Origin of the sequence: Burkholderia mayonis (assembly GCF_001523745.2) — a bacterium.
Taxonomy (GTDB): domain Bacteria; phylum Pseudomonadota; class Gammaproteobacteria; order Burkholderiales; family Burkholderiaceae; genus Burkholderia; species Burkholderia mayonis.
Genome location: NZ_CP013387.1, coordinates 402,925 through 864,297 on the forward strand (window position 1 = coordinate 402,925; position 461,373 = coordinate 864,297).

Genomic DNA, 461,373 nt, shown 5'->3' on the forward strand with positions numbered 1-461,373 from the left:
CGGCGCGGGGCTGACCGCGCGCGTGCGCTACGGCGCGCTGCCTTGGCTCGCGGGCGTCGAGGCGCTTGCGGCCGACGGCGTGTTCACGGGCGCGTCCGGCCGCAATTGGGCAGCGTACGGCCACGACGTGCGCCTGCGCGACGGCCTGTCCGCCGTCGCGCAGGCGCTGCTTACCGATCCGCAGACGTCGGGCGGGCTGCTCGTCGCGTGCGCGCCCGAGGCGGTCGACGACGTGCTCGCGTGCTTCCGCGATGACGGCTTCGATCGCGCCGCGGTGATCGGCGAGATGGTCGACGGGCCGGCGCGCGTCGACGTGAGCTGACGCGCGCTTGCGTTTGCGACGCCGGGTGATTGGCGTCGTGGCCTTCGTATCTCACTCACGCGCGAACGTGCGCCATGCACGCGGCCGCGCATGGCCCGAATTGCGCGAGCGCGCGGTCATGTCGATGTTCTTCGCCACGCGCGCGAGCCTGCTGACGATCCTGCTGTTCCGTGGCGATGCGTCATCGTCATCGTCATCGTCATCGGTCACGCTCGCTCGTGCGCATTGACTGTCGCGCGCAATCGCGGTGCTCATCGGCCATCTCGCCGAATAGCTCCTGTTCGCGCTCGACGGCAGCGCACTCGGGCGTTTCGTCGAATCTCTCCGCCGGCTCGCGGCGATGCAGGCAGCGGCCGCCGTCGTCGTGCACGCACACGGCGTCCCAAGTTTCGCTCACGTCTGAATATTGGCGTCCTTTATACTTCACGCGCAGTCTCCGAACGCCGTTCTCATCGAACTCACTTTTAATAAGGAACGCTAATGCTGACTCGCTCGGTACTTTCCGCAGCCGTGTTTTCGCTCGCTGCTTGCGCGATGGCGCCGTCCGTTGCGCAGAACAACGGCGACGCATTCGCCGAAGCCGGCGCCCAGGGCCGCCCGGTCAAGGTGATGATCATCACGATGTTCGGCCCCGAAGGTCAGGCGTGGCTCGATCGTCTCGGTCCGTGGAAGAACATCGCGGTGCCCGGCCTGTCGCCCGACTATCCGGACGTGCATTGCAATAAGCAGGACGTGTGCGTCATCACGACCGGCATGGGCTACGCGAACGCCGCATCGACGATGATGGCGCTCACGTTCTCGCGCCGCTTCGATCTGCGGCAGACGTATTTCCTGATCTCGGGCATCGCGGGCGTCGATCCGGCGAGCGGCACGCTCGGCACCGCCGCGTGGTCGAAGTACCTCGTCGATTTCGGCATTCAGTGGGAGCTCGACGCGCGCGAAATTCCGCCCGGCTGGAGCGGCGGCTATCTCGGCATCAACACGAAGAGCCCGAACGACAAGCCGCCGCTCGACTATCGCACCGAAGTGTTTCAGCTCAACGGCAAGCTCGCGGACACCGCCTATGCGCTGTCGCGCAACGTGCCGCTCGCGGACAGCGCGCAGGCGCAGGCGGCGCGCGCGAAGTTCAACTACGCGCCAGCGAACCAGCCGCCTGTCGTGACTCGCTGCGATACGTCGTCGGGCAACACGTGGTTCTCCGGCACGCGGCTCGGCGAGCGCGCGCGCCAGTGGACGAAGATCCTCACCGACAACAAGGGCACGTACTGCATGACCGCGCAGGAGGATAACGCGACGTTCGAGGCGCTCAAGCGCGCGTCGAGCGCGAATCGCGTCGACCTGAATCGCGTCGCGGTGCTGCGCACCGGCTCGGATTTCGATCGTCCGTATCAAGGGCAGACGAGCGTCGACAATCTGCTCAACTACGCGGATCAGGGCGGCTTCCCGCTCGCGACCGAGAACCTGTATCGCGCGGGCAATCCGCTTGTGCAGGACATCGTCACGCACTGGGGAGAATGGAAGGACGGCGTGCCGCGCCGTTGATGCGCGCGACGCGCGATGTTCGTCAGCGTGCGGGTGCGGTCGAGCGAAACGGTTTCCAGACAGGCGTGCTGTCGTCCCAGTGATCGAGCTGCGACGGAATCGGACTGTTCATGATCGTAGTCTCATGCTGACGAAAGACGTGACTGCATGATGGATAGCGCGCCGCGCATCGGCTTCGATGCGCGGCGCGCTGCGTTTACCGGCCCGCGCCCGCGAGCTGGTTCGCGTCCGGGTCCGGGCGATACGGACGTTGCGCGACGAGCTCGGCGCCGGGCGGCGCGTACGACATCGACTTGCGCAATGCCGCGAGCGTACCGTCGCGCTGCGCCTGTTCGAGTTCCGCGCGGACATCGGCGCGCGTGCGGGTGCTGTTGCCGTGCCACGACGCGTCGCCGTAGCCGCCAGCAGGACCGATCCCGCCGTCCGCGAACGCCGGCGCGGCAATGGTGAGCGCGACGGCTGCGAGGGCGAGAAGACTGCTGCGTTTCATGATGTGACTCCTGTCGATTCGATGCGCACGCCGGAAACGGTGCGCGACAGGTTGTACTTTAGGTGCGTGCGCAACGGCGATAAATGGCGATGTCGCGAATTGAATTATCGCGAGGATGGAACAATCGGAGTCCGTGACGCCGGCAGGGTTTTGCTCTGACGGACGCGAGCGGCTTGTCGTGGCGGTGCGTGGTGGTGCGCGGCGACGCGCGGTCGCGGTGCGTTCGACCGAGCGGATGCGTCGATCGAGCATGAGAGCGTCACGCGTTGATCGTGGTGTTCGGCGCGATTCGGATCGGCGTGCCGTCGGGTTTTTCGCGCAGGTTTTTCGAGGCCGACGAGATGAGAAAGCAACGCCGCGCGGCACGCGCTGCGTCGAATGGTGAACGGACGAAATGCGGCGACATGGAACGCGCAAATCGAATGCGCACGTCGTTCGAACGCGGCGCATCGCGTTCACGTCGCATCGATGCCGCGTAACGCGTGTGCTCCGGTCGAGCGATAGCGTACCGGAACTCGTGTGCTGATCGCATCGATGATGCGCATTTCGCAAGCAATCGATGAGATGGCGCAAGTGGTCGAGTCTGTGCGATCCGTGCGATGCAGCGCGACAAGCGACAAGCGACAAGCGACAAGCGACAAGCGACAAGCGACAAGCGACAAGCGACAAGCGACAAGCGACAAGCGACAAGCGACAAGCGACGACCGCGCATCGACGCGCTTCACCGGCAGGTCCACCGAATGCGCTTCCGTAGCAGCACGATCAAGCGCCGCGCGAGCGAGAAGTCCGCCGCTCGCTCGCCGCCGTAGCGTGTCGATTGGTTGCAGGCTGCGGGGTGCGCGAACATAACGGCGTCGGCGCGTCGAATGCGGTGGAAGGAAAGCGCGTTGCGCATGACGCCGGCAAGCCGGCGGACGATGCGCATCCTGCCGTGTGCGTTCCCGAAGACTCGCGAGGAAAGCCGAGGCACCGATTGCAGCGGCAAAGCGAGCCGCTTTTAATTGAGCGCCTTCTTAAAAAAGAAGGCGGAAAAGTGAATTGCGTACGCCACGATTTCGCGGCGTACGCGTGCTGCGGTCGGGAAGCACGCGCTGCGAACAGCCTTGTGCGATGTGCCTCTTCGTCCTCGGCAAACCAAACGTCCGACGTACGCGCGCCGCGGCCACGCGCCCGGATTACGCAACCAACCGCTCAAGCCACCCACTCGTTCAACACCGGCGTGTCGAGCGAAGGCGCGCGCTCGGCGTCCTCGAAGGTGCGCTTGCTGCAGGTCGCGTCGAGCCCCTTGCGGCCGCTCAGCAACGGGCAGCGGTCGAAGATCTCGGCGATCCAGTCGACGAATACGCGCACCTTCGGCGACAGATGCCGGCTGTGCGGATAGACGACCGAAATCGGCATCGGCAGCGGCTTGTAGCCCGGCAGCACTTCCTTCAGCGTGCCGTCGCGCAATTGCGGCAGCACCATGAAGAGCGGCGGCTGGATCAGCCCGAAGCCTTCGATCCCGCAAGTCACGTACGCGTCCGCGTCGTTGACCGACACGAGGCCGTTCATCTTCACCTCGACTTCCTTGCCGTCGATCAGGAACGCCCAGTCGATCGTGCGCCCGGTGCGGCTCGAGAAGTAGTTGACCGCCTTGTGCTGCGCGAGCGCCTCGATTGTTTGCGGCTCGCCGTACTTCTCGAGATACGCGGGCGACGCGACCGTCGTGCCCTCGAACAGCCCGACTCGCCGCGCGACGAGCGACGAATCCTGCAGCGCGCCGACGCGGATCACGCAGTCGATGCCTTCCTGCAGCAGATCGACCGGCCGGTCCGACAGGCCGAGCTGCAGGTCGATATCCGGAAAGCGCGTATGGAATTCGCACAAAGAAGGGATCACGATCAGGCGTCCGATCGAGCCCGGCATGTCGACCCGCAGCTTGCCGTGCGGTTTTCGGTTGTTGATCTGGAAGCTCGCTTCGGTTTCCTCGACGTCCGCGAGGATGCGCACGCAGCGCTCGTAGTACGCGGCGCCGTCGGGCGTGAGCGACAGGCGGCGCGTCGTCCGGTGCATCAGCCGCACGCCGAGGAATGCTTCCAGATTCTGGATGATCGTCGTCACCGACGCGCGCGGCAGGCCGAGCGTCTCGGCCGCTTTGGTAAAGCTGTTCGTATCGACGACGCGCGTAAACACCTGCATGGCCTGCAATCGGTCCATTACTCTACCTCCGCGGTATCTGAACCCCGAACAAATACAGGCCGCGACACCGGATAAGGCGACGCAGCCGACGATTGTTCAGGGGGCGTGAATTGTGTTGCCGGATTATAGGCATTTATCCCGATGTCTGCCGGACCCAGAATGCGATCCATCCCGTAATGGACGCGCAACGCCGCGCACGACACGTCATGGACGCATTCGATTTCCGCAGCCAAATTCCCCGCGCGAGCGCAGACGCCGCTCGCGCGCGGCCGGCGCTCGCGGTGTCGGATGTCGTGATCGGCGGCTACGCGCAAGACATCGTGCTGCGTCTATATCGGCGCTCCGACAAGTCCGCGTTGCCTGTAGTGCTTTATTTCCACGGCGGCGGTTTCGTGCGCGGCTCGCTCGACGACGCCGACCAAGCCGCGCGCCATCTCGCCGAGCACGTGCCGGCGCTCGTCGTGTCGGTCGATTATTCGCTCGCGCCGCAGCATCCGTTTCCAGCCGCGCCGGAAGACGCGTATTGCGCGGCGCGCTGGGCCGAAGCCCGCGCGCGCGCGTTCGGCGGCAATCCGCGCAAGATCGGCGTCGCGGGGCACGACGCGGGCGGCCAGCTCGCGAACTGTCTCGCGTTCATCGCGCGCGACCGCGGCGAGATTCGCATCGCCGCGCAGGCGCTGATCGGCCCGATGCTCGATCCGAGCCTCACGCGTCTCGCCGACGCGGCGCGCCTCGCTTCGTCCGACGTTACCGCGCAGGAGTGCGCCGCGTGCTATCGCGCGTACTTGCCGCAGCCGTCGCAGCGGATGCATCCGTACGCGGCGCCGCTCGAATCGGTGCGCCTCGCGGGGCTGCCGCCGACGCTCGTCGCGACCGCGCAGAACGACGTGCTGCACGTCGAGGCGGAGAAGTACGCGAGCTGTCTGATCGAGGCGGGCGTGCCGACGCAGGTGGTCCGCTATCGAGACATCTCGCACGCGACGCTCTCCGGCCACGCGCCTGCGCTCGAAGAGGCGACGCGGTTCTTCCAATGCCGTTTCAGCGCGGGTTTGCCGGGCTGAAGCCGTTTCATCCGAATCCAGAACAACCGACAACTTGGGGGTTTTTTCATGGCTATCTTGCGTACTTCCCGTTCGCGGATCGCGGCCGCGACGCTTGCGGCCGTCGTCATCGCGGGCCTTGGCGCGTTCGGCGCGATCCGCGTGAACGCGAGCGCTCCGGACAAGTCGGCGGCGCCGCTGCCGGAGGTCGACGTCGCGAACGTGCTGTCGAGGACGATCACCGACTGGCAGTCCTACTCGGGACGCCTCGAGGCGGTCGAGAAAGTCGACGTGCGTCCGCTCGTGTCGGGCACGATCGTGTCGGTGAACTTCAAGGACGGCGCGCTCGTGAAGAAGGGCGACGTGCTGTTCGTGATCGATCCGCGTCCGTATCAAGCCGAACTCGATCGCGCGGCCGCGCAGCTCGCCGCCGCGCAGGCGCGCAGCGGCTACGCGCAGAGCGACTGGCAGCGCGCGCAGCGCCTGATCGGCGACAACGCGATCGCGAAGCGCGACTACGACGAGAAGCAGAACGCCGCGCGCGAGGCGTTTGCGAACCTGAAGGCGGCCGATGCCGCGCTCGAGACCGCGCGGATCAACCTCGGCTACACGAAGATCACGGCGCCCGTGTCGGGCCGCGTGTCGCGTGCGGAGATCACACTCGGCAACGTCGTGTCGGCGGGCGCGTCGGCCGCGCCGCTGACGACGCTGGTTTCGGTGTCGCCGATCTACGCGTCGTTCGACGCGGACGAGCAGACCTACCTGCAATACATCGGCGGCGCGAAGGACGGCCGCAAGGTGCCCGTCGAGCTCGGCCTCGCGAATGAGAGCGGCTATTCGCGGCAGGGCGTGATCGATTCGGTCGACAACCGGCTCGACACGTCGTCCGGCACGATCCGCGTGCGCGCGCGCTTCGACAATCAGGACGGCACGCTCGTCCCCGGCCTCTATGCGCGCGTGAAGGTGGGCGGCAGCGCGCCGCATCCGGCGCTCCTCATCGACGACGCGGCGATCAACACCGACCAGGACAAGAAGTTCGTGTTCGTCGTCGATCCGCAGGGCCGCGTGTCGTATCGCGAAGTGCAGCTCGGCTCGCAGCACGGCAATCAGCGCGTGATCGTCGGCGGCTTGTCGGCGGGCGACCGGATCGTCGTGAACGGCACGCAGCGCGTGCGTCCGGGCGAGCAGGTGAAGCCGCATCTCGTGCCGATGACGGGTGGCGACGACGCGGCCGCGACGGCCGCCGCGCCGGTCGCGGGCGGCGTGCAGCGTCCGCAGGGCGCGCCAGGCAACGCGCGCGCGTGACGGGCGGCCGTCCAGGCAAGCCCGCCGCGCAAGCGCGCTCAATCAGACAGAGCCTTTCATGAACATATCGAAATTCTTCATCGATCGACCGATCTTTGCAGGGGTGCTGTCGGTCGTCATTCTGCTCGCCGGGATGATCGCGATGTTCCTGCTGCCGATTTCCGAGTATCCGGAAGTCGTGCCGCCGTCCGTGATCGTCAAGGCGCAATACCCGGGCGCGAACCCGAAGGTGATCGCCGAGGCGGTCGCGTCGCCGCTCGAGGAACAGATCAACGGCGTCGAGGACATGCTGTACATGCAGTCGCAGGCGAACAGCGACGGCAACATGACGATCACCGTCACGTTCAAGCTCGGCACCGATCCGGACAAGGCCACGCAGCTCGTGCAGAACCGCGTGAACCAGGCGCTGCCGCGCCTGCCGGAAGATGTGCAGCGGCTCGGGATCACGACGGTCAAGAGCTCGCCGACGCTGACGATGGTCGTGCACCTGATCTCGCCCGACAACCGCTACGACATGACGTATCTGCGCAACTACGCGCTCATCAACGTGAAGGATCGGCTGTCGCGCATTCAGGGCGTGGGCCAGGTGCAGCTGTGGGGTTCGGGCGACTACGCGATGCGCGTGTGGCTCGATCCGCAGAAGGTCGCGCAGCGCAATTTGACGGCCGACGATGTCGTGCGCGCGATCCGCGAGCAGAACGTGCAGGTCGCGGCGGGCGTGATCGGCGCGTCGCCGACGTTGCCCGGCACGCCGCTGCAGTTGTCGGTGAACGCGCGCGGCCGTCTGCAGAGCGAAGAAGAGTTCGGCGACATCGTCGTGAAGACCGCGCCGGACGGCGGCGTCACGCATCTGCGCGACATCGCGCGGATCGAGCTCGACGCGTCCGAGTACGGGCTGCGTTCGCTGCTCGACAACAAGCCGGCCGTCGCGATGGCGATCAACCAGTCGCCAGGCGCGAACTCGCTCGCGATTTCCGACGAAGTGCGCAAGACGATGGCCGAGCTGAAGCAGGACTTCCCGGCGGGCGTCGACTACAAGATCGTCTACGACCCGACGCAGTTCGTGCGCTCGTCGATCAAGGCGGTCGTCCATACGCTGCTCGAAGCGATCGCGCTCGTCGTGATCGTCGTGATCGTGTTCCTGCAGACCTGGCGCGCATCGATCATTCCGCTGATCGCGGTGCCGGTGTCGATCGTCGGCACGTTCTCGCTCCTGCTGCTGTTCGGGTATTCGATCAACGCGCTGTCGCTGTTCGGGATGGTGCTCGCGATCGGGATCGTCGTCGACGATGCGATCGTCGTCGTCGAGAACGTCGAGCGGAACATCGAGAACGGGCTCACCGCGCGCGCGGCCACCTACAAGGCGATGCAGGAAGTGAGCGGGCCGATCATCGCGATCGCGCTCACGCTCGTCGCGGTGTTCGTGCCGCTCGCGTTCATGTCGGGCCTGACCGGCCAGTTCTACAAGCAGTTCGCGATGACGATCGCGATCTCGACGGTGATCTCGGCGTTCAACTCGCTGACGCTGTCGCCCGCGCTGTCGGCGATCCTGCTGAAGGGGCACGGCGAGAAGGAAGACGGGTTGACGCGCGTGATGAATCGCGTGCTCGGCGGCTTCTTCAAGGGCTTCAACAAGGTGTTCCATCGCGGCGCGGAGCACTACGGCCGCGGCGTGCGCGGCGTGCTGTCGAGAAAGGCGGCGATGCTCGGCGTGTATCTCGCGCTCGTCGCCGCGACCTTGATGATCTCGAAGATCGTGCCGGGCGGCTTCGTGCCAGCGCAGGACAAGGAGTATCTGATCGCGTTCGCGCAACTGCCGAACGGCGCGTCGCTCGACCGCACCGAGAAGGTGATTCGCGACATGGGCGCGATCGCGCTGAAGCAGCCGGGCGTCGAGAGCGCGGTCGCGTTTCCGGGGCTGTCCGTGAACGGCTTCACGAACAGCTCGAGCGCGGGCATCGTGTTCGTCACGCTCAAGCCGTTCGATCAGCGCCACGGCAAGGCGCTGTCGGCGGGCGCGATCGCGGGCGCGCTGAACCAGCGGTATTCGGCGATGAAGGATTCGTTCGTCGCGGTGTTCCCGCCGCCGCCCGTGCTGGGCCTCGGGACGCTCGGCGGCTTCAAGATGCAGATCGAGGATCGCGGCGCGGTCGGCTACGCACGGCTTGCGGATGCGACGAACGATTTCATCAAGCGCGCGCAGCAGGCGCCGGAACTGGGCCCGCTCTTCACGAGCTACCAGATCAACGTGCCGCAGCTCAACGTCGATCTCGATCGCGTGAAGGCGAAGCAGCTGGGCGTGAACGTGACCGACGTGTTCGATACGATGCAGATCTATCTCGGCTCGCTGTACGTGAACGACTTCAACCGGTTCGGCCGCGTCTATCAGGTGCGCGTGCAGGCCGATGCGCCGTTCCGCCAGCGCGCGGACGACATCCTGCAACTGAAGACGCGCAACGCGGCGGGCGAGATGGTGCCGTTGTCGTCGCTGGTGACGGTATCGCCGACGTTCGGTCCGGAGATGGTCGTGCGCTACAACGCGTACACGGCGGCCGACGTGAACGGCGGCCCCGCGCCCGGCTACTCGTCGGGACAGGCGCAGGCGGCGATCGAGCGGATCGCGGCGCAGACGCTGCCGCGCGGCGTGAAGTTCGAATGGACGGACCTCACGTATCAGCAGATTCTGGCCGGCGACTCGGCGATCTGGGTGTTCCCGATCAGCGTGCTGCTGGTGTTCCTCGTGCTCGCCGCGCTGTACGAGAGCCTGACGCTGCCGCTCGCGGTGATCCTGATCGTGCCGATGAGCATTCTGTCGGCGCTGACGGGCGTGTGGCTCACGCAGGGCGACAACAACATCTTCACGCAGATCGGCCTGATGGTGCTGGTGGGGCTGTCCGCGAAGAACGCGATCCTGATCGTGGAATTCGCACGGGAGCTCGAGCATGACGGCAAGACGCCGTTCGAGGCGGCGGTGGAGGCGAGCCGGCTGCGGCTGCGGCCGATCCTGATGACGTCGATCGCGTTCATCATGGGCGTGGTGCCGCTCGTGCTGTCGACGGGCGCGGGCGCGGAGATGCGGCATGCGATGGGCGTCGCGGTGTTCTTCGGGATGCTCGGCGTGACGCTGTTCGGCCTGATGCTGACGCCGGTGTTCTACGTGGTGCTGCGCACGCTCGCGGGCGGCAAGATTCACGTCGCGCAGAAGGATTCGGCGGGCTATGGTCTGCCGGCTCCGGACGCTTGAGGATAGAAAGATGAACAAGACCAAGATCAACGACGGCTTCAAGCGTCTCGCGAAGATCGCGGCGGCGAGCGGCCTGCTCGTCGTGCTGCTCGCCGCGTGCGCGGTCGGGCCCGACTACAAGCGGCCGGACGTCGCGACGCCCGCCGCGTTCAAGGAAGCGCCGGCGCTGTCGCCGGGCGAGCAGGCCGGCACGTGGAAGACGGCCGAGCCCGCCGACGCCGCGCATCGCGGCGAATGGTGGCGGGCGTTCGGCGACCCGGTGCTCGACGCGCTCGAGGAGCAGGCGCTCGCCGCGAACCAGAACCTGAAGGCTGCGGCGGCGCGCGTCGAGCAGGCGCGTGCGGCGACCCGCGCCGCGCGTTCGCAGTGGTTTCCGCAAGTGGGCGTCGGTTTCGGGCCGACGCGCGAGGGGCTGTCGTCGGCGTCGCAGTTCCAGCCGCAGGGCGCCGGACCCACGACGGCGACGCTCTGGCGCGCGCAAGGCACGGTGTCGTACGAGGCGGACCTGTTCGGCCGCGTGAGCCGCAATGTCGAAGCGTCGCGCGCGGACGCCGCGCAGAGCGAGGCGCTGTTCCGCTCGGTGCAGCTCGCGCTGCAGGCGGACGTCGCGCAGAACTACTTCGAGCTGCGCCGGCTCGATTCCGACCAGGATCTGTACCGCCGCACGGTTGAGCTGCGCGAGGAAGCGCTGAAGCTCGTGCAGCGGCGCTTCAGCGAAGGCGACATCAGCGAGCTCGACGTGTCGCGCGCGAAGAACGAACTCGCGACCGCGCAGGCGGACGCGGTCGGCGTCGCGCGGCGGCGCGCGGTGTCCGAGCATGCGCTCGCGATCCTGCTCGGCAAGGCGCCTGCGGATTTCTCGTTCAAGGAGACGCCGATCGCGCCGGTCGCGGTGCGGGTGCCGGCGGGGCTGCCGTCGGCGCTGCTCGAGCGGCGGCCGGACATCGCGGCCGCCGAGCGCGCTATGATGGCCGCGAACGCGCGCGTCGGCCTCGCGAAGTCCGCTTACTTCCCGAAGCTCGATATCACGGGCGCGTTCGGCTATGAAGCGGCGACGCTCGGCAACCTGTTCCTGTGGTCGAGTCGCACGTTCCTGCTCGGACCGTTCGCGGGCGCCGCGCTCACGCTGCCGATCTTCGATGGCGGGCGGCGGAGCGCGGGCGTTGCGCAGGCGCGCGCGAAGTACGACGAAGAAGTCGCGAACTACCGGCAGCAGGTGCTCGTCGCGTTCCGCGAAGTCGAGGACAACCTCGCCGATCTGCGTCTGCTCGACGACCAGATCCACGCGCAGAACGATGCGGTCAACGCGTCGCGGCGCGCGGCGACGCTGTCGCGCACGCAGTATCAGGAAGGCGCGGTCAGCTATCTCGACGTGATCGACAGCGAGCGCTCGGTGCTCGAGTCGCAGTTGCAATCGAATCAGTTGACGGGCACGCAGGCGGTATCGACGGTCAACCTGATTCGTGCGCTCGGCGGCGGCTGGGGGGCGGACGTGGCCGTCGGTGCGCGCGAGCCGGCGCGGCAGGACGTGGCGGCGCGTTGACGAGGGCGCGGCGGCTCCAGGTCGCGAGCCGCCGTTGCGCCGATGCGCGCGTGTTGCGCGTGGCCGCGCGTGCGTTGCTCGAAAGCCCGAGAGGTCGAGCGTCCGAACGTCGGGAATGCTGATGACGCTCGCGAACCTGAGCGTCCAAAAGCTCGAATGTCCGAGCGCCGAAACGTTCGAGAGCCGAAGAGCCTGAGAGCCGCGCGAACGCGACGGGCGTGCAGTTTCGGCGTCCGTCGCGTGACGGGTGGCATTCGGAGTGAACGTCGGAAAGGGTGGCAGGGGGGCCGTCGCTATGCGCCGACGGCACACGAAAGACGATCCGGGCCGAACCGATCCGACCGCGAGCGGCATCGCGAATTCTGTTTCGCACCGCGCGGTCTCGACTTACGCTTGGCAGCGGCGCAACGAAACGCGTTGTAATCGTTTCGTTGCGCCGCTGGTTCGACAATAAAAAGCGCAGTCCCAGCATGGGGCGACAGGGACTGCGTAACCGCCTGCATCCGAGGGCCAGAAATACTCGCAGACGGAACTACAATCGCGCGAGCGATGTCATGCGAGGCGGCCGCCGTGCGTGCCCGTGCACGCACGGCGTGCTGCACCCACCGAACCGCCGAGCATCACGCTCGCCAATACTCTCCTGCATCGGGCCGGCGTATCGCGCCGACCATCGAACTTCCGGCAGCCATCGCCGTACCGATTTCATTCCGCGCGCCGGCATCCGCCGGCGCGAACGACAGCCTTCAGACGCGCGACACGTGCGCCGCGGTGTCCGCAAGCTCGGGCGCCACGCCGGACACGCGGCTCGCGAGCGTCGTCGCGACGGTGCTCGCGTAGACGTTCAGCGCGGTGCGGCCCATGTCGAAGAACGCATCGACGCCGAGAATCAGCAGCACGGCGTCGGCAGGCAGCCCGATCGCGGCGAGGATCACCGTGATCGCGACGACCGCGCCCGACGGCACGTTCGCGGCGCCGTCGATCGTGATGATCGTCAGGATCGCGATCGTGATCATCAGCGGCCAGCTCCATGCGAGTTGGTACGCGTCCGCGAGATAGCAGACCGCGAGCACCGTGTAGAGCACCGCGCCTTCTCGATTGAAGATGTACGACAGCGGCAGCACGGTCGACGCGACCGACGACGGCACGCCCATCTCCGTCAGCTTCTTCAGATGCACGGGGAACGTGATTTCGGACGAGCGCGTCGTGAAGCCGAGGATCAGCGGCTCGCTGACCTTGCGGACGATCGCGCGCGGCGAGTGGCCGGCGAGCTTGACGATCAGCGTGAGCCACACAGCGAGGATCGCCATGCCGAGATACGCGATGCCGAGCAGCTTCGCGAGCGGCGTCATCGCGGCAAGTCCTTTCGACGACAACAGCACTGCGATCGCAGCAAAGATCGCAATCGGGGATAGCGACACCACCCACTCCGTCATCTTGAAGAACGCGGCGAGCATCGATTCGCAGACGGCGACGAACGGCGCCGCGCGATCCTGGACGGCCGCGAGCGCGCAGCCGAGCAGCACGCCGAACACGAGCACCGGCAGCGAGTTGCCGGCCGCGAGCGCGCCGACGATGTTCGACGGAATCATGTCGGTCAGGAACTTCATCCAGTCGATGCCGCTCGCGAGGTTCGCCGGCATCGACGCCGTCAGCACATGGCTCGCGCCGATGCCGGGCCGGAACAGCCAGTTGAGCGCGAGGCCGAGCGACGCGGCGATCACCGTCATCAGCACGAAGAACACGAGGCTGAACGCGGCCGTCTTGCCGAGCCGGCCGCGCTGCGTGCCCGCGCGGAACGCGCCGAGCGTCACCGACAGCAGGATCAGCGGCAGCACGACCATCTTGATCGCGTGACCGAACAGCGTCGAGATGAACGCCAGATCGCGGCTCGCGGCGGGCGCGAACAGCCCGAAGACCGCGCCGAGCGCGAGGCCGAGAATCATCTGTAGCGGTAAAGGAATTTTTTTATTGGCCAGTGTCATATCGAGCTCGAATTAATCGGATTCTGTCCGAAGTACCGTCGATCACGTGATTCCACATCAGTCGCCGCGCCGATTCCGCGTCCTGCGCATCGATGGCCGCGTAAATCTCCAAATGTTCGAGCGTGCCGCGCCTGACCGTCGCGAAATCGTTTCGCGGCAGTTCGTTCAGCGCATGGGTTTGCGCGCGCAGCAGCTTGTATGTCGTAAATAGCCGATCGTTGCGTGCGGCCTTGAATATTTCGTCATGAAAGACCCAGCCGACTTTCTGCTCAGTCATGATGTCGGCGCTGTTTTCGTCGACGAGCCTGCGCATCTGCGCATGCGAGCGCGACAGGCCGTCCGTTGCGCCGCCGCGCGCCGCGAGGTACGCGGCGGCGCTCTCGAGCGCGAGGCGCAGTTCGTAGATTTCGCGCAGATCGTCGCGCGTCGGCTCGTTGACGAAGGTGCCGCTCTTGTCGACGATATTCACGAGCCCTTCGGAAGCGAGCAATTGCAATGCGCTGCGCACCGGCATTTGCCCGACGCCGAGCTCGTGAGCGAGGCCCCGGTGAGAGATTTTCTGCCCGGGCGACAATCGGCCGTCGAAGATCCGCGAACGGATTTCGTCATAGGCGCTTCCCGTATCGGACGAGATTTTCTCCATTTTCTGTGATCGCAGTTTGTTTGCTTGAAATTTAATGACGCGAGCAACATTGATTTAGATTAACCGCATTGGCTGAGGCGAACAACAAATATTTTTTTGAGAACGAAATCTTTCACGGATTTAGAATGAGTCAATCAATTTTTTCATAAACAGCCGATGTTCGTCGATCAACAGTCGTACTCCATCGTGACCGTGCCGGTTGCGTCCGTGTTGCCGCTCAGGGCCAGAATTCTGTTGGACGGAGACGAGAACGCGAGCCGCTTTCCGTGCGACGACCATGATGTGACGCTCCATCAGGCGGCTCGGACATCGGACGGGATCGTCGCGGTCGCGACGATCTGCCGGCAAGCGTTTCGCGATTTCCCCGCGGATAGCGCGTGGCGGCTGCGGGGCGTGGCCGTCGAGCCGTTCATGCAGGGGCACGGCGTCGGCACGCGGCTGATGCACGCGTGCATCGAGTACGCGCGGCGGCAGAACGGAAAAGTCGTGTGGTGCACCGCGCGCGAATCGGCGCGCGGCTTCTACGAATCGCTCGGGTTCGTCGCGACGGGCGTGCCGTTCGCGATCGCCGGGCGCACCGACATGGTGTTCCACGAAATGTACCGGCTGCTGCCGAACGGCGCGTGACGGCCGTGCGAGCGCCGTCTCGCCGTGTGTCCCGTGTTCGATGAGCGGGCCGCCGACGTGCCTGTCGATTCGGGCGCGGCGCCAACGACGGCATGTGCGCGCCGCGCATCATTCGACGAAGCTAATGCATCGTGCATCGGACGATTCGCGTTCCGAAACATATTCGTCGGCCGTCTCGTTCGCGTCAATAAGGCAGCACGCCGCGCCACAGCCATGCGGCGACGATCGACGCAGGCACGCCCAATGTCATCAGCGCGCCCGCGAGCGGCGGATCGAGTTTCTTGTCGATCGCGATGAGCCCCGCGATGATCATCGGCGGCATCGTGGCCTGCAAGAGCGCGACGGCGAGCGGCACCCCCTGCTGAGCGAAGACGCAAAGACCGCAAGCGAGCACGATCGCCGGCACGACGAGCAGCTTGAAGCCGAGGCCCACAGCGAAATTCCGGGCGGCGCCGCGCGCGCTGCGCAAGCTGAAGCTCGCGCCCACCGAGATCATCGCGATCGGCGTGAGCGTTGCGCCGAGCGCGGTCAGCACATCTTCGACGACAGGCGGAAACGGCACCGGCCGCAGCAATAACGCGAGCGCCATCGCCTGAATCGGCCGGTAGCCGGCGAGCTGCCGCGCGACGCCGCGCCAGCGGGTCACGCTGCCCGCATACAGATCGGCGGCGACGAGACCCGCCGTGCACATCACGATGAAGTTCGCCTGATCGACGACGAGCGCGTGGCCGACCGCCGCGCTTCCGATGAGCGCCTGCACGACCGGCACGCCGACGATCGACGTGTTGCTCGTGCCGCAGACGAGCGTGAGGCAGCCGATGGTCGCCTTGCCGAGGCGAAGCAGCGCGCCCGCGATGAGCGCGAGCGCCGCAGTCGCCGCGAATACGATGACGGGCGTCGCGAAGAGCCACAGCACGTCCGCGCTGAATGCGATCTTGTGCAGATGCTGCAGCACGAGCGCGGGCAATGAAATCTGGATGACGAAGAAGTTGAGGCTGGCCGGGAAGTTGTCCGGCAGGCGCTTGCTCCGCGCGAGCGCGGCGCCCGCGAACAGGCAGGCGAGAACGAGAATCAACGAAGCCATCGATCGGCGCTTGTACGAATCGGATGCCGGATGGCTCGGTGGGCCGTCCGTGCGGGTTGCGGGTGTCGAAAAACCGGCGCGGGACCGGGACAGATGCGCTTGCGGCGCGCACGTTGCATCGTGTGCCTTCGCGGCGCGCGCCCGCCGGACTATAACCCGACGGGCGGCTCGATGCGAGGGTATGCGAGAAACGGACGCGAGATATGCCCGGCATGCGCTCGCGATGCAAGCGACGCGCATGCGGCGCCGTACCGCGCAATCGGCTGCCGTGCGCCGTGCGCCGTGCGCCGTGCGCGGCGAGCCGCTGCGCATCGTCAGGCAGCGGCCTGCGCGTCGCCGGACGGCTCGCCGCAGACGCTCGCGCACCGTTCGATCACGGGCGCAAGCCATGCCCGCGCGGTGTCCGGCAGATACGCGTCCTCGATCGTGAACGCGCCGTCCGCGAGCATCCGCGCGCAGGTCGAGCGCTGGATCTTGCCGCTCGACGTCGTATGAATCTCGCCCTTCTTCACGCGGATCACGCCGCTCAGCGTCAGCTGGCACGCGTCCCAGACTTCGCGGCCGATCTCCGGCGCGAGCGCCGCGAGATCGAACCGGCCGGTCGCCTCCAGCACGACGACGACCCCCGCCTGCTCGTCGCGCTCGACCATGATCGCGGCGAGCCGGTTCGCGCGGATCTGATCGGACACGTTCAGCACCGCGCCTTCGATATCCTGCGGATAGTAGTTGACGCCGTTCAGGATGATCAGGTCCTTGATGCGCCCCGAGATGAACAGGTGGCCTCGGTCGTCGACGAAGCCGAGGTCGCCCGTGCGCAGCATGCCGTGCGGAAACGCGTCGGAGCGGTATGCGCGGAACGTCGCGTCGGTTGCGTCCGGGCGGCCGAAGTAGCCATGGCAGACGCTGTCGCTCGCGACGCAAATCTCGCCGATCGCGCCCGCCTGCCGCGGATCGCCCGTCGCCGGGTCGACGATGCGGATCGCCTGATGCGCGTGGGCGAGCGCGCCGACCGATACGACGTCGATCGAGCGGCCGTCGCCGTGCAGCGGCTCGAAGCGTCCATCGGCGAGCGCCGCGTAGTCGGCGCGCCGCATGACGACGGGTGCGCCGACCTGCTTCGACGTTGCGACAAGCGTCAGCTCCGCGAGTCCGTAGCATGGCGCGAAAGCGTCGTAGCGGAAGCCGGCGGACGCGAACGCATCGGCGTATTCGCGCATCGTCCGCGGCCGCACCGGCTCCGCTCCGTTGAATGCATGCTCCCACGTCGACAGATCGAGCCGCGCGAGATCCATCCGGCTCGCGCGGCGCCGGCACAGCTCGTAGCCGAAGTTCGGCGCGCCGCTACAGGTCGCGCCGTAGTCGGACACCGCGTGGAGCCAGCGCGCCGGATGCTGCAGGAAGTCCTGCGGCGACATGAACACAGCGGGCCGTCCCGCGTAGATCGGCTGCAGAATGCTGCAAATAAGCCCCATGTCGTGATAGTGCGGCAGCCACGAGACCATCAGCCAGCGCGCGCGGGCGCTCCCGCAGTGTTGATACAGCAGCCGCTCGTTCGCGAGCAGGTTGTCGTGGCCGACCATCACGCCCTTCGGATCGGACGTCGAGCCGGACGTGTACTGCAGGAACGCGATGCTGTCGGGCGCGACGGCGGGCAGGTCGGGCGAAGCGTCGCCGATGCCGTCGGGGATCGCGTCGACTTCGCGGCACGGCGGTGCGACGACGCCCGCCGCGCACAGTTCGGCGAGCACGGCGTCCATTTCGCCAGTGCCGCAGATCGCGAGCGACGGCGCGCAGTCGCGCGTGATCGAGATCAGCCGGCGCCGCTCCTTTTCGGTGTGCGGCGGCAGCGCCGGCACGGCCATCCGGCCCGCGTACAGGCAGCCGAAGAACGCCTCGATGAAATCGGCGGCCGACGGGAAAATCAGCAGCACGGGGTCGCCCGGACGGCCGTGCGTGACGATTTCGCGCGCGATCGCGAGTGCGCGGCGATGCATGTCGCCGTAGCGCATCACGCGGTCCGGCATACGGCCGAAGCCGAGATAGCCGTACGCGAACTCGTCGGGCGTCGTCTCTGCGCGGAATCGCAGCACGTCGGCGAAGTTGGCCGCCGGCGCGAGCGGCGGCGGCGCGGTCAGCGATCGGCAGGCGGCGAGGGCGGATTGGATGGATGACATGTCGGATCGGTCCTCTTCAAAGTGATGCGGGTTGCGGCGTCGCGGGTTGCTCGTACCGGATGGTGTCGACGAGTTTCGTCAGGAGGCGGCGCCCGGGGCCGAGCTCGTCCCATTCGTCGACGCCCGAGCGCAGCATGAAGCGGATGCTGTCGCGCCAGCGCACGGGCTGGTCGAGCTGTTCGACGAGATAGTCGGCCGGCGTGCCGGGCGCCTGATAGATGCGCGCGGTCACGTTCGACACGACGGGCCGCGCCGGCTCGGCGAGCGCGAAGTGTGCGAGGAACGCGTCGAACTCGGGCTTGAGCGGCGTCATGCAGCGCGAGTGGAACGCGCCGCTTACCTTCAGCGGGTGGACGGTGACGTCGCCGCATGCGTCGAGCATGCGCGTCGCGTCGGCGACCGATGCGGCCGGCCCCGCGATCACGGTCTGCTCGGCGCTGTTGAAGTTCGCGAGATCGACGTCGTCGAAGCCGAACGCGCGCAGGCGGCGGCCGAGCTCAGCGGCGGTCACGCCGACGACCGCCGCCATCGCGCCGCCGTTGACCGACGCGAACAGCTCGCCGCGCCGCTTGACGATCTCGAGCCCGGTGCGGAAGTCGAATACGCCCGCCGCGAGGAGCGCGCTGTATTCGCCGAGACTGTGTCCGGCGAGCCAGACGTTCGCGTCGTCGTGCGTTTCGCGCCACGCGGCGAGCTGCAGCGCGTTGACGACGAAGATCGCGGGCTGCGCATAGCGGGTGTCGGCGAGCAGGCCGTCGGGATCGTCGATGCAAAGACGCGCAACCGATAGGCCCATCGCATCGTCCGCCGCTCCGACGATTTCCGGATACCGTTCGAAGAGACCCGCGCCCATGCCCGCGACCTGTGAGCCCTGCCCAGGAAAAATCAATGCCTTCATTTACCCTCCTGCGAACATGTAGCCGCCGATGCCGAGCGCGACGAGCATCGCGATCGCGACGACTCCGCCGAGCTTGTGCTGAACGCGGTCGATGCGCTCCCATGCGGCGTAGTCGCCGTGCGCCGCATGGCGCCTGCGCCGGACGACGATCCACACGCACACCGCGTTCAATGCGATCGCGAGCGTGCCGAACGCGACCTTCGTTAGCAGCAGCGGCGTCGGCGCGCGATGCGCGAGCAGGATCGCGCCGGTGACGAGCACGATCGTGAACGCGGGGATTTCGACGTACTTGTCGGTGGTCCAGTGCAGCTTCGAGATAAACGCGCGTTGCTCCGGACTCCGATCGATCGCGTGCTCGAAGATGCCTTCTACGATCACGCAGCTCATCCACGCGGCGACGAAAATCAGATGCAGGAACAGTACGAGCTTCATGGCGTCCTTCATGTTCGGTCGATGTCGTTCGACGAAAAAAGTGCGATGCGCGGCGCCGGGCGTCACGCCGAGGCCCGCACGCGCTGCGTCGCGAAATGCTCGAGCAGCCGGCGGCGGAGTATCTTGCGCGTCGGCCCTTTCGGCAGCTCGGGCAGATCGTCGAGCTCGTGGAGCAGCACGACGTGGCGCGGGCACTTGTAGTGCGCGATGCGGCCTTCGCACAGGCGGCGGACGTCGTCCTTGCCGAGCGTCGACGACGGCTTCAGCTTCACGTACACGCACACCTCCTGCCCGAGAATCGGATCGGGCACGCCGAGCGCCGCACATTCGACGACGTCGTCGCAGCCGTGCAGCACGTTCTCGATCTCGGCCGGATAGATGTTCTCGCCGCCCTTGATGATGAGATCGTCGACGCGTGTCGCGAAGAAGAAGTGGCCTTCGTCGTCGCGATAACCGTAGTCGCCCGTGTGTAGCCAGCCGTCGCGAAAGCGTTCGGCGCTGAGTTCGGGGCGCGCGTGATAGCGCGTCGCGACGTTGTCGCCGCGGATCAGGATCTCGCCCGTCTCGCCCGCCGCGACGGGGCGGCCGTCGGCGTCGACGATCCGCAGCTCGTTGCATGGCAGCGCGACGCCGATCGATCCGAAGCGCCGGCGCTCGGCGGGATGGCGGTTCATCGTCGCGAACGACGTCGTCTCGGTGAGCCCGAAGCCTTCGAACACCGGCACGCGGTATTCGCTCTCGAAGCGGTTGCGCACCTCATCGAGCAGCACCTGGCCGCCGCAGACGATGCCGCGCAGCGTATCGTCGGTGCGCTTCAGTCCGTATTCGAGGAACGCGGACAGGAACGCGGGCATCACGCTCGTCCAGTTCACGCGGTATGTGTCGATCAGCTTCCAGAACGACGGCAGCGCCGATTTGCCTTCGAGGATCACCGAGCTGCCGCCCGCGATCAGCGGCGACAGCAGCGTGATCACTTGGCCGTTGTTGTGGAAGAGCGGCAGGATGCACATCGTGCGCGCGCCGGGCTCGAACGCGAACCAGTCGACGAGCGCGCGCGCGTCGGACAACAGGTTCCGGTGCGACAGCACGACGCCCTTCGGGTGGCCCGTCGTGCCGGACGTGTAGAGAATGCTCGCGTCGTCGTTGGCTGACAGGCTCGGTTCCGGCGCGATCGATGCATGCTCGTGCTCGGCTGCCGCCGTCGCCGCGAGCGCTTCGAGGCCAAAGCCGGACGCGGCGTCGGCGCACGCGAGCGGCGCGCCGTCGTCGCCGAGCGCCGCGTGCACCGCGTCGCGCAGGCTCGTGAGCCGCCGGTCGAAGACGACGAGCTTCGCGCCGCTGTTGCGGACGATGTACGCGCATTCGGCCGCGCTGAGCGCCGGGTTGATCGGCACCGACACGACGCCGAGCCGATGCGCGCCGAAATAATACGCGAGGAACTCCGGGCCGTTCGGCAGCACGACCGACAACCGGTCGCCACGCCGCAGTCCGTGCGCGTGCAGCTTTTCGGCGGCCGCGCACGCGAGCCGGTCGAACGCGCGATACGTGTAGCTGCGGTCGTCCGCGGGGAAGAACAGGAAAGGTTCGTCGGGCAGCGCGTCGGCGCGCGCGCGCAGCAGCGCGCCGATCGTGTCGGGCTCGACGCCGGTCGCGTTTGCCGTCGCACCGGGCGTGGCGCTCGCTTGCGGCGCGTCGCCGCCCGCTTCGCGTTGCCGCTCGACGTAATGCAGCAGGCGCTCGAAGCTGTCGAGCCGGTAGGCTTCTTCGATGTCGATGTCGATGCCGAATTCGGCGGCGACCTTGCCGAGCAGCTGGACGTGCGCGAGCGACGACCATTCGGCGAGGTTCTGCATCGACACGCCGGGGCCGAACGGCGCGCTCGTGAAGATCCGGCTGCCGAGAGCGCTCAATTGTCGTGAAAGCGAAGACACGCTGGGGCTCCTTGTCATGTAATGGAAATCAACGGGACGCCGCGCCGAACAGCGCGAGCTCGCGGAACTGTCCGCGCAGACAGTGGTTCGAGCTCATCGACGAAGCATAGCCGCCCGCGTTCAACAGCGCGACGAAGTCGCCCGGCTCGACGGGCGGCAGGCTCATGTCGTTGCCCCACAGGTCGAGCGCCTCGTTGATGTTGCCGGCGAGGCACACCGATTGCGCGGCGCCCGGCCGGCGTATGCACGGCACGGGCTCGCACGGCAGGTCGTAGAACGCGGGCTCGATCGCGAGGTTGAAGCCGCCGTTCAGCCCGACGAAACGGCGATTGCGCTTGAGCTCGACATACGCGACGCGCAGCACGAGCATGCCGCCGTCCTTCGCGATGAAATCGCCGGGCTCGATCGCGATCGTCAGCGGGCGGCGGCCGAAGCGTGCGTGCACGGCCGCCCGCCAGCGCTCGAGGTCGAGCGGCCGGTCGGTCGCGCGATGCGGCAGGCCGAGCCCGCCGCCGAGATTGATGCCGCGCAGGCCGGGCACGCGTGCGGCGAACGCGTCGAGCGCGTCGAGCACGCGCTCGAACGACGCGAGTTGCGGGTCCAAGTAGCCGCAGCCCGCGTGGCAGTGCAGCCAGGTCACGGTCAGGCTGTGCCGCGCGGCGAGTTCGAGCGCCGCGCCGAACTGCTCCGCATAGATGCCGAACTTCGTGACGGTTGCGCCCGCATAACTGAGTCGCTCGCTGTCGCCGTAGCCGATGCCGACGCCGGGATTCACGCGGATGCCGATTTCGCGTCCGGGCGAGCGGCTGCCGAGCAGTGCGATCGCGCTCAGCGTGTCGCAGTTCACGTGCACGTCCGGCAGTGCGGCTAGGAGGGCCGCCTCGTCCGGCATCATCCCGTGCGCGGTATACGAGATGCGCTCGGGCGCGAAGCCGCAGGCGAGCGCTTCGCGCAATTCCTCGGGCGAGCACGCGTCGATGCCGAATATCGGCGAGCGCCGCAGCTCGGACAGGAGTGGCCGGAAGCGATTTGCCTTCATCGCGTAATGAATGCGGAAGTCGCCGTCTTGCAGGCCGCCGAGCGCGCCGCGCAGGCGCTCGACGTTGTCGACCGCGCGCTGCGGGTCGTACAGGAAGAGCGGCTCGGCGAATGCGGCGGCGAGTGCCGCGACGTTGCGTCCGCAGAAATGCAGGACGCCGTCGCGGTAGTGCAGCCGCTCGCGCGCCCACCAGTCGGCGGGCGGTGCGGCATGGGCGGGGGAGACAGCGTCGAGGTTCGCGTTCATCGGTGGACGGCCAGGTGAGTGGTTGAACGGGAGAAGAGCGGCGCGAGGTCGAGCGCCTGTGCGGTCGCCGCGAGCGCTTGCGGCGCTTTCGCGCGCGCGAGCACCGCGTCGGCGAGTGCGGACGGCGCGATGCGCAGCCGCGCACGCGAGCCGTTCCGTTCGACAGCGACGCCCGCTTGCGCGGCGAGCGCGTCGACGAACTCGACGGCCGGCTGATTGCCGTCCGTGCGCGCGTAATCGATCGCGATGGCCGGCAGCGCGGCTTGCCGCGCGGCGTGCGCGAACGCGAGCAGCGCGCCATGCTCGACCTGCTTGCCGAGCACCGTGCAGCTCAGCACGAATTCGGCGAGAACGGGCAGGCCGGCGTCGGCGCGCACGAGCGCGAAGCCGCTGCAGCCGTATTGGCCGAAGCGGTCGGCGACTGTCAGCGCGAGTCCGCTCGCATTGCGCTCGGCCGCGTCGAGCAGGTCGGCTTCGAGATACGGGCGGCCGCTCAGATGGAACGTCGCGGCCGTGTGGCTGAGGCGTGCGCTTTTGGCGAGCGCCGTTTCGTCGTCGAGCGGGACGCCCGTGATGCGCAGTTGCAGGCGTTCGAAGAAACGGGCGAGCGATGCGCTAGGAGCCGGGGCGCTCGGGGAGGCAGCGTCCCGGCTGCATGCGTCGGTCGGCGCTGCGTTGCGTATGTGTCCGGCAGCGGCGTCTGCGTTGACACGCGTGTGCGGCGCTGCTTCGTGCGGAGTCGCCGCAGCCGTTGCGTTCACGTCGGCGCTTGCGTTCGCGTTCGCGTCCGCATCGGCAACCGCGGCCGTTTGCGTGTGCGTGTGCGCGCCGGAGACTGCGCTTGCGTCCCGCTTCGCCGCGCCGCTGTCCGCACCGCCGCCGTCATGCAGCCGCGCGGCGATCCACTTTGCGAACGCCGCGAAGCACTCGATCGTCAACGGCACGTGGCCGAGCTTGTCCGCGACCGGATCGAACGGCTGCGCGATCGCACTCGCCGAGACGAAATCGGCCCAATCCAGCGCGCGCACGCCCGGCACCGATTGCAACGCGCATTCGAGTCGCCGGCACGTATCGGCGAGCGCCGCGCCTCGCGCGTCGAGCGCGGGCGACGGCAGCACGACGATGCACGGCGGCATCGCGCGGCTCGCGCTGAACGACGCGAGCGCGTCGAGCCATGCATCCGCGCGCTGCGTGAGCAGCGCGGCAAGCGAATCCGGCGATTGCGCGCGATCGCTTGCCTCGTGCCGCACGAAATCGGCGAGCCGCACGAGCAGCAGCGTTTCGTCGCGCGCATGCTGCGGATCGGGCGCGAGCAGCGCTTGCAGCAATTGGTTGTAGCGCGTGAACGCGACGTCGTCGAAGCGCCGCGCGCGCAGCAGCGGATCGAGCGGCGATGCGGTGAACGTCGCGCCGACGAGCAGGCGGCGGGCGCTCATTGCGCGATCTCCGGCTCGGCGGCGGCCGCCGCCGATGCCGACTGATAGAGCCCGCCCGCCCGCTCGGCCGGGAACCGGAACGCCGCGCGGACCTCCGCATGCGTCACGTTGAGCGGCCGCTTCAGCACCGCGCGGCGTGCTTCGTCGAGCGACGCGTAGTCGTTCGTCGCATGCTCCTTCAGATACGCGGAGAAATCGCCGCTGTCGATCTGATCGAGCACGCGCGCGGCGAGCTCGCGCACGGCGGCGGGCAGCGTGCGGCCGCGCCAGCGGTGATAGCCGACCTGGCAGGTCGGCGAGCCCTGGAGCGCGACCACTTCGTCGAGTCCGATGTCCGCGCCGTCGAGCATCATCTTGCCCATCTCGCCGGAGCCGTAGACTTCGAGCAGCGCGGCCTTCGGATTGAAGCCGCGTTCGACGAGCACCTGAAACCCCGTTTCGACGAGATCGACGAGCGCGGGCGCGAGGAACTGCTCCTGGAACAGATCGAGGAACGTCTCCTGCCGGTGGCCGAGCGCCATCACGCCCGCGCGCGTGAAGCCCATCGCGTGCGCGATCGCGAGCACTCTGTCGCGCGCCCGGCCGGTGTGGTCCGCGACGATGTCGAAGTATGCGGGCGCGCCCTGGCCCGCGAGGTAATAGCGGCGGATCGGATCGCCGTACATGCGCGGCGCGAGCATCGCGAGATCGCGTCCCGCGAGCGAGCGGACGTCGCCCTGCACGAGCGAGTGCCCGTGCGCGACGCACAGGAGCGCGCCGTCGCGCAGGTTCGGCGCGATGTCGACGTCGAACACCGCGCCGTGCGCCTCGTCCGGAATCAGCAGCAGCACGATGTCCGCGTGCGCGACCGCTTCGGCGATGCCCGTCACGCGATGGCCCTCCGCTCGCGCGAGCTCGAAGTAGTGGTCGTCGATGTTGCCGACGCGCACCGAAACGCCGCTGTCGCGCAGATTCGCGGCGAATGCGCGGCCCTGGATGCCGTAGCCGATCACGCTGACAGCAAGGCCTTCGAGCGGCAGCAGCGAAGTGTGTTCGTCTTGATAGATGAGATCGTCCATGGAAATCACGTGTGGGAGTGAAAGGAGGAAAGTCGCTCGCCGTCGTTCGGCTGGCCGGCGAGCGCGCGCAGGTCCGTGTCGTCGTCGAACATGCCGCGCAGGTAGCGGCGCAGCAGCGCGTCGTCGAACACGGGCACGACGATGCCGGCTTCCTCGAGCTCGCGATGTGTCGCCGTGCAGTCGTAGATGAACGTCGTTTCCTCGCGCTCGCGGGCGAGCTTCATGAGCTCGGCGTCGCTCATGTTCATCAACCATTGCACGACAGGCACGATCGATTGCACGTCGCCGCGTCGGTAGCGCACGCGCAGCTCGTCGATCCACGCGCGGTGCGTGAGCATGCGCATCGGCGTCGGCAACTGAGCGTTCATCATGTCGAACACCGTGCGCATCGGCGTGACCTGCATCGTCGACAGATGGAACACACGGCTGCCGTGCGGGTGCTTCGCGCCGAGATGCGCGAGCGCGCGCGCGACGTAGTCGACCGGCGTGATCACGAGGTCGTAGCGGAAGTCGTCGAACGCGGCGCCCATCAGCATGCAGCTCTTCAGCAGCCGATAGTAGGCCTGCAGCGGGTCGTAATGCCCGTGCCGCGCGTCGCCTGTCACGAGGCCGAGCCGGAACACGTTGCACGGCACGCCGCGCGCGGCCGCGAGATGCGTCAACTGCTCGCCGACCCACTTGCTCGTCGTGTAGCCCTGGTCGGAAGGGTGTTTTTCTTCGTCGATCGGCGCGGATTCGTCGAATATGTGCTTGCCGGTGCGCTCGCGCATGCTGAACACGGCGAGCGTCGACACGTAGTTGAACGTCTTCGGCCGGCCTTCGGTCGCGATGCGCAGCAGTTCGATCACGCCGTCGACGTTCGCGGCGCGCGCCATCTCGAACGATTCGAGATGGTTCATGCTGGTGCCGTTGTGATAGATCGCGTCGACTTCGGCGACGAGCCGCGCGCGATCGGCGTTCGACAAGCCGATGCGCGGGCGGCCGAGATCGCCCGGCACGGCGATCACGCGCGCGTCGTCGCCGTCACGCCACAGCGACCAGCGCTCGAGCGTCGCGCGGATCCGCGCGAGGCCCTGCGTGGCATCGGGCGAGCGCACGAGGCAGTAGATCGTCGCATCCGTGCGGTCGATCAGCTCGCGCAGCAGGTGACGGCCGACGAAGCCCGTCGCGCCCGTCAGCAGCAGCGCGCGCGGCGTGTCGGCGACGGGGGCGGGCAGCGGCGCGATGTCGCCGGGCAGCGCGGCCGCGCTCGCGAGGTCGACGTATGCCGGGCCGTCCGGCGCGTCGCGCATCCGCTCGGCGAGCCGGCGCACCGTCGGCGCCATGAAGATGTCCGCGACCGACAGCGTGACGCCGAATGCTTCGTTGATCTGATAGACGACGCCGATCGCGAGGATCGAATGGCCGCCGCAGTCGAAGAAGTTGTCGTCGATGCCGAGATCGTCGAGCTTCAGCGCCGTTGCGAAGATCGGCGCGAGCGCCGCTTCGGCTTCGTTCGCCGGCGGCGCGTACGGCGCGCGGCGATCGCGCGCGTCGGCTGACGGCGCGGCGACACGCTGCTCGGCATCGTCGCGGATCTGCGCGGCGAGCCGGTTCCACGCGTCGTCGAGCGGCATCGCCGCGTGCTGGAACGCGGTGCGTGCGATATAGCTCGCGAGCGCCGCGTAGTACTCGCTCGTGAACGGCACGTGGCCGGCGGCGTCCGCGTGCGGATCGAACACGTCGGCGACCGGATAGATCGCGGCGACGTCGCGCCAGTGCGCGACCGTCACGGCCGGCAGATCCGCGAGCGCCGCGGCTAGCGTGCGGTATGGCGCGAGCGACACGTCGTCTGTGTTTGCGTCTTCATGTTCGCCGCCGCTCGCGAGCGACGCCGCATCGTCAGGCAGAACCAGCACGAGCAGCGGCACGGCGAGCGACGGCGCCGCGTCGCGCAGCGCGTCGGCGAGCTCGTCGACGTAGCGTGCGATCCGTGCGGCGGCGGCGTCTGCGCCTGCATTGGCTTCGGCTTCGGCGCTCGCGTTCGCGCTCGCTCCGTCGAAGCGCAGCCAGTCGCCGGGCCTGACGAGCACGACGTTCATCCCGTGCCGGTTCGCATGGAACGGCGTCGACGGATCGTAAAGCGTCTGGAACAACTGACCGTACGGAGCGAAGTTCGGCTCGATCGATTGGCCCGTCGCGACGCTCCAGTAGCGCAGCGTGCCGGCGAGGGGGCTATCCGTGAACGTCGACGCGATTTCGAGACGCAGCGGCGGCATCGCGTCGGCGATCGTCCGTTCGAGCGCAAGCTCGGCGGGCGGCGCGAGGCCGGCGAGCGGCAGCGACGGATGCGCGAGCAGCGTGTGCAGCAGCTCGACGTAGTACGTGGCGATCGCTTCGGCGGTCCGGCGATCGAAAAGATCGGCGCTGAATTGCAGCACGCCTTCGATCGCGCGGTCCGATGCGCGCAGCCGCACGAACAGGTCGTAGTCGAGCCAGCCGGAATCGACTTCGACGGGCGTGACGCCGTCGGGCAGCGCCGGCATCGGGATCACGTTGAACATGATCTGGTAGAGCGGATTCGCGCCGCCGTGGCGCGCCGGATTCAGCGCCTCGACGAGCCGCGGATACGGCACGCCGAGATGATCGAACGCGCCGTGCACGGTGCGCCGCACGAGCGCGATTGCGTCCGGGAAGGTTTCGGCCGCGTCGAACCGCGTGCGCAGCACGAGCGCATAGGCGAGGCTGCCGATCATGTCGGCCGTGTCGTCGTCGGCGCGATTCGCGTAGGGACTGCCGACGACCACGTCGTCGCGGCCCGACAGCACGCGCAGCGCAACCTTGAACGCGGCGAGCATCACGACGAAGCGCGACAGCCCGTGCGTCTTGCAGTATGCGTCGAGCTGCGCGATCAGTTCCGCCGGGAATGCGAGCGGCACGCTCTGCCCTCGATAGCTCGGCACGGGCGGCCGCGCGCGGTCGCACGGCAGCGGCAGCGGCGGCGGCGCGTCGCGCAGACGATCGAGCCAGTATGGCAGCTCGCGTTCGACGACCTCGGGCAATTGCTCGTGTTCGCGCGCGGCCCACTCCGCGTATTGCGGGCGCTCGGCGCGCGATGCGGGCGCGCGGCCCGTGAGCGCGGCGCGCGCGAGCGCGTCGAGCAGCACGACGACGGACACCGCGTCGCCGACGATGTGATGCAGGTTCAGCAGGATCACGTGGTCGTCGTCGCGCAATTCGAGCACCGTCAGCCGGCTCGGCTCGCCCTGCTCGAGCGCGAAGCCTTCGCGGCTCGATTCCGTCAGGCATTCGGCGATGCGCGCGGCCTGGTGCTTCGGCAGCAGCGCGGACAGATCGTGATGGCGGATCGCCGCCGCGCGATGCGGCGCAACCTCGGCGCACGGTTCGCCGCCACGCACGACGAAGCGGGTGCGCAGCACGTCGTGCGAATCGATGAGCGTCCGGTACGCGGCTTCGAGCGCATCCGCGTGCCATTCGCCGCGCACGCGCAGCGCGCCCGGCAGGTTGAACGCCGGATTCGCGGGATTCAGGCGATCGAGGAAGAAGAATTGCTGTTGGTTCGACGACAGCGTGTGCAGTCGCGGGCGGGTGTCGCGCGGGGCGTGCGCGGGCTGCGTTGGCGATGCCGGGGGCGATGCGAGCTGCTGCGCGCGCGGCGTTTGCGGTTGAGTCGCCGAGGCGCCGGCGGCGGACGTGCCGGTTGCGGACGTGCCGGTCGCGGACGTGCCGGTCGCGGACATATCGGCGGCGCGCGCATCGGTCTTGACAGCGCCGGTATTCGACATGCCCGCCGCGATCGGCGGTTCCTTCGGCAGCAGCGCATCGATTGCGCGCGCACATTCGGCGAGCGTTTTCGCTTCCAGCATCAGGCTGAGCGGAATTTTCACGCCGAGCGTCTGTTGCAGCGCCCGGTGTGCGCGCGCCGCGCGGATCGAATCGCCGCCGAGCGAGAAGAACGATTCGCCCATGTCGATGTCCGGATAGCCGAGCACTTGCGCGACCGTCCGGCGGACGAGCGCCGCGGCGTCGGGCGTCGAGGCAGCCGGCGCGCCGACGTTCGCGTCGCTTGCCGCAGCCGTATCGCCGCGTGCGGATTCGACTGAAGGGCGGTGCGCCGGCTCGGTCGCGAGCGCGTGGTCGTCGCGGAACCAGTAGCTCGGGCCGTCGAACGGATACGTTGGCAAATGCACGCGCCGGCGCGCGCCGCCGCGATGCAGCGCGGACCAGTCGACGCCGAGCCCCTGGCACCAGAGCGCCGCGAGCTTGTCGAGCTTGCCGCTCGCGATGCATTGGCCGACGAGCGACGCGCGCAGCTCGGGATCGGCGTCGAGTTCGGCGAGGCTCTGCCGGTCAGCAGCGAGCCGATGCGCGTGCCAGCCGTGCGATGCGTCGCCTTCGACGAACGCGGCGAGCATCGCTTGCAGCGCGGCGACGGAGCCGACGACGCAGCCGAAGCGCGCGGCCATCGCTTCGCGGCCCGCTTGCAGCGTGTACGCGAGATCGTGCAGACGATCCGCGTCGATTTCGCCGTCGGCGAGCGCCGCGTGAAGCTGCCGCGCGCGGCGGCGCAGCGCGTCGTCGGTCGCGGCGGACAGCACGATGATCGCGGAACTGGCATCGTCGGCGTCAGTCGCGACGCGCGCGTCGACGAACTCTTCGAGCACGACGTGCGCGTTCGCGCCGCCCGCGCCGAACGACGACACGCCGGCGATTCGCGGCCAATCGCCCGTGTCCGGCTTCGGCCATGGCGCGAGCCGGCGCTGCAGCACGAACGGCGATTGCGCGAAATCGATGTCGGGATTCGCCTCGTCCGCGTGCAGCGTCGGCACGAGCGCGCGGTGCTTCATCTGCAGCAGCACTTTCGTGACGCCGGCGATGCCCGCCGCGCTCTCGCAATGGCCGATGTTCGACTTGACCGAGCCGAGCGCGCAGAAGCCGCGATCGCCGGTGGTTTCGGCGAACGCGCGCGTGAGGCCGGCGAGCTCGATCGGATCGCCGAGCGCGGTGCCGGTGCCGTGCGCCTCGACGTAGCCGACCGCGCGCGCGGGCACGCCGCTTCTCGCGAGCGCCGCGCCGACGACCGCCTGTTGCGCGCGCGGATTCGGCACGGTGAGGCCGTGCGTCTTGCCGCCCGCGTTGATCATGCTGCCGCGGATGATGCCGTGGATCGCGTCACCGTCGGCGAGCGCGCGCGACAGCGGCTTCAGCACGAGCACGCCGACGCCCTCGCCGTCGACGAAGCCGTCCGCGCCCGCGCCGAACGCGCGGCACGCGTCGCCCGCCGACAGCATCGTCAGCGAGGACAGGCCGACCAGATGATTCGGACTCTGAATGAGATTGACGCCGCCCGCGAGCGCGCAGTCGCAGGTGCCGCTGCGCAGGCTTTCGAGCGCGAGATGGATCGCGGTCAGCGACGACGAGCATGCGGTGTCGACGGCGAGGCTCGGCCCGTGCAGGTCGAGCGCGTGCGACACGCGGTTCGCGATGCTCCAGAACTGCGCGCCCGTCGGGTAGCCGCCGTTCATCACGCCGACGAACACGCCGACCTCGCGGCTCGCGCTGAGCGTCGCGGGCGTGTAGCCCGCATCCTCGATTGCGGCCCACGATTCTTCGAGAAACAGGCGGCCTTGCGGATCGATGTTCTCCGCGTCGCTCGGCGCGATCCGGAAGAACGCGGCGTCGAAGCGGTCGATCTGCTTCAGGAAGCCGCCCCAGCGGCTGTACGTGCGGCCGGGCACGCCTTTCTCCGTGTCGAAGTGCGTGCGCCAGTCCCAGCGCTCGGCGGGCACCTCGGTGATGCAGTGGCGGCCCGCGCGGAGGTTGTCCCAGAACTCGCGCAGGTTGTCCGCCTGTGCGTAGCGGCCCGACATGCCGATCACGGCGACGGCCGTATCGTCGGTGCTCGCTGGCATCGCGGAGCGCACGTGGGGGAGCATTGCCGGTGTCGCCGGGTGCGATGCGCGCTCGCTCGATGCGGCTCGATCCGGCATCGTCGATGCGGACATGGGCGCGGGTGTGCCGCAGAATGCGCGGCCGGTCGCGTTCGCCTGCGCAGCGGCGCGTTCAGCGAGCGACTTGTTTGCGGCGGCAGCTGCAGCCGCATCGCCGCCGAGCACGCGCTCGCACGCGGCGCGATGCTCGGCGACGAAGAAATCGGCGAGCGCATTCAGCGTCGCGTGCTCGAACAGCGTCGCGTTCGACAGCGCGACGCCGAACGTTTCGCGCAGCGTCTTCGTCAGGCCGATCACGAGAATCGAGTCGACGCCGTAGCTGCCGAGCGGCTGATCCGGCGCGAGCTTGCCGGCCGGCATTTTCAGCGTTCGCGCGACGAGCTGCGTCAGCCACTGCAGGCAGCGCTCGCGCAGGTTCGCGCCGGCTGCCGGCGCGGCCGGCGACGAAGCCGAAATCGCGCGCGCGGCTGCGGTGGCCGGCGTCGCGGCGGCCGCGTGCGGCCGCGCATCGACCTGCGCCGGACCGCGCGCATCGACGGCCGCGGGCTGCACGATCACGCCGTCGCTGATCGCGACGATCACGCCCTGGCCGGCGTTCGCGCCATCGACAGGGCCGCCGTCGAGCACCGTGAAGCCTGCCTCGCGCAATGCATGCGTCCAGCCGTCGCGCGACAGCAGCGGGCTGCCCGGCAGGCGGCGCGCGCTGTCGCGATGCCGCCACCAGCCCGGCAGCAGGCCGAACGTCGCATGCGCGAAGCCGTGCGTGTCGAGCAGCTCGTTGACGATCAGATGGCCGCCTGTCTTCAGCAGCGCCTTCGCGTTGCGCAGCGTGACGCCGATGTCCTGCGTCGCGTGCAGCACGTTGGTCGCGATCACGATGTCGTAGCCGCCCGCGTCGAGCGCCTGATCGCCGACCGGCCGCTCGACGTCGAACAGCCGGTAGCGCAGCATGTCGCGGCCTCGGCCGAACGATTGCTCGGCGTTCAGCAGGAACGCCTTCGAGATGTCGGTGAAATCGTAGCGGCCGAGCCGCGCGCCGCTTGCGTCGAGCGCCGCGAGGAGCGGCGCGGTCGTGCCGCCCGTGCCCGCGCCGATCTCGGCGAGCGTCGCGGGCTGGCGGGCGCCCGTGCCGGCGACGAGGTGCAGCACCGCGTCGGCGAGCGCACGGTTGCAGCGGTCTGCCTGCTCGTTGCGCTGATAGACGGCTTCGACGCGGCTCAGGTCGCCGTCGGGGAACAGGACCGATGTCGCGGGCACGCGGCCTTGCAGGATCGAGGGCAGCGCGTCGAGCGTCGCGTCGACGAGCGCGAGGTGAGCGTTCAGCAGCGCCGTGCGCGCGAGCTCGGCGCGCGCTTGCCGCCATTCGGCGCGCGCGGCGTCCACGGACGGCGGCAGGCCGGCGATGCGGCCCGTGCGGCCGTCCCACGCGATGCAGCCGTGCCGTGCGATCAGCGTCAGCGCGTGCGCGAGCCAGCGGCGGTAGGCGGGCGCGATGAGGCCGGCGTGCAGCGCAGTGTCGACGTCGAACGATGCGCCGGGTTGCGCGGCGCGGCAAGCCGATGCGCATTCGCACTGGCCCGCGTGTGCGCCGTCGCACGCGGGGCGATCGTCGGATGCGGCGACGCGTATCGTCGTCTTGCCGATTTGCGCGTTCGTGTGCACGTGCGGGGCATCGGCATTGTCGCTTGCCGTCGCTGTGCCGTCGGTTCTGCCGTCGGCGAACACGCGCAGCGCGGCGAGCTCCGCGAACAGGCGGCGCGCGATCGCACGGTCGAGATCGGCGAGCGCGTGTTGCCACTGCGCGCTGTCGCCCGTCGCGTCGACGCGCGGCGGCGGCGCTTCGGCGAGCGCATCCGAGCGCGGCGCGACGCGGGCCGCGAGCGCGGGCTCGAGCGTCGGCACCGCCGCGCTCGCGATCGTCTTCAGGTAGCCGACCTGATCGACGGGCGCGCCGAGCAGCGCGTCGACGACGGCCATTGCCGCCGCCGGCTCGATCGAGCCGATGCCGAGCGCGGCCATCCGCCGACGATAGGGCTCGGACGCGACGACGCCCGTCTGCCCCCAATAGCCCCAGTTCACGACCTTGACCGCGCACCGGACCTGCGTGCGCAGCCAATCGGCGAACGCGTCGCGGAACGTGCAGCCCGCTGCGTAATTGCTCTGGCCCGCCGCGACGAACGCGCTCTGCAGCGACGAGAAGAACAGGATGAAGTCGAGCGTGTCGTCGCCGAACACGCTTGCCAGGTTCGTAGTCGTTGCGACCTGCGCGTTCAGCGCCGCGCTGAACTGCGCTTCGTCCTGCTGCGCGAGGCCGCCGTCGTGCAGCACGATCGCCGTGTGCACGATGCCGTCGATCCGGCCGAAGCGCTCGAGCACCGCGTCGCGCGCGGCGCGCAGGCTGGCGACGTCGCTCGCGTCCGCGCGCAGATACGACGGGCGCGGGCCGAGTGCGGCGAGTGTGTCGCAGTGTGCATCGATCTGCGCGTCGAGCGGCCGCCGTCCGATCCACACGATCTGCGCGCCGCACGCGCGAATCGCGTGCTCGGTCCAGACCCGGCCGATGCCGCCCGCGCCGCCGATCGCGACATAGACGCCGCCCGGCCGGTACGGCGGCTCGGTGCGCGCGGGCAGCGCCGAGAGCGGCACGAGCCGGCGCGCGAACCATTGGCCGTGCCGGTGCAGCAGCAGCGGGTGGCCGCTTTCGGTGTCCTGCGTTCGCCAGTCGGCGGGCAGCGCGTCGGCGTCGGACAGATCGAGCAGCCGCACGCGCCAATGCGGATATTCGTTCGCAAGCGACCCGCACAGTCCGGCGAGGTCCGCATGCGCGGGGAACGCGGGCGCGTCGCCCGGCATCGTCCACGCGCGCACGGTCAGCACGGTCAGCTCGAATGCGCGGTCGCCGACGCCGAGCGCGAGCAGCCGCTTGACGAGCCGGAAGCCGTCGAGGCCCGCGCATCGCGTGAGCTGTGCGCGCGGATCCGCCGAGGCGGGCGGCAGCCAGACGAGATGCTCGACATGCGCGTCGAGTTCGGCGAGGTCGTCGATCGCGCGCAACGCTGGGCGCGTCGCGGCGAGCGCTGCGCGCTGGGCGGGCGTGCCGCCCAATACGGTCAGTCTGGCGGCGTGCGGCGCGTGCGTCGCTGCGTTCGCCGCGCACGCCAGCCACTGCGGCGCAAGCAGATGCTCGCCGGGCGTCGCGAGCCGCGGCGCTTCGTGCGACGCCGCGCGTCGTCCCGACGCGAGCGCGAAGCCGCGCAGCGATGCGCACCGCTCGCCGCGCTCGGTCACGAGATCGAGGTCGAACGTGCGATGGCCCGACGCGGCCGGCACTTCGCGAATCCATGCATGGACGCTGTCCGCGAGCGGCCCGACGAATTCGATGCGCGCGAGCGCCGCAGGCAGGAGCGCGCCGTCGATGCGTCCCGCGTCCGCGAGTTGCAGGCCCGCGATCGCCTGGAACGCGCCGTCGAGCAGCGCGACGAGCCGCGCATCGTCCGCCATGCGCGCGAGCGCCGCCGCGTCGAACTCGGCGAGCACTTCTTCGCGGCCGACCGCGAGCGCGCGCAGCGGGCGAAAGGTCGGTCCGTAATCGATGCCGATCGCGGCGAATGCGTCGTAGCACGCGTCGGCCGAGATCGGCTGCGTGCAGCGTGCGCGGATCGCTGCGATGTCGAGCGCGGGGGCTGCCGGCCGGGCGCTTGCGGAGCGGGTCGCGCGTCCGCGGCCGAGCGGCGTGTCGACGGCGGGGGAGGCGGCGATCGCGAATCGTGCGGCGTCTCTGTTATTGCCGCGGCCGTCGTCATCGTTACCGTTGTCGTCTTCGTCTTCGTCTTCGTCTTCGTCTTCGTCGCGCGCGAACGTGACGTGCAGATCGGTCGGCGCGCCGATCGCGATCGGCGCGAGCCATTCGATGTCGTGCAGCGCGACGTGCGCGCGGGTGTCCGCGCCGCTCCAGTCGTCTGAATGGCTCGAACCGCTCGCCTCGGCTTCGAACGCGCGCCATGCGATCACGATCTGCGCGGCGGCGGCGAGCACGGGTTCGCCCGCGAGCCGGTGATCGGCGACGAGCGGCGCATCGGGCGCGATGGGTAGCCGGTATGCGCTTTCGCCTGCGGGCGCGAGCGCGAAGCGCGACGGCGTCGCTTCGTCGGTCGGCCAGTGCCGCTCGCCTTCGAACGGATAGACGGGCAATCGCAAGCGCGGCGTCGCGTCGCGCCACGCGACGGGCAGCGGCGCGGACGCGCCCGCGAGCCACGCGGCATGCTCGGGGGCGTGCGGCCGCAGGCGCGCGTCGTTGCGCACGAGCGTCTCGGCGTCGCCGTCCAGTGCGATCGCGAGCTGCGCGCGAAGCGTGTCGAGCGACGCGCACGTAACGCCGAAGCGGCGCGACATCGGTTCGCGGCCGATCGACAGCGTTTTCGCGAGCGCCGGCAGCCATGCATCGTCGGCGCGCTCGGCGTCGAGCCAGCGCGCGAGCTGCGCGGCGCGCATGCGCAGCGCGGTGTCGGTGCGCGCCGACAAGGGGATGAACCAGGTCGGCGGATCGGTCGCGTCCGCTGCGTTCGCGAAAGCGGCTTCGGATTCGGCTGCGGTTGCGGTTGCGGACGCCGGGACGGACGCCGGCCGCGACGAGTTCGCGCCGTCGGCCGGCTGAGCATCGGCCGACTGCAGCACGACGTGCGCGTTCGATCCACCGAACCCGAACGAACTGACGCCCGCGCGAAGCGGCGTCGGCGTCGCTTCGCCCGGCCACGGCGTCGGCTCGGTGACGATGTGGTAGCGGCTGTCGTCGAGCTTCAGGTACGGATTCGGCTCGCGGCAATGCAGGCTCGGCGGCAGCATCCGCCGGTTCATCGCGAGCACGACCTTGACGATGCCCGCGAGACCCGCCGCCGCTTCGAGATGCCCGATGTTGGTCTTGACCGAGCCGAGGCCGCAGCGCGCCGGCGCACGTGCATCGGCATGCTCGCGAGCGCATGCGTCGAAGCCCTGGCGCAGCGCCTGCACTTCGATCGGATCGCCGAGCGGCGTGCCGGTGCCGTGGGCTTCGACGTACGAGACGGTCGCCGGATCGACGCCCGCGTCGCGATACGCGGCCTCGATCAGCGCGGCCTGCGCGTTCGCGTCGGGCGCGGTCAGGAACGCCGCGCGGCCGCCGTGATTGATCGCGCTGCCCTTGATCACCGCGAGCACCGGATGCCGGCCCGCGCGCGCGTGTTCGAGCGGCATCAGCACGAGCGCCGCGACGCCTTCGCCGCGCACATAGCCGTTCGCCGACGCATCGAATGTCTTGCACCGCCCGTCCGGACTCAGCATGCCGGCGGCGGCGAGCGCGCGATGCAGCCGCGTCGTCAGCATCACGTTGACGCCGCCCACGATCGCGACGCCGCTCTCGCCGCGCCGCAGCGCGCGCACCGCGCGGTGCAGCGCGACGAGCGAGCTCGAGCACGCGGTGTCGACGGCCTCGCTCGGCCCGTGCGTGCCGAGCAGATGCGACAGCCGGTTCGGCAGCATCGCGTGCGCGTTGCCGACCGCGAGATGGCCGTCCGCGCCGGGCAGCAGATCGAGGTAGTCGGACGTGCTGACGCCGACGAACACCGCCGTGTCGCTGCCCATCAGATCGGACGGGCGGATCGCCGCGTCCTCGAGCGCGGCCCACGCGGTCTGCAGCAGCAGGCGCTGCTGCGGATCCATCTGCTCGGCCTCGCGCGGCGAGACGCCGAAGAACGCGGCGTCGAAATATTCGACGCGCGGAATGAAGCCGCCCCAGCGCGATGCGGGTTCGCCGTCGACCGCGCGCCAGTCCCAGCGCGACGGCGGCGCATCGGTGATCAGGTCGTCGCCGGCGGCGAGGTGCCGCCAGAATTCGGCGAGATCGGCCGATTGCGGGAAGAGGCCGGCCATGCCGACGATCGCGACGTCGCTTGCCGATTCGTCGTGCGCGCCGGCGGTCGTGTCGTGACGCGTTTCATCGGGAGCTTCGTCGTGCAATGTGTCGTGTTGCGAATGCGCGCCAACAAACGGCGCGTCCGCGCGCCGGGCGATCATGTGCGGCATGTCCGCGGCTTGCACGGTCGCGGGCTGCTCCGCCGCCGTCCCGGCTTCGGCGCGGCTGCCGGCTGCGTCCGCAGCGGTCGTGGCCGCCGCCGCGTCCGTCTCGCTTTCGATCGCGCCGTGATGCTTGGACGCGATCTCGGCCGCGTGCCGCGCGAGCAGATACGCCGCGATCTGGCGCGGCGCGTGCACATCGAAGAACAGCGTCGGCGCGAGATCGAGTCCGTAGTATTCGTTCAGGCGTCCGGACAGTTCGACGTACTGCAGCGAGCCGAAGCCCAGCGTGTGCAACGGATGCTCAGCGGCCGCCGCGTCGAACGGGCGGCCGGCGACGTCGCCGGCGAGCGACAGGACGGCCGCTTCGACGGCCGTGGCGAGTTCGCGGGAAGGGGTGGGTGCGGTCATGGGAATCGTCTGTGTCGGGTTCGAAAAAGTACGCGGTGCGTCGTGCGCGTCAGTACCGCCACATCACGTGGCGCGGCTGCGTGTAGTCGGCGAGGCCGAGCGTCGACAGATCGGAGCCGTAGCCGGACTGCTTGGTCCCGCCGTGCGGCATGTCGGCCGTGTAGGTGAAATGCGCGTTCACCCACGTGACGCCCGCCTCGATGCAAGCGGCGAGCCGCATGCCGCGCGCCGCGTCGCGGGTCCACACCGACGACGCCAATCCGTATTCCGAATCGTTCGCCCAGCGAAGCGCCTGAGATTCGGTATCGAACGGCGTCAGCGTGACCACCGGGCCGAACGCTTCGCGGCGCATCGCCGCATCGTCGTGGCGCACGCCGGCGATCACGGTCGGCGCGTAATAGCAGCCGGGGCCGGCGAGCGGCGCGCCGCCCGCGAGCACCGTCGCGTGCGGCGGCGCGGTCGCTTCCTGCACGAAGCGATCGACGCGCGCGCGGTGCGCGGCGCTGACGAGCGGCCCCATCTCGGCGTCGGCGCGTTCGGGCGCGCCGACGCGCAGCATGCCGGCCGCGTCCGCGAGCCGCTGCGCGAGCGTGTCGTAGACGCCGCGCTGCGCGTAGATCCGCGTCGCCGCCGTGCAGTCCTGCCCGGCGTTGTAAAAGCCCGCGTAGCGGATGCCGGCGACGACCGCGTCGAGATCGGCATCGTCGAACACGAGGACGGGCGCCTTGCCGCCGAGTTCGAGATGCGTGCGCTTCAGATTGCCGGTGGCCGCGGCGAGCACGGACTTGCCGGCTTCGACCGAGCCCGTCAGCGAGACCATCCGCACGCGCGGATGCGCGGCGAGCGCGCGGCCGACCGTCGCGCCGCCGCCGAGCACGATGTTGACGACGCCCGCGGGGAAGATGCGGGCGAGCGCGGCTTCGAGCGCGACGATCGACAGCGGCGTCCACTCCGACGGCTTGAACACGATCGTGTTGCCGGCGGCGAGCGCCGGCGCGAGCTTCCACGCGGCCATCATCAGCGGGTAGTTCCATGGCGCGATCTGCGCGACGACGCCGACGGGATCGCGCCGCACCATGCTCGTATGGCCTACGACGTATTCGCCCGCGGACGGCCCGCTCGCGGTGCGCGCCGCGCCCGCGTAGAAGCGGAAGCAGTCGGCGACGGCGGGCATCTCGTCCTGCACGACGAGATGCAGCGGCTTGCCGGTGTTGCGGCTTTCGATGCGGGCGAGCGTCTCGGCCTGGCGGTCGATTTCGTCGGCGAGCGCGAGCAGCAGGCTCGCGCGCGTCTGCGGCGTCGTCGCGCGCCATGCGGGGAACGCGGCTTCGGCCGCCGCGACCGCGCGCTCGATGTCGGCCGCGCTCGCGGAAGCGGGCGACGCGAGCGGCGCGCCCGTCGCCGGATCGACGATCGAGAGCGGCTCGCCGCCCCCTTCGATGCAGACGCCGTTGATCAGCATGTCTCGTTTTCCTCGGGAAGGGGCGCGCATTCGGCGAGCTCGCGCTGCGTGCGTTCGAGTGCGGTGGCGAGAATCGCGCAGATTTCGTCGATGTCGGCGCGGGTCACGGTGAGGGGCGGCGACAGGATGCACATGCTCTCGTACGGCCGGACGAGCAGGCCCATCGCCTCGCAATGGCGGTCGACGCGCTGCGCGATCGCGATGTCGTCCGGCGTCGGCAGCGCGCCGGCCGCGCCCGCGCCGCTCGTGCATTCGATGCACGCCATCAGGTGATCGCCGCGCACGTCGCCGACTATGGGGAAGCGCCGCAGCGCGTCGAGCTGGCGGATGAGGTATGGGCCGACGTCGCGCACGTGCTCGCAGATCCGCTCGCGCTCCATCAGCTCGATGTTCGCGAGCGCGGCGGCGCTCGCGACCGGATGGCCGGAATACGTGAAGCCGTTCGTAAACACGCCGTTGCCGTAAGCGTGTTCGCCCGACACCGCATCGACGAGCCGCTCCGAGATCAGCACCGCGCCGAGCGGCTGATAGCCGGACGTGAGCCCCTTCGCGACGACGATCATGTCGGGCTCGATGCCGAAGTGCGCGTGCGACGCGAAGAAGTGGCCGACGCGGCCGAAGCCCGTGACGACTTCGTCGGAGATGTACAGGATGTCGTGCTGGCGGCAGCGCTCGCGCATCGCGGCGAGGTAGCCGGGCGGCGGCACGATCACGCCGCCGGACGCGAGGATCGGCTCGGCGATGAAGCACGCGATCCGGTCCGCGCCGAGCTTCGCGATCAGCGCGTCGAATTCGTCGACGAGCGTCGCGCAGAACGCGTCGACGCTCATGCCGGGCGGCCGCCGGTAAGGGTTCGGCGACGACAGGTGATGAACGATCGTGTCGTCGTAATGGAAGCACGTGCGGTCCCACGCCTTGCCGGACACCGACGCGGCGAGATACGTGCTGCCGTGGTAAGCGTCGCCGCGCGTGACGATGTGGCGCTTGCGCGGGCGGCCGGTCGCGCCGAAGTAGTAATGCGCGAAGCGCAGCGCGGATTCGACCGCGGTCGAGCCGCAGGTGGTCAGGTGCACGCGCTTCAGGTCGCCGGGCGCGAGCGCGGCGAGCCGCGCGCCGAGCGCGGCGGCCGGCTCGTTCGTCATCGCGCCGAACGGCGTGTAGAACGGCATGCGCAGCGCCTGGTCGCGGATCGCGTCCGCGATTTCACGGCGGCCGTAGCCGACGGTCACGCACCACATGCCGCCGATCGCGTCGAGATACGTGCGGCCGTTCGAGTCGGTCACGCGCGTGCCGTCCGCGTCGACGACGACGGTCGGCGTTTCGCGGCCGAGCGCGGACAGGTCGGCCCACGGGTGCAGCAGATGCCGCGTGTCCTGCTGCGCGCTCGTGAGAGGAGGATCGTTTCGGTGTGCCATCGGAAACCTCAGTCGGTCAGGCTGACGAGATGCAGGCGCGGCCCGGAGAACGCGAAACGGCCGTGCTGCACGTAGGTGTTGTCGAGCACGAGCACGTCGCCCGGCCGCATCGAGACCGCGCGCGACGTGCGCCACAGCGCCGCGCGCAATTTCGTGACGAGCTCGGGATCGATCGGCTCGCCGTCGCCGTACGTCGTCGTCGCCGGATAGCGCGCGTCGTCCCAGTCGGACGGGAAGAGCGGATGGCTGCGCCAGTACGACGCGTGCAGCTCCGTCACCTGGTTGAACCACAGCGGCGCGCCGCCCGCGGGATCGTCGAGGAACGCGTCGTGGACGTAGCCGTAGCCGAGGCCGTCGTCGTCGAGCCAGCGGTGTGCGTAGCCTTTGTCGCGCATCAGCGCGTCGACGGCGTCGCGGTCGCGCACGCCGAACGTGTCGATCCAGCCGATCTGCGTCGGCGTCGATTCGCGCGGCAGATAGCGGTGGTAGCCGATCCGCTTGCGCTCGAACTTCGCGAGAATCTCGTCGGGGATTTGCCCGGCGGCGAGCCGGATGTCGTTGATCGGCACTTCGCCGCCTTCGTCCGCGGCGGCCGCGCAGAAGAAGAACACCTTGCGCGGAGCGTCGGGCAGATAGGCCATCTCGTTGTGCGGGGCCATCGTGATGCGCGGGTCTTCCTGGCTCGCGACGAGCGCGTAGCCCGCGTCGCGCGCGCGCACCGCGATGCCGCCGCTGTAACTGCGCGGCGCGTAGCCGAGCGCTCGCATGAACGCGTCGAAGCCGGCGCGGCCGGCGATCGGCAGCCCGCGGAACAGCAGCGCGCCCGTGTCGGGCAGCCGCGCGTCGATCGCGTCGCGGCAGAGGACGGCGGCGTCGGCGGGCGTGTCGGCCGGATGCGCGAGCGCGAGCGCCAGATCGTTCGCGATCGGAATCGTTACCGGCACGAGCGGGCTGTCGGCTCCCGCCAGAAAGGCGCGGCCACGGACCGGCACCTGGCGACGGTCGTTTTCTTGCAGTTCGATGAAGGAATCCATAGCGCGTTCTCCATTCGTTGATGAGGCGGGCGGGACGCGGCGCGGCGGCGCGCGTCGGACGCCCGTGGTGGGCGGGCGGCGCGTGATCGGGGTATTGCGCGGCGATGGCAATGGCGATATGGACGTCGATGTCGAACACGATTTCGAGATCACTGCGCGCCGCCGATTTCTGCACCGACATGAACGCCATGCACCCGATTGCCGGGCATCGGAACGCCGATCGCCGAGTGCCCGACTGCCGGGCGTACGACCCGCGACCGTCGATCGGCGATCACGGAAGACCGGCCACCGATCGCAAGACCCGATCGCACAACCGCACCGCACGCAACCGCCCGCCGGCGAAACATCGTGGCCACGCTTACGACGCGCATCGCGCGCCGCACGCACCGATCACGCGAGCGCGGCGGTCCGCAATCCGGCGAGGAGCGCCAACCCGTTTTCGTTCGGCAGCTCCTTCGCGCCGGTGATCCAGCGCCGGCAGTTCGGCGCGCCGCAGTGGCACTCGAACTGGCGCATCAGCACGTCCTCGGTCGACGCGTAATCCATCGTCAGTATTTCGCCCGGCGCGATATCGCGCAGCGACCACAGCTCGAATCCCGCCATGTCGAGGCGCACGTTCGGATCGCACGAATGGAGCAGCAGGCCGCTGAAGTGCGGGTCGTACAGATGCGTGTGCGCGTTGATCTGCAGCGTGTGCAGCCGGCAGAACGCGGTGATCTGCCCGGACACGCGCGCCATCCGCCGTCCGCGCGCGAACGCGTGGAGGACGCGGACGCCCGCGCCGCGGCCGTCCTGCGTCTGGATGATCTGGAACGTGTCGGTCGACGGATAGCCGTCGTCGACCTTCAGGTCGGGTGACGGATAGATCCCCGTGCGTTGCTGGACAGGATCGATGAGGGTGATCGTCATGCTGCTCTCCTTGACTGAGTTCGTGCGCCGGGCGGGAAAACCCGGCGGACCTCTTCTTTGCGGCCGCGTCGGAATGCGCGGGTGACGGGAAGGGCGGATCTACTCGTCCGCGATGCCGGCGACGTTCCGCATCCGGCGGGCCAGCTCGCCGATCTTCAGCGTCGGCGATGCGAGCGTCGAAAGCGGTATCTGCACACCGAATTGCTTGAAAAAGCCGTTGCGCATCTGCGCGAGATCGAGCGAATCGAGCCCGAGCGTCGCGAGATCGAGCCGCTCGTCCCAGCGGCTCACGTAGTCTTCGAGGAACGCGCGGACGGGGTCGCATGCGCTTGCGGACGGCATCGCCCGAGCGGCCGGCGACGAAGCGGAAGGCGCGGCGGCGGGGCGCGCGCGTTCGTGTGCCGGGCGCGGCGGCCGCGCCATGCCCGAGTCGGCTTCGGCGGGAATGGCAGCCGTTGCCCCGGGCGCGAGCGCGTGAAGCGATGCATTCGCCGACGTGCCCATCGCATCCGTTGCATTCGTGCTGTTCGTCGCACCCGTCGCACCCGTCGCGTGCTTGGCGCGCGTCTCGTTCATCCCGCGCATTGCGCCGCGGGCAGCCGTTGCATCAATGGACGCATCGTCGCGCGCGATCTCGGCGACGATCGGCGCGTCGCGCCACGGCGAGCGCGGCCAGTCGACGTCGCAGACCGTGAACTGGCGGCCGGGCAGCGCACCGCCGAGCGCGCCGGCAAGCAGCGCGCCGAGCGCGGCGAACGCGGCGTCGGGCGCGAGCGGGCGCTCGCCATCCTGAATCGCGCGGCGCAGCGCCTTGTCGCTGCGCGCGCTCATGCCGACATCGGCCCAACTGCCCCATTGGATGCTCAGCACGGCCGGCTGCCCCGGTTGCGCGGGCCAGCACGCGAGCTGATCGAGCCACGCGTTCGCGGCCGCGTAATTCGCCTGTCCCGGCACGCCGAGCAGCGCGCTCGTCGACGAGAACGCGACCACCCAGCGCGTGCGCCAGCGCGGCGCGTGCGCGAGCAGCGCGGCGAGGCTCTGCTTCGGCGCGAGCACGCGGCGCAGCCGCGCGTCGTCGAGGTTGCCGATGACGCCGTCGTCCAGCACGCCCGCCAGATGGAAAATGCCTTCGACCGCGCCGATCGATTGGAGCGCGGCGTCGAGCGCGCGCGCGTCGGCGAGATCGGCCGCGACGGCGCGCACGCCGCGCGGCGCGGTGCGGGCGTCGCGGCACAGCGCGACGATCCGGTGCGGCGGCGCTTGCTGTTCGTCGATCAGCCAGTCGACGAGCGCGCGGCCGACGCCGCCCGCCGCGCCGGTCACGAGATACGGGCCGCCTGCCGCGCCGAGCGTGCCTTCGGGCAGCGCCGGCGCCGCGTGCGGGATCAGGCGCGGCACGAACATCCGGCCGTCGCGGCGCAGCAGCCAAGGCTCGTTCGCGAAGCTCGCGGCGTCGCGCGCGAGCGCGGCGGCCCAGCGCAAATCGGCGGGGCGCGGCGCAAGATCCGGATGGTCGTCGGCGAGGACGAGCCGCACGCGCAACGCCGCATGCTCGGCGCTCGCGACGCGCGCCGCGCCGACGAGCGGGCCGCTGCGCGCGTCGGCCGGCAGCAGCAGCGTCAGCGCGCCCGCGCATTCGCGTGCGGCGAGCGCCTGCCACAACTCGACGAAGCTCGCGCATTGCGCGACGCCGAGCGGATCGTCGCCCGCGCCGACGCACAGCAGTGCCGCATGGCCGTCGCCTGTGCGCAGACGCGGCGCGAGCCAATCGAGCGCGTCGGCTTCTTGGCCGGCCACGTAGAGAGCGCATTCGGGCAGCGAGGGCGCATTCGGCGCGTGCGCGGCGGCAGAGGCGAACGAATCCGCCGAAGCAACCGAAGCAACCGAAGCAACCGAAGCAACCGAAGCAACCGGCCGCGGCTGCCAATGCAGCGCGAACGTCGGCGCGGGCGCCGTCGTCCGCGCTTCGCGCTGCGGCCGCAGCCATGCGGACACGCGCGAGATGATCTCGATCTCGCAGCGCATCATGAAATCGTGGCCGCCCGGATAGACGTGCCGGCCCGCAAGCGGCGCGGACGAGATCCGCGCCCAGTCGTCGGCGAGCCGCCAGTCGAACGCCGGATCGTCAGCGCCGCCATGAATCTGCAGCGGGATCGTCAGGAGCGGCTGCCGGCCGCCGTCGCGCCAGCGCTGCGCGATCCGGTGCGCGGTGCGCGTGTCGGCGTCGAGGTCGGCTTCGAGCACCGGCCGGAAGATCTCTTGCCACAGCGGATCGTCGCGCAGCGCGTCGGGGACGAGCAGGAAGCTGTCCGCCGGCGCGTCGATCGCCGGCTGGTCGAGGAGCGGCGCGCGCCCGACGACGACGAGCCCCTTCACCTGCCCGCTCGCGCCCCACGCGCGCAGCGGCCCGCTCAGCAATTCGGCCGCGGCCGCGCCGCCGTAGCTCGAGCCGCAGAACGCGACGGGCAATTCGCCCGCGTCCGCTACGATCGCGGCGGCGATCGCGTCGCGGGCGGCGAGGTCGTCGGCGTCGTCGCGCGCGAGCGGCTCTTCGGCGCGCGCGTTGCGGCCCGGCCATTCGATCGCGACGATGTCGAGCCAATCCGGCGCGATGCGCGCCCAGCCGTCGAAGCTGCGGCTGCTGCCGCCCGCATACGGGAAGCAGTACAGCTTCATCCGCGGCCGGCGGCGCGGCCTGAGGCGCGCGAGCCAGCGCGGCGCGGGGGCTTGCGGCGACGCGAGGCCGGCGGCGTTGTCGGCGTGACCGTCGTCGATGGATGATGGCGATTCACCGGCGGATGTGAACGCAGCCTCGGTCGCTGCGCGCTCCGCATCCGCCGTGTTCGTCGCGAATGCCGTCGACGTCGCGGATTCGGGCGAATCGAGCGCCGCATCGACGTAGATCGACGCTTCCGGACGCGTCCAGTAGCTGTCGCGCTCGAACGCGTAGCCGGGCAGCGGCGCGCGAGCGAGCGCACGGCCCGGCGAGGCGGCGTCGTGCGCGTGATACGCGCGCCAATCGATCGGCACGCCGGCGCACCACAATTCGCCGAGCACGTTGCTGAAATGATCGGCGTCGTCCGCCTCGCTGCGCGCGGCGGGCAGCGACGACAGCACGCGCGGCGCGATCGTCGCCGCATGCGCGCCCGCGTTCGCATCGGCAGGCGTGTCCGCGATCGCCTCGGCCGCGAGATGCTTGCCGAGCAGGCTGCACAGCACGGCGCCGGGGCCGATTTCGAGCACGACATCCGGCTTCCAGCGCAGCAGCGCCGCGATGTTGTCCGACCAGCGCACCGGCGCGAGCAGATGGCGCGCCCAGTAGTCGGCCGACGCCGCGTCGGCGCCGAGCCAGCCGCCCGACACGTTGCACGTCATCGGAATCCGCGGCGCCGCGCCTTCGATGCGCCGCGCGGCGATCGCGTCGGCAACGGGCCGCATCAGCGGCGTATGGAACGGATGCGAAACCGGCACCGGCCGGCAACGGCAGTCGAGCGCGGCGAGCGCGCGCGCGGCGTCCGCGAGCGCGGGCTCGGCGCCCGCCAGCACGAGCGTGCGCGGCGCGTTGCGCACCGCGATCCAGAGGTCGGCGCGCTGCGCGACCCACTGCTCGATGCGCGCTTCGTCGCCCGTCACGGCGAGCATGCCGCCGCGCGTGAGCGCGCCGTCGGCGGCGGCGAACGTCGCCAGCGCTTCCGTCGCGCTCGCGCGGGCCGCGACGAGCGCGGCCGCCTGATCGAGCGTGAGCGCCTCGGCGGCGACGGCGGCCGCGTACTGGCCGATGCTGTGCCCCGCGACGGCGACGGGCCGCACGCCATACTCGCCGAGCACCGACGCGAGCGCGTGCTCGACCGCGAACAGCCCGCATTGCGTGACGAGCGGACGGCGCATCGCGGCGTCGTCGGCGTTCAGGATCGCGTCCGCGATCGGCATGCCGAGCGCGCGTTCGAGCGCCGCGCAGGCGTCGTCGAAGTGATGACGGAAGCGGCCGGCTTCCGCGCTCGATCGATAGAGCGCGCGCGCCATGCCCGGATGCTGCGAGCCTTGGCCCGAGAAGCAGAACGCGACGGTCGCGCCCGGCTTCGCGCGAACGGGGGCGTTCAGCGTGTCGGGCGCGTCGGGCGCATCGAGGATTTCGGACAGCCTGTCGGCATTGGCGTGAAGCGCGGCGGCCGCTTCGGCCGGCTGCGCGGGCACGGTGAGCGCGACTCGCAGCGGATGCGCTTCGCGTGCGACGTGCAGCGTGTACGCGCCGCACGCGAGTTCGGCGGCGTCCATCGTCGCGACGCGTTCCGCGAGCGCGCGCAGATGGCGCGCGAGCGCGCCCGGCGAGCGTGCGGAGACGGTCATCAGATGACGCGCGCGCGGCCCGCCGACGGCGGGCGCGGCGGCGCGCGCGGGCGCTTCCTCGACGATCACGTGCGCATTCGTGCCGCCGATTCCGAAGCTCGACACGCCGGCGCGCCGCGGCAATTGCGTCGACGGATCGGCGACCGTCCAGTCGTCGCCGTGCCGCTGCACGACGAACGGCGACGCGTCGTGCTCGACGAATGGCACGAGCTTCGGATTGAGCGTGTCGAAATGCACGGTCGGCACGCGCTGCCGGTGCTGGAGCTGCAGCACCGTCTTGACGAGCCCCGTGATTCCGGCCGCGCAGTTCGCGTGACCGATGTTGCCCTTCACGCAGCCGATCGCGCAGTTGCCCGCGACGGGCGCATCGCCGCCGCGCGTCTGGGCGAATGCGTCGGAGAGTCCCTTCAACTCGATCGCGTCGCCGATCAGCGTCGCGGTCGCGTGGCATTCGACGTACGAAATCTGCCCGGAGCGCACGCCCGCCATGTCGAGCGCGTCGACGATGCAGCGCCGCTGCGCGTCCGCGTTCGGCGCGGTGTAGCCCGCCTTCATGCGGCCGTCGTTCGACAGCCCGACGCCCGAGATCACGGCGAGAATCGGGTCGCCGTCCGCTTCCGCGAGATCGAGACGCTTCAACACGACCGCGCCGACCGCATCGCCGAACAGCGTGCCGCTCGCGCGCGTGTCGAACGGACGCACGTGGCCGTCGGCGCTGCCGACGAGGCCGTCCTCGTGGCAGAAGCCGAAGTTCGGGAACGACAGCGCGGACGCGCCCGCGATCGCCATCTCGCACTGGCCGGAGCGGATCGCCTGCACCGCCTGCACGACCGCGACGAGCGCGCTGCTGCACGCGGCGCCGACCGAGATCGCGGGTCCGCCGAGATCGAGCTGGTACGCGACGCGCGTCGCGATGTAGTCCTTCTCGTTGCCGATCTCGGTGAGCATCAGCCGGCCCGGATCGAGCGGCGTATGCAGGCCGCCGCCTTGCAGGTGATGGACGAGATAGCCGTCGATCCCGCAGCTCGCGAACACGCCGGTGCGCGCGCGGTAGCGGTTGTCGCTGCGCGCGTAGCCCGCCTGTTCGAGCGCGTTCCACGCGACTTCCATGAAGAGCCGGTGCTGCGGGTCCATCAGCACGGCTTCGCGCGCGCCGATGCCGAAGAAGAGCGCGTCGAACTTGTCGGCGTCGCTGACGACCTGCGCGGCCGACACCCAGTCCGGATGATCGAGCTGCGCGGCGTCGACGCCCTTCGCGAGCAGCTGCTCACGCGAGAAGCGCGACAGACTGTCGATGCCCTGCGTCAGGTTGTGCCAGAACGCGTCGATCGAATCGGCGCCGGGGAAGCGTCCGGCCATGCCGATGATCGCGACCTTCGGCGCATCGGCGGCGGGCGTCGCGCGTGCCGCGCGCGCGTCGCGCGCCTCGGCCGCATGCGGGCGCGCCGCGCCGTCTCGCGAGCGGCGGCAGTATTCGGCGAGATCGCGCAGCCGGCTGTGCTGATACAGATCGACGACGGCGAGCGCGAGCCCGAGCCGTTCGCCGAGCAGGCCGACGACTTTCGCCGCGCTCAGCGAATTGCCGCCGAGCTCGAAGAAATGATCGTCGCGCGCGACCGATGCGACGCCGAGCACGTCGCGCCAGACGTCCGCGAGCCGCGCTTCGAGGCCGTCGCCCGCGAAGCGCGCCGCGGCGTCGCGCGGGGCGGGCGGCGCGGCCGTCGGCGGGGGCGGCGGCAGCGCGTTCTTGTCGAGCTTGCGCGATGTGCCCGCGCGCAGCGGAAACGCGTCGAGGCCGATGAAATGCGCGGGCACCGCGTATTCGGGCAGCTTCGCGCGCGCTTGCTGGCGCAGCCGCGCGAGCGTCGTCTCGGACGGCGCGCCGTCGTTGCCGACGACGTACGCGGCGAGCGCCGACGGCTGCCGCGTGTGCGGATCGTCGATCGGCACGACGAGCGACTTGCTGACGCCGTCGACCGCGTCGAGCACGTTCTCGATCGAATGCAGCAGCACCTTGAAGCCGCGGATCTTCACCGTGTTGTCGATGCGGCCGAGGATCGCGATCTGGCCGTCCGGCAGCAGCCGCGCGCGGTCGCCCGTCCGGTAGACGGGCGTGTCGTGCCCGCGCTCGGCGAGCGCGGGCACGGACGGCAGGAATTTCTCGGCGGTGCGGGCCGCGTCGTCGAGATAGCCGGGCCCGAGGCCGGGCGATGCGACATGGAGCTCGCCCGTCGCGCCCGCCGGCACCGCGCGTCCCGCTTCGTCGAGCACCGCGAGCGCGCAGCCGGCGAGCGGCCGCCCGATCGGCACGCGCCGCCCGCCGGCGTCGCCGCTCGACGGCAGCAGATCGGCGTAGCACACGTCGAGGCTTTCCCACGTGCTGTACGCGTTCACGAGCCGCACCGACGGCGGGAACGCCGCGCGGGCCTTGTCGACGACGCGCTGCGGCACGACTTCGCCCATCAGGAACCACGCGGACATGTGCGCGAGCGCGTCGCGCAATTGGGCGGCGATGCCGGGGAAATCGAGCACGCTTTCGAGCAGCGACGGCGTGACGACGAGCCGCGTGATCCGCTCCCGCCGCAGCAGCGCGACGAGCCGTGGCGGATCGAAGATCACGTCGTCGCCGATGATGACGGCCGGGCGGCCGAACATCAGCGGACGCAGGCATTCCCATGCGAGAAAGACGTTGAGGCCTTCGCGCTCGTCGTCGGCGTACGGATACAGCGCATCGCGCGCGTAGAAGCAATAGCTCGTGCCGACGTGCGTCGTGAGGACGGCCTTCGGCTTGCCCGTCGAGCCGCTCGTCAGCGAGACGAACGCGATGTCGTCGCGGCGCGGCGCAACGGGCGTCCATGCGCGATCCGTGCGCTCCGGCGATGCGGCGACGAGCGTGCAGCGCGCGGCGGGCAGATGCTTGCTCGCGCGCGCGAGCAGCGCCGGGATCGTCGCGATCTGCGCGACGCGGCAGCTCGCGACGAATTCGCCGACGAGCGTATCGGGCCAGCTCTTCTCGAGCAGGCACACCGACGCACCGATCGACCATGCGGCGATGATCGTCAGCACGTACTCCGCGCCGTGCGGCAAAAAGACACCGACGACGTCCTGACGGCCGACGCCCGCCGCGCGCAGCGCGTCGGCGAGTTCGGCCGCATGCGACGCGAGCTCGCGATAGGTCCATGCGCGCTCGCCGTCCTTCAGCGCGAGCGCTTCGGGCATGCGCGCGACGCGCTCGCGAATCGCGGCGAGCACCGAATGCGCATCGCCCCAATCATCCGCGGCGCGCAGGCAAGCCGCGACGCGCGTGTTCGAATCAGGCGTCGCCGCGGCGATCGACGCGGGACGGTCCGCGAGGAGCCGCTCGACGTGGCCGGCGACACTGGCGCACAGCGCCGCGCGAGAAGATGCGTCGAGAAAATAGAAGTGGTTGCCGTCGAGCACTTCGACCGGACACGCGCGTTGCGACGAAACGTGCGCGCGCCAGGCGCGCAGGTCGTCGACGGTCGTGCTCGGATCGGCGGCGCCGCCGTAGATCACGCATGGCGCGCGCAGCGCGTCGCCGGGCGCATGCCGGTAGATCTCGGCCAGCCGAAGGTCCGCTCGGAGCGGTGGGAGGACGTAGCGCGCGACGTCGGGATCGTCGAGTGCGCCGTCGGGGAAGAAGCCCCAGCGCCGCACGGCTTCGATGAAATCCGCATCGGGCAGCGCGTGCGTCTGCTGACGCCATGCGTCGGTGGCGCGTTCGCGTGCGGGCGCGGGATGGCCGGACAGGAACAGGCCGGCCGGTTGTACGCCGCTCCGTTGCTCGAGCACGCGTGCGACCTCATACGCGAGCAGCGCGCCGAGACTATGGCCGAACAGAAACAGCGGCGTCCCGTCGTCGAGCCGCGCGATCTCGGCCGCGAGATCGTCGACGAGTGACGGCCAATCGTCGTAGAACGGGATGTGCTGCGCCGCGCCGCGCCCGGGCAGACCGAGCGTCGTGAACGCGAACGCGTCGCCGAGCTCGCGTGCGATGTCTCCATAACTGGAATCGCTTCCGCCTGCGAACGGGAACGCAATGATCCGGACCTGGCTGTCGAGGGATCCGTTGCTCGTAGAAACTATTTGCCTCATGAGAACTACTCCGAATGACCGGCGGTAAATTATCAGAGGCAATGAATCAATCGATACTGCAATTTCTTACAGTCGCGATGTAGTCGAATTGCAGTGTATTCCGTGTAAATCGGGAGCGGAAAATGTGCAAGCCGGGCCATCATGGATTTCTGGAAATTTCCTATAGGAATGATCCTGGGCGGCACGAAAAACCACCGATCTTGACATCCGATATTCACTGAAATCGTCGTTAAAATGTGCAAATGAAATGAACTTTAAAAGCCGGAGAAACCATTTTTGGACCGAATACCATACGTGCATACTCGGGAAATTTTTATCTTTCGAAATTCCGGATATGTAAATTCGATTATTGGAAACGATTCCGAAGCCAGATCATGAAAGCTGTAAAGCTGGGCTGCCGGATTTCTTCATGGTGGATATCATCGAATCGATGACTTCCAGTTCGACATTGCGGTAATTATTTGGCTGCAGAAAAATAAAGGCAGGAAATCGATGTAATTGATTTTCGTTTGAAGCGAATGGGCGCATGAAACTAAAATTTGATCAAATATTTTGAAATAATCCGGGCCAATTTAAAAACAAACTGAACTTTTCTCTTCTCGAAATTGTCGGAAATGCCGTTGCCGATTTGCCGCGACGAAGGGCCATCGTCGTGGCGCGCGCAGCATATGGCTCATCGCTGGCGCCCGTATTGCATGCTTCAGACGCTTTTGGGCCGACGAGCCATGCGGGCGTCGCGTTCGTCTATAGTCTTCCGGGGATTTTTTGTTCGATCGTCGGTCGACGTTTGCCCTGCCGGTGCCGGGCGTGCTGAAAATTACCTTCAGCCAGTCACGCTCGATCACGATGCGCACAAGGGCGCATGCCGCCGCTGAAGCAGTGGCGGGCGAGGGGAGACGTCGTCGAGCGACAGCGTTTGCGACAGCCGGTTTCGAGGCGAACGCTGCCGACACATGCAGGAATTCGAACGATGCTTGGTCGATCGCTAGTCCGGCGCCGGCGACGAATCGCCGCACCGCGTCCGATGGATCGGGCGGCGCGATTGCGCGCCGCGCGTCTGCGCTTCGGCGGCGCACATTTCAGGGGACAGGCTCGCGCGACGCGCGCAGCGAAGCCGCCGCCGCAAACGAGTGGCCGTCGCCACATTGCCCTTTCGAGCACGCTTTCTTCATTGGTTCGCTAATCTAATATTCTTACTTGAGCTGGGCGGTTCTATGTTCGAAGGCTTGTCCATTTGTTCGTTTAACGAAATTCTGAACGCCACTTGCAAGAACAGCCTCTTTGAGCAGACGGCGTACCACGTTCGTCAACTGGGCTTCAAGAATTTCGCGTACCGGCATCAGATCGCCGGGATGTCGTCGAGTCGCTGCATGCTCGACGGCTTTCCCGCCGAATGGCGCCTGCGATACGACTCCGCCGACTATCTGTCGATCGATCCCGTGGTCCAGCATTGCCGATGCCGGACCGTGCCGCTGATCTGGAGCGACGAGCTGTACACGACCGGCCGCGCGAAGATCATGCGCGACGAAGCGAAGTCGTACGGTCTCGTCTACGGGCTCAGTTGCCCGGTTCACGACCGCGGCGGCACGATCAGCATGCTCAGCATGGCGACCGACGCGCCTTTCGAGCGCGACACGATCGACGTACTGAGATTGCTGAGCCTGTCGCAGCTGCTCGCGAGCTTCGTGCATGCGGCGATGCAGGAACTGCTCGACTGCCGGCTCAGGCGGCAAGGCTCGTGCGATCTGACGGCGCGCGAGCGGGAATCGCTGCAATGGGCGGGACGCGGCAAGACGGCTTGGGAAATCTCGAAGATTCTCGGTATTTCCGAGCGGACGGTGGTGTTCCATCTGTCGAACGCCGCGCGGAAAATCGGCGCGAACAATCGCGCGCAGGCGGTCGTCATCGCGGCGGCGCGCGGATTGATCTGACGGTGCGCGCCGACGGGCGGCATGGGCGCGCGATCGCGGCGTGCGTCATGTGCGTGCATCATGTGCCGGCATCGCCGGTCGACGACGTATCCGGATCGCAACGGCGCACGCGAATGCCGCGGCGTGCGAGGATGCCGCGCGGCCGCGCCCTGACCCTGTTGCAGCGCATGCCGCGCTATATCGCCCGCCGCGATTTACTTTGCGAAATCGCTTCGTAGACCGCCCCATCGGGCGGTCCTATCATCGATTGAAGTTCATTCTCCAAATGAAGCAGCCGCATCGACGCGCAAGCGCGGGCGGCTTCGTCCGCCCGCCGACATCGTTCGCTCCGGCATCCTGAAGAGAGTACCTCCTATGCAGTCTCGCCCGTTTCTTGCGCGCATCGTCCGGCGCGCTTCGCGCGCTTTTGTGGCGGTGCTCGCGAGCGCCGCGTTCGTTGCGCCGCTCGCGCATGCCGATTCCGCACCGCTCAAGGTCGGCATCGCGACGAGCCCGCAGATCGAAGCGCTGAAGGTCGCCGCGAAGGAGGCGAAGGCGCAGGGACTCGACGTGAAGATCATCGAATTCACCGACTGGAACACACCGAACGCCGCGCTCGCGAACGAGGACATCGACGTCAACTACTTCCAGCACATCCCGTTCCTCGAGAATGCGAAGCAGCAGGGCGGCTACGACTTCGTCGCGATCGCAAACGATCCCGTCAACGGCCGCCTGTTGCTGCAGCAGCGTGCGGAGCTCGTCAAGCTGAGACCGGGCGCCGATTACCGCGCGACGACGCGCGACATCGTTGCGAATCCGAAACATCTGAAGATCGTGCCGCTCGAAGCGTCGCAGCTCGCGCGCACTCTCGACGACGTCTACCTCGCGCAAGGCTATCCGAGCTTCATCAAGCTCGCGGGCGCCGCCGATCCGAACAGCGCGCTGCTGTTCGACGGCGTCGAGAACAAGCTATCCGCGCTGCAATGGGTCGTGCGGCCGGAACGCGTCGACGATCCGCGTATCCGCAAGTTCATTTCGATCTACCCGCATTCGCCGGCGATCCGCAAGGCGCCCGACAACGCATTCGGCTCGCTGTACGCGGTCGCGTGGTGACGCGGGAGCCCGTGCAATGGCGAACAGGAAGATCCTGCTGAACGCGTTCAACATGAATTGCGTCGGCCACATCAACCACGGTTTGTGGACGCATCCGCGCGACCGCTCCGCACATTACACCGACCTCGACTACTGGGCCGATCTCGCGCGCACGCTCGAGCGCGGCAAGTTCGACGGGATCTTCCTCGCCGACATCGTCGGCGTCTACGACGTCTATGGCGGCAGCCCCGACGTCGCGCTGCGCGAATCGGTGCAGGTGCCCGTCAACGATCCGCTGCTGCTCGTGCCGGCGATGGCGCAGGTGACGCGACACCTCGGCTTCGGCGTGACCGCGAATCTCACGTACGAGCCGCCGTATCTGTTCGCGCGGCGGATGTCGACGCTCGATCATCTGACGAAGGGGCGCATCGGCTGGAACATCGTCACCGGCTACCTCGACAGCGCCGCACGCGGAATGGGGCTCGTGAAGCAGATCGAGCACGACGATCGCTACGCACGCGGCGACGATTACATGGACGTCGTCTACAAGCTGTGGGAGCGGAGCTGGGACGACGACGCGGTGATCCGCGACCGCGACGCGCGCGTGTTTGCGCAGCCGGACAAGGTGCGACGCGTGCGTCACGACGGGCCGTATTATTCGGTTGACGCGATCCATCTGAGCGAGCCGTCGCCGCAGCGCACGCCGGTGCTTTATCAGGCCGGATCGTCGGTGCGCGGCGTCGAGTTCGCCGCGAAGCACGCCGAGTGCGTGTTCGTGAACGGGCAGAGCAAGGCCGCCGCGCGCTCGGCGGTGACGGACATTCGCGCGGCCGCGGCGCGGATCGGACGCGATCCGGCGTCGATCAAGATCTTCGCGGGCATCACGGTCGTGACGGCGGAGAACGCGCGGCTCGCGCGCGAGAAGTTCGACGAATACCGGCGCTACGCGAACCCCGAAGCGGGGCTCGCGCATTTCGCGAGCTCGACCGGCATCGATTTCGCGCGCTTCGGTCTCGACGAGCCGATCGCGCACGTGAAGACCGATTCGATCCAGTCGGCCGTTGACGCGATCTCGAAGAAAAGCACGTCGGGCGTGTGGACCGTGCGGCGCATGCTCGAGCAGATGTCGATCGGCGGGCGCTATCACCCGGTCGTCGGCTCGCCGTCTCAGGTCGCGGACGAGCTTGCCGCGTGGATCGACGAAACGGGCGTCGACGGCTTCAACGTGACGCGCACGGTGATGCCCGAGTCGTTCGAAGATTTCGTCGACTGGGTCGTGCCGGAACTGCAGAATCGCGGCCTTTATAAGGAGGACTACGATTGCGCGCCGACGCTGCGCGCGAAGCTCTTCGGCGGAAGCGCGCGGCTGCCCGACTGGCATGCGGGCGCGCAGCACCGGTTCGGCCGCGTGCGCGAAGCCGAGAAAGTGTGAGAAGGCGACGAGGCGATCCGATGGTGCAACTATTCGATTCCCCATGTTTCATCGAACGCTCGACGGCGGCCAGGCGAGAAGCCGGCGCGGCCGCGCGCGACGCGGCGGCTGCATTTGCGGCGGGTGCGGCCGTGTCGTTCGAGCATGCGAGCAAGGTGTTCAACGGTCCGCACGGCCCGTCGGCCGCGCTGCGCGCCGTGACGCTCGACGTCGCGCGCGGCGGCGTGTTCGGCGTGATCGGCCGCAGCGGCGCAGGCAAGTCGACGCTGCTGCGGCTCATCAACGGGCTCGAACGGCCGTCGTCGGGCGCGGGCGTGAACGGCGTCGACGTCGGCGCGCCGGATGCGACGTCGAGCGTCGCGCGGGCCGGACATCGCGTCCGCATGGCGGGCGTCGCGTCGGCTCCCGAAGAAGCTCACCGTTGCACCTGCGGAACGATTCGGAACGTGCGCATCGTTCACGGCGCGTCGACGCGGTACGCGGATGGCGAGCGCCACGGCTGCCATTGCGATGGCGACGCCGACGACATGCGCCGCGCGAGCGCCCGCGCATGGAACATGGAACTGACATGCGGGCTCGTGACGATGGCGGTTTTCGGGAAGCAATGCCACGGCCGCGTCGCGACGACGGCGAGACGATGATGATCGTAATCGGCTCGCAGCATGGCGCGGTTCGAGTCGTCCGACATCCGTCGAAGGCCGCGCGGCGCGCCATGCATGAACGTCGGGCAGGCAGCCGCGTTGCCGCGACGAGCGAATGTCCGGGCAGTGGAGCAATCGCAAGAAACGTAAGCAATCCTCGTCGATCGTCGACACGCATGCTTGCGGAGCAACGCTGATCCTCCATACAGCCGCGCGTCGCACATTTCGATGCATGTCGGCGCGGTTGTGTGACGCGATGATGTTCCGACACATATTTGTACATTGATTACAGGTGCCCGGCGCTAGTATTCGACGTACACCACACTGCTTATCGGGCGATCGACAACAACCGGCGGTGCGGCGCGTGCGGACGCGTGACATCGCGGTCCGCCGTCGCATCGACCGGCGAGCCCGCCATCTGGGAAGCCTCCGAATGAACGATCCACGAGTCCTGGTTGAACTGACTGCCGAAGCGGACCGAGGGCCGCGCACGCTCGCCGAGCTGATCGCGGCACTGCGCGCGAGCGCGCCCGAGCGCGATCGCGCGGGCGGCCACGCGGCGCGCGAGAAGCGGTGGATCGCCGACGCCGGCTTGCTGACGCTTGCGGTGCCGCGCGAATTCGGCGGCCAGGAAGCCGGCTGGCCCGTGATCTATCACACGATCCGCGCGCTCGCGCGCGTCGACAGTGCGCTCGCGCATCTGCTCGGCTTTCAATGCTTGCAGATCGTCAGCGTCGACGTATGGGGCAGCGCCGCGCAGCGCGAGCGCTATCTGCGCGGCACGGTCGAGCACGACTGGTGGTGGGGCAACGCGGTGAACCCGCTCGACGCGCGGCTCGTCGCACACGCGACGGGCGACGGCGGCTACCGGCTCGACGGCGTCAAGGGCTTCTGCTCAGGCACGCGCGGCTCGCAGCGGATGACGATATCCGCGCACGATCCGGACACGGGCAAGCCGGTGTTCGCCGTCGTGCCGACCGGGCGCGAAGGGATCGCGGTGCGCGACGACTGGGATCCGATCGGCCAGCGGCAAACCGACAGCGGCAGCGTGTCGTTCGACGGCGTGCGCGTCGAGCCCGACGAAGTGCTGCATCGCTCGGAGACGCCGCCGACGCCGCGCGCGACGCTGCGCACGCTCGTGTCGCAGCTCGTGCTGACGAATCTCTTCGTCGGCATCGCGGAAGGCGCGCTCGCCGAGGCGCGCGACTACGTGCAGCGAGCGGGGCGGCCATGGGTGCATTCGGGCGTCGACCGCGCGGCCGACGATCCGTACACGCTGCAGCGCTTCGGCGACATGCGCGTGCAGGCAGTGAGCGCCGAGGCGCTCGCGGATCGCGCGGCGCGGGCGCTGCAGACCGCATGGGCGAAGAAGGCGGCGCTGACGGCCGATGCGCGCGCGGAAGTCGCGCTCGCGGTGTCGGAGGCGAAGATCGTCGCGCAGCGTGCGGCGCTTGACGTCAGCGAGGCGCTGTTCGACGCCTGCGGCGCGCGTGCGACAGCCGCGCCGCTCGCGCTCGACCGCTTCTGGCGCAATGCGCGCACGCATACGCTGCACGATCCTCTCGACTACCGGCTGCGCGACGTCGGCCGCTATGCGCTGACGGGCATGCTGCCCGACGCGTCGCTCTACACGTGACGCGTCCGCGCGCGTCGCAGGTTCGCGAGCCGCGCGATCTTCCTTCTCAATCGATCGGTTGCCGCGCGCTTCGCGCGGCGAACGTCTCGAACGCGGCGATGTCGGCGCGCGGCGTGCCGATTGCCGTGTCGCTCGGGCCGGCATCGTCCATCTGCACCGGCTGGCAGTCGATCAGATGCCGCGCATTCGGAAACTTAGACATCCTGGGCAATCGGTAGCGCAGCCGGAACAGCCGCGGCAGCATGCCGCGCGGCTTGCGCAGATCGTCGATCTGCTGCACCGACGCATCGAACCAGAAGCGCGACCACGCAGCCTGTTTCTCGCCGCGGGGCGCGGCGATGAACTCGGTCAGCACGAGCAGGATGTATGGGATGTCGCGTTGCGCGAGCGTTGGCCACGCCCACAGCTTCAGCACGTCCGCGTGCTCGATCACGCGCATGAAGCGCGCGATCCCGAACGCGGACGCTGTCTGCCGGATCGTGTGCAGATGCCGTTGCCAGTGGCGGAAGAAGGTTGCGCGCTGCCGCCGGCCGTGCTCGTCGAGCGGCGGGCCGACGTGGACCGCGAGCGGGTTCGGCAGCGCGTCGTTGACGAGCGGGCAGCGCGCGAATTCGCCTGCCAGATGGACGAAGCGGCGCGCGTGCGAGCGGTCGCGCAACTGCACGACGTAGAGCGCTTCCAGGCAGAGCGGGCAGCGTGCCCACCCGCGCGGGACGGGTTCCGCACGACAGAGTTCGTCGACGTGGACCAGTCGATCCTCCACCGGGTGCAGCGCGTATTCGAGCATCGGCCGTGCTTTCATGTCGGTGCCGGTCCGGTCCCGGACGACGCGGCGCGCATGCGCCGACGCCACGTGCGGGCCGTGAGATCAACGAAGTCAACCAAGATCGGTACCCCGAATCAGACACGCTGCGTGTGACACGTTGATGTGCAGTCCGTGACGTTTCGCGATTTTTGTATCGGCGGATGTTGCAGCGGCCGGAGGGCCCGAGGGCCCGACGGCTGGGCGTCGCGCGCTGCCCGCGGCTGTCATCGCGCGACGCCCAGCGACACGCGCAATCCGTCCATGATGCGTTGATAGCGCGCCCTCACTTCGTCCCTCGACGCGACGTCCGTGCTCGAGAAGCGGGCGGACCAGGCGGGATGCCATCGATAGGTGCCGTGACCGATGCGGTCGCCGTCGGGGCTCGCGATCGTCGACCTGATCCGCGCGTCCTGTCCGGCGCCGGAATGCGTGTCGAACAGCGCGTCGAGGTACGCCTGATAGGCGCGGTAGACGTCGTCGTCGAACAGGTGGCGGTAGATGTGGATCGTCCGGTCGAGCTCGCGCTTCGTGCGGATCACGTCGTCGGGCGAGATGTCCTTCCACGGGCCGACCCACGTGTAGAAGCACAGCAGGCGGTTGAGGAGCGGCGCGACCGCGTCATAGACGGCGAGCCGCTTTTCGATCAGCTTCTGGTTCGTCCACTGGACGAGCTCGAGCTGCTTGAGCCGATGGCTGAGGAGCCAGCCGAACGCGGCGACGGACAGCGGCGTGAGGACATCGGCGGCGAGCTTGACGATCTCCAGCGAATTCCATGGATGGTCCGGCGTCGGCATGCGCGCTCCTCGTCGAAAAATCCCAATTTAGCATCGGCGACGGCGGCCGCGGCGTGACGAACGCGTTACGCCGCCCGTTCGTACAGCGTCCGCACGTACTGCAGATGCCGCTCAGCCGCGGCGCGCGCGCGTTCGGGGTCCTTGGCGGCGATCGCTTCGTAAATTTCGGTGTGCTGCTCGAGGAGCGCGCGCTCCATCGTGTCCGCATGGTTCACGAGCCGGTGCGACTTGTGCATCGATTCCTGCAGCAGCCCGTGGATGCCGTGCATCACGTGGATCAGCGCGACGTTGTGCGTCGCATCGGCGATCGCGAGGTGGAAGTTCGCGTCGACCTCGGCGAGCCGGCCTGGCTCGTGCTTCAGCGACAGGCCCGCGAGCGAATCGAACGCGTCCTTGATCTTCGCGAGATCGCCGGGCGTCGCGCGCTCGGCCGCGTAGGCGGTCGAGATCGTTTCGAGGCCATGCCGCAGTTCGAGCACGTCGTGGCTCGCTTCAGGGTTTTGCAGCAGCAGATCGGCGAGCGGGTTCGACACGACGGGCGCCGTGATGTCCGCGACGACGAAGCCGCCGCGTCCGACCGAGCCGATGAAGCCGTCCGCTTCGAGCCGCACGAGCGCCTCGCGCAGCGACGGGCGCGACACGTTCAACTGCGCGGCGAGCTCGCGCTCGGTCGGCAGCTTCTGACCGGGCAGCAGCTTGCCGGCCGAGATGAGCGACTTGATCTGATCGGACACCACGTCGGACAGGCGTACGCGGGTATAGGACTCGACAGGCTGAAACGTCATGCACGGGCCTTCTGGACGGTTGGGGTGCGCGGGCGCCGGTCGGTGCGGCCGGGCGTTCGCGGCGCGTCGGCCGACCTGCGCCGGGGCGTGCGGCGGCCGCGCGGGATTATACCCGCCGGGGCGCCGACGGCCGTCCGAGGCAATGCCGGCGCGGGTTTCGGCGCGATCGGCAAGATTGGGATCGGCGTTTTCCCTGATGGCCGCGACATTGACAGCCGGTTGCCATCTCACTATCTTGGCCAGTGTGGTCAGACCAACATGACCAAGTATAGGTCACCGAAGCCAGCCGCGCGCGATCGCGCGGCGATCCGTTGAAGCGAAGAAGCGGCCGCGACGAGCGGCCGGGAAGAAACACATGGACCCATCCCCGCAGACCGCCGGCTTGCCCGGCGGCGCCCGCGAGACGCCGCGCGTCGGACTGTTCGTCACGTGCCTCGCGAATCTCTTTCGGCCGAGCGCCGCGCTGGCCGCCGTGCAATTGCTCGAGGCGGCCGGTTGCACGGTCGATGCGCCGCGCGCGCAGACCTGCTGCGGCCAGCCGGCGCTGAACAGCGGCGATTTCGACGACGTGCGCCGCATCGCGCGCCGCACGATCGACGTGTTCGAAGGCTACGACTACGTCGTCGCGCCGTCCGGCTCGTGCATCCGCACGCTGCGCCACGACTATCCGGACCTGCTCGCGAGCGATCCCGTCTGGAAGCCGCGCGCCGAGCGGCTCGCCGCGCGCGCGCACGAGCTGACGAGCTTTCTGACCGACGTGCTCGGCTGGTCGGGCCCCGAGCGCGTCGCGGTGCCGGACTGCACGCTGACCTATCACGACACCTGCTCGGGCCTGCGCGGCCTCGGCATCAAGGCGCAGCCGCGCGCGCTGCTGTCGCGCGTCGAGGGCGTCGCGCTGAAGGAAATGAAGGATGCCGAAGTCTGCTGCGGCTTCGGCGGCACGTTCTGCGTGAAGTATCCGGAGATCTCGACGAAGATCGTCAGCGACAAGACCGCGAACGTCGCCGCGAGCGGCGCGACCGTGCTCGCGGGCGGCGACCTCGGCTGCCTGATGAACATCGGCGGGCGGCTGAAGCGCGAAGGGAGCCCGGTGCGCGTCTATCACGTCGCCGAAGTGCTGACCGGGATGAACGTCGATCCGATCTGCGGGGAGGGCGAATGAGCGCGCAACCTTCCGCGACGACGACGTTCAAGGCGCGCGCGAGCGCCGCGCTGCACGATGCGCAGCTCCAGGAAGCGCTCGGGATGCTCGGCGAAGGCTGGATCGAGAAGCGGCGGCGCGTCGTGTCGCTGTTGCCGGAGTTCGAGCTGCTGCGCGAGCGCGCGAAGACGGTGAAGGACCACGTGCTCGCGAATCTCGATACGTATCTCGAACGCTACGAAGCGGCCGTCACGCGCGCGGGCGGCGTTGTCCACTGGGCGAACGACGCGGCCGACGCGCGCGAGATCGTGCTGAAGATCTGCCGCGACGCGAACGCGAAGACCATCACGCGCGGCAAGTCGATGGTCGGCGAGGAGATCGGGCTGCCCGCCGCGCTCGAGGGCGCGGGGATGGAGGTCGTCGAAACCGATCTCGGCGAATACATCGTGCAGCTCGCGCACGAAGGACCGAGCCACATCGTGTTCCCGGCGCTGCACAAGACGATCGGTCAGGTTACCGAACTGTTCGCCGAGCATCATTCGGCCGCGCAATACGACGGGCCGCGCGAGACCGTCGCGGACGTCGTCGGCGAGGCGCGCAAGGTGCTGCGCGACAAGTTCTTCGTCGCCGACGTCGGCATCACGGGCGCGAACTATCTCGTCGCCGAGACAGGCTCGAACGTGATCTGCACGAACGAAGGCAACGGCGATCTCACGTCGACGCTGTCGCGCGTGCACATCGTGACGGCGGGCATCGAACGCGTCGTGCCGACGCTCGACGACGTCGCGCTGTTCGTGCGCCTGCTCGGCCGCAGCGCGACGGGGCAGGAGATCACGTCGTACACGACGTTCAGCACGGGCCCGAAGCGCGACGACGATCTCGACGGGCCGCGCGAGTATCACGTCGTGCTCGTCGACAACGGCCGCACGCGGATGCTCGCGGGCGAGTTCCGCGACATGCTCCGCTGCATCAGATGCGGCGCGTGCATGAACCATTGCCCGGTGTACGGCGCGGTCGGCGGGCATGCATACGGCTGGGTCTATCCGGGGCCGATGGGCGCCGTCCTCACGCCGCTTCTGCAAGGTATCGAACACGACACCGATCTGCCGAACGCGTGCACGCTGAACGGACGCTGTGCGGAAGTGTGTCCGGTGAAGATTCCGCTGCCGACGCTGCTCAAGAAGCTGCGCGGGATGCAGTTCGACGCGCGGCTCACCGCGCCCGGTACGCGCTTCCTGCTGCGCGCGTTCGGCGTGGTCGCGCGGCGGCCGACGCTGTATCACTGGCTGACGCGCGTCGGCGCGCGCGTGCTGCGCGGCCTCGGCGGCAAGCGCGGCAGCATCGCGCGCGTGCCGTTCGCATCCGGCTGGACCGATTCGCGCGAATTGCCGAAACCGCCGCCGCGCACGTTCTTCGAGACGTGGGACGCGACGCGCGCGAACCAATCGGAGGTGCGTCGATGAGCGCGCGCGACGACATTCTCGGCCGTATTCGCGCGGCGCTCGGCAGCGAGCGCGCGCAGCTCGCCGCGCAGTTTCCGGCGCAGGCGCAAACGAAGGGCGCGGGTGCATCCGCCGCGTCGAATGCGAATGCCGCGTTCGCGCCGGACGCATCGTTTTCCGCCGCGTCTTCCGCCGCGTGCGGCCCGGCGATTTCGCTCGGCGACGTCGATCTCGTCGCGCGCTTCGTCGCGAAGGCGCAGCAGGTGTCGGCGACGTGCACGCGTATCGCGACGGCCGCCGACGCGCCCGCGGCCGTCGATGCATATCTGCGCGACGCGGGCCTGGCCGGTGCGCCGCTCGTCGTCGCGGCGGCGCTCGAAGCGCTGCCGTGGCGCACGCACGGCGCGCTGCCCGGCGTCGACTTGCGGCGCGACGGACTCGTCAGCGTGACGCCGTCGTTCGCGGCGATCGCGGAGACGGGCAGCGTCATGTGCCTGTCGTCGGCAGCGACGCCGACGTCGCTCAACTTCGTCGCCGCGACGCACGTCGTGCTCGTGAATCGCAGTGCGATCGTCGCGACGATGGAGGACGCGTGGGCGCGCGTGCGCGCGTCGGTGCCTGTGTTGCCGCGCGCGGTCAACGTGATCACGGGACCGTCGCGCACCGCCGACGTCGAGCAGACCGTTCAGGTCGGCGTGCATGGGCCGCAGCGGGTTCTCGTGCTGATTTGCGACGACGCCTGAAAGCCAGCATGGATGGGGCATCCGATGCGCGCCGCGCTCGACCGCGGCGCGCTCGACGGATCGTGCCGCGTCACGTCGCGCGTTGCATCGCGCGTTGCTCGTCGAAATGCTCGTCGATGCACGACGCGGTCGCGCAAAGCAGTGCGGTGTGCTGATTGTTGCGCGGCGTCGTCGCGATATCGCAAATGCGCGGGGCGGCATCAAAGCATCAAAGCATCAAAGCATCAAAGCATCAAAGCAAAGAAGCAAAGAAGCAAAGAAGCAAAGAAGCAAAGAAGCGGCAAGAAGCGAAAACCGAACGCAGCAACCCGGCGATTCGACGACGTTGAATCCCCCGACACCCAGAAGCAGGCGACGCGCGCCCACCTCGCGCATCGCACCGAAACCAAAGTGCCGGCACCGACCGGCGCATCGATTCGAACGGCCGCGAGGCCGTCGCCCGATTCAGATTCACTCATGGAAGGAGACATCCGTGCAGGTTTGGAACCAGGTCTATTTGCCGCTCGGCGGCGTCGGCTGGTCGGCGCTCGCAGCCGGCGCGCCGATCATTCTTTTCTTCGTGTCGCTCGCGGTGCTGCGGCTCAAGGGGCACGTCGCGGGCGCGCTGACGCTCGCGCTTTCGCTCGTCATCGCGATCGCCGTCTACGGGATGCCCGCCGAGCGCGCGTTCGCATCGGCCGCCTACGGCTTCGCGTACGGCCTGTGGCCGATCGCATGGATCATCGTCACCGCGGTGTTCCTCTACAAGATCGTCGTGAAGAGCGGCCAGTTCGATGTCATCCGCAGCTCGATCGTGTCGCTGACCGACGATCAGCGCTTGCAGATGCTGCTGATCGGCTTCTCGTTCGGCGCATTCCTCGAAGGCGCGGCGGGCTTCGGCGCGCCGGTCGCGATCACGGCGGCGCTGCTCGTCGGTCTCGGCTTCAATCCGCTCTACGCGGCCGGCCTCTGCCTGATCGCGGATACCGCGCCCGTCGCGTTCGGCGCGCTCGGGATTCCCGTGATCGTCGCGGGACAGGTATCGGGCCTCGATCCGATGGCGGTCGGCGCGATGGCGGGACGCCAGTTGCCGTTCCTGTCGTTCTTCCTGCCGTTCTGGCTCGTGTTCGTGATGGACGGCGTGAAGGGCGTGCGCGAAACGTGGCCCGCCGCGCTCGTCGCAGGCGGCAGCTTCTCGCTCGTGCAGTTCTTCACGTCGAACTATATCGGGCCCGAGCTGCCCGACGTGACGTCCGCGCTCGCGAGCCTCGTCGCGCTCGCGTCGTTCCTGAAGGTGTGGCAGCCGAAGCGCGCGCGCGAGGCCGCGGGCGCGAGCATGGTCGCCGCGGCGGGCGGCGGCGCGCTCGCGCTGGGCGGCATGCCGGGCGGCCTGGGTGGCGCGCGCGCGATGGGCGGCCGGCAGCCTTCGCCGTATTCGCTCGCGCAGATCGTGCGCGCGTGGTCGCCATTCGTCGTGCTGACCGTGATGGTGACGATCTGGAGCATGAAGCCGTTCAAGGCGCTGTTCGCGAAGGGCGGCGCGCTCGCGTTCACGACGCTGCCGTTCCACGTTCCGCATCTCGACAAGCTCACGCAGAAGATGGCGCCCGTCGTCGCGCATCCGACGCCCGTGCCCGCCGTGTTCAACTGGGATCTGCTCGCGGCGACGGGCACCGCGATCCTGCTGTCGGCGATCGTATCGATGGCGATCCTGAACGTTCCGGCGCGCGCCGGGCTGCGCACGTTCGTCGAGACGCTGAAGGACCTGAAGCGTCCGGTGCTGTCGATCGGCCTCGTGCTCGCGTTCGCGTTCGTCGAGAACTATTCGGGGATGTCGACGACGCTCGCGCTGCTGCTCGCGGGCACGGGCGCCGCGTTCCCGTTCTTCTCGCCGCTGCTCGGCTGGATCGGCGTGTTCCTGACGGGCTCCGACACATCGTCGAATGCGCTGTTCTGCTCGCTGCAGGCGACGACCGCGCAGCAGATCGGCGTGCCGAGCACGCTGCTCGTCGCGGCGAACACGACGGGCGGCGTCGCGGGCAAGATGATTTCGCCGCAGTCGATCGCGGTCGCTTGCGCGGCAGTCGGTCTCGTCGGACACGAGGCGGATCTGTTCCGCTTCACGCTCCGGCATAGCCTGTTCTTCGCGTTGATCGTCGGCGTGATGACTTGCGTGCAGGCGTATTGGCTGACGGGGATGGTCGTGCATTGAGCGCGTCGCCGCCGTTCGTGACAGCGTGGACTGGCTCGTTGCTGCCGACGCAAGCGTGATGCATGCGGGTCCGCGCGCCTGCGCTGCGGCCCTGTTTTGCGCCGTTTCGTACGGTCTTGCCGTGTAAAGATTTGCTACAACCTTTTACTTGGAACGACGGACGAGACCTCCTATTCTGGCGGATTTACGAGATAGCCGCGCCCGGCGCGGCTGCGTCGATTCATCACCAGGAGGTCACGCATGACGCGTTCCGTCGATTCCGGCGTCATTTTTTTCGCACGGCTCCTGCTTGCCGTGCTGTTCCTTTGGGGCGGCGCGATGAAGCTTCTGGGCTACGGCGAGTTCGTCGGCTATCTGAAGGGGCTCGGCGTGCCGTTCACGCAGGTCGCGGCGCCCGCGATCGTCGCGCTCGAAGCGCTGGGCGGCCTGCTGCTCGTCGTCGGGTACAAGGTGAAGCCGCTCGCGCTCGTGCTCGCGCTCTACACGCTGGCCGCCGCGCTCATCGGTCACAATTTCTGGGACGCGACCAATTCGGCTTTGCAGCGCGACATGGTCGTGCACTTCTGGAAGAACGTCGCGATCGCGGGCGGCTTCCTGCTGCTGTACGTGACGGGCGCGGGCAGCGTCAGCATCGACGGCGCGCGGCGGTCGTCGTCCTCGTACGGATCGCTGCGCTGAGCCGCGGATAGCGGCGGCCCGCGCGGCGCACCGGTCCTTTCCCTTGCCTGCCTTCGCGCGCCCTCAGCGCGGATACGCGATCACGCCGTCGTCTACCGAGAGCACGATCCGCTCGCCGAGCGCCGGGCACCGATAGCCCGGCACGCGCGCGCGGATCAGCGTATCGGGCGCGTCGACGAGCTGCGCGCGCAGATATGCATCCTGTCCGCCGAACGTCACGTCGCGCACGATCGCATCGTGCCAGCGCTCATGGTCGGCGCGCGGCGCGGATGCGCTTTGGACCCGGATCTGCTCGGGGCGCAGCAGCGCATCGACGGGGCCGTCGGGCAGCGGTGCGCGCAGCGGCAGGCGCCCGAGCACGCACACGACGAAGCCGCGTTCGACGACGCCTTCGAACAGCATCGCATCGCCGATGAACGACGCGAGCTCGCGCGTCGCCGGCTGACGATAGAGCGTTTCGGGCCGCGCCGTCTGCACGAGCCGACCCTGCCACATCACCGCGACCTCGTCGCCGAGCGACAGCGCTTCGGGCTGATCGTGCGTGACGAGCACGGCGGTCGCGCGGGCGGCGGCGAGCGCGTCGACGACGGCCGCGCGCGTTTCGAGCCGCAGAGACGTGTCGAGCGACGAGAACGGTTCGTCGAGCATCACGAGCGACGGCCCGGGTGCGAGCGCGCGGGCGAGCGCGACGCGCTGCTGCTGGCCGCCCGAGAGCTGCTGCGGCGCGCGGTGCGCGAACGCGCCGGGCAGGCCGACCATGTCGAGCAGTTCCGCGACGCGATGGTGCACGCGCCGCTGCGCGCGCGGCAGGCCGAACGCGATGTTGTCGGCGACCGTCAGATGCGGGAACAGCGCGCCTTCCTGCGGCACGTAGCCGATGCGCCGCGCTTCGGGCGGCAGATGGACGCCGGGCCCCGCGACGCGGCGTCCGTCGATGTCGACGGTGCCGTGCTCCGCGCGCTCGAAGCCGCACAGGATGCGCAACAGCGTCGTCTTGCCGCTGCCGGACGGGCCGAGCAGGGCGAGCAGCGCGCCGCGCCCGACGGTCAGGCTCACGTCGTGCAGCACGGCGTGGCCGTCGAACGATTTGTGCACGTGCTGGATGCGAAGTTCGCTCATGGGGACCGCAAAAGACAAGATGTCAGGCGCCGCCCGACGGAACCGCGCGGACCGCCGAGCGGCCGAGCAGCACGAACAGCAGTGCGGATGCGACGAGCGACAGCGCGACGAGCAGCGCCGCATAGGGCGCGGCGGCGGCGAACGCGAGCGTCGACGTATCGCTCCATACCTGCGTCGCGAGCGTGCGCGTGCCGATCGGCGACAGCAGCAGCGTCGCGTTCAGCTCGGTGACGACGGAAATGAACACCATCGTCGCCGCCGCGCCGAGGCCCGGGCCCGCGAGCGGCAGCAGCACGCGCCACATGGTTTGCATCCACGTGAGGCCGAGCGCGCGCGCGGTTTCCTCCAGGCGCACCTGCGCCTGCGCAACCGCCGCACGCATGCTGACGAGCGCGAGCGGCAGGAACAGGATCGCATACGCGACGATCAGCATCGGCGTGCTTTGATACAGCGGCTGCAACAGCCGCACAGTCAGCGACACGATCGCGAGCGCGACGACGATGCCGGGCATCCCCTGCGCTGTGAACACGAGGCGCTCGAGCGCGGTTGCGATGCGGCTCGGATAGCGCACCAGCAGGAAGGCGAGCGGCAGCGCGAGCGCGGCCGTGAGCGCGGCGGCGGCGATGCCGAAGCCGGCCGATGCGAGCGTCGCGTTCCACAGCAGCTCGGGCGACACGTCGGCGGGCGTGACGGCGGCGACGCCCTGCTGGGTGAGCCAGTAGCCGATCATCGTAAGCGGCACGCCGAGCGTCGCGGCGGCGAGCGCCGCGAGGCCCGCGACCGCCGCCCAGCGCCATGCGCCGAGCGCGTAGCGGTGAGCGGCGCGACGCGTGCCGCGATGCGTGAGGTCGTAGCGTGCGCGGCCGCGCACGCGGAATTCGAGCACGACGCACAAGAGGCACAGCGCGATCAGCAGGCAGCCGAGCAGCGAGGCGCCGCCGCCGTCGAACTCGATCCGGTATTCGGCGTAGATCTCGGTCGTGAAGGTGCGATAGCGCAGCAGCGTGAACGCGCCGAACTCGGACAGCACGCCGAGCGCGACGAGCAGCATGCCGCCCAGCAGCGCGGGCCGCAGTTGCGGCAGCACGACGCGCGCGAACACGTGCGCGGGGCGGCAGCCGAGCGTGCGCGCGCTTTCCTCGAGCGCCGGATCGAGCCCGCGCAGCGCGGCGGCGACGGGCAGATAGACGAGCGGGAAATACGACGACGCGAGCACGAGCAGCGCGCCGATAAAATCCTGCAGGTCGAGGCTGATCGATACCCACGCATAGCTGGTGATGAACGGCGGCACGGCGAGCGGCGCCGCGGCGAGCGCGGCCCACAGATGGCGTGCGGGCAGATCGGTGCGCTCGACGAGCCACGCGACAGCCGTGCCGAGCACCGCGCACACGAGCGTCGCGGCGAACGTGATCGCGAGCGTGTTGCCGAGCAGCTCGGCGACGATCGGGCGGAACAGCAGCTCGCTCGCGTCGCCGGCGCCGAGGCTTGCCGCGCGATACGCGGTAAACGCGATCGGCAGCAGCACGGCGAGCGGCCCGAGCGCCGCCGCCGCGGCGAGCCCGCGCGGCACGCGGCGCGGCACGCGGTCGGGAACGGACGGCGGCGCGGCGGGCGTCGCGCGGGCGACGGTGTCGGTCATGCGGGCGCGCTCACAGGAGGCCGGCGCGGCGCAGCAGCTTGCCGGCCTGGCTGTCGTCGCCGAGCTGCTTGAACGTGATCGCGGGCGGGCTCAACTGGTCGAACGGCTTGAGGATCGGATCGGGCGCGACGCCCGGGTGCAGCGGATACTCGAAGCTGACGCGCCCCTTCGCCATCAGGTTCTGCGCGCGCTCGCCGGCGAGATAGGCGACGAACTTCTGCGCGTCGGCGCCATGCTTCGACGCCTTCATCACAGCCGCGCCCGATACGTTGACGAGGCCGCCGACGTCGCCGTTCGCGAAATGGAACATCGCGCTGCGGATCGCCTTGTCGCCGAGCTCGGCGTGCAGGCGCGCCCAGTAGTAGTTGTTGACGATGCCCGTCGCGACGGCGCCGCGATTGACGGCGGCCGTCACGCCTTCTTCGTCGTCGAAGATCTGCGCGTTGGTCTTCAGACCCTTCAGCCACTGCAGCGTCGCCGCCTCGCCTTTCAGCGCGAGCACGCCGCTCACGAGCGGCAGGAAATCGGCGTCGCTCGGCGCGATGCCGACCTTGCCCTTCCATTCCGGCTTCGCGAGATCCAGGAGCGACGCCGGCAACTGCTGCGGCTGGATTTTCGTGACGTTGTAGATGAGCACGTTCTCGCGCGCGAGCACGCCGACCCAGTTGCCGTCCGGCGAGCTGAAGCGGTCGGGCACGGCTGCGAGCGTCGCCGCGTCGGTTTTCGCGAGCAGGCCCTTTTCGTCGAGCAGCACGAGCTCGGGCGAGTTCTCGGTGAAGTAGACGTCGGCGGGTGTCCTGTCGCCTTCGGCGACGAGCTGCGCGGCGAGCGCCGGGCCTTCGCCCGTGCGCACCTTCACGCCGATGCCCGTCTGCGCTTCGAAGTCCTTCACGAGCTGGTTGACCACTTGCTCGTGTTGCGCGCTGTAGAGCGTGAGCGTCGCGGCGGACGCGAGCGGCGAAGCCAGCGCGCCGGCGAGCGCTAGCGCGGCGGCGGCGGCGATGGCCGTCGTCGACGCATGGCGGCGCAGGCCGCGGAGGATGCATGCGTTGTTCATGTCGGTGTGTCTCTTTCGGTGATCCGGATTGGTCGGGACGTCGGCGTTCAGGCTTCGAACAGCGCGGCGCCGATGTACGAACCCGTTCGCGCACCCGGCGGGCACGCGAAGATCGCGCTGCCGACGTGCGTCGTGAACTGGTTCATGATGTCGAGCTTCGCGAGCTTTTCGTTGATCGGAATGAAGCCCGTGCGCGGGTCGCGCTGGTGCGCGACGAACATCAGCCCCGCGTCGTACTCGGTCTGCTGGCGCCACGGCGGCCAGCGCTCGATGTAGAAGTTCGTGCTGTCGTTGTACGAATACGCGCGGCGCAGGATCTGCGCGCCGTTGTTCGCTTGCGCGGACGCGAGCCGCGCGTGCGCGTTGTCCGGAATCACCGGATTGCCGTCGGCGTCGACTGCATCGAGATCGAGCGGATCGGATTCGTTGCGCTTGCCGAGCGGCGCGCCGCTGTACTTGTGGCGGCCGACCACCTGCTCCTGAAAGCCGAGTTCCGTGCCGTCCCAGTGCTCGAGCGTGATGCGGATGCGGCGCACGACCGTGTACGTGCCGTCCTTCATCCATGCCGGACCTTCGTCGCCCGCCCAGACAAATTGCTTCATCGCGGCCGGATCGTCGCGCGGCGGGTTCTGCGTGCCGTCCTTGAAGCCCATCAGGTTGCGCGGCGTTTCGCCGGGCTTGCCCGAGATGAAGCCCGTCTGGCCCCAGCGGATGCGCGCGGCGCTCGCGCCGAGGCGCGCGAGCTGTCGCACCGCGTGGAACGCGACTTGCGCGTCGTTCGCGCACGCCTGCACGAAGAGGTCGCCGCCCGTTTTCTCGGGCAGCAACTGGTCGCCGTTGAAGCGCGGCAGATCGACGAGCGCGGCCGGGCGGCGGCGCGCGAGGCCGTAGCGATCCTTGCCGTTCAGCACGAACATGCCCGGTCCGAAGCCGAACGTGATCGTGAGGCCCGCCGCGCCGAGGCCGAGCGCGTCGCCCGAATCGACGGGCGGCTTGTCGTCGCCGGGTCCCTCGGCGGCGAGCGGCTGGGCGGTTTCACCGCGGGCAAGGCGTGCAGCCGCTTCGGTCCACGACTTCAGGAGCGCGATCAGGTCGGCGCGCGTGGCGGCCGTCAGGTCGAACGCCGCGAAATACGCGTGACTCTGCTGCGGCGTCACGATGCCGCCCTGGTGCGGGCCGTAGAACGGTTCGACGGCATCGTGCGGCGCCGCGCCGGCGGGTGCAGCCTGCGCCGCGTTGGCGGCCGCGGGTACGGCGGCGGCCGCGAGGCCCGCCGCCATCGCTGCGCCGCCGGCCTTCAGAAAGCCGCGCCGCGCGGGGCGTGAAAGAGAATGGAGGTCGTCTGTCATCGGAGCGCTCACTTCGCCAGCATCAGGGTGTTCACGTCGTCCTCGACGTAATAGAAGCCGTCGCCTTCCGGCGTCATCGCGATGCCGAACAGGTCGCCGTTGCCGGGCGGCGATTGCGCCTTGTCGGTGTCGATCCAGCGCGCATAGAGCTGCTTGCCCGTCGCCGGATCGATCTCGACGACCTGCCCGTTGAGCGCGTTGGTGACGAGCAGATGGCCGTTCGGCGCGGTCGCGAGCGCGAGCGGGCGGCGCAGGAAGCCGTCCGCCGTCACCTGGCGGCCGACGCCCGCGCTCGTGTCGCGCGTGAGCGGATCGTCGATCTCGACGATCCGGTTGCCGATCGCGTCCGACACGTACAGCTTGCTGCGGTCGCCCGACAGCGCGAGGCCCGTCGGGCCGACCAGGAACACGCCCTTGTCGGCCTGCGCGCCGAGGCCGCTCGCGACGACCGTCTCTCGCTTCACGACGGGCGGCTTGCCGGCCGGAATCTCGAGATCGAGCCGCAGCACGGTGGCCTGCTTGAACACGGGCGGATTGCCGTTCGCGCCGCCGACGCCGAAGCCCGCGTTGCTGACGAAGAGCGTCGCGCGGTCGCCGTCGTCGACGACCGCCACGTTGCCCCACGGATCGTTGATGTTCGGGCTCGAGATCGTCGACGCGACCTTGCCTTCGCTGTCGAGCACGATCAGGCAGCCCGCGCCCTTCGTGTCGGTCGTGCCGTCGTTGCTCGGTGTGCTGCCGACGATCACCCAGCCGGATTTCAGCATCGTCATCGCGGTCGACAGGCCGACGCCGCCCGGGCACGTCTTCAGGTCGCGCGGGATCGCGGCGAACACGCTCATCTGTTTCGTCGACGGGCGATAGTCGACGATCGTGCTGCCGGTGCCTTGCAGGTTCGCCGCGTTGTTGAAGTTGTCGACGAGCACGTCGCCTTGCCGCACCGCACCCGCCGACACCGGCGCGACGGCGATCGCGTACGGGTTCTGGTCGCCGTTGTCGGGCACGGTGTTGACGAGCGTCGCGTGGCGATGCAGCGTTTCGAGAAAGCCCTGCGGCTCCGCGCGCGCGGCGGCGGCCGCAGCCAGCGCGGCCAGCGCGGCGGCGAATGCGCGCGCGGCGCGGCGCACGCGCGGCGAGGATGAGGACGATAGCATCGGTGAATCTCCTTGCAGGGGCGACGGCGTTGCGCGCCGTCGCATGAACTGACGAAAACCGTGCCGCTGGATGCGGCGCTCAGAACGTGATGTTCGTGCGCAGGCCGACGACGAACGTGTTGCGCAGCGGCTGCGTCGGATCGCTCGGGTTCTGGCCCGCGCCCGCGTTGAACGTGTACTGCGCGTCCGCCTGCAATTGCCACCATGGCGTGACCTGGTACTGGTAGGTCGCCTCGAGCGCCGTTTCGCTCGTGCGCACGCCGTACGGGCCGCCCGTGACGCTGGCGAAGTCCTCGTCGAGCGCGCTCGCGTGCGAGCCGACCTTGATGTACGTGACGGCGAGACCGACGCTGTCGTTGTCACGGCCTTCGAACGGCGCTTTCAGCACGACGCCTGCATTCGCGGCGACGCTCACGAGGTTGCGGTCGCCCGGCGCGGCCATCACGCGCGCGAACACGCCGAGGCTCTTCGCGCCCGTCGGGTCCGGCCGCCACACCATCTGGTCGGCGACCGCGTAGACGCTGTAGTCGCCGTGATGCGCGCTCGCGACGCCGCTCGACGCCGGGTTCGCCAGCGACAGACCGGTGTTGTCGATCTGCTGATCAGCGAAGCGGCCGTTGTGATACCAGACGCCGAGCTTGTACGTGCCGGGCAGCGCATTCGACGGCCCCGTGTCCATCTGGCCTTCGGCCGGCTGGTTGAGCGCGTATTGCAGCTCGCCTATGAAGAGCGTGCCGTTGTGCAGGTTGAAGTTGGTGCCGCTCAGGTTGTTCGGATGGTTGCCGAGCGGATCGCCGTCGAATACGCCCGCGAGCGCCGTCAGCGACGGCGTGATCTTGCCGCGCACGCGCACGCCGAGCGCGGCGAGCGGGTACGCCGGCCCGCCGTTCGGCAGGTCGTACGACGGCAGTGCGGGCCAGCCGAACATCGTGTTGACGAACGTTGCGGCGTACTGGCTGACCATGAATTCCTGATCGACGCTCTGCTGGCCGATCTTCACGTCGACGCGCTGACCGAGGAACGACTGCTGATACCACAGCTCCCAGAGGCGCGTCGTGTCCTGCGCCTCGATGCCGCTCGCGGTGTTCAGCGTGCCGAGGTTGTACTGGCTCAGGTTGCGGCCGTGGATCTGCAGCGCGCTCGCGTTGAACGTGCCGCCCGGCAGGCCGAACGCCTTTTGCGTGTCGACGGTGAGCGTCGCGGTCGTGAGGCCGTCGTACGTGCCGCCGCGCTTCAAGCCGCCGCGCAGGTTCGCGAGATATTCGCTCGTTTCGGCGAGGCCGAGCGTGACGCCGTATTTGCCGAGCCACGGACGCAGGCCGCCGATGTCGCCGAGCAGGTTTTGGCGCGTCCACACGCCTGTCCATTGCGTCGCGGGCTGCGCGTGGATCGAGAGGTCGGCTTCGGGGGCTTCGGGCAACGCGTCAGGCGACGCATCGGCGAAGGCGGCCGAGCTGAAGAGCCACGCGCAGGCGAATGCCGCGTGTCGGACGGCGCGGTGTTGAAGGTGGCGAACGGGTTGCCCGAGGCGCGGCGAGAATTGCATTGATGTCCCTTCCCTTTGTCGTGCGATCGTCATTGCGAGAGGCTTGTTGCGATCGTTCGTGAAAGCGCATAAATGGCGCGATGCGGGCGCATCGTAGGCACGCGGGAATCGGAAGTCAATATAAATGAGAATGATTCTTGTATAGATTACCGTTCGTAATGATGAGGGTTACGAACGACGTGCTGCGGTCTCTTGATAGAAGGGCGAATGCAATGTTCTTTGTAATGTAATTGTCGTGCCGATGTCGCGCGGCGAGCGTCGCGCCGGGGGGAACGCGCGGCGGGATCGAGGGTGTCGTGAGACGCCGTGCTTCGGCCTCGAGCGACGCGGCCGCGATCCGGCGGCGACGCGGTGACATCGAGCAAGTCAGTATGACTCCCGCTCGGTAGGGCTGGCCGCCGTGGGGAGGTCTGCGCGGGTTAGCATGGCTGCCAGAGCCGCATTGAGTGGGGGCGGAACCGCCACTCAACGGTGTATTCCGCCGCGGAGGCCAGCATGGAACACGATAGCACGCTGTATGTGGGCCTGGATGTCCACAAGGATTCGATCACAGTCGTCTATGCGGTCGGGATGAGCGACGTGGAATTATTCGGCAAGGTCGGCACGATGCAGATTGATCTCGACCGGTTGTGCAAGCGGCTGCAGCAGAAGGTGCGGCACATCTGCTTTGTCTATGAAGCGGGTCCGTGCGGGTACGGCCTGTACCGACGGCTGGTCGATAAAGGTTTTGACTGCATGGTCTGCGCACCATCGCTCATTCCACGCAAGCCGGGTGATCGTGTCAAGACAGACCGCCGCGACTGTCGCGAGCAAATGAATTGTCCGGGTCTGTAGCACGTAATCTGTCCGGTTTTTGGGTGCGGCATGAAGCCAGCCGTAAGCCGGGCACGCTGGTTACAGGAAACCCGGAAGATGAGATTCGAAGAGGTCTACACGGACTGGCAGGAGAAGCGCCTGACGCAAGCGGAGGCCGCGAGGCTGCTGGGGGTATGCGAGCGCACGTTTCGCCGCCAGATGGGACGCTACGAAGCCGATGGGCTCGATGGGCTGATCGACAAGCGGATCGAGCAGATTTCGCATCGGCGTGCGCCGGTTGATGAGGTGGTCAAGCTGGTGGAGCTGTACCGGCGTGACTACGCAGGCTGGAACGTGCGGCATTTCCATTGCTGGTATCGGCGCGAACATGCGGGTCAGCGCAGCTACACGTGGGTGAAGAACCAGTTGCAGCAGGCGGGTGAGGTCAAGCGCGCCAAGGCGCGCGGCAAGCACCGCAAGAAGCGTGAGCGCGCGCCGTTGCCGGGCATGCTGGTGCATCAGGATGCCAGTCGCCATGAGTGGGTGGCCGGGCACGACTGGGACCTTGTGGTGACGCTGGACGACGCGACAGGCGAGCACCTGTCGATGTTCGTCTGCGAAGAGGAAGGCACGGCTTCCAGCTTTCACGGCATGGGCCAGACGATTGCCTGCCACGGCTTGTTTTGCGCGCTCCCGCGGCTGCACGCGCTGGCGGAACAGATTCTCGCGAAGCAAGGTTTTCGCGTTCCCATCACGCACCCCCAGCCCTGGGGGGTGAGCCCGCTCGAGCCTGCGGGCCCCCGACAAGTCATCTGGGCATGGCCCGAAATGGCCTTCGGATTCCTGTTCGGCATCGAGGCGCTGGGGGCGCGCCTCCAGCGAGACTGGCGCGCCCACCAGCCGGACGACACTTGGAAAATCGTGCACTTCTTCGGCTACGACAACAGCTTCTATCACACCCTGCTGTATCCAGCGCTGTACCGGCTCGCCTTTCCGAATTGGTCGCCCGACATTGACTACCACGTCAACGAGTTCTATCTCCTCGAGGGCCTGAAATTCTCAACCAGTCGGCAGCACGCTGTTTGGGGCAAGGAGGTACTGAGTCCGGAAAGCGTCGATTGGGTGCGCTTTCATCTGAGTTTGACGCGCGGCGAAGTGCAGCGCGCGAACTTCGATCGCGCTGCCTTGCTCCAAACCAAGCGCGACATTCTGGCGGCCTGGGAGGGTTGGCTTGGGGAGCTCGGCGAGCGGGTCAGCCGTGAATTCGGCGGAACGGCCCCCGACGCTGGAGACTGGAGCACGGACCATCGGGCTTTCCTCGCCACGCTGGAGGGCCACCGGCGCGCAATCGAAGCCGAACTGTCGCCGGACAGGTTCTCTCTGAACAACGCAGCCAAGGCACTCGCCGCCTTAGTCGAGTCCGCCCGCCGTTTCTCGGCGGCGCAATGCCATCTCGGTGAATCGAGACTTTCGTCGGATCGAAACCGCACGACCGTGGCGCTGGAACTCGCAGCTGCTCTCCTCCTTGCCGATATGGCAGAGCCGCTGATGCCCAGGTTCGCCAAGCGGCTTCGCAATGCCCTCGGAGTCTCGGCCGAACGAACTTGGCCGCAAACGGTGGCGCTCCTCCGACCCGGAACGCAGGTGGGGCTTCGAGACATATGTTTCTTTGGCCCCGACACGCTGCCGTCCGGGCCACGCGTGTCAGCGTGAATGGACTATGAAAGCCATGAGAGCGTGGGTTAGAGCGGCCGTGATTCATGCGTCCGCTCCCATTGGCGGGCACGTATTTAATGAATGGACTGGAGCAGGTGAATGCTTGATCTCTATGATGCCTTCCTATTGACGGACGATGCAGACGACCTTGCGCGCGCCTGGGAGGGGGCGCTCGTTGCCCGGCCCGGCCGTATCGTCGGGCGGGCCGCGGACGACAAGCTCCCCGTGGTACTCCACATGCACGGCGCGTACGGGATCGGCGAATGCGAAGAGGTGATGGCGGCGATCAGCAATGAACTCGGTCTTGCATTTGTCGCGCCGGACAGCTTCGCTCGCAAATACAGAAGAAGCAATTGCATAGCTGGGACCATTGAATCGGGCACGTTTCCGCCAGCGGATATCTATCGGCGCGCGGAAATCCTCCACGCATTTTCTGAATTGAAAAAAACGCCTTGGGTCGATGCTAACAGAATCATTTTGTCCGGATATAGCGAGGGCGGCGAGGCCGTCGCAGTGTGGGGGCATCTGGTGCCGTGCTGCGCAGCCATCGTCACCGCATGGTCCTGCTGCGCGCCTGCCGAATGGAATTGGGCCGATGGGCTGCGCTTGCGCGCGGACCTCCCGGTCCTGCAAGTCATCGCGGACGGCGATCCATGGTTCGACAGGCCAGGCTGGCATCCGGCCTTGCTTGAGGCGAGAGAGTCGTTCGAGCAGGTGATTGTCGTAGGGAGCACGCTGCATGAAGTGTATCGCCTGGAGGCCGCGCAGCAAGCGTATCGCAGGTTCATGGGTAAATTGGGAAAGCCGTAAGATGGCGATGCGCCAACTGTGCCAGCCTCGATGAGCATTTCAGATTAGTTTATTGAGATTTTATGATCGATCTTGTCATCGTCATGCGCGACGCATCTCCAGTGCCGGGCGTATGTCGATGACCAAGCAACCAAACCAACATGAGAAAAGACAGTCAGTCCGCAGCTTCTCTGGAACAGCAGAATACCTACCGTGATCTGATGAGGATTCCCGGCCTGCCGATGCTCATTCTTGCGGCCACGCTGTCCCGTCTTGCCGGACGCATGTTCGTCCTTACCCTGGTCCTGTTTGCACTGGCGCGGTTTTCGTCGTCGGAGTTGGCCGGATGGTTGACGTTCGCCGCCATTGCCCCGGGTCTAATCGTGAGCCCCATCGCGGGCACGTTGCTCGATCGGGTGGGCCCCACGGTCGCCGTGCGAATCGACATGATCGCAAGTGCCGCATTCATTGCCGTTCTCAGTATCGTCGCATGGGCCGGGGTAGCGAGCGCACCCGTCCTTTTCATTCTGGTATTGCTTTTTTCCCTGACCGGCCCCTTGGGCGCGTCAGGTACGCGAACCCTACTGCCGCGTCTGGTGCCGCCTCACGTGCTCGATCGGGTCAACGCAGTGGACACCGCGGTCTATGCGATCGTCGATGTGGTCGGCCCGGCGCTGGCGGGCTTCGCCGTAAGCGTGTTCGGCCCCGAGGCGGCGATGTCGATCATCGCCGTTGGCTTTGCGGGTGCCGCGATCTGCCTGTTCAACGTCCGCCGGCTGCCGAGCCTTGCGCCGCCCCAGGCGTCCCTGTTTCGACAGACGTTCGAAGGTATCGTACTGGTCGTCCGGCAACCGACGCTGCGCGGCCTTGCCATTTCCTACTCGCTTTATCAGATTACTTGGGGGGTGCTGGTCGTCGTCGTGCCGGTGTTCGTGACCCGTCACTACTCGGCAGCCGATGGCAGTTCGCTGACCGGCTTGTTGTGGGCGGCGATGGGCGTGGCGGGTGGCGTTGGTGCGCTCGTGATCGGCCATCTTCGGACCACGGGACGGGAGCGCCATGTGATGGCAACAGGGATGGTGGTCACAGCCCTGGCGGCATGGCCGATCGCGGCAGAGTTCGGCATTGGCGGACTCGCGGTCGGACTGATGCTTGCTGGCGTGATGTCCGGTCCGATCGACGTCGCGCTGCTGACGCTGCGCCAGCGGCGCACCGATCCGAGCCAGCTCGGTCGAGTCATGTCGATTTCGATGAGCCTGAACATGGCCGGCTTTCCGTTGGGATCGGCCATCGCGGGAATGGTCGTCACTATGTCGCTGTCGACGGCCTTCGTTCTATCCGGAATCGCGTCGATTGCGGCGGCGATCGCGACCGTATCGATTCCGCGAGACAGGTAAGCCCGCTTTGCTGTATGTAGCATTGCAACCAGCCCGAATACTTTGCATTGGTTCTTCAAATTTGCCCGCCATGTAAATGGGGCATATATCGATATTTTTGATGCGTCAGATCAGATTTTGTATTGATTTTCATTGTCAACGACTGCAGGCTCAATAAATGAGGATGATTGCCATGCACAAGGAATTTGATGGGCAGAGAGTGCCATCTCACGTGTGGGACTGAAGCAGATTCATTTGATTTCATAAAGTACGGTCACTTGTTTGTTCCGCAAGATAAGACGGTGGAAACGATCATCAGATCAGTGCTGGACGATAATCGGACTCCCCGGAAGTTGATCGAACTTGGATGTGGGGCCGGGCGACTGTTGTTCGCGCTTCTTGAAGAATTTCCGGGCGTCGAACTGCATGCCGTGGATAAATCCGAGGCGATGCTGGATGTGGCGCGGGATCGCTGTCGCGCACATGGCGACAGGGTCCGATTCACCCGCGCCGATTTCGAGGACGCGTCAATTTTCGGCGAGATGGATCGCTATGACGGCGCTTTCTCCGTTCTCGCGATTCATCATTTGACAGATGACGAAAAGCGGTCGTTTTTCAAGAGAATTCATGATGCATTGAATCCTGGAGGCGTATTCGTGTACTGCGACATGTTCAAGCCGGACAGCCCGGCGGGCTGGAAAATCGCAGCGGAAGAATGGCGTAAGGAAGTGGCGGAGCAGGGACGGCGCTATGGTGCCCGCGAGGCGTTGGAAATGTTCGACTATTTGAACTGGAATTACTACGCCAATCCGGAAGGTGATCCCAGCGATCGTCCGAGTTCCCTGTTCGATGTTGTTCGGTGGCTGACCGAGGCGGGGTTTTCGAAATGCGACCTGCATTGGTTTGCGGCCGGTCATGGTCTGGTTTCTGCGCGGAAATAAATCGGAGGATCGAAAAATGCCGAAAATCATCTTTGCGAATTTCGTGAACAAGGTAATGACCGAGGTTCCCGGGCAAGCGCACGTACGCGCCTTGACGGCGCCTGCGTCGCGCAAGATCTGGTATGCCGAAGCCGGGGACATGATCGTTCTTCCCGCGCCACCCAATGATGAGTTCCTCGAATACGCGGCCGGGTTGATCGGTGTTAGACGCGATTCCGTGCAATTCGTCGTGCCCGACGGCGGACTGGACGAGTATCTGGCCGATCGGATCTTCCGGGATCGCGTGGCGCTAGCGGCACTCAAGGCATTCGTCGCCGCGCATCCGGGCATTCGCGCGGACGTGTTCGCGCAGGACGAACCCACCATCGATCTTTTCAGAACGCTGCAGGGAAAGATTGAAGAATACGGATCCATTCCCAACGCCGGAATTGCCGCGGTCGTATCTCGCGTCAATACGAAATCGGGTTTTAAGGATTTCGCGGCCGGCATCGGAATCCGGTATATCGAAGGGCGCCTAGCGTTCGGCATGCGCGAGGTCACGGAGGCCGTCACGGAGATGTTTCGCGATACCGGCCGCGTCGTTGTCAAGATCGATCGAGGATCGAATGGTTTTGGTCATTGGGTCGTCACGGATTCGGCGCGTATTCCGGAAGGCGCGCCTCATCTGCTGCAATTCTATGAACAGTCGGACCGTTACGTCGTGGAGCCGCAATTGAAATTCGTCGCGACGCCAAGCATCGAGTATTTCGTCGGAAGCGATGGGCCGCGATACACCAGAACCATCGATATGCGGTGCATTAACAACGCGTGGCGAGGGCAAACGTCGCCACAGAAGCTATCGCCGGTAGTGCGGGATCAGCTTGAAAAATGGGGAGAGGCGGCGGCCGACTATCTCTTTCGCAAGGGGTACCGCGGGCCATTCGACATCGACTGCGGGCTGACCGAGGATGGGATGCTCTACGCAACGGAGATAAATTGCCGCCACACCGGCACCACCAACATCGCCTATCTGCTGAACCGGCTTACCGGCCGCGATAGCGACGATCTGTTCTGGCTTTCCGACAACCCCGTCATCGAAAGTCCGCTGACGTTCGCCGATGCACTCGGGCTCGTCAAGGACCACGGGTTGGCATGGTCGGCGTCGAAGCAGGCGGGCGTGATCTTCACGGCGAACACCGTGTCGTTCGACAAGAAGTGGCGCTACCTCGTGGTGGGCCATGATTTCGAGGATATGCTCGCGCGCGAACGTTCCTTGCTCGACATCCTCGGAGGAGCTTGACATGCTGCATCCAGGCGTTGTGCCGCAATTTTCCGATCGGTACCAAGGGCTCGGGCTCTTCGCGCGCAGTCGTATTCCCGAGGGGACGATCGTATGGCACCCGTCCCTCGACTCGATGTGCATCTCGCCCGAACAGGCAGGGAAGCTCCGGAAGATGACGTACGAATGGCTCGAAGAGCTTGGTTACAGATTGAAAAACAACGATCTAATCCTTCCCGCCGGCTGGTCTTGCTTGTTCAATCATTCTTGTGCGCCGAACGTCGTGGACTATGGTGTTGATTTCGGGATCGCTGCACGCGATATCGACAAAGGCGAGGAGTTGCTCATTGCCTACAGCACCTTCGTCTGCAATATCTTCCGGATGGAGTGCAAATGCGGTGCCGCCAATTGCAGGCACGTCATTTCCAGTACCGAGGAGGGGCGTCGGCACCGGCCGCTGCGTTATGAGCGGCTGGATCTGGTACGTGACGTATTCCAGCCGCTCCACGGTTCGCTTGCTGCAAGCAGTCGAAGCTATGCGCAGTTGCTCGACGGCAGGAGAGGCGCAGAAGTCGACGTCTTTTCCGTGTGTGACGTTCCTCGTAGATTGGCGGCAAACACGAACGCCACGCAGTAGCGCGGATCGTCGTGAGAGATCGGTGGCGCGATCGATGAGGCGAGGTAGGGACTCGATTGCGTCTCCAATGAATCCTCTGACGCCGTCATCGCGTGGGGGCGCCTATGTCTATCGTCAAGCGGTAGGGGCCGACTTGTGATGGTAAATTGGTGCAGTCGTGGACCGGCCAGCCTTTCGTAGACATCTTCGAGCCATAATTTACGGCAACCGAGGAGGTCAGCATGAGCGGCAAGCGGTACACGGATGAGTTCAAGATCGAGGCAGTCAAGCAGGTGACCGAACGGGGTCATTCGGTGGCGGATGTGGCGCAGCGGCTGGGCATCACGACCCACAGCCTTTACGCCTGGAAACTGAAGTTCGGCAGGCCCGACGTCGTGCGGCAGGCGGAGCTGGATCAGAGCGCCGAGGTTCGGCGACTGAAGGCCGAGCTCAAGCGCATGACCGAGGAGCGTGACATTCTAAAAAAAGGTTCATCGCAGGAAACCGTGGAGCCTTGGAGAACGATTGCGTAACCTGACGCCATGATTTTATGGATGTCAGGAGGCAGAATTGCTCGATCGCAAGGCACTTCAGGCACTGGGTTGCTGGACAGGCTATCGGCTGGAACGGGTGGAGTGGCCGCAGGGCGATAGCTGCACGCTGTCGCTCTACCTGAAGCCGGTCAGTAAGATCATGTACTGCGAGCAATGCGGTGCGCGTTGCCAGCAGATTCATGAAACGACCGTACGGCGGGTACGTGATCTGCCGTTGTTCGAGTACCGGGTGGTGCTGTACGTGCCTCGACGCCGAGTCTGGTGCGAACGCTGCGGCGGAGCGCGGCTGGAGAAACTGGACTGGCTGGGCCGCTACCAGCGGGTGACGGAGCGGTTTGCCAAGGCCTGCGAGAAGTTGCTGCAGGCCGCCAGCGTACAGGCCGTGGCGGCCTTCTACGATCTGGACTGGCACACGGTCAAATCGATCGACAAGATGCGCTTGCGCGCGCGTGGCCGAACCGGACTGGTCGACGATCCGTTATCTGGCGATGGACGAGTTCGCGCTCCATAAAGGCCATCGCTACGCCACGGTGGTGGTTGATCCGATCGGCCGGCAGGTCCTCTGGGTTGGGCCCGGACGGTCACGCGAGACGGCGCGAGCTTTCTTCGAACAACTCCCCGAAGGCGTGGCCGAGCGCATCGAAGCGGTCGCAATCGACATGACCACGGCCTATGAGCTGGAGATCAAGGAACAGTGCCCACAGGCGGAAATCGTCTTTGACCTGTACCACGTCGTGGCCAAGTACGGTCGCGAGGTGATCGATCGGGTACGGGTGGATCAGGCCAACCAACTGCGACATGACAAGCCGGCCCGCAAGGTCCTGAAGTCCAGTCGCTGGTTGCTGCTGCGCAACCGTCATAACCTGAAGCCAGAACAGGCCGTGCATCTGAAGGAACTGCTGGCCGCCAATCAGTCGCTGTTATGCGTCTATGTGCTGCGCGACGAGCTCAAACGGCTCTGGTTCTACCGCAAGCCGGCCTGGGCGGAAAAGGCTTGGGGGCAATGGTTCGAACAGGCTCAGCAAAGCGGGATCGCCGCCTTGCAAAAGTTCGCCCAGCGCTTGCAGGGTTACTGGCACGGAATCGTGGCCCGCTGCCGCCATCCGCTCAATACCAGCGTCGTCGAAGGCATCAACGTAAGCGCCTTACGAGGGCCGTTCCCTATCTCGGGCGAGCTTGACGCATGATGCAAGCAAGCCGCGGACATTGAGATTGGAGTGCGCGTTGATTCAGACTGCCGAGGATACGTCGAGATGCCGAACGAATCGTCCAAGGCACGCCAAACCCACCGCGCGTACCCACTTGTCACGGATCGGCGTAATCGAGCCGGGGATGATCGGCATAATGAGGCCAGTTGGAATGGCCCCGAAACGCGATTTCGAAGGGTTTCAAGGATGCGGTTTTTTGCCTGATTCTGCAATGGCAATTTCGCAGACAGACCGCCGCGACGCGATCAAGCTGGTGCGCTCGCTGCGTGCCGGCGATCTGTCAGCCGTGCATGTGCCGACGGTTGAAGATGAAGCGTTCCGCGACCTGGCCCGCGCCTGGTCGGCTGCCAGGGAAGACCTGAAGGCAGCACGCTGCAGGCTCAAATCTTTCCTGCTGGCCCACGGCATCCACTATCTCGGCCGTCCCAACTGGGGGCCGACACACAGGCGCTGGTTAAGTACGTTCTCGTTCGACAGCGCCTGGCAGCAATTGGCGTTCGACGAACATCGGCGCTCGATTGAGGACCGGCTCGCGCAATGCGAGCGGCTGGAACTGGCTTTGCGCGAAGCCGTCATTAGTTGGCGGTTCTATCCAGTCGTACTGGCTTTGCAAGCGATGCGCGGAATCAACTTCACGTCGGCAATCGGCCTGGTATCCGAACTGGGTGACCTCACGCGTTTCGAACATCCGCGCCAACTGATGGCTTGGATTGGCGTGACGCCTTCGGAGCATTCCTCGGGCGGGAAACGACGCCAAGGTCGCATTACCAAGACCGGCAACAGCTACGCACGTAAGCTGCTGGTTGAATCCGCCTGGAGCTATCGTCATCCGGCACGCGTGAGCATCGATATTCAGCGCCGGCATGAAGGTCTACCCAAACCGATCATCGATCGCGCCTGGGACGCGCAGCTGAGGCTTTGCCGGCGATATCGTAAGCTCGTCGCCAGAGGGAAGACCGCACACGTTGCCATCATCGCGGTCGCACGCGAGCTGGCCGCCTTCATCTGGGACGTTGGTCGACTGGGGATGACTCTGGCTGCACCGCAAAGCGACCAAGCCGCATGAATGGAGGACGTAGCCGACGAAAATCCAACCACCACCGGAAGTTTCCTGAAGGCGGCGCAGCCCGGTATTCGAGTAGCCCGCGACCGCGTTTGGCAACGACATCAGTCGACTTGCGTAGTAAGGAAGCGGCAGGCTCATGAGACGGACCTCTGTAATGCGGTAACCAACCCGCGAATATCAGCTTGATCCACCGTCGAGATTTACTGCTGCGCCGCCCTCAGGAAATTTGCTCTAACCACGGAGTAGATCTTGAAAACCGATCCAGATTGACATCGGGAGTCATATCAGCGCGGCGGAACCGACCCGGCCGGCCTTGGATGGTGCGGCCGCGTCAGCGCGCGTCCGCGCTTGCGGGATTCGCGTGCTCCGTGCGCGCGGCGGACGAGGCGGGATGCGGCGCGCCGCGCGCGGCGGTTGCGATCGCCGCCGCGGCGACGAAGAGCGCCGCCGACACGAGCGCCGACGCGTGCAAGCCCGAAACGATCTGCGCCGGCAGCGCGCCGCTCGCGAGCGCACCGAATCCGGCAACGCCGATCGCGCCGCCCGCCTGCCGCGCGGTGTTGAGCACGGCCGACGCAGTCGCGGCGCGCGCACGCTCGACCGATGCGAGCACGGTCGTCGTCATCGCGGGCACGGCGAGCCCCATGCCGCCCGGAATCAGCAGGAACGGCACGGCGAGCGCGGCGATCGGCGTATCGGCGCGCGTCGCGCTCAGCAGCGCGAACCCGGTCGCGCCGATCAGCGCGCCGACGATCATCGGCCGGCGCGCGCCGTAACGCGCGGTGGCCCAGCCGCTCGCGACGTTCGACAGCAGGAAGCCGCCCGTCAGCGGCAGGAACGCGAGCCCCGCCTCGAGCGGTGTGTCGTGCCGCACGCGCTGCAAATACAGGCTCAGCACGAAGATGACGCCGTAGTACGACAGATTCATGCAGACGCCGAACAGCACGGCGACGCTGAACGAGCGCTGCCTGAACAGCGCGAGCGGCATCATCGGATGTGCGCTGCGCGATTCGACGAACACGAACGCGGCGGCGGCCGCGAGCGCGACGGCGACGAGCGTCGGATGCCAGTCGATCACCGCACCGGTGAAGAGTGTCAGCGCGACGACGGCGAGGGATTGGCCGGGGAGGTCGATGCCGCGCGGACGGATGCCGGCGGCGGCGCGGACGGCGGCGTTCGGACGGGACGCATTCGGGTTCGCGGTCGGATTGGCGAAGCGCGATGCGGCGGCGGCGCGCTTGCCGGAAGCGAAAGCCGCCGCGCTCGTTTCATCCTTGTCGATCCACAGCAACGTTGCAACGAGCCCCGCGGCGCACAGCGGCAGATTGACGAAGAAGATGCTGCGCCAGCCGAATTGCGCGATCAGCACGCCGCCGATCACCGGGCCGGCGGCGATCGAGATCGCGCCCGACGCGGTCCACCAGCCGACCGCGCGCGCCCGTAGGCGCGGATCGTGCGCGCATGCGTGATTGAGGAGCGCGAGCGAGTTCGGCAGCATCGCGGCGGCCGCGAGTCCTTGCAGTGCGCGTGCGGCGATCAGCGTCGTCGCGTTCGCGGCGATGCCGCAGAAGAACGACGCGAACGCGAACAGCGCGAGCCCGGCTGCGAACAGCCGGCGTGCGCCGAAGCGGTCGCCGAGCGCGCCGGCCGACAGCATCAGTCCGGCGACCGCGAGCGTGTACGCGTCGACGATCCATTGCAGGCCCGCGACGCCCGTGCGCAGATCGAGGCCGATGCGCGCGAGCGCGACGTTGACGATCGTGACGTCGAGCTGCGTGATGACGAAGCCGGCGCTCACGGTCGAGACGATGCGCACGAGCGCGGCGCGGGAGAGAGCGGGGTGGGGCGTGTGCGTGTCCATGCGCGCATCGTAGTGCCGCGCGGCGCGGCGACGTTGCGGGCTCTTCTGAAATGTCGGATGCGGCGCGGATGGGGCGGCGGCCACGTCCGGTCAGTGTTCGCGGCGGCGTAAGATGTGGCGGCAAGCGGCAAGCGGCAAGCGGCAAGCGGCGGGAGGCGAGATGTGACAGGTGGCGTGCGTCGTCACCACCGCCGCCGCCGACGCGGAGCATGCCGGTAATATCCGCGCGCCTCGCTTGCCCAATTGCGTGAGTGCGCCGACATCGACATGTGCGGGCGGCGCGTCGCCGCCCGCACGAACATCGATTATTCAGCGTCCTTCGCGAACATCGCCGCGACCGCGCCGAGCACGCAAATCGCCGCGACGTACAGCGCGGGCGCGAGCGGATTCGACTTCATCATCAGCGACACGATCACCGGCGTGAGCCCGCCGAACACCGCATATGCGACGTTGTACGAGAACGAGATGCCCGAGAAGCGCACGACGGCCGGAAAGCTCTTGACCAGCACGAACGGCACCGCGCCGATCGTGCCGACGACGAAGCCCGCGAGCGCGTAGAGCGGCACGAGGCGCGTCGCGTCGGCCGCGAGCTGCGTGAACATCGCGTAGTAGCACGCGGCGAGCACGATGCCGCCGATCGACAGCACCGCCTTCGCGCCGAAGCGGTCCGCGAGCGAGCCGGCGGTGATGCAGCCGGCCGTCAGGCACAGCGTCGCGATGCTGTTCGCGAACAGCGCGGTCGCGGGCGCGATGTGGAATTGCTTTTGCAGCAGCGTCGGCGTCATCAGGATCACGACGACGATCGCCGCCGACAGCATCCACGTGAGCAGCATCGACACGATCACCGCGCGGCCGTGGTCCCGGATCACCGCCTTCAGCGGGATCTCGGCCGCGAGCGTCTTGCGCGCCTTCATCTCGGCGAACACGGGCGTCTCGTGCAGCCAGCGGCGCAGATAGACGGAGAAGAGACCGAACACGCCGCCGAGCAGGAACGGAATGCGCCACGCGAACGCGCCGACTTCGGCGGCCGAGAAGCGGCTGTTGACGGCCGTCGCGACGAGCGAGCCGAGCAGAATGCCCGCCGTCAGGCCCGAAGTCAGCGTGCCGCACGCGTAGCCGATGCGCTGCGACGGCACGTGCTCGGACACGAACACCCACGCGCCCGGCACTTCGCCGCCGACCGCCGCGCCTTGCAGCACGCGAAACAGCAGGAGCGCGATCGGCGCGAGCAGGCCGACGCTGTCGTAGGTCGGCAGCAGGCCCATCAGGAGCGTCGGCACCGACATCAGCAGCACACTCAGCGTGAACATCCGCTTGCGGCCGACGAGGTCGCCGAAGTGCGCCATCACGATGCCGCCGAGCGGCCGCGCGAGATAGCCGGCTGCGAAGATGCCGAACGTCTGCAACTGGCGCAGCCAGTCGGGAATGTCGTGTGGGAAAAACAACTGGCCGATCGCGGGCGCGAAGAACACGAAGATGATGAAGTCGTAGAACTCCAGCGCGCCGCCCAACGCGGCGAGGCTCAGGGTCTTGTAGTCGCGGCCCGTGAGGGCGCGTGGCGCGGCGCTCGAAGCGGCGCTCAATTCGGATGCGGGCATGGTCAGGGCGATCTGGGTTCGAATGGTTGTGTACCGCGCGGATCGGGGCCGGGCGGCGGGCCTCGTCGTCGGACAGACGGTGCAACGCGCGGGATGGAGCACGGGACACGCACCGCGCGGCGGCCGGATACGGGCCGCGCGGAGACGAACGTGACGCAATGCCGGCGATTCTACAGGACGGCGGAACGCCGAAAGGCGGGGGCGATATCGTGGAAATCGGCAATTGCGGGCCGGCGGCGAACGATGCGTGGGGGCGCGTCGCTCGCTTGCGCGGGGCGGCAGGCGAGCGACGTCCGGTGACGCGGACGATCGGTCAATCGAGCAGCGCGAGGATCTCGTCGTGGAGCCGGACCGGAATCCGCACGCCGTTCGCGACGCTGCGCGCGCGTGCGTCGAAGCGCCGTTGCGACGGCAGCCGCGCGCCCTGCGCGACGATCGCATCGAGCATCCGCTCGCCGCGCGCGAGGCCCGCGTCGAGATCGTCGCCGAGGAACACCTTCGGATCGAATGCGACGACGAGCTCGCCATGGCACGGCGTCGCGCCGACGCCGTCGTCGAACGCCATCGATTCGAGACTCGTCATGTCGCCGATCAGCGCGCCGCCGAGCAACTCGACCATCGCCGCGAGCGCCGAGCCCTTGTGGCCGCCGAACGTGCGCATCGCGCCTTGCAGCGCGGCCTTCGGATCGGTGGTCGGCTCGCCGTTCGCGTCGATCGCCCAGTGCGGCGGAATCGGCTTGTCCGCTTTCGCGTGCAATTCGATGTCGCCGCGCGCGATCGCGCTCGTCGCGAAATCGAACACGAACGGTAGACCGCCCGGCCGGGGCCACGCGAACGCGAGCGGGTTCGTGCCGAACACCGGCTTCGCGCCGCCTTCCGGCGCGACCCAGCTATGGCTCGGGTTCATCGCGAGGCCGGCGAGGCCGTGCGCGGCGATCGCCTCGACTTCCGGCCACAGCGCGGAGAAGTGATAGCAGCGGTTGATCGTCATCGCCGCAATGCCGTGCCGCCGCGCCATCTCGACGAGCACCGGCAGGCCGGTCTCGAACGCGAGCAGCGAGAAGCCGCGATGCGCGTCGACCGACACGATCGACGACGAGCGCCGGCGCAGCGTCGGCGCCGCCCGCGGATCGACCTTGCCGACGCGCAGCGAGCGCACGCAGACGAGCAGCCGGTAGACGCCGTGCGAATGGCATTCGTCGCGCTGGCCTTGCGTGACGACGTTCGCGATCGCCTGCGCGTGCGCGTCGGACAGCCCGTGGTGCGTCAGCACGCGCAGCGCGAGCGCCTGCACGTCGTCGAGCGACAGGACGACGTCTTGCGCGAGATCTTGCGGATCAGGCATCGCGCGGCTCCCGCGGCGCGATCGCGCCGTCGATGCGTTGAGGAACACGCAGCGGGTTGCCGTCCCGGATCGCGTCGGGCAGCAGCGCGGCGGGCAGGTCCTGATACGACACCGGCCGCAGGAAGCGCTCGATCGCGCGCGCGCCGACCGACGTCGTGCGCGTGTCCGACGTCGCCGGGAACGGGCCGCCGTGCACCATCGCGTGGCCGACTTCGACGCCCGTGCCGAAGCCGTTGACGAGAATGCGGCCGGCCTTGCGCTCGAGCGTCGGCAGCAGCGTGCGGAAGAGCGGCGCGTCGCCGTCGCCGAGATGCGCGGCGATCGTCAACTGGCCTTCGAGCGACTTCAGCACGCGGTGCAGCGTGTCGGCGTCCGGGCAGCGGACGATCAGCGACGCCGGGCCGAACACTTCGTCGCGCAGCTCGGCGTGCGTCATGAACGCGTGCGCCGTCGTCGCGAACAGCGCGGCGCGCGCCTGATGGCGATCGCCCGCGGGGCCTTCGCCGAGCCGCTCGACCGCGTCGTGCGACGCGAGCCGCGCGACGCCTTCGCCATAGCTCGCATGGATGTGCGGCGTGAGCATCGTTGCCGGCGCGGCCGCGTCGACGGCGGCCGCGGCCGCGGCCTCGAACGCGCGCAACGCCGGGCCGTCGAGCGCGAGGATCAGCCCCGGATTCGTGCAGAACTGCCCCGCGCCGAGCGTGAGCGACGCGGCGAACTGCTGCGCGATCGCGCCGTGCCGCGCGGCGAGCGCGTCGGGCAGCAGCAGCACCGGATTGATCGAGCTCATTTCCGCATAGACCGGAATCGGCTCGTGGCGCGCAGCCGCGATGTGCATCAGCGCGACGCCGCCGCGCCGCGAGCCGGTGAAGCCGACCGCCTTGATGCGCGGATCGGCGACGAGCGCCTGGCCGATCTCGCGCGACGCGTCGAACAGCAGCGAGAACACGCCGGTCGGCAGCCCACATTCGCGCACGGCCGCCTGGATCGCGCGGCCGACGAGCTCGGAGGTGCCCGGATGCGCGGAATGCGCCTTGACGATCACGGGGCAGCCGGCCGCGAGCGCGGACGCCGTGTCGCCGCCCGCGACCGAGAACGCGAGCGGAAAGTTCGACGCGCCGAACACGGCGACAGGCCCGATCGCGACGTTGCGCAGCCGCAGATCGACGCGCGGCAGCGGCTTGCGGTCCGGGCGCGCGGGATCGATCCGCGCGTCGAGGAACCCGCCGTCGCGCACGATCGACGCGAACAGCGCGAGCTGCCCGACGGTGCGCGCGCGCTCGCCTTCGATCCGCGCGCGCGGCAGTCCCGATTCGGCGACGCAGCGTTCGATCAGTGCGTCGCCGAGCGCGATGATGTGCCGGCCGATCGCGTCGAGAAACGCGGCGCGCGCGTCGAGACGCGTTTCTCGATACGCGTCGAATGCGTCGTCGGCGAGCGCGCAGGCCGTTTCCAGGTCGTGCAGGCTCGCGCCGCCGAATGCGGGTTCGAGCGGCGCGCCGGTCGCGGCCTCGATCGCGCGGAATGCGCCGTTCTGCCCGAACGCCGCCGATTGACCGATCAAAAGCTGGCCTGTGAGTCGCATGGTTTTTCCTCGAAGCGTGCAGGCCGGGCTTGCCGGCCCGGCCGATGAAAAAGAAAGAAGGATGTGTGGCGCGTCAGTCCTCGTCGTCGGCGAGCCGCAGCTTCGCGGCCGGCACGCCGGTATGCGCGCCCCAGTAGTAGATGACGAGCGCGATGACCGCGACGACGACGGTGTCGTACGGATGCGCGAGCTGTCCCGTGCCGCCGAAGCCGCCGAAATACGACGCGGCGATCATCAGCGCGTAGAACGCGATCAGCCACAGCGACGAGCGCACTTGCTCGGCGAGGCTCAGATGCGCGGTCGGCACCCAGCGGCGGCACGCGAGATAGATGACGAACATCGCGATCTGCAGGCCGAGCAGCCAGGACACCGTGCTCCAGCCCGACCAGTAGACGATCAGCGCGGCGATCACGAACGACGCGGGGCCGGTGATCGCGAACGCGCTTGCGCGGAACGGCCGCGGCAGGTCGGGCGCGGTGCGCCGCAGCGCGGCGACCGAAATCGGCGCGACCGCGTAGCTCAGCACGAGCGCGGCCGACACGATGTTGATGAGCGCCTCCCACGACGGAAACGGCATCGTCCAGAACACCGTGAGGCCGAACGTGAGCCACAGGCCCGCGCGCGGAATGCCGGACGCCTCGTCGACACGCGTGAACACCTTGAAGAACGTGCCCGTCTTCGCCCAGCCGTAGACGACGCGCGGTGTCGCGTTCATGTAGATGTTGCCGCAGCCGGAGGGCGAGATCATCGCGTCGGCGACGACCATATACGCGAGCCAGCCGACCCCGAGCGCGAGCGCGATGTCGCGATACGGCAGCGAGAAAGCCTTGCTGACGTCGTGCCAGCCGCCCGCGAGCATCGCAGTCGGGATGCTGCCGATGAACGCGAGCTGCAGCAGCACGTAGATCAGCGTCGACAGCAGGATCGACAGGATCAGCGCGATCGGGATCGTCCGCTGCGGATTGCGCACCTCGCTCGCGACCGACACGATCGGCGTCAAGCCCAGATACGCGAAGATGATGCCGCCCGCCGACACGGCCATTTCGATGCCGGGCATGCCGAACGGCGCGAAGCCGTGCATCGTCAGGTTCGCGGGCTTGAAGAACGCGAACAGCACGCCGATCACCGACAGCGGCACGACGAACTTGAAGATGCTGATGATGTTGTTCGCCTTCGCGAACGTCTTCACGCTCGAATAGTTCAGGTAGAAGAAGAAACAGAGGAGGGCGGCCTGCACGAGCCAGCCGAGCGTCGTCGGATTGCTCGAGCCAACGACTGTCAGGCCCGGAAACCACGCGGCCGCGTATTGGCGCGCGGCGACGACTTCGATCGCGATCAGGCTCGAGAATGCGATCAGCGTGATCGCGCCCATCAGGTAGCCGAGCAGCGGGCCGTGCGAGAACACCGGATAGCGGACGACGCCGCCCGCGCGCGGCAGCGCGGCGCCGAGCTCGCAATAGACGATGCCGAGCAGCAGCACCGCGAAGCCGCCGAGCAGCCAGGAGAGGATGCCGGCCGGGCCCGCGATCGTCGACACGTGGCTCGCGGCGAACAGCCACCCTGAACCGAAAATCGCGCCGAGGCCGATGAACGTCAGATCGGTCAGCGAAAGCTGTTTCTTGAACTTGCCGTGTCCGGCTTCGGGAGGCGCGGACCGCGCGAGCGGCGCGGATCGATGAACGTTGCCTTGGGCGGGCATGGGCTTGTCTCCATTTGATTGGTGATTTCGTTTCGGGCTGCGGCCGGAGGCGCGGCGGCTTGCGCGCGCCGCGGCTGAGGCGGTCGGCCTCGTCGGGGCGAACAAGTGGGGCCGACGGGCGGCCGGAGCGATACGGTTGGCGGGCGGTACTTCGCGCGGTGCGTTGCGGCGGGGGCGCGGCGCGGCCGTCGCGCGTGACGGAAAGCGGCGCGCGCCCGTTCGCGGGCGGCGGGCGGCGCGAACCGTGCGGCGCGAACCATCCGGCGCGAACCATCCGGCGAGAACCATCCGGCGAGAACCGGCGGGCGCAAACCGGCGGGTGCGCGATGGCGTGTCCGCGGCGGCGTGCCCGCGTCGCCGGGGCGATGCGCCTCGGCCGGCCGCCGGGCGCGTCGGTCAGAGACCGACGTCCGGCAGCGCCGGACGCGCGGCGAGCGCCTTCGCGACGATCGCCTTCACTTCGTCGAGCGTGTCGCCTGAGAGCGCGAGGCGCGGCGGACGCGTGACCGCGCTGCCGCGGCCGACGAGCGCTTCGCACAGCTTGATGCACTGGACGAGGTCCGGACGCGCGTCGAGATGCAGCAGCGGCATGAACCAGCGATACAGCGCAAGCGCTTCGTCGAAGCGCTTTTGCTTCGCGAGACGGAACAGCGTCTCGCCTTCCTTCGGGAATGCGTTCGACATCCCCGACACCCAGCCTTCCGCGCCGACCGCGATGCTCTCGACGACGACGTCGTCGAGGCCCGCGAACAGCACGAAGCGGTCGCCGACCGCGTTGCGCAGGTCGATGAAGCGGCGCGTGTCGCCCGACGAATCCTTGAAGCAGACGATGTTCTCGCAGTCCTGAAGCGCGATCAGCACATCGGGCGTCACGTCGTTCTTGTAGATCGGCGGGTTGTTGTAGACCATCACCGGCAGGTCGGTGCCCGTCGCGACCGCGCGGAAGTGCGCGGCCGTCTCGTGCGGCTTCGCCGAGTAGACGAGCGCGGGCATCACCATCACGCCGTCGACGCCGACGCGCGCCGCCTCGCGCACCGTGTTGCGCGCGAACTCAGTCGTGAATTCGGCGATGCCGGCGATCACCGGGATCTTGCCGCCCGCGGCGTCGCGCGCCGCCTCGATCACCGCGAGCTTCTCGGCCGTGCTGAGCGACGTGTTCTCGCCGACCGTGCCGCAGACGACGAGGCCCGACACGCCGTCGTTCACCAGGTTCTTCACGACGCGGTGCGTCGCGTCGATGTCGAGGGAGAAGTCCGGCTTGAACTGGGTGCTGACGGCGGGGAACACCCCGCTCCACTGAATGGCGTTACGGCTCACTGAGAATCTCCTACGTTCGAATGGGATGGCCGACGGGCGTCGTCGGAGCGAGAACCAGTATCGCTGTCGATGCGCCGCGAGGCTTGAGGCTTTTCCAGCCGTGAAAAGATGAAATCGGCACAATCGGGGCGCGATCGCCGGCGCGTGCGCCGGCCTGTGCCGATTTCGTCGCGCGCATCATCGAAAACCCACAAGCGGCGGGCGGCGCCACAGGGGAAGCTGTGCGCCTTTCCACCTTGAATCGACGCGACATGAAGCACATCCACATCATCGATTCGCATACGGGCGGCGAACCCACGCGCGTCGTCGTGTCCGGCTTTCCGGCGCTGGGGGACGGGCCGATGGCCGAACGCCTCGCGGCGCTCGCGCGCGACCACGACCGTTTTCGCGCGGCGTGCATCCTCGAGCCGCGCGGCAGCGACGTGCTCGTCGGCGCGCTGCTGTGCGAACCGGTCGCGGCCGACGCGGCGGCCGGCGTGATCTTCTTCAACAACGCGGGCTATCTCGGCATGTGCGGGCACGGCACGATCGGCCTCGTGCGCACGCTGCATCACATGGGCCGCATCGCGCCCGGCGTGCACAGGATCGAGACGCCCGTCGGCGATGTCGAGGCGACGCTGCACGACGATCTGTCGGTCAGCGTGCGCAACGTGCCCGCTTACCGGCATCTCAAGGACGTCGTCGTCGACGTGCCGGGACACGGCGCGGTGACGGGCGACGTCGCGTGGGGCGGCAACTGGTTCTTCCTCGCGAGCGACCACGGCCAGCGCGTCGCCGGCGACAACGTCGCGGCGCTGACCGCGTATGCGTCTGCGGTGCGCGCGGGGCTCGAACGCGCGGGCGTGACGGGCCGCGACGGCGCGGAAATCGATCACATCGAGCTGTTCGCCGACGATCCCGAGCACGACAGCCGCAGCTTCGTGCTGTGCCCGGGCCACGCGTACGACCGCTCGCCGTGCGGGACCGGCACGAGCGCGAAGCTCGCGTGCCTCGCCGCGGACGGCAAGCTCGCGCCCGGCGCGGTGTGGCGGCAGGCGAGCGTGATCGGCAGTGTGTTCTCGGCGAGCTACGCGCCCGCCGACGGCGGCATCGTGCCGACGATTCGCGGCAGCGCGCACCTCGCCGCCGAGGCGACGCTCCTGATCGAAGACGACGATCCGTTCGGCTGGGGCATCGCGTCGTGACGGATTCGCAGACCGACGTCGTCGTGATCGGCGCGGGCATCGTCGGCGCGGCGTGCGCGCACGAGTTCGCGCAGCGCGGGCTGCGCGTCGTCGTCGTCGACGACGGCAGCGGCGGCGCGACGGGCGCGGGGATGGGCCACCTCGTCGCGATGGACGACAACGCGGCCGAGCTCGCGCTCACGCATGACTCGATCGCGCTGTGGAACGCGCTGCGCGACGCGATGCCCGACGGCTGCGCGTACCGCAACTGCGGAACGCTGTGGCTCGCGGCCGACGCACACGAGATGGACCTCGCGCGCGCGAAGCAGGCGGCGCTCGCCGAGCGCGGCGTCGCGGGCGAGCTGATCGATCGCGCGACGCTCGCGGCGCTCGAGCCGATGCTGCGCGCGGATCTCGGCGGCGCGCTGAAGATTCCGGGCGACGGCATCCTGTACGCGCCCGCCGCCGCGCACTGGCTGCTGCACCGGCTGCCGGGCGTCGCGCTGCGCCGCGCGAAAGCCGTCGCCGTCGAAGGCCCGAGCGTGACGCTCGAAAGCGGCGACACGCTGCGTGCGGAGCGCGTCGTCGTCGCGAACGGCGTCGCGGCGCGCGCGCTGCTGCCCGAGCTGCCGCTGCGGCCGAAGAAGGGCCATCTGCTGATCACCGACCGCTATCCGGCGCAGGTGTCGCATCAGCTCGTCGAGCTCGGCTATGCGGCGAGCGCGCATGCGAGCGACGGCACGTCGGTCGCGTTCAACGTGCAGCCGCGGCCGACGGGGCAACTGCTGATCGGCTCGTCGCGGCAGTTCGACACCGAGGACCCGCGCGTCGAGGCGCCCGTGCTCGCGCGGATGCTGCATCGCGCGGTCGGCTACCTGCCCGCGCTCGCCGGCCTGAACGGCATCCGCGCGTGGACGGGCTTTCGCTCGGCGAGCCCCGACGGCCTGCCGCTCCTCGGCGAGCATCCGTCGCAGCGCGGCCTGTGGCTCGCGGTCGGGCACGAGGGGCTCGGCGTGACGACCGCGCCCGGCAGCGCGCGCGTGCTCGCCGCGCTGATGTTCGGCGAGCGCGCGGCGATCGACGTCGAGCCGTACTCGCCGGGGCGCTTCTTGTCGACGTCGAAATCGGCCGTGACCGGAGCGCTTCAATGATCATTTATCTGGATCGCCGCGCGCTGACCGTGGCCGACGGCATGACCGTCGCGGCCGCGGTCGCGCTGAGCGGCGACGACACGACGCGCACGTCGTGCAGCGCCGCCGCGCGCGCGCCGTTTTGCGGAATGGGCATTTGCCAGGAGTGCAGCGTGACGATCGATGGACGGCGCCGGCTCGCGTGCCAGACGCTCTGCCGCGAGGGCATGCAGGTGGAGCGGACGCGATGACGAACGAGCATCTGACGGTCGATGTCGCGATCGTCGGCGCGGGGCCGGCTGGGCTCGCCGCCGCGCAGGCGGTCGCGAAGCGCGGCTGCACGGTCGCGATCGTCGACGACAACCCGCGCGCGGGCGGGCAGATCTGGCGGCAGGGTCCGGATGTCGCGCCGAGCGCGCCGGCGCAGGCGAGCCTCGACGCGCTGCGGCGGCCGAACGTGCGCCATCTCGCGGCGACGCGCGTCGTCGCCGCGCCGCGGGCCGGCACGCTGTTGCTCGAGGATACGGAACATGGGCTGCTGCTCGGCTACCGGAAGCTGATTCTGTGCTGCGGCGCGCGCGAGCTACTGCTGCCGTTCCCCGGCTGGACGCTGCCCGGCGTGACGGGCGCAGGCGGGCTGCAGGCGCTGATCAAGGGCGGCATGCCGGTGCGCGGCGAGCGCGTCGTGATCGCGGGCAGCGGGCCGCTCCTGATCGCATCGCTCGCGACCGCGCGCGCGGCGGGCGCGAAGGTCGTCGCGGTCGTCGAGCAGGCGCCCCTCGATGCGCTCGTGCATTTCGCGCTGTCGCTCGCGGCGACGCCGTCGAAACTCGCGCAGGCGGCGCGCCTGACGCGCGGCTTCGCCGGCACGCGCTATCTGACGGGCGCGATCGTGCGCGAAGCGCACGGCGATGCGCGGGTGCGCGCGGTGACGATCGAACGAAACGGTGCGCGCGAGACGCTCGACTGCGACCGCGTCGCATGCGGCTTCGGCCTCGTGCCGAACCTGACGCTCGCGCTGGCGCTCGGCTGCGCGGTGCGCGACCGGGCGATCGCGATCGACGACGCGCAGCGCACGTCGGTCGAGCACGTTCATGCGGCAGGCGAATGCACGGGCATCGGCGGCGTCGAGCTCGCGCGAATCGAAGGCGAGCTCGCCGGGCTCGCGGCGAGCGGCGCGGACGCGACGCCGGACGGCCGCGCGCGCTTTGCCGCGTTGCTGCGCCGCCGCGAGACATGGCGGCGCTTCGCGGCGCGCGTCGCCGATGCGTTCGCGCTGCGCGAAGCGGCCCGCACGCTGCCGCCCGACGATACGCTGCTGTGCCGCTGCGAGGACGTGACGATCGGCGCGGTGCGCGCGCACGCATCGGCGCGCGGCGCGAAATTGCAGACGCGCTGCGGGATGGGCGCGTGCCAGGGGCGCGTGTGCGGCGCGGCGGCGCACGCGTATTTCGGCTGGGACGACACGCCGCCGCGCCCGCCGTTCTCACCTGCGCGAATCGATACGCTGCTCGTCGCGGCGGACGATGCGCTCCTATAATCGACGCCATCCGTGTTTCGACGCGCGAGATCCGTATGATGACCTTGCTTGCCGTACCGCCCGAGAAGTCGTCCGCCACGTCGGCCGTCTCCACGGCGGCCGTCTCCACAGCCGCCGCGTCGCCATCGGCTTCGGCGCAGCCCGCCGCGCCGGACGGCGACGACGGCTTCGCCGCGATGCTCGCGCACTTCGTGCAGCTCGAGCCGGTGTTCGATGCGCTGCCCGACGTCGCGTTCTTCGTGAAGGATGCGCACGCGCGCTACGCGCTCGTGAACCGCACGCTCGCGCAGCGCTGCGGCTACAAGGACAAACGCGACCTGTACGGCAAGGCCGCGGACGAAGTCTTTCCGCGCCGCTTCGGCCGCAGTTACGTCGAGCAGGATCTGGCGATCATCGCGGGCGGCCGGCAACTGACCGACCAGTTGGAGCTGCATCTGTACTCGGGCCGCCAGCCCGGCTGGTGCCTGACCTGCAAGGAGCCGCTGCGCAACGCGCAGGGGAAGATCGTCGGGATCGCGGGGCTGTCGCGCGACCTGCGCGCGCACGAGAGCTCGCACCCGGCATACAGCCGCATCGCGGACGTCGTCCGCTACATCCACGCGCACTACGTGCAGCCGCTGAACCTGAAGCACCTTGCCGCGATGGCGGGGATGTCGGTCGCGCAGCTCGAACGCTACTTCCACAAGGTGTTTCATCTGACGCCGCGGCAGATGCTGCTGAAGGCGCGGCTCGACGCGGCGACGGCGTTCCTCGTCACGCACGACAAGGTGACGGACGTCGCGGCGCTGTGCGGCTACACCGACCATAGTGCGTTCACGCGTCAGTTCAAGGCGACGGTCGGCGTGACGCCGACCGAGTATCGGCTGATGCTGCAGGAGGGGCGAGGGGCTTGAGCGCGGGCGTCGCGCCTGGGAAACGCTTGGCGCGTGCGGTGCGCGCGATGTCGAGGCGCGATGGGGCCGCGAGCGGACGGGCTTGTCGAGCGCAGCGCTGGAGGAATGCCGGCGGATTGAGAAACGGGGCGACGGGCGCGCCGGGAGCCGAGCGCTCGATCGCTCGGCCATCAAACGTTCAAGGGCCGACGAACTCGATAATTCCGGAAGCCGGAAGCCGGAAGCCGGAAGCCGGAAGCCGGAAGCCGGAAGCCGGAAGCCGGAAGCCGAAAAGCGAAAAGCGAAAAGCGAAAAGCCAAGAACCCGACAGCCAAAGCGCGTCACCAAGAGCCGCCGGCAAAAACAAACCGGCCGACCGGCCGGTCATCGTCGGAACGTCGGCGCGCTCGACCGGCATCGCCCGGCCGTCGCCGCATCGATCGGACGATTACCGATACCCGAGGCCCTTCAACACGGCGGTGCCGTTTTCCGTCAGACGAAAGGACGGCGCCGCGTCCATGTCGGAGCGGACCATCTCGACGAGGCCGGCTTCCTGCAGCGCAGGCAGCTCCGGCTTCGCATTCGCGCCGATCGGCGCGTGCAGCATGATCAGCAGCGTCGCGATCTCGTGATGGCTGAGCAGGCGGCGCAGCATGGTTTTCGGTTTGGCCGGGGGGGCGGCCGGGCGGACCGCGGCAGATGTGTCGACGGTGCTCATGGCGAACCTCCTGAACGGGTATTGGTCACGGATGGTGCCGACGCAGACTTAAACGATTCTTAAAGTGGCGGGGATGCGCCGAACGGGGGGGTTACGGCGTGTAACAGCCTCGCCGGACAAGGATCACAACGGGGCCGGACCACGCCGCGCGGACGTGCGCGAAGCCGCTTGGCGATGTTGCGACGCCGCACATTCACGCCGGCCGGAAGCCGGAAGGCAACACACGCCCCGACGCACTCGCCCGCACTGCCGGGCACGCCGCCCGCGCCGCCGTTGTGCGGCGCGCCGTCACTTCCACCCTTCGAGACGCAGCGTCGCGCGCACGAGCCGCTGCTCCTCTTGCTCGATTTCCCGCAGACACTCGACGACGCTCTTGATGTGCTCGCTCGCCGCCTTGCGCGCCTGCTCGGGCAAGCTCGCCGCGCTCGAAGCCGATCGTCCCGACGAGATCGTGACCGAGAACGTCGGCTGCGAATCGCACCTGAACGGCGCGGGCCGCACGCGCGTGCGCCACTGGATCGAGCTCGTCGATTCCCTTCATACTCCTGACCACGAGAATTCCTGACATGCAGACGAAACCCATGCTCGGCCGCGCCGAGGTCGAACGCACCCTCGAAGCCGCCCGCGCCGAAGCGGCGCGCAACGGCCGGGCCATCGCGATCGCCGACGACGGCGGCCATCCGCTCGGGCTCTCGCGCTTCGACGGCGCCTCGCCCTCGAGCGCGTACATCGCATTGGAAAAAGCACGAACTTCCGCACTCGGCCGCCGGGAGACTAAGCTCTATGAAGACATGATCAACGGCGGCCGCACCGCGTTCCTGAGCGCGCCGCTCGCGGCGACGCTCGAAGGCGGCGTGCCGGTGATCGTCGACGGGCAGGTCGCGGGCGCGGTCGGCGTGTCGGGCGTGAAGTCCGATCAGGATGCGCAGATCGCGAAGGCCGCGTGCAGGGCGTCGCCGCGTGAGCGTGGCGCCGAATGAAGTGGATGAGGGAGAAAGCAGGATGATCGAACAACACGGACTCCGGGTCGACGAAGGTCTCGCCCGGTTCATCGAGCAGGAAGCGATGCCCGGCACGGGCGTCGACGCCGACGCGTTCTGGCAGGGCTTCGCCGCGCTCGTGCACGATCTTGCGCCGCAAAACCGCGCGCTGCTCGCCGAGCGCGACCGCCTGCAGCGCGAGCTCGACGACTGGCACCGCGCGCATCCGGGGCCGGTGCGCGACGTGCGCGACTACCGTGTGTTCCTCGAGCGGATCGGGTATCTGGTGCCGCCGCCCGGGCGCGTTGCGGTAACGACTGCGAACGTCGACGGCGAGATCGCGTCGCAGGCGGGGCCGCAGCTCGTCGTGCCGCTGTCGAACGCGCGCTACGCGCTGAACGCGGCGAATGCGCGCTGGGGCAGCCTGTACGACGCGCTGTACGGTACCGACGCGCTGCCCGAAGACGACGGCGCGACGCGCGCCGGCGCGTACAACCCGGTGCGCGGGCAGCGCGTGATCGGCTACGCGCGCGACTTCCTCGATCGCGCGGCACCGCTGCTGCACGGCTCGCACCGCGATGCGCTCCGCTACCGCGTCGAAGACGGCACGCTCGCGGTCGACACGCGCGACGGCGCGAAGACGCTCGCGCGCCCGGGCCAGTTCGCCGGCCACCAGGGCGAGGCCGATTCGCCGGCCGCCGTGCTGCTCAAGCATCACGGGCTGCACATCGAGATCCGGATCGATGCGTCGACGCCGATCGGCAACGGCGATCCGGCGCACGTGGACGACGTGGTGCTCGAAGCGGCGGTGAGCACGATCATCGATTGCGAGGATTCGGTCGCGGCGGTCGACGCGGACGACAAGGTGCAGCTCTACCGGAACTGGCTCGGGCTGAATCAGGGCACGCTGACCGAGGCCGTGGACAAGGGCGGGCGCACGTTCACGCGCCGCCTGAACGCGGACCGCGAATACCGCGCGCCCGACGGCTCGACGCTGACGCTGCATGGCCGCTCGCTCCTGTTCGTGCGCAACGTCGGACATCTGATGACGACGAACGCGGTGCTCGACCGTGACGGCAACGAGATCCCGGAAGGCATCCTCGACGGCGTGGTGACGACGCTTTGCGCGATGCACGACCTGAAGTCGAAGCGCAACTCGCGCACGGGCTCGATCTACATCGTGAAGCCGAAGATGCACGGGCCGGCCGAAGTCGCGTTCGCGGACACGCTGTTCGCGCGCGTCGAGGATCTGCTCGGACTGCCGCGCCACACGATCAAGATGGGAATCATGGACGAGGAGCGACGCACGAGCATGAACCTGTTCGCGTGCATCGCGGCGGCGCCGGCGCGCGTCGCGTTCATCAACACGGGCTTTCTCGATCGCACGGGCGACGAGATGCACAGCGCGATGGAAGCCGGGCCGATGTACCGCAAGGGCGACATGAAGTCGTCCGCGTGGATCGCCGCATACGAGCGCAACAACGTGCTGGCGGGCCTCGCTGCCGGGCTGCGCGGTCGCGCGCAGATCGGCAAGGGCATGTGGGCGATGCCGGACCTGATGCACGCGATGCTCGAGCAGAAGATCGCGCATCCGCGCGCGGGCGCGAACACCGCATGGGTGCCGTCGCCGACCGCAGCGACGCTGCATGCGCTGCACTACCACGAAGTCGACGTGCAAGCGGTCCAGCAGGCGCTCGAAACGACCGACTACGCGCGCGAGCGCGATGCGCTGCTCGACGGCCTGTTGACGATTCCCGTCGTCGAGCGCGTGGCGTGGAGCGGCGACGAGATCCGCGCCGAAGTCGAGAACAACGCGCAAGGCATCCTCGGCTACGTCGTGCGCTGGGTCGAGCAGGGCGTCGGCTGCTCGAAGGTGCCCGACATCCACGACGTCGGCCTGATGGAGGACCGCGCGACGCTGCGCATCTCGAGCCAGCACATCGCGAACTGGCTGCGTCACGGCGTCGTGACGCGCGCGTTCGTCGACGAGGTGTTCGAGCGGATGGCGCGCGTCGTCGATGCGCAGAACGCGGGCGATCCGAATTATCGCCCGATGGCGCCCGATTACGCGAACTCGCACGCGTTCCGCGCCGCATGCGCGCTCGTGCTGGAAGGCCGGGCGCAGCCGAGCGGCTATACCGAGCCGCTGCTGCACCGGTACCGGCTCGCGTTCAAGCGGCGCCTGAAAGCGGGTTGACGCGACGGGCGGGCGCTCCGGCGCCCGCCGCCCATCTGACATCCGACATCCGACATCCGACATCCGACATCCGACATCCGACATCCGACGACGGCCCGCGCATGGAGCATGCGGCGCCCGATGCAAGCCGACAACAAGAACGACATAAAAACCATTCCGAGGGGAGATAGGAGACAACATGAACCCTTCATTCGCACTACCGGCGGGGACGGCGTTCGCCCAGCCGCTGACCCCCGTCGGCAACTCGCTCGTCTTGTCGTTTCTCGTCGCCGTGCTGCCGATCGCGGTCGCGCTCGCGATGCTCGGGCTGTTCCGACGCCCCGCGTGGCAGGCGTCGCTCGCGGGCCTCGTGACCGGCGTCGTCGTCGCGATCGCCGTCTGGGGCATGCCCGCCGGGCTCGCGCTGAACGCGGTCGGCGCCGGCATGGCGCTCGCGCTGATTCCCGTCATGTGGATCGTCTTCAACGCGCTGCTGCTGTACAACATCGCGGTGAAATCGGGCCGCTTCGATCAGTTCCGCCAATGGATGCTCGATCATCTGCCCGACGATCGCCGCCTCGTGCTGCTCGTCGTCGCATTCTCGTTCGGCTGTCTGCTCGAAGGCATCTCTGGGTTCGGCACGCCGGTCGCGATCACGAGCGCGCTTCTGGTCGCGCTCGGCTTTCCGGCGATCGAGGCGCTCACCTTCGCGCTGATCTTCAACACCGCGCCCGTCGCGTTCGGCGCGCTCGGCGTGCCGATCACCGTGCTCGGCGCGGTCACGTCGCTGCATCCGGACACGCTCGGCGCAATGGTCGGCCGCCAGTTGCCGTTCTTCGCGCTGTTGCTGCCGTTCTACGTCGTCGGGATCTATGGCGGCGTTCGATCGATCGGCAAGCTGTGGCCGGCGCTCTTCATGTCGGGCGGCAGCTTCGCGCTCGCGCAGTTCGTCACGTCGAATTTCATCAGCTATCAGTTGACCGACGTGCTGTCGTCGCTGACGTCGCTGATCGTGACGATCGGATTCCTGAAGATCTGGAAGCCGCAGCCCGATCCGCGGTTCGCGATCGCGCGCGGCGACGCCGCCGTCGGCGTGGGCGCCGCGCGCGATCGCGTCGGCTACGGCGGCTGGCTGCCGTGGCTCGTCGTGTCGGTGATCGTGATCTTCTGGGTGCACGCGGGCGTCGCCGCGATCGGCGACATGAAGATCAAGTGGCCCGGCCTGCACAACGTCGTCTACATGACGCTCTATCACAAGTCGTATGCGGCGATCTGGGACTTCCAGCCGCTCGGCACCGGCACCGCGATTCTATTGTCGGCGATCGTCACGGCCGTGTGGACGCGCACCGGCGTCGGCAGCTTCTTCGGCTGCGTCGCGCAGACCTGGCGGCAGACGCGCATCGCGATCGTCACCGTGATGATGATCGTCGGGCTCGCGTATCTGCTCAACTACTCGGGGATGAGCTACACGCTCGGGATGGGCGTCGCGTCGACGGGCGCGCTGTTCCCGCTCGTGTCGGCGACGCTCGGCTGGATCGCGGTGTTCTTGTCGGGCAGCGACACGTCGGGCAACGCGCTGTTCGGCAATCTTCAGGTGGTCGCCGCGCGGCAGCTCGGCTTCGATCCGGTGCTGATGGCCGCGACCAACTCGTCGGGCGGCGTGATGGGCAAGATGATCTCGCCGCAGAACATCGCGACCGGCGTGTCGACGACGGATCTGAAGGGACAGGAAGGCGTCGTGTTCGCACGGACGTTCTGGCACAGCGTGTTCCTCACGCTGCTGCTCGGCGTGCTCGTGTTCCTGCAGCAGCACGTGCTGAGCTGGATGATTCCGGCGCTGCCGCATTGACGGCGGGGTGGCGGCCGCGCGCCGCCCGTTGCGGCGCGGCGCGCGGCGGGCGTCATGCGCGCGGCCGCCCGCGCCGCGCTCACTTCCTCCGCTGCGCCTGCGCGGCGAGCCGCACGGCCGCGTTCGCCGCGCCGTATCCGTCGTAGCCGCCGCGCCGCTCGACGATCTCGAACGAAAAGCGGTTGTCGACAAGCTCGGTGTACGCATGCAGGAACTCGCCGCCCGTTTCGTCGCGGTCGTACAGCAGGTGGTGGCGGCTCAGCATCGCGATCGTCTCGTCGGGCAGCGCGTAGCGCGCGGCGAGATCGTCGTAGTAATTGCGGGGAATCCGCAGGAACGGCACGCCGTCCGCCGCGAATTCGGCGATCGCCGCGACGATGTCGCCGGTGCGGAACGCCACGTGATTGAGACCCGTGCCGCGATAGCGATGCAGCGACTCGACGACGGCCGTATGCCGGTCCACCGATGCGTTCAGCGCGATCCGCACCGAGCCGTCCGGGCTGCGCACCGCGCGGCTGCGCACGAGCCCGTATGGATCGGGCACGAGCCAGTTGCGCTCGGCCTCGAAGCCGAACGCGGTCTTGAAGAACAGCACCCAGGTGTCGAGCGCGTCGGCGGGTAGCGTGAGGCACACGTGATCGATGCCGGCCAGCGGGCCGACTTCGCTCGGCCCGTCGACGTCGGTCAGCACGAAATCCGATTCGTACAGCGTCGGCGCGCCGGGCGCCTCGTCGACGAAATACTCGAGGCTGCCGTCCGGCGCGCGCACGCTCTGCAACTCGCGCTCGTTCGGGCCGACGCGGCCCGAGAACGGCGTGTAGCCGTAGCCCGCCGCGCGCTCGAACGCGAGCCGCGCGTCGTCGACGCGAAACGCCGACGCGCACAGCGACAGCCCGTGCGCCTGGAAGAACGCGTCGGCGAACGAGTCGCGCTCGGCGTTCAGCACGATCGACGCCGCGCCGTGCTGATACAGCGTCACGTCCTTCGACCGGTGGCGGCCCGCGCGCCTGAAGCGCAGCTTGCCGAGCCAGCCGGCGACGTTGTCGGCCGCGGCCGCGTCGACCGCGAATTCGATGAACTGGAAGCCGACGTGCGCGGGGGCGGGCGGCGGCGCGAAGAGGGGTTGCGAAGGCTGCCGCGCGGCGCGCGCGAGCCGCGCGCGCGCCGTCTCTTCGAGATACAGCAGCGACCGATAGCCGTCGGCGGCCGTCGGCGCGGGCGGCGCGGCGCGAAAGCCGTCGTTGAAGATCTCGAGCGACAGCGGTCCTGCGTAGCCCGATTCGATCACGCGCGCGGTGAAGCCCGCGACGTCGAAATCGCCCTGGCCCGGAAACGACCGGTAATGGCGGCTCCATTCGAGCACGTCCATCGCGAGCTTCGGCGCGTCGGCGATCTGCACGAACGCGATCCGCTCGCCCGGAATCCGGACGATGCCGTCCGGCGAGTCGTCGAGCGACAGCGTGTGGAAGCTGTCGAGCGCGAGCCCGAGATGCGGATGGTCGACCGCGTCGACGAGCCGCCACGCGTGCCCGTACGTCTTCACGATCCGCCCCCACGCGAGCGCCTCGTACGCGACGACGACGCCCGCCTGCTGCGCGGCGTGCGCGAGCGCGCCCAACTGGTCGACGAGCAGCGATTCGTCGCCGATCGTGTCCGGCGCCACGTTGCTGCAGACGAGGATGCGATCCGTGCCCAATTCGTGCATCAGGTCGAACTTGCGCTTCGCGCGTTCGAGGTTGCGCGCGAGCCGTTCGGCCGGCACGCCCTCGAAGTCGCGGAACGGCTGGAACAGCACGATCTTCAGGCCGAGATCGGCGGCGATGCGGCGGACGTCGGCGGGCGAGCCGTCGAAATACAGCAAGTCGTTTTCGAAGATCTCGACGCCGTCGAAGCCCGCCGCGCGGATCGCGCTGAGCTTTTCGGCGAGCGTGCCTGACAACGAGACGGTGGCGATCGAGCGCTGCATGGTCGGTTTCCTGCGGACGAAGGACGGTGCGCGATCGGCTGCGGCGCACGGCCGGATGGACGGCGGATCGCCGATCGCGTCCCATCGAGGATCGGATAGGACGCTGGTCGCGCATTATACAAACTAACTAGATGGTACAAATTATAGAAAACCCGCAAAGACATTGCGTGCGCGCAAGCGCACACTGACGCCGAATCTTGACGATGCCGCCGTGCTCGTCTACGGATACGTACCCGTTTTTCACTGGAGTGTCATACATGAGCAAGCCGAAGGTGCTGGTCCTGAACGGGCCGAACCTGAACCTGCTGGGCAAGCGCGAGCCGCACATCTACGGCGCGGAAACGCTGCAGGACGTCGAGCGCCGCTGCGCGGACGCCGCGCACACGCTCGGCCTCGCGCTCGAGTTTCGCCAGTCGAACGCCGAGCATGAACTGATCGACTGGCTGCACGAAGCGCGCGAGCGCGTGCAGGGTGTCGTGATCAATCCCGCCGCGTACACGCATACGTCGGTCGCGATCGCCGATGCGCTTTCGGCGCTCGGCAAGCCGATCATCGAAGTGCACATCTCGAACATCCACCGGCGCGAGGCGTTCCGGCACCATTCGTTCGTGTCCGCGGTCGCGGACGGCGTGATCTGCGGCTGCGGCACCGACGGCTATGTGCTCGCGCTGCAGCGGATCGCGGCGCTGATCGGGCGGGAGGGCGCGCGATGACCGCACGTTCGTTTCTGATCGGCCTGATCGGCTCCGGAATCGGCGGCTCGCTGTCGCCTGCGATGCACGAGGAGGAAGGGCGCCGCCAGGGCTACAACTACGTGTACCGGCGCATCGATCTCGACGCGCTGCGGCTGTCGGTCGATGCGCTGCCCGAACTGCTGACGGCCGCCGAGCGGATGGGCTACGACGGCCTGAACATCACGCATCCGTGCAAGCAGCGCGTGATCGAGTTGCTCGACGAACTGTCGCCAGACGCGGCCGCGCTCGGCGCGGTCAACACGGTGCGCTTCGCCGACGGCCGGCGGATCGGCCACAACACCGACTGGTCGGGTTTCGCAAAGGCGTTCGCGCGCGGGCTGCCGGGCGCGCCGCTCGAGCGTGTCGTGCAGCTTGGCGCGGGCGGCGCGGGCGCGGCCGTCGCCCATGCGGCGCTGACGATGGGCGCGGCGGAGCTGGCGCTGTTCGACGTCGACCCGATGCGTGCGCGGACGCTCGCCGACCAGTTGCAGGCGCGCTTCCCGCAAGCAGGCTTGAGCGCGGGCGGCTCGCTCGCCGACGCGCTCGCGAACGCGAACGGCCTGATCCACGCGACGCCGACCGGGATGCTGAAGCATCCCGGCCTGCCGCTGCCCGCCGAACTGCTGCACCGCGACCTGTGGGTCGCGGACATCGTCTACTTCCCGCTTGAAACCGAACTGATCCGGACCGCGCACGCGCTCGGCTGCAAGACGCTGCCGGGCGGCGGAATGGCGGTCTACCAGGCGGTCGACGCGTTCGAGATCTTCACCGGCCGCGCGCCGGACGCCATGCGGATGCTCGAGCATTTCCAGGCGCTCGTCGGACGCTGAATCCCTCATTAACTAGACAGATTAGAAAACAAGGAGACATCGATGCCCCAGCCGATTCAAACCGACGCCGCGTCGGCCGCGCTTGCCGCGTCCGCCCGCGCCGCGGGCGCGACGCAGCCGCGCTCGAACGCGCGCTGCCGCATTCTCGCGCTGCTCGCGATCGGGACGATGATCAACTATCTCGACCGCACGGTGCTCGGCGTCGCGGCGCCGGGTCTGACGAAGGAGCTCGGCATCGGCGCGGCGGTGATGGGCGTGATGTTCTCCGCGTTCTCGTGGACCTACGTGCTGTCGCAGGTGCCGGGCGGCCTGCTGCTCGACCGCTTCGGCAGCAAGGTCACCTATTACTGGTCGATGACGCTGTGGTCCGCGTGCACGCTCGCGCAGGGCTTCGTGCACGGCGTCGCGCCGCTCCTCGCGTGCCGGCTCGGGCTTGGCGTGACCGAGGCGCCGTGCTTCCCGACCAACAGCCGCGTCGTCGCGACCTGGTTCCCGCAGAAGGAGCGCGCGATGGCGACGGGCACGTACACGGTCGGCGAGTACGTCGGCCTTGCGTTCCTGAGCCCCGTGCTGTTCGCGCTGATGGGCGCGTTCGGCTGGCGGTCGCTGTTCTGGGTCGTCGGCGGCGTCGGCATCGCGTTCGGCTTGGTCTGGTGGACGCTCTATCACGAGCCGCGCGACCATCCGCGCGCGAATGCGGCCGAGCTCGCATACATCGCCGAAGGCGGCGGCCTCGCGCAGCAGTCGAGCGGGCGCGCACAGCAGAAGTTCAACTGGCGCACCGTCAAGCAACTGCTCGGCAAGCGCCAGCTCGCGGGCATTTGCATCGGCCAGTTCGCCGGCAACTCGACGCTCGTGTTCTTCCTCACGTGGTTCCCGACCTATCTCGCGACGGAACGCCACATGGGCTGGCTCAAGATCGGCTTCTTCGCGGTGCTACCGTTCATCGCCGCATCGGTCGGTGTGATGTTCGGCGGGATCTTCTCCGACTGGCTGCTGCGTCGCGGCAAGTCGGCGAACGTCGCGCGCAAGCTGCCGATCATCGCGGGGCTCCTGCTCGCGTCGACGATCGTGCTCGCGAACTACGTGAAGAGCAACGAGGCGGTGATCGCGATCATGTCGGTCGCGTTCTTCGCCCAGGGGATGGCGGCGCTCGGCTGGACCCTCGTGTCCGACATCGCGCCGGAAGGGCTGCTCGGCGTCACGGGCGGCATCTTCAACCTCGCGGCGAATCTCGCGGGCATCGTCACGCCGCTCGTCGTCGGCTTCGTCGTCGCGGCGACCGGGTCGTTCTTCGGCGCGCTCGCGTTCATCGCTGTCATCGCGCTGATCGGCGCGCTGTCGTACATCTTCGTCGTCGGCGACATCGAGCGGATCGTGCTGTAACAGCGGCGCGCACGGCGCGCGCCGTGCGGGTTCGGACGCGCGCGCCATTTTTTGTGCCGGGTGTTCGGCGGCGGCCGGTTTGCGGTTGGCGGCTTGCCGCGTCGGCTGCTGCTGCTTGCGCCGAAAGCCGGACGGCAGACGTCCGGACAAGCGATGAAACACGCGAGGGCACGAGCGCGACGTTTCGGTTGCGTGTCGGCATGATTGGCGTGAGCCGTTCAACCGCGCGTCATGCCCGACGCATCGTCGCAGCCACCACCACCGCACCACCGCGCCACGCCATCACCGCATCGCGATGCCGAGCGCCTGCAACGCGCCGCCGATCGCCGCCACGGCGCCCCGAATCTCCTCTGCCCCGAGCGCGCCGATGCAGCCGACGCGAAACGTCTCGGCCGTCGTCAACTTGCCCGGATACAGCACGTAGCCCGCGTCGCGCACCGCCGCATAGAACGCGGGGAACGCATACGCGGGATCGGCGGGCGCGTGGAACGTGACAATCACGGGCGCCTGCGCACGCACGTCGAGAAACGGCGCGAAGCCGAGCGCGCGCATCCCGTCGATCAGCGTCGCGCAATTGTCCGCATAGCGCGCGCCGCGCGCCGGCTGCCCGCCTTCGTCGAAGAACTGGTCGAGCGCGGCGCGCAGCGCGGCGAGCACGTGCGTCGGCGGCGTGAAGCGCCATTGCGACGTGCGCGCCATGTACGCGAACTGGTCGTGCAGATCGAGCGCGACCGACGGCGAGCGTCCCTCGGATGCTTCGAGCAGCGCGCGCCGCACGATCACGAAGCCCATGCCGGGCACGCCTTCCAGACACTTGCCGCTCGCCGAGATCAGCGCGTCGATGCCGCTGCCGGCGAGCGCGATCGGCAGCGCGCCGAACGAGCTCATCGCATCGACGATCAGCGTTTTCCGATGCGCCCGGCAGACGGCCGCGATGTCGTCGAGCGGATTCAGCAGGCCGGCGCTCGTTTCCAGATGCACGAGCGCGACGTGCGTGATGCGCGGATCGCGCGCGAGCGCATCGTCGATCTCCCGCGCGCCCGCCGGCTCGTCTTCGGCGAACGGCAGCTCGACGTGCGCGATCCCGAGCCGGCGCAGGATCTTCACGATCCGCGCGCAGTACGCGCCGTTGTCCGGCACGAGCACGCGGCCGTCGCGCGGCACGAGCGTACCGAGCGCCGCCTCGACGGCGAACGTGCCGCTTCCCTGCATCGGCACGCAGACGAATGCGTCGCCGCCGCCCGCAATCCGGACGAGGTCCGCGCAGATGCTTCGCGTCAGCCGGTTGAAGGCCGCGTCCCACGAACCCCAGTCGTGCAGCATCGCATCGCGCGTCGCGCGCGACGTCGTCAACGGGCCGGGCGTCAACAGGATGGGATCACGTTCGAGCATGGCGTCGTCACTCCAGAAAAAGGCCGAAATCGGGATATCCGGAGATGTGGAGGATAGTGGCGGAATGTGTCGTTATTTGGAAATCGAGATAATCGTCACGGAGCTGTCATCGAACGCTGTGATGCTTCGGTTGCCGCGAGAACCCGGAGCGTCCGGCCGCGGCGGGACGGCGGCGCGGCTCGTGCGGACGGCGTCGGCGCCGTTCGGCCGTTCGTGGTTCCACCCTACGGAGAAGCAACATGACGTATTCGAATTTCCCGCGCGGCGGCGCCTGGCGCCGCTTCGCGCTCGCCGCGTGCGCGGCTGCGCTGTTGCAAGGCGTTGCGACGCACGCGCAGGCGGCCGCGGTCGTGCTGTACACGGCGGACGGCCTCGAAAACCTGTACCGCGACGTGCTGCCCGCGTTCGAGAAGCAAGAAGGCGTGAGGGTCAACATCGTGACGGCGGGCAGCGGCGAAGTGGTGAACCGCGCGAACGTCGAGAAAGGCTCGCCGAAGGCCGACGTGATCGTCACGCTGCCGCCGTTCATCCAGCAGGCGGGCCAGCTCGGCCTGCTGCAGTCGTACCGCAGCGTCAACTACAAGAACGTGCCGGCGATCGCGAAGGCGGAAGACGGCTCGTGGGCGACCTTCGTCAACAATTACTTCTCGTTCGCGATCAACCCGGCGGTCGTGAAGAGCCAGCCGAAGACGTTCGCCGATCTGCTGCACCCCGACTACAGCGGCAAGGTCGCGTATTCGAACCCGGCGACGGCGGGCGACGGGATGGCCGTCATCATCCTGACGAGCGCGCTGATGGGCGAAGACAAGGCGTTCGACTATCTCGCGAAGCTCGAGCGCGGCGTGAAGTTCCACACGAAGGGCACGGGCTATCTGAACGTGCTGCTGTCGCGCAACGAGATCGCCGTCGCGAACGGCGATCTGCAGATGGATCTCGACGACGCCGAGCACGGCGGCTTGTCGATCAAGCCGATCTTCGTTTCCGCGAAGGAAGGCGAGCCGCCGACGACGTTCCAGCTGCCGTACGCGATCGGCCTCGTCAAGGGCGGCCCGAATCAGGACGCGGGCAAGAAGCTGATCGACTATCTGATGTCGACCGGCGTGCAGGCGAAGGTGCCCGACATGTTCGGCATTCCGGGCCGCACCGACGTGCCGCTCGCCGGCAAGAACGGCGAGGCGGTGAAGCGCGCGATCGCCGGCGTGAAGCTGATTCCGGTCGACTGGAACGCGGTGATGGCGAAGAAGCCCGTGTGGACCGAGCGCTGGAAGAAAGAAGTGATCGGCGATTCGGGCAAGCAGACTGACGTCGTCAAGCCGAAATGAGCGAACGCCGTCGCTGCAACCAGCCGACGCGATGACGCGTCGAAGGACGAAACCTGGTGGATATCGCAAGTCTCACCCATCCCGGCGCGTTCGATGCGGCGCGCCCGCACGCGACGCCGCGCGCGGGCGCGCCGGGCGGCGTGCGCATCGAGCATCTGAGCGTGCGCTACGGCGCGCGCGCGGTGCTCGACGACCTGTCGCTCGACATCGGCGCGGGCGAATTGCTCGCCGTGCTCGGCAAGAGCGGCTGCGGCAAGACGACGTTGCTGCGCTTCATCGCCGGCTTCGTGAAGGCGGACGGCCTGACGGGCACGCTGACCGTCGCCGGCCGCGACCTGACGCACGCGCCGCCGCACAAGCGCAATCTCGGATTGCTGTTCCAGAACTATGCGCTGTTCCCGCACCTGACGGTGTTCGAGAACGTCGCGTTCGGGCTGCGCGCGCGGCGCATGTCGTCCGCGGAGGTCACGCGGCGCGTCGCCGATGCGCTCAAGCTCGTGCAGCTCGGCGACGCCGGCCATCATCTGCCCGCGCAGCTGTCGGGCGGCATGCAGCAGCGCGTCGCGCTCGCGCGCGCGCTCGTGATCAGGCCGGACGTGCTGCTGCTCGACGAGCCGCTGTCCGCGCTCGACGCGAACCTGCGCGCGTCGGTGCGCAGCGAGCTGAAGGCGCTGCACGAGCGCTTGCCGAACCTGACCGTCGTCTGCGTGACGCACGATCGCGACGACGCGCTCGTGCTCGCCGATCGCGCGCTGCTGATGCGCGACGGCCGGATCGCGCAGCTCGGCACGCCGCAGCAGCTTTACGACGCGCCGGCCGACGGCTTCGTCGCGCGCTATCTCGGCGCGGCGAACCTGCTGCCGCCGAACGTCGTGTTTCCGTTCGGCGATCCGCGCCACGGCGTGCGCGACAAGGCCGCGTGCGTGCGGCCGGAGCGGTTGACGGTGCGGCCGCTGGGCGTTGGGCGGCTGCACGGCACGATCGCGTCGGTCGAATGGCACGGCGCGGCGCTGTCGCTGACCGTGATGCTCGATGCGGCGTGCGACGAGCCGGTGCTCGTCACGATGCAGCGCGGCCGCGGCCCGGCGCCCGAGCGCGGCGCGCGCGTGTCGCTCGATTGCGAGGCGGATGATGTCGTCCTTATTTCACCTTGAACCGCGCGCGGCGCTCGCCGCCGATCCGGCGGCCGACGCCCGCATCCGCGCATCGGCCGCCGCGCACGACGCGGCCGCGCGCCGGCGCGAGCGGCATGCGAACGCGCGCATCGTCGCGCTCGCGGCCGTCGTGCTCGGCCCGCTCGTGCTGTATCCGCTTGCGCGGCTCGTGCTGCTGAGCGTGATCGGCGACCACGGCCCGACGCTCGCCGCGTACCGGGCCTTTTTCGCGAATCACGACGTCCGCGACGTGCTCGGCACGACGCTGTGGTTACTGTTCGCGAGCGCGGGCACCGCGTCGGCGGTCGGCGTGCTGCTCGCGGCGCTGCTGTTCTTCCGGCCGTTCCCCGGCGCGTCGCTCGTCACGCGCTTCCTGGAGCTGTACGTCGCGTTCCCGTCGTTCCTCGTCGCGTTCACGCTGATTTTCCTGTACGGCTCGCAAGGCTCGGTCAGCATCGGCCTGCAGCGCCTGCTCGGCCTCGATGCGCCGCCGCTCGACTTCCTGTTCGGCACGGGCGGCGTGATTCTCGCGCAGACGGTGTTCTACACGCCGTTCGTCGTGCGGCCGACGCTCGCGTCGTTCGCGACGCTCGATCCGCGGCTCGTCGAAGCGGCGTCGAGCCTCGGCGCGAACGGCTGGATGCTCGCGCGGCGCGTCGTGCTGCCGCTCGCGTGGCCGGGCATCGCCGCGGGCGTGATCCTGTGCTTCCTGCTGACGCTGAACGAATTCGGCATCCTGCTCGTGCTCGGCAGCGCGAAGCTGGTCACATTGCCTATCGCGATCTACGGCAGCGCGACCGTCGATCTCGACCTGCCGGCCGCGGCCGCGGGCGCGGTCGTGATGCTCGCGATGTCGCTGACGCTCTATGCGCTGTACCGGCGGACGAGCCGGCGCGCGAGCGAAGGAGGGCGCGATGTCCGCTGACCTGCCGACGCGCGGCGTCGCGGTGCCGCGCCGCGAGCTGCGCTGGACCGATACGGCGGCGCGCTACGCGTCGCGCGCGCTCGTCGTGCTCGCGGCCGTCGTCTGCTGCTGGCTGTTCGTGCTGCCTGTCATCGTCGTCGCGCTGTCGAGCGTCGCCGAGCACTGGTCGGGCACGATCCTGCCCGCCGGCTACAGCCTGCGCTGGTTCGAGCGCCTCGGGCGGCCCGAATTCGACGCGCTCGCCGCGAGCCTCGAGATCGGGCTCGGCGTCGCCGCGCTCGGCACGGCGCTCGGGATCGCGCTGGCGCTCGCGCTCGAAGGACGCAGCCGGCGCGGCGTCGGCGCGCTCGTCGACGCGCTCGTGATGCTGCCGAACGGCGTGCCGAGCGTCGTGCTCGGGCTCGCGGTGCTGATCGCGTATCACGCGAAGCCCGTCGATCTGTCGAGCTCGCCTGCGATCGTCGTGCTCGTGCAGCTCGCGCTCGTGCTGCCGTTCTGCTACCGGTGCGCGGCCGCCGCGCTGCGCCCGGAGCTGACCGTGCTGCGCGAGGCGGCGGCGAGCCTCGGCGCGCCGCCCGCGACGGTGTTGCGTCGCGTGCTGCTGCCGCAGCTCGTGCCGGCGATCCGCGCGAGCCTCGCGCTCGGCTTCGCGCTGTCGCTCGGCGAGCTCGGCGCGACGCTGACGGTCTACCCGCCCGGCTTCGCGACCGTGCCGATCGTCGTGATCGGCGACGTCGAGCGCGGCTACTACCTGCCCGCGTCGGCGCTGTCGCTGCTGCTGCTCGGCGCGTCGCTCGTCGCGCTCGTCGCGATCGCGGCGCGCGCGCCGCGGCCGAAGCGATGAGCGGCGGGCCGGCGCGCGCTGCGCGCGTAACATGAACGAAAGGCCCCAACGGCGAACATCATGAATCGATCTATCGAAGTCAACGGCCGCATCTACCGGATGCCGGTCGAGCCGACCGTCGCAGTCTGCGTCGACGGCTGCGAATACGATTACCTCGAAGAAGCCGCGAACGCGGGTGTCGCACCGTTCATCGCGCGAATGCTGCGCGAAGGCTCGGCGTTCGACGCCGATTGCGTGATCCCGTCGTTCACGAACCCGAACAACTTGTCGATCGTGTGCGGCGTGCCGCCGTCGGTGCACGGCATCTGCGGCAACTTTTTCTGGGATCCGGACGCGCAGGACGGCGCGGGCGCCGCGGTGATGATGAACGATCCCGCGTACCTGCGCGCGGGCACGCTGCTTGCCGCCGCGGCGGACGCGGGCGCGCGGGTCGCGGTCGTGACGGCGAAAGACAAGCTGCGCCGGCTGCTTGGCTGGCGGATGCGCGGCGTGTGCTTCTCGGCGGAGAAGGCGAACCAGGCGAATCTCGGCGAGAACGGCATCGCCGACGTGCTCGACTTCGTCGGCCTGCCGTCGCCGGACGTCTACAGCGCCGCGCTGTCGGAGTTCGTACTCGCAGCGGGCGTGCGGCTCGCGCAGAACCGGCGCGCGGACCTGATGTATCTGTCGACGACCGACTACGTGCAGCACAAGTGCGCGCCGGGCAGCGACGGCGCGAACGCGTTCTACGCGATGATGGACCGCTACCTCGCGGCGCTCGACGCGCTCGGCTGGGTGATCGGCGTGACAGCGGACCACGGGATGAACGCGAAGCACGATCCGCGCACGGGCGAGCCGAACGTCGTCTATCTGCAGGACGCGCTCGACGCGTGGCTCGGGCCGCGCCGCGCGCGCGTGATCCTGCCGATCACCGATCCGTACGTCGTTCATCACGGCGCGCTTGGCTCGTTCGCGACGATCTATCTTGCGGACGGCGTCGACGCGGCGACGGTCATCGGCCGCCTGCGCGAACGCGACGGCGTCGAGCTCGCGCTCGACAACGCGACGGCCGCCGCGCGCTTCGAGCTGCCGGCCGACCGGATCGGCGACGTCGTCGTCGTGAGCCGGCGCGACGTCGCGCTCGGCACGCGCACGAGCGAGCACGACCTGTCCGGTTTGACGGTGCCGCTGCGTTCGCACGGCGGCTTGTCCGAGCAGCGCGTGCCGCTGTTGTTCAACCGCCGGATCGAAGGCGTCGAGCCGGGCCGCCGGCTGCGCAACTTCGATCTGTTCGATCTCGCGCTGAACCGGGCCGCGCGATGACGCCGCCGCTGCTTCGCGATCACCCCGCGTTTCGCCGCGAGACGCTGCGCTGGTGCGGCGAGCGGGCGGCGCGCGCGCGCACGCTCGACGTGTTCGATCCGTATTCGGGGATGCGCGTCGGCGAGGTGCCGCTCGCGTCGGTCGACGACGTGCGGCGCGCATTCGACTACGCGGCCGCATACCGGCCGACGCTGTCGCGCTACGAGCGCTCGCAGATCCTGGAGCGGGCGGCGGCGCGCCTGCGCGCGTGCGCGGAGGAGGCGTCGACGCTGATCTCGCTCGAATCGGGCCTGTCGAAGCAGGACTCGCGCCATGAGATCGGCCGCGTGGCGGACGTGTTCAAGTTCGCGTCGATCGAGGCGCTGCGCGACGACGCGCAGAGCTACTCGTGCGATCTGACGCCGCATGGCACGTCGCGCCGCGTGTTCTCGCAGCGGCAGCCGCTCGACGGCGTGATCGTCGCGATCACGCCGTTCAATCATCCTATGAACCAGGTCGCGCACAAGATCGCGCCCGCGATCGCGACGAACAACCGCGTGATCGTGAAGCCGTCGGAAAGGGTGCCGCTGTCGGCGCTGTATCTTGCCGACGTGCTGTACGAAGCGGGATTGCCCGAGCCGATGCTGCAGGTGCTGACGGGCGATCCGCGCGAGGTCGCCGACGAGCTGCTGACGCACCCGCGCGCGACGCTGATCACGTTCACGGGCGGCGTCGCGATCGGCAAGTACATCGCGGCGAAGGCGGGCTACCGGCGTATCGTGCTCGAACTGGGCGGCAACGATCCGCTGATCGTGCTCGACGACGCGGACCTCGAACGCGCGGCGACGCTCGCCGCCCAGGGTTCGTACAAGAACTCCGGGCAGCGCTGCACGGCGGTGAAGCGAATCCTCGTCCAGAAGGGCGTCGCGCCGCGCTTCACAGAACTGCTCGTCGAGAAGACGCGCACGTGGTCGTACGGCGATCCGTTCGACCCGGCGAACCGGATGGGCACGGTGATCGACGAAGCGGCGGCCGCGCTGTTCGAAGCGCGCGTCGACGAGGCGGTGTTGCAGGGCGCGCGCCTGCTGACGGGCAACGAGCGGCGCGGCGCGCTCTATGCGCCGACGGTGCTCGACCGCGTCGACGCGTCGATGACGCTCGTGCGCGAAGAGACGTTCGGGCCGGTGTCGCCGATCATCGCGTTCGACACGATCGACGACGCGATCCGGATCGGCAACGGCACCGCGTTCGGTTTGTCGTCGGGCGTGTGCACGGACCGCGCGGACGCGATCGTGCGCTTCGTCAATGAGCTGAACGTCGGCACGGTGAACGTGTGGGAAGTGCCGGGCTACCGGCTGGAGCTGACGCCGTTCGGCGGGATCAAGGATTCGGGCTTGGGCTACAAGGAAGGGGTGCAGGAGGCGATGAAGAGCTTCACGAACCTGAAGACGTTTTCTTTGCCGTGGGCATGACGGCATGGCGCTGACGCTCGACGACATTCGCGCGCTGTTCGATCGCCATGGCGACATCGGGTACAGCGGCGAACCGGTGACGCAGCGCGAGCACGCGCTGCAGAGCGCGCAGCTCGCGGAGGAGGCGGGCGCGGGCGACGCGCTGATCGCGGCGGCGCTGCTGCACGACTTGGGCCACCTGCTGAACCGCCAGGGTGAAACGCCGACTGCGCACGGCATCGACGACCTGCACCAGTACTACGTGCTGCCGTTCCTGCGGCCGTTGTTTCCGGACGCGGTGCTGGAGCCGATCCGTCTGCACGTCGACGCAAAGCGCTGCCTTTGCGCGATCGATGCGTCGTACTACGCGCGCCTGTCCGCGGACTCGGTGCGCAGCTTGCATCTGCAGGGCGGCGTCTTCTCCGATGCCGAAGCCGACGCGTTCCTGCTGCGCCCATACGCGGCGGACGCGATCTGCCTGCGCCGTTGGGACGATCTCGCGAAGGCGGCCGGCAAGCCGACGCCGGATCTGGATTACTACATGCGCGCGGTCGAGCGCACCGTCAAATAGCGGCAGCCTCCCGTTTCTCATATCTATATATGTAGAGGGCGCTTGAGCGGACACGTGCGATCCCCCCGTTCCGCGCTTTGCGAGCTCGGAACGGGGGGATCAAATTTCTTTCGGAAAGGGGCTTGCGCGAAAGCGGAATGGTGCCTAGAATCACGCCTCTTTCGCGGTAACGGAAACGTGACGCGAAAGAAGAAGTGGGAGGTTCCGGCGCTTGAGGCGAGACGGTTGGCGGGTTAGTCGACCGAGGGTGCGGGAAGGTGATTGAGGCGGTGCGCGACGGGGCAGTAAAAAGTTGTTGACGCGCTGCAAATAAGTGATCATAATCTCATTTCTCTGCTGCAGACAACGCAGCGCTGCTGAGAGGGCGGTCCGAGGTAGGAAGTACTTCTCGCAGATGTGCTCTTTAACAATGAACAGCCGATAAGTGTGGGCGCTTGATGGAGCGGGCGATCTTCGGATCGAAAGCGAAAGTATCAAGAGTCTCACACTAAAGTAAGTCAGGTTTGTGAAGCAATTCACGACCTGTCAGCTTTGAGTGAGCGACCGGTTGGAAACAACCGAAAACAGTAACAGGTTTGAACTGAAGAGTTTGATCCTGGCTCAGATTGAACGCTGGCGGCATGCCTTACACATGCAAGTCGAACGGCAGCACGGGTGCTTGCACCTGGTGGCGAGTGGCGAACGGGTGAGTAATACATCGGAACATGTCCTGTAGTGGGGGATAGCCCGGCGAAAGCCGGATTAATACCGCATACGATCTGTGGATGAAAGCGGGGGACCTTCGGGCCTCGCGCTATAGGGTTGGCCGATGGCTGATTAGCTAGTTGGTGGGGTAAAGGCCTACCAAGGCGACGATCAGTAGCTGGTCTGAGAGGACGACCAGCCACACTGGGACTGAGACACGGCCCAGACTCCTACGGGAGGCAGCAGTGGGGAATTTTGGACAATGGGCGAAAGCCTGATCCAGCAATGCCGCGTGTGTGAAGAAGGCCTTCGGGTTGTAAAGCACTTTTGTCCGGAAAGAAATCATTCTGGCTAATAACCGGGGTGGATGACGGTACCGGAAGAATAAGCACCGGCTAACTACGTGCCAGCAGCCGCGGTAATACGTAGGGTGCGAGCGTTAATCGGAATTACTGGGCGTAAAGCGTGCGCAGGCGGTTTGCTAAGACCGATGTGAAATCCCCGGGCTCAACCTGGGAACTGCATTGGTGACTGGCAGGCTAGAGTATGGCAGAGGGGGGTAGAATTCCACGTGTAGCAGTGAAATGCGTAGAGATGTGGAGGAATACCGATGGCGAAGGCAGCCCCCTGGGCCAATACTGACGCTCATGCACGAAAGCGTGGGGAGCAAACAGGATTAGATACCCTGGTAGTCCACGCCCTAAACGATGTCAACTAGTTGTTGGGGATTCATTTCCTTAGTAACGTAGCTAACGCGTGAAGTTGACCGCCTGGGGAGTACGGTCGCAAGATTAAAACTCAAAGGAATTGACGGGGACCCGCACAAGCGGTGGATGATGTGGATTAATTCGATGCAACGCGAAAAACCTTACCTACCCTTGACATGGTCGGAACCCTGCCGAGAGGCGGGGGTGCTCGAAAGAGAACCGGCGCACAGGTGCTGCATGGCTGTCGTCAGCTCGTGTCGTGAGATGTTGGGTTAAGTCCCGCAACGAGCGCAACCCTTGTCCTTAGTTGCTACGCAAGAGCACTCTAAGGAGACTGCCGGTGACAAACCGGAGGAAGGTGGGGATGACGTCAAGTCCTCATGGCCCTTATGGGTAGGGCTTCACACGTCATACAATGGTCGGAACAGAGGGTTGCCAACCCGCGAGGGGGAGCCAATCCCAGAAAACCGATCGTAGTCCGGATCGCACTCTGCAACTCGAGTGCGTGAAGCTGGAATCGCTAGTAATCGCGGATCAGCATGCCGCGGTGAATACGTTCCCGGGTCTTGTACACACCGCCCGTCACACCATGGGAGTGGGTTTTACCAGAAGTGGCTAGTCTAACCGCAAGGAGGACGGTCACCACGGTAGGATTCATGACTGGGGTGAAGTCGTAACAAGGTAGCCGTATCGGAAGGTGCGGCTGGATCACCTCCTTTCTCGAGCTATCCGCGAAGTTGAGCGCTCACGCTTATCGGCTGTAAATTAAGACAGACTCAGGGGTCTGTAGCTCAGTCGGTTAGAGCACCGTCTTGATAAGGCGGGGGTCGTTGGTTCGAATCCAACCAGACCCACCAAGTTGTCTGGCGCAGGAAACCTGGGTGAAGTCTCTGTATGGGGGCATAGCTCAGCTGGGAGAGCACCTGCTTTGCAAGCAGGGGGTCGTCGGTTCGATCCCGTCTGCCTCCACCACAATCTTCAATGCGAAGTGCTTGGTTCGAACGTGAACCGAGGATTTGGCATTGGCGATTGAGCCAGTCAGAGTGATGCGAAAGTATCGGCTGTCGTTCTTTAACAATCTGGAAGAAGTAAGTAATTTGGATAGCGGAAGCGTCTTGAGATGGACGTGGAAGTTATCCGGGTTGTGATTGTATCGATGTATCTCAAGATGATTCGAACTTAATGTTCGGCTCAATTGGAATACGGCACACACGTAGTGTGGGCTCAGTGTAAGTGCTAGGCACTAACGCTGAGCGACACGCGAGAACTCAACCTGTAGCGACTGTAGCGTCGAAAGATGAGACAGACTCGTTATAGGGTCAAGCGAACAAGTGCATGTGGTGGATGCCTTGGCGATCACAGGCGATGAAGGACGCGGTAGCCTGCGAAAAGCTACGGGGAGCTGGCAAACGAGCTTTGATCCGTAGATGTCCGAATGGGGAAACCCGGCCCTTTTGGGTCATCCTAGACTGAATACATAGGTCTAGTGAAGCGAACGCGGTGAACTGAAACATCTAAGTAACCGCAGGAAAAGAAATCAACCGAGATTCCCAAAGTAGTGGCGAGCGAAATGGGAAGAGCCTGTACTCTTTATTTGTATTGTTAGCCGAACGCTCTGGAAAGTGCGGCCGTAGCAGGTGATAGCCCTGTAGGCGAAAACAGTATGAAAGAACTAGGTGTACGACAAGTAGGGCGGGACACGTGAAATCCTGTCTGAAGATGGGGGGACCATCCTCCAAGGCTAAATACTCGTGATCGACCGATAGTGAACCAGTACCGTGAGGGAAAGGCGAAAAGAACCCCGGGAGGGGAGTGAAATAGATCCTGAAACCGCATGCATACAAACAGTCGGAGCCTCGTAAGGGGTGACGGCGTACCTTTTGTATAATGGGTCAGCGACTTACGTTCAGTAGCAAGCTTAACCGAATAGGGCAGGCGTAGCGAAAGCGAGTCCGAATAGGGCGTTCAGTTGCTGGGCGTAGACCCGAAACCAGGTGATCTATCCATGGCCAGGATGAAGGTGCGGTAACACGTACTGGAGGTCCGAACCCACTAACGTTGAAAAGTTAGGGGATGAGCTGTGGATAGGGGTGAAAGGCTAAACAAACCTGGAAATAGCTGGTTCTCTCCGAAAACTATTTAGGTAGTGCCTCGTGTCTCACCTTCGGGGGTAGAGCACTGTCATGGTTGGGGGGTCTATTGCAGATTACCCCGCCATAGCAAACTCCGAATACCGAAGAGTGCAATCACGGGAGACAGACATCGGGTGCTAACGTCCGGTGTCAAGAGGGAAACAACCCAGACCGCCAGCTAAGGTCCCCAAATATGGCTAAGTGGGAAACGAAGTGGGAAGGCTAAAACAGTCAGGAGGTTGGCTTAGAAGCAGCCACCCTTTAAAGAAAGCGTAATAGCTCACTGATCGAGTCGTCCTGCGCGGAAGATGTAACGGGGCTAAGCCATATACCGAAGCTGCGGATGCGTGCTTGCACGCATGGTAGGAGAGCGTTCCGTAAGCCTGCGAAGGTGCGTTGAAAAGCGTGCTGGAGGTATCGGAAGTGCGAATGCTGACATGAGTAGCGATAAAGGGGGTGAAAGGCCCCCTCGCCGTAAGCCCAAGGTTTCCTACGCAACGTTCATCGGCGTAGGGTGAGTCGGCCCCTAAGGCGAGGCAGAAATGCGTAGCTGATGGGAAGCAGGTCAATATTCCTGCACCATTGTTAAATGCGATGGGGGGACGGATCGCGGAAGGTTGTCCGGGTGTTGGAAGTCCCGGTCGCTGCATTGGAGAAGGCACTTAGGCAAATCCGGGTGCGGAATTCAAGGGTGTGGCGCGAGCTCTTTAGGGAGCGAAGCAATTGGAAGTGGTTCCAAGAAAAGCCTCTAAGCTTCAGTTTAACAATGACCGTACCGCAAACCGACACAGGTGGGCGAGATGAGTATTCTAAGGCGCTTGAGAGAACTCGGGAGAAGGAACTCGGCAAATTGGTACCGTAACTTCGGGATAAGGTACGCCCTGGTAGCTTGACCCCCCTGCGGGGGAAGGGTGAAGGGGTTGCAATAAACTGGTGGCTGCGACTGTTTAATAAAAACACAGCACTCTGCAAACACGAAAGTGGACGTATAGGGTGTGACGCCTGCCCGGTGCCGGAAGATTAAATGATGGGGTGCAAGCTCTTGATTGAAGTCCCGGTAAACGGCGGCCGTAACTATAACGGTCCTAAGGTAGCGAAATTCCTTGTCGGGTAAGTTCCGACCTGCACGAATGGCGTAACGATGGCCACACTGTCTCCTCCCGAGACTCAGCGAAGTTGAAGTGTTTGTGATGATGCAATCTACCCGCGGCTAGACGGAAAGACCCCATGAACCTTTACTGTAGCTTTGCATTGGACTTTGAACCGATCTGTGTAGGATAGGTGGGAGGCTATGAAACCGGAACGCTAGTTTCGGTGGAGCCGTCCTTGAAATACCACCCTGGTTTGTTTGAGGTTCTAACCTTGGCCCGTGATCCGGGTCGGGGACAGTGCATGGTAGGCAGTTTGACTGGGGCGGTCTCCTCCCAAAGCGTAACGGAGGAGTACGAAGGTACGCTAGGTACGGTCGGAAATCGTGCTGATAGTGCAATGGCATAAGCGTGCTTAACTGCGAGACCGACAAGTCGAGCAGGTGCGAAAGCAGGTCATAGTGATCCGGTGGTTCTGTATGGAAGGGCCATCGCTCAACGGATAAAAGGTACTCTGGGGATAACAGGCTGATACCGCCCAAGAGTTCATATCGACGGCGGTGTTTGGCACCTCGATGTCGGCTCATCTCATCCTGGGGCTGTAGCCGGTCCCAAGGGTATGGCTGTTCGCCATTTAAAGAGGTACGTGAGCTGGGTTTAAAACGTCGTGAGACAGTTTGGTCCCTATCTGCCGTGGGCGTTGGAAGTTTGAAGGGGGCTGCTCCTAGTACGAGAGGACCGGAGTGGACGAACCTCTGGTGTACCGGTTGTGACGCCAGTCGCATCGCCGGGTAGCTATGTTCGGAAGAGATAACCGCTGAAAGCATCTAAGCGGGAAACTCGCCTTAAGATGAGACTTCCCCGGGGACTTGATCCCCTTGAAGGGTCGTTCGAGACCAGGACGTTGATAGGTCGGGTGTGTAAGCGCAGTAATGCGTTCAGCTAACCGATACTAATTGCCCGTAAGGCTTGATCCTATAACAAGTCTGTCTCGATAGCCGTTAGCGCTTCAGCGCTTACGGATATCGAGCGTCGAGTGCAAGGCACTCGACGTACGACGGTTGAAGTACCGCGTACGTGTGAGATACAGCTCACAACCCAACATTACTGCTTCTTCCCGATTGGTCGCGCTGCGATGCACCGCGACATCCCTCTTTGCCTGATGACCATAGCGAGTCGGTCCCACCCCTTCCCATCCCGAACAGGACCGTGAAACGACTCTACGCCGATGATAGTGCGGATTGCCCGTGTGAAAGTAGGTAATCGTCAGGCTCCCCCTCTCAGAACCCCCGCCCAGCCAGGCGGGGGTTTTGTTTTTTACGCCCACTCCCGTCGGATGTAAGCACCTCACGACGACCGTCGTAGACGACGGCGAGAACCGACATCAAAGTGGTGCCCATCATTTTCGATTTGATGGACATCACTGTGACAGAGCCGGAAGCCAAGCCGGGTAGCCGCAAGGGACGCCCGAATTATGATCGCGAGTTTCGACGCCGACTCGCCGCTGCGGCATGCGAGCCTGGTGCCTCGGTCGCAAAGCTGGCGCGCGAGAATGGCATCAATGCAAACATGCTGTTCACCTGGCGGCGCCGCTATCGCGAGCAATTGCAGGCCGAAACGATGTCGCTGATTCCAGTGGCGGTGGTGCATGAGACACACGCGCCGCGCATGGCGATGCCACCGGATGCAGGGGATGTCGGCAACCCGACTGCGCGAGCGGGGACGATCGAGATCCGGATCGGCGCAGTGGTGATCAAGGTCGACGGTGCCGTTGACGCCGATACCGAGGCGACCCGGGAGGTGCTCGAGCTGATCGGCGAACTCTACGGCATCGAGGCCCACATCCGCGGCAAACCCGCCGCTGAACGGCTGCGCGTGCGGCAGGAGAAAAGTGTGCCGCTGCTGGCAACCATCAAGACGTGGATGACGGACAAACTCGCGACGCTGTCGAAGAAATCCGATTTGGCCAAAGCGATCCGTTACTCGCTTAACCAGTGGGATGCCCTCGCGCTGTACTGCGAAGAGGGCCGTGCCGAGATCAGCAATGCCCTGGCCGAAAACGCGCTGCGATGTGTGAGTCTGGGTCGGAAGAACTTCTTGTTCGCCGGCTCCGATAGCGGGGGCCAGAGGGCTGCAGCGATGTACAGCCTGATCGGCACGTGCAAGCTGAACGGGATCAACCCGCGCGCTTACCTCGAATACGTGCTGACCCATATCGCTGACCACCCCATTAACCGCATCGACGAATTACTACCGTGGAACGTGGCAAGTAAGCTGCCAGGCAAGCCTTGCCCGCCTGCCTCCACGGGCTGATTGCCAGCGGGCGAACCCGAGCGACCGATACCCAATCATGCCTCACGTGCGCGTCGCATTGCGAACGGCCTTCGCGAGGTGCTTACACACAAAATTCCTGACACCTCCGAAAATCGCTCTCGCCGGACGCGAGATGAATACCCCATCTTCGACCTCAAATTGAACGCGCCGTAACAGCAGTACGGGCCTCACCGACTTCGAGCGGCCGAACGGTCAAGACGAGGCGAGACGACGCTGCGGCTCGGCGCTCGCCTAGCCCCCTTACTGCATGAACCACCCATGGCTGACGATGAACGACTGGCCGGTCAGCGCCGCGCTCGGGAACGCCGACAGGAACAGCACCGTCTTCGCGACATCCTCGACGGTCGTGAACACCCCGTCGACCGTCTGACCGAGCATCACCTTCTTCACGACTTCCTCTTCGCTGATCCCGAGCTCCTTCGCCTGCTCCGGAATCTGCTTGTCGACGAGCGGCGTGCGCACGAAGCCCGGACACACCACGTGCGAGCGCACGTTGTGCTTCGCGCCTTCCTTCGCCAGCACGCGCGCAAGCCCCAGCAGCCCGTGCTTCGCCGTCACGTACGCCGACTTCAGCGGCGACGCCTCGTGCGAATGCACCGAGCCCATGTAGATCACGACGCCGCCGCGATCGTCCCGGTACATGTGCTTGAGCGCGGCCTTCGTCGTCAGGAACGCCCCGTCCACGTGAATCGCCTGCATCTTCTTCCAGTCGGCGAACGCATAGTGCTCGATCGGATTGACGATCTGGATGCCCGCGTTCGACACCAGGATGTCGACCGAGCCGAACGTTTCGGCAACCTTGTCGATGCCGGCGTTGACCGCGTCTTCGTTCGTCACGTCCATCGCGACGCCGATCGCCTTGCCGCCCGCCTGCTTGATCTGCTCGGCGACCGCGTTCGCGCCGTCCTGATTCAGATCCGCGATCGCGACCGCCGCGCCCGCGCGCGCGAGCTCCAGCGCGATTTCCTTGCCGATGCCGCTTGCTGCGCCTGTCACGACCGCCGCTTTCCCGTTCAAATTCGAAGTCATTCCCCAAGTCTCCATCAGTTAAGTCAATGAAAGCATCGCGTCCGGCATCTGCCCACTCAGCCGGACGGCATAGGCCGAATGGCCGGCTGTCGCGCCGCGGCCGACATTGCTATTGTGCATGAACGAGATCGCGCACCGCGGTCAAACAGGCTAAGCTTGTTGTCGGTCACGCTCGATCGGAGACGATATGAACTACCGGAGGCTAGGACGTTCTGGATTGCAGGTCAGCGAACTGTCGATCGGGTCGTGGGTCACCTACGGCAACCAGGTCGATCGCCGCGCCGCTCGCGAATCGCTGGCCGCAGCGCATGATGCCGGCGTCAATTTCTTCGACAACGCCGAAGTATATGCAGGCGGCAAATCCGAGGAAATTATGGGGCATGCGCTGAAATCGCTTGGCTGGCCGCGCATCAGCTATGTGGTTTCGACGAAGTTCTTCTGGGGGCTCGCGGAAGCGCCGAATCAATACCACACCCTCAACCGCAAATACCTGCTGCACGCGATCGACGCCTCGCTGCAGCGTCTGCAGCTCGACTACGTTGACCTCGTGTTCTGCCATCGTCCCGACCCGAGCACACCGATCGAGGAAACCGTATGGGCGATGAGCGACATCATCGCGCGCGGCAAGGCGCTCTACTGGGGCACGTCGGAATGGAGCGCCGACGAGATCCGCGCCGCATACGAAATCGCTGAACGGCATCATCTGCGCAAACCAACGATGGAACAGCCGCAATACAATCTATTTCATCGCAAGCGCGTCGAGCAGGAATACAAGCGCCTCTATGACGATTTCGGAATGGGACTCACGACCTGGAGTCCACTCGCATCGGGGCTGTTGACCGGGAAGTACCGGCACGGCGTTCCCGCTGGCAGCCGGGCGGAAATCCACGGCTATGACTGGCTACGCGAGCAATTGACGGACCCGGCTAAGAACAACATCGTCGATGAGCTCGGTGACATCGCGAACGAGCTCGGTTGCACCGTAGGCCAGCTCGCGCTCGCCTGGGTGCTGAAGAACCCGCGCGTCAGCACGGTAATCACGGGCGCGTCGCGCGTCGAGCAGATCGTCGAAAACATGCGCTCGCTCGACGTTGCGGCGAAGCTCGCACCGGACGTGAAGCAGCGGATCGAGCAGATCGTCGGCGATGTCTATCAGTAGCCGGGCGGCAGGCTACATCGCATACTCGCGTACAATACGCGACCACATCGGCCGGCCATGCCCGCGAATCCGGCAGCATGGCTCGCACGTGTTGGCGCTCGACCGATTTCCACGTATCGCTCCCGTATTTCTCTCGCCATGCTCAGCTATCGTCACGGCTTTCACGCCGGCAATCATGCGGACGTCCTCAAGCACGCCGTCGTCGTGCAGTTGCTGCGTCATTTGAACAAGAAAGACAAGTCGTATTGGTACATCGATACGCACGCTGGTGCTGGCGTCTACTCGCTGTTCGACGGATATGCGGCAAAAACCGGCGAATTCGGCACGGGGATCGAGAAAATCTGGGACGCGACAGATCTACCCGAGGCGCTTTCCGACTATGTCGACGAAGTCAGGGCGCTGAACAGCGACGGCGAATTGCGCTACTACCCGGGCTCCCCTTATCTCGCATGGCGGCTGATGCGCGAGCAGGATCGGATGCGCCTGTTCGAGCTTCACAGCACTGAAATCGATGTGCTGCGCCATAATTTTCGCGATGCAGGACGGCGCGTGATGATCTATACGGGCGATGGATTCGAAGGCATCAAGGCGCTGCTGCCTCCGCCGCCGCGGCGTGCGCTCGTATTGATCGATCCGTCATACGAGGACAAGCGCGATTACGCCAAAACGCTCACCTGCGTCGAAGAAAGCCTGAAACGATTTGCAACGGGATGCTATGCAATTTGGTATCCGCAGGTGAGCCGCCCCGAGTCGCAGAAATTCCCGGATCATCTAAAAGGGCTGCAACCGAACAACTGGCTGCATCTGAGCTTGACCGTAAGCCGGCCTCCATCGGATGGTTATGGACTCTTCGGCAGCGGGATGTTCATCCTGAATCCGCCGTATACGCTGATCGACGCAATGAAAGATACGCTCCCGTACCTCGTCGAAACACTCGGCCAGGACAGCGGCACGAAGTTCGCGATCGAGCATCGCGGCAGCTGACACCGGCGTCGCGGCCTATTGACGCGGCTGGGGCGCCTTCAGCGGCACAGCCGGATTGGGCACCTCGATGTATGGGACGACGACCATCGGCGCAATCGAACCGGGCGGCAGCCCCGTCATCGGAGCAGGTTGCGCCGGCGCAGCGATCGGGGCACGTGAGAGTGACGCATTTTGCAGCACGATGCCGCCCTTGCCGTCGCGAATCCCGCTTTGCGTATCCAGGATCAACGGCGCGCCGTTTGTCCCAGCGAGCGCAGGCACCGTGGTACCGCATAGTGCGACGCAACTCGTCGCGAAGCAGAAGAAGCGATTGACGACTCTCATCAGGCCCCCGTTTCGAACGACGCTTGATTGTACGTTGACCGCCCACAATGTCCGGCGGTCAACGTTTCCAGCTTACGAAAAGACAAAGCCCCGTCAATACGGGGCTTCTTTGCTTGCGCACTTGGGCGCTCGGTGCGACGTCTTGCCGCTCCGATTTACAGCGAGTAGCCGTTAGTTTCCAGCGAGCGGATGCGCTGCTCGAGCTGGACGATATCGCTCGACGAAGCCAGATAGGCTTCACGGCGGTTGCGTTCTGCAGCCTCAAACCAGTTGCTCAGCTTTTCGATGATGTAGGCAAACATATTGGCTCTCCAAGGAAGATTGAGATCCCCTGGTGAATCGATAACAGGGATATCCCTCATAGGGTTAACCCGATTATAGCCTGATTGCACCAACTTGCCAGTGAAATGCTCGAATGTGATGCATGCCAATTTGGAATAGATCAAACAATTCCGTCTTAAACATCTGATTTTTCTGACAACTTGCGTGACGTGCAGCGCACGAGCGCGTAGTTGCACGCACTATTTTGGATCGCAGCAAGGATCAGCCAATCGCTCCAAAATGGGGCAGTCCGGACGATCGTCTCCGCTGCAATGGGCGGCGAGGTTCGCAAGCGTGTTCCGCATCTCGGTAAGCTCGGCGATCCGGCCGTCAAGCTCGGCCACGTGCTCGAGTGCAATCGCTTTGACCTCGGCGCTCGCTCTCGAGCGATCTTGCCAGAGCGCGAGCAGCTTTCTAATGTCGTCGACGAGAAATCCGAGTCGTCGCGCTTGGCGGATGAAACGTAGCAAGTGGATTTCTTCGTCGTGGTAGACGCGATATCCTGAATCGGTCCGTTCCGCCGGATTGAGAAGGCCCACGCTTTCGTAGTAACGGATCATCTTCGCGCTGACGCCCGATGCCTTGGCAACTTCACCGATGTTCACCGTTTGCTCCAGATAGGATTGAAGATTGAAATGTTAGCGCGTTCTTCGGAATATCTACTTGGCCGGCGATCGGTGGCTACGGCTCGAGTTAAAGCCCGCGCGCCGTCCCATGGAGCTGTACTTGAGGCGAGCTGCCGGTTCGAGGCGGGATAAATGTGATCTTTCCGGAAGAGATCTGGCGAATTAGAAGAGGGTTGGATCGGCGTATGCCCGACGGCAGATTTCAACCGGTCGATCCACGCCAGCAGTAAGCATCCGACGAATGCCGTGTCGACGAGGGGCTGAAGCTACTGTAGATCGTCAACTATCTTGGCCGGTCGAGCGACAACTATGATGGCCGGTCGGCTGGGGTAATTTTGTCACTCGTCAGGTGGTCATAGTTGTCGTTTCCTCCGGTTCGGTGTCGGGTAATTGACGTCGCCGCGTGCGCTTGTTGTGGCTGGCGCTGCGACGCCGGTAGCTTTCGACGTTCAGCTCGAAGATCATCGAGTGATGGACCAGGCGGTCGATGGCGGCCACCGTCATCGACGGGTCGGGGAACACGTCGTTCCAGCCGGAGAACGGCTGGTTGGCCGTGATCAGAAGACTGCGCCGCTCGTACCGCTCAGCGATCGTTCGAACAGCACACTGGTCTCCGCTTGGTCCTTGCGCACGTACAACAGGTCGTCGAGGATGATCAGGTCGAGCGGTCGAGCTTGCTGAGCATCGACGGCAACTGGAGGCTCTGGCGGGCCGCCTGCAGCTTCTGCACGAGTTCGCTGGTGCGGGTGAATAGCACGCGGTAGCCGGCGTCGATCAGCGCATGGCCAATGCCGGAGCCGAGATGCGCCTTGCCGCCGCCCGGCGGCCCGAACAGCAGGATCGTCGCGCCTTTCTCGAGCCACGAATCGCCGGTCGCGAGCGCCATCACGTGCGCCTTCGAGACCATCGGCACCATGCCGAAGTCGAAGCTGTCGAGTGTCTTGGTCGAGTCCAGGTGCGATTCAGCACGGTGACGCTCGATACGGCGTTTCACACGCTCGGCCAGTTCGTGCTCGAGCAGTGCGCCGAGCAGTCGCGAGGCCTGCCAGCCTTCCTTGTCGGAGCGCTGTGCAAATTCAGGCCACAGGCGCGCGATCGTCGGCAGCCGCAGCTCGTTGAGCATCAGTCCCAGGCGCGAGGCATCGTAGGTTACAGGCGCGTTTATGCCGCCACCTCCTCGTCGAGCAGCGTGTCGTAGAGTGCCGCGGGCGGCATCTCGACCACGACCCCCGGACACTGCGCCTCCCGCGGCGCGAACTCGCCGCGCAACTGCTCGAGATCGGGCAGCTCGCCTGCCGCCAGCAAGGCGTCGAGCCGATCGGCGAGCGTGGCTTCGACGCCGTGGTTCGCAGCCAACTCGAGCAACCCGACCATCGTCTTGCAGGCGTCGCGCTGCGACATCCGGGCTTCGAGCTGTTCCCAGGTCAGGCGATACGCCTCGCGCGGGAACAGGTCATCACGGAACGCCAGCCCCTTGAACGCCTGGGGCCTGCGCTTGAGCTCGTCGACGAAGTGCCGAGTCGATCGCGCGTCGGCGGCTCCCCGCTGCATGGGACCCGCGTGCGGCGCTGTGCACCAGCACGCCTGACAGATAGCGGACCGTAAAGTCCTCTTTCTCCTGCAGGTTCTTGAACGCAGCCGACAGGCTGTCGGTGCGGTGCTCGCGCGGGCAGCCTCCGGCTTGCCAGAGCGCATTTTGCAGGCCGGTGGACAGGGCTTCGAAGCTTTGCCGCCTGCTACGACGTCGGCGTGCTCCCAGTGCGAGAACGCGAGCACGAAGTGATACAGCCGGCGAGAGCGATTTTCTGAACTTCACCGCGAACAACGCGAGATACGGTGGGCATAAAGAAGGCCGGTACTCCTCTGATATCGTGCGACGGTTCTCACGCCAACACACGAATCAATAAGAGCCCGGCCTATGCAACGGATCGTACACGCTTTCCTTTCCCTCGAATAACATCTTCGCGCCGTCGTCTCCACACCTCAGTCGTACCGCCCCGATCGTCGCCCGCACTGCGGTTGCAGCTGCCTGTGGGGACATGGCTGCTACGACCGCAAGGCCGACCGCAGTGCCGACGGCCAGCTCAATCCGGTTTCGGTGCCGCGCTTCCGTTGTCCTTCATGCCGGCGCACCTGTTCGCGCCTGCCGCTATGCATTTGCCCGCGCCGTTGGTACGGCTGGGCGCTGCAGCAGCAGGTGCTTGCAGTTGCTGATCGCCGGTGCGTCGTTGCGCCGCGCGGCGGCGATCTTTGCGCTCGGCTATCACATCGTGCGTCGCTGGTGGCGATCGCTGTCAGCCAGCCACGAGACGTTTGCCTTCCATCTACGCAGCCGCTTTGCCGAGCTCGGGCGCCACGCCGATCACACTGATTTCTGGCTGGCCTGTTTGCACCGGATGCCGTTGTGCGAAGCGATGGCGTGGCTCGATCACGACGGCCTGGCTGTCCCATGTGGCCTGGGTCGAGCAGGTCTATCGTCGCCAGCCGCACACCGGGCTCGGCGGTCAAACGCCACTCTCGCGCTACCAGCAAGACCTGCCGCACATCCGCGCCTTCGGACCACTCGCCCCGCAACTGGATGAGCTGTTCCTCCATCGCGTCGCGCGCCGTGTGCGCCGCGACGGCACCGTCTCGTACGCCGGCCGCTACTTCGAGGTCCCCTACGAGCTCACCGGCCAGCACATCGTGCTCGTCGAGTGGTACGCGTGGAGAGCGAAACTGGCCAGCCACTGGGCGCCGCCACGCTGCTCGACGCCGTCGCCAACAGCCGACGTCGCCGCAGCAAACCGTCGGCCGAGCCGGCGACCGCCCCAGCCGCCGCAGGACCCAACCTCATCGAGCTTACCCAGCAGCACCACTACCAACTGGAGGCCTGAGCATGTACCGTCAACACTTCGGCCTGCGCTGCGCGCCGCTCGACAAGGATTCGACCGACCTGGGGGACGATGGCACGCTCGCGCGCCTCGCCGAGCGCTTCCAGTGGCTGCTCGCCAGCCTCGGCGTGGGCCTCTTGACCGGCGAACCCGGCGTGTGCAAGACCGCCGCGCTACGCCATCTCACGCGAGGCCTGAATCCCCATCGCTACCTGACGATCTATCTGGCCGAGACCGAATTCGGTCGCATCGACCTGTACCGCTCGCTCGCGCGAGCGCTCGGGCTCGAGCCCAGCTACCGGCGCGCGGATCTGTGGCGCGAACGGAAGCGGCGCATCAACGAGCTCGCCACCGGCAAGCAGGTCCTGCCGCTGTGGATCATCGACGAGGCACAGAACCTGCCGCCCGAGTTCTTCCGCGACTTCCCCTCGTTCCTGAACTTCGCCTTCGACGCCCGCGATCTCATCACCGTGTGGTTCGTCGGTCATCCGGTGCAGGCCAGCATGCTCGAATGCACGCCCTATGCCGCGCTCTACAGCCGCATCCAGACGCGCGTGCAACTGCAGCCCGTCGTCGAGCGCGAGCGCTTCGCGCAACTCATCGCGCACGCACTGAAGGCTGCCGGCTGCACCCATACGCTGCTGGCCGACTCCGGGCTCGAGTTGCTGCGCGAAGCCTCGCGCGGGCTGCCCCGGCAAGCCGGGCGCATCTGAACGACGGCCCCGGCGCCCATCTCGCCGGACTCGCCGCGTTTGTGCACCTCAAACGCGCGACGGCGTCCGTCACCCAGTCCGCCGCATCTCGCGCTCGCCACGATGAACTTCTTCCTCGCCGAGCGCGTAACAACTTCCGCTGTCTCACCTCAAATAGCGCGCGATACCGAATCTCATTCAGCGTGCGACGTAATACTGCGCACGAACATAAAAAAACGCGCCCCATCCGGAGCGCGTCCTTGTTCCAGCAGCGTAGCGCCGCGGCAGCTCAAAGGCCGCAGCGCCGGCGTCCGGCTTACTTCAGCACGACCGCGATCGCGTTTGCCACGACGTCGATATTGCGCGTGTTGAGCGCCGCGACGCAGATCCGGCCGGTGCTCACCGCATAAATGCCGAACTCTTCACGTAGACGGTCGACTTGCGCCGACGTCAGGCCCGAGTACGAGAACATGCCGCGTTGCGCGTTGATGAAGCTGAAGTCGCGCTCGATGCCGGCGGCCGTCAGGCGCTCGACGAGGCCATTGCGCATCGCGCGGATGCGATCGCGCATTTCGCCGAGCTCCTGCACCCACGAGGCGCGCAGTTCGGGCGAGGCGAGCACCGCCGCGACGATCGCGCCGCCATGCGTCGGCGGGTTCGAGTAGTTCGTGCGGATCACGCGCTTCAATTGCGACAGCACGCGTGCGGCTTCGTCTTTGCTGTCGGTGATGATCGACAGCGCGCCGACTCGCTCGCCGTACAGCGAGAACGACTTCGAGAACGACGACGACACGAACACGTTCAGATCCGCCGCCGCGAAGAGGCGCACCGCGGCCGCGTCGGCCTCGATGCTCTCGCCGAAGCCTTGATAAGCGATGTCGAGGAACGGCACGAGCTTGCGCGCCTTCACGACTTCGACGACCTGCGCCCACTGCGCTTCGTTCAGGTCGACGCCCGTCGGGTTGTGGCAGCACGCATGCAGCACGACGATCGTGCCCGGCTCGTAGCTGTCGAGCGCGGCCAGCATGCCGTCGAAGTTGACACCGTTCGTCTTTGCGTCGTAGTACGGGTACGCGACGACCTCGAAGCCGGCCGTTTCGAACAGCGCGCGGTGGTTCTCCCAGCTCGGATCGCTGATTGCGACCTTTGCCTTCGGGTTCAGCGTGCGCAGGAAGTCCGCGCCGATCTTCAGCGCGCCCGTGCCGCCGAGCGCTTGCGCCGTCACGACGCGGCCGGCCGCGATCAGCGGCGAATCGTCGCCGAGCAGCAGCTTCTGCACGGCGGCGTCATAGGCGGCGATGCCGTCGATCGGCAGGTAGCCGCGCGGCAGGCCGGCTTCGACCCGCGCCTTTTCCGCGTCGCGCACCGCGCGCAGCAGCGGAATCTTGCCGTCCTCGTTGGTGTAGACGCCGACGCCGAGATTCACCTTGGTCGGGCGCGCATCGGCGTTGAAGGCTTCGTTCAGACCCAGGATCGGGTCGCGGGGGGCAAGTTCGACAGCGGAGAAGAGCGACATGATTGATTCGCAGCAGTTGTGAAAAGAGGGTCAGCTTCGGAGTGCCGATGCGGGCCGGCGGGCCGTGAGGCGAAGCGCGGCAAAGGGCGGCGGCTCGGCGCGGAAAGCGAAGCGCAGCAACTCGTCATTGTAGCGAATTCGCCGTCTCCGTTCGGCCAATGTCTCGGCCCCGGCTGCGGTTTTTTTGCGCACTCGGCCGGAGAATCGCGAGCGGAGCGGGGCGGAGCCGGCCGAGCGTCGAAGCGCTAGAATGCTCCTTTGCTCCGCTTCGGCTCGCCGCCTCGCATCCACATGTCCGAACATCACCCCGACACCCGCGACGATCTCGACGAATCGAAATTCGTGACGTTCGACGGATCGCCGTTCCAGCTGTATCAGCCGTATCCGCCTGCGGGCGACCAGCCGACCGCGATCACGACGCTGGTCGAAGGCGTCGAGGACGGACTTTCGTTCCAGACGCTGCTCGGCGTGACGGGCTCGGGCAAGACCTTCACGATGGCGAACACGATTGCGCAGCTTGGCCGCCCGGCGATCGTGTTCGCACCGAACAAGACGCTCGCCGCGCAGCTCTACTCGGAATTTCGCGAATTCTTCCCGCGCAACGCGGTCGAGTATTTCGTGTCGTACTACGACTACTACCAGCCGGAAGCGTACGTGCCGCAGCGCGATCTGTTCATCGAAAAGGACTCGTCGATCAACGAGCACATCGAGCAGATGCGGCTGTCGGCGACGAAGAGCCTGATGGAGCGTCGCGACGTCGTGATCGTCGCGACGGTGTCGGCGATCTACGGTATCGGCAATCCGTCCGAGTATCACCAGATGATCCTGACGCTGCGCATGGGCGACAAGATCGGCCAGCGCGAAGTGATCGCGCGGCTGATCGCGATGCAGTACACGCGCAATGAGCAGGACTTCCAGCGCGGCGCGTTCCGCGTGCGAGGCGACACGATCGATATCTTCCCGGCCGAACACGCGGAGATGGCGGTGCGCGTCGAGCTGTTCGACGACGAAGTCGATTCTCTGCAACTGTTCGATCCGCTGACGGGCCGCGTGCGGCAGAAGATCCCGCGTTTCACCGTCTATCCGTCGTCGCACTACGTGACGCCGCGCGAGACCGTGATGCGAGCCGTCGAGACGATCAAGGAGGAACTGCGCGAGCGTCTCGAGTTCTTTCATCGCGATGGCAAGCTCGTCGAGGCGCAGCGGCTCGAGCAGCGCACACGCTTCGACCTCGAGATGCTGCAGGAGCTCGGCTTCTGCAAGGGCATCGAGAACTACTCGCGGCACTTCTCCGGGGCGGCGCCGGGCGAACCGCCGCCGACGCTCGTCGACTACCTGCCGTCCGACGCGCTGATGCTGCTCGACGAATCGCACGTGCTGATCGGCCAGTTGAACGGGATGTACAACGGCGACCGCGCGCGCAAGGAGAATCTCGTCGATTACGGTTTCCGGCTGCCGTCGGCGCTCGACAACCGTCCGCTCAAGTTCCCCGAGTTCGAGCGCAAGATGCGCCAGGTGGTGTTCGTGTCGGCGACGCCCGCCGATTACGAGCAGCGCGTGTCCGGCCAGACCGCCGAGCAGGTCGTGCGGCCGACGGGGCTCGTCGATCCGGCGATCGAGGTGCGGCCGGCGAGCACGCAGGTCGACGACGTGCTGTCTGAGATCACCGAGCGCGTGAAGGCGTGCGAGCGCGTGCTGATCACCGTGCTGACGAAGCGGATGGCCGAGCAGTTGACCGAATTCCTCGCCGACCACGGGGTCAAGGTCCGCTATCTGCACAGCGACATCGACACGGTCGAGCGGGTCGAGATCATCCGCGACCTGCGGCTCGGCACGTTCGACGTGCTGGTCGGGATCAACCTGCTGCGCGAGGGCCTCGACATTCCGGAAGTGTCGCTCGTCGCGATCCTCGATGCGGACAAGGAAGGCTTCCTGCGCGCCGAGCGCTCGCTGATCCAGACGATCGGCCGCGCGGCGCGCAACGTGAACGGCAAGGCGATCCTGTACGCGGACCGGATCACCGATTCGATGCGCCGCGCGATCGACGAGACGGAGCGCCGCCGCGCGAAGCAGATCGCGTTCAACGAGCAGATGGGCATCACGCCGCGCGGCGTCGTGAAGCGGATCAAGGACATCATCGACGGCGTCTACAACGCCGACGAAGCGCGCGCCGAGCTGAAAGAGGCGCAGCAGCGCGCGAAGTTCGAGGACATGTCCGAGAAGCAGATTGCGAAGGAAATCAAGCGGCTCGAGAAGCAGATGGCCGATTACGCGAAGAATCTCGAGTTCGAAAAAGCCGCGCAGACACGCGACCAGCTCGCGCTGCTGCGCGAGCGGGTGTTCGGCGCGAATGTCGGCGATCACGTGAGCGGGGTCCAATGACGTTCCGCGGCGCCCCGCCGCATCCGTTAATCTCGCTGTAAGCCTTGTCAGATCAGGGATTTAGCGGCATCTCCATTTGTTTCGGAAGCGGTTCGGTGCTACACTTGCGCCTGTATTGAGAATAGTTCGCATTAACGTTCTTCATCGTTTTTTTGTCTCTCCTCCGGGTTTCGGGTCCGCGCGGGCGAGACGTGTGTCACGAGATAAAAACAGGAGTGTCAATGTCGCGTTCTTCCTTTGTTAGCAGCGGTGTCGCATTGGCGGCCGCGTGCGCTGCGCTGTCGGCGACGGCGGCTGAATACCCGATCGGCAAGCACCAGATTCAAGGCGGGATGGAAATCGGCGCGGTGTACTTGCAGCCGATCACGATGGATCCGGAAGGCATGATGCGCAAGGCGTCGGATTCGGACGTCCATCTCGAGGCTGACATCCATGCGGTCAAGAACAATCCGACCGGCTTCGCCGAAGGCGACTGGATGCCGTATCTGCAAGTCGCGTACAAGCTGACGAAGCAGGGCGACGCGAAGTGGAAGGCCGAAGGCGATCTGATGGGCATGGTCGCGAGCGACGGTCCGCACTACGGCGACAACGTGAAGCTGAACGGCCCAGGCAAGTATCACCTGACGCTCGTCGTGAAGCCGCCGATGCAGACGGGCCACATGGCGTTCGGCCGCCACGTCGACAAGGAAACCGGCGTCGGCCAGTGGTTCAAGCCGATCACGCTCGAATACGATTTCCCGTTCGCCGGCATCGGCAAGAAGGGCGGGTATTGATCGTCACGGCAGCAAACGGACGGCGCGCGACGAGCGCGCTGTCTTTTTAGAGAAATACGATGAAATTCCCCAGAGTATTCGCATTCGCCGCCGCGATCGTCGTCGCGGGCGCCGCGCACGCGGCCGATCTGCCGACCTTCAAGCTCGAGATGGCGGACGGCAAGCTCAATCCGGCGCGCATCGAAGTGCCGGCCGGCCAGCGCATCAAGATCCAGATTCGCAATACGGGCAAGGGCGCCGTCGAGTTCGAGAGCGTGCAGCTTCGCAAGGAGAAGGTGCTCGCGCCGGGCGGCGAATCGTTCGTCGTGATCGCGCCGCTGTCGCCGGGCGAATACAAGTTTTTCGACGATTTTCACCAGCAGGCGCAGGGCGTCATCGTCGCGAAGTAACGGTTTTCGCGTTTGACGCGCGGACGAGCCGCGCGGCGGACGCAGGGAGGTAACAATGGGTCAGATCTTGTTCATCGTCTGGCGGGAGAGCGTCGAGGCGCTGCTCGTCGTCGGTATTCTCTATGCATGGCTGAAGAACGGCGACGACGATGCGCGCCGCGGCTTGCCGTACCTGTGGGCGGGCGTGGGCGCCGGCCTGCTGATGGCGGTCGGGCTCGGCGCCGCACTCGTCGGCTTCACCGAGGTGTTGTCGGGCGACGCGCAGGACTACTTTCAGACCGCAATGGTGCTGATCGCGTGCGTGCTGATCGTGCAGATGGTGCTATGGATGAAGCAGCACGGGCGCACGCTGAAGCGCGACATGGAGCGCTCGCTGCAGAAGAGCACGCAGGACGCGAACTGGTGGGGCGTCGCGGTGCTCGTCGCGCTCGCGATCGCGCGCGAAGGCAGCGAGACGGTGATCTTCCTGTACGGGCTCGGCTTCGGCCAGTCGGGGCACGTCGACGGCAGCCAGGTGCTCGCCGTGCTGATCGGCCTCGGTCTCGCGTTCCTGACGTTCTACGTGCTGCAACTGGGCGGCAAGTACTTCTCGTGGCGGCACTTCTTCCGCGTCACCGAGATCATGCTGCTGTTCCTCGGCGCGGGCCTGTTCCAGGCGGGCATCGACAAGCTGATCGACAAGGAAATCCTGCCGCTCGGCATCGCGCAACTGTGGGATACGTCGGCGATCCTCGACGATTCGGGCACGCTCGGCTCGCTCGTCGCGACGCTGACCGGCTACCGCGCGCATCCGTCGCTCACGAACCTCGTCGCGTACGCGGTCTACTGGGCGGTCGTCTATCTGCTGCTCAAGCGTGCCGCCAGACACCCGGCGGCGACTCTGGGGCGGCCGGCATGAGTGCCGTCGTCGGCCGCCGCCGCACGAACCTGGTCGCGGAAGCAGGGCAATGGTTGCAGCGCCACGGTGCGCTGATCCGCGGCATCCAGTGGATCGTCGTCCTCGTCTACGCGTTCCTGATCCTCGTGCCGGCGTTCACGCCGCTGCCCGACGATACCGCGCATCTGTGGAGCAACCTGACGCTTGCCGCGCAGTTCGTGTTCTGGGGCATCTGGTGGCCGTTCGTGCTGCTGTCGATGGTGATGCTCGGCCGAGTCTGGTGCGGCGTGCTGTGTCCCGAGGGCGCGTTAAGCGAGTTCGCGAGCAAGTTCGGCCGCGGCCGCGCGATTCCGCGCTGGATGCGCTGGGGCGGCTGGCCGTTCGTCGCGTTCGGTCTCACGACGATCTACGGCCAGATGGTCAGTGTCTATCAGTATCCGCGCGCTGTGCTGCTCGTGCTCGGCGGGTCGACGCTCGCCGCGATCGTGATCGGTTTCCTGTACGGGCGCGAGAAGCGCGTATGGTGCCGCTATCTGTGCCCCGTGAACGGTGTTTTCTCGCTGCTCGCGCGTCTCGCGCCGCTGCGCTACAAGGTCGACGAGGACGCGTGGCGCCGTTCGTACAAGAAAGGCGAAGGCGGCCATCGCGTGATTCCGATCAACTGCGCGCCGCTCGTGCCGCTTCGCAACATGAAGGGCGCGGCGGCGTGCCACATGTGCGGCCGCTGCAGCGGCCACCGCGGCGCGATCGAGCTGACGATGCGCTCGCCGTCCGAAGAGGTGGTCGCGCTCGGCGACAGGCAGGCGAGCGGCTGGGACACGGCGCTCATCCTCTACGGCCTGCTCGGCATCGCGATCGGCGCATTCCATTGGACGGTGAGTCCGTGGTTCGTGCAGATCAAGCAATCGCTTGCGGGCTGGCTGATCGATCACGACATCATGTGGCCGCTCGACACGAACGCGCCGTGGTTCATCTTCACGCACTATCCCGAGCACAACGACGTATTTTCGTGGCTCGACGGTTCGCTCGTCATCGCGTACATCATGGGCACAGGGCTCGTGTACGGCACGGCGCTTGCCGTGCTGCTCGGCGGCGCTGTCGCGATGCTCGGCCGCTTCGAGCGTGTACGGCTGCATCATCTCGCGCAGGCGCTGATCCCGCTCGCGGGCGCGGGCGTGTTTCTCGGCCTGTCGGCGACGACGCTGTCGCTGCTGCGCGCCGAGCACGTGCCGCTCGGCTGGGCGTCGGACGTGCGGATCGCGATTCTCGCCGGTTCGAATCTGTGGAGCGCATGGCTCGCGTGGCAAGTCACCGGCCGCTATGCGGGCTGGGCGCGCCGGCTGTTCGCGATGCTCTGGTTCGGCGCCGCGCTTGCGGTGATCGACAGTGCGTGGTGGCTGATGTTCTGGGGATTCTGACGCGCTTCGAGCGGTATGATGCAGCCGTCGACGGGCTCTCACCACGAAGGAGCGCCGAGATGAAAACCAAACCTGTTTTGACGAGCGAGGACGTGAAGAGGATGGCGGCCGCCGCCGAGTCGTTTGCGGCCGCCAGTCACTGGCCCGTGACGGTCGCGATCTTCGACGATGGCGCACACCTGCTGTATCTGCACCGGATGGACGGCGCCGCGCCGAGCACCGTCGAGATGGCGATCGGCAAGGGCCGCACGGCGGCGCTCGGTCGCCGCGAGAGCAAGGTCTATGAGGAAATGGTGCTGCAAGGGCGCGTGTCGTTCCTGAGCGCACCGCTCGTCGGCCTCGTCGAGGGCGGTGTGCCGATCATGGTCGAAGGCGAGACGGTTGGCGCGATCGGCGTGTCGGGCGTGAAGTCCGAGCAGGATGCTGCCGTCGCCCGCGCGGGCATCGCCGCATTGACGGACGCCGGCTGACTCGAAAGCGGCGTTTCGCCGACATCCGTCCCGTCGTCGGCTCGAGCGAGTAGAGATCGCTGTCGCGTTTCACGCTTCATGCGCCGCAAAAACAAAAAGCGACGCGTCATCGGACGCGTCGCTTTCTTTTTCACGCTGTGAGAACCAAAAAAAGCGGCTTGGCTTGCTACAACGGCTGCTTGAATATGTTTGCACGAAGGGGTCTAGACTCGCGTGCAAGCCGTTATGGCTGGCTAATGCCCAACACCTCTCGTAGAGGTGGTCCCCACAATACTCGGTTCGTTACTTCGTCAGGATCAGCTTGCCCAGGCGAGTGGCTCGCAAATGATAGGTTTCGCCGTTGTGCGCGATGCTCACGTGGCTTTGGCCCTGCAACAGCGCATCGCTGCTCACGACGCGCTGCCCGGCGTTTGCGGTTGCTGTGGGCCTTGCCGTGGACTTCACCGATTCCGCCGGCGTCGTTACTGCTGCCGTTTTGGGGCGGCCGCTGGATGCAGCGCCGCCTGTGCGGCGCAACGTGAGCGTAGTAGAGCGCATAGATTCGGTCATTCAGACGATCGGTGAGTTGCGATTCGATGAAATGAATTCTAAATGATAACTATTCCCATTTACAACGTATCTTTATCGATCGAAAACTGAATGTCGATAGGCAAGAGTAAAGAGGGCGACGGCTGCACCGCCGCTAGGTGCGGTCAGTGCAGCGGAGCCGGGTCCTTGCGGCCCTGCGCATATTCGCGGATCAGACGAACGGTATCGATGTCGGATGCGCGGTAGGCTTCCTTCACGATCTCGTGCGTCTGGCGCGCGTCTTCGCTGTCATTGGCGACGGGCAGCGTCGTCCGATACTCGAAGCGCAGGAACAGCTGCCGATCGTCGCGCTCTTCGATCGTCATCGTCAGCGAACCGCCGATCTCGCCGTCGGCCGCATGGATGTCGTAGCGGACCTGCTCGTTCGGCGTGTACGTCACGCGATCGCGGACGGTCGCATTGCCGTAATGCAACTCGCGTTCGAGCGTCGTCTCCGTGCGTTCGTGCACGATGCAGCGGTCGAGGCCGATCACGAAAAGCTGCGGCTGCTCGGCGCGCAGCACGAGGCCTTCCCACAGTTGCGCGCGTGTCAGTACCGGCAGGGCCGGATTGTCGGCGGCGTTAATCTGGATCAGATGTTCGAAGTTCAAAGCGGCGGATTCCTTCTGTAGTGCGGTGCGGCCCTCGCCGGGCGTGAGAAGATATTGTGACGCAAATCCGCCGCAGCGGCCGAGCTTGCCCGCCGCCGTTCCGCCGATGCGCGCCGCTCACGCTTACGCGGGAATGCGGCCCATGCGGCCCGTCTGATAATCGGCGACTGCTTCGCGGATCTCGCCCTCGGTGTTCATCACGAACGGACCGTAGCGCACGATCGGCTCGTTGAGCGGCGCGCCGCCGATCAGCAGCAGGTCGAGCGGTGTATCGTCCGCGGCGAACCCGACGGAGCCGCCGTCTTCCGCATACACGACCATATGGCGCGCGTCGACCGCCGTTTTGTCCGCGCCATAGAACCCGCTGCCTTCGATCGAATACGCGAACACGCGAAATCCGGCCGGCACCGGCTGCTCGACACTCGCGCCCGGGGAGAGCGTGAAGTGCTGATAGAGCATTGGGGTGCGCGTTTCGATCGTTGCGCACGCGCCGAACGCCTCGCCGGCGATCACGCGGACCTTCACGCGGCCGTCGGGCGACGTCGCGGTCGGGATGCGTGCGGCCGGGATATCCTGGTAGCGCGGCGCGATCATCTTGTCGCGGCGTGGCAGGTTCACCCAGAGCTGGAATGCATGCGCGCGGCCACCCCGGCGCGCGAATTCGGGGTCGGGCATCTCGCTGTGGACGACGCCCGCGCCTGCCGTCATCCACTGGACGTCGCCCGGACCGAGCGCGCCCGCGTGGCCCGCCGAATCGCGATGGCGGAACCAGCCGTCGAGCACGTACGTGACCGTTTCGAAGCCGCGATGCGGATGATCGGGCGCACCCTTCGCGTCGCCCGGCGTGTATTCGACGGGGCCCATCTCGTCGAGCAGCAGAAACGGATCGAAGTCCGTCAGCAGGCGGGTCGGGAACGGGCGGTGAACCACGAAACCGCCGCCTTCCGTGGTGCGAAGCGATGGATAGGTGCGCTGGATCGAGCGGGCGATAGGCATGGGAGGGCTCTAGGAATGGCCGATGTGACGTTATTTTTGCAACGTAAGGCTATTATATTGAGCGAATTGCCGGCTAAATCCGCTCGATTCGCAATGGATCGTTGTGAAATTGGAACGATGAAATGACTATCGATGCACATAACCTGAACGACTTGATGTACTTCTCTCAGGTGGTCGAGCATGGCGGCTTCTCGGCCGCGGAACGCGTGCTCGGGATCTCGAAGTCGCGCCTGTCGCGGCGGCTGACCGAACTCGAAGCGGCGCTCGGCGTGCGCCTGTTGCAGCGCTCGACCCGCAAGCTCGCGTTGACCGAGGCTGGGCAGCTTTTCTATCAGCATTGCCAAGCAATGTTGTCCGAGGCGCAGGCCGCGATGAATGCGGTACAGCAACTGCGTTCGGCGCCGCGCGGCACGGTGCGTATGAGCGTGCCCGTCACGCTGTCGCAGACGATGCTGTCGCGTCTGCTGCCGGAATTCCTGCATCGCTATCCGGAAGTGCGCGTACAGATTCGCGTGACGAATCGCGTAATCGATCTCTTTGAAGACTCAATCGACGTCGCGCTGCGTGTGCGGTCCGAGCCGCCGCAGAACGCGAACATCGTCGTGCGGCCGCTCTGGCGCACCGAGCAGATGCTCGTTGGCGCGCCGGGCCTGCTGCAGCAGAACGCGCCGCCCCTCGTGCCAGCCGATCTGTCGAGATTCGACACGCTCGATACGCCGTCGGGCGACGGCCGCCACGTATTCAATCTGATTGCGCCGGACGGCGCGCGCCACGCGCACGAGCATGAGCCGCGCCTCGTAACGGCCGATCTGATGACGATCCGCGAAGCGGTGCTCGACGGGGTCGGAATCGCCGCACTGCCCGAATCGATGTACGGCAACGCCTTGCGCGCAGGGCAGCTGTCGCCCGTGATGCCGGGTTGGACGCTGCCCGTGCCGCAGCTCTACGCGGTGTTCGTGTCGCGGCAGGGCATGCCGCCTGCGGTGCGCGCGTTTGTCGATTACCTCGTCGAGAAGCTCGACAACGAAAACTACAAGGAGCAGAGCTGTCCGGAGCGCGGCGCGAAGGGCGCGGAGACGACGATTTCGATCTGACGAAATCGCAACGATTGCATGTGCATCGGTTTTGTCATTTGACGCGCGTCACGCAATCGGTAGTTTCAATCGCCGGTCGCTTGAATGCATGCGCGGCTCGGCCTATATTGGAATCCCAATTTCGTGAGGGAAGGTGCCAAGCGGAACAAGGTGGCCGCATATGTTGCGAGCCAAATAGGGCAGACTGCGCAAGTCCGTGCAGACCACGGCATGACGCATCGCGTTGCTCGACGTGCAGCAGTTCGGCCGTCGCGCCCGCCGCCCGAAGGCGCCCGTGTGCGCATGAAAAAAGGCCTTCATCTGGCGATGAAGGCCTTTTACTTTGTGGTGCCGCGTGCGCCTGTCGCATGCGGCGCGCGGCGCATTTACTTCGCGTTCGACTTCGGCTCGGTGACGAAGCCGAGCTTCGTGAGGCCGCCTGCTTGCGCGGCCGACATCACTTCCGCAACGCGCTCGTACGCGACTTTGCGGTCCGCGCGCAGATGCAGTTCCGGCTGCGGCGTCGTCTGCGCGGCTTGCGCGATGCGTGTTTGCAGATCGGTCGCGTTGACCGGATGGTCGTCCCACAGGACCGTGCCGTCGCCTTCAATCGCAACGTCGATCGTCTGCGGCTTCACTTCGACCGGCTGGCTGCTCGCGCGCGGCAGATCGATCTTCACCGCATGGTGCATCGCAGGAATCGTGACGAGAAAAATGATCAGGAGTACAAGCATGACGTCGACGAGCGGCGTCATGTTGATCTCGTTCATCAGGCCATCGTCGTCATCGTCGCCGAAACTGGTGTTCATGGACATCGCGAACCTCCGTTCAGTTCGCGCGCGCGGCGAGGCGCAGCCCGTCGCGCTGAGACGACGATGCGAGGCGCGCGCCCGTCACGAAGTAGGCATGCAGGCCATGCGCGAAGCGGCGCAGGCGGCTCACGATGCTCTTGTTCGCGCGCGTGAGCGCGTTGTAGCCGAGTACGGCGGGAATCGCGACGAACAGGCCGAACGCGGTCATGATCAGCGATTCGCCGACGGGGCCCGCGACCTGGTCGATCGACGTCTGGCCCGTCGCGCCGATCACGAGCAGCGCGTGATAGATGCCCCACACGGTGCCGAACAGGCCGACGAACGGCGCGGTGCTGCCGATCGACGCGAGGATCGCGAGGCCGCCCTGCATCCGCGCGATGCCTTCGTCCATCGTGTCCTTCAGGCAGCGCGTGACCCAGTCGGACACGTCCATCCGGTCGTGCAGGTGCGGCTGCGTCTGATGATGATGGTCCGCGGCTTCCTGGCCGGACAGCGCGAGCGCGAGGAACGGGTTGTCCTGCGTCGACGACGATGCGTGGCCGAGCTTCTTCACGCCATCTTCGAAATCGTCCGAATGCCAGAACGATCGTTCGGCGTCTTTCGACAGACGTTTCAGGCGAATCACGTTCCAGCCTTTGATGACGATCACCATCCACGACAGGATCGACATCACGAGGAGCGCGATCGCGATGGCGCGCGTAACGAAGTCACCTTGCGCCCACACGTGCGCGATTCCGTAGCTTTGCATTTCCTTTCCTTGTTGTTTCTTTCGGGTGTTGCTGAAATTAGTCGGTCAGAGTGAAGTCGTAAGGCTGCGTATAGGCGGCGCGCATCGGCTGTCCGTTCTGCAGATACGGCTGGCACGGCGACGAGCGGATCGCGTCGAGCGCCGCGTCGTCGAGGCGCGGGAAGCCGCTGCTCTGGACGACTTGCGCGCTCTCGATCCTGCCCGTCAGGCCGACGACGAAGCGGACCTTCACGACGCCCGTTTCGCCGCGGCGCTTCGACAGCGCCGGGTAGGCGGCCTTCGCGATCTGGCAGGTCAGGTGCGCGCCTTCTTTTGGTGCAACGATTTCCATCGTCGGGCGGCTCGTCGGCGCGCCCGCGGGCGGCGCTGCCTTCGCGTTCGTCTCGGCGGGCGCCGCAGGGGCGGGCGGTGTGGGTTCCGGCGCGGTGATCGCGTTCGGCGAGGGTTCGTGCGATACCGGCAGCGGCGTTGGGGTCGGCTTCGCGACTGGCCGGGGCGCGGGCGTCGGCTTCGGCTTGATCTTCGGGACGGGCTTCGGCGGCTCGGGCGTCGGCGCCGATTGGACGCCGACAGGCTGGGCGACGGGGGCGCTCAATAGCTGGGCGGTGATCGTCTTCGATTCGAGCGGGCGAGGCGGCACGTCGTTGCGCATCAGCAGCGCGCCGGTCAGCAGGATCGCGTGTCCGGCGAGAACCGTCACGGCGGCGGTGGCGACGCGGGGATTCATACGGGAGAGGGCCGGCACAGAGGCGGCCGGCAAGGAATTCGAAACCTGCATGTTAGCTTCGTAGCGCGGCGGCGCGTGTGTCGTTCGCCGCGAAGTGTTGCATCACTTGCGGAAAATCAGCAAGGAGATGCACACGGTAGTCACGAATCCGATCAGCAATTCCATTACGGGCTCCTTTACAGGTAGGCCGTTGGCTCGCGCGGGCAGGCTTGCTGACGGGCTGGTACAACGAGAGCGCGGCGCGCGGCGCCGCGTGCGATCCTGGCACGCCGGTCAGGCCGCCTTGCGTTCGTAGAACGTGACGGGAACCGGCACGGCCGCGGGGTGCTCGACACCGCAGCGGCTCGCACAAACGCCCTGTTCCGCCATGAGGTTGCGCACGGTTTCCTCGCACTTGCCGCAGCAAGTGGCGACCCCGAGTTCGAACTGGAGTTCGTCGAAAGTGTCCACGCCTTCCGCGAGGGATGCGCGAATCTTCCGATCGGAAACGGACTTGCACACGCAGACGATCATGATGGAGCGCGATAGCTAACGTTAATGCGAATTATTATCATTATATTTGTTGGGCTTGGCAAGCGTGGTCCTGGGTTTTTTGTAACAAAACCAGGTGTTTGGAAGGGTTTCCGGGCGACGGCGCGGGTGCGCGGCTACGCCGGATGGGCGGAGGAGGCGGCCGTGCGGGGCGAAGAAATGGTGACGGATTCGACCGGGACGTCGAGCCCGAGCAGCGTTGCCGCGAGCGTCTGCAGGTGCAGGCCGTCGCTCGTCGAGCACAGGCGCGGCGGCGGCGCCGGCGGTGCGGCGGCGGGCGCGTGCAGTCCGCGCTCGTCCAGGATCCGCGAAAGCTGGCGGGCAATCGCATCGCCCGTGTCGATCAGATGCAGGCGGTTGGACGTTATGTCGCGGATCGCGGCGTCGAGGAACGGGTAATGCGTGCAGCCGAGTACGAGCGTGTCGGCGCCGGCCGCGATCATCGGTTCCAGGTAGCCCGCGAGCAGCGCGCGCAGTTCGGGCGAGCCGGTGTCGCCGCGCTCGACCGCCTCGACGAGGCCGTGCCCCGCCTGGCAGATGAAGCGGCAGTCGTTCGCGCAGCGCGCGATCAGCGCTTCGAAGCGCGCGCTGCGCAGCGTCGCCTGCGTCGCGAGCACGCCCGCGACGCGCGTCTTCGAATGCAGCGCCGCCGGCTTGATGCCGGGCTCGACGCCGACGAGCGGAATCGACAGACGCTCGCGCACGACCGCGATCGATTGCGCGGTGGCCGTGTTGCATGCAACGACTAGCGCCTTCGCGCCCTGCGCGGCGAGCCATTCGCCGATCGCGAGCGTGCGCTCGACGATGAACGCATCGTCGCGCGGGCCGTACGGTGCATGGCGGGAGTCGGCGACGTAGACGAGCGCCTCGTCGGGCAGCCGTTCGCGCACCGCGCGCAGCACCGACAGGCCGCCGAGCCCCGAATCGAAGATACCGATCGGCGCACGGGCGGGCGATATGCGGGAGTCGGAAGCGCGCGGCGTCGTCATGCGGGCGATCGAACGTGAATCGAATGAAGATCGAGCGAGAGCGGAATGACTGGAATTACTCCGATGAGCCCATCATCGACTGCTGATAGTTCTGGATGCCGACCTTGCCGATCAGGTCGATTTGCGTTTCGAGCCAGTCGATATGCTCTTCCGTATCGTCGAGGATCTTCTCGAAGATTTCGCGCGACACGTAATCACGCACCGATTCGCAATACGCGATCGCTTCCTTGCACGTCGCCTGCGACACCTGTTCGAGCTTCAGGTCGCACTTCAGGATTTCTTCGGTTTCCTCGCCGATCAGCAGCTTGTGCAGATCCTGCAGGTTCGGCAGACCGTCGAGCATGAAGACGCGTTCGATCAGCCAGTCCGCGTGCTTCATTTCGCCGATCGACTCGTCGTATTCGTGCTTGCCGAGTTTCTCGAGGCCCCAGTGCTTGTACATCCGCGCATGCAGGAAATACTGATTGATCGCAGTCAGTTCGTTCTTCAACTGGGCATTCAGATATTCGATGACTTTCTTATCGCCTTGCATGTTCGTTCCTTATGACGTGTGGGGCTTGAATTTCTGAACGATAAACGCTTGTTCCTGAAAAGCCAAGGGCGAATCCGTTCGATCTCCGAATGGTGGATTGGATCCGCGGCATCAAAAAGGCCGGATTGAAATCCGGCCTGAAAATCATTCGTATTTACACGTTCGCAACGGAAATCTTGCCGATCTTCGCCTGCCACTCCTTCGGCCCTGTCTGATGGACCGACGTGCCTTGCGAATCAACCGCGACGGTCACCGGCATGTCCTCTACGTCGAACTCATAGATCGCTTCCATGCCGAGATCCTCGAACGCGAGCACCTTCGCGTGGCGGATCGCCTTCGACACGAGGTATGCGGCGCCGCCGACGGCCATCAGGTACGCGGCGTTGTGCTTCTTGATCGCGTCGATTGCGACCGGGCCGCGTTCCGCCTTGCCGACCATCGAGATGAGACCCGTCTGCGCAAGCATCATTTCGGTGAACTTGTCCATCCGCGTCGCCGTCGTCGGGCCTGCCGGGCCAACCACTTCGTCGCGCACCGGATCGACCGGGCCGACGTAGTAGATCACGCGGTTCGTGAAGTCGACGGGCAGCTTTTCGCCCTTCGCGAGCATGTCGGCGATGCGCTTGTGCGCGGCGTCGCGGCCCGTCAGCATCTTGCCCGACAGCAGCAGCGTCTGGCCCGGCTTCCAGCTCGCGACTTCTTCAGGCGTCAGCGTGTTCAGGTCGACGCGCTTGCTGGCTTCGGTGTTCGGTTCCCAGTGGACCTTCGGCCAGGCGTCGAGCGACGGCGCTTCAAGCTTGGCCGGGCCCGAGCCGTCGAGCACGAAGTGCGCGTGGCGCGTCGCCGCGCAGTTCGGGATCATCGCGACGGGCTTGCTCGCCGCGTGCGTCGGCGCGGCCATGATCTTCACGTCGAGCACGGTGGCGAGGCCGCCGAGGCCCTGCGCGCCGATGCCGAGCGCGTTGACCTTCTCATGCAACTCGACGCGCAACTCCTCGACCCAGTCTTTCGGGCCGCGCGCGATGATCTCCTGGATGTCGATCGACTCCATCAGCGATTCCTTCGCCATCAGCATCGCCTTCTCGGCGGTGCCGCCGATGCCGATGCCGAGCATCCCCGGCGGGCACCAGCCCGCGCCCATCGTCGGGACCGTCTTCAGCACCCAGTCGACGATCGAATCCGACGGGTTCAGCATCACGAACTTCGACTTGTTCTCCGAGCCGCCGCCCTTCGCCGCGACCTGCACGTCGACCTTGTCGCCCGGCACGATCTCGTAGTGGATCACGGCCGGCGTGTTGTCCTTCGTGTTCTTGCGCGCGCCATCGGGCGGATTGACGATCGACGCGCGCAGCACGTTGTCCGGATGCGTGTAGCCGCGGCGCACGCCTTCGTTGATCATGTCGGTGACGCCCATCGTCGCGCCGTCCCAGCGCACGTCCATGCCGACCTTCACGAAGATCGTGACGATCCCCGTGTCCTGACAGATCGGGCGGCGGCCTTCCGCGCACATGCGGCTGTTCGTCAGGATTTGCGCGATCGCGTCCTTCGCGGCCGGGCTCTCTTCGAGCTCGTATGCACGGCCGAGCGCCTGGATATAGTCGAGCGGGTGGTAGTAGCTGATGTACTGCAGCGAATCCGCGATGCTCTGGATCAGGTCTTCCTGTTTGATGACGGTCATGGCTGAGACTCTGTGAGGACTGTGGGTATGGGAATCGACTCAGGCCGACTGTTGCGCCGGCTCGCGCGGCGCCGACGGAGGCGTCGGCGCTTCGTGATGATGCTCGGGGTGCGTGTGCGTCGTCAGGCGGTCGACCCACGCCATCACGAGCGCCGACACGAGGAACGCGACGTGGATCAGCACCTGCCACATGATCGCGTGCACCGTGTGCTGGTCCGGATTGATGAAGGTCTTCAGCAGATGGATCGACGAGATGCTGATGAGCGCCATCGACAGCTTCACCTTCAGCACGCCCGCGTTCACGTGGTCGAGCCATTCCGGTTCGTCGGGGTGGCCTTCGACGCCCAGGCGCGATACGAAGGTTTCATATCCGCCGACGATCACCATGATGAGCAGGTTCGAGATCATCACCACGTCGATCAGGCCGAGCACGGCGAGCATGATGTTCGTCTCGTCGAGGCCGGTCGCGTGCGACAGCAGGTGCCAGACTTCCTTCAGGAACAGAAACACGTAGATCGCCTGAGCAACGATCAGACCCAGATAAAGGGGGACTTGCAGCCAGCGGCTCATGAAGATGACGGCGGGCAGCGGGCGCATCTTGCGGCGGGCCGGGCGGGCGGCGCGCGGATCGGTCGGGGCGGCGGACATGGTCGGGCGAAGCGGGGACGCGGGGAAATGGAGCGGTTTTTGAAAAAAAGCGCGTCATTGTAACGCGTCGGTGGGGCCGCTTGCAGCGGCGCAGCATCGCGGCGCGGCGGCGCGCGTGTCGCAAAGGGGCGGGGTGACGCGCCGGCGCGTCGATTGCTTAGGGCGAGACGGGCGGCGCGCGCCGCACGCGCAGGCTCGCGAGCACGATCCCCGTCACGACGCACGCGAGCGCGAAGCCGTGCGCGAGCGTCGGCCGCTCGCCGAGGAACAGGATCCCGTAGAGCGCGGCCGAGATCGGCAGCACCGCGCTGAACACGCCCGCGAGGCTGCCCGGCACATGGCGGATGCCCTTCATCCACAGCCAGAACGAGAAGATGCTCGCGGACAGGCCGTACCAAACGACGAGCGCCCAGATGCTCGCCGGCACGCTCGCGTAATCGAAACGCCAGAGCGCGCTCGCGCCGAGCGGCAGCATCAGCAGCAGGCCGAACAGATGGGTGTATGCGCAGATGTCGATCGGTGCGAGCGTTTGCGTGAGGCGCCGCGACAGAATCACGTAGATCGACTCGCAGCAGACCGCGCCGAGCATCAGCAGGTTGCCGGCGAGCGAGCTTGCGTGCCCGCCGCCGCCTTCGCTCGCCGTGCCGTTCGCGAGATTGATCGTCACGACGCCGACGATCGCGAGCGCAATCGACACGAGCGCACGCCCGTTCGGTTTCTCGCGCAGGAAGATCCACGCGAACAGCGCGACGACGGCCGGGATCGTGCTCGTGATGACGCCTGCCGCGACGGCGCTCGTGCGCTGCACGCCGTTCAGCATCAGCAGTGTGAACATGAACGTGCCGAAGAACGCCTGCAGAAACAGGTTCAGCCATTCGCCGCGCTTGACGGCGCGCATCTTGACCGGGCTGAAGAGCGGCCAGAGCACAGCGTTCGCGATGACGAAGCGCAGCGTGGCGAGAATGGCGACAGGAACGAAGACGACGATCGATTTGCCGATGCCGACGTTGCTGCCGACGAGCAACATCGACACGATGAGAAAGAGAGCGTAGCGATTCAAGCTGGAATCCAGGCGACGAGTTAGTTAGCATTGTAGGGGCGCGTGAAAGCTAGCGTAAAGCAACGCAGAGACGCTCGTCGCGTAAGTGACGGGTAAGTTCCGGCGCTTATCGTGAAAAGACCTGCATCGCTTTGCCGCGGCCGTTCGCGTGGTGCGATGCAGCATCGCGCGTCGCATGAGCCGCATGCGGCGCGCAGGGTGGGAGACAGGCGCGTCGCGCGCCAATTAGACACGGCGCGCCCGATCGCGCCGACATGTAGTGGGTTCCAAGTTCACCAAGGGGTAGTCGATGTCTGCGATTGAATCGGTTCTGCACGAACGCCGCCAGTTTGCGCCGCCCGCCGCCGTGGAAAAGGCGGCCGCGATTTCCGGCATGGCGGCTTATCGGACGCTTGTCGAAGAGGCCGAGCGCGATTACGAAGGATTCTGGGCGCGGCTCGCGCGCGAGACGCTCGAATGGCGCAAGCCGTTCGGCAAGGTGCTCGACGAGTCGAATGCGCCGTTCTACAAGTGGTTCGAGGACGGCGAGCTGAACGCGTCGTACAACTGCCTCGACCGACACGTCGCCGCCGGCCTCGGCGAGCGCGTCGCGGTGATCTTCGAGGCCGACGACGGCACTGTCACGCGCGTCACCTACGCCGATCTGCTCGCGCGCGTCTCCCGCTTCGCGAACGCGCTGAAGAAGCACGGCATCGGCCGGGGCGATCGCGTCGTCATCTACATCCCGATGTCGGTCGAAGGGATCGTCGCGATGCAGGCGTGCGCGCGGATCGGTGCGACGCACTCGGTCGTGTTCGGCGGCTTCTCGTCGAAGTCGCTGCACGAGCGCATCGTCGACGTCGGCGCGACCGCGCTCGTCACTGCCGACGAGCAGATGCGCGGCGGCAAGACGCTGCCGCTCAAGAGCATCGCCGACGAGGCGCTCGCGATGGGCGGCTGCGACGCGGTGAAGAGCGTGTTCGTCTATCGCCGCACGGGCGGCAAGGTCGACTGGCACGCAGGCCGCGACGTCTGGATGCATGAGGCCGTCGCAAACGAATCCCACACATGCGAGCCCGAGTGGGTAAGCGCCGAGCATCCGCTCTTCATCCTCTACACGTCCGGCTCGACGGGCAAGCCGAAGGGCGTCCAGCACAGCACGGGCGGCTATCTGCTGTGGGCCGCGCAGACGATGAAGTGGACGTTCGACTGGAAGCCGACCGACGTGTTCTGGTGCACGGCCGACATCGGCTGGGTCACGGGCCATTCGTACATCACGTACGGGCCGCTCGCCGTCGGCGCGACGCAGGTCGTGTTCGAAGGCGTGCCGACCTATCCGAACGCGGGCCGCTTCTGGAAGATGATCGGTGACCACCGGGTCTCCGTGTTCTACACCGCGCCGACCGCGATCCGTTCGCTGATCAAGGCGGCCGAGGCCGACGAGCACGTGCATCCGAAGAGCTACGACCTGTCGAGCCTGCGCATCATCGGCACGGTCGGCGAGCCGATCAATCCGGAAGCGTGGATCTGGTATCACAAGAATGTCGGCGGCGAGCGCTGTCCGATCGTCGATACCTGGTGGCAGACCGAGACGGGCGGCCACATGATCACGCCGCTGCCGGGCGCGACGTCGACCGTGCCGGGCTCGTGCACGCTGCCGCTGCCGGGCATCATGGCCGCGGTCGTCGACGAGACCGGCCAGGACGTGCCGAACGGGCAGGGCGGCATTCTCGTCGTCAAGCGTCCGTGGCCGGCGATGGCGCGCACGATCTGGGGCGACCCGGAACGCTTCAAGAAGAGCTACTACCCCGAAGAGCTCGGCGGCAGCCTCTATCTAGCGGGCGACGGCACCGTGCGCGACAAGGAAACCGGCTACTTCACGATCATGGGCCGCATCGACGACGTGCTGAACGTGTCCGGACACCGGCTCGGCACGATGGAGATCGAGTCGGCGCTCGTGTCGCACGAGCTCGTCGCGGAAGCGGCGGTCGTCGGCCGGCCGGACGACACGACGGGCGAGGCGGTTGTCGCCTTCGTCGTGCTGAAGCGCTCGCGTCCGGAAGGCGAAGAGGCGGCGGCGCTCGCGAAGGTGCTGCGCGACTGGGTCGGCAAGGAAATCGGGCCGATCGCGAAGCCGAAGGACATCCGCTTCGGCGACAACCTGCCGAAGACGCGCTCGGGCAAGATCATGCGGCGCCTGCTGCGCTCGCTCGCGAAGGGCGAGGCGATCACGCAGGATACGTCGACGCTCGAGAACCCCGCGATCCTCGAGCAGCTCGCCGAAGTGCGCTGAGCGCGTCCGACGCACGGCGCGTGATCGAACGCGCGTCGTTCGAGCCCCTGCGCGGCAATCCCGATTGCCCGCGCCGGGGCTTTTTGCTACACAAGCGCATGGCCGCTCCATCTTCCTCGACGTCGTCGCATGCCGCCGAACCGCCGCCCGTGCCGGCGACGCTTGCGCGCGCGCATGCGCGCTACTGGCGTTTCAACGTCGCGCTGATCGCGATGCTGATGACGATCGGTTTCGCGGTATCGTTCGTCGCGCCGCTCTTCGCACCGGCGCTCGCGCATCTGCGCTTCGCCGGCTTCAGCCTGCCGTTCTACGTCGGCGCGCAAGGCGCGATCCTCGTCTACCTTGCGCTGATCGCCGTCTACATCGTGCTGATGCAGCGCGCGGACCGGATCCTGCGGCGCGACTACGAAGCTTACGCGGACGAAGCGCAACGTAACGACGCCGTTCCGTCGGACGCCGACGCATGCTGACGAATCGACTGGTTCGGGCGTACGCGCTGTATACGATCGGCTTCGCCGCATTCGTGCTGCTGCTCTGGTGGATCGAGCGCGCGACCGGACCTGGCGTGTGGATCGGCTACGTGTTCCTGTTCGTGCCGATCGCGGTCTATGCGGTGATCGGATTGCTGTCGCGTACGTCGGATCTCGTCGAATACTACGTTGCCGGGCGGCGCGTGCCGTCCGCGTTCAACGGGATGGCGACCGCCGCCGACTGGCTCTCGGCCGCATCGTTCATCGGCCTCGCAGGGTCGCTCTACGCGACGGGCTACGACGCGCTCGCGTACCTGATGGGCTGGACCGGCGGCTTCTGCCTCGTCGCGTTCCTGCTCGCGCCGTACGTGCGCAAGCTCGCGCGCTATACGATTCCCGACTTTCTCGGCACGCGCTTCTCGAGCACGCTCGTGAGGGCGCTCGCGGCGGTCGCCGCGATCCTGTGCTCGTTCGTCTACCTCGTCGCGCAGATACAGGGCATCGGCCTCATCGCGACGCGCTTCATCGGCGTCGACTTCTCGATCGGCATTTTCTGCGGGCTCGCGGGGATCCTCGTCTGCTCGTTTCTCGGCGGGATGCGCGCGGTTACGTGGACCCAGGTCGCGCAGTACATCATCCTGATCATCGCGATCCTGCTGCCGGTTTCGCTGATTGCGATGAAGAACGGCCTCGGGCCCGTGCCGCAGTTCAACTACGGCCGCCTGATGTCGCGCGTCGAAACGCTCGAGGCGCAGGTGCGCGACGCGCCGCAGGAACGGCAGGTGCGCGACGCGTATCGCCGACAGGCGGCGGAGATCCAGTCGCAGCTCGATCGGCTGCCGGCCTCGTACGAAGACGCGCATGCGAGGCTCGCGAACGAAGTCGCCGCGCTGCGCCGGCACAACGGGCCGCTGCGGGAGATCAACCAGCGCGAGCGGGAGCTCGCCGAGTTTCCGCGCGATCCCGCGGCGGCGCGGGTCGTGTGGGAGCAGATGCGCGACGATCTGCTCGCGCGCGCGGCCGATCCGGTGCCGATGCACGAGCCGTTTCCGGCCGCGAGCGACGACGAACGCCGGCCGCGCGAACGGAACTTCCTCGCGCTGCTGCTGTGCCTGTCGCTCGGCACGGCGAGCCTGCCGCACATTCTGACGCGCTACAACACGACGACGTCGGTTGCGTCCGCACGCCGCTCGGTCGGCTGGACGCTGTTTTTCATCGCGCTGTTCTACTTGACGGTGCCGGTGCTCGCGGTGCTCATCAAGTACGAGATCCTGACGAACCTGGTGGGGCGGCCGTTCGCCGATCTGCCCGCGTGGATCACGCAGTGGCACAGATTCGAGCCGGGGCTCATCAGCGTCGTCGACCAGCTCCGTGACGGCATTGTTCATTGGTCCGAGATCCAGATGCAGCCCGACATCGTCGTGCTCGCGGCGCCGGAGATTGCGGGGCTGCCGTACGTCGTGTCGGGGCTGATCGCGGCGGGCGCGCTCGCCGCGGCGCTGTCGACGGCGGACGGCTTGCTGCTGACGATCGCGAACGCGCTGTCGCACGACGTCTATTACCACATGGTTGCACCCGGCGCGTCGAGCCAGCGGCGCGTGACGATCTCGAAGGTGCTGCTGCTCGGCGTCGCGTTGTTCGCGTCGTACGTCGCGTCGCTGAATACCGGGAAGATCCTGTTTCTCGTCGGGGCGGCGTTCTCGCTCGCGGCTTCGAGCTTCTTCCCGGTGCTCGTGCTTGGCGTGTTCTGGAAGCGCACGACGACGCGCGGCGCGGTCGCAGGGATGGTGACGGGGCTCGGCGTGTGCATCTACTACATCGTGTCGACGTACCCGTTCTTTACGCAGATCACGGGCTTCGCGGGGCCGAGCTGGTTCGGCATCGAGCCGATCAGCTCCGGCGTGTTCGGCGTGCCGGCGGGGTTCGCGATGGCGATCGTCGCGAGCCTGCTGGATCGGCGGCCGGGTGCGTATACGAACGCGCTCGTCGACTATATCCGACATCCTTGATGTCGGGTTTCTCCCGGGAGTGGCGGCCCGTCCCCGGAGTTTGCTATACTTGCCGTCTTCCCGGAGAGATGGATGAGTGGTTTAAGTCGCACGCCTGGAAAGCGTGTATAGGTTAATAGCCTATCGGGGGTTCGAATCCCCCTCTCTCCGCCAGTCCTTCCAAACCCTTGTAGAATCACGATTTCCCAATCGTAAGAAGGGTTTAGGCATGGTGGACAAGGTGGGTGGTACACCGGGACAAATGACAAACCACCTCACGCGGCGCGGCGCGCGCTACTACTTCCGCCGAAAAATTCCCGCATCCCTTCACGCGCACTACGGCAAGAAAGAGATCGTTCACGCGCTCGGCACTTCCGACTATCACGAAGCCAAACGATTGGCCGCAGTCCATACCGTGCGGACGGATGCGGAGTGGGCGATTCTCGTAGCCAAGCATACGCGCACGGACGCGTGGCTGGCGGATTCGATCCTGCATTCGGATGAAGGTGAACAGGAGTATCGGGCCAACAAGGCGCATCATGACGCCGCCAGCAAGGGCCAACGCGAGGCGCGCGAAAGCGTAGATCGCATCCTTGCCGGTTCTAACTTGCCATCTGCGGCCCAATTGGCGTACTTGGAGGCAACCGGAGGCTATGCTTTCGACGATCGACCGACGCCAGAGCAGGCCGCTAACGCGCCCAGCAAATCTAAGGCTGCCTCCTCGGCCCGCACGGTGAAGCCTTTCGGCGGCCCCACAGGACGCGATAACGCTAATGCAGCCGTGTCGCTGTCCGCCGCCCCGAGTTGGTCGCCGGATTCCCTCAGCTTGGCGCAGTTGTGCGAGAAGTGGGCCAGCGAGCGCAAGCCAACTGCACGCACAAAAGATAAGTACGAATTGGCCGTTAGCCGTTTCTATGATCTGGTTGGGCGTTTCCCCGCCGATCAAATCACGCGCCGCCATATCGTCGAGTTCAAAGACAAGCTGCGCGAATCGGGTGTCAGCATCCCGACCACGAACCACACGCTTGATTGCCTCGGTACACTCTTCAATTTCGGGCGTGATAACGAGCTGGTTCGCGATAACGTGGCGCGGGGTGTTCGCCTCATGGACAACCGCCCGAACAAGTCTAAGCGCCTGCCATACACGCTAGATCATCTGCGGACGATCTTTTCCAAGCTACCCGACCGGAACGCGGACAGAGAAGGTTTTTGGTTGCCGGTCCTTGGCCTGTACACGGGCGCGCGGCTTGGTGAGCTTTGCCAGCTAACCCCTACTGACGTGCGCGAAGAGACTTATTTCGATATGGACGGGAATGAGTCCCGCGCGTGGTGCATCTACATCACGAACGAAGGCGAGGGAAAGCGGGTCAAAACGGCAAGCAGCGTGCGGCGTATTCCGGTGCATCCTGTATTGATCGATCAAGGCTTTATCGAGCTTGCACAATCCCGCAGCAGCAGCCCGCGCATCTTCAATCTTGGGCCGAATAAGGACGGCGAATTCGGACAGGACTGGTCGAAGGCATACGGAAGATTTCTGCGCGGCACGTGCGGTATTACCGACCCCAAGCGCGTGTTTCACTCGTACCGGCACACGTTCAAGGAAATTTGCCGCGATTGCGACATTGGCAAGGAACTGGCGGACGCCATGCAAGGACATGACGACGGCGATAGCTCGGACGACTATGGCGGCGAGTTCTACCCGCTGTGACCTCTTGTGCGAGCCATGAGTGCGTATAGAATCAAGGGCCTAGAGCTACCAATCAAGCCTAACGGGCTTCGACAGGAGTAGGGAATTTGATGCAACAGTCGGCGGACATATATGCTTTGATGATTAGCGAAGTGGCTAACCGCCTCGTCGCCGCCTCAACGTTCCTCGAATCATTCAAGAGCGGGGGCGGTGTGGCATTTCTTGAGTCGTCCGCACTGCAATTGCGAAAGGCGCTAGAGTCAGTCGCCTTTGCCGCGATTGCTCCGAATCAAGCCGCATACGCAGCGTGCCGTGCTAAGGCGGACAAGAATAAGGACTTTACGAAGGATTATCATGCAAAGCGCGTATTCAATGATCTAGGGAGGGTCAACCCCGATTTCTATCCGATGCCTGTTTTGCTCGGTAAGAACAGTGCTGCCCAGGATTCACCTAATAACCACTTTCATTTCGACCGCAAGGAATCGGGCTACCTCACCAAAGACGAATTTATCGATGTGTATGATCGCCTTGGTAAGCATCTGCACGCCCGTAACCCTTGGAGCACAGGGGATGCATATGCCGGCTTGCCCGAAATGATCGACAAGACGGTAGACGCCGCCCACGGACTTATCGAACTACACGTCGCATATATTCGCACGCCCCAATTCTCGGGTGTATGGCTAACTGAGATACCCCGAGGTACGCTAGTGCCGAAAATGGTACTGGCCCAGGCGGATGGGCCGTATGTCGTGCGGAATAGGGCCTAAGAGGGAGCGTGATGCTGCGCCTGTTCCCACGGGCTGAACTGGTAGATGGTGTGCTTGCAAAAGCGGAATCCATCTCACCGGGCGTGCAAAATACTATTCGGCCAATTACTCCGCGCAAGCCCGCTTGACCGTCGCCGCGCTCACGCCGAAGTGTTCCGCCGTCGCCGCGATGGTCGCGCCGTTCTCGGCCCGCCAGCCTTTAATCTCGGCGTAGTCAGCGGCGCGCTTGCGGCCTGTGTACTTCCCTTCGGCCTTGGCAATTGCTACGCCTCGCCTCTGCATCTCGGCCCGGTTCTTGTCGTCTGCTTCGCCCTGCGCGGCCATGAATGCCAGTACAGCGTCTCGCGTGGCCTTCTCAATCGGGTCCATCGCGCCGCCATCGAATACCATGCCATTCAACGTGCATTCGACACGAACGCCCATATCCATCAAGCGGCGCATCGTTCGGCGCAATTCGTCGTATCGGCGGCTGATTCGGTCGAGCCAGCGGACAATCAGCACGCCGCCGTGCCGCAAGTCATGTTCTACGCGCTGCCATTGCTGGCGTTGATCCGGCGCGACGTGATACCCGCTCACGCCCTCGTCAACGAACACATCTTTTTCCTTGACCTCGTGCGCTTTCGCGTCGGCGTACTGGCTGACTTCTGATTGTCCGTCCGTGGTGGAAATGCGACCGTAGTAGAGTTTCCGCATGGCTCGCTAGCTCACATACGGTCAATCCTATTGAGCTATATTTTCAATGGCTTACGAATGGCTCAATAAGGTACACCCTACTAATCCAGTATTGCAGGGATTCCGGCCAGCCTTTCGCCAGCAATTCGCGGTATCGCCGCGCAACGGTATGCGTGTGCGGCTTGTCATCGAGCCAGCATGTCACGCGGTACGCCCTCAGTCCGTATTACGTGTTGTACAAATATCGGCTCGCGTCGAACGTTGGAGAAAAACCATGGCCCATCTCGCGAATCGCCGTGACACGGCGTCAAGACTGATCCAAGCATCGCCTCGGGCGATCTACGATGCTTTCGTGAAGCGCGAGGCTGTGTCGGCGTGGTTGCCGCCACAGGGCGCGACCATGGAGGTCCAAACCTTCGAGCCGCGCATCGGCGGGCGGTTTCAGATGACACTCACTTTCGCCACTGCCCTCGGCAAGTCGACGGTCAACACTGATGTCGTGGTCGGTCGCTTTGTCGATCTCGTCCCGCAGGAACGCGTCGTCCAGATTTTCGAGTTCGCCTCAGACGATCCCGCCTTCGCCGGAACGATGACGATGACTTGGGTTCTGACGGCTGCTGCGGACGGCACAATCGTCACCGTCACTGCCGAGAACGTCCCGCCCGGCATCGGGCAAGCGGATCATGAAATCGGCATGAGCTCGTCGCTCACCAATCTCGCGGCCTACGTCGAATAAGGCTGCAGCCTCCGCCGTTCATCGATGGCCCTTGATTCTGTATCTGTCGGTGTTATATCCTCGCCGCCAGGGCGGTCTGGTCGCCGTCTGCGCCTCTGCCTGCTCGAAGAGCCATCGTGAAAAAGGCGAGCGGCCCGGTTCTGCGCTCGATCGTCAGGCGACAGGACGTAGCAACCGCCGCCGTGACTGGCCGATTCGCGTGTGGCTCTGACCAGCAATCCTTCGGCCAGGCAGTCGTCGATCATGTGACGCCAGCCGGGCATCACGCCCTCGCCGAGAATCGCCATTTTCACGAACTCGGGATAGTGATTCACCAGACGGTCTGCGGCGATCACGGCATCTGCACACCATTCAGGTTGAGCCACTCGGCTCATGACATCCACTGCCGCTGACCACGGCCACACCCGACGAGCATGCCACCGTCAGTTTCTGATCGCCGCAGCGCTTCATGACGTCGAGCGTTGCTTCCGCGCAGTTCGCCAGCAACCACTGCACGTGCCTCCCGTCACGTTCACCAGCAATGGTCAGGCGAACGCGCGATGTTCGCGCACAAACAGCGATCGGCCCAAGAGAGCCTCGATCTGCGCGATTTGTCGGCTGCTTGCGCTTTGCGTGAGATGCAGTTCCGCCGCGTCGCGCAGCAGGAGGGCAATCATCGATCCGGAAACTCCGATGAACGCCGCCTCGCTTTTTTCAAAGCCGTTTGGGACATGCAACATATCAGCCAGCCCGTCGCGATTTTGTTGCCGGAGGCTGCGAGCCGAGCATCGATGCTTGCGAAAGAGACGTGTGGAATGGCCTCGCTCGATGATGGTCGCAGCTTGTCCGGCTGCATGTTTATCCACATAAATGTGCACTAATCCTCTCGAGGAATCGTGGATGCATTCTAGTGCCGACTTTGACCATGCGTGTATTTCGACATAGAACGTACTCGAAAACAAACAATGCGAAGCCGCGACGGCTCGATAGGGAGACGGCGTGAAAAAACCGAAAGCGCGTTGGCTGGCAGTGCTGCTGTTGGTCATGCTCGGCGTCACTGTTGCATCATGGCGAAGCATGACGCTGTCGCAGACGGCTTCCACCCGGCCCATACGATCCAACGCGATGGCCAGTGAGCGGAGCGAGCCGCCAATCGGCGCGTCAACCGGGGATGCGCTTGCCAAGGCCGGTTCCGCCGAGCGTCGGCTCGATCTCGTCGTACTGCGAAAGAGTCTCGCAGGTCGCGAGAATGCGGAACAGGAAGTGCAGCGCGTCGTCGCGTTCGCGCGTTTCCGCGATCGGGTCGCTGCATATGGCAGCGGTAGAAACAGCATGCCCGAGACGGAAAGGGCCATATTGGCCAGTCAGATTCTGGCAGAACTGCCCGAGCACGTCGCGCGCAACGAAATAGTCCCGGTGCAGGCCGAGGCGCTCAGCGCAGCACTGATTTCCGACGCGGCGGCGAATCCCGCGACGCGAAGCGCGGCCATCCAGGCAATGAGACAACAGTGGGATGGATATGCCCAGCAGACCGTGGGGGTGTCGCCTGCACAAGATCCACGGTATCCGACCTACGCGCGGCAGAGCCGAGACATCGTCCAGCAGGTTCAAGCGAGCGTATCCGATCCCGAACAGCAGCAGATCGTCATTGCGCAGCGCCTGCAAGCACTGCGCGTCCAGCTGTTCGATCGAGCGGCTCCGACCGACGAAACCCATTGAACGCGCCGCATGCGTGTCGTCGCGCGTGAGTGCGGCGGAAAACCGGGTCAACTGAAATGGAGGAGAGATGTCTGCTTCCAAATTGCTCAGGTGCTTCTGCGTCGCCGGTCTGCTAACCGGCGTCGCCGTCAATGGACATGCCGCGGATGCGGCGATGCCTGATCCGTCGATTCCCTATTATTCGTGGTACGAAGTCACGCTGCCGGAAAGCAGCGGCGCTTCGTGCGGCAACGGCACGCCGATGCGCTTCTACATCAATCGCGCGCAATCGGGCGATCTGCTCTACATGATGGAACCCGGCGGCGCATGTTGGGATCACGGTACCTGCACTGAAACCGCGACCGGTGCGGAGGCGGGGCTCGGCGCTTTCAATCCCGATGGCATTCCGCACAACTACGTGAACGGCACCACGCAGCAGAGCCTGAAATCGTCGTTCCTGTCGCCGCTGATGACGCGGATGGATCTCGCGCATATCCTCGTCGGCGAGCCGAAGGTGGAGACACAGGAATGGACACAGGTGTTCGTTCCATACTGCACCGGCGACATCCACATGGGCAGCGCGGTGCGCAACTACACGTCGCCCTCGGGCGATTGGCGGATCCAGCACTACAACGGCCTGAAGAACGTCCGAACGGTCGCGCAGTGGCTCGTTGCCCACGGATTCGGCAAGCCGAACCGGTTGCTGGTGTATGGGATGAGCGCGGGCGGCTATGGAACGCTTGGCAACTATGCGACGCTGCGCAACACGTTGCAGCCGCAAATGCACAGCTCGCTGCTCGACGATGCCGGCACGGTCTTCAATACGCGCTTCGACGCCGATCCGGCGACGTATCCGTCCGTCGGGTTGTACGACAGAGTGCGCGCCGAATGGGGAATGTCCGGGCCCGACGGCATGATTACGATAAACAGCCGGCTGACTCGAAACTTCGATCCCGACAATATGGGCAGCGCCTATGCAGCGTTATCGGCGACCTATCCACGCGACCGCTTCGGCTTTTCGACGTATCGACGCGACAAGGTCATCGCTGCCTACCACTATCGCGCTTTCGTGCCCGCGGTGATCGCGGCGCCCGACGACGCGACCAAGGACAAACTATCGCTCGCGATGTTCGACGAGGAGCTCGATAACCTGAAACGGGTGCTGAATCCGTTGCCGAACTTCGGTTACTTCATGCCTTGGGCACGCGACGATTTCATCGGCAACCACCAGGTAACCGCAGTCAGCTTCACCGGATCCGGCATCCATGAAAACGGCATCGATGCGGATGTCGGAACGTTCGTCGGCGATCTGCTCAACCAGAAGGACCCGGCGGATGAGCCAGTCATGAAAGCGTACCGAACGGAGCAATGGTCGGATTTCACGTTCTCGACCTTCCTCGCCTGGATCGACAGCATCTTCAACTTCACTGGGGAGGCCGGACCGATTTCGGGACACCGGGCCTGACAGCACAAGCCGGGGGCCACGCCTTCCTCACTCGATCGATCGGCGCGTGCTTGCGGCTCCGCAAGGGGCTCAAGGCAAGCGCTGCGCTGTCGCGGATTCGAGGCGCTGCTTTTGTCTTTCCGGTGCACCGCATGCGTCAATGCGCCCCACGCCGCCGCGTATCGCTGACGGCCTTGAGCAGGTCGTACTTGCGGATCTTTTCGTACAGCGTGCTTTTCGCGATGTCGAGCTGGTTGGCTGTCTTCGTCAGGTTGCCGCCGTGACGATCGAGCGCGCGGCGAATGTATTCGGCTTCGGCGCATTTCAGCGATGCGCTGCCACCGGACTCCGATTCGAGGGCGTCCTTCGCCGACGGCGCCATGTGCGCCGCTGAGTCGGCGGACACGCCGATTTCCGCCGGCAGCTTGTCCGCCGTGATGACAGGTCCGTCGGACAGCAGCAGCGAGCCCTCGATCGCATTGCGAAGCTCGCGCACGTTGCCCGGCCACGGATATTCCATCAGTCGCGCATACGCATCGTCGTCGAACGTTCGCGGCGGCAAGCCGTAGCATTCGCACAAATGCGCGAGCCAATGTGCGATGAGCGACGGTAAATCCTCGGCGCGTTCGCGCAGATTCGGTATCGACACGGTCGTGACGGCGATTCGGTAGAAGAGGTCCATCCGGAACATCCCCTTCGCGATCGCGTCTTTCAGGTCGCGGTGCGTCGCGGCGACGAGCCGGAAGTTCACCTTGCGCGACGCGTTCTCGCCGAGCCGGTAGATTTCGTTCTCCTCGAGGACGCGCAGCAGATGAGGCTGGATGTCGAGCGGCATTTCGCCGATCTCGTCGAGAAACAGCGTGCCGCCGTCGGCCGCCTCGATCTTGCCCGCCGCGCCCGATTTACGCGCGCCGGTGAACGCGCCTTCCGCGTATCCGAACAACTCGCTCGCGAGCAGGTCTCTCGATAGTCCGCCGCAGTTGAGCGCGACGAACGGGCCGTCGGCGCGCTCGCTCGCCTGATGAATGCCTTGCGCGAACAGCTCCTTGCCGACGCCCGTCTCGCCCAGCAGCAACACCGGCACTTTCGACGGCGCGAGCTGACGCGCCTTGACGACGGCCGCACGGAGTGCGGCGCTGTCTCCGACGATGCGCTCGAACGCGCTGGATGCCGAACGATGCCGATCCGGCTCGCGGACGATCGGACCGGTGCGGCGTGGCGTTCCGCATCCCGGTATCACGACCATGTAGCCGAGCACGTCCGCGCCTTCGCTCAACGTTTCGACGTGGCTGCCGCGCAGCCATGCGGGCGCGTTCGAGGGCGCGCCGCCGCGCTTGCATGCGTCCAGTCCCGGTAGCGAGAACTCCGCGCCGAGCTGCACGTCGAATCCCCGTCTGCGCAGCGTCGGCACGACCTGCGGATTCGCCTTGACGAGGCGTCCGCGATCGTCGACGACGAGCGTCGCCTCGGTACTCGCCGCGCCGAGGCGGGGGGCGCAGCGATCGAGCAGGCGCAGCCGGCGCTCCATCGCGTCTTTCGCGAGACGGCCTTCGATGCGTCCGGCGAGCGATACGGCGAGTGCGAGGCTGTAGCGGCTGTAGGTATCCGCGAGACCCGACACGTCGATGACGCCGAGCACGTGACCGTCGACGGGGTCCTGAATCACCGTCGCCGAACAGGTCCAGCGCTTGATGCCGGCGCAAAAATGTTCAGCGCCATGGATCTGCACGGGCTGTTTCAGCGCGAGCGCGGTGCCGATCGCATTGGTGCCGCAGTTGAGCTCGGTCCAGTCGCAGCCGGGAACGAGTCCGACTTCGCTCGCGGGCTCGAGTATCCGCATGTCGCCTTCTTGCTGCAGGATCATGCCGCTCGAATCGGCGAGCAGCATCACGGTGCCCGTCTGCGACAGAAACTCGCGAGTCTGCTGCATCAGCGGCAGGCTGACGTCGATGAGGCGCCTTTGGCCCGTGCGCCATTGATCGAGGCGTTCGTCGTCGAGCGGCGGCGGCGCCCGGTCGACGCCGGGATCGACGTGGCCGACGAGGCAGCGTTGCCACGAATCGTCGACGACGCCGCGTACGTTGGTCGAGCGCCATTCGCCGCCCGTCACCAAGTGTTCCCACGCGGCCATGATGCGCGTGTCATGTTGAGGACTGGGAAACCAGTCCATGGGCGTGCCTGTCTGCTGCATGCTTGTCTCCTGACGATTCGCAAGCGGGGCGAACCGCATGGCCGTCCGTCCGGCCTTTTGTCTCGACGTTCGACGTTCGACGCCGCGGCGCTTGCGGTCGCCGCGCGGTCGTGCCGGATATCGTACTCCGAACCGTCTTTGACGTCGGTTCGGACGATGCAGGACAAGCAATGCCCGCGCCAACCGATGACCGAACCGGAACGTCCGCATATGCGTCGGCGACCGGCGTTCGCGGTCGCCCGAAAATAGATCGGCCGTCCGAAAATCGAACGGCCGGAAATCGAACGTTGGGTTCGTGAGGCGGGAAGCGAAGCGGACTCGCGGCCCGATGCCGCGAGTCGAGTCAATCGTCAGATCAATCGGCGCGCGCCGGAACCGGCAGGCCGACCCATTCCGAATAGAACGCGTCGATGTCGGGCTCGAAGTCGTGGACGACGGGATACCACGGCGTCGGCGCTTCGACGTCGTGCATCGCGCCGCACGTCGGGCAGTAGTACTCGCGATACACCTGCCATTGCGTGTCGGGTGCCATCAGCCGTGGATAGACTTCGTCCATCGCTTCCTCGGCGTCGCGCACGAAGATGTTCGCGTGCAGCTTCCAGTTCTCCCGGTAATCGCAGAACACGTGGCCGCAGTCGCACTGCGTGACCCATTGCTTCGTCGCCCGCTGCTGCACGATGTACAGGTGCGGGCCGAGCGGCAACACGATGCGATCCTTCCAGCCGAGCTTGTGCTGCAAGGCGTCGACATACATGCTGAACCGCTCGCCGTCCTTCGGCATCGACAGCATGCGCAGCGTGGTGTCCCAGTCGAGCTTGCCGTCGACCATGTTCCTGATCTGTTCCTTCGTGTAAGTAGACATCTCCAGTCCTCTTCGATGGTTGCGCGCCGGGCGGCCGGGCTCACTCTTCGACGAGCACGACGGTGTTGACGTCGGGCATCTTCGACAGATCCATGCGGAACTTCGAGCCGTAGGTCGGCACGTCGAGCTCGTCTTCGGTGAGCGTCCAGCTATCCGGCAGGTCCCAGAACGTGCGGAACCGCTGCTCGAACTGCATCGACAGGCCGAAGCTCGTCGCGAACATGTGCCGCACCTGCGTCGACGCATGCTTCACCAGGATCCGCTCGCGTTCGCCCTTCATCCATTCGCGGGTCGGTTGCGAACGGGCAAGGCGCGCGTTGCGGATCTCGACGCGCTGCAATGCGGTCGCCTTCGCGTCGACGGTCCAGACGCCGTTCGCATCGCGGGTCGCGACCGCGCCGTAGACCTTCTGCGCATACTCGGGCAACAGCAGCGCATTGTTCAGGTCGTGCTCGATCGCGTCGATTTCTCGGTCGAGCGGATCGCCGAAACCGGGGCCGCCTCGCAGGTAGTTCAGATAGAGATCGTGGTTGCCGTAGCAGTCCTCCGTCGTCATGCATTGCTGGTCGCGCTTGACGACTGCGCCCGCGTTCAGGTGATTCTCGTAGTCGGGAAGATCCGGATTCGCGTCGCCGCCGAGCGGCAGGCTCTCGCCGAGTTCGATGCGCTCCTTCAGGCCGGTGTGGTGCGCTTCGAAGCGATAGCCGGTCGCTGCCGGATAGCCGCCCATCAGGCCCCAGTCGCTGTTCATGTAGCCGTTGCCCATGAAGAACATCGTCCAGTCCTGCGCCTTCCAGACCATGCGCAATGTCTCGAAGCCGCAGCCGCCCCGGTACTTGCCGTAGCCGCCGGAGTTTGATTTCACGTTGCGGCCGAGATAGAGCAGCGGTTCGGCCATCTCCCAGATTTCGATGTCGCCCATGTCGCCTTCGGGATTCCAGATCGCGGCGGCGTGATTGAGGCCGTCCTTGATCGCGCACGCGCCGGTGCCGCACGACGACGCCTCGAAGCTGTTGACCGCATGGATGTCGCCGTCCTGGTTGATCCCGCCGCCTTGCAGCCAGTTCGACGTGTTCGCGTTGCCCGCGTTGACTTCCTCGAGATAGCCGCGGCTGAAGTAGGCTTGCGACAGGCCGCGCCACAACGCGCTCCAGCCCGACACGAGGAAGTGCCACGCATACGCGTGGCCCGTGCGGCGATCGTCCGGATTCATCCACGCGCCCTTCGGCAGATGGAATTCGGTGCCGAAATACGCGCCGTCGTTGATGCGCTGCGTGGGGACGAGCGTTTGCGTCATCATCACCCAGATGCCGCTCGTGAACGCGACCTGATGCGCGTTGTACGAGTGCCAGCCCCAGCGGCTCGCGCCTTCGAAATCGAGACGCCAGGTGCCGTCCTTGCGGATTTCCATCTCGACGGGAGCGTGCATGATCGAGTCGAGCTTCGCGAACGCGGACGACGTCTGCACGTCCGGATGGTTGTACGGCACGTCGACGAAGGCGACCTTCCGATACTTGCCGGGCAGCGTCATCGCCTTGATGCGGGTCTGCAGGCCGCGTCGGCCTTCCTCGATCACTTCGTACGCGAACTTCTCGTACGCGTCGAGGCCTTCTTTCTCGATGACTTCCTCGATCAGGCCGCGGATCATGTGACAGCCCGCGATGCGCGTGCGCTCGTCGAGAATCCAGTACTTCGGCGTGCGAACCGAGCGCTGGCTCTCGTGCAGCCAGTCGCGCAGCGGCGTGTCGTTCACGCCGGTCTTGCGGCACGTGATCATGTAGCCGTCGCCGAAACGCTGCACCTGTCCCGTCGACATCGAGCCCGGCGTCACCGCGCCCGTATCGATCACGTGCGTCACGCCGCCGACCCAGCCGACGAGCCTGCCGTGCGCGAAGATCGGCACGATCGTCGCGATATCGCACGGATGGACGTTGCCGATCGAGCAATCGTTGTTGGTGAACATGTCACCCGGATGAATGCCGGGATTCGCCTCCCAGTTGTTTTCGATCATGTACTTGATCGCCGCGCCCATCGTGCCGACGTGGATGATGATCCCCGTCGACGTCAGCACGCAGTCGCCTGCCGCGTTGTAGAGCGTGAAGCACAGTTCGCCTTCCTGTTCGACGATCGGGCTCGCGGCGATCTTCTTCGCGGTTTCGCGCGCATGCACGAGCCCGCCGCGCAGCTTCGAGAACATCTTCTCGTAGCGGATCGGGTCGCTCTCGCGCAATTCGAGGCGCTGGAGACCGTTGTAATGGCCGGTCTGCGCGGTGCGCCCGAGGATGCCGTCGCGAAACTGCTTCAGCGTCTGGCCGTTCTTGAGCAGATCAGCGAAGCCGACTTCCTGGCTGGATATCATGTTCATCGCGTGTCTCCTTACTTGATTTCCTTGAGATGGAAGAGCCGGTGCTTGTCGAGCGTCGTTTCGAATCCGTCGGGCACGACGAACGTCGTTGCGTCGGATTCGACGATCGCAGGCCCGGTGATCACGTTGCCCGGCTTGAGCGCCTCCATTCGCCAGAGCACGGCCTCGTGCCATTGTTTGTGGCGATAGAGCCGCCGCGTGCCGATGCGTGCGTCCGCGGGCGGCTTCGCGCCGCCCTCAGGGTCTTCCGGCAGAACCGGCTTCTGCGTGACGACCATGCCGCGCATGATCGCGCCCGTGACCGAGAAGCCCAGCTCGGGCGAGCGCGCCGAGCTTGCGTAGACGCGGCCGTAGGTGTCCTCGAACGCGGCGACGATCCGGTTCCAGTCGTCGGCGCTCGCCGCGCTCGCGATCGGCGACTCGATTTCGAGATCGTTCAGTTGTCCCATGTACTGCATCCGGAAGCCGGGGCGCAGAATCACGTCGCGCTCGTCGAAGCCGTTGATCCTGAATTCCTCGACGACCTTCGCGGCCAGCTCGGCCCATGCCTTCTGGATCGTCTGCGCGGCCTGCGTCTTGTCGGCGTCCGGTGCGAGCTGCGGCAGCGCGAGATCGACGCTCTTGTCGTAGCGGTATTCGAAGTCCGCGCACGCGCAGCCGAATGCGGAGAAGCCCGCGGCCCATGCGGGCACGATGACGTCCTTGAAGCCGAGCCCTTCGGTGTACCCGTACGTATGAACTGGGCCGGCGCCGCCGTACGAGAAGCAGACGAACTCGGTCGGGTTGTAGCCCTTCGCGCTGACGTTCGAACGCAGGTATTCGCGCAATTGCAGGTCGAGCAGTTCGATCACGCCAGCCGCCGCGCCCTCGACCGAGAGGCCGAGCGGATCGGCGACCTGCGCCTTGATGTGCTCGCGCGCGCGGTTCACGTCGAGCTTGATCTGTCCGCCGAGGAAATTGTCGGGATTCAGATAGCCGAGCACTACGTGACAGTCGGACACGGACACCGTCGCGAGGCCGCTGTCGGGCCAGCACGTGCCGACGCGATAGCCGGCGCTGTCCGGGCCGAGCTTGATCGCGCCGCTGTACGGATCGAGCCGCACGAAGCTGCCGGCGCCCGCGCCGACCGAATCCATCGTGACGAGCGGCAGCGACAGCACGAGGCGCGCCATGTCGGGATCCGAAGCGATCGCGAAGTTGCCCTTCGTGATGAGCGCCATGTCGAACGACGTGCCGCCGATGTCCGAGCACGCGATGTTGTCGTAGCCGAGCGTCTCGCCGAGGAGCTTCGAACCGATCACGCCGCCGATCGGCCCCGATACGATGGTGCGCGCGAGCTCCTTCGCTTTCCAGCTGATCGTGCCGCCGTGCGTCGCCATCACGCGCAGGTCGAACTTCGCGCCGTGCTTGCGGAAGCGGTCGCTGACCTTCTTCAACGTTTGCCGGGACGGTTCGGCCGCGTACGCTTCGAGCACGGTCGTGTTCATCCGGTGGCTTTCCTTGCGCTGCGGATAGTAGTCGATCGACGCGAAGACGGGGATGTCCGCGCGGATCGCCGTCAGTTCGTCGCGCGCGACGTCGCGCGCGCGCCGCTCGCTCGTCGCGTTCTTGTGCGACTGCAGCAGGCAGATGACGATGGCCTTCGCGCCCGCGGCGACGAGCTCGCGCGTCGCCTGCCGCACTTCCGCCTCGCGCAGCGGGATGACGACGCCGCCCTGCACGTCGGTGCGTTCGGTGACACCGCGCGTGCGCGACAGCGGCACGAGCGGTTCGTCGTAGCGGTGCGTGTTCAGATGGATCCGCTCTTCGAGCGCGTACCCGAGGTAGCTCTGGATCGCGCGACCCATCGAGTGAATATGCTCGAAGCCCTTGTTCACGATCAGGCCGACGTCGAGCCCCTTGCGCTGCACGACGCGGTTCAGCATCGCCGTGCCGGAGTACACGCACGTGAGCAGTTCTGGATACACGTCGTCGACGTCGCGCTGCCAATGGGCGAGCGCGTCCTGCGATGAATCGAGGATCGCGAGCGATTCGTCTTCGGGATTGCTTTGCGCCTTGCCGACGACGAACCGCCCGTCCGCACGCACGAAGAAGGTGTCGGTCATCGTGCCGCCTGCGTCGATGCCCAGCACCTGGACTTGCGAAAGCCCGTCCATGTTTTCGTCTCCAGTGATTGATGTAGTCGTGAGCCGCGATGCGATCGATTGAACGCGTTCGACGCATCGGAAGCGAAGGCTCGGAGACGACATTGCAATAGCCGTGCCAGTGGCGGGCGGTGCGCGAGCATGCGCGGCGCAACGAGGCGCGACGGACGATGGCGCTGGTGGGGAAGAGCTCGTCGCGCGCGCGAGGCCGGTAAAACGACCGGATTTCGAACTGGCGGCGCGTTCGAATGCCGGTCGGGGAGAGGGCGTCAGCGTCGATTGCGGCGATGCTCACGACCGCCGGCCGCGCATCGTTCGCTGCCGAGACGGCCTGCGCCGAAGTGTGTCGTGAAGCACCGTTGAACAATCCCGCCGCGTGTGCTTCTGCTGTAGGGGCGCAGCGTTCGGCAACCGCGTGACGAGATCAAGCACGTTGTTCGTGTGAACAGGCGCGAGTCAGTCGGCTCCGAGCGCTGGCTCGTCGCGCCCGAGCGTCGCGCGTTTTTTCGATGTCCGGCAACGGCCGTCTCGCCGCACGCCGCGATATCGATGCAGGTCCTGCGATTCCCGGCGCGGTGCTGCCACGCTGCGCCAAGGGCAAAGGGGCAAAGGGCAGACGACAGACGACAGACGACAGACGGCAGACGGCAGACGGCAGACGACAACGAACCGCTGCCGCTCACTTGGCAAAGCGCTTGCGCAGCCGCTCTTCGATGAATCCGAGAAACACCCGGCAGGCCGCCATGTCCTGCCGATGCTGCGGATAAACGGCGTTCACCGGCAACGGAGACTGCGCGAACGGTTCGAGCACGGTCACGAGCGTGCCCGCATCCAGCGCGGGCGCGACGATGAAGTGCGGCAGCAGCGCGACGCCGAGCCCCGCGACGGCCGCGTCGCGGATCACGTCGCCGTTGTTCGCGAGCAGCGCGCCCTGCACTTCGAACGTACGGCGCGCGCCGTCGATTGCGAACTCCCAGCCGGTGCGCCCCTCCTGGCCGTACAGCAGGCACGTGTGCCGATGCAGATCGGCGGGCGTCGCCGGCGCGCCCCGGCTGCGCCGGTAAGCAGGGCTGCAGCACGCGACCATCCGCAATTCGCCGAGGCGGCGCGCGATCAGCGTCGAATCGGGCAGCGCGCCGATGCGCAGCGCGAGGTCGAATCCTTCGCCGATCAGATCGACGTGGCGGTCGCTGAGCTCGAGATGCAGCCGGACGGCCGGGTGCTGGACGAGGAACTCGGCGATCAGCGGCGACACGTGCGTGATGCCGAACGACATCGGCGCGCTGATCTTGAGTGTCCCGCGCAGGTCGCGGCGGCGCGCGGACATCGCCTCCTCGGTGTCCGCGATCTCGGCGAGGATGCGCGTCGCGCGCGAGTGGAACTCCTGGCCGAGCTCCGTCACCGCGAGCTTGCGCGTGTTGCGCACGAGCAGCCGGATGCCGAGCGACGCCTCGAGCGCCATTACCCGCCGGCTGACGAACTGCTTCGACAGCAGGAGCTTGTCTGCCGCGCCCGTGAAGCTTCCCGCCTCCACCGTCGCGACGAATATCCGAAGGTCGTCGAATTGCATGATTGTCCACTAAACGGAGACAGTAATTATCTTTCCATTTATATAAGTATCAATCTAGTTGACGTAAGCTGCAAGCACCGATCGACGAGGCGCGCAACCCGCAGCGCCCGCGATGCAACGGAGGTCATCATGATTGAAGTCAGAGCAGCCAATCAACGCGGCCGCGCCGAACACGGCTGGCTCAGATCGCGTCACACGTTCTCGTTCGCCGAATACTACGATCCGGCGCAGGTCGGGTTTTCGGACCTGCTGGTGATCAATGACGATCGCGTCGCGCCCGGCCGCGGTTTCGGCATGCATCCCCATCGCGACATGGAGATCCTGTCGTACGTGCTCGAAGGCGCGCTCGAGCACCGCGACACGATGGGCACGGGCTCGGTGATCGTACCGGGCGACGTGCAGCTGATGAGCGCGGGCAAGGGCATCGCGCACAGCGAATTCAACCATTCGGCGGCGGAGCCCGTGCATTTCCTGCAGATCTGGATCGGGCCGTCGGTGCGGGGCGTCGAGCCGCGCTATCAGCAGGCCAGCGTGAGCGACGACGAAAAGCGCGGGAAGCTGCGCCTCATCGTGTCGCCCGAAGGTCGGGACGGCTCGTTGAAGATTCGCCAGGACACGCGGGTTTACGCGGGCCTGTTCGACGGCGATGCGAGTGAGCAGTTCGTGCTGCCGGCGGAACGCTTCGCGTACGTTCACGTCGCGCGCGGATCGGTGACGGTCAACGGCGTCGCGCTGCAAGAGGGCGACGGCGCGCGGATTCGCGATGAGCAGGCGCTGCAGATCGCGAACGGCAAGCAGGCGGAGGTCCTGTTGTTCGATCTGCGGCCGATCGAAGTCACCGCCGAGTGGGCGTGACATCGTCGAGCTTCGGGTGGCCGTGCGAGGACGGCGGCGGCACGGGGCACGCCGTGCGCGCGCCGTTCGGCCGCCCACTGCGCGCGGCGATCCGCGCGCGCAGACGTCGCGCGGATCGCATGCGCATTCGCGCTCGTCCCTTTCTTCAGGAACCCGATGCAATGAAACCGAACCTCCCTTCGCTGCTCACGTTCAACGGCGGTTATGTCGATACCGCGGGCTTTCTCGCGCTGCAAGGCCTGTTCACCGCGCACGTGACGGGCAACTTCGTCACGCTCGGCGCGACGCTCGTCTCCGGAAGCACGGGCGCCATCGCGAAGCTCCTGGCGCTGCCGGTTTTCTGTATCGTCGTGCTCGCCGCGGGCGCGGCGCGCCGCTTGATGCTCCGCGCGCGCGCGCCGGCGCTGAAGATCCTGCTGGGCATGCAGTGGCTGCTGCTCGCCGTCGGCGCGGCGCTCGCGATCCGCATGGGCCCGTTCACGGACGGCGATGCGTGGCCGGCGATCGTGACCGGGATGATCCTCGTGATGGCGATGGCGATCCAGAACGCGGTCCATCGGCTGCATTTGCCGGACGCGCTGCCCACGACGCTGATGACGGGCACCGTCACGCAACTGATGCTGCATCTGTCGAACCGTGTCGCCGGCGACGATGCACAGCGCACGGGCGGACCGTCGCGGCTCGCGAACATGGCGTGGACCGTCGTGACGTTCGCGCTCGGATGCGGGGTGGCGGCGGGCCTCTATCTGATCGGCGGCGCGTGGGCGTTCGCGTTGCCGCCGGTGCTGATCGCGGCCGCGCTGCTCGTCGACGAAGAAAAGGCGATGGAGAAGGCGTTGTGAGCGGCGGCGCGCATGCCGCGCCGCACGGATCAAGCGGGATAGGCGCGGATGAAGCGGCGAATCGCATCGACGACGACCGCGCCGTCCGACATGTTCTCGACGGCCGAGCGCCGCGGTCCCGCGCGCACTTCGCCGATCGCGAACACGCCGGGCTGCGAGCTTTCGAACGCGGCGGCGAGGGTCATGCCGGACGCCGCGCGTCCGGTGCGGACGAATCCGCTGTCGTCGACGTCGACTGCGCCGCAGAGCCATTCAGTGTTCGCGCGAAGCACGACGCGCGCGAGCCGCGGGCTGTACTCCGGGCGCAGCGACGACGCGATCACGACGGCGTTTGCATGAATGCGTTCGCCGTCTCGGGCGACGAGGCCGAACGGGTAGGCATTGCAGTCGAGGCGAACGGTGTGGTTGCGGATCGTCAGATGAGGACCGAATTGCCAGCGCGCCGCCGCGTCGGGCGCCGCGAATTCGTCGTCGATCCCGAACGGCAGCCGGCCTTCGACGACGACGGTGTTCAGGCGCAGCGATGCGGCGTGCGCGGCGGCGATCATGCCGGCCGGGCCGCCGCCGACGATCGCCACGTCGAATTCATGCTCGTCGTCGCGATGGCGGGCGGACGACGTGCGTCGCGCGGGCGAAGGAAGCGGAAGATCGACGGCGAGCAGGCAGATGCGGCGAAGCAGGAAGAGGCGGACGAGGATGTCGCGTAGATCCGGCTCCCGCTGCATCAGATGCTTGAGCGTCGCGCGATGGATCCGCACGAGCCGGCATGCGGACGATGCGATCACCGTGACCTCGCATGCGACGTCATTGAGCAGATCGAGCTCGCCGGTGAAGGTGCCGGGCCCGTGATCGACGCCGGACGGAATCGGCAGGTGCGCGCGCGACGCGCATCGGGTCGCGCCTTCGAGCACGATGTACAGGTAATCGCTGCGCGTTCCGCTGATGCACAGCGCCGCGCCGCCGTCGACGTCGACGATCGAACCATACCGGGACGCGCGTTCGACCAGGTCTTGCGACAGCCTGTACGCGGCGAAGTCATCGGTATGCTTCAGATGCCCCAGTAGATTTCGGAGGTGATTCATCAATGAGTGCGCGTTGCCAGGAGGGGGATGCATCAGGGGCGCTCGCGTGAGCGTCGCGCCAATCTGGCGTCTGCGTGTCCGACGGATTTTCGAGTATAAGTTGCGGAGCGTGTCCTCTGGCGGTTGCCGGCGCGAGGCGGCGATGCGAAGTGCGAAGATGATGCGCGTTTGACGTGCGAATGACAACTGGCGAAAGTTGAACGTCGTCGACGTTTTTGTAAAAAAGACACCTTTGTTCTATCGACGGATGCAATCGGCCACTATCCTTGACCCGACTGAAGGAATAGCCATGGGGCGATCTGCCGACACCGAAGCAAGCACACCTGCCGAGCCTGAGATGAACTGCATCGATCTTGCCCCCATTGGCCTGCACGACGCGTTTCGCGGCGCGACGATGCAGACGATCGACGTCCGCGTCGACGGCCATGCGCCCGTCGCGCTGACGCGCGTGCGCCATCCGGAGCCCGGCTTCGGCGTCGTCGAGTTCATGCCGCCCGTCGATAGCTGCCTGATCGGCATGTCGCTGATGTCGCCGTCGACGCGCCCGCAACGCGCGTCATCGGGCCTCGACGACGCGCCGTGTCGCGATACGCGCATCGCCTTGCGAATCCGGCAGGATGACGAACCGTTTCGAGCCGACCTGCATCAGCCGTTCGACATGCTCTTCCATGCGTTGCCACACCGAACGCTGGCCGAGCTGGCCGCCGAAATGCGGATGGGCGGCGTTCGCGAGCTGGCTTGTCCGGACGACAGCCAAGATGCGGTGCTGCAGTGCCTCGTCGACGTGCTGCTGAGCGCGTCGGCGGCGAATTCGCCACCCAGCCCGCTGCTCGCTGGCCATGTCGCGCGCGCGATGCAGATCCACGTCGTCCAGAAATACGGTGTGGTCGCGCCGAACGTGTCCGCGAAGGGCGGGTTGGCCGGCTGGCAACTGGAGCGGGCGAAGGCGATCCTCACCGAGAACGTCGCCGGCGAAGTGCCGATTTCGCAGGTCGCGTCCGCATGCGGCCTGTCGCGCAGCTACTTCATCAAGGCGTTCCGGCAAACGGTCGGCACGACGCCGCATCGATGGCTGCTCGAGCACAAGATCGAACGCGTCAAGCGCAGCCTGCTGTCGAAGTCCGAGCCGATCGCCGACATCGCGCATCAGTGCGGCTTCTCGGATCAGGCGCATCTGACGCGCGTCTTCACCAGCATGATCGGCACGCCGCCCGCCGCGTGGCGGCGCATGAACCGGAAATAGACGAAGCCTTTCGTCGCGGCCGAGCCGAAAGCGCGCGTCGCGCGCGCCGGATCAGGCGCGTGCGCGCCGTCGCCATCCGCCGGGCGGCAAGCCGACGACCTTCGTGAACGTCTGCGTGAAATGGCTCTGGCTCGAGAACCCGCAATGCTCGGCGATGCGCGCGAGCGTCCAGTCGCCGTGCGCGAGCAGGTGCTTCGCGGTATCGATGCGCTGCTCGATGAGCCACTGATGCGGCGTCTTGCCTGTCGTCGCGCTGAACGCCTTGATGAAGTAGCTGCGCGACACGCGGCATGCATTCGCGATTTCGTCGATCGACATCGCGCCCGTCGTCAGCATCTCCTTCGCACGCATCTCGAGCTGCGCGGACAGGCGTTGCCGCTGCTTCGGCTCGTCGCACGGCACGCCGCCGTAGGCGTGCATCGCGTGCGTGCCGATCGCCATGCCCAATTGGTCGAGGAGCATCGCATCGGCCGCGTCGCTCGATTGCAGCGCCAGCGCCAGTGCGCGTCCGAGCTGGCCGAGCAGGCGGTCGTCGTGCGCGACCGTCGGCGCGATGCCGTCGAGGCCCGCGCGGCGGCTGCCGTCGGCGAGGCCGTCGAGGAACATCGGCGACAGCTCGATCAGCATGAAGTTGAAATTGGACACCATGTCCGCGCGATAGTCTTCGGAGAAGTCGCGCGCGTAGATCGAATCGACCCGGAAATCGTGCGTTGCCGAACGGCTGCCGCGGATGATCTTTCGGCGATGTCCGTCGGACAACGAAATGCCGATCAGGATGCCGCGTCCGGAGGCCGGCGTCGAGACCTGCTCGAGGCGCAAGCCGGTCGTGTGCTTGCGGTAGAAACCGAACAGCGCCGTCTGACGCTCGATGTTCGTCAGAAAGCCGCTCGACGTGCAGCCCAGCGAGTCTTTCGCGGTCGTTTGCGGCGGCGAATGGCGTGCAAGCGGACTCATGGAGCGATTTCCACAGCAGTGAGCGGTGCATGTCGCGAGCGGCTGTTCGCATCCGGTGTGCAATGGCGTATTGCATCGGTGCCGGCCGGTCGGCGGGGGGCGTATTGCGAATTCCGCACCGTGCCCGTTTGCGGTGCGCAAGCGTCGTGCGAACGCGCGGGCTGCGCGGCGTATCGGCACGACAGGCGATCGGCGGTGGCGGTCGAACGCGCGATGCGGCCGATCGCCGATGCCGGCTGCGATCCGGCGGGCGAGGCTGCGTCGCGTCGCGGAATCTTACCGGTTGTTACGGGCGGATTGTACGTGCAACGGTTCCAGTCTGCCAGGCGGGCGATGGGGGGCGATGCGCTGTGTCGGATATGACGCGCCGCGCGTGTTCGCCGCCCGCCCGGATGTCGATGCGGCCAGCCCGCTGCGCGCGCCGCCGCCGAGCGGCCGGGCCATCGCGGAATGCGCGCCTGTCCGATCCGTTCCATTTGCATGTGGCCGTGCGATCGGGGCCGGCGACGTGTGTGCGCGAATCGCTTCATTGTTCCGACCGCGACTTCACGATGAAACGTGCGAGCGCCGCGAGCGGAAAGAGCGCGCCGACGATCGCGATCCAGGTCCAGCCGCCGTGCTCGTAAAGAACGCTCGCGAGCGCCGAGCCGATCGCGCCGCCGACGAAGATGCTCGTCATGTAGATCGAGTTCAGGCGATTGCGGCTGTGCGCGTCGAGCGCGTAGATCTCCCGCTGGCCGAGCACCATGTTCATCTGCACCGCGAAGTCGAGCAGAATTCCGGTCGCGACGAGCCCCGCCACGCCGGCGCCGGGAACGAGCAGGGCCGGCACGAAGCTCGCCGCCGCGAGCACGAGCGCGACGATGGTCGCGCGCTCGGCGTGGCCGGCGTCGGCGAGGCGGCCGGCGATCGGAGCGGACGTCGCGCCCATCGCGCCGACCAGCGAGAACAGCGCAATCGCCGATTGCGACAGATGGTAGTGATTCATCAGCTCGACCGGCACGGCCGTCCAGAACAGGCTGAACGAGCCGAACATCAAGCCCTGGTAGAGCGACCGCTCGCGCAGCACGGGCTGCGTCGCGACGAGCCTTTCGAGCGAGCGGATCAGTTGCGCGTACGTTGCCTTGTGCTCGGGCCGGCGGCTCGGGATCGTCAGCATCAGCAGCGCGGTCACGATCGCCATCGTGATCGCGCCGAACGCGAACACGGCGCGCCAGCCGAAATGATCGGCGACGAAGCTCGCGACGGGACGCGACAGCAGGATGCCGAGCAAGAGCCCGCTCATGATCGTGCCGACGACGCGTCCGCGCGATTCGCTCGGCGCGAGATGCGCGGCGAGCGGGATCAGCAGCTGAACCGCGACCGAGCTGAAGCCGACGATCAGCGACACGGCGAGGAACACGCCCGGCTCGCGGACGCTGGCGGCGAGCGCGAGGCTCGCGATCGACATCAGCGCGGTGACGATCATCAGCTTCTTGTTCTCGACCAGATCGCCGAGCGGCACCAGAAAGAACAGGCCGGCCGCATAGCCGATCTGCGTGAGCGACACGATGAGGCTCGCCATGCCGGTGGACATGTGAAGATCCGGCGCGATCAGCGCGATGATCGGTTGCGCGTAATAGAGATTGGCGACGATCGCGCCGCAACTGAAGGCGAACAGCAGGATCAGGCTGCGCGCCATCTGCGGCATGGCTCCGGCGGTGGCCGGAGAGGCAAGGTTGGTGTTCATGGTGTGCTCGCTGGTGAATGAAACGGGTTGGGCGCGACCGCCGTGCCGGACGACGAATCGGGCGGCAGGCGGCGCCGGGCGACTTGGCATCGGCGAAGGCGGGGCATGCTTGCCTGCATTCGTCGTTGCGTGGTCGAGTGGGACTGAGCTTATTCGGCGCGACCGGAATCGAGAATCGCGCGCGGCGGCAATCCGGCGTTGCGCCGCGCGCAACGCGCGCGCCGGCGCCGCCATGGCGGGCGCGCCGCCGTGCGTATCCGGTGCATGCCGTCTTTGCCGCAGACGCAACGCCGGATTGCAGCGGCGCCGCATTCCCGCGGCATGTCGCGGCCCCTATGCTTCGGTCAGGCCGCGCGCCATTCGGGCGACGTGTGCAACGTGAAAACACACCGGAGAAGAGTCATGCACGACCATCTTTTCGAGCCGATCAAGGTCGGCACCCGCGTGCTGCCGCATCGCATCGCAATGGCGCCGCTCACCCGCTCGCGGGCCGGGCAGCCGGGCAACGTGCCGACGCCGATGAACGCCGAGTATTACCGCCAGCGTGCGAGCGCCGCGCTGATCATCACGGAGGCGACGCAGATTTCCCAGCAGGGGCAGGGCTACGCATGGACGCCCGGCATCCACACCGACGCGCAGATCGATGGCTGGCGCGCGGTGAGCCGCGCGGTTCATGCGAGCGGCGGCACGATCTTCCTGCAGTTGTGGCATGTCGGGCGCGTATCGCATCCCGTGTTTCAGCCTGACGGCGTGCCGCCCGTCGCGCCGAGCGCGATCGCGGCGTCCGGAAAGACATTCATCGTCGATGCGGACGGCGCGGGCGCATGGGCCGACGTGCCCGTGCCGCGCGAGCTGACGGTCGCGGAGATCGAGGCGATCGTCGACGATTTCCGGCGGGCGGCGCGCAATGCGATCGCCGCGGGCATGGACGGCGTCGAGATTCATGCGGGCAATGGCTATCTGATCGACCAGTTCATCAATTCGAACAGCAATCGCAGAACCGATGTGTACGGCGGCAGCGCCGAGCGTCGCGCGCGCTTCCTGCTGGAGATCGTCGCGGCGGTGTCGGACGAAATCGGCGCGGAACGCGTCGCGGTGCGCTTGACGCCGATGGGGCGATTCATGGGCATGGGCGACGACACGCCCGAGCAGACGTTCGGCTACATCGCGCGGCGCCTGAACGACTGGCCGCTCGCCTATTTGCATCTGGTCGAGCCGGCGGTGGTCGGCACGACGAAAGAGGAGCAGGTCGATCCGCGCTGGGATGCGCTGATCCTCGCGCTGCGGCGCGCGTATCGCGGCGTGCTGATGCTCGCGGGCGGCTACGACGCGGCGAGCGCCGAGCAGGCGATCGCGACCGGGCGCGCCGATCTGATCGCATTCGGCCGCGCATTCATCGCGAATCCGGATCTGCCGGCGCGGCTGCGCGGCGCGCATGCGTTGAATGCGCCGGATCCGCAGACGTTCTTCGGCGGGGCCGAAGCCGGCTACGTCGATTATCCGAGTCTTGCCTGATCATGGCTGTGCGGCGCCGTTCGCCGGCGCTGCGGGACGCGCCCCGTCTCGATGGCGGCGGCGCGTCGTCGCATGCCGAATCGAGTTGAAACGAAATGCGTCGAGGCGATTGCTTCGGCGCTTCGTCGGACGAACCCGGCTCACCACTGAACGGACGGCCGCGCGCCGCGCGTGACGACGCCGCGAAATGCATGCGTCGCGGCGGCGGCGCGTCCATCGATGCGTGTCGCCATCGTGACGGACGCCGATTCCGCGCGGGCGATGCCCGGTACGCGGGGTCCGCGATCGCGGTCTTCGACGCCGCGCGGCTCGCGTCACGCCGCGTGCGCGGCGTCGAAGACGCCCGTGATCCGCTTGCCGAGCGCGATGCCCCAGTCGGTCAACTGCACGCCGTATTGCCATTGCGTCGATTGCCAGGCGGCGAGCGCGCGATCGACGTCGCCGCCGGACGCATCGATCGCGCGTGCGAGCGACACCGTGTTCGTCGCCGCTTTCGCCGTGCCTGCGCCCGTGTGCGGCCGCGCGACGAACGCCGCGTCGCCGAGCAGCACAGCGCGGCCGAACACCATGCGCGGCGTCCGGTAGTCCTGGATGATCTGCATGAACGGCGCGTCGGTTGCCGCGACCAGCGCCGCGAGCGCGGGCGCGAGTTGCATGCCGGCGTCGTCGAGCAGGCCGCGGCGCTGCGCGTCGCTCATCGCGCCGGGCGGGATCGAGTGCGTGCGGACGATGCCGTGCCGATCGGTGAGGGCGGCGCGCAGCGCGTCGCCCGCGGGCAGCCGGCGATACCACACCCAGTTCCAGCGCCGTTCGCCCGGCACGGTCGAGCCGTCTTCGCCGGGAATCAGATAAGCGAGCAGTTGATGCCCCGCTTCCTGCTGGAACGTGAACGCGTTCGTCAGTTGCGCGGCCGCTGCCGCGTCGAGGCGCGGCTCGGGCACGAGGCCGCGCCATGCGACGTAGCCGGCATAGGCGGGAAGGCTTCCCGGCAGCAGCAGACGGCGCGTCGTCGAATCGGGGCCGTCCGCGCCGATCAGCAGATCGGCCCGCACGTCCGCGCCGTCCGAGAAGCGCGCACGGACTTCGGCGTCTTCCCGGACGATGTCGGTCAACGCGACGCCCGAGCGGATCATCCCGGCGGGCAGACTCGCCTTGAGCGTGCCGTAGAGCATGCTCCACGCGGTCTGCGTCTGCGGCATTCGCTGGCGCTGCGCGATGTCGCCGCGGGCGTCGACAAATTGACGATATTCGCTTCGTACGCCGAGCGGTCCGGTGTAGTCGATGCCGCCGAACCGGAACGCGTCGAGCACGTCCGGCTGCAGGACGAGCCCGCCGCCCCGGCTGTCGAGGTCGTGCGGCGAGCGTTCGAAGACGTCGACGTCCCAGCCGATCGAGCGGAGCGACGTCGCGGCGAACAGGCCGCCGAGCGACCCGCCGACGATCACCGCACGATGTTGTTGTCGGGTATTCATGAGTGTGCCTCCGTGAGTTGAATCGCGTCCGGCGGCGTTTCGCGCGGCGTCGCGGCGCGCAACGCGCGCGCGAAGACGTTCGCCGGTTGCGCGCCGCTGATGCGCTCGTCGCCGATCGCGAACGCGGGCAGCAGCCGGATGCCGTCATGCAGCGCGCGGACGCGCGATTGCCTGACCGCCGCGACGCCGGCGTCCGACGCGAGATACGCGTCGACCGCGTACGGATCGAGGCCGGTTTGCGAGGCGAGCCGCAGCAGCACGTCGCGATCGCCGATGTCGAGCCCGCGCGCGAAGTACGCGTCGAAGATCGCCGACGACAGCGCGCCTGCGCGATCGTCGTCGCCGGCCGTCGCGGCGAAGTTCAGCAGACGGTGCGCGAGCAGCGTGTTCGGCATGATCGAGATGCGGTCGAAATCGAACGCGACGCCCGCGCGCCTGCCGGCCAGCGCGGCGTCGGCATCGGCCTGTCGCGCGCGCGTCGGGCTGCCGAGCCGGCGCACGCGGTACGCGGCGCGATCGGCGCCTTCGTTCGGCAGTGACGGATCGACTTCGAATGCGCGATACGTGACGATCACGGGCTCGCGCACGCCGCTTTCCGCGATGCCGCGCCGCAGATTGGACTCGCCGACCGCGCACCACGGGCACGTGAAGTCGTGCGTGACCTGAATGGCGATCGAAGACATCGTCCGCTCCTTGCGATTGGCATGTGCACAGCGTAGACGGCGCGGATAAGATGCAGAATGCCGGCAAAAAGCAAACCGGCGTTGCGCGATTCGCAATAGGAACGATATGGACAAGCTACTTGCGTTGCAGACTTTTACCGTCGTCGCCGACACGGGCGGCTTCTCGAAAGCCGCACGGCAGCTCGGCACCGCGACGTCGTCGGTGACGCGGCTGATGGATGCGCTGGAGGCGTCGCTCGGCGTGACGCTGCTCACGCGCACGACGCGCCACGTGACGCTCACCGACGCCGGCGCGACCTATCTCGACCAGGTCGGCGGCCTGCTGTCGCAACTCGTCGAGGCCGACGAGAGCGTGGCCGACGCCGGCGGCGAGCCCGTCGGCACGCTGCGCGTATCGGTGCCCGTCACGTATGCGCGCATCGTCCTCGGCCCGCATCTGTCGGCGTTTCTCGATGAATATCCGCGCGTGTCGCTCGATCTCGTCGTGTCGGACGCCTATCTCGATCTCGCGACCGACCGCATCGACGTCGCCGTGCGGATCGGCGCGCCGTCTCAGGATCCCGGCCTCGTCGTGCGCAAGCTGATGGAGAATCGACGCATCGTCGTCGCGAGCCATGACTATCTCGACAGGATGGGCACGCCCGTCGCGCCGGGCGATCTCGCGTCGCATCGGTGCCTGCGTTTCCCGTATCGGCAGGGGCGGCAGAGCTGGACGTTCAGCCGGGACGGCCAATCGGACAAGGTCGAAATCAACGGCAGGCTGACGGCGAACAGCCTCGACGTGCTGCGCGAAAGCGTGCTGAGCGGGCAGGGCATCGCGCTCGTGCCGACGTGGCTCGTGCACGACGACATTGTCGCGGGCCGCATGCTGCCGTTGTTCGAATCGTGGTGCGTGACGCCGCCGGGCGGCGGCGCGCAGGTCTATGCGGCGTATCTGCCGAACCGGCGGCATTCGCGGAAGGTGCGGACGTTCATCGCGTTTCTCGCCGAGCGCATGCCCGATGCGCTCGACGGCTGAAGGAATGCGCGGGCGTGCGCCTCGACGCCGAGGCGGGCGCGCCGCCGGTGCGATGGCGCGCGGTTGCGTCGCCACCGCGCGAACACGTCCGGCGTGGGGTGACCCGCTACGCCGGGCGGGGGCGTGTCGGCGATGACGGCCGAGGTCGCGCTCGCGACGAGCAATTCGTGACGCGACGGATTGTCGGCGCGCGGTTGCGTTGCTGCTTGTGCGCGCGTTTTTTATATCCGGACGGATGGGGCGGGGAAGCGATCGCGTGCTCGTGTACGCGGGATGAACTCGCGCTTGCACGCGCGAGACGGCCGCGCGCTTGCGTGCGCGGCCAGATGGCGACGAACTCGATTGAATCGGCGGCCGAGAACCGAATCGGAAACCAAAACGGAGACGAGAACGACGGCCGAAACCGCCGGCGCGTCCGCCTGCACGACGGACGCGCCGCGCTCGACCGCCCCCGGATCAGCGCGCCGGAACCGGCGCCAGCACGTCGTGCGCGTTCGCGGTGCGCTGCTGCGCCTTGTGAACCATCGTGTACGCGTAGTCGACGCCCATGCCGTACGCGCCCGAGTGCTCCTTCACGAGCTTCATCACGGCGTCGTACGTGTCGCGGTGCGCCCAGTCGCGCTGCCATTCGAGCAGCACCTGCTGCCACGTGACCGGCACGACGCCCGCCTGGATCATCCGCTGCATCGCGAAGTCGTGCGCGTCCTTGCTGGTGCCGCCCGATGCGTCGGCGACCATGTAGATCTCGTAGCCGCCTTCCGCCATCGCGCACAGCGCGAACGTCGTGTTGCAGACTTCCGTCCAGAGGCCGGACACGACGATCTTCTTGCGTCCGTTGGCCTTCAGCGCGTCGCGCACTTTCTGGTCGTCCCACGAGTTCATCGACGAGCGTTCGAGCAACGTGTGATCGGGGAACACGTCGAGCAGCTCCGGATACGTGAAGCCGGAGAACGATTCCGATTCGACGGTCGTGATCGTGGTCGGGATGTTGAAGAGCTTCGCGGCCTTCGCAAGCCCAACGACGTTGTTCTTCAGCGTCTGGCGATCGATCGACTGAACGCCGAACGCCATTTGCGGCTGCTGATCGATGAAGATCATCTGGCTGTTGTGCGGAGTGAGGACTTCGAGCTTCGGATCGGACATGACAGTCTCCGGGTGACGCCGTTCAAGGCGGGATTGAAGAAAGACGTTTGATGCGCTGCGATCGCGCGCATCGCGCGCATCGTTTCGGGATCGAGTGCGAACGCGCCGCGCGCCGGCGAAATCGCGCGATGCGTCGAGGCTGAGCGGACGGTTCGCGCTCCGGCGGTTCGCGTGGAAGAGCGGGCCTGCCGAGAACCAACGATTCGCTGCGGGATGGATGCTAGACGGTGAATGTCCGGCCGTCTTGAAGAATAGTGCGCAAACTTGGCGAGGAGTCCGATGAACGTCGCGCGTTCGCGCACATGCGGCGCGAACGCGGCCGAAGCCGAAGCCGACGCTGCTGCGCCGCCGCATCGTTTCCGCCGATGCCGCGTGTGGGTCCGGAAGCGGCGCGCCGCATCGCTATCGTTCAAATCTGGCGACTAACGTTCAATACGAGGACGTTTGCAAATGCGATAGTCCGTCGCGACGGATCGAGACGCCGAGACGCCGAGACGCGTGGGAGCCGGGCGCATGTCCGTCGCTCGCGCGCCTGCTTCGCATCTCGACGACGCAGACGGCCACTTCATTCGGATTCCCCATCATGAAAGTCTATGTTTTGTCGCTCGCCATGGGATTGCTCGTCGGCATCATCTACGGCGTATTCAACGTGCGCTCGCCGGCGCCTCCCGTGATCGCACTCGTCGGCCTGCTCGGCATTCTCGCCGGCGAGCAGGTGCCGCCGCTCGTCAAGCGGCTGGTGGGCAACGCCGAGACATCGGCCTCGTGGTATCAGCACCAGGTCAAACCGCACATGTTCGGCCAACTGCCGACCTGCCCGAAGGCGCCGAACGAGCCGAGCGCACCCGCGCGGGCCGCGGCCGCCCGTCAACCCGATTCGCAACCCGGAGAGCAGCGCCATGGCTGACATTGCCGCACAACCGACCCCCGACCTGATCCTGCATCGCGGGCGCTTCACGACACTCGACCGCGCGAATCCGACCGCGAGCGCGGTCGCGATCAAGGACGGCCGATTCGTCGCCGTCGGCGGCGACGAAGTGCTCGCGTCAGCGGGGCCGAACACCCGGCTCGTCGATCTGCAAGGCAACGGCGTGCTGCCGGGCCTGATCGACAACCATCTGCACATCATCCGCGGCGGCCTGAACTTCAACATGGAGCTGCGCTGGGACGGCGTGCGCAGCTTGGCCGACGCGATGGCCATGCTGCGCCGCCAGGTGGCCGTCACGCCCGCGCCGCAATGGGTGCGCGTGGTCGGCGGCTTCACCGAGCATCAGTTCACCGAGAAGCGCCTGCCGACGATCGACGAACTGAATGCGGTCGCGCCCGACACGCCGGTCTTCATCCTGCATCTGTACGATCGCGCGCTGCTGAACGGCGCGGCACTGCGCGCGGTGGGGTATACGAAGGACACGCCGGAGCCGCCGGGCGGCCAGATCATGCGCGATGCGGCCGGCAACCCGACCGGGCTGCTGCTCGCCAAGCCGAATGCCGCGATCCTGTACGCGACGCTCGCGAAGGGGCCGAAGCTGCCGTTCGAATACCAGTTGAACTCGACGCGGCACTTCATGCGCGAGCTGAACCGGCTCGGCGTGACGGGCGCGATCGATGCGGGCGGCGGCTTCCAGAATTATCCGGACGACTACGCAGTCATCCAGCAGCTCGCGAAGGACGGACAACTGACGATCCGCCTCGCGTACAACCTGTTCACGCAGAAGCCGAAGGACGAGAAGCAGGACTTCCTGAATTGGACCGAGACGTCGAAGTACCACGACGGCACCGATTATTTCCGCCACAACGGCGCGGGCGAGATGCTGGTGTTCTCGGCGGCCGATTTCGAGGACTTCCGCGAGCCGCGTCCCGATCTGCCGGCCGAAATGGAAGGCGAGCTCGAAGCGGTCGTGCGCGTGCTCGCGCAGAATCGCTGGCCGTGGCGTCTGCATGCGACCTATGACGAGACGATCAGCCGCGCGCTCGACGTGTTCGAGCGCGTGAATCGGGACATTCCGCTCGAAGGCCTCAACTGGTTCTTCGATCATGCGGAGACGATTTCCGAGGAATCGATCGACCGGATCGCGGCGCTGGGCGGCGGGATCGCGGTGCAGCACCGGATGGCGTATCAGGGCGAGTACTTCGTCGAGCGCTACGGCCCGGGCGCCGCGGAAGCGACGCCGCCAGTCAGGCGGATGCTCGACAAGGGCGTCAAGGTGTCGGCCGGCACCGACGCGACGCGCGTCGCGTCGTACAACCCGTGGGTTTCGTTGGCATGGCTGATCACCGGCAAGACGGTCGGCGGCATGTCGCTCTACCCGCGTGCGAATTGTCTCGATCGCGAGACCGCGCTGCGGATGTGGACCGAGAACGTCACGTGGTTCTCGAACGAGGTCGGCAAGAAAGGCCGGATTCAGGTCGGGCAGCTCGCCGATCTGATCGTGCCCGATCGCGACTTCTTCGCGTGCGCGGAATCCGATATCGCGGATACGACGTCGCTGCTGACCGTCGTCGGCGGCAAGGTCGTGTACGGCGCGGGGCCGTTCGCCGATGTCGACGAAGGCGCGCCGCCGCCCGCGATGCCGGACTGGTCGCCCGCGCGCATGTTCGGCGGCTATGCGGGATGGGCGGACAAAGCAGGCGGCGCGTCGCTGCAGCAGGTCGTCCGGCATGCGGCGCAGGCATGCGCATGCGCGAACAATTGCGGCATTCACGCGCATCGGCATGCGACCGCGTGGAGCAGCAAGCTGCCGGTCGCCGATCTGAAGAGCTTCTGGGGCGCGCTCGGCTGCTCGTGCTGGGCGGTATGACCGCGTGCGGCGCGTGACGTGACGGTCGCGTCGCGCGTCGCCGCTTCGCAGCGCTCGATCGACGCGCCTGGTTGCGTCGCCCGCGGCGGAGCATCGGCCCGATCGATTCGATGACGCGCATGCCGAGCGCGAGCGGGTTCGAACGGATGACAGCGCGATGCCGAGGGCGCGGACATCGCGCCCGATGACGAATGGGAACGCGCTGGTCGCCCGTTCATGCGCCGCCATAGAGGATCGCGCGCGCCGGCTTGCCCGATCCTGCATGCGTCGCGTGCGGCCAAGCATCGACCCGGAGGGCGGGCGGCGCGCCGCTCAACCGATTCGAGCGGGCTCCTCGCATGCGTTCGCGCTCGGTCCGGAAGTGCTCATTTCGTATCGATTCATTCACTACTCGCGCTGATAGACATGTCTGCAGAAGCCACGATCGCGCTCGGTCGCTTCGAACTCGATATGGACAGGCGGGTCCTCACGGACGACGGCGACATCGTCCACATCGGCTCGCGCGCGTTCGACATCCTCGCGGCGCTCGCGTCGGCCGACGGGCGGCTCGTGACGAAGGACGAGCTGATGCAGGTCGTCTGGCCGGATACCGTCGTCGAGGAAAACAACATCCAGGTGCATCTGTCCGCGGTGCGCAAGGCGCTCGGACGGGATCGCGATCTCATCATCACCATTCCCGGCCGCGGCTATCAACTGGTGCAGCGGCGGCGGGAAGCGGCCGTCGCGGACGCGCCGTGCACGCCGGCATCGGCGATGCGCGGGCTGCCGATGCAGAAGATCCGTCTGATCGGCCGCGACGACGACGTGAAGCAAGCGCGCGAGATGCTCGATCGCACCCGCGTGCTGACGCTGACGGGTGCGGGCGGCATCGGCAAGACGAGCCTCGGCATCGAGGTCGCGCGCGGCTATGCGGCGACCGGCGCGGCGGACGTGTGCTTCGTCGAGCTCGCCGCGTCGACTGACAGGGCGACGGTGCTCGCGGCGCTCGCGGAGTCCTGTGGCGTGTCGTCGGCCGGCTCCGGGGGCGACGCGGCACGAATCGCGAGCGCGCTCGCGGGGCCGCGCCGATTGCTCGTTCTGGACAACGCCGAGCAGGTGATCGCCGACGTGGCCGCGATCGTCGAGACGCTGATCGCGACGAACGATGCGCTGCGTGTGCTCGTGACGAGCCGCGAGCCGCTGCGGATCGTGCCCGAGGCGGTGTTTCAGGTCGATCCGCTCGACGTGCCCGCCGCGGACGCGGACGACGCCGACATCCTCGCGCATTCGGCCGTCCGGCTGTTCTTCTCGCGCGCGAACGCGCTGCGGCGCACGCTCGGCACGCGGTCCGCCGAAATTCGTGTCGCCGGCGAAATATGCCGCCGGCTCGACGGCATTCCGCTCGCGATCGAACTCGCGGCCGCGCGCGCGGCGACGCTCGGTCTCGACGGCGTGTACCGCCGCCTCGACGATCGACTCGCGTTGCTCTGCGGCGGCCATCGGACCGCGTTGCCGCGCCACCAGACGCTGCGCGCGACGTTCGACTGGAGCTTCGCGCTCCTCGACCGGCACGCGCGCGCCGTGTTCCGGCGGCTCGCGATGTTCGGCGGGCTGTTCACGTTCGATGCGATGTGTGCGGTCGTTTGCGATGCGGATCTGACGATCGGAGGCGTGATCGCCGCGATCGACGAGCTCGTCGCCAAATCGCTCGTCGCCGTGGAATTCGACGGGCCGGTCGCCAAATACCGGCTGCCCGAGTCGACGCGCGCGTACGCACTCGAAAAGCTGATGGCCGAAGGCGAGCGGCAGCAGATCGCCGCCCGCTATGCGCGTTATCTGACTGCCTGCTTCGACGCGGGCGCGGCCGGCAGCGTGCGGGCGCGGATCGATGACGCGTCGGCGCTGCGCCAGACGCTCGACGACGCGCGCAGCGCATTCGACTGGGCGTTCTCGCCGGACGGCAATCCGCGTCTCGGCATCGAGCTCGCGGCGAGCCTCGTCGGCGCGCTGCTCGACGGCGGGACGATTGACGAGTGCGGTAAGCGCGACGACGCGCTCGCGCATTGCCGCAGCAGCGGCGAGGCGCCGTTTCTGCCGGAAGTGCGGCGTGCGCTCGGCGCGGTCGCGTATGCGCGGGCACAGGCGCGAGATGGGCCGGACGGCGTCGACGCGAGCCGCTTCGACGCGGCGCATGCTTGCTTTGGGGAGGCGAACGATCTGGCGCGCGCGCAGGGCGCGGCGACGCGGACGCTGCGCGCGACGATCGCGCAGGCGCGGCTGCTGCTGGCCGACGGACGTGCGCACGAAGCCGCCGACACGCTGCGGGCGTTGGCCGCGCACTTCGATCCGGCTTTGCGCGCGCGGGATGTCCGCCGGCTGTTCGATCTCGTCGCGACGCTGCCGGCCGATCCGTGATCGCCGCGGCGGGCGGATACGCTCGCCGCGGCATCGGCTATGCGCGCCGCTTCGACGCCGCGACGCGCACGCCGCGCGTCGCGGCGCGATGAGCGCGCTGCGTCGATCGACCCAATGCCGTCCGCCGGGCCAATCGCACGAACCGAACGCGCCGCGTAAGCCGAGCCAACCGAGCCAACCGAGCCAACCGAGCCAGCCGAGCCAACCGGCAAGCACACGCGCGGCGTCACGCTTCGATCAGCTCGCGAAGCTTGTCGCCGCCGAGCGGCATATCGCGCAGACGCTTGCCGGTCGCATCGAACAGCGCATTCGCGATCGCGCCCGCGGTCGGCCCCATCGCCGCTTCGGCGACGCCGAGAAACGGCATGCCGGGGCGATCGATCAGATGCACGTTCAACCGGCTCGGCGCGGCCGAGAATCGCAGGATCGGATAGCTGCTCCAGTCGAAGCTGCGGATGCGCGCGGTGTCGTATTGCAGCGATTCGTACAGCGTCCAGCTCGCGGATTGAATGATCCCGCCTTCGATCTGATTGCGCACGCCATCGGGATTGACGATCTGGCCGGAATCGACGGCGACTTCCGCATGTTCGAGCATGACCTGTCCCGTCTCGCGCACGACCGAGATCTCGACGGCCATCGCGACATAAGCCATCAGATTCTTGTACTGGCCGAACGCGAAGCCCACGCCGCGGCCCGGCCGCCGCCGCGGGCGCGGCCAGCCGAAGCGCTGCGCGGCGAGTGCGATGACGTCGCGCGCGCGCGGATCCTGCATGTGCTTCAGGCGGAACGTGACGGGATCTTCTTGCGCGGCCTGTGCGAGCTCGTCGATGAAGCTCTCGATCGAGAAGATGTTCATGTGCGCGCCGAGCGAGCGCATCGCCGACGTGTTGAGCGGCATCGTCGGCGAGAAGTGGTTCGTCACGCGCAGGTTCGGGAATGTGTACAGCGGAATCGCATTGCGGTCGCCGCCGCCTTCCGGCTGCACCATCGGCACCGACGGCGCGGGCATGAACGGATGCTCGAGCATCGTCGCCGGCACGAGCCGGCCCGCATTGACGATCCGTTCGTTGTGCGAGCTGCTCCACAGCGCATAGCGCCAGTCGACGATCTTGCCGCTCGCGTCGAGCGACGCGCTGACTTCGGTGACCATCGCCGGCGTGAAGTGATCCCACGTGTGTTCCTGTTCGCGCATCCATTGCACGCGGATCGGATGGCCGGGCATCGCGCGGGCGATCAGCGCCGCGTGCGCGGCGACGTCGTCGGCGCCATTGTGGCCGTAGCAGCCGGAGCCTTCCGCATGGATGCAGCGAACCTGCCGCTTCGGCAGCGACAGCAGTTCCGCGAGCGCATCGCGCAGCGGATAGATGCCCTGCGAATGCGTCCAGACCGTCAACTTGCCCGCGTCGAATTGCGCGATCGCGCATGACGGACCGATCGAGCCGTGCATCAGATACGGCTTCGTATAGCGTGCGTTCAGCGTCTTCACGGTCGCGCCGGCCGGCGCGCGCACGGTCGCGATGTCGATCCGCTGCGTCGCGATCCGCTCGAGATCCCGATGCACGGTCGCGCGATCGGGCAGCGCGCGGCCGGCGCTCCAGCGGCACGTCGCGGCGAGCGCGCGCTGCGCGCTGACCGCCTGCCACTCGCCGCGTGCGACGACGGCGAGCAGGCTGCCGTCGCGCGCGATCCTGACGACGCCCGGCAGCCGCGACATGTTCGCTTCGTCGAAACCCTCCAACCGCGCGCCGTAGACGGGCGGCAGCACGACGCGCGCATGCAGCATGCCGGGCAGGCACATGTCCTGCACGTAGCTCGCGCCGCCCGACACCTTCGCCGGAATGTCGACACGCGGCAGCGACGTGCCGATCACGCGGAACGTGCCGGGGTTCTTCAGCGGCGACGCGGCCGATGCGGTGCGATGCAGGTCGACGAATCCGACCGCCTCGCCGAAGGTCATCCGACGGCCGTCGCGGGCGGCGATGACGCCGTCGCGCGTCGTGAGCGTGTCGCTCGCGACGCCGAGGCGGCGCGCCACCGCATCGACGAGCAGGCCGCGCACCTGCGCGGCCGCGTTCAGCAGTGCGCTGCCGCTGTCCGCCATCGTGTGGCTGCCCGCCGTGAGCCCTTCGTCCGGCGACGCGCCGGTGTCGGCGGTCAGGAACGTGATCAGCGCGGGCGCCATGTTCAGCTCCTCGGCGGCGACCTGGAGCAGCGCGGTGCGCACCCCGGTGCCGAGCTCGACCTTGCCGGTGAAGACGGTCACCTTGCCGCTCGGATCGATCTTGATCCACGCGTCGAGGAACGGGTTCGTCTTCAGGCTGCCGGCGAGCGCCTGCGTCGCCTTCGAGATGCGGACCGCCGCGCCTTCGTCCGCGATCACCATCTGCGCGAGCGCGGGCGCGGCGGGCGTGAGGCTGAACGTGACGAACAGCGAGCCGGACAGCAGGAACTGGCGGCGGCGCGGATCGAAATCGGCGTCGTCATGCTTCATGCGCGGCTCCTTTGCCGTTCGTGGCCGCGTTCGTGGCCGCGTTCGCGGCGGCGGTGCCGGAGGGCGGCGCGATGCCGGCCGCCTGGCGGATCGCGGCGAGGATCCGCGTGTGCGTGCCGCAGCGGCAGAGGTTCGGCTCCATGTGCGCGCGCAACTCGCGCTCGGTCGGCTTCGGATGGCGTTCGAGCAGCGCCTGCGCGCGCATGATCATGCCTGCGATGCAGTAGCCGCACTGCGCGGCCTGATGGTCGATGAAGGCCTTCTGCAAAGGTCCGGGCCGCTCGGCGCTGCCGAGACTTTCGATCGTTCTGACCGGCCGCGCGCCGATCGACGCGACGGGCAGCAGGCACGAGAAGACGGGCCGGTCGCCGACGATGACCGTGCACGCGCCGCATTGTCCGAGGCCGCAGCCGAACTTCGCGCCGTGCAGGTTCAGGTCGTCGCGCAGCGCGTAGAGCAGCGGCGTCGACGGATCGATGTCGAGCGCGTGCGTGACGCCGTTCACGGTTAATTGAATCATCGGGATGCGTTCTCCTTCCTGAGCGTCGAGACCGTCGCGTCGACGCCCGTCCACGGCCCGCGGCTCGAATAGGCGGCGCGCACGTACTGCGCGAGATCGGCGATCTGCTCGTCGCTGTAGACGTCGCCGAACGGCGGCATGTAGTTGACGGCCCGTTCGCCTTCCCACGTGATGCCGCCGATGATCATTTGCGCGAGGTTGCGGGGCGTGTCCGCGTTGACCGCGGTGCTGAGCGCGAGGCTCGGGCGCTCGCCGATCGATTGCATCGGCGCGTTTGGGCCGTGACACTGCGCGCACGACGCGGCGAAGATCGTCGCGCCGCGCCGCGCCGGCTCCGTCATCGACCGGGCCTCGACCGGAATCGCGTGCGGCGCGTCGCCGGTCTGCGGCTTTTGCAGCGACAGCAGGTAGGTCGCGATCGCGTCGACGTCCTCGCGCGGCAACGTCGCCAGCTCGCGCGTGACGGGCAGCATCGGACCCGCCGCGGCGCCGTGCTCGCTCGAACGCCCGGTACCGAGATAGGTCACGAGCGCGTCCCGCGTCCACGGGCGCGCCGCGCCCGTCAGCCGGTTGAGCGCGGGCGCGTCCCAGCCGTCGACGAGGCCGCCGTCGAATGCGCGGCCGGACTGCTCGCCGCCGATCGCATTGAGCGGCGAATGGCACGCGGCGCAGTGCCCGAGGCCATCGACGAGATGACGGCCGCGATTCCATTCGACGGTCTTCGACGCGTCCGCCGCGAGCGTGCCGGGACGCGGAAAGAGCACGTTCCAGAACGCGACGAGCGGACGGAAATTCAACGGGAACATCAGCCGGTTCGCCGGCGCGGTTGCCTTCACCGGCTCGCGGTTCATCAGGTACGCATAGGCGGCGAGGATCTCGCGGTCCGTCATCCGCGTGAAATGGACGTACGGAAACGCCGGATAGAGCAGATGTCCGTCGCGCGAAACGCCGTGACGCATTGCGCGCGCGAATGCATCGATCGACCACGCGCCGATGCCGGTTTCGGGATCGGGGGTGATGTTGGTCGCGAAGATCGTGCCGAACGGCGTCGCGAGCGGGCGGCCGCCCGCGAACGGCCGGCCGTCGTTCGCGGTGTGGCAGACGACGCAATCGCCGAGCGCGACGACGCGCGCGCCTTCCTGCCTGAGCGCGGGGTCGAATGACGATGCGGCGGGGCGCTCGACTGGTGCGATCGCGGGCTGCCACATCAGGTAACCGGCCGCCAGCGCGCCGACGACCGAGATGCCCGCGCAAACAAGGATCAGGGGCCGGCGCATCATCGATTCCGCCGGCGTTGCGCGAGGCGGCCGCGCGTGTGCCGGCCAGTCGCATCGGCGCGGCCGCCGCGGCGCGTCGCGCGCCCGATCGCATGGCCGACGACGCATCGCGGCATCTGCGCGCGAAGACGCTCGGCGTGCGGCGAGGCCGTCCGCGGAGCGCCCGTCCGGACGGCGGCAGGGGCCATGTCGTGAGTGGAAGGTGGAAGCAAGGTCTATCTCCTGGCGAGCGTCGCCGCTGCATCGCGGCAACGGTGACGCGAGCGGGTTCTTCGCAAAGCGGGTTTCAGCATGCGCCGTTTGCGCGGACCGCGCATGGCGCGCGTGCGCCGCCCGCGCCGATCGAGCGATGAGTATTGCCGGTATTGCCGTACAGGTTAGTGAAGCAAACCGCGTGCGTCCTGAAGCGGTGCTGAATCGTTGCTAATTTCGGCGCAGTTCTTGGCCGTAGTCCTCGGCGGTGATGCGCGGCCGGCGCCGCGTCGCGTCCGCGAAGCCGGAGTCGAAGCCGAAGCCGAAGCAGGAGGCAGAGGCAGAGGCAGAGGCAGAGGCAGAGGCAGAGGCAGAGGCAGAGGCAGAGGCACGAAAAAGGAGCTGGTCGGCCTGCACGGGCAATCGATGCCGCAAGATCGCCGCCACCGTCGTCAACGGCATTTCGCACCGCGCTCGCTGCCTATCTTCAGCTTTTTTAAGCTTTCGACCATGCCTTTTAACGGCCGCGTCGCTACGCTTTGACCATGTCGTTGGTCAGCCGGCTTGCCGGCTTCATTGGCGCGAAGTCATTCGGGAGGCGTCGCGGGCAACGTCGAAAACGATGGCAAGCGTGGCGGCGTGCGTCGGGTGTCAGGTGTCAGGTGTCAGGTGTCAGGTGTCAGGTGTCGGGTGTCGGGTGTCGGGTGTCGGGCGGCGCGACCGGATCGCGTGCAACGCGGACCTGCTCTATGTCGCCGCGCTGTTCCATAACGCCGGATTGCAAGTCGAGCATCGGCATTCGGCGCGCCGGTTCGAGATCGACGGCGCCGACGCCGCGCGCGATTTCCTGCGTCGGCACGGCGCGAACGAAGCCGACGCCGCCGACGTGTGGGACGCGATCGCATTGCAACGACGCCGGGCATCGCGGAGCACAAGTCGCCGCTCGTCGCGCTGATGCACGCCGGCGTGCAGATGGACGTGCGCGGCCTCGGCTACGCGACCTTCGATCCGGGCGCGCGCGATGCGATCGTTCGCGCGTACCCGCGCGATCCGGGCTTCAAGGAAAGCATCCTCGAAGCGTATGTGCTCGGGATGGCGCACCGGCCGCACACGACATTCGGCACGGTCAACGCGGACGTGCTCGATCGCTGGGACCCGAACTATCGCCGGCTGAACTTCTGCGGACTCGTCCTCGGCTCCGACTGGCCGGACTGAACGCCGCGCGGACGCGCAGCGCGCGTCGACGCGGCACTTCGATCACTTCACCACTCACGGGATCAAGCATGCAAACACGACGCTTCGGAGTACGTTCGGCCTTGCTGGCCGCCTTGATGCTCGGCATGGCGCAGATGCCCGCGGCTTTCGCGGATGCGGATGCGAGCGCCGCGGCCGAATCCGCTCGCGCGACCGCGTCGGCGCCGTCGGTTGCCGTCGGGCCGCAGTACGATACGACGCACGTCTACGTCGCGGTATCCGATCTGGACGCGTTCGTCAACAGTATCGTCGCGACGTTCGGCGGGAAAGCGTCGCCGCGCGTGACGCTCACGGTCACGCCGGCGCCGAGCGAGACGCTGTCGCAGTACGTGCAGACGCCGGTGGGCATGCTGTCGGTGTTCGGGTTCAAGACGCCGATTCCCTATCCGTTTGGCGACGAGCGGACGGGCTATCTGGTGACGGATATGGACGACGCCGTGAAGGCGGCGCGCTCGGCCGGCGCGGACATCGTCGTCGACTCGTTCGACGATCCGATCGGCCGGGACGCGGTGATCCGCTGGCCGGGCGGCGTGATGATGCAGCTCTACTGGCATCGGAAGGCGCCGTCTTACGCGGCGCTCGCGACGGTTCCCGACAATCGGGTCTATCTGTCGCCAGACGAAGCCGATCATTTCGTCAAGCGCTGGGTTCGGTTCTCGCACGGCAAGGTCGTCTCTGACAACCGCCATGAAGACGGCGGCGCGATCGGCCGGCCGGGCACGGAGATGCGCAAGATCGTGATCGAATCGGCGTTCGGCCGGGTCGCCGCGTTCGTGACCGACGGCAAGCTGCCGTTCCCGTACGGCCGTGAAACCACGGGCTATGCGGTCGACGATCTCGATGCGACGCTCGAGAAGGCGCAGGCGGCGGGCGTCAAGGTGCTGGTCCGGCCGTATCGCACGCAGCAAGCCGGACGCACCGCGATGCTCGCGTTCCCCGGCGGCTACATCGCCGAAGTGCACGACGCCAAATGACGATGCGCCGTGCTTCCTCGCTTTGCTGCTGGGCGTTGATGTCGCTGCTCGCCGCGGCCCGCGCGCACGCGGCGGATGCGCCCGCAGCGGCGCCGGCGTCGTCGGACGCGTCGTGCACGAAGACGCGTCCGGCGATCCTGTTCAACCGCTGGCAGGAAGACTGGTCGGCGCTCGCGGATCCATGCGTGCCGCGCCGGCCGCTCGACTCGCTGAAGTACGTGCCGCTCTTCGGCCGCAGCGATTCGTATCTGTCGCTCGGCGCGGTGCTGCGCGAGCGGCTCGAAGTGAACGACGCGCCGCTCTTCGGCATCGGTCGGGCGCGCGGCGACACCTATGTGCTGCAACGCGCGCAGGTGCATGCCGATTTGCGCCTCGCCGGACACATCCAGGTGTTCGTGCAGATCGAGGACGCGCGCACGTTCGACAAGGACAGCGTCGGCCCCGTCGATCGCAATCGCCTGGATCTGCGTCAAGCGTTCGTGACCTATTCCGACGCGATCGGGCCCGGCGTGTTCAAGGCGCGGATCGGCCGTCAGGAGATGGCGTTCGATTTACAGCGCTTCGTGTCGGTGCGCGACGGCCCGAACGTGCGCCAGGCGTTTGACGGCATATGGGCAGACTGGGAAGCGGGGCCGTGGCGCTTCATCGGCTATGCGACGCAGCCCGTTCAGTACCGCGACGACGAAGCGTTCGACGATGTGTCGAACCGCAACCTCACGTTCAGCGGCGTGCGCGTCGAGCGTCAGGGCGTGGGGCCAGGCGACCTGTCCGCGTATTACTCGCGGTACAACCGGACGCAGGCGCAGTTTCTCGACGGCGCGGGCGCCGAGCACCGGGACGTGTTCGATCTCCGGTACGCGGGCAAGAAGCAGAACGTCGACTGGGATGTCGAGGGCATGTATCAGTCGGGGCACGTCGGCGCGCAGCGCATCGAAGCATGGGCGGTGGGCTCGCTCGCCGGCTATACGTTCGCTGACATGCGCTGGACGCCGCGAGTCGGCTTGCAGGTCGACGCGGCGTCGGGCGACCGGCATCCGCACGACGGCCGGATCGAGACGTTCAATCCGCTGTTTCCGAACGGCTACTACTTCGCGCTCGCCGGCTATACCGGCTACACGAACCTGATTCACGTGAAGCCGTCGCTTACGTTCAAGCCGAGCAACACGCTCACGCTGCTCGCGGCGGTCGGGTTGCAGTGGCGCGCGACGACGGCGGACGCGGTCTACGCGCAAGGCGCGTCGCCCGTGCCCGGCACGGCGGGCCGGGGCGGCAAGTGGACCGGCTTCTACACGCAGCTGCGCGCCGATTGGGCGGTGACGGCGAATCTGGCGGCGGCGCTCGAGATGGTGCACTTCCAGGTGGGCGATGCGATTCGCGCGGCGGGCGGGCGCAATGCGGATTATGTCGGCGCGGAGTTGAAATTCGGCTGGTAGCCGCGCCGGCGGCGTCGCGCGAAAGTCATCACGTTGTCTTGACTGCATGCCGGGCCGGCGCGACGAAAATCAGCCTGCTCGATCATGCGGGGCGAACAAGAGGTCGTTGAGATTTCGAAATGCCGAACTATGCTTCACTCCGGGCGACGTGATCGCGTCGTTCGGCGTCGGCGTCGGCGATGCGATGTCGAGCATCGGCGTTCACGTATGCGGTACTCGCCCGGTCGCTGAATCATGAAAATTCAGGTTTGCTTAAGTACGGCGCGCGTGCCGCGCATTAATCTGCGCGGCGAACGTTGCGACGTCCGCGTAAAAGCGATCGAGGCGAAGCCGCCGGGCGCGGCGGGCCGCGCCGCGCGCCATGCCGCGTGTCGCTTCGAGCGAATGTCCGTTCGAAGCGAAGCGAGCATCGGTCGAGGCGCGTCGGACACTCGATGCGTCTCGTCATCGCACAAAGCACGCTGCTTGCGGCGTACGAACGCGCGGCGACCGCGGTTTCGGTTCATTGCGGATTGCAGCACGAATTGCGCTCGACACTGCCGCACGGCGTCGAGCGAAGGTGCCGCGGCACATGTCGCCGCGTTGAATGGCCTGTTGTTCGATCGGAGCGCATCGCATCGTGCGTCCGTCACCTCACTACTCACCAGGAGCGCACTCAGATGGACACGATCACGACGAAAGACGGTACGCGAATCTTCTACAAGGATTGGGGCACGGGACGTCCGGTCGTGTTCTCGCACGGCTGGCCGCTGAACGCGGATGCGTGGGACGCGCAGATGCTGTTCCTCGCGCAGCACGGCTTTCGCGTCATCGCGCACGATCGCCGCGGCCACGGCCGTTCCGGCCAGCCGGCCACGGGCAACGACATGGATACCTACGCGGACGACCTCGCCGCACTGCTCGACGCGCTCGACCTGCGCGAGGCGACGCTCGTCGGGCATTCGACGGGCGGCGGCGAAGTCGCGCACTACATCGGCCGTCACGGCACGCAGCGCGTCGCGAAGGCCGTGCTGATCGGCGCGGTGCCGCCGATCATGCTGAAGACGGCTACGAATCCGGGCGGCCTGCCGATGGAGGTATTCGACGGCATCCGCAAGGGCGTCGTCGACAACCGCTCGCAGTTCTATCGCGACGTCGCGCTGCCTTTCTTCGGCTTCAACCGGCCGGAAGCGAAGGTGTCGCAAGGCACGATCGACGCGTTCTGGGCGCAAGGGATGACGGGCGGGATTCTTGGCCAGTACGCATGCATCCGCGAGTTCTCCGAAGTGGATTACACGGAAGACCTGAAGAAGATCGACGTGCCGACGCTGATCCTGCACGGCGACGACGACCAGATGGTGCCGATCGACGCGTCCGCGCGCCTGTCCGCGAAGATCGTCGAGCACGCGACGCTGAAGGTGTACCCCGGCGGCTCGCATGGCATCTGCGTCACGCACGCGGATCAGGTCAACGCGGATCTGCTCGCGTTTCTCGAATCGTAAAGGCGATATCGGCATTCGCAGCGGTTCGACGCCGCGCACGCGTCGTCGCGAAGCTGGGCGCGAGCTCACGCGACGCGGGCGGCGCGCGACGCCGCGCGGTCGCGCGCCCGCGCCGGGCGGGCAGGCAGTCGGCGAGCGGGCCGGCGAGTCCGGCTGGCGTGGGCGTCGCATGTGCGCCGGCTTTGAAGGAGGTCTTGATGATGGATTCCACTGACGCCGATCGGTGGCAACGCGTCCTGACCACGTTGCTTGCCGCCTGCTGGTATCGCGAGTCCGCTGCGCGCGCGGCGTATTCGTTCGCGCGTGCGAACCGATGCGATACGGGGCCGCCCGATCCGATCGCGCCGCCGACGAGCGCCGCGCGGCCGCCGACGTCGCGCGTGCCGGCGGTCCGCCATTGGGAGCGGCGGACGGGAAGCTCGATCGAGGTCTCGTGGTGCGATCCGGCTTCCGCGAACTACGGCGAGCAGATTTGGACGAAAGGCGTCGCGCGCCGGCGCTGCACCTGCGCGTTGTCCGGCTCGACGATCGAATCGGGCGACGCGATCTATCGGCCGAAGTACACGCGCGGGAACATTCCGGCCAACGCCGATCAGGCGATTCTGGCCGCAGCGCTCGATTCACAGTCGTGACGAGCCAGTCCCCCGCGCGGACGCGCCGCCGCGCCGATGCGGCGCCGCCATGCGATTTCGCGGCCGTGCGGCCGCAACGACGAGAATGAGAGCGGGAGAGTGGATGGATACGCTGCAGGCGATGAGAGTGTTTGCGCGCGTCGTCGAGGCGGGCGGTTTCGCACGGGCGGGCGATCTGACCGGCCTCGGGACGCCGACGGTGTCGCGGCTGATCCAGACGCTCGAAATCCGCCTCGGCTGCCGGCTGCTGAATCGCACGACGCGGCGCATCGCGCTGACCGACGACGGCCGGACGTACTACGAGCGCTGCATCAACGTGCTGAACGAGATCGACGACGTCGAGGCGTCGCTGTCGCATGCGAAAGTGACGCCCCGGGGCCGCGTCAAGGTCAACGTGCCGCCCGCGATGGGCAAGTCGATCGTGATTCCGGCACTGCCGGCATTCGCCGCGTAGTATCCGGAGATTCAGGTCGAGATCGGCCTGACGGACCGGCTGGTCGACCTCGTCGGCGAAGCCGTCGATTGCGGGGTACGGGTCGGCGCGCTGGAGGATTCGGGGCTCGTCGCACGCCGCATCGGCACGATGGCGCCGTGCACGTGCGCGACGCCGGCGTATCTCGAACGATATGGCGTGCCGGAGACGCTCGACGCGCTCGATCGGCACGTCGGCGTGAACTATACGTCGATGAATACCGGAAAGACCCGGCCGTGGTGCTTCATGGATGGCGGCGAGCCGAAGACCGTCGCGATGAAGGGCATCGTATCGGTCAATGATGCGGACGCCTATGTCGCATCCGTACTGGCGGGTCTCGGATTGGGGAAGACATCGCGCTATCTTGTCGATCCGCATCTGAAGACGGGCGCGCTCCAACGCGTGCTGAGCCGGTTCGACGAACCCGCGAGGCCGGTGTCGATCCTCTATTTGCCAAATCGCAATCTGCCGCACAAGGTGCGCGTCTTCATCGACTGGCTGAGCGGTGTGTTCGAGAAGCAGGAAGCGCTGCAGCAGTCCGGCGAGGGCTGAGCGGCTTGCGTTCTGCGACGCGCTCGGGGGGCGTTGCGTAAGCGCGGCCCCATGCAAGCCGCGGTCCGCCGAGGCGGGCGGCGTTTCCGTCGCTCGACGCGCCGCTGTGTTTTCATCGCTGCGCTTCTCATGTGACGCCGGGCGTGACGATCGATCATTCGCCGACTCGGCCTTCGGCACCTGTTCGGACTCAAGGGCGGCGAGGCGAGCCGCCTTGCCGCGGATTCGCGGGCGCAGCCCGGCTACGCTGTAGAATTCGAATCGCCCTATCAAGCCGGCGGCGAGTCGGCCGGCTCGCCTCAGCCTGTCACGTCGCGCATCGCTCCACCGCGGCGCGTGAATCGAGTGCGACTCGGAAAAGCGCATTCCGATAGCGCCGTTCGAGTATCTGGAGCATCACCCACTCCGAGGAAATCAGGATGAAGCTGCTTCTCGTCGGATCGACCGGACTCGTCGGCCGCCACGTGCTCGACCTGGCGCTTGCCGAGCCACGCGTCGACAGTGTGGTCGCGCTCGCTCGCCGCGCGTTGCCTGCGCATCCGAAGCTACAGGCTCCACGCGCCGACTTCGATCACCTGCCCGAGGACGCGCCGTGGTGGCGCGCGGACGCAGTGATCTGCACGCTCGGCACGACGATGCGGGTGGCCGGCTCCCAATCGGCGTTCCGGCGGGTCGACCACGACTATCCGTTTGCCGTCGCGCGCATCGCCCGGCGCCACGGTACGCCGACTTACGTGCTCAACTCGGCCGCCGGCGCGGACGCAGCGTCGCGCTTCTTCTACAGCCGCGTGAAGGGCGAACTGGAGCGGGATCTGGCCGGTCTCGGGTTCGCTTCGCTGACGGCGGTGCGGCCGGGCCTGATCGGCGGGCACCGTGACGAGTTTCGCCTCGGCGAACGCGCCGCGGTGTGCGCGCTGACGCTGTTCGGACCGCTGCTGCCGCGCGGCTGGCGGCTCAATCCGGCGCCCCGGATTGCCCGCGCGCTGATCGAGGCGGCGCTGAATCCGGCGCCGGGCATGCATGTCGTTGCGTCCGATCGTCTGACCTGACGGCTGCGCCCGCCCGCTGCGGGTGCCGTCAGCGAAGACATGTGGCACGTCAGTCGGGTTCTCGGCATCGTGCGCCGCGCCCGCGCGCTGCATTCGCGATTTAACCCAGCGCGCTAACCAGCGACCGGAACACCCGGTCGACGTCGTCCTCGTCCGTGCGCCAATTGCTGAACGCCGCGCGCAGCCCCCAGGTGCCCGCATAGACCGTCGTCGTGATGAACGCGTCGCCGAGGTCGCGCACCGCGCGCATGTACGCGTTGACGCGGGCCTCGTCGGGCTGCTCTGCGAGCGTGAAGCACACGACGTTGAGCCGCGTCGGAGCAAGGAGCGTCAGGCCGGGCTGTGCGTCGATCAGGCGGCCGAGCCGGCGCGCAAGCGCGATGTTGCGGCGGACGATCTCCGCGTGCCCGTCTCGGCCGCACGCGGCGAGTGCGAACCACGTCGACAGCGCGCGCAGCCGCCGCGAATTTTCCGGCATCAGATGGACGAAGTCCGGATCGCCGGCGGGGACGCCGAGATACGCGGCGCTGTTCTGGAACACGCGCACCTGCAGGTCGCGACGGCGGCTGAACTGCACCGCGGCGTCGTAGGGCACGTTCAGCCATTTGTGGAGGTCGATGCAGATCGAGTCGGCGTCGACGAGGCCGCGCGTGAGCGACGCGTGCTCCGGCGACAGCGCGGTGAACGCGCCGAACGCGCCGAACGCGCCGAACGCCGCGTCGGCGTGCGGCCAGAACGGATAGCGCGCCTTGAGCGCGGCGATGGCCGGCAGCGTGTCGTAGTCGACCGTGTTCACGGTGCCCGCGTTCGCGACGACGATCGCGGACTTGCCGTCGAGACGCCTGAGCGCCGCTTCGAGCGCGGCGACGTCGACGGACGGGAATACTAAGGCCAATGCGCGGATCGCGCCGATGAGCGCCGGAACGCCGGGACAGCCGGGCTGCGCATAGACGAAGGTCGACGCGAATCTGTCGTCGCCGATGTGCCGCCGTGCAGGCGGCGATGAACGCGCTCCCGTCACCGACAGGTGCGCGAAGCGTCCCGGTGAGGGGTGAGGCCAGCGACTTGTCGTGGCGCGTTCGGACGTGTCAGCCATTCGACGCATGGACACAATATCGGGTAAAGGGTGTGCGAGTGTCGGCACGGCAGATTTCATCGCGATGCGCGCGTGGCGGACGGAGCCGGACGAGAACGAAGGCGCGATCCGGAAGGACGTCGAGGTGAAGCCCGGAGAGGAGAAAGGCAAGGTTGAAGGCGATCGAGCCGCTGGGGCGGATCGGCCGATCAAGCGGCTCGCTGACGTGGCCTGCGGTGGCGCGGCATGGAAGGGGCGACGCTGGTCGGAGCGGGTAGCAGGTTGATGGCAGCTTCGGATGAAGCGCAACGCTGCGCAGTTGCGCGTTCCGGCTGTCTGTCGCGCGTCGGGGGCGACGCGCCGGCAGGCGGCCGAATGCGAAGTCATTCCGTTGCGGCCGGTACGCGTTTCTTTGGCGGCGATTGATTGCGCGTTGCGATGATCTCAGATTGAGCAGGGCTTGAGCGTGATCGGCATGTCTTGCATTTCCGAGCCTGACCGTGTCACAAGCGCTCAACGATCAATCAGTATCGGTCAACTGCTCCTGCATGCCTGGTTGGGGATGGTTACTCTATAAAATCCGGTCTTGAAATAAACCTAGTGCGAGAGCTGTTGATCGAAGTAGCCGAATAAAGGAATTCCATTGTAAATCGTAATGATGATCTTTCTCGGGTCAACTCTGATTGCGGCAGGATTTCCGCTCGTCGGGCCATAATAACTCCAGATCAAAGGATAGACCGCGTCTTGATCGGGCGAAAAGAAGATGCAGATTGGGAACGGAATGAATTTTAAGTTATGTTTGAAGATCAGGTTTTGGTTGATGGAATTGTTTGCTTCCACCTAGTCGGAGTCATAGGAGCAATTCGGATTGAAGTCGGCTGGATTGGACGTTATTTTTTGACTCAGTGTAAACGATGTTTGTACTCGTGATATTTCCCGTTTTTTCCGGATTGGCTTGATGGACGCGTGAAATTTGATCGGTCGAGGCGTGATATTCGATATGTTTTTGGAATTCCGGAGATCGATGCGATCTTGTGGTGCTGGCTAATTGGGAATGGATTGTTGATTATGGTCGCTGGTTCAATTTTTGTCCGTCATCGACCGTTTGTCGACTATGAGTTTTGGTAGGAGGCCATGGATTCGAAATCGCCGTAATCGGTCATGCCGGTTGTATTCAACGCCGAGTACGCGATCTCGGCTCCGACCCCCGTCGGAAAAGGCGCAAATCGATCCGACGACCGTCTCAATGGGAATACGCGTCAAGCGGATGTCGGCCGCAAGCGTGTCGACGAGGTGTTTGTAGCGGGCGTGGGCCATGTGCCGATGTATCCATGACAATTATTTGATTGTATTGATTTTCGGACATACGATGCGTCGTCGCAATCGACACTCACTGGAGACGACGTCATGCTCCGTCGCGGCAACTGCTGGGGGCGCAATGCTCAGGCACGCTCGTGCTCGCGAAGCTGGGACTGCTCGACGGCGTGCCGGCGTGCACCGATCTCACGACGAAGCCATGGGTGCAGGAAGCCGGCGTCGACGTGCTGAACCGGCCGTTCTTCGCGAACGGCAACGTCGCGACCGCGGGCGGCTGTCTTGCGTCGCACTACCTTGCCGCGTGGGTCATCGCGCGTCTCGAAGGGCGGGAAGCCGCGGAGCGCGCGCTGCATTACGTCGCGCCGGTCGGCGAGAAGGAAGATTACGTGTCGCGCGCGATGGCGCATGTCGCGCCGTTTCTGACGGAAGCGTCGGCGGCTGCGTGAACGAGCAGGCGCTGGGCGCCGGGCGCCGGGTGCCGCGGGTGCCGGCGGCGGCACGCGGCGCGCGTTCGTGTTCCGCCTTGGCCAGGATCGGGTGACGGTCGGGGATGACACATTCACGTTCGGCGAGCGTGACGGCAAAAAGGAGGAAGCGTGGCGCGCGAAGCGGAGTGAAACGCTTGGCTTCGGCCCTGGCTCGTCAGATATCGAATGCGTCGCCGATGCGATCGTTGGCTGGCGAAACGATACAATCGTGGCGTTGCGATTCGTCACGCAACACGCATCGCGCAACCGGCGTCATGCGGCGCGAGGCGACAGCCGGCGTTCGCTCTTCACGCACGGCGTTTCGTTCCGGCGAAACGCGTCGAGCGCCGATCGATTGCTTTGTGGAGGCACATTTTGAATTCCGGTATCGCCAGTCGCGGAAATCACGGCCCGCAAGCGGCAATGCACGAAAACGCCGGCGGCGCCGGGCGCACGCCGCCGACGAGGATCTTCGCATTCAACGGCGATGCCGACGGCCTGTGCGCACTGCAGCAGCTGCGTCTTGCCGAAGGACCGGGAGGCACGCTCGTGACGGGCGTCAAGCGCGATATCCGATTGCTGGCTCGCGTGTCGGCCGCGGCCGGCGACGAAGTCACGGTCCTCGACGTGTCGCACGACCAGAACCGCGCGGACGTCGAGCGACTGCTCGCGGCGGGTGCGCGGCTGCGCTACTTCGATCATCACTTCGCGGGCGCGCTGCCCGGCCATCCGAACTTCCATGCGTACATCGATACCGCCGCGGACGTTTGCACGAGCGCGATCGTCGATCGATACCTGCAAGGGCGCCACGCGCGCTGGGCGATCGTCGCGGCGTTCGGCGATGCGCTGCCGCAGCTCGGTCATGCGCTCGCGCTTGCGCATCGCGTCGGGCCGGAGGCGCTCGAGCGGCTCGCGCAACTCGGACGGTGCCTGAACTACAACGCGTACGGCGAGCGCGTCGCCGACCTGCATTTCGATCCGGCTGCCTTGGCGGAAACGATGCAGCCATTCGCAGACCCGCTCGACTTCATCGGCGGTACCGACGTGCTGCGCGTGCTGAGCGACGGATACCGGGACGACCTGCGCCGGGCGCGCGCGGTGCGCCCGGAAGTGGCGACGCCGCACGCGATCATGCTCGTGCTGCCGTCGGAGAGTTGGGCGCGCCGCGTGACCGGCGTGCTCGCGAACGAGGTCGTGCAAAGCCATCCGGCGTGTGCGCTGGCGATCCTGAGTCCGAGGACGGACGGCGGCTACGTCGTCAGCGTGCGCGTCCCGGCGAACAGCACGATCGGCGCCGACGATTTCTGCCGAGGCTTCGAAACGGGCGGCGGCCGCAAGCGCGCGGCCGGGGTCAATCGTCTGCCGGCCGATCAGCTCGACCGGTTCGCCGCGCATTTCAAGACGATGTTCGACGAGCCTATCGCAAGCGCATGAGACGCACGAGCGGCGCGCGGCCGATGGCCGCCGCGCGAAGCCGAACGCGGGAGCGATCATGAGGATTGCAGAGCGGCGATGAGAATGCGCTGCGCAAACGACTGCCTGGCACGATCGAGCATCGTCGAAGTTCATGCGGCGACAAACGGCGGTACGGCCACGGCGTCGTGCGGCCGCGCGATGCGGCGCGCGTGGCGACGCGAGTTTGTCGAACGTCGCCGCCGCGCGTGTCGTGCCGACAACGAATGTGCGCCGTCGTCCGAACCCTTTCGGCTCAGTTGCCGCCCGCCGCCGAATTCGCTTCCGTCACGTGCGCGCCGCCCGACGTCAGCATCGCGCGCAGCCGCGCCGCGTCGAAGAAATCGGCGTGACGCCCGGCCGAATCCAGCAGCACCATCACGACCCCGCGCCCGTCGATCGTCGTCTGCATCACGAGGCAAATGCCGGACTCCCTGATATAGCCCGTCTTTTGCACGCCGATGTCCCAGTCTTCGTCGCGCAGCAGGATGTTCGTGCTGTGGTAGTAGAGCGTGCGGCGGCCCGTGTCGACCTCGTATTTCAGATCGGTCGAATACTGCCGGATCAGCGGATATTGGTAAGCCGCCTCGACCATCTTCGCGAGATCGCGCGCGGTCGATACGTTGTATTTCGATAACCCGGTTGGATTCTCGAAATGCGTATCGATCATGCCGAGCGATCGCGCCTTCCGATTCATCGCGTCGACGAATGCTTGCCGGCCGCCCGGGTAGTAGCGCGACAGCGCCGCCGCCGCGCGATTCTCGGACGCCATCAGCGCGATGTGAAGCATGTCGTCGCGGCTCAGCGTCGAGCCGATCGCGAGGCGCGAGCCGGTGAACTTGTCCTGATCGCGATCGTCGTCGGTCACTTCGATCAGTTCTTCGAGCGGCGCCTTCGAATCGAGCACGACCATCGCGGTCATCAGCTTCGTCACCGACGCAATCGGCACGACCGATTGCGAATTCCGGTCGACTAGCGTTTCGCCGGTATGCTGGTCGATCATATAGGCGATGTTCGAACGGAGTCCGTACGGCCGTGACGTATCGCGCGGCTCGAACGCGCGGGCGCTCAGCGGCGCGCGCGGCGAGAACGTGACCCGGCGGACGCCGCCTGCCAGCCTGTAGCGGCCGGCTTTCAGATGGCGCGCGGCGACAGCGTGCCCCGCAAGCGATGCATGGCCCGCTTGCGGATGAAAACTCGCTTTCCGGATGGACGCGGAAGCCGCGGGATGCCGTTTCGGCACGGAGGATGTCGCCTGTGCGTCGAACGACGGAACGGCGAGTACGGAGGCGAGGACAACCGGCAACACCGCCCACTTCGAGACACGAAGTACGGTTCCGCACATCGCTTTCAACGAGGAAAACGGTGTCGCTTTCATGGCGCCCCAATTGTTGGATTCGAGCTTTGGAATGATTATAGTAACGGGACATTACGTTAGCAATTACAATGACATAGGAAATATTCCTCATCCAAATTATTTCATTTGAAACGATCGTTTTTATTTTTACGGGATGAGGATTTTTTCGGCCGAACGAACGCGCGGTGCCCATTGCGCCGTATCGCATCCGGGCGATGCGCGTTGTCGCGCAGTCGCCTCGGCGCATGCGCTCGTCCGCACGGAAACGGCGGTCCCGTTCGTTGTCATTTGAAAGAAGGCTGATGAAAACCGCGCGCGGCCGTGCTTGATTCGAACACGGCGCGCAAGCGGCGAGCCGCCACCGCTTCGGCGTGAAATTCGAAAACCATGGAATCGAAAAGAAGAAACGACGGCGTCGACTTGTTGCGCGGGATCGCCATCCTGCTCGTCCTGATCCTGCATTTCCATCTGACGTACCGGCTGAACGTCACGCCGATCGATTCGCCGTTCCTGTCGGACGCGCTCGAGGCGGTTGCGCGAAACGGCAATTACGGCGTCACGATGTTCTTCGCCGTGTCCGGGTTCCTGATCATGTCGACGTCGGTCCGGCGCTTCGGCTCGCTCGGCGCGATCGAGCCGGCGACGTTCTACGGGTATCGCGCGTCGCGGATCCTGCCGTGCCTCGTGCTCGTCCTGCTCGCGATCGTGGCGCTCGGTTCGCTCGGCCTGCGCTCGTTCGTCGACAAGCCGGACACCGCGAGCACGCTCGTCGCGGTGCTGTCGGTGCTGACCTTCTGGCACAACGTGCTGATGGCGAAGGTCGGCTATTTCAATTACGCGATGAACATCCTGTGGTCGCTGTCGGTCGAGGAGGTGTTCTATCTTGCGTTCCCGATCCTCTGCCTGCTGCTGCGGCGACGTCGCTACATCGTGCTGTTCCTGTGCGTGCCGATCGTCGTCGGACCGATCTACCGTAGCCTGCACGCGCACGACGAAATCGTCGCGCTGTACGACTACGGATCGTGCTTCGATGCGATCGCGATGGGAGGCTGCGCGGCGTTGCTTCCGTTGCGCCGGATCTCGCGCGGCCGGAGCCGGGCGGTCCGGGCGATCGCCGCCGCCGCGATCACCGTCGTCTACCTGTGCGGGCCGATCATGCAAAACGTCGTGTGGGGCGTGTCGGTCGTCGCGTTCTGCACCGCGATCCTGCTGTACAGCTTCAGGGATGGATCGCATGACGAGGCGAACGCGCCGCATGCGGCGCTCCGCATGATCCGTTGGTTCGGACAGCGGAGCTATGAGCTGTACCTGTTTCATATCGTCGTGCTGGGCATTCTGCGCGAGTTCGTCACGCGAGAGACGATCGGCGTCGGCGCAAAGCCGCTGTGGCTGATCTTTTACGTGGGTGTGTCGGCGCTCGTCGCGGAGCTTGTGTTCAGGTGCTATTCCGAGCCGTTGAACGACGCGCTCAGGCGGGGCGCCGTGCGCTTCTCGCCGAGATATCTGCAGAAGTGATTCGCCTCGCGGCTTCCGCCTTTTCGGGCGCGATCGTCGATTGGCCGCGACCGGATCGCTCGACGCGTGGCTTGGGTGCGGTGTGATACCGCCTCGGGGATTGCGGGGTGCAATGGAAGCCGACATGCCGGCCGGGTCCGCCGCTTCATGAAAAATATACGAAATGCCGGCTGAGCCTCGTTGTCCTGATCTGGAATCGATCCCGATCGCGCTGTGCGCATCCGTGTAACGTTTCGCCCGGCGTCGCGCGCATGTTTAGGCTGCGAAATCGCGCTCGAAATATGCGACATCGATCGAATTGATCCAGCGCAACGACGTGCGTCGCGCCCCGCCTATGCTGGGCCTGTCGTGCCGGGCGTCGAGCGAACGGATCGCGATGCCGGCCGCCGGCAGCACCGCCGCCGGCGCTCGCGCACGGCCCCGATGCTCGTCGCGACCTAAGATGAAAGCGCGCGACACATGCGCGCGACGGTGCGTCGAGCCGCCCGGCGCCGACGCGCCATGTCGCGCACCGCCGTCCATGCGAAGGCGAGGTCGAACATGCCAATCCACAATGCCGATTTTGCGGCGGTCTTCGCCGAGATCGCCGATCTGCTCGAGATACAGGGGGCCAATCCATTTCGCGTGCGCGCGTATCGCAACGCGGCGCGCACGGTCGGCGGGCTAGGCCGCGACATCGCGGCGATGGTCGCCGACGGGAAGAACCTCGACGATATTCCGACGATCGGCCCCGATCTCGCCGGCAAGCTGCGCGAAATCGCGACGACCGGCACGTGCGGGCTGCAGCAGCAACTTCGCCAAGCGCTGCCGCCCGCGATCGTCGAGCTGCTCGGGGTCCCGGGGCTGGGGGCGAAACGCGTGCGCGCGCTGCACGACGCGCTGCACGTCGAGACGCTCGAGCAGTTGAAGGAAGTCGCCGAGAGCGGCAGGATCCGCGGACTGCCGGGCTTCGGCGAGAAGACTGAGACGCACATCGCGGAGGCGATCGGCGCGCGGCTGCGGCGCAAGTCGCAGCGCTTCCTGCTGTCGTTCGCGACGCAGTATCTGACGCCGCTCCTCACGTATCTGCGCGAGACGCCGGGCGTGAGCGAAGCGCTCGTGGCCGGCAGCTTCCGGCGCCGGCGCGAAACCGTCGGCGATCTCGACATTCTCGTGACGGCGAGCGATCCGGCGAAAGTGGCGGCGCGCTTCGTTGGATACGACGAAGTCGAGCGCGTGCTCGCGAACGGCGACACGCGCTCGAGCGTCGTGCTTCGCTGCGGAATCCAGGTCGATCTGCGCGTCGTCACGCCGGCGTCGCTCGGCGCGGCGCTCGTGTACTTCACGGGATCGAAGGCGCACAACATCGCCATGCGCCGGATCGCGCAGGCGCGCGACCTGAAGATCAACGAGTATGGCGTGTTCCATGGCGAGCGGCGCGTCGCCGGTGCGACCGAGGAATCGGTCTACGCGTCGATCGGCCTCGACTGGGTGCCGCCCGAGCTTCGTGAGAACCAGGGCGAGATCGAGGCCGCGCGCGAAGGCCGCCTGCCGGCCCTCGTCGAACGCAAGGACCTGCGCGGCGACCTGCATGCGCACACGAACGCGACCGACGGTCAGGACAGCCTGCAGGACATGGCGCTCGCGGCGCGCAAGCGCGGCCTCGAGTATCTCGCGATCACCGATCATTCGCGCCGGCTCGGCGTCGCGCACGGCCTCGACGCGGAGCGCCTCGCCAGACAAATCGACGAGATCGATCGCCTGAACGAGACGCTCGAAGGCATCGTGCTGCTGAAAGGCATCGAAGTCGACATCCTCGAAGACGGCAGCCTGGATCTGCCCGACGATATACTCGCGCGGCTCGATCTGGTGGTCGGCGCGGTTCACAGTCGCTTCGATCTGTCGCGCGCCGCGCAGACCGAGCGGGTGCTGCGCGCGATGGATCATCCGTCTTTCACGATCCTCGCGCATCCGTCGGGGCGGCTGCTCGGCGAGCGCGACGCGTACGACATCGACCTTGCCCGCGTGATCGAGCAAGCGCGCGCGCGCGGCTGCCATCTCGAGCTGAATGCGCAGCCGCAGCGGCTGGATCTTGCCGACATCTGGTGCCGGCAGGCGGCCGAGGCTGGCGTGCTCGTGTCGATCGATTCCGACGCGCATCGCCGCGAAGACCTGAACTATCTCGGGATCGGCGTCGATCAGGCGCGGCGCGGCTGGCTGACGAAGGCGCAGGTGCTCAATACGCGCACGCTCGCGCAACTGCGGCCGCTGCTCGCGCGGACGATGAGCGGGAGCGCCGCGTCGGCCGCGGGCGACTCGGCGAAACGTTCGTCGAGCAAGCGGGCGACGGCGCGAAGCGCCGGCACGAGCGGCGCGCGTCGCACGAAGAAGCGCGGGCACGCTGCGGCTTGAGCGGACGCACGTCGTCGTCGGACACGCGGTTCGGCAGCGCGGTCAATGCGGCGTGCACGTCGGCGAAGTCGATCTATACCGACCGGATCGCCGCGCAGGAGAAGCTCGCATCGGTGACGCTCGGTGCGTGCTACAGCGATCCGCGCTACGCGGCGGACGCCGGTTCGACGTTCCGCCGCGCTCCTTTCGAAGTGCAGAAAGCGCCTTACGGTCGTTGTTGCTGCATGTTGGACTCCGGCCCCTATGTCATATTGGCGCAAGCTCTTCGTTATCGTGTTGTTGGCACTGAGCCTTCCGGTTCAGTCGCTGGCGGCCGTCTCGATGAATTGCGAGGTCGCGCACGTCGACGACGTCGCGCCTGCCCGTCATCCGCTGCAAGCTGGAACGGAAAGCGGTCACGGCGTGCTCGATATGACCGTGACCGCAGCCGACCATCGGCATCCCGGCCAGGGCGACGCACATCATGCGCACCCGTGCGCGACCTGCGTGTCGTGCGTGTCGTGCTGCGTCGGCGCCGGCTTGCCGGCCGGCTCCGTCTCGGCGGCGTTCTTCGATGCCGTGCGCATCACTCCTCCCTTTCCTCAAGACGCCGGCACCGTGTCGTTCCTGACGGACGGCATCGAACGGCCGCCCCGAACCGCTCTCGTCTGATCCTTCGGGTCGCAGCGCGCTCGCTGCGATACGCAAACTCGTCCTGACGGCGCACATGCGCGCCGCCGGGACGGCTGACGACGAGAGAAATTCATGCGAAAGATTTCCGCAGCGCTGCTCGGCGCGTCGGCGGCGTGGCCGGCGCTCGTGCACGCGACGACGACGTTCGCCGATCCGGCGGACGCCGCGGCATCGGTGCCCGCCATCGTGGCGCCGTCCGTGCTCGACGGCTACCGCCGCTACCGCGACGACGACGGGCCGGCCTGGCAGCAATTGAACCGCGCGGTGGCCGAGCCGCCGCGCAACGCGGCAGCGCCGTCCGCCAAGGCGAGCAACGACGGCACCGCCGCACACGGCGGCCACGGTGCGATGCACGGGAAGCCGCCCAATGACGCCGCGCTTCGTTTCCCTCCGGATCTGCGCCGCGGCGGCCGTACTGGCATTCGCCGCGGGCTGCACGACGTTCTTGAAGGACGGCGGCTTCGGCGCCGTGTCGACTGCGGCTTCCGAGCAGCTCGGAAAAGACGCGGTGCTCGTGAAGACCGATGCCGATCGCGACACGGTCGCGCACCGCACGCAGGAACTGCTGTCGAAGCCGCTGAGCGTCGACGACGCGGTTCAGATCGCGCTCCTGAACAATCGCGGGCTCCAGGCTTCCTACGCGGAGCTCGGCTTGTCCGAAGCCGAGCTCGTGCAGGCCGGTCGGCTGCCGAATCCGGGCTTCACGTTCAGCCGCACGCGTTCGAGCAACGATCTGAGCATCGGCCGGACATTTTCGATGAGCATCCTGAGTATTCTGACGCTGCTGCTCGCGACGAAGGTCGAAGGCCGGCGTTTCGAGCAGACGAAGCTCGAGACCGCCGACGCGGTGCTGAAGGTCGCGGCGGATGCGCGCCGCGCGTACGTCGAAGCGGTCGCGGCCGCGCAGGCGGCGACCTATGCGGAGCAGGTCAAGGACTCGGCGGACGCCGGCGCGGAGCTCGCGCGGCGGATGCGGCAGGCCAGCAGCTTCAGCCGGCTCGACTACGCGCACGAGCAGGCGTTTTACGCGGACGCGATCGCGCAGTTCGCGAACGCGCGGCAGCGCGCGGTGGCGGCCCGCGAGAAGCTCACGCGCATGATGGGCTTGTGGGGAGCGTCGAGCGCATACGAACTGCCCGACCGCCTGCCCGCTCTGCCCGCCGAGCGGCCGCAACTCGACGGCCTCGAGCGCTTCGCGATGGAGAACCGCCTCGACATCCAGGCGGCGAAGCTGAGGACGCAGGGTGTCGCGACGTCGCTCGGCCTCACGCGGGCGATGCGCTTCGTCAACGCGCTCGACGTCGGCTATCTCGACAACTACGAGACCGACAAGGGCCACGAGCACGGCTACGAGATCAGCGTCGAGATTCCGCTGTTCGACTGGGGCGGCGCGAAGGTCGCGCGCGCGAAGGCGAGCTATCTGCAGTCGGCTAACCGGCTCGCGCAGACCGCGATCGATGCGCGCTCCGAAGTGCGCGAATCGTACGCGGCCTACGTGACGCGCTACGACGTCGCGAAGCACTATCGCGACGAGGTCGTGCCGCTGCGCAAGACGATCTCCGATGAGATGCTGCTCCGCTACAACGGGATGCTCGTCAGCGTGTTCGAGCTGCTCGCCGACGCGCGCGGCCAGGTCGGCACCGTGAACGGCTACATCGACGCGCTGAAGGACTACTGGCTCGCGGAAACCGATCTGCAGCAGGCGGTCGGCGCGAAAGCGGGCATGTCGCACGGCGAAATCAGGAAGGTCGACGCGGCCGTGGGCAAGTCGACGATCAAGCATGGCCCGCTCGAGAACCTCGGAATGGACGCGATGACGATGGTCTTCAGGGTCAAGGATCCGGCGATGCCGTCGCAGGTGGCGACAGGCGACAAGATCGACTTCGTCGCCGAGGAAGTGAACGGCGTGCTCACCGTCGTGAAGCTGCAGAAGCAATGACGGCTCGCACCGCACATTGCGTCGTCACGATTATTCAGGATCGGAAATCATGAAGAGATTCGCTTACGCGCAGTGGACCCGGTTCGCTGCGATCGCCCGCCCTCGCCGCGGCGCCCGCCGTCGCGTTGCGGAACGTCGGCTTCGCGGTCGCGGTCGGCGCGCTGCTCGGCGATCAATGGCTTGCGCGCGCCGCGTCGCCATGGCAGGCGCAAGTGAGCCGGCGATCAATCCGCACGCTGTGAATCGCGGCGCTCGGCATGCTGCTGTCGAGCGTGCTCGCGTTCTGGGGGCATTGCGCGCTGATGAGCGAATCGGCCCTGTGGGACGCGTGGCCCGCCGTCCGCTCGATGCTGGCGGGAACCGGCTACGGTCACGCATGGCTCATCGGCGCGGTGCTGATGTTCGCCGTCGTCGGGCTGTCGCTGCTGCGGTCCGGCGGCGACGCTCGCTTTCCGTTCGCGCTGTGGCTTGCGCTTCCGGGCGTCGCGCTCGCACGCAGCAACGGCGGCCATCCGGTCGACGCGGGGCTGTTCAGCGTGCCGGTGTGGGTCGACTGGCTGCATCTGCTCGCGATCGGCACGTGGGGCGGGCTCGTGGCGATCGCGACGTACGTCGTCGTGCCGCAGCTCGCCGATGCGCCTGGCAGCGAGCGGAAAAACGGCGCCGCGTTCGTGCAGTCGCTGTCCGATGCGGCGACGTTCGCGCTCGTCGTGCTGTTCAGCTCGGGTGCGTACAACGGCTGGCGAGGCGTCGGCACGTCGGCGAACCTGTTCGGCTCGACGTACGGGCAGGTGCTGCTGCTGAAGCTCGCGCTCGTGGCGACCGCCGCGGCGCTCGGCGGACACAATCGCTTCTTCGGGATGCCGGCGCCGCTGGCGGCGCTCAAGGAGTCGTCGCCGAAGACGAGGGCATTCGTCGGACCATTGCGGCGCTTCGGCGTCGTGCTGCAAATGGAATCGCTCGTGCTGTTGGGCGTGCTCGCCGCGGCCGCGATGCTCGCATCGAGCCCGCTGCCAGGCACGATCTGAGCGCCCGGAAAATGCAGACGTAAAGCGGCGTGTGCGGCATGCAGGTTGTCGTCGATCACATATCGACGTCGAATCGATCGCACAGCACTTCAGCTTGTGCGCGTGCGTGCCGTATACCGGGCTAACGGATCGGATAGCAATACGAAGTTCGCGTTCGAACCATACAAATGAATGACAGAAGCACCAATTTTTTTCATACGATTGAGCCTTCGTCATCGAGCGCGCCTCCGCCATGCAGTCGTTCGAACCGTTATCCCCCCACAGTTACTGGCGTCTGCAAAATGAAACTCTTTTCCGACCTGAAGATCGGCGCTCGGCTGATCGTGCTGATCCTCGCCGCGCTCGTCGCCCTGTGCGGCATCACCGGATTCGGCATCTACGAGAGCCGCCGCGTCTACACCGCAGCCAGCTATTCGACAGTCAACACCGTGCCGAGCTTCGTCATCCTTGACGATACGCAACTCGCATTCGATTCGATGTTGCTGCTCGTGAATCAGCACGTATTTTCGACGAACGCCGATCAGGCGAAGGATCTCGAACAGAAGATCGCGCAGCAGCAGCGCGAGATCGACAACCAGTTCGCGAAATACGAGCCGCTGCTGTCCAACGACAAGGACAAGGCGATGCTCGCGACCGATCGCGCGCTGATGAGCCAGCTCGACGCGGTGCGCGACAACGTGCTCGCGCTGTCGCGCGACGGCAAGAAGCAGGAGGCGGGCGACCTGATGGGCACGCGGATGACCGAGATCGCACAGCAGACGAATGCGGCGCTCGCGGCACATCGCGCGTTCAACGTCGATCTCGGGCAGGCCGGCTCGAACGAGGCGAAGGACATCATCGATCGCGCGGTGACGCTCGAGGCGTCCGCGGCGGCCGTCGTGCTCGCGGTCGTGTTGTGGCTCGGCGTGCTGATTTCGCGTTCGATCACGAAGCCGATGGGCGACGCAGTGAAGTTCGCGCGTACCGTCGCCGACGGCGACCTGACGACGCACATCGATGCGACGTCGAAGGACGAAACGGGGCAACTGCTGAAAGCGCTCGCCGACATGAACGACAGCCTGAAGCGCATCGTTGAGCGCGTGCGCATGGGCAGCGACGCGGTTGCGACCGCGTCCGGGCAGATCGCGTCCGGCAACCTCGACCTGTCGTCGCGCACCGAGGAGCAGGCGGCATCGCTGCAGGAAACCGCATCGAGCATGGAGGAGCTCACGTCGACTGTCCGGCAGAACGCGGAGAACGCGCAGCAGGCGAGCGGGCTCGCGTCCAATGCGTCGGACGTCGCGCTGCGCGGCAGTACGGTCGTTGGCCAGGTCGTCGACACGATGACCGACATCAGTGAGCGTTCGTCGAAGATCGCGGAGATCATCGGCATCATCGAAGGAATCGCGTTCCAGACCAACATCCTCGCGCTCAATGCGGCCGTCGAGGCGGCGCGCGCGGGCGAGCAGGGGCGCGGCTTCGCGGTCGTCGCGGGCGAGGTGCGCGGCCTCGCGCAGCGCTCGTCGAGCGCGGCGAAGGAGATCAAGGAACTGATCAGCGCGTCGGTGCAGAAGATTCGCGACGGCTCCGCGCTTGCCGACGAAGCGGGCAAGACGATGGCCGAGGTCACGCAAGCGGTCGCGCGCGTGACCGACATCATGGGCGAGATCGCGGCCGCGTCGGCAGAACAGAGCCGCGGCATCGACCAAGTCAATCTCGCGATCACGCAGATGGATCAGGTCACGCAGCAGAATGCCGCATTGGTCGAAGAAGCGGCGGCCGCGTCGCAATCGCTCGAAGACCAGGGGCGCGAGCTGAAGCAGGCGGTCGCGTTCTTCCGGGTCGAGGGTGTGACGATGGAGCCGGCGATGCAGCATCGTCGGAAGGCGTCGCCGACATCGGCGCCGCGCGCCGTGCACGCGACGCGCGCCGCCGACACCATGAAGCCGGCTGTTCGCGCGGCTGCGGCGCCCGTGGCGCCTGTGGCAACCGCTTCAGTCGCGCGTGCGGCAGCTGTGTCCGACGCGAACGCGGACTGGGAAACGTTCTGATCGCCGGGTGACGGCGCGGGCGGTCGGCTGCGCGCCGCGGCATCGTGCTGCCGCAGTCACACGGCGGCTGGCATGCCGTCGCGTTGTGCACCGTATCGCTCATTCGTTGTGCGCGCAAGCAACGCGGCTTGCGATACATGCACGTGTATCGCGCATCGGCTCGACGCGGATTCAGCATTCGCGCCGATGGATAAAGCGCTACCCGTGCGCGATATGAGGTTGCGCCATCGCCGCGCGCAATGCGTCGCCGTGCGGCGCGCCACGTTGCAGCTCGATTGAAATGGCGAATGTCGACATCGGCAATCGCGCACGCGCGCGACATTCGAGCGATTCTCGCGTCATGGGAAGGGGGCGCATTCACGCAATCGCGGCATGCGCATCGCTTGGCCCGCTGGAGCCGGCCTTCGTGCCACGTCATGGCAAGCGCGATCTGGCGCCGTTGCATCGCGAGCGATGCGGCGATCCGCATTCAACATGTGTTCCGATCGACGCTTGCATTGCGTCGCAGCGTCGCGCGCGATCCGGCGTGACGAATTATTTTGCACTCCGCAATCGTGCGTCTTCACGCTACACTCACGTGCGGATTCACGCGATGGAACGACAAGGAGGAGATAGCGGCATGCCAGCAAACACCCATCAGCAAGTGCTTGTCCGGTTCGTCCGTGCAGCGGTTCTGTTCACGCTTGCATCGGCTGCATTTCACGCGCGGGCCGACCAGCTCGCCGACATCAAGGCGAAAGGCGAGCTCGTCTGCGGCGTGCTCGGCACCGACGAACCGTTCAGCTACATGAAGGATCCGATGAGCCGCGAGATCGTCGGCTACGACGTCGACATGTGCAACGCGGTCGCGAAGAGCCTCGGCGTGAAGCCGGTGCTCAAGCAGCTCGCGGTCGCCGCGCGGATTCCCGAGCTGCAGCAGGGCCGCGTCGATCTGCTCGCCGCGTCGCTCACGCACAACAAGGAGCGCGAGTCGCAAATCGACTTCTCGATGTCGACGTTCATCACAGGGCAGAAGGCGATGGTCCGCAAGGACAGCGGCATCGCGACGCTCGCGCAGCTATCGAGCAAGAAGATCCTGACCGTCAAGGGCTCGACGATGGAAACCAACATCGCCGCGACGATCAAGGGGGCGGACGTCGTGTCGTTCGACACGAGCCCGCAGGCGCTGCTCGCGCTGCAGCAGGGCAAGGGAGCCGCTTACGTCAACGACGAGACGACGCTCGTCGGCAATCTCGCGAAGCTCGGCCCGGCGGGCAAGGACTACACGCTCGTTCCGCAGAACATCTCGACCGAGCACATCGCGCTCGGCATCCGCAAGAACGAGCCCGCGTTCCGTGCGCGGGTGAACAAGGTGCTGCTTGGAATGGAAGCGAGCGGCGAAGCGCAGAAGGAATTCGACAAGTGGTTCGGACCGGGCACGAAGATGAATTTTCCGCCGCGCTCGTTCAAGATCTCCACCGACCGGATCGATTGAGCGCCGATCCGTTTCTTCGAGGCGCTACCCGGCCGCGCGCCGGGTAGCGGCGTCCGATGACCCAATTCAATTTGTCGATGCTGCTGTCCGGGCAGTATCACGCATGGCTCGTCAGCGGCTTCGCGATGTCGCTCAAGCTGTCGGCGCTCGCGTTCGTGTTCTCGCTGCCGCTCGCGATCGGCATCGCGCTGTTGCGGCTCGCGCCTGCGGCGCCGCTGCGCGCGCTCGGCCAGGTTTACGTCGAGAGCATCCGCAACGTGCCGCTGCTCGCGCACATGCTGTTCTGGTATTTCGGCGCGCCGCAACTGCTGCCGCAAGCGGTGAAGACGTGGCTCTACGAGCGCAACTACGAAGCGGCGAGCGCGCTGATCGCGCTCGTGCTGTATACGGTCGCGTACATGGCCGAGGACATCCGCAGCGGCATCCGCTCGATTCCGAAAGGACAGCTCGAGGCGAGCCGCGCGCTCGGCTTCGGCTTCGTCGCGTCGATGCGGCTCGTGATCCTGCCGCAATCGTTGCGCGTGACGGTGCCGCCGCTCGTCAACCAGACGCTCAATCTGTGGAAGAACTCGAGCATCGCGATGGTGATCGGCGTCGCCGAGCTGATGTATCAGGCGCAGCAGGTCGAGAGCGCGACGTTCCGGGGCTTCGAATCGTTTGCGTTCGCGACGGCCGCGTATCTGACGGTGTCGATCGCGATCACCGTGTTTTCCGTGTGGTATCAGCGCCGCTTTCCGGTGCGGAGCGTGTAGCCGATGCTCGACATCCTGCAAACCTACGGCCTCTACTACCTCGTCGGCCAATATCCGAACGGACCGCTCGGCGGGCTCGCGCTCACGCTGCTGCTCGCGTCGTCGGGCCTCGTGTTCGCGCTGCCCGCCGGCATCGCGCTCGGGCTGTGCCGCGTCAGTCCGTTCCGCGCGCTTCGCTGGCCGGCGACCGTGCTCGTCTACGTCGTGCGCGGCACGCCGCTCCTGATGGTCGTGTTCTGGGCGTACTTCCTGCTGCCATCGGTGACGGGGCACCGTACGGACCAGTTCGGCACGATGCTCACTGCGCTCGTGATCTTCGACGGCGCGTATCTCGCCGAGATCGTGCGCGCGGGTATCCAGGGGCTGCCGCGCGGGCAGATGGAAAGCGCGCGGGCGCTGGGCTTGTCGTATCTGCAGGCGATGACGCTCGTGATCTTGCCGCAGGCGCTGCGCAACATGCTGCCGTCGCTCGTCAGTCAGCTCGTGTCGACGATCAAGGAGACGTCGCTCGGCTACATCATCAGCCTGCCCGAAGTATCGTGGGTCGCCGGGCAGATCAGCACGCAGGCGATCACGCAGTCCGCGCAGGTCTATCTGCTGCTCGGCTTCAGCTACTTCGTGATGTGCTTCGGCCTGACTCGCTGCGCGTTCCTGCTCGAGCGGCGGCTCGCGTCGCGTGCTCCGGTGAAGGCGTGAGCGGCGGTCAAGATCGAAAGCGCGGGCGGCGTGCTCGGGCTGCGCCCTCGGTTCGATGCGCTCTTCATGTCGACCGGGCATCCGCGTGCATGGCGCCTCACGCCGGACGTCCGCACGTCGCGAGCGCATGTCGCCGGATCGCAGCGTGCGACGTGCCGGTGCGTCCGCACGCGCGCACGCCGAGCATCGTCACAGCAGATCCCGCAACCGATACCACGCCATCGCAAGCACGAGCGCAGGTGTCCTGAGCGCCGTACCGCCGGGGAAGTCGCGGTGCCGGATCTTGCCGAATACGTCGAAGCGCGCGGCCTGCCCGTCGATCGCGTCGGCGATCAGCTTGCCCGCGAGCCCCGTCGTGTTGACGCCGTGCCCCGAGAACCCCTGCGCGAAATAGACGGTCGGCGACACGCGGCCGAAATGCGGCGCGCGATTCATCGTGATGTCGACGAAGCCGCCCCACGCATAGTCGACCTTCACGTCGGCGAGCTGCGGGAACGTCTTCAGCATGTCGCGGCGCATCGCTTCGGCGAGATTGCGCGGCTCGCGCGTCGAATAGCTGACCTTGCCGCCCCACAGAACGCGCGTGTCGGGCGCGGGACGGAAGTAGTCGAGCGCGAAGCGGCTGTCGCAGATCGCCGCCCGCGCGGGCATCAGCGCTTGCGCGCGCGTTTCGCCGAGCGGCTCGGTCGCGATCACGTAGGTGCCGACCGGCATGATCTTGCGCGATAGCGCGGGCGCGAGCGCGCCGAGAAACGTGTTGCACGCGAGCACGACGAATTTCGCGCGGACCGCGCCGCGCGCGGTCGACACGACGTGGCCGCCGGCTTCGTTCGAAATGCGCGTCGCGGCGCTGTCTTCGTAGAGGCGCGCGCCGCTCTCGACGGCCGCGCGCGCGAGCCCGAGCGTGTAGTTGAGCGGATGCAGATGGCCGCTGTCCGGATCGAAGAGGCCGCCGAGATAGCGGGTCGATTGCACGTATTGTGCGAGCGCGTCGCGCTCGACGTAGCGAAAGCGATCGTAGCCGAAGCGGCGCGCCGCGTCGTCGCGCCAGCGGCGCAGCGCGTCGATGTCGCGCGGCTTGTTCGCGGCAGTCAGATAGCCGGGCATCAGCGCGCAGTCGATCGCGTGCTTCGCGATGCGCTCTTTGACGATCGCGAGCGTTTCGAGCCCCATGTCCCAGATCTGCCGGACTTCGCCGGCATTCAGGTACGGCTCGAACGTGTCGATGCCGCACGCGAAGCCGCCGATCATCTGGCCGCCGTTGCGTCCGCTCGCCGCCCATCCGACCTTCGACGCCTCGATGATCGCGACCGAATGGCCGCGCTCGGCGAGATTGAGCGCCGCCGATACGCCGGTGAGGCCTGCGCCGATCACGCAGACATCGGCGTCGATCGTGCCTTCCAGCGACGGGTGGCGGGTGGTGTCGTTGACGGTTGCCGCGTAGTACGACGCGGCGTGCGGTTGATTGATGAACTGGAGCATGACGTGTTGGACGATACGTGAGTGTCGGGCGGTACCTCGTCGCGATGATGGTACACAAAAAAGTCCATATCAAAATACGTCGCAGGCCGGCGACCAACGGGCAGATCGATGGACGCGGCGACGCTGTGTTGGGCCGGCGGCGGCCGGGCGAGTTGCACGCCGAGAACTCGACCATGCCGGCGGCGCGGGGCGAGCCGAGCGTTCGGATGCCGGCGCGTACCGTGAGAAAGGGCGGTGCCGCTTCGTGCCGCGACGACATGTTTCTCTTCGTATTCCGATTCAATGCGGTGCGCCGACGGATTACGTCTTGCGCTCCGACCACGGGCTCCGAGCCGCCGCCCCGCAAGGAAGCCGATCTTCCATGCAGGCGCGGCGAGACGGGCATCGCTCTGGCGATTCAACGAATCGAACAGCCCATCGCGCGCGGGCGAGAAGATTTCCAGGTCGCTTTGATAGCGGGAATGACCGTCGACGGCCAGCTCGACCAGTACGCGACCGAACAGCGGGGCGTACTTGAAGGCCCGGCCGGATTCCATGACGCATATGGCGGCGCGGGCGTGGTGCGACTTGCCGCCCAGCTCCATCGGAATCCGGCCGATGACGAGCTTGCCGTCCGGACTCATCGAGTAGAGGCATGTGCCTGCATGTTGATAATGACCGGCATCGATGACATCGGGATCGATGAGCCGCCCGAGATGTTCGGTGAGCTCGCGCATCAGCCGATTGCTCACGGTGGATCGGATGGCCGAGGGTTCGTCGAAGACGTCGTAGTGTAATTCGCGCTCATCTTCGCCAGGTTGTGCATGGCCGGCGAGAAATCCAACGAAGGAAATCCGTAGAACGTTCCCCGGTCGCTCGCATCGATGTTGCCGAACTCGAACCAGATGGGCATCCTGGGATGATCTGCTTTGAGTTCCCAGTACGCATCGTTCATCCGCCAGACTTCCCAGCGGGGACTCTGTTTGAGCCCAAGGCCGCGCAGCACTGAATCTGCCCATACGCCGGGGCACGCGATCAGGTGCCGTCCGTGCACCATCATCGACGCGCGTCATGGCTGCTATGCCGTTCGCACGAACGCAATCATCGCGACCGACGGCGCGGCTTGGGTGCTTCGACCTCGTCCGCAATGCCGACCACGCGCAGACAAACGGCGGTGACGGCTCGAGCGAATGCGGAATAATCTGTTTCCTGCACTGCGATAACATCGTCCGTGGCGCCGTGAACGCCCGAATAGATCAACAGTGCCGTAATGCGCGGTTGCGTCAACTGCCACACGCCGGCTTGTTCGCCGCCGCTGAGAATGCCCTGGAGCTGATCGAGAATGGCGTTCTTCTCGCGATTGTTTCGCTCGTGATGGTGATGCTTGATGTAAACGATGTCGTGCGTGCGATACGTTTCTACATAGGCTTCGATGCTCGTCCGAATCCATGCACGTAGCTGACCTAACCAGTCGTCCGCCGCGCAAGCGTCAACGGCCTCTTTCAAGCGGCTGAGGTATTGCGCGGTGTAGCGCTGCCCCATGGCCTCCAGGAGTTCGTTCTTCGAGGCGAAGTAATGGTAGAAGGTGCCCTTGGCTACTTCGGCCAACTCAACAATTTCATTGATCGTGGTGGCCTCAACGCCTTGCACCAACAATAGCTTCTCGGCTGCCGCCATCAATTCTTCCAGACGTACTTCGGCTGGCTTGGTGCGGGGCGTTTTGGGCGCTCCCTGTTCCCGCTGGCTTGTCTTGTATCTCATCATCGTGCGATTCAGAACTTGCGTACAAAAGTCAGAAGTCTAGGCCACGTCCCCGATGTCGCCGACGTTTTCTCGAGTTAACCGACCGTCGGTCAATTCAATATGGGAAGACGAAATTCGGCTCCTCCCGATCGTCGCCATGTATCTGCATCGTGCTCATGTTTCGAGCGCCGACGAAACTCCGGGGTACTACTCTTTGAGGAAAACGCGTCACCAGCATGTGCGTGCGAGGGCGACATCGAGCAAACGTAAAGAATCCGACCCGTTACCTGTGTGGAAGTGTTCTCCATCAATCGATGGAGAATGTCAGGCGATGTGTTCAGTTGAAGAACTTTATTGAGGCGGATTCTTTGTAATTGTTCAAAGACATGCTTGGTCAGCAACTAATGGTTCCGTTCAAACGTGCTGCGCTTGATTCAACATCTTCCGCAGGATATAGCTGGCGACGACAGCAGCCCCCACGTTGAAAAACATGCTGTAGACGAACGCGCTTTGCAGTTGAGAGAATTCCTGCAGGTGAGACATTTTTTTTAAGGTCATCTGCAGGATCGTACTGACCGCCGTTACGCCAAATGCCGCGCCCACCTGCTGCAAGGTCGAAACGACTCCAGCGGCCATCCCCGCGAAATTTTCTTGGACGTTTGCCAAAACGATATTCAAAAGAGGGGTCATGACCATGCCTTGAGTAAAGCCCAGCGTCCACAGTACCGGCATCAGGAGCCACGGCCGTTCGAGGATAGGGAAATATCGCACGGCGAGTATTAGCGCGATGAAGCTTGCCGCGTAAGAGACTGCGCCAATGGAAACGACTTGGGGGCCGGATCGGCTGATTAGCCGGGGCATCAATAGCGATGAAATTGCAAATCCGATGCTGGTCGAAACATAGGTCATTCCCGCTTCAAACGGGCTTAGCTTCAAACCGGACTGAAGAAAAATCGAAAACACCAACGTGAATGAACCGGCAGTCGCATAGATGCACATGACCAACGACGAGCCCTTGATGAATCGTCTTTCCTGGAGAAGCTTCATATTGATGAGAGGGACGTGGCCATTGCGTGCGTACCGGATCTCGTGACGCATGAATAGATACAAGGTGCCCAGACCGATCAACATCAGGACATAGCTTTTGAAGCTCCATCCCCAGACCGCGCTCATTAGCAGAGGCAGCAGTGAAACGGAGATTCCCAGACTCGAAAGAGCGACGCCGGCCCAATCCAGGCTTTTTTTTTGCTCGATAGACGTGTTCCGTAAATGACGAGAAAAAGCCAGCGCCACCAACCCGATGGGGAGGTTGATAAAAAAGATAGCTCGCCACTGCAACTCCAGCAGATTGATCGAGATGATCAGGCCGCCTAGAACTTGCCCCGCGATCGCAGCGAGCCCGAGCGTCATTCCCAAGTATCCGAAAGCCCGCCGGGCGCCGGTTTCATCAAAATCTGCCCGGATGCTTGCGTAGATTTGCGGAAAGAGTATGGCGGCAGACAGCCCTTGTAAAAAGCGCGCGAAGATCAGTACCACCGCGTGAGGCGCGAGTCCGCAAAGAACCGATGACGCCGTGAAGCACAGCATGCCGATCTGATAGGCTCGACGGCGCCCCCATAGATCGCCCAGCCTTCCTCCGGTGATGAGCAAGAGGCCGAACGATAATTCATAGGCTACGATAATCATCGTCAGCTCTACATAGCTTGCGTGCAGTGTTTTTTCAATGTTGACGATCGCGATATTGACAACAAATAAATCGAAAATCGTTACGAATCCGGATAGCAAGAGTGCGAATAAAACATAGCGTTGATGGTTGATCATGTGAACCTCGATTGAATTCAATATGCGGGTGGTGGGCTCCACCTTGAATCTGGACAAATCCTAATCTCGTTGGCTCGATGCAACGGAAAATCGAAGACCGCTTGCAGTGGAGCGTGTGCGCGTAATCGAACAAGGGTTTGAATACGCGCCCAAATTTGCATTCCTGGTTGCCTGAGGATGTACCGACACATGCAGCGGCATTCCATTGACCGATGGTCGGTCATGCTCTAGGATAGCAACTCATGCTGACGCTGTCACGTCGCGATGCCGTGGGGCGCATGGCTCAGTGAACGGCTTGCTCGAGCCGAATGTCGAGTGATCGCGGTTCGTGTTGATCATCGGGCGCGAGGCTTCATGGGCCCTTTTGCGGCACGGCGACGCCGGCCGTTTTCAGGCTCACCTGCTTGTCCAATGGCAGAACAAATCGAACTTTCGAAGGCTATCGGAGGTGATGGGATGACGAGTCAAAGAATCGGAATTGTGGGTGCGGGGCACCTGGGGGTTGCTCTTGCGTCGCGCTTGATCGATGTTGGGTTCGACCGAGGAAATGTTTGGCTCGGACATCGCGGCTCTCAAAAATCGTATACGACGAGTGCAACATCGGGAGTCGAAGACCGTCTTGTAGACGTGGATGCGGTCATGCAGAATTGCGATGTGATTTTGTATACCGTACGACCGATAGATTATGGGATGATATCCAATTACAAATTGAGGGATGGACAGATAATCATCTCGTTTTTGGCTGGTGTTTCGCTTTCCAGATTGTCAGGCGTTGTGCATGGATCGGGGTCGATCGCTCGGGCGATTATAAGCGCACCGGATACGATTTCCAGCGGGCAGGCACTCGGTGTAACTTGCGGCGACATGAATGAAAACGCAAGGGATTTGTTCGAATCCATGGTGGCGCACATTTTGAATCTGCAATCCGATAATCATTTTGAGTCGATTACCGTGCTCGGTGCTTGTCTTCCGTTTATATTAATGTATTGCGATTTTATAGGGGCGGCTGTTAGTGACCGGGAAATATTGAAATGTGCTGAAGAATACGGGCTGGGTGAGTGGGGCGGGGTTATCGATTGGGCGAGGCGGGTTAGACATGTGAATTTAAAGAAAAATGAAATCGAGGATTATGTAAATCAATGCGCGACGCCAGGCGGTATTGCCGAAAGCATCATGAATTCGCTTCGTCTTCATGGGGATTTTGCAAGGACCGTTCGAGAAGGGATCGAACATGCTCAAACGATGCTTTGCGTTCAGCTGGAGAAACACGGATCCATCGGGCTTGGCGGGCACGTTTGACGAAACAGAAGGCGTCTTCGAGCGGCGTTCTCGATGGCGACCTGTGAAAGAGAACGAGCATGCAAAAATCGAATGCTTGGGCGCAACAAGCGTCCGGACAAAAGGCGGCGCTTTGTGATGGAGAACGTTTCGCCTCCTGGTCACCGTCGTCGGAGGGGCCAATTCGCGGGGCGCCAAGTGCGAGCTGATTTCGGTCGCAAGTGTATCGTCGTCGAACGCGGGATGTGCGCGAACGAGTGCGATCGAAATCTGACGATGGATATCGTGATGTACAGCGGTCGCGATCCTCGATGTCTCGCTTGACGCGATGGCAAATCAGCGTACCGCGGGCATGGTTTGTCTGTCGATCGCATCCCTGTTTTTTTCCCATGCGGAGCAGTTGGTTGACCGCGGGATTGTGGCAACCGAGTGACGAATGGATCGAGAGAAAACAGGCGAAATGCGCGTTCAGAACAGCAGCTCGCGCAAGCGTTGATACAGCATCCCGATCTCGAGTGCGGGCCGGCGCCATGCGGGGCCGCCGGGAAAGCGCCGATGCCGCAGGCGCGCAAACAGATCGAATGCATGCGTGTCGCCCGCGATCGCGTTCGCGACGACGCGGCCCGCGATGCCGGTCAGCGCGACGCCGTGGCCGCTGAAACCCTGAAGGTAGAAGTAGTTCGGATCGATCGCGCCGAAATCCGGCGCGCGATTGCGCGTCACGTCGACGAAGCCGCCCCATGCGAATTCGATGCACACATCGGCGAGCTGCGGGAACGCGCCGACCATCCGGCGGCGAATCGCATCGACGAGCGCGTCGGGCGATGCGCCCGCCGAGTCCGCGCGGCCTCCGAACAGCATCCGGTGATCGGCGGACAGCCGGAAGTAATCGAGAAAGAAGTTGTTGTCGCAGACCGCTTCGCGCTGCGGAATCAGTGCGTTCGCGCGATCAGCGCCGAGCGCTTCGGTCGCGATGATGTACGACGCGATCGGCGCGATGCGCGCGGCCGTCGCGGCGGGCAGCACGCCGCCCGGGCCCGCGTTGCAGCACGCGACGACGTGACGGCAGCGCACTTCGCCCGTTGGCGTGCGCACGACGGGCCGCGCGCCGCGTACGACTTCGAGCGCCGGGGTGTGCGCGAACAGCCGCGCGCCTTCGCGTCGCGCCGCATCGGCGAGGCCGATGCAGTACTTGAGCGGATGCAGATGACCGGACAGCGGATCGTGAACGCCCGCGAGATAACGCGGCGACGCGATGCGCGCGCGAATCTCATCGGCATCGAGCCATTCGAGCGACGGATGCCCCCAGTGCGATGCCGCATCGTCCATCCACCGCCGCAATTCTGGCACGCGACGCGGATGCGTCGCGACCGTCAGGTAGCCGCGTGTGAAGTCGCAGTCGATTCCGTAGCGCGCGATGCGCTCTTCGACGAGCGCGACGGCGTCGAGCGACAGCGCCCATGCTTCGCGGGCGCCTTCGATGCGGAGCTGGCGCTCGATTTCGCCGTCCTTGGCGAAGCCCGCGATCATCTGTCCGCCGTTCCTGCCCGATGCGCCCCAGCCCGGCCGATACGCGTCGAGCACGGCGACCGACAAGCCGCGCGCGCGGCAGTCGAGCGCGGCCGACAGACCGGCGAACCCGGCGCCGATCACGCAGACGTCGACGTCGAGCGCGTCGTCGAGCACCGGGTCGTCGTCGGCCGGGCGGGTGGCGGTGGCTTCGTAATACGAGCGGCGTGCGAGTTCGTCGGCGCGGCGGGCGAAGGCGTTGATCATAAGCAAATCGTGAAGGGGTGAGCGGCATCATTGCATCGCGATGCCATGCGGCCGCGATGCGCAATGCGGGAAAACGGGTAGCGGCGCGCATGACGTGCGGCAAGCAGCTGCACGTCATGCGCGGTCGACGTCAGAACGAGTAGATGAACTGCGTCGCAAGCAGATCGTTGGACTTGCTGTACGAGCCGTCGTTTCGCAGGAACACCTTGTTGTTCGCCCAGTCGTGCCGGTATTCGACCTTCACGGTAATCTGCTGCGTCGGATAGAACAGCAGATCGAGCGCGACGTCCTGACGGTTCGCGCCCTTGCACTCGAACCCGAGACCGCCGTTCGCCTTCGACGTCGCGAGGCAGTCCGAATCGACGCCGAAGCCGTTCGCGGTATCCATCCCGTTGCCGTTGAGCGCGATCCCGCCGCCGCCGCCGCCGTTCTTGCTGTTCGCGAGGAAGTCGTAGCGCAGCGTCGCGCCCATCCGGCCGAGCACCGGCATGTTGAACTTGCGATGCGCGAGGAGCGACAGGCCGTACCACTGCGCGCGGCCGCCGTTGAACGCCGCGTGCTGCTGCTGGCCGTAGTCGATTTCCGCGTTGTACTGGATGTCCGCGAGCGTGTAGGCGGCGTCCGCTTCCGCGAAGAAGAACGCGCCGTACGGGCTCGACGACTGGCCGCCCGGACCGTAGACGACCGCGCCCGATTGAGCTGTCGCGCTGCCGAGCGTCTGCCGCCCGATGTTGAACGAACCGCCGAGATCGAGCGCGCTCGACCACGTGTAGTCGACGCGCGCGGTGAACGTCGGCACCTTGTTGCTCGTCGTGATCGGATCGCCGAGCGCGTTCGTGCCAGTCTGCGTGACCGAGCCGTACGTCCGGTATTGTTCGTTGCCGAGCAGGAACTTCCACGCCCAGTTGCCCTTCGTATAGTTCGCGCCGATGCCGATGTAGCTGCCCGGATCGGAGAAGTCGTACAGCAGGTTGTGCGTGAGCGTGAGCATCTGGTTCGACTGCTGCACTTCGTAGCCGCCGAAGCTCGGCACGAGGCCGGCGACGAGCGTCGTCGTCGCGCTGAGCGGCACGTTGACGACCGCTGTGTTGAGGATGTTGTTGCCGATGTTGCCGCGCGAGTTCTGCAAGAGCGTGATGCCGTTGCCGCGGTTCGGCATCAGCGTGATCTCGGCCGACGGCGCCATCGGGCCGACGCCGAACGTCTTCTTGATGTCGAGATAAAGATCGCCGAACGTGCTGTTGAAGTAGTTGTAGTTGCTCTCGTGGTTCGCGAACAGGAACGACGACGTGCCCGCCGCGCGGTTGAACACGTAGGTTGGATCGATATAGCCAGTCACCGACAGGCCCGCGATCGGCCCGGTGTTCGCCGCGTCGGTCAGCGAATCGACCTTCAATTGCTGGTTCGCGATTTCCTGCTTCATCTGCGTGACGTCGTCGTTCGTCAGCACGGCGGGCGCCTTGCCGTAGTCCGGAGACGATTCGTCGATGGGCGCGGCCGCCATCGCGGTCGCCGCGCCTTTGGCCGCGGCGGCGCCGCTGCCCGCCGCGCCGTGCTGCGACGCGAGCGCGGACTGCAGCTCCTTCACCTGCGCCTGCAGCGCGTTCAACTGCGCCTGCATTGCCTTGATCTGCGCGCTTGTCGACGCGGCGCCGGCGAAGCCGGGCAGCGACCCGGCCACGAGCAGACAGATTAACTTCTTTCTCATGCAAATTCTCCCGGTTGGTCGTATTGCGAAGGACTTGGGGGCTCGTTCGGGCGATCGGGGCGTCGTCAGGCCGTGCCGAGCGACTTTCTCGTCGCCGCGGCCTGCGATGTGCGCGAGACGCTGCCGAATGCGTCGGATGCGTCGGATGCGTCGGATGCGAACGCGTCGGACGGCGCGGGTTGCGCGAACGCCTGGCGCATGTCGCGTTCGCGCCGACGTTCGCGGCTCAGCATCATCTGGTTGACGACGATCACGCCGATCGTGACGGCGGTGATGAAAAGCGTCGCTAGCGCGTTCATTTCGGGATTGAGGCCGAGGCGCACGCGCGAGAACACGACGAGCGGCAGCGTCGTCGAGCCGGGGCCGGACAGGAACGCGGACAGCACGAGATCGTCGATCGACAGCGTGAACGACAGCAGCCAGCCGGACAGCAGCGCCTGAGAGATCAGCGGCAGCGTGATCACGAAGAACACCTTGAGCGGCGTCGCGCCGAGGTCGAGCGCCGCTTCTTCGAGCGACTTGTTCAGTTCCTTCACGCGCGACTGCACGATGATCGCGACGTACGACACGCACAGCATCACGTGGCCGATCCAGATCGTCACCATCCCGCGGCCCTTCGGCCAGCCGACCATCTGCTCGAGCGCGACGAACAGCAGCAGCAGCGAGATCCCCTGGATCACCTCGGGAATCACGAGCGGCGCGTTGATCATTCCGGTGTATAGCGTGAAGCCGCGGAACCGGCCGAAGCGCGCGAGCACGAAGCCCGCCCACGTGCCGATGAACACTGACGCGCATGCGGTCAGCAGACCGATCTTCAGCGACAGCCATGCGCTCGTCAGCAACTCGTCGTCCTGCAGGAGCGCCGCGTACCACTTCAGCGAGAAGCCGGACCAGACGGTGACGAGCTTCGATTCGTTGAACGAATAGACGACGAGGCTGATGATCGGGATGTACAGAAACAGGAAGCCGAGCGTCAGCACGCCGGCGGAAAGCGGCTTGTTGGGCTTGATCATTTCGCGTCCCCCAGCTCCTTCACTTGGTAGTACTGGAACACGGCCATCGGCACGAGGAGCAGCAACACCATCGCGACCGTCACCGCGGAGGCCATCGGCCAGTCCATGTTGTTGAAGAACTCATCCCACATCACGCGGCCGATCATCAGCGTGTCGGCGCCGCCGAGCAGCTCCGGAATCACATACTCGCCGACGGCCGGAATGAACACGAGCAGGCTGCCCGCGATGATTCCGTTCTTCGACAGCGGCAGCGTGATCCGCGTGAACGCGACCCACGGCTTCGCGCCGAGGTCGTACGCGGCTTCGAGCAGCGTCAGGTCCATCTTCACGAGGTGCGCGTAGAGCGGCATCACCATGAACGGCAGATACGAATAGACCATTCCGATGTAGACGCCCGCGTCGGTGTGATAGAGGCGCAGCGGGGAATGGATCAGGCCGAGTGCGATCAGCGCGTGGTTGAGGAGCCCGTCGTCTTTCAGGATGCCGATCCATGCGTAGACGCGGATCAGGAACGACGTCCAGAACGGCAGCATCACGCCCATCATCAGCAGGTTGCGCGTCGCAGGCGCGGAACGCGCGATGTAGTACGCCATCGGATAGCCGATCAGCAGGCACAGCAGCGTCGATACCGCGGCCATCTTCAGCGAGCTGACGTATGTCGCGACATAGAGGCTGTCCTGAAGCAGGAACGCGTAATGGCCGAACTGCAGCGCGAACTGCACCGCGCCGTCCTTGATGCTCATCAGCGCCGTGTACGGCGGGATGCCCATCACCTGGTCGGCGAAGCTGATCTTCAGCACGAGCACGAACGGCAGTGCGAAGAACAGCATGAGCCACAGGAACGGCACGCCGATCGCGACGCTGCGGCCGGACGGCGTGAAGCCCGCCGCGATGCGGGCGAGGCGCGCGCGCACGGGCGACGCGCTTCGGACGGCGGACGAAGCCGCCGCGAGCGAGGAAGTGGGAGAGGTTCTCATTGCGTCAGCACCACGCCGCTTGCGGGCGACCAGGAGACGAACACGTCGTCGTTGTAGGCGGGCGCACCTTCCTGCATCAGGTGCGAGCTCGAGAGATTCGACACGACGGTCTTGCCGCTCGGCAGGCGCACGTGGTACAGCGAATAGCTGCCCATGTACGCGACGTCGGTGACGACGCCGCGCGCCCAGTTGTGCGGTGCGCTCGGGCGCTCGCGCGACACGCGCACGCGCTCCGGCCGAACCGAGATGCCGACCGGCATGCCGAGCGGCCCCGTGACGCCGTGGCTCACGTACATGCGCGCTTCCAGGTCCTCGCTTTCGACGAAGATGTGATCGGGCTCGTCCTCGACGACGACGCCTTCGAAAAGATTCGTCGAGCCGATGAACTCGGCCGAGAAGCGGCTGTTCGGAAATTCGTAGACCGCGCTCGGCGTGCCGATCTGCACGATCCGTCCTTCGCTCATCACCGCGAGGCGGCTCGCCATCGTCATCGCTTCCTCCTGGTCGTGCGTGACCATCACGCAGGTCACGTCGACCTTCTCGATGATGCTGACGAGCTCGAGCTGCGTCTTCTGGCGGATCTTCTTGTCGAGCGCGGACATCGGCTCGTCGAGCAGCAGGAGCTTCGGCCGCTTGACGAGCGAGCGCGCGAGCGCGACGCGCTGCTGCTGGCCGCCCGACAACTGATGCGGCTTGCGCTGCGCGTAGCGGCTCATTTGCACGAGGTTCAGCGCATCGGCGACGCGCTCGCGGATCTCGTGCTTCGGCGTGCCTTCCTGTTTCAGGCCGAACGCGACGTTCGCTTCCACCGTCATGTGCGGGAACAGCGCATACGACTGGAACATCATGTTGACGGGCCGGCGGTACGGCGGCAGCGTCGCGAGATCCTCGCCGTCGACGAAGATGCGGCCGGACGTGGCCGTCTCGAGTCCGGCAAGCATTCGCAGCAGCGTGGACTTGCCGCAGCCGGAGCTGCCGAGCAGCGCGAACAGTTCGTTTTTCGCGATCGACAGATTGACGTTGTCGACGGCGGTGCTGTCGCCGAATTTCTTCACGACGTTCTCGATGCGGACGAACTCGTCCGTTCTGGCCGGCTTGCCGGCCGAGGGGCGCGCCAGTTGCGCGGTGTCGATTGAAGGCGTCGATTTCATGAGGTAGCCATCCTTCGTTGGGATCGCAGGCATGAGCGCTCCCACGCGATGCGCACGATGCGAATCGCGAAGGAACTGCGACCGGGAATCAAGGCGTCGCGCGCTTCAGGTCGAACGCGCTGACGTCGGACTGCGTGCTTCGGGCGGGCAGCGATCGAGCGACTGCTGCGCGCGGCTATCGTTCGTGATCAGTGTCCCGTCTTCAACTGCGCCCACAGGCGGTTTTCGAGACGCAGGATGTCGGCGGGCATCGGCCGCATCAGCGTCATCTTCTTCAGCACGTCTTCGGGCGGATAGACGGTCGGGTCCTGCGCGACGGCCGGCACGACGAACTGGCGCGCCGCGCGGTTCGCGGTCGGATAGAACACTTCGTTCGTGATCGCCGCGTTGACCTTCGGATCCTCGATGTAGTTGATCCACTTCAGCGCGGCTTCCGCGTGCGGCGCGTCCTTCGGGATCACCATCACGTCGAACCACAGCAGGCCGCCTTCCTTCGGATTCGAGAACTTGATGTCGTACGAGCGCTTCGCTTCGGCCGAGCGGCGGTGCGCGATGCCGACGTCGCCCGACCAGCCGAGCGCGACGCACACGTCGTTGTTCGCGAGATCGTTGATGTAGCCGGACGAATTGAATTGCGTGATATACGGGCGGACTTTCTTCAGCACATCGAAAGCAGCCTGGTAATCGGCCGGGTTCGTACTGTTCGGATTCTTGCCCATGTATTGCAGCGTCGCGGCGAACACGTCGACCGCCTGATCGAGGAACGACACGCCGCAGCCCTTCAGCTTCGACAGGTTCGCCGGATCGAGCACGAGCGCCCAGCTGTCGACGGGCGCGTTGTCGCCGAGCGCCTTCTTCACTGCCTGCACGTTGTAGCCGATGCCGTCGGTGCCGAACGCCCACGGCACGCCGTACTGGTTGCCCGGATCCGCATCGGCGATCATCTTCATCAGCGTCGGATCGAGATTCGACAGATTCGGGAGCTTCGACTTGTCGAGCTTCTGATAGACGCCCGCCTGAATCTGCTTGGCCATGTAGTTCGACGTCGGCACGACGATGTCGTAGCCGGAGCTGCCCGCGAGCAGCTTCGCCTGCAGCGTGTCGTCGCTGTCGTAGTTGTCGTATTTGACGTGGACGCCCGTTTGTTTCTCGAAGTTCGGGATCGTGTCCTTCGCGATGTAGTCGGACCAGTTGTAGACGTTCAGCTCGGCGCCGATAGCCTGCGCAGCCGGAACGGACAGTGCCGAGGCGCCGGCGAGCGCGACGAACGCAGCGCGCGCGATCGCATGACGAAGATGGCTCACACTCATGTTGTTCCCCTGATGATGAAGGTGGGAGAGCGTCGCGCGAGCGCCGCCCGCCCGATTGGCAATGCCGTTAGGAAAGACCCAGTTGCTGCGCGGTCGCATCGATCGCTTGCTTCGCCTTCTCGACGATCTCGTCGATCTCCGCTTTCGAGATCACGAGCGGCGGCGACAGCAGCATCCGGTCGCCCGTCGCGCGCATCACCAGGTTGCCGTTGAAGCAGTAGTCGCGGCAGATCGTGCCGACCTCGCCGCCGTTCTCGAAGCGCTTGCGCGCGCCGGGTTCGCGCGCGAGCTGAAGGCCCGCGACGAGCCCCGCGCCCGCGATCTCGCCGACGATCGGATGATCGGCGAACGTCTCGCGCAGCCGCTGCTGGAAGTACGGGCCGGTGTCGGTCTTCACGCGCTCGACGATCTTCTCGTCGCGCAGCACCTTCGGATTCGCGACCGCCACCGCCGCCGCGACCGGATGCCCCGAATACGTCATCCCGTGATTGAACTCGCCGTGCGCGATCAGCGCATCAGCGATCCGGTCGGACAGCGCGACGGCGCCCATCGGCACGTAGCCGCTCGTCAGCCCCTTCGCGAGCGTCATCAGATCGGGCTCGAAGCCGAAGTGCCGATGCGCGAACCATTCGCCGGTGCGCCCGAACCCGCCGATCACTTCGTCGGCGACGAGCAGCACGTCGTACTTGCGGCAGATCCGCTCGATCTCGGGCCAGTATGTCGACGGCGGAAAGATCACGCCGCCCGCGCCCTGGAACGGCTCGCCGATGAACGCGGCGACGTTCTCCGCGCCGAGCTCGAGAATCTTCGCTTCGAGCTGTTGTGCGCGGGCGAGTCCGAATTCTTCCGGCGTCAGATTGCCCTGCGCTTCGCCGAAGAAGTACGGCTGATCGATATGGACGACGTGCTCGACCTTCGACGGCATCTGCTCGTGCATGTAGCCCATGCCGCCGAGCGTCGCGCCCGCGATCGTCGAACCGTGATAGCCGTTCCTGCGCGAGATCACGACCTTCTTCTGCGGCTGGTTCTGCGTGCGCCAGTATTGATGGACGACGCGCAGCACCGTGTCGTTGCCTTCCGATCCGCTGTTGCAATAGAAGAAGTGATTGAACGACGGCGGCGCGATCTCGGCGAGCAACGCCGACAGCTCGATGATCGGCGGGTGCGTCGTCTTGAAGAACGTGTTGTAGAACGGCAGTTCCTGGAGCTGCCGATACGCGGCGTCCGCGAGTTCCTTGCGGCCGTAACCGACGTTCACGCACCAGAGCCCGGCCATCCCGTCGATGATCTTGTTGCCGTCGGAATCCCACAGATAGACGCCTTCGGCCTTCACGATCACGCGGCTGCCGGCGCGATTGAGCGCGCCCATGTCGGAAAACGGATGGATGTGATGCGCGGCGTCGAGCGCGCGGTATGCGGCGGTCGTGCGGCGTTGTTCGGCATGCGCGCCGGCCGCAGGTGCGGCGGGCTGGACCCATGCCGATTCGTTCAGTCGGTAGCTCATCGTTGCCTCCTGTATAGATGCGGCTGCGTTTGCGTTCAGACGTGCAGCAGCAGATGCTTGCGTTCCCACGAGCTGATCACGCGGAAAAATGCTTCGTACTCCGTTTCCTTCAGCGCAAGATAGGCCTTCACGAACTTTTCGCCAAGGATCCCGGCGAGCGGCTCGCACGCAGACATCAGCGTCAAGCCTTCTTCGAGATTGCGCGGCAACTGGTACGGCAGGCTGTAGCCGTCGCTGACGAGCGGCTCGGTCGGCGCGAGGCGCTGCGTCATGCCGAGGTAGCCGGCCGCGAGCGTGCCCGCGATCGCGAGATACGGATTGCAGTCGACGCCCGGAATCCGGTTCTCGACGCGGCGCGACACCGACGACGAATGCGGAATCCGGAAGCCGACCGTGCGGTTGTCGTAGCCCCACTGCACGTTGATCGGCGCGGCCATGAAGCGAGACAGCCGGCGATACGAATTGATGTACGGTGCGAAGATCGGCATCAGCGCGGGCGTGTACTTCTGCAGCCCGGCGATGTATCCGTAGAACATGTCGGTCGGGCTGCCGTCGGCGGCGGTGAAGAGATTCCGTCCGGTCTCTTCGTCGACGATGCTCTGATGCACGTGCATCGCCGAGCCGGGCTCGTTCTCCATCGGCTTTGCCATGAACGTCGCGTACATGTGATGCCGCAGCGCCGCTTCGCGCACCGTGCGCTTGAACAGGAACACGCGGTCGGCGAGATTCAGCGGATCGCCGTGCAGGAAATTGATCTCCATCTGCGCGGCGCCGACTTCGTGAATCAGCGTGTCGACTTCGAGATCCTGCACTTCGCAGTACTCGTAGATATCTTCGAACAGCGGGTCGAACTCGTTGACCGCTTCGATCGAATACGACTGGCGTCCCGTCTCCGGCCGCCCGGTGCGGCCGATCGGCGGCGCGAGCGGGAGATCCGGGTCCTTGTTCATGTCGACCAGATAGAACTCGAGCTCCGGCGCGATCACGGGCTTCCAGCCTTTCGCCTTGTAAAGCTCGAGCACGCGGCGCAGCACGCGGCGCGGCGAGATCTCGACGGGCGTGCCGTCGAAGTGCACGCAATCGTGGATCACTTGCGCGGTCGGATCGATCGCCCACGGAATCAGGCGAATCGTCGACGCGTCGGGCAGACACACCATGTCGGGATCGGTGACGCCCGTCAGTGTGCCGTCTTCCGGATAGTCGCCGGTGACTGTCTGGATCATCACGGCCTGCGGCAGGCGCATCGATTCGCCGGTTTCGAACTTGCTGCGCGGAATGATCTTGCCGCGCGCGATGCCGGCCATGTCGGGGATGATCGCTTCCACTTCGGTGATCCGATGTTTCTTCAGGAATTCGTCGATGTCTTGCATGATCGTTCTCGTTGTAGTGGGCCGTTTCACGCGTGAACCGCATGCGCCGGCAGCAGGTCGGCGTCGTTCTGCATTCGGGCGCGCATCCGGTCGCGGCATGCGTCGCCGAACGCGCGGAAGATCGCGGTGGACAGCGGATCGTCCGCGTGCTTCCACTCCGGATGCCATTGCACGCCGAGCGCGAATGCGCGTGCGTCCGGCACGCTGACGGCTTCGACGAGCCCGTCGGGCGCGACCGCTTCGATTGCGAGGCCCGCGCCCAATTGCGCGATGCCTTGGCTGTGCAGCGAATTCACGCGCGCGTCGGCCGCGCCGCCGAGCAGGCGCTGCAGCAGCCCGTCGGGCGCGAGCCGAATTGCGTGCGCCGGCGCGTACTGCGCGTCGAGCGCGTCGCGCTTGTCTTCGCGGTGATCGTCGAAGCCTTCGACCGCATGCACTTGTTGATGCAGCGTGCCGCCGAACACGACGTTCATCTCCTGGAAGCCGCGGCAGATCGCGAACACCGGCACGCCGGCGTCGATCGCCGCGCGCAGCAGCGGCAGCGTCGTCGCGTCGCGCGACGGGTCGTGCAGCGTGCCGGGCGCGCTCGGCTGGCCGCCGTAGCGATGCGGCTCGACGTTCGAATAGCTGCCGGTAAACAGCAGTCCGTCAACGGCGGCGAGCACGTCCGGAGTCGCTTGCCGCGCGCCGAGCGCGGGCACGAGCATCGCGAGCGCGTTTGCGCCGTCGACGATTGCCGAGACGTATTTCTCGCCGGCGACGTGCGATGGATGCGCGCCGATCATCGTTTTATCCGCGATGATTCCGACCAATGGTTTGCTTTGCATGAATTTCACGTTCGATGAATGCCGGGATTGCGAATCGCGCATCGAAATCGCAATACGGCAGGCGTGACAGGGCCCGTCGGCTTCACGCAATGCGCGAAGCCGCTGAGAGAGAGGCGCGACGGACGAGCGACGGCAGCAAGCGGGCGACCGCACGGCACGCAACGAATGGGGATGACGCTCGCTCGAATCGAACGCGCGGCGCAACGTGGATGGTCGAGCGCACGCGCGACGATGCGGCACGCCGCTGCGCCGATCAGGCGTCAGGGCATACGCTCGAAGCGAACCGCGTCAGAAGGAGAGGCGCTACGGCAGAAGCGAGGCGACTTCGTCGATGTGCACGGCGATGTAGGCGCGTGCGGAGACGGCGTTGTGACGTCGTACGGAACGACGGGACAGGATGGTGAAGACGGAAGGAAGCAGGCGAGGAACAAGCGCGCCGCTGCTGCCGTCGGAGAGGGCGACGTCATGCGGGATGCTTGCCGCATGTCTTCGATCCCACCTTACCAGAGGGCCACGGACTCTCACGATTACACTCGACTGGTGACGTTGAAAGTTTTGAACACCCCGGTTCATCGAACGCATTCGGCGTTTAATAAATCGAGGCGGCGGTCCGGCGGCAAGATCGCCAACGCGTTACATACTTCGTACACCGTCGGAACGCGCTGCAACATGACGATGATGTGACGCCGACCTGTGGATCAGCATATACGAGCCAAAAACGGCGTCAAATATTTTTCAAAAATACGGATCACTGTGTTCTTTCTGTGGCGGGCATCGATCCTGCATAAGCGATTGCATGCCGCGGCGTGCATTATTTCGAACGCCTTGCAGGGTTTTCCCGGACAGAAATCAATTGAAAGTGATTAGAATATTCGACACTCGAGCCACGCAATCGTCGGTCGTAGACGCTACCAATCGTGTCGGAATCCCTATCGATGTCCAATGAAGTCGCCACCCGCCTGCGTCACGTGCGCGTGAAGTACGGTCTGTCGCAGCGCGAGCTCGCGAAGCGCGCGGGCGTCACGAACGGCACCATCTCGCTGATCGAGCAGAACCGCGTCAGTCCATCGGTAGGATCGCTGAAGAAATTGCTCGAATGCATTCCGATGAGTCTCGCGGAGTTCTTCACGTTCGAAGTCGACGAGAACCGTTCGGTCGTCTCGCGCCGCGGCGAGATGCCGAACCTCGGCAACGACGCGATCGGCTTCTATCTCGCGGGCTCCGGCGTCAAGGACCGCAACATGTGCATCATGCGCGAGGTCTATCAGCCGCTCGCGGACACCGGTCCGGAAATGCTCGCGCATGCGGGACACGAGGGCGGCGTCGTCGTGTCCGGGCAGATCGAGCTGACCGTCGACGGCACGACGTGGCTGCTCGATCCCGGAGACAGCTACTACTTCGAGAGCCGCTTGCCGCACCGTTTTCGCAATCCCAGCGCGGAACACGTCTGCGAGGTCGTGTCGGCGAATTCGCCGCCCACCTTCTGACGACGCGCCAACGCGATTCGCCGCCGCCGCGCGCCGCAAGCGAGCGGCGTCACGTACGTCGTTACGCATGGCGAATCAAATCCTACGAGGCAATCCCGATGGACAAGACGACTTTGGCTTACTGGCAGGACAAGGCTGCGACGCTCGCGATCGAAGGGCGCGCATTCATCGACGGCGCGTATCGCGACGCGCACGGCGGCAAGACGTTCGATTGCGTGAGCCCGATCGACGGCCGCGTGCTCGTGAAGGTCGCCGATTGCGGCGCGGCCGACGTCGACGCGGCGGTGACCGCCGCGCGGCGCGCGTTCGACGCGCAGGTGTGGGCGGGCCTGAGCCCGCGCAAGCGCAAGGCGATCCTGCTGCGCTGGGCGGCGCTGATGCGCGAGCGCCTCGACGAGCTGTCGCTGCTCGAGACGCTCGACGCGGGCAAGCCGATCGGCGACACGACGACGGTCGACGTGCCGGGCGCCGCGTATTGTGTCGAGTGGTTCGCGGAAGCGATCGACAAGGTCGGCGGCGAAGTGGTGCCCGCCGATCATCATCTCGTCGGCTTCGTCACGCGCGAGCCGCTCGGCGTCGTCGCCGCGGTCGTGCCATGGAATTTCCCGATCCTGATGGCGTCGTGGAAGTTCGGGCCGGCGCTCGCCGCGGGCAACAGCGTCGTGCTGAAGCCTTCGGAGAAATCGCCGCTCACGGCGATCAAGGTCGCGCAGCTCGCGCACGAGGCGGGCATTCCGGCCGGCGTGTTCAACGTCGTGCCGGGCGGCGGCGAGCCGGGCAAGCTGCTCGCGCTGCATCGCGACGTCGACTGTCTCGCGTTCACCGGGTCAACGGGCGTCGGCAAGCTGATCATGCAGTACGCGGGGCAATCGAACCTGAAGCGCGTGTGGCTCGAACTCGGCGGCAAGTCGCCGAACATCGTGCTGCCCGATTGCCCGGATCTCGACCGCGCGGCGAAGGCGGCGGCGGGCGCGATCTTCTACAACATGGGCGAGATGTGCACGGCGGGCTCGCGTCTCCTCGTGCATCGCGACATCAAGGACGCGTTCGTCGAGAAGCTCGTCGCCGCGGCGCGCGCGTATACGCCGGGCAATCCGCTCGATCCGAACGTGTCGATGGGCGCGATCGTCGATGAGGTCCAGCTCGAACGCGTGCTCGGCTATATCGAGTCGGGCCGCGGCGAAGCGAAGCTGCTGCTCGGCGGCGCGCGCGTGAACGAAAAAGGCGGCGGCTTCTACATCGAGCCGACCGTGTTCGATACGACGCCCGACGCGAAGATCGCGCGCGAGGAAATCTTCGGCCCGGTGTTGTCGGTGATCACGTTCGATTCGGTCGACGAAGCGGTGAGGATCGCGAACGACAGCGATTACGGGCTCGGCGCCGCGGTGTGGACCTCGAGTCTGACGACCGCGCACGAAGTCGCGCGTCGGCTGCGCGCGGGCACGGTATGGGTCAACTGCTACGACGAAGGGGGCGACATGAATTTCCCGTTCGGCGGCTACAAGCAATCGGGCAACGGCCGCGACAAGTCGTTGCACGCACTGGAGAAGTACACCGAGCTGAAGTCGACGCTCGTGCGGCTGCGCTAAAGGATTCGCAAGCCAGCGCGGCGGCGCGAACGCATCACGCCGCCGCGTTCCCAATGAATCCAACCGCCGGCCCGTTCGCCTTTTCCCTTGCAGCGCCGCGAACGAGCCGGTCCCTCCAACGGATCATTCGATGAATGAAACGCTCTATGGCGACGGCGCGATCCGCCGTCCATCTCTCTACGGTTCCTCGATCGAAAACACCTACGCGGGCGTGCTGTCGTTCATGCGACGCAACTACAGTCGCGATCTCGACGGCGTCGACGTCGCCGTGTCCGGCGTGCCGCTCGATCTCGCGACGACGTTTCGCTCCGGCGCGCGCCTCGGCCCGTCCGCGGTGCGCGCGGCGAGCGTGCAGCTCGCGGAGCTGCATCCCTATCCATGGGGCTTCGATCCGTTCGACGATCTCGCGGTGATCGACTACGGCGACTGCTGGTTCGACGCGCACAATCCGCCGACGATCAAGGCCGCGATCGTCGAGCATGCGCAAACGATCCTGCGATCGAACGCGAAGATGCTGACGTTCGGCGGCGATCACTACATCACGTATCCGCTGCTGATTGCGCACGCGCAGAAGTACGGCGGGCCGCTGTCGCTGATCCATTTCGACGCGCACTGCGACACATGGGCCGACGACGATCCGGACAGCCTCAATCACGGCACGATGTTCTACAAGGCGGTCGACGAAGGGCTGATCGATCCGAAGACGTCGGTGCAGATCGGCATCCGCACGTGGAACGACGACTATCTCGGCATCAACGTGCTCGACGCCGCGTGGGTGCACGAGCACGGTCCGCGCGCGGCGCTCGAACGCATCCGGTCGATCGTCGGCGACCGGCCCGCTTATCTGACATTCGATATCGACTGCCTCGATCCCGCGTTCGCGCCGGGCACGGGCACGCCGGTCGCGGGCGGGCTGTCGTCCGCGCAGGCGCTGTCGATCGTGCGCGGCCTCGGCGGCGTGAACCTGATCGGCGCGGACGTCGTCGAAGTCGCACCCGCGTACGACCAGAGCGAGATCACCGCGATCGCGGCCGCGCACATCGCGTGCGATCTGCTGTGCCTGTGGCGGCAGCGCAAGGTCGGCGCGCGCTGACCGACGGTGCCGAATGGCGCTCGCTCCTATTTCGGGAGCGAGCGGCGCGCAAATGGCTGGCTGGGACGACAACGAAATTTGGGCGCAAACGGAGGCGAAGCATGGCATTTGCGATCAAAGCCGAAGTGAGCGATCCGCAGGCGAAGACGTTCGCGTTCACTGCGCAAAAGACGATGTACGGCGGCAAGCATATCGCCGAAGGCGACACAATCTTCGTGTTCGCGAGCGAGAACGAGGGGGGGCGCGGCCTCATCGCGCGCGGCGTCGTGACGTTCGTCGAAGCAATCGCGAAAATTCCCGGCGCGGCTCGGCAAACGCCGCGCGTGAGCGTCGCCATCGAGCGCGCGGCGCGCGCGAAGCGGCCGCTCGGACGAAACGAACTCGGAGGCTTCGCGGACTGGCGCGACGGTCAGCCCGCGACCGAGCTCAACTTCAAGTTCTATCGTCAGGCGACCAACAAGATCGTCGGCATCTCGGACGAAGCGGCGGCGTTCCTCGACACGTTCTTCATCTAGCGCAACCGGCCGCCGGCCGATGGATGCCCGGTCGCACCTTATGCGATTCGCCGATAAGTTTGTGCCAATCCGTTATTGGAGCGATCGACTGCACGTTTCTATACTCGACACCGGACTGGCGCTCATCGAACCCGAGTGCCAACGACTTCGATAAGGAAACCTGAGAATGAGCCTACGTCCGCTCCACGATCGCGTCGTCGTCAAGCGACTCGACCAGGAAACCAAGACCGCGTCGGGCATCGTCATCCCGGACAGCGCGGCGGAAAAGCCCGACCAGGGCGAGATCGTCGCCGTCGGCCCCGGCCGGCGCGACGCCGACGGCAAGCGTGTCGAACCCGACGTGAAGGTCGGCGAGCGCGTGCTGTTCGGCAAGTACGCCGGGCAGCCCGTGAAGGTCGACGGCAACGAATTGCTGGTGCTGCGCGAAGAAGAAATCGTCGCAGTCGTTCATTCCTGAGGAGCGCCGAGTCATGGCAGCGAAAGAAATCATTTTTCACGATGGCGCGCGCACGAAGCTCGTCGAAGGCGTCAATCTACTCGCGAACGCGGTGAAGGTCACGCTCGGCCCGAAAGGCCGCAACGTCGTGCTCGAGCGCAGCTTCGGCGCGCCCGTCGTCACGAAGGATGGCGTGTCGGTCGCGAAGGAGATCGAGCTCGCGGACAAGGTGCAGAACATCGGCGCGCAGCTCGTGAAGGAAGTCGCATCGAAGACGAGCGATGCGGCGGGCGACGGCACGACGACCGCGACCGTGCTCGCGCAGGCGATCGTTCGCGAAGGGCAGAAGTACGTCGCCGCGGGCCTGAATCCGCTCGATCTGAAGCGTGGGATCGACAAGGCCGTGCTGGCCGCGGTCGAGGCGCTGAAGAAGATCAGCAAGCCGACGACGACAAGCAAGGAGATCGCGCAGGTCGCGACGATTTCGGCGAACGGCGAGGAATCGATCGGCCAGCGGATCGCCGAGGCGATCGACCGCGTCGGCAAGGAGGGCGTGATCACCGTCGAGGACGGCAAGTCGCTCGCCGACGAACTCGATGTCGTCGAAGGGCTGCAGTTCGATCGCGGTTATCTGTCGCCGTACTTCATCAACAATCCCGACCGCCAGCTCGCGGTGCTCGACGAGCCGTTCATCCTGCTGCACGACAAGAAGATCTCGAACATTCGCGATCTGCTGCCGGTGCTCGAGCAGGTCGCGAAAGCGGGGCGGCCGCTCCTCATCGTCGCCGAGGACGTCGAGGGCGAAGCGCTGGCGACGCTCGTCGTCAACAACATTCGAGGCATCCTGAAGACCGTTGCGGTCAAGGCGCCCGGCTTCGGCGACCGCCGCAAGGCGCTGCTGGAAGACATCGCGATCCTGACGGGCGGCCAGGTGATCGCCGAGGAAACCGGCCTCTCGCTCGAGAAGGCGACGCTCGCCGAGCTCGGGCGCGCGAAGCGCATCGAGGTCGGCAAGGACAGCACGACGCTCATCGACGGCGCGGGCGACAAGCCGAACATCGAGGCGCGCGTGAAGCAGATCCGCGCGCAGATCGCTGACGCGACGTCCGACTACGATCGCGAGAAGCTGCAGGAGCGCGTCGCGAAGCTCGCGGGCGGCGTCGCGGTGATCAAGGTCGGCGGCGCAACCGAAATCGAAGTGAAGGAGAAGAAGGATCGCGTCGACGATGCGCTGCACGCGACGCGCGCGGCCGTCGAGGAAGGCATCGTGCCGGGCGGCGGCGTCGCGCTGATTCGCGTGAAGCAGGCGATCGCGGATCTGGTCGGCGTGAACGCCGATCAGAAGGCCGGCATCAACATCGTGCTGCGCGCGCTCGAAGAGCCGCTGCGCCAGATCGTCGCGAACGCGGGCGAAGAGGCGAGCGTCGTCGTCGCGACGGTCGCGGCCGGCGAGGGCAACTACGGCTACAACGCGGCGACGGGCGAATACGGCGACCTCGTCGAATCAGGCGTGCTCGATCCGACGAAGGTCACGCGCACCGCGCTGCAAAATGCGGCGTCGGTCGCGGGACTGCTGCTGACGACGGACGCGACCGTCCACGAAGCGCCGAAGGACGCGTCGTCGCCCGCGCCGGCGGGCGTGCCTGGCGCGGGCGGTCCGGGCTTCGACTTCTGAGGAGCGCGTGGTGCGGCGGTGGATGCGCGCCGTGCTCGACGGGCGCGCGCCTGTACGCAGCGCGCCTGGGTGCGACGCGGTAACGCAGGCCGGTGCGCGGCATCGGACGTGACGCGTGACGCACGACGCACGGCACGCAAAGCGAAGCGCCGTACACCGAACCGAATGCCCGCCAAGCGGCAGGCGTCGAACCGAACCGTTCGACGCCTGCCGCGTTGCATTTATTTCCCATGCTCATAAGCGTCCAATGAAACGTTGGTTTGTCTGCCGGCGCGATGCCGTTAACGTAATGCGATCACCATCGCATTCGACCAACACGACACGATCGGGGGCGCGACGCATGCGGGCGCATACAGACAAGATCATCCACTGGCTGCTGTCGAGCCTCGAGCCCGTCAGCTCGATCTTTCACGTCGGCCAATACTGCGGCGACGGCTGGCGCGCGTCGACGGCCGGCCGCGCGCGGGCGAGCTTCCACGTCGTGCTGCATGGCGGCTGCGGCTGCATATCTCCGATGGCCGCGCGAGCGTGCCGCTCGCCGAGGGCGACGCGGTGTTCCTGATGCGCGATCTCCCGCATGCGCTGACGTCCGGCGCGACGCCGTGCGCACGGCGCCCGCCATGCAGCGCTTCGATCCCGGCGCGCCGGGCGCGGTCGGCCTCGCATGCGGCTTTCTCGCGTTTCGCAACGGCTCGAGCGACTGGATCGCATCGTACTTGCCCGATTGCCTCGTGGTTCGGCGCGACAGCGCGGCGGCCGAACAGATCCATGCGATCGTCGGGCTGATCCGCACTGAGGCGGCGATGCCCGGCTCGTTCGACGAGCCGTCGCCGCTGATCGCGCGGCTGACCGAACTGCTGTTCTTCTACGCGGTGCGCGACGCGGTCGACGACGATTCGCTCGCGAGCGGCCTCGCGCCGCTGATGCGCCGCGCCGAATTCGCGAGCCTGATCGCGGCCGTCATCGACCGGCCGGGCGACCCATGGACGACCGATGTAATGGCGTCGTTCGCGCACATGTCCCGCGCGACGTTCTTCAAGCGCTTCGTCGATGCGTGCGGCCAGCCGCCCGCGCAATTCGTCACGCTGATCCGGATGAAGATCGCGGCCGAGATGCTGCGGCAGGGCGAGGCGATCGCGCGCGTCGCCGAATGGGTCGGCTACCAGTCGGAATCGGCGTTCGCGCATGCGTTCAAGCGAACCGTTGGGCTGCAGCCGGGCGCATACCGGCGCGAGCAGGGCGGTGCGCCGCCGCCCCGCCGCGCGGCCGACGGCCCGCATGCCGCTGGAGCGAACGCCGCATTGCATTGAGCGGGTTCCGTCGCTTCGACGTTACGCGGAAGCGTCCGCTTCGTGCTTTCGTTCGCCGCTTCGCACGCGTGGACGAATTCGCAGCACTCGAAGACCTTCGCGCATTGCCCGCCGTCGGCGAGCTTCGGACAATGGTGCATCCCATCCGGAGCCTCACATGAGCGGACTTCCTCTTCTCACGCCGAGCGATGCGCCCGAAGCGAGCGTCTCGTATCTCACCCGGACGCTGAACAACAACGGCTTCCTGCCGAATCTCGTCGCATCGCTCGCGAACGCGCCGACGGCGCTCGAAACCTATCTGACCGTCGCCGAGATCAACGGTCGCAGCGGCCTCACGCTCGCCGAGCGCGAAGCCGTGCAGATCACGGCCGCCGCGACGCACGGCTGCGGTTTCTGCGTCGCCGGGCATACCGCGGTCGCGCTGAAGAAGGCGCACGTCCCGAATGCGGACGTCGATGCGCTGCGCGCGGGCGAGCCGCCCGCCGACGCGCGTCTCGCGGCGATCGCGACGTTCACGCGCGCGGTGATCGCGACGCGCGGCGCGGTCATCGACGCACGGTTCGATGCGTTCCTCGCCGCAGGCTTCACGCGCGCGAATGCGCTCGAGATCGTGCTCGGCGTGAGCCTCGCGACGCTCTGCAACTCCGCGAACAATCTCGCGCAGAACGAATTGAATCCTGAACTGGCCGCCTACCGATGGGAACCGCGCACGCAACCCGCCTGACCCGGATCGCGCTCGATCCGGCGCTGACCGGCTGGCTCGATGCGCACGCGGCGTCGCTCGACGCGTCGTCCGCATCGAAACAGCCGCTCGTGCCGCGCCTCGCCGCGGCGGGCGCGTTTCGCGCGGGCGTGCCCGAGCGCGACGGCGCGGCGGCCGACGTCGTCGAGGCGGTCGCGACGATCGCCGCGCTCGCCCGGCATTCGCTGACGGCCGCGTTCGTGTGCTGGGCGCGGCGGACCTTCATCGAATATCTGCTGCACAGCGCGAATGCCGAGCTGCGCGCGCGCTGGCTGCCGTCGCTGCTGAACGGCGAAGCGGCCGGCGCGACCGGCCTGTCGAATGCGATGAAGTATCTACAGGGGATCGAATCGTTACAGCTCGACGCGACACCGGATCCTTCGTCTTCCGAAGCATGGCGTCTGAACGGCGCGTTGCCTTGGGTGACGAACGTGCGGCCGGGCGGTGTGCTCGTCGCGGTCGCGGTTGCGCACGAAGGGCGCGCGGCGTCGATCTTCGCGGTGCGCGGCGATGTGGCCGGTCTCACGAGAAGCGACGACCTCGATCTGATCGCGTTGCGCGGCAGCAATACGGCCGCGCTGCGGTTCGACGACGTCGCGCTCGACGCGCGCTGGCGGATTCACGACGATGCGCACGCGTTCCTGCCTGTCGTACGCCCCGCGTTTCTCGGGATGCAATGCGCGATGGCGATCGGGCTCGCGAGCCGCTCGCTCGACGAGGCGCGCTGCTCGGCGGGCGCCGCGCGCCGCGTGCTCGATATGGAAATCGCCGCCGCGAGCGACATGCTCGATGCGACCGTCGAGCGTCTCGTCGCCGGGCTGCGCGACGGCACGTTCGGCGCGCAGCGCGCACGGCTCTTCGAGATCCGGATCGCGCTCGCCGAGCTCGCGCAAACGGCTGTGCAGCTCGAATTGCAGGCGAGCGGCGGCCGCAAGTGCTGCTGCTTGACGAGCCGTTCGGCGCGCTCGACGCCGCGACGCGCACCGACATGCAGGACCCGCTGCTGCGCGTCGCCGCCGACACGCGGGCGGCAACCGTGCTCGTCACGCACGACATCGACGAGGCGCTGCGCGTCGCGGACCGGATCGTGCTGCTCGACGGGCGCGGCGGGACGGCCGGCGTGTGGACGATTGCCGCGCGTGCGGCGGCGCGCGGAGGCTTCGAGATGCGCTCGGGCGAGGGCGATCGGCGCGATCGGGCTCGCGCTCGATGCGCTCGGGCGGGCCGCGCTTACCCGCTGGACGAAGGCGCGCGCGTGACGCGACGCGCGGTCGCCTCACGCATCGCCGGCTCGGCGCGTGCATGCGCCGTGCCCAAGCCCAAGCCCAAGCCCAAGCCCAAGCCCGTGCCCGTGCGGAGCGCGCGTGCGCGCGTGCGCGCCGCACGCATGCTGCGAAGCGGCAAGCAACTTGCTACCCGTTGCGCGACAATGCGTACCCGGCGCCCCGATTTCCCATCGCTCGTCGGCTTTCCGTTGATCCGGCCGTAGTTTTCCGCGCGGCGGCCGCGCGCCGCCGATTGCGGCGGAATGGCGGCTGCGGTATGGTCGTCGAATGCGGCGACGCGCCGCTCTCGATCGCCACGTGCCGGTGGCCGGCGTGTCGAGCCCATGATCCACGCGCAATGCCGTAGAGAGGCTGTCCATGGCGACCATCGCATCCGAGCTCCACCTCGCTCCGCAACAATTCTCCACCGACGTGCTGCTGGAAAAATACGCGAAGGGCGACGAGCGGACGGTCGACGACATCTATCGCCGTGTCGCGCACGGCGTCGCGCAGGCGGAGCCCGCCGCGTTGCGCGACGAAATCGAGGCGCGCTTCGTCGAGCATCTGCAGCGCGGCGCGCTCGGCGCGGGCCGGATCATGAGCGCGGCGGGCAGCTCGATCGCGGCGACGCTGATCAACTGCTTCGTGCAGCCAGTTGGCGACTGCATCCAGGGCGTCGACGAGCGCGGGCTGCCCGGCATCTACGTTGCGCTGCTGCAGGCGGCCGAGACGATGCGACGCGGCGGCGGGGTCGGCTACAACTTCTCGGCGATTCGCCCGCGCGGCGCGTACGTGCACTCGACGGGCTCTAGCGCGTCCGGGCCGTGCAGCTACATCGACGTGTTCGACGCGTCGTGCCGCACCGTCGAAAGCGCGGGCGCACGGCGCGGCGCGCAGATGGCGGTGCTCGATTGCGATCATCCGGATCTGCTCGAATTCATCGAAGCGAAGCACTCGAAGGGCCGCTGGAACAACTTCAACATCTCGGTCGCGATCACCGATGTGTTCATGGATGCGGTCGAGCAGGACCTGCCCTGGCAGCTCGTGCATCGTGCGGAGCCGTCGCCCGCACGGCGCGCGGCGGACGACCTGCATCGGCGCGACGACGGGATGTGGGTCTATGCGGAAAAGCGCGCGCGCGCGATCTGGGACAAGATCATGCGCTCGACGTACGACGTCGCCGAGCCGGGCGTCGTGTTCATCTCGAAGATGAACGACGACAACAACCTGCGCGCGGCGGAGACGATTCGTGCGACGAATCCGTGCGGCGAGCAGCCGCTGCCCGCATACGGCTGCTGCAATCTCGGGCCGCTCAACCTGACGCGCTTCGTGATCGACCCGTTCGCGCAACTGCAAGGCGGCGACAGCCTGTTCGACTGGGATGCGCTCGCCGAGCGCACGCGCACGCAGGTGCGCTTTCTCGACGACGTGCTCGACGTGACGCTGTGGCCGCTGCCCGAACAGCGCCACGAGGCGGAACAGAAGCGGCGGATCGGCATCGGCTTCACGGGCCTCGGCGACACGCTCGTGATGCTCGGCCTGCGCTACGACTCGCAGGAAGGCCGCGATTTCGCCGCGCGCGTCGGGCGCGAGATGCGTGACGCGGCGTATGGCGCGTCGGTCGAGCTCGCGCGCGAGCGCGGCGCGTTTCCGCTTTTCGACGCGGACCGGTATCTCGAAGCGGGCACGTTCGCGTCGCGCCTGCCCGACGACATCCAGAACGCGATCCGGCGCGACGGCATTCGCAACAGCCACTTGCTGTCGATCGCGCCGACGGGCACCGTGAGCCTCGCGTTCGCGGACAACGCGTCGAACGGCATCGAGCCCGCGTTCTCGTGGACCTATCAGCGCACGAAGATCATGGCGGACGGCGGCCGCCAGACGTTCGCGGTCGAGGATTACGCGTACCGGCTGTATCGCGAGCTGGGCGGCGACGTCGACGCGCTGCCCGGTTATTTCGTCAGCGCGCTGCAGATGTCCGCGCACGACCATCTCGCGATGATGGCGGCCGTGCAGCCGTACGTCGACACGTCGATCTCGAAGACGGTCAACGTGCCCGCCGATTATCCGTTCGACGATTTCGAGAGTCTCTATTTCGACGCGTGGAAGAGCGGCCTGAAGGGACTCGCGACGTATCGGCCGAACGAGACGCTCGGCGCGGTGCTGCACACGTCCGAGCCGGAGGACACGCTGACGGAGGCGGACCTCGATCCGCTGCGGATCGCGATCGACCACCGGCCGAAGGGCGAGCTTCCCGCCGTGATCGAGAAGGTCGAATACTTGACGCAGCTAGGCAAGAAATCGCTGTACGTCGCGGTGTCGTTCATGGAAGTGACGGGGCGCATCGGCGGCGAAGAGGTGACGATCGAGCGGCCGATCGAATTCTTCATCCCGGTCGGCCAGCGCGACGAGTCGCAGCAATGGATCACGGCGACGATGCGTTCGCTGTCGCTCGCCGCGCGCGGCGGCTTCGTCGCACGCAATCTGCAGGATCTGCGCAAGGTGTCGTGGGACCGCGGGCAGGTGCGGCTCGGCGAGACGCAGCGGCTCGACGGCCGGCGCATCCCGCTGTGGCACGATTCCGAGGTCGCGGCGCTCAGCTTCGCGATCCAGCAGATCCTGCATCGTCGCGGCTTCCTCGATGCGGAAGGCAATCAGGTGCCGTCGCGCCTGCTCGCGACGCTGCCGCGCGGCGGTGCGGATTCGCACGCGGTCGCCGCGATGCTCGCCGCCGAGACGGAATCGGCGGGTGGCGAAAGCGCCGACGAGACGGTTGCGGCCACGCGCAACGCCGCCGGACTGCGCACGATGTTCGGGCGCAAATGCAACTCGTGCGGCGCGAATGCGGTGATCCGCAAGGACGGCTGCGATTTCTGCACCGCGTGCGGCGAGATCGGCGCCTGCGGTTGACTGCTGTTCGAGGCGCGCGCCGGCGCAGTAGCCGGCGCGCGATTTCCACGAAGCTCGGCCGTGCGGGGCTATCGATCGCGCGCGGCGCTTCGATTCACGATCGCTTCGTCCGATAGGCGCTGTCGCACTGTCGCGTCGGCGCCCGCGTGCGATGTCCGCACTACGGGACGGCGAGATGGACGAAGCAATCGATTTCGACTCGGCTGCCATTGCGCGCATCGTCCGAGCGCCGCGCGACGCGCCGATTTTCCACCGAAGCATCACGAGAACGGGATCGGCGTCGGCCCGGCCTCTCCAACTTCCGGTCTGCCCCGTTTCAATTCGATTCAACCGGATCGCTCGGCTGCCCGAGCGGCAGCGGCCTATCCGCGCGGCGAATGAACCCGTTTGCGTCCTCGTTCGAACCGAGCGGTGCGGGGGGATCAATGCGTCGCGTGCGCGCCGATTCGGCCATCGCGTATTGACCGAATGAAGATTCGATCGTGTGGCCGAAATTTTCTGATTGGGTGGTTGAATGGATCAATGCTTGGAACACGCCATTCAATTGAATTTTGGTTCAATGGAGCGAATTGAAAAGCGAAGTATAAAAAGATGAAAGTCGTTGTTTCGATATTTGAAACATAAACTTGCTCAGGCGAATTTTATCTGAAGTATATTGGCTGCCATAAAACGATATTTCCGGATTTTTGACAAGTCAACGAAATGGAGGGGGGCTAGTAATCCCTGGGCCCCAATGCATTGGGGGGTTGAATAGTCGACTATTTAGGACAGTGTTTTCAGGCAAGGGCTTTATTTTTCTGAAATTTGTTTTTAATATTGCGCGCTCAAGATTGGCGGAAAGATATTTTCAGGTCATGAAAATTATTTGAAATGGTTCAGTGGATTGAAATGATCGAATTTCGGGATGTGCCGGCCTGAATTGGATGAATTCGAAATTTCAGTCCGAGCGCTTCCGATGAATCGCCGGTTGCGGCGGTCATTGTCTTCCGGAATTCGAATGCGATGAGTGGCCGCGACGAGAATGCCGCCGCCTGCGCCGTCGGGGAAACGGTGAGGCGAGCGTCGGCGGACGCAGGCCCGCGATCGATCGGAGCGCGCTCGATCGACGAAGCCGGCACGCGGCACGCGCGGCTTCGCCGGCGTCCGGTCCGCGTCGGATGGCGCGCGCGGCGCCGAATCACCCCGGTTTCTCAGTCAACTTCTCGTGAGCACTGACGATGGACAACTTTTGCCGCATGAATCTGCCTGCAACAACCGATCTGCCGGAGTTCGTCTTCGAGTTGCCGGACCTGCAGTTTCCGGCGCGCATCAATTGCGCGGCGGCGCTCCTCGATGCCGCCGTGACCGAGCGCGGCTGGGGCGATCGCGTCGCGATCAAGACCGAATTCGGCGTCGCGTGGTCGTATCGCGATCTGTTCGAATACAGCAACCGGATCGCGAACATGCTGGTGCGCGACGGCGGCCTCGTTCCGGGCAACCGGGTGCTGCTGCACGGAACCAATCATCCGTTCCTCGCCGCCGCGTGGTTCGCGATCGTCAAGGCGGGCGGCGTCGCCGTGACGACGATGCCGCTGCTGCGCGCGGGCGAGATGTCGAAAGTCATCGCGCAGGCGAAGGTTTCGCATGCGCTCTGCGAGGCATCGGTGTCGGCGGAATTGCAGGCGGCCATGGCGGCCGCGCCTGGCGTCGAATTCGTCCGCTGCTACGAAGCGGACGAGACTGGCGCGTTCGAGCGGTTGATGCGCGAGTACCCGGCCACGTTCGAGACGGTCGACACGCGAGCCGACGATCCGTGCATCGTCGCGTTCACGTCCGGCACGACCGGGCGGCCGAAGGCGACCGTGCATTTCCATCGCGACGTGATGGCGATCTGCCATTGCTTCCCGCAGCACGTGCTGAAGCCCGACGCGGACGACGTGTTCTGCGGCTCGCCGCCGCTCGCGTTTACGTTCGGCCTCGGCGCGCTGCTGCTGTTTCCGCTGAGCGTCGGCGCGAGCGTCGTGCTGTTGCAGCGGGCGAAGCCGGAGCGGCTGCTCGCCGCGATCGACGCGCATCGCGTCAGCATCCTCTTCACCGCGCCGGCCGCCTATCGCGCGATGCTCGACGCCGTCGACGATCATGACATCTCGAGCCTGCGCAAATGCGTGTGCGCGGGCGAGGCGCTGCCGGTGCCGACGCGCAACGCGTGGCTGGCCCGGACGGGCATCCGCATCATCGATGGCATCGGCGCGACCGAGATGCTGCACATCTTCGCGTCGGCGGATGAAGCGCGGGCGAAGGAAGGGGCGATCGGAAAGGCGGTGCCCGGCTACCGGCTCGCGATCCTCGACGAGCACGGCGAGCGTCTGCCGCCTTACCACGTCGGCCGCCTCGCGGTGCAGGGGCCGACCGGCTGCCGCTATCTGAACGACGCGCGGCAGGGCGACTACGTGCAGCACGGCTGGAACTTGACGGGCGATGCCGCGTATCTCGACGAGGAAGGCTACCTGTTCTACCAGGCGCGCGCCGACGATCTGATCATCAGCCTCGGCTACACCATTTCGCCCGCCGAAGTCGAGGAAGCGATGCTGCACCACGCGGACGTGCTCGAGTGCGGCGTCGTCGGCGCGCCCGACGAGCGCGGCGGCACGGTCGTGTGCGCGCACGTCGTGCTGCGCCCCGGCGTGAGCGGCTCCGATGCGTTGACGGCGGCGCTCCAGCAGCACGTGAAGGCGCTGATCGCGCCTTACAAGTATCCGCGGCGCATCGAGTATCACGCGAGCGGACTGCCGCGCAACGAGTCCGGCAAGCTGCAGCGCTTCAAGCTGCGACAGGCGGCCGAGGACGCGCAAGCGGCCTGACGGCCGCGCGGGCCGGCGGCGCCGCGCGCGGCCGGCGATCGGCATCGACAACGCCAAACCCACACAAGATCGAAGCGACATGAAAATACTAGGAGCGGGTATTGCGGTATCGGACGGCGCGAAGCACGCGCTTCCGTTTGCGAACGACTATGCGGTCAAGGCGGCGAGGCAGGCGCTCTCGAAAGCGCGCTGCCTGCCGTCGGAGCTCGATCTCATCGTCAGTTTGTCGGTTTCTCCGAACCGGATGGCGGACGCGGCGCCCATCGCGGGGCCGCGCCTCGCGCATCCGGTGCAGCGCGATCTGCGCGCGGCCAACGCGGCCGTGTTCGATCTGCTCGACGCGGACTGGACGCTCGCGCTCGATTTCGTGCAGAGCCATTGCCGTCAGCTCGGCTACCGACGCGCGCTCGTCGTGAAGGCAGAGGCGCTGGCCGACGTCGACGGCGCCGAGTCGAGCGGCTTCACCGACGGCGCGGGCGCAATCGTGCTGACGTCCGGACGCGACGATCGCTATCACGCGAGCTACGCGGATCTCGACGCGACGAGCCTCGCGACGCTCGACGCCGTGCCCGCGCGCCACGCGCACGAGACCGGCGTCGTCGCGCGCTTCGACAGCGGCTTCGATCCCGCGGCCGGCCGCTTTCGCACGCAGCCGGGCAACGCCGACGCGGCCGTGCGCGCGGTCGTCGGCGACGTGCGCGGCAAAGTCGATGCGCACGTGTCCGAACTGTTTCGTGAGTCGTGGCTGCGCGGCTGGCTGTCGGACGACGCCGGCTTCGCGAGCGAATCGCGCGTCGACGTGATCGACGGCGCAGCTGACATCCCCGTCGCATTCCAGCTTCCCGCCTGGCTCGCGACCCGCGCGAGCGGCGCCACGGGCGCGCGCGGCGACGCGCAGATCGTCGCCGCGCTGACGCTCGACGTGTTCAAGCCGCGCATCGCATGCATCGCAATGGAGATCTGATGTCCTACAACGTTCGTATGGCCAGTTTGGCGTGCAATCTGCCGTCGCGGTTGCTGCGCAACGACGATCCGGCTTTCGACGAAGTCGAGCCGATCCCTTCCGAGTGGTGGCACTTCTGGGGAATCAAATCGCGCTACGTGATCGATCCGCGCGCGGGCGAATCCGAGCTGGCGATGGCGGAGCACACGGCGCGCCAGGCGCTCGCGCGCGCAGACGTCGAGGCGGCCGATCTCGATCTCGTGCTGTTCAACATCACGTCGCCGTTCGTCACCGCCGAAGGCGGCGCAAGGCGCTTCGCGCCGCGGCTCGCGCGCACGCTGCGCGATCGGCTCGGTGCGCACCGCGCGCTCGACGCCGACGTCGAAATGGAATGCGCGAGCTTCGTGCTGCAACTGCAGCTCGCGACGAACCTGATCAAGCAAGGGCGCGTCAAGCGGGCGCTCGTGTGCTCGTCGGAGCGGATGTCGTCGGTCGTCGACTATGCGAGCAAGTCGTCGACGACGTTCGGCGACGGCGCGGCGGCCGCGGTGCTCGTCGCCGACGCGCACGATCCGCAAGGCGCCGACTGGCTGAACGCGGTCTATCGCAGCGACGCGACGCACTACGATCTCGCGACGATGCAATGGCGCTACCCGAAGCCCGCGGCGAACCGCGACGAAGCGGAGCGTCAGGCCGAGCGCTTCGGCGCGTATTTCACGCTGAAGCCGGAGGCGCAGGAGCAGATCGCGCGCTTCATGCCCGAGGCGATTCCCGACATCGTCGACCGGCTGCTGCGCAAGAGCGGCCTGAACACGGACGACATCGACGCGATGGTGTTCCATCAGCCGTCGGAGATCCTCGTTCGCGCGTGGGCGCAGCGCCTCGGTCTCGCGCCGGACCAATACGTGATTCGTCTTGCCGACTGCGCGTGCCTCGTGTCGGCCGCGGTGCCGCTCGCGCTTTACGAATCGATCCGCAGCGGCGTCGTCAAGCCGGGCTCGCAGGTGGTGATCGCGGGCGCGGGCGCCGGCTGGGGCTTCGGCGCGCAGCTATGGCGCTGGGGCGAAACGGTCGTGACCGACGCGGATTCGACCGTCGATGCCGCGGAGGCCGATCATGCCGCGTAACCTCGTCATCGCCGGGCTCGGGTATGCGCTGCCGGAGCGGATCGTGGACAACGACGAGATCGCGAGCGTCATCGACACGAGCGACGAATTCATCCGCACCCGCACCGGCGTGCTGCATCGCCGCTACCTCGCGCCCGGCCAGCAACTGGCGGACCTCGCGTGCCCGGCCGCCGGGCGGGCGATGGCCGACGCCGGCGTGACGCCGGCCGACATCGACCTGCTGATCGTCAACACGCTGTCGCCGGATCATCACGATCCGTCGCAGGCGTGCTACATCCAGCCGCGGCTCGGGCTGCGCGAGGTTCCGTGCTTCGACATCCGGGCGCAATGCAGCGGCGGGCTGTACGGGATCGAAATCGCGCGGCATTTCCTCGCGAGCGGCCTGTATCGCAACGTGCTGCTGATCTGCGCGGAAGCGCTGTCGCGGCGGATCGACACGAGCAACGCGGGCCGCAACCTGTCGATCCTGCTGAGCGACGGCGCCGCCGCGATGGTGCTGCAAGGGCAGGCCGACGCGACGCGCGGCCTCGTCGACCTGTCGCTCGGCGCGGACGGCACGCAGTTCGATCTGCTGCAGACGGAGGCGCCCGGCGCGAAGCGGCCGAACTTCATCGATGCCGACGACATCGCGGCGGGCCGCCACTACTTCCGGATGCGCGGCGCGGACATGTTCGAGGACGCGACGCGCCGCATCGTCGACGCATGCCGTCAGATGCTGGACAAGCACAAGCTGACGCTCGGCGACATCGGGCTCGTCGTGCCGCACCAGCCGAACCTGCGGATCATCGACGCGGTGATCGAGCAACTCGGCCTGCCGCGCGAGCGCTGCATGATCTCCGTCGAGCACCTCGGCAACATGGCGAGCGCCGCGTTTCCGGTCGCGCTCGCGCTCGCGCACGAGCAAGGGCGCATGCGAGCCGGGCAACTGAACCTGCTGGTGACCTACGGCGCGGGCGCTACCTGGGCGTGCGCGCTCTATCGGAGCTGAACGACATGCAGCACTGCACCCCTGGCTGGATCGACTCGCAGCTCGCCATCGTCGGAAGCGCGGAAGTGCCGCTGTACGTGGTCGTCAACGACGAAGCCGCGACGCTGATCGAAGGCGGGTTGAGCGGCATGACCGAACTGGTGTGGCGACAGCTTCACGATCTGCTGAAGGACTACGGCGGCATCCGGCATCTGCGCTACTGGCTGATCACGCATTCGCACTATGACCATTGCAGCCTGCTCGGGACATTGAAGGCGCGGATGCCGTGGCTGCACGTGGTCGGCTCGCCCGGCACCGCTGACGCGCTGCAGAGCCCGTCCGCGTGCAGGACGATCAGAAAGCTCGATGCTCAGGCGTCCGTTGCGTGGGAGCCGGTCGCCGAAGCCGATCTCGCGGACCTGTCCGAAGTCCCGCTGTACCCGGTCAATCCGGGCACGGCGCTCGACATCGGCGAAGGGATGCGGATGCGCGCGATCGCGCTGCCGGGCCACAGCGTCTGCCTGTTCGGCTATCACTGCCCGCAGCTCGACCTGCTGTTCGTGTCGGACGCGCTCGGCGAATACCACGGGCCGACGCAGTGGCTGCCCCTCGTGTTCCAGGATCTGTCCGCGTACCGGCAGTCGCTCGCCGTCATCGAGCGGCAGCAGGCAGCGCGGATCGCGCTGGGCCATCACGGGATCGTCGGCGGCGACGTCGCGCGGCACGCGGTCCGGCACGCGCGAGCCGGCCTCGCGGCGCGCGACGACGAAGCGTGCGCGGCGCGCGGCGATGCGGCCGCGACGCGCGCGCTCGCGCAGCAATGGACCGAGCGCTATGCGGCGCGCAGCGCGAAAGTGGTGCCGCGCACGCTGCATCTGAAGAGCATGGAACGAATGATCGACCTGTTCCAGCGCGCCGCATAGGCGCGCGAACGCCGACGCGGGCGACGCCCGCGTCGATTGCCTCACCGGCCGGCTCGCCTCGGATCTTCGGCGCCGGCCGCCGAACGCAACCACCACGACCGTGGATTTCATTTCCTGTCGGATGACGTCATGACAACCACCAATCTGCCGAAGACGATCAACGAATTGCTGCGTTTCCGTGCGGCGACGAAAGGCGAGAAAGACGCCTATCTGTTCTTGAGCGGTCAGCCCGACGACGAGCAGCAGCAGTCGATCACGTTCGCGGACCTCGACCGGACGGCGCGCCGCGTCGCGCTGCTGCTTCAGCGGCATTCGGTCGGCATCGGCGAGCGCGTGCTGCTGCTTTGCCGGCCCGGCCTCGATTACATCGCTGGCTTTCTCGGCTGCCTGTACGCGGGTGCGGTCGCCGTGCCCGTGTATCCGCCGCGCAACCGGCAGCACGCGGCCCGCATCGTCGGCATCGTCGAGAGTGCTGGCGCGAAGGCGATCCTGTGCACGGGCGACGATTTCGCGCGCTGCACGAAGCTGCTGGAAGACACCGCGGCGTCGCACGTCGCGCTGCTCGACCTGGACGCCGCGAAGCCGCTCGACGCGTCACTCGAGCCCGCGGACGTCGCGCCGTCGCACGTCGCGTTCCTGCAGTACACATCGGGCACGACCGGCAGGCCGAAGGGCGTGATGGTCACGCACGGCAACCTGATGCACAACCTCGCGCTGATCGGCGAATGGATGGGGTATCACGAAGAGAGCACGATGGTCAGCTGGCTGCCGCCCTATCACGACATGGGGCTGATCGGCGGCATTCTGACGTCTCTGTTCGGCGGCTTCCGCTGCGTGCTGATGGCGCCGGAGCGCTTCATCCAGCATCCGTTCCTGTGGCTGCGCGCAATCAGTGACTATCGCGCGGACGTGACGGGCGCGCCCGACTTCGCGTACCGGATGTGCAGCCGCCGCGTGCCCGACGAGCAACTCGCGACGCTCGACCTGAGCTGTCTGAGGACCGCGTACAGCGGTGCGGAGTCGGTCCGCTACGGCACGCTCGCTGAGTTCGCGCAGCGCTTCGCGTCGACGGGCTTCGATCCCGAACGCTTCAAGCCTTGCTACGGCCTTGCCGAATGCACGCTGCTGGTCGCCGGGCGCAGCGCGCCGCGGCCGCTGCGCACGGTGTGCGTCGACCAGGCGGCGCTCCAGCGTCAGAAGGTCGTGATCAAGCGCGAGCTCGAAGGTCTGTCGCCGCAGATGCAGGAGCGCGACGGCGAGCGCGTGCTCGTCAGCGTCGGCGTGCCGATCGGCGAGCAGCGGGTCGTCGTGCGCGATCTGAACACGAACGAGCGCTGCGCGGACGACGTGATCGGCGAAATCTGCGTCGCCGGCCAAAGCGTCGCGCCCGGATACTGGCAGCAGTACGAACAGACGATCGCGACGTTCCAGCGCGGCATCGGCGGCGAAACGGGGCAGGAATTCGCGGGCACGGGCGATCTCGGCTTCCATCATCGCGGCGATCTGTACATCACTGGCCGCCTGAAGGACATGATCATCATCGCGGGGCGCAACTACTACTCGGAAGACGTCGAGTATGCGGTCATCGGCAGTCGGCCCGAGCTGGTGCCGAACGGCTGCGCGGCGTTCACGGTCGAGGCGGACGACGAGGAGCGGCTCGTCGTCGTCGCCGAAATCGAGCGCACGCAGCGCAAGGGCGATCTCGACGCGCTGCTCAAGGGCATTCGCGAGGTGATCTGGCATCGCCACGACATCAGTCCCGGCTCGGTGCTGCTGGTGTCGCCCGGCAGCGTGCCGAAGACGTCGAGCGGCAAGGTGCGGCGCAGTGAATGCCGCAACCGGATGCGCGACGGCGAGCTGACGATACTCGCGCGCTGGGACGCCGACGATCGCATGTCCTACGCGACGCAGGGCGCTGTCGCGTCGATCGCGTCAACCGTGTCGTCCGCCGCGCCGAGCGTGAAGATCGATGCGGCCGACGCGGGCTGCAACGCTTCGCCGAACGCATCGAAGGTCGAGCAGCTCAAGGACTGGCTGCGTCACTACGCGCGCACGCGGATCGATTCGCGGACCATCGACGAGCGCCGCACGATTCCGCCGCACATCGTGCTCGATTTCGGCAACGAAGGGCTGCTCGGCATGCAGATCGACCGCGCATACGGCGGCCTCGGCTTCGCGCATCGCGAGATGCTGGAGGTGGTGTCGCAGCTCGCGACGATCGATTCGACGCTCGCATTCTTCGTCGGCCTGAACAATACGCTCGGCATCCGCCCGATCATGCTGCATGCGCAGCCGGCACTGCGCGACGAACTGCTGCCGCTGCTCGCGACAGGGCGAACACTTGCCGCGTTCGCGCTCACCGAGCCGGCCGCGGGCTCCAACGTGCGCGCGATCGGCTCGACCGCGCAGCGCATCGACGGCGATCATTGGCTCGTCAGCGGCCAGAAGAGCTGGAGCGGATCGTCCGCGTGGGCGGGCGTGATCAACGTGTTCGCGAAGCAGGCCGACGGCGCGGGGATGATCGGGCTCGCCGTCAGACAAGGCACGCCCGGCCTGCGGATCGGCGCGGAAGACCTGACGATGGGCGTGCGCGGAATGATCCAGAACACGCTGCATCTCGATCGCGCACGCGTGAGCGACGCGTGCCGGCTCGGCGCGATCGGGCAGGGAATGGCGGTTGCGCAGCAGACGATGAATTTCGCGCGCCTCGGCATCGGTGCGGTCTGCGTCGGCGGGATGAAGCGTTGCGCGCAACTGATGCATCGCTACGGCGCGCGGCGCCGGATCGGCACGGGGCTGTTGCTCGACAACCCGCTGAGCCGCCAGCGCCTCGGCGACCTGCGGCATCGCATCGACGGCTTGAACGCGCTGATCGAGCACCTGGCGGCCGATTTCGACGCGGGGCGCGACGCGCCCGAAGACGGCTTGCTGATCGCGAAGATCCTCGGCTCCGAATTCTTGTCGCAGTCGTCCGACGAACTGATGCAGATGCTGGGCGGCCGCGGCTACATCGAATCCAATCTCGCGCCGCAGATCTTCCGCGATGCGCGCCTGCCGCGCATCTTCGAAGGGCCGACCGAGACACTGCTCGCGCATCTGGGCAGCCGGCTGCTGAACGGCAGCGACGATCTGCTCGGCTATCTGGGCGCGCGGACGGGCGCCGGCGCGCTCGCCGCGGAACTGCGCGAGCTCGGCGAACGGCTGCTCGACGACGGGCTTGCGAACGCCGGGCAACTCGGCGGCGCCGCGCATGCGACGAACTGGGTCAACTACTGGCTCGGCGCCGTCGCGCAGTGGGCGCTGCTGCTGGCGGCCGTCGAGCAGGCCGCGAAGCGACGCGGCGTCGACGGCGCGACGCTCGAATGGGCGCAGAGCCAATACGAACTCGCCGTTGAAGCGGCGCAGCGTCAGGTTGGCCGGCGGCGCGTGCTGTCGAGCGCCGCGCAGATCGCCGAGTGGGCGCTGCACGTCGAGCGCGAGATCGGACCGATCGAGCAGACGGCGCCGGGCGCGACGCAGCGGCTCGATCCGCTGCTGCGCGCCGAGCATGACGCGCGCCCGGAGCCGTCCGATGCCGGCGTCGCGCTCGCCGACGACGAACCGCCGCCGACGGCGGACGACGCGCCGACGCCTGCGCCGGTCGCTCCGGCCGATCCCGAACTGAAGCGGGAGTTCGAGCAATGGCTGCTGACGTGGCTGGGCGAGCGTCTGCGGAATCGCCGGATCGCGCTGACGGCCGAGACGACTTTCGTCGACATCGGGCTCGATTCGATCCTCGCGGTCGAGCTGACGATGGCGTTCAGCGACGCATTCCGCACGACCATCGACGCATCCGCCGTCTGGGATCATTCGTCGATCGACGCATTGGCGGCGCATCTCGCCACCCGAATGGACCGAAGCATGCGCGCACACGCGGGCGCGGCTTCGTCCGACACTTCTTCTTCCTTGTGAGGCGCATCCGATCATGCAGTCGCTTTGTGAACTAGCCACCTCTGCCGGCACTCTGACCGAGCAGCTTGAAAATTACCTCCGCTCGCACGCCGACGACAGCTGCAAGCTGCTCGGCGTACCGGCAGGCACGCCGTTGCGCGTCGAGATCGTCGACACTGGCGCGCCGATCGAGACTCGCCGCGATGATCGGGCGGCGACGCTGCGCATCGGCGAAGAGGACGCGCAGCGCGTGATGGCCTATACGCGCAGCTGCAACTGGGCGAACGGCATCGTGCTCGTGCCGACGCTCACGCGCCTCGTGCTCGCGGGCGCGTTTGACGGTCTGAAGGCCGGCGAGCCGCGCGCGATGCGCGCGTTCGCCGCCGGGCACAAGGCCGATCCGACGCGCAATCTCGGGCTGCTGTGGGGCGCGCTGAACCTGCTCGCGCTGGCCGGCTGGGTCACGCTGAGCAGCGGCGACGAGCGCGCCGACTATGCGCTGACGCCCGCCGGCGCGTGCGTGGTCGAGTGCGTGAACGCGCAGCGGCCGCTCTTCACGCGATTGGCCGATGCGACGTCGATGCTGCAGCACCTGCATGCGCTGTGTCAGCGTCGGCGCGTGAACGACGACGAAAGCGCGCTCTATGCGGAGCTCGTGCGAATCTGCGTCGACGGATGGCCGCTGCCGGCACCGCGGAACGACCTCGAGCGGCACGTCCATGCGCAGTTGCGCACAGCAATGGACGGGCTGTTGCTCGGCCCGACGTGGGTCGCGCTCGACATGCCGGTGTTCGAGAAGCAAGGCAAGCAGCAAGGCAAGGTCGCGGCAAGCGTCTTCGAGGCGTTCGATATGCGACGCGACTGGGTGTCGATCGGCGACGGTTGGCCGCACGCGGATGGCGTAGCGCTGAGCGCGGCGTGGGCGCTGATGGGCCACGCGGGCGTCGCGGACGTCGATTCCGAGGGCGCGCGCGTGCAGCTCAACGAAGCGGGCCGGATTCATCGGCCGATTGCCGCGCCGTACGCGGGGCTCGCCGCATCGTACCTGCGCACTTACGCGTTGCTCGACGAATTGCTGTTCGGCGATCCTGATCCGCTCGATGTCGATCGCGACGGACACATCGATCGCGTGATGAACGTGTACGCGTCGAGCGGCGCCGGGTCGGGTCCGGCGTCGAGGGAGATTTCGACGAAGATCATTCGCCGCCTGTTCGACGAGACGCCGCTCGATCAACAGCCGGCCGGCATTTCCGACATGGGCTGCGGCGACGGCAGCGCGCTGCGGCGCCTCGCGCAGTACGTCATACAGTCGACGCGGCGCGGCCGGCATCTCGCCGACTATCCGCTCATCGTCATCGGCGCGGACTACAACGAATCGGCGCGCAGTCGCGCGGCCGACACGCTGTCGGAGCTGGGCCGCGTGCCGGGCGTGCACGTGCGCGTGATCGACGCCGACATTTCGCAGCCCGATCGTTACGACGAAGCGGTCACCGCGAGCGGCCTGACCGTGAAGGCGATGGACGGCAGCCGCCGCGCGGCGCGTCTCGGCGATCTGCTGCACACGTTCATGTTCCTGGTCCACAACCGGCGTCTCGACGTGCGTCGCGGCGACGCCGCCGACGCGATCCTCGAGCGCTACCTGCGGCAGGTCGATCGGACGCATCTGCGCGGTGTCGTCGAGCGTTACTATCCGGGACAACTGACCGTCTCGGACGATGCGGCGCTGCCGATTCCGCTCGACGAGATCAAGCGTGCGTTCCGCGTCGCGTACAGCGACGCCGAAGGACTCGTGCCCGGCTACGTCGCGGCCGCCGATCTGATCGACTTCGTCGCGCGCTGGAAGCCGCACGCGAAGCATGGTTTCCTCGTCGTCGAGGGGCACAGCCCGTGGGCCGCGAGCCTGCTGGACGACGCGATTGCCGACCCGGGCCGCTGGACCCGCACCGAACAGTTGCCGGCCGTGTTCAATTGGGGGATGCACTTCGTGTCGCGGCAGTTCATGGCGCCGTTCGACGAGTTCATGCTCGCGATGTGCCTGGCAGGCTTGAGCCCGCGCGATGCGATTCACGGGCGCATCCACCCGGAGGGGTTTCCCGGGCCCGACCTGCTGAACGAGTACCGGTTCTTCAGCATCGCCGATTATGTTGCTTTCGACGCGGCGGATGCCTGAGCCCGTCTGCCGGCGAACTTCGGGGCAGAGGCGGGACGTTTAGCGCGAGCGCCTTTCGTTTGACGGCGGCGGCCGAGGTCCGGACGTCGCCTGCGGGCGGAAGGCGCTCGCGGCGTTCGCCGCCGCCGATGCACGCAGCGCGACACCAATTTCCGGCTATGACGTCGCGCGCTCGATTCCGGGATGTCGTCCCCGATATCGGCGCGGACGGGTTCCGTCCACATTCCCTCGCCGATTCCGCTGTCGCGTCAACCGATGCCGTATAGTTCGGCTGGCGCGGACGGCGTCCGCCGCGCATCGATCAAGATGATCGATCCAGTTCGTAAAAATCGATAGGGGAGGGGAAACATGAACGTGTCGCAAGCTTGCCTGCTAATCGCCGCGCTGATGCCATTCGTCTGGACGATGTGCGCGAAGTCGGGCGCGCACTACGACAACCGCGCGCCGCGCCAGTATCTCGCGCAGCTCGAAGGCTGGCGCGCGCGGGCGTTCGCCGCGCATCAGAACTCGTGGGAGGCGCTCGCGCTGTTCACCGCCGCGCTCGTCGTTGCGTGGCACAACGGCGCGAACGTGCAGCGCGTCGATCAGCTTGCGATTGTCTTCGTTGCTTCGCGCGTGGTCTATGGGGTGTTTTATCTGCTGAACTGGGCGACGCTGCGCTCGCTGGTGTGGACCGTCGGTTTCGCTTGCGTGGTCTGGTTGTTCTTCGCCGCGCCCTGAGCGCACGGCATGTTCCAAGCCCGTTGCACGACGTTGCGTGCGGCTGGCGCATTGCGCTTCACACCTTTCACTGTGCGATGCGGCGGCCGGGCGTTCGACGCGCCCGGCCGCCGCGGCTTTCTTTGTGTCGCGAACCTAAAAAAACGCCCTCGCCGCGATGCTCTCCACATCTCGACGAGGGCCAACGGTAGACAGTTGAGCGGGTATCGCGCGGATCAGGCAGCGACCCGCTCGTCGCTTTGCGCGGCTTCGGTGGCCGGGGCCGGCGCCGCGTCCGCTTCGCTGCGGATCAGGTAATCGAACGCGCCGAGCGAAGCCTTCGCGCCTTCACCGACGGCGATCACGATCTGCTTGTACGGCACGGTCGTCACGTCGCCGGCTGCGAACACGCCCGGCACCGACGTTGCGCCGCGCGCATCGACGGTGATCTCGCCGTGCTTCGACAGAGCGAGCGTTCCCTTCAGCCATTCGGTGTTCGGCACGAGGCCGATCTGGACGAACACGCCTTCCAGCTCGACGCGCTTCGTCTCGCCGGCGCGCATGTCTTCGTAGACGAGCCCGTTCAGCTTCGCGCCGTCGCCCGTGAGTTCGGTCGTGCGTGCCTGCGTGATCACCGTCACGTTCGCGAGACTGTGCAGCTTGCGCTGCAGCACTTCGTCCGCGCGCAGCTGTGTGCCGTATTCGATCAGCGTCACCTCGCGGACGACGCCGGCGAGATCGATCGCCGCTTCGACACCCGAGTTGCCGCCGCCGACCACCGCGACGCGCTTGCCCTTGAAGAGCGGGCCGTCGCAATGCGGGCAGTACGCGACACCGCGATTGCGATACTCGCGCTCGCCGGGCACGCCGATTTCGCGCCAGCGCGCGCCGGTCGCGAGCACGATGGCCTTCGCCTTCAGCACCGCGCCGCTCGCGAGATGGATCTCGTGAATACGGCCGGGGACGAGCTTGTCGGCGCGCTGCACGTCGATCACGTCGACTTCGTACTGCTTTACGTGTTGTTCGAGCGCGGTCGCGAACTTCGGCCCCTCGGTTTCCTGGACCGACACGAAGTTCTCGATGGCCATCGTGTCGAGCACCTGCCCGCCGAAGCGCTCGGCGACGACGCCCGTCGCAATGCCCTTGCGCGCCGCGTAGATCGCAGCCGCCGCGCCCGCGGGGCCGCCGCCGACGATCAGCATGTCGAACACAGGCTTCGCCGCGAGCGCCTCCGCCGCGCGCCGGCTCGCGCCGGCATCGAGCTTCGCGAGGATTTCCTTCACGCTGCTGCGGCCCTGGCCGAAGGTTTCGCCGTTCAGAAAGAGCGTCGGCACGGCCATGATCCGGCGCGCTTCGACCTCGTCCTGGAACAGCGCGCCGTCGATCATCACGTGACGGATGCGCGGGTTGACGAGCGCCATCACATTGAGCGCCTGTACGACTTCCGGGCAGTTCTGGCAGGTCAGCGAAATGTACGTCTCGAATGCGTAGTCGCCGTCGAGCTGGCGGATCTGCTCGATCACCGCGTCGTCGAGCTTGAGCGGATGACCGCCCGCTTGCAGCAGTGCGAGCACGAGCGACGTGAATTCATGGCCCATCGGAATGCCGGCGAAACGAATGCCGGTCGCCTTGCCCCGTTCGCCGACCGAGAACGACGGCTTGCGCTCGGCGTCGTCGCGGCGCTCGACCACGGTGACTTGCGGCGACAGCGACGCGATCTCGTCGAGCAGCGCGTGCAGCTCGCGCGACTTGTCGCCGTTGTCGAGTGACGCGACGAGCTCGACCGGGCGGGTGATTCGTTCGAGGTACGATTTCAACTGAGTCTTGAGATTGGTGTCGAGCATGGCGATTCGGATTCCGTAACGAGAGTGGACCGCGCTCGCCGCTCTCGTACGATGCGGTGCGGTGCGGTGAGCGGGCCGCGACGGACGCGGCCCGCGTGGCGCGCACGGCGGCAATGCCGCCGTGCGGAGTTAGATCTTGCCGATCAGGTCGAGCGACGGCGTGAGCGTGTCGGCGCCCGGCGTCCACTTGGCGGGGCACACTTCGCCCGGATGCGCGGCGATGTATTGCGCGGCCTGGACCTTGCGCAGCAGTTCGCCTGCATCGCGGCCGATGCCGTTGTCGTGGATCTCGCACAGCTTGATCTCGCCTTCCGGGTTGATCACGAACGTGCCGCGCAGTGCGAGGCCTTCTTCTTCGATCAGCACGTCGAAGTTGCGCGAGATCGCGAGCGTCGGATCGCCGATCATCGGATACTTGATCTTCGAGATCGTGTCCGACGTGTCGTGCCATGCCTTGTGCGTGAAGTGCGTGTCGGTCGACACCGCGTAGATTTCGACGCCGAGCTTCTGGAAGTCGGCGTAGCGGTCGGCCAGATCGCCGAGCTCGGTCGGGCACACGAACGTGAAGTCGGCCGGATAGAACACGACGACGGACCACTTGCCCTTCAGGGTTTCGTCGCTGACTTGCACGAAGTCGCCGTTATGGTATGCGGTGGCCTTGAACGGTTTGATCTGGCTGTTGATGATCGGCATTTGCGCTTCCTCTTGGGTCGGTGTGTGATCAGGAAGCGCCAGTATGGCGATGTGGCCCGTTTCTGTGAAATTGCTTGTTTCAATGGTCGGAATCGGTAATGCCTATCCGGCCGCCCGGCCGGGCGGCGGGCAGGCAAAAAAAGGCTCATCGAGGAATTCCGGGGAACGCGGCGCGGATTTTGAGAGGATCTCATGCTCACGCTTGGCCGTCGTCAGGCCGTCATGTCGCTTGCCGCCGTCGCGATCGGCTTGCGCCACCCAGTTATGGATCGTTTGCGCCGTGGGTTCGAACTCCCGCGCAAGCTCCTCGGGCGCACGGCCAGCCTTGACCAACTAGACCATCTGCGCCAGAAATTCCGGCGCGTAGGGGTTGTGGTGCTTTCCCATGACGGGCTCCTCCTGTTCCACAGGATAGGTGTCCAAGAAACCGGGTCAACTTCAGTCGACCGCCCGAGCGACAAAACAAGAGTCGCGCGGACGGTCACTTCTGTCTGCGCGGGAGTGACCGTACAGACAGGCTTTTCGCGTCAAGGACGCGCCACGTCGAACAGTCCTTCGCGGACGGGCGAAAAAACATCGAGGTCCGCTTGGTAGCGGGATTGACCTTCGACTGCCAGTTCGACCAGCACGCGCCCGAACAACGGAGCGTATTTGAATGCGCGCCCAGACTCCATGACGCACATTGAAGCGCGTGGATAGAACGCGTCGGTGGACGGTTCCGTCGGGATTCGACCGATGACGAGCTTGCCGTCCGGACTCATGGAATAGAGGCATGTGCCGGCGTGATGGTAGCGGCCGGCATCGATGACACCGGGATCGATGAGCCGGCCGAGATGACCGGTGAGCTCATCCAGCAGGCGCTCGTTCACGCCAGGCCGGATTGCCGCGGGCGAGTCGAAGACATCGTAGGTGTAGTCCGCGCTCATCTTCACCATGTTGCTCATGGTCGGCGAGAAATCCAGCGGAGGGAAGCCGTAGAACGTGCCATGGTCGCTCGCATCGATGTTCCCGAACTCGAACCAGATCGGTACCTGGGGACTGCGTTTCTTGAGTTCCCAGTACGCGTAGTTCATCTGCCAGATCTTCCAGCGCGGCGTTTGCTGCAGGCCGAAGCTCTTCAGCACCGAGTCGGTCCATACGCCCGGACATGCTATCAGATGTTGTCCGTGGACCGAGAGCGACTCGCCGTCGCTCTCGGTGTGCAGCATGTAGCCGCGGCCCGCGGCCGCCGGATGATGGTCGATGCCGACCACGGCATGCTTGTCCAGCACGTGCAGGTGGCCTGTCTGCTTCGCCGCCAGAAAGAACGTCTTCGCGGCCGCCTGGACATTGATAGAGGCGCTCGCGGCCTGGACAAGCCCCGCATAATCGTCAGGCAGGGCCGCCCGATTGAATACCGGGAACCGCCGGTGGATCGCATCGGGAGAGTCCAGGTACGCATACGGCATTCCCATGCCGTCCATGGTCGCCCGGACCTGCATGATGTTGCCTTCGGTCGTCATCGGCGCATCCCGATGTCCAAAGAAAATGAGATCGTTCACCGCAAGCAGTTGCGCGCCCGTTGCGTGCTGGAGTTCCATCCAGAGGGCGAGGGACGTTTCGGCCAGACGCGCTTCCGACTTGTTGTCCTGCATCAGGCGGAACATCCGCTCGATGCCCTTGGAGCTATTGACGTCATTGCGGACACCGAACTGATCGATGATCAGCGTATCCAGGCCCTTGGCCGTCGCATAGTAGGCGCTTGCGAGACCGAGAATGCCTCCGCCTACGACCAGCACGTCGAAATTCGAACCGGATTTGATGGGATGCATCGTATTCTCCTGATAGCTAGAGCTTGCGTGATGGTGATGATTCGTTGATGCGACCGGCAGCGCAGCGGGTCTTAAGCGCGCTCGGTCCGGAGCCGCGCCGCGCTCAGGCTGACCCAGTACCCGGGTTGATAGGGAACCGGCAGAAATCGCTCGTGCAGCTCGCGAAACGTGGCTTCGGGATCCAGGTCCGCAAAGGGCTCCGGGTGCAGCCATTTGGCCAGGCGCTGCAGCGCGATGAAGTAATACGGGTTGTCGTAGAACGGATGCCAGATCGCATACACGCGCCCACTTCTGACTGCGCGCAGGGCCCGGTACCCGGGCCTTGCCATCAGTCGTTGAAGACGAGCCCGCCCTTCGGCGAGGTCGGCGCCCGGCCCGAGATTGACCCAATCGCCTGCCGGCGAATACAGCGACCAGTTGGCTCCTGTGACAATCACGACGTCCGGGTCGGATGCGATGACCTGCTCCGGATGCAGTGTTCCAAAGTCCCCTTGCAGAAATCGGTCGCCGAGGTTGTCGCCGCCCGCGGCTCTGACCAATATGCCGAAGTTGCCATGGCCGTAGCTCAGGCAGCAGTCGTCATAGAGGCCGGCGGCACGCTCGAGCATGAGCAGCGGCCGCGATGCGACCTTTTGCAAGGTCTCTGTCACACGCCGTGTCTGCGTGTCGCGGAATGCCAGGAAGCTGCTTGCGCGCGCCTGGCACCCCAGCAACTCGCCCATGATCTCTACGCTGCGCGTCGCGTTGGCAGACATAGGCGTGCGGAAATCCAGGTAGATGACCGGAATGCCGACTCGCTCCAGATGCGATTCCAGCCCCGACGATTCGGCGGCCGAGCGTGAGCTCAGGTTCAGCAGCACCACGTCGGGCTCCAGCGAGATGAGCCGTTCTGCGCTCAGCGCGTCCGACGTCGCGCCCGGAAACGTGGGAATGTTGCCGATTTCAGGAAAGCGCCGCTGATACGCGCGATAGCTGTCGAGATCGGCGGCGCGGAAGTTCTCCCCCCAGCCGACCACGTCGTGGAAAGGCGCGTTCGAACGCAGCAAGGGCAGGACATAGGCTAAGGCGCCGTCACCCAGCAACAGGCGGCGCGCCGGGCGACGCAGCGGTACGGCGCGGCCTGCGACGTCCTTGATCACCGTCGCTTCGGCGGAGACAGCCCGCGCCGAAGGCAGGGATACCAGCCACGCCGTGGCGAGCATACCGTGCAGCAGCGCGCGGCGCGGCCGGGAAATGTCAGTCAAATTTTCATCTCGCGACGAATGGGCCGCGTCCGGGCGCAGCCGCTCGATTGCACGGCTGTACGGCAGGGCTGCGCCGGACGCGGCACTTTCTCTCGGTGCCGCTTGCAGCGAACGCGGACCAGGCAGGCTCCTATCGTCTGGACGCGGGCGCCGAGGCGGCTGATATGACTCCCGCTGTCAATCGGGATCGTTTTTTCGGTTTTCAAATGCATGTTGTTCGAATTTCCTGAGGGCGGCGCAGCAGTAAATCTCGACGGTGGATCGCGCTGATATCCGCGGATTGGCTGCCGCATTACAGAGGTCCGCCCAATGAGTCTGCCGCTATCTAGTGCCGCAAGTCGAATCAGATCCGTTGCGTAGCCGCGTCGCGGGTTGCTCGTGTGCCGGGCTACGCCGCCTTCAGGAAACGCCTTCTCGAGTGGTTAGGGTGATTCAAGCGTTGCTCAGGTGTCGTGTTACGCCCTGCGTACATCGGGCCGGACGGCGAACGACATCGCGAGCCGGCTGACGTCCCGGATGAAGCCGCTGAGTTCGCGGGCGACCGCGACGACCGCGATGTTCTTTTGCTTAACCGCACGGACCCGCCTCGTAGACAATGCGGATGCATCGCGCCTTTGACTGTAGGCGCTTGCACAGCCGATCGATATCCGTTTTGGTCGTGCCGATCTTGCCAAGTAGTTCGACCTCGCCCGCGCCGAGCGCATAGGCGATGGTGATCGAGTCCTTATGGACGTCGAGACCGACGTACAGCGTGCTACCGTCTTCCATGCTGGCCTCCGCGGTGGAAATCGCCGGGTGTGGCCCCGTCCACACCGTGCGGCTCTGGCAGCGATGCTAACCCGCGTTTGATTCCTCGCAGCAGGCCAGCCCCTTTCTCACGGGAGCCATACCGACTAGTGGGCGTGCGAAAGCAGCGTGGGAATGTTGCAACCCAGCAGATGCGAGCGCTTGAGCAACTCTTCCGTCTTGGCGCCGATCAGCACCCCGGTGTATTCGTTCGCCTGATTTTGCGTCATGATGCGGAAGACATCCGGGAACGACCGTTCGACGCTGTCGCAGATCACAGCGCCGGCATTGCTGACGTAATCGGGGAGATACCCGATGCCCCTGCCGATCAGCTTCGCTTCCGCTTCCGGGCTCTCGAACGGGGAGTTCGAACTGCTGACCACCCAGCGAGTGCGAATGCGATCGACGGTCTTCATGTCGAGAATCCCGGAGAGGGAGGCGACGCATAGTACGTCGGATGCGCATGACCAGAACTCGTCCTCGCTCAGCATGCGCACGCCGGTGGGGATCTCCGGACTTGGCCGAACGTCGAATCCGACCACCTCGTAGTCGCGTTCGAGGCATTGCCGGGCCACCTCCCGGCCCACCTTGCCCATGCCGTGAATTGCCACCAGCGGCGCGTCGCTGCTCCGGTGCGTGAACTGCAGCACGGCCAGCAACGCACTCCAGACTCCGTAGCCCGTGGCGATCGAGGTATTGATCTGGGGGCTGTCCATGGCGTCCAGAATCCACTGCGTCGACTTCCGGAGATAGGCCATGTGGGTACTGCTGGTGTTGATGTCGCATCCGGTGTACATCGAGCCGGCATACCGGTTGAGCGTCTCGCCGATTGCGTCGAACACGTGCGGCGCGTCGTCGGGCGCGGCGTTGCTGTTGACGACGATCTTTCCGCCGCTGAAGCCCGTGCGGTATAGGCCGTGCTTCAGGTCCATCGCATGGGCCAGCATGACTGCCTCGTCCTTTTGCTTGCTCAGCGAGTCATATCGATGCCAGCGGATTCCGCCGTTGCTCGGCAGCGCGTGCCGGCGCGGCGAGCATGCGATGGTGAAGGAACTCTGGTCGTCCACGACGATGGTTTCGACTTCGTATTTGCCGTAGCGGGGATGATTGATGATGGCCATAGTCAAGCGTACTTTTTTCCTTAACGATGTGTGCGAATAGCTTTGGCGGCACCCGCTTCCACCAGGCAGGCGCGTAAGCCTGTTGGTGTCGGGGCGCGCATGAAGTCCGGCACGCTCACCATGACCCCGAGCTCGGAGTCGGCAAGTGCGACCAGTTTGATGACCGACAGCGAATCGCCGCCATCGTCGCTGAACTGCCGATGCGGGTCCGACGGCGCCACTCCGGTGGCTTTCTCCCAAAGGGCTGCGGCTGCGGCGTCGAGCGTTTCATACTCGCGCGACGCCAGACGGCGGACGGGCGCCTCGGGCGGCGGGTTTCCGGCCGCATCCGCATCCGCGGCGATGCCATGACGTGTCCTGTCGAACGGATAGTGAGGCAAGGGCGCGACCGTGCCGGCGTTGTCCCATGACGGGCGCCAGTCCAGGTCCACGCCTGCCGTCCATAGTTTTTGCAGCGCCCCGTGCCAGATTTCGTGCTCTTGGGATTCGTCGCGTTCGGCGCGCATCGTGCGGACGGCGATGTCTTTCCCGCGCAACGCCATCGTCAGTGCGGTCAGCGTGGTGCCGGGCCCGACCTCGACGAATACCGTTCCTTCCCGGGCCGGTATCGACTGGATCGCGTCCACGAACCGCACTGGCTCGCGGGCGTGCCGCGCCCAATAGTCCCGGTCCAGCTGCGCCATTGATGCAAGTTCGGAACCCAGCAAGGTCGAATGGAACCGGATCCCGGCAGCGTCCGTCGATGGGGCCGGCGCCGCCAGTACCAGTTCGGCCAGAGCAGGGTCCATCATCGAAGAGTGGAACGCGTGGGATACCGACAACGCACGGCAGCGAATCCCGCGCTTCGACAACGATGCCTGCACGCGTTGAATCGCCGCCGCCGTGCCAGAGAGCACGCACGATTCCTTGCCATTGACGGCGGCGAGTGACACATCCTCCGCAAGCCAGTCCTGGCAGGCTTCCTCGCTCATGGATACCGCCAGCATCGAGCCCGGAGGCAGGGCGGACATCAACCGGCCTCGGCGGGCAGCGAACAGGAGCGCATGTTCGTCAGTCAATACGCCTGCAATGCACGCTCCCGCGATTTCTCCGAGGCTATGCCCGACGACTGCGTCGGGCACGATGCCATGCTGCATGAGAAAACGCGCCATCGCGATCTGGACGGCCACCAGAGCCGGCTGAGCCGTCGCGGTGTCGGTGAGTCTGGCGCTGCCGCTGCCATGCAGCAGGAAGGAGACGTCGACGTTTGCGTTGTCGCGAAGCAGGCCGACTAGTTCACGCAGAACGGTGGCGAAGCGGGCATTGGACTGTGCGAGGCCCGTCGCCATGCCGAGGAACTGGCTGCCTTGACCGGGGAACTGGAACACGACATGCGGCGCGCGGCGCCCGCTGTCGCGCACCTCTTCGCCCACCTGAAGCATTCCGTCCTTGCCGGCCAGCAAGGTCGCGCGATATCTGAGCGGCCGCCGCGTCGTTTGGGCGCTCCACGCCAGCGTATCGATAGGCAATGCCGAGAGATCCGAGCGGTAGGTCTGAATCAGTCGATGGCACGCGGCCTCGCTTTGCCCGGACACCGGAACGGCCGACGGGTAGATAGCCGGAGCCGGAGGCCGCTCGTCGGCGTCCAGGGGCGGACGGGCGAGCAAGACGTGCGTATTGGTTCCCCCGATGCCGAATGCGCTGACGCCAATCGCGGTTCGCGGATCCGTCGACTCCCAACGCTCGGCGTACGTTGGAAAGTAGAACGGGCTGCCATCCAGCGCAATGGACGGGTTGACCTCGTCGATATGAATCTGCGGCGCTATCCAGCCGTGCTGAATCTGAAGCACGGCCTTGATCAGGCCAGCCATCCCGGCGCACGTCTCGAGGTGCCCGACGTTGGCTTTGACGGCGCCCAACGCACAATGGCGGGGGGCGACGTCGCCGGTCGCGAACAATTCGTTCAGCGCGTCGAACTCGATCGGATCGCCGGCAATCGTGCCGGTGCCGTGAGCTTCCATGGCCCGCATGGCCGAAGGCGCGAGGTTGGCATCCTTCATGGCCTGGCTGATCAGCCGGCGTTGCCCGTCGACACTGGTGGTGGTGAAACCCACCTTGCGAGCTCCGTCGTTGTTTACGGCGCAGCCCTTGATCACCGCCAGCACGCGATCGCCGTCGACCAGCGCCAACCGCAGCGGCTTCAGCACGACGACAGCCACGCCACTGCCGAACACCGTGCCGCTCGCGTTGCTGGAGAACGGCATGCAATGGCCATTGCGGGAGTAGACCATGCCCTGCTGGGCCTGGTACGGAACCCGCTGGGGAAAGCGAACCGTACATCCGCCGGCCAGCGCGGTGCGGCAACGGCCCGCCCGCAGCGCCTCCACGGCCTCGGCGACGGCGACGAGGGACGTGGCGCAGGCGGCCTGCACGCCGAGCACCGGCCCCTCGATGCCCAGATGCCACGCTGTGCGGCTGACCAGATAGTCCTTGTCGTTGGTGATCTGCAGCTCGAAAGCGGACGGCTGGAATTTCTCCATCAGTTCCGATTGCTGCAGGTGCGCTAGATACGCCGAACTGCTCCCCCCCGCGAACAGGCCGGTATCCGGCAAGCGCCCGGGGAGAATTCCGCTTTGCTCCAGCGCGTGCCACGCACATTCGAGAAACAGGCGGTGCTGCGGGTCCATCAATGCGGCATCCCGATGGCCGACCCCAAAGAAGGCGGCATCGAATGCCAGCACGTCGCCCGTCAGCGGCGCGGCGAATGGGAGGGTTTGCCGGTCGCTCGGCGCATCGCCGAGTTCCATCACCGATTCGACGCCGTTGACGAGGTTGTGCCAATACTCGTCGGGATCGCTTGCGCCTGGGAACCGGCAAGCCATGCCGATTACGGCGATGTCCCGATCAGAGGGCTGGATGTGCATGGAATCCCCGATTCAGTCGGTCATGTATCCGCGACGAATGCGCTGTTGCAGGGCGGCGTCGGCGGCGTTGATGGGAATCAGCAGCACAAAGGACCGATAGCGCAGGCGAGGGACTTCCTGATACAACTGCCGGACTCCGAACATGCCGGCCACTTCGCCGCTGACGCCGGTGGCAAACAGCGATTGCCACCGGCCTTGCCAGATCGCGGACGAATTCCAGATGCCCGCGGTCTCGATCCTGCCGAACTTCGTCTCCGCCGTTTCCCGATAGTAAGAAACGACGTCGTCGTCCAGGCGCGAGATCTTCCAGCCTTCGCCGCAGATGGTTCCCAGTTCATCGCCGTCGTCGCCGACCCAACGGTCGTTGTGCGAGTTGACGTCGCCCACGCTGGGCCGGTCGTCGGCCTGGGCCTTGAATTTGATTTCGCACAGTTCGACCGCCGGGATGATGACCATGTGGTCATGGCCGATCCGCTCGGCAACGGCCTGCCGCGCCGTTTCGATTCCGTCGGGCTGGCCCAGTTGCGCTCTTGCCAGATTGGCGAGAGCGACGAGGCTGGACATCATGTCGAGTTCAGGCATTTGTTCACGCATTGGCATAGTTGGGGTTCCCGATAGGATTCTTGTCACTTTCCATCAGCTGGCGGCCGCGCTCGCGGTCGGCGTCGCTGCCGGCATCGGCGAATACGGTCACGACGGTGGCGTTGCGTCCGAGTTCGGCGGCGACGTTGCACGCGACGATCCAGTTGGCGGCGGCCGAGCCTCCGATCGGGATGCCCGTTTCCTCGAGGAACCGGTACATCGCCTTGAGCGACTCGGCATGCGTGACCGTCTGGAATGGCACGGCGAAAGGAATCAGCGAAACGAACGGCTGGCGAAATCCGTAGCCCAAGCCGCCGGCGCCGGCGAAGCGGGCGCTGCCATTTGGCGGCGCCATGGTGCCGAAGGGCATTTCGTCGGGCGTACACCCGACCACGCGCACATCGGGATTCTGCTGCGCCAGCGCCGCGTAGACACCGGCGAGCGTGCCGCCGGTGCCGACGGCTGCGACCCAGGCATCGGCGCGACGGCCGTCGAGCTGGCGGCAAATCTCCGTGCCGGTGTGGTGCTGGTGCACCGCCGTGTTCACTAGATTCAAGTGTTGAGACAGCAGCGTCCAGCCCGGTTCTTCGCGAGCGATCTGCTGGCTCCGGGCGATGATGCCGAGCAGAAAGTGGCTGCGATCCACCTTCGTGACGATTGCTTTGTTGTCGTTCAGCGATTGCAGCAGCTCGTCCGAAGCAGAATCCGGAATCACCACGTGTACCGGCAGTCCGCACAGGTTGCCCAGGTGAGCCAGGGCTTTGGCCATGTTGCCGCCTGAGGAATCGAGCAGCTTCAGCGGGCCGCTGCTGAAGTCGTGGGCGTTGATCGCGTCGCAGAAGAGGCCGAACGCCACGCGATCTTTGATGGAGCCGGACGGATTCTTGGACTCCAGCTTGGCGTACACGCGAGCGCCGTTCGTCGGCCCCGGGACCTCTACCAGCGGGGTATTGCCCAGCGAATCGCGATAGGCCTTCAGTTGAGGGAACAGCTCCAGCGCTTTTCCGAATGCGGGGGCTGCTGGCTGAGCATTGAACAGTTCAAAATCCAAGATGAGTCTCCCACTGCGCATTTGAGTTGAGTGTTTATGAGGCGAGTGCCGAACGATGGGACCTCAGGAGGGCGTCCACCACGGCCGGTACCTGGTCACGAAGATAGAAGTGGCCTCCGGGAAATACCTCTGGTGTCAGGTGTTGCGATAGGAATGCAGACCATTCGGCGAGCTTGGGTCGGTCGACCAGCGGGTCTTCGTCGCCGCCGAATATGCGGGTTGCCGGCAATTCGCCGACGGGTAGCGGCGCCAGCCGTTGCAACAGCGCGAGATCCTGGCGAATGAAGGAAACCAGCAGGCGTTGCGCGTCTTCCCCGATCCGGCTCAACCCGTCCACTTCGCCGAGCCCCAGCGCCTGTTGCGCGAGGCGATCGATGTCCTGCTCCGTTCGAAGCTCGGTCTGCAGGGCGGCCGGCGTCATCTGCGACGACAGGACGAGCTGTTCGATTCGAAATCGCAACGGCGCCAGGGCCTGGGCGACATGCAGGGCCAGCAGCGCGCCCATGCTGTGGCCGAAGACGGTGATGGGCGCGACGCCCAGAAGATTGGCCAGCCCTCGCGTACAACGACGGACCGCGGCGACGGGATCGTCCCAGGCCGAGGCGGTGCCTGCGCCAAGTTGTGGATACTGCAGGACGATCAGCTCGACATCCGCCGGCAGGTGGTCGCGCCATGGGCGGTAGAATTCCGTACTGCCGCCGGCATGCGGAAAGATCACCAGTTGGTGCCGCACCGGCGCTGCGCCCGCAAGGCTGAATCTCACGGCTCCTTCGGCTTGGGTTTGCAGGTGTCTCATAGCAGTGCCGCCTTTGATGCCTGTCCGGCACTTTCGGCATCGTCGCGAACCCTTGCCCGGAGCAATGCGCGATCGATCTTCCCAATGCCCTTGCGGGGTATCTCGTCGACCAGAACGAGCTTCTCCGGCAGCTTGAACGACGCGACGCCAGCCGTCTCCAAATGCTGGCGGATATCCGACAGCAACAACGGTTCGCCTTCATGCGCGACGGCGAACAGGCAGGCCACTTCGCCGAAGCGCGGGTCGGCCATGCCGACACAGGCGGCGTCCTTGAGCCGGGCGTGCCCCTTGCTCAATTCTTCGAGTTCCTCGGGGCTGAATTTCTCGCCGCCGCGGTTGATGGAGTCGGTCACGCGCCCGTCGATATAGACGTTGCCATCGGCATCGAGATGGGCTAGGTCGCCGGTGCGGTAGTACCCGTCCGGTGTAAAGGCGCGCGAAGAGGCTAGCGGGTCGTTGTAATATGTCTTGATCGTGTACGGACCGCGGGTGATCAGCTCGCCGGATGCGCCGCAGGGCACTGGCGTACCGCTTTCATCGACGATCAGCACCTGGTCCTGCTCGGACAGCGGACGCCCCTGCGAATGGAAGCGGACTGCATCGGTGTCGGTACTGCGGGTGAAGCAAAGCAGCCCTTCGCTCATCCCGTAGCACTGCTGAATGCGGATGCCCAATTTCGATTCGGCGCGAGCGGCGAGGTTCGGGGACAGGCGCGACCCACCCACCTGGACGTGTTGCAATGTGCCGAGCCTGGCGGGCAGGTCGTCGATTTGCTCGAGCCATTGCGTCAGCAATGCCGGAACGAGCGTGGTGTGAGTTACCCCGTGTGCGCTGATGAGCTCCAGGGCCGTTTGAGCCGACGTATCGGATGCCAGGACGACGGTTCCGCCGCAGCTCAGGGTGCCGAGCATGCCGGGACAGTTGATGACAAAGCCGTGCGAGATCGGCATGACCGCGAGGTAGACGGACTGGCGGCTGAGCTCAAATACCCGACAGGCTTCCGCGATCATGTAGCTGTAGCCGCCGTTCAGCCTCGCGATGGCTTTCGGCAAGCCCGTCGTGCCGCTGGATAGCAGCATCATCGCCGTATCCTCGGCAAGCATTTCGGCAGCGGCGCATTCGCTGACCGCTGTCGCGTCGGCGGGCGCGGAGCAGAAGAGGCCAAGGTCGCGCCAGCCCGCATGTTCATCGCCCGGCGAACCGTCGAGCAGCCGAAGCGCGACATCAAGGTTCTCGTCGCGGAGAAAGTCGGTCACGACGCGTGCCGCGCTGAAGCGCCGATTGCCTTTGGTCAACGCAATGACGCAGGGACGCGTCGCCCTGAGTACGTGTCGAAGTTCCCGCTCCCGGTATGCGGGGAGCATGGGAACGGGGACGGCTCCCGTCATCAGCGCCGCAAGCATCAACACGACGGCGTCGGCGCAATTGGGCAACTGGAACGCGACGCGGTCGCCTTTGCCGATCTCTGCAGTGCGAAGCCGTGCCGCGGTAGCGGCGACCTGCGCCATCAACTGCCGGTATGAGATCACAGTGCCGGCGGCAACCAGTGCGGGAGCGTCTTCGCCGGTTTGCAGGGCGGCCGCCAGCCGCTGGTTCAGGAGGGCAGGGTGGCCGTTCATCAAGCGCCTCTCGCCGTGTCGCCCGCGGCAACGGCAGACGGCCGGGCAAGTGCAGGTGCCGAGTCGATCAGTTGCTCCAGCTCCTGCAGCGAGTGATCGTGGGTCCCCCAAAGCGAAAAGCCGACGCACCCCAACTGCTCCAGCATCCGTTGCAGCTCGAACGTTTCCGCCGAGCTCAACCCGAGGTCTGCTCGCAGTTGCCAGTCACTCGCCGCTGTTCGAAGTAGTTCGGGCTGCAGCCCTATTTCGGTCAGTAGGCCGATGATCCGTCCAGATGTCATTCCGCACCTCTGTGTTTGTTTTATGAGTGAGAATTATTAACATATGACCGTCGGTCGGTCAATTGCAATTGAGGCTCAAATTATTGCTCGCGACGTGGTGCATCATTGCTTGACTTGCAAATGAAAATGGTTATTATTAACTGCGACTGGCGGTCGGTCAATAGCCCTTTGAGCCGCTTCCTTCCCATTACGGTTATCCGGATGGCAAGTACACCCGTTCCCGGCGCGCGCCTGTCAGAAGGTCTTTCGTCAAGGCCGTCGGTTGCAGCGGTGCGCATGCGCTCTCAACCCGGCGCCCATGGCGAACGACCCTTTGACTCGAGACAGCACGGACAAACATGCAACGCCATTTTCGAACCAGGCTCCGCCGACCGGATGGGGGGGCTCGGTCCCGCTACTCGTCTTCGCACCGCCGTTTCGCGCTCTCGCTGATGCTGGCAACTTGCGCTGGCGTTTCCGGCGCGTGGGCGCGGGAGGACGCAGGAAGCAATCCATCGACTACCCGTATTCAAGAGGAGGATCCCCCTGCACTGCCGACCGTTACTGTCACCGGCCGGCAGCCCGGCGCAGACAATGGGCCGGAGCGAGGCTATGTGGCCGAGGCGGCCACTGTGGGGACCAAGGTGCGTACATCCGTACTGGAAACGCCGCAGTCGGTCTCCGTGGTCACCCGCCGGCAGATGGAGGCGCAACAGCCGACCACCACGAGCCAGGCGCTGCGCTATGCCGCCGGCGTCAATAGCGAAAGCTACGGCGGCTTTGGAGCGCAACTGGACCTCACGCGCATCCGTGGCATCGATGCGGACTACTACCTGGACGGGCTGCGCGTGATCAGCAATACGTCGACCTGGACGCCGCAGATCGATCCGTACACGCTGGAGCGTGTGGAAGTGCTGCGCGGGCCGTCATCCGCGCTGTATGGACAGGGGAGCGGCGGTGGCGTGATCAATCAGGTCAGCCGGCGGCCGCAGCGTGAATTCGCGCACGAAATCATGATGCAAGCGGGCAGCTTCAGACGCCTGCAGATTGGCGTCGACAGCACGGGCCCCCTGAACGCCAACGGCACGTTCTTGTACCGCTTCACCGCGACGGGCCTGGATGAGCACGGGCAGGTCGAAGACGTGCGCCACAAGCGCATCTACCTCGCACCTGCGCTGACCTGGCGCCCCGATGAGCGGTTTTCGTGGACGATCCTGGCGACGCATTCGTGGGAGCCGGACATACCGAATTACAACAGCCTGCCTGCGGCCGCGCTTGGGCTGAACGGCAGCCGGTATCCGGGGGTGATGCGGAATCGCAACTATACCGATATGGACTTCGAAGGGTCGTCACGCAAGCAGGACTCGATCAGTTCACTGCTTACGTATCGGCTTGGCAACGGCTGGGCGTTCAACAGCAACATGCGCTACATGTACATCAACTCGGACATTCGGCGCACGTCGATCTACGGCTACCAGGACCGGGGCGGCCACCTCTCGTTGGAGGGCACCTATGGCCTCGCCCCGGCCAGCTCTCACACGTTTCAACTCGACAACAACCTGGCCGGTGAGGTCTCCCTGGGAGCCACCATCCATCGGTTGCTCGTGGGGGGGGACTATGCGACGGGGCGGCTGCAAAGCGACTCGTATCGGATGGCTCCGGTACTGTTTGACCCGTACGACCCCGTGAACTATCGGCCCCACGCGACACCGGATTTCACTGACAGTCGCGTCAACTGGCCATACAACGTGCGCCAGGATTTCCAGCGCGTGGGCGTATACGCACAGGATCAGATTGTCTACGGACGCTGGCGGCTGACGCTCAGCGGCCGCTACGACCGCTCCCGCACCGACGACACCTCGCGGAGCTACTCGCCCGTCTGGAAGTCCCGCCGGCAAGAAGACAGCAAGTGGACGGGACGTGTCGGGCTCGGCTATGTCTTCGACAGTGGCCTTGCGCCTTACGTCAGCTACGCCACTTCATTTGATCCGCAACTGGGTGCCGATTTCAAGGGGCACGCTTTCGTTCCGGTGGAGGCGAGGCAAACGGAAGTGGGGGTGAAGTACCAGCCTCCAGGCGGCACCACCATGCTGACCGTCGCGCTATTCCAGACCAACCAGACCAACGTGAAGTCGAGCGACGTACTGCACCTGGGTTACTGGACGCAGGCTGGCGAGTTGCGTTCGCGCGGGCTGGACCTGCAGGCGGTTACCAGGTTGACGCGCGACCTGAATCTTATCGCCAGCTACACCTACCTGGACAGCAGCCTGGTCAGCGATTCGCTCTACCAAGGCAAATCACCCGCCGGAACACCGCGCCACTCTGCCAGTGCCTGGCTGGACTACAGTTTCAGGGGCGCGCTCGCCGGGCTGCGCCTAGGTGGCGGCGCGCGGTATCTTGGTTCGACCTGGGGCAACCCGCGCAACACGTTCAAGGTGCCGTCGGCAACGCTGATTGATCTGGCTGCCAGCTACGATCTTGGATACCTCATCGGACATGATGCGACGCTCTCGCTCAACGTGAGCAATCTCACCAACAAGTCCTACGTGGCCAGTTGCACCTCGGAGATGTACTGCTTCATCGGTCAGGACCGGGTGATCAACGCAACGCTCTCCTATCGGTGGTGACATGGCGCGCATTCAAGTAGCAGTTGCCAAGCCTGAAGGCAGGCAGTCGTCGTCCTGGTCGGCGAGTGGGGCGCATGCGGGTAAGCATGCCCAAGGGTCTCAACAATCCGGCATGTGGCAGTTGTACGCCGGCTCAGTCCAGCGACGCCTGCGGTGGCTTGCCATGCTGGGCCTGCTGGCGCTGCTGTGCAGCTTTGCCGATCTGTCGGTAGGGCCAGCGCATTACCCGATGAACAAGGTGTTCTCCTCGCTCTGGAACCCGCGTGCCTCCCAGGTAGTACGGGTGGTGCTGCATGACATCCGCATTCCGGCGGCGCTGACCGCCCTGGTGGTGGGCGCCAGCCTGTCTGTCGCCGGCGTGGAGATGCAGACCGTGCTGAACAATCCTCTGGCGAGCCCGTTCACGCTCGGGGTGTCAGCCGCGGCCAGCTTCGGTGCCGCACTCGGCCTGGTGCTGGGCGTCAGCGTCCTTCCCGCCGCACTGGTTCCGTACATCATTCCGGTCAATGCCTTTGTGATGGCCATGGGCGCGGTTCTGCTCATCGACCGCGTGACGCGATGGCGCGGCATGAGCAGTGAGTTGATCGTCCTCTTGGGGACCACGCTTGTCTTTGCGTTCACGGCGTTGCTTCAGGGGCTGCAATATATGGCTCCGGACCAGGCTCTGGCCGCTGTGGTGTTCTGGAGCATGGGAAGCCTGACCCGTACCAACGGCATCCAGCTGGCCATCATGGCGGGCGCCTTGCTGCTGGTACTCGTCGCGTTCATGCGCAATGCGTGGGCCTTGACGGCGCTGCGCCTGGGGGACGCCCGTGCCGGCGCGCTGGGCGTCCCGGTAGCGAAACTCCGGTTGCGGACCATCGTGCTGAGCAGCCTCCTGGCGTCCGTCTGCGTTTCCTTCGTCGGTGCTATCGGCTTCGTCGGGCTGATCGGGCCTCATATTGCGCGCATGCTGGTCGGAGAGGACCAGCGGTTCCTGCTGCCGGCCGCGGCGCTGTGCGGGGCGACGTTGCTGTCGGCGGCTTCGGTGGCAAGCAAGGTGGTTCTTGCTGGGCAGACGTTGCCGATCGGCATCGTCACCTCGCTGGTCGGCGTGCCCTTGTTTTTTGTACTGATCGTGCGCAAAGGGATGCGTTGATGGAACTGCTGCGCATCGAAAACGTTGGCGCCACGCTTGATGGGCGGAGGGTGCTTGACCGGGTGGGCATCGGCCCCTTGCCACCCGGCAGCCTAACCGCGCTGCTCGGCGCCAATGCCGCCGGGAAATCCACTTTGCTGCGGCGAATCGCCGGGGATCTCGACGGACCGGGCTTGATCCAGGTCGACAGTCGTCCCGTCGAGTTCTGGCCGTCTCAGCATTCCAATCGCCCGGCGTTCGTGCCGCAGGACATTTTTGCTGGCGCTGCGTTGCGCGTGCTTGAAGCCCTGCTGCTCGCGTGCAAGCAGCAGGGTGGCTGGCGCATCGCCGCGGATGAACTGGATGCAGTGGCCGTGCTTCTGCGACAGCTGCGGATCGAAGGTATCGCGCAATGCGAACTGCAAACGCTCAGCGGCGGCCAGCGTCAGTTGGTTTCGATTGCGCAAGCGCTGATTCGGAACCCCCGCATTCTGCTGCTGGACGAACCCACCAGCGCGCTCGATTTGCAGCGGCAGTTCGAACTGTTGGCGCTGTTGCGGTGGCTGACTCGTGAGCGCGGGTTGTGCGTGCTGATGGCCAGTCACGACCTCAACCACACGCTGCGGTTTGCCGACTACGTCGCCGTGCTGCACGAGGGCCGCGTCCTGGCGTTCGGTGTTCCCGGGGAAGTCATCACGCCTTCGCTTCTCACGCAGGTCTACGGCGTGCGTGCGCGGGTCGAGCACTGCTCTCAAGGTCACCTGCACGTGATTGTCGACGGACCGCACGTCGAACCTGCAGTTGCTTTCCCTTCGCCTGTCCTAGAAAGGACCCTGACATGACAACCGTCGACCCTATCCTGATACTCGCGCAGAGTGCCTTCTCGACCGATGTCGAGCAAATCCCGCAAGACGTGATGGCGTTCCAGCGCCTGCGTCTCCTGGATCATCTGGCATGCCTGGCAGCCGGTTACGATGCGGCTGGTGTGCAGCAGGCCATTGAATTCGCGCAACGCTACAGTGGCTGCTCGGAGGCAACCGTACTTGGCTCGGACCTGCGGCTGGCTGCCGGTCAAGCTGCGTTCGTCAATGCGGTGCGCGCCCGCGCGTTGGACTACTGCGACGTCGTTTCTCCCGGCTGGCACCCGAGCTCGTCGGACCTGCCGGTTGCGTTGGCGATGGCAGAGATGACCGGGGCCAGCGGGCGCGAGATGCTGGCCGCGATGGCGATCGGTCAGGACATCGGCCAACGAATCAATCTCGCCGCGCAGGGCAATGGCTTTTTCTACCGGGGTTTCGACTCCAATGTATTGGGCCTGTTTTCGGGGGCGATCATCGCAGCGCGACTGCTTCGCCTGCCTGCGGAGCGCTATGTCGACGCCATCGGACTCGCGTTCGATTACGGCGTCGGCACATTCCAGCACTACCAGGACAAGGTGATGGCGGTGCGCTTCGGACAGGGGCTGGTCGCGCGCCATGCCATCGAGGCGGCCATTCTGGCACAGGCGGGCGTGACCGGGCCGCGCCGGATATTGGCTGGCGAAAACGGGTTCTTCAATCTCTATGCCCCTGGCGAGCCGGATCTGTCCATTCTCACGGCGGACCTGGGAGTGCGGTTCCTGGGACGAGCGGATACATGCTTCAAGGCATACCCCCACTGCAGCATTCTGCTCGCGTTGACCGACTCACTGCTGGCCGCCAAATCCGACATGCTGGGGCTGAGGCTCGACGCATGCGACATCCGCCTCGAAGTCTCGCCGACCATGCGCATGGTGTGCGGTGCTCACTACCAACCGTCGGATACGGCGCAAATCGATGCCCAATTCAGCGCGCAGTACGTCACTGCCAACGCTTTGCTGCGCGGAAGTGCCACGCCCAGTGAATTCCATGCAGATGCCGCACGCGAAACCATGGTGGTCGAGCTGGCGCAGCGCATCGAGCTGGTGGAAGTTCCGGAATTCGAGCGTTTCGATCAATGCCGCCTCAGTATCACGGAGCAGCAGGTGGAGTGCTTCTCGATCGACGCTGCCTATGGGAAGGGCTGGCCGGAAAACCCGCTAGAGATCGAAGAGCTGATCAACAAGTTCCGGCTCTGCTGCGGCCAGTCAGCATGCGCGGGATTCCACACGCGTCATGAAGAAATCGCGGCGTTGGTCGATGACCTGGAGCGGGCTCCCAGCATCGACATGCTTGTCAGCATGATCGGCGGTAACGGCTGACGAGCCAGGGTTCTCCTGTTCCACCCACCAGGCGCAGCCACGCTGGCGACGTCTTGAGCGATTTGCTCGCATTCCTCTGCCGGGCTGCAATGGCGTCGTCGATGACGCCGTGCACGCCCGAGTGGGCTGGCAGGCCGTGATACGAGCACGGCCAGGCTGCCACGTGCCGGCTGTGTCCCACCCTCCTGCATCGCTTCCGGCAGATCCTACATGGCGTTCGTTCCGCGGTTGCTTCGATCATGGTGGCGGTGAGTGTAAACGATGGCGGGGATGCGGTACGTTTCGACGCAGGCTGTGACACTAGTGCGTATCCAGGTGCGCCGCCGATTCAATCACTCATCTGGCTACCCGCATCGACCGCCGCCTCTGGCGCACAAGAGTTTGCAGTCTTGACCACGCTCACGGTATCGCGAGCGATTATTATTGACCGACGGTCGGTCAGTATATAGCATAGGAACTGCTTTCGGACTACCTAATGGATCGCCATGCACAGATATCGCCTTTCCGCCTTAGTCGCGGCTGCCTATCTAGGCACATTTCTCGCTTCTATCGATATCAGTATCGTGAACGTCGCGCTGCCGACTCTTCAACTGGCTATGCGGGCCGATCTGGCCGGCCTGCAATGGGTTGTCAACGTGTATGCCATAGCCCTATCGGCCGTGATGCTGTCGGCTGGGCCGTTGGGGGACCGCTATGGGCATAAGCGGGTGTGGCTTGGCAGTGTTCTTTTGTTTGTCCTTGGATCAATTACCTGCGCGGCGGCAAGCCACCTCGATACGCTCCTGTGGGGGCGCGCGATTCAAGGCATCGCCGGTGCGTTGCTGATTCCCGGCGCCATGCCCATCCTCACTCATGCGTTCCCGGATCCGCGCCAACGCGCTCGCGCGATCGGCGGATGGTCCGCCTTCAATGCGCTTGCGCTGATTTCCGGGCCGTTGCTTGGTGGGCTCTTGGTCGAGAATGTCGGCTGGAAGAGCGTTTTCCTCGTGAATGTCCCTCTGGGCATCGCCGCGGCATTGCTCGGCGCATGGGGCATCCCGGAACGCAAGCATCCCGATCACGCGGCGTTTGATCCGGTGGGGCAGGTGCTCAGCATGGTGTGGTTGGGGATGCTCAGCTACGGCCTGATCGGGATCGGTGAGCACGGCACCTCTCCGGATAAGGTGATGAAGCCTTTGAGCATCGCCCTGGTGGGGTTCGTCGCCTTCGTCTGGATCGAAACGCGTGTCCCGCGGCCGCTGTTTCCCGTGCAGCTGTTCCGCAACCGCTCGTTGGCACTGGCGAATCTGGCGTCGTTTGCGCTTGGCTTCTCGGCCTACAGCAGTCTGTTCTTTCTGTCTCTCTACCTTCAGCAAGCGAAAGGAAGTGCGCCCGCGCTCGCTGGCTGGCAACTCGTGCCGCAGTTCGCTGTGATGGCAGCGGCATCGCTCTTGTTCGGTCGCCTCGCAGCGCGTTTTTCCCTGAAATTGCTGATGGTTGCGGGCTACGCGTTGGTCGGCTTGGCGCTATGCATCATGGTTTCCTTCACGCCATGGACGTCCGATGCCGTGATCAAGCTGGTCTTTGCGGTCCTGGGGCTGGGGATGGGGCTGTCCGTGCCCGCAACCGGCATGATGGTCATGGGGTATGCGCCTTCGGAGCGCTCGGGCATTGCGTCGGCCACGATGAACGCTTTGCGCCAAACCGGAATGACCTTGGGGATCGCCATGCTGGGCAGCGCAATGAGCGTTTGCGCTGTCCGCCAGCTGACGGTTTCGGTCGCGGCGGCGGGCGCGAGCGATCCTGCAAGAATGGCGAGGAGTGCAGTGCTGGACCATGTGTTGCCGACGCAGCAAGCATGGGTTTCCGATCTGTATCGGTCTGCCATGGCCGGCGGTTTCGCACTCGCGATGGCATGCGCCGGCGTGGTCTGCCTGTTGATTGCATGCCTGTTGCTCTTCTTTCATACCGAGCGACCCGCTCTCCAGGTGGTGCCGACGAACAAGTAGTGCGTCGATAGAGGCTCCAGTTATGGTTGCGATACCTCGGCTGCTTCGCCGCAGTAGCCGAGGAACGACAGTTTATGCGTGCAACAGAACGTTGGCATATCGAATAATCGACACTGTCTGGAACCACCAAGGGGCTGAATGGCGAGTCGGGCGCGTTGTTGCTTGATCGTGGTTGACGCGGCGCACGCCTGACTGGAACCGGGCACGCTTTCCGTGCATGAGCGTTCAGGAATTGTCGGCCGGATTTTCACGGCCGGCTGCCTGGCGCGACCGGCGGCGCGGCTTGGGCGGCTGCCCGTCGTCGGCAACGCCGACCATGCGCAGGCAGACCGCGATGACATCGCGGGCGAATTCGGAGCAATCCGTCTCCTGAGCTGCGATCGCGTCGTCCGTGACGCCGTGTACGCCCGTGTAGATCAGGAGGGCGGTGACGCGCGATTGCGCAAGTTGCCATACGCCTGCCCGCGCGCCGCCGTCAAGAATGTCCTGTAACTGGTCGAGGATGGCGTTCTTTTCGCGATTGCTGCGGTTGTGATGATGATGGTCGGTGTACACGATGTCGTGCGTGCGATATGTCTCGACGTAGACCTCGATGCTCGTGCGGATCCAGGTGCAAAGTCGACCTAACCAATCGTCCTCGGCGCACGCGTCGACGGCTTGTTTCAGGCGGTCCAGGAATTGCGCCGTGTAGCGTTGGCCCATGGCAGTCAGCAATTCGTTCTTGGATGCGAAGTAATGATAGAAGGTGCCCTTGGCGACCTGGGCCAGTTCGACGATATCGTTGATCGTGGTGGCCTCGACGCCTTGCTCCAGGAACAACTTTTCCGCAGCGGCCATCAATTCGTCTAAACGTACCTCGGCTGGCTTGGTGCGGGGAGATTTCGGCGTTCCCTGTTCGCGCTGGCTGGTCTTGTATCTCATCATGCAGATTGGAAGCTCGTGTGCAAAAGTCAGAAGTCTAGGCCATGAAACGGTTGTAACCAACCTGTCGTTGATGACCCTTCGCAGGTCGAATTGTGCATGAAAATCAGTTCTGATGAGGTTCCGTGCATCAACGCTGCGTTGCACGCCCAGGTCGGGAGGCGGGGGAACGCTGGCGCTTCAGACGCGCTGTGGCCGTTCCGGCAACGTGCGCAGGAGCAGGCTGGCGATCACGGCGGTCGCGAGGTTGAACAGCATGCTGTAGACGAATGCGCTCTGAAGCGGAGGAAGCGCGTCCAGGTTCGACAGTTTCTTGAGCGTAATCTGCATGATCGTGCTGACGGCGGTCACGCCGAACGCGGCTCCCAGCTGCTGCAAAGTGGAGAGAACCCCCGGCCGCCATTCCCGCGAACTCGCCGTGCGCGGTCGCTATCACGATGCTCAGGAGCGGCGTCATCACCATACCTTGAGTGGGCCCCAGTGCAAACAGCGCGGGCAGTAGGAGCCACGGGAACCGGGGAATCGGGATATGCATCACCACGATCATCAAGAGAACGAAGCTCGCGGCATACAGGATTGCGCCCAGAAAAATGAACCAGGGGCCGTGGCGATTGACCAGTCTCGGCATCAACAGGGGAGAAAGCGAAAATCCGATACTGGTGGAAACATAAATCATGCCGGCCTGAAACGGACTCATTTTCAGGCCGGATTGAAGAAGAATGGAGAAGCTCAGCGTAAATGAGCCTCGTTTAAATAGATGCACATAACCAGCAGCGATTCTTTCGCGAATGGCATGTTACAAAGGAGTTTCATGCCCACGAGTGGGACGTGTCCGTTGTCGCGTACCGGTTTTCGTGGTGTGCAAAAAAATATAGGGTGAAGAGGCCCGTCAATAGCAGGACGTTGCTTCGAAAATTCCAACTCCACACGGAAATCATCAGCAACGGGAGCAATGCGATGGAGATCCCGATGCTCGACAGCGCAATGCCGATCCAGTCCAGGGATTGTTTCCGCATCGGCCGGACGTTTTTCAATTGGCGAGAAAAATACAGCGCTACCATGCCGATGGGGACGTTGATGAAGAAAATGGTGCGCCATTGCAGGTCGAGAAAATTGATCGAGATGAGCAGGCCGCCCAGAATCTGGTCCGTTACCGCCACCACTCCAAGCGTCATGCCCAGATAACCAAAAGCCTTGCGTGCGTCGGTATCGTCGAAATCAGCACGGATGCTTGCGTAGATTTGCGGAAAAAGTACTGCGGCAGACAAGCCTTGCAAAAAACGGTCGACAATCAGAAAACCGGCATTGGCGGAAAGTCCGCAGAATACCGAAGAAACCTTGAAGCACAGCGTGCCGATCCGGTAAGTGCGGCGATGGTCCAACAGGTCGCCGAATCTTCCTCCCGTGATAAGCAAAAGCCCGAACGATAGCTCGTAGGTTACGATGATTGGGGTGAGCTGGATGTAGCTGGCATGCAATGTGTTATCGATATCGACAATGGCGACACTGACCACAACAAAGGTCAAAATCGTCACGAAACCCACCAATAACAGAGCGATCAGGAATGTCGCTGATGATTGATCATGAGATCTTCGACAGGGGCGCATAGTCGAATTTCAGACTTCACTGAGAATTCGAACGGCGTTTGATTTCCGTTATCCGGATGATTGAACACTGTGAAATATCGAACCCGGCCGAATGAGGCGCAGCGTGTCGGTTCATCGAAGTCGGATTCCTTAACTCCTCGCGGAAATCGTTTGACAGTACAAGAATTCTATAATTGACCAACGGTCGGTCAATTCCTAAGATGACACCGACCCAGACTGAAGATGTCACGCGCCCGCTCCAGGGCATGTCGAACACGGCACACGGATCGAGATGTCGTGCGCTTGGTCGCTGTTCAATGCCGGGTCGCGACGTTCGTGAGCGGGCTGACGATGCGACAAGCTGCGACAAGCCGCGCTTCCGCCGTGGGCCCGCCGACCGAGGGCGATGTCAGGGTACGCCTGGCAACGGGGTAGTATGGCGGAAGCGCGGCGGAATGGTTGTCGGATGCCGATGGCGGAGTGCGCGCGGCTTCGACTTGTACTCGACGAGAGGTGCGACGCCCCGTTCGTGCGAAGGCACACGCGCTCGCAAGCGCATCTTGTCGATTGATTTGACCGTGTACCACCCCAGATCGTAGAAGGCTGCCACCGCCTGCACGCTGGCCGCTTGCAGCAGCTTCTCGCATGCCTTGGCGAACCGCTCCGTCACTCGCTGGTAGCGGCCCAGCCACGCCAGCTTCTCCAGTCGCGGGCCGCCGCAGTGTTCGCACCAGACCCGACGGCGAGGGACATGCAGCACGACTCGGTACTCGAACAGCGGCAGATCGCGCACTCGCCGAACCGTCGTCTCGTGGATTTGCTGGCAGCGCGCTCCGCACTGTTCGCAGTGCATGACTTCGCTGACCGGCTTCAGATATAGCGACAGCATACGGCCGTCTCCTTCCGGCCATTCCACCCGCTCCAACCGATAGCCGGTCCAGCAGCCCAGTGTCTGAAGTGCCTTGCGATCGAGCTATTTTCCCTCCTGACATCCATGGAATCAGGCTTCAGGTTACGCAATCGCCCTCAAATCCTCCACGGATTACTGCAATGAACCAAAAAAAGGGCGGCGCATCGAGGATCGAGATGCGTCGCCCAATGCGGATATCGAGGGAATATCCGCAAGCACGCTATGTACGGCGACGGCGCCGCCGGCTGCCGGCGGCGCGCGGTCGCCCGTCCGGTTGGACGGCAGCCGTTATTTCGCGCCGGCGACGCCGAGCGCACTGCTGTAGTTCGGCTGCAGCCAGATCTTGTTCGCGCGCAGGTTCGTCGCGTCGAAGTAGATCGTATTGCCTGAGCGCACGCCGATCCGCGCGACGTTGCCGTAGCGGCCGTTGACCTGATCGGCGATCTGCTTCGCCCACACGCTGCGATCGACGTTGGACGGTGTGATCGGCTGGCGCACGTCGACGACTTCCGCGCCGCGCGTGTCGGTGCCCATCACGCGGAAGCGGACCTGCTGACCGGCTTGCGGCACGACACCCGGCTCGATGAACGCGCGCGTCGCGATCCACGGGAAGCCCGATGCGCTTTCGTTCGCGGCGATCGTCACGTCGCTGCAGTTGAAGAAGCCTTCGTTGCCCGCGTCGATGCGCTGCCAGTAGCTATACAGCACGGCGTCTCCGGTGCGGCCCGCGGGCAGCGTCACGTCGAGCTTGTAGAACGACTGGATCGAGCCGGGCAGATGCCCCGAGCCGTTCGCGGGAACGGGTGCGGGAGCCGGCGCGTCGTAGATCTGCTGCAGATCGTCCCAGCGCAGCGGCCGCGCCGGATCGTACGACGGCTTCGAGATGAACACGCGCATGCGCGCCGGATTATGCGACGTCGTGTTTTCCCACATGAGCTCGACGTGGCCGTCGCGCGGCGTCAGTGGCGTCTTGCGCCAGATCGTCGTCGGCGCTTTGTCGAGGCCCGCCTTCGACGTGTCGCCGCCAGCGCACAGCAGGCCGTCCGGCACGGCCGCCTTCAATTGCGCGAGATCGTTGCCCTGGCCGACCGGATTTGCGGACACCTCGTTCCATTGCGTGAAAGGGTAGGCCGAATTGTTGCCGGTCCGATAGGCCGCGCGGCAATCGTCGTTCGGGATCCCCGAGCCGTCGGCCGGATCCCAGTAGCCGCCTTCGAGGCGGCATTGATATTGACGCGCAATCGGGAAGCCGACTGCACCGTGTGCTGCGGCATCGTCGACGGGCGCGAACATCGCGGCGAGCGAAGTGGCAAGCGTAGCGGCGGCGCCGAGCGTGGCGGCGCGATGCGCCCGGTGGCGAGATGACGGCGCATCGAAGAGCGACTTCATGTAGCGTTCCTCCTGGTGAAAAATGACACGGTTCACGTTCCGTAGCGTGGTGGAGGTGCGTCGATTATTTTGGATATCGAAATATAAGGCGTCGAGCTTTCTTTCGGGGATTTCGTCAGGATGGTAGATGACGTGGCGCGTCGGTAGGCCTACCAAAAATGGCAGGCGCGGTGAATTCGTGCGATGCCGGTGCATCAAGAGATAGGCGCCGTCGAGCCATTCGATCCATGCCGAAGAGAAATTCGCAAGCAGAGAGATTGCAAGCCTATCGTCACAGCGGCGGCGAACGTTACGGCGAAACTTTGGAGGTTGACCGAGGGAGGCGCGTCCGGCATTCGTTCGATGAGCGACGTTCACGGCGCGCGCTTGCATGCGTGTCGGACGATAGACGGCGGGATCGCGGCCGCCGGCGAGCATGCGACGCCGAATTGCGGGTGCGACGCGCGTCGAACGGTGCAATCGATCATCGACGGCGCGCGATCGCTTGATCGTTCGCGCGGCGGCACGTTCGTCGATCGAGTCAGTGCATGTAGGCGGCTGGCTGCGCGGGCGGGTGAATCGCGAGCCCCGCATCGAGCAGCGCAATCGAGAACCAGCGCGCGATCTTCAGCACGCCGCTGTCTGCACAGCGCGGTAGCCAGTCGGCGAGCGCGCGCAGCGCCGCTTCGCTTCGCGTCGATTGCAGATGGGCGAGCGCTTGCAGGAGCCGCGCTTCGTCGCTCGCGAGCTCGCTGGCGCAACTGCAATGCGTGTCGAGCGGATGGCATGCGTCGCACGTCAGGAAGCGCATCAGCATGTCGAAATGCATAAGGCCGTTGGCGTGCAATCCGGCGGAGGTCAGCACGTCGCGCCACGATTGTCGATCGCGTCGTGCGCCGTCGTCATCGGCTGCTGCGGGATGCAGCCATGTGCGAACCGCGGTCAGGACGATCCGCTCCGCGTCGGTGTCGCGCGGTGCGACATCGGCGTCGACGAGCGGCGCGGCGCTCGGATCGGCATGATGGAAATTCATGACGGAACCCCCGGAAATCGAAGCGACGCGCGATGTGCGAGCCGCGCAATGAAGTCGGTCGGCAAGGCCGTTAGCGTGCGGGGCCGAGCCATTCGCGCACGTGCGCGTCGCGATCCGGGCGTCGCGTGCTGCTCGCAGGCCCCGTCGGCGTGCCGACGAACAGAAAGCCGACGAGCCGTTCGTCGAGGCCAAAGCCGAGCGCGTCGTGCATCGCCGGCTCGTACGAATCGACGCCCGTGGCCCAGAAGCCGCCGTAGCCGAGCTGATGGATCGCGTTCAGCATGTTCATCGCGGCTGCGCCGACGGCGAGCAGCTGTTCGATTTCCGGCACCTTCGACGCGCGGTTCAGCGCAGCGCCGAGCGCGACGATGAGCGGCGCGGCGAGCGCCTTGTCCCGGCGGTGCGCGTGCGAACCGGGCGGATCGTCGGGCGCGCGCGCATCGGCGAGCTCGACGAGCAGATCGCCGAACGCATAGCGCGCCGCGCCCTGAACGACGACGAAGCGCCATGGGCGCAGATTGCCGTGATCGGGCGCGCAGAGGGCGGCATCGAAGATTGTGTCGAGCTCGCGCGGGTTCGGCGCGGGCTCGTTCAGCGGCCAGCGGGAGCGGCGCGACAGCAGTCCCGGCAGCAAGTCGTGCGGGTCGTCGGCGTCAGCGATGGCAGCGGTGCGGGCGGGCGTCGCGGTGGCGATGGCATCCATGGTCGAGGCTTCGGTATCGGTCGATGAACGGAACATATCATCGAACAGTTTCGACTCAAATGCAAACGATTCTCATTTGCGAGTGGGGTTAATTTGATGACGGCGCGGCGGACGGGCGGGGCGGCGCCTTGTCGGTCGCAGAAGCGGTCGAGCGGATTACCGGGCAGGGACAGTAAGAACTTGCCGGTTCGGGGGACTCGGAGGCAATCACTGTGCGCGCCCGCCATTCGTGCGTGTCAGGAAATTTTCCCGCCGATCGTCCGAGTCTTCGATTCCTGTTGGTGCTTTATCGGAGCGCCCGGCCATCGCGCATCTGCCAGCGGCTCGGCACCGGCCGATTTGCGGCGTCACGTCTGCGATACATGCGTTTCTTTTCATGGATGTCCTTTGCTCGCCGCGTGGAACGTCGCGCCGGCGCGGGTCGCGCTCACGTTCGTCGATGCATAACTATCCAGTTAACCCATGAAAGCAGCTGAATCGATCGGATGCCGAAGTGATCGCCCGCATAGACAGACGCGCCGGAAATCTGCCACGCTACAGACGCGGGCGACGCCGGCTGCGCCGAGTCGGCGCATGCCGCCGACCGGCCGCTGCACCGTCGTGGTGCGGCGTGCCGCGCAAAAGTGCCAAATCAAACCGGGAATCGGACTCGAACAAGGCACGCTCTTTGCTCGCTACTCTCGTTACGCCGGTTCGGCATAGACAGATGCCGAGTGAATGATGGAGAACTATTCGATGAAGCCGTTCGACGAAATGCTGCAACCCGGCGATACCGTACGAGTGCCATATGAGCGCTTGAAACGTTGGCTCGACACGCAGGATCCCGCGAGCCTGGCCCAGAAGGCGCACGACGCCGAGGGCGTGTTCCGCAAAACCGGCATCACGTTCGCCGTCTATGGCGACGCCGAAGCCGCGGAGCGGCTGATTCCGTTCGACATCGTGCCGCGGATCATTTCCGGACAGGAATGGAATCGGCTGTCGCAGGGAATCGAGCAGCGCGTGATGGCGCTCAATGCATTCCTCGACGACATCTACCATCGCCAGGAGATCGTCCGCGCGGGGATCGTGCCGAAGCATCTGATCGCGCACAACGAAGCGTTCCTGCCCGAGATGATCGATTTCCGGCCGCCCGGAAACGTTTACACGCACATCATCGGCGTCGACATCGTCCGGACTGCGGAAAATCAGTTCTACGTACTCGAAGACAATGCGCGCACGCCGTCCGGCGTGTCGTACATGCTCGAGAACCGCGAAACGATGATGCAGCTCTTCCCCGAGCTGTTCCAGCAGGTGAAGGTGCGGCCGGTCGAAACCTATCCGCAACTGCTGCGCCAGTCGCTCGCGGCCGTTTGCCCGCCGGGCGGCAACGCGGACAATCCGACCGTCGCGGTGCTCACGCCCGGCATCCACAACTCCGCGTATTACGAGCACGCGTTCCTCGCTGACCAGATGGGCGTGCATCTCGTCGAGGGCAGCGATCTGCAGGTGATCGGCGATCGCGTCGCGATGCGCACGACCGAGGGCTTTCGGCCGATCGACGTGCTGTACCGCCGCCTCGACGACGCGTTCCTCGATCCGCTCACGTTCCGGCCGGATTCGGTGCTGGGCGTCGCGGGGATCATGGACGTCTACCGCGCGGGCAACATCACGATCGCGAACGCGCCCGGCACCGGCATCGCCGACGACAAGGCGATCTACTCGTACATGCCGGAGATCGTCGAGTTCTATACCGGTCGCAAGGCGTTGCTCGAGAACGTGCCGACCTGGCGCTGCGCGGAAGCGGACAGTCTCAAGTACGTGCTCGAGCATCTCGACGAGCTCGTCGTGAAGGAGGTGCACGGCTCGGGCGGCTACGGGATGCTCGTCGGCCCCGCGGCGTCGAAGGCCGAGCGCGATGCGTTCGCGGCGAAGCTGCGCGCGAAGCCGTCGAACTACATCGCGCAGCCGACGCTCGCGCTGTCGACGACGCCGATCCTGACCGAGAAGGGGCTCGCGCCGCGCCATGTCGACCTGCGGCCGTTCGTGCTCGTGTCCGACCGGATCCGCATCACGCCGGGCGGTCTCACGCGGGTCGCGTTGAAAGAGGGGTCGCTCGTCGTCAACTCGAGTCAGGGCGGCGGCACCAAGGATACCTGGGTGCTTGCCGACTGACGCATGCGCATGCGGCGCGTCTGCGCGCCGCACCGAACAACGATCGGAGTGGACGGCAAACATGCTTCTCGGACGGACAGCAAGCGGCCTTTACTGGATGTATCGCTATATCGAGCGCGCGGAGAACACCGCGCGGATCGTCGACGCGGGATTGCGGATGGCGCTCACGCGCACGTCGGATGCGCCGGCCGAATGGTCGTCGGTGCTCGTCAGCTCGGGCGCGGACGACGGCTATCGACAGAAGTACGAAACATACGCGGCCGATACCGTTGCCGACTATCTGCTGCGGGATCGCGACAACCCGTCGAGCGTGCTGTCGTGCATCGAATACGCACGCTCGAACGCGCGGATGGTGCGCACGGCGCTCACGCGCGAGGCATGGGAAAGCGTGAACGGCGCGTGGCTCGCGATCAGGCGCGGGCTCGCGCAGCCGATCCACGCGAGCGCGTTGCCCGCGATTCTCGACGAAATCAAGCGCGAGACCGCGCTGATCCTCGGCAGCTTCTACAGCACGATGCTGCGCAACGAGATCTTCGATTTCGCACAGATCGGCGCGTTCGTCGAGCGCGCGGACAACACTGCGCGAATCGTCGACGTCAAATATCACCTGCTGTTGCCGTCGGTGTCGCACGTCGGCACGATCCTCGACAACTACCAGTGGGAGTCGATCCTGCGCTGTGTCGCGGCGCACCGCTCGTACCGCTGGGTCTACGACGTCCAGTACAAGCCGCTCAACATTGCCGACTATCTGATCCTCAACGGACGGATGCCGCGCTCGCTGCGCTACTGCTACGGACGCGTCGTGTCGAGCCTCGATCATCTCGCGAAAGATTACGGCGTCACGCACGGTTGTCACGAAACCGCCGCCAAAATCAAGCGGTCGCTGGAGGGCAACTCGGTCGAACGCATTTTCAAGAGCGGGCTGCACGAGTTCCTGACGGATTTCATCGCCAAGAACAATAGTCTCGGCCTCGAAATCGCCCAAGCCTACAACTTCGATTGAGATCAGCTATGCGCCTCGCCATCCGCCACATCTCGCGCTTCCAATTCGACGAACACGCCGCGTACGTACTGCAGCGACTGCGGCTGCGTCCGCAAAGCGGTCCGTGCCAGACCGTGCGGGCCTGGCAAGTGACGATCGACGGCGTCGAGCCGACGCTCGGTTATGCAGACGGTTTCGGCAATCGCGTCGACCTCGTGCGGCACGAGCGCGACAAGCCGGAGATCACGATCGTCGCGGCGGGCGTCGTCGAGACGCAGGACCGCGCGGGTATCCTCGGCAACGTCGAAGGCTACGCGCCGCCGTGGATATTCGAGCGCGCGACCGACCTGACCCGGGCGGGCGACGCAGTCCGCGCGCTCGCCGACGCGCTGCCGATCGAGAACAAGAGCCTCGACGCGCTGCACTGGCTGATGACCGAGGTGCACAGCCGGATCGCCTACGAGCCGGGCACGCGGCCGGCGCCGCGCGACGCGGAGACCGCGCTGCAAAGCGGCATCGGCACGAGCCGCGACCATGCGCACGTGTTCGTCGCCGCGGCGCGCGCGCTGAAGATTCCGGCGCGCTACGTGTCCGGCTATCTGCTGACGGACAGCTCGATGCAGCGGATCGCGGAAGCGCTGCAGCAGGCGAGCGGCGCCGCACAGCAGGCGATGCAGATGCGGCGCGACTCGGACGGCGCGCACGAAACGCCGGACGATGCGGCGGGGCAGCGGATCGTCGCGATGCAGGAAACGGTGGTCGCGACACAGCCGCAATCGGGCCACGCGTGGGCCGAGGCATACATCGAAGGCCTCGGCTGGGTCGGCTTCGATCCGTTCATGAACCGCTGCCCGGACGAGCGCTATGTGCGCGTCGCGGCGGGCCTCGACTATCGCGACACGATGCCGGTCTACGGTCCAGGGGCGAAGGCGCTCGGCGTCGAGATCAGCGTGATCCAGTCGCCGGAGCTCGTTTGACGCGCGCGAGCGCCGCGCAGTAGCGCAATGGACGGCGGCGCGGTTGCGCCGCGTCGTCGCGCAGCTGCATCGTCGAATTATGATCGCCCCTGCAACCGCACCGAACGGCCACGCCATGTCCATTCACGTCGCGCTTCACCACGTCACCCGCTATCGCTACGACCGGCTCGTCCAGCTCGGCCCGCAGATCGTGCGCCTGCGGCCCGCTCCGCATTGCCGGACGCCGATCCTGTCTTATTCGATGAAGATCGAGCCCGAGCAGCACTTCGTCAACTGGCAGCAGGATCCGTTCGCGAACTACATGGCGCGGCTCGTGTTTCGCGAGCCGACGCGCACGTTCGAGATCGCAATCGATCTCGTCGCGGAGATGTCGGTCTACAACCCGTTCGACTTCTTCCTCGAAGAGCACGCGGAGATCTTTCCGTTCGATTACAACGACGCGCTGCGCCGCGAGCTCGCGCCGTATCTCGTGTGCGATCCCGATGCGAGCGCGTCCGACACATTTCGTTCGTATGTCGAATCAATCGACCGAACGCCGACGCGCACGATGAACTTCCTCGTTGCGCTGAACCAGCAGTTGCAGCGCGACATTCGCTATGTCGTGCGGCTCGAGCCGGGCGTGCAGACGCCTGCGCAGACGCTCTCGCTCGCGTCGGGCTCGTGCCGCGACAGCGGCTGGCTGCTCGTGCAGCTGTGCCGTCATCTTGGTCTCGCCGCGCGCTTCGTGTCCGGTTATCTGATTCAGCTGACGCCCGACGTGGAAGCGCTCGACGGCCCGAGCGGCGCCGAAGTCGATTTCACCGATCTGCACGCATGGTGCGAGGTTTATCTGCCGGGCGCGGGCTGGATCGGCTTCGATCCGACGTCGGGGCTGCTCGCAGGCGAAGGGCACATTCCGCTCGCCGCGACGCCGCAGCCGACGAGCGCCGCGCCTGTCGAAGGGCTCGTCGACGAATGCGAGGTCGAGTTCGAGCACGAAATGCGCGTGACGCGGATCTACGAATCGCCGCGCGTGACGAAACCTTACAGCGACGAGCAGTGGCATCACGTGTTGCAGCTCGGCGCGCAGGTCGATGCCGAGTTGAATGCGGGCGACGTGCGTCTGACGCAGGGCGGCGAGCCGACATTCGTGTCGATCGACGATCGCGAAGCTGCTGAATGGAACACCGATGCGTTGGGGCCGATGAAGCGAGGCTATGCGACGTCGCTCGTGCAGAAGCTGCGCGCCGAGTACGGCGACGGCGGCTTTCTCCACTTCGGGCAGGGCAAGTGGTATCCGGGCGAGCAACTGCCGCGCTGGGCGCTGTCCGTGTTCTGGCGTGCGGACGGCGAGCCGGTCTGGCGCGATCCCGCACGCTTTGCCGACGAGCGCGAGGCGTCGACTTGCGCGACCGCTGACGCCGAGCGGTTCATCCGCGCGCTCGCGGCGCGCCTCGGCATCACGAGCGAATACGTGACGCCCGGCTACGAAGACGTTTGGTACTACTTGTGGCGTGAGCGGAAACTGCCAGTGAACGTCGATCCGTTCGACGCGAGGCTCGGCGACGAACTCGAGCGCGCGCGGCTGCGCAAGGTTTTCTCGCAGCAGCTCGACAGCGTGATCGGCTACGTGCTGCCGCTCAAGCCGCTCGCGCCGAACCCGGCGCTGGCGGGGCCGAGATGGGAGACGGGGCCATGGTTCTTTCGTGACGAGCGGATGTATCTCGTGCCCGGCGATTCGGCGATGGGCTATCGTCTGCCGCTCGATTCGTTGCCGTGGGTGAGCCGCGGTGATTTTCCGTATCTCGTCGAGTGCGATCCGTTTGCACCGCAGGACGCGCTGCCCGATGCGAAGACGCTGCGCGCGCGCTATGCGGGCGGCGGGTACGACGTGCCGCGGCATCCGGCCGCCGCCGCGCGCGACGTCGCGGCGTCCGCGCGGACCGTGATGCAGGCGCGCGACGGCGAAGGGGGAAGCGCGGCATCGGCGAGCGTCGGCGACGATCCCGCGCGCTACCCGCGGCGCTTCGAATCCGCCGCTTGGATCACGCGCACCGCACTGTGCGTCGAGGTGCGCAATGGCGTGCTCTATGTGTTCATGCCGCCGCTCGCCGCGCTCGACGACTATCTCGATTTGCTGACCGCGGTCGAGCTGACCGCCGAGTCGCTCGACGTGAAGCTCGTGCTCGAAGGCTATCCGCCGCCGCGCGACGCGCGCCTGAAGATGCTGCAGGTGACGCCCGATCCCGGCGTGATCGAAGTGAACATCCATCCGGCGCACGACTTCGACGCGCTCGTTCAGCACACCGAATTCCTGTACGACGCGGCCTATCGATCACGGCTGTCGAGCGAGAAGTTCATGGTCGACGGCCGGCACGTCGGTACGGGCGGCGGCAATCACTTCGTGCTCGGCGGCGCGACGCCCGCGGACAGCCCGTTCCTGCGCCGTCCAGATCTGCTCGCGAGCCTGATCGCGTACTGGCATAACCATCCGTCGCTGTCCTATCTGTTCTCGGGACTCTTCATTGGGCCGACGAGCCAGGCGCCGCGCGTCGACGAGGCGCGCAACGATCAGGTGTACGAACTCGATATCGCATTCGCCGAGATCCGCCGCAACAAGCTGCGCTACGGCGAAGACATGCCGCCGTGGCTCGTCGATCGCGTGCTGCGCAACTTGCTGATCGATGTGTCGGGCAACACGCATCGCAGCGAATTCTGCATCGACAAGCTCTATTCGCCGGATTCTGCGACGGGCCGCCTGGGTCTTCTCGAATTGCGCGCGTTCGAGATGCCGCCGCACGCACGGATGAGCGTCGTCCAGCAGTTGCTGCTGCGCGCGCTGATCGCGCGCTTCTGGCGCGCGCCGTACACGACGCCGCTTGCACGCTGGGGCACCGCGCTGCACGATCGCTTCCTGCTGCCGATGTTCGTGAAGATGGACTTCGACGACGTGCTGACCGAGATGCGCGAAGCGGGCTTCGCGTTCGATCCGGCATGGTTCGCGCCGCACTTCGAGTTCCGCTTTCCGCTGTTCGGCCAGGTCGCGGTGCGCGGCGTCGCGCTTGCGCTGCGCGGCGCGCTCGAGCCGTGGCACGTGATGGGCGAGGAGGGGGCGATCGGCGGCACCGTGCGTTACGTCGATTCGTCGCTCGAGCGGCTCGAAATCCACGTGAGCGGGCTGAACGACAGCCGCTATGTCGTGACCGTCAACGGCCGCGCGCTGCCGCTGCAGCCGACCGGCACCGCCGGCGAGTACGTGGCGGGCGTGCGCTACAAGGCGTGGGCGCCGCCGTCGGCGCTGCATCCGACGATCGGTATTCACGCGCCGCTCACGTTCGACATCGTCGATACATGGATGCAGCGCTCGCTCGGCGGCTGCCGATATCACGTCGCGCATCCGGGCGGCCGCAACTACGACACGTTCCCGGTGAACGCGTACGAAGCCGAGAGCCGGCGGCTCGCGCGCTTCGTGTCGATGGGGCATACGCCGGGTACGATGACGGTCGAGCCGGCCGCGCCGAGCCGCGAGTTTCCGTTCACGCTGGACTTGCGGCGTGACTGAAGAATGCGGACGGAGGAGCGGATGCGCACCGCGACAGCGGCGGGAATGAAACGCGCGGTGTGCAGGCGCCGCGCGACAGGCGCGCCGCGTCGGGCAGGAATGTTAGGATTCGACATCGATGAGCGGCGCGCGCCGCACGCGGGCGGCATTCGCTTCGCGACCGCGGCGCGGGCCGCTCGCCATTGAAGAATCGAATCGTGCTTTCACTTTTTTCCGACGACGATCTGGCCGCCGACGCGATGCAGACACTATTCGACACGGGGTCGCAGCAGGCCGCGGCCGAGTTCGGCGCGGCGCTCGCCGCGCCCGCGGTCACGGGCCGCTACGACGAGCTGCGCGGCGGCGCGGCCGCATTTTCCACCGCGTCGCTCGCGCCCGCGTGGCGCGCGTTCTTCACGCAGCTCGGCAGTGTCGGCATCGCAGATCTCGACCGCCGCGCCGACGCGCTGCGGCGCCGCATGCGCGAGAACGGGCTCGCCTATCACCCGCACGAGCGCGCCGCGGGCGGCGGCGCGGTGCGTCCGTGGTCGCTCGACCTGCTGCCGCTGATCGTCGCCCCCGGCGACTGGGCGACGATCGAGCGCGGCGTGCTGCAGCGCGTGCGCCTCCTCAACGCGATCCTCGCCGATCTCTACGGAGAACAGACGATCCTGCGCCGTGGGCTCTTGCCGCCCGCGCTCGTGACCGGGCATCCCGGCTATCTGCGGCCGATGTGCGGCGCGCGCGCGCCGGGCGGCACGTGGCTGCACGTCGTCGCGTTCGATCTCGCGCGCGGACCGGACGGCGCGTGGCGGATGATGGCGCAGCATACGCAGGGCCCGTCCGGGCTCGGCTATCTTCTGGAGAATCGGCTGATCGTGTCGCGGCTCTTTCCGCGCGCGTTCCGCGGTTTGCACGTGCAGCGGCTCGCCGCGAGCTATCGCGCGTTGTTGCAGAGCATGCAGGCGCTGAGTCCCGCGCGCAAGAACTCGAGAATCGTGCTGCTGACGCCCGGCCCGCACGCGGCGACCTATTTCGAGCATGCGTATCTCGCGCGCTATCTGGGCCTCACGCTCGTCGAGGGCGGAGATCTGACGGCGCGCGATCAACACGTCTATCTGAAGACGCTGCGCGGGCTCGAGCCCGTGCACGGTATCCTGCGGCGCGTCGACGACGAATGGCTCGATCCGCTCGAGCTGCGCCCGGATTCGCTGCTCGGCGTGCCGGGGCTGATGCAGGCGGTGCGCGCGGGCAACGTGCTGCTTGCGAACCTGCCGGGCTCCGGTTTTCTCGAATCGCCCGGCATTCTCGGTTTCCTGCCGCGCCTGGCGGAGGGCCTGCTCGGCGAGACCCTGTCGCTTCCCGCGGTGCCGTCGTGGTGGTGCGGCGAGCAAGCGGCGTACGACGAAGCGCTGCCGCTCCTCGCGCGCGGCATCGTGAAGCCGACGTTCCCGGCGAGCGTGCAGGCGGGTGGCGCGTTCGAGCCGGTGATCGGCGCGCGGCTCTCGCCGCAGCAACTCGCCGAATGGCGCGCGCGGATCGCCGCGCAGCCCGCGCACTACACGATTCAGGCGGATTTGCCGTTGTCGCAGGCGCCGACGTGGGCGGGCGGCGCCTGCGCCGGAGACGGCGGCGCACGGATCGTGCCGCGGCCGCTGCTGCTGCGCGTGTTCGCGCTCGCGGACGGCGCGGGCTCGTGGCGCGTATTGCCCGGCGGGCTCGCGCGCGTCGGCACGCGCGACGAGCTGTTCAACGCACCGATGCCGCGCGGCGGCAGCAGCGTCGACACGTGGGTGATGACGGAAGGCGCGGTCGATCCGACGACGCTGCTGCAAACGCACCTCGGCCCGGACGATCTGCAGGAGCGGACGCGGGCGATCGCGAGCCGCGCGGCCGAGAATCTGTTCTGGCTCGGCCGCTACACCGAGCGCGCGACGAACCTGACGCGGCTCGCGCGCAGCGCGCTCGAACGGCTGCGCGGCGAGGAGGACGTCGAGACGCCTGTGCATCTGCATTTGCTCGATGCATTGTGTCGCGACAACGGCTTGCTGCCGGCCGACGCGCCGTCGGTCATCGAGACGCCGCACGCGTTCCAGCAAGCGTTGACGCTCGCGCTCACGCATCGCGCGGATCGCTCGACGGGGATCGCGTCGTGCCTGTTCGGCATGCGCGGCGCGGCGGCGGCGATTCGTGAGCGGCTGTCGCGCGAGCAATGGCGGCTGATCGACGACGCCACGCAACTGTTCGACGAAGACGGCGACGATGCGGAGCCGGAGGAGCAGCTCGGCAACGATGCGCTGCAGCGGCTCGAGCGCGTGAATCTGCTGCTGTCGGCGATCACGGGCGCGCAGACCGACAACATGACGCGCGACGACGGCTGGCGTCTGCTGTCGATCGGCCGCCAGATCGACCGCCTCGAATTTCTGTGCGGCGTGCTGAGCCGAGCGTTCGAGGGCGGCGCGATTCACAAGCAGGAAGGCTTCGAGCTCGTGCTCGAACTGTTCGACAGCGCCATCACGTTTCGCTCGCGCTTCCAGCGCTGCTTCGACGTGGCGCCGCTGCTGTCGCTCGTCGTGCTCGACACCGACAATCCGCGCTCGCTTGCCTGGGTCGCGCAGGCGCTGCGCGGTCGATTGTCGAAGGTCGAGCGCAGCGAAGGCTACGCATTGTCGGAACTCGCCGACGGGATGCAGGATATCGCAGGCTGGTCGCTGCATGTGCTCTGCGAGACGGATGGCGACGGTCGCCACGCGGCGCTGCTCGCGCGCCTGCAGGCATGCGGCAAGGCGACGTGGGACTTGTCGAACCGGATCGGCGAGCGTTACTTCAGCCACGTGCGCGAGGCGGGCAGGTCGCTATGGGGATGACGACGCAATCGCCGGCGAACGCGAAGACGCGCGCTCGCACGCGCAAGGCGGCCGCACGCACGGAGGCGGTGGGCGGCGGGCTGCTGCGCGTCACGCACGACACGCGCTATTGCTACGCGGCGCGCGTCGAGTCCGCGCAGCATCAGGCACGCTTGCGGCCGCTCGAGACGCCGCGGCAGCGCGTGCTCGAGTTCTCGCTCGAGATCGATCCGCGCGCCGAAGGGCTCGTCGTCGATACCGATTCGTTCGGCAACCAGCGCACGTCGTTCGCGATCAACCAGCCGCACGAGGCGCTCTTCGTGCGCAGCCGCAGCGTCGTGCGGATCACACCCCCCGCGTTGTCGGCCGGCAAGCGAGGCGAGCCGCCGCCCGCGATCGCCGCGCCGCGCGACGGCTGCGCGAGCACGTGGGAAGCGGTGCGCGAGCGTCTGACGTTTCGCGCGGGGCGGCCGTTCGATCCGGCGAGCGAATTCGTGTTCGCGTCGCCGCACGTCGCGTGCCATCCGGATCTCGCCGCATATGCGTCGGCGAGCTTCGCGCCGGGCCGCCCGCTCGTGCAGGCGGCATGGGAGCTGATGCGTCGCATCCACGCGGATTTCGCGTATACGCCGAACAGCACCGATGTCGGCACGACCGCGCTCGACGCGCTCGCGCTGCGCAGCGGCGTGTGCCAGGACTTCGCGCACGTGATGATCGGCGCGCTGCGCTCGCTCGGGCTCGCCGCGCGCTACGTGAGCGGCTACCTGCTGACGCAGCCGCCGCCCGGGCAGCCGCGACTGATTGGTGCGGACGCGTCGCATGCGTGGGTCGAGGTCTACGATCCGGCCTGGCCCGAGGACGGCGGCTGGTTGCAGCTCGATCCGACCAACGATCGCGCGCCCGGCGACGATTACGTGATGCTGTCGATCGGCCGCGATTACGCGGACGTGACGCCGCTGCGCGGGGTCATCCGAGGCGGCGGCGCGGATCAGGTGCTGACGGTCGGGGTGACGGTCGAGCCGCTTGGCCCGGCGTCTTGACGCCGAACGCGGACATCATCGCCGTCTATGCGCGGCGCCGTTAGACGCCCACGCGGATTCGCGCATTCGTCGATTTTCCGGCGGGCGAACTCGGTAAGTGGCATAACGGATAGGCGCTTCACCCGGCGCGTGTGAGGGGAGACGGGGCGTTTCGTTCGGATTCCTTGTCGCTGGCGGGCGGCCGGATCGGTTGGGATATCACGCGTCGAGCGGCTGCCGACACCGATCGCCGTTCGATACTCGCCATAGAACGATCGTCGAGAATCGAGCATCGTCGGATCGATCGGATCAGGCCGCATCCTTGCGTCACATGCTTGCGAGCAGCTTCCCGAGTTTCTTGCCCGCGTAGCGCGCCTGCGCGACGCTCAGCGCCGAATAGCCGACGACCACGCCGGCGGGCAGCGCCGCGCGCTTGCAGAACGCCCGCAACGGCTGGAGCGCCAGGCCGGCCTTCGTGGCATGCGCGACGAAGGCGCCTTCGTCGATGCCCTGCCCGAGCCATAGCACGAAATGAAATCCGGCGTGCTCGCCGGAAATCGCGTAGCGGCCGTCGGCGTGCTGACGGAGCTGCTCGAGCACGGCATCGCGGCGCTGCAGGTAGGCGTGACGGCTCGTCCGCAGATGCTTCGCGAAATCGCCGCTGCCCACGAAGCTCGCCAGCGCGAGTTGCTCGGTCGTGCCGACCGAGCGTCCGATGATGCGCCAGAGCGCCGACATCGACGATTGCAACGACGCCGGCACGACCATGAACCCGACGCGGATGCCCGAAAAAAGCGTCTTGTTGAACGAGCCGCAGTAGATGACCCGGTCGTGCACGTCGAGCGATTTCAGCGCGGGCAGCGGCGCCGACTGATAGCTGAATTCCCCGTCGTAGTCGTCTTCGATCACCCAGGCTTGGCGGGTATGCGCCCAATCGAGGAGATCGAGGCGGCGCGAGACCGACATCGTCACGCCGAGCGGAGACTGATGTGCGGGGGTCACGTAGGCGGCGACGGCATTGCGATGATCGGTCAACGCGCGCGTGTCGATGCCTTCCCGATCGACCGGAATGCAGACCGAATGGGCGCCCGCCAGCTCGAAGATTCTCTGCGCCGTTTGATAGCCCGGATCTTCCATCAGGACTTGGCTGTTCTTGCCGAGGATCGTCCGGGCAAGCAGATCGATCGAATGCCTGATGCCGGTCGTGATGAAGATGTCGGCCGCGCCGCACGGGATGCCGCGATATTTGCCCAGATACTCGGCGATCTGCTCGCAAAGCGACTCGGCGCCTTGCGGCGACATCGCGCACAGCTCGGCCGGCGTCGCTTCGGACAGGCCTTTGCCGACGTGCTTCTTCCAGTTCCGCACCGGCAGCAGAGCCGGGTCGGCCAAGCGCGCGACGAACGGGACGCCTGCCCGGACCGAACCATCCGGTTCGGCCACGCGCTTTCGCGGGGCTTTCTCGGCCGGCGCTTTGCGTGGAGGGGATGCAAGCTTTTGCGGGCGTCCCGTCCACGACAGGTAGTTGTCGGGGACGACCGCGCTCACTCGCGTGCCCGAGCCGTGCGAGCGGGCGATGTAGCCTTCGGAGCACAGGCGGTCGAACGCCGCCTCGACCGTGCCGCGTGCGACGCCCCACCGCGCGGCGAGCGTGCGCGAGGACGGCAGGACGCTGTCGCCGGGCAGCAGCTTGCCCAAGATGGCGTCGCGGAGCGCATCGCTGATGCAGTCCTGCTTCGACTGCGCGGAGCGCTCGGACAGGCCGGGAGGGCGCGGCAAGTCGAGCGGGATCGCGGTTTTTCCTCGCGACATAGTGGTCTAATTCGCGTTTTATTATGTGGCTCTTCAGCTTATACCACATCGTATTTAAATTTCGGCCAGCAGCCATGCCAAACATTCCGAGGGCCAATTGGATACAGCGGATATCAGCGAGGAATTCACGATCGCCGTCATCGGGAGCGGCGCGCTCAGCGTCGCCTTTCTTCGACAGTTCACTCGGCTCGTGACGCGGGGCGTCGCGGCGCGCAATCGAAACAAGATGGCGGCATAGGCCGGACCCAGATGAAAACCACCGACAAGAGGACATTGCCCGACTGGGGCTGGCTACTGCTGTTGATGCTCGTCGTGTGTCTGCCGCGCGTGACGATCGACGCATATCTTCCGTCGCTGCCCGCGATGGCGGACGCGCTTCACGGCACCGATGCGCAAATTCAATTGACGCTCACGATGTACATGGTCGGCTATGCGCTGTCGATGCTGATAGCCGGTCCGCTTTCCGATCGGTACGGGCGCAGGCCGGTGCTGCTGGGCGGCATGCTCGTGTATCTTTGCGCGACCGTCGCATGCGCGCTGGCGACGAGCATTCCGGCCATCGTCGTTGCGCGGATCTTTCAGGCGCTCGGCGGCTGCAGCGGCACCGTGATCGGTCGCGTCATCGTGCGCGAGCGTTTCGATACGACGATGCAGGCGACGATGCTCAGCCGGATTTCGGCCGGCATGGCGTTGTCGCCCGTCGTCGCGCCGCTCGCCGGCAGCGTCGTCGCGCAATGGTTCGGCTGGCGCGGCGTCTTTGCGTTACTGGGGCTGGCCGGAACGGCGGCTGCGCTGACGGTGCATCGCTACTTGCCCGAGACGCGCGTGCGCGATGCAGCGAACGAGCGCCACGCGGGCCTGCTGAAAACCTACTTGTTGCTGCTCGGCGACCGCCGGTTCGTTCGCTATTCGCTTGCAATCAGCTTCGTGTATTGCACGTACTTTCCATTCATCGCCGAATCGTCGACGCTGTTCCAGCGGACGCTTCATGTGTCCGGCACGGTCTATGCGGCGATATTCGGCGTCACGGTGCTCGGCTATCTGATCGGATCGAGCATCTTTCGCCGAACCAGCCGCCGATGCGGGGTCGACGCGATCATTTCGGCGGCGGCGCTCGTCAATCTGTTCGGCGCGGCTGCACTGTGGATCTGGACGTCCGCCGCGTCGTCATCCGTCTGGTCGATCGTCGTCCCGATGTTCGTCGTCATGGTTTCCGTCGGCGTCGCGATCCCGGCCTGCCAGTTTGCCGTGCTGCAGCCGTTCGCGAAGATCGCCGGCACAGCTTCCGGGCTCTTCTTCTTTATTCAGATGGCGATCACCGCGGGCTGCGGCGGGATATTGAGCGCGCTGTCGGACGGCTCCGCGCGACCCATGGCCGTGATGACCGCCGCTTCGAGCGCGGCGCTCCTGGTCGTCGCGCTCTTTCGGCAGTGGGAAGTCCGTTGGCCGCTGAAAGGCTTGCTGTCGCGAGGCTGACGGGGCAGACGTTCGATCGCATCGCGGGTTCGAAGCCGGCGGTGTGCTTCGAACTCGACGTGCCGGACTTGTTCTCGGCGCTGGTTCATCCGTCGAGCGATCGGGCGGAGACGGTTCGCTGCCGCACGTGAGTCTCCCACGTGCTTACTTCGCGTTGTTCTCCAGCTTGGCCTCCGCGCCGGCGATGAAAATTCGCAGGCCGCGCTCGAACAGCGCGTCGGCGCTCGCGGATCGCAGCGACGCCCAGCTGCGTGCGACGAGGATGCGTAGCGGCGTCCGGACCGGTGTCGTCATTCGACGAAGGCGCGTCCATCCTCTCGTCGGCTTGCTCCTCCAGCACCCAGCCGACGACGAAGCGGCCGAGCGCGATCATCAGGCCGAACGCCGCATCCGGCGAGAAACCCGTGTTGCACCGGAAGCGCATCGTCGCTTCGAATCGGCAAGGCCGGGCGCTCGGTGTCGCGCGCCCGGTGATGGCGATCGCGTGGAGCGTCACCGGCTTGCTGATCAACCCGCTGCCATGGCTCGGCGAAACGGGGCCATTGTTTGTCGGCGGGATCGGTTTTCTGTTCAGCTTCGCGATGCTGCTCGCCTATCGGCAACGGCGTGCGCCGGCCGGCGAGGCGCTGTAGCCGAAGCCGAAGCCGAAGCCGAAGCCGCGTCGGCACGGCGACGCGTTCAGATGTTCCATTGCGTCGAGGTATCGTGCAGGCGCTGCCGCAACTGCTCGATTTCGTGCGACAGCTTCGCCGTCAGCGACACGTACCCGGACAACTGCGCGGGCGGCGCGTTTTCGCTGAATGGCGCGGCGGACCCGGCCAGCGGCCCGAGCCGGCTCAGCGTACCGAACTTGAGCGCGCGGCCGGCGCCGACGAGCATCTCCTGAATCCGCCGGTTGCTCGCCTTCATCTGGACCTGGACGAATCGTCTGCCGGCTTCGTCGTCGGCGCCGGGCTGCAGGTTCGACAGAATCTCGAGCGAGCTGATGCACAGCCGCAGATCGCGCTGGATCGCCTCGAGCTGCGGCATCGACACGGAACTCTCCTTCGATACCGACGGCATCAGCGAGCGAAGCTGGACGAGGAGCGTATTGAGCTTCGCCATGTCCTTCAGATGCTCGTTGTCGCTCACGTAGCGCTCGCCCGCGATTCGCGCATGGACGGCCGCGCAGCCGCGCAGCGCGTCGGCGAGCTTGTAGCGCCACGAGTAGGTTGCGTATAGCGGCAGCGCGAACGAGAAGGCCAGCGCGATCACGATGCCGTTCAGCACGTTCACCGCGCGCCAGAGGCCGTCGGCGATCTCGTTGTCGCCGTGGCCGGCGACGATCACCATCGTGATCGCGGACAGCAGCGCGATGTAGCCGGCCTTGCCGATTGCGTGATATGCGCAGACGCCGCACGCGACGCTCATGACGAGAAACGTCAGCGGCGATAAATGCACCGTGGTCTGAAGCAGGATCAGCAGCAGGCCGGCGATCGCGCCGATCAGCGTGCCGAGCGCGCGTTCGGCGGCCTTCTTGCGGATGTTGCCGTGGTGCTGGAGGCCGCCGATCACGATCAGCACCGTGATCGTCGCCCATTCGCCGTGCGGAACGCGCAGCCCGGTCGTCAGTGCGATCGAGACCAGCACGCTCAGCGCGACGCGCGCCGCGTGGATCAGTTTCGCGTGGCGGTAGCGGCGGTAAGGATCGAGCACCAGGCGCAGCGCGTTGCGGACGAAGCCGGGCAGGCGGGTTTGTAAGATCGACGTCATGAAGCTGCGGAGTGGGCGAGAAGGCTGCCCGCCATGCGCGACGCGCGATGAGGCGGGGTCGATCGTTACGCTAACCTAAGCATGATGCGCTGTCCATCTCGGCGAAAACGCAACGCGGCGATTCGTCTGCGTGACGCGGGCGTGGCGGGTCGCGCGACGCGCGGTTCGTCGAGAACGGCTGCGGACGGATGCGCCGGCCGACACGGCTGCGGAATATCGATTCGATGTCCGATCGATGTGCTTTCGGTCCCGGCAGTTCGGTCCGGGGCGGCATGCTTGCTTCGTCGTTACCGGACGACTGCCTCGCGCGGGATGTAACGTGTGGCGGTGCGATGCAGCGAAGCCCTTCGGGCGATGATGTCGCGTCGATGCGGCGGGGCGCGCAACGTGGACGTCTCCGTCGCGCTACCGGGCCGAGGCCGCGATCTGAAGGCGCGACCGATGGACCGTCTGGCGGCGATGGCGTCCTTTGCCGGTGTCGTGGAGGCGGGTTCGTTCTCGCGCGTCGCGCGCTACGCGCCGCGAAACCGGTCGCGATAGGCGTGCAGCGAAGTATCGAATGCACGCGCGAAGCTGCGACGCAGCGTCGCGACGCTGCCGAACCCGCAGCGTTGCGCGATCTGCTTGACAGGCAGCGCGGTTTCGCCGAGCAGGTTCCGCGCGGTCTCGATCCGGATGCGCTCGACCGCTTTCGCAGGCGTCGTGCCGAACGTGTTCCGATAGTGGCGCACGAAGCTGCGCTCGCTCATGTTCACGCGCGCCGCGAGCGTCGGCACCGACAGGTCCGCGGTCAGATGGCGCCGGATCCACGCATGGAGATCGGCGAACTGCCCGGACGCGCTCTGCAGCTCGATCGACGTGCTGAACTGCGCCTGGCTGCCGGGCCGCACGAGGAACACGACGAGATGGCGCGCGACCGCGAGCGCGAGCGTATGGCCGCAGTCGTTCGTCACGAGGCGCAGGCACAGGTCGATGCCGGCCGTGACGCCCGCCGACGTCCAGATCGGCCCGTCCTGCACGAAGATCGGCGCGCGCTCGACGCGCACCTGCGGATAGCGCCGCGCGAGTTCGTCGCAGCACTGCCAGTGCGTGACCGCGCGGCGGCCGTCGAGCAGTCCGCACGCGGCGAGCAGGAACGCGCCGCTGCAGATCGATACGACGCGCCTCGCCTGCCGTGCGTGCGCGCCGAGCCATGCGAGCGTGTCGGCGTCGCGCGCCGCCGCGTCGACGCCGATGCCGCCCGCGACGATCACCGTGTCCGCCGGCGCGTCGACGGGCGGAAGCGGTTGCGTCGACAGCGACACGCCCGTCGGCGTCGGCACGCTGCGCCGGCCGCGCGCGACGACGCGGATGTCGTACGGCTCGGCCGCGCCGGTGTCGCGCGCGAGTTCGTTGGCGCTCGACAGCACCTGCAGCGGACCCGACAGGTCCAGGAGATTCACGTCCGGAAAGACGAGGATGTAGACGATCATGCACGCATCGGGGAAGCGTTGGCGGAAACTGCAACCAGTTTGGCACAACCGCCAATCGACTGCGCGCTAAGCTGATTGTCATGCGGGGCGTTGCGTTTCGTCCCGCGCATCCTGCGTCACATCATCTCTTTTCGAAAAAGGACGACCCGTGTCCCCGACTGCACAACGACCTCTGAAAATCGGCTTTCTCCTCGCGCCCGGCGTCGCCGTGATGGATCTCTTCGGCGCGCACGCCGTGTTCGGCTTCGCGCCGCAGGCCGAGCTGCACATGCTGTGGAAGACGCGCGATGCGATCTCCGCGCTGCCGCCGTTCCCGATCGCGGCGACGACGACCTTTGCCGACTGTCCTGACGATCTCGACGCGCTGGTCGTCGGCGCGGTGCCGGCCGACGTGATCGCCGACGAAGAAGTGGTGGCGTTCGTGCGCCGGCACGCGAGCCGCGCGCGCTACGTGATCGGCATCTGCGGCGGCGTGCTGCTGCTCGGCGCGGCGGGCCTGCTGGACGGCCGCCGGGCGACGACCAATTTCCACGTGCTCGATGCGCTCGCCGACCTCGGCGCACAGCCCGTCGGCGGCGGCGACGTGGTGATCGACGGCAATCTGTATACGGCCGGCCCGGCCACGGGCGGCTTCGAGGCGGCGCTGCTCGTGCTGGCCGAATTGCGCGGCGTCGAGCAGGCGAAGCACGTCGAGCTGACGATCGAATATCATCCGCGCCCGCCGTTCAACGTCGGCACGCCGGAGCTGGCCGGTCCGGCGCTGGCGAACGAGGTGCTGGCCGCCCATGCGTGGTTCTTCGATCCGTGCAAGGACGCCGCGCGGGCGATGTACGGGCGCGGGCGCTGAGCGCGGGCGAACGTGCGACGCGGCTCGATTCGGCGGGAACGCGGCCGGTTCCGTCGAATGCGTCGAATCCGTATCGATCGGCGATGAGCGCGCGCATGATTCGAGCGGACGGCCGCCCGGCTGGCGCGGTGAAAGACGGGAGCGCGCCGCGGCACCGTCGCATCCGAATCGATCGACGATGAGCGCGAGCGCGCCCCGTGCTCGGTGCGATGAACGGGGAAGGGCGTCGTGCGCCCCGTCGAATCGACGGACGACGATGCGCACGCGGGTCCGAGATGGACCGCCGCGCGTCGGGATGACGAAGGAAGCGCGCGGGTGGGCGATAAAAAAACGGCGCCGCGCTCGTGCGCGCCGCCGCTCGCGTCACAAGGACGTCAGCGCGTGAGCGCCGAGAAGCCGTCGAGCAGGCGTTCGACGTCCGCCGGCTCGATTGCGCCCATCGTCGACACGCGGAACAATTCGTTCGACAGCCCGCCCTGGCCCGCGTAGATCACGAAGCCGCGCGCCTTGAGACCGTCGTGCAACTGCTCGTACGCGACGCCGGCGGGGAGCCGGTAAGCGCGCAGCACGACCGACGATTCGCCGTCCGGCAGCACGAGCGGCATCCCGCGCGCGGCGAGCCCGGCGCGCGCCTGCTCGGCGAGCGCCGCGTAGCGCGCGTGGCGCGCGCGCCAGCCGCCTGCTTCGTCGAATTCGCGCAGCGCTTCGACGAGCGCGTAGTACGCGTGCACCGATGGCGTGAACGGCGTGTTGCGCACGTCCTGCAGCTTCGCGAGCCGCCCGAGATCGAGGTAGTACGTGCGGCTCGCGGCCGACGCGAGCGCGCGGCGGCGCACGATCACGAACGCCGCGCCCGGCACGCCGTGCAGGCACTTGTTCGCGGTCGCGGCGACGGCGTCGATGTCGCCGCCCGCGAAATCGATCGCTTCCGCGCCGAAGCTGCTCACGCCGTCGACGAGCATCCGCACGCTGCGCGCGCGGCACACGGCGGCGAGCGCGTCGAGGTCGTTCAGGCGCCCTGTCGTCGTCTCGTGATGGATCACGGCGACGTGCGTGATCGCGCGATCGGCGTCGAGCTTCCCGGCGACGCGGGCGAGATCGGGCGCCTGCATCCAGTCGTGCTTCAGCACGTCGTGCGCGATCCGGTATTGCGTCGCGATCTGCGTGATCCGCTCGCCGTACACGCCGTTCTCGATCACGAGCAGCTTGCCGTTTTCGGGGACGAGCGCGGCGATCATGCTCTCGACGGCGGCCGTGCCGGAGCCCGTCATCAGCACCGCGCTCCATTCGTCCGGATCGAGCGCGTAGGCGGCGACGAGCCGTGCGCGCGCCTCGTCCTGCAGATCGAAGAACTCGCTTTCGCGGTGGCACAGGTCCGGCTGGAGGAGGCTGCGGCGCACGCGCTCCGTCAGCGTCACGGGACCGGGGTTCAGCAACAGCATCTTCTACTCCTTGTCAGGTTCGCGCCGCGCCGATGTGGCGCATCAGGCGCGTTTTCACGTCGACGGGCGTCACGGTCGGGCGGGGCAGGCCGTCGGGCACGCCGGTGCGGATCGCGAGCCGAGCGAAGTGCGCGCCGCCTCGCTGCGCCGCCTGCTCGCCCACGCGCGCGGCGTCGAGCGCCGCATCGAGCATGCCGAGGTCGTCGCCTTCGATCGCCGACGCATAGCCGCACGCGGCCGCGACCCTCGCGAACGACACGTATTGCGACACGGTCGCCTGGCCGCCCGTCGATTCGTGCGCGCCGTTGTCGAGCAGCAGATGCACGAGGTTTGACGGCCCGTACGCGCCGAGCGTCGCGAACGCGCCCATCCGCATCAGTGCGGCGCCGTCGCCGTCGACCGCGACGACCGACAGATCCGGCCGCGCGAGTGCGAGGCCGAGCGCGAGCGGCGTCACGCAGCCCATCGAGCCGACCATGTAAAGCTGGTTCGGGCGATCGTCGAGCGCGTACAGTTCGCGGCCGCAGAAGCCTGTCGAGGCGAGCACGACCGTCGAATCGGCCGGCGTGCGCTCGACGATCCGCGCGAGCGCGTCGCGACGCGTCGGCCAGTCGGCGTGCGCGGCGGCGCACTGCGTCGAACGCGCGGCGACGTGCGCGCGGCGCTCGGGCATCGCCGCGCGCTTCAGCTCGTACGGCGCGACGCTGCCCTTCTGCATCACCAGCGCGTACGGGCGACCCGTCGCGTCCATGTGCGCGATCGCGCGGTCGAGCGCCGGGCCGATCGCGTCCGCGTCGGTCGGGAACGTTTCCCACGGGATTTCCATCGTATCGAGCATCGCCGGCGTGACCGGGCCCATCAGCGCGTGCTGCGGCTCGTCGGGCACGCCCGGCTGGCCGCGCCACGTGACGATCAGGAGCTGCGGCAGCCGGAACATCCACGTGAGCGACGTGAGCGGGCTCACCGCGTTGCCGAGCCCCGAGTTCTGCATCATCGCGATCCCGCGCCGGCCGCCGAGCGTCGCGCCCGCGACGAGCGCGACCGCATCGCCTTCGTTCGCCGCCGACACGTAATGGAGCGCCGGGTCCTGCAGCACGTAATTGATGAACGGCGTCAGATACGAGCACGGGACGCCGGCGTACCAGTCGAAGCCGCGTTCGCGCGCCGCCTCGACGAACTGCGCGGCTTCGATCATCTCGCGCCTCCGTTGACCGTGTTCTGTTCCGCGTACGGCGTCTGGCCGTGCGCGAAGTCGCCCGCGCGGCGGAAGTCGTCGAGATCGTTGACGCCGCGCCAGTGGCCGTGCACGTATTGCACCTCGATCTTCTCGCCCGCGTCGACGAGCGCGTTCAGGAGCGCCGGCAGATCGAGCGAATCGAAATCGTCACGGGCCTTCAGCGCGTCGAGCATCGCCTTGAGCCGCGCGACGCCCGCGCCGCGTACGTTGAGGAGACCGATCCAGCGGCCGTGCGGCTCGCCTTCGCCCGCATCGCTCGACACGCGGCGCAGCAGGGCCTTCTGGCCGAACAGCCCGCGGTCGTCGGCGGCCGAGCACAACGCGAAGTCGCGCACGCTCCGGTTCGACGGCTGCGTCTGCGACGAATCGACGACGACGCTGAACTCGGCCTCGCTCTCGGCGAGATCGCGCAGGATGTAGCTGCGAAACAGCAGGTCGCCGTACGAGATCACGGTGTCGCCCGAGAGGCGCTCGGCCGCGCAGGCGAGCGACGCGAGCTCGCCCGTTTCCGCGTGCCGCTCGTTGACGACGAGCTTCACGCCGGACGTGTCGATCGCGTCGGCGCGATAGCCGCCGACGACCGTGATGTCGTTCACGCCCTGCTTCTTGAAGCCGTCGACGAGCCAGCGCAAGAGCGGCTTGCCGGCGACCGGCAGCATCACCTTCGGCTTGTCTTCGGTGACGGCCTCGAGCCCCGCGCCGCGGCTCGCCGCGAGCACGAGCGCGGCGTTCGACGCGCGCGAGCTCGACGACAGGTAGATCCGCTCGGCGGCTGAGTATTCGTCGGCATCCTGCAGGCGGAAGATCTCGTTGACGCTCGCGACGCGCTCCTCGACGTTGACGAGCGTCTCGCTGTCCTGAATTTCTCGGGCGACCGCTTGCATCGCGGACGCGGACGCGCGGATCAGATGGTTCGCCCAGATCACGGTGCTGATGCCGGCCTGGCGGAACACGTCGGTGGGCGTGCTGTAATACTTGGTCGGCACGATGACGAGCGGCGCGCGGCCGCTCCATTCGCGCGCGAACTGCAGGATTTCGTCGGGACGCGACAGCTTGCTGTGGATCAGGATCGCGTCCGCGCCCGCCTCGGCATACGCGTTCGCGCGGCGCAGCGCCTCGTCCATCCCCCAGCCGGCGATCAGCGCCTCGACGCGCGCGACGATCGAGAAATCCGGATCGCTCTGCGAATCCTTGCCGGCCTTGATCTTGCCGCAGAACTCGTCGACCTCGGCGAGCGGCTGGCGCTCGCCGTCGATGAAGCTGTTGGTCTTCGGGAACTGCTTGTCCTCGATGCACACGCCGGCGATGCCGCGCTGCTCGAGCTTTTTCACGAGACGGCGGACGTTGTTGAAGTTGCCGTAGCCGGTGTCGCCGTCGAGCAGGATCGGCAGATCGCTCGCGTCGGCCATGAATTCGAGCACGTCGACGACCTGCGTCCAGCTCGCCTCGTTGTTGTCGCGCACGCCGAATTGCGCGGAGATCGCGAGTCCCGACGCCCAGATCCCCTTGAAGCCCGTCTCGCGGACGATCCGCGCGGACAGGCCGTTGTGCGCCTCCATCAGGAATTCGAGCTCGTTGCTCGTCAGCATCCGTCGCAGCCGCGCGCTGCGCGATTCGGTGAAGTTCGGTTCGCGTGCATTCATCGGATGGCCCCTATCGTGCGTTGGATTTGTGGCAAGACTTCGTCGCGCGCCCGCGCGACGTCCCCCGGAAAATCGATTTCGATCCACGGCGCGCCCGTCACGTCCGCGATGTCGAACGTGCGGCCGCCTTCGAGCAGCAGGTCGCGCACTGCCTCTTCGTGCGGCATGTTCGCGCGGCCGCCGTCGACGTAGCCCGCGACGATCTCGGCGAGCCGCCGCGCGGTGCCTTCGCTGAAGCGGAAGAAGCCGACCGATTCGCCGATCGTGTCGTACTCGAGGCCCGCGGCGACCTGCTTGCGCAACTCGACGGGCACGCCGTCCTTCACGCACAGCTTGACGGGCTCGTCGCCCGTTTCGAAATCGAGGTCGATCAGGAGGCGATCGACCGCGCGCGACGGATCCGCGACGAGCGCGTGGAGGATGCTGTCGTCGTAGAGCACATCGGCGTCCATCAGCAGCACGTCGCCGCCGCGCGTGAGCGCGTCGGCGACCGTGTGGACGGTCAGCACGCTGCCGAGGTCGTGGCGCGGGTTCAGCGCGATCTCGGCCTGTCGGTTCAGGCGCGCGAGCTCGGCTTCGACCTTCTCGGACTGGAAGCCGAGCGCGAGCACGATTTCGTCGACGCCGGCCGCGTCGAGCACGCGCAGGTGCCGCTCGAGGAGCGACGTATCGTCGAAGCGCAGCAGGCACTTCGGGAATTGCGCCTCGGGAGGCAGTTGCAGGCGCAGGCCTAAGCCCGCCGCAAGAATGATGGCTCGCATGAGTTCTCCACGCAAAGGACGCCGACCGTCGCGTCGTCGGATCAGTCGGCGATCGGCTGCGGCGCGCGCCGCCGCTGCCAGTTTCTTTCACTGAAATGCAGATACAGGATGCCGGGTAGGCCGAGCGCGAGCTCGCGCGCGCGCTTCGCGAGCGACAGCGCGAGCGCCGCGTCGGGCGGCAGCCCGACGAGCGGCGCGAGCAGCAGATAGCCGCCTTCCTGCGCGCCGAGCGAGCCCGGGATCGCGAACGCCGCGCCGCGGATCGCCTGCCCGACGCTCTCGAGAAGCAGCGCGTCGAGCCAGCTCACCGGGTGGCCGAGGAAGTGCAGCGCGAGCCACACTTCGGCGGTGCCGACGACCCAGCCGATGAAGCTCAGCGCGAACGTCGAGCGGACCTTCGCACGTTCGCTGTATAGCCTGCCGACCGCGTCGTCGATCGCGTCCGCGCGCGTCGCGAGCGACGACCAGTCGCGCGGGCCGAACAGCTTCGACGCGGCGCGCAGGCTGCGTCCGAACAGGCCGCGGCGCTGCACGAAATAGAAGAGCGCGGCGCAGCCGCCCAGCACCGCGGTCGCGACGAGCGCCGGCATGCGCAGATGCGCGGCGGCTTCGTGCGTCGCGTACGCGCTGAACACCGCTATGCCGACGAGCGCGAACACCATCTGCGCGAGCGCCTGCATCGTCGTGCTGACCGTGATCGCGGCCGCCGCGTCCGCGAGGCGCGTGCCGCGCTGCGCGAGATAGCGGACCATCAGCACCGGCCCGCCGATCTGCCCGGCGGGCAGCAGGCTGTTCACCGATTCGCCGACCCAGCGCGCGCGCAGCGCGTCGCCGAGCTCGCTGCCCGGCTCGCCGCGGCGGAACATCACCGCGATCGCGGCCGCGTCGATGACGAGCGGCACCAGATGGAACGCCGCGACGAGCGCGAGCCCCCAGCCGGCCGCGAACAGCGTCGCCGCGACCGCGCCGAAGCCCTGCCACGCGAGGAGGGCGACGAACGCCGCTGTCCCGAGCGACAGCAGGATCATGCCGGTGCGCGTCATGGGCGCGACGGGCGGCGCGCGGCCGTTTGCCTGGTTTGCTTGAATACCTGACGGAAGCCGAAGTACGCGATCGCGTCTTTCATGTTCGACACGAAGCGCTTCCACGGCCGCATGCCGGGGTCGGTCACGTACTCGAACGTCAGCGATACGCGGATCTCGTTCTCGCCGAGCGGCGTTACACGGTGGCGCAGCTTGTCGCCGTCGAAGAACACGATGCCGCCGTGCGCGATCTGCACCGAGCCCGGCGCGTCGGGCACGTCCGGGTTGCGCGTGTGCAGCTCGTAATCGAGACGGGACGACGAATCGTCGATCACGCCGAAGAGCAGCGTGTAGCGGCGACCGTCGTAGTACGACGTGTCGTAGTGCCAGCCGATGTGGTCGCCCGGCTTCGTGTAGTAATAGAGCGCGTACGCGTGCGGATCGTCGTCCGGCGACGGCAGCAGCTTGTCGCCCGTCAGTGTCTCGAGGAGGCCGACGAGCGCCTTCGAGCGGTACAGCTCGGCGATGAGCGGCGCTTTCGCATCGATCGTGTGGCGGCTCACGCTGCCGCCTTGCTTGTGGCCCGGCAGATAGTTGCGGTTGATGTCGGGCAGGAGCGCGCGGGCGCAGTCGGCGAGCCGGCCGGCGAGATCCTTCGGCAGGAAGTCGTCCAGATAGAGAAACGCGTCCTGGCGCGCGAACTCGCCGCGCAGGCGTGCGGCGTCGAGCGCGCCGATGCGCGCGGCGACGGCTTCGTCGAGCGTGCCGTGCACCGCGCGAGCTTCGGTGTCCGTGATCATTTGGTTGGTTGGATTTCGGTTGAATTGAGCGCGCGGGACGCGTTGCCGCGGCGCGCGATGCGCCAGTAGTCGATCACGACCCACGCCGCGAAGAGCGGCGCGCCGATCGCCGCCGCGAGGAGGAACGGCTCGACGCCGTCGAGCAGCGTGACGACGGGCAGCAGATACAGGACGTCCTCGGTCTCGAAGCCGCCGGCGAACGCCTGCTTCGTGCCTGCCTTGCCGGCGAACGACTCGATCCGCATCCGCAGGAAGAAGATCAGCGCGACGGCCGCGCCCGCGACGGCACCGAGCAGCACGGGCGACGCGGCCATCTGGCCGCCCGCCGCGACGACGCCGACGCCCATGCTGACGAAGAGGGCGACCGTGACGAGCGCGTCGCTCGCGAGGTCGTAGAAGTGGCCGAGCTTGCTCGACTGGCCGCTGATTCGGGCGAGTTCGCCGTCGGTGTGATCGACGAAATTGGACAGCACGATCAGGAACGCCCCCGCGTTGATCCAGCCGAAGCCGGGTTGCGCGAGGCACCAAGCGCCGGCGAGGCCGATCAAAAGACGCAGCGTGGTCAGGTGGTTGGGCGTGACCGGTGTGCCGACGAGCGGCGTAACGAGCCGGCGTGCGAGCCGTGCATCCCAGGTGCGGGGCGGCGGGCTCGCAACACGGTTGGCGGTGGATTTTCTTTGGTCCATCGGCGAAATATATACGGAATTGTAATTTATTGCTTTTTCATGACTGCGGCGCTCCATTGCGCGCTCGGGAGCGGTCAGTGTAAGGTTTGGCCCTTGCCGGGAGCGGGTCTCCGGGTTGTTGCGATCGTCTCCGGCGTCGCGGCGCGCATGTCGCCCGGATTTGATTTCGGGCAAATATCCAGCAAATCCGGCAAGTTACTTTTGCATCGGATGGACACTGTGCTGTGGTGCGGTCTGCGATACTCCGGCCGTGCTTCCACTGCCGGCCCGCAATCGCCGTCCGCGCCGGAAGCGCGCGCCACTCCGGAGACACCCCCTGCGGCGCCGCGTCGCCAGATCTAATACAACCGTTCGACATTCAGCCATGCCAACCTCTCGTATCCTCGCACCTAGTCTGCGCTCCCTCGTCCGCACCGCCGACGAGGCCGCCGCGCTGATCGGCCCGAACATGACCGTCGCGATGAGCGGCTTCACCGGCTCCGGGTATCCGAAAGCGGTGCCGGCCGCACTCGCCGCGCGGATCGCCGCTGCGCATGGGCGCGGCGAAGACTTCCGCATCAACGTGCTGACGGGCGCGTCGACCGCGCCCGAGCTCGACGGCGCGCTCGCGAAGGCGAACGGCATCTCGATGCGTCTGCCGTATCAGTCCGATCCGACGCTGCGCGACAAGATCAACGCGGGCGAGCTCGACTATCAGGACATTCACCTGAGCCACGTCGCGCAGTACGCGTGGTTCGGCCTGTTCGGCGAGCTGGACGTCGCGATCGTCGAAGTCGCGGGCATCCGCGAGGACGGGCGCCTGATTCCGTCGGCGTCGATCGGCAACAACAAGACCTGGCTCGACCAGGCGAAGCGCGTGATCCTCGAAGTGAATTCGCGCCAGCCGCTCGGCCTCGACGGGATGCACGACATCTATTACGGCACCGCGCTGCCGCCGAACCGCAAGCCGATTCCGCTCGTGAAGAGCGACGACCGGATCGGCGAGCCGTATTTGCACTGCCCGGCCGAGAAGATCGTCGCGATCGTCGAGACCGACGCGCCCGACCGCAGCAACGCGTTCGCGGCGCCGGACAAGACGTCGAAGCAGATCGCCGGGCTCCTGATCGATTTCCTGCGCCACGAGATCAAGCGCGGCCGCCTGCCCGAAAACCTGCTGCCGCTGCAGTCGGGTGTCGGCAACATCACGAACGCGGTGCTCGCCGGTCTCGGAGAAGGCGGCTTCTCGAACCTGACCGCGTATACCGAAGTGATTCAGGACGGCATGCTCGACCTGCTCGCGAACGGCACGCTGAGCTTCGCATCGGCGACCGCGCTGTCGCTGAGCCCGGATGCGGTGAAGCGCTTCGCCGACGAGATCGACACGTTCCGCACGAAGATCGTGCTGCGTCCGCAGGAGATCAGCAACCATCCGGAACTCGTGCGGCGTCTCGGCATCGTCGCGATGAACGGGATGATCGAAGCCGACATCTATGGCAACGTCAACTCGACGCACGTAATGGGCACGAAGATCCAGAACGGGATCGGCGGCTCCGGCGACTTCGCGCGCAACGGCTATCTGTCGTGCTTCATGTCGGCGAGCACCGCGAAAGGCGGCGCGATCTCGCGGATCGTGCCGATGGCGAGCCACGTCGACCATACTGAGCACGACGTCGCGGTTGTCGTGACCGAGCAGGGGCTCGCGGATCTGCGCGGGTTGTCGCCGAAGCAGCGCGCACGCAAAGTCATCGCGAACTGCGCGCATCCCGACTACCGCCCGATGCTCGAAGATTACTTCGAACGAGCGAGTTGCGAGAGCTTCGGCAAGCAGACGCCGCATCTGCTCGGCGAAGCGCTGTCGTGGCACGAGCGCTATGTGAGAACCGGATCGATGAAGGTCTGACGATCGGGCTTCCGGCGGTTCGGGCGGGCGGCGGCTTCCGCTTGGCCGACCGGTGAAACGGCGCGGCACCGGAAGGTGACCGCGCTGTTTTGTTTTGGCGGCGTCGTATGTGGAGGTTTGGCGAAGGTCGGCGTTGCGGTGCGGTTGCTGTGCCAAGTTGCGGGCAGACGAGCGAGCGCTGGTCGAACACGCACGCCGGTTCGGTGCGGTGGATTGCATCGCTCGCATCGTCTGCCGCGTCGACGCGCGAGCGAATCGTCATCGAGATCTCCGATTCGGTCGGTTCGGCGTTCCGGCAGGGCGACCGGATGCGACATTGCCTGCACGACGCGTTTGCACTGTTCGAGGTGCTTATATATCAGTGCGATGGGCGCAGCGCGATATTCGGCCAGGCGCGCGGGTTCCAGAGGATGTCCTCGGTCTCACCGGGAAACCGGCGGCGTACGATCTCCTTAAAAACAGTTCGTTATCCTACTGAGCGATGCGACTGGCAGCCTTGCTGGATCGATCGACACTGCTCGCACAAAGCGGACGAGCTTCAGTCCTTCCTAAGGCATCCTACGCGGAACGGATCGTGCCTTCTAGATTTCGACGTTATCGCATCGATATTGATCGTTTGGCGGATATGTCGCCTATCCGGCAACGAGGCATTCTCTTGCTTGAGTTAAATTAAGCTCGATGTAACAAAGGTGCTTCGCTTGGCCTCTCCGCGTGTACTTGCGCCGTGCGCGTGCCGGATCGGTTTCGCGGCAAAGGCGACGGGCATTTTCAGCCGTCTTGCAATTCCGATGCGGTGCGTTTATCTTGGATGAACAGGCCTCGCAAACGATTGCGAATACATATTAAGTAGTCTCGGAAATCAGGTCTGAATGTTTGAAGTAGTGATTGAGTAAGTTGACGCTCGGATCGACGAATGTCGCTCAGAAGGAGCGTTCAAGATAAAAATCTCCGCGCCGTTCGATACTCGCTCTGGCTTGGAGGTAATCCTCTTATTTCAATTTGATTGAATCAAACTTACAGTTCTCTTTGTAAGAAAAAATTATTTCTGCTTGCCAAATTTACGGGCGTTCTATAAATTTACAGCGTAGACTGTAACGATATGAATGATTGTCACACCGTTGTCGTCGAGGGCTTCTAAGGTGTGACGCTTCAGATTAAACCCGGTGCTTGGATGGTATTTTCGCTGTAATCGCGGCAGCGTATTGATTTATGTGTGCGCCGCATTTGATTTAGCGAAGGTGCATCTTATCGATTGCCGATGCGGATGGCTGGCGCTTGCCGGTCTGCAGGGCTCGGGCCGGGCGGAAGGGGCGGGTTGATATCGCTGAGAAAAAAAGCAGCGGCGTAAACGGTTTCCGTGGAAAATTTTTCTGGAAACTGGGGGCATCTGTTTGTCTTTTTTTGGTGCGCACTCATCTAATTCCCCAAGACGCTCCGGCATATAGTAGGCATCGAGTTATGTGGTCGTTAATACATTCGAAGAAATAAGTTTGGGTACTTTGACAAAACACAAGCTAATCTGGTTTTGCGAAGACAGTCCCCGTCGCCTGTGATTTGTGGATAGACCATGAACGACGATGCACTACCGGGCCACTCGCCGGATTTACTGGATTTCGACGAAGATTTTATCAAAATCGACGCGGCCATCTGCGAATACGATTCCGTTGGCTACGCGCCCCAACGAAAAGGTGAGAGCGCATTCCAATGGGCTTCGGTCGAAACCGCATGTCTCGCTTTACTGAAAAAGGCGAAAGACGTCCGGGTCGCCATTTGGCATCTGCGCGCATGCATCGCGCGGCGCGGATTGATCGGGCTGGCCGATGGCGTTCGATTGCTGGCCGATCTGATGAGCGCGCCCGTCGAGGAATTGCATCCTCGCGCGCTGCCTGACGAATCGCCCGGCGAAACGCTTTCGATTCATCTCGGCTGGATTTCGGGACCGCAGTTCCTGCATCAGCTCGGCAGCTCCCGATTCGAAGATCGCGACGCGACGCTCAACGATCTGATCGGCGGGCGCGCCGCTTCGATCGTGGAGGATCGCGACTATCGCATTAGAGCGAACATTCTTGTACATAACATTCAGGATTCCTTGTCGAGAATCAGGGAATCGATCGCTGCAATAGAGCAAGAGCTCAACGTTTCGCGCGCACTGGATCTGTTGAGCGTGGCGGCGTCGCGGCTCACGCAGACGGAAACTGGAAGTGCGGGAAGTGCAGATGTCGCCGCCGCGAAGCCGGTCGACGCGGTGCCAGGCACGCCGGCGCTGGATGCGCCGCTGCCTGCTGCGGGCCAGGGCGGCGCGCTGAGGTCGAGGCAGGAAGTCGGTGTGGCGCTCGAGCGAATCGTCGAGTATTTCCGCGTCCACGAGCCGAGCCATCCGGCGCCGATCTTCCTGTCGCGGATTCAAAGAATGCTAGGGGCGGGTTTCGAGGAAGTGATGGCGGAGCTCTATCCCGAGGCGGTTTCTCTGGTGGCCCAGCTGAACCGGCCGCAGAGCTCTATCAAGTAACGTGAACAACTTCGTGTAGAGGGCTTGCTCATCATGGTTCGACAAAAGGATGGACAGAAATTCATCGGGGAGAGTCGTGCACCCCGCGTGCAGATTGAATATGACGTCGAGGTTTACGGGTCGCAGAAGAAGGTCGAGCTGCCGTTCGTCGCAGGCGTGATGGCGGACCTGTCGGGCGACAACACCGAGCCGCTCGGCCCTGTCGAGGATCGCCGCTTCCAGGAGATCGACGTCGAGAACTTCGACGAGCGCATGGCGCAGATCGCGCCGTCGCTCAGCTACCACGTGAAGAACGTGCTCACCAACGACGGCACGTTGATCCCGATCGACCTGACGTTCACGTCGATGGAATCGTTCGAGCCCGCTGCGGTCGTCAAGCGCATTCCCGAGCTGTCGACGCTGCTCGAAGCGCGCAACCGCCTGAAGGAGCTGCTGACCTACATGGACGGTAAGGCCGCGGCGGAAGACGTGATCCAGGAATTGTTGAAGAGCCCGCAATGGGCGAGCGACGCCGATGCGACGGAACAATCCGGCAGCACCGGTGAAGGCGGCGACCAACAACCGGAAGAGGGTGCGAAATGAGTATGCAGCAGCTTGAATCGTCTGCCGAGAAGGTAGTCGTCGATCAGAACGTCAACGAGGATCTGAAGGATATCCTGCGCCGCTCGTTCCGGCCGCGGACCAACGAGGCCGCGGAGGCAGTGCAGAACGCCGTCGAGACGCTGCTGGCGTATGCGCGGCGCAGCCGGGTCGTGGTTCGCGAGGACGTCGCGCAGACGATCGAGCAACTGGTCGCAGAACTGGACAAGAAGATCTCCGAGCAACTGACGCTCGTGCTGCACAACAAGCGCTTCCAGAGTCTCGAAGGCGCATGGCGCGGATTGCACTATCTCGTGTCGAATACCGACACGAGCGAGAACCTGAAGATCCGCTACCTGAACATCTCGAAAGCGGATCTCGGCAAGACGCTGCGGCGCTTCAAGGGCGTCGTGTGGGATCAGAGTCCGATTTTCAAGATGATCTATGAGCAGGAGTACGGCCAGTTCGGCGGCGAGCCGTTCGGCTGCCTGATCGGCGATTACTACTTCGATCACAGCATGCAGGACGTGTCGATTCTGACCGAGATGTCGAAGATCTCGGCGGCCGCGCATGCGCCGTTCATCGCGGCCGCCGCGCCCGGCCTGCTGCAGATGGACGACTGGAGCGAGCTGTCGAACCCGCGCGACGTGTCGAAGATCTTCACCGCGACCGAATACGCGTTCTGGCGCCGTCTGCGCGAAAGCAACGACTCGCGCTATCTCGCGCTCACGCTGCCGCGCTTCCTCGCACGCGTGCCGTACGGTCCGAAGACGCAGCCAGTCGAAGAGTTCGGCTTCGAGGAGAAGGTCGATCCGAACCGCGCCGAGGATTTCTGCTGGGCGAACTCTGCGTACGCGATGGGCGCCAACATCACGCGCGCGTTCAAGACCTACGGCTGGTGCACGAAGATTCGCGGCGTCGAGTCAGGCGGCGCGGTCGAGGTGCTGCCGAAGTTCGTACTGCCGTCGCAGGATCGCGAAGTCGATCTGCACTGCCCGACAGAAATCGCGATCTCGGACCGCCGCGAGCACGAGCTGTCCGAGTCCGGCCTGATGCCGCTCGTGTACCGGAAGAATTCGGACACTGCTGCGTTCATCGGCGCGAAGACTGTGCATCGTCCGGCGATCTACGAGGACGACGACGCGACCGCGAATTCGAATCTGTCGTCGCGGCTGCCGTACATTTTTGCGACGTGCCGTTTCGCACACTACCTGAAGTGCATCGTCCGCGACAAGATCGGTTCGTTCAAGTCGGCCGAGGACACGCAGCGCTGGCTCAACGACTGGCTCATGAACTACGTGGACGGCGATCCGAGCATCTCGAGCGAGGTCACGAAGTCGCAGCGTCCGCTGTCGGCGGCGGAAGTGGTCGTCGACGAGATTCCGGAGAACCCCGGCTACTATCGCGCGCAGTTTTTCCTGCGCCCCCATTTCCAACTGGAGGGTTTGACCGTTTCTCTCCGATTGGTTTCGAAGCTTCCGTCGACCAAGCAAGAGGTGACGACCTGAGCCGCGACTACCGGGCCGGTTGCGGTTTCGCTTAAAGAAGGAGGTGTTCGAGGCGTTGCGGGTCGGAGTCGAACCGTTCCGCAGCAGATTCAACAGCGGTCTTTTCGATATGGTCTTGTTATAACTAATTAGGAGTTCATAGCATGGCAAATGCGTTGGTTGATTACTTCTTGCAGATCGATGGCGTCGAGGGCGAGTCGACCGATCAGCAATACCCCGGTCTGATCCAGATTCAGAGCTGGCAGTGGGCGGAAGAAAACTCGGGTCGCTGGGGCTTCGGCAGCGGCGGCGGCGCGGGCAAGGTCGAGATGAAGGACTTCGAGTTCCGCATGGTGTCGAACAAGGCTTCGCCGAAGCTGTTCCTGATGTGTGCGACGGGCGAGCACATCGGAACCGCGAAGCTGATTTGCCGCAAGTCGGGCAAGGGCCAGCAGGAGTTCCTGACGATCTCGTTCGCGAGCGGCCTCGTGTCGTCGTTCCGTACGCTCGGCAACATGCCGTTCTCGCAGCTCGGTCACGCTAGCGGCGAAGTCGACGGCGTGCTGCCGACGGACCAGATCCGGATCAACTTCGCCCAGATCGAGTTCGAGTATCGCGAACAGCGCAACGACGGCACGATGGGCGCGGTGATCAAGGCCGGGTACGACCTCAAGCAGAACGCCCCGATCTAACCCGTCGGAAGGTTCTAGTTTCCAGGCTAACCTTGGGCAGTGTTGTGGCCTCGCGCCACAACACTCGGGAACACGCACGTGAGCGATCTTCAACTCTACAACAAGCTGTCCAGACGAATTCGTCGTCATTCGCTTCAAGAGGTCGTCGCGGATCATTTGGTCGACCTGATGAATCATGCGATTCGCGGTGCGCGCATGCGCGTCGCGGACGACAGTCCGGCAGCGCATTCGGTATTGAACTTCGGCTGTCCGCCGATGCAGGCGGCCGGCGCGACGAAGATCAACCCCGCTCACGCCGCCGCGCACATCTGCGAAGTGATTCGTCGCTTCGAGCCGCGCGTGGATCCCGCCAGCACGACGGTCAAGCCTCGGACCGAGAGTCGTCGGCGCTTGCCGCAGACGATCTACTTCGACGTGTCGATGAAGGCGCGCGACGATGGAACCGAGCTCAACGTGAGTCTCGCGCTCGACTACCTGAGCGGTTATTTCGGCCTGGCGGACGATCGGTGAACGGCGAACGGCGATGAATTTCCTCGACTACTACAACGACGAATTGCGACAGCTTCGCGATGCGGGCGCGCGCTTCTCTAAAGAGCACCCGCAGGTGGCTTCGGCACTCGGGCTGCATCCGGATGCGGTCACGGATCCGTTCGTCGAGCGGCTGCTCGAGGGTGTCGCGTATCTGTCGGCGCGTGTGCAGAAGCGTCTCGACCGCGAATGCGCGGAGTTCGCGCAGCAGGCGCTCGGGCGCCTCTGCCCGCTCTACACGGCTTCGACGCCGGCGATCTCGACATTCGCGTTCCATCCGGACCTGGGGTCGCCCGACGCGTTCCGCGGCAATACGCTGCCGCGCGGCTCGCTCGTGGCGGCTCATCTGCCGGGCCGCAAGCTGCCGGTGATGTTCTCGACCGCGCGCGACGTTACGCTGTTGCCGCTGCGTCTCGCGTCGGTCGAATGCAGCCGCAGCATCACCGGGTTGCCGTCGTTGCTCGCGCAACGGCTCGCGTCGTCGCACGCGGTGCTGCGCTTCAAGTTCGAGGTCGAAGGCGGCGCGTCGATCTCCGAGCTGTCGCGCGAGGACAAAGGGTTCGCGCCGCTGCATCTGAGCCTCGCGGGCGACTTGCCGCGCGCTTATGCGCTGCATCGCGCGCTGCTCGCGGACACGACCGCGTGGTTCGCGCTCGTGTCGACGGCTCGCGGCGACGAAGTGCTGACGTTGCCGATGTCAGGCATTCGTCTCTCCGGCGTCGATGATTCGGAGGCGCTGCTGCCGGAGGATTTCGGCGGATTGCCCGGGCTGAGGCTGCTGCGCGAGTACTTCGCGCAGCCGACGCGCCTGCTCGGCGTCTACGTCGATGCGTTGGCTGTGGTCGCCGAGAAAGCGCCGTCCGCGCGTGCGTTCGAGCTGTTCTTCGCGTTGCGCGACGCGCCGGGCGATCTGGTCGGCGACGTCGATGCGAGTCAGTTCCGCCTCTTCGCGACGCCGGCGATCAATCTGTATTCCAAACGTTTCGATCCGGTGCCGTACGACGCGAATCAGCCCGAGCAGTGGATTCCGGTCGACCGGATGCGGCCCGCCGCGCATCACTTGTGGGCGCTGAACGAGGTGTTCGTGTGCGAGACCAATGGTCGCGCGCATCGTGCGCGGTCGGTGCTCGAGACGGCGGGCTACGAAGGGCAGGATGGCTCGATCCGTTACGGCATGCGGCGCGAGGATGCGCTGCTCGTCGACGGCGTGCGGCGCGATCGTTTCGATCCGCTCGCGAGTCACGACTTGATCGCCGTTTCGATGGTCGACGACACGCTCGATCCGGACGATGTCGCGACGATCACGGGCCGCGCGCTCGTCGCCGATCGCGACTGGCGGCCGACCGCGCTGCTCGACGCCGAACTGCAATTGCTCGATCCGACTGCGGTGAAGCGTATCGAGTGCCTGTGGCCGGCGAGCGCGCCGCGCGGGAAGCCGAGCGTCGAAGCGTGTTGGGAAGCCGTGTCGCACATCGGCCGCAATCCGCTCGCGCTGCGTGTGTCGCAGCAGCAGGACGTGACGGCGCGCATCGTCGAGCAGCTGCTGCTCGCGATCGACAAGGACGATGCGCTCGACCGGCAGCGGCTCGAGAGCCTGCGCTCGGTCGTGCTGCGCTCGCGTTTCGTCGCGGCAGGTCGCGCGGCGCCGACCGCGCTCGTTCGTGCGACGCAAGTCGAGATCGACATTGCCGAGTCGCTGCACGCGGATCGCGGCGGCTGGTTGTTCGGGCGGCTGCTCGCGCAGGCGCTCGCCGAATCGGCGACGCTCAACGATGGCATCGAGATCGTCGTGCGCCTCGACGGCGATGCGGCGAGCTCGCACACGAACGCGGCGTCGCGCGATGGGAGGCTCACGTGACGACGCTCGACCGCGTGACGAAAGCGCTGACGCCTCGCCGCACCTTCTTCGAGCTGATGCGGCGGGTCGAAGCGCTGCAGCGTAGGCACGACAGGCGATCGGCGCGCAGGCGGCGGCTGCCGAAGTGGCTGCGCATCGAGCAGCCGGCGGAGATGCATTTCGCGAGCACGGAAGTCGAGCGCGTGCATGTGACACTGCCGCGCTTCATCGAGGACGACGATCACCCGCAGGTCACGGTGGTCCAGCGTCATTTCGGGCTATTCGCGCCGTACGGGCCGCTGCCGGTGCACGTGACCGAGCACGCGATGCAGGAGAAGCGCTTCGAGCGCAACGCTGCGTTCGAGCGCTTCGTCAACGTCGCATGCGGCGACCTCGCGTGGCTGCATTACTCGGCGTGGTCGTCGATGCATCCGGTGCTCGGCTATGAGCGCGCACGCAATCCGTTCGTCGAGCGCGTGACCGCGCTCGCCGACGCGCGTCGCGCGCCGCAGACCGACTTCGATCCGTTCGAGCATCACACGCAAGCGTGCCGGCGCGCGTTTCCCGGCATCTACTGCGCGCCGCGGCGCTCGCTTGCCGATCTGCAACGGATGCTGCGTGCGTACTTTGGCGTCGCGCTGCAGGTCGTGCCGCGTCACGGCCGCTGGATTCCTGTGCCGGCGGCGGCGAACAACGCGCGGCGGCTCGGCGGATGGCGGCTCGGCGCGCGGATCTGGGACGTGCAGCACTCGATCGAGATCGTGATCGGTCCGATCGAAGCAGACGAGTTCTATCGGTGGCAACGCCGCGCGGCAGCCGTCCTGGCGGTGTCCGCGGTCGTGACGGATTTCGTCGACGGACGAATTTACCCTGTCATCAAGGTTCAGGTGTGGACGCGCCCTGAACTCGCAGGAAGGGTTGGGTGCATGCGTGTCGGCGTCGACGCGTGGTCACGGCCGAATCGGGCGCTGCGCACCTTGACTGTCTATGAATCTTTTCGGGACTAGACGTGAATCGCGAACGCATATTCAACTGTCTCGGCCGCACGACTTATGCGGCCCTCGTCGACGCCACGGCGCTAGGCCGATCCCGTCGGCACACTTTCATCGACCTCGATCACTGGGCGCTGTGCCTGCTGCAGCGTGAGCAGAGCGATCTCGCACGCCTGTTCGAGCAGTTCGGCAGCGACGTCGGCGAAGTCAAGCGCCGGATGGAGAAGGCGCTCGACAGCTTCGACGTCAGTGGCGACTCGCTGCGCGACATCTCGAGCTCGCTCGAGCGCAGCGTCGGACCGGCCGTCATCTGGAGCCAGATCGCGGCGCGCGCGGGCAAGGTGCGCTCCGGCCACCTGCTGCTCGCGTGGCTCGACGAGGATCTGACGCGCCGCTGGCTGCAGCAGCGCGTGCCGACCGGCATCACGTCGGCCGCGCTCGATGAAGTGGTGAAGCGCTACGAGGCGCTCGCATCGGGCTGGCCGGAAGCCGACGAGGCGCCGGCGGCGGTCGGCGGCGGCGCGCTCGGCGTGGACGCGGGCGAAACCGGCGCCGACGGCGGCAGCGATGCGCTCGCGAAATGGGCGACGTGCCTGACCGAGCAGGCCGCGCGCGGCGAGCTCGATCCCGTCGTCGGCCGCGACGACGAATTGCGGACAGTGATCGACATCCTGTCGCGCCGCCGCCAGAACAATCCGATCCTCGTTGGCGAGGCGGGCGTCGGCAAGACGGCCGTCGTCGAGGCGCTCGCGCAGAAGATCCACGCGGGCGCGGTGCCGCCCGGGCTTCTCGGCGCGCAGGTGTGGGCGCTCGATCTCGCGCGGATGCAGGCGGGCGCCGGCGTGCGCGGCGAATTCGAGCAGCGGCTCAAGTCGCTGATCGACGCGGTGATCGCCGCGCCGAGCCCGATCATCCTGTTCTGCGACGAGACGCACACGCTGATCGGCGCGGGCGGCGCGGCCGGCACGGGCGACGCGGCGAACCTGATCAAGCCGATGCTCGCGCGCGGCCAACTGCGGATGGTCGCCGCGACGACGTGGTCCGAGTACAAGCAATACATCGAGCCGGATGCGGCGCTCGTGCGGCGCTTCCAGGCGGTGGCCGTCGACGAGCCGAACGACGACGCGGCGGTCGACATGCTGCGCACGATCGCGCCGCGCTTCGCCGCGCACCACGGCGTACGCATCGTCGATTCGGCGCTGCGTGGCGCGGTCGAGTTGTCGCGCCGCTATCTGCCCGCGCGGCAATTGCCGGACAAGGCGATCAGCCTGCTCGACACCGCATGCGCGCGCGTTGCGATGAGCCAGAACTGCGCGCCCGCCGAGCTCGAACGGCTGCAGCATCAGGCGTTCGCGATCGGTCAGACGCTCGATTGGCGCGCGAGCGATCGCCGAATGGGCGTGCGCACGCCCGGCGACGAGGCCGAGCTCGAAGGCCGTCAAGCGAATCTCTTCCAGCAGGCGGCGACGCTGGAGACGGTCGTCGACGCGCAGCGCGACGAAGTGCGCACGTGGCTCGCGCGTCTGAACGATGAAGCACCCATGTCGGCCGACAGCGACGGCGATTCGTTCGCCGTGCGCATCGGCGCGAATCGCTGGGTGCGTCCTTGGGTCGACGAGCACGTGGTGTCGGAGGTGCTCGCCGAGTGGACGGGGGTGCCGGTCGCGCAGCTCGCGCAGGACGACGCGCAGCGCGTCGTCGAGCTCGAGGGCGCGCTGAACGCGGGCATCCACGGCCAGACGGGCGCGATGCGCTCGATCGCGCAAGCGCTGCAAGTGTCGCATTCGGGGCTCAACGATCCGCGCCGGCCGCTCGGCGTGATGCTGCTCGCCGGCCCGACCGGCACGGGCAAGAGCCAGGCGGCCGCGAAGCTCGCCGAGCTGTTGTTCGGCGGCGAGCGCAATCTTATCCAGTTCAACATGAACGAGTTCCAGGAAGCGCACACGGTATCGACGCTGAAGGGCGCACCGCCGGGATACGTCGGCTACGGCAAGGGCGGGCGCCTGACCGAAGCGGTTCGCAAGAAGCCGTACAGCGTGCTGCTGCTCGACGAATTCGATCGCGCGCATCCGGACATTCATGAAGTTTTCTATCAGGTCTTCGATCAGGGCTGGATGGAGGACGGCGAAGGTCGCCGGATCAGCTTCCGCAACTGCCTCATTTTGTTGACGAGCAATCTCGGCGATGTCGAGATCGAAGCGGCGTGCAAGGCCGATGCGCAGATTTCGCAGGCGAAGCTCGACAAGCTCGTCGGCGAGCGGCTGCAAGGGCGTTTTTCGCCCGCGCTGCTCGCGCGGATCCAGCTCGTCGCATTCCGGCCGCTCGACGTCGATGCGCTCACCGGGATCGCGACGCAGGCGCTCGACGAGCTTGGCGAGCGCCTCGCGGAGAACGATCTGCAGTGGCGCGCGGACGAAGGCGTCGCGGCATGGGTGGCGCACGCGGTGTCGCAGCATCCGGCGAACGGCCGCGCGGTGCGCGATCTGCTGCGCCAGCACGTGATGCCGGCCGTCGCGCGCGGCGTGCTCGCTGCACGCGCGGAGGGGCGCGCGCTGAAGACGGTGCGGCTGTCCGCGCACGAGCAGCTGTCGCTCGTGTTCGACGAAGACGCATGGGAACTCAACGGCACCGACGCGGCGACGCTCGGCGAGCAGGCGGCTACAGCTGCGGCTGCGCTGGAGGCTGCGGCGGCCGCTTCCGCGGAAGCGCACGAAGCACGCGAATCGCATGAATCACGTGAAGTGCACGACGCGCGCGCCGATGCGAGCGATGAGCCTCCGGCCGAAGCGCCGCGGCCTCACGAGACGACATCGGCGGATGCCGGCACGACGGGAGAACCGTCATGCGTCTGATCGAACTGCGCAGTCCCTTGCTGGAGCTGGATGCGGTCGCGCTGAGCTTCGTGGTCCACGAAAACCTGTCGCAGGAGCCGTCGTATCAACTGGATCTGCTGAGCCACGACCCGGACCTGGATTTCGACGCGCTGCTCGGCTCGTCGCTGTCGGCGGACATCGATCTGGGCGGCGGCGACGTGCGGACGTTCAACACGCACGTGTTCGGCGGCTACGACACGGGTCAGATGAGCGGGCAGTACACGTACACGCTGGAGCTGAAGAGCTGGCTGTCGTTTCTGGCGGAGAATCGCAACAGCCGGATTTTCCAGAACATGAGCGTGCCGCAGATCGTCGAGCAGGTGTTCCAGGGGCATCAGCGCAACGGTTACCGGTTCGAGCTCGAAGGCAGCTACGAGCCGCGCGAGTACTGCGTGCAGTTCCAGGAAACCGATCTGAACTTCGTGAAGCGGTTGCTCGAGGACGAAGGGATCTATTTCTGGATCGAGCACGAGCAGGACCGGCACGTGGTGGTGATCTCGGACACGCAGCGGTTCGAGGACTTGCCACTGCCGAACGACGAGCTGGAGTATCTGCCCGACGGCGAGGAGTCGCGCGCGATTCAGGGACGCGAAGGCGTGCAGCGTCTGCAGCGCACGCGGCGGATCAAGTCGAACAACGTCGCGCTGCGCGATTTCGACTATCACGCGCCTTCGAACAAGCTCGACAGCGACGCGCAGGTCGATCAGCCGAGCCTCGAAGGGATTCCGCTCGAGTACTACGACTATGCGACCGGGTACAGCGATCCGGAGCAAGGCGAGCGTCTCGCACGCTTGCGGCTCGAAGCATTCCAGGCGGAATCGCACACGCTCGTCGGCGAGGCGAACGCACGTGCGCTGGCGGCGGGTCGTGCATTCACGCTCGTCGGTCATCCGGCCGCGCAGCGCAATCGTCGGTACTACGTGACGAACAGCGAGCTGACGTTCATTCAGGACGGACCGGATAGTACGTCGCAGGGGCGCAACGTGGCGGTCAAGTTCCGCGCGCTCGCGGACGACCAGCCGTTCCGTCCGCTCCTGACGACGCCGCGCCCCGAAGTGCCGGGCATCCAGAGCGCGACGGTGGTGGGGCCGGAGATGTCGGAAGTGCATACCGACAAGCTCGGTCGGATCCGCGTGCACTTCCACTGGGACCGCTACAAGACGACGGAAGCGGATGCGTCGTGCTGGATTCGCGTGTCGCAGGCGTGGGCGGGCAAGGGCTGGGGCGTGCTCGCGATGCCGCGGGTCGGGCAGGAAGTGATCGTGACTTACGTCGATGGCGATCTCGATCGTCCGCTCGCGACGGGGATCGTCTACAACGGCGAAAACCCGACGCCGTATGACCTGCCGAAGGACATCCGCTACACCGGCCTCGTGTCGCGCTCGATCAAGCGCGCGGGCGGCTTCCAGAACGCGAGCCAGATCACGTTCGACGACCAGCGCGGCGCGGAGCGCGTGATGATCCACGCGGAGCGCGACATGCAGCAGACGGTCGAGCGCAACAGCTCGACGTCGATCGCGCAGGACTTGAACCTGTCGGTGAAGGGGACGTCGACGTCGGTCGTCGGGATCTCGGTCAGCTTCACGGGCATCTCGGTGTCGTACACGGGTTTGTCGGTCAGCTTCACCGGCGTGTCCGCGAGCTTCACCGGCCTGAGCACGTCGTTTACCGGCGTGAGCACGAGCTTCACCGGCGTGTCGACGTCCTTCACCGGCGTCGACACGAGCTTCAAGGGCGTGTCGACGTCGTTCACCGGCGTCGATACGAGCTTCAAGGGCGTGTCGACGTCGTTCACCGGCGTCAGCACGAGCATTACCGGCTCCAGCAATTCGGTGACGGGCGTGTCGAACAGCATGACGGGCATCTCGTCGTCGTGGACCGACGTCAGCATGTCGACGACCGGGCAGTCGCAGAGCATCACCGGTGTGTCGTTGTCGTACACGGGCACGTCGAACAGCATGACGGGCACGAGCACGTCGGTGACGGGCACGTCGACGAGCATCACCGGCACGTCGATGTCGAATACCGGCAGTTCGACGAGCATCACGGGTACGTCGATGTCGACGACGGGCAGCTCGACGAGCATCACCGGCTCGAGCGTGTCGACCACCGGCAGCTCGGTGAGCACGACGGGCTCGAGCGTATCGACGACGGGCAGCAGCGTATCGGTGACGGGCTTCAGCTTCTCGTACACCGGCGCGAGCTATTCGGATACGGGCATCGACCTGAAGAAGGTCGGCATGCAAGTGAAGAGTTGATCCCATGAGCGATATCCAATCACAAGCGGCCGTCGCGGCCGCATCGCCAACCGGGATCGACTCGCTGCTCGCTGCGTATTCATCGGCGTATTCGTCGGCGGATGCCGGTACGGTCGGAGGGCTGCCATGCGTCTGATCGAACTGCGCAGTCCCTTGCTGGAGCTGGATGCGGTCGCGCTGAGCTTCGTGGTCCACGAAAACCTGTCGCAGGAGCCGTCGTATCAGCTGGATCTGCTGAGCCACGACCCGGATCTGGATTTCGACGCGCTGCTCGGCTCGTCGCTGTCGGCGGACATCGATCTGGGCGGCGGCGACGTGCGGACGTTCAACACGCACGTGTTCGGCGGCTACGACACGGGTCAGATGAGCGGGCAGTACACGTACACGCTGGAGCTGAAGAGCTGGCTGTCGTTTCTGGCGGAGAATCGCAACAGCCGGATTTTCCAGAACATGAGCGTGCCGCAGATCGTCGAGCAGGTGTTCCAGGGGCATCAGCGCAACGGTTACCGGTTCGAGCTCGAAGGCAGCTACGAGCCGCGCGAGTACTGCGTGCAGTTCCAGGAAACCGATCTGAACTTCGTGAAGCGGTTGCTCGAGGACGAAGGGATCTATTTCTGGATCGAGCACGAGCAGGACCGGCACGTGGTGGTGATCTCGGACACACAGCGGTTCGAGGACTTGCCGCTGCCGAACGACGAGCTGGAGTATCTGCCCGACGGCGAGGAGTCGCGCGCGATTCAGGGACGCGAAGGCGTGCAGCGTCTGCAGCGCACGCGGCGGATCAAGTCGAACAACGTCGCGCTGCGCGATTTCGACTATCACGCGCCGTCGAACAAGCTCGACAGCGACGCGCAGGTCGATCAGCCGAGCCTCGAAGGGATTCCGCTCGAGTACTACGACTATGCGACCGGGTACAGCGATCCGGAGCAAGGCGAGCGTCTCGCACGCTTGCGGCTCGAAGCGTTCCAGGCGGAATCGCATGCGCTCGTCGGCGAGGCGAACGCACGTGCGCTGGCGGCGGGTCGTGCATTCACGCTCGTCGGTCATCCGGCCGCGCAGCGCAATCGTCGGTACTACGTGACGAACAGCGAGCTGACGTTCATTCAGGACGGACCGGATAGTACGTCGCAGGGGCGCAACGTGGCGGTCAAGTTCCGCGCGCTCGCGGACGACCAGCCTTATCACCCACTGCTCCTGACCAAGAAGCCGCGAGTCCCGGGCATTCAGAGCGCGACGGTGGTGGGGCCGGAGATGTCGGAAGTGCATACCGACAAGCTCGGTCGGATCCGCGTGCACTTCCACTGGGACCGCTACAAGACGACGGAAGCGGATGCGTCGTGCTGGATTCGCGTGACGCAGGCGTGGGCGGGCAAGGGCTGGGGCGTGATCGCGATGCCGCGGGTCGGGCAGGAAGTGATCGTGATCTACGTCGACGGCGATCTCGATCGTCCGCTTGCGACGGGGATCGTCTACAACGGCGAAAACCCGACGCCGTACGATCTGCCGAAGGACATCCGCTACACCGGCCTCGTCACACGTTCGATCAAACGCGCGGGCGGCTTTCCGAATGCAAGCCAATTGACGTTCGACGACCAGCGCGGCGCGGAGCGCGTGATGATCCATGCAGAGCGCGACGCACAGCAGACGGTCGAGCGCAACAGCTCGACGTCGATCGCGCAGGACTTGAACCTGTCGGTGAAGGGCACGTCGACGTCGGTCGTCGGGATCTCCGTCAGCTTCACGGGCATCTCGGTGTCGTACACGGGGCTGTCGGTCAGCTTCACCGGCGTGTCCGCCAGATTCACCGGCCTGAGCACGTCGTTCACCGGCGTGAGCACGAGCTTCACCGGCGTGTCGACGTCCTTCACCGGCGTCGATACGAGCTTCACTGGCGTATCCACCGGATTCAAGGGCGTCGACACGGGCTTTACGGGCGTCGGGACGTCGATGGTCGGCGTGGCGACGAGCATCACCGGCTCCAGCAATTCGGTGACGGGCGTGTCGAACAGCATGACGGGCATCTCGTCGTCGTGGACCGACGTCAAGATGTCGACGACCGGCCAGTCGGAGAGCATCACCGGTGTGTCGCTGTCATACACGGGCACGTCGAACAGCATGACGGGCACGAGTACGTCCGTGACCGGCACGTCGACGAGCATCACCGGCACGTCGATGTCGAATACCGGCAGCTCGACGAGCATCACCGGTACGTCGATGTCGACGACGGGCAGTTCGGTGGGCATGACGGGCTCGAGCATGTCGGCCACCGGCAGTTCGGTGGGCACGACGGGTTCGAGCGTATCGACGACGGGCAGCAAGATGTCGGTCACCGGCTTCAGCTTCTCGTATACGGGAGCGAGCTACGAGGACGTGGGCATCGATCTGAAGAAGCTCGGGATGCAGACGAAGAACTGACCTATGCGACATATCAAACCACAAGCGGCCCTCGTGGCCACGACGAATACGCAAATCGGCGCGCAGCCGATGCTCGCGATCAGCATCGGGATGGGCTTCCGGCTCGATCAGCCATCGATCCTCGTGCACGAAGCGGCCGTCTGGGAGGCGCTGAAAGCGGCCGCGCCGTCGCTGCCGCTGTATGAAGCCGCATTGCCGAAGCAGCGCGCCGAATGGCTGCTCGCCGGCCACTCGCCGCATCCCGTCTCGCCCGGCGCTCGCGCGCGCAATGTCGACTGGACCGCATGGGTCGAGCTCGACGGCGTTCGCAAGATCGTCTCGTGCGCGATGTCGCTCGGCGACGAGCACGCGGAAGGCGGCTTTGCGAGCATCGCGGTGGATCACCGGCACGCGGCGGCGGGCGGCGCGCAGGAAAACCCGTTCGGCGTGACATCGGGCGCGCCGCCGCTGCAGCAACTGCGCACGTTCGGCGTCGGTCCCGCGCCGCTTGCGGCGATGGGCGCGATCGGCAGCGACTGGCCCGAGCGCACGCAATGGATGCCGACGCGGCCGGGCACCGTCGACGCGATGGCGCAGGACGGCACGCACATGGGCTGGCCCGCCGACGTCGATCTGCGCTTCTTCCAGCAGGCGGCGCCCGACCAGTGGGCGCGCGGCGAATGCTGGACGCCCGGCGCGCGCTTCGAGCTGAGCGGTTTCGGGCCGCGGGGCGAAGGCTTCATGGGCGAGCTGCCGCGTCTCGCACCGGTCGCGCTCGTGACGCGAAACGGGCGTCCGGGCATCGAGCGCCTGTCGTTCAAGCAGCAGACGGTGTGGTTCCTGCCGGATCGCGGCATCGGCGTGCTGTGGTGGAACGGCGCGGTCGCGCTCGATTTCCTGCTCGACGACAGCCCGACGATGCTCGTCGCCGCGTTCAAGGACGAGTCGGAGCGAATCGACATCGACGCGCTGATGAAGTTCGCCGATCAGCGCACGGACCTGAATTGCACCGATCCTCTGCAGCAGGCCGATCACGAACTGATGCCGGCCGTCGCAAAAGGCTGGACCTGGGAGATGATCCTCGACACGGAAGATCACCCGCGCTTCGCTCCGGCGCCGCGCGGCTATGAAGAAGTCCGTGCGCGGGTCGAGCAGAACCGCCGTCAGCTGATCGAGGCGCGCGATGCGAGCGAGCGGCTCTCCGCGTTCGAGGAAGCGAATCGCAACGCGAAGCTGCCGGGCGCGCCGCGCGGCGGCGAGAACTGGCGGACCCGGCTGCGTCATGCGAAGACGCCCGAGCTCGCGAACGTCACGATTCGCGATGCCGATCTGTCGTCGCTGCGTTTCGACGGCTGGAAGTTCGACGACGTGCGTTTCGAGCGCTGCACGCTCGATCGCAGCGAATGGATGAACTGCCGGCTCAATCAGGTGCATGCGGTCGACTGCTCGTTCGCCGACGTGAAAATGAGCGACGGCTGGTGGAAAGGCGGCAAGATCCAGCGCTGCAATCTCGAGCGCAGCGCGTGGCTGAACATCGAGATCGACCGGATCTCGATCGACGAGTGTCGGCTCGACGACCTGAAGGTCGCGGGCGGCTCGTGGGCGATGCTGTCGGTGCAGGGGCGCGGCGGCGTGCGCGGCGACGTTCAGGATGTCGAATGGCGCTCAGTGTCGTGGTCCGAGGTGAGCGCACCCGGCTGGACCTGGACGCGCGTGCGCGCCGACGATCTCGCGATCGTCGAATGCGGGATGGCGGGCCTTGCGGTGTCGCAGTGCACGCTCTCGAAGCCGAGCATCCTGCTGACCGACCTGTCGGCGAGCGTCTGGCAGCGCAGCATGCTGACGTTCGCGGTGCTGTCGCACGGCACGTCGATCAATGGCGCACGGCTCACCGATTGCGTGTTCAAGTCGTCGAGCCTGCAGGAGCTGCGCGCGGACCGCGTGCAGGTCGATCACTGCTCGTTCATGCAATTGAACGCGCAGCACCTGCATGCGCAGCAGTCGCACTGGAGCCGCACGGTGCTCGACGGCGCGAACGTGATGCATGCGCAGTTGACGGGCACGTCGTTCGATCGCTGCTCGCTGAAGGAGGCGATGCTGTACGGCGCCGACATGCGGCAGACGCGGATGCGCGACTGCAATCTCGTCCGGGTCCGCACGTCGTGGATCCATCCGCCGGAAGCGGGCGCGTGGCGCGGCAATCTGAACGCGGGCCAGCTCGACGTGCCGAGGAGGGTGGGATGAGCACGATCCGCTCGACGGTGCCGCCGCCGCCGCTGCCCGAAGTCGTCGAAGGGCAGCACTACGCGTCGCCGCAGCGCGATGTCGCGCTCGCGGACACGCTCTTCATCGATTGCCACTTCGATCGCGTCGAATGGTCCGGCTGCCGGCTGTCGAATCTGCGCTTCGTGAACTGCACGTTCGACGCGAATCGCTTCGATCGCTGCGAGCTGCTGAAGCTCACGCACGAGTCGAGCCGAATCCGCGCGGGTGCGTGGACGCAGAGCGCGTTGCGCGGCGTGTCGTTCAACGAATGCGAGATCGAAGGCGGCGCGTGGACGGGCAGCCTGCTGAAGGACGTCGTGTGCGCGCAGTCGAAGGGCGCGGGCTGGACGTTCGACGGCGTGCGCGGCGCGCATGTGTCGCTCGTCGCGGGTAATTACTCGGGCGTCACGCTGCGCGGTGGCCATTGGAGCGACACGTCGTGGATCGGCAGCCAGTTCGCCGATCTGCGGCTCGAAGCCGTCGGGTTCGAGAACCTGATCGCCGGGCAAAGCGGTTTTCTGCGCGCCGTGCTCGTCGAATGCCGCGGCATCAACGTGCGTTGGATCGACTCGCGAATCGAGCGGATGACCGTGCACGGCTGTGAGCTGAAGCAGACCGCATGGTCGCACAGTACGTGGGCGACGGGCGAGATCCATGCGAGCCGGCTGCCGCTCGCGAGCTTCGATCATGCGACCGTCAACGGCCTGACCGTGACGAACAGCGACTTGTCGCAGGCGATCTTCGACAGCGCGAGCGTCGTGGACAGTGCGTTGCAAGGCGTGCGCGCGCCGCGGATCGCATTGCGCGACGCGTGGATTACGCGCGTGAATCTGTCGGGCGCGCACCTGCAGCTACTCGACGCGCGCGGCGTGCATCTCGAACGCGTCGACCTGCGCGGCGCCGACTGCCGCGGCGGCAACCTGGTCGGCCAGCCGCGCCAGGCATGGAGCGCGGCGGATACGCGGGATGCGGTTTTCGAGGAAGCCACCGGCGCCGACGACGAGCTCTGGTGGCAGCGAGTCCAACCCGGAGCAAGAGGAGTTTGACGATGAGCATGCGGGAAATGTCTGCCGTGCACGACACGCTTGCATACGAGTGTGACGACGACGCGGTATCGCGTCATGCGCTGACGCGAATCATGAAGGGCGGTGCGCGGGTGCGCGACGCGGGGCCGGGTGTGCATGACGTGCGTGCGGAAGCACCGTCGCGCGAGCCGGCATCGTCCGCGCCCGCTGCTGCGACGACGATGCTCGCGTGCGTCGGCGAAGCGCATACGGCGGCGGGCGAATGGCTCGTCACCGTGCAGCCCGGCGCCGTGTTGCGCGCGAAGAAGGCGGTGAGCTGCGTCGTCGCGCCGCAGCCGGGCGATCTCGTGCAGATCTGCCGCGACGGCGAGCGCTGCTGGGTGCTCGCGGTGCTCGAACGCGACGAGGCGAGCGACGAGGTGGCGCTCGATTTCGGCGACGCGCACGTCGCGCTGCGCGCGCGCGACGTGCGCGTCGAGGCGCGCGACCGGCTGTCGCTCGAGGCCGCGCAGCTCGCGAACCGCGCGCAGGTGATCACGCAGGCGGCGGCCGAGCGCCAGACGCACGTGAGCGGCACCGACGCGACGCATGCGGGCAGCACGATCGTCCACACCGAGCGGCACATGGCGATGCATGCGAAGAGCGCGGTCGTCACGGCATCGTCGCTGCTGAAGATAGACGCAGGCCAGATCCATATGGGCTGAGCGTCGCTCGCGCCCGGTTTCTTGAAGGAGATTGTCATGTTTGCAAATTGCTCTGCTGGAGGGATGGCGCTGTCGGGCGCCGACGTCTGCAAGACGCCGCCCCTTGCGATTCCCGTGTCGTATCCGAACATCGCGAACAAGCCCGAGGCCGTGCCGAACGTGCCGAACATCATTTATGCGGGCGGTCCGGTGCACAACCTGAACACGATCATTCCGGTCACGCACAGCGACGAGCCGGGCTCGATGGGCGGCGTCGCGTCGGGCACCGTCTCGGGGCCGTCGCGACACGTGAAGGGCTCGGGCAAGGTGATGATCCAGGGCGCGCCGCAGACGCGCCTCACGGACACGAATCTGCCGAACAACCAGAACACGGCCGGGAATTCCGTCGCGCCGTCGCAGACGATCACGATGACCCTCAGCTGAACGTCGTGCGTCGCATGATGGGCCCCTTCAAATCGTTCGCCGCGGCGGTCGCGCTTTGCCTGCTCGCGGGCTGCTCGATGTTTTCTTCGTCGAAACCCGAGGAGCCGCGGCAACTGCACGTGACGCTCGTCGGCGGCAGCCGGCTGAACGTCGCGCCGACGGGCGAGCCGCGCCCGGTGCAGACATGCGTCTACGTCGTGGGCGCGGCCGACTGGCTGCCGACGCAGGGTAGCGACGACTCGTCGTGCGCGTCGCGCGGTCAGGACAGCACGGTCGTCGCCGACTCGCGCCACGTGATCGCACCGAACCAGGTGTTGCAGTTCTCGCTGAACCTGCCGCGCTCGGGCGACCTCTGGCTCGTGACCGACGCCGACTACGCTCGTCGGCCGGCGAATTACGCGCCGCTGCGCATCCGCATCGAGGGCCGCGGATTGATTCACATGGCCGTCTGGCTCGACCGCGACGGCATCTATAACGCGTTGTTGCCGGGGCCGGTGCCCATCGCCGGCGCGGACGCCGCCCCGGCGATCCACATCGACGAGCCGCAGCCCGCGCGCAAGACGAAAACCACCTATGGGACAAGGAGAAGCAGGCAATGAGTAGTCTGCCGGTAGGACCGGTCGCGTGGAGCGACGGCATGCTGATCGAGACGCAGCACTTCCAGCAACTCGAGCGGCATCTCGCGCATCAGGCCGCGCTTCGGCTCGGTCAGACGTCGAATCACGGCTGGGGATTCACGCTGCTCGATCTCGATCAGGACGGCCTGGGGCTCGGCCGGCTCGGGCTGCGTCACGCGCGCGGCGTGTTCCAGGACGGCACCGCGTTCTCGCTGCCGTCCGACGACCCGCTGCCGCCGCCGCTCGAAACCGAGTTCGCGCAGGCGGGCGACATCGCGTGTCTCGCGCTGCAGTCGGCGCGCACGGGCGGCCCCGAGATGGCGTTCGGCGACGTCGCGTCGGCGTCGCGCTATCGCGCCGTATCGACCGAAGTGCCCGATCTCGCGGTCGGGCTCGACGCGCCCGGCACGCCGCGGCGTCTGACGATCGAGACCGGGCAGCTCGTCACGCGCCTCTGCTGGAAGTCGCAGCTGCGCTCGGACGAAGTCGCGCTGCCGATCGCGCGCGTCGCGGGCCGCAACGCGAGCCGCACCGTATCGCTCGATCCACGCTTCATTCCGCCGCTTCTCGACACGCGCGCGCACCTCGTGCTGCGCTCGCTGATCGACGAGCTGCAGAGCACGCTGCGCGTGCGGCTCGCGAGCACGTCCGCGCAGCGCGTGCTGTCGACGGGCGGCGGCGTCGCCGACCTGATCGAACTGCTGCTGCGCCAGGCGATCGCCGAGTACCGGATGCGCCTGGCGAACCTCGACGCGTTCGATCCGCTGCCGCCCGCGATGCTGTACCACGAGCTGGTCGGCCTGCTCGGACGCCTGAGCGTGCTGCCGGGCGTCGACGAGGAGCTCGCCGACCGCGAGCTCGGCTACAACCACGACGACCTGCAGACGAGCTTCGAGCCGCTCGCGATGATGCTGCGCCAGGCGCTCGCGCGCGTGATCGAGACGCCGGTGTTGCCGCTGCGCTTCGAGGATCGCGGCGATCAGGTGCACATCTGCATCGTCGACAAGCAGTGGAACCTGAAGAAACTGATTTTTGCGTTTTCGGCCGCGATGCCGGCGGAGAAGCTGCGGCAGCTGTTGCCGCAGCAGACGAAGCTGGGCGCCGTCGAGCAGATCCAGAAGCTCGTGGACCTGCAACTGCCGGGCGCGCGTTTGATTGCGCTGCCCAATCCCCCGCGCCAGATTCCCTACTATGCCCAAAGCACGTACTTCGAAGTGGAGTCGACCGACCCGTTCTGGAAGCAGACCCTCGCCGGTTCGGCGATGGCGTTGCGCATCGTCGGCGATTTCCCCGATCTTCGCTTCGAAGCTTGGGGCCTGAGAGACGGCAAGGTGGCGTGAACCACGACATGAGACGCAATCTGCTATGAGCCTGCTACGAAACCTCTCCACTACGTTGCGCCGTGTATCGATGGCATCCAACATGCTCGACCGCGCCGCGGCGAATCCGGATCTCGCGACGCGCATACCGACGCTGTCGTCACTGTCCAACGCGGCGCTGACGAGCACCGCCGTGTCGAGCACCGGCACGACGAACGCGGTCGCGTCGGGCGGCGCGGCAGCGAGTTCGGGCGCGCCGAGTTTCGCGTCGTCATCAGCCGCCGTGCCCGGCGCGAGTCCCGCGCCCGACGCGTACTCGCACACCGACGGCGCGTCGCGCAATCCGGCGGTGCTGCAGTTCCCGGTGCCGGGCGGCGGGCAGGCGCCGGCCGATGCGCGGGCGGCGGCGCCCGTCGTCTACAGCCCGCAAGGCGAGCAGGCGGCGATCATGAAGGCGGGGCTGCAGCAGGCGAGCTGGAACAATCCGTTCGTGTCGCACGCGCTGCCCGCGGTGCTGCAGCTTCAGCGGCATCTCGCGGCGGGGCCGCTCAACCAGGCCGCGATCCGCACGCAGCTCGGGCTCGAAGTGCGGCTTTACCGTGAGCGGCTCGCGGGCTCCGGCTGCGAATGGGAACAGATCCGCGATGCGTCGTACCTGCTGTGCACGTATCTCGACGAGACCGTCAACGATTCGGCGCGCGAGCATTCGCAGGTCGTCTATGACGGCGAGCGCAGCCTGCTCGTCGAGTTCCACGATGACGCATGGGGCGGCGAAGACGCGTTCGCCGACCTGTCGCGCTGGATGAAGTCAGACGAGCCGCCGATCCCGCTTCTGTCGTTCTACGAACTGATCCTGTCGCTCGGCTGGCAGGGCCGCTACCGCGTGCTCGATCGCGGCGATGTGCTGCTGCAGGACCTGCGCTCGCAATTGCATGCGCTGATCTGGCATCACGTGCCGCCCGAGCCGCTCGGCACCGAGCTCGTCGTGCCCGCGACGCGGCGTCGCTCGTGGTGGACGGCCGGCCGCGCGGCGGCCGTCGCGCTCGGCGTGCTCGTGCTCGCCTACGGCGCGATCAGCCTCTGGCTCGATTCGCAGGGGCGGCCGATCCGCAACGCGCTCGCCGCGTGGATGCCGCCGACGCGCACGATCAACATCGCCGAGACGCTGCCGCCGCCGCTGCCGCAGATCCTGACGGAGGGGTGGCTGACTGCGTACAAGCATCCGCAAGGGTGGCTGCTCGTGTTCAAGAGCGACGGCGCGTTCGACGTCGGCAAGGCGAAGGTCCGGCCGGACTTCATGCACAACATCGAGCGGCTCGGCCTCGCGTTCGCGCCGTGGCCGGGCGATCTCGAGGTGATCGGCCATACCGATTCGCGGCCGATCCGCACGAGCGAGTTCCCGGACAACCAGGCGCTGTCGGAAGCGCGGGCGCGCACCGTCGCCGACGAGCTGCGCGCGACCGCGCTTCCGGGCGGCGCGCGCGCGCCGGAAAACGCGGTGCAGCGGAACATCGAGTACTCGGGGCGCGGCGACGGGCAGCCGATCGACACTGCGAAGACGCCCGCCGCGTACGAGCGCAACCGCCGCGTCGATGTGCTGTGGAAGGTGATTCCCGACGGCGCGCAGCGCCGCGACCGCAACCTGAACCTGCAGCAGCCGGAGAAGCCCGGCCAGGTCCCGATGCGCCCGGCGATGCCGGAAGGCGTCGAGATCGCGCCTGAAGGGCAACTGCCGTATGCGACGACGACGGAGGGCCGTCAGCCATGATCCGCACGAGCTTGAGAATTTTCGCGGCGATTCTGATCGCCGTCCTGATCTGGTGGGTGGGGCCGCTCTTCGCGTTCGGCATCTATCATCCGCTCGGCCCCATCTGGGTGCGCGAGATACTCGTCGCGCTCGTGCTGATCTGGGGCTTCTGGCCGACGCTCGCGCGGCTCTGGGCGCGGCTCGCGATGAGTCCGCGACAGGTCAAGGTCGCGCCGAAGACGAAACAGCTCGATTTCGTCGACAAGCATCTGCGCAGCCTCGACCAGCAGTTGAAGGAGCGCTGGCAGAAGGAGCCGCGCGGCCGCTGGAAGCGCTGGGTCGGCGCGCTGACGCGCCAGCATCGCGCGATGCTGCCGTGGTATCTGGTGCTCGGCTCGGAAGGCAGCGGCAAGTCGAGCCTCGTCGCGAAGGCGGTCAGTGTGTCCGGCTCGCTGCAAGATCGCGTGCTCGGCTCCGACGCGACGTACGGCCGCGGCGACGACTTCAACTTCCGCATCACGCGCGAAGCAGTGTGGTTCGACGTCGGCGGCCGCTGGAGCCTGCGCGCGGGCGTCGACGAGACTGAGCTCGATGCGTGGCGCAAGCTGCTGCGCGGGATGCGGCGGCTGCGCAAGGGCGCGCCGATCAGCGGCGTCGTGCTGTGCCTCGACGGCGTCGACATGATCGATGCGCCGCTCGACACGCGCAAGCGTCTCGCCGATTCGGTGCGTGCGCGGCTCGACGAAATGCGCGAGGCGTTCGGCCAGCAGGTGCAGGTGTACGTCGCGCTGAACGGGCTCGATCGGCTCGACGGCGCGGTGTCGACGCTATCGCTGCTCGACGCGTCGAAGTGGGCGAAAGGCGTCGGCTTCAGTCTGCCCGACGACGGCGCCGAAGCCGATGCGGCGCGCGCGGACGCGACCTGGCACCACGCGCTGCAAGGGCTGCAGCAGCGGGTCCAGCAGCAGGTGCTGTATTCGGCGCCTGCCGCGACCGAAGTAACGATGAACCATGCGCAGCTGCGTTTCGTCGAGACGCTGAGCCGCTTGCAGAAGGCGCTCGTCGCATGGCTGCACGTCGCGCTCGCGCCGGGCGAGACGCATACGGCCGCGCGGTTGCGCGGCGTGTGGCTCGGTTCGATGGCCGAGCTCGCGGATGCGCATCCGGCGGGCGCCGCCGGCCCCGGATCGTCGGGGCTGCCTGTGCCGTCGCGGGCGTTGAACGACCTATGGAACCCGCTCATCCGGCAAGTGTCGCTCGAGCGAGATTCAGTGCGGCCGAGCGGCGCGAAGTCATGGCGCGGCCGCATCGGCGACGCGTTGCGCTGGACCGCGGTGCCGATCGTCGCGCTATGCCTGCTGCTGTGGTTCGGCTGGGGCTACGTCACCGAGCGCGACTACCTCGACGGCGTGTGGGCGCAGTTCACCGAGGCGAAGCGGCTCGCGCAGGCCGAGGCGTCCTATGGCAACGACGGCGGCTCGACGCTCATCGAGATCGCGAACCAGATGCGCTACGCGCAACTGCAGGCCGAGGACGCCGCGCAGGGGATGGCGACGCCGTACTTCGAGCACGGGCTCGTCGCCGAGACGGCGCGCGACACCTATTACCGGCACTTGCAGAAGATGCTGATGCCGGAGCTGTACAACGAAGTGCGGCGCACGCTCGTGTCGCAGGTCGACGGCAGCCCGGGCGACATCTACCAGACGCTGAAGGTCTACCTGATGCTTTGCCGTCCTGATCGACGCTCGGCGGACGACGTCGTGCGCTGGCTCGACGGCCGCTGGGACGCGCTGTCGGGCGGCCAGTATTCGGACGATGACCGTCGCTCGCTGCTCGCGCACGTGCGCACGCTGATATCGCTGAAGAACGTGCCGGCGACGCCGGAGGACGCGAACCTCGTGCGCTCGGCGCGCGCGAAGGCCGCACAGATCCCGCTCGTCACGCGCGTGCTGCAGCACATCCACGCGCAAGGGCTGCCGCAGCAGGTCAACGACATCTCGCTGTCGCGCGCGGCGGGCTTCGAGGCGTCGATGAGCCTGCGCATGCGCAGCAACGTGCCGTCGACCGACACCGCGGTATCCGGCTGGTTCACGCGCGCGGGCTACACGGACGTGTTCCTGCCGCGTCTGCAGAAGAGCGCGCGCGCGATGCTCGAGGAAGAAAGCTGGGTGTTGCGCGACGAGACGCTCTCCGGCAACAGCTTCCAGATCGACGGACTCGTGCAGAAGCTCGGCGATTCCGCGCGCAATCAGTTCCTGCAGGATTACATCGGCGCGTGGCAGAACTTCCTGAACGACGTGACGGTGCGCGGCGTGACAGGCCTCGACGATGCGTCGCAGCTCGCCGCGGCGATGATGGAGGCGCAGTCGCCGCTCGCGAACCTGCTGCGTTTCGCCGCGCGCGAGACGACGCTCACGGGCGCGAGCGACGAAGGCAACATCGACAGCTGGATCGATCGCCAGAAGTACCGCTTCGAGAAGGGGCGACGGCAGATCGTCGGCGAGCTGAGCGGCCAGCACTATCGAACCGTGCTGTTGCCCGAGCACGTCGTCGAAGAGCACTTCCAGGCGATCCGCCAGCTCGCCGCGCAGCTGAACCGCAACAACTCGATTGCGAACAATCCGCTGTCGCGTCTCTTCGAGCCGCTGTATCGGCAGCTCGGGCTCGTCAACGGCGCGCTGCAGGCGGGCCAGGTGCTGCCCGCGCAGTACGACGCGTTCTCGCGGCTGAAGGAAACGGCCGCGCGTCAGCCGGAACCCGTGCGCGGGATCATGCTCGATCTCGTGAGCAGCGGCAGCACGATGACGACGCGCGAATCGGGCGCGCTGCTCAATCGTGGCGCGGCGGGCGCGACGAAGATGGTCTGCGATCAGGGCTTCACGAGCCGCTATCCGCTTCGCCGCAACACGCAGGCGGATGCGGGCGTCGAGGACTTCGAACGATTGTTCAGCTCGCAAGGGCTGATGGCGACGTACTTCCGCGATCACCTCGCCGCGTACGTTGACACTTCCGCGAAACCGTGGCAGGCGTTGCGTTCGAACGGCGGGCCGAACGGTATGGTCAGCCAGTCGGTTCTCAGCTCGTACGAGACGGCCGACCGCATTCGCGGCGCGATGCTCGATGATTCGGGACATCTGCGCGTGTCGACCGTGCTGCGTTTCATCGATATGGATTCGCAGTTGTCCGAAGCGCAGCTCGCGGTCGGCGGGCAGACGCTGCGCTTCGCGCACGGCGTAACGTCGCCGCACCGGATCGACTGGACCAATCAGAACACGCAGTTGGCGATCAAGTTGCAACTGAAGTCCGTCGACGGCCGGATGACGACGCTGCAGTTCGACGGGCCGTGGGCGCTGTTCCGCTTCTTCGACGCGGGGCAGGCGGTCGGCGGCATGGGGACGGCGGACCGGCGCGAGCGGCTGTATCAGACGAGCCTCGGCACGGTCCGGATCGAATGGCAGGCACTGACGCTGCCGTCGCCGATATGGTCGGGCATCCTGCAGTCGTTCAGGTGTCCGTCGTGATGCGTCGAGCATCGGTATTCATGCGCCGAAGGGCGCGCACACTAGAAAGGAGCACGACATGATTGATCCGAAGGAAATCTTCGCCGCATGCAGCAACGCGCACCAGTACGGACAGGACGCAAGCGGCTCGATGGCGCAGCCGTTCATGAACTCGATCCCGGATTTGTCGACCGCGTCGTCGAGCAACGCGAGCAGCCTGATCGGCAACGTTCAGCAGGTCGGCTCGAAGATGCTCGAGCACATGTCGACGATCAAGTCCGCGGTCGACAAGCAGGTGATGATCCATCAGGACAACCAGCAACGTCAGAAGACTTACGACTTCAACGTCGACATGCGCGATTTGCGTCCGACCAACGCCGTTGGCTTCCCGGAGGAAATGCCGTCGATCTTCTTCGCGCCGTTCAGGACGGGCAAGTGATGCGGTTTGGCTGCGTGGGCAGTTGCGTCGGCGTCAGCGCGCTTCGCGCGCGGGCGTCGTCGCGCGCCGCGCGACGCCTGGCGGTGCACAGGCGAGTACCGGGCGCGCGCCGGCGCGCTCGTTTCAATCTATTGTGAGGATGGAGATATTTCGATGTCGAAACGAATCTTGGCAGGGATCGTGGTGGGGCTCATCTCGGTGAACAGCCATGCGCAACTGGGGCAGCTGTTTCAGTCGGTGAAGGAGCAAGTGACGCAGGCGGCGACGTCGCAGGTCAACCAGGGCGTGCGTTCGGCGACCGACGAGGCGGTGCAGGCGACGTCTTCGCGCACGCGCAAGGCGATCGCAACGGTGCGCTCGCCGTCGTCGTCGCCTTCGGCTGCGTCGGCGCCGACGTCGGCGACGTCTTCGACGACGGAGACGAGCGACGCGACGCTGAACGAAGCGCGCAAGTAACGACCTGTCGCGCATCGCGCCGGCAGCCGGCTGTTGCACGGGCGGTGGCGGCGAGCCGGACGGCTTTCGCGACGTACGGCGCGTCGAGTCATCGTCGCGAAAGCCGCTTGAATGATCACGAAACTATCGTATAAACGTCGGTTTACGGGCGGAGTAATCGAGGCTCTTCTCGAAATCAACCAGGAGTGTCTTATTGACGGAAAAGGAGCGTATTTATGTTCCAGACTTCGATAATCAGTGTCGTCGGCGTATTGGTAGCGATTGTCCTGATTTTCGTGGTAGTGACGACGTCCATGACCCTGTCGACGGTCATGTCGTCGGTTCGGGCTCAGACCGTCGTGAAGAACGGTTATGAGGCCGTTGCCGACGTCGTGAATATCGGTCAAACCGGCGTGACGCTGAATAACGTGCCGATGATGCGGATCGATCTGCGCATTCACCACAATGGCGCATCGTGGGACGTGACGATCAAGCAATTCATCGATTTGGGGAATATTCCGCGTATCGGCGAGCGGGTGCGGGTGATGGTCGACCCGGCGGACAACAGCCGCGTGATGTATATGGGGCTCGCGAGCGGCGGGCATTGATTCCAGTAAGCGCGCTTCGGTGCGTCAGAAGGCGGAATTATTCGTCGCGCGAATATGGATCGCGATGAGGGGGCGATGTCGTTTTTCAGAAGGCGTGCCGTAAATACTCGATTAAGCTTATTTTAAAAATCCATATCGACATGATGGTGATAAGCAAGTGCATTTTTGAAACTCGCTTCAAAATCGAAAATCGATTCAAAAATGTTTACATTTAGGAATCGATATCTTATGCTGCACTGCAGAATCCTCATTTCATAAAGCACGTCACCGCGCGACAGCAATGAAAGCGGGAAGGCGACGGAAAGCGGTAATTTCCTGGAGAGGCGTCATGCGAGATAGAGGCGCTGGAGACCACGGGCCGAGAGAAGCGGGGTGACCGCGACGGGCCCGAGGGGCGTATTGCCTGTGGAATATGAGGCGATGCGCGGCTCCGGCGAGTGGGTAGCCGTCACGGCGCGCGCGAGGCAGGGCGGGCGGATCGCGCGGGAGGGCGTGCGGCTACGTGGAGGCGTCCTTCAAGGGGAGGGGCGCGGGATCAGCTCATTTGCCGAGCAGATGCGGGAGATTACGCCATGCCTATCGAGAAACAGGTCGTAGCGCTGCCGAACGGACTGAAGGTCCACGTCGAGCGTCACGTGTTCGATCCGGCCTTCGAGACGGTCATCCTCGTCAACGGCGCGCTGGCGACGACCGCGTCGTTCGGCCAGACGATCCGTTACCTGGGCGAGCGCCTGAACGCGGTGTGCTTCGACTTGCCGTACGCGGGGCAGTCGCGGCAGCACAATCCGGGCGAGTACATTCTGACGAAGGACGACGAGGTCGAGATTCTGCTGCACCTGGCCGAGCGGTTCGAGCCGAGTTTTTTGCTGTCGGTGTCGTGGGGAGGGGTGGCGTCGCTGTTCGCGCTGGCGCGGGGGTGCGCGAGCGTGCGCCGGGCGGTGATCGCATCGTTCTCGCCGTTTTTGAACGACGCGATGACGGACTACGTGACGCGCGCGCGCGACCACATTGCGGCGGGCGAGAACCTGAAGGCGGCGCAGCTCCTGAACGACACGGTGGGGCGCTACCTGCCGCGGATCATGAAGCTGTACAACTACCGCTACCTGACGAAGCTGCCGCGCAAGGAGCAGGACCAGGTGGCGTTCCACGTCGACCAGATCCTGTCGATGCAGCCGGAGCAGTACCTGCCGGAATTCCACAACATCGGCTGCGACGTGAAGTTCGTCAACGGCGAGCTGGACGAGTACACGACGGCGTCGGACGTGCGCCGGCTCGGCGCGTACGTGCGCCGGGCGGAGTTTGCGACGATCCGCCAGGCGGGCCACTTCCTGGATCTCGAAGGTCGGCAGCAGCAGGAGCAGGTACGCTCGATGCTCCTGAGCTTCTTCGGCGAGGAGCGGGCGAGCGGGGCGCGGGACGCGGCGCAGGGCGAGACGCTCGCGCCGCTCGGGCAGATGCCGGCGCTGTCGTAGCGCGCGGCGGTCCAAGGCAGCCGGGACAGGGGTGTGCGTGTCGACGTTCGGCGCGCGTCGTTCCCGGCTCGTTCAAACAGGCAAATCGGCGTGATGCGCATCGGGCCTTGCGGCGACGGAAGGCCAAGGCGAGGGGCGTTCGTTGGACGGAAGCGCGCGGCGGTGCGTATCGAGCGCCAGCCGATGGCGGCCGATCCGGTCCGCCACGGCCCGCTGCGCGCGTGCGTCGGCTGCCGCGCTGCATTGAGTGACGAAGCGATGTCGAAAGTAATCGTGACGGCGATCGGGTCGGCGGGGGACGTGCACCCGCTGCTCGGGGTGAGCCGGGCGCTGGCGGCGCGCGGCCACGAGGTGGTGTTCTGCACGCATCCGCCGTTCGAGGCGGCGGTGCGGGCGAGCGGGTTCGGGTTCGAGCCGGTGGGCACGGCGGAAGACTATGCGCAGGCGATGGCGGACCCGGCGCTGTGGCATCCGCGGACGTCGTTCAGGACGCTGTGGCGGGTGATCGCGCCGGTGGTGCGGCCGCACTTCGACGTGCTGCGTTCGCTGAGCGACGCGGACACGGTGCTGGTGGGCACGCTGTGGGCGTTCTCGGCGCGGCTGATGCAGGAGCGCTACGGGACGCGCTACGTGTCGGTGCAGGTGTCGCCGTCGACGCTGCTGTCGGCGCACGCGCCGCCGACGCACAAGCGGCTGACGATCCCGAAGGGCTTGCCGCTGGCGGTGAAGGCGGGGCTGATGACGCTGATCGAGCGTCAGGTGCTGGACCGGGTGTGCGGGCCGGAGCTGAATGCGGCGCGGCAGTCGCTGGGTCTCGGTCCGGCGCGGCGGATCCTGGGGCGCTGGCTGCATTCGACGGACGGGGTGCTGTGCCTGTTTCCGTCGTGGTTTGCGGCGGCGCAGCCGGACTGGCCGGCGAATCATCTGCAAAGCGGGTTTCCGCTGTTCAACGAGACGGGGGCGCGGGACGCGGACCCGGAGCTGGACGCGTTCGTCGCGTCGGGCGATGCGCCGGTGGTGTTCACGGCGGGCTCGACGCGGGTGGACGGCGCGACCTACGAGCAGGCGGTGAGGGCGGTGCTGCGGACGACGGGGGTGCGGGGGATCCTGCTCGCGCCGGACGCGCCGGCGGCATCGGAGGGGACGACGGGGCCAACGAGAACGAAGACGAATGGAGCGCAGCCGGATGGCGTATCGCTGCTGAAGCGGCGCTACGTGCCGCTGGCGGCGCTGCTGCCGCGGTGTCGCGCGCTGGTGCACCACGGCGGGGTTGGGACGGCGTCGCTGGCGTATGCGGCGGGGGTGCCGCAGGTGGTGACGCCGTTCGCGCACGACCAGTTCGACAATGCGCAGCGGGTCGCGGCGAGCGGCTGCGGGGTGAGGCTGGACGCGCCGGTGCAGGGCGAGTCGCTCGGCCGGGCGCTGCTGCGAGTGCTGGGCGATGAGGCCATCGCGGCGCGCTGCGCGCAGGTGCGGGCGCGGATGGAGGCGGAGCCGAACGGCTGCGACGAGGCGGCGCGCTTCATCGAGCGCTTCGCTCCGAGCGTCGCGGCGCGGCAGGCGCAGCCGGCATGAGCGGGCAATCGATGTCGGCGCGCGTACCCGCGAACGACGCCGATTCGGCGGCAAGCCTTCCGTCGCACAACGAACCCGCCGCCCGGCCGCTGCGCGGCGCGAGGCTCGCGCTCCTGACGTTCGCGCTGTCGCTCGCGACCTTCATCGAGGTGCTGGATTCGACGGTGGCGAACGTGGCGGTGCCGGCGATCTCGGGGAGCCTGGGGGTGTCGAACAGCCAGGGCACGTGGGTGATCAGCTCGTACTCGGTGGCGGCGGCGATCGCGGTGCCGCTGACGGGCTGGCTCGCGCGGCGGGTGGGCGAGCTGAGGCTGTTCGTCGGATCGGTGATTCTGTTCACGCTGACGTCGCTGTTGTGCGGGCTCGCGCGGGACCTGGAGATGCTGGTCGCGTGCCGTGCGCTGCAGGGGCTGTGCTCGGGGCCGATGGTGCCGCTGTCGCAGACGATCCTGATGCGGTCGTTCCCGCCGGCGAAGCGCACGCTCGCGCTCGCGCTGTGGGGGATGACGGTGCTGCTCGCGCCGATCTTCGGGCCGGTGGTGGGGGGCTGGCTGATCGACAACTTCTCGTGGCCGTGGATCTTCCTGATCAATTTGCCGATCGGGCTGTTCTCGTTCGCGGTGTGCACGCTGATGCTGCACCCGGAGGCGCAGCGGGGCGAAGCGAGCCCGATCGACGTGCCGGGGATCGTGCTGCTGGTGATCGGGGTGGGGGCGCTGCAGGTGATGCTGGACCTGGGGCGCGACCGGGGCTGGTTCGATTCGTCGCTGATCACGACGCTGGCGATCACGGCGGCGGTGTCGCTGACGTCGCTGCTGATCTGGGAGGCGGGGGAGGTGCATCCGGTGGTGGATCTGAGCCTGTTCCGGGAGCGGACCTTCACGTTCTGCGTGGTGATTATCTCGCTGGGGATGATGAGCTTCTCGGTGGTGGGGGTGGTGTTTCCGCTGTGGCTGCAGGCGGTGATGGGATACACGGCCTATCAGGCGGGGCTGGCGACGGCGTCGATGGGCGTGCTGGCGCTGGTGTTCTCGATCCTGGTGGGGCTGTACGCGAGCCGGGTGGACGCGCGGGTGCTGGTGACGTTCGGGTTTGGGGTGTTCGCGGGGGTGATGTGGTGGAGCACGCACTTCACGCTGACGATGACGTTCGCGCAGGTGGCGACGCCGCGGCTGATCCAGGGGATCGGGCTGCCGTGCTTCTTCATTCCGTTGACGGCGGCGACGCTGTCGCGGGTGCCGGACGACAAGCTGGCGGCGGCGTCGAGCCTGTCGAACTTTTTAAGGACGCTGTCGGCGGCGTTCGGGACGGCGCTGAGCGTGACGTGGTGGGACAACCGTGCGACGTACCACTACGCGGTGGTGTCGCAGTCGGTGACGCGTGCGTCGGAGAACACGCAGCGGTACGTGGACACGCTGCACGCGATGGGGATGCACGGGGCGCGGGAGCTGAGCTCGCTGCACCAGGTGGTGCGGCAGCAGGCGTACATGATGGCGACGAACGACATGTTCTACATGGCGAGCGGGACGTGCCTGCTGCTGGCGGGGCTGATGTGGCTGACGCGGCCGAAGCGGGGGGCGGCGACGACGCTGGGGCATTGAGGCGGTAGCCGCCGCGTTCCTGATTCGTCGAAGCCGAAGCCGAAGCCGAAGCCGAAGCCGAAGCCGAAGCCGAAGCCGAAGCCGAAGCCGAAGCCGAAGGGCGATGCGTCGAAGTCCTGACGACTTGAGGCATCGAAGCGGCGACGAAGCGACAACGAAGGAAGCACGATGACGACCTTGGGTGCGCTGGTGATTCTGTATTACCCGACGGACGAGCAGCTGTCGGGGCTGGAGGCGCTCGCGCGCGACAGCGACGCGCTCGTGGTGGTCGACAACACGCCGCAGGCGCACCCGTCGGCGCGCGAGCGGGTGCGCGCGCTGGCGTCGCGGGCGAACGTCGTGTGGCGGCGCCACGGCAACCGTGGCGGGGTGGCGGGCGCGTACAACGCGGGGCTGTCGGCGCTGTTCGCGCAGGGCATCGACGCGGTCGCGCTGTTCGACCAGGATTCGACGGTGCCGGCGACGTTCCTGGCGCAGATGCGCGACGCGTGCGCGCGGCTGGGCGCGGGCGCGTTCATCGCGGGGCCGCGGATCTACGACGCGAACGATCAACGGTTCCTGCCGGAGCTGATGACGAGCGGCGTGACGGTGCATCGGGTGCGGGTGGAAGGCGAGACGGCGCCGCAGCGCTGCGCGTTCCTGATCTCGTCGGGCAGCGTGATCTCGCGGGCGGCCTATACGGAGCTGGGGCGGTTCGACGAGGCGCTGTTCATCGACCACGTCGACACGGAGTATTGCCTGCGGGCGCTGGCGCGCAACGTGCCGCTGTACGTGGTGCCGTCGCTCGTGCTGACGCACCGGATCGGCGCGCGCCGGCGGCACCGGGTGGGGCCGTTCGAGCTGAGCGCGATGCACCATTCGTGGCAGCGGCGATATTACAGCGCGCGCAACGCGATGCAGGTGGGGCTGCAGTACGGCTTGCGGTTCCCGGTCGCGCTGGTGCCGAATCTGCTGACGGTGTGGCAGGTGATCCAGGTGGTGCTGTGCGAGCGGGAGAAGGGGGCGAAGCTGCGCGGGATCGCGCTGGGCGTGCTCGACGGATTGTTCGGTCGCCTGGGGGCGATCGACGCAGCGCGCTCGCGCGGGGCGGCTTGGGCGTCCGTGCCGCAACGCAGCACGGGTCAACCGGAATCGTCAAGCAGCCCGAACGAAGCTCGCCGCGACCCGATGCCAAACGATTTGAGTCACGATGGCGAGATCGCAGCGAGATAACACCGGAATCAGCTTGCCGACGCAACCAGACCGTAGGCGGAAGATCTGTCGAACTTGACGCATTCGACGTTACACCATGACCAACGACCCGGCGCGCACGAAGGACACCCGACGCGGATGAATCAGGACGCAAAGAGAACGACAGTCGGACGCGCGGCGAGCTGGCTCGCGCTCGCGGCACTCGCATGGACGCTCGCCGGCTGCGTGCCGTCGGGCTTCAAGCCGACGCTCGCGCCGCGCGAGCCGGACGACGACGCGCTCGCGCGGACGACGGGCGGCGCCACGCACGGCGCGTGGCCGAGCCCCGACTGGGTCGGGCAGTTCGGCGATCCGCAGCTCGACACGCTGGTCGGCGAAGCGCTGCAGCGCAACCCGACGCTGCAGGCCGCGCAGGCGCGGATCGGCGTCGCGCAGTCGCAACTGCAGCAGTTCGAGTCGCTGACGGGCCTGACGGCGACGGCGGGCGCGTCGCTGAGCAAGGCGCACCTGCCGCGCTCGGGCGGCACCGTGAACACGGTGGTGAACGGCTTCCCGGTGTCGGTGCCGCTCGTCGGCGAATCGGTGATGTCGTCATCGTCGCTGTTCGTCGGGCTGAACTACCAGCTGGACCTGTGGGGCAAGAACGCGGCGGCGACGCGCGGCTTGATGTCGATGCGCGACGCGGCGCGGGTCGACGCGGAGCAGGCGCGGCTCACGCTGTCGGTGGCGGTGGTGACGCTGTACGGCGAGCTGGACCGGGCCTGCGCGCTGCGCGACCTGCTGCAGCAGAAGCGCCGGTCGAGCGAGCAGGTCGAGACGGTGCTGCGCGAGCGCGCGGCGCGCGGGATCGACAACGGCTACGACGCGGACGACGCGGCGCTCAAGCGCAGCAAGCTGCTCGAGCAGATCGCGCTGACCGACGAGCAGATCCAGTTGCTGAAGCTGCAACTGGGGGTGCTGACGGGCCGGGGGCCGGAGCGTGGGCTGTCGCTCGCGCGGCCGAAGCTCGCGCCGCTCGCCGACGCACCGCTGCCGGCGCGGCTGCCGGCGGCGCTGCTGGGGCGGCGGCCGGACATCGTCGCGGCGCGGCTGCGGGTGGAATCGGCGTACGCGGCGATCGACGGCACGCGCGCGTCGTTCTACCCGGACGTGAACCTGGCGGCGCTGGGCGGACTGTTCGCGCTGACGCCGGCGTCGCTGTTCTCGCGGGATGCGCTGGGCGGCTCGATCGGGCCGGCGCTGTCGCTGCCGGTCTTCGATCGCAGCCGGCTGAAGGCGAAGCTGGGGGGCGACGTGGCGAACGCGGACGTGGCGCTGGCGCTGTACAACCAGACGGTGGATGGGGCGCTGGGCGAGGTGGCGCGGCAACTGACGTCGCTGTCGACGGTCGATGCGCTGCTGAAGGAACAGCAGCAGGCGGTGCGGTCGGCGCAGCGGATGGTGGCGCTGGCGGAGGACCGGCACCGGCGGGGGATGGGGATGCAGAAGGACGTGAACCTGGCGCGGCTGACGCTGCTGGACGAGCGGGCGCACGCGATCGAGCTGCAGGCGCGTCGGCGGACGCTGCGGGTGGGGCTGATTGGTGCGCTGGGCGGCGGCTTCGACGGACGGCAGGCGAGCGGCGCGCCGCTCGCGCAGGCGGGCAAGCCGTTCGCGGCGGCGTCGCGGCCGGCCGAGCCGGCGCACGATTGATCGACCGAGCGCATGCACGACGACCCCGCCGATGACCCCGCCGATGATCCCGCCGATGGCCTCGCCGATGGCCTCGCCGATGACCCCGCCGACATGGGCAAGCATGCCGCTCACCCGAACCTATCCAACACGAACGCATCCAACGCCATCACCATTGTGTATACGAGAGATTCGAACGATACCGCCGTCGCGCATGCCAGCGCGTCGGACAAGACCGCCGTCGACGCTGAGCACGCCGAGCACGCTGAGCACGCCGAGCCGCCGCCCCATGGCGCCACGCCACCGACGCACGCCAAGACCTTGAACGACACCGCCACCGACACGCTGCGCGCGAAGACGCCAAACGACACGGCGAGCGCCGACGGCTCGTCCGCGAAGCATCCTGCCACGGACGGCGCGCCCGCCCGCCCCGGAGACGCCGCGCTCCTGGCCGCCCGCCGCGCGACGCGCCGCCGCCGCTTCACGCTGTTCTTCGGACTGCTGGCGATCCTGGCGCTGGCGGCGGGGCTCTACTGGTTCCTCGTCAGCCGCTACAGCGAGGAGACCGACGACGCGTACGTCGCCGGCAACATCGTGCAGATTGCCGCGCAGATCCAGGGGACGGTGACCGACATCCTGGTGACCGACACGCAGCAGGTGAAGGCGGGGCAGGTGCTGGCGAAGCTGGACGACGCGGACGCGTCGGCGGCGTTCGCGCAGGCGCAGGCGCAGCTCGCGCAGGCGGTGCGGCAGGTCGCGAACACGCGGATCTCGATGGGGATGTACGAGGAGACGGTGAAGGCGCGCGAGGCGGACCTGAAGCTCGCGCAGCAGGCGTATCGCGCGCGGGCGGGGGCGTCGGTGGAGGTGGTGGCGCCGGAGGAGCTGGCGCGGGCGAAGTCGAACCTGGCGAACGCGCAGGCGGCGCTGGCGGGCGCGCAGGCGCAACTGGACGCGGCGCGCGCGCTGGGCAGCGAGCGGCCGGTGGAGCAGAACCCGTCGGTGCAGCAGGCGGCCGCGCAGTTCAGGCTTGCGTACCGGAATCTGAAGCGGACGACGATCGTGTCGCCGGTGGACGGCACGGTGGGTCAGCGGACGGTGCAGATCGGCCAGCAGGTGGGGCCGGGCGTGCCGCTGATGTCGGTGGTGCAGTTGCGGCAGGTGTGGGTGGAGGCGAACTTCAAGGAAGGGCAGATCCGCCACATGCGGGTTGGCCAGCCGGTGCGGCTGGAGTCGGATCTGTACGGCTCGCGGGTGACGTATCGGGGGCGGGTGGAGGGCTTCTCGGCGGGGACGGGGAGCGCGTTCTCGATGCTGCCGTCGCAGAACGCGGCGGGGAACTGGATCAAGGTGGTGCAGCGGGTGCCGGTGGTGATCTCGCTGGAGCCGTCGGAATTGACGGCGCATCCGCTGCGGGTGGGGCTGTCGATGCGGGCGACGGTTCAGACGAAGGAACGCGGCGGCCATCTGCTCGACGGCGAAGCGCCGCTGCCGGGGCTGCGCACGCGGGTGCACGACGGCTATGCGGGCGATGCCGATGCGGCGGCCGAGGCGGTGATTCGGGCGAATGACGGGGGGAGGTGAACCGGCGTTGCGGGCGTCGATCGATCGGGCGAGCGATGGATGCGCGTCGGGCCCATCGCGATGACGTTCACGATTCACCCCACGTCGTCAAGTTTCGAGACGACAACTGGCGAGTACCTTGTCGCGCCGGCTTTGGAGCGACGCAGTGACGCAGTGCGAATGTCGGCTCAAGCTGCGGCGCGCGTTTTTCGTCACAATCTCCGCATCGCGGGCGGTTGCGCATCCGGTTCGATCGAGCGCGTGCGTTGAGGTTGAAATGCAACCAGCCCCAGTCCTTGCCGGATATTTCCGCGGGATTGGCCGAGTCGCTGACGAAGCAGGTGCGTGTCCTTCGCAGATTCGACCTCCAGCAGTTTCCACTGTTCGGTGCTTTCCTTGAGCGCGGCGAGCGAGTGCGTTTCGATATCGAGAATCGGCAAGTTCGTGAGGGAAACTTGCTCTGTGCCGAATATTCAAACTGGTTTCGAGAAACGATGACCGGCGCGGTCGCCGGCCGAACGGATGGAGCCCGTTCGAGGGGAGATCGTGAAGGTGAATCTGAAAGCGCTGTCGGAGGCGCTCGGCTTGTCGCGCACGACAGTGAGCCGCGCGACATCGTGTTTCAGCACCGGGCGGCCACGGTGCTGCAGCCGACCGGGTACGCATCAGGCCGGGCGATCGCCGCCGAGCTGATGGTCGGCATCATCGCGGATCCGGCCGGTGTCGCGCATCGGCTCGCGTCGCCCGTCGTCGAGCCGGGCGATACGGACGGGCCGGCACGCGGTTGATGCGCGGCCTGACGCGGGGCGGGGGCGCGGCCCATCCACGCGTGGCCGCACGCTGCACTGCGCGACGCCCTGTGCGCGCAACGCCGCACCGCCGTCGACACCCTTGCCACCATCGCCGCTTCGTTCGATGTCGGCCGCAGTCAAGCCGATGTCGGTTTTTGGACGCTCGGCCCCCCGGCTCGCGGACTACCCTCGAAAAGCTCGCTGCAAGCCCGTCCGACGCGCCCGAACGCGCGGGCCGGGCGACGCGCGGCGCACCGCCAACGAGACATGGAGACAATGCGATGAGCAGCAACCGAGGTGTCGTGTATCAGGGACCGGGCAAGGTCGAGGTGCAAAAGATCGACTATCCGAAGATGGTCGATCCGAGCGGCCGCGCGATCGGCCACGGCGTGATCTTGAAGGTGGTCAGCACGAATATCTGCGGCTCCGATCAGCACATGGTGCGCGGCCGCACGACGGCGCCCGTCGGGCTCGTGCTCGGTCACGAGATCACGGGCGAGGTGATCGAGGCCGGCCGCGACGTCGAGACGCTGAAGATCGGCGATCTCGTGTCGGTGCCGTTCAACGTCGCGTGCGGCCGCTGCGCGATGTGCAGGGAGCAGCACACGGGCGTGTGTCTGAACGTGAACCCGTCGCGCGCGGGCGGCGCGTACGGCTATGTCGACATGGGCGGCTGGATCGGCGGCCAGGCCGAATACGTGCTCGTTCCGTACGCTGACTTCAACCTGCTGAAATTCCCCGACCGCGATCAGGCGATGGCGAAGATCCGCGATCTCACGTGCCTGTCCGACATCCTGCCGACGGGCTATCACGGCGCGGTGTCGGCCGGCGTGAAGCCCGGCTCGACCGTCTACGTCGCGGGCGCGGGCCCCGTCGGGATGGCGGCCGCCGCGTCGGCGCGCCTGCTCGGCGCCGCCTGCACGATCGTCGGCGACATGAACGCCGAGCGTCTAGCGCATGCGAAGGCGATGGGCTTCGAGGTCGTCGATCTGTCGAAGGACGCGACGCTCGGCGAGCAGATCGAGCAGATCCTCGGCAAGCCGGAGATCGATTGCGCGGTCGACTGCGTCGGCTTCGAGGCGCACGGTCACGGCTCGTCCGGCCACGCGGAGGAGGCGCCCGCGACGGTGCTGAATTCGCTGATGGAAATCACGCGGCCCGCCGGCGCGATTGGCATTCCGGGCCTGTACGTGACGGACGATCCGGGTGCGAAGGACAAGGCCGCGCAGCACGGCAGCCTGAGCATCCGCTTCGGCCTCGGCTGGGCGAAGTCGCATACGTTCTTCACGGGCCAGACGCCGGTGCTGAAGTACAACCGCAACCTGATGCAGGCGATCCTGTTCGACCGGCTGCCGATCGCGAAGATCGTCAACGTGTCGGTGATCTCGCTCGACCAGGCGCCGGAGGGCTACAAGAAGTTCGACGGCGGCGCGCCGCGCAAGTTCGTCATCGATCCGCACGGCATGCTGAACGCCGCCTGATGCACGCGCCGGAAAACCAGCACGGCCCGCCGGTCTGGGGACCCGGCGGGCCGTTCGTTTCGGGTTCCGAAGCATGCGAAGCAGACGCGCGCCGCAACGGTCGCGCGGCGCGCTCAGGCGTGCAGCAACATCGACGGCACGGGCGCGCCACTCGCCATCGCAGGTTGCGCGAGCGGCGCAACCTGCTTGCGGCGCTCGCGCGTCGGCGCGGTGCCGAACGCGTCGCGATAGCTCTTGCTGAAGTGGCACGCGGACTGAAAGCCGCACGCCATCGTGATGTGCATGATCGACATATCGGTCTGCAGCAGCAGCTCGCGCGCGCGGCGCAGGCGCAGCATCAGGTAGTAATGCGTCGGCGTCATCCCGAGATGCTCGCGGAAGAGGCGCTGCAACTGCCGCTGCGACATGTTCGCGAGCCGCGCGAGCTCTTCGCGCGACAGCGGCTCTTCGATGTTGTTCTCCATCAGCGAAATCACTTCGAACAGCGACTTGTTCGCGGACCCGAGCCGCGCGACGAGCGGCATCCGCTGCTGCGCGCTCGTGTCGCGCACGTGCTCGACGATGAATTGCTCGGCGATCTGCGTGACGCGTGCGGTGCCGATTCGTGCGGCGATCAGGTTCAGCATCATGTCGAGCGGCGCGACGCCGCCCGTGCAGGTCACGCGGTCGCGGTCGATCACGAACAGTTCTTTCAGGAAGCGGGTGTCCGGAAATTCTTCCTTCAGCGCGGAGAGATTCTCCCAATGGATCGCGCATGCATAGCCGGCGAGGAGGCCCGCCTTCGCGAGCGCGTAGGTGCCGGTGCACAGGCTGCCGAGCGCGACGCCCGCGCGCGCGAAGCGGCGCAGCGCCGCGAGATGCTCGGGGCGCGTCGCGTGCTGCACATCGACGCCGCCGCAGACGAACACGATGTCCGGCTGCCCGGCGCAATCGGCCGGGCCGGTGTCGACCGAGAGCCCGTTGCTCGCGCTGACCGAGCCGCCCTCCGGGCTGATGATCGACCAGCGGTACAGCGGCTGCCCGCTCAGGTAGTTGGCCATCCTGAGCACTTCGATCGCGTTCGTGAACGCGATCATCGTGAAATTGGGCAGCGGCATGAACGCGAAATGAGACAGCGACGCGGTGCGGTCGGGCGACATGGGGAGGCGTTCCTTGAATCTGGTCTTGATGCAGCCGGGGCGCTCGGCTTGCGTATTGTGAAATCGAGCGCAACAAGCGTGCCATACGGCTAAACCCTAGATCGGCGCGATTGCCTGTCGGCTGTGTTTCGCTGCACCGCACCGCAACCGGGAGCGGCTGCGCAGCGCGGGTGCAGCGGCGGCACCTCGCCAGTGCCGGACGGCATGCGGGAGCCCGGGACCGCCGACGCAAAAAACGCACGATCGGTCACTTGTTCAAAAGTGACGAACATGTCGGAAAAGGGAAAGAAAGCGTCTGAATTCATCAATCGGCGAAAAATCCGAACGACAAGAATAGAGCCGTCGGCAGCCGCTGCGGCGGGACGCCCAAACGCCGTGCGGCGGGCCTTCGAGCCCGCCCCGGCGCCCCTCAAAATCCAGTGACGAGACGCCCTATGTCGAACGCCAATCCTTTCTTCTCGCAATCGCTCGCCGAGCGTGACGCGTCCGTGCGCGGCGCGATCCTCAAGGAACTCGAGCGGCAGCAGTCGCAAGTCGAGCTGATCGCGTCGGAGAACATCGTGTCGCGCGCGGTGCTCGAGGCGCAGGGCTCGGTGCTGACGAACAAGTATGCGGAAGGCTATCCGGGCAAGCGCTATTACGGCGGCTGCGAATTCGCGGACGAAGTCGAGGCGCTCGCGATCGATCGCGTGAAGCGGATCTTCAACGCCGGCTATGCGAACGTGCAGCCGCACTCCGGCGCGCAGGCGAACGGCTCGGTGATGCTCGCGCTCGCGAAGCCGGGCGATACGGTGCTCGGCATGTCGCTCGACGCGGGCGGGCACCTGACGCACGGCGCGAAGCCGGCGCTGTCAGGCAAGTGGTTCAACGCGGTCCAGTACGGCGTAAACCGCGACACGATGCTGATCGATTACGACCAGATCGAGGAGCTCGCGCAGCAGCACAAGCCGAGTCTCATCATCGCGGGCTTCTCCGCGTATCCGCGCAAGCTCGACTTCGCACGCTTTCGCGCGATCGCCGATTCGGTCGGCGCGAAGCTGATGGTCGACATGGCGCACATCGCCGGCGTGATCGCCGCGGGCCGCCACGCGAATCCGGTCGAGCACGCGCACGTCGTCACGTCGACGACGCACAAGACGCTGCGCGGACCGCGCGGCGGCTTCGTGCTGACGAACGACGAAGACATCGCGAAGAAGATCAACTCGGCGGTGTTCCCCGGCCTGCAGGGCGGTCCGCTGATGCACGTGATCGCCGGCAAGGCGGTCGCGTTCGGCGAGGTGCTGGCCGACGACTTCAAGACCTACATCGACCACGTGCTCGCGAACGCGCAGGCGCTCGGCGAAGTGCTGAAGGCGGGAGGCGTCGATCTCGTGACGGGCGGCACCGACAACCATCTGCTGCTCGTCGATCTGCGTCCGAAGGGCCTGAAGGGCGCGCAGGTCGAGCAGGCGCTCGAGCGGGCGGGCATCACCTGCAACAAGAACGGCATCCCGTTCGATACCGAGAAGCCGACGATCACGTCGGGCATCCGCCTCGGCACGCCGGCCGGCACGACGCGCGGCTTCGGCGTCGCGGAGTTCCGCGAGGTCGGCCGGCTGATTCTCGAGGTGTTCGACGCGCTGCGCGCGAACCCGGAAGGCGACCGCGCGACCGAACAGCGCGTGCGCCGCGAGATCTTCGCGCTCTGCGAGCGCTTCCCGATTTACTGAGCGCCGCGCCTCAGCACGACGACCGACCCACGCGCAGACCAGACTGGAGAATCCATGAGCACGCTGCATCAGGACAGCATCATCATCGATGGCCTGAACATTTCGAAATTCGAACGCTCGGTGTTCGAAGACATGCATCAAGGCGGCGTGACGGCCGCGAACTGCACGGTGTCCGTGTGGGAGAACTTCACGAAGACGGTCGACAACATCGCGCTGATGAAGAAGCAGATCCGCGACAACGGCGAACTGCTGACGCTCGTGCGCACGACCGACGACATCTTCCGCGCGAAGCGGGAAGGCAAGACGGGCGTGATCCTCGGCTTCCAGAACGCGCATGCGTTCGAGGACAACCTCGGCTATGTCGAGGCGTTCGCCGACATGGGCGTGCGCGTCGTTCAGCTCTGCTACAACACGCAGAATCTCGTCGGCACCGGCTGCTACGAGCGCGATGGCGGACTGTCGGACTTCGGCCGCGAAGTGATCACCGAGATGAACCGTGTCGGGATCATGGTCGATCTGTCGCACGTCGGCGGCAACACATCGTCGGAAGCGATCGCGTTCTCGAAGAAGCCCGTCTGCTATTCGCACTGCCTGCCGTCCGGCCTGAAAGAGCATCCGCGCAACAAGAGCGACGCGCAACTGAAGGAGATCGCCGAGGCAGGCGGCTTCGTCGGCGTGACGATGTTCGCGCCGTTCCTGAAGCGCGGGATCGACGCGACGATCGACGATTACATCGAAGCGATCGATTACGTCGTGAACCTGATCGGCGAGGACGCGGTCGGCATCGGCACCGACTTCACGCAAGGCTTCAGCGTCGACTTCTTCGACTGGCTCACGCACGACAAGGGCCGCTACCGCCGGCTCACGAATTTCGGCAAGGTCGTAAACCCGGAAGGAATCCGCACGATCGGCGAATTCCCGAACCTGACGGCCGCGATGGAGCGCGCCGGCTGGAAGGCGTCGCGCATCCGCAAGATCATGGGCGAGAACTGGGTGCGCGTGTTCAAGGAGGTCTGGGGCGCGTAGACGTCCGCTTTCTTCGTTTTCAACCGATTCGATTCAGGACGCGCCCGCTCGACGAGCGACGGCGCGCGGACGATGCCGCGCGTGCGCGAAGACGCCGCGCGTTTTACCCCACGGAGTCACACGATGCAACCGCAACTGCCGATCGACGTCGATCCGAACACCGGCGTCTGGACCACCGACGCGCTGCCGATGCTATACGTGCCGCGCCATTTCTTCACGAACAACCATACGGCGGTGGAAGCGGCGCTCGGCCGCGACGTCTACGCGGACATTCTCTACCAGGCCGGCTACAAGTCGGCGTACCACTGGTGCGACAAGGAGGCGAAGCAGCACGGGATCGCCGGCATGGCGGTGTTCGAGCATTACCTGAAGCGCCTGTCGCAGCGCGGCTGGGGGCTGTTCTCGATCATCGAGGCCGATCCGGCGAACGCGCGCGCGAAGATCGAACTGCGCCACTCGTCGTTCGTGCTCGCGCAGCCGGGCAAGGAAGGCAAGCTCTGCTACATGTTCGCCGGCTGGTTCGCGGGCGCGATGGACTGGGTCAACGACACGGCGCGGGCAGGCTCGGGCGCGCCGCGCGCGCAATCGAAGGAAGCGCAATGCGCGGCCGAAGGCCACGACCATTGCGTGTTCGAAGTGTCGCCGCTTTCGCACTGACACGACATCCACCACGCCAACGTCACGCTTACGAGAACGCCAGAGGTCGCCCGCGATGCGCTATCCCCATCTGTTCAAACCCTTGACGCTGAACCAGCTCACGCTGCGCAACCGGATCGTCAGCACCGCGCACGCGGAGGTGTACGCGGAACCGGGCGGGCTGCCCGGCGATCGCTACATTCGCTACTACGAGGAAAAGGCGAAGGGCGGGGTCGGCCTCGCCGTGTGCGGCGGGTCGAGCCCGGTATCGATCGACAGCCCGCAGGGCTGGTGGAAATCGGTGAACCTGTCGACCGACAAGATCGTCGATCCGCTGTCGCGGCTTGCCGAAGCGATGCATCGGCACGGCGCGAAGATCATGATCCAGGCGACGCACATGGGCCGACGCTCCGCCTTTCACGGCGAGCACTGGCCGCACCTGATGTCGCCGTCGGGCGTGCGCGAGCCGGTGCACCGCGGCAACGCTAAGATCATCGAGGTCGAGGAAATCCGCCGGATCATCGGCGATTTCGCCGCGGCCGCGAAGCGCGTGAAGGATGCGGGGATGGACGGCATCGAGATCTCGGCCGCGCACCAGCATCTGATCGACCAGTTCTGGAGCCCGCGGACGAACTTCCGTACTGACGAATGGGGCGGCAGCCTCGAGAACCGGCTGCGCTTCGGCGTCGAAGTGCTGAAGGCGGTGCGCGAGGCGGTCGGCCGCGATTTTTGCGTCGGCCTGCGGATGTGCGGCGACGAGTTCCATGAAGACGGCCTCGATCACGAGCAATTGAAAGAGATCGCGCAGGCGATGTCCGAGACGGGCTTGATCGATTACCTCGGCGTGATCGGCTCGGGCGCGGACACGCACAACACGCTCGCGAACTGCATGCCGCCGATGGCGCTGCCGCCCGAGCCGTTCGTGCATCTCGCGGCGGGCATCAAGTCGGTCGTCAAGATTCCGGTGATGCACGCGCAGAGCATTCGCGATGCCGGTCAGGCCGAGCGCCTGCTCGCGAACGGGATGGTCGATCTCGTCGGCATGACGCGCGCGCAGATCGCCGATCCGCACATGGTCATCAAGATCCGCGACGGCCGCGAGGACGAGATCAAGCAGTGCGTCGGCGCGAACTATTGCATCGACCGCCAGTACAACGGCCTCGACGTGCTGTGCGTGCAGAACGCGGCGACGTCGCGCGAGGCGACGATGCCGCACGTGATCGAGAAGTCGCGCGGGCCGAAGCGCAAGGTCGCCGTGGTCGGCGCGGGGCCGGCCGGACTCGAAGCGGCCCGCGTCGCGCGTTCGCGCGGCCATGACGTCGTGCTGTTCGAGAAGCATCATGAAGTCGGCGGACAGATCATGCTCGCCGCAAAGGCGCCGCAGCGCGAGCAGATGGCGGGCATCGTGCGCTGGTTCGACATGGAGACGAAGCGTCTCGGCGTCGATCGGCGTCTCGGCGTCGAAGCGGACGAGAAGATGATCATGGCCGAAAAGCCGGACATCATCGTGCTCGCGACGGGCGGTTCGAGCTTCACGCAGCAGGTGCCGGCTTGGGGCGTCGCCGAAGGGCTCGCGGTCAGTTCGTGGGACATCCTGTCGGGCCGCGTCGAGCCGAAGCAGAACGTGCTCGTCTACGACGGCGTCAGCACGCATGCGGGCGCGGGCGTCGCCGATTTCATCTCGAGCCGCGGCTCGAAGGTCGAGATCGTCACGCCGGACGTGAAGGTCGCCGACGACTGCGGCGGCACGACATTTCCGATCTTTTACCGGCGTCTCTATGCGCAGGGCGTGATCCACACGCCGAACTACTGGCTCGATCGCGTCTATGAAGAGGACGGCAGGAAGATCGCGGTGCTGCGCAACGAATACACCGAGGAGCAGGAGGAGCGTGCGGTCGATCAGGTCGTGATCGAGAACGGCGTCACGCCGAACGACGCGCTGTACTGGCAGCTGAAGCCGGAATCGGTCAATCGCGGCCAGATCGACGTGCACAAGCTGTTCGCCGCCGAGCCGCAGCCGTGCCTGTCCGAGGCGCTCGGCAACGGCCGCTTCCTGCTGTTCCGCGTCGGCGACTGTATTTCGATGCACAACATCCATGGTGCGATCTACGACGCGCTGCGTCTCGTGAAGGATTTCTGACGATGAATCCGGCCTTTCTGATTACCGCGTTGCTGTGGCTGTCGGTCGCGGGCCTCGCGTTCGCCGTCGCGAAGCGTTCGTCGTACTGGCGGCTCGGCCGCGCGACCGCACCCGGCGTGTTCGGGCTCGCGAATCTGTTTGCGATTCCGAAGCGTTATTTCGTCGATCTGCATCACGTCGTCGCGCGCGATCCGTATATCGCGAAGACACACGTCGCGACGGCGGGCGGCGGGATCGCCGCGCTCGCGCTCGTGTTCGTCAACTACGGGCTCGCGATCTATTCGCCGTGGCTCGACAAGCTGATCTTTGTCGCGGCGCTCGCGATGCTCGTCGGCGCGGTGTTCGTGTGGCGCCGTCGTCATGCGAAGAACGTGCCCGCGCGTTTGTCGCGCGGCCCGTGGAATACGCTGCCCTGGCTGCTCGGCGCGTTCGCGCTCGGTCTCGTGCTGTTCATGCTCGTGCCGACCGCCGCGATGTCGGGCGCGTTCGCGGTGTTGTGCGCGGTGCTGATCGGCGTCGGCGCGTTTGCGATGACGGTCGGCGCGGCGAAGGGCGGGCCGATGAAGCATGCGATCGCGGGTCTGCTGCATCTCGCGTTCCATCCGCGTCAGGAGCGCTTTGCGGCGACGCGCGAGCCGTACGCCGACAACGGCGTCGCGATGCCGCCGACCGCGCTGAAGCCGTCCGATGTCGAGCATGACGAGTACGGCGTCGCGAAGCCGGCCGAATTCCGCTGGAATCAGCTGCTGAGCTTCGATGCGTGCGTGCAGTGCGGCAAGTGCGAAGCCGCGTGTCCCGCGTTCGCGTCCGGCCAGCCGCTCAATCCGAAGAAGCTGATCCAGGATCTCGTGGTCGGGATGGCGGGCGGCACCGACGCGGCGTACGCGGGCAGCCCGACGCCCGGGATTCCGGTCGGCCAGCACGGCGGCGATCCGCAGCGTCCGATCGTGTCTTCGCTGATCGAGGCTGACACGCTGTGGTCGTGCACGACGTGCCGCGCCTGCGTACAGGAGTGCCCGATGCTGATCGAGCACGTCGACGCGATCGTCGACATGCGTCGCAACCAGACGCTCGTGCACGGCGCAGTACCCGGCAAGGGCGCGGACGTGCTCGCGAATCTGCGCGAGACGGGCACGATGGGCGGCTACGACACCGCCGCGCGCTACGACTGGTCAGTCGACCTGAGCGCGCCCGTCGCGCAGCCGGGGCGTCCTGTCGATGTCCTGATCGTCGCCGGCGAAGGCGCATTCGACATGCGTTATCAGCGCACGCTGCGCGCGCTCGTGAAAGTGCTGAATCACGCGGGCGTCGATTACGCGGTGCTTGGCCGCGCGGAAACGGACACGGGCGACGTCGCGCGCCGGCTCGGCGACGAAGCGACGTTCCAGCAGATGGCGAAACGCCTGATCGGCGCGCTCGGCACGTTGTCGTTCAAGCAGATCGTGACGGCCGACCCGCACGTGATGCACAGCCTGCGCAACGAGTATCGCGCGCTCGGCGGCCGCTACACGGTCAAGCATCACACGACCTTCGTCGCCGAGCTGGTTGCGGCCGGGAAGATCAAGCCGCAGGCGGCCGAAGCGCTGCGCGAGAAGCGCATCACCTATCACGATCCGTGCTATCTCGGCCGCTACAACGGCGAGACGGAAGCGCCGCGCAAGCTGCTGAAGACGATCGGCATCCAGGTCGTCGAGATGGAGCGCCATGGGATGCGCGGCCGTTGCTGCGGCGGTGGCGGCGGCGCACCGCTCACGGACGTCCCGGGCAAGCAGCGGATCCCCGACATCCGCATCGCCGACGCGCGCGCGGTGGGCGCGGAGGTCGTTGCGGTCGGCTGTCCGAACTGCACCGCGATGCTCGAAGGTGTCGTCGGCCCGCGGCCGGACGTGCTCGACGTCGCCGAACTCGTCGCCGCCTCGCTGGAGTGACCCGATGACCACGCTCAAACGAATCGATCCGCGCCGGCCGTTCGTCGTCACCGCGGCGGGCCTGAAACGCATCACGCTCGGCGAGACGGGCAGTGCATCCGGCGACGCGGCGCAGTGGGCGCCGCACGCACACGGCGCGTCGGCCGCGAAGCCGGTGCGCGTCGTGCGGGAAGCTGCGCGTGTCTTCCTTGTTGCCGCGCACAGCGAGCGCGGCGCGCTCGACGACCATGCGCGTCAGACGCTTGCCGCCGCCGCGCTGCTCGCCGATGCGCAAACCGAAGTCGCGCTCGTCGTGTTCGGAGAACTGAACGACGACGCGGGCGCGCTCGGCGCCGACACACTGATCGTGCTGCGCGGCTTCGACTGCCGAGCGTTCGCGCCGGAGCGCGAGCTCGACGCGCTGCGCGCGTGCGCGGTCGCGCTGTCGCCGCAGCATCTGTTCATTCCCGACAACGCGACGGGCGACGGCGATCTCGGCCGCCGCTACGCAGCGGCGACGAACGCGAGCGTCGCGACGAACGTCGTCGAGATCGCGGCGGATCACGTCGGTGCGTACGCCGATGCGAAGCGCGGCTTCGCGACACGCGCGTTGCCCGACGTCGTGCTGCTCGCGCCTAACGCGGTCGAGCCGAAGCTGCCGTTCGTCGGCGCGGCGCGCGAGCGCACGCTCGACGGCGCGCCGGACGCACGCTCGTTCGCCGGCGGCGACTATCGCGATCTCGGCCTCGAAGAGATCGACGCCGCGCAGGTCGCGCTCGAAGAAGCGGATTTCATCGTGTCGGCGGGCAACGGCGTGACCGACGTCGCCGCGTTCGAGACGCTCGCCGCAACGTTCGGCGCGGCAATCGGCGCGAGCCGCGTCGCGGTCGACAACGGCCACTTCACGCGCGACAAGCAGGTGGGCGCGACCGGCAAGACGGTCGATGCGAGTGTCTACATCGCGTTCGGGATCTCGGGCGCCGTCCAGCATCTTCAGGGGATCAAGGAGTGCCGCCACGTGATCGCGGTGAATCTCGACGGCAGCGCGCCGATCGCCAAGCGCGCGAACCTGACGATCGTCGGTGATGCACAGGCGACGATCGCCGCGCTGATCGACGAGGTGAACGCCGCTCGCGCCGCGCATGTGCGATCGAGCGCCGCATCGCAAGAGACCGAATACGTGGGAGCCGCAGCATGAATGCAAATCGAAAGCTCGGAAGCATCGCGGTGCTCGTGTCGGTCGGGCGCCATCCGGTGTCTGGCGCGTCGCGCTACAGCCGCAACGACGCGGCCGCGCTCGAAATCGGCCGCGCACTGGCCGCTGAGCATCGCGCGCGCCTGGACGTGATCCATGCGGGCGACCCGCGCAATCCGGCGCTCGCCGATTACCTCGCGCTCGGCGCGGCCGGCGTCGAAGTGCTCGCATGCGCGGCCGGCGACGATGCGGCCGCTGCGCTCGCCGAACGCGTGCGCGGCCACGATCTCGTGCTCACCGGCACGCGCGCCGAAGGCGCGTACGACACCGGGATGCTGCCGTACCGCGTCGCGGCTGCGCTTGGCTGGCGGTTCGCCGGCGCGGCGGTCGACGTGAGCGTCGACGCCGGGCGCGCGACGCTGCGGCAATTCTTGCCGAAAGGCGTTCGCCGGCGCGTCGACGCGGCGCTGCCCGCCGTCGTCGCCGTGCATCCGCTCGCGAACGCACAGCCGCGCTACGCATACGCGCGGCTGCGCGCGGGCGAGGTGCGCGCGACGCACGTCGCGACGCATGCGTCGGCGGATGCCGCGCAATGGACGACGCGCGCGGCCGAGCGCAAGCCGGTGAAGCTCGCGGCCACCGACAAGCGCTCAGGCCACGCTCGGATGCTGTCTGCGACGACGACAGAAAGCCACGGCGGAAACGTCGTAATTGAAGGGAGTTCGGTCGAAAAAGCACAAGTGATCCTCGCGTATTTGCGCGAGCATCAGCTCATCGATTACTGAACGATGCCTGTCGGCAACAACACCATGGATGCAAGGAATCCGGAGCACACGATGAAAGTATCGGCAGACATCCGCGCGCTCGTGGCGCGGCGCAAGGCGGGCTACAGCCTCGAGGCCCCGTTCTATCTGAGCGACGAGATCTTTGCGCTCGACATGGACGCGATTTTCCGGCGGCATTGGATTCAGGTGGGCGTCGAGCCGGACGTGCCCGAGCCCGGCGATTACGTGACGGTTCAGCTCGGCGCCGATTCGATCCTGATCGTGCGCGACGACGACATGCAGATTCGCGCGTTCCACAACGTCTGCCGCCATCGCGGCGCGCGCCTGTGCAACGAGGAAAAGGGTTCGGTCGGCAACATCGTGTGTCCGTATCACAGCTGGACGTACAACCTGACCGGCCAATTGATGTTCGCCGAGCACATGGGAGAGAAGTTCGATCGCTGCAAGCACAGCCTGAAGCCCGTGCACCTGGAGAATCTCGCGGGACTCTTGTTCGTGTGCCTCGCCGACGAGCCGCCGACCGATTTCGCGACGATGCGCGCGGCGATGGAGCCGTATCTGCTGCCGCACGATCTGCCGAACACGAAGATCGCCGCGCAGGTCGACATCATCGAGAAAGGCAACTGGAAGCTGACGATGGAGAACAATCGCGAGTGCTATCACTGCGTCGCGAACCATCCGGAGCTGACCATTTCGTTGTACGAATACGGCTTCGGGTATCAGCCGTCGCCCGCGAACGCCGAAGGAATGGCTGCGTTCGAGCGCACCTGCGTCGAGCGCGCCGCGCAGTGGGAAGCGCTGAACCTGCCGTCCGTCGAAGTGGAGCGCCTGACCGACGTCACGGGCTTCCGCACGCAGCGGCTGCCGCTCGATCGCAGCGGAGAATCGCAGACGCTCGACGCGAAGGTCGCGTCGAAGAAGCTGCTCGGCGAATTCCGTCGCGCGGACCTCGGCGGACTATCGTTCTGGACGCAGCCGAATTCATGGCATCACTTCATGAGCGACCACATCGTCACGTTCATGGTGATTCCGCTGTCGGCGGGCGAAACGCTCGTCCGGACGAAATGGCTCGTTCACAAGGACGCGAAGGAAGGCATCGACTATGACGTGAAGAACCTGACGGCCGTCTGGAACGCGACGAACGACCAGGATCGCGCGCTCGTCGAATTCTCGCAGCGCGGCGCGGCGAGCACCGCGTACGAGCCGGGCCCGTATTCGCCGTTCACCGAGGGACTCGTCGAGAAATTCTGCGAGTGGTACGTCGGCCGCCTGGCCGCGCATATCGGCGCATAGCACGCCGACGGAGCGCAACATGATGCGAGATGCCGCGAATTTCGAGCCGGCCGACAGCCGCGTGACGCGTCCCGCGTTCTGGCAGGCGCTGCCGGAGCGCTGGACGAGCGACGTCGAGGAGACGCTCGTCTGCTGCCACGTGCGGCAGGAAACGCACGACGTGAAGAGCTTCTTCTTTCGCTCGCCACAGGGGCGCGCGTTCTCGTTCGAGCCCGGGCAGTTCGTCACGCTCGAGCTCGACATCGACGGCGAAACGATCAACCGCTGCTATACGATCTCGTCGTCGCCCGCGCGGCCGCACACGATCTCGATCACGGTCAAGCGCGTGCCGGGCGGCAAGGTGTCGAACTGGCTGCACGACAACCTGCAGCCGGGCGCGCCGCTGCGCGTGCTCGGCCCGGCGGGCGAGTTCACGTGCGCGCGGCATCCGGCGCGCAAGTACTTATTCCTGTCTGCGGGCTCGGGCGTCACGCCGCTGATGTCGATGAGCCGCGCGCATCACGATCTCGCCGAAGATCGCGATATCGTGTTCGTCCACAGTGCGCGCACGCCGGACGACATCATCTTCGCGCGCGAGCTAGACCTGATCGCGTCGACGCATGCGAACTTCCGCACGGCGTTCGTCTGCGAGCGGCTCGGCGCCCGCACGAACTGGCACGGCGTGACGGGCTTCCTGTCGCTGCCGATGCTGAAGCTGATCGCGCCGGATTTTCAGGAACGCGAAATTTTCACGTGCGGACCCGCGCCGTACATGAAGGCGGTGCGCGACATGCTCGACGAAGCCGGGTTCGATCGCAGCCGCTATCACGAGGAGAGCTTCTCGTTCGAGACGCCCGCCGAAAGCGAAACGCAGGTGAGCGACGGCGACGCGGCGTCGGTCGATGCGGCGGGCGATGCCGCGAGCGATGCGCAAGTGCGCCAATACACGGTCGCGTTCGCGAAGAGCAACCGCGAGATCGCATGCGGAGCGGATCAGCACGTGCTCGATGCCGCGCGCCGCTCGGGCGTGCGCCTGCCCGCGTCGTGCACGCAGGGGATGTGCGGCACCTGCAAGGTGAAGCTCGTGTCCGGCGAGGTCGACATGAAGCACAACGGCGGCATTCGTCAACGCGAAATCGATCAGGGGATGGTGCTGCTCTGCTGCAGCAAGCCGCTGTCCGATCTCGTCGTCGACAAGTGAGCGCGTCGCGGATGCGCAAGAACGTGTCGCAAAAGAACGATACCGGGGAATTGTGGTTGAAGAACCTGGAGAGGCCCTTCGCTTTTCGACAACCTCAAGGAGATCGATCATGAAATTCCTCGTGAAACTAATGGGCTGCGGCTTGCTGTCGATGATGCTCGCCGCCGCCGCGCCGGTGCGGGCCGATACGAAACCGACGCTGAAGATCGGCTACGTCGAAGGCTGGGACGACAGCGTCGCGACGTCGAACGTGGCCGCGCGCATCATCGAGACGAAGCTAGGCTATCCGGTGCAGCTCGTGCCGGTTGCGGCGGGCGTGATGTGGCAGGGCGTCGCGCGCGGCGATCTCGACGCGACGCTGTCCGCATGGCTGCCCGTCACGCAGGGCGCGTACTGGGATCAGTTCAAGACGAAGGTCGTCGATCTCGGCACCAATTTCCCCGACGCGAAGATCGGCCTCATCGTGCCGAGCTACGTGAAGGCGAAGACGATCGAAGATCTCAACGCGGAAAAAGCCGACTTCGCAGGCCGCGTCGTCGGCATCGACGCAGGCGCGGGCGTGATGCGCAAAACCGACGACGCGATCAAGGCATATGGCCTGAACTATTCGCTGATGCCGAGCTCGGGCAGCGCGATGACTGCGGAGCTCGCGCGCTCGATTCACGCGAACAAGCCGGTCGTCGTGACGGGCTGGGCGCCGCACTGGATGTTCGCGAAGTGGAAGCTGCGTTTCCTCGACGATCCGAAAAAGGTCTACGGTGAAGCCGAGCACGTCGACAGCGTCGTGAATCCGGCACTCGAAACGAAAGCGAAGCCGGTCGTCGCGTTCCTGAAGAAGTTTCAGTGGAAGCCGGGCGAGATCGACGGCGTGATGCTCGCGATCCAGAACGGATCGAAACCTGCGGCGGCCGCCGATGCATGGATCGCCGCGCATGGCGATCGCGTCGGCGAATGGGTCGGCTCCGCGCAGTGAAGATCGTCTGCTCAGGCCCGCGTACGCGGGCTTGAGCGGGTGGTGAAAAATTCGAAGGCATCCGAACTAATTAGCAAAAATAGCGGATTTTTCCGCTGGTTTTTTGACATTTTTCGACTCGCACAACGCAGTGTTGTTAGAATGTGCCCTTGTGCGGAGTCTTCACCGGAGGATTTTGGATGAGTCAGGCAGGACTGCGCGCGCGCAGCACCAGCGACATTGAGGCAACCATCTCACATGAAGAAAGAGGCCACACGCTGCATCGTGGCCTCAGTTGGAAGGACGCATTTTGGGTAACGAGCGGCGTGCCTGCGGGCGTGCTGTTCACGATCGGCGGCGTATGCGCGACGGTCGGCCAACCCGCGTGGGCGGTGTGGATCGCCGCGATCGCGATGGGATTGATTCAAAGCGCGACTTATGCGGAAATTTCCGGGCTATTTCCCCATAAATCGGGCGGCGCATCGGTTTACGGTGCGATCGGCTGGGTGCGATACAGCAAGTTGATCGCTCCGGTCTCCGTATGGTGCAATTGGCTCGCGTGGTCGCCGATGCTCGCGCTCGGTTGCGGCCTCGCAGCAAGCTATGCACTCACCAGCCTGTTCCCGGCGGACGCAGCGATCCTGCACTGGCAATGGACGCTTGCCGATCTCGGCTTCATCAAGCCCGGTCTGACCCTGCGGGTCAACGCCACCTTCGTGATCGCGACGATCCTGCTGCTGATCACGTTCAAGCTGCAGCACAGCGGTGCATCGAAAGCCGCACGTACGCAGCGCATTCTCGGCATCGCGTCGTTGACGCCGCTCCTCATCGTCGGCATCGTGCCGTTCGTCACGGGCGATGTGCCGATGTCGAATCTCCTGCCGCTCTTGCCCCTCGGCCACGACGCGCAGGGCAATCTCACGGCGGCTACGTTCGGCAGCTGGAACGGGCAGGGCGTCGTGATGGCGCTCGGCGCGATGTTCATGGCGGGGTGGGCGTCGTACGGCTTCGAAACGGCCGTCTGCTACACGCGCGAATTCCGCGATCCGCGCCGCGACACCGCAAAGGCGATCTTCTGGTCGGGCGTGCTGTGCCTGATCGTGATGACGCTCGTGCCGATGGCGTTCCAGGGCGCGCTCGGCACGGCGGCGATGCTCGATCCGCGCATCGGCGACGGCACGGGCGTCGCGGCCGCGATGGCGCGCATCGTCGGCGGCGGCGCATGGGTCGCGAACGCGGTCGTCGTGATGCTGATGCTGTCGATCCTGCTGATCGTGATGACGTCGATGATGGGCTCGTCGCGCACGCTCTATCAGGCGTCGGTCGACGGCTGGCTGCCGAAGTACCTGTCGCACGTGAACGAGCACGGCGCGCCGACGCGCGCGATGTGGACCGATCTCGGCTTCAATCTCGTGCTGCTGCTGATGTCGGACTACATGACGGTGCTGTCGATCTCGAACGTCTGCTACATGTTGTTCGTCTTCCTGAATTTGCAGTCGGGCTGGATTCATCGGATGGATCGCGGCGAATGGGAGCGGCCGTTCCGCTGCCCGACGTGGCTGCTCGTGCTCGGCTCGATCTGCGGTTATGCGAATCTCGTGTACGTCGGCGCGGGCGCGGATCTGCAAGGCGCGGGCACGTTGCGCAACGGTCTGATCGCGATGCTGCTGATCGTGCCGGTGTTCGTCTATCGCCACTACTGGCAGGATCGCGGCCGCTTCCCTGCGCAAATGCAGCGCGACATGGAGCTCGTCGTGCCGCCGCGCAGCGCGTGGCTGAACGCGGTGCCGTATGCGGCGCTCGCAGCCGCCGCGCTGACGATCTGGATTGCGTACTATTTCGCTTGGGTTCGATAGGCCGCGTGCGCAGGCCGGGATGCCCGGACGCATCGCCGCATCCGGGCCGAAGCGAATCCGCGAAGCCGCAGCGCGTGCTGCGCTCGCTACTGGAAGACGACGGTCCGGTCGCCGTTCAGGAACACGCGGCGCTCGATGAACGCCTTCACCGCGCGCGCGAGCGTGATGCATTCGACGTCGCGGCCCACGGCGAGCAACTGCTCGGGCCGGTACGAGTGATCGACGCGCTCGACCACCTGCTCGATGATCGGTCCTTCGTCGAGATCGTCGGTGACGAAGTGCGCGGTCGCGCCGATCAGCTTCACGCCGCGCGCATGCGCCTGGTGGTATGGCTTCGCGCCCTTGAATCCCGGCAGGAACGAATGGTGGATGTTGATCGCGCGGTTCGCGAGCTTCGCGCTCGTTTCCGGCGAGAGCACCTGCATGTAGCGAGCGAGAATCACGAGTTCGGCGCCGCTCGTCCCGAACATGTCGAGCCATTGCGCCTCCTGCCGCGCCTTCGTGTCGGCCGTGATCGGGAAATGCCGGAACGGCAGCCCGTGCTGCGTGGCGAGCGGTTCGAGATCCGGATGGTTCGACGCGATCCCGACGATGTCCATCTTCAGCTCGCCCATCTTCCAGCGGAACAGCAGATCGGCGAGGCAATGCTCGAGCTTCGACACCATGATCAGCACCTTCGGCCGCGCGGCGACATCGTGGATCGCCCATTGCATGCCGAAGCGCGCGGCGATCGGCTCGAACTCGCGTCGCAGCGCATCGAGGCGCAGCGAATCGACGGCGTCCGCCGCATGGAACACGCAGCGCACGAAGAAGCGCTCGCTGAGATCGTCGTCGAAGACGGTCAGCTCGTCGACGTAGCAACGATGCCGGTCGAGCAGGCCGACGACGGCGGCGACCTGGCCCGCCGCGCTCGGACACGACAGCGTCAGCACGAACTGATGGGGACGTTGGGGAACGGACATGTGTTTCCTCTGGCTCGATGAGCGCCCGGCGCGCGACGCGGGTGCCGGGCGTCCGAGGCGATGCACAAGTTAATCAAGCCGGATCGGATGCGGATAGAACCGAAGCGCCGCGCTGCTGGAATCGGCGCGCCAATGCGTGCGGCGTCACGCGCACGCGTCGAGCAGCCAGCGGCGGAACAGCGGCGCGGCGAGCCCATGCGCGTCGAACCAGCCGTGCCAGGCGAGCCAGCGCTCGATGCGCGGTGATCATGGTCCTCCGCATATACCCCAACGGTCGCATCGTGACCATTCGACGTCGCCTGGAGACGGGTAGGGCGAAAAATGGGTTTGTATTTTTCGCCAACGGCATCCGATTGTGTGCGTGATGCGCAACGGTCGTCGGAGTGGTGCGTCGTTTCAGAAATGGTCGCGGATTCGCGTGGGCAAGGCGGGAATCCATTTTCTCTCGAACAGGCAGGGTGGGGTGTCGACAATGACGAAATCGAATGTGGCCGTGATGAGCGCAATGGCGCTTGCGATCGGAATCGCGCCGGGCGCAAGCCACGCGCAGAGCAGCGTGACGCTGTACGGGATTCTCGACGCCGGGATTACGTATGTCAGCAATACGGGCGGCTCGCACGTCTTCAAGTTCGACGACGGCGTGTCGTACGGGAACCGGATCGGCTTCAAGGGCACCGAGGATCTCGGCGGCGGCCTGAAGGCGGTCTTCGTGCTCGAGAGCGGCTTCAGGCTCGGCAACGGCCAGCTCGGTTTCGGCGGCGCGGAGTTCGGCCGCCAGGCTTACGTCGGATTGCAGAACAACTGGGGGACGCTGTCGTTCGGCAATCAGCTCGACATGACGGAGGAGATGGTCTACCTGAACAACATCTCCGCATGGGCGAGCGGCTATGCGATCCACCAGGGCGACTTCGATCGCTTCAACGGCGACCGCCTGCCGAACTCGGTGAAGTTCCTGTCGAACGATTTCAGCGGCTTCAAGTTCGGCGCGATGTATTCGTTCGGCAACGTCGCGGGCGACTTCCACCGCAACAGCGCATGGAGCGCGGGCGCGAACTACACGCAGGGCAACCTGTCGGTGGGCGCCGCGTACACGCACCTGAACAACCCGTCCGGCATCTATGCGTTCGATCCATACGCGATGATCGGCACGAAGACCTTCCTCGGCCAGCCGACCGTCAGCGTCGACCCGGCCACCGGCAAGATCACCGATCTGTTCGCGAATTCGCCGATGAACGTCGACAGCCAGGGCACGTTCGGCGTCGGCGGCAGCTACACGCTCGACAAGCTGACGCTGTCCGGCAATTTCACGTACTCGACGATCAAGGGCTTCGGCAACACGTCGCACATGCAGGTCTATGAAGGCGGCGGCTCGTACCAGTTCACGCCGGCACTCAGCCTGGTCGCGGGCTACCAGTACACGCGCTTCGAAGGCCATCACTGGAATCAGGGATCGGCCGGCGTGCACTACCTGCTGTCGAAGCGCACGGACGTCTATATCTCGGGCGATTATCTGCGCGCGTCGAACGGCGTCGACGCGGTGATCGGCTACAGCTTCACGCCGTCGTCGACTCAGACGCAGGCCGACGTCCGCATCGGGATGCGGCATTCGTTCTGACGCATCGCGATGCTCGGCAACCCGGAAGCGGCGTGTCTTGCGCGCCGCTTCCGATGTCGCTTACCGCTTCGCGGACGCGCTCAGCCCGCCGCCCAGCTCCGCAGCATACGCGAGCGCGAGCCTGCCGAACTTCAGCGCATGATTGCCTTGCTGGTCCGATCGCTCGAGCGTGTCGTACGCGGAGTGGATGTACGGATTGTCGTTCTGATCCGCTTCGAACGGGAACGATGCCGGATAGCCCTGCGCATTCCACGATGCATGATCGGAGCACGCATAGCCGCATTGCGACGTGCCGACCGCGAGCTCGGGCAGATAGGTCTTCGCGAGATTCGCGAGGTACGTGTTCTGCGTCGAATTCGTGTAGTCGGTGATCAGGTAGATGTCCTTCGGATCGCCCTTGTAGTTCGTCATGTCGAGCTGGAACGCACCCACCACGTTCACGTTCTGCGCCCTGAACTGCTTCGCGATCGCCTGCGAGCCGAGCAGGCCCGCTTCCTCCGCCGCGTAGCCGATGAACTTCAGCGTGCGCTTCGGCTGATAGCCGTTTGCGAGCAGGACGCGCAGCGCTTCGGTGAGGCTCGCGATGCCCGACGCGTCGTCGTCGGCGCCCGGCGCACGCGTGTTCTCGCTCATGCGGCCGGCGGTCGAATCGAGATGCCCGCCGATCACGACGATGCCCGCACTCGGATCGCTGCCCTTGATCGTCAGGATCACCGACTTCTGCGGCCAGCCGGCGTGCGTGAACTGCTCGACTGTCACGTCGGCGCGCGAGCCAGCGAGCTGTTTCCATTGCCGCGCGAGCCAGTCGGACGCCGCGACGCCGTGCGACGTCGTGTAATAGCGGTTGGTGAAGCCGGACATCGACACGATCGTGCTGACGATGTTGCTCGCCTGAAGCTGCGAGATCCAGTTGCGGATCTGCTGCGAGTTGGTGATCGGGTAATCGATCGCGGCCGCCTGCTTGACCGTGCCCGGCTGCAGTGACGCGCGCGCTTCATCGTAGGTCGCGTGGACGAAGAAGCCGGGACCGTGGCCGCGTGCGCGGCGTATCGTCTGCGATAACGATTCGAGTAGCGAATCGTCGACTTGCGCGACGTGGACGGTCTCGGTGCGCGCGGCGTCTCCCGTCGGGACAGCCGCGCTGTAGCGGCTCGTCGCGGCAGGATCGATCAGACGCAGTTCGCGGAATGCGGGATCGGCAAGCGTGATCCACACCGGCGCGGCGTGGGCGGCCGAGACGCAGAGGGCGCCGCACAGCGCGGCGGCGACGTGTTGGAGCTTGGACATGGTCGATCTCCTCGGGTGAGGGAGATGCAGTCGCGGGGGGAGGCGCGCAGCAGATCGTGCCGCGCGCCCAGCGTACGTTGTCGCTTACGTCTTCCTTATACGGGTTACAGGTTCTGCGGCACGGTCACGCCGTACGTGCAGCTCTTGTTGTACGCGTCGCCGATCGCATTGAGCTGCGCGCTGCTGTAGCCAAGCGCGGCCGCCGCGGTCAGCACCGCCTGAGCTGCGGCTTTCTGGTTCGTCGAGCCGTTGGTCATCGACAGTCCTTTCAGGAACGCCTTGTCCATCGCCACGCCGCCGATCGCATTGCGCGCGACCATGTTGCACGACGCCCAGTACTGGCCGGCCGTGTGGATCGCGGAATTGCGGACCTGCGAGTAGGTGCGGCCGACGTTGTAGTTCGTCACGCGGCCGGGCCAGAACTCGTTGTGGCCGTCCCAGTTGAAGACCCAGTGATACTGCGCGTCGGACGGGCTCCATTGATTGAAGTCGCGGCTGTAAGCGGCCGCGAGGTAATCGCCGGTGCCTTCGGACAGGCCTTCGACCTGCGAGAGCCCGCCGTTCGTGATCCAGTCGTGGATGCCGTGGCCGAGCTCGTGAATCACGACGTCTGCGTCCTCCGCGTCGTCGACGCCGCCCTGGCCGAACGAAAGCTGGCCGGAACCCGACGAGTACGACGAGTTGTCGGCGCCGGATTGGCCGTGCGGATCGTACTGGACGCCGCCCGAGTACTGATACGGCAGCGCCTTGATGCCGAGCGTCAGGTTCACGTAGCGCAGGAACGTATCGATGTGGTAGTACGCGTTGACGGCCTCGAAGTACAGGTTCGAGCGCGTGAAGTCGAAGGTCGTCGATGACTGCACCGGGCACGCATTGTCGCGCGGCGCGTCGAAATCGACGCAAGACGCATACGGGCCGGAGAGCTTGTAGCCGCCGCTCGTTTGCGTCAGATCCTTGAGCGTCACGCGCACGCGCGCGGCGTTCAGTTGCGGCGAGTCGGCGTCGTTGTTGTCCTTGAAACCGGTGCTGCCGTAGCTGCTTTGGGTCGACGACAGCGGATCCGGCAGGAACACGAGCCCGCTTCCGTCCGTTGCATAGGAGGCCTTGTCTTCGGCGCGCAGCACTTCGCCGCTGTTCGCGTCGATGATCAGTTCCCAGTCGCCGCGCAGGCTGTCCTGCGGCTTGCCGCGCACTTTCCACGCGGTATGCGTGCCCGAGTCGTCGACGAATGCGACGAGCTGCGATTGCACGCTCGCGAGGCCGCTCACGCCGAGGTACGCGCGCGCACGGTCGAGCGCCTGCTGCTCGTCGACCGCCTGCGCCTTGCTCGACACGGCCGCGACGCCGCTCACCGCCTGGCTCGCGACGTACAGCACGCGGCCGTCCGGCGCGACCGTGACTGCGATGTCGCTGTCGTAGACCGGCAGCCCCGCTGCGCGCTGCTGGAAGCGGACGACGGTGAAGTCGGTGTCGGCGCGCTCGGCCGCGACGACGAGATTCGCGAGCGCGGACTTGTCGAGGCCGAGCTGCGCGGCGCGCGTGGCGATGAATTCGCGTGCCATCGTCGCCGCGTCGGCCTTCTTCGCGTGAAACGCCGGGCTCGCCAGCGTGACGGCGACGGCGCCGGGGCGGAATTGCCCGGTCTTGCCGGCCGTCTCCACAGGCGGCACGACGCCGCGCGTGAGGCTCGCGCGCCGGCTTTCTTCTTGCGGGTTCGGCGCCTTCGAATCGGCCCACGCGGGCAGCGCGGCGCCGATGCCGATGGCCAGGCTCAGTGCGAACGGCAACGCTTTACGGGATGTCTGCATGTTCTGTCCTCGTCATCAAAGGTTGGGTAACAAACGAACCACGGGAAACGCAGGGACGACCCGATCCGTGCATCGGCCTCGACGAGCCGATGCAAACGGGCGGAGCTACAGCGGATGCGGCGCCGCAAGAAATCAGCGCGCGCGAAGCATGCGGGGTGGAGGGACGGGGAACCGCCAGAGAACGGCGGGCGAAGCAAACGGCAAGCGCTGCGATGGCTGAATGAGCATCGTCATTACAAACCCCTCGGAATAAATATTTGGAATGCTGCGCTTCTATTCGGCAAACAAACGATCGCGCTGAAATTTCACGTCGTTAGTCTGCCTATCTATTTTTAGAACATGTTACAGAATATTTTCAATCTTATTTCTAACTATTTTCGAGGGCCGGTTCGATAGGCGAAAACAGAAGGCATCGCACGATTTCTCGCCGCCGCAATCGCCCTATGCAAAGCATGGTATTTGGCTCAGCGCAGCGCGTGCCGGTCGTTTCTCGGACTTGTGCCGAATTGCGCGCGATAAGTGCGGGAAAAATGCGACGGCGATTCGAAACCGCAAGCCGCGCAGACGGTGGCGACCGTCATATCGGTTTGCTGAAGAAGCTCGCGCGCGCGATCGAGCCGCAGACGCAAATAGAAACGCGTCGGCGTATCGTCCAGGATCGAGCTGAACAGCCGTTCGAGCTGGCGGCGCGTGACGCCGACTTCCTGTGCGAGCGTATCGGACGGCAGCGGGCTTTCCATGTGATGTTCCATCGTCCCGATCACCTGGATCAGCTTGCGGTTGTGCACGCCGTAGCGCGCGGCGATCTCGAGGCGCTGTCGATCGGAGCGCTGACGGATCCGGCTCAGCACGAACTGCTCGGAGATCGTCGCGGCGAGATTGGGGCCATGCCGGCGGCCGATCAGGTCGAGCATCATGTCGATCGACGCGGTGCCGCCCGCGCAGGTGATGCGCCGTTCGTCGATCTCGAACAGTTCTTGCGTCGTTTTCAGGTGCGGATAGCGTTCCTGGAACGCGGCGAGCGCTTCCCAGTGCAGCGTCAGCGCATGGGACGCATCGAAGAGCCCCGCCTCCGCGAGCACAAAGCTGCCGGTGTCGATGCCGCCGAGCGTCGCGCCGCGCCGATACTCGCGCTTCAGCCAGTCGCCGAGTGCGCGCGTGTAGCACGCGAGTGGATCGAAGCCCGCGATCACGAAGATCGTGTGCGCGTGCTCGACCTGCGCGAACGCCGCGTCCACGTTCAGCGAAATGCCGTTGCTCGCGACGACGGGCGCGCCGTCGCCGCTGACGATGCGCCAGCGGTACAGACTCGGCCTGAAGCGGTTCGCGACGCGCAGCGGCTCGACCGCCGACATGAAACCGAGCGCGGAGAAACCGGGCATCAGCAGGAAATGGAACGCTTCTGGCATGGACGCATGTGCTTCGGAACCGATCGGACGAGCGTAGCAAGCAAGACGCAAGCAGGCAAGCCGCCTTGCACGCTGCATGCCGGAAAAGCCCCGTCATGCCTGACAGTTCGTCCATCTAATGGTTTTTACGAATAGTCGCAAACAGGCAAGAAAAGGTCGCCGTCGGTCGCTTTGCCGCGAATATGGCCCGTTACCTTTGAGCCCACGGTGCAGGCTCCGTCGTCCCCTTGAAATCGCCTGCGGAATCCGTCGAACAGGGAGGCAACCATGAAGTCCATTACGACATTCGTATTCGGCGCGGCGCTTGCCGCAGCATGCGCGCTGCCGCTGCCGTCCTTCGCGCAGGACTCGGCCGCATGCCGCAACGTGCGCTTCGCGGATATCGGCTGGACCGACATTACGTCGACGACGGCGCTCGCGTCGCTGCTGTTCGACGGTCTCGGCTACAAGCCGACGACGACGATCTCGTCCGTGCCGATTTCGTTCGCCGGACTGAAGAACAAGCAACTCGACATATCGCTCGGCTACTGGTGGCCGGTGCAGCAGCATCAGTTTCAGCCGTTCCTCGATTCGAAGTCGATCTCGGTCGTCGAGCCGCCGAACCTGTCTGGCGCGAAGGCGACGCTCGCGGTGCCGAGCTATGTGTACCAGGCCGGACTGAAATCGTTCGACGACATCGCGAAGCATCGCGCCGAGCTCGACGGCAAGATCTACGGGATCGAGCCCGGCAGCAGCGCGAACGCGACGATCCAGAAGATGATCGACACGAACCAGTACGGGCTCGGCGGCTTCAAGCTCGTCGAATCGAGCGAGGCCGGGATGCTCGTCACGGTGGACCGCGCGATCCGCGACAAGAAGTGGGTCGTGTTCCTCGGCTGGGAGCCGCATCCGATGAACATCCAGATCAGCATGAACTATCTGTCGGGCGGCGACGCGTCGTTCGGTCCGAACTACGGCGAAGCGCGCGTGTACACGCTGACGGCGCCCGACTACATGACGCGTTGTCCGAACGCGGGCAAGCTCGTCGGCAATCTGCGCTTCACGACGCAATTGGAAAACCAGCTGATGCAGGCGGTGATGAACAAGGTGAGGCCGACGGAAGCCGCGAAGGCGTACATCAAGAAGAATCCGCAGGTGCTCGACGCATGGCTCGCCGGTGTGAAGACCTACGACGGCAAGGATGGCCTGTCCGCGGTGAAGGCTTATCTGGGACTCTGAAACTCTGAACCGGGCGTGCCGGCCCGACATCCGGACGGCAATGCTCATCCGAATCTGAACGAGGCGACAGCGATGAATCAAGAAGTCATTGTGACGTGTGCGGTGACGGGCGCAGGCGATACGGTCAGCAAGCATCCGGCGATACCGGTCACGCCGAAGCAGATCGCCGACGCGGCGATCGAGGCCGCGAAGGCGGGCGCGACGGTCGCGCACTGCCACGTGCGCGATCCGCTGACGGGCCGCGGCAGCCGCGATCCGAATCTGTATCGCGAAGTGGTGGACCGCATCCGCTCGGCCGACGTCGACGTCATCATCAATCTGACGGCCGGCATGGGGGGCGATCTCGAGATCGGCGCGGGCGAGGATCCGATGCGCTTCGGCAAGGGCACGGACCTCGTCGGCGGCTTGACGCGCCTCATGCATGTCGAGGAACTGCTGCCCGAGATCTGCACGCTCGATTGCGGCACGCTGAATTTCGGCGACGGCGATTACATCTACGTGTCGACGCCCGCGCAGCTTCGCGCGGGCGCGAAGCGGATTCAGGCGCTCGGGGTGAAGCCCGAGCTCGAGATCTTCGACACGGGCCATCTGTGGTTCGCGAAGCAGTTGCTGAAGGAAGGACTCCTCGACGATCCGCCGCTCTTCCAGCTTTGCCTCGGCATTCCGTGGGGCGCGCCCGCCGACACCGGCACGATGAAGGCGATGGTCGACAATCTGCCGCCCGGCGCGCACTGGGCGGGCTTCGGGATCGGCCGGATGCAGATGCCGATGGTCGCGCAGGCGATGCTGCTCGGCGGCCACGTGCGGGTCGGCCTCGAAGACAACCTGTGGCTCGACCGCGGCGTGCACGCGACGAACGGCGCGCTCGTCGAGCGCGCGCGAGAGATCGTCGAGCGCCTGGGCGGGCGTGTGCTGACGCCCGCCGAAGGGCGCCGCAAGCTTGGCTTGCCGCCGCGCGGCGAGCGTCTGCTCGAACGGCGCGCGATCGCCGAATACGCGTAACGCGCGAGCGCGTCGCAATGCGGCGCAACGTGGCGGAAGCGGCCGGGCGCGCACATGTGTCGCGCAGGACCGGCCCTTTCGCGTCATCATCATCTCGTTCAAGGATCGAAGGTTCATGGCTGTCATTACCGAAATCAACACGTTCGGGGCGCTCGGCGCAGGCGTCATCGGCAGCGGCTGGGTCGCGCGCGCGCTTGCGAACGGACTCGACGTCGTTGCGTGGGATCCCGCCGGCGGCGCGGAACGGCAATTGCGCGCGAACGTCGAGAACGCGTGGCCCGCGCTCGAGCGCGTCGGATTGGCGCCCGGCGCGTCGCCGGATCGGCTGCGTTTCGTCTCGACGATCGACGCGTGCGTCGCCGATGCGGACTTCATCCAGGAAAGCGCGCCCGAGCGCGAGGCGCTGAAGCTCGAGCTGCACGATCAGATCAGCCGTGCGGCGAAGCCCGATGCGATCATCGCGTCGTCGACGTCCGGCCTGCTGCCGACGGATTTCTACGCGCGCGCGCATCACCCCGAGCGCTGCATCGTCGGACATCCGTTCAACCCGGTCTACCTGCTGCCGCTCGTCGAAGTGCTGGGCGGCGCGCGCACCGCGCCCGAGACAGTCGACGCGGCGATCGACGTCTATCGCGCGCTCGGCATGCGGCCGCTCAAGGTGCGCAAGGAGGTGCCGGGCTTCATCGCGGACCGCCTGCTCGAGGCGCTGTGGCGCGAGGCGCTGCATCTCGTCGACGAAGGCGTCGCGACGACGGGCGAGATCGACGACGCAATTCGGTTCGGCGCGGGGATTCGCTGGTCGTTCATGGGCACGTTCCTCACGTATACACTGGCGGGCGGCGACGCCGGCATGCGCCATTTCATGCAGCAGTTCGGTCCCGCGCTGGAGCTGCCGTGGACCAAGCTCGTCGCGCCGCAACTGACCGAGGAGCTGATCGACCGCGTCGTCGAAGGGACGGCCGAGCAGCAAGGACAGCGCAGCATCAAGGCGCTCGAGCGCTATCGGGACGCGTGCATCACCGAAGTGATCGCGGCGATCGCCGCGGTGAAAGCGCGCCACGGAATGCGCTACGAGGAATGACGATGATGACGGCCGCGACGCAAGCGACGGCGTTGACGATCCACCGCGACGCGGTTCGCGCGGATTGGGTCGATTACAACGGGCATCTGCGCGATGCGTTCTATCTGCTGATCTTCAGCTTCGCGACCGATGCGCTGTTCGACGCGATCGGGCTCGACGACGCGGCGCGCCGAGCGCGCGGCCGCTCTGTCTACACGCTCGAGGCGCACGTCAACTATCTGCACGAGATCAAGGAGGGGACGCGCGTGCGGGTCGATGCGCGCGTGCTCGCGCACGATGCGAAGCGGCTGCATCTGTATCTCGAGATGTTCGCGGAAGGGATCGACGGCGCGGTGTCGGCGAGCGAGCAGATGCTGCTGCACGTCGACACGAGCGGACCGAAGGCGGCGCCGTTCGACGCCGACGTCGCCGAGCGGATCGCGAAGCTGCATGCGCTGCAGCGCGCGTATCCCATGCCCGCTCACGCGGGACGCGTGATCGGCCTGCCCGCGCGCCGCTGACGCGCGGCGAACCGACAAGCCCGGCGACGCACGCGATGCTGGAACCGGAAATCGAAGCGTTCGTCGCGCGCGTCGCCGCGTGGTATCCGGATGACGTCGCGGCGCGCCCGATCGCGGAGCAGCGCGCGCGCTACGAGCGGTTCGCCGCGGCGTGGACGCTCGCATTGCCGGCGGACGTCGATACGACCGACGCGCGCTTCGTCGCGCCCGACGGCCGCACGATCGGCTTGCGGCGCTACCGATCGCGGCGATCCGATGCGCGCGGGACGGTTCTGTTCTTTCATGGTGGCGGCTTCGTCGTCGGTTCGCTCGACAGCCACGCGCTCGTCACGGCCCGGATCGCGGCGGACACGGGGCTGGACGTGATCGCCGTCGACTATCGGCTCGCGCCCGAACATCCTGCGCCGGCCGCGTTCGACGATTGCCTGGAGGTTGCCGTCGCGGCGCTCGACGGCCGGCTGCCGTTCGATTCGATCGCGCTGCCGCTTCGGCTTGCGGGCGACAGTGCGGGCGGCATGCTTGCGGCGTCGGTGGTTGCGGCGCTGCGCGACGGCGGTTCGGGTGGCGGCGGCGGCGCGGGCGGCGGCGTTTGCGCGGTCGCGCTCGTCTATCCGATGCTCGGTTTCGAGCCGCAATCGCCCGCACGCGAGACGGAGGCGCACGCGCCGATGCTCACGCTCGCCGATGTCCACACGTACCGCCGCCTTTACTGGGGCGATGCCGGGCCGCCACACGGTACGGTGCCGCTCGACGCGAACGGCTTCGACCGCTTGCCGCCCGTGCTGGCGGTCGGCGCCGGGCACGATCCGCTGCGCGACGATGCGCGCGTCTATGTCGAGCGCGTCCGGTCGGCGGGCGGCACGGCGCGCTTCTGGCTCGGCGACGGGCTCGTTCACGGCTGCTGGCGCGCGCTCGACACGAGTCCGCAGGCCGCGCGAATGCATCGGATCGTCTGCGATTTCCTGCTTGAGCCGGGTGAGTGACGCGCGAGAAGCGCAGCAGGCGCCGAACGCGTGGTGCAGTACGCGCGGGGCCGGGGAGAACGCCTCTCCCTCGCAATGGAAAGACTGCGAGCGAAGCGAATGCGTTGCGTGCCGCTCGACACGCAGACGCGCACCTGCCGACGTGACAATGACGGCACGAATCGAAAAACGCGCCTCTCCCGGGGGCGCGATTGGAATTCGGACAGGTGTTTGAAACTGCGTGCGTGCAGCGCGATGCGATGGCCAGCGGTTGCGTCGACGTTTGATACGGCCGGTGAATGCGACGCGGATGGCGAGCCGCAATAAAAAAATCGATCCTTACATATTTTGTAAGGATCGATTTTATTCCCACTCGTGGAATCCGCCGCAACGGTGGACTTGCGCCTCAGCCGAAAAAGCGCCCAGGCGCCAGGCGCCCAGGCTAAGCCGCTCCAAATGGAGCGGCGGAGGTTAGGGGCCTGAATGGGAGCGACGATCGGTCGGAGCGACCGACGCGTCGTGCGAGATTCAGATCGCGCGGCGGCCGGATTGGGCACGGCCGCGCGGTCTGTCGACTGCTTTACTGACCGAAGTAGATCGAGTCGCGCGGCGAGCGGGGAGCCGCCGCCGCCGGAGCGCCGACGTGCGCGACAGGCGCGGCTTGCGCACCGTAGCCGCTCGTGTCGGCGGCGCCTTGTGCGCGCGCTTCGGCGGCCTGGATGTCTTCCGGATAGTACGGGCTCGACACGCCCGGGTGATAGCCGGCCTTCTCGAGCTGGACCAGTTCCGCGCGCACTTGCGCACGGGTCAGCGATTGATTGGATTGCGCGAACGCACCGAACGAAGCGGTAAGAGCGGAAGCGGCGACGACAGCATAAACGAGCGATTTCATGAGAACCTCCGAATGTTTTATTGACTTCGCTTTCGACACCATGTCTTAAGCGATTGGTTACATCGTAGTCTTCGGGGTCCTACGGGTAAACGCTGGCTTTAGCGAAATATTTTTTCAAAAAATGAAAAAATACAGACGGCAAGCGGCAGGGTGTCGCGGCGATAAAAAAAAGCCGCCCACTCGCTGCGAACCGCAGCGGGCGAGGCGGCGAGCTTGGGCTTGGCGAAATGCTTCAGAGCGCGCGGAACGTCGCGTCGTAGCGCGATCGGCCGCGGCGCGAGCCGGGCGACGGTGTGTCGAGATAACGCACGCCGGTCAGTTGTTCGGATTTCTCCCACAGGCGGGCGCCCACCTGCACGTCGCGCGCCTGGTGCGGGATGCGCGCATCGGCCGGATAGCCGCGCGTCTCGCACAGGCGTGCGGGGCCGATGTACGCGCCGCCCTCGACGTCGGTCGTCGTCGCCGCATGGATCGCGGGCAGCGCGCCGACCTCGGCCGGCTGCGCGACGAAGCGGTTCGACAGACGCATCGCGAACGAGCCGAGCGGCGAGTTTTCCATTGTCGGACCGGCGAATTGCAGGTTGGTGGCCGCATAGCCCGGATGCGCGGCGACGCTCAGGATCGACAGTCCCGCGCGATCGAAGCGGCGCTGCAGCTCGAGCGTGAACATCAGGTTGGCGAGCTTGCTGTCGCAATACGCGCGGTACTTGTTGTAGCCATGCTCGGCGAGCATGTTGTCGAGACGGATCTTGCCGAGCCGGTTGAAGCCGCTCGACATCGTCACGACGCGCGCGCGGTGAGACGCGCGCAGCGCAGGCAGCAGCAGGCCCGTCAGCGCGAAGTGGCCGAGATGGTTCGTCCCCATCTGCATTTCGAAGCCGTCGCGCGTGTGGCGCAGCGGCAGGAACATTACGCCCGCGTTGTTGCAGAGGATGTCGACACGGCCATGGCGGTCGGTGACGGCATCGGCAAAACGGCAGACGGAGGCGAGATCGGCGAGATCGAGCGACTCGACCTCGATGCGCGCGCGCGGATAACGGGTGCGGATCGTGTGCGCGGCCAGTTCGCCCTTCGCGGAATCCCGGCACCCCATCACCACCTGCGCACTCTTGGCGGCGAGCGTTTCCGCGATCTGCCAGCCAAGACCGCTGTTGGCTCCTGTGACGACTGCTACTTTTCCGCCTTGCGGCAGCACATGTTGCGCGCTCCATGCATGCATCTTCGTCTCCATCGGTGGCACGCCGTGGGGCGGCGCGTTCACGAGCCCGTTTTTTGCGTGGACGGACCCTAGATCCGGTGCATCGGAGCAGCGGTGCCGCCGTCGTCCGCGCCTCACACACCGTTACATTGATTGATGTAACGGTAGTGACGCGAGCCGGCGAAAACAAGGGGCAAGCTAGAGACGCCGCTCTAACCGCCCGTGGCGCGGCGCGACATCGGCCGCGTCGGCGGCGGGATCGTGGCGTTACTTGCCGCTCGTATGGCCGAGCACTTCGGCGGCGGAGATCATCGCGCCTGCATTGGCGGGCGCCGGACGCTCAGCGGGGCGGAACACTTCGTCGCCGCGATGAATCACCTGGCGCGACAGCGCGCAGGTGCCGGTGCGCTGCGCGAAGCGGCGGCGCCAGCGTTGCTCGCCGTAGTGACAGCGGCCGGGTTCGACCCAGCGGACGACGAGCAGCGTGTCGGAGCGTTCGAGGATTTCGACGTGAACGTCAGCGGGATCGAGCACAGGCTGGGATTTGGAGGACTTCATTTTGCCGTTTCCTAAAGCTCGTGCGGTATCGGCCTAGGCAGTTATTGCAACTGCTTTCCGTCGATTCCGTAGCGATTTCCATTAGAGGGGTGCGCTAAATGTAAGCGCGCTTGCGCGGAAAAAACATCCTGTCTGGCTCAAATTACTTTTTGCCGATTTAGAAATAATCGATTTCCATTAGCAGGCAAAAGTGGCGTGCCCAGTCGTTCACTCGAATGGTGCACGAACCGGGTGCGAAATGGCGCCCGAATCCCGCTGCGGCGCGCCGCGAGCCGTTCGCGCCGTTCGCGGCCGGCTGCCGCGATGTGCGGATGTGTGGCGGCGGCGCGCGTCTTGTCACGATGTTTTACTGCGTGTCAAGGTTTGTCGCTTCGACGCAAAGGCGAATCGTGCGATTGTTTTGCCGCCGATGCGTTCGACTGCGTTGTGGTTAATCCTGCGTTCGATTCGGCTGCATTGATCGTTGCGACGATGTTCGTTGTGAAAATTGCAAAGCGCTATTCGTTCAACATGCAGTGATTTCTCGGCGGGTTAGTCGGTTGCATATTGTGCGATGACCGATTAAGTGCCGCGTTTCGACGAGCGCGCGAAATCGTTTGCGCAATTCCGCGCAATGTCGGATTTGCTTCGTTGCCGAGAAACGGAGCGGGATGCGGCGACGATGCTCGGTCTCGTTCGGCGGATCGCATTTGCTGGATCAATCGATCGATGAGCGGCGGGTGCGCATCGGGGGGCGGGCGCATGTCGCGTATCGGATATCGCATGTGCGCGGCGATTGTCTTCGCGCAGCCATCGGATGCTCGGCGAGCGCGCTTCGTCGAGCAGGCTCGACGGTAATGGAGATCGATGCATTGCTCGGCACGCTCGTCGCTCGCCGAATGTCGCCCGATGCACCGCGCGCCCCGGACGCGCGGATCAAGCATCATCTGACGCTTCGTGCGGATTGACCATGCATCGCATGTCGAACGACATGCCGGACGATTCATGTCGCGCGGCTCGCTACCGCCGGAGCACGGCGTCCGCGGCGCATGGTCGTCGAGCGCCGACGTGTTCGCGAGCGCGTTGAACATTTTCCGGCCGCGGCCAATTCGCTCGCGCTCGCATCCGCTTCGAATCAGAGAAACCGCTCGACGCGAAACGGTGCGACGTTCGCGGCGGTCGGCTCGCCGCACATCATCTCCGCGAGCAGGCGTCCCGTGATCGGTCCGAGCGTGAGCCCGTGATGATTGTGTCCGAACGCGAACCACATCCCGCGGTGCCGCGGCGCGGCGCCGATCACCGGACGCATGTCCGGCGTGCACGGCCGAAAGCCGAGCCATGGCTCGGGGTCGAGCCGCGGGCCGAGCCTGAACGTCGGCTGCGCGACGCGTTCCGCGCGTGCGAGCTGCACGCCTGTCGGCGGCAGCGTGCGCGCGGCGATCTCGACGCCCGTCGTGAGCCGCAGCCCGCTGCGCATCGGCGCGACGACGTAGCCGTGCTCGAGATCGACGACGGGCGCGGACAGCGACGCGCCGTCGGGCGGCGCGTAATGCATGTGGTAGCCGCGCTTCTCGCGCAGCGGAATCCGGTAGCCGAACTTCGCGAACACCGTATCGGACCACGGGCCGAGCGCGACGACGACCTCGCGCGCCGCCGCGACGCCGTCGGCCGTGCGCACGCGCCAGCCGTCGCCGCTCGACTCGATGCTCGCCGCATCGCCTTCGAGCAGCGCGCCGCCGTTGCGCTCGAAGAGCCGTGCGTACGCTTTGACGAGCGCGCCGGGATCGACGACGCTCTTCGGGTCAAGCCAGTGCAGCGCGCCGCAGAACCCCGGGCCGAGCGCGGGCTCTTGCGCGGCGAGCGCGGACGCGTCGAGCGTCGCCACGCGAAGGCCGTGCCGGCTCGCGCTGTGCAGTGCGTCGCTTGTCGCATGCGCGAGGCGGGCGGGCGCGCGATACGCCTCGATCCAGCCGCGCGCGCGTACGAGGTCGCCCGCGTTCGCGCGCGCGATCAGCGCGTCGTGCTCGGCGACGCTGCGCTCGATGAGCGGCAGCAGATCGCGCGCGGCGGCCGCGTGGCGGCGCGGCGACGATTCCCACCAGAAGCGCGCGAGCCACGGCGCGAACGACGGCAGCGACGCGTGATGCCAATAGAGTGCGGTCGAGCGGTTCGTCGCGTAGCGCAGCAGCGCGAGCGGGCTGCGCGGAAACGCATACGGCGCGACCGACGAGCGCTCGATGAGTCCGGCGTTGCCGAAGCTCGTGCCGTCGCCGGGCGCGCCGCGATCGACGAGCGCGACCCGGCGGCCGCGATCCTGCAGGTGCAGCGCGGCCGATACGCCGACGATGCCTGCGCCGAGAACGATGACGTCGAAATCCATGAGGCGAGTGTCAGTGATGTGCAGTGCGGATGGCGGACGGATTCCCGCCAGATGAATGTCGCGCGATCGCACGGTCGCACGACGACCGAAGCGCGCGGCCGGCCGACGCGGAACCGCCGAAAACGGCAAGCCGATTCGACAGGCGATCGAAAGAAATGTCTGGCCGGCCGCGCGATTGCATTATTTCATTGAAATATCAAAACGCCTGCTATGGCCCCAACGAAGGTGCCGCCATATGCACGTTCGTGGGCGAACCTTGCATCGACGTCGTGCCGGTTCGGACGGGCCATGCGGTTGCACCTCGGTCTGGATGTCGGGCCGCACGCCGTCGTCGCGACCGTCTCCGAGTTCGCTCGGCCCACGCGACGGTGCGGTGCAGCGTCGCGTCAAGTGCCCGTATGTAAAGATGAATTGCGCCAAATGACCGCGCGAAATGCGTCGTGAACCTTGAATTGGATTGCGGTGCAACACGTCGCAATCGGGCGCAACCGGGAGCTTGCACGCTCGGTTGGACTGCGTATTTTCCCTGATTCGTCAGCTATTTCTGGTCAGACGCATGAAAAACGATCCTATAATTTCGGCTGCCTTGCCAACGGCTGTCGGCAGATCCGTCCGACGAGCGGTTAGGTAAGCGGGGCAGGCGAATCGCTTGCGCAATACAAGACGCATCACGTTGTCTTTCCGAACCAAGGTCTCCGTCTTTCGCGACGGCGGCTGACACTGCCGGGCCCCGCAAGCGCTATTCCATCTGCAGGTCCGTCTATCCGTCTCGGGCGTGCTCCAAGTCGTTTCGTCCACGGGTGTTGTTCGATTGCGCAGGTCATGCCGCCTTGCCCGTGTGACTAAACATAATCGAGGAGCTCCTGATGATGCTGTCCCGTCTTTCGTCCATCTCTCTTGCCGCGATGCTTGCCGTCGCCGGCGCCGCGGCCCGTGCGGAAACCGTGAAGATCGCCATTGCCGGCCCGATGAGCGGCTCGGTCGCTCAGTACGGCGACATGGTCAAGGCCGGCGCGCTGACGGCGATCGAGCAGATCAACGCAGCCGGCGGCGCGGGCGGCAACAAGCTCGAGGCGGTGATGATGGACGACGCGTGCGAGCCGAAGCAGGCGGTCGCGGTTGCGAACAAGATCGTCAGCCAGAAGATCAAGTACGTGATCGGCCACGTGTGCTCGGGCTCGACGATTCCGGCGTCCGACATCTACGAGAACGAAGGCATCGTGATGGTCACGCCGTCCGCGACCGCGCCGCAGCTCACCGAAGGCAAGAAGCGCAAGTTCGTGTTCCGGACGATCGGCCGCGACGATCAGCAAGGCCCGGCCGCCGCGCAATACATCATCAACAAGGTCAAGCCGAAGAAGGTTGCCGTGCTGCACGACAAGCAGTCGTACGGCCAAGGCATCGCATCGTCCGTGAAGAAGGATCTCGAAGCGGCGAAGATCCCCGTCGTGCTGTTCGAAGGCATCAACGCGGGCGATTCGGACTACTCGGCGACCATCACGAAGCTGAAGTCGCAAGGCGTCGACTTCGTCTACTTCGGCGGCTATCACCCGGAAATGGGCCTCTTGTTGCGCCAGGCGCGCGAGCAGGGCGTGAAGGCCGCGTTCATGGGACCGGAAGGCGTCGGTAACAAGGACGTGACCGCGATCGCGGGTCCCGCGTCCGAAGGCATGCTCGTCACGCTGCCCGCCGACTTCACCGCCGATCCGGCCAACGCGGCCCTCGTGAAGGCGTTTGCCGACAAGAAGCGCGATCCGAACGGCCCGTTCCAGATGCCCGCGTATTCGGCGGTGAAGATCATCGCCGATTCGATCGCGGGCGCGAAGACCACCGATCCGACGAAGGTCGCCGCGTACATGCACCAGCACGGCTTCGACACGCCGATCGGCAAGGTGTCGTACGACGCGCAGGGCGACCTGAAGGCGTTCAAGTTCGTCGTCTACAAGTGGCACAAGGACGCGACCAAGACGGCCGCCAACTAATCGGAGTATCTGCCCGCCCGTCCGCCCCGCCGCACGTTCGCGCGGGGCGGGTCGCATTGGCCCGGCGCCGCCGCGCGAGCAGCGGGCCGCGGCGCGGCGGGCGTGTCGAGATCGGACGCCCGTGCGCGGCGTGCGCCGCCGCTTTCATGAGCGGCCGCGCACGCACGCGCGTCGGCGCGAACGGGAGCTTCCCGCATGAATGAATTCTTTCCGCAATTCGCCCAGCAACTGGTCAACGGCCTCACGCTGGGCGCGATCTATGCGTTGATCGCCATCGGCTATTCGATGGTCTACGGGATCATCGGCATGATCAATTTCGCCCACGGCGAGATCTACATGATCGGCGCGTACGTCGGGCTCGTCACCCTGACCGCGATCGGCGCGTCGGCGGGCTATCCGCTGCCGCTCGTGCTCGGTGCGGCACTCGTCGTATCGGTCGTCGTCACCGGGCTTTATGGGTTCGCAGTCGAGCGCGTCGCGTACCGGCCGCTGCGCGGCGGGCCGCGGCTCGTGCCGCTCATCTCCGCGATCGGCATGTCGATCTTTCTGCAGAACTACGTGCAGATCGGCCAGGGCGCGCGCGACATGTCGGTGCCCGTGCTGATTTCCGGCGCGTTCGACATTCATGTCGGCGGCGACTTCGACGTGACGGTGCCGTATGCGCGTCTTCTGATCGTCTGCGTGACGATCGTGCTGATGATCGCGCTCACGCTGTTCATCTCGCGTTCGCGGATGGGCCGCGCGTGCCGCGCGTGCGCCGAGGACATGCGGATGGCGAACCTGCTCGGCATCGACACGAACCGCGTGATCTCGTTCACGTTCGTGCTGGGTGCGATGCTCGCCGCAGTGGGCGGCGTGCTGATCGGGCTCACGATCGGCAAGCTCAATCCGTACATCGGCTTCGTCGCGGGCATCAAGGCATTCACGGCCGCGGTGCTGGGCGGCATCGGCAGCATTCCCGGCGCGATGCTGGGCGGCGTGCTGCTCGGTCTCGCGGAGACCTTCGCATCCGGCTACATGCCCGCCGAGTACAAGGACGTGGTGGCCTTCGGCCTCCTCGTACTGATCCTGCTGTTCCGTCCGTCGGGCCTGCTCGGCAAGTCGGACATCGAAAAGGTGTGAGGCCGCCCATGAATCAAGCGATGACTTCCGTCCGCACGACGGCCGGCGCGCCGGCCGTCCAGTCGCTCAAGCACGCGGTGACGGCCGCCGTGCTGACGGCGATCCTCACGGTGCCGATCCTCGGTCTCCAGTTGAAGCTCGACGGCTATCAGGTCGTGCTCGAAGCGCACTGGCGGCCGGTCTGGATCGCGGTTGCCGCCGTGTTCCTGTTCCAGCTGTTCAAGCCCGCGCTGCTGCGTGCGAAGGCGGCGGTGCGCCTGCCCGCGGCGGCGCCGCTCGGCGCGCGGCAGCAGCGCGCGATCGTCTGGGCGCTCGTCGCGATCGGCTTCTTGTTGCCGTTCTTCGGCTCGCGCGGCGCGATCGACGTCGCGACGCTCGCGCTCATCTACGTGATCCTCGGCCTCGGCCTGAACATCGTCGTCGGCTTCGCCGGGCTGCTCGATCTCGGCTATGTCGGCTTCTATGCGGTCGGCGGCTACACGTATGCGCTCCTCAACCAGTACTTCGGGCTGACGTTCTGGGAATGCCTGCCGCTCGCCGCGCTCGCGTCGGCTACGTTCGGCTTCCTGCTCGGCTTTCCGGTGCTGCGGCTGCGCGGCGACTATCTCGCGATCGTCACGCTCGGCTTCGGCGAGATCATCCGTCTGCTCGCGAACAACCTGACGAGCATCACGGGCGGCCCGGACGGCATCTCCGGCATTCCGAAGCCGACCGTGTTCGGCTTCGAGATGGCGAGAAGCGCGAGCGTCGAGGGCGCGAAGACGTTCCACGAGCTGATCGGGCTCGAGTACAGCGGCGAGCACGTCGTGATCTTCCTGTACCTGATCGCGCTCGTGCTCGTTTGCTTCACGCTGTTCGTGACGAGCCGGCTGATCCGGATGCCGATGGGCCGCGCGTGGGAAGCGCTGCGCGACGACGAGATCGCCTGCCGGTCGCTCGGCCTCAACCCGACGCGCATCAAGCTGTCGGCGTTCACGCTCGGCGCGTCGTTCGCCGGCATCGGCGGCGCGTTCTTCGCGGCGCGCCAGGGGCTCGTGAATCCCGAGTCGTTCACGTTCATCGAATCCGCGCTGATTCTCGCGATCGTCGTGCTGGGCGGGATGGGCTCGCAGCTCGGCGTGATCCTCGCGGCGATCCTGCTGACCTTGCTGCCCGAAATCGCGCGCGGCTTCGCCGAGTACCGGATGCTGATGTTCGGCCTCGTGATGGTGTTGATGATGATGTGGCGTCCGCAGGGCCTGCTGCCCGCGAGCCGTCCCCACGTGGAGCTGCCGCAATGAGCGCGACGACGGAAATGCTGAAGGTAGCCGCGCTGCAGATGCGCTTCGGCGGCCTGCTCGCGGTGGACGGGATCGATTTCGACGTGCGCCGCGACGAGGTGTTCGCGATCATTGGTCCGAACGGCGCGGGCAAGACGACGGTGTTCAACTGCATCGGCGGGTTCTATCGGCCGACGTCGGGCCGCGTCGTGCTCGACGGCCACGCGATCGGAGGCTTGATGAGCCATCAGGTCGCGCGCAAGGGGCTCGTGCGGACATTCCAGAACATTCGGCTCTTCAAGTCGCTGACGGTCGTCGAGAACCTGCTCGTCGCCCAGCACCGGCTGGTGAAGTCGGGGCTCCTGCACGGCCTCTTCGCGACGCCGGCGTATCGCCGCGCGGAGCGCGAAGCGCTCGAGCGCGCGGCGGTGTGGCTCGATCGAATGAACCTGACGGCGGTCGCGAACCGGCCCGCGGGCACGCTTTCGTACGGGCATCAGCGCCGCCTCGAGATCGCGCGCTGCATGATCACGAACCCGCGCCTTCTGATGCTCGACGAGCCGGCGGCGGGCCTCAATCCGCAGGAGAAGGTCGAGCTGCAGCATCTGATCGACCGTCTGCGCCGCGAATTCGGCGTCGCGGTGCTGCTGATCGAGCACGACATGAGTCTCGTGATGGGCGTCTCGGATCGCATTCTGGTGATGGAGCACGGCCGGCCGATCATGATCGGCAAGCCCGACGAAGTGCGCAACGATCCGCGCGTGATCAAGGCCTATCTGGGAGAGGAGTGATGCTGAAGCTGGAGAAGGTCCACACGCATTACGGCGCGATCGAGGCGCTGTCGGGCGTGTCGATCGAGGTGAAGAAGGGCGAGATCGTCACGCTGATCGGCAGCAACGGCGCGGGCAAGACGACGCTGATGATGACCGTGTGCGGCACGCCGCGCGCGTCGAGCGGGCGTGTGCTGTTCGAGGGCGACGACATTACCGCGATGCCGACGCACGAGATCATGCGCCAAGGGCTCGCGATCTCGCCGGAAGGGCGCCGCGTGTTCCCGAGCCTGACCGTGCTCGAGAATCTGAAGATGGGCGGCTTCTTCGCGAACCGTCATGAGATCGACGAAGGCGTCGAGCACGTGTATCGCCTGTTTCCGCGGCTGAAGGAGCGAGCAGCGCAGCGGGCGGGCACGATGTCGGGCGGCGAGCAGCAGATGCTCGCGATCGGCCGCGCGCTGATGAGCCGGCCGCGCCTCTTGCTGCTCGACGAGCCGACGCTCGGCCTCGCGCCGCTCGTGATCGCGCAGATCTTCGACATCATCCGGACGATTCGCGGCGAAGGCGTCACGGTTTTCCTCGTCGAGCAGAACGCGCACAAGGCGCTGCAGGTTGCCGATCGCGGCTATGTGCTCGAAACGGGGCGGGTCGTGCTCGCCGACACCGGCGCGAACCTGCTGGAGAACGACCGGATCCGGAGCGCGTATCTCGGTGGGTAATGCGGCGTTTCTGCGAGCGTGATGCCTGCGGAACGAGAAACGGACGAATGCGCATCTCCGAAAAGCAGAATATTGCGTATTCGTTCGAATTCATCGAGCACATGTAAATGTGCTTCAGCCCACATAACTCGCCATTCGCGCGAGTTCATGCAATTACCATATTCGTTTATTTCGAATGGCACTTTATCAGACTGCGTGCGAATGCAGCCGATGTCGCGCTGATCAGGCTCCATCCGCAGTTGTATCGCCCCCCTGTGGCCGCCGCGCATTTTGCGGAGAATTCGAAGGAAAGTCGCGGAGAACGCTGGAATTTACAGTGTCAAAGGCCGCGAGTGACAAGTCTGCGCGAGTGAAGCCGTGCTGTCTCGATATTGTTTGGACTCCTCCTTTATATCTCCATTCGGCCTGGGAAAATTCCTGGGCTAGCCGTTGAAACAATCCAGCTTTTAGTGAACGTTTCGTGGGCTAATATCGATAAATCAATGCGATAAATACATATGCCGATCTATCTGCTTTATCGCCAGTAAGGTTTACTTTTACAAAAAAATCACTATGATTCACGAGGCGTAAGAACTTTGTCGGCTTGGTCAAGCTGCTAAGGAATGCGAATCGAGCTGCCAAGGTTCACCGTGGGATCGCTGCGGTCATGTCGATCGACGACGCCGCTTCGGAGCGCAGTCGATCCTGCCCGTCGAAGCGATGACGTTCATTGATTAGGGAGGCGTTCTTATGAACCCGATGGTCTGGCGTAGTGCATCCGATTCGATCAAGCGTTTCATTGCTGCACCGCTGATGGCGGCCGGCCTGTCCGGCGCCGCGCTTGCGGCGCCCGTCGATGCACCAGACCTGCAGCATGCAGTCCAACATGCATTCTCGTCGCGCCTTAGCAAGCGAGGTCCGGCGGCGCCGGCGGCGGCGCGCGACGACGTAGTCGAATCGATCAAGTCGGATCCGGAGGCCGGATGGGTGCTCGGCACCGTGACGCAAGTCGTCCCGGACGGCACGCCGGCCGATCCCGTCACGAAGCTCTTTCTCGCGCAGCGCGTGAAAGAACGATGGGTCGTCGGCATCGAAGGCAGCGACACGTTCTATGCGCTTGCCGCCGCGGCGCCGGCGAAACTGCTCGCCAACGAGGAACGGGCCCACCTCAACGCGGGCCGCGCGGCGACCGCGCCGAAGCCGAACGCCGCGCCGGGGCAGACGGGGCTCGCGCTGCCGTGGCAGCAAGGCGCCGCTTGGTACTGGACAGGCGGCGCGCACGGCTGGAGCGGCGACAGCCGTCCGTTCAACTCGCTCGATTTCTCCGGCGGCAACGGCCAGGTGCTCGCCGCTCGCGACGGCGTTCTCTACAAGAGCTGCGAGCGCAACGGCAGCGCGATCGTCAAGCTCGTCCACGACAACGGCTATGCGACCACGTATTACCACATGGTCCAGCTGACTCGGGCCGGCAGCGGCACGCGCGTGCGTCAGGGCGAATACCTCGGCCGAATCGGCAACGCTTTGCCGTGCGGCGGCCAGACGACAGGCGCGCACGTGCATTTTGCGCTGAGCCAGGGCGGCAGCGACGTGCCGGTGAACGGCAAGACGATCGGCGGCTGGCAGTTTTTCGAGGGCGGCAATGCGTATTCGGGCTATGCGATCCGCAATCAGCGCCGCGTGTCCGTGCAGGCGTCCCTCACCAATTATGGTTCGGAAGACAGCGGCGGGCCGGTCGAGCCGTCGCCGCCCGCGAAGGCGACCGTGCAGGCGCCGGGGCCCGTGAATCTGCGCAGTGCGCCGTCGCTGTCCGCATCGGTCGTCGGCACCGTGGCGAACGGCGCGACGGTCCAGCTCGCGTGCTACGCGTACGGCGATACGGTGCAGGGTAACTGGGGCGCGACGCGGCTCTGGTACCGGCTCGGCTCGAATCAATGGGTGTCGGACGGATTCGTCAATACGGGGAGTAACGATCCGGTCGTGTCGGCTTGCATCAATTGATGCCGTCGACCGGTTGCCGCTTGCGGCCGCGCTGGACTTGGACCGCATCCGCACGATTCGCGGCGAGAGCGTGGTGGTGTCGATTGCCGAGCGAAGCACGCACGATGCACGGCAGATCGTGCCTCGCGACTATGTGATCGAAATCGGCCGGGCCGGCGGACGCGCAGCCAGGCTGCGGCCGCGCTACGACGACCCGGACCGGCATCGCCCGGTCTCTTTTTGAGCGATCCGTGGCTTGCGGCTTATCGTGGGCGGGCCGCGTTCGTGCGGATCAGCGCACTGCCTACGGAATCGACGCGAGCTTGCGGAGGTCGTCGGCGGCGTCGCGCGGCTCGATCGCCGCCTGCATGTGCGTGCCCGACGGCTCGAGGTTCGTCTCCCGGTTCACGCGTTCCGGCTTCGAGTTCGCGGCGATTCGCAGCCCGCAAGCAGCCGGCACGTGCGTCCGGCGATCCGCGCCGAACGCGGCGCGACGACGAAGTCGCCGTGCCGCGAGCGCGACGGCAAGCGTCGGTGGCGGGGCGCCATCGCGCGGAGGCCGGCACATCGGCGAGCCGCTCAATCCAATGGGCACGGTGCGGGGGCGGCTCGTCGCCGCGCATGAAGATCGCCGCTTCTTCGATGACCGGGCCAAGCGGAATACGTGCTCGATTCAAGGCATCGCCGAAATAGATGTGACGCTCGTTACGCTCGGCGCGCACGGATTGGCCGGCGGGCGACGCGATGGCGTGACGCCTGACTCGTTACCGTTTTCCGTAATTCGGCCGGCTACCGGGCGATGCGGATGCCAGGCGGCGCGCACGGCGCGTGGGCGGTGGGGGCGGCACGCGCGGTCGGCTGCGGGCGTTTGCGCCGCGACGGCCGCGCGCGTTCGCTCATTCGGCGTCCGGCACCTCGATGACGAGATCGGATTGCGCGATCGCGACGCACGGCAGGATGTAGCCTTCCGCTTTCTCTTCGGCGCTCACGCCTGGCCAGTCGATCCGGTAGGCTATCGAGCCTTCGCGCAGGCGGCACAGGCAGGTCCGGCACGTGCCGTTGCGGCAAGAGCGCGGCAGCGACACGCCGGCGAAGCCTGCCGCTTCGAGCAGCGACAGAGATTCGGGCGCGTCGAAACCGACTCCGAGCGGCTCGACGCGCACTCGGTGCGAACGTTCTTCTGATTCGTTCATGCGATCGTGGGTGGAGAGGCGGCGTCGCCAGCGAGGAGCCGCAAGGATACCCGATGCGGCCGCGCACTTCGCCCGCCGGCGCGCTTGCGGGTGTGGCCATCGCGCGTGGGGGCCGGATATCGCGCGCGCACCGCCGGTTGTGGCGGCTCAGGCGCTCGGCCGCCGCCTGCGTAGATGCCGATAGACGGTGTTGCGCGCGAGCCCGAGTTCGCGTGCGGCCGCCGACACGTTGCCGCGATGCCGGTCGAGCGCGCCGTCGATCAGCGCGGCCTGATGGTCCTGCAGCGTCGGCGATGCCGCGGTTGCCGCAGTCGATACGGACGCGGCGGTCGCGGTTGCGTCCGCGTGCGGCGCCGCGGCTTCCTGCTCGAGCGCCGGGCAGTCCAGCCAGAAATCGTCGGGCAGATGCTCGACGCCGATCTGCGTTTCGCTTTCGGCGAGCATCCCCGCCGTGCGTAGCACGTTGGTCAATTGACGCAGATTGCCCGGCCACCGGCAGCGCGTAAACGTGGCCAGCACCGCCGGCGACACGCCCGCCGGCATCGGCTCGGTGCGCGCGAGCCGTGCGAGCACGCGTGCGACGAGCGTTTCGAGGTCGGAGCGCTCGGCAAGCGGCGGCAGCGTCACCGCGAGGCCGTTGATCCGGTAGAACAGATCCTCGCGGAACGTGCCGGCCGCGATCATGGCGCGCAGGTCGCGGTGCGTCGCGCAGACGATCCGAAGGTCGACCGGCACCGGCCGTGCGCCGCCGAGCGGCATTACCGCGCGTTCCTGCAGCACGCGCATCAGCCGCACCTGCTGCGCGAGCGGCATGTCGCCGATTTCATCGAGAAACAGCGTGCCGCCGTCCGCTTGCGCGATCTTGCCGGGGCTGCCGCGCTTGCGCGCGCCGGTGAACGCGCCGTCTTCGTAGCCGAACAGCTCCGCCTCGATCAGCGAATCGGGCAGCGCCGCGCAGTTGACGGCGACGAACGGGCCGTCGCGGCGCGGCGACGCATGGTGCAGCGCCCGCGCGAGCCATTCCTTGCCGGTGCCCGTCTCGCCGAGCACGAGCACCGGCAGGTCGCGGCCGCGCACCTTGCTGACGCGTTGCAGCACGGCGGCCATCCGCGCGTCGCCCGTATCGAGCGTCGCGAACGTGATCGCGTCGGAATTGACTTCGCGCGACGCTTCGGCGATGCGGGACGGCGAGGCGCGCCCGGTCACCGGGACGGCCGTGCGCTGCGCGTCCGCGAATTCGCAGCGCGCGCGCACCCGCACGCCGGTCGCGAGTGTCAGCGTGAAGCACGCGAGCGGTTCGCGCGCCGCATGCTGCGCGAGCTTTCCGAACGACATGCCGAACAGTTCGTCGCAGCCGCGCTGCTGCAGTGCGTCGAGGCTTGCGCCGAGCTGGAATTGCGCGCTGCGGTTCGCGGCGATCAGCGCGCCGCTCGGGCTGAATGCAACGAGGCCCGCGAACAGCGAATCGACGAATTCGTCGTGCGCATGGAAGCGCACGCGCAGCGCGTCGGCGCACTGGTTCGCAAACAGATGGTTCTCGATCAACTGCGCGGACATCTTCACGAGCGCGAGCGTATGCGGGCTGAAGCCGCGCGGATCGCCGCTCACGTCGAGCGCGCCGAGGATGCGTCCGAACGGATCGACGATCGGCGCGCACGAGCAGGTGAGCACGTGGTTCGCGCGCAGGAAATGCTCGGCGCCGTGGACGGCGAGCGCCTGGCCCGCGATCAGCGCGGTGCCGATCGCATTGGTGCCGCGCGCGTCCTCCGCCCACGACACGCCGGGGCAGAGCGCGACCCGGTTCGCCTTCTCGACGAAATCGTCGTCGCCGATGCTGTGCAGGACCACGCCGTCGCGATCGGTCAGGAGCACGAGGCTTTGCGTGTCGGCAATCTGCGTATGCAGCGTGTCCATCACCGGACGCGCGTGCGTGTACAGCGACTGGCTGCCGCCGATCAGCTCGCGCAGCGCGGTGCGCGACAGCGGCGAGAAGTCCGGCAGCTCGGACGCGCGCAGGCCGACCGATAGCGAGCGGGCATGCGCTTGCGCGAGCAGGTCGACACGGCTCGCTGCGGCAGGCAGCACGGAAGATTGCGGCATGACTTGTCTCCATGGGGCCCGCCGACGGAGTGTGTTCTCCGCTCGACCGGCGCAGCGGTTCACGTGGCGGCGCGGGCACGTCTCATCATACAAGCGCCGTGAGCGATGCGCGACCGCAAATCGAATTTCCCTTGCTTTTGGGCCCCTGCCTGCAATGATGGAAACAAGGCGCGCACGCGCCGCGCCTCGCCGGGACCGACGCCGAACACACGTGTGGTCCCCGCCATTCGGCATGCGCCGCGACATGCATCCGTTCGGGGGAAATCATCATGGTTCGGACGGAACTGAGAGTGGTGCTGGCGGCGATCGCGACGTTCGTCTCGCTGGCCGGCATCGCCGTGGCGATTCACGGATTGTTGTTCGACCAGGATGCCGCACTGCGATACGGCGTGGCGGCGATCGCGCTCGGCGTGACGACCTGTGTGGTCGCGCTGAACGTATGGCCGAAGGATGAGCAGAAGTAGGCGGGCGGCCCGGGCGCGGCGACGGCGAGAGCGTCCGCGGCGTGGCGGGGTCCGATCGGCTCGCTGCTTGGGCGGCGCGACAGACGCTCTTGGACATGTTCGAGATGCGGCCGCGCGGTCGGCGCAGAGGGCGATTCGACGGCGACGCGAGCATCGGCGAGCACGACGCCAATCCTCCGACGATATGGCGGATCTGTGCGCAACCGGTCGAGCGTCGAACCTCGCGCCAGAACGCCGACACGGCTGCCGACTCGGCTCGTTTGCGATCGGCGCGGCATGGCGAATCGCAGTCGAATCCAGCGCTCGATTCGCATGACGATTTATCGCCCGCTTTGCTGCGCAGTCAAGCCGTCCCCCCATTGATTGGCAGAAGAATGCGCCGCAGCATGCGCGCGCGCAGGGTTTTTTGACGAAATCTTGAGTCGTGCCGGAAAGCGTCTAAAGTGAATTCAACCGGAGCATCAGGCGAGCGCGAGCCGTTCGCCGCGAGACATTCTCTCCGGCCAGCCCGCGCGCTTCCGGTCGGCAAATGCTTCCGGCGGCACGCGGTTTCCTGCATTCTCGAGCTACGGCAAAGGCGGTTCCGATGCAGATCCAGTTCACGAACGATGCCCCCGAATATTCGGGGCGCGAATTGACGATCGCGTTCATGGCGATGGTCGACGGCGAGCCGGTTCAATGCCATATCACCGCCGAAGCGCTCGAGGACCATTTCGGCGCGGCTTCGCCGCGTTTCGAGGACATGGTGGGCGCATTCGACACGCACCGGCCCCGTATCGAGGCCGCGGCACGGCGGCTACTCTCCGAAACCCGTGCGCAGTGCGTGGTGCTGAGAAGCGGATACGTCCGATTTTACGAGGCGAACTGGCGCTAAAGTGCGCTGTGTCGCGAACGAGCGCTGCCTGGGGGTAGCGCTTGTTTTTTGTGCTGGCGTCGGCGGTCCGATTTCGTTCGGCATGCTTGCGGTACGCGTTGGCGTTGGACGTCGGGTGCGCCGGTTCATGTGACTCTCTGGTTCGTTCATCGGACTCATCGAACGAGCGGACGGCGTTCATGGGAAGGCGCGTCGAACGGTCGGGCAGCGTGAGCGCCGGTTGTTCGTTCGTCGGAATTCTGTCGGCCGATTGCGGAATGGATGCGCGGCGAGCCAGTGCAGCGCGAGCGATTGTCGCTACGAACATACGTGCTTGACCGCCGCGTCTTCCACAATCTTGCGCTGTCGTGACGGATTCTTTCGGTTTTATTTCGCCAGTCGGGCCATCCATTGCCGAGTCGATCCATAGCGCGCGCGACTCCATTCGGAGCGTTCCGAACGCATTGACTTCGGACGATCCCGGTACGACCGAATCGGCAAAAGCCGGGAGTGGCTTTATGACTGTCGAGTCAATCGACTACGGCAGAATCGATTTCGGGGAATCTCGTCAGCCGGATCTTCTTTCCGCGGCTGTGAATCCGTCGGGCTTGGCTGTTGCACGCGGCAATGTCGCGAATGCGTAAGCGCGTGCGCATTCGGTCGACGGGTGAAGACGATCGCCGCGCGATGGTGGTTTTGCGGCTCGGGATAGGGCGGACGATTCGGCGGCGGGTTGCAGTCGCGCCGGCGGTTTGTCGTGTGAGGGGTTCATGCCCGAGCGAGGCGTTCCCGTTCGACGATCGCCTTCGTTGCGACGGCTTCTGCGATCTTGCATCGCCGGCCGATGACATCATGCGACGCGGCCGCGTCGCCGCGCAACGTGCCGCTTATTCGGCGCCGAGGTAGAAGTAGCGAAACAGGAAGACCGCCGCGATGATCCAGACGACCGGCTTCACCCGCTTCGCGTGGCCCGTCAGCAGCTTGAGGCCGCCATACGCGATGAAACCGAACGCGACGCCGTTCGCGATCGAGTACGTGAACGGCATCAGCAGTGCGGTGAGCGCCGCGGGCACGGCTTCCGTCGCGTCGTCCCACTGCACGTCGACCATGTCGCGCAGCATCAGGCACGATACGTACAGCAGCGCCGGCGCGGTTGCGTAGCCGGGCACGACGCCCGCGAGCGGCGCGATGAAGAGGCACGCGATGAACAGCGCGGCGACCGTGATCGCGGTGACGCCGGTGCGTCCGCCCGCCTGCACGCCGGATGCGCTCTCGATGTACGCGGTCGTCGACGACGTGCCGAGCAGCGAGCCCGCGACGATCGCGGTGCTGTCGGCGAGGAGCGCCTTGTTCAAGCGATGCATCTTGCCCTGGACGAGGAGCCCCGCGCGATTCGCGACGCCCATCAGCGTACCCGTCGCGTCGAACAGCTCGACGAGGAAGAACACGAGGATCACGTTGACGATGCCGGTCGACAGCGCGGCGCCGATGTCGAGCTTGAACAGCGTCGCGTCGATCGACGGCGGCGCGGAGAAGATCCCGTGAAACTGGTTGCCGCCGAAAAAGAACGACAGGACCGTCACGCCGATGATGCCGATCAGGATCGCGCCGCGCACGCGCAGGTAATCGAGCGTGACGATCGCGAAGAAGCCGACGATCGCGAGGATCGTCGTCGGCTTGTGCAGGTCGCCGAGCGTGACGAGCGTCGCTGGGCTGCCGACGATCACGCCTGCCGTCTTCAGCGAGATGATTCCGAGGAAGAGCCCGATGCCCGCCGTAATCGCGATTCGCAGCGACTTTGGAATCCCGTTGACGATCACTTCGCGCACGCGGAACAGCGTGACGAGCAGGAACAGACAGCCGGAGATGAACACCGCGCCGAGCGCGGCCTGCCACGTGAAGCCCATGCCCTTGACGACGGTGTAGGCGAAATATGCGTTGAGGCCCATGCCGGGCGCGCAGGCGATCGGGTAGTTCGCGTACAGGCCCATGATGAGCGACGCGAGCGCGGCGACGAGGCAGGTCGCGACGAAAACGGATTCCTTCGGCATGCCCGCGTCACCGAGGATCGCGGGGTTCACGAAGATGATGTAGGCCATCGTCAGGAACGTGGTGACGCCCGCGAGTATTTCGGTGCGGAAGTCGGTTCCGGCTTCCGCGAAGCCGAAATACCGTTTGAGCGATTCCATGTGGGCGATTCTCCGGTCGAGTAGTCGTGTTGCTGAATGCTTTGTGCGTTGTGTTGCCCGCGAGGCGGACGTACTGTAACCAGCCACTATTGAGTGGCTATCGGCGGATTGTAATAGCGGACATAGGCGGGACGATATATTTGCGGAGATTGGTCGCGCTTCGTCGTTGCGCTCGCGGCGGTTCGCGCTGCGCGGACGTCGAGGCTTCGGGCAGGCGGGTGCAGGCAGGCGCGCTCGTCCGCGGATCGTTAAAATGGCCGCTGGCCGCTGGCCGCTGGCCGCTGGCCGCTGGCCGCTGGCCGCTTTCGCCTGTCGCCTGTCGCCTGTCGCGCGCGGCGCGGATGGCGTCGACGAACGAACGTCGTCGTCGCTCGCGTCGGCACGCCGCCCGTTCACGGACTGGAGAGTACAGCTTGACCTTGATCGCTCGAATGCAAGAAGGCGTCGCGCCCGCGCGCGGCGAACAGAACGCTGGCACCGGCCATCCCGCATGGATGCCGGTTGCGCTCGCGGAATCGGGCGTGCGGCGCTTCGGTCCCGGCGAGAGCAATCCGCGCATCGTCGAGTACAACGGCTGCACGAATCTCGTGGGCTACGACGACAAGGTCTCGTGGTGTTCGTCGTTCATCAACTGGTGTCTCGCGCGCGTCGGGATTTCGGGAACGGGCTCCGCGCTCGCGCGATCGTGGCTCGAATGGGGCCGCGCGCTGAGCGAGCCAGCCTATGGGTGCATCGTCGTATTGACGCGCGCCCATCCGACGAGTTGGAAAGGGCATGTCGCCTTTTATCTGCGGCACGACGACGAGCACATGTATCTGTTCGGCGGCAATCAACGCGGCGCGGTGCGCGAGCTCCCATATGCGCGTTCGCGGCTGCTCGCGTATCGGTGGCCGGACGAATGCGGGCCGGGCTGACGGGCTGAATCGCAGTCCGCCGATGAGCGTCGCGCGCGTTGCGGGCGATGCCGTGACTGCGATGAGCGTCATCGGTCGCGGCGGCGCGTTTCGCTTCTCGTCGACGAATCGCGCGCAGAAATGACGACTTCGTGTGCTAATCGTCGCGAGCCTCGTTCGAGGCGCCGATCGTAATTTCTTCGAAAGCAATGGATTTGCGCGACGCTCGGTACACGCACGACCGGGTTTTCCCGTTGTGGCCGACTGCATGCCGCGTTGTGCGCGCGCTTACGGTAACGGCGAGCAATTGCTCGCGTTGCGGCGCCCCATCGTCGTGCATGCCGGTGCGGCATCATGTTCGAACGAACGCATGCGAATCGTGCAATCGCGTCACCGAGCTCGCGCGGCGCTGTGCCGATTGCATGGAAAGCAAATTCGGCAGCTTCGTGACCGCAATATGTCGGAGCGGATCGCATGAGAAGAAAAAATACATGCTTGCCGACAGGATGCTTCGTCGCCGCACATACGCCGCCGACCGACGGCTATCCGGAAATCCGTCCAATTCAGGCGACATATGTGTCTATTTTGGAGATAAGCGTTTCCATTCATATTGGGATGAATATTTTTCTTTATGATCAACGGGATATTGTCGGGTTGAAAGGTGTTGCAATAAGGCGGGTTGTGTAAAAGAATGCAAGTCGTCATCGCCTTAACGCGATTCTCTATCTAGGATAGAGACAATGCTCGCGCTGAGTGTCGCCGGATGCCGGGAGGGGGCGCGAGCGTCGACGCATTTCGCAGTGGCAACTGAAGTGGTGCGTGCTGGGGCAGGGCTTTGATGGTTGGGTGGCGCACCATGTGATTTCGTCCGTCAATTCGGAGGCAAGCATGTTGAACTGGATCAGCCGATGGGCGTTGCGTCACGCCCCCACTCCCGAGAAGAGCGCCGCATCGATGCTCGTGACCGCACGGATGGAGTTGTTCACCGCCGAACAGCGGGTCATCGACGCGAAGCTGCAGGCCGACTATTGGCGCACGCGTGTTTCGTTTCTCGAAGAGGTGCAGAAGCAGGGCATCGATCCGTGGGTGAGCGCGCAAGTGCAAAAGACCGTCGACGAGCCGTCGGCGACCGTGCGCGGCGCGTCGGGTCCGCGTCTCGCAGCGAGCACGTAACGCGTTGCAAGAGCGGTTCGCGATGCGCGGCGCAGGCCGGCTGTCGCGGTTTCATCGGCGTGCGCTTTGCCGCGCGCATGTCCTCGTCGTTTCGGCTGCGTCGCACATCGATCCGGGCGGCGTAGCCGTTCAACCCATGCGTTGCGTGGATCCGTTCCGGGAAGGCGCGGAACCGATCCACGCGACGTTCATTATTTTCCCGTCAGCGTCGGCGCGTCTTGGCGACGATCGCACGTAGTCGCGATGTCGCTGGGCGTCGTGATGTTCGCGACCATGGCCGTCCCACAAGAGGTGGCTGGACGAACTGCAATCGCGATCGTTTCCCGTGCCGGCAGATCTCGGCCGGTTGCATCCCGACACGTCGACACCGTGCGTTCGACGACGCCACATCGTCCATCAGAAGGGATCGGCGAGCGCGAGCGATCGCCGACATCGCAACGCGCCTTGCCGGCATCGATCGTGCGGATCCGAAACCGTGCTCGCCTGTAAATGTCGGCGCTCGCTTCATCGATATGCATAGTCATCCTGATGATTGAGGTCGAGACGACTTCACGAAATGCAGATCAGGCGATAACGCACTTCATTACTGATTGCACACAGCGCCAGCTGCTCCGCGCGACGATCGGAGCAACTGACGGCCAAGCGCCTGCGAGCGCAATTGTCGCGTCGAGCCGGCGCGACATGCTCGTCCATCCGCTCGCACGGCGCTTCATCGCGGACGCGGGCTGGTCAGATCGGCGATTGCGTCGAGCAGCCCGCCGAGTACGCCGCCGATCCAGCCGCGCCGACGCACGTACGCAGTCGTGAGCGAGATCTCGGCCGTCGACGGTCCGTCGGTGCCGAGCCAGATACGCTCGCCGCGCGGCACGTGCAGGACGTCGCCGGGCTGCATCCAATAGTCGTCGACGCTGCGCGAGCGCGTGAGCCACACGCGCGAGCTCAGCACGCGGATCTCGGTATGGCTGCGCGCAAGCCATGTCATCATCGCGCTCGGCTCGAGCGCGAAGTGAAGCGTCATGCGCGGTAACTGGATCGCGTCGTATCCGTCGTACAGCGTCGGATCGGGACGAAATAACAACCGGTTTGCCTGGTCCATCGTCTCCTCCTGAATAGAGCCGGCGGAAGGAGCGCAGCGCAATGAAAAAGGCCCCAACCGTTTCCGGCGGGGGCCTCTTGACATCCGATGTTGCGGATAGCTAACGCACGAGCGCCCCCGGTGATGTGCCACAACGGGCATTCACTGGCGGGTGGGCAACTGCTGCGACGATGTGCTTGCGCGTATCCATGCCGATGAGTTTGGTGATCCTTCGTTGGCTTGTCAACGAAAATCTTGAGACAAACGCGGTTACCGTGGATGCGACGTCCGCCGGCGCAGCGATGCATGCGCGACCGGTTTCCTGCACGGAGATCGGAGCCGGTGCGACGCGCAGTCCTCAGGGCGCCGCAATGAATTCGTTGCGTAGCGGCAGGGCGGCTTGCAGCGCATTCAGGCCGGCCATTGGAGTCGCATCGGCGCCGGTCGAGGTCGGCCGAAGATTGGCGACAGATTTCGTCGGCACGAGGCGATCGCGTGTGCTTCTTTCGCGGGATCGAAGACGCAGGCGCATGGCGAGCTGTTCGGATCGATGCGACAACAAGGCAGCCGATCGTAGCCGGATCGGCAACGCTACGCCGTTGCTGGTACGAGAAGCAAATTGCCCGTCGAAAACGCCGCTCTGTGCCGAACGGTTCGCAGCCCACGGTTCGAATCATCGCGTCGCGCCGATGCATCGTGCAACGATTGTTCCAGAACCAGATAAGGATGTCGCCGACTTCCCAATGCGTGTCCACGTGATGCCGTCGAGCCGCGTGTGGTGCCACAGTTCGTCGAGGAAGGCTTCTGATTCGTCGACGGGCAAGCCGACCACGGCGGCGTTCAGCCGGCGGCCGAGGTACAGATACGGTCGCTGCGTTCGAGAATCAGGTTTTCGATGCGGGCGATGATATGAACATCGTCGGTAGTCTGCGCCGCTTTGCCGGCGCGGACTTTCTCGCCGAATTCGTCGATCGATTCCTGATGCTGAATCGCGTCGTTGCCGAGCAGCGAATTTTTCTTCAATCCTGTTTTGTCTTCGATAATCACGGTCGATACGACGGATCGTTCCAGCGATTGGACATTCAATGCGAAATGCTCGGGCTTGCCGCCCGTGTTGCCATCGATGATGAGCGGTTTGGTCGTGGCATCGAAAATGTGCTGGACGTTCGACAGTCGGCTTGCGATGTCGAGGATTTCGATGTCGGGCCGACCGCGCAGCGTCGAATCGGTCGGTGAGCTGGACCAGAAGCCGTCGAACTCGGATTGCGGGCCCTTGTCCGCCACATAAATCTTTTCACTGATCGTTGCGGAAATCGGGCTGTGGCTTTCGATGAAGCGCAGTGCCCGGCCTTACGCCAGTTTTTCCTTGAATGATCGATGTCGTTGGCCGCTGGTAATCGGCTGGCTTATTAATTATATTGTCGATACGATTTTCTCATTTTCTTGAGGGGATAATTTAAATTATTTTATTGTGGTTAGAGTTCGTTAAGATTGGATGGCAATATCGAACCGGCTTCCGTGAAATAAAGTCACGCGTCCGTGCACCGGGCGTGCAGTCGCACCACGATGAAAACAAGCGCGTCGTGATTCCGTTTTCTCGAACGGCGGCGCATGGTTCGATGCGGAAACCGTTTCTTATGCGGGTCACGATCGCGCGGGGCGAATGGATGCCGAGCCGGCGGCGCGATGCGCCGGAAGTCGGAAAAATGGAAGGGCGGGAGACAGCGAACCGGCTGCCCGTTCGAGCCGTGCGGCGAACGGCTCGGGCGAAGCCGCCGACATGAAGCGAAGCGAGCGATTCGGCGAACCGAACGAAGCAGAAGCACCCGGCAAGTGAACCGAACGGTCCCGCGCAGGCTGCGCGGAACCTTCATCCGCGGTCATATCAGGACGCGGCCTTTTCCGAACCCCAGTTGCCGCCGTGCGCGGCGGCCTGCGCGGCCGGGGAGCGCGCGAGATATTCGAGCGCGACCTCGGTGGAGCCTTCGTCGTGCGGCGTATAGCTCGGCCGGTAGTAGCGGAGCGCCGCGCCGATCGTCTTCCAGAACGACGGCAGATGGTTGCGCCGCGAACCGCGCCACCACGAGAGCACGAAGCCCGGATAGCGGCCGGTGCTCGGATCGCGCTCGTACATGTACTTCGCGCCCGTCATGATGAAGTAGAGCAGGATCAGGACCACGATCGTCATGTGGAACGCGCGCTCCACATAGTTGCCGCCCAGATGCCGATAGATGTCGAACGCGACGGTCCGGTGCTCGACCTCCTCCGCGCCGTGCCAGCGCAGCAGGTCGACGACCGTCGGATCGGCGCGGCCGTCGTCGAGCCCGCGCGCGTGCAGCACCCAGTTGCCGAGATAGCCGAAGAAGTGCTCGAGCGACGCGATCACCGCGAGCTGCTGGCGCAGCCAGAAGCGCGTGTGGCCGATCTTCAGGCCGAACGGGCGTTCGCCCAGCGCTTTCGTGAAGAGCCAGTTGAGCCGCCGCGTGAACGGCTTCGTGTCGATCCCGTGCCGCTCGTAGTAATGCTTGAGCACGCCGCCGTGCGAGCGCGAATGCACCGCTTCCTGACGCAGGAAGCCTTCGGCGTCGGCGTACAGCGTGGGATCGGTGATGAGCGGCAGCGCCTTGTTGTACACGCGGCAGAACCAGAGCTCGCCTTCCGGGAACAGCAGGTTCAGCGTGTTGATGATGTGCGTGCTTTCCGGATCGCCTTCGATCCATTGGATCGGTGTCTTGGCGAAATCGAATTTGACGTGGCGCGCCTTGATCAGGTAGTGATTTTCGGGGGCGTTCATCGGTGTCTCCTCCAAGGTCGGGGCTGTTTCGCCACTCAGTGCGACGCCATGCTGACGCGGGCGATCATCCGGCCGAGCCACGGCATGAAGCGCCCCACGAAACGCATCGCATGCGCTTCCGCGCCTATCGCGACGACCGGTTTGTTTTGCAACACGGCATCGACCATCGCCTTCGCGACGGTTTCCGGTTTCAGGCCGCGCATCTGATAGAGCTTCGTCGCGCGCTTGCGCAGCCGTGCTTCGTCCTGCGCGCTCTTCGCGCCCGCGTATTGGGTCGACGCCATGATCCCCGTCTCGGCGAAGCCGGGGCAGACGGCCGTCACGCCGATGCCGTGGTCGGCGAGCTCGGCGCGCATGCACTCGCTCAGCATCAGCACAGCGGCTTTCGTCGTCGCGTATGCGGGCAGGTCGCGCGACGGGCCGAACGCGGCCGCCGACGCGGTGTTGACGATGTGGCCGCCCGCGCCGCGCGCGGCCATCTGCTTCGCGAACAGGCGCGAGCCGTGTATCACGCCCCACAGGTTCACGCGCAGGATGCGCTCCCAGTGCGCGGCGGACGTGTCGAGGATGCCGCCCGCCATGCCGATGCCCGCGTTGTTGACGACGACGTCGGCGCCGCCCAGCTCGTTGCCGACCCAGTTCGCGAGTGCTTCCATGTCGTCGGCCGAGCCGACGTCGACGCGCCGCACGTGCGCTTCCGCGCCGAGCAGGCGCACGAGGCGCGCGGTGCGCTCAGCCGCTTGCTCGTCGATGTCGACGGCGACGATCGACGCGCCTTGCTTCGCGAATTCGACGGTCGCGCAGCGGCCGATTCCGCTGCCCGCGCCGGTGATCACGACGCGCTTGCCGATGAACGGGCGGGCGCCGCTCGCGCGGCGCGCATGCGCGAGCGCGGGCGGCGCCGTGCCCGTCTCGACCGCTTCGATCAGCTCCTTTGCGAGCGCGGCGAAGCGTTCGGGGTCCGATATCGGCAGCCAGTGCCGCTGGGCGACTTCGCGGCGGTAGTAGGTCGGCACCCAGCGCGCGATGTCGGCCGACAGCGCCGGGCTCACGAACTTGTCGCGCAGCGGCACGACGACCTGCACGGGCGCGTGCGCATAGCGCTCGCGCGGCGCGAACACGCGGCGGATGAAGTTCGCGCGATACAGGCGCACGCCGTGCACGCCGTCGTCGGTCTGCGTCGGGCGCGGGCCGACGTCGGTGCGCTCGAGCCTGCGCATCAGCGCGGGCCACGCGCGGCCGAGCCACAGGCGCCAGCTCAACTCGGGGATGAACGGCAGATGGAACAGGTACACATACCACGAGCGCACGAGCTGGCCGCCGAGGCGTTTCACCGAAGCGGGCGACGGGCGCGCGAGTTGCTGGCGCAGCCAGTAGCCGACGTGGTCGAGATTCGGCCCGGAGCACGACGTGTATGACAGGATGCGTCCCGCGAGCCGCGGCTCGGTGACGAACTCCCAGCCCTGGATCGAGCCCCAGTCGTGGCCGATCACGTGGACTGCGCGGTTCGGCGCGAGCGCGTCGATCACCGCTGCGAAATCGTCGACGAGCCGTTCGAGCCGATAGTCGGCCGTGCGCGTGGGCTTCGTCGACAGGCCCGCGCCGCGCGCGTCGTAAGCGATCACGTAGTACGACTTCGCGAGCAGCGGCGCGACACGGCGCCAGACGCTGCTGTTGTCCGGATAGCCGTGCACGAGCACGACGGCGGGGCGCGACGCGTCGCCCCAGGTCTTCGCGGCGAGCGTGACGTCGCCGGCCGGGACGGCGGTTTCGGTGTGGACCGATTCGAACAGCGCGAGCGGCGCTTCGTCGGAGAGGGGCTGCATCGTGGTGTCTTGTTGTGTTGGCGGAGAGGGAATACGCGCGGCGAGAGCCGTCACGCGGCCTGTTCGCGCGCGAGCGGCTTGCTTGCCTGCCGCGCGTGCCAGCGGCGCACGTGCGGCAGGTCGTCGTCGAGCCAGTACGCGTCGTCGTCAGTGATGACGAGCAGCTCCTCGAACTTCGCGCCGACGCCGGCGAAGCCGAGATGCGGCTCGACCGCCCAGAGGCCGGGCGTCGGCGCGTGATCGGAGCGTGCGTCGATCGACCACAGCGGCGACCAGCCCTGCTCCTTGCCCGCGCGCGTCTGCTCGAGCAGCAGGTTGCGCGTCGAGTTAAGGCCGAAGCGCGCGACGAAGCGCGGCTTCGACAGCTTGTGCAGCTTCGCGACGCGATGCGCGAGCACCTTGAACGGATACGCCTTGTGGCGCGGCTCGACGCCCTGGCGGCGGCACAGCGCGTCGACTTCCTGCGCGACTTCGGCGAGCGTGCGGCGCGCCTTCACGAGCGCCACGATCATCTCGCGGTGCGCGATCAGGTCGTCCTGCAACTGCTCGAGGATCGGGTTGCGGCCAAGGCAGGTTGCATAGCCGACGTCGGCGACGATCCCGTCGACGACGGGCGCGACGTCGAGAATCACCGGCATGTCGGGCTCGAGCGCGCGGTTGCTCGGGAAGAACGCGAGATTGAAGCCGCCCAGATGCTTGAGGCCCGAGAAGCCTTCGAACGCGGTGCGGTCGCCGAACCACGCGAACGGCTTGTGCAGCCAGTCGTGCACGCCGTGGTCCTGCGCCCATTCGATCATCAGCCGCGCGGCCTGCTTTTCGGTGATGCCCGGGTACAGCATGTCGCCGACGGTTTCGACGCAGCGGTACGCGAGCTGCTGGACGGAGCGGAACTGATCCAGCTCCTCGATGTGGATTTCCGGCAGCGGATGCTCGGCCATGGCGTCGTCTCCTTTTCTTCGTCGTTCTGAACGGCGATGCCGGCCGCGAATGCGTCAGCCGTCAATGCGCTTCGTCAGCAAATGTGACATTGATCAATGTAAGTATCTTATATCAACGAGCCTCGTACGCGCGCGTGTTTGTGATGAGTACTTTTCCTAATTCGTCGGCGGGAAACGGCGTGGCCCGCGCGGGCCGGCGCGGGCGGAAATGCGGCGAAACCGGACGAGGCGAGACGGAATGCGCGTGCGGCAATCGGGGTTCGATCACTGCGGCGCGCGGCCGAAGCGCTCGAGCACCGCGCTCACGAGGTCGATCGGCAGCGGGAAAACGATCGTCGAATTCTTGTCGGCGGCGATGGTCGTCAGCGTCTGCAAATAGCGAAGCTGCATCGCCTGCGGCTGTAGCGCGAGCCGCTGCGCGGCCTTCAGAAGCTGCTCGGACGCCTGCAGCTCGCCTTCCGCGTGGATCACCTTCGCGCGCCGCTCGCGCTCGGCTTCCGCTTGGCGCGCGATCGCGCGGATCATCGTCTCGTTCAGGTCGACGTGCTTGATCTCGACCACCGACACCTTGATCCCCCACGCGTCGGTCTGCGCGTCGAGCGTCTTCTGGATGTCGGCGTTCAATTGCTCGCGCTCGGCGAGGAGCGCGTCGAGCTCGTGCTTGCCGAGCACCGAGCGCAGCGTCGTCTGCGCGAGCTGGCTCGTCGCGTCGAAGTAGCGCTGGACCTGGATCACCGCCTTTTCCGGATCGACGACGCGGAAATACACGACCGCGCTGACCTTCACCGACACGTTGTCGCGCGTGATCACGTCCTGCGCGGGCACGTCGAACACGACGGTGCGCAGATCGATCCGCACGACCTGCTGGACGACCGGGATGATCAGCACGAGGCCCGGCCCCTTGACTTTCCAGAAGCGCCCGAGCAGGAACACGACGCCGCGCTCGTATTCGCGGAAGATGCGGATCGCCGACGCGATCACGAACAGCGCGAGCACGAACAACAGACTGCTGAAGCCGAACGTGAAGCCCATCATGATTGTTCTCCTTGTGGTGGGGCGGTGTTGTCGTACAGCGGGGCCACGGTCAGCGTGAGGCCGTTTCGGCCCGTCACGCGCACGCGGCGGCCGGCCGCGATCGGCGTCGCGCTCGCGACGCGCCAGCGCTCGCCGTGCACGCGCGCCCAGCCGGCCGCCGACGGCGCGAGCGGCGCGGCCGGATTCGCGCTCGGGCCGATTTCGGGCGGTTGATCGGGCACGAGGCCGTCGTCGAGCACTTCGCCGATGCTGCCGACGATCGCTTCCGCGCCGGCGACGACGGGGCGTCGACGCGCGCGCAGCGCGAAGCCCGACACGCCGAACACGAGGATCGCGCCCGACGCTGCCAGCGAAAAGATCACCGGCCACGGCACGCCGTAGCCGGGCACGTCGGTGTCGATCAGCATCAGCGCGCCGATCGCGAACGCGACGATGCCGCCAACGCCGAGCGCGCCGAATGTCGGCAGGAACGCCTCGGCGACCAGGAACGAGATGCCGAGCATCACGAGCGCGAGGCCCGCGTAGTTGATCGGCAGCAGTTGCAGCGCGAACAGGCCGACGAGCAGGCTGATCGCGCCCGCGACGCCCGGCAGCACGAAGCCGGGGTTCGCGAATTCGAAGAAGAGTCCGTACATGCCGAGCGTGACGAGCACGAGTGCGACGCTCGGATCGGCGATCGTCGCGAGCAGCCGGCTGCGCCAGTCGGGCTCGATCGTCTCGATCGGCGCTTGCGCGGTGTCGAGCCGGTGCGTGCCTGTCGCGGTGACGATCTTGCGGCCGTCGAGCCGCGCGGCGAGATCGGCCGGGTCGTTCGCGATCAGGTCGACGACGTGCTGCGCGAGCGCGTCGTTCGCGGGCAGGCTCACTGCCTCGCGCACCGCGCGCTCCGCCCATTCGACGTTGCGGCCGCGCAACTGCGCGAGGCTGCGGATGTACGCGGCCGCGTCGTGCAGCGCCTTGCGGGTTTCGGTCGATTCGGCATCGGTGGCCGTCGCGCCGGATGCGGCGCCGGGCTCGCGCTGCGCGGCGGGCGGCGCCGGGCCGCCGACGCCGAACTGCACGGGCGACGCCGCGCCGAGGTTCGTGCCGGGCGCCATCGCCGCGATGTGGCTCGCGTAGACGATGTAGGTGCCGGCGCTCGCCGCCCGCGCGCCGCCCGGCGCGACGAACGCGGCGACGGGCACGCCCGAGCCGACGATCGCCTTGATGATCTGCCGCATCGACGTGTCGAGGCCGCCCGGCGTGTCGAGCTGGAGGATCGCGAGCTGCGCGTGCTCGCGCGCGGCGCGATCGAGGCCGCGCACGACGAAGTCGGCGCTTGCGGGGCCGATCGCGCCCGTGACCGGAATCACGACGACGGGCGCGCGCGCGGCGGCGACTGCCGCGCAGGCCAGCAACAGGCCGACCAGCACGGCCGCGCGCGCGAGCCGCGCGGGAAGCTTGCCGTGCCGCGGCGAAGGACGGGGCGTGTGCATCGCGGTGTCGGCCGGCGGCGCGCGGCCGCATGGTGCGGCGCCGCAGCCGGGCCGTGAAAAGGGCGTGCGCCCGGTGCTTAAAGAGTAGGCGGTTTCCGGCGAAAGCGCGAAGCGGCGGCGCGCGCGGCGAGCGCTTCGTCGCGGTAGTCGGCCGGGCTCATCCCGCGCCACTTGCGAAACGCGCGGTAGAACGCGCTCGGCTCGGCGAAGCCGATCGCCGCGGCGACGTCGGCGACGGTGCGGGCCGGATCGGCGAGCGCTTCGCATGCGAGATCGCGACGCAGCGCATCCTTGATCGACTGATAGGAATGGCCTTCCTGCCTGAGCTTGCGCCGCAGCGTCGCTTCGGCGACGTGCAGCCGCGCGGCGAGTGCCTGCGCGGTCGGCCACGCGGCGGGCGGCAGCCCGCGCAGCGCTGCGCGCACGCGCTGCGCGAACGCGTGCGGGTTGCGGTACTTGACGATGAAGCTCGCGGGCGCGTCGCGCAGGAACGGCTTCAGCGTCTTCGCCGTCTGCACGACGGGCAGCGCGGCGAACGCCGGATCGAAATCGACATACGACTCGGGTTGGCCGAAGCGCATGTCGTCGCAGAACATCAGCTGATATTCGTGGACCGCGCGCGGCTCGCCGCAGCGAAAGCTCGCGTGCAACAGCGGAATGCGCCGCCCGATCAGCCAGCAGGTGAGACCGTAGACGATGACGAAATAAGTCGCGTAAGCGAATATCTCCGGGGCGCTCGCGCCGTCGCGGTGCACGAAGCGCAGCCGCACGCGCTCGGCGTTCGCGTCGATCTCGCCGTGCAGATCGTCGAGCACGCAGTGCATGAAGTTGACCGCGCGCGCGAGCGCGCGCAGCCCGTTGCGCGCGGTGAGCGCCGCCTGGCTCATCGCGATGAAGCTGCCGCAGCGCATCGGGTGCGCGTCCTGGCCGAAGAACTCGTCGTCGAGCGCGTGCGCGATCGCGTTCCACAGCGCGCCGTACTGCCGCGCGGACACGCGCGCGCTCGGCGATGCGAGGAGCGCGGCGGGAATGCCCGCCTGCGCGAGGAGCGGCGCGTCGTCGACGCCGCGCCGCCGCGACAGCGCGAGACTCGACTCCACGAGCTCGATCGAAACGGTGCCTTTCTTCTCGTCGTACTTCATCGCAGGAGCATGCCGCGGCGCGGTGTGGCAAAAACGATCAGTGTAATTGAGCGGAGCGAGCATCGAACAGAACCCGTGCGTTGCCTACACTTGACTCATCGAGACAGAACGAACGAGGCGCGCCGCGCCATGACGCGGCGGCCGCCGAGGAGACATGCAGCAATGGACGATCTCTACACCGAAGATCAACGGATGATCCTCGACGCCGCGCGCGCCTTCTCCGCCGAAGCGCTCGCGCCGAACGCCGCACAGTGGGACCGCGAATCGCATCTGCCCGACGAGGTCGTCGCGCAGATGGGCGAGCTCGGCTTCCTCGGCATGATCGTGCCGCCCGACTGGGGCGGATCGTACACCGATTACGTCGCGTACGCGCTCGCGCTCGAGGAGATCGCGGCGGGCTGCGCGTCGTGCGCGACGCTCATGAGCGTGCACAATTCGGTCGGCTGCGGGCCGGTGCTGAACTACGGCACGCCCGAGCAGAAGGAGCGCTGGCTGCGTGATCTCGCGACCGGCAAGACGATCGGCGCGTTCAGCCTCACCGAGCCGCAGGCGGGCTCCGAGGCGCACAACCTGCGCACCCGGGCGGAGTTGCGCGACGGCCGCTGGATCCTGAACGGCAGCAAGCAGTTCGTCACGAACGGCGCGCGCGCCGGCCTCGCGATCGTTTTTGCCATGACCGATCCGGACGAGGGCAAGCGCGGGCTGTCCGCGTTCCTCGTGCCGGCCGACACGCCGGGCTTCATCGTTGGCAAGCCCGAGAAGAAGATGGGCATCCGCGCGTCGGACACGTGCGCGATCACGCTCGAAAATTGCGCGATTCCGCAGGAGAATCTGCTCGGCAAGCGCGGCGAAGGGCTGAAGATCGCGCTGTCGAATCTCGAAGGCGGGCGCATCGGCATCGCCGCGCAGGCGATCGGCATCGCGCGCGCCGCGTTCGACCGCGCGCGCCGCTATGCGCGCGAGCGCGTCCAGTTCGGCAAGCCGATCGCCGAGCATCAGGCGATCGCCGAGAAGCTCGCGGACATGGCGACGCGGATCAACGCCGCGCGCCTCCTCACGCATCACGCGGCGCGGTTGCGCACGGCGGGCCTGCCGTGTTTGTCGGAGGCGTCGCAGGCGAAGCTGTTCGCATCCGAAATGGCCGAGGCGGTGTGCTCGGACGCAATCCAGATCCACGGCGGCTACGGTTTCCTCGTCGACTACGAGGTCGAGCGCCATTACCGCGATGCGCGGATCACGCAGATCTACGAGGGGACCAGCGAAGTGCAAAGAATGGTGATCGCGCGGCAGCTGTGAATGCTGCCGCGCGAATCGCCGCGCGAATCACAGCGAAGATGCACTCGCGCAACATGGATAGCTTTGCATGGGATCAGAGTAAGCGCTAAAGCGCTAACTCTGATCGACAGCTTTGCATGGGATCAGAGTAAGCGCTAAAGCGCCAGCTCCGATCGACAGCTTTGCATGGGATCAGAGTAAGCGCTAAAGCGCTAACTCTGATCGACAGCTTTGCATGGGATCGGAGCAAGCGCTAAAGCGCCAGCTCCGATCGACAGCTTTGCATGGGATCGGAGCAAGCGCTGAAGCGCCGGCTCCGATCGACAGCTTTGCATGGGATCGGAGCAAGCGCTGAAGCGCCGGCTCCGATCGACAGCTTTGCATGGGATCGGAGCAAGCGCTGAAGCGCCAGCTCCGATCGACAGCTTTGCATGGGATCAGAGTAAGCGCTGAAGCGCTAACTCCGATCGACAGCTTTGCATGGGATCGGAGTAAGCGCTGAAGCGCTAACTCCGATCGACAGGAGACGACACGATGACGGCACAGGCGTTCCTCGACGCACGCGATTTCCTGCTGCGCCACCGCACCGACTACGACACCGCATATCGCGATTTCGAATGGCCGGCGCTCGACGAATTCAACTGGGCGCTCGACTACTTCGACGCGATCGCGCGCGGCAATGACAAGCCGGCGCTGTGGATCGTCGACGCCGCGACGGGCGACGGCGCGCAGTACACGTTCGCGCAGATGTCGGCGCGCTCCGCGCGGATCGCGAACTGGCTGCGCGGCATCGGCGTCGCGCGCGGCGAGCGAATTCTGCTGATGCTGCCGAATCGCGTCGAGCTGTGGGACACGATGCTCGCCGCGATGAAACTGGGCGCGGTCGTGCTGCCCGCGACGACGCAGCTGTCCGCCGACGACGTGCGCGACCGCGTGCGGATCGGCGGCGTGCGCTATGCGATCGTCGACGAGAACGAGGCCGAGAAGTTCGAGCAGCCGGGGCTCGACGTGACGAAGATCGTCGCGGGCGCGCCGCGCGCGGGCTGGCTCGCGCTCGCCGACGGCTACGCGGCGAGCGCGGACTTCACGCCGGACGGCGTCACGCACGCGAGCGATCCGATGCTGCTGTATTTCACGTCCGGCACGACGTCGAAGCCGAAGCTCGTCGAGCACACGCATCGCACCTATCCGGTCGGCAGCCTGTCGACGATGTACTGGGTCGGCCTGCAGCCGGGCGATATCCACTGGAACATCAGTTCGCCCGGCTGGGCGAAGCACGCGTGGAGCTGCTTCTACGCGCCGTGGAATGCGCAGGCGTGCGTGTTCGCGTTCAATTACGCTCGCTTCGAGCCGAAGGTCGTGCTCGATGCGCTCGTCAAATATCAAGTCACGACGATGTGCGCGCCGCCGACCGTCTGGCGGATGCTCGTCCAGCAGCCGCTCGCGACGTTCGCGGTGAAGCTGCGCGAGATCGTCGGCGCGGGCGAGCCGCTCAATCCCGAGATCATCGAGCGCGTGAAAAAGGCGTGGGGCGTGACGATCCGCGATGGCTACGGACAGACCGAAACCACGTGCCTGATCGGCAACTCGCCGGGCCAGCCGGTCGTGCCGGGCTCGATGGGCCGGCCGTTGCCGGGCTACGCGATCGACCTGCTCGATCCGGACGGCGCGCGCGCGAGCGAAGGCGAGGTCGCGCTGCCGGTGGACCCAAGCGTCGAGCGCCCGGTCGGCCTGATGAAGGGCTATGCGAACAATCCGGAGGCGACGGCGCACGCGATGCGCGACGGCCATTACCGGACTTCCGACATCGCGCTGCGCCGCGACGACGGCTATTTCGTCTACGTCGGCCGCGCGGACGACGTGTTCAAGTCGTCCGACTACCGGCTGAGCCCGTTCGAGCTCGAAAGCGTGCTGATCGAACACGAGGCGATCGCCGAGGCGGCCGTCGTGCCGAGCCCGGACCCGGTGCGGCTGTCGGTGCCGAAGACGTTCATCACGCTGCGCGCGGGCTACGAGCCGAGCGAGGCGCTCGCGCGCGAGATCTTCCGCTTCTCGCGCGAAAAGCTCGCGCCGTACAAGCGGATTCGGAGGTTGCAGTTCGCGGAGCTGCCGAAGACGATCTCCGGAAAGATTCGCCGCGTCGAATTGCGCCGGCGCGAACTGGCGCGCGGCGACGACACGTCGAGCCGGATGCCCGGCGAGTATTGGGAAGAGGATTTCGCGGCCGACGGCAAGTGACGCCCGGCCGCGCCGCCGCATAAACCGGCCGGTGACGCGCGCGGCGCGTCGCCGGCCATAGCCTGGAGAATCGCACGATGAACGCAACCCCGTCGTCCCGGAAGGGACATCACGTGCCGACCGTGAAGCTGTTGATCGGCGGCGAATTTGTCGAGTCCCACGCGACCGAGTGGCGCGACATCGTCAATCCGGCGACGCAGGAACTGCTCGCGCGCGTGCCGTTCGCGACGGCGGCCGAGGTCGACGCAGCGGTCGAGTCCGCGCAGGCCGCGTTCGCGAAATGGAAAAGCACGCCGCTGTCCGCGCGGATGCGGATCATGCTGAAGTTCCAGGAGCTCGTGCGCGCGAACCTGCCGCAGATCGCCAAGACGCTGACGGCCGAGCAGGGCAAGACGCTGCCCGACGCCGAAGGCGACATCTTCCGCGGCCTCGAGGTCGTCGAACACGCGTGTTCGGTCGGCTCGCTGCAATTGGGCGAATTCGCGGAGAACGTCGCGGGCGGCGTCGATACCTACACGCTGCGTCAGCCGCTCGGCGTGTGCGTCGGCATCACGCCGTTCAACTTCCCGGCGATGATCCCGCTGTGGATGTTCCCGATGGCGATCGTCTGCGGCAACACGTTCGTGCTGAAGCCGTCCGAGCAGGACCCGCTGTCGACGATGCAGCTCGTCGAGCTCGCGATCGAGGCGGGCGTGCCGAAGGGCGTGTTGAACGTCGTGCACGGCGGCAAGGAAGTCGTCGACGTGCTGTGTTCGCATCCGCTCGTGAAGGCGATCTCGTTCGTCGGCTCGACGGCCGTCGGCACGCACGTGTACCGGCTCGGCAGCGAGCACGGCAAGCGCGTGCAGGCGATGATGGGCGCGAAGAACCACGCGGTGATCCTGCCCGACGCGAACCGCGAGCAGACGATCAACGCGCTCGTCGGCGCGGCGTTCGGCGCGGCGGGCCAGCGCTGCATGGCGACGTCGGTCGCGGTGCTCGTCGGCGCGGCGCGCGACTGGCTGCCCGACATCGTCGCGAAGGCGAAGACGCTGAAGGTCAGCGCGGGCGCCGAGGCGGGCACCGACGTCGGCCCGGTCGTGTCGCGCGCGGCGAAGCAGCGGATCCTCGGCCTCATCGAGACGGGCGAAAAGGAGGGCGCGACGCTTGCGCTCGACGGCCGCGGCACGAACGTCGACGGCTATCCGCACGGCAACTTCATCGGCCCGACGGTCTTCGCGGACGTGAAGCCGGAGATGACGATCTACACACACGAGATCTTCGGTCCGGTGCTGTGCGTGATGTCGGTCGAGACGCTCGACGAGGCGATCGCGCTCGTCAACGCGAATCCGTTCGGCAACGGCGTCGGCCTTTTCACGCAGAGCGGCGCGGCGGCGCGCAAGTTCCAGAGCGAGATCGACATCGGCCAGGTCGGCATCAACATTCCGATTCCGGTGCCGGTGCCGTTCTTCAGCTTCACGGGCTCGCGCGGCTCGAAGCTCGGCGATCTCGGCCCGTACGGCAAGCAGGTCGTGCAGTTCTACACGCAGACGAAGACCGTCACCGCGCGCTGGTTCGACGACGACGCGACGGCGGGCGCCGTCAACACGACGATTCGGCTGCACTGATTGGGAGGCGCGATGAAGATCGGTTTTATCGGCTTGGGCCACATGGGGGCGCCGATGGCGCTCAATCTGCTGAAGGCGGGCCATGAAGTGCACGCGTTCGATCTCAGCGAGGACGCGCTGCGCCTCGTGAAGGACGGCGGCGCGCACGTCGTGATGTCGCCGCGCGACGCGGCGATGGGCGCCGAGTTCGTCGTCACGATGCTGCCCGCGGCCGCACACGTGCGCGCCGTGCTCACGCAGGACGACGGCGTGTTGGCCGGCCTCGGCGCGGGCGCGATGCTGATCGATTCGAGCACCATCGATCCGGCGAGCGCGCAGGCGTTCGGCGAACTCGTGCGCGGCAAGGGCGGCGCATTCGTCGACGCGCCGGTGTCGGGCGGCACGGGCGGCGCGGCGGCGGGCACGCTGACGTTCATGGTCGGCGGCAGCGACGCCGACTTCGAGCGAGTGAAACCCGTGCTCTCGGCGATGGGCAAGAACATCGTCCACTGCGGCGCGACCGGGATGGGGCAGGTCGCGAAGGTCTGCAACAACCTCGTGCTCGGGATCACGATGGCGGGCGTCTCCGAGGCGATGGCGCTCGGCGCGTCGCTCGGCATCGATCCGAAGGTGCTCGCCGGCATCATCAACACGTCGACGGGCCGCTGTTGGAGCTCCGATACGTACAACCCGTATCCGGGCGTGATCGAAACCGCGCCGTCGTCGCGAGGCTACTCGGGCGGCTTCGGCACGGATCTGATGCTGAAGGATCTCGGCCTCGCGAACGACGCGGCGAAGCACGTGCGGCAGCCGGTCTATCTCGGCGCGCTCGCGCAGCAGCTCTATCAGACGATGAGCAGCCGCGGCGACGGCAAGCTCGACTTCTCGGCGGTGATCCGTCTGTACCAGCCGGTCAAAAAGGACGCCTGATGATCGCGCTCGACTACGCCGACGACGGCGCGATCGCGCTCGTCACGCTCAAGCGCCCGTCCGCGAACACGTTCAGCGCGGACGGGCTCCTGCAACTGCAGCGCACGATCGAGCAGCTCGAAGCCGATTCGCGCGTGCGCGCGCTCATCGTCACGGGCGACGGGCCGAAGTTCTTCAGCGCGGGGGCCGACCTGAACGCGTTCGCCGAAGGCGATCACGCGATCGCGCGCACGATGGCCGCGCGCTTCGGCGCCGCGTTCGAAGCGCTGCACGACGCGCGCTTTCCGACGATCGCCGCGATCAACGGCTATGCGATGGGCGGCGGCCTCGAATGCGCGCTTGCGTGCGACATGCGGATCGCCGAGCGGCATGCGCAGATGGCGCTGCCCGAGCCGTCGGTCGGCCTGACGCCATGCGGACTCGGCACGCAGACGCTGCCCTGGCTCGTCGGCGAAGGCTGGGCGAAGCGAATGATCCTCGCGGGCGTGCGCGTCGACGCCGAAACGGCGCTGCGCATCGGCCTCGTCGAGGAGGTCGTCGACACGGGCCGCTCGCGCGACGCCGCGCTCGGGCTCGCGCGCGGCGCGGTCGCGCTCGGTCCGCGCGCGGTCGGCGTCGCGAAGGAACTGATCGGCCTCGCGCGGCAGGGCGTGCCGCGCGGCGCGACGCTCGCAATCGAGCGCGAGCGCTTCGTCGACCTGTTCGACGGCGGCGAGCCGTGCGAAGGCGTCGCCGCATTCCTCGGCAAGCGCAAGCCCCAATGGCGAATCGACGACGGAGGGCAGCCGCAATGAGCTCGCCGATGATGCACGACGTCCATCGCGACGCGGCGGCGCACGACGTGTCGATGCGCGTCGTGAACCGCGTCGCGCTGATCACGCTGAACCGGCCGGCCGCGCTCAACGCGCTGTCGCACGAGATGGTGCGCGCGCTCGCCGCATTGCTCGAACGCTGCCGCGACGATCGCTCGATCGTCGCCGTCGTGTTGCGCGGCGCGGGTGACAAGGGTTTCTGCGCGGGCGGCGACGTGCGCGCGCTGCACCGGATGGCGAAAGCGGGCGGCCGCGACTGGCTGCCGTTCTTCGTCGACGAATACCGGCTCGACTACGCGATCCACACGTTTTCGAAGCCCGTCGTCGCGCTGATGGACGGCATCACGATGGGCGGCGGGATGGGGCTCGCGCAGGGCGCCGCGCTGCGCGTGTCGACCGAGCGCAGCAAGATCGCGATGCCGGAGACGCGGATCGGCTTCGTGCCCGACGTCGGCGCGACGCATTTTCTCGCGAAGCTGCCGGTCGAGCTGTCGCTGTACGTCGGCCTGACGGGCGCGACGCTGTCGGGCGCGGATGCGCTCGTCGCGAAGCTGGCCGATCTGTCGGTGCCGTCGTCGTGGCTCGACACGTTCGAGACGCGGCTCGAACGCACGGACTGGTCGGGCGACGCGTTGCGCGCATTGCGCACGGTGTTCGCGCCGCCGTGCAACGTCGTGCCGCACGCGGTGCTCGACGGCCAGATGCCGTGGATCGTCCGGCATTTCGACAAGCGCTCGGGCGTCGAGCGGATCGTCGCGACGCTGCGGCAGGATCTGACGCGCGACGAGCTGTCGCGCGAGCACCGGCAATGGCTGCAGACGGCGCTCGACGCATTGACGAGCCATTCGCCGACGATGCTCGAAGTGACGCGCGAGGCGCTCTTGCGCGGCCGGCAGATGACGCTCGCCGAATCGTTCCGGATGGAGCTCGGGATCGTCACGCGCGCGATCGAGGAGGGCGATTTCCGCGAGGGCGTGCGTGCGCATCTCGTCGACAAGGACCGCAGGCCGGGCTGGGCGCCCGCATCGCTCGTCGAGGTGCAGCGCGAGCGCGTCCTGCATTTCCTGACGTCGCCTTGGAAGCGCGATGCGCATCCGCTCGCCGATCTCGGCGAACAGGCGGATTGAGCGATCGTGCTGCGCTCGTGTCGCGGCGCTGACGGCGGCGTGGGGGCGGCGTGGGGGCGATAGGCTGCGCCGTCGCCGTCGCCGTCGCCGTCGTCGCGATCGCCGATCGCACGAGCTTTTCGAATTCGAGCGAATGCGACGCGTCGGTACGGCGGACGCGCCGACGGCGCGCCGAGCGACGCGGGACCCCTCGGGACGCCGATTCGCGCGAAGCGCGGTGATGCCGCCGCGTTTGGGCAATGTCGGCGCACCGCGTTCGTTGCAGGTTCTCGCGATGCCGCGCATGTCCGCGACCCGGCGCAGGCTTCGAACGACGGCTTTCGGGCTGCGCGCCCGATCCCGCCGAAGCGGCTCATTCCGTGCCGCCCAGCGCCTTGTACAGGTTCATCCGGTTGTTGAGGCGGTCGAGCCGAGTGCGCGCCAGCGCGCTTTGCGCATCGCGCAGCCGCTGCTGCTCGTCGAGCCACGGTTGCACGCCCGTCGCGCCGGCGACGAAGCGCGCCTTCGCGAGCGTTTCCGCGCGTTGCGCCTGCGCGAGTGCGAGCGCGCGCTCGTCGGCCTCGGCTTCGAGTTGCACGCGCGCGGACAGCGCGTTCTCGACTTCGCCGAGCGCGCGGTACAGGTTCTGCCGGAAATGGACGACGGCTTCCTCGTACTGCGACTTCGACACCTTGATCTGCAACTGCATCGTGTTCCATTGGATGAACGGCAGCGTGAGCCCGAGGCCGAGCGTCGCGACCGGGTTCTGCAGCACGCGCTCGAGGCTCGTGCTCACCGTGCCGATGTTGCCCGTCAGCGTGAACGTCGGGTAGAAGCTCGTGCGCGTCACGTCGACGTTCGCGAGCGATTCGCGCAGCCGGAACTCGGCCGCGCGCAGATCGGGGCGGCGGCCGAGCAGCTCGGCGGGCAGGCCCGCGGCGACTTCCGGCAGCGGCGCATCGGGCAGCGCGCCGCGCTCGGCTGCTTGCCGCTGCGGCGGCTGGTCGAACAGGATCGCGAGCGCGTTGCGGCTCTCGGCGCGCTGCTGGATCAGTTGCGTCTGGTCGGCACGCAGCGCGGACAGGTTCCGCTCGGCCTGCGCGACGTCGAGACCGGACGTCGCCCCCGCCGCATGGCGTGAGCGCACGAGCTTCAGCGTCCGCTCCGCATACGCGATGTTCGCGTCGCCGAGCGCGATCTGCTGGTTCAGGTATGCGACCTGCCAGTACAGCGCCGCCGTCGTGCCGATCAGCGACAGCCGCGCCGCATCGCGGTCGGCCTGCGTCGCTTCGAGCTCCCAGCGCGCGGCGTCGCGCTGCGCGGCGAGCTTGCCCCACAAGTCGAGCTCGTAGCCGAGCGTTCCCGTGATGCCGCTCGTGCGGCCCATCCGGTGCGTGTCGAGCGTGCGCGATACGTTGCCGGTTGCGCCGAGCGTCACGTTCGGCGTCAGGTTCGTATCGGCGAGCCCTGCCTGCAGTTGCGCGCGATAGACGCGGATCGCGGCGGCCGCGAGATCGTTGTTCGTGCGCAGCGCTTCGTCGATCAGGCGATCGAGCGTCGGGTCGCCGAAGCGGCGCCACCAGTCGTCGGGCGCGGCGCTCGCCTGCGCGGCGACGGGCGACGCCCATTGCTCGGGCAAGCGGACCGCGGGCGACGGCGTGTCGCGCGACTGCGTCGCGCAGCCGGACAGCAACGCATGCGCGCATGCAAACGCGGCGGCGCGTCGGGCGAAACGACGGGTTGGGAAGTTCGTCATCGCTTCACCTCAATCGCGCGCGAGCGAATCGATCGGATCCAGCCGCGACGCGTTGCGCGCGGGCATGAAGCCGAACACGACGCCGATCAGCGTCGAGCACAGGAACGCCGACACGATCGAGCCGGCCGAGAACACCATCTTCCATTGGTCGACGAACAGCGAGAACAGGAAACTCATCCCGAACGACAGCACGATGCCGATCGCGCCGCCCATCAGGCACACGGTCACGGCTTCGACGAGGAACTGCTGCATGATGTCGGCCTGCCGCGCGCCGACCGCCATCCGGATGCCGATCTCGCGTGTGCGCTCGGTCACGGACACGAGCATGATGTTCATCACGCCGATCCCGCCGACGACGAGCGAGATCACCGCGATGAGGGACAGCAGCAGCGTCAGCGACTGGCCGGTTTTCTCGACGGTCTTGACGACGCTGTCCATGTTGTACGTGAAGAAGTCCTTGCGGCCGTGCCGCTGCAGCATCAGCTTCGTCAGGCTCTTCTCGGCCGCGTCGCTCGGCTGGCCGTCGCGCACGCGCACGGTGATGCTGTCGAGATGACGCTGGCCGAACAGCCGCCCCGATGCGGTCGTGTACGGCGCCCAGACGTTGAGATTCTTCATGTCGCCGAACGCGCTCTTCTTTTCCGCGGTCACGCCGATCACGACGCACGGCAGATTGTCGATCAGGATCACTTCGCCGAGCGGGTTCGGATTCGCGCCGAACAGCTTGCGGCGCGTGTTCTCGTCGATCACCGCGACCTGCGCCTGGCGGCGCACCTCGTCGGGGCCGAACGCGATGCCTTGCGCCATCTTCATCCCGCGCACCTGGAAGAAGCGCTCGCCGACGCCGCTCACGAGCGCGTTGACGTCGACGTTCCGATAGCGCAGCAGCAGGCTGCGCGACGTCTCGGGCGTCGCGCTGTCGACGTAGATCTGCTCGGCGAGCGCGGCGGCGTCGGCGGGCACGAGCGTCTGGATCGTGTCCGCGCGGCTGTCGCCCCAGTCGCGGCCGGGGTAGACGTTGATCGTGTTCGTGCCGATGCTGCCGATCTCGTCGAGCATGTAGCGCTTCGCGCCTTCGCCGATCGCGACGATCGACACGACCGACGTGATCCCGATGATGATGCCGAGCATCGTCAGCAGCGTGCGCAGCCGATGCGACACGAGCGCGATCCATGCCATCCGGAACGCTTCCGCGAAGCGGCCGACGCCCGCCGACAGACGGCGCGCGCGATGGGGGGCCGGGCTGCCGTTCGCGTCGAGCTCGCCGTCGGCGTCGTCCGCGCGCGGATTGAGCCGGTCGCCGACGATCCGGCCGTCGCTGATCTCGATGATGCGCCGCGCATGCGCGGCGACGCGCTCGTCGTGCGTGACGATGATGACCGTGTGGCCGAGCGCGTTCAGCTCGCGCAGGATCCGGATCACGTCCTGGCCGCTCTTCGAATCGAGCGCGCCCGTCGGCTCGTCGGCGAGGATCACTTCGCCGCCGTTCATCAGCGCGCGCGCGATGCTGACGCGCTGCTGCTGTCCGCCCGACAACTGGCTCGGCCGATGGTCGGCGCGATCCGACAGGCCGAGCCGCGCGAGCAGCTTCAGCGCGCGTTCGCGCCGCTCGGCGTGCGCGCTCCCCGCGTAGACGGCCGGCATCTCGACGTTCGCCGCCGCGGAAAGATGCGGCAGCAAGTGATAGCGCTGGAAGATGAAGCCGAAATGTTCGCGGCGCAGGCGCGCGAGCTCGTGGCTTTCGAGCTCGCTCGTCTCGCGTCCGCCCACCTTGTAGCTGCCCGAGCTCGGATGATCGAGACAGCCGAGGATGTTCATCAGTGTCGACTTGCCCGAGCCGGACGCGCCGACGATCGCGACGATCTCGCCCGCGCTGATCGAGAGGTTCACGTCGTCGAGCACGACGACGTCCTTGTCGCCCGCGGGAAAACGCCGCGTGACGTGCGTCAGTTGCAGCAGCGGTTCGGCCATCGTCAGCTCCCCGCGTCGGACGCGGCGGCGCCGGCGGCCGCGGGTTCGTTCGCGTCGCCGATGATTACGCGCTCGCCTTCCTTCAGGCCCGAGAGCACTTCGACCTTCACGTTGTTGTTGATGCCGGCGCGGACCTTGCGGGTCGCGACTTTGTCGTCGACGCCGAGCACGCGTACCGGATACGCGCCGTCCTTGTCCTTCGCACCGAGCGCGGTGACGGGAATGTTGAGCGCGTTGCGCGCGGCGCCGAGCAGGATGCTCACTTGCGCGGTCATCGAGATGCGCAGCCGATGGCCGGGATTCGGCACTTCGAAGAGCGCGTTGTAGAACACCGCAGTGTTCGATTTCGACGAGCCGCCGCCCATGCCGCCGAGTCCGCCTTGCGTGTCGAGGAAGTTCTGCGGCGCGGGCTCGATCGCGCGCAGCTTGCCGTAGTAGCGCTTGTCGGGCTCGCCGAGGATCGTGAAGTACGCGGCCTGATCGGGGTGGATGCGGATCACGTCCGCTTCGGACACCTGGGCTTTGACCGTCATCGTGTCGAGCTCGGCGAGCTTCAGGATCACGGGCGCCTGCTGCTGCGCGATCACGGTCTGGCCTTCCTGCGTGACGATTGCGACCACTTCGCCGTCGATCGGCGCGGCGATTCGCGTGTAGCCGAGGTTCGCGCGCGCGATCTCGATCTTGATCCGCGCCTCGCGGATCTGCGCGTCGAGCGCGGCGAGGCTCGCGCGCTGCACGTCGAGCGTCGCGGCCGCGGTCTCGTAGTCCTGGCGCGACGTCGCGTCGTCGGGCAGCATCTGCTGCTGCCGGTTGAACGCAAGCTCGGCTTGCTTCAACTGCGCGGCAGTCGAGCGTTTCTGCGCGATCAGGTTGTCGACGTTCGCTTCGGCCTGGCGCAGCTCGTTCTGCGAGATCACCGGATCGATCTCGGCGAGCCATTGATCTTTCTTCGCCTTGTCGCCGAGCTTCACCTTCAGTGACTTCAACTGGCCGGACACCTGTGCGCCGACGTCGACCTGCTTGAACGCGTGGAGCGTGCCCGTGGCCAGCACGGCGTTTTCGAGGTCGGCGCGGGCGACTTTCGCGGTCAGGTAATGCGGCGCCTTGTCTTTCGCGAAAAAGCGTAGGGCCAGCACGACGAGCGAGGCGAGCACGACGACGCCGGCCGCCGCGGCGATCCAGCGGCGTTGGGATTTTTTCATGGGAGGCAGAACGGTAAGGCGTGGCAGGCGAGCAATTGTAATGAAAATGCAAACCGGCCATTGGAATACGGAAAGGCGCGCCGGGTTCAATGCCGCGACAAAATTCTTCAATATTTCGACAGTTCGTGACACGGGCGGCGTGAAAGCGCGATCTCGGCCGCCGCCGTGCGTCATTTGCATATCTCGCCGCGGCGGGCATCGATAGCTGAATTCATTGGTTGGCCGACATGCCGGCCCGCCCTACGATGCGCCGAGACAGACGCCGCGAGAAGCGGCGCGTCCGAGGGCCATTGCCGACCGGCCGGCCGCGCGCCGCCGAATCCTTACCGTCCCCTTCATGCTTCAAGGAACGATCCGATGAGTCACGAGCCGGACCACCTCAAGTTCGCCTACTGGGTGCCCAACGTCAGCGGCGGCCTGGTCGTCAGCAAGATCGAGCAGCGCACGAGCTGGGATATCGACTACAACCGACGTCTCGCGCAGCTCGCCGAGAAGAACGGCTTCGATTACGCGTTGTCCCAGATCCGCTTCACGGCCGGCTACGGCGCCGAGTTTCAGCACGAATCCGTCGCGTTCAGCCATGCGCTTCTCGCCGCGACCGAGCGGCTGAAAGTGATCGCCGCGATCCTGCCGGGGCCGTGGCATCCGGCCGTCGTCGCGAAGCAGCTTGCGACGATCGATCAGTTGAACCAGGGGCGCGTCGCGATCAACATCGTGAGCGGCTGGTTCAAGGGCGAATTCACCGCGATCGGCGAGCCGTGGCTCGAGCACGACGAGCGCTATCGGCGCTCGGAGGAATTCATTCGAGCGGTGAAGGGCGTCTGGACGCAGGACAACTTCACGTTCAAGGGCGACTTCTATCGATTCAACGACTACACGCTGAAGCCGAAGCCGTTGCAGCAGCCGCATCCGGAGATCTTCCAGGGCGGCAACTCGGCGGCCGCGCGCCGGATGGCGGCCGCCGTGTCCGACTGGTACTTCATGAACGGCAACACGCTCGACGGCCATCGCGCGCAGATCGACGAGATCCGCGCGGCGGCGGCCGCGCAGGGACGGCAAGTGAAGTTCGGCGTCAACGCGTTCATCATCGCGCGCGACACCGAGCGCGAGGCGCGCGACGTACTCGACGAGATCGTCCGTCACGCGGACGTCGACGCCGTCAACGCGTTCGGCCACGCGGTCAAGCAGGCGGGCAAGGCGGCGCCCGAAGGGCAGGGAATGTGGGCCGATTCGAAGTTCGCCGATCTCGTTCAATACAACGACGGTTTCAGGACCAACCTGATCGGCACGCCCGAGCAGATCGCCGAGCGGATCGTCGCGCTGAAGGAGATCGGCGTCGATCTCGTGCTCGGCGGATTCCTCCATTATCTTGAGGATGTCGAATATTTCGGCAGGCGCGTGCTGCCGCTCGTGCGCGAGCTGGAGCGGCAGCGCGACGCACAGCCGGCTTGATGCGATGCGACACGGGCGGCCTGTCGATCGTCTCGCGACGAGCGACGGGTCGTGTGCTGTCGGATGCGTGATGAACTGGCGAGGGGATGGCGCTGTCCGCGAGCGCGCGCGGCGCTTCATCGGACTCCGTGTTTGAATTTTGCGTTTGAATTTCTCGTTTGAAACATCGACGCCGAACATCGATTTCGAACATCCACGTCGAACATCTCCGCCGCGCGTGCGATCGCTCGCGCGTTCGCCGTATCTCGTCCAACTGCGCCGAGCATCGCCTTCGTCGCACGATCCGCATCGTCGCGCCTTCACGCAGTCACACCGCTGCAATATTGACGAAAGCACAATAGGCACCCGACAGTTCACCAACATCGCGGCGCCTCTCGCGCGGTCGCCGCGTCCATACTGAGGGGGCCGGTATGCTTCATACCTTCGCGCGCGCCGCGTGCGCGCTCGCGGTCGCGTCGGCTTGCAACACCGCCAACGCCTACGACTATCTGTTGCTCGCGACGTCCTGGGAGCCGGGCTTCTGCGCGACGCACAGCGCCACCGAGTGCAGCACGCTGTCGGGTTCGTACGCGTCGACGAACTTGTCGCTGCATGGTTTGTGGCCGAACAACTACGACGGCAATCAGCCGTTCTATTGCGGCGTGCCGCAGAACGAGATCGACCTCGACAACAACCATCAGTGGTGCAGCATGGACTCGTACCCGGTCGGCTCGTCGACGTTGAGCACGCTGTCGACGTACATGCCGGGCGTCGAGTCGTGCCTCGACAAGCACGAGTGGTACAAGCACGGCGCCTGCGCGCAGGCGCCGTCGGCCGACGCATACTGGAACAACGCGACCGGGATGGTCAGCCGCCTGTCGACGACGTCGTTCAACACGTTCCTGCAATCGAACGCGGGCAACACGGTGACGCGGACGCAGCTCCTGACCGCGTTCGAAGGCGCGTTCGGCAGCAACACGCGCGGCGCGGTGTCGCTCAAGTGCGTGAAGGTCAACTACGTCAGCTATTTCACCGAGGCGTGGATTGCGGTGAAGACGGATGCGACGTCGCAGTTCCCGAGCGCGGCGTCGCTCGTGACGGACGGGAGCACGCAGGGCACGTGCCCGACGTCCGGGATCTACATCGCGAAGTAAGCGGGGCCTGGTTGGCGCAGTTCGGGCGGTACGCGGCTCGGGCGAAGCGATCGTGGTTGTCGGACCGGCAGCCCGAATGCCGCCGGGTGGGCGGCGAACGTCGCGGACGTCGGCGACGTGACGTCGCTCGGTTGCCGCGCTTGCCGCGCGGCCGCCGTTGCCCGGCTTTCCGCCGGTCAAGCACGCGAGATCGCTTGCCGGCGCGCAGGTCGCCGATTGGCAACTGGCGGCGCGGCTTGCGGAGAAGCGGTCGCGTGGGCCATCGATGCGCGGCGACATCGAGGCGCTCGCGCGCCGTCAAATCCTGCGTCGCGCCGCCGACGTCGTCAGAAAATCGAACGCCCCGAATACGTCGTCAGCCGCTCGAGCGCGAGCGTGCCGGCGAGCGCCGACATAAATCTGCCGCCGTTGCGCCGGATGAGTCGCGCTTGACCTCGGCACTTCAAAAGATCGATCGCCCTGAGTAGGTCGTCAACCATTCCAAGGCGAGCGTCCCCGCGAGCGAGTTACCGTTCGGATCGAGCCCGGGCGACCACACGCACACGGCCATCTCGCCCGGCAGCACCGCGACGATCCCGCCGCCGACGCCGCTCTTCGCCGGCAGCCCGACGCGGTAGACGAAGTCGCCGGCGGCGTCGTAGGTGCCGCAGGTCAGCATCAGCGCCGACAGTCGCTTCGCCGAGCTCGGATCGAGAATCCGCGCGCCCGTCGCCGGCGCGACGCCGCCGTTCGCGAGAAAGAGCGACGCCTGCGCGAGCTCGACGCAATTCATCGTGATCGCGCATTGGCGGCAATACGCGTCGACAACCGTCTCCGGCGGCATCTGCATGTTGCCGAAGCTCGCCATGAAATGCGCCATCGCGCGGTTGCGCTCCGCGTGCTGCAGCTCGGACAGCGCGACGCGCGAATCGTAATCGATGTCGGCGATGCCGGTCAGGCGACGGATGAATTCGACGAGCGCCGTCTCCGCGCGTACGAAGCGGCGGCTCAGCACGTCGGCGACGACGAGCGCGCCCGCGTTGATGAACGGATTGCGCGGCTTGCCGCGCTCGCTTTCGAGCTGCACGAGCGAGTTGAACGCGGTGCCGGACGGCTCGCGCCCGACGCGCTGCCACAGTTCGTCGCCGAGCAGTTGAAACGCGAGCGTGCACGCGAACAGCTTGGAGATGCTCTGGATCGAGAAGCGCTCGCGCGCGTCGCCGATCGTGTGGACTTCGCCATCGAGCGTGACGACGGCCATGCCGAACCGTTCGGCGGGCACTTTCGCGAGTTCGGGGATGTAGTCGGCGACGCGGCCCGCGCCGATCCAGGGCGCGAGTTCGGTGTGGATGCGTTCTAGGATCGCTGGGTAATTCATCGAATCAGTGCGGTGCGCCGCGCGGGTATGAAGCGAGCCCGTATGGAACCTTCTCGGCGGCAATTCGTCAAGCATCGGCGGCGCGACGAACGCATGCGCGGGGAAAAGCGCGCGGACCGCGGCCGATCGTCCCCGGCGTGCGCGACGCGCGCCGCATCCGCGTCGGCCGTTGCGCCAGGCGTTCCGAAGCCGCGCCGGGCGGACTGTTGACGCGGGGTTTTCAGGGCCGCCGACGGAACGGTTTCAACCATTGGCCCGCGCCGCAGTATCATTCGAAATGTTTCGGGATCTTACAAAGTGGGTGCGGCAGTTTCTTGGGTTCGCGCTAATTCCTTGTTTCAAATAATATTTGGCTTTTATATCGACTGATTTGCCCATGCCTTTCCGGATTCTCCTCGTCGAGGACGACAATCGCCTGTCCACGCTGATCGCGGGCTACCTGCGCAAACACGAGTACGTCGTCGATGCCGTGCTGAACGGTGACGACGCCGTCGACGCGATTCTGACGGGGCGGCCCGATCTCGTGATTCTCGACGTGAACCTGCCCGGCAAGGACGGGTTCGAGATCTGCCGCGAGGCGCGCGAGCACTACGACGGGGTCATCATCATGGTGACGGCCCGCGACGAGCCGTTCGACGAACTGCTCGGCCTCGAATTCGGCGCGGATGACTACGTGCACAAGCCGGTCGAGCCGCGCATCCTGCTTGCTCGGATCAAGGCGCAGCTGCGCCGCGCGCCGGTACGGCAGGCGGACGGCGCGGGCGGCCAGCCGGAAAGCCACACGTTCGGCAAGTTCACGATCGATCGCACGAACCGGACCGTCGTTCTGCCCGACGGCACGACGCCCGAGCTGACATCGGCGGAGTTCGACCTGCTGTGGGTGCTCGCCTGCCATGCGGGCGAAGTCGTGAGTCGCGACGATCTGATGCTGCAATTGCGCGGCGTCGAATTCGACGGACTCGACAGGACGATCGATGGCCGGATCTCGAAGCTGCGGCGCAAGCTGCGCGACGACGCGAGCTGTCCGCAGCGGATCAAGACCATCCGCAGCAAGGGTTATCAATTCAGCAAGAACGCTTGGGAGTAAGCTGCGCGTCGACGCGAGCGGTTTCGATTTCGCGCGGACCGTTTGCGACAGCGGCGCGTTTCGTGGTTCGAAACGGCGTGTGCCGCGCCGGCAATGTCGAACTGCATGCGCGATGCCGCGTTGCGATGTGCGGCGGCGACGTGCGATGCGATGCGGCGCGAGACGATGCGGCGCGTCGCGATGCAACGCGACAACGCGACGTTCGCTGCGGTTTCACTCGGTGAAACATCGCGGCGTTCGCGTTGTACACGCCCGCCCGGCCGACAAGCCGGCTGCGCGTCCGCCGCCGTTCGCCGCGCGTCCGCTGCCGCCGCTGCGGCCGGATTCCGCTCGATGATTCACAGCACCGATTTCCCGACATTCGCGACACGAAGATGAACAGCACGCAAGCGCACCGATTGTCCCCGCCCCGCTATTGCAAATGGCGCTGGCTGCATTTCCGCCGCTCGTGGACCGACACGCGCGCCGACCGGATCCCGAGCTGGTCGCGCCTCTACCTGCGGACCTATCTGCATCTCGTCGGCCTCGTGCTGGTGACGGTCGGCGGGACGAGCGCGACGCTATGTTCGGCGCTCGGACCGCGCACCGTATGGCGCGCGCTCGACGCGCTGCCGGGCGGCGTGCTGCCGCTCGCGGCATTCGTGCTCGCGGTGCCGGCGCTCGCCGGTTATCGCTGGATGCGGCCCGTGTGGTCGGATCTCGTGATGGTGCGCGAGCGCGCGATCGACTTCACGGGCGGGCGCTTCAACACGCGCGCGCGCGAGTCGCGCAGCGTGATCATCGGGCCGCTCGCGCGCACGCTGAACGCGCTCGCGATGCGGATGGAGCGATTGATCGCCGCGCAGCGCGACCTGACGAACGGCATCTCGCATGAGTTGCGCACGCCGCTCGCGCGCGTGCGCTTCGCGCTCGAGAACCTGCGCGAGCCGGGATCGGCGGCCGAGTATCAGAACGCGATCGACAGCATCGAGCAGGACGTGACCGAGCTCGACGAGCTGATCGACATGAGCCTCACGTACGCGCGGCTCGAATACAGTTCGTTACAGTCGAATCTCGAGCAGACGGCGCTCGTCGCGTGGTTCGACAAGCAGGTCGCCGACGCCGCGCTGCTGTATCCGAGCAAGGCGATCGAGGCGCGCGTCGCGCTGCCCGCCGACGTGCGCGTGAAGATGGACAAGCGGCTGATGTCGTATGCGATGCGCAACCTGCTGCGCAACGCGAGCAAGCACGCACACGGACAGATCGAGGCTGGTCTGCGGATGCGTCACGGCAACATCGAGATTTACGTCGAGGACGACGGACCCGGCGTGCCGCTCGACGAGCGCGAGCGGATCTTCGAGGCGTTCGTGCGGCTCGACCGGCATACGGCCGGCTACGGCCTCGGCCTCGCGATTACGCGGCAGGTGCTGCAGGCGCACAACGGGCGCGTCGCCGTCGTCGATCCGCTGCTGCTGTCGGGGGCGCGTTTCGAGATGAGCTGGCCGGTGTGACGCGCGCCAGTGCGCTCATGCGGCGCGCACGCCTGCATCCGTGCGCCTCGACCCGAACCGCCGTGCGGCAGCGCGCCGTCGGTCGGCATCGAATTGCGCATTTGGCCCGGCGCGGCGCATTCGTCCCCGCGCCGGCTCGCGCCGTGCCGGCGGGACGGCCGCGCCCGACCCGGCCGGCTCAATATGAGTGGCCGAGCTGGAAGTAGAGGTTGCGCCGCCCACCCGGCGCGAGTGCGACGCCGACGTACACCGGCCCGAACGACGTGGTCAGGCTCGTGAAGAACGTGTAGCTCTGCTTGAGCGGACCGCTGCTTATCGTCGTATCGAGCGACCACACGTTGCCGACTTCCGCGCTCGCGCCGACGTAAAGCGCCTTGATCGGCGACGCATTGAACGTCGCCAACTGATTCATGTACGTGATCTGGCCGTAAAGGAGCGCATCGCCGCTCAACTGGTCGGCCGCGTACGCGGACAGATGCTGGAAGCCGCCGAGCGTATAGCCGAGCGGATTGCTGAGATTCACGCCGCCGAAGCTCTTGCCCGCCTCGACGCTCGCGCTCATGCTGTGTCGGCCGAATCGTTCGGCGACCATCAGCTTGCCATAGACGTCGGTGAACTTGTCGTCGCTCGTCGACAGCGATCGCTCGGCGCGGAATTCCGCGAAATAGCCCTTGCGCGGGAAGACCGGATCGTCGAGCTGGTCGATGACGAGCCGGGCGCGCGCGCTGATCTGCCGTCCGTACCAAGACGGGAATAGCGAACTGATCGGATTGCCGTTTTCATCGACGAGCCCGTCGAGCAGCAGGTTGTACGAAGGCGCGGCCGCCAGGTGCGTATACGCGAGCCCGATGCGGAAATCGCCGAGCCGCGCGAGCGGCAGCCCGAGGTCGAGGCCGACCCGTGTGGTCTGGATGCGGTATTGCGTGACCTTGACGTCGCTCTCTCCGTCGTAGAGGTTCGCGAAACGCCGCTGATAATCCGCATAAGGCGCGACGTAATAGCCGATCTTGTCCGACAGCGGCTGCCGCACTTCGACGTGGGCCGACTGTAGATCGCTGCCGAGCGTCGTGTCCGCGCGGAACTCGAGGCCGGACGGCGTGAGCCACGGCCGCCGGTACCCGAGATGCAGCCGGAAGCCGCCTTCGTCGGTCGAACTGCTCGACATCCCGAGCCCGAACAGCAGGAAATTGGGCCCCCAGTACTTCTCCTGCGCATCGATCACGAGCCGGTGCTCGTCGCCTTCGTTGACGATCTGCTGCGTGACGTTCTCGAAATTGCCGCTTGTCGTCAGCGATAGCAGGTCGGTGCTCACGGCCTGCGGATCGTAGACGTCGCCCGGCTTCACGCGCAACGCGTTGCGCACGACCCGCTTCGGCACCGACGAGCCGTTGGTTCGGATCTCGATCGACGTGATGCGGATCGGCTGCGGCGGCGGCCGCATGTGCGCGGCCCGGTACGCTTCGTACTGCTCGGGCGACAGCGCGTAGCGCATGAGCCGCGGCAGCGCGGCGACGGCGGCCGCTTCGCCCGCGGCGATCGCCTGGTTCGCGGTCTGAAAATCGGTGAAGCTCTGCTTGCCGAGGTCCGGCTGCAGCAGGATGTCGTCCGCCTTCAGCTGCTTGCGCTGTTCGGCGACGTTCTGCCGGATCAGGATGCCGATCATCTGCTGCATCACGTCGGCGGGCGACGCCAGCGCGTTCAGCGGACGCAGCGGCGAGCCGATGTCGACGGCGATCACGACGTCCGCGCCCATCCCGCGTGCGGCGTCGACGGGCAGATTGCCGACGAGCCCGCCGTCGACGAGCGCGCGGCCGTCGATCTCGGTGGGCGAGAAGAGCCCCGGCAGCGCCATGCTCGCGCGGATCGCGAGCGGCAGCGAGCCGTGGTCGAGCACGACCTTCTGGCCAGTCTGCAGGTCGGTCGCGATGGCGCGATACGGGATCGGCAGCCGGTCGAACGGCTGGTTCGTCGGCACGGCGGCCGTCCAGTTCGCGAGGAGCGCCTGCAGCCGGTTGCCCTGCACGAGCCCGACGGGCGCCTTGAAGCCTTTCGAATCGAAGCCGATCGTCAGGCTGTCGATGTAGAGCCGGTCGTCCTCGCGTTTCTTTTGCGGCAGGGCCGCGCGGTCGGTCACGTCGAACGCGATGTCGGCGAGGTTCACCTGCGACAGCCGCCGCTGCATTTCCTGCGCGGTCATCCCGGTCGCGTACAGGCCGCCGACGACGGCGCCCATGCTCGTCGCCGCGATGCAGTCGACCGGAATCCGGTTTGCCTCGAGCACCTTCAGCACGCCGACATGCGCGTAGCCGCGCGCGCCGCCGCCCGACAGCACGAGGCCGATCGACGGCCGGCCGGGCTTGCCGCCGTCAGGCGTGCAGACGAGTTCGCCTGCGCCGGCCGACGACGGCGCGGCCTGGGCGGACGTCGACGCGGCGGCCGGAGCGGGCAAGGCGGAAGCGGGCGACGCCGGGGCCGGTGGTGTTGCGCCGGCGTTCGTCTCGGCGATCGATGCGGTGTTCGACGCGATGGCGGCTTGCCGGCCGGCGACCCAAGACCATGCGGCCGCGGCGTCCACGGAGGTGGGCGAACCCGCAGTGGCCGAAGCCAAGGCGGGCGACGCCGTCGCCGACGTCTCGGCGGCCGCCGAAGCAACTTTCGTCGCCGTGACGGGCGTCGCGCCCGGTGCGGCCGCCGGCATGGCCCCCGGCGTTGCGGCGGCTCCCGCCATGGCAGCGGCGGCGTCGGCCGCATCGGCGGACGCGGGCCGGCCCGCCGCGACGCAGACGAACAGGAAGGCGGCCACGAGGCCGGGAACGCGAAGGCCCGGACGGGCGAAGGAGGCGAGCACCGTCATTATCGTTGCTATGGCGTGATCGGACTGAACAATCGGGAGGGCCGATCCGGAATCGGCAAAAGCGAGAGAGTACCGCTTTTGCCGGGCCGCGACCACGCGTTGTCGCGATCCGCCCCGGCGGGCGGCGCAAAGCAACCTGGCGCTCTATAGAAAATTCATGAAATCTCCTAAAGTATTCAGGCATCCTGCCGCTAAGCGACTGAGTGGATTGTGCTCGTCGCCGGCAACCGGCCCGGGGGGCGGCCGGCGACGCATCCGCAAAATCCTTCCACACGATTCGATAGAGGCTTCACCATGGCGGCACCCTTTCTCGGAAGGTTCTTTGCGCATAACGTCGCGGTCGATCCGGGCACCGCGAGCACGCAGATCTATGTCCGCGATCGCGGCGTCGTACTGAATCAGCCGTCGGTCGTCTGCTTCCGCAAGCGGGGCGGCCCGACGGAGAAGGCGCGCGTCGAGGCAGTCGGCGAGCAGGCGAAGGCGCTCCTCGGGCGTTCGCCCGAGCATCTCGAGGCCGTCAGGCCGCTCAGGCACGGCGTCGTCGCGAACTATCACGCGGCCGAGCAGATGATGCGGCAGTTCGTCGGCATGTCGCACGCGCGCTCGCTGTTCGGGCGGCGCGTCGAGTTCACGATCTGCGTGCCGTCGAATGCAACGGCGGTCGAGCAGCGCGCGATCCGCGAGGCGGCGCTCGCGGCGGGCGCATCGCGGGTCAGCCTGATCAGCGAGCCGCTCGCCGCCGCGCTCGGCGCGGGGCTGCCGGTGATGGAGGCGGTCGGATCGATGGTCGTCGACATCGGCGGCGGCACGACCGAGGTTGCGGTGATCGCGCTCGGCGGGATCGTCTATCGCGAGGCGATCCGCGTCGGCGGCGACCAGTTCGACGCGGCGATCGTCAATCACGTCCGCAACGTGTATGGCGTGCTGCTCGGCGAGCATACGGCCGAGCACGTGAAGAAGGTGATCGGCGTCGCGAGCTATCGGGTGCCGCGAGAATCGATCCATGCGGTCGGGCGCAGCGTCGCGGACGGCCTGCCGCGCACGATTCAGCTCAGCAACCACGACATCGCCGACGCGCTCGCCGCGCCGCTGAACCAGGTGGTGAGCGCGGTGAAGGGGGCGCTCGAGAACGCGCCCCCCGAGCTCATCACGGACATCGCAGATCGCGGCATCGTGCTGACGGGCGGCGGCGCGCTGCTCGCGCATCTCGGCAAGCGGCTCTACGACGAGACGGGGCTCGTCGCGCGGGTCGCCGACGACCCGCTGACCTGCGCGGTGCGCGGCGCCGGCGCGGCGATGGGGCGGGGCGGGTTCGAGGTCGGCGACGAAGATGCGGACGATATCGGCCAGAATCGCTGATTCGGCTGCGCCGTCATTTTTCTAGCGCATTCAAATCGATGTTCGTGTCGATATCTTTTACGATTGTCTTTTTCTTTCAATATCGTTTCGATTGTTTAAAATCAGTCGTGATGCCAACTCATTGTTCGATGAATCGATCGATATCGGTGACGTGAGCGTAAGAGCGCCGTATTTGTGGAAATTGATTTGGATCAATCGTCGAAGGTCGTTGCCACGGGCTTTGTCGTTTATGCAACGCAACGCGAAGCGCCGCGCGTGCCGAGGGCGCGTGATGTTCCCTCGACATGCGCGCGGCTACTTGCCCTGCAGCAGATCCATGAACGGCGGGAAGGTCAGCAGGATGCCGAATGTCAACAGCACGAAGGCGATTGCCGTCACGCGGCCGAGCGCGACCGCTTTCGCGCGCCACTGGCGCGACAGCACAGCCCACGACAGCAGCCAGACGACGATCGCGCTCGTCGTCACGCCCGAAAGCGGCCCGGTGGGTTTGTAGAACGTGAAGAAATGCGCAATCGAGCGGAACGCGTCGCCGGCGAGCGCGAAGAGCCCGACGGCGAAGCAGCCGATGCCGGCTGCGAGAATGGCGGCGGCGGCCGGACCGTTCGGCAGCACGTCGACCGAAGCGGGCGCATTCGTGTGCGACGAAGCGGTCGCCGGCTCGTTCGCTACGGATGACTGAGGTTGTCCTGCGCTGGCAGTACGCTGCGCGGGGGGGCGCGGATGAGAGGTATGCATCTTCATTCTCCCGTCATGAGATGGATGGCGGCGCCGCCACGGACCGGCGCGTACTTGTTGAGGAATGCGCCGAATGCGCCCGCGACGCCCGTTGCGACGAACGCGACGACAGTGAACGCCAGCACCGCGTTGCGAATCTGGCGTTGCCTGCCGAGCGCCGGGCCGTACTTGCCGAACACGTAGGCGACCATCGTCATCGCGATCGGCGCGAGCCAGGCGACGTGCTCCTTCCACTCCATCCCGAGGCTGTGCCAGCCTGACGTGTCGCGGCTCGACATCAACAGACGCTGCGGATAATTCGCGAGATCGGTCAGGCCGGAGGGCGGCGCCGCTCGATACCACGGATAGACGACGTATGCGCCGGAGAACACCGTCGCCCACGCGAGGATCACCATCGCCGACAGATAGATCATCAGCAGCCGGTGTTCACGCGGCGTGGGCACGGCGGGCGCGCCGGGCGCGGACATGCGATAGAGCTCGGCGAGCGCGCCGGAAAAGGCGAGCATGAACAACGCGCCGAATCCCATTCCGTGCAGCACCGTCAGCAGGTCTCTCAATGAAATTTCCATCATGGCCTCCGTTCATGTGGCGGGTTCTGTTTCTATCCTGTAGGACGGCGGGGTTACTGCGTTGAGGCAGATCAATTCAAATGACGCGATTAATATTTATTCGAATGCCAAGGCAAACTGAAAGATGATTGATAGGCGAATGAATTTGCTATCTGTCATCTGCGGGAATTGAAATGAAATAATAGGAAGAATCGACGGAAATGCCAAAGAGGATGGCGAGTGCGTGTTGCCGATCCGGACGGGAGCGTGCGGCGCGTCGTCGGGACATGAGCCTGTTGCGCTCGCGTTGCGCCGGTTTCGCGCGTCATGTCGTGCATCGAGTCCATTGCGCGCGCGGCGTCATGCGATCTCGTCCGGAACGATTCTTGTTTTTCGAAACCCTCGACGACTTTGTCCCGCGAATGGAAGCGTCGTGTTGCATCGAGTCCGCTGCCGACACATCGAAGAGGATCGTTCCGATTTTTTGCATATCTATTTGCTTTGATATTGCCTTTTCACAAGTGGCCATATGCATCAACTAGACCAACTCGAGATGTCGTCGCCGGAGGGGGGGCCGTCATGCCGTTCGCTTAGCCGATCAGCGTTCGCGTTTTCATGAGTTTTCGATCATTCGTTTTTCTTTCGAAGCAGCCGGCGCCTTCGCGCAGCCGGACGAGGCGCTTCGTTTCGACGGTTCTCCGAATCGTCGGTGCATGTCCAGCCGTGCCAGGCAGTTTCCTTCGACGTCTATTTTCGATAGCAGGGAAGGGACAACATGAGCAGCGTGCGTTCAAGAAAATAGCAGGCTTGTGGCCGGCCGTTGGCGGGGCCGAGCGCGACGATGACGGCGAAGGAAGGGGCTGGCGGGCGCGTTCGCGTGGCGGGTGGCTCCATTGACACATGGAGGCGCGTCGATCGGACGCCGCGTCGGCACATCGGCCCATTGACCCGCATACCCGCAGACTTGTCGATCCATCGATCAACCGATCCATCGACTCGCCAATCCCTCGGACAGATCCTCACCCAAGACCGCAAAATCGGCGAAATACGTGCGATCGACATGATCGCACCCCAGCCGACGCTGCGCATCCGACGCGTTCTGTCCTATCCTGTGCGGAAAACGCGACGCACCCGGCGCGCCGCGTCCAGCCCAGGAGTTCCGATGCCGAGGCAAGCCGACACTTCTTCCCCGCGCGCGCCGCAGGCCGCGTCCGCATCTTCACCCGCGCCCACTGCGCAGACGACGGCGACGCCGTCCCCCCTCGCGTTCATCGCGCCCGAGCCCGACACGCAGACGGCCGCGCGCGGCAGCCAGTTCGTACTGAAGACGGGCAACGCGTTCGTCGTCAGTGATGCGCTCGGCGACGTCAGCGGCCATGACGACGGTTTTTTCGTCGACGACATGCGTGTGCTGTCGCAATGGCGGCTGACGTTCGGCGGCCGCGCGCCGTCGCTGTTGTCGGGCGCGACGAGCGTGGACAACGCGTCGTTCGCCGCGCACCTGACGAATCGTCCGCTGCCGCCGCTCGGCGGCAGCGAGACGCCCGAAGGCGTGATCCACATCGAGCGGATGCGGGTGCTCGCCGACAACGTGCTGTACGAGGCGCTCACGCTGACGAACTACGGCACGAGCGACGCCGAAGTGCCGCTGTCGGTGTCGTTCGGTGCGGACTTCAAGGACATGTTCGAAGTGCGCGGATCGCGGCGCGAGCGGCGCGGCGCGATCGCGCCGCCGTGCGTCGAGGCGGGCGCAGTCAAACTGCGTTACGACGGGCTCGACGCCGTCGAGCGGAGCGTGCAGATCGGTTTCGAGCCGAAGCCCGACACGCTGTCGGTCGATCGCGCCGACTATACGCTGACGCTCGCCGCGCAGGCGTGCGTATCGCTGTATCTGACGGTCGAGGCGCGCATTGGCGCGGCGCATCCGGGCGGCGGCGCGTTCGTGCAGCGGCCGTGCATCGCGACGGGGCGCGGCGCGCTCCGCAAGGCGCTCTCCGACGTGCATCGCGCGATGCGCGAGCGGCGGCGCACGATTGCGCGCGTGCACACGAGCAATCCGCTTTTCAACGCGTGGCTCGACCGCTCGCTCGCCGATCTTGGTCTCTTGACGACGTCGCTCGAAACCGGCCCGTATCCGTACGCGGGCATCCCGTGGTTCTCGACGCCGTTCGGCCGCGATGCGGTGATCACGTCGCTGCAGATGCTGTGGTTGCAGCCGTCGCTCGCGCGCGGCGTGCTGCGGTTTCTCGCCGAGCATCAGGCGCGCGAGACGTCCGCGTTTCGCGACGCGGAGCCGGGCAAGATCATGCACGAGTTCCGCAGAAGCGAGATGGCGGCGACGGGCGAAGTGCCGTTCGCGCTGTACTACGGCGGCGTCGACACCACGCCGCTCTTCGTCGTGCTCGCGGGTGCGTATCTCGAGCACACCGGCGACGAGGCGCTGATCGACGAGCTGTGGCCCGCGCTCGAGCGGGCCGCGCAATGGGTGACGAGCGTCTGCGACCGCAATCCGCGCGGCTTGCTCGACTATCAGCGCACGTCCGCGCGCGGTCTCGCGAACCAGGGCTGGAAGGACAGCCAGGATTCGGTGTTCCATGCGGACGGCCGCTTTCCGATCGGGCCGATCGCGCTCGTCGAAGTGCAGGCGTACGCGTGCGCGGCGTTCGACGCGATGTCGGCGTTCTCGCACCGGCGCGGCCACGCGGCCGACACCGTGCGCTACGCGCAGCGCGCGAAAACGCTGCGCGAGCAGGTCGAGGCGCTGTTCTGGATGCCGGAAGCGGGCTTCTACGGGATCGCGGTCGACGGACGCGGCGAGCTGTGCCGCGTGCTCGCGTCGAATGCCGCGCATCTGCTCGCATTCGGCCTGCCCGAGCAGAGCCGCGGCGAATCGGTCGCGCGCGTGCTCGGCTCGACGCTGTTCAGAACCGGCTGGGGCGTGCGCACGCTCGCGGCCGGGCAGCCGCGCTTCAATCCGATGGCGTATCACAACGGCTCGGTCTGGCCGCACGACAACGCGCTCGCCGCGCGCGGCCTCGCGCGCTACGGCGACAAGCGCTCGGTGCTCGACCTGCTGCGCGCGCTGTTCGAGGCGGCCGTGAGCTTCGACATGCGGCTGCCTGAGCTCTTCTGCGGCTTCCCGCGCCGGCGCGGCGAGCCGCCGACCGCGTATCCGGTCGCGTGCCTGCCGCAGGCGTGGGCGGCGGGTGCGCCGTTCATGATGCTGCAGGCGTGCCTCGGCATTTCCGTCGACGCGGCGCGCGGCGAAGTGCGGATCGAGCGGCCGGAGCTGCCGGAAGGCGTCGACTGGCTGCGGGTCGACGATCTGCGCGTCGGCGACGACAGCGTGTCGCTGACGTTCCGGCGCGTCGAAGGGCAGGTGGTCGCGGCGGCCGAGCCCGGCAGCGCGCGCGTCGTCGCGGTGCTGTAAAGATTGCGCTGGCGCGCGTCCGGCGCGCGCTGCGCGCCATACAATGACGGCGTCGATCAACGATTCGCAACGCGCCGATATTGGAGGCAATCACCATGACGAACGAGAAGCCGGACGATGCACGTCCGCACGACGACCAGCCGAAGCTCGAGCAGTTCGAGGCGGCGGTCGACCACCTGCACGAATCGATTCAGTCGCAGAGCATCGCGGTCGGCGCGGCGAAGGGCATTCTGTTCAGCCTGATCGAGACGCTCGGCGCGCTCGTCGGCGATCCCGACCTGCCAGAGCACGCGCGGTCCGGCTACGAGGCGTTGCGCGACAAGGCAAGCGAGCTGAAGGCAAACCTCGAAAAACGCTGACGCGCGGCCGCTGCCCGCGGATTGCCGCACTGCGGAAAGCGTCGCGGTTTCAACGGGTTGGCGCGCGTGTGCTCAGAATATCCACATGTTTGTCGACAGAAATTGTTGATAACCGGCAGGTGCGGCCGCCGTGCGTGACCGATTCCTTTTCCTTTCGCTTCGTCGTCCGCCGCGCGCATGTTCCGGCCTGCCGCTCGCGGTTCGACGAATTGCGCGGCGGCGTCCGCCGCGCCCGCCGTGTCGATCCCCGATCGCGCCGGTTGCGGCCTGCTTCTCGACCTCTGAAATTTATTTTGCGGCGTATGTCGATTTCCGCCTGATTCGTTCGTCGTGGCGATAGAGCGTCTCCGCGCGAGCGGCGCGCTCGTTCGATGAACCCATTCGGAGCCTAGGAGCCGCGATCATGCCTACCGCAGTCAAACCGATCCCCGAGGGGATGCACTCGCTGACCCCTCATCTGATTTGCGACGGCGCCGCCGCCGCGATCGAGTTCTACAAGAAGGCGTTCGACGCCGTCGAAATCACGCGGCTGCCGTCGCGCGAATCCGGGCGGCTGATGCATGCGGCCGTCAGGATCGGCGATTCGACGCTGATGCTGGTCGACGAAATGGGGGACTGCGGCGCGCTCGGGCCGAAAGCGCTGAAAGGTTCGCCCGTGTTCATCCATCTGTACGTGCCGGACGTCGACGCGGTCATCGCGCGCGCGGTGGACGCGGGCGCGAAGCTGACGATGCCTCCGTCCGACATGTTCTGGGGCGACCGCTACGGCCAGATCGAGGATCCGTTCGGCCATCGCTGGTCGGTCGCGACGCACAAGCACGACTTGACCCACGAGCAGATTCGCGAGGGGATGGAGAAGTGCGCGCCCCCCGCGCGATGAGCGCGAAAGCCGCCGACGCGCGCGTAGCGCGTGCGTCGGCGGCGCGAGCGCACGGCGAGGTGAGGCGCGGCGCGGCGGGTTCTGCCCCGCACATCTTTCGACGGGCGGCGTGCGCGTATCGGGCGCGCCGCCGCAACCGAGGGGCAAAGCGATGAGCTTGAAGTTCTACGGACACCCGTTTTCGTTGTATTGCCAGAAGGTGCTGGTCGCGCTGTACGAGTGCGGCTTGCCGTTCGAGTGGCGCTTGCTGCGGGGCGACACCCCGGACGCGAACGCCGAGTTCGCCGCACGGTGGCCGCTCAAGCATATACCGATGATCGTCGACGGCGACCGCACGGTCGTCGAGTCGACGATCATCGTCGAATACCTGGGCCTGCGCTACCCGCGGCCCGTGAGGCTCTTGCCCGCCGATGCCGGCGCGGCACTCGACGTGCGGATGATGGACCGCTTCTTCGACATGTACGTGTCGACGCCGCTGCAGAAGATCGTGTTCGACGCGCTGCGCCCGGAGGCCGAGCGCGACGCGCGCGGCGTCGCCGATGCGGGCCGGATGCTCGACACGTCGTACGCATGGCTCGACGGCACGCTCGAAGGCCGGGATTGGGCGGCGGGCGGCGCGTTCAGCCTCGCCGATTGCTCGGCCGCGCCGTCGCTCTTCTATGCGGACTGGGTGCGTTCGATCGACGCGTCGCTGCGCCGCGTGCGCGCGTATCGCGAGCGGCTGCTCGCGCGGCCGTCGTTCGCGCGCGCGGTCGACGAGGCGCGTCCGTATCGGCACCTGTTCCCGCTCGGCGCGCCCGATCGGGATTGAATCGTTCGATTGACAGGAGACAGACATGACAGTGAGTTCTACGCTGACGCCAGCTGCCGAGCTCGTGAAGCGCAACACGACACGCTGGCCGAACGAAAGCGATGCGTATCGCCGCGCGCGCGACGCGCTGCTCGCCGAGGAAATCGAGCTGCGCCGGCACGTCGAGCGCGTCGCCGCGCTGCGGCGCACGCTGCCGCCGGGCGGCGAAGTGACGGGCGGCTATCGCTTCGAAGGCGAGCGCGGCCCGTGCGACTTCGCCGGGTTGTTCGGCGACAAGCAGACACTCGTCGTCTACAGCTACATGTTCGGGCCGCAGCGCGAGCGTCCGTGTCCGATGTGCACGTCGCTGCTCGGCGCATGGAACGGCGAGGCGCGCGACGTCGAACAGCGCGTCGCGCTCGCGGTCGTCGCGCGCTCGCCGCTCAAGCGGCTCGTCGCGTTCAAGCGCGAGCGCGGTTGGCGCGACCTGAAGCTGTACTGCGATCTCGACGGCCGCTACAGCCGCGACTATCACGCGATCAACGCCGACGGCGGCGAAGATCCGGCGATCAACGTGTTCACGCGCCGCGACGGCGTGATCCGCCATTTCTGGAGCGGCGAGCTGGGCGGCTGGAGCGCGGACCCGGGGCAGGATCCGCGTGGCGCACCCGATCCGATGCCGCTGTGGACGATCCTCGACATGACGCCCGAAGGGCGCGGCGCCGACTGGTATCCGACGCTCGACTATCCGGGCTGACGGGCGGGAGCGGCGCGGGGATGTGACGACGGCGCGGCGGCCGGCGCGACGCGTGCGCGCCGGCCGCCGCGCGTGCTCGCATGCGCGCGCCGCACATCGTCGCCGAGGCTTCGGACGGCTTTGTGCCGACAGTACGACGATTTCGGAAAAACCCTGATGCATCAATCGCTTGGCGCTTGGATGCGTGAGATATCCACAAGCTTGCGCACAAAATCTGTGGAAAACCCTTGGAGTCGAAAATCTGTTGTGGAGGGTTGATTGAAGCGAGCGCGAAGGTGGCGCAACTCGAAGGCGGATCGACAGCGCGGCGAGTCCCGCGAACTGATTCCGGCAGAGCTGCCGCACTTCTGACACTTCCGGAAATGTCTCATCGGATCAATGCGTTGACCGTCGGATGCTCAGGATGTCCACAAGCTTGCCAACAAAAAATGTGGAAAACACGGCGAGGCAAGCGAGCAACGCGGAAGGCTGAACGCGTGCCGGCCGGACAGGGCAACGCCCGTGGACATCGAACATCGAGCGTCGCCGTGCGCCGGCGTGCGTGGAAGGGCCTTCGCTGCGGTGCTTTGCCGATTATCTGACGCGTCCGGGAAAATGTCGCCGGATCAATGGCTTGAGCATTGGATGCTCAGGATGTCCACAAGCTTGACCACAAAAATTGTGGAAAAGTGGCGTCCGCGACGACACGACCGGCGCACCGGATCGGCCGGGCGGGGCGGTTCGCGTTCGCCGATGTGCATTTGATCGGCGGCGACCGGCGTGCGATGGCCCGCGCCCGCGCTGCCTCTTTCCTGACGCGTCCGGGAAAATGTCGCCGGATCAACAAGTTGAGCATGGCGCACCCAGGATGTCCACAAGTTTGCCAACAAAAAATGTGGAAAAGGCGGGCTCGTTTGCGACGCGATTCCGATGAGCGACACGCGCGCTTCGCACGATCGGCGCGAGCGAATGGGCGCGCATGCCGAGCCGCGCGTGACGCGGGAAGTGCGCGCGCAAGCGCGGATTGCCGGGTTTGTGACGCCTTGCGGAAAACGCTGCTGCGTCAATGACTTGATTGCAGGATGCTCAGGATGTCCACAAGCTTGCCAACAAAAATTGTGGACAAGCGCGCTCCGTGCGACGCGCAATGACCGAGTCGACCTAGCGACGAACGCGAGACGCACGCGACGGACATCACGCGCGCGTCGCGTCCGTCGGCGAGCAACCCGGCCGAACGGCGCGAGCGCGCGCCGAGCCGCTCACGACTGCCGCGCCGTGTCGAAGCGCACCGTGACCGTCAACCCGCGCCCCTCGGCGCCGCTCGCGAGCGACACGGTTGCGCGATGCTGCTCGGCGATGCGCTTGACGATCGAGAGCCCGAGCCCGCTGCCCGACGCCGACACGAGCTGCGCGCCGCCGCCGCGATAGAAGCGCTCCCATACGCGCGGACGATCGGCTTCCGCAATGCCCGGGCCGTTGTCGCGCACTTCGAGCACCGGCGCGCCGTCGGCGTCGGCGCGTGCGTCAACGTCGACGCGCGCGCCCGCCCCCGCGTAGCGGATCGCATTGTCGACGAGATTGTTGAGCAGCACGCGCAGCGTGTCGGCGTTGCCCTGCATGCGGACGGGCGTCGTGCCGACCGCGCCGAGATCGACCTGCTGCGCGTTCGCGACGCGCGAGCGCTCGGCGACGGCCGAGCGGCACAGCGCGGCGAGATCGATGTCGGTGAACGGCGCCGATTGCGCTTCGGGCTCGAGGCGCGCGAGCGTCAGCAACTGCTCGGCGAGATGCGACAGGCGCGTCGTGCCGGCCTGGATCTGCGCGAGAATGCGCGCGCGCTCGTCGGCGCTCGTCGTGCGTTGCAATAGCTGCGACTGGATCGACAAGCCCATGATCGGCGTGCGCAACTCGTGCGCGGCGTCCGCGATGAAGTTTCGCTGCAGCGTGAACGAGCGATCGAGCCGCGCGAGCAGGTCGTTGATCTCGGAGGCGAGCGGCTGCGCTTCGGTCGGCACCGTCGTGATGTCGAGTTGATCGAGATGGTTCGCGTGGCGGCGCTTCAGGTCCGCCGCGACCGCGCCGAGCGGCCGCAGTCCGTAGCCGATGCCGAGCCACAGCCCGATCGCGAGCAGCGGCAGCAGCGACAGCACCGGCCACAGCAGATGCACGGCGATGCCCGCGATCGCCTCCCAGCGCGCCTGGCGCGGCTGCGCGACGCGGATCGTCGTGCCCGCGCTCTCGCGCACGTACGTGTGCCAGCGCTGGCCGCCCGCGTCGAGCTTCACGAAGCCCGTCGCGTCGGGCGGCGGCAATTGCGTCGCGGGATCGGTCGTGAACTGGAGCTTGCCGTCGCGCCACACTTGCAGCAGTACGTCGTCGGAATCGTAGGCCGCCGGATGCGGCTTCCCGCTCTTGTCGAGTCCCTCGATCGACAGCTTGCCGCTGTCGTCGACCTGGATCTGCTTCGACATGCTGCGCATCTGGTCGTCGAGCAGGTCGTCGAGCTCGCGCAGCGCGCCCCAATACGTGCCCGTGCTCGCGAGCACGCCGATGACGCACGCGGCGGGCAGCAGCCACATCAGGAGCCGCCCGCGCAACGACGCGGTGAGTCGGCGCACGAAGCCGCGCGGCGCGCCGGTCATGCGCCGTCTCCGATCCGGTAGCCGACGCCGCGCACGGTGAGGATCGTGTCATGGCCAAGCTTCTTGCGCAGGTTGTGAATGTGGACCTGCACCGCGTTGCTCTCGATTTCCTCGCCCCAGCTATAAAGCCGCTCCTCGAGCTGCTCGCGCGAGATCACGGCGCCCGGCTCGCGCATCAGTTCGTGCAGCAGCACGAATTCCTTCGGCGATAGCGCGACTTCGTCGTCGCCGCGCCACACCTGATGACGCGCCGGATCGAGGCGCAGCGCGCCGACCGCGAGCACCGTCTGCGCGCGCCCCTCCTGGCGGCGGTTCACCGCGCGGATGCGCGCGAGCAGCTCCTCGAGCGCGAACGGCTTGACGAGGTAATCGTCGGCGCCGCAATCGAGGCCGGCGATCCGGTCGGGCAGCGCGTCGCGCGCGGTGATCACGATCACGGGCAGCGCGTCGTCGCGGCGCCGCAGTGCGGCAAGCACCGCAAGGCCGTCCTTGTCCGGCAATCCGAGGTCGAGCAGCAGCAGCGCATACGGCGTCGTGCGCAGCGCGAGCGTCGCCGCGTCGCCGTTCTGCACCCAGTCGACCGCGAAGCCTTCCTGTTTCAGCCCCTGTTCGAGCCCGCTGCCGATGAGCGGATCGTCTTCGACGAGCAATACGCGCATGTTTCGTGATTCCGTCAGAGTAGTGCGGTGCGCGCGCGTGCGAGCATGCCGCTTGCGGGAATGATAAGCGGTCGATGCTTAGCGGCGGCTTAAAGCGTCGGGAAATGCGGGACGGAGCGCGGCCGGACGTGTGTCGTCGGGCGATCGGACGCTCGAGCGATCTACGGGACAAGGGACAACGGCGGGCGGGGTCGATGGGTCGATGGGTCGACGGATCGCGGATCGAAGGATCGGAGGATTGAAGGGATTGAAGGGATTGAAGGGATCGACGGGATCGACGGGATCGACGGGATCGAGTCGGGGCGGCTGGCGATCGAGCCGCCGGCTTTCCCGGCATGATCGATTGGCTCGTCCACGCATCCCCAGGTCCACGCATCCGAGCATCCGTGCATCACCCGACACGTTGCAGCAAACGCCTTTGCCGCCTGCGTCATGCGGCATTCGCGTCCGTCGCGCGCGCAGGGCGGGTGATACCATGTCCGATCGACTTTTTCCGCGATCACGATGCCCGCCGATTTCGACGAACTCGCGTCCCTGATTCGGGCGCAATTTTCCGAGCTGAGCCCGCAATTCCAGGTGGGCGCGGCGTTCCTGCTCGATCATCCCGACGAGGTGGCCGTGTCGTCGATGCGCAAGGTCGCGCTGCGTGCGAACGTGCAGCCGGCGTCGCTCGTGCGGCTCGCGCAGCTGTTCGGTTTTCCGGGCTGGAACGAGCTGCGCGATCTGTTCGTCGCGCGCGTGCGCACGCGGCCGCAACCGCTCACGCAGCGCGCCCGCTCGCTCGTGAAGCCGAATGCGAAGGCGTCGCTCGCGGCCGATCTGCTCGCCGCGCAGCAGCACAACCTCGAAGCGACCGCCGTGCAGAACGCGCAGGCGCTCGCCGATGCGGCGAAGCTGATCCGCAAGGCGGCGCATGTGCACGTCGCGGGCTTTCGCTCGTGCTATCCGGTCGCGTTCGGATTCGTCTATGGCTACCGGCTGTTTCGGCCGACCGTGTCGCTGCTGACGGGTGTCGCGGGCTCGCTCGACATGGAACTGCGGACGATCGCGAAGAACAGCGTGACCGTCGTCGTCAGCTTCGCGCCGTATTCGGCCGAAGCGACGCGCGTTGCGCAGGCGGCGCGTGCGCACGGCGGCAAGATCGTCGCGATCACCGACAGCGCAGTATCGCCGATCGCGCTGCATGCCGACGCGCAGCTGATCTTTGCGCACGACAGCCCGTCGTTCTTCCCGTCGCTCGTCGCCGCGCACGCGCTGGTGGAGGCGCTCGTCGCGCAATTGCTCGCGCTCGAGGGCGGCGACGCGATCGCGTCGCTCGAGCAGGCCGAGGCGGAGCTGCACGCGAAGGGCGCGTACGTCGTCTGAACGCGGCGCCGCACCCGCGCGGACTGCGAAAGTCTTTCATCCGGCAATATTCAGACGCCGCCAATTTCTCACGACGAATTTGAAAATCAATTCGCGCCACAATTGGAAACGTTTCCACGCATCGGTGCGCCGATTTAGAGCGGTGGCGAATGGTGCGCAGCAAATGGAGCTGCGCCGACCGCCGCTTCGGAGGCCGTGCCGACACGCCGTCGGGGCGGCCAAAGGGCCGTAACGATGCTGCGACTTATTAACCCGAGTCGAGAAAAATTTTAATGGCGGCTTGCCGGTTATTCCATCGATTGATAATCTCCGGGAGATGAAGAAATAGCCGGATCGAAGATCCGGAAAAATGAATAAATAAATTATTTCAGAGAAAAGGCCACCATGACGACTTACCGTGATACGCATACCACTTCATTTCGGATTGGCGACGTCGTGACGCTCAAAACGGGCGGCCCACGCATGACAGTGACGTATGCCGGCCCGGTCGTGTTCGACACGGGCGAGTGGGTGATCTGCCAATGGTTCGACGAGCATGGCGAGTTTCGCCAGGAGATGTTCCCGAACGAGGCCGTTGTGCTCGAGCCGCGGACGATTTCTGCGGGGCTTGCGCGGATGCGCTCGCTCTCGGTGCGCGGCGGCATGCAGGCGTGAGTCGGGAGCGATCGCGCCAGGGCGTCGAGCATTTGTCAGGAAGGCGGCGGATGCGTGACCGCCGATCGATGCACCGCGGCCCGAACGGACGCGCGGCATGGCCGTTTTCGTGGGTGGATTGCGGTGCCGTTCCTGTCGATCGGCACGGCATGGGAGCGCACGGGAAGCGCTGCGAGCGCGCGCGGGTTCAACGAGTGCCTTGCTTCTCCGCCCACCGTTCCTGCGCGGCGATTCGCCGCTGCACACGTTCGACGAGACCTGTCGAGAACGTTTTCATGCTGAGCGCGCGGCGCTTGAGCCGCACGTCGCCGGCGAAATCGACGGCCGCGTCCGGCTGCAGCACCCAGTAGAGCGTCAGCAGCCAGCCGATTCCCGTCCACCCGAACAGCGCGTTGAACAGCGCGATCGTGAGCTTGTCGCGACGACGGCGGCGATCAGCGATGATCGCCGGAAGAAAGTAGAGCGCGATCGCGACGACCGAGCCGACAACCTGGATCAGGATTTCCATCTGCATGATGTTTCTCCATTCGTGCTGCGATGCGACTTGACGCCGCACGTGTGATAGCACTGATTGTCGCGCTTTTTCGGTTGTTGTGCTGACAACTAATTGTTGCGGTTTCGTAACCGATCGATCCGCGCCTTACGCTGCGTTACGCGCCGTTGCCGTGCGCGAGCGCGAATCCTTCGTCGAGCCAGCCCGTCACGCCGCCGACCATCAACTTCACCGGCCGCCCGAGGCGCGCGAGCCTGAGCGCCGCGCGCGCCGCACCGTTGCAGTGCGGACCCGCGCAGTAAACGACGAGGCACATGTCTCGCGCAAAATCGGACAGCTTGCTTTCAATGATCTTTCGATGCGGCAGATTGAGCGCGCCGGGCACGTGTCCGGCCGCGTATCGCTCGGGGCTGCGCACGTCGAGCAGCACGAAATCGGGCGCGCCGGACGCGAGCGCGTCGTGGACGTCCCAGCAATCGGTCTCGAAGCCGAGCGATGCGGCGAAGTGCGCGACGGCGGCAGTGCTGTCGGCGGCGGGGATTTCGGTGACGTGGGACATGCCCGGTTCTCCTCGTGTCGGATGGTGCGGTTGCAAACGAGCGCTCAGTATCCGGATTGCACGCGCGGCGTGACAGTGGCGCGATCGACAACTTCCGGTAACATCGCGCCATGCATGATCATCTCGTCGTCGCGCTTGCGTACGATCGCCTCTGCACTTTCGAATTCGGCTGCGTCGTTGAACTGTTCGCGCTGCCGCGGCCCGAGCTCGGCGTCGACTGGTATCGCTTCGCGGTCTGCGCGAGCGAGCCGGGGCCCGTGCGCGCGGCGGGCGGCATCCGGGTCGAGGCGCCGTATCGGCTCGCGCTGATGGATCGCGCGGACACGATCGTGATTCCCGGCTGGCGTGATCCGGACGAGACGCCGCCCGAGCCGCTGTTGAGGAAAATCCGCGCGGCCCACCGGCGCGGCGCGCGGCTCTGCTCGATCTGCTCGGGCGTGTTCGTGCTTGCCGCGGCGGGCGTGCTCGACGGCGCGACCGTCACGACGCACTGGCGCTACGCGGAGCGCCTGCAGGCGCGCTATCCGTCGCTGCGCGTGAATCCCGATGCGCTTTACGTCGATGAAGGGCAGATCGTCACGTCAGCGGGCTCGGCGGCGGGTCTCGACATGCTGATGCATCTCGTGCGTCGCGATCACGGCAGTGCGATCGCGAATCGCGTCGCGCAGCGGCTCGTGCTGCCGCCGCATCGCGACGGCGGCCAGGCGCAGTTCGTGCCGCGGCCGATGCCGAGCGTCGGCGGCGACCGGCTCGCGAAACT

351 protein-coding genes, 3 tRNA genes, 3 rRNA genes and 24 pseudogenes (2 of these 381 cut by a window edge) are annotated in these 461,373 nt (G+C 66.4%); 219 read left to right on the forward strand and 162 right to left on the reverse strand.

Features of this window, described 5'->3' with window-relative positions; all coding sequences use genetic code 11:
* The 3 genes from selD to WS70_RS20410 form a co-directional block, all read left to right on the forward strand.
* Positions 1-322, forward strand: the end of a protein-coding gene (gene selD / locus WS70_RS20400) for a selenide, water dikinase SelD (protein ID WP_059472494.1). 743 nt of this gene lie to the left of the window's left edge; the window shows 322 of its 1,065 coding nt (coding positions 744-1,065); the start codon falls outside the window, past its left edge; it ends in the stop codon at positions 320-322.
* A 67-nt stretch (positions 323-389) separates the two neighbouring features.
* On the forward strand, positions 390-551 hold the full coding sequence (locus WS70_RS31705; protein ID WP_203236016.1) for a hypothetical protein: 162 nt from the start codon (positions 390-392) through the stop codon (positions 549-551).
* Between the two features lie 251 nt (positions 552-802).
* Positions 803-1,864: a purine-nucleoside phosphorylase gene (locus WS70_RS20410; protein ID WP_059596462.1), complete on the forward strand. Its 1,062-nt coding sequence runs from the start codon at positions 803-805 to the stop codon at positions 1,862-1,864.
* A 196-nt stretch (positions 1,865-2,060) separates the two neighbouring features.
* On the opposite strand, the gene WS70_RS20415 is transcribed toward WS70_RS20410, so the two are convergent.
* Positions 2,061-2,354: a DUF4148 domain-containing protein gene (locus WS70_RS20415; RefSeq protein ID WP_059596463.1), complete on the reverse strand. Its 294-nt coding sequence runs from the start codon at positions 2,352-2,354 to the stop codon at positions 2,061-2,063.
* 266 nt (positions 2,355-2,620) lie between these two features.
* Here WS70_RS20415 and WS70_RS20425 point away from each other — a divergent pair, with 266 nt between their 5' ends.
* On the forward strand, positions 2,621-2,833 hold the full coding sequence (locus WS70_RS20425) for a hypothetical protein (protein ID WP_059472498.1): 213 nt from the start codon (positions 2,621-2,623) through the stop codon (positions 2,831-2,833).
* 242 nt (positions 2,834-3,075) lie between these two features.
* On the opposite strand, the gene WS70_RS31710 is transcribed toward WS70_RS20425, so the two are convergent.
* Positions 3,076-3,279: a hypothetical protein gene (locus tag WS70_RS31710; RefSeq protein WP_159082934.1), complete on the reverse strand. Its 204-nt coding sequence runs from the start codon at positions 3,277-3,279 to the stop codon at positions 3,076-3,078.
* 266 nt (positions 3,280-3,545) lie between these two features.
* Complete coding sequence (gene ceoR, locus WS70_RS20435) at positions 3,546-4,550, reverse strand: putative multidrug efflux transcriptional regulator CeoR (protein ID WP_059472500.1); 1,005 nt, start codon at positions 4,548-4,550, stop codon at positions 3,546-3,548.
* A 188-nt stretch (positions 4,551-4,738) separates the two neighbouring features.
* On the opposite strand from ceoR, the gene WS70_RS20440 reads away from it, so the two are divergent.
* The 4 genes from WS70_RS20440 to WS70_RS20455 are packed head-to-tail and all read left to right on the forward strand — an operon-like array spanning position 4,739 to position 11,664.
* Positions 4,739-5,593 (forward strand): alpha/beta hydrolase, encoded by an 855-nt coding sequence (locus tag WS70_RS20440; protein WP_059596508.1) that lies wholly within the window; start codon positions 4,739-4,741, stop codon positions 5,591-5,593.
* Between the two features lie 48 nt (positions 5,594-5,641).
* The gene (locus WS70_RS20445) at positions 5,642-6,877 is read left to right on the forward strand and encodes an efflux RND transporter periplasmic adaptor subunit (protein ID WP_059596465.1); all 1,236 of its coding nucleotides are present in this window, start codon (positions 5,642-5,644) and stop codon (positions 6,875-6,877) included.
* Between the two features lie 58 nt (positions 6,878-6,935).
* Entirely contained in the window at positions 6,936-10,121 is a 3,186-nt protein-coding gene (gene ceoB / locus WS70_RS20450) for a multidrug efflux RND transporter permease subunit CeoB (protein ID WP_059472503.1), read from the forward strand.
* 10 nt (positions 10,122-10,131) lie between these two features.
* On the forward strand, positions 10,132-11,664 hold the full coding sequence (locus tag WS70_RS20455; protein WP_059472567.1) for an efflux transporter outer membrane subunit: 1,533 nt from the start codon (positions 10,132-10,134) through the stop codon (positions 11,662-11,664).
* 743 nt (positions 11,665-12,407) lie between these two features.
* On the opposite strand, the gene WS70_RS20460 is transcribed toward WS70_RS20455, so the two are convergent.
* Positions 12,408-13,646 (reverse strand): dicarboxylate/amino acid:cation symporter, encoded by a 1,239-nt coding sequence (locus WS70_RS20460; protein ID WP_059596466.1) that lies wholly within the window; start codon positions 13,644-13,646, stop codon positions 12,408-12,410.
* On the reverse strand, positions 13,630-14,289 hold the full coding sequence (locus tag WS70_RS20465) for a GntR family transcriptional regulator (protein ID WP_059596467.1): 660 nt from the start codon (positions 14,287-14,289) through the stop codon (positions 13,630-13,632). The genes WS70_RS20460 and WS70_RS20465 overlap by 17 nt, the downstream gene beginning before the upstream one ends.
* Before the next feature lie 156 nt (positions 14,290-14,445).
* Here WS70_RS20465 and WS70_RS20470 point away from each other — a divergent pair, with 156 nt between their 5' ends.
* Positions 14,446-14,916: a GNAT family N-acetyltransferase gene (locus WS70_RS20470; protein WP_059472506.1), complete on the forward strand. Its 471-nt coding sequence runs from the start codon at positions 14,446-14,448 to the stop codon at positions 14,914-14,916.
* 184 nt (positions 14,917-15,100) lie between these two features.
* Here WS70_RS20470 and WS70_RS20475 read toward each other — a convergent pair whose 3' ends face one another.
* The 14 genes from WS70_RS20475 to WS70_RS20540 form a co-directional block, all read right to left on the reverse strand.
* Positions 15,101-16,000: an AEC family transporter gene (locus tag WS70_RS20475; protein ID WP_059472507.1), complete on the reverse strand. Its 900-nt coding sequence runs from the start codon at positions 15,998-16,000 to the stop codon at positions 15,101-15,103.
* 314 nt (positions 16,001-16,314) lie between these two features.
* On the reverse strand, positions 16,315-18,174 hold the full coding sequence (locus tag WS70_RS20480) for a fatty acyl-AMP ligase (RefSeq protein WP_059596468.1): 1,860 nt from the start codon (positions 18,172-18,174) through the stop codon (positions 16,315-16,317).
* A gap of 16 nt (positions 18,175-18,190) precedes the next feature.
* Positions 18,191-19,072, reverse strand: a complete 882-nt coding sequence (fabD, locus tag WS70_RS20485) for an ACP S-malonyltransferase (protein WP_059596469.1) — start codon at positions 19,070-19,072, stop codon at positions 18,191-18,193.
* Positions 19,073-19,504, reverse strand: coding sequence for a hypothetical protein (locus WS70_RS20490; RefSeq protein WP_059472568.1), 432 nt, complete (start codon positions 19,502-19,504; stop codon positions 19,073-19,075). It abuts the gene before it with no gap.
* Positions 19,505-19,566: 62 nt separating this feature from the next.
* Entirely contained in the window at positions 19,567-21,435 is a 1,869-nt protein-coding gene (locus WS70_RS20495) for an AMP-binding protein (RefSeq protein ID WP_059596470.1), read from the reverse strand.
* 28 nt (positions 21,436-21,463) lie between these two features.
* A complete protein-coding gene (locus WS70_RS20500; RefSeq protein ID WP_059472511.1) occupies positions 21,464-22,720 on the reverse strand; it encodes a type III PLP-dependent enzyme domain-containing protein in 1,257 nt (418 codons plus the stop codon).
* Complete coding sequence (locus WS70_RS20505) at positions 22,717-24,156, reverse strand: hypothetical protein (protein ID WP_059472512.1); 1,440 nt, start codon at positions 24,154-24,156, stop codon at positions 22,717-22,719. The genes WS70_RS20500 and WS70_RS20505 overlap by 4 nt, the downstream gene beginning before the upstream one ends.
* Positions 24,153-25,214 (reverse strand): NAD(P)-binding domain-containing protein, encoded by a 1,062-nt coding sequence (locus tag WS70_RS20510; RefSeq protein ID WP_059596471.1) that lies wholly within the window; start codon positions 25,212-25,214, stop codon positions 24,153-24,155. Before WS70_RS20510 ends, WS70_RS20505 begins: the two co-directional genes overlap by 4 nt.
* A 5-nt stretch (positions 25,215-25,219) precedes the next feature.
* Positions 25,220-37,624, reverse strand: coding sequence for a thioester reductase domain-containing protein (locus WS70_RS20515; RefSeq protein WP_059596472.1), 12,405 nt, complete (start codon positions 37,622-37,624; stop codon positions 25,220-25,222).
* A 49-nt stretch (positions 37,625-37,673) separates the two neighbouring features.
* Positions 37,674-39,086 carry a gamma-aminobutyraldehyde dehydrogenase gene (locus WS70_RS20520; protein ID WP_059596473.1) on the reverse strand — a complete coding sequence of 471 codons (1,413 nt, stop codon included), beginning with the start codon at positions 39,084-39,086 and terminating at the stop codon, positions 37,674-37,676.
* Positions 39,080-40,501, reverse strand: coding sequence for an aminotransferase (locus WS70_RS20525; protein ID WP_059472516.1), 1,422 nt, complete (start codon positions 40,499-40,501; stop codon positions 39,080-39,082). Before WS70_RS20525 ends, WS70_RS20520 begins: the two co-directional genes overlap by 7 nt.
* Before the next feature lie 8 nt (positions 40,502-40,509).
* The gene (locus tag WS70_RS20530; protein ID WP_059472517.1) at positions 40,510-41,535 is read right to left on the reverse strand and encodes a TauD/TfdA family dioxygenase; all 1,026 of its coding nucleotides are present in this window, start codon (positions 41,533-41,535) and stop codon (positions 40,510-40,512) included.
* A gap of 390 nt (positions 41,536-41,925) precedes the next feature.
* Entirely contained in the window at positions 41,926-42,444 is a 519-nt protein-coding gene (locus tag WS70_RS20535; protein ID WP_059596474.1) for an SET domain-containing protein-lysine N-methyltransferase, read from the reverse strand.
* A gap of 99 nt (positions 42,445-42,543) precedes the next feature.
* Positions 42,544-50,907: a type I polyketide synthase gene (locus WS70_RS20540; RefSeq protein ID WP_059596475.1), complete on the reverse strand. Its 8,364-nt coding sequence runs from the start codon at positions 50,905-50,907 to the stop codon at positions 42,544-42,546.
* Positions 50,908-52,133: 1,226 nt separating this feature from the next.
* On the opposite strand from WS70_RS20540, the gene WS70_RS20545 reads away from it, so the two are divergent.
* From WS70_RS20545 to WS70_RS20570, 5 genes and pseudogenes are all read left to right on the forward strand, one after another.
* On the forward strand, positions 52,134-52,838 hold the full coding sequence (locus WS70_RS20545) for a LuxR family transcriptional regulator (RefSeq protein ID WP_197419290.1): 705 nt from the start codon (positions 52,134-52,136) through the stop codon (positions 52,836-52,838).
* A 354-nt stretch (positions 52,839-53,192) separates the two neighbouring features.
* The gene (locus WS70_RS20555; protein ID WP_059596477.1) at positions 53,193-53,930 is read left to right on the forward strand and encodes a MetQ/NlpA family ABC transporter substrate-binding protein; all 738 of its coding nucleotides are present in this window, start codon (positions 53,193-53,195) and stop codon (positions 53,928-53,930) included.
* A gap of 16 nt (positions 53,931-53,946) precedes the next feature.
* On the forward strand, positions 53,947-55,341 hold the full coding sequence (locus WS70_RS20560) for an LLM class flavin-dependent oxidoreductase (protein ID WP_059472523.1): 1,395 nt from the start codon (positions 53,947-53,949) through the stop codon (positions 55,339-55,341).
* Between the two features lie 20 nt (positions 55,342-55,361).
* A pseudogene (locus tag WS70_RS33530) lies at positions 55,362-55,703 on the forward strand (ATP-binding cassette domain-containing protein); the annotation flags it as partial.
* A gap of 739 nt (positions 55,704-56,442) precedes the next feature.
* Complete coding sequence (locus WS70_RS20570; RefSeq protein WP_059472569.1) at positions 56,443-57,618, forward strand: acyl-CoA dehydrogenase family protein; 1,176 nt, start codon at positions 56,443-56,445, stop codon at positions 57,616-57,618.
* A 46-nt stretch (positions 57,619-57,664) separates the two neighbouring features.
* Here WS70_RS20570 and WS70_RS20575 read toward each other — a convergent pair whose 3' ends face one another.
* The 3 genes from WS70_RS20575 to WS70_RS20585 all read right to left on the reverse strand — a co-directional run bounded on the left by WS70_RS20575 (position 57,665) and on the right by WS70_RS20585 (position 60,002).
* Entirely contained in the window at positions 57,665-58,405 is a 741-nt protein-coding gene (locus tag WS70_RS20575) for a hypothetical protein (protein ID WP_059596509.1), read from the reverse strand.
* A 242-nt stretch (positions 58,406-58,647) separates the two neighbouring features.
* The gene (locus WS70_RS20580) at positions 58,648-59,217 is read right to left on the reverse strand and encodes a hypothetical protein (protein WP_059472525.1); all 570 of its coding nucleotides are present in this window, start codon (positions 59,215-59,217) and stop codon (positions 58,648-58,650) included.
* 65 nt (positions 59,218-59,282) lie between these two features.
* Positions 59,283-60,002: a FadR/GntR family transcriptional regulator gene (locus WS70_RS20585; protein WP_059472526.1), complete on the reverse strand. Its 720-nt coding sequence runs from the start codon at positions 60,000-60,002 to the stop codon at positions 59,283-59,285.
* A 355-nt stretch (positions 60,003-60,357) separates the two neighbouring features.
* Between WS70_RS20585 and WS70_RS20590 the strand changes: the two genes are divergently transcribed.
* The 3 genes from WS70_RS20590 to WS70_RS20600 are packed head-to-tail and all read left to right on the forward strand — an operon-like array spanning position 60,358 to position 63,328.
* Entirely contained in the window at positions 60,358-61,164 is an 807-nt protein-coding gene (locus tag WS70_RS20590; RefSeq protein WP_059596479.1) for a (Fe-S)-binding protein, read from the forward strand.
* Complete coding sequence (locus WS70_RS20595) at positions 61,161-62,606, forward strand: LutB/LldF family L-lactate oxidation iron-sulfur protein (RefSeq protein WP_059472528.1); 1,446 nt, start codon at positions 61,161-61,163, stop codon at positions 62,604-62,606. Before WS70_RS20590 ends, WS70_RS20595 begins: the two co-directional genes overlap by 4 nt.
* On the forward strand, positions 62,603-63,328 hold the full coding sequence (locus WS70_RS20600) for a LutC/YkgG family protein (protein WP_059596510.1): 726 nt from the start codon (positions 62,603-62,605) through the stop codon (positions 63,326-63,328). Before WS70_RS20595 ends, WS70_RS20600 begins: the two co-directional genes overlap by 4 nt.
* A 224-nt stretch (positions 63,329-63,552) precedes the next feature.
* Here WS70_RS20600 and WS70_RS31715 read toward each other — a convergent pair whose 3' ends face one another.
* Entirely contained in the window at positions 63,553-63,786 is a 234-nt protein-coding gene (locus WS70_RS31715) for a hypothetical protein (protein WP_159082935.1), read from the reverse strand.
* Between the two features lie 14 nt (positions 63,787-63,800).
* Between WS70_RS31715 and WS70_RS20605 the strand changes: the two genes are divergently transcribed.
* Positions 63,801-65,519, forward strand: coding sequence for a lactate permease LctP family transporter (locus tag WS70_RS20605; RefSeq protein ID WP_059596480.1), 1,719 nt, complete (start codon positions 63,801-63,803; stop codon positions 65,517-65,519).
* Between the two features lie 240 nt (positions 65,520-65,759).
* Positions 65,760-66,197, forward strand: coding sequence for a DoxX family protein (locus tag WS70_RS20610; protein ID WP_059596481.1), 438 nt, complete (start codon positions 65,760-65,762; stop codon positions 66,195-66,197).
* A gap of 63 nt (positions 66,198-66,260) precedes the next feature.
* On the opposite strand, the gene WS70_RS20615 is transcribed toward WS70_RS20610, so the two are convergent.
* The 6 genes from WS70_RS20615 to WS70_RS20640 all read right to left on the reverse strand — a co-directional run bounded on the left by WS70_RS20615 (position 66,261) and on the right by WS70_RS20640 (position 74,061).
* On the reverse strand, positions 66,261-67,316 hold the full coding sequence (locus WS70_RS20615; RefSeq protein WP_059596482.1) for an ABC transporter ATP-binding protein: 1,056 nt from the start codon (positions 67,314-67,316) through the stop codon (positions 66,261-66,263).
* A 22-nt stretch (positions 67,317-67,338) separates the two neighbouring features.
* Positions 67,339-68,955: an ABC transporter permease gene (locus WS70_RS20620; RefSeq protein WP_059596483.1), complete on the reverse strand. Its 1,617-nt coding sequence runs from the start codon at positions 68,953-68,955 to the stop codon at positions 67,339-67,341.
* Between the two features lie 10 nt (positions 68,956-68,965).
* Positions 68,966-70,012 carry an iron ABC transporter substrate-binding protein gene (locus tag WS70_RS20625; protein ID WP_059596484.1) on the reverse strand — a complete coding sequence of 349 codons (1,047 nt, stop codon included), beginning with the start codon at positions 70,010-70,012 and terminating at the stop codon, positions 68,966-68,968.
* A gap of 47 nt (positions 70,013-70,059) precedes the next feature.
* A complete protein-coding gene (gene efeB, locus WS70_RS20630) occupies positions 70,060-71,361 on the reverse strand; it encodes an iron uptake transporter deferrochelatase/peroxidase subunit (RefSeq protein ID WP_059472535.1) in 1,302 nt (433 codons plus the stop codon).
* Between the two features lie 8 nt (positions 71,362-71,369).
* On the reverse strand, positions 71,370-72,515 hold the full coding sequence (locus WS70_RS20635; RefSeq protein WP_059472536.1) for an NHL repeat-containing protein: 1,146 nt from the start codon (positions 72,513-72,515) through the stop codon (positions 71,370-71,372).
* 79 nt (positions 72,516-72,594) lie between these two features.
* Entirely contained in the window at positions 72,595-74,061 is a 1,467-nt protein-coding gene (locus tag WS70_RS20640; RefSeq protein WP_059472537.1) for a carbohydrate porin, read from the reverse strand.
* 495 nt (positions 74,062-74,556) lie between these two features.
* Between WS70_RS20640 and WS70_RS20645 the strand changes: the two are divergent.
* From WS70_RS20645 to WS70_RS20695, 10 genes and pseudogenes are all read left to right on the forward strand, one after another.
* Positions 74,557-74,862, forward strand: a pseudogene (locus WS70_RS20645) (IS110 family transposase); the annotation flags it as partial.
* A 111-nt stretch (positions 74,863-74,973) separates the two neighbouring features.
* Positions 74,974-76,569, forward strand: a complete 1,596-nt coding sequence (locus WS70_RS20650; protein WP_203236017.1) for a class I tRNA ligase family protein — start codon at positions 74,974-74,976, stop codon at positions 76,567-76,569.
* A gap of 102 nt (positions 76,570-76,671) precedes the next feature.
* Positions 76,672-77,382: a dienelactone hydrolase family protein gene (locus WS70_RS20655; RefSeq protein WP_059596486.1), complete on the forward strand. Its 711-nt coding sequence runs from the start codon at positions 76,672-76,674 to the stop codon at positions 77,380-77,382.
* A gap of 140 nt (positions 77,383-77,522) precedes the next feature.
* Positions 77,523-78,758, forward strand: coding sequence for an MFS transporter (locus tag WS70_RS20660; RefSeq protein ID WP_203236018.1), 1,236 nt, complete (start codon positions 77,523-77,525; stop codon positions 78,756-78,758).
* A 281-nt stretch (positions 78,759-79,039) separates the two neighbouring features.
* The gene (locus WS70_RS20665) at positions 79,040-79,678 is read left to right on the forward strand and encodes a class I SAM-dependent methyltransferase (RefSeq protein ID WP_159082936.1); all 639 of its coding nucleotides are present in this window, start codon (positions 79,040-79,042) and stop codon (positions 79,676-79,678) included.
* Positions 79,679-79,694: 16 nt separating this feature from the next.
* On the forward strand, positions 79,695-80,957 hold the full coding sequence (locus WS70_RS20670) for a preATP grasp domain-containing protein (RefSeq protein ID WP_059596488.1): 1,263 nt from the start codon (positions 79,695-79,697) through the stop codon (positions 80,955-80,957).
* A gap of 1 nt (position 80,958) precedes the next feature.
* Positions 80,959-81,573 (forward strand): SET domain-containing protein-lysine N-methyltransferase, encoded by a 615-nt coding sequence (locus tag WS70_RS20675; protein ID WP_059596489.1) that lies wholly within the window; start codon positions 80,959-80,961, stop codon positions 81,571-81,573.
* Positions 81,574-81,794: 221 nt separating this feature from the next.
* Positions 81,795-82,043 (forward strand): annotated as a pseudogene (locus WS70_RS20680) (transposase); the annotation flags it as partial.
* Positions 82,044-82,122: 79 nt separating this feature from the next.
* A pseudogene (locus tag WS70_RS20690) lies at positions 82,123-83,242 on the forward strand (ISL3 family transposase); the annotation flags it as partial.
* 295 nt (positions 83,243-83,537) lie between these two features.
* Positions 83,538-84,380: pseudogene (locus tag WS70_RS20695) on the forward strand (IS110 family RNA-guided transposase); the annotation flags it as partial.
* Between the two features lie 331 nt (positions 84,381-84,711).
* Here the strand turns inward: WS70_RS20695 and WS70_RS20700 are convergent.
* The 7 genes and pseudogenes from WS70_RS20700 to WS70_RS33665 all read right to left on the reverse strand — a co-directional run bounded on the left by WS70_RS20700 (position 84,712) and on the right by WS70_RS33665 (position 93,979).
* On the reverse strand, positions 84,712-86,241 hold the full coding sequence (locus WS70_RS20700) for an MFS transporter (protein ID WP_059596491.1): 1,530 nt from the start codon (positions 86,239-86,241) through the stop codon (positions 84,712-84,714).
* A 305-nt stretch (positions 86,242-86,546) separates the two neighbouring features.
* Entirely contained in the window at positions 86,547-87,839 is a 1,293-nt protein-coding gene (locus WS70_RS20705; protein ID WP_059596492.1) for an MFS transporter, read from the reverse strand.
* Positions 87,840-88,152: 313 nt separating this feature from the next.
* Complete coding sequence (locus WS70_RS20710) at positions 88,153-89,184, reverse strand: Ldh family oxidoreductase (RefSeq protein ID WP_059596493.1); 1,032 nt, start codon at positions 89,182-89,184, stop codon at positions 88,153-88,155.
* Entirely contained in the window at positions 89,177-90,769 is a 1,593-nt protein-coding gene (locus tag WS70_RS20715; protein ID WP_059596494.1) for an aldehyde dehydrogenase (NADP(+)), read from the reverse strand. Before WS70_RS20715 ends, WS70_RS20710 begins: the two co-directional genes overlap by 8 nt.
* 73 nt (positions 90,770-90,842) lie before the next feature.
* Entirely contained in the window at positions 90,843-92,468 is a 1,626-nt protein-coding gene (locus tag WS70_RS20720; RefSeq protein WP_059472544.1) for an APC family permease, read from the reverse strand.
* A gap of 396 nt (positions 92,469-92,864) precedes the next feature.
* Positions 92,865-93,785, reverse strand: coding sequence for a dihydrodipicolinate synthase family protein (locus WS70_RS20725; RefSeq protein ID WP_059472545.1), 921 nt, complete (start codon positions 93,783-93,785; stop codon positions 92,865-92,867).
* Positions 93,786-93,795: 10 nt separating this feature from the next.
* A pseudogene (locus WS70_RS33665) lies at positions 93,796-93,979 on the reverse strand (hypothetical protein).
* Positions 93,980-94,036: 57 nt separating this feature from the next.
* Between WS70_RS33665 and WS70_RS20735 the strand changes: the two are divergent.
* Genes WS70_RS20735 through WS70_RS20755 form a run of 5 tightly spaced genes read left to right on the forward strand, consistent with a single transcriptional unit; the run spans position 94,037 to position 98,511 of the window.
* The gene (locus WS70_RS20735; RefSeq protein WP_059472546.1) at positions 94,037-94,969 is read left to right on the forward strand and encodes a 4-hydroxyproline epimerase; all 933 of its coding nucleotides are present in this window, start codon (positions 94,037-94,039) and stop codon (positions 94,967-94,969) included.
* A complete protein-coding gene (locus tag WS70_RS20740) occupies positions 94,966-96,099 on the forward strand; it encodes an NAD(P)/FAD-dependent oxidoreductase (RefSeq protein ID WP_059472547.1) in 1,134 nt (377 codons plus the stop codon). Before WS70_RS20735 ends, WS70_RS20740 begins: the two co-directional genes overlap by 4 nt.
* The gene (locus tag WS70_RS20745) at positions 96,096-96,329 is read left to right on the forward strand and encodes a (2Fe-2S)-binding protein (protein WP_059596495.1); all 234 of its coding nucleotides are present in this window, start codon (positions 96,096-96,098) and stop codon (positions 96,327-96,329) included. The genes WS70_RS20740 and WS70_RS20745 overlap by 4 nt, the downstream gene beginning before the upstream one ends.
* Positions 96,326-97,618: an NAD(P)/FAD-dependent oxidoreductase gene (locus WS70_RS20750; RefSeq protein ID WP_059596496.1), complete on the forward strand. Its 1,293-nt coding sequence runs from the start codon at positions 96,326-96,328 to the stop codon at positions 97,616-97,618. The genes WS70_RS20745 and WS70_RS20750 overlap by 4 nt, the downstream gene beginning before the upstream one ends.
* 35 nt (positions 97,619-97,653) lie before the next feature.
* Positions 97,654-98,511 (forward strand): AraC family transcriptional regulator, encoded by an 858-nt coding sequence (locus WS70_RS20755; protein WP_059472550.1) that lies wholly within the window; start codon positions 97,654-97,656, stop codon positions 98,509-98,511.
* Between the two features lie 427 nt (positions 98,512-98,938).
* On the opposite strand, the gene WS70_RS20765 is transcribed toward WS70_RS20755, so the two are convergent.
* Both WS70_RS20765 and WS70_RS33060 read right to left on the reverse strand, forming a co-directional pair.
* Positions 98,939-99,208, reverse strand: coding sequence for a hypothetical protein (locus tag WS70_RS20765; RefSeq protein WP_059472551.1), 270 nt, complete (start codon positions 99,206-99,208; stop codon positions 98,939-98,941).
* 288 nt (positions 99,209-99,496) lie between these two features.
* A pseudogene (locus WS70_RS33060) lies at positions 99,497-99,622 on the reverse strand (transcriptional regulator GlcC); the annotation flags it as partial.
* Between WS70_RS33060 and glcF the strand changes: the two are divergent.
* From glcF to WS70_RS20795, 4 genes and pseudogenes are all read left to right on the forward strand, one after another.
* Positions 99,621-99,773 (forward strand): annotated as a pseudogene (gene glcF / locus WS70_RS20775) (glycolate oxidase subunit GlcF); the annotation flags it as partial. The pseudogenes WS70_RS33060 and glcF overlap by 2 nt on opposite strands.
* A gap of 1 nt (position 99,774) precedes the next feature.
* Complete coding sequence (locus tag WS70_RS20780; RefSeq protein ID WP_059596498.1) at positions 99,775-100,188, forward strand: heme-binding protein; 414 nt, start codon at positions 99,775-99,777, stop codon at positions 100,186-100,188.
* A gap of 22 nt (positions 100,189-100,210) precedes the next feature.
* On the forward strand, positions 100,211-102,385 hold the full coding sequence (locus WS70_RS20785) for a malate synthase G (protein WP_059596499.1): 2,175 nt from the start codon (positions 100,211-100,213) through the stop codon (positions 102,383-102,385).
* Positions 102,386-102,563: 178 nt separating this feature from the next.
* Entirely contained in the window at positions 102,564-104,213 is a 1,650-nt protein-coding gene (locus tag WS70_RS20795; protein ID WP_059596500.1) for an L-lactate permease, read from the forward strand.
* A gap of 79 nt (positions 104,214-104,292) precedes the next feature.
* Here WS70_RS20795 and WS70_RS20800 read toward each other — a convergent pair whose 3' ends face one another.
* On the reverse strand, positions 104,293-106,179 hold the full coding sequence (locus WS70_RS20800; protein WP_059596501.1) for a bifunctional sugar phosphate isomerase/epimerase/4-hydroxyphenylpyruvate dioxygenase family protein: 1,887 nt from the start codon (positions 106,177-106,179) through the stop codon (positions 104,293-104,295).
* Between the two features lie 257 nt (positions 106,180-106,436).
* Here WS70_RS20800 and aroQ point away from each other — a divergent pair, with 257 nt between their 5' ends.
* From aroQ to WS70_RS20815, 3 genes are read left to right on the forward strand one after another with little or no spacing between them, the layout of a single operon-like run.
* The gene (gene aroQ / locus WS70_RS20805; protein WP_059472557.1) at positions 106,437-106,892 is read left to right on the forward strand and encodes a type II 3-dehydroquinate dehydratase; all 456 of its coding nucleotides are present in this window, start codon (positions 106,437-106,439) and stop codon (positions 106,890-106,892) included.
* Entirely contained in the window at positions 106,889-107,743 is an 855-nt protein-coding gene (locus WS70_RS20810) for a shikimate dehydrogenase (protein WP_059472558.1), read from the forward strand. Before aroQ ends, WS70_RS20810 begins: the two co-directional genes overlap by 4 nt.
* A gap of 42 nt (positions 107,744-107,785) precedes the next feature.
* Positions 107,786-109,129 (forward strand): MFS transporter, encoded by a 1,344-nt coding sequence (locus WS70_RS20815; RefSeq protein ID WP_059596502.1) that lies wholly within the window; start codon positions 107,786-107,788, stop codon positions 109,127-109,129.
* Positions 109,130-109,411: 282 nt separating this feature from the next.
* Here the strand turns inward: WS70_RS20815 and WS70_RS20820 are convergent, their stop codons facing one another.
* A complete protein-coding gene (locus tag WS70_RS20820) occupies positions 109,412-110,521 on the reverse strand; it encodes a 2-aminoethylphosphonate--pyruvate transaminase (RefSeq protein ID WP_059596503.1) in 1,110 nt (369 codons plus the stop codon).
* 239 nt (positions 110,522-110,760) lie between these two features.
* Here WS70_RS20820 and phnS point away from each other — a divergent pair, with 239 nt between their 5' ends.
* The 13 genes from phnS (at position 110,761) to tnpA (ending at position 124,993) form a co-directional block, all read left to right on the forward strand.
* Positions 110,761-111,843 carry a 2-aminoethylphosphonate ABC transporter substrate-binding protein gene (gene phnS, locus WS70_RS20825; RefSeq protein ID WP_059472561.1) on the forward strand — a complete coding sequence of 361 codons (1,083 nt, stop codon included), beginning with the start codon at positions 110,761-110,763 and terminating at the stop codon, positions 111,841-111,843.
* A gap of 56 nt (positions 111,844-111,899) precedes the next feature.
* Positions 111,900-112,997, forward strand: a complete 1,098-nt coding sequence (phnT, locus tag WS70_RS20830; protein WP_059596504.1) for a 2-aminoethylphosphonate ABC transport system ATP-binding subunit PhnT — start codon at positions 111,900-111,902, stop codon at positions 112,995-112,997.
* Positions 112,975-113,922: a 2-aminoethylphosphonate ABC transporter permease subunit gene (gene phnU, locus WS70_RS20835; protein WP_059596512.1), complete on the forward strand. Its 948-nt coding sequence runs from the start codon at positions 112,975-112,977 to the stop codon at positions 113,920-113,922. The genes phnT and phnU overlap by 23 nt, the downstream gene beginning before the upstream one ends.
* On the forward strand, positions 113,912-114,766 hold the full coding sequence (gene phnV, locus WS70_RS20840) for a 2-aminoethylphosphonate ABC transport system, membrane component PhnV (protein ID WP_059596505.1): 855 nt from the start codon (positions 113,912-113,914) through the stop codon (positions 114,764-114,766). Before phnU ends, phnV begins: the two co-directional genes overlap by 11 nt.
* 60 nt (positions 114,767-114,826) lie before the next feature.
* A complete protein-coding gene (phnA, locus tag WS70_RS20845; RefSeq protein WP_059596506.1) occupies positions 114,827-116,068 on the forward strand; it encodes a phosphonoacetate hydrolase in 1,242 nt (413 codons plus the stop codon).
* Positions 116,065-117,519, forward strand: coding sequence for a phosphonoacetaldehyde dehydrogenase (gene phnY, locus WS70_RS20850; protein WP_059596507.1), 1,455 nt, complete (start codon positions 116,065-116,067; stop codon positions 117,517-117,519). The genes phnA and phnY overlap by 4 nt, the downstream gene beginning before the upstream one ends.
* A gap of 4 nt (positions 117,520-117,523) precedes the next feature.
* Positions 117,524-118,069 (forward strand): phosphonate degradation HD-domain oxygenase, encoded by a 546-nt coding sequence (locus tag WS70_RS20855; RefSeq protein WP_059472566.1) that lies wholly within the window; start codon positions 117,524-117,526, stop codon positions 118,067-118,069.
* A 577-nt stretch (positions 118,070-118,646) separates the two neighbouring features.
* Positions 118,647-120,179: ribosomal RNA gene (locus tag WS70_RS20865) — 16S ribosomal RNA — on the forward strand.
* Between the two features lie 61 nt (positions 120,180-120,240).
* A tRNA-Ile gene (locus WS70_RS20870) sits at positions 120,241-120,317 on the forward strand.
* 39 nt (positions 120,318-120,356) lie between these two features.
* Positions 120,357-120,432: transfer RNA gene (locus WS70_RS20875), tRNA-Ala, on the forward strand.
* 345 nt (positions 120,433-120,777) lie between these two features.
* Positions 120,778-123,657: ribosomal RNA gene (locus WS70_RS20880) — 23S ribosomal RNA — on the forward strand.
* A 181-nt stretch (positions 123,658-123,838) separates the two neighbouring features.
* Positions 123,839-123,952 (forward strand): 5S ribosomal RNA (gene rrf, locus WS70_RS20885).
* The 16S, 23S and 5S rRNA genes sit together here with 2 tRNA genes alongside, the layout of an rRNA operon.
* Positions 123,953-124,093: 141 nt before the next feature.
* The gene (gene tnpA, locus WS70_RS33070; RefSeq protein WP_418230154.1) at positions 124,094-124,993 is read left to right on the forward strand and encodes an IS66-like element accessory protein TnpA; all 900 of its coding nucleotides are present in this window, start codon (positions 124,094-124,096) and stop codon (positions 124,991-124,993) included.
* A gap of 261 nt (positions 124,994-125,254) precedes the next feature.
* Here tnpA and WS70_RS20895 read toward each other — a convergent pair whose 3' ends face one another.
* Positions 125,255-126,043: a 3-hydroxybutyrate dehydrogenase gene (locus WS70_RS20895; protein ID WP_108034025.1), complete on the reverse strand. Its 789-nt coding sequence runs from the start codon at positions 126,041-126,043 to the stop codon at positions 125,255-125,257.
* Positions 126,044-126,230: 187 nt separating this feature from the next.
* Here WS70_RS20895 and WS70_RS20900 point away from each other — a divergent pair, with 187 nt between their 5' ends.
* Both WS70_RS20900 and WS70_RS20905 read left to right on the forward strand, forming a co-directional pair.
* On the forward strand, positions 126,231-127,202 hold the full coding sequence (locus WS70_RS20900; RefSeq protein ID WP_059597312.1) for a potassium channel beta subunit family protein: 972 nt from the start codon (positions 126,231-126,233) through the stop codon (positions 127,200-127,202).
* A gap of 138 nt (positions 127,203-127,340) precedes the next feature.
* A complete protein-coding gene (locus WS70_RS20905; protein ID WP_059597313.1) occupies positions 127,341-128,186 on the forward strand; it encodes a 23S rRNA (adenine(2030)-N(6))-methyltransferase RlmJ in 846 nt (281 codons plus the stop codon).
* Positions 128,187-128,201: 15 nt separating this feature from the next.
* Here the strand turns inward: WS70_RS20905 and WS70_RS20910 are convergent, their stop codons facing one another.
* From WS70_RS20910 to WS70_RS33885, 6 genes and pseudogenes are all read right to left on the reverse strand, one after another.
* Positions 128,202-128,510, reverse strand: a complete 309-nt coding sequence (locus tag WS70_RS20910; RefSeq protein ID WP_226382927.1) for a hypothetical protein — start codon at positions 128,508-128,510, stop codon at positions 128,202-128,204.
* Positions 128,511-128,665: 155 nt separating this feature from the next.
* On the reverse strand, positions 128,666-128,812 hold the full coding sequence (locus tag WS70_RS20915; protein WP_006028476.1) for a DUF3563 family protein: 147 nt from the start codon (positions 128,810-128,812) through the stop codon (positions 128,666-128,668).
* A gap of 219 nt (positions 128,813-129,031) precedes the next feature.
* Entirely contained in the window at positions 129,032-129,436 is a 405-nt protein-coding gene (cueR, locus tag WS70_RS20920; RefSeq protein WP_059468804.1) for a Cu(I)-responsive transcriptional regulator, read from the reverse strand.
* Between the two features lie 366 nt (positions 129,437-129,802).
* A pseudogene (gene istB / locus WS70_RS20925) lies at positions 129,803-130,622 on the reverse strand (IS21-like element helper ATPase IstB).
* Complete coding sequence (locus tag WS70_RS33880; protein ID WP_059597314.1) at positions 130,619-131,008, reverse strand: hypothetical protein; 390 nt, start codon at positions 131,006-131,008, stop codon at positions 130,619-130,621. The pseudogene istB and the gene WS70_RS33880 overlap by 4 nt, the downstream one beginning before the upstream one ends.
* A 40-nt stretch (positions 131,009-131,048) precedes the next feature.
* Positions 131,049-131,254 (reverse strand): annotated as a pseudogene (locus tag WS70_RS33885) (IS21 family transposase); the annotation flags it as partial.
* A gap of 232 nt (positions 131,255-131,486) precedes the next feature.
* Between WS70_RS33885 and WS70_RS33890 the strand changes: the two are divergent.
* The 3 genes from WS70_RS33890 to WS70_RS20940 all read left to right on the forward strand — a co-directional run bounded on the left by WS70_RS33890 (position 131,487) and on the right by WS70_RS20940 (position 133,043).
* Positions 131,487-131,828 carry a DUF6431 domain-containing protein gene (locus WS70_RS33890; protein WP_226382967.1) on the forward strand — a complete coding sequence of 114 codons (342 nt, stop codon included), beginning with the start codon at positions 131,487-131,489 and terminating at the stop codon, positions 131,826-131,828.
* A 334-nt stretch (positions 131,829-132,162) separates the two neighbouring features.
* Positions 132,163-132,333, forward strand: coding sequence for a hypothetical protein (locus tag WS70_RS31720; RefSeq protein ID WP_159082937.1), 171 nt, complete (start codon positions 132,163-132,165; stop codon positions 132,331-132,333).
* Between the two features lie 2 nt (positions 132,334-132,335).
* A complete protein-coding gene (locus WS70_RS20940; RefSeq protein WP_059597315.1) occupies positions 132,336-133,043 on the forward strand; it encodes an ExeA family protein in 708 nt (235 codons plus the stop codon).
* A 295-nt stretch (positions 133,044-133,338) separates the two neighbouring features.
* On the opposite strand, the gene WS70_RS20945 is transcribed toward WS70_RS20940, so the two are convergent.
* Positions 133,339-134,538 carry an amino acid aminotransferase gene (locus WS70_RS20945; RefSeq protein WP_059468807.1) on the reverse strand — a complete coding sequence of 400 codons (1,200 nt, stop codon included), beginning with the start codon at positions 134,536-134,538 and terminating at the stop codon, positions 133,339-133,341.
* A 291-nt stretch (positions 134,539-134,829) separates the two neighbouring features.
* Here WS70_RS20945 and uvrB point away from each other — a divergent pair, with 291 nt between their 5' ends.
* From uvrB to WS70_RS20975, 6 genes are all read left to right on the forward strand, one after another.
* Positions 134,830-136,920: an excinuclease ABC subunit UvrB gene (gene uvrB / locus WS70_RS20950; RefSeq protein WP_059597316.1), complete on the forward strand. Its 2,091-nt coding sequence runs from the start codon at positions 134,830-134,832 to the stop codon at positions 136,918-136,920.
* Between the two features lie 221 nt (positions 136,921-137,141).
* A complete protein-coding gene (locus tag WS70_RS20955; protein ID WP_059468809.1) occupies positions 137,142-137,693 on the forward strand; it encodes an iron transporter in 552 nt (183 codons plus the stop codon).
* A gap of 59 nt (positions 137,694-137,752) precedes the next feature.
* Positions 137,753-138,082, forward strand: coding sequence for a cupredoxin domain-containing protein (locus WS70_RS20960; RefSeq protein WP_010107905.1), 330 nt, complete (start codon positions 137,753-137,755; stop codon positions 138,080-138,082).
* Positions 138,083-138,137: 55 nt separating this feature from the next.
* On the forward strand, positions 138,138-138,980 hold the full coding sequence (locus tag WS70_RS20965) for an FTR1 family iron permease (RefSeq protein ID WP_059468810.1): 843 nt from the start codon (positions 138,138-138,140) through the stop codon (positions 138,978-138,980).
* Complete coding sequence (locus WS70_RS20970; protein ID WP_059597317.1) at positions 138,977-140,377, forward strand: 4Fe-4S binding protein; 1,401 nt, start codon at positions 138,977-138,979, stop codon at positions 140,375-140,377. The genes WS70_RS20965 and WS70_RS20970 overlap by 4 nt, the downstream gene beginning before the upstream one ends.
* Before the next feature lie 59 nt (positions 140,378-140,436).
* Positions 140,437-140,847 carry a GlcG/HbpS family heme-binding protein gene (locus WS70_RS20975; protein ID WP_059468812.1) on the forward strand — a complete coding sequence of 137 codons (411 nt, stop codon included), beginning with the start codon at positions 140,437-140,439 and terminating at the stop codon, positions 140,845-140,847.
* Between the two features lie 282 nt (positions 140,848-141,129).
* On the opposite strand, the gene hemP is transcribed toward WS70_RS20975, so the two are convergent.
* The 3 genes from hemP to WS70_RS20990 form a co-directional block, all read right to left on the reverse strand.
* The gene (hemP, locus tag WS70_RS20980) at positions 141,130-141,396 is read right to left on the reverse strand and encodes a hemin uptake protein HemP (RefSeq protein ID WP_059468813.1); all 267 of its coding nucleotides are present in this window, start codon (positions 141,394-141,396) and stop codon (positions 141,130-141,132) included.
* 143 nt (positions 141,397-141,539) lie between these two features.
* The gene (locus tag WS70_RS20985) at positions 141,540-142,025 is read right to left on the reverse strand and encodes an SRPBCC family protein (RefSeq protein ID WP_059468814.1); all 486 of its coding nucleotides are present in this window, start codon (positions 142,023-142,025) and stop codon (positions 141,540-141,542) included.
* 123 nt (positions 142,026-142,148) lie between these two features.
* Complete coding sequence (locus tag WS70_RS20990; protein ID WP_059468815.1) at positions 142,149-143,021, reverse strand: pirin family protein; 873 nt, start codon at positions 143,019-143,021, stop codon at positions 142,149-142,151.
* A 122-nt stretch (positions 143,022-143,143) separates the two neighbouring features.
* On the opposite strand from WS70_RS20990, the gene WS70_RS20995 reads away from it, so the two are divergent.
* Positions 143,144-144,115, forward strand: coding sequence for a LysR family transcriptional regulator (locus WS70_RS20995; RefSeq protein ID WP_059468816.1), 972 nt, complete (start codon positions 143,144-143,146; stop codon positions 144,113-144,115).
* 365 nt (positions 144,116-144,480) lie between these two features.
* On the opposite strand, the gene WS70_RS21005 is transcribed toward WS70_RS20995, so the two are convergent.
* The 9 genes from WS70_RS21005 to WS70_RS21045 form a co-directional block, all read right to left on the reverse strand.
* Positions 144,481-144,909: an ExbD/TolR family protein gene (locus tag WS70_RS21005; protein ID WP_059468817.1), complete on the reverse strand. Its 429-nt coding sequence runs from the start codon at positions 144,907-144,909 to the stop codon at positions 144,481-144,483.
* 13 nt (positions 144,910-144,922) lie between these two features.
* Complete coding sequence (locus tag WS70_RS21010) at positions 144,923-145,654, reverse strand: MotA/TolQ/ExbB proton channel family protein (protein ID WP_059468818.1); 732 nt, start codon at positions 145,652-145,654, stop codon at positions 144,923-144,925.
* A 37-nt stretch (positions 145,655-145,691) separates the two neighbouring features.
* Entirely contained in the window at positions 145,692-146,432 is a 741-nt protein-coding gene (locus WS70_RS21015; RefSeq protein WP_059468819.1) for an energy transducer TonB, read from the reverse strand.
* Between the two features lie 222 nt (positions 146,433-146,654).
* Positions 146,655-146,894, reverse strand: a complete 240-nt coding sequence (locus WS70_RS21020) for a (2Fe-2S)-binding protein (protein ID WP_059468820.1) — start codon at positions 146,892-146,894, stop codon at positions 146,655-146,657.
* A 134-nt stretch (positions 146,895-147,028) separates the two neighbouring features.
* Positions 147,029-147,901, reverse strand: coding sequence for a glutamate racemase (gene murI, locus WS70_RS21025; RefSeq protein WP_059468821.1), 873 nt, complete (start codon positions 147,899-147,901; stop codon positions 147,029-147,031).
* A gap of 55 nt (positions 147,902-147,956) precedes the next feature.
* A complete protein-coding gene (gene bfr, locus WS70_RS21030; protein WP_059468822.1) occupies positions 147,957-148,433 on the reverse strand; it encodes a bacterioferritin in 477 nt (158 codons plus the stop codon).
* 154 nt (positions 148,434-148,587) lie between these two features.
* Positions 148,588-150,111 carry a fumarate hydratase gene (locus WS70_RS21035; RefSeq protein ID WP_059597319.1) on the reverse strand — a complete coding sequence of 508 codons (1,524 nt, stop codon included), beginning with the start codon at positions 150,109-150,111 and terminating at the stop codon, positions 148,588-148,590.
* A 39-nt stretch (positions 150,112-150,150) separates the two neighbouring features.
* The gene (locus tag WS70_RS21040; protein WP_059468824.1) at positions 150,151-150,759 is read right to left on the reverse strand and encodes a TIGR00645 family protein; all 609 of its coding nucleotides are present in this window, start codon (positions 150,757-150,759) and stop codon (positions 150,151-150,153) included.
* Between the two features lie 157 nt (positions 150,760-150,916).
* Positions 150,917-151,819: a DMT family transporter gene (locus WS70_RS21045; RefSeq protein ID WP_059468825.1), complete on the reverse strand. Its 903-nt coding sequence runs from the start codon at positions 151,817-151,819 to the stop codon at positions 150,917-150,919.
* Positions 151,820-152,108: 289 nt separating this feature from the next.
* Here WS70_RS21045 and acs point away from each other — a divergent pair, with 289 nt between their 5' ends.
* The 6 genes from acs to WS70_RS21085 all read left to right on the forward strand — a co-directional run bounded on the left by acs (position 152,109) and on the right by WS70_RS21085 (position 159,003).
* Positions 152,109-154,091, forward strand: coding sequence for an acetate--CoA ligase (gene acs, locus WS70_RS21060; protein WP_059468826.1), 1,983 nt, complete (start codon positions 152,109-152,111; stop codon positions 154,089-154,091).
* Between the two features lie 149 nt (positions 154,092-154,240).
* Positions 154,241-154,561, forward strand: a complete 321-nt coding sequence (locus WS70_RS21065; RefSeq protein ID WP_197419186.1) for a DUF4212 domain-containing protein — start codon at positions 154,241-154,243, stop codon at positions 154,559-154,561.
* Entirely contained in the window at positions 154,555-156,570 is a 2,016-nt protein-coding gene (locus WS70_RS21070) for a VC_2705 family sodium/solute symporter (protein ID WP_059597320.1), read from the forward strand. The genes WS70_RS21065 and WS70_RS21070 overlap by 7 nt, the downstream gene beginning before the upstream one ends.
* A 62-nt stretch (positions 156,571-156,632) precedes the next feature.
* Positions 156,633-156,723, forward strand: a tRNA-Ser gene (locus WS70_RS21075).
* A 55-nt stretch (positions 156,724-156,778) separates the two neighbouring features.
* The gene (locus WS70_RS21080; RefSeq protein ID WP_059468829.1) at positions 156,779-158,257 is read left to right on the forward strand and encodes a site-specific integrase; all 1,479 of its coding nucleotides are present in this window, start codon (positions 156,779-156,781) and stop codon (positions 158,255-158,257) included.
* Between the two features lie 89 nt (positions 158,258-158,346).
* Positions 158,347-159,003 (forward strand): hypothetical protein, encoded by a 657-nt coding sequence (locus WS70_RS21085; protein WP_059597321.1) that lies wholly within the window; start codon positions 158,347-158,349, stop codon positions 159,001-159,003.
* 105 nt (positions 159,004-159,108) lie between these two features.
* Here the strand turns inward: WS70_RS21085 and WS70_RS21090 are convergent, their stop codons facing one another.
* Entirely contained in the window at positions 159,109-159,696 is a 588-nt protein-coding gene (locus tag WS70_RS21090; protein ID WP_059597322.1) for a recombinase family protein, read from the reverse strand.
* Between the two features lie 253 nt (positions 159,697-159,949).
* On the opposite strand from WS70_RS21090, the gene WS70_RS21095 reads away from it, so the two are divergent.
* Positions 159,950-160,411, forward strand: a complete 462-nt coding sequence (locus tag WS70_RS21095; RefSeq protein ID WP_059468832.1) for an SRPBCC family protein — start codon at positions 159,950-159,952, stop codon at positions 160,409-160,411.
* Positions 160,412-160,429: 18 nt separating this feature from the next.
* Here the strand turns inward: WS70_RS21095 and WS70_RS21100 are convergent.
* Positions 160,430-161,061: pseudogene (locus tag WS70_RS21100) on the reverse strand (LysR family transcriptional regulator); the annotation flags it as partial.
* Positions 161,062-161,389: 328 nt separating this feature from the next.
* Here WS70_RS21100 and plcR point away from each other — a divergent pair.
* Together plcR and WS70_RS21110 are read left to right on the forward strand one after the other, a co-directional pair.
* On the forward strand, positions 161,390-162,109 hold the full coding sequence (gene plcR, locus WS70_RS21105; protein ID WP_162498994.1) for a phospholipase C accessory protein PlcR: 720 nt from the start codon (positions 161,390-161,392) through the stop codon (positions 162,107-162,109).
* Between the two features lie 67 nt (positions 162,110-162,176).
* Positions 162,177-163,553 carry a pectin acetylesterase-family hydrolase gene (locus WS70_RS21110; protein WP_059468834.1) on the forward strand — a complete coding sequence of 459 codons (1,377 nt, stop codon included), beginning with the start codon at positions 162,177-162,179 and terminating at the stop codon, positions 163,551-163,553.
* A 136-nt stretch (positions 163,554-163,689) separates the two neighbouring features.
* Here WS70_RS21110 and WS70_RS21115 read toward each other — a convergent pair whose 3' ends face one another.
* The 5 genes from WS70_RS21115 to WS70_RS21135 all read right to left on the reverse strand — a co-directional run bounded on the left by WS70_RS21115 (position 163,690) and on the right by WS70_RS21135 (position 172,664).
* Positions 163,690-165,723: a sigma-54-dependent Fis family transcriptional regulator gene (locus tag WS70_RS21115; protein ID WP_226382928.1), complete on the reverse strand. Its 2,034-nt coding sequence runs from the start codon at positions 165,721-165,723 to the stop codon at positions 163,690-163,692.
* A gap of 355 nt (positions 165,724-166,078) precedes the next feature.
* Positions 166,079-166,585, reverse strand: a complete 507-nt coding sequence (locus WS70_RS21120; RefSeq protein WP_059468836.1) for an acetone carboxylase subunit gamma — start codon at positions 166,583-166,585, stop codon at positions 166,079-166,081.
* Positions 166,586-166,625: 40 nt separating this feature from the next.
* Positions 166,626-168,950 (reverse strand): hydantoinase B/oxoprolinase family protein, encoded by a 2,325-nt coding sequence (locus WS70_RS21125; RefSeq protein WP_059597324.1) that lies wholly within the window; start codon positions 168,948-168,950, stop codon positions 166,626-166,628.
* An 11-nt stretch (positions 168,951-168,961) separates the two neighbouring features.
* On the reverse strand, positions 168,962-171,106 hold the full coding sequence (locus tag WS70_RS21130) for a hydantoinase/oxoprolinase family protein (protein ID WP_059597325.1): 2,145 nt from the start codon (positions 171,104-171,106) through the stop codon (positions 168,962-168,964).
* 667 nt (positions 171,107-171,773) lie between these two features.
* Complete coding sequence (locus WS70_RS21135; RefSeq protein ID WP_059468839.1) at positions 171,774-172,664, reverse strand: LysR family transcriptional regulator; 891 nt, start codon at positions 172,662-172,664, stop codon at positions 171,774-171,776.
* A 129-nt stretch (positions 172,665-172,793) separates the two neighbouring features.
* Between WS70_RS21135 and WS70_RS21140 the strand changes: the two genes are divergently transcribed.
* Entirely contained in the window at positions 172,794-173,519 is a 726-nt protein-coding gene (locus WS70_RS21140; RefSeq protein ID WP_059468840.1) for a pirin family protein, read from the forward strand.
* Between the two features lie 161 nt (positions 173,520-173,680).
* Positions 173,681-174,361: a YoaK family protein gene (locus WS70_RS21145; protein ID WP_059597356.1), complete on the forward strand. Its 681-nt coding sequence runs from the start codon at positions 173,681-173,683 to the stop codon at positions 174,359-174,361.
* 29 nt (positions 174,362-174,390) lie between these two features.
* On the opposite strand, the gene WS70_RS21150 is transcribed toward WS70_RS21145, so the two are convergent.
* Complete coding sequence (locus WS70_RS21150; protein WP_059597326.1) at positions 174,391-175,443, reverse strand: cyclic nucleotide-binding domain-containing protein; 1,053 nt, start codon at positions 175,441-175,443, stop codon at positions 174,391-174,393.
* Positions 175,444-175,780: 337 nt separating this feature from the next.
* On the opposite strand from WS70_RS21150, the gene WS70_RS21155 reads away from it, so the two are divergent.
* A complete protein-coding gene (locus WS70_RS21155; RefSeq protein ID WP_059597327.1) occupies positions 175,781-176,686 on the forward strand; it encodes a helix-turn-helix domain-containing protein in 906 nt (301 codons plus the stop codon).
* A gap of 51 nt (positions 176,687-176,737) precedes the next feature.
* Here the strand turns inward: WS70_RS21155 and WS70_RS21160 are convergent, their stop codons facing one another.
* Positions 176,738-177,640, reverse strand: a complete 903-nt coding sequence (locus WS70_RS21160; protein WP_059468843.1) for a helix-turn-helix domain-containing protein — start codon at positions 177,638-177,640, stop codon at positions 176,738-176,740.
* A gap of 526 nt (positions 177,641-178,166) precedes the next feature.
* Entirely contained in the window at positions 178,167-179,369 is a 1,203-nt protein-coding gene (locus WS70_RS21165) for an MFS transporter (protein ID WP_059597328.1), read from the reverse strand.
* Between the two features lie 402 nt (positions 179,370-179,771).
* On the opposite strand from WS70_RS21165, the gene WS70_RS21170 reads away from it, so the two are divergent.
* Complete coding sequence (locus tag WS70_RS21170) at positions 179,772-180,884, forward strand: alkene reductase (RefSeq protein ID WP_059597329.1); 1,113 nt, start codon at positions 179,772-179,774, stop codon at positions 180,882-180,884.
* A 314-nt stretch (positions 180,885-181,198) separates the two neighbouring features.
* Here the strand turns inward: WS70_RS21170 and WS70_RS21175 are convergent, their stop codons facing one another.
* Together WS70_RS21175 and WS70_RS21180 are read right to left on the reverse strand one after the other, a co-directional pair.
* Positions 181,199-182,356, reverse strand: coding sequence for an FAD binding domain-containing protein (locus WS70_RS21175; protein ID WP_059597330.1), 1,158 nt, complete (start codon positions 182,354-182,356; stop codon positions 181,199-181,201).
* Complete coding sequence (locus tag WS70_RS21180) at positions 182,353-183,192, reverse strand: DsbA family oxidoreductase (protein WP_226382929.1); 840 nt, start codon at positions 183,190-183,192, stop codon at positions 182,353-182,355. The genes WS70_RS21175 and WS70_RS21180 overlap by 4 nt, the downstream gene beginning before the upstream one ends.
* On the opposite strand from WS70_RS21180, the gene WS70_RS21185 reads away from it, so the two are divergent.
* Positions 183,146-184,057: a LysR family transcriptional regulator gene (locus WS70_RS21185; protein ID WP_059597332.1), complete on the forward strand. Its 912-nt coding sequence runs from the start codon at positions 183,146-183,148 to the stop codon at positions 184,055-184,057. The genes WS70_RS21180 and WS70_RS21185 overlap by 47 nt on opposite strands.
* A gap of 456 nt (positions 184,058-184,513) precedes the next feature.
* Here WS70_RS21185 and WS70_RS21190 read toward each other — a convergent pair whose 3' ends face one another.
* A complete protein-coding gene (locus WS70_RS21190) occupies positions 184,514-185,200 on the reverse strand; it encodes a hydrolase (RefSeq protein WP_059597333.1) in 687 nt (228 codons plus the stop codon).
* A gap of 583 nt (positions 185,201-185,783) precedes the next feature.
* Between WS70_RS21190 and WS70_RS21195 the strand changes: the two genes are divergently transcribed.
* The 3 genes from WS70_RS21195 (at position 185,784) to WS70_RS21205 (ending at position 190,392) form a co-directional block, all read left to right on the forward strand.
* The gene (locus WS70_RS21195) at positions 185,784-186,107 is read left to right on the forward strand and encodes a XapX domain-containing protein (RefSeq protein WP_059597334.1); all 324 of its coding nucleotides are present in this window, start codon (positions 185,784-185,786) and stop codon (positions 186,105-186,107) included.
* The gene (locus WS70_RS21200) at positions 186,100-187,998 is read left to right on the forward strand and encodes an amidohydrolase (protein WP_059597335.1); all 1,899 of its coding nucleotides are present in this window, start codon (positions 186,100-186,102) and stop codon (positions 187,996-187,998) included. The genes WS70_RS21195 and WS70_RS21200 overlap by 8 nt, the downstream gene beginning before the upstream one ends.
* Before the next feature lie 405 nt (positions 187,999-188,403).
* A complete protein-coding gene (locus WS70_RS21205; protein WP_059597336.1) occupies positions 188,404-190,392 on the forward strand; it encodes an ATP-binding protein in 1,989 nt (662 codons plus the stop codon).
* Between the two features lie 226 nt (positions 190,393-190,618).
* Here the strand turns inward: WS70_RS21205 and WS70_RS21210 are convergent, their stop codons facing one another.
* The 3 genes from WS70_RS21210 to WS70_RS21220 are packed head-to-tail and all read right to left on the reverse strand — an operon-like array spanning position 190,619 to position 194,683.
* Positions 190,619-192,883, reverse strand: a complete 2,265-nt coding sequence (locus WS70_RS21210) for a xanthine dehydrogenase family protein molybdopterin-binding subunit (protein WP_059597337.1) — start codon at positions 192,881-192,883, stop codon at positions 190,619-190,621.
* A complete protein-coding gene (locus tag WS70_RS21215; RefSeq protein ID WP_059468850.1) occupies positions 192,873-193,403 on the reverse strand; it encodes a (2Fe-2S)-binding protein in 531 nt (176 codons plus the stop codon). The genes WS70_RS21210 and WS70_RS21215 overlap by 11 nt, the downstream gene beginning before the upstream one ends.
* A complete protein-coding gene (locus WS70_RS21220; RefSeq protein ID WP_059597338.1) occupies positions 193,400-194,683 on the reverse strand; it encodes a c-type cytochrome in 1,284 nt (427 codons plus the stop codon). Before WS70_RS21220 ends, WS70_RS21215 begins: the two co-directional genes overlap by 4 nt.
* An 898-nt stretch (positions 194,684-195,581) precedes the next feature.
* On the opposite strand from WS70_RS21220, the pseudogene WS70_RS33895 reads away from it, so the two are divergent.
* The 8 genes and pseudogenes from WS70_RS33895 to WS70_RS21270 all read left to right on the forward strand — a co-directional run.
* Positions 195,582-196,087, forward strand: a pseudogene (locus WS70_RS33895) (phosphohydrolase); the annotation flags it as partial.
* Positions 196,088-196,203: 116 nt separating this feature from the next.
* A complete protein-coding gene (locus WS70_RS21240; protein ID WP_059597357.1) occupies positions 196,204-197,100 on the forward strand; it encodes a VOC family protein in 897 nt (298 codons plus the stop codon).
* Positions 197,097-198,533 (forward strand): alginate export family protein, encoded by a 1,437-nt coding sequence (locus tag WS70_RS21245; RefSeq protein ID WP_059597339.1) that lies wholly within the window; start codon positions 197,097-197,099, stop codon positions 198,531-198,533. Before WS70_RS21240 ends, WS70_RS21245 begins: the two co-directional genes overlap by 4 nt.
* A gap of 659 nt (positions 198,534-199,192) precedes the next feature.
* Positions 199,193-200,014, forward strand: a complete 822-nt coding sequence (locus WS70_RS21250) for an alpha/beta fold hydrolase (protein ID WP_059468855.1) — start codon at positions 199,193-199,195, stop codon at positions 200,012-200,014.
* 197 nt (positions 200,015-200,211) lie between these two features.
* The gene (locus WS70_RS21255; RefSeq protein WP_082722273.1) at positions 200,212-200,646 is read left to right on the forward strand and encodes a DUF3331 domain-containing protein; all 435 of its coding nucleotides are present in this window, start codon (positions 200,212-200,214) and stop codon (positions 200,644-200,646) included.
* A 103-nt stretch (positions 200,647-200,749) separates the two neighbouring features.
* Positions 200,750-201,100: a LysR family transcriptional regulator gene (locus WS70_RS21260; protein ID WP_059597341.1), complete on the forward strand. Its 351-nt coding sequence runs from the start codon at positions 200,750-200,752 to the stop codon at positions 201,098-201,100.
* A gap of 39 nt (positions 201,101-201,139) precedes the next feature.
* A complete protein-coding gene (locus WS70_RS21265) occupies positions 201,140-201,670 on the forward strand; it encodes a LysR substrate-binding domain-containing protein (protein WP_082722275.1) in 531 nt (176 codons plus the stop codon).
* A gap of 419 nt (positions 201,671-202,089) precedes the next feature.
* Positions 202,090-202,719: a Rossmann-fold NAD(P)-binding domain-containing protein gene (locus WS70_RS21270; RefSeq protein WP_059468858.1), complete on the forward strand. Its 630-nt coding sequence runs from the start codon at positions 202,090-202,092 to the stop codon at positions 202,717-202,719.
* Between the two features lie 100 nt (positions 202,720-202,819).
* Here the strand turns inward: WS70_RS21270 and WS70_RS21275 are convergent, their stop codons facing one another.
* Entirely contained in the window at positions 202,820-203,815 is a 996-nt protein-coding gene (locus tag WS70_RS21275) for a pyridoxal phosphate-dependent decarboxylase family protein (protein ID WP_226382931.1), read from the reverse strand.
* Positions 203,816-203,822: 7 nt separating this feature from the next.
* On the opposite strand from WS70_RS21275, the gene WS70_RS21280 reads away from it, so the two are divergent.
* Positions 203,823-204,080 (forward strand): hypothetical protein, encoded by a 258-nt coding sequence (locus tag WS70_RS21280; RefSeq protein WP_059468859.1) that lies wholly within the window; start codon positions 203,823-203,825, stop codon positions 204,078-204,080.
* A gap of 962 nt (positions 204,081-205,042) precedes the next feature.
* Here WS70_RS21280 and WS70_RS33680 read toward each other — a convergent pair.
* A pseudogene (locus tag WS70_RS33680) lies at positions 205,043-205,203 on the reverse strand (PLP-dependent aminotransferase family protein); the annotation flags it as partial.
* A gap of 6 nt (positions 205,204-205,209) precedes the next feature.
* On the opposite strand from WS70_RS33680, the pseudogene WS70_RS21295 reads away from it, so the two are divergent.
* The 3 genes and pseudogenes from WS70_RS21295 to WS70_RS21305 form a co-directional block, all read left to right on the forward strand.
* Positions 205,210-205,557, forward strand: a pseudogene (locus WS70_RS21295) (type 1 glutamine amidotransferase family protein); the annotation flags it as partial.
* A gap of 67 nt (positions 205,558-205,624) precedes the next feature.
* Positions 205,625-205,957 (forward strand): hypothetical protein, encoded by a 333-nt coding sequence (locus WS70_RS21300; protein ID WP_159082938.1) that lies wholly within the window; start codon positions 205,625-205,627, stop codon positions 205,955-205,957.
* 44 nt (positions 205,958-206,001) lie between these two features.
* Complete coding sequence (locus tag WS70_RS21305) at positions 206,002-207,012, forward strand: hypothetical protein (RefSeq protein ID WP_059468863.1); 1,011 nt, start codon at positions 206,002-206,004, stop codon at positions 207,010-207,012.
* A gap of 274 nt (positions 207,013-207,286) precedes the next feature.
* On the opposite strand, the gene WS70_RS21310 is transcribed toward WS70_RS21305, so the two are convergent.
* On the reverse strand, positions 207,287-208,408 hold the full coding sequence (locus WS70_RS21310; RefSeq protein ID WP_203236019.1) for a serine hydrolase: 1,122 nt from the start codon (positions 208,406-208,408) through the stop codon (positions 207,287-207,289).
* Between the two features lie 366 nt (positions 208,409-208,774).
* Between WS70_RS21310 and WS70_RS21315 the strand changes: the two genes are divergently transcribed.
* The 10 genes and pseudogenes from WS70_RS21315 (at position 208,775) to WS70_RS21370 (ending at position 220,884) form a co-directional block, all read left to right on the forward strand.
* Positions 208,775-209,902, forward strand: a complete 1,128-nt coding sequence (locus WS70_RS21315) for an acyltransferase family protein (protein WP_059597344.1) — start codon at positions 208,775-208,777, stop codon at positions 209,900-209,902.
* A 540-nt stretch (positions 209,903-210,442) separates the two neighbouring features.
* A complete protein-coding gene (polX, locus tag WS70_RS21325) occupies positions 210,443-212,293 on the forward strand; it encodes a DNA polymerase/3'-5' exonuclease PolX (protein ID WP_059468884.1) in 1,851 nt (616 codons plus the stop codon).
* Positions 212,294-212,536: 243 nt separating this feature from the next.
* Positions 212,537-212,944, forward strand: a complete 408-nt coding sequence (locus WS70_RS21330; RefSeq protein WP_059597346.1) for a hypothetical protein — start codon at positions 212,537-212,539, stop codon at positions 212,942-212,944.
* A gap of 93 nt (positions 212,945-213,037) precedes the next feature.
* Positions 213,038-213,322 (forward strand): annotated as a pseudogene (locus tag WS70_RS21335) (hypothetical protein); the annotation flags it as partial.
* A gap of 10 nt (positions 213,323-213,332) precedes the next feature.
* Positions 213,333-214,904 carry a copper-binding protein gene (locus WS70_RS21340; RefSeq protein WP_082722276.1) on the forward strand — a complete coding sequence of 524 codons (1,572 nt, stop codon included), beginning with the start codon at positions 213,333-213,335 and terminating at the stop codon, positions 214,902-214,904.
* A gap of 86 nt (positions 214,905-214,990) precedes the next feature.
* Positions 214,991-215,932: pseudogene (locus WS70_RS21345) on the forward strand (CopD family protein).
* A gap of 281 nt (positions 215,933-216,213) precedes the next feature.
* Complete coding sequence (locus WS70_RS21350) at positions 216,214-217,962, forward strand: methyl-accepting chemotaxis protein (protein ID WP_059468868.1); 1,749 nt, start codon at positions 216,214-216,216, stop codon at positions 217,960-217,962.
* 619 nt (positions 217,963-218,581) lie between these two features.
* On the forward strand, positions 218,582-219,436 hold the full coding sequence (locus WS70_RS21360; RefSeq protein WP_059597347.1) for an ABC transporter substrate-binding protein: 855 nt from the start codon (positions 218,582-218,584) through the stop codon (positions 219,434-219,436).
* A 56-nt stretch (positions 219,437-219,492) separates the two neighbouring features.
* A complete protein-coding gene (locus WS70_RS21365) occupies positions 219,493-220,188 on the forward strand; it encodes an amino acid ABC transporter permease (RefSeq protein WP_059597348.1) in 696 nt (231 codons plus the stop codon).
* Between the two features lie 3 nt (positions 220,189-220,191).
* A complete protein-coding gene (locus WS70_RS21370; protein ID WP_059597349.1) occupies positions 220,192-220,884 on the forward strand; it encodes an amino acid ABC transporter permease in 693 nt (230 codons plus the stop codon).
* Between the two features lie 189 nt (positions 220,885-221,073).
* On the opposite strand, the gene WS70_RS21375 is transcribed toward WS70_RS21370, so the two are convergent.
* From WS70_RS21375 to WS70_RS21390, 5 genes are all read right to left on the reverse strand, one after another.
* Positions 221,074-222,366 carry an NAD(P)/FAD-dependent oxidoreductase gene (locus WS70_RS21375; RefSeq protein WP_059597350.1) on the reverse strand — a complete coding sequence of 431 codons (1,293 nt, stop codon included), beginning with the start codon at positions 222,364-222,366 and terminating at the stop codon, positions 221,074-221,076.
* Positions 222,255-223,097 (reverse strand): hypothetical protein, encoded by an 843-nt coding sequence (locus WS70_RS33080; RefSeq protein ID WP_226382932.1) that lies wholly within the window; start codon positions 223,095-223,097, stop codon positions 222,255-222,257. The genes WS70_RS21375 and WS70_RS33080 overlap by 112 nt, the downstream gene beginning before the upstream one ends.
* The gene (locus WS70_RS33085; protein WP_226382933.1) at positions 223,094-223,405 is read right to left on the reverse strand and encodes a hypothetical protein; all 312 of its coding nucleotides are present in this window, start codon (positions 223,403-223,405) and stop codon (positions 223,094-223,096) included. The genes WS70_RS33080 and WS70_RS33085 overlap by 4 nt, the downstream gene beginning before the upstream one ends.
* 41 nt (positions 223,406-223,446) lie before the next feature.
* The gene (locus WS70_RS21385) at positions 223,447-224,106 is read right to left on the reverse strand and encodes a TetR/AcrR family transcriptional regulator (RefSeq protein ID WP_059468885.1); all 660 of its coding nucleotides are present in this window, start codon (positions 224,104-224,106) and stop codon (positions 223,447-223,449) included.
* Positions 224,107-224,502: 396 nt separating this feature from the next.
* Complete coding sequence (locus tag WS70_RS21390; RefSeq protein WP_059597359.1) at positions 224,503-225,909, reverse strand: MFS transporter; 1,407 nt, start codon at positions 225,907-225,909, stop codon at positions 224,503-224,505.
* Positions 225,910-226,320: 411 nt separating this feature from the next.
* Here WS70_RS21390 and WS70_RS21395 point away from each other — a divergent pair, with 411 nt between their 5' ends.
* Positions 226,321-227,208, forward strand: coding sequence for a pyrroline-5-carboxylate reductase family protein (locus tag WS70_RS21395; protein WP_082722277.1), 888 nt, complete (start codon positions 226,321-226,323; stop codon positions 227,206-227,208).
* A gap of 447 nt (positions 227,209-227,655) precedes the next feature.
* Here the strand turns inward: WS70_RS21395 and WS70_RS21400 are convergent, their stop codons facing one another.
* From WS70_RS21400 to WS70_RS33090, 10 genes are all read right to left on the reverse strand, one after another.
* Positions 227,656-228,963, reverse strand: coding sequence for an NAD(P)/FAD-dependent oxidoreductase (locus WS70_RS21400; protein ID WP_059597352.1), 1,308 nt, complete (start codon positions 228,961-228,963; stop codon positions 227,656-227,658).
* A 130-nt stretch (positions 228,964-229,093) separates the two neighbouring features.
* Positions 229,094-230,671 carry a DUF3138 family protein gene (locus WS70_RS21405; protein ID WP_059468876.1) on the reverse strand — a complete coding sequence of 526 codons (1,578 nt, stop codon included), beginning with the start codon at positions 230,669-230,671 and terminating at the stop codon, positions 229,094-229,096.
* 65 nt (positions 230,672-230,736) lie between these two features.
* Positions 230,737-231,684 carry an ABC transporter permease subunit gene (locus WS70_RS21410; protein WP_059597353.1) on the reverse strand — a complete coding sequence of 316 codons (948 nt, stop codon included), beginning with the start codon at positions 231,682-231,684 and terminating at the stop codon, positions 230,737-230,739.
* The gene (locus WS70_RS21415) at positions 231,681-232,661 is read right to left on the reverse strand and encodes an ABC transporter permease subunit (RefSeq protein WP_059468878.1); all 981 of its coding nucleotides are present in this window, start codon (positions 232,659-232,661) and stop codon (positions 231,681-231,683) included. Before WS70_RS21415 ends, WS70_RS21410 begins: the two co-directional genes overlap by 4 nt.
* A complete protein-coding gene (locus WS70_RS21420; protein WP_059597360.1) occupies positions 232,658-233,812 on the reverse strand; it encodes an ABC transporter ATP-binding protein in 1,155 nt (384 codons plus the stop codon). The genes WS70_RS21415 and WS70_RS21420 overlap by 4 nt, the downstream gene beginning before the upstream one ends.
* A 188-nt stretch (positions 233,813-234,000) precedes the next feature.
* A complete protein-coding gene (locus WS70_RS21425; protein ID WP_059597354.1) occupies positions 234,001-235,122 on the reverse strand; it encodes a polyamine ABC transporter substrate-binding protein in 1,122 nt (373 codons plus the stop codon).
* A 67-nt stretch (positions 235,123-235,189) separates the two neighbouring features.
* Positions 235,190-236,626, reverse strand: coding sequence for an aspartate aminotransferase family protein (locus WS70_RS21430; RefSeq protein ID WP_108034026.1), 1,437 nt, complete (start codon positions 236,624-236,626; stop codon positions 235,190-235,192).
* 35 nt (positions 236,627-236,661) lie between these two features.
* Positions 236,662-237,996 (reverse strand): glutamine synthetase family protein, encoded by a 1,335-nt coding sequence (locus WS70_RS21435; protein ID WP_059471379.1) that lies wholly within the window; start codon positions 237,994-237,996, stop codon positions 236,662-236,664.
* 26 nt (positions 237,997-238,022) lie between these two features.
* Entirely contained in the window at positions 238,023-238,823 is an 801-nt protein-coding gene (locus WS70_RS21440; protein ID WP_059598083.1) for a gamma-glutamyl-gamma-aminobutyrate hydrolase family protein, read from the reverse strand.
* A 303-nt stretch (positions 238,824-239,126) separates the two neighbouring features.
* Complete coding sequence (locus WS70_RS33090) at positions 239,127-239,330, reverse strand: hypothetical protein (RefSeq protein WP_071811507.1); 204 nt, start codon at positions 239,328-239,330, stop codon at positions 239,127-239,129.
* Between the two features lie 428 nt (positions 239,331-239,758).
* Between WS70_RS33090 and WS70_RS21455 the strand changes: the two genes are divergently transcribed.
* The 10 genes and pseudogenes from WS70_RS21455 to WS70_RS21505 all read left to right on the forward strand — a co-directional run bounded on the left by WS70_RS21455 (position 239,759) and on the right by WS70_RS21505 (position 251,845).
* Entirely contained in the window at positions 239,759-240,310 is a 552-nt protein-coding gene (locus WS70_RS21455) for a cupin domain-containing protein (RefSeq protein WP_059471378.1), read from the forward strand.
* A 98-nt stretch (positions 240,311-240,408) separates the two neighbouring features.
* Positions 240,409-241,899 carry an aldehyde dehydrogenase gene (locus WS70_RS21460; protein ID WP_059598076.1) on the forward strand — a complete coding sequence of 497 codons (1,491 nt, stop codon included), beginning with the start codon at positions 240,409-240,411 and terminating at the stop codon, positions 241,897-241,899.
* A 130-nt stretch (positions 241,900-242,029) separates the two neighbouring features.
* Positions 242,030-242,992 (forward strand): agmatinase, encoded by a 963-nt coding sequence (gene speB, locus WS70_RS21465; protein ID WP_059598075.1) that lies wholly within the window; start codon positions 242,030-242,032, stop codon positions 242,990-242,992.
* Between the two features lie 101 nt (positions 242,993-243,093).
* Positions 243,094-243,507: a hypothetical protein gene (locus tag WS70_RS21470; protein ID WP_059598074.1), complete on the forward strand. Its 414-nt coding sequence runs from the start codon at positions 243,094-243,096 to the stop codon at positions 243,505-243,507.
* Between the two features lie 166 nt (positions 243,508-243,673).
* The gene (locus WS70_RS21475; protein WP_059471374.1) at positions 243,674-243,964 is read left to right on the forward strand and encodes a co-chaperone GroES; all 291 of its coding nucleotides are present in this window, start codon (positions 243,674-243,676) and stop codon (positions 243,962-243,964) included.
* Between the two features lie 13 nt (positions 243,965-243,977).
* A complete protein-coding gene (groL, locus tag WS70_RS21480; RefSeq protein WP_059471373.1) occupies positions 243,978-245,618 on the forward strand; it encodes a chaperonin GroEL in 1,641 nt (546 codons plus the stop codon).
* Positions 245,619-245,958: 340 nt separating this feature from the next.
* Positions 245,959-246,928 (forward strand): annotated as a pseudogene (locus tag WS70_RS21485) (AraC family transcriptional regulator).
* A gap of 157 nt (positions 246,929-247,085) precedes the next feature.
* Positions 247,086-247,652: a carboxymuconolactone decarboxylase family protein gene (locus tag WS70_RS21490; protein ID WP_059598073.1), complete on the forward strand. Its 567-nt coding sequence runs from the start codon at positions 247,086-247,088 to the stop codon at positions 247,650-247,652.
* Positions 247,625-248,929 (forward strand): acyl-CoA dehydrogenase family protein, encoded by a 1,305-nt coding sequence (locus tag WS70_RS33900; protein ID WP_418230166.1) that lies wholly within the window; start codon positions 247,625-247,627, stop codon positions 248,927-248,929. Before WS70_RS21490 ends, WS70_RS33900 begins: the two co-directional genes overlap by 28 nt.
* A gap of 384 nt (positions 248,930-249,313) precedes the next feature.
* Positions 249,314-251,845: an adenosylcobalamin-dependent ribonucleoside-diphosphate reductase gene (locus WS70_RS21505; protein ID WP_059598072.1), complete on the forward strand. Its 2,532-nt coding sequence runs from the start codon at positions 249,314-249,316 to the stop codon at positions 251,843-251,845.
* A 316-nt stretch (positions 251,846-252,161) separates the two neighbouring features.
* Here WS70_RS21505 and WS70_RS31725 read toward each other — a convergent pair whose 3' ends face one another.
* Complete coding sequence (locus WS70_RS31725; protein ID WP_156438138.1) at positions 252,162-252,389, reverse strand: hypothetical protein; 228 nt, start codon at positions 252,387-252,389, stop codon at positions 252,162-252,164.
* A 673-nt stretch (positions 252,390-253,062) separates the two neighbouring features.
* On the opposite strand from WS70_RS31725, the gene WS70_RS21515 reads away from it, so the two are divergent.
* From WS70_RS21515 to WS70_RS21550, 8 genes are all read left to right on the forward strand, one after another.
* On the forward strand, positions 253,063-254,685 hold the full coding sequence (locus WS70_RS21515) for an AMP-binding protein (protein ID WP_059598070.1): 1,623 nt from the start codon (positions 253,063-253,065) through the stop codon (positions 254,683-254,685).
* Positions 254,686-254,764: 79 nt separating this feature from the next.
* Entirely contained in the window at positions 254,765-255,649 is an 885-nt protein-coding gene (locus tag WS70_RS21520) for a beta-ketoacyl-[acyl-carrier-protein] synthase family protein (protein WP_059471368.1), read from the forward strand.
* A complete protein-coding gene (locus WS70_RS21525) occupies positions 255,649-256,755 on the forward strand; it encodes a 3-oxoacyl-ACP synthase III family protein (RefSeq protein ID WP_059471367.1) in 1,107 nt (368 codons plus the stop codon). Before WS70_RS21520 ends, WS70_RS21525 begins: the two co-directional genes overlap by 1 nt.
* The gene (locus tag WS70_RS21530) at positions 256,745-257,743 is read left to right on the forward strand and encodes a ketoacyl-ACP synthase III (RefSeq protein ID WP_059598069.1); all 999 of its coding nucleotides are present in this window, start codon (positions 256,745-256,747) and stop codon (positions 257,741-257,743) included. Before WS70_RS21525 ends, WS70_RS21530 begins: the two co-directional genes overlap by 11 nt.
* A gap of 5 nt (positions 257,744-257,748) precedes the next feature.
* A complete protein-coding gene (locus WS70_RS21535) occupies positions 257,749-258,645 on the forward strand; it encodes an MBL fold metallo-hydrolase (RefSeq protein ID WP_059598068.1) in 897 nt (298 codons plus the stop codon).
* A 129-nt stretch (positions 258,646-258,774) separates the two neighbouring features.
* Positions 258,775-262,596, forward strand: coding sequence for an AMP-binding protein (locus tag WS70_RS21540; RefSeq protein WP_059471364.1), 3,822 nt, complete (start codon positions 258,775-258,777; stop codon positions 262,594-262,596).
* Positions 262,597-262,609: 13 nt separating this feature from the next.
* Positions 262,610-264,745 carry an AprA-related methyltransferase gene (locus WS70_RS21545; RefSeq protein WP_059471363.1) on the forward strand — a complete coding sequence of 712 codons (2,136 nt, stop codon included), beginning with the start codon at positions 262,610-262,612 and terminating at the stop codon, positions 264,743-264,745.
* 348 nt (positions 264,746-265,093) lie between these two features.
* Positions 265,094-265,465 (forward strand): MAPEG family protein, encoded by a 372-nt coding sequence (locus WS70_RS21550; RefSeq protein ID WP_059471362.1) that lies wholly within the window; start codon positions 265,094-265,096, stop codon positions 265,463-265,465.
* 215 nt (positions 265,466-265,680) lie between these two features.
* Here the strand turns inward: WS70_RS21550 and ahpF are convergent, their stop codons facing one another.
* From ahpF to WS70_RS21605, 12 genes and pseudogenes are all read right to left on the reverse strand, one after another.
* The gene (gene ahpF / locus WS70_RS21555) at positions 265,681-267,288 is read right to left on the reverse strand and encodes an alkyl hydroperoxide reductase subunit F (protein ID WP_059598067.1); all 1,608 of its coding nucleotides are present in this window, start codon (positions 267,286-267,288) and stop codon (positions 265,681-265,683) included.
* Between the two features lie 129 nt (positions 267,289-267,417).
* Entirely contained in the window at positions 267,418-267,981 is a 564-nt protein-coding gene (gene ahpC, locus WS70_RS21560; protein ID WP_059471360.1) for an alkyl hydroperoxide reductase subunit C, read from the reverse strand.
* Positions 267,982-268,083: 102 nt separating this feature from the next.
* The gene (locus tag WS70_RS33905) at positions 268,084-268,314 is read right to left on the reverse strand and encodes a hypothetical protein (protein ID WP_159082939.1); all 231 of its coding nucleotides are present in this window, start codon (positions 268,312-268,314) and stop codon (positions 268,084-268,086) included.
* 194 nt (positions 268,315-268,508) lie between these two features.
* Positions 268,509-269,792 carry an FAD-dependent oxidoreductase gene (locus WS70_RS21565; protein ID WP_082716194.1) on the reverse strand — a complete coding sequence of 428 codons (1,284 nt, stop codon included), beginning with the start codon at positions 269,790-269,792 and terminating at the stop codon, positions 268,509-268,511.
* A gap of 71 nt (positions 269,793-269,863) precedes the next feature.
* Positions 269,864-271,036 (reverse strand): ABC transporter substrate-binding protein, encoded by a 1,173-nt coding sequence (locus tag WS70_RS21570; RefSeq protein ID WP_082722395.1) that lies wholly within the window; start codon positions 271,034-271,036, stop codon positions 269,864-269,866.
* Between the two features lie 570 nt (positions 271,037-271,606).
* Positions 271,607-271,804 (reverse strand): annotated as a pseudogene (locus tag WS70_RS21575) (IS110 family transposase); the annotation flags it as partial.
* A 125-nt stretch (positions 271,805-271,929) separates the two neighbouring features.
* The gene (locus WS70_RS21580) at positions 271,930-272,943 is read right to left on the reverse strand and encodes a Glu/Leu/Phe/Val dehydrogenase dimerization domain-containing protein (RefSeq protein ID WP_059471359.1); all 1,014 of its coding nucleotides are present in this window, start codon (positions 272,941-272,943) and stop codon (positions 271,930-271,932) included.
* A gap of 20 nt (positions 272,944-272,963) precedes the next feature.
* Positions 272,964-275,846, reverse strand: a complete 2,883-nt coding sequence (locus WS70_RS21585) for a type I polyketide synthase (protein WP_082722394.1) — start codon at positions 275,844-275,846, stop codon at positions 272,964-272,966.
* A gap of 12 nt (positions 275,847-275,858) precedes the next feature.
* Complete coding sequence (locus tag WS70_RS21590) at positions 275,859-276,428, reverse strand: allene oxide cyclase barrel-like domain-containing protein (RefSeq protein ID WP_226382934.1); 570 nt, start codon at positions 276,426-276,428, stop codon at positions 275,859-275,861.
* A gap of 4 nt (positions 276,429-276,432) precedes the next feature.
* Positions 276,433-277,479: a PLP-dependent cysteine synthase family protein gene (locus WS70_RS21595; protein WP_059471357.1), complete on the reverse strand. Its 1,047-nt coding sequence runs from the start codon at positions 277,477-277,479 to the stop codon at positions 276,433-276,435.
* Positions 277,480-277,513: 34 nt separating this feature from the next.
* Positions 277,514-278,275: a thioesterase II family protein gene (locus WS70_RS21600; RefSeq protein ID WP_059471356.1), complete on the reverse strand. Its 762-nt coding sequence runs from the start codon at positions 278,273-278,275 to the stop codon at positions 277,514-277,516.
* Positions 278,272-279,894, reverse strand: coding sequence for an AMP-binding protein (locus WS70_RS21605; protein WP_059598066.1), 1,623 nt, complete (start codon positions 279,892-279,894; stop codon positions 278,272-278,274). The genes WS70_RS21600 and WS70_RS21605 overlap by 4 nt, the downstream gene beginning before the upstream one ends.
* Positions 279,895-280,606: 712 nt before the next feature.
* Here WS70_RS21605 and WS70_RS21615 point away from each other — a divergent pair.
* The 5 genes from WS70_RS21615 (at position 280,607) to WS70_RS21635 (ending at position 288,104) form a co-directional block, all read left to right on the forward strand.
* The gene (locus tag WS70_RS21615) at positions 280,607-282,781 is read left to right on the forward strand and encodes a TonB-dependent siderophore receptor (RefSeq protein WP_226382935.1); all 2,175 of its coding nucleotides are present in this window, start codon (positions 280,607-280,609) and stop codon (positions 282,779-282,781) included.
* A 163-nt stretch (positions 282,782-282,944) separates the two neighbouring features.
* Positions 282,945-283,919: a FecCD family ABC transporter permease gene (locus WS70_RS21620; RefSeq protein ID WP_226382936.1), complete on the forward strand. Its 975-nt coding sequence runs from the start codon at positions 282,945-282,947 to the stop codon at positions 283,917-283,919.
* Entirely contained in the window at positions 283,919-284,740 is an 822-nt protein-coding gene (locus WS70_RS21625) for an ABC transporter ATP-binding protein (protein ID WP_059471353.1), read from the forward strand. Before WS70_RS21620 ends, WS70_RS21625 begins: the two co-directional genes overlap by 1 nt.
* Positions 284,737-286,116, forward strand: a complete 1,380-nt coding sequence (locus WS70_RS21630) for an MmgE/PrpD family protein (protein ID WP_059598065.1) — start codon at positions 284,737-284,739, stop codon at positions 286,114-286,116. The genes WS70_RS21625 and WS70_RS21630 overlap by 4 nt, the downstream gene beginning before the upstream one ends.
* Positions 286,117-286,601: 485 nt before the next feature.
* On the forward strand, positions 286,602-288,104 hold the full coding sequence (locus tag WS70_RS21635) for a DHA2 family efflux MFS transporter permease subunit (RefSeq protein ID WP_059471351.1): 1,503 nt from the start codon (positions 286,602-286,604) through the stop codon (positions 288,102-288,104).
* A 225-nt stretch (positions 288,105-288,329) separates the two neighbouring features.
* On the opposite strand, the gene WS70_RS21640 is transcribed toward WS70_RS21635, so the two are convergent.
* Positions 288,330-289,025 (reverse strand): TetR/AcrR family transcriptional regulator, encoded by a 696-nt coding sequence (locus tag WS70_RS21640; protein WP_059471380.1) that lies wholly within the window; start codon positions 289,023-289,025, stop codon positions 288,330-288,332.
* 180 nt (positions 289,026-289,205) lie between these two features.
* Positions 289,206-289,376: a hypothetical protein gene (locus WS70_RS33110; protein ID WP_226382937.1), complete on the reverse strand. Its 171-nt coding sequence runs from the start codon at positions 289,374-289,376 to the stop codon at positions 289,206-289,208.
* A 178-nt stretch (positions 289,377-289,554) separates the two neighbouring features.
* Between WS70_RS33110 and WS70_RS33115 the strand changes: the two genes are divergently transcribed.
* Positions 289,555-289,767 (forward strand): hypothetical protein, encoded by a 213-nt coding sequence (locus WS70_RS33115; protein ID WP_226382938.1) that lies wholly within the window; start codon positions 289,555-289,557, stop codon positions 289,765-289,767.
* Positions 289,768-289,834: 67 nt separating this feature from the next.
* On the opposite strand, the gene WS70_RS33120 is transcribed toward WS70_RS33115, so the two are convergent.
* From WS70_RS33120 to WS70_RS21665, 5 genes and pseudogenes are all read right to left on the reverse strand, one after another.
* Positions 289,835-290,560 (reverse strand): MFS transporter, encoded by a 726-nt coding sequence (locus tag WS70_RS33120; protein WP_236861878.1) that lies wholly within the window; start codon positions 290,558-290,560, stop codon positions 289,835-289,837.
* A gap of 589 nt (positions 290,561-291,149) precedes the next feature.
* Positions 291,150-291,560, reverse strand: a pseudogene (locus WS70_RS21650) (helix-turn-helix domain-containing protein); the annotation flags it as partial.
* A 249-nt stretch (positions 291,561-291,809) separates the two neighbouring features.
* On the reverse strand, positions 291,810-292,910 hold the full coding sequence (locus WS70_RS21655; RefSeq protein WP_059473160.1) for a lytic polysaccharide monooxygenase: 1,101 nt from the start codon (positions 292,908-292,910) through the stop codon (positions 291,810-291,812).
* Between the two features lie 520 nt (positions 292,911-293,430).
* Positions 293,431-293,922 carry a hypothetical protein gene (locus WS70_RS21660; protein WP_059473138.1) on the reverse strand — a complete coding sequence of 164 codons (492 nt, stop codon included), beginning with the start codon at positions 293,920-293,922 and terminating at the stop codon, positions 293,431-293,433.
* Between the two features lie 70 nt (positions 293,923-293,992).
* A complete protein-coding gene (locus WS70_RS21665; protein ID WP_059473139.1) occupies positions 293,993-294,625 on the reverse strand; it encodes a nitroreductase family protein in 633 nt (210 codons plus the stop codon).
* Between the two features lie 735 nt (positions 294,626-295,360).
* Between WS70_RS21665 and WS70_RS21670 the strand changes: the two genes are divergently transcribed.
* The 6 genes from WS70_RS21670 (at position 295,361) to WS70_RS21695 (ending at position 306,141) form a co-directional block, all read left to right on the forward strand.
* On the forward strand, positions 295,361-296,776 hold the full coding sequence (locus tag WS70_RS21670) for a circularly permuted type 2 ATP-grasp protein (protein WP_059473161.1): 1,416 nt from the start codon (positions 295,361-295,363) through the stop codon (positions 296,774-296,776).
* A 61-nt stretch (positions 296,777-296,837) separates the two neighbouring features.
* A complete protein-coding gene (locus tag WS70_RS21675; protein WP_059473140.1) occupies positions 296,838-297,779 on the forward strand; it encodes an alpha-E domain-containing protein in 942 nt (313 codons plus the stop codon).
* Positions 297,780-297,787: 8 nt separating this feature from the next.
* Positions 297,788-298,735, forward strand: coding sequence for a transglutaminase family protein (locus WS70_RS21680; RefSeq protein ID WP_059473141.1), 948 nt, complete (start codon positions 297,788-297,790; stop codon positions 298,733-298,735).
* Between the two features lie 115 nt (positions 298,736-298,850).
* Positions 298,851-302,276, forward strand: a complete 3,426-nt coding sequence (locus WS70_RS21685; RefSeq protein ID WP_059598063.1) for a transglutaminase family protein — start codon at positions 298,851-298,853, stop codon at positions 302,274-302,276.
* Positions 302,277-302,515: 239 nt separating this feature from the next.
* Positions 302,516-305,122 (forward strand): circularly permuted type 2 ATP-grasp protein, encoded by a 2,607-nt coding sequence (locus WS70_RS21690; protein WP_226382969.1) that lies wholly within the window; start codon positions 302,516-302,518, stop codon positions 305,120-305,122.
* Complete coding sequence (locus WS70_RS21695; RefSeq protein ID WP_059598062.1) at positions 305,113-306,141, forward strand: transglutaminase family protein; 1,029 nt, start codon at positions 305,113-305,115, stop codon at positions 306,139-306,141. Before WS70_RS21690 ends, WS70_RS21695 begins: the two co-directional genes overlap by 10 nt.
* A 306-nt stretch (positions 306,142-306,447) precedes the next feature.
* Here the strand turns inward: WS70_RS21695 and pdxR are convergent, their stop codons facing one another.
* The gene (pdxR, locus tag WS70_RS21700) at positions 306,448-307,932 is read right to left on the reverse strand and encodes a MocR-like pyridoxine biosynthesis transcription factor PdxR (protein WP_059473144.1); all 1,485 of its coding nucleotides are present in this window, start codon (positions 307,930-307,932) and stop codon (positions 306,448-306,450) included.
* A gap of 249 nt (positions 307,933-308,181) precedes the next feature.
* Between pdxR and WS70_RS21705 the strand changes: the two genes are divergently transcribed.
* On the forward strand, positions 308,182-309,408 hold the full coding sequence (locus WS70_RS21705; protein ID WP_059598061.1) for a multidrug effflux MFS transporter: 1,227 nt from the start codon (positions 308,182-308,184) through the stop codon (positions 309,406-309,408).
* 144 nt (positions 309,409-309,552) lie between these two features.
* Here the strand turns inward: WS70_RS21705 and WS70_RS33125 are convergent, their stop codons facing one another.
* Both WS70_RS33125 and WS70_RS33910 read right to left on the reverse strand, forming a co-directional pair.
* On the reverse strand, positions 309,553-309,702 hold the full coding sequence (locus tag WS70_RS33125) for a hypothetical protein (RefSeq protein WP_226382992.1): 150 nt from the start codon (positions 309,700-309,702) through the stop codon (positions 309,553-309,555).
* A 73-nt stretch (positions 309,703-309,775) separates the two neighbouring features.
* Positions 309,776-309,832: pseudogene (locus WS70_RS33910) on the reverse strand (hypothetical protein); the annotation flags it as partial.
* Positions 309,833-309,881: 49 nt separating this feature from the next.
* Between WS70_RS33910 and WS70_RS32185 the strand changes: the two are divergent.
* Positions 309,882-310,040: a hypothetical protein gene (locus WS70_RS32185; protein ID WP_162498983.1), complete on the forward strand. Its 159-nt coding sequence runs from the start codon at positions 309,882-309,884 to the stop codon at positions 310,038-310,040.
* A gap of 46 nt (positions 310,041-310,086) precedes the next feature.
* Here the strand turns inward: WS70_RS32185 and WS70_RS21720 are convergent, their stop codons facing one another.
* Both WS70_RS21720 and WS70_RS21725 read right to left on the reverse strand, forming a co-directional pair.
* Positions 310,087-311,160: an FUSC family protein gene (locus WS70_RS21720; protein ID WP_059473147.1), complete on the reverse strand. Its 1,074-nt coding sequence runs from the start codon at positions 311,158-311,160 to the stop codon at positions 310,087-310,089.
* A 512-nt stretch (positions 311,161-311,672) separates the two neighbouring features.
* Complete coding sequence (locus WS70_RS21725) at positions 311,673-312,632, reverse strand: GlxA family transcriptional regulator (protein WP_059473148.1); 960 nt, start codon at positions 312,630-312,632, stop codon at positions 311,673-311,675.
* Positions 312,633-312,780: 148 nt separating this feature from the next.
* Between WS70_RS21725 and WS70_RS21730 the strand changes: the two genes are divergently transcribed.
* The gene (locus WS70_RS21730) at positions 312,781-313,479 is read left to right on the forward strand and encodes a DJ-1/PfpI family protein (RefSeq protein ID WP_059473149.1); all 699 of its coding nucleotides are present in this window, start codon (positions 312,781-312,783) and stop codon (positions 313,477-313,479) included.
* A gap of 374 nt (positions 313,480-313,853) precedes the next feature.
* On the opposite strand, the gene WS70_RS21740 is transcribed toward WS70_RS21730, so the two are convergent.
* The 7 genes from WS70_RS21740 to WS70_RS21770 are packed head-to-tail and all read right to left on the reverse strand — an operon-like array spanning position 313,854 to position 321,070.
* Entirely contained in the window at positions 313,854-314,921 is a 1,068-nt protein-coding gene (locus WS70_RS21740; RefSeq protein ID WP_059473151.1) for a 2-aminoethylphosphonate aminotransferase, read from the reverse strand.
* 13 nt (positions 314,922-314,934) lie between these two features.
* Positions 314,935-316,116 (reverse strand): phosphonopyruvate decarboxylase, encoded by a 1,182-nt coding sequence (aepY, locus tag WS70_RS21745; RefSeq protein ID WP_059598059.1) that lies wholly within the window; start codon positions 316,114-316,116, stop codon positions 314,935-314,937.
* Positions 316,113-317,801 (reverse strand): phosphoenolpyruvate mutase, encoded by a 1,689-nt coding sequence (gene aepX, locus WS70_RS21750; protein ID WP_059473153.1) that lies wholly within the window; start codon positions 317,799-317,801, stop codon positions 316,113-316,115. Before aepX ends, aepY begins: the two co-directional genes overlap by 4 nt.
* Positions 317,798-318,562: a phosphocholine cytidylyltransferase family protein gene (locus WS70_RS21755; RefSeq protein WP_059598058.1), complete on the reverse strand. Its 765-nt coding sequence runs from the start codon at positions 318,560-318,562 to the stop codon at positions 317,798-317,800. The genes aepX and WS70_RS21755 overlap by 4 nt, the downstream gene beginning before the upstream one ends.
* 41 nt (positions 318,563-318,603) lie before the next feature.
* Complete coding sequence (locus WS70_RS21760) at positions 318,604-319,605, reverse strand: HpnL family protein (RefSeq protein ID WP_059473155.1); 1,002 nt, start codon at positions 319,603-319,605, stop codon at positions 318,604-318,606.
* The gene (locus tag WS70_RS21765; RefSeq protein WP_059598057.1) at positions 319,602-320,384 is read right to left on the reverse strand and encodes a 2OG-Fe(II) oxygenase family protein; all 783 of its coding nucleotides are present in this window, start codon (positions 320,382-320,384) and stop codon (positions 319,602-319,604) included. Before WS70_RS21765 ends, WS70_RS21760 begins: the two co-directional genes overlap by 4 nt.
* Positions 320,381-321,070, reverse strand: coding sequence for a CDP-alcohol phosphatidyltransferase family protein (locus WS70_RS21770; RefSeq protein ID WP_059473157.1), 690 nt, complete (start codon positions 321,068-321,070; stop codon positions 320,381-320,383). Before WS70_RS21770 ends, WS70_RS21765 begins: the two co-directional genes overlap by 4 nt.
* A gap of 364 nt (positions 321,071-321,434) precedes the next feature.
* Here WS70_RS21770 and WS70_RS21775 point away from each other — a divergent pair, with 364 nt between their 5' ends.
* The 28 genes from WS70_RS21775 to WS70_RS21920 all read left to right on the forward strand — a co-directional run bounded on the left by WS70_RS21775 (position 321,435) and on the right by WS70_RS21920 (position 361,274).
* A complete protein-coding gene (locus tag WS70_RS21775; RefSeq protein WP_059473158.1) occupies positions 321,435-322,949 on the forward strand; it encodes an acetyl-CoA hydrolase/transferase family protein in 1,515 nt (504 codons plus the stop codon).
* A 1,567-nt stretch (positions 322,950-324,516) separates the two neighbouring features.
* Positions 324,517-325,458 (forward strand): type VI secretion system protein TssA, encoded by a 942-nt coding sequence (locus WS70_RS21780; protein WP_059598056.1) that lies wholly within the window; start codon positions 324,517-324,519, stop codon positions 325,456-325,458.
* A gap of 33 nt (positions 325,459-325,491) precedes the next feature.
* The gene (gene tssB, locus WS70_RS21785; RefSeq protein WP_059598055.1) at positions 325,492-326,040 is read left to right on the forward strand and encodes a type VI secretion system contractile sheath small subunit; all 549 of its coding nucleotides are present in this window, start codon (positions 325,492-325,494) and stop codon (positions 326,038-326,040) included.
* Positions 326,041-326,042: 2 nt separating this feature from the next.
* Positions 326,043-327,545, forward strand: a complete 1,503-nt coding sequence (tssC, locus tag WS70_RS21790; RefSeq protein WP_162498995.1) for a type VI secretion system contractile sheath large subunit — start codon at positions 326,043-326,045, stop codon at positions 327,543-327,545.
* A 143-nt stretch (positions 327,546-327,688) separates the two neighbouring features.
* Positions 327,689-328,216 (forward strand): Hcp family type VI secretion system effector, encoded by a 528-nt coding sequence (locus tag WS70_RS21795; protein ID WP_010108180.1) that lies wholly within the window; start codon positions 327,689-327,691, stop codon positions 328,214-328,216.
* 78 nt (positions 328,217-328,294) lie between these two features.
* Positions 328,295-328,726 carry a GPW/gp25 family protein gene (locus tag WS70_RS21800; protein ID WP_059473087.1) on the forward strand — a complete coding sequence of 144 codons (432 nt, stop codon included), beginning with the start codon at positions 328,295-328,297 and terminating at the stop codon, positions 328,724-328,726.
* 13 nt (positions 328,727-328,739) lie between these two features.
* Entirely contained in the window at positions 328,740-330,602 is a 1,863-nt protein-coding gene (gene tssF, locus WS70_RS21805) for a type VI secretion system baseplate subunit TssF (RefSeq protein ID WP_059473086.1), read from the forward strand.
* Complete coding sequence (gene tssG / locus WS70_RS21810) at positions 330,599-331,588, forward strand: type VI secretion system baseplate subunit TssG (protein ID WP_059473085.1); 990 nt, start codon at positions 330,599-330,601, stop codon at positions 331,586-331,588. Before tssF ends, tssG begins: the two co-directional genes overlap by 4 nt.
* A 2-nt stretch (positions 331,589-331,590) precedes the next feature.
* Positions 331,591-334,425 (forward strand): type VI secretion system ATPase TssH, encoded by a 2,835-nt coding sequence (tssH, locus tag WS70_RS21815; protein WP_059598054.1) that lies wholly within the window; start codon positions 331,591-331,593, stop codon positions 334,423-334,425.
* The gene (locus tag WS70_RS21820) at positions 334,416-336,704 is read left to right on the forward strand and encodes a type VI secretion system Vgr family protein (protein WP_059598053.1); all 2,289 of its coding nucleotides are present in this window, start codon (positions 334,416-334,418) and stop codon (positions 336,702-336,704) included. Before tssH ends, WS70_RS21820 begins: the two co-directional genes overlap by 10 nt.
* Positions 336,705-336,830: 126 nt before the next feature.
* Complete coding sequence (locus tag WS70_RS21825; protein ID WP_059598052.1) at positions 336,831-339,119, forward strand: type VI secretion system Vgr family protein; 2,289 nt, start codon at positions 336,831-336,833, stop codon at positions 339,117-339,119.
* Between the two features lie 3 nt (positions 339,120-339,122).
* Positions 339,123-341,342 carry a DUF2169 family type VI secretion system accessory protein gene (locus WS70_RS21830; protein ID WP_059598051.1) on the forward strand — a complete coding sequence of 740 codons (2,220 nt, stop codon included), beginning with the start codon at positions 339,123-339,125 and terminating at the stop codon, positions 341,340-341,342.
* Positions 341,339-342,409: a pentapeptide repeat-containing protein gene (locus WS70_RS21835; protein WP_059598050.1), complete on the forward strand. Its 1,071-nt coding sequence runs from the start codon at positions 341,339-341,341 to the stop codon at positions 342,407-342,409. The genes WS70_RS21830 and WS70_RS21835 overlap by 4 nt, the downstream gene beginning before the upstream one ends.
* A gap of 2 nt (positions 342,410-342,411) precedes the next feature.
* Positions 342,412-343,092 carry a DUF3540 domain-containing protein gene (locus WS70_RS21840; RefSeq protein ID WP_059471567.1) on the forward strand — a complete coding sequence of 227 codons (681 nt, stop codon included), beginning with the start codon at positions 342,412-342,414 and terminating at the stop codon, positions 343,090-343,092.
* A gap of 36 nt (positions 343,093-343,128) precedes the next feature.
* Entirely contained in the window at positions 343,129-343,515 is a 387-nt protein-coding gene (locus WS70_RS21845) for a DUF4150 domain-containing protein (RefSeq protein WP_025990153.1), read from the forward strand.
* 5 nt (positions 343,516-343,520) lie between these two features.
* Positions 343,521-344,114: a type VI secretion system lipoprotein TssJ gene (gene tssJ / locus WS70_RS21850; protein WP_059471568.1), complete on the forward strand. Its 594-nt coding sequence runs from the start codon at positions 343,521-343,523 to the stop codon at positions 344,112-344,114.
* Entirely contained in the window at positions 344,111-345,472 is a 1,362-nt protein-coding gene (gene tssK, locus WS70_RS21855) for a type VI secretion system baseplate subunit TssK (protein WP_059471569.1), read from the forward strand. The genes tssJ and tssK overlap by 4 nt, the downstream gene beginning before the upstream one ends.
* Before the next feature lie 82 nt (positions 345,473-345,554).
* Positions 345,555-347,219, forward strand: coding sequence for a type IVB secretion system protein IcmH/DotU (gene icmH / locus WS70_RS21860; RefSeq protein WP_059598049.1), 1,665 nt, complete (start codon positions 345,555-345,557; stop codon positions 347,217-347,219).
* Positions 347,216-350,719, forward strand: coding sequence for a type VI secretion system membrane subunit TssM (gene tssM / locus WS70_RS21865; RefSeq protein ID WP_059598048.1), 3,504 nt, complete (start codon positions 347,216-347,218; stop codon positions 350,717-350,719). Before icmH ends, tssM begins: the two co-directional genes overlap by 4 nt.
* Positions 350,720-350,777: 58 nt before the next feature.
* A complete protein-coding gene (locus WS70_RS21870; protein WP_059471572.1) occupies positions 350,778-351,137 on the forward strand; it encodes a DUF6277 family protein in 360 nt (119 codons plus the stop codon).
* Between the two features lie 147 nt (positions 351,138-351,284).
* Positions 351,285-351,593 (forward strand): hypothetical protein, encoded by a 309-nt coding sequence (locus WS70_RS21875; RefSeq protein ID WP_108034116.1) that lies wholly within the window; start codon positions 351,285-351,287, stop codon positions 351,591-351,593.
* A 311-nt stretch (positions 351,594-351,904) separates the two neighbouring features.
* Positions 351,905-352,180 carry a hypothetical protein gene (locus WS70_RS21880; protein WP_059598047.1) on the forward strand — a complete coding sequence of 92 codons (276 nt, stop codon included), beginning with the start codon at positions 351,905-351,907 and terminating at the stop codon, positions 352,178-352,180.
* Positions 352,181-352,752: 572 nt separating this feature from the next.
* The gene (locus WS70_RS21890; protein ID WP_059598046.1) at positions 352,753-353,652 is read left to right on the forward strand and encodes an alpha/beta fold hydrolase; all 900 of its coding nucleotides are present in this window, start codon (positions 352,753-352,755) and stop codon (positions 353,650-353,652) included.
* A 258-nt stretch (positions 353,653-353,910) separates the two neighbouring features.
* Positions 353,911-355,227: a glycosyltransferase gene (locus WS70_RS21895; protein ID WP_059598078.1), complete on the forward strand. Its 1,317-nt coding sequence runs from the start codon at positions 353,911-353,913 to the stop codon at positions 355,225-355,227.
* 11 nt (positions 355,228-355,238) lie between these two features.
* Positions 355,239-356,828, forward strand: a complete 1,590-nt coding sequence (locus WS70_RS21900) for a DHA2 family efflux MFS transporter permease subunit (protein ID WP_059598079.1) — start codon at positions 355,239-355,241, stop codon at positions 356,826-356,828.
* Between the two features lie 168 nt (positions 356,829-356,996).
* Positions 356,997-358,040: a glycosyltransferase family 2 protein gene (locus tag WS70_RS21910; protein ID WP_059597311.1), complete on the forward strand. Its 1,044-nt coding sequence runs from the start codon at positions 356,997-356,999 to the stop codon at positions 358,038-358,040.
* Between the two features lie 117 nt (positions 358,041-358,157).
* Complete coding sequence (locus tag WS70_RS21915) at positions 358,158-359,711, forward strand: efflux transporter outer membrane subunit (RefSeq protein ID WP_059597310.1); 1,554 nt, start codon at positions 358,158-358,160, stop codon at positions 359,709-359,711.
* 300 nt (positions 359,712-360,011) lie between these two features.
* Positions 360,012-361,274, forward strand: a complete 1,263-nt coding sequence (locus tag WS70_RS21920; protein WP_082722319.1) for an HlyD/EmrA/EmrK family protein — start codon at positions 360,012-360,014, stop codon at positions 361,272-361,274.
* 191 nt (positions 361,275-361,465) lie between these two features.
* Here WS70_RS21920 and WS70_RS33915 read toward each other — a convergent pair whose 3' ends face one another.
* The gene (locus tag WS70_RS33915) at positions 361,466-361,693 is read right to left on the reverse strand and encodes a hypothetical protein (protein ID WP_059472122.1); all 228 of its coding nucleotides are present in this window, start codon (positions 361,691-361,693) and stop codon (positions 361,466-361,468) included.
* A 177-nt stretch (positions 361,694-361,870) separates the two neighbouring features.
* On the opposite strand from WS70_RS33915, the pseudogene WS70_RS21925 reads away from it, so the two are divergent.
* Positions 361,871-362,041, forward strand: a pseudogene (locus tag WS70_RS21925) (LacI family transcriptional regulator); the annotation flags it as partial.
* Between the two features lie 284 nt (positions 362,042-362,325).
* Positions 362,326-363,525 carry a formaldehyde dehydrogenase, glutathione-independent gene (fdhA, locus tag WS70_RS21935; RefSeq protein WP_059472123.1) on the forward strand — a complete coding sequence of 400 codons (1,200 nt, stop codon included), beginning with the start codon at positions 362,326-362,328 and terminating at the stop codon, positions 363,523-363,525.
* Positions 363,526-363,638: 113 nt separating this feature from the next.
* Here fdhA and WS70_RS21940 read toward each other — a convergent pair whose 3' ends face one another.
* Positions 363,639-364,664 carry a GlxA family transcriptional regulator gene (locus tag WS70_RS21940; protein ID WP_059472124.1) on the reverse strand — a complete coding sequence of 342 codons (1,026 nt, stop codon included), beginning with the start codon at positions 364,662-364,664 and terminating at the stop codon, positions 363,639-363,641.
* Between the two features lie 434 nt (positions 364,665-365,098).
* Here WS70_RS21940 and WS70_RS21950 point away from each other — a divergent pair, with 434 nt between their 5' ends.
* The 11 genes from WS70_RS21950 (at position 365,099) to WS70_RS22000 (ending at position 379,343) form a co-directional block, all read left to right on the forward strand.
* Positions 365,099-366,373, forward strand: coding sequence for a serine hydroxymethyltransferase (locus WS70_RS21950; protein WP_059597855.1), 1,275 nt, complete (start codon positions 365,099-365,101; stop codon positions 366,371-366,373).
* Positions 366,374-366,427: 54 nt separating this feature from the next.
* The gene (locus WS70_RS21955) at positions 366,428-367,399 is read left to right on the forward strand and encodes a dipeptidase (RefSeq protein ID WP_059597856.1); all 972 of its coding nucleotides are present in this window, start codon (positions 366,428-366,430) and stop codon (positions 367,397-367,399) included.
* Positions 367,400-367,522: 123 nt separating this feature from the next.
* Complete coding sequence (locus WS70_RS21960) at positions 367,523-368,056, forward strand: DUF5943 domain-containing protein (protein ID WP_059472127.1); 534 nt, start codon at positions 367,523-367,525, stop codon at positions 368,054-368,056.
* A gap of 55 nt (positions 368,057-368,111) precedes the next feature.
* Positions 368,112-370,175, forward strand: coding sequence for an NADH:flavin oxidoreductase (locus tag WS70_RS21965; protein ID WP_059597857.1), 2,064 nt, complete (start codon positions 368,112-368,114; stop codon positions 370,173-370,175).
* A gap of 2 nt (positions 370,176-370,177) precedes the next feature.
* Positions 370,178-372,103, forward strand: a complete 1,926-nt coding sequence (locus tag WS70_RS21970; RefSeq protein ID WP_059597858.1) for a (Fe-S)-binding protein — start codon at positions 370,178-370,180, stop codon at positions 372,101-372,103.
* Positions 372,104-372,107: 4 nt separating this feature from the next.
* Positions 372,108-373,280, forward strand: a complete 1,173-nt coding sequence (locus WS70_RS21975) for an electron transfer flavoprotein subunit alpha/FixB family protein (RefSeq protein WP_059472130.1) — start codon at positions 372,108-372,110, stop codon at positions 373,278-373,280.
* A complete protein-coding gene (locus tag WS70_RS21980; RefSeq protein ID WP_059472131.1) occupies positions 373,277-374,062 on the forward strand; it encodes a drug:proton antiporter in 786 nt (261 codons plus the stop codon). Before WS70_RS21975 ends, WS70_RS21980 begins: the two co-directional genes overlap by 4 nt.
* Before the next feature lie 24 nt (positions 374,063-374,086).
* Positions 374,087-375,355, forward strand: a complete 1,269-nt coding sequence (locus WS70_RS21985; RefSeq protein ID WP_108034029.1) for an aromatic ring-hydroxylating oxygenase subunit alpha — start codon at positions 374,087-374,089, stop codon at positions 375,353-375,355.
* A 19-nt stretch (positions 375,356-375,374) separates the two neighbouring features.
* On the forward strand, positions 375,375-376,535 hold the full coding sequence (locus WS70_RS21990) for an FAD-binding oxidoreductase (protein ID WP_059472132.1): 1,161 nt from the start codon (positions 375,375-375,377) through the stop codon (positions 376,533-376,535).
* 109 nt (positions 376,536-376,644) lie between these two features.
* Complete coding sequence (locus tag WS70_RS21995; RefSeq protein WP_059472133.1) at positions 376,645-377,508, forward strand: glycine betaine ABC transporter substrate-binding protein; 864 nt, start codon at positions 376,645-376,647, stop codon at positions 377,506-377,508.
* A gap of 179 nt (positions 377,509-377,687) precedes the next feature.
* On the forward strand, positions 377,688-379,343 hold the full coding sequence (locus tag WS70_RS22000; protein WP_059597859.1) for an APC family permease: 1,656 nt from the start codon (positions 377,688-377,690) through the stop codon (positions 379,341-379,343).
* A gap of 86 nt (positions 379,344-379,429) precedes the next feature.
* On the opposite strand, the gene purU is transcribed toward WS70_RS22000, so the two are convergent.
* The gene (gene purU, locus WS70_RS22005) at positions 379,430-380,305 is read right to left on the reverse strand and encodes a formyltetrahydrofolate deformylase (protein ID WP_059472135.1); all 876 of its coding nucleotides are present in this window, start codon (positions 380,303-380,305) and stop codon (positions 379,430-379,432) included.
* Between the two features lie 472 nt (positions 380,306-380,777).
* Here purU and WS70_RS22020 point away from each other — a divergent pair, with 472 nt between their 5' ends.
* Positions 380,778-381,920 carry a porin gene (locus WS70_RS22020; RefSeq protein WP_059597860.1) on the forward strand — a complete coding sequence of 381 codons (1,143 nt, stop codon included), beginning with the start codon at positions 380,778-380,780 and terminating at the stop codon, positions 381,918-381,920.
* A gap of 60 nt (positions 381,921-381,980) precedes the next feature.
* On the opposite strand, the gene WS70_RS22025 is transcribed toward WS70_RS22020, so the two are convergent.
* The 3 genes from WS70_RS22025 to WS70_RS22035 form a co-directional block, all read right to left on the reverse strand.
* Positions 381,981-383,207 carry a M28 family metallopeptidase gene (locus WS70_RS22025; protein WP_059472137.1) on the reverse strand — a complete coding sequence of 409 codons (1,227 nt, stop codon included), beginning with the start codon at positions 383,205-383,207 and terminating at the stop codon, positions 381,981-381,983.
* Between the two features lie 104 nt (positions 383,208-383,311).
* Positions 383,312-385,015 carry a M36 family metallopeptidase gene (locus tag WS70_RS22030; protein ID WP_059597861.1) on the reverse strand — a complete coding sequence of 568 codons (1,704 nt, stop codon included), beginning with the start codon at positions 385,013-385,015 and terminating at the stop codon, positions 383,312-383,314.
* A gap of 464 nt (positions 385,016-385,479) precedes the next feature.
* A complete protein-coding gene (locus WS70_RS22035) occupies positions 385,480-386,424 on the reverse strand; it encodes a GlxA family transcriptional regulator (RefSeq protein ID WP_059472139.1) in 945 nt (314 codons plus the stop codon).
* A 267-nt stretch (positions 386,425-386,691) separates the two neighbouring features.
* On the opposite strand from WS70_RS22035, the gene WS70_RS22040 reads away from it, so the two are divergent.
* The 5 genes from WS70_RS22040 (at position 386,692) to WS70_RS22060 (ending at position 391,208) form a co-directional block, all read left to right on the forward strand.
* Positions 386,692-387,642, forward strand: a complete 951-nt coding sequence (locus tag WS70_RS22040) for a choline ABC transporter substrate-binding protein (protein WP_059472140.1) — start codon at positions 386,692-386,694, stop codon at positions 387,640-387,642.
* A 72-nt stretch (positions 387,643-387,714) separates the two neighbouring features.
* Positions 387,715-388,644 (forward strand): 3-dehydrocarnitine:acetyl-CoA trimethylamine transferase CdhC, encoded by a 930-nt coding sequence (gene cdhC / locus WS70_RS22045; RefSeq protein WP_059472141.1) that lies wholly within the window; start codon positions 387,715-387,717, stop codon positions 388,642-388,644.
* Between the two features lie 115 nt (positions 388,645-388,759).
* The gene (locus WS70_RS22050) at positions 388,760-389,725 is read left to right on the forward strand and encodes an L-carnitine dehydrogenase (protein WP_059597862.1); all 966 of its coding nucleotides are present in this window, start codon (positions 388,760-388,762) and stop codon (positions 389,723-389,725) included.
* Between the two features lie 2 nt (positions 389,726-389,727).
* Positions 389,728-390,225, forward strand: a complete 498-nt coding sequence (locus tag WS70_RS22055) for a thioesterase family protein (protein ID WP_059597917.1) — start codon at positions 389,728-389,730, stop codon at positions 390,223-390,225.
* A gap of 35 nt (positions 390,226-390,260) precedes the next feature.
* Positions 390,261-391,208, forward strand: coding sequence for an alpha/beta hydrolase (locus WS70_RS22060; RefSeq protein WP_059597863.1), 948 nt, complete (start codon positions 390,261-390,263; stop codon positions 391,206-391,208).
* A gap of 559 nt (positions 391,209-391,767) precedes the next feature.
* Here the strand turns inward: WS70_RS22060 and WS70_RS22065 are convergent.
* From WS70_RS22065 to WS70_RS22075, 3 genes are all read right to left on the reverse strand, one after another.
* Positions 391,768-392,079, reverse strand: a complete 312-nt coding sequence (locus WS70_RS22065) for a DUF4148 domain-containing protein (protein ID WP_059472144.1) — start codon at positions 392,077-392,079, stop codon at positions 391,768-391,770.
* A gap of 232 nt (positions 392,080-392,311) precedes the next feature.
* Positions 392,312-393,298 (reverse strand): oxidoreductase, encoded by a 987-nt coding sequence (locus WS70_RS22070; protein ID WP_059472173.1) that lies wholly within the window; start codon positions 393,296-393,298, stop codon positions 392,312-392,314.
* Between the two features lie 246 nt (positions 393,299-393,544).
* Positions 393,545-393,835: a DUF3331 domain-containing protein gene (locus WS70_RS22075; protein WP_015603862.1), complete on the reverse strand. Its 291-nt coding sequence runs from the start codon at positions 393,833-393,835 to the stop codon at positions 393,545-393,547.
* A gap of 596 nt (positions 393,836-394,431) precedes the next feature.
* On the opposite strand from WS70_RS22075, the gene WS70_RS31735 reads away from it, so the two are divergent.
* Positions 394,432-394,782: a hypothetical protein gene (locus WS70_RS31735; protein WP_159082941.1), complete on the forward strand. Its 351-nt coding sequence runs from the start codon at positions 394,432-394,434 to the stop codon at positions 394,780-394,782.
* Positions 394,783-394,949: 167 nt separating this feature from the next.
* Here the strand turns inward: WS70_RS31735 and WS70_RS22080 are convergent, their stop codons facing one another.
* On the reverse strand, positions 394,950-396,194 hold the full coding sequence (locus tag WS70_RS22080) for an NAD(P)/FAD-dependent oxidoreductase (protein ID WP_059472146.1): 1,245 nt from the start codon (positions 396,192-396,194) through the stop codon (positions 394,950-394,952).
* A gap of 866 nt (positions 396,195-397,060) precedes the next feature.
* Between WS70_RS22080 and WS70_RS22085 the strand changes: the two genes are divergently transcribed.
* The 7 genes from WS70_RS22085 (at position 397,061) to WS70_RS31740 (ending at position 404,249) form a co-directional block, all read left to right on the forward strand.
* Complete coding sequence (locus WS70_RS22085) at positions 397,061-398,176, forward strand: branched-chain amino acid ABC transporter substrate-binding protein (RefSeq protein WP_059472147.1); 1,116 nt, start codon at positions 397,061-397,063, stop codon at positions 398,174-398,176.
* Positions 398,177-398,371: 195 nt separating this feature from the next.
* On the forward strand, positions 398,372-399,298 hold the full coding sequence (gene livH / locus WS70_RS22095) for a high-affinity branched-chain amino acid ABC transporter permease LivH (RefSeq protein WP_059597864.1): 927 nt from the start codon (positions 398,372-398,374) through the stop codon (positions 399,296-399,298).
* Between the two features lie 8 nt (positions 399,299-399,306).
* The gene (locus WS70_RS22100; RefSeq protein ID WP_059472149.1) at positions 399,307-400,578 is read left to right on the forward strand and encodes a high-affinity branched-chain amino acid ABC transporter permease LivM; all 1,272 of its coding nucleotides are present in this window, start codon (positions 399,307-399,309) and stop codon (positions 400,576-400,578) included.
* The gene (gene livG, locus WS70_RS22105; protein ID WP_059597865.1) at positions 400,575-401,348 is read left to right on the forward strand and encodes a high-affinity branched-chain amino acid ABC transporter ATP-binding protein LivG; all 774 of its coding nucleotides are present in this window, start codon (positions 400,575-400,577) and stop codon (positions 401,346-401,348) included. The genes WS70_RS22100 and livG overlap by 4 nt, the downstream gene beginning before the upstream one ends.
* Positions 401,348-402,049, forward strand: a complete 702-nt coding sequence (locus WS70_RS22110; protein WP_059472151.1) for an ABC transporter ATP-binding protein — start codon at positions 401,348-401,350, stop codon at positions 402,047-402,049. Before livG ends, WS70_RS22110 begins: the two co-directional genes overlap by 1 nt.
* A gap of 729 nt (positions 402,050-402,778) precedes the next feature.
* On the forward strand, positions 402,779-404,026 hold the full coding sequence (locus WS70_RS22115) for a peptidoglycan DD-metalloendopeptidase family protein (protein ID WP_059472152.1): 1,248 nt from the start codon (positions 402,779-402,781) through the stop codon (positions 404,024-404,026).
* A gap of 37 nt (positions 404,027-404,063) precedes the next feature.
* Positions 404,064-404,249 carry a hypothetical protein gene (locus tag WS70_RS31740; RefSeq protein WP_156438226.1) on the forward strand — a complete coding sequence of 62 codons (186 nt, stop codon included), beginning with the start codon at positions 404,064-404,066 and terminating at the stop codon, positions 404,247-404,249.
* A 60-nt stretch (positions 404,250-404,309) separates the two neighbouring features.
* Here WS70_RS31740 and WS70_RS22120 read toward each other — a convergent pair whose 3' ends face one another.
* A complete protein-coding gene (locus tag WS70_RS22120; RefSeq protein ID WP_203236021.1) occupies positions 404,310-404,465 on the reverse strand; it encodes a hypothetical protein in 156 nt (51 codons plus the stop codon).
* On the opposite strand from WS70_RS22120, the pseudogene WS70_RS33135 reads away from it, so the two are divergent.
* Positions 404,446-404,724: pseudogene (locus WS70_RS33135) on the forward strand (TonB-dependent siderophore receptor); the annotation flags it as partial. The gene WS70_RS22120 and the pseudogene WS70_RS33135 overlap by 20 nt on opposite strands.
* A gap of 177 nt (positions 404,725-404,901) precedes the next feature.
* Here WS70_RS33135 and WS70_RS22125 read toward each other — a convergent pair.
* Positions 404,902-405,198, reverse strand: coding sequence for a 2Fe-2S iron-sulfur cluster-binding protein (locus WS70_RS22125; protein WP_059472155.1), 297 nt, complete (start codon positions 405,196-405,198; stop codon positions 404,902-404,904).
* Between the two features lie 147 nt (positions 405,199-405,345).
* On the reverse strand, positions 405,346-407,298 hold the full coding sequence (locus WS70_RS22130) for a sigma-54-dependent Fis family transcriptional regulator (protein WP_059472156.1): 1,953 nt from the start codon (positions 407,296-407,298) through the stop codon (positions 405,346-405,348).
* A gap of 269 nt (positions 407,299-407,567) precedes the next feature.
* Between WS70_RS22130 and WS70_RS22135 the strand changes: the two genes are divergently transcribed.
* The gene (locus WS70_RS22135; RefSeq protein ID WP_059472157.1) at positions 407,568-407,762 is read left to right on the forward strand and encodes a DUF2964 domain-containing protein; all 195 of its coding nucleotides are present in this window, start codon (positions 407,568-407,570) and stop codon (positions 407,760-407,762) included.
* A gap of 586 nt (positions 407,763-408,348) precedes the next feature.
* Positions 408,349-408,636 (forward strand): DUF1488 family protein, encoded by a 288-nt coding sequence (locus WS70_RS22140; RefSeq protein WP_010108324.1) that lies wholly within the window; start codon positions 408,349-408,351, stop codon positions 408,634-408,636.
* 866 nt (positions 408,637-409,502) lie between these two features.
* Here WS70_RS22140 and WS70_RS22145 read toward each other — a convergent pair.
* Positions 409,503-410,804, reverse strand: coding sequence for an NCS2 family permease (locus WS70_RS22145; RefSeq protein WP_059472158.1), 1,302 nt, complete (start codon positions 410,802-410,804; stop codon positions 409,503-409,505).
* A 431-nt stretch (positions 410,805-411,235) separates the two neighbouring features.
* Between WS70_RS22145 and WS70_RS22150 the strand changes: the two genes are divergently transcribed.
* From WS70_RS22150 to WS70_RS22155, 3 genes are all read left to right on the forward strand, one after another.
* Positions 411,236-411,718, forward strand: a complete 483-nt coding sequence (locus WS70_RS22150; protein WP_059472159.1) for an NlpC/P60 family protein — start codon at positions 411,236-411,238, stop codon at positions 411,716-411,718.
* 453 nt (positions 411,719-412,171) lie between these two features.
* Positions 412,172-412,384, forward strand: a complete 213-nt coding sequence (locus tag WS70_RS31750; protein WP_159082942.1) for a hypothetical protein — start codon at positions 412,172-412,174, stop codon at positions 412,382-412,384.
* A gap of 201 nt (positions 412,385-412,585) precedes the next feature.
* Complete coding sequence (locus WS70_RS22155) at positions 412,586-412,870, forward strand: hypothetical protein (protein WP_059472161.1); 285 nt, start codon at positions 412,586-412,588, stop codon at positions 412,868-412,870.
* Positions 412,871-413,061: 191 nt separating this feature from the next.
* On the opposite strand, the gene WS70_RS31755 is transcribed toward WS70_RS22155, so the two are convergent.
* The 10 genes and pseudogenes from WS70_RS31755 to WS70_RS22205 all read right to left on the reverse strand — a co-directional run bounded on the left by WS70_RS31755 (position 413,062) and on the right by WS70_RS22205 (position 423,218).
* Positions 413,062-413,388, reverse strand: coding sequence for a hypothetical protein (locus WS70_RS31755; RefSeq protein ID WP_156438230.1), 327 nt, complete (start codon positions 413,386-413,388; stop codon positions 413,062-413,064).
* 191 nt (positions 413,389-413,579) lie between these two features.
* Positions 413,580-413,966, reverse strand: a complete 387-nt coding sequence (locus WS70_RS22165) for a DUF2917 domain-containing protein (RefSeq protein ID WP_059597867.1) — start codon at positions 413,964-413,966, stop codon at positions 413,580-413,582.
* A 656-nt stretch (positions 413,967-414,622) separates the two neighbouring features.
* Positions 414,623-414,822: pseudogene (locus WS70_RS22170) on the reverse strand (TauD/TfdA family dioxygenase); the annotation flags it as partial.
* A pseudogene (locus tag WS70_RS22175) lies at positions 414,792-415,247 on the reverse strand (isocitrate lyase/phosphoenolpyruvate mutase family protein); the annotation flags it as partial. The pseudogenes WS70_RS22175 and WS70_RS22170, both read right to left, overlap by 31 nt.
* A gap of 583 nt (positions 415,248-415,830) precedes the next feature.
* Positions 415,831-416,739 (reverse strand): metal-dependent hydrolase, encoded by a 909-nt coding sequence (locus WS70_RS22180; protein WP_059472164.1) that lies wholly within the window; start codon positions 416,737-416,739, stop codon positions 415,831-415,833.
* Between the two features lie 35 nt (positions 416,740-416,774).
* Positions 416,775-418,565 carry an SDR family oxidoreductase gene (locus WS70_RS22185; RefSeq protein WP_059597868.1) on the reverse strand — a complete coding sequence of 597 codons (1,791 nt, stop codon included), beginning with the start codon at positions 418,563-418,565 and terminating at the stop codon, positions 416,775-416,777.
* A gap of 50 nt (positions 418,566-418,615) precedes the next feature.
* Entirely contained in the window at positions 418,616-419,503 is an 888-nt protein-coding gene (locus WS70_RS22190) for a M24 family metallopeptidase (RefSeq protein WP_059597869.1), read from the reverse strand.
* 264 nt (positions 419,504-419,767) lie between these two features.
* Positions 419,768-420,538 (reverse strand): slipin family protein, encoded by a 771-nt coding sequence (locus tag WS70_RS22195; RefSeq protein ID WP_059472167.1) that lies wholly within the window; start codon positions 420,536-420,538, stop codon positions 419,768-419,770.
* The gene (locus WS70_RS22200) at positions 420,535-422,013 is read right to left on the reverse strand and encodes an NfeD family protein (protein ID WP_059597870.1); all 1,479 of its coding nucleotides are present in this window, start codon (positions 422,011-422,013) and stop codon (positions 420,535-420,537) included. The genes WS70_RS22195 and WS70_RS22200 overlap by 4 nt, the downstream gene beginning before the upstream one ends.
* A gap of 77 nt (positions 422,014-422,090) precedes the next feature.
* A complete protein-coding gene (locus tag WS70_RS22205) occupies positions 422,091-423,218 on the reverse strand; it encodes an AraC family transcriptional regulator (protein ID WP_082722366.1) in 1,128 nt (375 codons plus the stop codon).
* Between the two features lie 99 nt (positions 423,219-423,317).
* On the opposite strand from WS70_RS22205, the gene WS70_RS22210 reads away from it, so the two are divergent.
* The 6 genes from WS70_RS22210 (at position 423,318) to WS70_RS22235 (ending at position 431,123) form a co-directional block, all read left to right on the forward strand.
* The gene (locus tag WS70_RS22210) at positions 423,318-424,451 is read left to right on the forward strand and encodes an acyl-CoA dehydrogenase family protein (RefSeq protein ID WP_059472170.1); all 1,134 of its coding nucleotides are present in this window, start codon (positions 423,318-423,320) and stop codon (positions 424,449-424,451) included.
* A 513-nt stretch (positions 424,452-424,964) separates the two neighbouring features.
* Positions 424,965-426,668, forward strand: a complete 1,704-nt coding sequence (locus WS70_RS22215; protein WP_059597872.1) for an AMP-binding protein — start codon at positions 424,965-424,967, stop codon at positions 426,666-426,668.
* A gap of 77 nt (positions 426,669-426,745) precedes the next feature.
* On the forward strand, positions 426,746-428,275 hold the full coding sequence (locus WS70_RS22220; RefSeq protein ID WP_059471600.1) for a CoA-acylating methylmalonate-semialdehyde dehydrogenase: 1,530 nt from the start codon (positions 426,746-426,748) through the stop codon (positions 428,273-428,275).
* 12 nt (positions 428,276-428,287) lie between these two features.
* Entirely contained in the window at positions 428,288-429,184 is an 897-nt protein-coding gene (gene mmsB, locus WS70_RS22225) for a 3-hydroxyisobutyrate dehydrogenase (RefSeq protein WP_059471599.1), read from the forward strand.
* Complete coding sequence (locus WS70_RS22230) at positions 429,184-429,978, forward strand: enoyl-CoA hydratase (RefSeq protein WP_059597873.1); 795 nt, start codon at positions 429,184-429,186, stop codon at positions 429,976-429,978. The genes mmsB and WS70_RS22230 overlap by 1 nt, the downstream gene beginning before the upstream one ends.
* A complete protein-coding gene (locus WS70_RS22235; protein WP_059471597.1) occupies positions 429,975-431,123 on the forward strand; it encodes an enoyl-CoA hydratase/isomerase family protein in 1,149 nt (382 codons plus the stop codon). Before WS70_RS22230 ends, WS70_RS22235 begins: the two co-directional genes overlap by 4 nt.
* Before the next feature lie 352 nt (positions 431,124-431,475).
* Here the strand turns inward: WS70_RS22235 and WS70_RS22240 are convergent, their stop codons facing one another.
* Genes WS70_RS22240 through macA form a run of 3 tightly spaced genes read right to left on the reverse strand, consistent with a single transcriptional unit; the run spans position 431,476 to position 436,031 of the window.
* The gene (locus WS70_RS22240; RefSeq protein ID WP_059597874.1) at positions 431,476-432,858 is read right to left on the reverse strand and encodes an efflux transporter outer membrane subunit; all 1,383 of its coding nucleotides are present in this window, start codon (positions 432,856-432,858) and stop codon (positions 431,476-431,478) included.
* Between the two features lie 9 nt (positions 432,859-432,867).
* The gene (macB, locus tag WS70_RS22245) at positions 432,868-434,829 is read right to left on the reverse strand and encodes a macrolide ABC transporter ATP-binding protein/permease MacB (RefSeq protein ID WP_059471595.1); all 1,962 of its coding nucleotides are present in this window, start codon (positions 434,827-434,829) and stop codon (positions 432,868-432,870) included.
* Positions 434,830-434,831: 2 nt separating this feature from the next.
* Positions 434,832-436,031, reverse strand: a complete 1,200-nt coding sequence (gene macA / locus WS70_RS22250; protein WP_059597875.1) for a macrolide transporter subunit MacA — start codon at positions 436,029-436,031, stop codon at positions 434,832-434,834.
* Between the two features lie 357 nt (positions 436,032-436,388).
* Here macA and sfnG point away from each other — a divergent pair, with 357 nt between their 5' ends.
* On the forward strand, positions 436,389-437,483 hold the full coding sequence (sfnG, locus tag WS70_RS22255; RefSeq protein WP_059597876.1) for a dimethylsulfone monooxygenase SfnG: 1,095 nt from the start codon (positions 436,389-436,391) through the stop codon (positions 437,481-437,483).
* Between the two features lie 410 nt (positions 437,484-437,893).
* A complete protein-coding gene (locus tag WS70_RS22265) occupies positions 437,894-438,616 on the forward strand; it encodes a ribonuclease T2 (RefSeq protein ID WP_059471592.1) in 723 nt (240 codons plus the stop codon).
* Between the two features lie 442 nt (positions 438,617-439,058).
* On the opposite strand, the gene WS70_RS22270 is transcribed toward WS70_RS22265, so the two are convergent.
* Positions 439,059-439,973, reverse strand: a complete 915-nt coding sequence (locus WS70_RS22270) for a glutaminase (RefSeq protein WP_059471591.1) — start codon at positions 439,971-439,973, stop codon at positions 439,059-439,061.
* 376 nt (positions 439,974-440,349) lie between these two features.
* Here WS70_RS22270 and WS70_RS22280 point away from each other — a divergent pair, with 376 nt between their 5' ends.
* Both WS70_RS22280 and WS70_RS22290 read left to right on the forward strand, forming a co-directional pair.
* The gene (locus WS70_RS22280; protein ID WP_059469589.1) at positions 440,350-441,060 is read left to right on the forward strand and encodes a response regulator; all 711 of its coding nucleotides are present in this window, start codon (positions 440,350-440,352) and stop codon (positions 441,058-441,060) included.
* 374 nt (positions 441,061-441,434) lie between these two features.
* Positions 441,435-442,550 (forward strand): ATP-binding protein, encoded by a 1,116-nt coding sequence (locus WS70_RS22290; RefSeq protein ID WP_059469711.1) that lies wholly within the window; start codon positions 441,435-441,437, stop codon positions 442,548-442,550.
* Positions 442,551-442,728: 178 nt separating this feature from the next.
* On the opposite strand, the gene WS70_RS22295 is transcribed toward WS70_RS22290, so the two are convergent.
* Entirely contained in the window at positions 442,729-445,404 is a 2,676-nt protein-coding gene (locus WS70_RS22295) for a patatin-like phospholipase family protein (RefSeq protein ID WP_059469590.1), read from the reverse strand.
* Positions 445,405-445,698: 294 nt separating this feature from the next.
* Here WS70_RS22295 and mreB point away from each other — a divergent pair, with 294 nt between their 5' ends.
* Positions 445,699-446,763, forward strand: a complete 1,065-nt coding sequence (gene mreB, locus WS70_RS22305; RefSeq protein WP_059469591.1) for a rod shape-determining protein — start codon at positions 445,699-445,701, stop codon at positions 446,761-446,763.
* 294 nt (positions 446,764-447,057) lie between these two features.
* Here the strand turns inward: mreB and WS70_RS22310 are convergent, their stop codons facing one another.
* Both WS70_RS22310 and WS70_RS22315 read right to left on the reverse strand, forming a co-directional pair.
* A complete protein-coding gene (locus WS70_RS22310; RefSeq protein WP_059469593.1) occupies positions 447,058-447,504 on the reverse strand; it encodes a hypothetical protein in 447 nt (148 codons plus the stop codon).
* On the reverse strand, positions 447,501-448,067 hold the full coding sequence (locus WS70_RS22315; RefSeq protein ID WP_059469594.1) for a hypothetical protein: 567 nt from the start codon (positions 448,065-448,067) through the stop codon (positions 447,501-447,503). Before WS70_RS22315 ends, WS70_RS22310 begins: the two co-directional genes overlap by 4 nt.
* Positions 448,068-449,208: 1,141 nt before the next feature.
* On the opposite strand from WS70_RS22315, the gene WS70_RS22320 reads away from it, so the two are divergent.
* The 5 genes from WS70_RS22320 to WS70_RS22340 all read left to right on the forward strand — a co-directional run bounded on the left by WS70_RS22320 (position 449,209) and on the right by WS70_RS22340 (position 454,262).
* The gene (locus tag WS70_RS22320) at positions 449,209-451,476 is read left to right on the forward strand and encodes an amylo-alpha-1,6-glucosidase (RefSeq protein WP_059469595.1); all 2,268 of its coding nucleotides are present in this window, start codon (positions 449,209-449,211) and stop codon (positions 451,474-451,476) included.
* Positions 451,477-451,571: 95 nt separating this feature from the next.
* Positions 451,572-451,835, forward strand: coding sequence for a hypothetical protein (locus tag WS70_RS22325; protein ID WP_059469596.1), 264 nt, complete (start codon positions 451,572-451,574; stop codon positions 451,833-451,835).
* Between the two features lie 403 nt (positions 451,836-452,238).
* Positions 452,239-452,715, forward strand: a complete 477-nt coding sequence (locus tag WS70_RS22330; protein ID WP_059469597.1) for a VOC family protein — start codon at positions 452,239-452,241, stop codon at positions 452,713-452,715.
* Positions 452,716-452,866: 151 nt separating this feature from the next.
* Positions 452,867-453,526, forward strand: coding sequence for a glutathione S-transferase family protein (locus WS70_RS22335; RefSeq protein ID WP_059469713.1), 660 nt, complete (start codon positions 452,867-452,869; stop codon positions 453,524-453,526).
* Between the two features lie 25 nt (positions 453,527-453,551).
* Complete coding sequence (locus WS70_RS22340; RefSeq protein ID WP_059597878.1) at positions 453,552-454,262, forward strand: DUF899 family protein; 711 nt, start codon at positions 453,552-453,554, stop codon at positions 454,260-454,262.
* A gap of 605 nt (positions 454,263-454,867) precedes the next feature.
* Here WS70_RS22340 and WS70_RS31760 read toward each other — a convergent pair.
* From WS70_RS31760 to WS70_RS22350, 3 genes are all read right to left on the reverse strand, one after another.
* On the reverse strand, positions 454,868-455,182 hold the full coding sequence (locus WS70_RS31760; protein WP_159082943.1) for a hypothetical protein: 315 nt from the start codon (positions 455,180-455,182) through the stop codon (positions 454,868-454,870).
* Between the two features lie 318 nt (positions 455,183-455,500).
* A complete protein-coding gene (locus WS70_RS22345; protein ID WP_059597879.1) occupies positions 455,501-456,883 on the reverse strand; it encodes an ATP-binding protein in 1,383 nt (460 codons plus the stop codon).
* Positions 456,880-457,542: a response regulator gene (locus WS70_RS22350; protein ID WP_059597880.1), complete on the reverse strand. Its 663-nt coding sequence runs from the start codon at positions 457,540-457,542 to the stop codon at positions 456,880-456,882. The genes WS70_RS22345 and WS70_RS22350 overlap by 4 nt, the downstream gene beginning before the upstream one ends.
* Before the next feature lie 504 nt (positions 457,543-458,046).
* On the opposite strand from WS70_RS22350, the gene WS70_RS22355 reads away from it, so the two are divergent.
* Complete coding sequence (locus WS70_RS22355) at positions 458,047-458,907, forward strand: MurR/RpiR family transcriptional regulator (RefSeq protein WP_059469601.1); 861 nt, start codon at positions 458,047-458,049, stop codon at positions 458,905-458,907.
* A 384-nt stretch (positions 458,908-459,291) separates the two neighbouring features.
* Positions 459,292-459,561, forward strand: coding sequence for a YodC family protein (locus tag WS70_RS22365; protein ID WP_059469602.1), 270 nt, complete (start codon positions 459,292-459,294; stop codon positions 459,559-459,561).
* A 187-nt stretch (positions 459,562-459,748) separates the two neighbouring features.
* On the opposite strand, the gene WS70_RS22370 is transcribed toward WS70_RS22365, so the two are convergent.
* Positions 459,749-460,075 (reverse strand): superinfection immunity protein, encoded by a 327-nt coding sequence (locus tag WS70_RS22370; protein ID WP_059469603.1) that lies wholly within the window; start codon positions 460,073-460,075, stop codon positions 459,749-459,751.
* 136 nt (positions 460,076-460,211) lie between these two features.
* On the reverse strand, positions 460,212-460,613 hold the full coding sequence (locus WS70_RS22375) for a rhodanese-like domain-containing protein (protein ID WP_059597881.1): 402 nt from the start codon (positions 460,611-460,613) through the stop codon (positions 460,212-460,214).
* Between the two features lie 110 nt (positions 460,614-460,723).
* Between WS70_RS22375 and ftrA the strand changes: the two genes are divergently transcribed.
* A protein-coding gene (gene ftrA, locus WS70_RS22380; RefSeq protein ID WP_059469605.1) for a transcriptional regulator FtrA crosses the window boundary here: on the forward strand, positions 460,724-461,373 show its 5' portion. The gene runs 307 nt beyond the window's last position; 650 of the gene's 957 nt are visible here — the first part of the coding sequence; it begins with the start codon at positions 460,724-460,726; the stop codon falls past the right edge of the window.

Bases quoted from the DNA above. Each gene is read 5' to 3' on its own strand.
- WS70_RS21435 (WP_059471379.1), bottom strand. From the start codon at position 237,996: ATGCAAGACATCGACGAATTCCTGAAGAAACATCGGATCACCGAAGTG.
- WS70_RS21845 (WP_025990153.1), top strand. From the start codon at position 343,129: ATGTTTGCAAATTGCTCTGCTGGAGGGATGGCGCTGTCGGGCGCCGAC.
- ahpC (WP_059471360.1), bottom strand. From the start codon at position 267,981: ATGCCGATCATCAACAGCCAGATCAAACCGTTCAAGGCCACCGCATAC.
- WS70_RS21755 (WP_059598058.1), bottom strand. From the start codon at position 318,562: ATGCGAGCCATCATTCTTGCGGCGGGCTTAGGCCTGCGCCTGCAACTG.
- WS70_RS20560 (WP_059472523.1), top strand. From the start codon at position 53,947: ATGGCGAACAGGAAGATCCTGCTGAACGCGTTCAACATGAATTGCGTC.
- WS70_RS20520 (WP_059596473.1), bottom strand. From the start codon at position 39,086: ATGCTGATCAACGGCGTCTGCATCGAAGGGGGCGGCGAGCCGCTCTCG.
- WS70_RS21110 (WP_059468834.1), top strand. From the start codon at position 162,177: ATGTCTGCTTCCAAATTGCTCAGGTGCTTCTGCGTCGCCGGTCTGCTA.
- WS70_RS20610 (WP_059596481.1), top strand. From the start codon at position 65,760: ATGACGCGTTCCGTCGATTCCGGCGTCATTTTTTTCGCACGGCTCCTG.
- WS70_RS21960 (WP_059472127.1), top strand. From the start codon at position 367,523: ATGCAACCGCAACTGCCGATCGACGTCGATCCGAACACCGGCGTCTGG.
- WS70_RS21525 (WP_059471367.1), top strand. From the start codon at position 255,649: ATGTCCTACAACGTTCGTATGGCCAGTTTGGCGTGCAATCTGCCGTCG.
- WS70_RS21720 (WP_059473147.1), bottom strand. From the start codon at position 311,160: ATGACGTCGATCTTACAAACCCGCCTGCCCGGCTTCGTCCGCAACGCG.
- WS70_RS21895 (WP_059598078.1), top strand. From the start codon at position 353,911: ATGTCGAAAGTAATCGTGACGGCGATCGGGTCGGCGGGGGACGTGCAC.
- WS70_RS20990 (WP_059468815.1), bottom strand. From the start codon at position 143,021: ATGCCTATCGCCCGCTCGATCCAGCGCACCTATCCATCGCTTCGCACC.
- WS70_RS22065 (WP_059472144.1), bottom strand. From the start codon at position 392,079: ATGAAATCGCTCGTTTATGCTGTCGTCGCCGCTTCCGCTCTTACCGCT.
- WS70_RS21550 (WP_059471362.1), top strand. From the start codon at position 265,094: ATGAACGTGTCGCAAGCTTGCCTGCTAATCGCCGCGCTGATGCCATTC.
- WS70_RS21280 (WP_059468859.1), top strand. From the start codon at position 203,823: ATGGACACAATATCGGGTAAAGGGTGTGCGAGTGTCGGCACGGCAGAT.
- tssK (WP_059471569.1), top strand. From the start codon at position 344,111: ATGAGTAGTCTGCCGGTAGGACCGGTCGCGTGGAGCGACGGCATGCTG.
- WS70_RS21830 (WP_059598051.1), top strand. From the start codon at position 339,123: ATGCGACATATCAAACCACAAGCGGCCCTCGTGGCCACGACGAATACG.
- tssC (WP_162498995.1), top strand. From the start codon at position 326,043: ATGCAGCAGCTTGAATCGTCTGCCGAGAAGGTAGTCGTCGATCAGAAC.
- WS70_RS21760 (WP_059473155.1), bottom strand. From the start codon at position 319,605: ATGACGCGCACCGGCATGATCCTGCTGTCGCTCGGGACAGCGGCGTTC.
- ceoR (WP_059472500.1), bottom strand. From the start codon at position 4,550: ATGGACCGATTGCAGGCCATGCAGGTGTTTACGCGCGTCGTCGATACG.
- WS70_RS20965 (WP_059468810.1), top strand. From the start codon at position 138,138: ATGGGTCAGATCTTGTTCATCGTCTGGCGGGAGAGCGTCGAGGCGCTG.
- WS70_RS22155 (WP_059472161.1), top strand. From the start codon at position 412,586: ATGTTGAACTGGATCAGCCGATGGGCGTTGCGTCACGCCCCCACTCCC.
- WS70_RS21155 (WP_059597327.1), top strand. From the start codon at position 175,781: ATGAACTGCATCGATCTTGCCCCCATTGGCCTGCACGACGCGTTTCGC.
- WS70_RS20700 (WP_059596491.1), bottom strand. From the start codon at position 86,241: ATGGACACGCACACGCCCCACCCCGCTCTCTCCCGCGCCGCGCTCGTG.
- WS70_RS20945 (WP_059468807.1), bottom strand. From the start codon at position 134,538: ATGTCGCTCTTCTCCGCTGTCGAACTTGCCCCCCGCGACCCGATCCTG.
- WS70_RS22100 (WP_059472149.1), top strand. From the start codon at position 399,307: ATGAATCAAGCGATGACTTCCGTCCGCACGACGGCCGGCGCGCCGGCC.
- WS70_RS21630 (WP_059598065.1), top strand. From the start codon at position 284,737: ATGACAACCGTCGACCCTATCCTGATACTCGCGCAGAGTGCCTTCTCG.
- WS70_RS21140 (WP_059468840.1), top strand. From the start codon at position 172,794: ATGATTGAAGTCAGAGCAGCCAATCAACGCGGCCGCGCCGAACACGGC.
- WS70_RS22330 (WP_059469597.1), top strand. From the start codon at position 452,239: ATGCCTACCGCAGTCAAACCGATCCCCGAGGGGATGCACTCGCTGACC.
- WS70_RS21670 (WP_059473161.1), top strand. From the start codon at position 295,361: ATGAAGCCGTTCGACGAAATGCTGCAACCCGGCGATACCGTACGAGTG.
- WS70_RS21980 (WP_059472131.1), top strand. From the start codon at position 373,277: ATGAATGCAAATCGAAAGCTCGGAAGCATCGCGGTGCTCGTGTCGGTC.
- WS70_RS22190 (WP_059597869.1), bottom strand. From the start codon at position 419,503: ATGGCCGAGCATCCGCTGCCGGAAATCCACATCGAGGAGCTGGATCAG.
- WS70_RS21190 (WP_059597333.1), bottom strand. From the start codon at position 185,200: ATGTCCGATCCGAAGCTCGAAGTCCTCACTCCGCACAACAGCCAGATG.
- WS70_RS21475 (WP_059471374.1), top strand. From the start codon at position 243,674: ATGAGCCTACGTCCGCTCCACGATCGCGTCGTCGTCAAGCGACTCGAC.
- WS70_RS21200 (WP_059597335.1), top strand. From the start codon at position 186,100: ATGGCTGACATTGCCGCACAACCGACCCCCGACCTGATCCTGCATCGC.
- bfr (WP_059468822.1), bottom strand. From the start codon at position 148,433: ATGCAAGGCGATAAGAAAGTCATCGAATATCTGAATGCCCAGTTGAAG.
- WS70_RS20745 (WP_059596495.1), top strand. From the start codon at position 96,096: ATGATCATTTATCTGGATCGCCGCGCGCTGACCGTGGCCGACGGCATG.
- WS70_RS20625 (WP_059596484.1), bottom strand. From the start codon at position 70,012: ATGAACAACGCATGCATCCTCCGCGGCCTGCGCCGCCATGCGTCGACG.
- WS70_RS21990 (WP_059472132.1), top strand. From the start codon at position 375,375: ATGATGCGAGATGCCGCGAATTTCGAGCCGGCCGACAGCCGCGTGACG.
- polX (WP_059468884.1), top strand. From the start codon at position 210,443: ATGCCAATCCACAATGCCGATTTTGCGGCGGTCTTCGCCGAGATCGCC.
- cdhC (WP_059472141.1), top strand. From the start codon at position 387,715: ATGAATCAAGAAGTCATTGTGACGTGTGCGGTGACGGGCGCAGGCGAT.
- WS70_RS21535 (WP_059598068.1), top strand. From the start codon at position 257,749: ATGCAGCACTGCACCCCTGGCTGGATCGACTCGCAGCTCGCCATCGTC.
- WS70_RS21565 (WP_082716194.1), bottom strand. From the start codon at position 269,792: ATGCATCCCATCAAATCCGGTTCGAATTTCGACGTGCTGGTCGTAGGC.
- WS70_RS20500 (WP_059472511.1), bottom strand. From the start codon at position 22,720: ATGAACGCGAACCTCGACGCTGTCTCCCCCGCCCATGCCGCACCGCCC.
- WS70_RS21425 (WP_059597354.1), bottom strand. From the start codon at position 235,122: ATGAGTGTGAGCCATCTTCGTCATGCGATCGCGCGCGCTGCGTTCGTC.
- WS70_RS20800 (WP_059596501.1), bottom strand. From the start codon at position 106,179: ATGCAGCGCTCGATCGCCACCGTCTCGTTGTCAGGCACGCTCGCCGAA.
- mreB (WP_059469591.1), top strand. From the start codon at position 445,699: ATGGCGGCACCCTTTCTCGGAAGGTTCTTTGCGCATAACGTCGCGGTC.
- WS70_RS33085 (WP_226382933.1), bottom strand. From the start codon at position 223,405: ATGATGGTGCACGGACGGCACCTGATCGCGTGCCCCGGCGTATGGGCA.
- WS70_RS21415 (WP_059468878.1), bottom strand. From the start codon at position 232,661: ATGAGAACCTCTCCCACTTCCTCGCTCGCGGCGGCTTCGTCCGCCGTC.
- WS70_RS21530 (WP_059598069.1), top strand. From the start codon at position 256,745: ATGCCGCGTAACCTCGTCATCGCCGGGCTCGGGTATGCGCTGCCGGAG.
- WS70_RS21900 (WP_059598079.1), top strand. From the start codon at position 355,239: ATGTCGGCGCGCGTACCCGCGAACGACGCCGATTCGGCGGCAAGCCTT.
- phnA (WP_059596506.1), top strand. From the start codon at position 114,827: ATGAATCGATCTATCGAAGTCAACGGCCGCATCTACCGGATGCCGGTC.
- phnS (WP_059472561.1), top strand. From the start codon at position 110,761: ATGACGTATTCGAATTTCCCGCGCGGCGGCGCCTGGCGCCGCTTCGCG.
- pdxR (WP_059473144.1), bottom strand. From the start codon at position 307,932: ATGTCGCGAGGAAAAACCGCGATCCCGCTCGACTTGCCGCGCCCTCCC.
- WS70_RS22115 (WP_059472152.1), top strand. From the start codon at position 402,779: ATGAACCCGATGGTCTGGCGTAGTGCATCCGATTCGATCAAGCGTTTC.
- WS70_RS21665 (WP_059473139.1), bottom strand. From the start codon at position 294,625: ATGGATGCCATCGCCACCGCGACGCCCGCCCGCACCGCTGCCATCGCT.
- WS70_RS20970 (WP_059597317.1), top strand. From the start codon at position 138,977: ATGAGTGCCGTCGTCGGCCGCCGCCGCACGAACCTGGTCGCGGAAGCA.
- WS70_RS21840 (WP_059471567.1), top strand. From the start codon at position 342,412: ATGAGCATGCGGGAAATGTCTGCCGTGCACGACACGCTTGCATACGAG.
- WS70_RS20635 (WP_059472536.1), bottom strand. From the start codon at position 72,515: ATGCTATCGTCCTCATCCTCGCCGCGCGTGCGCCGCGCCGCGCGCGCA.
- WS70_RS21505 (WP_059598072.1), top strand. From the start codon at position 249,314: ATGGCGACCATCGCATCCGAGCTCCACCTCGCTCCGCAACAATTCTCC.
- WS70_RS21775 (WP_059473158.1), top strand. From the start codon at position 321,435: ATGCCAACCTCTCGTATCCTCGCACCTAGTCTGCGCTCCCTCGTCCGC.
- mmsB (WP_059471599.1), top strand. From the start codon at position 428,288: ATGAAGATCGGTTTTATCGGCTTGGGCCACATGGGGGCGCCGATGGCG.
- WS70_RS21085 (WP_059597321.1), top strand. From the start codon at position 158,347: ATGCAACAGTCGGCGGACATATATGCTTTGATGATTAGCGAAGTGGCT.
- WS70_RS21080 (WP_059468829.1), top strand. From the start codon at position 156,779: ATGGTGGACAAGGTGGGTGGTACACCGGGACAAATGACAAACCACCTC.
- WS70_RS22150 (WP_059472159.1), top strand. From the start codon at position 411,236: ATGCAAGAAGGCGTCGCGCCCGCGCGCGGCGAACAGAACGCTGGCACC.
- WS70_RS20710 (WP_059596493.1), bottom strand. From the start codon at position 89,184: ATGCCTGATCCGCAAGATCTCGCGCAAGACGTCGTCCTGTCGCTCGAC.
- WS70_RS20415 (WP_059596463.1), bottom strand. From the start codon at position 2,354: ATGAAACGCAGCAGTCTTCTCGCCCTCGCAGCCGTCGCGCTCACCATT.
- ceoB (WP_059472503.1), top strand. From the start codon at position 6,936: ATGAACATATCGAAATTCTTCATCGATCGACCGATCTTTGCAGGGGTG.
- WS70_RS22200 (WP_059597870.1), bottom strand. From the start codon at position 422,013: ATGCACACGCCCCGTCCTTCGCCGCGGCACGGCAAGCTTCCCGCGCGG.
- WS70_RS21965 (WP_059597857.1), top strand. From the start codon at position 368,112: ATGCGCTATCCCCATCTGTTCAAACCCTTGACGCTGAACCAGCTCACG.
- WS70_RS21400 (WP_059597352.1), bottom strand. From the start codon at position 228,963: ATGATCAACGCCTTCGCCCGCCGCGCCGACGAACTCGCACGCCGCTCG.
- macA (WP_059597875.1), bottom strand. From the start codon at position 436,031: ATGAAAAAATCCCAACGCCGCTGGATCGCCGCGGCGGCCGGCGTCGTC.
- WS70_RS22055 (WP_059597917.1), top strand. From the start codon at position 389,728: ATGATGACGGCCGCGACGCAAGCGACGGCGTTGACGATCCACCGCGAC.
- WS70_RS21020 (WP_059468820.1), bottom strand. From the start codon at position 146,894: ATGATCGTCTGCGTGTGCAAGTCCGTTTCCGATCGGAAGATTCGCGCA.
- WS70_RS20590 (WP_059596479.1), top strand. From the start codon at position 60,358: ATGGACCCATCCCCGCAGACCGCCGGCTTGCCCGGCGGCGCCCGCGAG.
- WS70_RS22315 (WP_059469594.1), bottom strand. From the start codon at position 448,067: ATGGAAATTTCATTGAGAGACCTGCTGACGGTGCTGCACGGAATGGGA.
- WS70_RS22295 (WP_059469590.1), bottom strand. From the start codon at position 445,404: ATGACGGTGCTCGCCTCCTTCGCCCGTCCGGGCCTTCGCGTTCCCGGC.
- WS70_RS20505 (WP_059472512.1), bottom strand. From the start codon at position 24,156: ATGAGCGCCCGCCGCCTGCTCGTCGGCGCGACGTTCACCGCATCGCCG.
- WS70_RS22185 (WP_059597868.1), bottom strand. From the start codon at position 418,565: ATGCAGCCCCTCTCCGACGAAGCGCCGCTCGCGCTGTTCGAATCGGTC.
- WS70_RS21170 (WP_059597329.1), top strand. From the start codon at position 179,772: ATGCACGACCATCTTTTCGAGCCGATCAAGGTCGGCACCCGCGTGCTG.
- WS70_RS20595 (WP_059472528.1), top strand. From the start codon at position 61,161: ATGAGCGCGCAACCTTCCGCGACGACGACGTTCAAGGCGCGCGCGAGC.
- WS70_RS21405 (WP_059468876.1), bottom strand. From the start codon at position 230,671: ATGAGAAAGAAGTTAATCTGTCTGCTCGTGGCCGGGTCGCTGCCCGGC.
- phnY (WP_059596507.1), top strand. From the start codon at position 116,065: ATGACGCCGCCGCTGCTTCGCGATCACCCCGCGTTTCGCCGCGAGACG.
- WS70_RS22335 (WP_059469713.1), top strand. From the start codon at position 452,867: ATGAGCTTGAAGTTCTACGGACACCCGTTTTCGTTGTATTGCCAGAAG.
- WS70_RS21545 (WP_059471363.1), top strand. From the start codon at position 262,610: ATGCAGTCGCTTTGTGAACTAGCCACCTCTGCCGGCACTCTGACCGAG.
- WS70_RS21770 (WP_059473157.1), bottom strand. From the start codon at position 321,070: ATGGACCAAAGAAAATCCACCGCCAACCGTGTTGCGAGCCCGCCGCCC.
- WS70_RS21655 (WP_059473160.1), bottom strand. From the start codon at position 292,910: ATGAAGTCGCTCTTCGATGCGCCGTCATCTCGCCACCGGGCGCATCGC.
- efeB (WP_059472535.1), bottom strand. From the start codon at position 71,361: ATGACAGACGACCTCCATTCTCTTTCACGCCCCGCGCGGCGCGGCTTT.
- WS70_RS22140 (WP_010108324.1), top strand. From the start codon at position 408,349: ATGCAGATCCAGTTCACGAACGATGCCCCCGAATATTCGGGGCGCGAA.
- macB (WP_059471595.1), bottom strand. From the start codon at position 434,829: ATGGCCGAACCGCTGCTGCAACTGACGCACGTCACGCGGCGTTTTCCC.
- WS70_RS22060 (WP_059597863.1), top strand. From the start codon at position 390,261: ATGCTGGAACCGGAAATCGAAGCGTTCGTCGCGCGCGTCGCCGCGTGG.
- WS70_RS21090 (WP_059597322.1), bottom strand. From the start codon at position 159,696: ATGCGGAAACTCTACTACGGTCGCATTTCCACCACGGACGGACAATCA.
- WS70_RS22375 (WP_059597881.1), bottom strand. From the start codon at position 460,613: ATGTCCCACGTCACCGAAATCCCCGCCGCCGACAGCACTGCCGCCGTC.
- WS70_RS21460 (WP_059598076.1), top strand. From the start codon at position 240,409: ATGGACAAGACGACTTTGGCTTACTGGCAGGACAAGGCTGCGACGCTC.
- WS70_RS21820 (WP_059598053.1), top strand. From the start codon at position 334,416: ATGCGTCTGATCGAACTGCGCAGTCCCTTGCTGGAGCTGGATGCGGTC.
- WS70_RS21250 (WP_059468855.1), top strand. From the start codon at position 199,193: ATGGACACGATCACGACGAAAGACGGTACGCGAATCTTCTACAAGGAT.
- WS70_RS21360 (WP_059597347.1), top strand. From the start codon at position 218,582: ATGCCAGCAAACACCCATCAGCAAGTGCTTGTCCGGTTCGTCCGTGCA.
- WS70_RS21160 (WP_059468843.1), bottom strand. From the start codon at position 177,640: ATGAGTCCGCTTGCACGCCATTCGCCGCCGCAAACGACCGCGAAAGAC.
- WS70_RS21365 (WP_059597348.1), top strand. From the start codon at position 219,493: ATGACCCAATTCAATTTGTCGATGCTGCTGTCCGGGCAGTATCACGCA.
- WS70_RS22365 (WP_059469602.1), top strand. From the start codon at position 459,292: ATGACGACTTACCGTGATACGCATACCACTTCATTTCGGATTGGCGAC.
- WS70_RS21150 (WP_059597326.1), bottom strand. From the start codon at position 175,443: ATGAATCACCTCCGAAATCTACTGGGGCATCTGAAGCATACCGATGAC.
- fabD (WP_059596469.1), bottom strand. From the start codon at position 19,072: ATGAAGGCATTGATTTTTCCTGGGCAGGGCTCACAGGTCGCGGGCATG.
- WS70_RS21370 (WP_059597349.1), top strand. From the start codon at position 220,192: ATGCTCGACATCCTGCAAACCTACGGCCTCTACTACCTCGTCGGCCAA.
- WS70_RS20780 (WP_059596498.1), top strand. From the start codon at position 99,775: ATGCAGACGAAACCCATGCTCGGCCGCGCCGAGGTCGAACGCACCCTC.
- speB (WP_059598075.1), top strand. From the start codon at position 242,030: ATGAATGAAACGCTCTATGGCGACGGCGCGATCCGCCGTCCATCTCTC.
- WS70_RS21835 (WP_059598050.1), top strand. From the start codon at position 341,339: ATGAGCACGATCCGCTCGACGGTGCCGCCGCCGCCGCTGCCCGAAGTC.
- WS70_RS20660 (WP_203236018.1), top strand. From the start codon at position 77,523: ATGAGAAAAGACAGTCAGTCCGCAGCTTCTCTGGAACAGCAGAATACC.
- WS70_RS20540 (WP_059596475.1), bottom strand. From the start codon at position 50,907: ATGAGGCAAATAGTTTCTACGAGCAACGGATCCCTCGACAGCCAGGTC.
- tnpA (WP_418230154.1), top strand. From the start codon at position 124,094: ATGGACATCACTGTGACAGAGCCGGAAGCCAAGCCGGGTAGCCGCAAG.
- WS70_RS21995 (WP_059472133.1), top strand. From the start codon at position 376,645: ATGAAATTCCTCGTGAAACTAATGGGCTGCGGCTTGCTGTCGATGATG.
- WS70_RS21825 (WP_059598052.1), top strand. From the start codon at position 336,831: ATGCGTCTGATCGAACTGCGCAGTCCCTTGCTGGAGCTGGATGCGGTC.
- WS70_RS20575 (WP_059596509.1), bottom strand. From the start codon at position 58,405: ATGCTCGAATACGCGCTGCACCCGGTGGAGGATCGACTGGTCCACGTC.
- WS70_RS20530 (WP_059472517.1), bottom strand. From the start codon at position 41,535: ATGGATTCCTTCATCGAACTGCAAGAAAACGACCGTCGCCAGGTGCCG.
- WS70_RS21975 (WP_059472130.1), top strand. From the start codon at position 372,108: ATGACCACGCTCAAACGAATCGATCCGCGCCGGCCGTTCGTCGTCACC.
- WS70_RS21590 (WP_226382934.1), bottom strand. From the start codon at position 276,428: ATGCCTGAACTCGACATGATGTCCAGCCTCGTCGCTCTCGCCAATCTG.
- WS70_RS21725 (WP_059473148.1), bottom strand. From the start codon at position 312,632: ATGATCGTCTACATCCTCGTCTTTCCGGACGTGAATCTCCTGGACCTG.
- WS70_RS21640 (WP_059471380.1), bottom strand. From the start codon at position 289,025: ATGAGATACAAGACCAGCCAGCGCGAACAGGGAACGCCGAAATCTCCC.
- WS70_RS21185 (WP_059597332.1), top strand. From the start codon at position 183,146: ATGGACAAGCTACTTGCGTTGCAGACTTTTACCGTCGTCGCCGACACG.
- WS70_RS21795 (WP_010108180.1), top strand. From the start codon at position 327,689: ATGGCAAATGCGTTGGTTGATTACTTCTTGCAGATCGATGGCGTCGAG.
- WS70_RS20915 (WP_006028476.1), bottom strand. From the start codon at position 128,812: ATGTTTGCCTACATCATCGAAAAGCTGAGCAACTGGTTTGAGGCTGCA.
- hemP (WP_059468813.1), bottom strand. From the start codon at position 141,396: ATGACCGAATCTATGCGCTCTACTACGCTCACGTTGCGCCGCACAGGC.
- WS70_RS21245 (WP_059597339.1), top strand. From the start codon at position 197,097: ATGACGATGCGCCGTGCTTCCTCGCTTTGCTGCTGGGCGTTGATGTCG.
- WS70_RS21040 (WP_059468824.1), bottom strand. From the start codon at position 150,759: ATGTCCGCCGCCCCGACCGATCCGCGCGCCGCCCGCCCGGCCCGCCGC.
- WS70_RS21880 (WP_059598047.1), top strand. From the start codon at position 351,905: ATGTCGTCGGTTCGGGCTCAGACCGTCGTGAAGAACGGTTATGAGGCC.
- WS70_RS21125 (WP_059597324.1), bottom strand. From the start codon at position 168,950: ATGAACATGATATCCAGCCAGGAAGTCGGCTTCGCTGATCTGCTCAAG.
- WS70_RS21690 (WP_226382969.1), top strand. From the start codon at position 302,516: ATGCAGACACTATTCGACACGGGGTCGCAGCAGGCCGCGGCCGAGTTC.
- WS70_RS33115 (WP_226382938.1), top strand. From the start codon at position 289,555: ATGCATCACCACGATCATCAAGAGAACGAAGCTCGCGGCATACAGGAT.
- WS70_RS21615 (WP_226382935.1), top strand. From the start codon at position 280,607: ATGCTGGCAACTTGCGCTGGCGTTTCCGGCGCGTGGGCGCGGGAGGAC.
- WS70_RS22080 (WP_059472146.1), bottom strand. From the start codon at position 396,194: ATGGATTTCGACGTCATCGTTCTCGGCGCAGGCATCGTCGGCGTATCG.
- WS70_RS21490 (WP_059598073.1), top strand. From the start codon at position 247,086: ATGAGCGGACTTCCTCTTCTCACGCCGAGCGATGCGCCCGAAGCGAGC.
- WS70_RS22205 (WP_082722366.1), bottom strand. From the start codon at position 423,218: ATGCTCGCTCCGCTCAATTACACTGATCGTTTTTGCCACACCGCGCCG.
- WS70_RS22370 (WP_059469603.1), bottom strand. From the start codon at position 460,075: ATGCAGATGGAAATCCTGATCCAGGTTGTCGGCTCGGTCGTCGCGATC.
- WS70_RS21070 (WP_059597320.1), top strand. From the start codon at position 154,555: ATGCTGACGAATCGACTGGTTCGGGCGTACGCGCTGTATACGATCGGC.
- icmH (WP_059598049.1), top strand. From the start codon at position 345,555: ATGCTCGACCGCGCCGCGGCGAATCCGGATCTCGCGACGCGCATACCG.
- phnU (WP_059596512.1), top strand. From the start codon at position 112,975: ATGTCGTCCTTATTTCACCTTGAACCGCGCGCGGCGCTCGCCGCCGAT.
- WS70_RS21330 (WP_059597346.1), top strand. From the start codon at position 212,537: ATGTCATATTGGCGCAAGCTCTTCGTTATCGTGTTGTTGGCACTGAGC.
- WS70_RS21165 (WP_059597328.1), bottom strand. From the start codon at position 179,369: ATGAACACCAACCTTGCCTCTCCGGCCACCGCCGGAGCCATGCCGCAG.
- WS70_RS20440 (WP_059596508.1), top strand. From the start codon at position 4,739: ATGGACGCATTCGATTTCCGCAGCCAAATTCCCCGCGCGAGCGCAGAC.
- WS70_RS21145 (WP_059597356.1), top strand. From the start codon at position 173,681: ATGAAACCGAACCTCCCTTCGCTGCTCACGTTCAACGGCGGTTATGTC.
- WS70_RS33900 (WP_418230166.1), top strand. From the start codon at position 247,625: ATGGGAACCGCGCACGCAACCCGCCTGACCCGGATCGCGCTCGATCCG.
- WS70_RS21385 (WP_059468885.1), bottom strand. From the start codon at position 224,106: ATGAGATACAAGACAAGCCAGCGGGAACAGGGAGCGCCCAAAACGCCC.
- groL (WP_059471373.1), top strand. From the start codon at position 243,978: ATGGCAGCGAAAGAAATCATTTTTCACGATGGCGCGCGCACGAAGCTC.
- WS70_RS21780 (WP_059598056.1), top strand. From the start codon at position 324,517: ATGAACGACGATGCACTACCGGGCCACTCGCCGGATTTACTGGATTTC.
- WS70_RS22075 (WP_015603862.1), bottom strand. From the start codon at position 393,835: ATGAAGTCCTCCAAATCCCAGCCTGTGCTCGATCCCGCTGACGTTCAC.
- WS70_RS31750 (WP_159082942.1), top strand. From the start codon at position 412,172: ATGAGAAGAAAAAATACATGCTTGCCGACAGGATGCTTCGTCGCCGCA.
- WS70_RS20675 (WP_059596489.1), top strand. From the start codon at position 80,959: ATGCTGCATCCAGGCGTTGTGCCGCAATTTTCCGATCGGTACCAAGGG.
- purU (WP_059472135.1), bottom strand. From the start codon at position 380,305: ATGTCCGTTCCCCAACGTCCCCATCAGTTCGTGCTGACGCTGTCGTGT.
- WS70_RS20510 (WP_059596471.1), bottom strand. From the start codon at position 25,214: ATGGACGATCTCATCTATCAAGACGAACACACTTCGCTGCTGCCGCTC.
- WS70_RS22210 (WP_059472170.1), top strand. From the start codon at position 423,318: ATGGACGATCTCTACACCGAAGATCAACGGATGATCCTCGACGCCGCG.
- WS70_RS21015 (WP_059468819.1), bottom strand. From the start codon at position 146,432: ATGCAGGTTTCGAATTCCTTGCCGGCCGCCTCTGTGCCGGCCCTCTCC.
- WS70_RS20765 (WP_059472551.1), bottom strand. From the start codon at position 99,208: ATGAGCACCGTCGACACATCTGCCGCGGTCCGCCCGGCCGCCCCCCCG.
- WS70_RS22030 (WP_059597861.1), bottom strand. From the start codon at position 385,015: ATGCAGACATCCCGTAAAGCGTTGCCGTTCGCACTGAGCCTGGCCATC.
- tssF (WP_059473086.1), top strand. From the start codon at position 328,740: ATGAATTTCCTCGACTACTACAACGACGAATTGCGACAGCTTCGCGAT.
- WS70_RS22240 (WP_059597874.1), bottom strand. From the start codon at position 432,858: ATGACGAACTTCCCAACCCGTCGTTTCGCCCGACGCGCCGCCGCGTTT.
- WS70_RS20410 (WP_059596462.1), top strand. From the start codon at position 803: ATGCTGACTCGCTCGGTACTTTCCGCAGCCGTGTTTTCGCTCGCTGCT.
- WS70_RS20750 (WP_059596496.1), top strand. From the start codon at position 96,326: ATGACGAACGAGCATCTGACGGTCGATGTCGCGATCGTCGGCGCGGGG.
- WS70_RS20655 (WP_059596486.1), top strand. From the start codon at position 76,672: ATGCTTGATCTCTATGATGCCTTCCTATTGACGGACGATGCAGACGAC.
- WS70_RS20620 (WP_059596483.1), bottom strand. From the start codon at position 68,955: ATGACCGACACCGTCGCCCGCGCGACGCCCGCCGCGCCGCCGTCCGTT.
- WS70_RS21395 (WP_082722277.1), top strand. From the start codon at position 226,321: ATGGCAGAACAAATCGAACTTTCGAAGGCTATCGGAGGTGATGGGATG.
- WS70_RS20975 (WP_059468812.1), top strand. From the start codon at position 140,437: ATGAAAACCAAACCTGTTTTGACGAGCGAGGACGTGAAGAGGATGGCG.
- WS70_RS20515 (WP_059596472.1), bottom strand. From the start codon at position 37,624: ATGACCGCACCCACCCCTTCCCGCGAACTCGCCACGGCCGTCGAAGCG.
- WS70_RS22195 (WP_059472167.1), bottom strand. From the start codon at position 420,538: ATGATGGGCTTCACGTTCGGCTTCAGCAGTCTGTTGTTCGTGCTCGCG.
- WS70_RS21685 (WP_059598063.1), top strand. From the start codon at position 298,851: ATGTCCATTCACGTCGCGCTTCACCACGTCACCCGCTATCGCTACGAC.
- WS70_RS21195 (WP_059597334.1), top strand. From the start codon at position 185,784: ATGAAAGTCTATGTTTTGTCGCTCGCCATGGGATTGCTCGTCGGCATC.
- WS70_RS31710 (WP_159082934.1), bottom strand. From the start codon at position 3,279: ATGCGCATCGTCCGCCGGCTTGCCGGCGTCATGCGCAACGCGCTTTCC.
- WS70_RS21955 (WP_059597856.1), top strand. From the start codon at position 366,428: ATGAGCACGCTGCATCAGGACAGCATCATCATCGATGGCCTGAACATT.
- WS70_RS21985 (WP_108034029.1), top strand. From the start codon at position 374,087: ATGGATGCAAGGAATCCGGAGCACACGATGAAAGTATCGGCAGACATC.
- livG (WP_059597865.1), top strand. From the start codon at position 400,575: ATGAGCGCGACGACGGAAATGCTGAAGGTAGCCGCGCTGCAGATGCGC.
- WS70_RS21410 (WP_059597353.1), bottom strand. From the start codon at position 231,684: ATGATCAAGCCCAACAAGCCGCTTTCCGCCGGCGTGCTGACGCTCGGC.
- WS70_RS21095 (WP_059468832.1), top strand. From the start codon at position 159,950: ATGGCCCATCTCGCGAATCGCCGTGACACGGCGTCAAGACTGATCCAA.
- WS70_RS21120 (WP_059468836.1), bottom strand. From the start codon at position 166,585: ATGTCTACTTACACGAAGGAACAGATCAGGAACATGGTCGACGGCAAG.
- WS70_RS22345 (WP_059597879.1), bottom strand. From the start codon at position 456,883: ATGACCGGCGCGCCGCGCGGCTTCGTGCGCCGACTCACCGCGTCGTTG.
- WS70_RS20960 (WP_010107905.1), top strand. From the start codon at position 137,753: ATGAAATTCCCCAGAGTATTCGCATTCGCCGCCGCGATCGTCGTCGCG.
- WS70_RS22050 (WP_059597862.1), top strand. From the start codon at position 388,760: ATGGCTGTCATTACCGAAATCAACACGTTCGGGGCGCTCGGCGCAGGC.
- WS70_RS21620 (WP_226382936.1), top strand. From the start codon at position 282,945: ATGCTGGGCCTGCTGGCGCTGCTGTGCAGCTTTGCCGATCTGTCGGTA.
- WS70_RS21135 (WP_059468839.1), bottom strand. From the start codon at position 172,664: ATGCAATTCGACGACCTTCGGATATTCGTCGCGACGGTGGAGGCGGGA.
- WS70_RS21375 (WP_059597350.1), bottom strand. From the start codon at position 222,366: ATGCTCCAGTTCATCAATCAACCGCACGCCGCGTCGTACTACGCGGCA.
- WS70_RS20445 (WP_059596465.1), top strand. From the start codon at position 5,642: ATGGCTATCTTGCGTACTTCCCGTTCGCGGATCGCGGCCGCGACGCTT.
- WS70_RS22040 (WP_059472140.1), top strand. From the start codon at position 386,692: ATGAAGTCCATTACGACATTCGTATTCGGCGCGGCGCTTGCCGCAGCA.
- WS70_RS21625 (WP_059471353.1), top strand. From the start codon at position 283,919: ATGGAACTGCTGCGCATCGAAAACGTTGGCGCCACGCTTGATGGGCGG.
- WS70_RS22125 (WP_059472155.1), bottom strand. From the start codon at position 405,198: ATGAACGAATCAGAAGAACGTTCGCACCGAGTGCGCGTCGAGCCGCTC.
- WS70_RS22165 (WP_059597867.1), bottom strand. From the start codon at position 413,966: ATGGACCAGGCAAACCGGTTGTTATTTCGTCCCGATCCGACGCTGTAC.
- WS70_RS21350 (WP_059468868.1), top strand. From the start codon at position 216,214: ATGAAACTCTTTTCCGACCTGAAGATCGGCGCTCGGCTGATCGTGCTG.
- WS70_RS21455 (WP_059471378.1), top strand. From the start codon at position 239,759: ATGTCCAATGAAGTCGCCACCCGCCTGCGTCACGTGCGCGTGAAGTAC.
- WS70_RS20810 (WP_059472558.1), top strand. From the start codon at position 106,889: ATGACCGCACGTTCGTTTCTGATCGGCCTGATCGGCTCCGGAATCGGC.
- WS70_RS22230 (WP_059597873.1), top strand. From the start codon at position 429,184: ATGATCGCGCTCGACTACGCCGACGACGGCGCGATCGCGCTCGTCACG.
- WS70_RS20910 (WP_226382927.1), bottom strand. From the start codon at position 128,510: ATGAGAGTCGTCAATCGCTTCTTCTGCTTCGCGACGAGTTGCGTCGCA.
- WS70_RS20580 (WP_059472525.1), bottom strand. From the start codon at position 59,217: ATGCCGACGCCGGACCATCCATGGAATTCGCTGGAGATCGTCAAGCTC.
- uvrB (WP_059597316.1), top strand. From the start codon at position 134,830: ATGTCCGAACATCACCCCGACACCCGCGACGATCTCGACGAATCGAAA.
- WS70_RS22215 (WP_059597872.1), top strand. From the start codon at position 424,965: ATGACGGCACAGGCGTTCCTCGACGCACGCGATTTCCTGCTGCGCCAC.
- WS70_RS22235 (WP_059471597.1), top strand. From the start codon at position 429,975: ATGAGCTCGCCGATGATGCACGACGTCCATCGCGACGCGGCGGCGCAC.
- WS70_RS20895 (WP_108034025.1), bottom strand. From the start codon at position 126,043: ATGACTTCGAATTTGAACGGGAAAGCGGCGGTCGTGACAGGCGCAGCA.
- WS70_RS22355 (WP_059469601.1), top strand. From the start codon at position 458,047: ATGCCCGCCGATTTCGACGAACTCGCGTCCCTGATTCGGGCGCAATTT.
- WS70_RS20755 (WP_059472550.1), top strand. From the start codon at position 97,654: ATGATGACCTTGCTTGCCGTACCGCCCGAGAAGTCGTCCGCCACGTCG.
- WS70_RS21220 (WP_059597338.1), bottom strand. From the start codon at position 194,683: ATGATGCGCCGGCCCCTGATCCTTGTTTGCGCGGGCATCTCGGTCGTC.
- WS70_RS21310 (WP_203236019.1), bottom strand. From the start codon at position 208,408: ATGAAAGCGACACCGTTTTCCTCGTTGAAAGCGATGTGCGGAACCGTA.
- WS70_RS20555 (WP_059596477.1), top strand. From the start codon at position 53,193: ATGCAGTCTCGCCCGTTTCTTGCGCGCATCGTCCGGCGCGCTTCGCGC.
- WS70_RS21175 (WP_059597330.1), bottom strand. From the start codon at position 182,356: ATGAATACCCGACAACAACATCGTGCGGTGATCGTCGGCGGGTCGCTC.
- WS70_RS21540 (WP_059471364.1), top strand. From the start codon at position 258,775: ATGACAACCACCAATCTGCCGAAGACGATCAACGAATTGCTGCGTTTC.
- WS70_RS21255 (WP_082722273.1), top strand. From the start codon at position 200,212: ATGATGGATTCCACTGACGCCGATCGGTGGCAACGCGTCCTGACCACG.
- fdhA (WP_059472123.1), top strand. From the start codon at position 362,326: ATGAGCAGCAACCGAGGTGTCGTGTATCAGGGACCGGGCAAGGTCGAG.
- WS70_RS21585 (WP_082722394.1), bottom strand. From the start codon at position 275,846: ATGCACATCCAGCCCTCTGATCGGGACATCGCCGTAATCGGCATGGCT.
- WS70_RS31715 (WP_159082935.1), bottom strand. From the start codon at position 63,786: ATGAGTGAATCTGAATCGGGCGACGGCCTCGCGGCCGTTCGAATCGAT.
- WS70_RS21010 (WP_059468818.1), bottom strand. From the start codon at position 145,654: ATGCAAAGCTACGGAATCGCGCACGTGTGGGCGCAAGGTGACTTCGTT.
- WS70_RS21210 (WP_059597337.1), bottom strand. From the start codon at position 192,883: ATGAAGCATGACGACGCCGATTTCGATCCGCGCCGCCGCCAGTTCCTG.
- WS70_RS22280 (WP_059469589.1), top strand. From the start codon at position 440,350: ATGCCTTTCCGGATTCTCCTCGTCGAGGACGACAATCGCCTGTCCACG.
- WS70_RS21635 (WP_059471351.1), top strand. From the start codon at position 286,602: ATGCACAGATATCGCCTTTCCGCCTTAGTCGCGGCTGCCTATCTAGGC.
- WS70_RS21035 (WP_059597319.1), bottom strand. From the start codon at position 150,111: ATGACCGTCATCAAACAGGAAGACCTGATCCAGAGCATCGCGGATTCG.
- WS70_RS20475 (WP_059472507.1), bottom strand. From the start codon at position 16,000: ATGGCTTCGTTGATTCTCGTTCTCGCCTGCCTGTTCGCGGGCGCCGCG.
- WS70_RS21390 (WP_059597359.1), bottom strand. From the start codon at position 225,909: ATGATCAACCATCAACGCTATGTTTTATTCGCACTCTTGCTATCCGGA.
- WS70_RS20455 (WP_059472567.1), top strand. From the start codon at position 10,132: ATGAACAAGACCAAGATCAACGACGGCTTCAAGCGTCTCGCGAAGATC.
- WS70_RS22070 (WP_059472173.1), bottom strand. From the start codon at position 393,298: ATGCATGCATGGAGCGCGCAACATGTGCTGCCGCAAGGCGGAAAAGTA.
- livH (WP_059597864.1), top strand. From the start codon at position 398,372: ATGAATGAATTCTTTCCGCAATTCGCCCAGCAACTGGTCAACGGCCTC.
- WS70_RS20490 (WP_059472568.1), bottom strand. From the start codon at position 19,504: ATGAAGCTCGTACTGTTCCTGCATCTGATTTTCGTCGCCGCGTGGATG.
- WS70_RS21440 (WP_059598083.1), bottom strand. From the start codon at position 238,823: ATGCAAAGCAAACCATTGGTCGGAATCATCGCGGATAAAACGATGATC.
- tssM (WP_059598048.1), top strand. From the start codon at position 347,216: ATGATCCGCACGAGCTTGAGAATTTTCGCGGCGATTCTGATCGCCGTC.
- WS70_RS21315 (WP_059597344.1), top strand. From the start codon at position 208,775: ATGGAATCGAAAAGAAGAAACGACGGCGTCGACTTGTTGCGCGGGATC.
- WS70_RS20735 (WP_059472546.1), top strand. From the start codon at position 94,037: ATGAAGCACATCCACATCATCGATTCGCATACGGGCGGCGAACCCACG.
- WS70_RS21605 (WP_059598066.1), bottom strand. From the start codon at position 279,894: ATGAACGGCCACCCTGCCCTCCTGAACCAGCGGCTGGCGGCCGCCCTG.
- WS70_RS20650 (WP_203236017.1), top strand. From the start codon at position 74,974: ATGAGATTCGAAGAGGTCTACACGGACTGGCAGGAGAAGCGCCTGACG.
- WS70_RS33125 (WP_226382992.1), bottom strand. From the start codon at position 309,702: ATGACGACACCGGTCCGGACGCCGCTACGCATCCTCGTCGCACGCAGC.
- sfnG (WP_059597876.1), top strand. From the start codon at position 436,389: ATGAGTCACGAGCCGGACCACCTCAAGTTCGCCTACTGGGTGCCCAAC.
- WS70_RS22320 (WP_059469595.1), top strand. From the start codon at position 449,209: ATGCCGAGGCAAGCCGACACTTCTTCCCCGCGCGCGCCGCAGGCCGCG.
- WS70_RS21130 (WP_059597325.1), bottom strand. From the start codon at position 171,106: ATGGACGGGCTTTCGCAAGTCCAGGTGCTGGGCATCGACGCAGGCGGC.
- WS70_RS21515 (WP_059598070.1), top strand. From the start codon at position 253,063: ATGGACAACTTTTGCCGCATGAATCTGCCTGCAACAACCGATCTGCCG.
- WS70_RS21260 (WP_059597341.1), top strand. From the start codon at position 200,750: ATGGATACGCTGCAGGCGATGAGAGTGTTTGCGCGCGTCGTCGAGGCG.
- WS70_RS21675 (WP_059473140.1), top strand. From the start codon at position 296,838: ATGCTTCTCGGACGGACAGCAAGCGGCCTTTACTGGATGTATCGCTAT.
- WS70_RS20715 (WP_059596494.1), bottom strand. From the start codon at position 90,769: ATGCGACTCACAGGCCAGCTTTTGATCGGTCAATCGGCGGCGTTCGGG.
- WS70_RS21470 (WP_059598074.1), top strand. From the start codon at position 243,094: ATGGCATTTGCGATCAAAGCCGAAGTGAGCGATCCGCAGGCGAAGACG.
- WS70_RS20600 (WP_059596510.1), top strand. From the start codon at position 62,603: ATGAGCGCGCGCGACGACATTCTCGGCCGTATTCGCGCGGCGCTCGGC.
- WS70_RS20615 (WP_059596482.1), bottom strand. From the start codon at position 67,316: ATGAGCGAACTTCGCATCCAGCACGTGCACAAATCGTTCGACGGCCAC.
- WS70_RS22350 (WP_059597880.1), bottom strand. From the start codon at position 457,542: ATGCGCGTATTGCTCGTCGAAGACGATCCGCTCATCGGCAGCGGGCTC.
- murI (WP_059468821.1), bottom strand. From the start codon at position 147,901: ATGACGACGCCGCGCGCTTCCGACTCCCGCATATCGCCCGCCCGTGCG.
- WS70_RS21890 (WP_059598046.1), top strand. From the start codon at position 352,753: ATGCCTATCGAGAAACAGGTCGTAGCGCTGCCGAACGGACTGAAGGTC.
- WS70_RS20465 (WP_059596467.1), bottom strand. From the start codon at position 14,289: ATGGAGAAAATCTCGTCCGATACGGGAAGCGCCTATGACGAAATCCGT.
- WS70_RS22020 (WP_059597860.1), top strand. From the start codon at position 380,778: ATGACGAAATCGAATGTGGCCGTGATGAGCGCAATGGCGCTTGCGATC.
- WS70_RS21915 (WP_059597310.1), top strand. From the start codon at position 358,158: ATGAATCAGGACGCAAAGAGAACGACAGTCGGACGCGCGGCGAGCTGG.
- WS70_RS21940 (WP_059472124.1), bottom strand. From the start codon at position 364,664: ATGTCGCCCGACCGCACCGCGTCGCTGTCTCATTTCGCGTTCATGCCG.
- WS70_RS22035 (WP_059472139.1), bottom strand. From the start codon at position 386,424: ATGCCAGAAGCGTTCCATTTCCTGCTGATGCCCGGTTTCTCCGCGCTC.
- WS70_RS20815 (WP_059596502.1), top strand. From the start codon at position 107,786: ATGCCCCAGCCGATTCAAACCGACGCCGCGTCGGCCGCGCTTGCCGCG.
- WS70_RS22265 (WP_059471592.1), top strand. From the start codon at position 437,894: ATGCTTCATACCTTCGCGCGCGCCGCGTGCGCGCTCGCGGTCGCGTCG.
- WS70_RS20480 (WP_059596468.1), bottom strand. From the start codon at position 18,174: ATGTCATCCATCCAATCCGCCCTCGCCGCCTGCCGATCGCTGACCGCG.
- acs (WP_059468826.1), top strand. From the start codon at position 152,109: ATGTCTGCGATTGAATCGGTTCTGCACGAACGCCGCCAGTTTGCGCCG.
- WS70_RS22290 (WP_059469711.1), top strand. From the start codon at position 441,435: ATGAACAGCACGCAAGCGCACCGATTGTCCCCGCCCCGCTATTGCAAA.
- WS70_RS21115 (WP_226382928.1), bottom strand. From the start codon at position 165,723: ATGCAGCAGACAGGCACGCCCATGGACTGGTTTCCCAGTCCTCAACAT.
- tssB (WP_059598055.1), top strand. From the start codon at position 325,492: ATGGTTCGACAAAAGGATGGACAGAAATTCATCGGGGAGAGTCGTGCA.
- WS70_RS21520 (WP_059471368.1), top strand. From the start codon at position 254,765: ATGAAAATACTAGGAGCGGGTATTGCGGTATCGGACGGCGCGAAGCAC.
- WS70_RS21910 (WP_059597311.1), top strand. From the start codon at position 356,997: ATGACGACCTTGGGTGCGCTGGTGATTCTGTATTACCCGACGGACGAG.
- WS70_RS22135 (WP_059472157.1), top strand. From the start codon at position 407,568: ATGGTTCGGACGGAACTGAGAGTGGTGCTGGCGGCGATCGCGACGTTC.
- aepX (WP_059473153.1), bottom strand. From the start codon at position 317,801: ATGAATGCACGCGAACCGAACTTCACCGAATCGCGCAGCGCGCGGCTG.
- WS70_RS21430 (WP_108034026.1), bottom strand. From the start codon at position 236,626: ATGAGCTACCGACTGAACGAATCGGCATGGGTCCAGCCCGCCGCACCT.
- WS70_RS20905 (WP_059597313.1), top strand. From the start codon at position 127,341: ATGCTCAGCTATCGTCACGGCTTTCACGCCGGCAATCATGCGGACGTC.
- aepY (WP_059598059.1), bottom strand. From the start codon at position 316,116: ATGATCGAAGCCGCGCAGTTCGTCGAGGCGGCGCGCGAACGCGGCTTC.
- WS70_RS21340 (WP_082722276.1), top strand. From the start codon at position 213,333: ATGACGCCGCGCTTCGTTTCCCTCCGGATCTGCGCCGCGGCGGCCGTA.
- WS70_RS31755 (WP_156438230.1), bottom strand. From the start codon at position 413,388: ATGCATATCGATGAAGCGAGCGCCGACATTTACAGGCGAGCACGGTTT.
- WS70_RS21580 (WP_059471359.1), bottom strand. From the start codon at position 272,943: ATGGCCATCATCAATCATCCCCGCTACGGCAAATACGAAGTCGAAACC.
- WS70_RS22110 (WP_059472151.1), top strand. From the start codon at position 401,348: ATGCTGAAGCTGGAGAAGGTCCACACGCATTACGGCGCGATCGAGGCG.
- WS70_RS21695 (WP_059598062.1), top strand. From the start codon at position 305,113: ATGGGGATGACGACGCAATCGCCGGCGAACGCGAAGACGCGCGCTCGC.
- WS70_RS21240 (WP_059597357.1), top strand. From the start codon at position 196,204: ATGCTCGGCATGGCGCAGATGCCCGCGGCTTTCGCGGATGCGGATGCG.
- WS70_RS21600 (WP_059471356.1), bottom strand. From the start codon at position 278,275: ATGAGACACCTGCAAACCCAAGCCGAAGGAGCCGTGAGATTCAGCCTT.
- WS70_RS20995 (WP_059468816.1), top strand. From the start codon at position 143,144: ATGACTATCGATGCACATAACCTGAACGACTTGATGTACTTCTCTCAG.
- WS70_RS22085 (WP_059472147.1), top strand. From the start codon at position 397,061: ATGATGCTGTCCCGTCTTTCGTCCATCTCTCTTGCCGCGATGCTTGCC.
- WS70_RS21680 (WP_059473141.1), top strand. From the start codon at position 297,788: ATGCGCCTCGCCATCCGCCACATCTCGCGCTTCCAATTCGACGAACAC.
- WS70_RS21215 (WP_059468850.1), bottom strand. From the start codon at position 193,403: ATGATTCAATTAACCGTGAACGGCGTCACGCACGCGCTCGACATCGAT.
- WS70_RS20640 (WP_059472537.1), bottom strand. From the start codon at position 74,061: ATGCAATTCTCGCCGCGCCTCGGGCAACCCGTTCGCCACCTTCAACAC.
- WS70_RS32185 (WP_162498983.1), top strand. From the start codon at position 309,882: ATGGCGATCGCGTGGAGCGTCACCGGCTTGCTGATCAACCCGCTGCCA.
- WS70_RS21870 (WP_059471572.1), top strand. From the start codon at position 350,778: ATGATTGATCCGAAGGAAATCTTCGCCGCATGCAGCAACGCGCACCAG.
- WS70_RS21740 (WP_059473151.1), bottom strand. From the start codon at position 314,921: ATGCTGTTGCTGAACCCCGGTCCCGTGACGCTGACGGAGCGCGTGCGC.
- WS70_RS21205 (WP_059597336.1), top strand. From the start codon at position 188,404: ATGTCTGCAGAAGCCACGATCGCGCTCGGTCGCTTCGAACTCGATATG.
- WS70_RS20785 (WP_059596499.1), top strand. From the start codon at position 100,211: ATGATCGAACAACACGGACTCCGGGTCGACGAAGGTCTCGCCCGGTTC.
- WS70_RS20535 (WP_059596474.1), bottom strand. From the start codon at position 42,444: ATGACGATCACCCTCATCGATCCTGTCCAGCAACGCACGGGGATCTAT.
- WS70_RS21270 (WP_059468858.1), top strand. From the start codon at position 202,090: ATGAAGCTGCTTCTCGTCGGATCGACCGGACTCGTCGGCCGCCACGTG.
- WS70_RS22130 (WP_059472156.1), bottom strand. From the start codon at position 407,298: ATGCCGCAATCTTCCGTGCTGCCTGCCGCAGCGAGCCGTGTCGACCTG.
- WS70_RS21765 (WP_059598057.1), bottom strand. From the start codon at position 320,384: ATGATCACGGACACCGAAGCTCGCGCGGTGCACGGCACGCTCGACGAA.
- WS70_RS20820 (WP_059596503.1), bottom strand. From the start codon at position 110,521: ATGCTCGAACGTGATCCCATCCTGTTGACGCCCGGCCCGTTGACGACG.
- WS70_RS20795 (WP_059596500.1), top strand. From the start codon at position 102,564: ATGAACCCTTCATTCGCACTACCGGCGGGGACGGCGTTCGCCCAGCCG.
- aroQ (WP_059472557.1), top strand. From the start codon at position 106,437: ATGAGCAAGCCGAAGGTGCTGGTCCTGAACGGGCCGAACCTGAACCTG.
- ahpF (WP_059598067.1), bottom strand. From the start codon at position 267,288: ATGCTCGACACCAATCTCAAGACTCAGTTGAAATCGTACCTCGAACGA.
- WS70_RS21005 (WP_059468817.1), bottom strand. From the start codon at position 144,909: ATGTCCATGAACACCAGTTTCGGCGACGATGACGACGATGGCCTGATG.
- WS70_RS22180 (WP_059472164.1), bottom strand. From the start codon at position 416,739: ATGAACGCCCCCGAAAATCACTACCTGATCAAGGCGCGCCACGTCAAA.
- WS70_RS21305 (WP_059468863.1), top strand. From the start codon at position 206,002: ATGCACGAAAACGCCGGCGGCGCCGGGCGCACGCCGCCGACGAGGATC.
- WS70_RS21275 (WP_226382931.1), bottom strand. From the start codon at position 203,815: ATGGCTGACACGTCCGAACGCGCCACGACAAGTCGCTGGCCTCACCCC.
- WS70_RS22145 (WP_059472158.1), bottom strand. From the start codon at position 410,804: ATGGAATCGCTCAAACGGTATTTCGGCTTCGCGGAAGCCGGAACCGAC.
- WS70_RS22220 (WP_059471600.1), top strand. From the start codon at position 426,746: ATGAACGCAACCCCGTCGTCCCGGAAGGGACATCACGTGCCGACCGTG.
- WS70_RS21705 (WP_059598061.1), top strand. From the start codon at position 308,182: ATGAAAACCACCGACAAGAGGACATTGCCCGACTGGGGCTGGCTACTG.
- WS70_RS20585 (WP_059472526.1), bottom strand. From the start codon at position 60,002: ATGACGTTTCAGCCTGTCGAGTCCTATACCCGCGTACGCCTGTCCGAC.
- WS70_RS21420 (WP_059597360.1), bottom strand. From the start codon at position 233,812: ATGAAATCGACGCCTTCAATCGACACCGCGCAACTGGCGCGCCCCTCG.
- WS70_RS20460 (WP_059596466.1), bottom strand. From the start codon at position 13,646: ATGACACTGGCCAATAAAAAAATTCCTTTACCGCTACAGATGATTCTC.
- WS70_RS20525 (WP_059472516.1), bottom strand. From the start codon at position 40,501: ATGGCACACCGAAACGATCCTCCTCTCACGAGCGCGCAGCAGGACACG.
- WS70_RS20940 (WP_059597315.1), top strand. From the start codon at position 132,336: ATGTACCGTCAACACTTCGGCCTGCGCTGCGCGCCGCTCGACAAGGAT.
- WS70_RS21660 (WP_059473138.1), bottom strand. From the start codon at position 293,922: ATGAATTTCCATCATGCCGATCCGAGCGCCGCGCCGCTCGTCGACGCC.
- WS70_RS20855 (WP_059472566.1), top strand. From the start codon at position 117,524: ATGGCGCTGACGCTCGACGACATTCGCGCGCTGTTCGATCGCCATGGC.
- WS70_RS22270 (WP_059471591.1), bottom strand. From the start codon at position 439,973: ATGAATTACCCAGCGATCCTAGAACGCATCCACACCGAACTCGCGCCC.
- WS70_RS20720 (WP_059472544.1), bottom strand. From the start codon at position 92,468: ATGCCCGCCCAAGGCAACGTTCATCGATCCGCGCCGCTCGCGCGGTCC.
- WS70_RS21970 (WP_059597858.1), top strand. From the start codon at position 370,178: ATGAATCCGGCCTTTCTGATTACCGCGTTGCTGTGGCTGTCGGTCGCG.
- WS70_RS22000 (WP_059597859.1), top strand. From the start codon at position 377,688: ATGAGTCAGGCAGGACTGCGCGCGCGCAGCACCAGCGACATTGAGGCA.
- WS70_RS22325 (WP_059469596.1), top strand. From the start codon at position 451,572: ATGACGAACGAGAAGCCGGACGATGCACGTCCGCACGACGACCAGCCG.
- WS70_RS20670 (WP_059596488.1), top strand. From the start codon at position 79,695: ATGCCGAAAATCATCTTTGCGAATTTCGTGAACAAGGTAATGACCGAG.
- WS70_RS20705 (WP_059596492.1), bottom strand. From the start codon at position 87,839: ATGCCCGCATCCGAATTGAGCGCCGCTTCGAGCGCCGCGCCACGCGCC.
- WS70_RS21950 (WP_059597855.1), top strand. From the start codon at position 365,099: ATGTCGAACGCCAATCCTTTCTTCTCGCAATCGCTCGCCGAGCGTGAC.
- phnV (WP_059596505.1), top strand. From the start codon at position 113,912: ATGTCCGCTGACCTGCCGACGCGCGGCGTCGCGGTGCCGCGCCGCGAG.
- WS70_RS20900 (WP_059597312.1), top strand. From the start codon at position 126,231: ATGAACTACCGGAGGCTAGGACGTTCTGGATTGCAGGTCAGCGAACTG.
- WS70_RS20955 (WP_059468809.1), top strand. From the start codon at position 137,142: ATGTCGCGTTCTTCCTTTGTTAGCAGCGGTGTCGCATTGGCGGCCGCG.
- WS70_RS22340 (WP_059597878.1), top strand. From the start codon at position 453,552: ATGACAGTGAGTTCTACGCTGACGCCAGCTGCCGAGCTCGTGAAGCGC.
- WS70_RS20470 (WP_059472506.1), top strand. From the start codon at position 14,446: ATGTTCGTCGATCAACAGTCGTACTCCATCGTGACCGTGCCGGTTGCG.
- WS70_RS22310 (WP_059469593.1), bottom strand. From the start codon at position 447,504: ATGAAGATGCATACCTCTCATCCGCGCCCCCCCGCGCAGCGTACTGCC.
- WS70_RS22025 (WP_059472137.1), bottom strand. From the start codon at position 383,207: ATGTCCAAGCTCCAACACGTCGCCGCCGCGCTGTGCGGCGCCCTCTGC.
- WS70_RS33880 (WP_059597314.1), bottom strand. From the start codon at position 131,008: ATGCAGCGGGGAGCCGCCGACGCGCGATCGACTCGGCACTTCGTCGAC.